Raw genomic sequence first — 453,560 nt, 5'->3', positions numbered from 1 at the left:
CCTCGTCGGGCAGGTCGGTGACGTCGGGCAGGCCGAGCTCCTCGCCCTGGTAGACGTACGCGGAGCCGGGCAGGGCCAGCATGAGGAGGGTCGCGGCGCGGGCGCGGCGCAGGCCGAGCTCGCGGTCGCCGGCCTCGCGGAGCTGGGTGCCGAGGCCCGCCGGGTTGGCGAAGCGGGTGGCGTGCCGGGTGACGTCGTGGTTGGAGAGGACCCAGGTGGTGGGGGCGCCGACCGGGCGCATCGCGTCGAGCGAGGCGTCGATGACGTCACGGAGCTCGGCGGCGTCCCAGTGGGTGCCGAGGTACTGGAAGTTGAAGGCCTGGTGCATCTCGTCGGGGCGCACGTAGTTCGCGGTGCGGTCGACGGTGGGGGTCCAGGCCTCGGCGACGAGGATGCGCTCGCCGTCGTACTCGGCGAGGATCTGCCGCCAGGAGCGGTAGATCTCGTGGACGCCGTCCTGGTCGAAGAAGGGCATGACGTCGTTGCCGAGCAGCTTCAGCTGGTCGTGCGAGCCGATGTCGGGCAGGCCTGCGGCCTTGACGAGGCCGTGGGCGACGTCGACGCGGAAGCCGTCGACGCCCATGTCGAGCCAGAAGCGCAGGATGGAGCGGAACTCGTCGCGGACGGCGGGGTGTTCCCAGTTGAAGTCGGGCTGCTCGGGGGCGAAGAGGTGGAGGTACCACTCGCCGGGGGTGCCGTCCGGGTTCTCCGTACGGGTCCAGGCGGGGCCGCCGAAGATGGACTCCCAGTCGTTGGGCGGGAGTTCGCCGTTCTCGCCCTGGCCGGGGCGGAAGTGGTAGCGCTCGCGGAGCACCGAGCCGGGGCCCTCGCGCAGGGCGCGCTGGAACCACTCGTGCTGGTCGGAGGAGTGGTTGGGGACGAGGTCGACGATGATGCGCAGGCTCAGTTCGTGGGCCTCGCGGATCAGGGCGTCGGCGTCGAGGAGCGTGCCGAACATCGGGTCGATGGCCCGGTAGTCGGCGACGTCGTAGCCGGCGTCGGCCTGCGGCGAGGCGTAGAACGGGGAGAGCCAGACGGCGTCGACGCCGAGCTCCTTGAGGTACGGCAGCCGGCTGCGGACGCCCTCCAGGTCCCCCATGCCGTCACCGTTGCCGTCGGCGAAGGAGCGCGGGTAGACCTGGTAGATCACCGCGTCTCTCCACCAGCCCGTGTGCGTGCCGGTGGTCGGGGCGGCGGCGGGGGTGGCGAGGTGCTGGGTCATGTCTTCCTTGGGTCGTAAGGACATGTCGTCAGGACATGGAGAGGGGCTCAGCCCTTGACGGCGCCGGCGGACATGCCGGTGACGAGGTGGCGCTGGGCGAACAGGAACACGAGGGCGGCGGGGATCGCGATGAGCACGGAGGCCGCGGCCATCGGGCCCCACTGGGCGCCGTACTGGTTGACGAACTTCTGCAGTCCGCCGGCGAGCGTGAGGTTCTCGTCGCCGACCATGAAGGCGGAGGCGTAGGCGACCTCGCCCCAGGCGGTGATGAAGGAGTAGAAGGCGGTGACGGCGATGCCCGGCTTGGCGAGCGGCAGGATGAGCCGCCAGAACGTGCCGAACGGGGTGAGGCCGTCGACGTAGCCGGACTCGTCGATCTCGCGCGGGATGGTGTCGAAGAAGCCCTTCATCATCCACGCGCAGAACGGGACGGCGATGGTCAGGTACGTGATGACCAGTCCGGCCGGCTGGTTGAGCAGGCCCATCGACGCCATGATGTTGTAGATCGGCACGATCAGGACGGCGACCGGGAACATCTGGGTGACGAGCAGCGTCCACATCAGGCCGCGCTTGCCGGGGAACCGGAAGCGGCTGACGGCGTAGCCCGTGGTGGCGGAGATGAACACGCCGACGACGGTGGTGAGGCCGGCGACGAGCAGCGAGTTGCCGAACCAGGTGAGGAACGGGGTGTCGTTCACCAGGTTCGTGTAGTTCTCGAGCGTCGTCTCCTTGAAGAAGTCCGTGGTGGTCGCGTACTTCGCCGGCTTCAGCGAGGTCAGCAGCACCCAGAGGACCGGGAAGACGGCGATCACGGACGCCACGATCAGCGTGACGTGCAGGCCGACCGAGGCGAGCGGCGAACGGCGGCCGCGGACCGGGGTGTTCACGGTCTGGATGTTCACGGTCTGGGGGGTGGGGGTCGTGGTGGTCACCAGACTTCTCCCTGCTTGCGGAGGACGCGCTGGTAGAACGCGGCGAAGACCATCAGGAGGACCAGGATGAGCACGCCCCACGTGGACGACTGGGCGAAGTCGCGCGGGCTGACCTCGAAGGAGAACTTGTAGGCCTGGGTGACGAGGATCTGGGTGGCCTCGCCGGGACCGCCCCGGGTGAGCAGGAAGATCACCGGGAACATGTTGAAGGTCCAGATGGTGCTCAGCAGGATCACGGTGGTGCTGACGGACCGCAGCCCCGGCAGGGTGATGTGCCGGAAGCGCTGCCAGGCGCTCGCGCCGTCCATCTCGGCGGCCTCGTACAGCTCGCCGGGTATGGACTGGAGTCCGCCGAGGAGGGCGACCATCATGAACGGGACGCCGAGCCAGACGTTGACCGCGATGACCGAGAACTTGGCCCAGGTCGGGTCGTTGAGCCACGGGACGGCGTCGATGCCGCCGCCCGCGAGGACCTGGTTGAGGATGCCGCGGCGCTCGTCGTACAGGAAGCGCCAGGCGAAGACGGAGACGAAGCCGGGGACGGCCCAGGGCAGGACCAGCAGCATCCGGTAGACGGAGCGGCCGGCGATCTTCCGGTTCAGGATGTTGGCGAGGCCGAGGCCGAGGACGAAGGTCAGGGCCACGCAGGACACGGTCCAGACGATCGTCCAGCCGAGGGTTCCGAGGAACTGGCTCCCGGTGATCGCGTCCTTGTAGTTGTCCAGGCCGATGAACTCGTAGCTGGCCGGGATCTCGTTGACGCCGATCGACCGCGCGACGTTCCTCTCGTTCGCGTCGGTGAACGACAGGTAGATGCCGCGGACCAGCGGATAGCCGATGATCACGCCGATCACGATCACCACGGGGGCGACCATGGCCCAGGCGTACCAGTGGGTGGAGAGGGAGCGCTTCGCCGCGCGGCGCGGTGTACCAGTTCCGCGGCTCCGGCCGCGGGCGACACTGTCGCCCGCGGCCTTCGCCACCGACTGGCTGGGACTGTCCACAGCCATGAGCCGGCCTGCCTTCTTTCTTACTTCCAGTCCTTCAGGAGCTTGCGGTACGAGTCACCGATCGCCTTGGCGCCGGCCTCCGGGGTCGTCTGGCCGGTGAGGACCTTGGTGTACTCGACCTTGATCGGCTCGAAGAGGCTGCCGCCCTCCGGGATCCAGGGGCGCTCGACGGCCTTGTCGACGACCGGCTTGAAGAAGCTGATCATCTCGTTGGTCGCGACGTCCGGCTTGATGTAGACGGACTGACGGGTCGGGAGCAGGCTGAGCTCCTTGGAGATCCGCGTCTGGGTCTCGACCGAGGTCATGTACTCGGTGAAGGCGTACGAGGCCTCCAGGTTCTTGGAGCCCGCGTAGACCGCGAGGTTGTGGCCGCCCTGCGGGGCGCCCTGGCCGCCCGAGCCGGCCGGGACCGGGGCGATGCCCAGGTTCGCCTTGTCGGCGAACTCCTTGCCCGCGTAGGTGTCGGTGACGGCCCACGGGCCGTTGATCATCATGGCGACCTTGCCGTCCTTGAAGGCCGCCTGCATGTTGTCCCAGCCGTTGGTGGCGTCGGTGATCGCCGCCTTCGAGTCGACCAGGTCCTTCACGGTCGCGAGCGCCTTGACGCCCTTGGCGTCGTCGATCGTGACGGTCTTGTTCTCGGCGTCGACCATGTCGCCGCCCTCGCCGTACAGGAAGGAGAGGAACCAGTACGGGTCGTCGCCGCGCAGGTACAGGCCGGTCTTGCCGGTCTTCTGCTTGATCTTGGCGGAGACGGACTTGAGCTCGTCGATGGTCTTGGGGACCTGGACGCCGGCGTCCTTGAAGATCTTCTTGTTGTAGAAGATGCCCATGGAGTCGATGACCTGCGGGACCGCGTAGGTCTTGCCGTTGAACTTCGTCGAGGCGGTGGCCTGCTTCAGGAAGTCGTCGGAGTCCTTGAGCGCGGAGGTGCCGTCCAGCGGGGCGAGGTAGCCGAGGCTGGCGAAGTCGGGGGTCCAGGCGACCTCGGAGCGGATGACGTCGGGCGCGCCGGAGCCGGACTGCGCGGCGTTCTTGAACTTGTTCTGCGCCTCGCCGAACGGCACGTTCACGTACTTGACGGTGACCTTGGGGTGCTTCTTGGTGAAGTCCTCGGCGACCTGCTTGAAGACCTTGTCCTCGGAGCCGACCGTGGAGGTGTCCCACCAGGTCACGGTGCCGGAGAGCTCGCCCGAGCCCTTCGAGCCGCCGTTGGAACCGCTGTCGCTTCCGCCGCACGCCGCCAGGGTCACGCCCAGGGCCGCGACCAGCGTGGTGGCCGCTATGCCACGCCGCATGTGAACTCCTTCAATGATCCCGGGGAGACGAGGGGCTGGAACCTTCCTCATGCGACCGCTCCCTCGCGGCGCTCCGGGTTGCCAGGAACGTAACAGGGATGAAAACGCGCCGAAAGACCTTGCGAGAACTTTCTGCAAGGACCGGCGATCGTTACATTCGTGTGTCCCTAAGGTTGCCGGAGGGCCGCTTGACAGGGGCAGTCGGGCCCCTTTCGATCATGAATGCCCCCGAAAGACGCCCGCAAGGACTGCAAGGTCTTACAGAAGGGCGGCATCGATCGGACCTCGGGGTAGCGGTGGGCAATACGCCCCGTGACCGGTACAGTCCATCCTCATGACCGCGCGGCTCTCCGACATCGCAGCCCAGGCGGGGGTCAGTGAGGCCACAGTCAGCCGCGTGCTCAACGGCAAGCCGGGCGTGGCCGCCGCCACCCGCGAGTCCGTCCTTGCCGCGCTCGACGTGCTCGGCTACGAGCGGCCCGTGCGCCTGCGGCAGCGCAGCGCTGGGCTCGTCGGCCTCATCACCCCCGAGCTGGACAACCCGATCTTCCCCGCCCTCGCCCAGGTCATCGGGCAGGCCCTGACCCGGCAGGGGTACACACCGGTCCTCGCCACCCAGACCCCCGGCGGGTCCACCGAGGACGAACTCACCGACATGCTGGTGGAGCGCGGCGTCGCCGGCATCATCTTCGTGTCCGGCCTGCACGCCGACACGACCGCCGACATGACGCGCTACGACCAGCTGCGCGGCAAGGGCGTCCCGTACGTCCTCCTCAACGGCTTCTCCCCCAAGGTCCAGGCGCCGTTCGTCTCCCCCGACGACCGGGCGGCGATGAAGCTGGCCGTGACGCACCTGGCCGCGCTCGGGCACACCCGGATCGGCCTCGCCGTCGGGCCGAAGCGGTTCGTGCCGGTGCTGCGCAAGATCGAGGGATTCCAGCAGGGCATGCGGGAGCGGTTCGGCCTCTCCCCGGAGGAGTCCGAGGAGCTGATCCAGCACTCCCTCTACACCCTGGAGGGCGGCCAGGCCGCGGCCGGGGCGCTGATCTCCCGCGGCTGCACGGCCGTCGTCTGCGCGAGCGACATGATGGCGCTCGGCGCGATCCGGGCGGCCCGGCAGCAGGGGCTCGACGTCCCCCGGGACGTCTCGGTCGTCGGCTTCGACGACTCTCCGCTCATAGCGTTCACCGACCCGCCGCTGACCACCATCCGCCAGCCCGTGCAGGCGATGGGCCAGGCCGCGGTGCGCGCGCTCCTGGAGGAGGTGGGGGGCACCCCGGCCCCGCACTCCGAGTTCGTCTTCATGCCCGAGCTGGTGGTTCGCGGCTCGACGGCATCGGCTCCGTCGCCCGCGCGCACTCCTTCCTGAGGTGGAGCGGGTGCACCCGGAACCCGACCGAGGGATGATCGGTCGGGGGGACGGGATCTGGCAGACTCTCTCGCTATGGGTGAAACGACCGTGAAGAGCTTGGACAGCCGGACGACCCCGTCGTCGTCACCCATCGCGGCTGACGAGGGACGGTTCGCGCGGCTGCGCGGTCGCACGCCCCGGCGTCCCACGCTCTGGTTCGAGGTCGTGCTCATCGCGGTGAGTTACTGGCTGTACTCCCTCACCCGCAACGCGGTGCCGGAGCAGAAGGCCCAGGCGCTCAAGAACGCCGACTGGATCTGGAAGACCGAGCAGTCCCTCGGCCTCGCCTTCGAGCACGCCGTCAACCACGCCGTGAACTCGGTGACATGGCTGATCGTCTCGATGAACTACTACTACGCGACGCTGCACTTCATCGTCACCATCGGTGTGCTCGCCTGGCTTTACCGAGGGCACCCGGGCCGTTACGCGGCGTTCCGTACGGTCCTGTTCGCGACCACCGGTGTGGCACTGGTCGGTTACTACCTGTTCCCGCTCGCGCCGCCCCGGCTGATGAACGGCCAGGACTTCGTCGACACGGTGCTCGTCCACCACACCTGGGGCTCGATGGCCTCGGGCAACCTCAAGCACGTGTCGAACCAGTACGCGGCGATGCCGTCGATGCACATCGGCTGGTCGCTCTGGTGCGGACTGACCATCTTCCTGCTCGCCCGGGCACCCTGGGCGAAGATCCTCGGCCTGCTCTACCCGGCGGCGACGCTCGTCGTCATCGTCTCCACCGCCAACCACTTCTGGCTGGACGCGGCCGGCGGCATGCTCTGCCTGTCCTTCGGCTTCGCCGTCTCCTACTTCTGGTACGGCTCCCGCCCGCACCGGCTGCCGAAGCTGGTGGAGCCGGTGGGCGTCGTCGAGCGGGGCGGTCCGGCCCCGGTGGCGAGGGCGGACCGCGAGCGGGACGAGGCGGAGCAGGTCGGCTCCGGCAAGTGACCCGGGCCGATCAGTAGGACTGCAGCTCGACGAGGTGCCCCTCGGGGTCGCGCAGATGCGCGGTCCGCAGGCCGGGCCCCCACTCCGGGCGGTCCGTCGCGCCGAGCACGGGGGTGCCGCCGGCGTCCAGGCAGAGGGCGAGCGCCTTGTCGACGTCGTCCACCCGCAGGACCAGCATCGCCGCGTCCTGCGCCGGCTCCGGCCGGGCCGGCAGGTCCCCGGTGCCGAGGACGGAGGCCATCGCGGAGCGGTCGAAGAGCACCAGGACGGCCCGGCCGTCCGCCTCCCAGTTCGCGTACGCCCCGTCCGGGCCGCCCTTGTCGAGGTCCGCGCCTGTCAGCGCGGGCAGGACCGCCGCGTAGAACCGGAAGCAGTCGGCGAAGCGGGTGACGAGGAGTCGGGGGTACGGGACGTGCACGGCGGGCTCCTTCGGCGAACCATGAACAGATAGTGGGTCGACACCCACCATAGGAGAAGACCTAGAATTCCGTACATGGTTTCCGCCCGCGCCACCCCGCCCTCCCTCCTGGGCCTCAGCACCTATCTGCTCTCCCGGGTGGGCAAGACCGCCCGGAGCCGCCTCGCCCTGCGCCTGTCCGAGCGCGGTCTGCGCCTGTGGGACATGGCGGTCCTCGCCGCCCTCGCCGACTTCGGCCCGCACGCGCAGCGCGACCTCGTCGCCCGGCTCGGCGTGGACCCGAGCGACATGGCGAAGGTGGTGGAGCAGCTCGCCGCCGGCGGCCACGTCGAGCGGGACCGGGACCCCGAGGACCGGCGGAGGGTCCTCGTCACCCTCACCCCCGCCGGGCGGACGCTCCTCACGGAGCTCGACGCCGAGGCGCGGGCCGTCCAGGACGAGGTGCTCGCCCCGCTGGACGCGGAGGAGCGACGGGTCCTCCGGGAACTCCTGCTCCGCGTCCACGGCCCGGAAGGCGCCCCCTACGCCCCGTAGAACAGCTCCTCGACGACCGCCCTGGCCCGGCGGGTGATGCGGCGGTAGTCGTCGACCATCTCGCCGACGTGCCCCGACTCGTACCCCAGGTAACGCCCCACCGCGGCGAGCTCGCGCGGGTCCGAGGGGAAGGTGTCGCCGGGGCGGCCGCGGACCAGCATCACCGCGTTGCGCACACGGGTGGCGAGGACCCAGGCCTCGTCGAGGGTCTGCGCCTCCTCGGTCGGGATCAGGCCCGCCGCGTGGGCGGCGGCCAGGGCCTCGCGGGTACGCGTCGTCCGCAGGCCCGGCTCGACCCAGCCGTGCCGCATCTGGAGCAGCTGGACCGTCCACTCGACGTCGCTGAGGCCGCCGCGCCCGAGCTTGGCGTGGAGGGTCGGGTCGGCGCCGCGCGGCAGCCGCTCGGACTCCATCCGGGCCTTGAGGCGGCGGATCTCGCGGACCGCGTCCTCGCCGAGCCCTTCGGCCGGGTACCGCAGCGGGTCGACGAGCTCGATGAACCGGTCGGCCAGTTCCCGGTCGCCCGCCATGGGCGCGGCGCGCAGCAGCGCCTGGCTCTCCCAGACGAGCGACCAGCGGCGGTAGTAGGCCCCGTACGACTTCAGGGTGCGCACGAGGGGGCCGCTCTTGCCCTCCGGGCGCAGGTCCGCGTCGATCAGGAGCGGCGGATCGGCCGTGGGCAGCTGGAGCAGCCGGCGCATCTCGGTGACCACCCGGTTCGCGGCCCGGCCCGCCTCCTGCTCGTCGACGCCCTCGCGGGGCTCGTGCACGAACAGGACGTCGGCGTCGGAGCCGTATCCCAGCTCGTGGCCGCCGAAGCGGCCCATGCCGATGACCGCGAACCGGGTCGGCAGCTCCTCGCCCCACTCGGCGCGCACGGCGGCCCGCAGGGCGCCGGCGATCGTCGCCGCGTTGAGGTCGGTGACGGCCTCCCCCACCCGGTCGACGAGGGCGCCCGGGTCCTGCTCGCGGGGGTTGTCCTCGGTGCCGTACGAGCCGATGAGGTCGGCCGCGGCGGTACGGAACAGCTCCCTGCGGCGGACCCCGCGGGCGGCCGCGACCGCGTGCTCGGCGTCGTCCGCGCGGCCCACCGCGGCGAGGACCTCCTGCTCCAGGTGGTCCCGGCCGCGCGGCTTCAGTCCTTCCGGGTCGCCGAGGATCGCGACGGCCTCGGGGGCGCGGAGCAGCAGGTCGGGGGCGAGGCGTCCGGCGGACAGGACCCGGGCGAGGTTCTCGGCGGCGGCGCCCTCGTCGCGGAGCAGCCGCAGGTACCAGGGGGTCTTGCCGAGGGCGTCGGAGACCTTGCGGAAGCCGAGGAGTCCGGCGTCCGGGTCGGCCGAGTCGGCGAACCAGCCGAGCAGCACCGGGAGCAGGGTCCGCTGGATGGCGGCCTTCCGGCTCACCCCGGAGGCCAGTGCCTCCAGGTGGCGCAGGGCGGCGGCGGGGTCCGCGTACCCGAGCGCCTCGAGGCGCTGTCCCGCGGCCCTCGGGCTGAGCCGGATCTCGCCGGGGGCGAGCTGGGCGACGGCGTCGAGCAGCGGCCGGTAGAAGAGCTTCTCGTGCAGCCGGCGGACGACGGCGGCGTGCCGCTTCCACTCCTTGTTGAGCTCGACGACCGGGTCGGTGCGCAGTCCGAGGGAGCGGCCGAGGCGGCGCAGGTCGGTCTCGTCCTCGGGGACGAGGTGGGTGCGGCGCAGCCGGTAGAGCTGGATGCGGTGCTCCATGGCGCGCAGGAAGCGGTACGCCTCGTCGAGCTGGGAGGCGTCGGCGCGGCCGACGTAGCCGCCGGCGGCGAGGGCGGCGAGCGCGTCGAGGGTGGTGCCGCTGTGCAGGGTGGCGTCGCTGCGGCCGTGCACGAGCTGGAGGAGCTGGACGGCGAACTCGACGTCCCTGAGGCCGCCGGGGCCGAGCTTGAGTTCGCGCTCGACCTGGGCGGCGGGGATGTTGTCGACGACGCGGCGGCGCATCTTCTGCACGTCGGGGACGAAGTTCTCGCGCTCGGCGGCCTGCCAGACGAGCGGGGAGACGGCGTCGATGTACTGGGCGCCGAGCTCGGGGTCGCCGGCGACCGCGCGCGCCTTGAGCAGCGCCTGGAACTCCCAGGTCTTCGCCCACCGCTGGTAGTAGGCGAGGTGGGAGGAGAGGGTGCGGACGAGGGGGCCGTTGCGGCCTTCGGGGCGCAGATTGGCGTCGACCGGCCAGATGGTGCCCTCGACGGTGGTCTCGGAGCAGATCCGCATCAGGTGGGAGGCGAGCCGGGTCGCGGCCTGGATCGCCTTGCCCTCGTCGGCGCCCTCGGTGGGCTCCCCGACGAAGATGACGTCCACGTCGGAGACGTAGTTCAGTTCGTGGCCGCCGCACTTGCCCATCGCGATGACCGCGAGCCGGCACATGGCGGCGTCGGCGGGTTCGGCCGAACGGGCGATGGCGAGCGCGGCGCGCAGCGTCGCCGTCGCCAGGTCGGCGAGTTCGGCGGCGGCCTGGGCGACGTCGGTGGTGCCGCACACGTCACGGGCCGCTATGGCGAGGAGGCAGCGGCGGTAGGCGACCCGCAGCGAGACCGCGTCGGTGGCCTCGGCGAGCCCCTGCTCGAACTCGGCGACCCCCGGGTGCAGGTCGGCCGCCTCGTACGTGACGAGGGACTCCCAGTCGCGGGGGTGCCGGGCGAGGTGGTCGGCGAGCGCCTCGGAGGCGCCGAGGACGCCGAGGAGCCGGTCCCGGAAGGGCTTCGCGGAGAGCAGCGTGGTGGTGAGGGTCTGCCGCTCCGTCTCGGCCTGCGCCTCGACGAGCCGGACCAGGCCGCGCAGGGCGAGGTCGGGGTCGGCGGTGGCGCCGAGGGCGTCGAGGAGGACGGGGTCGTCGCGCAGCGCGGACAGTTCGGGCAGGTCGAGGAGGCGCTCGGCCCCCGAGGGGTCGGTGAACCCGTGCCGCAGCAGACGTGAGAACGTGCTGCTCCTGCGTCCCGGCACCGTCATTCCGCCGCTCCCTCCGAGCAGGTCCGAACCCGGGGACGAACCCCGGACATCGAGCCTATCCGGCGCGGGGGGCACGGGTGTCCAGGCCGGTGGTTCGCGGTGGATCACGCGTGGCGTCCCGCGCGTCCGGCGGTGGATCACACGTGACGTCCCGCGCGTCCGGCGGCGGATCGGACCTGACGTCCCGTACGTCCCGCGGTGGATCACACGTGATGTCCCGCACATCATTCGCTTTTCAGACTGAATGAACCGTATTCCTTGAAAGTTCGTCTTGCCTTCCGCGGGACGGTCCCGCCCTTCCGACCTCTCGTGAAAGCACGCCACCGACACATGCCCATGCGCCGGCTCCGCCCCCGCCCCGCCCTCCCGTCCCGCCGCAAGGCCGCCGCGACGGTGGTGGCGGCCGCCCTGGTGGGCGGCGCGTTCGTCGGGATCCTCTCGCTGACGGGGACGCCGCACGCGCCCTCGGCCCGGGCGGCGGAGGGCACGGGGGCCGGGGAGCACGTGCGCGCGAAGGCCCTGCCGGCCGACGCGCACGGGAAGTCGGGGAAGCCCGGACGGCCCGTCAGGGGCGTCCGGCCGCCGGTGTCCGTGGTGCAGATCGTCGCCCATCCGGACGACGACCTGTTCTTCATGAACCCGGACGTGTCCCAGTCCCTCCACTCCGGAAACCCCCTCACCGGCGTCTACCTGACCGCAGGCGAGTCCGACGGGGTCAACGCGCGCCCGCGCGACGCCAAGGCCGCCGCGCCCGACAAGGCGGGCTACGCCGAGGCCCGGCAGAACGGCATAAGGGCCGCCTACGCCGAGATGGCGACGGGCAGCAGGACCAGCCCCTGGGACCGGTCCGCGATACCCACGAAGGGCGGCGGCTGGGCCGAGCTGGACACCCTGCGCGCCCGGCCGCAGATCAGGCTGGTGTGGCTGCAGCTGCGCGAGGCCGGCTCCGTCAACGGCGACCGCCCGTACAGCCTGCACGGCCTGTGGAACGGCCGGATCGGCGTGCTCGCCTCGCAGCGCGCCGCCGGCACGCCGGTCCCGACCGACTTCGCGTACACGAAGGAGCAGGTCGTCGCCACGCTGACCGGGATCCTGGAGCGCTTCCGGCCGACCTTCGTCCGGATGCAGGACCCGAGCCCCGGCACCTACCCGAAGACCGGGAGGTTCCGCGACCACCAGGACCACCTGTACGGGGCGCGGTTCGTGCAGAGCGCGCTGGCCCGGTACGCCGAGCTGCCCGGGCACCCGCACGTCGGCGTGCAGAACTACCTCGGCTACCCGACGAGCGTCCTGCCGCACACCCTCGACCCCGAGACGGCCGACGCGAAGCTGCGGACCGTGAAGACGTACGCCTGGCTGGACGGGGTCCACGACTGCGGCACCGACGCGGGCTGCGGCGACCTGAAGGTGGCCGCGCGGCCCGGCGGGCGGGGCTGGACGCAGACCGTCCGGTACGCCCGGGGCACCTCCACGTCCTGGGTGCAGCGCGACCGGGACGGCGGGCTGCACGCCTTCTCCGTCCTCGACGGGCGCCTCGCGGCCTGGCGGAAGCCGGCCGACGCCGTGGCCTGGCGGGGCCCGGAGCTGCTGCCCGGCGGCGGACTCGACAGCGGGGTCACCTCGGTGACCCTGCCGGACGGCCGGATAGCCGTCTTCGGGACCCGTACGACGCTCGGCGACTCCGCGACCGACTACCGGCGCGAGGTGGTCACCACCGTCCAGGACGAGCCGGGCGGCGGCTTCGGCCCCTGGCTCTCGCTCGGCACGCCCGAGCCGGACGACGCCTCGGGGACCTCGGACATCAGCGCGCCCGCCGTGACCGTGGCCCCCGACGGCCTGGCCACGGTGGTCCTGCGCGACAGCCGCCACCGGCTGACGGCCCGTGAGCAGCGGACGGACGGCGACTGGGACCCGTGGCGGCCCCTGGGCGGCACGGACGTGTACGGCGACCCGGTGGCGGCGACGGACGCGGAGGGCCGCGGGTACGTGTTCGCCAGCACCCCGAAGACCGTCCTCGCCTGGGCCGCGCAGAGCCCCGGCGAGCCGCTGGCGGGGCCGGCGGCGACCGGGCTGCCGCCGACGACCCTCGCGCTGAGCGCGAGCGCGGCTCCGGACGGGGAGGGCGTGCGGCTCTGGTTCCGCAAGCCGGCCTCCGGCGACCTGCGCAGCGCCGACTTCTCCGGTACGGGCCCGGTGTCGCCGGTCACGGAGCTGCCCGGCACCGGCGTCGCGGGCTACGGCCCGGTGAGCGGCGGCGACGGCCTGGTCGCGGTCCGCTCCCGCACGGGCTTCCTGGCGACGGCCCCGCACGGCCGCTCCGGGTCGCGCCCGGTGTGGACGCTGGAGAAGTTCCTCTTCTCGGGTGCCCCGGACGCCGGCACGGACGGGGTGGCGGCCATAGGCCTGGACGCCCGCCTCCACTGGACCCCGGCGGGCCGCTGACGGCGGTTCGGGGTGCGTGGGCCCGGCGGGTGCGGGAGCGTGGTCTCCATGAACTGGACTCTGGAAGTCGTCACCGTCCCCGTCACCGACCTGGACCGGGCGAAGGAGTTCTACGGCGAGAGGTGCGGCTTCACGGTCGACCTGGACACCGAGGTCGCGCCGGGCATGCGGGTCATCCAGGTGACGCCGCCGGGCTCGCGCTGCTCGATCGCGATGCAGAGCGGCCTGCCGCGGATGCCGGGGACGAAGGAGATGAGCCCGGGCAGCCTGCACGGCCTCCAGCTGTGCGTCACCGACCTCGACGCGGCGCGGGCGGAGCTCGTCGGCCGGGGTGTCGACGTCTCGCCGCTGATGCACGTCGGCGCGGCGGGCTGGGAGGACGGCAAGGGCGACCGCTGGAACTCGTTCATGACCTTCCAGGACCCGGACGGCAACGGCTGGGTCGTGCAGGAGGCCCCGTCGGAGCTGTCGGAGCGCTGAGGCCGGCCACGCTCTCCGCCGTCCAGTGCCCGGCGGCTCCGGGGCAGGACGCCAGATACGCGGCGACGTCGGCGTGCGGCCAGGCCCCGGTGCCGGCGAGCCCGGCCGCCAGGTGCCGGAGGTAGGCGGCGGAGGGTGCCCGGAGCCCGCCGTCGTCCGGCATCGGCCAGGGCGCGGTGAGCGTCACCACCGGGATCCCGTCGAGGAGTCCCGGGCACACGAGGGTCTCGTACCGTCCGGTCCCGAAGGCGCTGCGGCCGGTGGCGAGGGCCTCGGTCAGATCGAGGTCGGCACCGGGCTCGCGGTACATCTCCTGGGCGGCGACGTCCGAGAACTGCCCGACCGTCAGCAGGTGGGCGACGCCCCGGGCGGTGCCGTCCGCCGCCGGGTCGTAGAAGGCGCGGCCGCCGCCCCAGACGGGCGATGCGGTCGCGAAGTACACCCGGCCGGGCAGCACGACCGGCACGGACCGCTCCGGCGGGCGCCGGTCCCGGCACCCGGGGAACTCCCGCGCCCCGTCGGGCGGGCGCCCGCCGTCGAGGTAGTACCGCAGCCGCTCGGCGTGCGTGTTGGACCCGTAGGCGGCGTACCAGACGCGGGGCGTGGTCTCCGGCATGAGGCCCGACGCTAGCGCGGCGGTACCCGGAGGAGTACCGGCACTAGGGTGAACCCTCACGTCGACGAGAGGGGTTCGGGTGAAGATCGGTGAGCTGTCCCGCCTGACCGGGGTGAGCGTGCGCGCGCTGCGCTACTACGAGGAGGAGGGGCTGATCCGCCCCGACCGCGCCGGCAACGGCTACCGCGACTACTGCGAGGGCGCGGACGAGGTGGTCCGACAGATCCGGGGGCTCATCGACTGCGGGCTGCCCACCCGGATCATCCGCGACATCCTGCCCTACCTGGACGGGCCGGCCGATCTGCTGCCGCCGGTGCCGTGCGCGGAGATGCTCGACCAGGTGGCCGCCGAACGCGAACAGCTGGACCGGCGGATCCACTGCCTGGTCCGGAACCGCAACGCCCTCGACGCGTATCTGAAGGCGGCGCGGAGGGCGGCGCGGGACCGGACTTGACCCTCACGTAAGCGTGAGGGTTCTACCGTCCGGTCATGACAGCGACGACTCCCGCTCCGACCCTTGCCGCACCCCGTCCGCCCTGGCCCCTCGGCGGCCTCCTCACCCTCTCCGGTGCCGCCTTCGTCACGATCCTGACCGAGGCGCTGCCGGCCGGCGTCCTCCCGGCGATGAGTTCCGGCCTCGGGGTGACGGAGGCCCGCGCCGGCTTGCTGGTCACGGTCTACGCCCTGGCCGCGGCCGTCACCGCGATCCCCATGACGGCCTGGACCCTGCGGCTTCCCCGCCGCACCCTGCTCCTCTCGCTCCTGCTCGGCTTCGCCGCCACCAACGCCGTGACGGCCGCCTCCACCGGCTTCGCGCTCACCCTGGGGGCGCGGATCCTCTCCGGGGTGTTCGCCGGAATGCTGTGGGCGATGGTCCCGGCGTACGCGGCCCGTCTCGCGCCGCACCGCGGCGGCAAGGCCATCGCCACCGCGCTCGCGGGCATGACGGTCGGACTCTCGCTCGGCGTCCCGGCGGGCACGGCCCTCGGCGGACTGATCGGCTGGCGGGGCGTCTTCGCGGCCCTGACCGGCCTGGCGCTCGCCCTGGCGGCGACGGCGCGATGGCGCCTGCCCGCGCTCGCGGGGCAGAAGGCGGGAGAGGTCCGGGAGGGCCGCGGCCTGCGGGCCACGATCCGCACACCGGGGATCGCGGCGATCAACGCGGCCTCGATCGCGATGGTGCTCGGCTTCTACGTCCTCTACACGTACATCGCGCCCTTCGTGGAGCGGGCGGGCCTCGCGGTCTCCACGGGCACGGTCCTGTTCGTGTTCGGGCTCGGCTCGACGGCGGGCGTGTGGATCGCGGGAGCCACGGCGGACCGGTGGCTGCGGCGCTCGACACTCACCCTGCTGGCGCTGTCCGCCCTGTGCCTGGTGACGCTCGGCCTCTTCGCCGGCAGCACGGCGGTGGTCCTGGTCGCCGCGGTCCTGTGGGGCGTGACGCACGGCGGCATCCCCGCGCTCATGCAGACGGCGGGCGTCCGGGCGGCGCCCCACGACCCGGACACGGCCAACTCCCTCTGGGTGACGGGCTGGAACGTCGCCATGGCGGGCGGCTCGCTCCTCGGCGGCGCGGTCCTGGCGGGCGCGGGGACGTCAGCCCTGCCGTGGACGGCGGCGGCGCTGCTCGCGGTGTCGGTCCTGACGGCCGGCGCGGCCCGCCGCCACGGCTTTCCGCTCTGACCCCTCAGAACCCCCGGTAGAAGTGGCGCAGCTGCTCGTCCTCGGCGACGCACGCCATCCCGGCGGCCTCCATCACGCGGTGGGAGGCCGGGTTGTCCAGGTCGGCGTCCCCCTTCACCCCGGTGACTCCGGCCGTCCGGGCCACTTCGAGGATCGCCCGCAGCGCCTCGGAGGCGTAGCCGTTCCCCCGTACCCCCGGCACGAGCCCGTAGCCGATGGTCGCGACGCCGAGCTCGTCCGGCGGCCCGTGGAAGCCGATGCCGCCGACGGCGACGCCGTCGAGGCGTATCTCGTAGTTCCGGAACACCCCCGGGTCACCGCGCTCGGTGAGCCCGCGCAGGAACCCGGTGGCGGCCCGGACGTCCCCGTCCCCGGGGTACTCCGCTTCCCAGCGGTCGCCGTCCCCGGACTCCCGGGCGACGATGCGCTCGGCCTCGTCCCTGTTCAACGGATGCAACACGAGCCGCGCGGTGGCGACGGATTCGATCTTCACCGCGGCAGTCTGAACCGCCCGCCGGGTCCGGGGCAACCGGGTTTCCCGCCCGCCCGGCGGCGGTCCGGGCCGTCCGCCGCGTCCCGGGCGACGGCGCTTTCCCGCCCGGCCTCCGCCGGGGGCTGTCCGCGTGCCGCCCAGCGCCGCAGGCTCACCGTGTTGCTCCGCTTGCGCGACCGCGTCCCTCCGGTCTCCTCCGAGAGCTCCACGAACGCCGTGACCGGCGTCCACCGACGCCGGCCCCCGGGCGCGGTCCACCGGACGGCCGGGAAGCCGGTGACGCCGGTGACGGCCGCCCGCGGTATCACCCGTGTCCACACGAACCCGCGGACCACGAGCCGCCGCGCCTCGCACCGGACGCCCGCGCGGAACCCCCGCACGGCCAGGACCCCGCACGCCAGGGCGGCGGCCACCGCCGACGCCCGCCCCCAGCCGGTCCCGTCCTCCGCGCCGTACACGAGAAGGCCGGTACCCGGCACGAGACCGGGCAGCGTGTTGGCCAGCCGGTTGACGAGCGCGGGCACGAGCTCCGTACCGGGGGCCCGCCGGGGAGCGTCCCCCGTCACAGCACGTTCCCCGTCACAGCACCGGCAGGTTCTTCCGGAGCTCGAAGGCGGTGACCTCGGAGCGGTACTCCTCCCACTCCTGCTTCTTGTTGCGCAGGAAGAAGTCGAAGACGTGCTCGCCCAGCGTCTCCGCGACCAGTTCGCTCTTCTCCATCAGGGCGATCGCCTCTCCCAGGTTCTGCGGGAGCGGCTCGATGCCCATCGCGCGGCGCTCCGCGTCGGAGAGCGCCCAGACGTCGTCGTCGGCGCCGGCCGGGAGTTCGTAGCCCTCCTCGATGCCCTTGAGGCCGGCGGCGAGGAGGACCGCGTAGGTCAGGTACGGGTTGGCGCCCGAGTCGATGGAGCGGACCTCGACGCGCGACGAGCCCGTCTTGCCCGGCTTGTACATGGGGACGCGGATGAGCGCGGAGCGGTTGTTGTGGCCCCAGCAGATGTACGAGGGGGCCTCGCCGCCCGAGCCGGCCGTGCGGGAGGAGCCGCCCCAGATGCGCTTGTACGAGTTGACCCACTGGTTGGTGACGGCGGAGGTCTCGCCCGCGTGCCGCAGCAGGCCCGCGATGAAGGAGCGGCCCACCTTCGACAGCTGGTACTCGGCGCCCGACTCGTAGAAGGCGTTCCGGTCGCCCTCGAAGAGCGACAGGTGCGTGTGCATGCCCGAGCCGGGGTAGTCCGAGAACGGCTTCGGCATGAACGTGGCCTGCACGCCCTGTTCGAGGGCCACCTGCTTCATGACCAGGCGGAAGGTCATGATGTTGTCCGCGGTGGACAGCGCGTCGGCGTAGCGGAGGTCGATCTCCTGCTGGCCGGGCGCGCCCTCGTGGTGGGAGAACTCCACCGAGATGCCCATCGATTCGAGCATGGTGATGGCCTGGCGGCGGAAGTCCATGCCGACGTTCTGCGGGGTGTGGTCGAAGTAGCCCGAGTTGTCGGCGGGGGTCGGCCGGGTGCCGTCGAGCGGCTTGTCCTTCAGGAGGAAGAACTCGATCTCGGGGTGGGTGTAGAAGGTGAAGCCGAGGTCGGAGGTCTTGGCCAGGGCCCGCTTGAGGACGTAGCGCGGGTCGGCGAAGGACGGCGAGCCGTCCGGCATGAGGATGTCGCAGAACATCCGGGCCGTGCCCGGGGCCTCGGCGCGCCACGGCAGGATCTGGAAGGTGCCCGGGTCCGGCTTGGCGATCATGTCGGACTCGTACACGCGGGCGAAGCCCTCGATCGCGGAGCCGTCGAAGCCGATGCCCTCGTCGAAGGCCTGCTCCAGCTCGGCGGGGGCCACGGCCACCGACTTCAGGAAGCCCAGCACGTCGGTGAACCACAGACGTACGAAGCGGATGTCGCGCTCTTCGAGCGTCCGGAGCACGAATTCCTGCTGCTTGTCCATTTCCACACCCATCCTCGCTGGTCAGGCCGCCTGCTCCCACCGCCTCCGGTACATCGGGGGGCACCTGAGCATCCCACCACATGGTTTCGCGCACGTTGCACACCCATACTGCCTGCTCGGGTGTGACTCAGGTAACGGGGGAACGGCCGCATCGGGGTGGTTGTTCGCCCGTCCGGCTCCCGCCTCCCGGTACCGGGTGGTACCCCGTTCGGCCCACGGAGGCCTCTCGCCCACTACGATCTGCGCCCATGGGGGCCCCACGGCTCGTACGCCCGTCCCGACACGCGCGTCCCATGGCACTGGCGAGTGCCGTGGCGACGCTCCTCGCCGCGCTCTTCCTCTGCCTGGGGACCGCGCAGGGGCCGGAGCACCGGGGCGCCCACCACCAGGAGGGTCCGAGGGCCGCGGGTGTCACCGGCGAGTACACCTGCCCGTACGACCAGGGCGGCTGCTCCCTCTTCCCCTCGCTCTCCCCCGCGGTGCTCAGCGCGCCCCCGCTCGACCCCCCGCTCCACGCGGCGGGCGGGCCGCCGCGTCTCGCGCCGCCCTCCGATGACGGGCCGGGGCGCCGCTCCGGCGCCCGGCCACGCGCGCCGGACCTGCACGTCCTTCAAGTTCTCCGGACATAGCGGCGGCGGGCGCCCCGCCCCGAGGCGGGCCCCGCCCCCCGCATGTCCACCCCCGAACTCCACCCCACTCCCGAAGAAGGACGACCTCACCATGGCCGCTTCCCGTTCCGCCACCGCCGACCGCCGCGCCCGAATAGAGGAGATGCGCCGCGCCGAGCAGGCCCGCGAGCGCCGCAACCGCTTCCTCACCATCGGCATCTCCACCGTCGTCGTGCTGGGCCTCGTCGGCTTCGGCACGTTCGTGCTGATGAAGAAGTCCGATGACCAGGACAAGAAGGACGCCGCCGCCAAGGCCCCGATCGCGGCCGAGAAGACCTGGGACCCGAAGAAGCTGGGCCGCAACCACGTGCAGACGGCCGTCAAGTACGACATGAAGCCGCCGGTCGGCGGCGACCACAACCCGGTGTGGATGAACTGCGACGGCGTGGTCTACGACAAGAAGATCGCCGACGTGAACGCCGTGCACTCCCTGGAGCACGGGGCCGTCTGGGTGACGTACAACAAGCAGGCCTCCCAGGCCGACGTGAAGAAGCTCGCCGACAAGGTCGGCAAGACCAAGTACTCGCTGATGAGCCCCATGGACGACCAGGCCGGGGCGATCACGCTGTCCGCCTGGGGCAAGCAGGTGACCGTGGACAACGCGGACGACCCGCGCGTCGACGCCTTCTTCACGAAGTACGTGCAGGGTCCGCAGACCCCGGAGCCGGGCGCGGCCTGCACCGGTGGCCTCGACGGCAGCGGTCAGGGCGGCGCGGGGATGGGCCAGTGAAGCTGAACCGTACGCAGGGGGCGGCGGTCACGGCCGTCGTCCTGGCGCTGCTGTTCGCCGGGGGCGCGGTCACCGTCGCCTCCGCGAACCGCGACGAGGCCCCGGCCGCCCCGGTCTCCTCGTCCGCGGACGCCGGCTTCGCCCGGGACATGGCCGTCCACCACCAGCAGGCCGTCGAGATGTCGTTCATCGTCCGGGACCGGACGAAGGACGAGGAGGTCCGTCGGCTCGCGTACGACATCGCCAACACCCAGGCCAACCAGCGGGGCATGATGCTCGGCTGGCTGGACCTGTGGGGACTGCCGAAGAACGTGTCCGGGGTCGAGCCGATGGCCTGGATGGGCATGGGCGACATGGGTGACATGGGCCCGATGGACGGGGCCCTGATGCCGGGCATGGCGACCAACGCGCAGCTGGACGAGCTGCGCAGGGCCAGTGGCCGGGACGCCGAGGTCCTGTACCTGAAGCTCATGACCGCGCACCACAAGGGCGGGGTCCACATGGCCGAGGGCTGTGTCCAGAAGTGCTCCGTGGACATCGAGCGGAACCTCGCGCAGGGCATGGTCGACGCGCAGACGTCCGAGATCGCGCTGATGGCGGACATGCTGAAGAAGCGCGGGGCCTGACGCCCCCGTCCGTGACCGGCCCCGGCCCCCGTGACCCGCTGCGGTCGCGGGGGCCGTGCCGTCCGCCGACAATGGGTGGGCTCGGGGATTCGTACGACACGTTCGAACGAAAGGTACGCACCCCATGACCACGGCGAAGGACATCATGCATTCCGGGGCCCAGTGGATCCCGGCACACGAGACGCTCGACCGTGCCGCGCAGATGATGCGCGACCTGAACGTGGGCGCACTGCCCATCGCCGACCAGAACGAACGCCTGTCCGGCATCATCACGGACCGTGACATCGTCGTCGGCTGTGTGGCCATGGGCCACGACCCGTCGAAGATCACCTGCGGCGAGATGGCGAAGGGCACTCCGCGCTGGGTCGAATCGAACGCGGACGTGGGCGCCGTCCTGGAGGAGATGCAGAGCCACCAGATCCGGCGGCTGCCGGTCATCGAGAACAAGCGGCTCGTCGGCATGATCAGCGAGGCCGACCTGGCACAGCACCTCACCGACGACCAGCTCAAGGCGTTCTGCGAGAGCGTCTACGCCGCTTCCTGACCCCCCTCACCCTCCGCACTGCGGCCCGGCGGCCCCGCAGGGGGCCGCCGGGCCCTCGTGCGTCAGGGCGCGGCCGTGGGTTCCCGGTGGTCGGGGTGGACCCAGCTGGGCTTGCGGTACTTGAGGAGCGCGGCCGGGATCGCGATGCCGAGGAGCAGCAGGCCGCCGCCGACGATCAGGAGGTAGCGCCAGAGCGGCTGACCGGCGAACTGGTCGGGCGGGACGAAGCCGATGACGAGCGCGGCGACGGAGGCGACGAAGCCGACGACGGCGACCCAGGTGACGGCGGGGACGCGGAAGCCGCGCTCCACGTCGGGCTGGGTGCGGCGGAGCCTGACGACGGCGACGAACATCAGCAGGTACGCGATCAGGTAGATCTGCACCGTGATGACGGAGAACATCCAGTACGAGCTGGAGACGCTGTCGCTGAAGGCGTAGAGGACGCCGATCAGGGTGGTGACGACGCCCTGGGCGACCATGATGCTGGTCGGGGAGCCGGCCTTGTTGAACTTCTGGAAGGCGGGCGGGAGGTAGCCCTCCTGCCGGGAGAGCAGGACGAGGCCCTTGGCGGGTCCGGAGAGCCAGGTGAGCATGCCGCCGAGGGCGGCGCAGACCAGCATGACGCCGACGACCCTGGTCATCCAGCCGATGGAGAAGTGCTCGAAGAAGGCCTGGAATGCCTGCATGAGGCCGGCGGTGAGGCTGAGCTGGTCGGACGGCATGACCCAGGCGATGGCGAGGGCCGGAAGGATGAAGATCAGCAGGACGAGGCCGGTCGCCAGGAACATCGACTTCGGGTACTCGCGCTTGGGCTCGCGCAGCGAGGAGACGTGGACGCCGTTCATCTCCATGCCCGCGTAGGACAGGAAGTTGTTGACGATGAGGACCAGGCTCGCGAGGCCGGTCCAGGGCGGGAGCCAGTGGTCGGCGCTCATGGGCTGGGCGGAGGGGTTGCCCTGGCCGAGGAAGACCAGGCCGAGGACGACGAGCAGCACGCCGGGGACGAGGGTGCCGACGACGAGACCGAAGGAGGAGAGTCCGGCGATGGCCTTGGTGCCGCGCGAGGAGATCCAGACGCCGGACCAGTAGACGGTGACGATGACGATCGCGACGTAGAGGCCGTTCTCGGCGAGCGAGGGGTCGATGACGTACGCGAAGGTCGAGGCGACGTAGGCGAGCAGGCTCGGGTAGTACGCGATGGTCATGGCGAACTGGCACCAGACGGCGAGGAAGCCGAGGGGCTTGCCGAGGGCCTCGCTCACCCAGCGGTAGATGCCGCCCGACCAGCCGGAGGCGAGTTCGGCGCCGACGAGGGCGGTGGGGAGGAGGAAGACGATGGCGGGGAGGAGGTAGAGGAAGATCGCGGCCAGTCCGTAGATGGCCATGGTCGGCGCGGGGCGCAGGGAGGCGACGGACGCCGTGGTCATGAAGGCCAGCGTCAGCCACGAGATGAACTGCCTCTTGGTCCCGTCGTCCTGCGCGACCGCCGTGCCGGTCGCGGCGGGCCGTTCCGACTCTGCCGGTTCGTCAGTGGTCGTCATGGGGCCATGATCAGCGGGGGCCGACGGGCCCGCATGTCGGCGGGGCGTGACGCGTGCCCCGTATCCCAGGACATAGCGTCGGTCTGACGATTACACTGGGCGGGTGCCTCAACTACGCCTCGCCCTGAATCAGATCGACTCGACCGTCGGAGACATCGCCGGGAACGCCGAGGCGATCGTGCACTGGACCCGGCACGCCGCCGGGCAGGGCGCGCATCTCGTCGCGTTCCCCGAGATGGCGCTGACCGGATATCCCGTCGAGGACCTCGCGCTGCGCTCCTCCTTCGTCGAGGCGTCCCGGACGGCCCTGTACGGGCTCGCCCGGCGCCTCGCGGACGAGGGGTTCGGGGAGCTGCCGGTCGTCGTCGGCTACCTCGACCGCTCCGAGCGGGCCGAGCCGCGGCTCGGCCGACCGGCCGGTTCGCCGGAGAACGCCGCCGCCGTGCTGCACGGCGGCGAGGTGGTGCTGCGCTTCGCCAAGCACCACCTGCCGAACTACGGCGTCTTCGACGAGTACCGCTACTTCGTGCAGGGCGACACCCTTCCGGTCGTCCGCGTCCACGGCGTCGACGTGGCCCTGGCGATCTGCGAGGACCTGTGGCAGGAGGGCGGCAGGGTCCCGGCGACGCGCAGCGCCGGGGCGGGCCTGCTGCTCTCGGTCAACGCCTCGCCGTACGAGCGGAACAAGGACGACACCCGGCTCGAACTGGTCCGCAAGCGGGCCCAGGAGGCCGGCTGCGTCACCGCGTACCTGGCGATGACGGGCGGTCAGGACGAGCTGGTCTTCGACGGCGACTCGATCGTCGTGGACGCGGCCGGCGAAGTGATCGCGCGCGCCCCGCAGTTCGTGGAGGGCAGCGTGATCCTCGACCTGGAGCTGCCGGCGGCCTCGGCGGACGCGCCCGAGGGCCTGGTCGACGACGGGCTGCGGATCGACCGGGTCGTGCTGTCGGAGGAGCCGCTGCCCGCGTACGAGCCGGAGCTGACGGGCGGTTACGCGCACCGGCTCGACGACGACGAGGAGATCTACTCGGCGCTCGTGATCGGCCTGCGGGCGTACGTCGCGAAGAACGGTTTCCGCTCGGTGCTCGTCGGGCTCTCCGGCGGCATCGACTCGGCGCTCGTCGCCGCGATCGCCTGCGACGCGCTCGGCGCGGACCAGGTGTACGGGGTGTCGATGCCCTCGAAGTACTCCTCCGACCACTCGCGCGGCGACGCCGCCGAACTGGCCCGCCGCACCGGGCTGCACTTCCGCACCGTGTCGATCGAGCCGATGTTCGACGCGTACATGGGCGCGCTCGGGCTCACCGGCCTCGCCGAGGAGAACCTCCAGTCGCGGCTGCGCGGCACGATGCTGATGGCGCTCTCCAACCAGGAGGGGCACATCGTCCTCGCGCCCGGCAACAAGTCGGAGCTCGCGGTGGGCTATTCGACGCTGTACGGCGACTCCGTCGGCGCGTTCGGGCCCATCAAGGACGTCTACAAGTCGACCGTGTTCCGGCTCGCCCGCTGGCGCAACCGGGCGGCCGAGGAGCGCGGCCAGACCCCGCCGATCCCGGAGGCCTCGATCACCAAGCCGCCCAGCGCCGAGCTGCGCCCGGGCCAGGTCGACACGGACTCGCTGCCGGACTACGACGTCCTCGACGCGGTCCTCGCGCTGTACGTGGACCAGGACCAGGGCCGGGACGCCATCGTGGCGGCCGGGTTCGACGAGGAGCTCGTGACGCGGACGCTGCGGATGGTGGACACGGCGGAGTACAAGCGGCGCCAGTACCCGCCGGGCACCAAGATCTCGGCGAAGGGCTTCGGCAAGGACCGGCGGCTGCCGATCACGAACCGCTGGCGGGAGGCGCCGGCCGGCTGACCGCCGGGAAGGTCAGAGCGTCACCCGGGCGGCGAGCGGCAGATGGTCGCTCGCCGTCTGCGGCAGCGCCCAGGAGGACACCGGCTCCACGCCCTTGACCATGATCTGGTCGATGCGGGCCATCGGGAACGAGGCCGGCCAGCTGAAGCCGAAGCCGTCGCCCGCCGCGCCCTGGGTGGAGCGCAGCTGCGAGGTGACGGCGTTCAGGGCGCGGTCGTTCATGGTGCCGTTGAGGTCGCCGAGGAGGACGATCCGCTCGTGCCGGTCCTTGGAGATGGCCTCGCCGAGCGCGTTGGCGCTGGTGTCGCGCTGGTTGGCGGTGAAGCCGGCGTTCAGCTTGACCCGTACGGACGGCAGGTGGGCGACGTACACCGCCACCTCGCCCTTCGGGGTGACGACCGAGGCGCGCATGGCGCGGGTCCAGCCCAGGCGGATGTCGACGGGCTGCGCGGCGCGCAGCGGCAGCTTGCTCCAGAGCCCGACGGTGCCCTGGACGGAGTGGTGCGGGTAGGCCTCGGCGAGGCCCTTCTCGTAGACCGGGACCATGTCGCCCTTCAGCTCCTCCAGGGCGAGCACGTCGGCGCCGGAGGCGGCGAGCGCACGGGCCGTGCCCTCGGGGTCGGCGTTCTCGGCGTTCACGTTGTGCGTGGCGACGGTCAGGTCGCCGCCCGGGGCCGACTTGTCGGCGACGAGGCCGCCGAAGAGGTTGAGCCACACCAGGGCCGGCAGCAGCAGGGCGATCAGCGCGGTGGCGGACCGGCGCACCAGGGCGAGCACCAGGAGCAGCGGCACGAACAGGCCGAGCCAGGGCAGGAAGGTCTCGGTGAGGCTGCCCAGGTTGCCGATCCGGTTGGGGATGTCGGAGTGGAACACCATGAGCAGCGTCAGCGCGACGGCGATCACCGCGAGGACGATGCCTCTGCGCCAGATCCCCCGGTCGTGGCGGAGCCCGTCGAGCGCGGTCCGGAACCGGGACCGGGGGCGCCCGCTCCCCGCGCCGCCGTGCTCGGTATCCGTCATGTCCACCCGTGCCATCGCACTGTCCTCACTGCCTTGCTGCCGTGCCGTCCCGCTCCGTGACCCCGACGTCGACACTAGGCGATGACGGGTCCGTCGTACTCACCCAGGGACGACACCGGTGCGTGGCGGGTTCCTGCAGGTGGCGCGGGCGGGCAGGCTGTGACAGAACGCGCACATTCGTGCCGGTCTCAGCCCCGGGTCTCAGCCGCGGGGCCGCAGGCCCTCCATGACGGCGTCGACGACGCGCTCGGCGAGGTCGGGCTCCAGGGTGGCGCCGGGGCGGATGACGGTACGGAGCAGCAGGGGGCCGGTGAAGAGGTCGTTGACGAACTCGACGTCGAGGTCGTCGCGGATCTCCCCCAGCTCCATGCCGCGCCGCACCGTGTCCAGGCCCATGCGGCGGCGGGGTTCGATGACGGTGTTCTGGTAGGCGTCCCACAGCTTGGGATAGGCCTGCATCTGCGAGAAGACGCTGTGGAGCAGGGCGGAGGACCGCTTGGCGAGGCCGCGCTGCCGCAGCATCTCCAGGAGCATGACGAGGTCGTCGCGGACCGAGGTGCCGGTCAGCACCGGGTCCTGGGGCTCCACGGAGCGGAGCAGCTCGACGAAGAGCTCCTCCTTGCCGGGCCAGCGGCGGTAGATGGTGGCCTTGCCGACGCCGGCGGTGCGGGCGATCCGCTCGATGGACAGCTCGGCGAGCGGGACGCCCTCCTCCAGGAGCCCGCCGACCGCGTCGAAGATGGCCTGCTCCACGGCCTCGGACCGCGGCCGCCCCCGCCGGACCGCCTCCGGCGGGGCGGACCCGTCGTCGTGGGGTTCGGGGATCCCGCCTTGCAGGGACACGTGCGCTCCGTCTCGTCCGGGTACTGCCTGTCGCCCCCTGATTCTCTCGCGCCCCCGCCCCGTCGTGGGCGATCGCCCACACGGGCGGGGCGGGGGAACCGCCCTGGAGCCCGACCCGCCGGGACCGGGATCAGCCGGCCGGGGTCGGGGCCTGGCTCTGGTCGGTGGCCGGACCCGGGACCGGGGCCTGGCCCGGGGCCGTGGGCGCATCCGCGCCGCGGCCCGGGAGGAAGACCGCCACCACCACCGCGCCCGCCAGGCCGATCGCCGCCGAGGCGAGGGCCGTCACGTGCATCGCGTCCAGGAAGGCCGTGTACGCGGGGGCGACGAGGTCCTGGCCCGACGGGCCGAGTTTCGACGCGATCGCGAGCGTCGCCTCGATGGACTCGCCCGCCGTGTCGCGCAGGGCCGCCGGGACGCCGCCGAGGTGGCCCTCGATCTCGCCGCGGTACGTGGAGGACAGCACCGAGCCGAGGACGGCGACGCCCAGCGCGCCGCCGACCTGCCGGAAGGTGTTGTTGATGGCGGAGCCGGAGCCCGCCTTCTCGCGGGGCAGCGCCTGCATGATCGAGACCGTGACGGGCGGCATGATGTGCGCCATGCCCGCGCCCTGGAGGAAGAAGACGACCTCCAGCGCCCAGACCGGCGTCGTGGCGTCGAAGAGGGCGAAGGCCGCGAGGCCGAGGGCGACGAGCACCATGCCGGCGGTGCAGACGGCCCGCGCGCCGAAGCGCTCGACGACGAGCCGGGCCCGGGGCGCGAAGACCATCTGCGCGACGGCGAGCGGCAGGATGAGCAGTCCGGACTCCAGCGCGCTGTAGCCGCGGACGCTCTGCAGGTAGAAGGCGGAGAAGAAGGTCACGCCCATGAGGGCGAAGAAGACGAGCGCGATCGCGGCGACGGCCGCCGAGAACGCGGGCTTCTTGAAGTACGACATGTCGATCGCCGGGTGGTCGCTGCGCCGCTCGTGGAGGACGAAGACGGCGAGGACCGCGACGCCGCCGAGGACGGGCGCGAGGACGGTGACGTCGGTGAAGCTGGCCAGCTCGCCGCCGCGGATGATCCCGTACACGAGGAGGACGAGTCCGACGACGGAGAGCAGCACGCCGGGTATGTCGACCCGGCCGGGGTTCGGGTCCCGGGAGTCGGGCACGAGCCACAGCATCAGGGCGAGGGCGAGGATCACCACGGGCACGTTGACGAGGAAGATCGATCCCCACCAGAAGTGTTCGAGGAGGATGCCTCCGGTGATGGGGCCGATCGCGATGGCGAGGCCGACGCTGCCGGCCCAGATGCCGATGGCCTTGGGCTGCTCGTCGCGCTCGAAGACGTTCATGAGGACGGCGAGCGTCGCGGGCATGACGAACGCGGCGCCGAGGCCCATGACGGCCCGGTAGGCGATGAGCTCGCCCGGGGAGCCGGAGAGCGCGGCGAGGGCGGAGCCGATGCCGAAGACGGTGATGCCGAAGAGGAGCACCTTCTTGCGGCCGAGGCGGTCGCCGAGGAGGCCCGAGGTGAAGAGGAGTCCGGCGAAGACGAGCGTGTAGGAGTTGATGGACCACTCCAGCTCGCTCTGGGTGGCTCCGATGCCGGTGGGCGCGGGCGCGGCGATCGTCTTGACCGCGACGTTCAGGATGGAGTTGTCGAGGACGACGATCAGCAGGCTGAGCATGAGGACGCCGAGGACGGCCCAGCGACGCCGGTGGACGGCCTCGGGGACTCGGGGCCCGGCGGGCACGGCGGGTGCGGTGGACGGCTGTGACATGAGCACCACCCTAGGGCAATTTCGATACGAGACCGTCTCGTATCGAAAAACAGGGAGAAGTCTTTACGCTGCCGCCGTGTGAACAGCGCCACTCCGGCCCACTTCCCCGCCCGCCCGGCGAAGTGCCACCATGGACGTGGTCCGGGGACGCCACAGGGCGCCTCGAGATGACAAGAGGAGCCGTTCACCATGACGCTTCAGGCTGCCCAGAAACCGCCCGCCGACAGCGGCAAGACGCTGTACGGCGGCAAGGGCACGCGCCGCATCACCGTCCACGACATCGCCGCCGCCAAGGTCCGCGGCGAGAAGTGGCCCATGCTCACCGCCTACGACGCGATGACCGCGTCGGTCTTCGACGAGGCCGGCATCCCGGTGATCCTCGTCGGCGACTCGATGGGCAACTGTCACCTCGGCTACGAGACCACCGTGCCCGTCACGATGGACGAGATGACCTTCCTGTCCGCCGCCGTCGTCCGGGGCACCAAGCGCGCCCTCGTCGTCGGCGACCTCCCGTTCGGCTCGTACCAGGAAGGGCCCGTCCAGGCCCTGCGCAACGCCACCCGGCTCGTCAAGGACGCGGGCGTCGGCGCGATCAAGCTGGAGGGCGGCGAGCGCTCGCTGCCGCAGACCGAGCTGCTCGTCCAGGCCGGCATCCCCGTCATGTCCCACCTGGGGCTCACCCCGCAGTCCGTCAACACGATGGGCTACCGGGTGCAGGGCCGCTCCGACGAGGCCGCCCACCGGCTGCTCAGCGACGCCAAGGCGGCGCAGGACGCGGGCGCCTTCGCCGTCGTCCTGGAGCTCGTACCGGCCGAGCTGGCCGCCGAGGTCACCCGCTCTCTGCACATCCCGACCATCGGCATCGGCGCCGGGGCCGGCACCGACGCGCAGGTCCTCGTCTGGACCGACATGGCCGGCCTGACCGGCGGCAAGGTGCCGCGCTTCACCAAGCAGTACGCCAACCTCCGCGAGACGCTCGGCGACGCCGCCCGCGCCTTCGCCGAGGACGTCAACGGCGGGGCGTTCCCCGCCGAGGAGCACACCTTCCACTAGCCGCAGCGGCACCACCCGACAGCCCGCCGACATCCCCCATCGGCGGGCTGTCGGTCATGTCCGGGCGCCGTCCCGGTCCGCCCCCGTCCGTACCGTGCCCGTCCCGGGACGAACGGGGACGGGAACGCCGTTGTCCGGCGGATCCGGCGTGTGGAACGGTCACCACCGCACACCACACCCACCCCACCGGAGGAAATCTTGCGCCTCTCCCCCACCGTCAAGCGCGCCGCCGTCACCGCCGCCGCCGGCATCGCGCTCGCCACCGGATTCTCCGGCAGCGCCCAGGCAAGCGGCTACGACTTCCAGAACCCGGCCGGCACCAGCTGCGCCTCCGACGCCTACACCGCCAAGTCCACCGGCCTGTACCAGCAGAACGGCGGCCCCCGGATCGGCACCGTCCAGCTCCGCTACAGCCCGTCCTGCCGCACCGTCTGGGCCCGCGTCTACTCCGACGGGTCCCACGTGGACGGGTCGACCTTCCGCCAGGAGACCAACACCTACTCCGGGCACTGCATCAGCGGCGTCCTCTGGGACTCGTCCGTCGGCCAGTACTACTGCTACACCCCGATGCTCAACGACGCCGGATACACCTCGTTCGCCGAGGGCGTGGCCAGCAACAGCTCGAACACCGCCGACTCCCTGTGGAGCAACACCTCGGCCTACTGACGGCTCCCCCCTCCGTCGACAGCCGACCGACAGCCCCACCGACAGCCCCGCCGGCCGATGTCGGCGGGGCTGTCGGTCGTCTGTCGGGGGCTTGTCGGTGGCGCCCTGTTCCATGGTGGACATGACGCGATCACACACCAACGCCGTCGAGGTCCGGGGCCTCGTGAAGCACTTCGGCGCGACGAAGGCCCTCGACGGGGTCGACCTGGACGTCCGCGAGGGCACCGTCCTCGGGGTCCTCGGGCCCAACGGCGCCGGGAAGACCACCCTCGTCCGCTGCCTGTCCACCCTCCTCGTCCCGGACGCCGGGACCGCCACCGTCGCCGGCTACGACGTGGTGAAGCACCCCCGCCAGCTGCGCCGCACCATCGGCCTCACCGGCCAGTACGCCTCGGTCGACGAGAAGCTGTCCGGCTGGGAGAACCTGTACATGATCGGGCGGCTGCTCGACCTCTCCCGCAAGGACTCCCGCGCCCGCGCCGACGAGATGCTGGAGCGCTTCTCCCTCACCGACGCCGCCAAGCGTCCGGCCATGAACTACTCCGGCGGCATGCGGCGCCGCCTCGACCTCGCCGCCTCGATGATCGGGCAGCCCGCCGTCCTCTACCTGGACGAGCCGACCACCGGCCTCGACCCGCGCACCCGCAACGAGGTGTGGGACGAGGTGCAGCGCATGGTCTCCGAGGGCGCGACCGTCCTGCTCACCACCCAGTACATGGAGGAGGCGGAGCAGCTCGCGAGCGAGCTGACCGTCATCGACAAGGGCAAGGTCATCGCCAAGGGCGGCGTCGACGAGCTGAAGGCCAAGGTCGGCGGCCGGACCCTGAAGGTCCGCCCGGTGGACCCGGGCCAGCTGCCCGCCATGGCCGCCGCGCTCCGCGAGACCGGCCTCGACGGGATCGCCGGCTCGACCGTCGTGCCCGACGAGGGCGTGCTGTACGTGCCGATCCTCACCGACGAGCAGCTGACGGCCGTCGTGGCCCTGCTCGGGTCGCGCGGCTTCGGCATCGCCCACATCGGCACCCATCTGCCCAGCCTGGACGAGGTGTTCCTCGCGATCACGGGCGAGAAGACCGCCGACTCCGACCTGTCCGACGCGATCAACGAGGAGGTCGCCGCATGAGCACGACCGCCGTCACCCCGTCCAAGTCCCCCGCCGGCGCCCCCCGGAAGGCCTCGCCGCGCACGGCAGCCCCCACGGGGAGCAGCCGGATCGGCCTGCGGGCCAACCTCCGCCACATCGGCGCCCTGGCCCGGCGCAACGCGCTCCAGATCAAGCAGGACCCGGAGTCGATGTTCGACGCCGTGTTCATGCCGGTCATCTTCATCCTGCTGTTCGTGTACGTCTTCGGCGGCGCGATCGCCGGCAAGGGCAACCAGGCCGAGTACGTGAACTACGTGGCCCCCGGCCTGATGGCCATGATGGGCATGAACATCGCGATGGGTGTCGGCACCGGCATCAACGACGACTTCAAGAAGGGCGTCATGGACCGGTTCCGGACCATGCCGATCGCCCGGTCCTCCGTCCTCATCGCGAAGATCGTCGTCGAGGTCGGCCGCATGATGGTCGCCACCGCGATCCTGCTCGGCATGGCCTTCCTGCTCGGCCTCACCATCCACACCTCGGTCTTCGGCCTGCTCGCCGCCATCGGCCTGTCGCTGGTCTTCGGCGCCTCGCTGATGTGGATCTTCATCCTGCTCGGCCTCACGATGAAGACGGCCCAGGCCGTCCAGGGAATGGCCATGATCGTCCTGATGCCGCTCCAGTTCGGCTCCTCGATCTTCGCCCCGCCGACCACCATGCCCGGCTGGCTGCAGACGTTCACCGACTACAACCCGCTGTCGAACCTCGCCGACGCCTCCCGCGCCCTGATCAACGGCGGCGCGCTCGCCCACTCGGTGTGGATGACCCTCGGCTGGTCGGTGCTCATCACCGTCCTCGCGGCACCGTTCGCGGTCTCCAAGTTCCGCAAGAAGACCTGAGTCCCGACCGGGGGATCATGACTCGGCGCGCTCACTGATCGCGTCGGCGGCGCGACCGAGCAGGGCGGCGGCCTCCTCCAAGGAGAGGCCGCCGCCCTCCGCGTGCGCGGCCTCGAACTCCCCCTCCGCGAGCGCGGACCGGGTCAGTTCCGTCGCCCGCCGCAGGTTCTCCAGCTCCCGGGGCGGCGACAGGTGACCGGGCGGCAGCAGCCCCTCGTAGGCGCCGAGCAGGACGGCGGCCGTACGGGACCGCGGGCCGCCGAGGCCGGCGAGCGCCCAGGCCGCGGTGACCAGGTGGATCGACGGCATCTGCGGGGCGACCATCAGCGACAGGGCGCCGAGGGAGCTCTCGTACGCCCGCCGGGACAGCTCGATCGCCGCCTCGTACCGCTCTTCGAGGTTGAACACCCACGCCAGGCTGCCCAGCGTGAAGCCCTCGAAGATCGAGAAGGTCTCGGAGCTGAACTCGTCGAGCAGCCGCTCCAGATGCACGCGGGCCTCGGCCGTCCGGCCGGTCCGGGCGAGCAGCAGCGCCAGGAAGATCCGGGCCGCGAGCATCGGCTCATGGCCCCGGCCGTGCTCACCCTTCACCACCTCGCGCAGGATCCGCTCCGCCTCCTCGCCCCGGCCGGTCTCGATCAGCATGTCGGCGTACCGGGTGCGCAGCAGGGCCATCTGGGACTGGGCGCCGAGCCGCTCGGCGTACGCGACGGCGTCGGCGTAGTCCTGTGCGGCGTCCTCGAACGCGAGCCTCCGCTCGCGGGCCTCGGCGCGCGCGGACAGTGCCTCGGCCGCGCCCCAGGCGTCCCCGAGGCGTACGAAGATCTTCAGGCTCTCGTCGGCGTCGGCGGTCGCCCGCTCGGCCAGGTCGGCCCGGTTGGCGAGCATGTTGGCGCGCAACTGGAGGGCGTTGGCGAGCTCCCAGTCGTAGCCGTAGCGGCGGCAGGCGGCGACGTGCGCCTCCAGGGCCTCGCCCATGCGGCCGGGCTCGCCGATGAGGAGGACGGCGAAGACCGCGAAGGAGCCGGGCAGCCGGCAGGTCTGCGGGAGCCCCGGCGGGTAGACCTCGTTCATCCGCCGCAGCCGCTCGACCCCGGCGGGGGTCGTCCAGCGGCCGGTCTCGTGGTCCATGTTGAGCAGCTCGATCAGCCGCACTCCGCGCCGGGCCTCCCAGCGCTGCTCCTCGGAGAGCGGCGGGGGCGCGGCGGTGCACGGCTCGTGCAGCGGTACGACGGGGGCGGCGGGCGTCCCGAACGGGTCGGGCCCGAGCGCGACGACGGACTCCGCCCAGTACAGGGCGTCGCCGCGCAGGTCGCGCATCTGCCAGTACCAGAGCAGCGAGTGGACGAGGACCAGCGCCTCGTCCTCCTCCCGGGCCTCGACGGCACGGCGGAGCGCGGTACGGAGGTTCCCGTACTCGGCGCCGAACCGCGCGATGGCCACGGCCTGCCCGGAACCGCGCAGCTCGGGGTCGGTACGGCGGGCGAGCTCGCGGTAGTGCGTGAGGTGCCGGCGCTCGACGTCGGCCCGCTCCCCGGCCTCGTCGAGCCGCTCTCCGGCGTACTCGGCGACGGTCTCCAGGAGCCGGAACCGCATCCCGGTCTCACCGGGGGCGGCGACGACGAGCGACTTGTCGACGAGGGCGCCGAGGAGGTCGAGGACGGACCGGCCGTCGACCGGCCGGTCGCGTACGGGCCGGGTCGGGTCGACCTCGCCTGCGGCCTCCCCGCGTGCGCGGGGCCCACCGGGGCGCTCCTCTCCGGGGCGCGGCTCACCGGCGACCTCCGCGCCCGGGCGTGGCTCGCCTGCGGCGGCTCCGCGGGAGTCGCCCTTCCCGTCCGTGCCCCCGCCGGAGGCGCAGACCGCCTCCGCCGCCTCCAGGTCACAGCCGCCCGTGAAGACCGCGAGGCGCCGGAGGACGGCTCGTTCGGGGCCGTCCAGGAGGTCCCAGGACCAGTCGACGACCGCGCGCAGGGTCTGCTGCCGGGGCAGGACCGTCCGCGCGCCCGAGGTGAGGAGCCGGAAGCGGTCGTCGAGGCGGTCCGCGATCTGACGGAGGGTCAGCATCCGCAGCCGGGCCGCCGCGAGTTCGACGGCCAGCGGGAGGCCGTCCAGGCGCCGTACGACCTCGCCCGCGGCGGCCGGGTCGTCCTCGACGCGGAACCCCGGGCGGACCGCCGCGCCCCGCTCGCCGAGGAGCCGCAGCGCCATCCCGGTCGGCAGCGGCCCGAGGGGACGCAGCGCCTCACCCGGCACGCCGAGCGGCTCGCGGCTCGTCGCGAGCACGCGGAGCTCCGGACAGCGCGCGAGCAGGGTCTCGGCGAGTTCGGCGGCCGCGCCGACGAGGTGCTCGCAGTTGTCGAGGAGGAGCAGCATCCGCCGCCCGGCGCAGTGCTCGACGAGCCGGGCGAGCGGGTCGCCGCCGCCGCGCAGCTCCTCGGCCCCGGCGCCGCGGAGCACCGTCTCGCGGGCGCCGACGGCCGCGAGGACCGCCTCGGGCACGGCCTCCGGGTCGCGTACGGGCGCGAGTTCCGCGACCCACACGCCGTCCGGCCAGTCGCCGCCCGCCTGCTCGGCGGCCTCCTGCGAGAGCCGGGTCTTCCCGGCCCCGCCGGGCCCGAGCAGGGTGACGAGCCGCGCGCCGCGCAGATCGTCCCGGACGAGCGCGATCTCCTCGTCGCGCCCGACGAAGCTGGTGAGCCGCGTGCGCAGGTTGCCCCGGACGGGAGGACGTTCGGGTTCCGGGGCGAGCAGCTCCGCGTGGAGGGCGCGCAGGGCGGGGGACGGGTCCGTGCCGAGGCGGGTGGAGAGGGCGCGGCGGACCGACTCGTACGCGGCGAGCGCCTCGGCCGCCCGGCCGGTGTCCCGCAGGGCGCGGATCCGGAGGGCCTGGAGGGGCTCGTCGAGGGGATGGGAGGCGCAGAGGGAGGTGAGCTCGGGGAGGGCGGCGTCGGCCCCGCCGAGCGCGAGGGCGGCGTCGAGCCGCGCCCGGCGGGCGTCGAGCCGGCGGGCCTCCCAGCGGGCGGCCTCCGCGTCCCGGTCCGGCAGGTCGGCGAGGGCGGGCCCGCGCCAGAGCCCGAGGGCCTCGTCGAGCAGGGCCGCGGCGCGTGCGGGGTCGGCCGCGGCCATGCCCTCGACGGCGAGCCGCTCGAAGCGGCGGGCGTCCACGTCCTCGGGCCGGGCGTCGAGCCGGTAACCGCCCTCGGCGGACACCACGCGGTCCCGGCCGAGGGCCCTGCGGAGCCGTCCGACGAGGGCCTGGAGCGCGGCGGGCGCGTCGGCGGGCGGCTCGTCGCCGTGCCACACCTCGTCGACGAGGTCGGCCACGGGAACGATCCGGCCGGCCCGCAGGACGAGAACGGTCAGCAGGGCGCGGACCCGGGGGCCGCCGACGGCGAGGTCGGTGCCGTCGGGGGTGCGGACGAGGGTGGGACCGAGGACGGAGTAGCGCACGGCCCCATTCTCGCGTGATCTCCCACCGGCCGGGCCGGTGCCCCGCGCCCGCACGACGGGCGGGGCGGCGGAACTCGGTCCGGTACCGGTACGTTTCCCCGGCACCTGCCCCTCCGTACCCCTGGGAGCCCTCGTGATGACCACGGCCGCCGCTCGGCGCCATGAACGGCGGGTCAGTCCCGTCTTCCTGGCGATCCTCGCCGTCATGGCCGTGACCGGCTGGGCGGTGTGGACGGACTTCGCCGCCTCGCCCGGGCTCGCGGTGTTCCTGTTCGTGACCTCGGCCTGGGTCGTGTCGCTCTGTCTGCACGAGTACGCGCACGCCAGGACCGCCCTGCACGGCGGCGACATCACCGTGGGCGCCAAGGGTTACCTGACGCTGAACCCGCTCGCGTACACGCACGCCGTGCTGAGCGTCGTCCTGCCGGTGCTGTTCGTGATCATGGGCGGGATCGGTCTGCCGGGCGGGGCGGTCTTCATCGAGCAGGGGCGGATCAAGGGCCGCTGGAAGCACAGCCTGATCTCGGCGGCGGGCCCCCTGGCGAACGTGCTGTTCGCGATCGTCTGCACGGCGCCGTTCTGGCTGGACGCGCTCGACGGCGTGCCGCCCGCCTTCCGGTACGCGCTGGCGTTCCTGGCGTTCCTCCAGGTGACGGCCGCGCTCCTGAACTTCCTGCCGGTGCCGGGGCTCGACGGCTACGGGGTCGTGGAGCCCTGGCTGTCGTACAAGGTGAAGCGGCAGATCGAGCCGTACGCGCCGTACGGCTTCTTCATCGTGATCGCGCTGCTGTTCGTCCCGCAGATCAACAACGCCTTCTTCGACGCGATCGACGCCCTGATGCGCGGCCTCGGGGTGCCCGAGGCCAGCCGGTACTGCGGCTCGCAGCTGTTCCGGGTCTGGGAGGGGGCGCCGCCCGAGTCCTGCCGGGTCTAGGCCTCCGCGGCGGCCTTCTCGGCCTTCGCGCGCCGGACGTAGTACCAGGCCATGTTCGAGGACAGGCCGGCGAGGAGGACCCAGACGACGCCGAGGAAGCTGCCCTGGACGAAGGAGACGACGGCCGCGGCGACGGCCAGGGCGCAGACCACGAGGGCGTAGAGGGCGAGGCGGGGCATGGGGTCGGCTCCTGTCCGGATGCGGCGTTTCGTGCCCGTCCAGTGTCCCCCATGCCCCGATCCGCGACGGGACCGGCTCAGATGTCCGTGACCCGGAGCCCCGCGTGCGCCTTGTAGCGGCGGTTCACCGAGATCAGGTTCGCGACGAGCGACTCGACCTGGTGGGCGTTGCGCAGCCGGCCGGCGAAGACGCCGCGCATGCCGGCGATGCGGCCGGCGAGGGCCTGGACGATCTCGACGTCGGCGCGCTCCTCGCCGAGGACCATGACGTCGGTGTCGATCTCCTCGACGGAGGTGTCCTTGAGGAGGACCGCGGAGAGGTGGTGGAAGGCCGCGGCGACCCGGGAGTCCGGGAGGAGCGCGGCGGCCTGCTCGGCGGCGGAGCCCTCCTCGGGCTTGAGGGCGTAGGCGCCCTTCTTGTCGAAGCCGAGCGGGTTGACGCAGTCCACGACGAGCTTGCCGCGGAGCTCCTCGCGCAGCGACTCCAGGGTCTTGGCGTGGCCGTCCCACGGCACGGCGACGATGACGACGTCGCTGCGACGGGCGGTCTCGGCGTTGTCGGCGCCCTCGACGCCGTGGCCGATCTCCGCGGCGACGCCCTGCGCGCGCTCGGCGGCGCGGGAGCCGATGATCACCTTCTGGCCGGCCTTGGCGAGCCGGTAGGCGAGGCCGCGGCCCTGGTCGCCGGTGCCGCCGAGGACGCCGACGACGAGACCGGAGACGTCGGGGAGGTCCCACGGGTCCTTCGGGGCGGGCTTGCTGTCAGTCGTAGTCATGGCCCCGACATTACCGACCGGTCGGGTCCGTCGGGCCTCTCTCGTGCGGGTTCTCGTACGGGTTCTCGTACGGGTTCTCGTACGGGTTCTCGTACGGGTTCTCGTACGGGTGGAACTGCCGCGACCCGGCCTCGCGCGGGGCCCGGCTGGGGCAGGATGCGGGCGCATGGATGCCGTACGGGTCGCGTTGCTGCGGGAAGTGCTCGCCGGGACGGAGTGGCCGGCGGCGGCCCGCCGGTTCGCGGGCGCGCTCCGGTCGTCGGTCGTGCCGCACCGGGGCGGACTGCTCCTGGTGGGCACGGAGGAGTACGAGCCGTGGCACCTGGCGGCGCACCTGGTCGACGAGTCCGCCTGGTCGGGGCTGCCGGAGCTGGCGCCGACGCTGGTCCGGCACCGGGTGCGGCCGGGCGCCCCGGCGCATCTGGCGGTGGGCCTGGGGCGTCTGGAGGCGGCGGGGCGCGGGGCGACGCTGCTGATGGTGGCGCCGGAGCGGCCGGACGCGGGGGTCCTCCAGCGGGTGCACGACGCCCGCCGGGCGGGGGCGACCGTGTTGTCCCTCGACGGCGGCGGCGAGGAGGTCCTGGGGCTCGCGCACGAGAGGCTCACCGTGGCGGCGGGGGCCGAGGTGGACCTGGACACCGTGCAGCACCTGGTGAGCGCGGCGGCCGGGGAGAACAGCCTGCCGTCCCCGCGGGGCGGGCGCCGTTTCCGGGACCGGCTCTCGGGGCTCGCGGACCGGCTGACGGCCCCGCCGCCGGCCCGCTGGTAGGCCTCTCCCCGTACCGTCCCGTAATTCGGTTGCCCCCTGCATCCGGCGGCCGGAGCATGGCTCTTCGTGTCTGCCAAGCTCACCGCCCTGCTGCCCGATCTGACGCCGTGGCGTTCGTCCCCCGACTTCCGGCTCCTGTGGGTACAGGGGCTCGTCACGTACTTCGGCAGCGCGATGGCGATGATCGCCCTGCCGCTGCAGATCAAGGATCTGACGGACTCGCCGTTCGCGGTCGGTGCGATGGGCGCGGTCGAGCTGGTGCCGCTGGTGGTGTTCGGCCTGTACGGCGGGGCGCTCGCGGACGCGGTCGACCGGCGGAAGGTGATCGTCTGGACGGAGGCGGGCCTCGGGCTGCTCGCCCTGCTCCTGCTGGTGAACGCGCTGCTGCCGGATCCGATGCTCTGGCCGCTGTACGTGGTGGCGGCCGGGGTGTCGGCGCTCGCGGGGCTCCAGCGGCCGGCGCTCGACTCGCTGCTGGCCCGGATCGTGCCGCACGACCAGCAGACGGCGGCGGCCGCGCTGAACTCGCTGCGCTGGCAGACCGGCGCGATCGCGGGCCCGGCGGTCGGCGGCCTGGTGGTGGCGTACGCGGGTCACGCGCCCGCGTACGGGCTGACGGTCGCCTGTTTCGCGGTCTCGGTCCTGATGTGCCGCCGGCTCTCCCCCGCGCCGGCCGCGCACGACGCGGAGAGGCCCTCGCTGCGGGGCATCGCGGAGGGCGCGCGCTACGCCTGGTCGCGGCCGGTGCTGCTCGGCACGTACGCGGTCGACCTGGCGGCGATGTTCTTCGCGTTCCCGAACACGATCTTCCCGTTCCTCGCGGACGAGCTGGACGCGGAGTGGTCGCTCGGTCTGATGTACGCGGCGGGCTCGGTCGGCTCGCTGGTCCTCGGCCTGACGAGCGGCTGGACGTCGAGGGTGCGGCGGCACGGGCTGCTCGTGGCCGGCGGCGCGGCCGGCTGGGGTCTGGCGATCGCGGCGGCCGGCTGGTTCGGGAACGTGTGGGCGGTGCTGGTGTGCCTGGCCCTCGCGGGCGCGGGCGACATGCTGAGCGGGCTCGGCCGCGCCACGATCTGGAACCAGACGATCCCGGAGGAGCTGCGCGGCCGGCTCGCCGGCATCGAGGTGCTCTCCTACAGCGTGGGCCCGCAGCTGGGCCAGGTCCGGGCGGGCGCGATGGCCGGCTGGACCGGCACCCCGGCGGCTGTCTGGACGGGCGGCGTGGCGTGCGTGGCCTCGGTGGGACTGCTCAGCCTGGCGCTGCCGAAGCTGCTCTCGTACGACTCCGCGACGGACGAGGACTCGCTGCGCCGCAAGGCCCAGCAGGAGGCCGTGGACGGCGCCCGGACGGAGGCGGCCGGGACCGTCTGACGGGTCCCGGCCGCTCCCGCGGGGGCGCTACTCGTCGTCCGTCCGGTCCTTCCCGGCGGCGTCGTGCCAGCGGGGGTCGGTCTCCCACTCCAGGTTCCGCTCGCGGGCGGTCTCCATGGCGTGGGAGGCCTCCTCACGGCTGGCGTACGGGCCGAAGCGGTTCTTCGCCGGGCACTCGGGGCCCTCCTCGACCTTCTTGTGCTCCAGGCAGTAGTACCACTCGCCCGGTTTGCCCGTGGCGCTCTTCTTGAACAGCGGCATCGTCCTCGGCTCCTTCCTTCGGGACCATGCTGCCCCAGACCCGGTCGTTAGACTCGCTGGCATGTCTGGCCAGTCGCTTCTCGTACCGGGGGAGCTCTCCCCCCATCGTTCCGTTCCGGGCTCCATCCGCCGCCCCGAGTACGTCGGGAAGCCCGCCCCGACCCCGTACACCGGGCCCGAGGTGCAGGATTCCGACACCATCGAGCGGATGCGGATCGCCGGCCGCATCGCCGCCCGGGCGATGGAGGAGGCCGCCAAGCACATCGCCCCGGGCGTCACCACCGACGAGCTCGACCGGGTCGCGCACGAGTACATGTGCGACCACGGCGCCTACCCGTCCACGCTGGGCTACCGCGGCTTCCCGAAGTCGCTGTGCGCCTCGATCAACGAGGTCATCTGCCACGGGATCCCGGACTCCACCGTCCTGCGGGACGGCGACATCGTGAACCTGGACGTCACCGCGTACATCAACGGCGTCCACGGCGACAACAACGCCACGTACCTCTGCGGCGACGTCGACGAGGAGTCGCGGCTGCTCGTGGAGCGCACCCGGGAGTCCCTGAACCGGGCGATCAAGGCGGTCAAGCCGGGCCGCCAGATCAACATCATCGGGCGGGTCATCGAGTCGTACGCCAAGCGCTTCGGCTACGGGGTCGTGCGCGACTTCACCGGGCACGGCATCAACTCGTCGTTCCACTCCGGCCTGATCGTGCCGCACTACGACTCGCCCCACCACACCACCGAGATCAAGACCGGCATGACCTTCACGATCGAGCCGATGCTGACGCTCGGCACCCACGACTACGACATGTGGGACGACGGCTGGACCGTGGTGACCAAGGACCGGAAGCGGACGGCGCAGTTCGAGCACACCCTCGTGGTGACCGAGAACGGGGCCGAAATCCTCACGTTGCCCTGACCTCTCGAACGGGTAGCGTTTTTACCGACAGGACGTCGGGAACCAGGTGAAACTTAGGTAAGCCTAAGTAGGCAGGATCGTCACTGGTTCCCGCCCATCGGTCTCGGAGGCACGCCTTGGACACGCCCTTCTCCACGTTGATCCGTACGGCTTCGCACGAGCAGCACACGGAGGCGGAGACGTCGTCCTTCATGGGCGACCTCCTCGGCGGGAGGCTGGCCGTCGACGCGTACGCCCGCTACACCGAGCAGCTCTGGTTCGTGTACCGGGCCCTGGAGGAGGGTGCGGAGGCACTGCGCGAGGACCCGGTCGCCGGGCCCTTCATACAGCCCGAGCTGTTCCGCACGGCCGCCCTGGAGCAGGACCTCGCCCATCTGCGCGGCCCCGACTGGCGCGCCGACGTCTCCCCGCTGCCCGCCACCGCCGCGTACGCCGAGCGGGTCGCCGAGTGCGCCCGAGAGTGGCCCGCCGGCTATGTGGCCCACCACTACACGCGCTACCTGGGCGACCTGTCGGGCGGTCAGATCATCCGCGACCGGGCGGAGCGGACCTGGGGCTTCGACCGCAAGGGCGACGGGGTCCGCTTCTACGTCTTCGACGAGATCCCCAACCCGGCGGCGTTCAAGCGGGGGTACCGGGAGCTGCTCGACGGCGTGGCCGCCGACGACCTGGAGAAGCAGCGGATCGTCGACGAGTGCCGGCGCGCCTTCGACTTCAACACCGCGGTCTTCCGCGAGCTGGGCGGGGAGTACCCGCTGAGCGCGTGAGGAACCTCCGGCGCGTGGGGGCACCCCGGCGCGCCGAGGACCCCTCGACGCGAAGGCCCTTCGGCGCGCCTAGGCCCCCTAGAGCGCGAGCGTTCCCTCCAGGCGGACCCGGCCGCCCAGTTCCACGATGCCGTCGGGGCCGGGGGCGGTGAGCAGCTGCGAGCCCCGGCCCTGCGTGATGTTCAGGGCCCGTCCCAGCTGCGCGGTGAGGAGCAGCGCCGCCGCGCCGGTCGCCTCGTCCTCGTCGATGCCGTCGCCGCGGCCCGGGAAGGCCCGCGCCCTGATCCGGCCCGCGGCCTCCTCCTCCCAGGCCCAGGCGTAGATCCACTCGCCCGGCTCGGGCACCTCCAGGGCCTCCACCTCGGCGACGGAGCCGTACTGACGCAGGGTCCGGGGCGGCGCCCACTCGGCGCGCGCCTCGATCCAGGTGAACTCGCCGTCGCCGCGCACCCAGACCTCGCCGGCGGGCGGCTGGACGACCTCCAGGTCGAGCAGCCAGGCGGCGCCGACGAGCGGATGGCCGGCGAACGGCAGCCGCAGGCCGGGCGTGTAGATGTCGACGATCCCGCGCTCCGGGTCGTCCACGAACACCGTCTCGCTGAAACCGAGCTCCTTGGCCAGCGCCTGCCGTGACGACTCGTCGGGGTGGGTACGGGCGTCCCGTACGACTCCGAGACGGTTGCCGTGCCGGCCGTCGCCCGCACAGAAGACCCGGAGGACGTCGATGTCAGTGGCGGTCGTGTTCATGGCGGAATTCAACCACCCGCCGCACGTCGGCAGGGCCGTACCGCGCTTTCCCCGCCCCGTACCGGCGCGTAACGAGAATCGGGACAATCCACCCCGCTTGACTCCCCCTTGACCTAGCCGCGAGATCTCCGTGATGAATCCGTGACCTCGCCGTATCCGATAGGCCCCGCCTGAGAGCTGAATCACTGCACGTGCGGGTATTGCTGAGGTAAGCCTCGGTTAAGTTAGGTCCGCCTCAGTCCGTCGCCCCGCGTTCCTGGAGTCCTCATGCGAGCCGTACGCCTCTCCGTCGTCACCGCCGCCGCGACAGCGGCTGCTCTGACCGCCGTCACGGGCTGCGCCGAGAAAAGCGACTCCAAGGCGAGCGACGACGCGATCACCGTCGTCGCCAAGGACGACTCCTGCGAGGTCTCGAAGAAGGAGTTCCCGGCCGGGCACGTGAAGCTGGCCGTCGAGAACCGCGGCTCCAAGATCACCGAGGTGTACGTCCTCTTCCCGGACGACCGCATCGTCACCGAACGCGAGAACATCGGCCCCGGCACCAAGGCCACCATCACCGCCGAGTTCAAGTCCGGCGACTACTTCATCGCCTGCAAGCCCGGCATGAAGGGCGACGGCATCCGCCAGGCCGTCAAGGCCACCGGCGGCAAGGCCGCCGCCAAGCGCTCCCCCGAGATGGACGCCGCCGTCGCCGCCTACCGCCAGTACGTCCAGGCGCAGGCCGACGCGACCCTCCCCAAGGTGAAGGTCTTCACCGACGCCGTCCGCGCCGGGAACATCGAGGCCGCGAAGAAGGCCTACGCCGAGTCCCGCATCGGCTGGGAGCGCACCGAGCCGGTCGCCGAGTCCTTCGGCGACATCGACCCCAAGGTCGACGTCCGCGAGGACGGCCTGGAGGACGGCCAGGACCCGGCGAAGGACTGGACCGGCTGGCACCGCCTGGAGAAGGCGCTCTGGCAGGACAAGAAGATCGGCGACCGCGAGAAGCAGCTCGCCGACCTCCTCGACAAGGACCTCGCGGACTGGCAGAAGCGGGTCGGCAAGGCCGAGATCACCCCGACCTCCATGGCCAACGGCGCCAAGGAGCTCCTGGACGAGGTCGCCACCGGCAAGGTCACCGGCGAGGAGGAGCGCTACTCGCACACCGACCTCGTCGACTTCAAGGCGAACGTCGAGGGCGCGCAGAAGTCCTTCGAGCTGCTCAAGCCGGTCGCCTCGAAGAACGACCCGAAGCTCGTCGCCGAACTCGACAAGCAGTTCGCCGCGCTGAACACGCTGCTCGACAAGTACCGCACGGACAAGGCGAGCTACGTCTTCACCTCGTACGAGAAGGTCGGCAAGCCCGAGCGCAAGGAACTGTCCGACGGCGTCAACGCCCTGGCCGAGCCGCTCTCCAAGCTCGCCGCCGCGGTCGTGAAGTAACAGGGGGAGCCACCATGACCGACGAGACCACCACCACGGAGCAGGCCGCCGCCGCGCCCTCCCGCCGCAAGGTCATCGGCTGGGGCGGAGCCGGGCTCGCGCTCGGTGCCGCCGCGGCCGGCGGCGCCGTCGCGCTGACCCGCGACGGCGACCACACCGCCCCGGTCGCCGACACCGGCGGCGCCGTGCCCTTCCACGGCGCGCACCAGGCCGGCATCGCGACCGCCGTGCAGGACCGGCTGCACTTCGCGTCCTTCGACGTGAAGACCACCGACCGCGACGAGCTGATCCAGCTCCTCAAGGAGTGGACGCGGGCCGCCGAGCGGATGACGGCCGGCGCCGAGGTCGGCGACGGCGCCTACGGCGGCCTGCCGGAGGCCCCGCCGGACGACACGGGCGAGGCCCTCGGCCTCAAGCCCTCCCGGCTCACCCTCACGATCGGCTTCGGCCCCTCGCTCTTCGACGGGCGCTTCGGGCTGAAGGACAAGCGGCCCGGGGCCCTGGTGGACCTGCCCAAGTTCCCGGGCGACAACCTGGACCCGGCGCGCAGCGGCGGCGACATCTGCGTGCAGGCCTGCGCCGACGACCCGCAGGTCGCCGTGCACGCCATCCGCAACCTCGCCCGGATCGGCTTCGGCAAGGTCGCGGTGCGCTGGTCGCAGCTCGGCTTCGGCAAGACGTCCTCGACGACCCCGGACGCCCAGACCCCGCGCAACCTGTTCGGCTTCAAGGACGGCACGCGGAACATCGCGGGCACCGAGACCGAGCGGCTCGCGAAGCACGTGTGGGTCTCCGGCAAGGACGCCGAGGGCGCCTCGGCCTGGATGGACGGCGGCTCGTACCTGGTCGCCCGCCGCATCCGCATGAACGTCGAGACCTGGGACCGCACCCCGCTCTCCGAGCAGGAGGACATCTTCGGCCGGGACAAGAAGGAAGGCGCCCCGGTCGGCAAGGCCAAGGAGCACGACGAGCCGTTCCTGAAGGCCATGAAGCCGGACTCGCACGTCCGGCTCGCGCACCCGGACAGCAACAACGGGGCGACGATCCTGCGCCGCGGCTACTCGTTCACGGACGGCACGGACGGCCTCGGCCGGCTCGACGCGGGCCTGTTCTTCCTGGCGTACATGAAGGACGTCCGCACGGGCTTCATCCCGGTGCAGACCCAGCTGGCCAAGCACGACGCGCTCAACGAGTACACACAGCACGTGGGTTCGGCGCTGTTCGCCGTCCCGCCGGGCGTCCGCGGCAAGGACGACTGGTGGGGCCGGGCGCTGTTCGCGTGACCGAGGAGGAGAACCGACGTGTTCGGAAACTATCTGATCGGCCTGCGTGAGGGCCTGGAAGCCAGTCTGGTCGTCTGCATCCTCATCGCGTACCTGGTGAAGACCGGGCGCCGTGACGCGCTGAAGCCGATCTGGATCGGCATCGGCGTGGCCGTCGGCGTGGCCCTCGCCTTCGGCGCGGGCCTGGAGTTCGGCTCGCAGGAGCTGACCTTCGAGGCGCAGGAGGCGCTCGGCGGCTCGCTGTCGGTCCTCGCCGTGGGCCTGGTGACCTGGATGGTCTTCTGGATGCGGCGGACGGCGCGGCACCTCAAGACGGAGCTGCACGGCAAGCTGGACGCGGCCCTGCAGATGGGCACGGGCGCGCTGGTCGCCACCGCCTTCCTGGCGGTGGGCCGCGAGGGCCTGGAGACGGCGCTCTTCGTGTGGGCGTCGGTCCGGGCCTCCTCGGACGGCTCGTACGCGCCGCTGATCGGCGTCGTCCTGGGCCTGCTCACGGCCGTCCTCCTCGGCTGGCTGTTCTACCGGGGCGCGCTGAAGATCAACCTGGCGAAGTTCTTCACCTGGACCGGCGGGATGCTGGTCGTGGTGGCGGCGGGCGTGCTCGCGTACGGCGTGCACGACCTCCAGGAGGCGAACTTCCTCGGCGGCCTCGCGGACAAGGCCTTCGACATCTCGGCGACGATCCCGCCGGACAGCTGGTACGGCACGCTCCTCAAGGGCGTCTTCAACTTCCAGCCGGATCCGACGGTCCTTCAGGTCACGGTGTGGGCGCTGTATCTGATCCCGACGCTCGCGCTGTTCCTCGCCCCGATAGGGTCGGGTCCGTCCGTGCGGGTGAAGAAGCAGAAGGCGACCGATGAGAAGGCTGAGGCTGAGGCGAGCGCTTGAGCGGTGGTCGCCCTCCAGGGACCGCCGGCCGGCGAGGTTCCTCGCGGCGACGGCGGCGGCGACCGTCCTGACGCTGACGGCGAGCGGCTGCGTCACCGTGCACGGCGAGCTGGCGCTGCTGCCGCCGGCGACGAAGACCGAGGCGGCGCAGGCCCTCGCCGACTTCACGACCGCCTACAACCGGGCCGACAAGGCCTATGACCCGGCCCTCGACTCGGAGCGGGTCACCGGCCCGCTCGGGGAGATCAACCAGTCGGGCCTGCGCGCGCGGCAGATCAACACCCCCGGCGGCAACCCGGACCACAAGCCCCTCGTGCTGAGCGACGCGCGGTTCGTGCTGCCCCGGAAGGCGGGCTGGCCGCGCTGGTTCGTCGCGGACACCGCCTCCAACCGGGGCGCCGGCGACCAGCGCTGGCTCCTGGTCTTCGTGCGCAACGGGCCGGAGCGGCTGTGGGAGGTCGCCTACCTCACGATCCTCCCCGGGGGCGACGTGCCCGAGTTCTCCGAGGAGGAGGGGTACGCGGTGCCGGTCGCCGCGGACACCGACGCGCTCGCGGTCGCGCCCGAGGACCTCGGCAAGGAGTACGTCGCGTACCTGAAGGACGGGCGGCCGGGGCCGTTCGCGCCGGGCACGCACACCACGCAGTGGCGGGCGGAGCGGCAGAAGGCCGCCAAGCGGCCGGGCATGGCCACCCAGTACATCGACCGCGTCGCGGACCAGGGGGACTTCGCGCCGCTCGGTCTCCGGACGAAGGACGGCGGCGCGCTCGTCTTCTTCGCGACCCGGTACTTCGAGCGGCAGACGGCGGCGAAGGGCTACCGGCCGAAGGTCGGCCCCGACACCAAGGCGCTGCTGACCGGCGAGATCAGGAACACGGTCACCAGGGAGTGGGTGTCCAGCCAGGCGGTCCTGGTGAAGCCGGCGGGCACGGACCGGGACGGGGTCACGGTCGCGAGCCGGCTCCAGGGCGTGGTGGGCGCGGAGGGCTCGTAACCCTCCTGGGGCCCGTCACCGCGTCAGCGCGTCACCGCCTCAGCGCGTCACCGCCTCAGCGCGTCAGCGGCCAGGCGATCTCGTGGGCCGTGTGCTCCCCGTTCCCGTCGGCCTCGCGCTCGGCCACGTGGCGGGCGCAGGCGTCCTGGAGGGTCTCCAGGAGGTTCAGCGGGTCCGGCAGCGGGTGCTCGGGGCCGCGGACCCAGGCGACGACCGGGTGCGCGTCCTCGTCACCGGGGAGCCGGGCCGGCGGTACGAGGACGTAGCTGCCGCGGCAGTGCCAGCGCAGCCCCGGGTGCTCGTCCATCGTCTCCGGGTGGCAGTCCAGCTCGCACGGCCACCACTCGTCCTCGTCCTCGGGGGTGCCGCGGGTGGCGGTGAAGAAGAGCATCCGCCCGCCGACCGTGTCGACGTCGGCGGACTCGGCGACCGGCCCGACCTCGACGCCCTCGGCGAGGAGGCGCTCCAGGGCGGCGCGGCCGGCGGCCAGCGGCACGTCGAGGACGTCGTGGACCATGCCGGTGGCGGTGATGAAGTTCGCCTCGGGCTCGTTCCGCGCCCAGCGCTCGATCTGCGCGCGGTCGGTGGTCGACTGGGTCTGCCAGGCGAAGGAGACGGGGTGCCGGGCGGGGGTGGGGCAGCCGATCCGCTCACAGGAACAGCTGTAGCCCACGGGGTACGCGGCGGGGGCCAGGGGCAGCCCGGCGGCGGCGGTGGCCAGGAGCAGCTTCTCGCGGTCGTTCTCGTCGTCGGCCGCGGTGCGTTTGGGGCGCCTGCGCAGCCACTGTGCGAGTCTGCTCTCCGTGCCGCGGTAGCGGCCGATGCCGTCGCCCATCTATCCCCTCACACCTCGTGCTCGCCCGTTCGGCTCTGCCCATGGTCCCACCATCCTGGGCTTCGGGTGACCGGAGTGCGGAAGGGGGTTGCTCACAGCTGCCGGGAGCCGGGGTCGGGCGCGGGTTCAGTCGCGGGGTGCGAGGCCGCGCAGGGCGAGGTCGACGAGGGTGTCGGCGTAGGCGTGGGTGAGCGGCAGGGTGCGGTGGATCCACCGGTGGTGGAGGGGTCCGACCAGGAGTTCGACGGCGACGCGGGGATCCGTCCCGGGGTCGATGTCGCCCTTGGCCTGGGCGGCCTCGATGCGGCGGACGTAGTACTGGAGCTGGGGTTCGAGCAGGGCCTCGGTGAAGCGGGCGCCGAGCTCGGGGTCGACGATCCCCTCGGCGGCGAGGGCGCGGGTGGGTCCGTCGAAGGCGGGGTCGTTCAGCTCGTCGACGGTGGCGCGCAGGACGTGCCTGAGGTCGGCGGCGAGGTCTCCGGTGTCGGGGATCTCACTGGCACCTTCCCCGCCGTGAGCGTCTTTCCGCCGAGCTGCCTCGTTGGCGCGGGCGGCGAGGTCGAGGAAGGCGTCGAGGAGGACGGCCGCCTTGGAGGGCCACCAGCGGTAGATGGTCTGCTTGCCGACACCGGCGCGGGCGGCGATGCCCTCGATGGTGGTCTTCGCGTAGCCGGCCTCGGAGACGAGGGCGAGGGCGGCGTCGAAGATGGCGCGGCGGGAGCGCTCGCTGCGGCGGGAGGCGTCGGGGGCGGCCTTGGGGGGCCTGGTCTCGGTCATGGCCCCAATCTAACAGTCGACGAGACGAGACGTCTCGCCACATCCCGCCCGCTCGAACGGGCTCGAACCACCCGAACGGTCCACAGCGCGAAGGCCGCCGAGAGCGGACCATGAATCCACCCATCACCACCGCTCTCCAGTGAGGAGCCTTCATTGCGCCCCACTCCGCGCACGTCCTCGCCCCGCCGTTATCTGATGTGCCCACCCGCGCACTTCACGGTGACGTACTCCATCAACCCCTGGATGGACCCCACGAAACCGGTCGACCTGGCGCTCGCCCTCGCCCAGTGGGAGGACCTGCGCGACCGCTACCGCTCGCTCGGCCACACCGTGGAGCTCCTGGAGCCCGACCCGGCGCTGCCGGACATGGTCTTCGCGGCGAACGGCGCGACGGTCGTCGAGGGCCGGGTCCTCGGCGCGAAGTTCGCCCACCCGGAGCGGGCCCGCGAGGCCGACGCCCATGTGTCCTGGTTCCGGAGAAACGGTTGGGCGGACGACGCCGTGCGCGAGCCGGAGCACGTGAACGAGGGCGAGGGCGACTTCGCCGTCACCGCCTCCTGGATCCTCGCCGGCCGCGGCTTCCGCTCCAGCCCGCTCTCCCACGACGAGGCGCAGGAGTTCTTCGGCCGCCCGGTGATCGGCCTGGAGCTGGTGGACCCGCGCTACTACCACCTGGACACGGCGCTGTGCGTCCTGGACGACGCCCGGGACGAGGTCATGTACTACCCGGACGCCTTCTCCCCCGGCAGCCGCGCGGTGCTCGCCCGGCTCTTCCCGGACGCCCTGATCGCGAGCGGCGAGGACGCGGCTGCCCTCGGGCTCAACGCGGTCAGCGACGGCCGGAACGTGCTGCTCCCGCAGGCGGCGGTGGGCCTCTACGAGCCTCTCCGCGCCCGCGGCTTCGAGCCGATCGGCATGGACCTGGGCGAACTCCTCAAGGGCGGCGGCAGCGTGAAGTGCTGCACCCAGGAGCTGCGGCCCTAGCCCTCGTCCTCCGGCGGCCAGGAGTCGCCCCACTCCGCGTCACGGGCCTGCTTGTACAGGGGCCCGTGCCGCTTGGTGACGGTCTCGCGGCCCAGGCCCTCGGGCGCGCAGAGTTCGAGCAGGACCTGCCCCTTGCGGATCTGCGGCCTGCGGACGACGCGGCCGGTCGTCGGGGTCGCCGGGAACCGTACGGCGGCGACGTACGCGTACTTCTCGTCCTCGTACGGCAGCGACCCGCCCTTCACCTTCCGGTGCAGGGACGAGCGGCTCACCCGGGCGGAGAAGTGGCACCAGTCCGTGCCGGGCACGATCGGGCAGGCCCCGCTGTGCGGGCAGGGCGCGGCGACGGTGAAGCCGGCGTCGATCAGCAGGGTGCGGGCCGCGATGATCCGCTCGTAGCCGTCGGGGGTGCCGGGCTCGACGATCACGACCGCCTGCGCGGCGCGGGCCGCCTCGGTGACGAGCGCCGTCCTGTCGGCCTCGGTCAGCTCCTTGAGGACGTACGAGACGGTGACGAGGTCCGTGTCGGCGAGGCTCAGGGCGGAGCCGATCCGCTCGCGCCGCCACTCGGCGTCCACGATCCCCGCCGCCAGCTCGCGGCCGAGCGCCAGAGCCGGTTCCGCCCAGTCCAGGACGGTGGTGCGGGGCGGCCCCTCCTCCCAGGCCTCGGCGACGGCCCAGCTCGCCGCGCCCGTGCCGCCGCCGACGTCGGTGTGGGTGCCCGGCGCCCAGTCGGGCGCGGCGTCCCGGAGGGCGTACAGGGCGGCCCGTACCGCCTCGAAGGTCGCCGGCATGCGGTACGCGGCGTACGCGGCGACGTCGGAGCGGTCGCGCAGCACGGGGGCGTCCGTCGGGGTGGTGCCCCGGTAGTTGGCGATCAGCCGCTCGACGGCCTGCGCCGCCCGGTTGGGCGGCAGCCCGTCGAGGAGCGCGGCGAGGGCGGCGCGCAGGGAGGCGGCGGAGGGAGCTGAGGCGTTCACCGAGACAGTCTAGGCGGGCGCGCCGGTCCGCTCCGTCCTGCGCCAGGGGCGGCAGAGGCCCAGGAAGCAGGCGAGGGCGAGGAGGGCGCTGCCGAGCTGGACGACGGCCATGGGCACGGCGGTGTGCTCGCCCGCGATGCCGACGAGCGGGGAGGCGACGGCGCCGACGAGGAAGGAGGAGGTGCCGAGGAGGGCGGAGGCGGATCCGGCGGCGTGTGGGGTGCGCATCAGGGCCTGGGCGTTGGTGTTGGGCAGGACCAGGCTCATCGCGGACATCAGGACGAAGAGTCCGGCGGCGACGGGCGCGAGCCCGGTCTCGCCGAAGACGCCGGAGGTCATGAGGAGCAGCGCGAGGCCGGCTAGCACGACGATGCCGAGGCCCCAGCCGAGCACCTTGTCGAGGCTGACGCGGCCGACGAGGAGCTTGCCGTTGATCTGGCCGACGGCGACCAGCCCGATCGAGTTGAGGCCGAAGAGCAGGCTGAAGGTCTGCGGGGAGGCCCCGTAGATCTCCTGGACGACGAACGGGGAGGCGCTGATGTACGCGAAGAGGGCGGCGAAGGTGAGGCCGCCGGTCAGCGTGTAGCCGGCGAAGACGCGGTCGGCGAGGAGCCCGCGCATGGTGCGCAGGGCCTGCCCGACCCCGCCCTCGTGCCGCCGTTCGGGGGGCAGGGTCTCGTGCAGGAAGCGCCAGACGACGAGGGTGAGCAGGACGCCGATGACGGTGAGGACGTAGAAGACGCCCCGCCAGTCGGTGATGCGCAGGATCTGGCCGCCGATGAGGGGGGCGATGATCGGGGCGACGCCGGAGATCAGCATCAGGGTGGAGAAGAAGCGGGCCATCTCGACGCCGTCGTAGAGGTCGCGGACGACGGCGCGGGCGATGACGATGCCGGCGGCGCCGGCGAGGCCCTGGAGCAGCCGGAAGCCGATGAGCAGTTCGGCGCTGGGCGCGAGGGCGCAGACGGCGGTGGCGAGGACGTACACCGCCATGCCGGTGAGCAGCGGGCGCCTGCGTCCCCACTTGTCGCTCATGGGGCCGACGACGAGCTGGCCGAGGGCCATGCCCGCGAGGCAGGCGGTGAGGGTGAGCTGCACGGTGGCGGCGGGGGCCCGCAGCGCGCCGGTGACCTCCGGGAGCGCCGGGAGGTACATGTCCATGGAGAGCGGGGGGAGGGCGGTGAGCCCGCCCAGGACGAGGGTGACGAGGAGCCCCGTCCGCCGGGCTGCGGTGACGACGGGGCTGTCGGTTATGTGCCCTTGTGTTGTTTTCTGGCCGCTCTCCGGCATCGACTGCTCCGTTTCGTTGAATCCTCGCCCATGTTCTCAGCCGAACCGGTCCGTGGTCACCACGGACCGGTTCGGGATTCCACAGGCGTACGACACCGGTGGACGAGGAGACGGCCGTCGCCCTCAGGCGGGCTTGAGACCCGGGTCACCCGCCTCCGTGACGAGGGAGGCGGCGGTGGCGACGGGGGCGCCGGGCCGGGTCACGTAAGGAACCGTACGGAAGTCGGCGCGGGCGCTCTCCTGGCCGAGGGCGACCGTCACGTATCCGCGGCGGCCGCTGTAGAACTTCACGTGCGGATTGGCCTGGGTGATCCGGTCGTGGTTGGAGGGCCGGTCGGCGCCGTTCCTGCCGCTGGCGATCGAGGTGGTGACGATCTCGGTGCCGACCGTCCGCGAGGCCGGGTCGCGGAAGTCGGCCTTGATGTCGAGACCGATGCCGACGTGGACGTCGCCCGTGAGCACCATCAGGTTCTCGACACCGGCGGCCTGCGCGCCCGCGAGGATCCGCCGCCGGGAGGCCGCGTAGCCGTCCCAGGCGTCCATGGAGAGCGTGAAGTCGGCGGTGGGCCGGTCGCGGCGCTCGCTGAACACGACCTGCTGCGGCAGGACGTTCCAGCGGGCCCGGGAGGCCTGCCAGCCGTCGAGCAGCCAGCGCTCCTGCGCGGCGCCGGTCAGGGTGCGCGCCGGGTCGTCGAGGAGGGGCCCCGGGACCTGCCAGCCGTCCCCGTACGCCTGGTCGGAGCGGTACTGGCGGGTGTCGAGGATGTCGAACTGGGCCAGCTTCCCGAAGCGCAGCCGCCGGTACAGCTTCATGTCGGGGCCCTCGGGCAGCTGGGGGCGGCGCAGCGGCTGGTGCTCCCAGTAGGCGCGGTAGGCGGCGGCACGGCGGAGCAGGAACTCCTCCGGCGGGACGCCGTCCTCGGAGGTGTCGCCCGCGTAGTTGTTCTCGGTCTCGTGGTCGTCCCAGGTGACGACGAAGGGGTGCGCGGCGTGCGCGGCGCGCAGGTCGGGGTCCGTCTTGTAGAGCGCGTAGCGGAGCCGGTAGTCCTCCAGGGTGAGCGTCTCCCGGTTGAAGACGGCCGGGAGCGTGCGGTCGGTGTAGGCGCGGGCGCCGCCGGTGGCGTCGACGGCGTACTCGTACAGGTAGTCGCCGAGGTGGAAGACGACGTCGACGTCCTCGTCCGCGAGGTGGCGGTAGGCCGTGAAGTAGCCGTCGTGGTACGCCTGGCAGGAGACGGCGGCGAGCTTGACCTCGCGGGTCCGGGCGGCGGGGGACGGGGCGGTACGGGTCCGCCCCACCGGGCTGGTCCAGTCCCCGACGCGGAAGCGGTAGAAGAACACGTGGCCCGCGTCGAGGGGGGCGACCTCGACGTGGACGGTGTGCCGGAACTCCGGGTGCGCGGTCACCACGCCGCGCCGGACGATCCGGGTGAACCGCTCGTCGCGGGCGAGCTCCCACCGCACGGCGACCCGGTTCGCGGGCAGTCCGCCGTCGGGCTCGAAGGGGCGGGGCGCGAGCCGGGTCCAGAGGAGCACGGAGCCGGGAAGGGGATCGCCCGAGGCGACCCCGAGGGTGAACGGGTCCTCCGTGACGCGCCGGGCGTCCAGCTCGGCCGCGGCCGCCGCTCCGGCCGCGGGCAGCTGGGTGGCGAAGGCGAGCGCGGCGGCCGCGCCGGTGGTGGTCAGGAAGCGCCGGCGGCCGAAGTGGCGTGCGGCGGCGCGGAGTTCGTCGGCATGCTGCTGTACGTGGGTCATGATTCCCCTCCCCAGACGGATGCTGTCCGTCCGTCATTCGAGGGGGGCGGGACGACTTCCCCTTGTCGAGTACAGAACATCCACGTGTCGGACGGATGAGTTCATGGGGCACACGTCTCGCGTACGCTGCGCGCCCATGAGCATCGCAGTGGTGACGGGAGCCGGTTCGGGCATCGGCCGGGGCGTGGCGCTGGCCCTCGCGGCGGCCGGCTGGTCGGTGGCCCTCGCCGGCCGACGGGCCGAGGCCCTGGAGGAGACGGCCGCGGCCCTCCCCTCCGGCGACTTCCTGTGCGTCCCGACGGACGTGACCTCCGAGGAGGAGGTGACGGCCCTCTTCGCGTCGGTACGGGACCACTGGGGCCGCGTCGACCTGCTCTTCAACAACGCCGGTACGTTCGCGGGCGGCGGCGTCCCCGTCGAGGACCTGGACCCGGCGACCTGGCGCGCGGTCGTCGACGTGAACCTGACGGGCGCGTTCCTGTGCGCCCAGGCGGCCTTCCGGACCATGAAGGAGCAGGACCCGCGGGGCGGCCGCATCATCAACAACGGCTCGATCTCCGCGCACGTGCCGCGCCCGCACTCGATCGCGTACACGGCGACCAAGCACGCGATGACGGGCCTGACGAAGTCGCTGTCCCTCGACGGGCGCGCGTACCGGATCGCCTGCGGCCAGATCGACATCGGCAACGCGGCGACGGAGATGACGGCCCGCATGCAGACCGGCATCCTCCAGGCCAACGGCGAGACGGCGGTGGAGCCGGTGATGGACGCGGCGGACGTGGCGGCGACGGTGGTGCACATGGCCGGGCTGCCGCTGGAGGCGAACGTGCAGTTCGCGACGGTGATGGCGACGGCGATGCCGTACATCGGCCGGGGGTGAGACCGGGGTCGGGCCCCGGCCCCCGGCCGGGGCTCAGGCCTGCCCGGTCTCGAACCGGGAGACCTTCCCGCCGTCGACGGTGAACCTCCACGCGGTCCGCATCGCGCCCCAGGTGTCGTTGCGGTAGTCGGCCACGAGAGCGAGCCCGCCGTCCGCCTCGGACTCGACGTCCATGTGCCCGTTCGAGGAGAACACCTCCCGGTCGAGCCAGTCCTGCAGGTTGCGGTCGGAACCGTCGTCGGACATGGTCGCGCCGGGCGTGAGGAGCCCCATCAGGGCCGACCGGTCATGGGCGTTGAGGGCCGCGACGAAGTCGCGCACGGTCGGGTCGCTGAGCTGGTCCACGGGAATGGTCATGCCCCACCCGTACACCCATGGGACCCCGCCCCCCGTACGCCCGGGCCGCGAGGTCCCTCCGACGGCCGGTCAGGACCAGTCGCAGGCCTTGCCGTCGCCGTCGCGGTCGAGGCCGGAGCGGTAGCCGGGCTGGCCGCGGTAGATGGGGGCCTTGCCGGCGGCGCGGACGGCGTCGCAGTTCTTGTAGTAGGCGAGGCCGCCGCCGGAGCCACCGGAGCCGGAACCGGAACCGGAACCGGAACCGTTGCGATCGGGGTCCGGGTCGGGATCGGGATGCAGCCGGGCGAAGTCCTCGCTCGGGCAGGAGAGTCCGGGCCGGGCCAGGGAGAGGCGTACGGACATGTACTCGGGCCCGTCGACGTCCTCGCCCGCCTCCGGGTCCTGGAAGCAGATCCGCCAGTCGTCGTGACGGGCCGCCAGGTCGACGTCGGTGTACACACTGGCGCCCCGGATCTCGTTCAGGCCCACCTTCCGGAGCAGCGCGGAGCCGGCCGCGAAGGTCTTGCCGACGACGTTCGGCACCTTGGGGAAGACGACCGCCTCACCGTCCCGCGCCGGACAGGGGCTGCTCTTCCGGACGACGGCGAACTCGATCCGGATGCGCCGTCCTTCCTCAGCCGTGGCGGTCTCACCGGCGGCCGGCTCCTGGAAGCAGACCTTCCAGTTGCGGTCGACGAGCTGCATCTTGTCGGCCTCGGTGGCGTCGTGCGAGCGCGCGCGGAACCCCGCCTCGTACGCGGCCTGCGAGGCGGCCTCCAGGTTCTGGCCGGTGTAGTCGGCGACCACCCGCCGCACGACGGGGCGCGGGGTGGGGGTGGGCGGGGTGTACGGGGTGAAGGACGGGAACGCGGCGACCCGCGGCTTGCCGTCGGCCACCGCGGGCTTGTCCGCCGGTCCGTCGCTCGTGCCCACGGCGACGAACCAGACGCCGGACAGCACGGTCGCGAGGACCTTCCGCCCCGGCGACCACCGGGTCCGCCAGGCGAGGATCATGCCGGCGGGCGGCATGAGGACGAGACAGAAGACGACGAACCCGGGCCGCCGCCACCACGGCACCTCCCGCACCGGCCCCTTGTCCAGCGACACGCCCACTCGACCCCGCCCCTTCCCTGATGACGCCTCAGCGGCACACAGGGTATGACCTGGGTGTTCGCCACCGGCGCCCAGGGTGGAACGTATCGGTCCGGTCAGCACGGCGTCCGAATTGCGCCAGCGCCACGGAGTACCACCGGCGCACCCTGACCTCATGACCACCGACACCGCCACCACGGCGTACGCGGCCCGCCCCATCCCTCCCACGGCGCTCGCCGGGCTCCGCGCCACGGACGACGCCGGCCGCCCCTGCGTCCCGTACACCGCCACCGACGGCGGCCACCCCCTCCGCTGCTGCCTGCGGCTCTCCGTACCCGGCGAGCGGATCGCCCTCGTCTCGTACGCGCCCCTCCGCCGCTGGGCCGCCGAGACGGGCGCGGAGCCCGGGGCGTACGACGAGCAGGGCCCGGTCTTCGTCCACGCCGAGGACTGCGGCGGCCCCGCGCCCTCGGAGACGTACCCCTTCTCCCGCACGGGGGCGCTCCGCACCCTCCGCCGCTACGACGCGGCCGGCCGGATCGTCGGCGGCCGCCTCCTGGAGCTCCCCGAGCCCCCCGCCGCCGGCTTCGACCAGGCCCTGGCCGAGGCCTTCGCCGACCCGGCCGTCGCCCTGGTGCACGTCCGGGCGGTCGAGTACGGCTGCTTCCACTTCGAGGTCCGCCGCCCCTGACGTCCGCCGGCGCGCACGAGAAGGGCCCCGACCAGGTCGAAACCTGATCGGGGCCCTTCCCACGTGGGCCGACAGACGAGTCGGGCTGTACGCCGGGTTCTGTGCCCCGGGACCTCGCGGTCGTCGGGGCGACGGCCATCCATCTAGGACCGGCGTTGCCGCCGGCCTCCTGCGGTCTACCCGCGGACTCGGGCGAGCAGCCCTCGAACATCCGCGCAGGGACACCGGGGTGTCCCCTCTTGACCTTGCTCCGAGTGGGGTTTACCTAGCCGCCTGAGTCACCTCAGGCGCTGGTGGTCTCTTACACCACCGTTTCACCCTTACCGAGGACCGAGGTCCCCGGCGGTCTGTTTTCTGTGGCACTGTCCCGCGGGTCACCCCGGGTGGCCGTTAGCCACCACCCTGCTCTGTGGAGCCCGGACGTTCCTCGGGAAGATCCTGGGATCTCCACGCGGCCGTCCGCCCGGCTCGTCTGCCGTGCCGACCATGCTACCCGCCGATTCAGAGGAAGTCGGCCGTCTCCAGGTCGAAGCCGAAGGGGGCGGGGAGGGGGAGGGACTTGCCGAAGGGGGCGAGGTCCCGTCGGAGGTACTCGCCGTCCTCCGGATCGCTGAAGAGCGTCACCGTGGACGTGTCCCGATCCACGAGCAGGTAGAGCGGAATGGCGCCGCGTGCGTAGCAGCGGCGTTTGACGTCACGGTCCACGTTCGCACGGCGCGAGGTGACTTCGAGGACCATGGCGACGCCCTCGCAAGGCATCCAGGAGTCGGCCCCGCGGAACAGGCGCCGTGCTTCCGGGGCGAAGGTTCCGTCCGGGATGACGTGGTCCCTCGGGGCCCCAGGGGCCTCCTTCAGGGTCAACCCCTTGTTCCCGGAGAACTGCATCTCGGTCCGCGACCGCCGGTACACCTGCCCGACGATCAATCCGATGTAGTCCTCGTGGTCCCCGTCCGGCGGCGGCGTCACGACGATCTCCCCTTCGATCAGCTCCGCCCGGAAGCCCTCCGGCGTCTCCAGCGCCAGGAAGCCCTCCAACAGGCCGTCGGCCTGCGTGAGTGGTGCGTGCGGCACGGCAGTCATGTCGTGATCGTCGGACATCGAGGCACCCGCCGTCCCTGTGATCGGGGTCGTTCCCCCGATCGTGGCACATGATCGGGTACGCCCCCCGGCCTGACCGCTTGACCCCGGCGCGGCGTCACGGGTTCTACTGGGAGGACGCGCTTCGGGGACAGGGGGGGCTGGGCCCATGACGGACACGTCCACACCACGACGGCCGCTGCCGCGGCTGCTGCGCGGGGTCGCGTACGCCGCGCTGCCCGGCGAGCTGGTGCTCTTCGTCTGCCTGCTGGCCGGGGTGCGGGTACCCGGCGGCGCGCTGCTCGCCGGGGAGCTGCTCGTCCTGGGGGTGCCGGCCGCCGAAGGCTTCGCCTGGGTGCGGCTGCGGCGGCGGGGGCTGTCCGCCCGGGAGGCCCTGGGCGAGCTGGTGCCCGGGCCCGTGCTGCGTCTCGTCGGGCACGAGCTGCGGCTGATGGCGAGTCTGGGGCGGTGGGTCGCGCGGCGGCCGCACGGGGTGGCGGGCGCGGACGGTGTGTTCCCGCACGCGCGGGACCAGGCGGCGATGATGTACGGCTTCGCGTTCGTGACCGTGGTCGAGACCGTCGGCATGTCGTTCCTGCTCGTCGAGTGGCCCGTCCTCCACGCGGTCTTCCTCGTCCTGGACGTCTACACCGTGCTGTTCGTCCTGGGGCTGCACGCCGCCTCCGTGACCCGCCCGCACACCCTCACCGGGACCGTCCTGAGGCTGCGGCGGCACGCGCACGTCGACGTACGGGTGCCGCTCGACCGGATCGCGGCCGTCCGGCGCGAGCTCGTCTTCTCGCACGAGAAGGCCGAGGGCGAGCTGAACCTCGCCGTCGGCTCCCAGACCTCCGTCACGATCGAGCTGACCGAGCCGGTCGACGCGCCCCGGCTGCTCGGCGCGCCCCGCCCCGTGCGTCTGATCCGCCTGCACGCCGATGAGCCGAAGGCCCTGTACGACGCGCTCACGCGGGTGCGAACAGGACCTTCGCCGTCCCCGGGTCCGCTTCCGACAGCCTGACCCGCAGCCACTCCCCCAGCGGCAGCTTCGCCTCGCCGCCCTCGATCCGGGCGACGACCGCCGGGTCCTCCAGGTGGACGGTGCCGACGGCCGGCTCGCGTTCCTTCACGTCGATGACGTACGCGTCGAAGATCTCGCCGACCCGTTCCTTCAGGAGCGCCGCCTCGACGATGTCGACGCTCTCGCGTTCGACGGTGTTGGCGCGCCGGGCGCCGGCGGCCATCTCGTCGGGCAGGGCGGGCAGGGCGGCCCGTACCCACTCGGGCGGCTCGTCCCCGGCGACCGCCGCCACGCACAGCTCGCCCGCGTACCGGTCGACGAGGCGGCGCAGCGGCGCGGTGGCGTGCGTGTACTCGTCGGCGACGGCGGCGTGCACGGCCGGGGTGGGGACGTGGCCGTCGGTGAAGACGGTGTACCCGGCGCCGCGCAGCAGGCTGGTGCACTCCTGGAGGAAGGCGGCGTGGCGCGGGTTCGTGGGGTCGGCGGAGCGGACGACGTCGGCGTACGAGACGTGGTGCGGCCAGTCGACGCCGAGGGCCTGGGCGGAGCGGCGCAGCCGGGCGACGGCGCCGTCGGGGGCGGTGGGGAGGGTGCGCAGGATGCCGGTGCCGGCGGCCGTCATGAGGTCGGCGGCGGCCATGCCGGTGAGGAGGGAGATCTGCGCGTTCCAGCCGTCGGCGGGGAGCGGGGCCCGGTATTCGAGGGTGTACGTGTGGTCCCGTTCGACGATCTCCTGCTCGGGGACGTGGAGGGAGATGCCGCCGCGTTCGGCTTCGAGGGCCTCGCGGAGCCGGCCGATGTCCCGGAGGAGGGCGAGGGGTTCCTCGGCCGTGCCGTCGTCGATGCGCCGCTGCACGCCCTCGTAGTCGAGTTTGGCGCGGCTGCGGACGAGGGCGCGGCGGACGTCGGTGGCGACCCTCCGGCCCTCGGCGTCGAGGTCGACGCGCCAGAGCAGGGCGGGGCGGGGTTCGCCGGGGAGCAGGCTGGCGGCGCCCTCGGAGAGGACGGGCGGGTGGAGGGGGACCTTCCCGTCGGGGAAGTAGAGGGTGAGGACGCGCCGGTGGGCCTCGGCGTCGATCGCGCCGCCGGGGGTGACGAAGGCGGCGACGTCGGCGATGGCGTAGTGCACGCGGTAGCCGCCGTCGGCGCGGCGGGCCAGGTGCATGGCCTGGTCGAGGTCGGTGGAGGTGGGCGGGTCGATCGTGAAGAAGGGGATGTCGGTGGCGTCGTGGGAGGGGAGGCGGGGGTTCTTCGCGGCCGCCTCGGCCTCGGCGAGGACGGCGGGCGGGAAGCCCTCGGGGATCCCGAGCTCGGTACGGAGTGCGCGCAGGGCGGCCCGCAGCGGAGCCTCGGCTGCGCCGGTCACGTGGAGGTGGCGGCGGGGCATGGACCGAGCGTATGAGGCGGGGCGGGGCGCGGCACCTCGTGGGCGGGGACCTCGTACCTGGGCGAGGGCCGGCACCTCGTGGGCCCGGGACCTCGAACGTGGACGGGGGGCGCGGCCCGGACCTCGTACGCTGGACCGTCGGGGCCGCACCCCCATCCCCGTACGGACGAAGGAGAACCACCGTGCTCGTGCTGTTGCCGCCCTCCGAAGGCAAGGCCTCCTCGGGGCGCGGGGCGCCGCTCAAGCCGGAGTCGCTGTCCCTGCCGGGTCTCGCGGAGGCGCGCGCGGCGGTCCTGGACGAGCTGGTCGAGCTGTGCGCCGCCGACGAGGAGAAGGCGCGCGAGGTGCTCGGCCTGAGCGAGGGGCTGCGCGGCGAGGTCGCGAAGAACACGGAGCTGCGGACGGCGGGTGCGCGTCCGGCCGGGGAGATCTACACGGGCGTGCTGTACGACGCGCTGGGTCTGGCGTCCCTGGACGCGGCGGCCACGAAGCGGGCGGGGAGCTCGCTGCTCGTGTTCTCGGGGCTGTGGGGCGCCGTGAAGGTGACGGACCGGATCCCGTCGTACCGCTGCTCGATGGGGGTCAAGCTGCCGGGTCTCGGCGCGCTCGGCGCGCACTGGCGCGGCGCGATGGCCTCGGTGCTGCCGGAGGCCGCCGGGGACGGTCTCGTCCTGGACCTGCGCTCCTCGGCGTACGCGTCGGCGTGGAAGCCGAAGGGCGAGGTCGCGGCCCGGACGGCGACGGTGCGGGTGCTGCACGCGCCGACGCGGAAGGTCGTCAGCCACTTCAACAAGGCGACGAAGGGCCGGATCGTGCGGAGCCTCCTGGAGGCGGGCGCGGAGCCGGGTTCGCCGGCGGAGCTGGCGGAGGCCTTGCGGGATCTGCAGTACGTGGTGGAGGAGGGCGGGAAGGCGGGGGCGCTCGACGTGCTGGTGGACGAGATCCACTAGCCGCCCGTCGTTGCATTCTCCGCAACGCTCGTTGCGGGTCTCGCTCGTCCTGGGCAGGATGACGCCCATGTCCCCGACGAGCGTGTTCGACCTCGCCCCGGAATGCCCCGTCGTCCCCGTCGTCGTGATCGAGGACGCCGCCGACGCCGTGCCCCTCGCGCGGGCCCTGGTGGCCGGCGGCCTCCCGCTGATCGAGGTCACCCTGCGCACCCCGGCCGCGCTCGACGCCGTCCGCGCGATCGCGGCCGAGGTGCCGGAGGCGGTCGTCGGCGCCGGCACGGTCGTCTCGCCGGCCGGAGTCGCGGACGCGGTGGGCGCCGGGGCGCGGTTCCTGGTCGGCCCGGGGTGGACCGAGCGGCTGCTCGGCGCGATGCGGGACTCGGGCCTGCCGTTCCTGCCGGGGGTCTCGACGGCCTCGGAGGTCGTGGCCCTGATCGAACGCGGGGTGGAGGACATGAAGTTCTTCCCGGCGGAGGCGGCGGGCGGCGTCCCGTATCTGAAGTCCCTCGCGGGCCCGCTGCCCCGGGCCCGCTTCTGCCCCACGGGCGGCGTCTCCCTCGCCTCCGCCCCCGCCTACCTCGCCCTGCCGAACGTCCGCTGCGTCGGCGGTACGTGGATGCTGCCGCCCGCCGCCCTCGCCGCCCGCGACTGGGGGCGCGTGGAGTCCCTCGCGCGCGGGGCGGCCCTGGTCAGCCGCTGAACCTCGCGCCCAGGTGGTCGGTGACGGGGCGGTAGCCGAGGCGCTGGTAGAGGGCGTTGCTGGTGGGGTTGGCCAGGTCCGTGAAGAGCAGGACCTGCGGCGCCCCGGCGTCGAGCGCGGCCCGGCTGACGGCCTCGGTGGCGCCGGCGGCGTACCCGCGGCCGCGCTCGGCGGGCGGGGTGTAGACGAGGTGGACGCGGGCCTGGCCCTCGATCGTGCGGGAGACGGCGGCCATCGAGACCGGGCGGTCGTCGGGCCCCTCCCAGAGCCAGAGGCGTCCCTCGGAGATCCGCTCGGTGACGAAGCCGGTGTAGTCCTCGGCGGGCTCGTCGCCGATCGCCACCGCGAACTCCCGCGTCCAGGCGGCGACGAGCGGGACGTCTGCCCCGTCGGCGAGCCGTGCGCGGCCGGCCGGGGCCGGGTCCGGCGGGGTCAGCTCGCCGAGCCGGAAGAGCCTCATCCGTACGGTGGGCGTCCAGGGGCGGCCGGTGGCCGCCGCGTACGCCTCGACGGCGGCCGTCTCGCCGCGCACCTCGGTCGGCGCCCGGCCCCCGGGGAACCGGAGCGCCCGGGCGGCCTCCTCCGTCATGGCCCCGAAGGCGGACACGCCGGGCGGCGACACGACGAGGGCGCCGGTGACCCGGCCGTCCGCCTCCTCCCACCAGCCGAGCCGCCCCGCCGCGTCCATGAGCGTGAGCACGGCGGTGTTGCGGGCGGGGTCGGCGGCGAGGTGCTCGGCGGCGGCGGCCCGGAAGGCGGCGGCGCTGTCGGTGAAGGACCACGTCATGCGGGCGATGGTGGTACGGGGCCGGGGGACGCGCCAGCGGTTTCGCTCGCCTGCCTCACGCTTACCGCAGGTGCGAGGTGTCGTTGAGGAGCCGTACCGAGGCGTTGCCGTCGGCGTAGTAGGCCACGGCCGAGATCGAGGCGGCCGACAGCTCCATCCGGAACAGCGACTCCGGCGGGGCGCCGAGCGCGAGCCGGACCAGGGTCTTGATCGGCGTGACGTGGGTGACGAGGAGGACCGTACGGCCCGCGTACGCGGCGGTCAGCCGGTCCCGGGTCGCGGCGACGCGCCGGGCGACGGTCGCGAAGCTCTCGCCCCCGCCGGTCGGCGCGGCCTTCGGCGAGGCCAGCCAGGCGTCGAGGTCCTCCGGGTACCGCTCGCGGACCTCACCGAACGTCAGGCCCTCCCAGGCGCCGAAGTCGGTCTCCCGCAGGCCCTGCTCGATCCGCACGTCGAGACCGAGCCGGGCGGCGACGGCACCGGCGGTCTGGCGGCAGCGGGCGAGCGGCGAACTGACGATCTCCTGGATCGTGCCGCGCGCGGCGAGCGCCTCGGCGACGGCCTCGGCCTGCCGTGTCCCGGCCGCCGACAGCTCGGGATCGCTCCCCCCGCTCCCCGAGAACCGCTTCTCGGGCGTGAGCGCGGTCTCCCCGTGCCGGAGCAGCACGAAGGTGGCGGGCGCGCCCATGTCGGGGCCGGACCAGCCTTGGCGGGGGGCGGCACCGCTCTGCGCGGACGGGGCGGCGGCCCGCGCGGGCGGGGTGGTGCGGGCCTGCGGGGGCGCGACAGCGGCCCCGGGCGTCACTGCGAGACCGGCCGGTGCCGCAGCGGCGCCGGTCTGCGCGGGCGCGCCGGGCTCGGCGCTCGCGTCCGGCGTCTCGGCGCGGGTCGCCGGGCCGCCGGTCGCCGGCGCGTGCGTCCGCGCCGCGTGGCCCACCGGGGCCAGTGCGCCCGCCGCCGCCTCGAAGTCGCCGGAGGCGACCGAGGCCGCGACGGCCTCCTCAGCGGCGAACAGGCCGTCGTCGGGCGCGGTGTCCGGGGCCGTCGGGCGCGACACGCCGCCCGGCCAGGCGCCGGAGCCCGTACCCGTGGTGGAGACCGCCGCAGCCGTGCCCGTCAGCGCCGCGCGCGCCATCGCCGCGCCCGCCGTCGCGTCGCCGGGCGGGCCCGACGGGGGCGGGGCCGCGGCGTTGCGGGCGGCTGCGGCGTCCAGGCCGGCCGTGGAGGCCGACGGCTCCCACTGGCGGCCGCGCTTGCCCGCGTCCATCGCCTCGTTCGCGAGCCGGTCCGCGTGCTTGTTCCGCTCGCGCGGGATCCACTCGTAGCGGACCCGTCCCGGTGGGAAGACGCGGGCGGCCTCGGCCGCGAGCGGCTTCATGTCCGGGTGCTTGATCTTCCAGCGGCCGGACATCTGCTCGACGACCAGCTTGGAGTCCATCCGGACGTGGACGGCGGCGTCCGGGAAGAGTTCCCGGGCCGCCTTCAGGCCCGCCACCAGGCCCTTGTACTCGGCGACGTTGTTCGTGGCCACGCCGATGTACTCGGCGGCCTCCGCGAGGGTCTCCCCCGTCGCCGGGTCGAGGACGACCGCGCCGTACCCGGCGGGTCCCGGGTTGCCCCGGGAGCCGCCGTCCGCCTCGACCACGAGCTCGCGCATTACAGGCCGGACTCCGAGGTGCGGACGAGGATCCGGCGGCAGTTCTCGCAGCGGACGACCGTGTCCGCCGCGGCGGCGCGGACCTCGTTGAGCTCGGTGATGTTGAGCTCGATGTGGCAGCCCTCGCACTTGCGCTGGTACAGCCGGGCCGCGCCGACGCCGCCCTGCTGCTCGCGCAGCTTCTCGTACAGCTTGATCAGGTCGGCCGGGACGGAGCCCGCGACGAGCTCGCGCTCCTTGGCGACGGAGGCGGACTCGGTGTCCAGCTCGGCCTGCGCGGCGTCGCGGCGCGCGGTCGCGTCGTCCACCTTGGTCTGCACGGCGGCGACGCGCTCGGTCAGCTCCTTGAGGCGCTCCTGCGCGGACTCGCGGCGCTCCATGACCTCGAGGACGATCTCCTCCAGGTCGCCCTGGCGCTTGGCGAGGGAGACGATCTCGCGCTGGAGGTTCTCCAGGTCCTTCGGGGAGGAGACGGCGCCGGAGTCGAGCCGCTGCTGGTCGCGCGCGGCGCGCTGGCGGACCTGGTCGACGTCCTGCTCGGCCTTGGTCTGCTCGCGGCCGCAGTCGCTCTCCTCGGTCTGCGCGGCGACGAGCAGGTCGCGCAGCTGGGTGAGGTCCTTGGTCAGCGCCTCGATCTCGGCGTGCTCGGGCAGCGAGCGGCGCTTGTGGGCGAGCTGCTGGAGGCGGACGTCCAGGGCCTGGACGTCGAGGAGGCGGATCTGGTCGGCGGGCGCGGCGTTCAGTTGGGGGCTCCAGGAGAGGTGTGGTGGGAGGACCAGGGGTCGGTGACCGTCTTCGAGACGTGGACGCGGAGGTCCCAGCCGTGGCGGTCGGAAATCTCGTCGAGCTGGGCGGCGGCCTGCTCGCACCAGGGCCATTCGGTGGCCCAGTGCGCGGCGTCCACCAGGCCCAGGGGCGACTGCTGGGTGGCCTCGGAGACCGGGTGGTGGCGCAGGTCCGCGGTGAGGAAGGCGTCGACGCCCGCGGCGCGCACGGCGCCGAAGAGGCTGTCGCCGGAGCCGCCGCTGACGGCGACGCGGCGGACGGTCATGCCGGGGTCGCCGGCGACCCGGATGCCCTGCGCGGTGGCGGGCAGCCGCTTCGCCGCGCGGGCGGCGAACTCGGCGAGGGTCTCGGGGCGGTCGAGCTCGCAGATCCGGCCGAGGTTGTTCTCGGGGACCAGGGGGCCGGTGACCCGGAGGTCGAGCGCGCCGGCGAGGGCGTCGGAGACGCCGGGGTCGGCGGTGTCGGCGTTGGTGTGCGCGACGTGGAGGGCGATGTCGTGCTTGATGAGCGTGTGCACGACGCGGCCCTTGAAGTGGCCGGCCGCGACCGTCGTCGTACCGCGCAGGTAGAGCGGGTGGTGGGTGACGATCAGGTCGGCGCCGAGGGCGATCGCCTCGTCGGCGATGTCCTGGACGGGGTCGACGGCGAAGAGCACGCGGGTGATCTCGGCGTCGGGGTCGCCGCAGACGGTGCCGACGGCGTCCCAGGACTCGGCTCGCTCTGGTGGCCAGAGGGCGTCGAGCTCGGCGATGACTTCAGACAGACGGGGCACGAGGGAAAGGCTACCTGCCCCCCGTGCCCCGTCGTCCTGACCCGTGGACGACTCCGCCTTACTCGACCAGGTCCCCGCGCAGGTCGTCGAGGACGCTGTTCGCCGCGGTGACGCCGAGGCCGAGGTACCAGGTCTCGTCGGGGACGTCCTTGGCCCGGCCGGCCTTGACGGCCTTGAGGTTCTTCCAGAGCGGGTTGGCCTGGGCGGTGTCCTTCTTGGTGGCCTTGGCGTCGCCGTAGACGCCGGTGAAGATCCAGTCGGCGTCGGCCTCGTCGATCTTCTCGGGGCTGATCTCGGCCGCCAGCTCGTCGATCTGCTGGTTCTTCGGCCGGGGCAGGCCGGCGTCCTCCAGGATCGTGCCGATGAAGGAGGCCCTGGCGTAGAGGCGGATCTTGCCGGGGAGGTAGCGGACCATGGAGACGGTCGGCTTGTTCGGGCCGATGTCCGCACCCAGCTGCTTCGCCTTGGTCTCGTACGCGGCGAGCTTCGTCTTCGCCTCGGCGGTCCTGTCGAGCGCGGCGGCGTTGAGCAGGTAGTTCTCCTTCCACGTGAAGCCGGGGCGGATGGAGAACACGGTCGGCGCGATCTTCGACAGCTCGTCGTACTTGTCGGCGGCGCGCAGCTGGCTGCCGAGGATGAGGTCGGGCTGGAGGTTGGCGATGGCCTCCAGGTTGAGGTTGTTGATGGTGCCGACGGACTTGGGGGTGCCGGCGTCCTTCTTCAGGTAGCCGGGGATGCCGTCGTCGCCTTCGGAGGGGGCGTAGCCGACGGGCTTGATGCCGAGGGAGACGACGTTGTCGAGCTCGCCGACGTCGAGGACGACGACCCGCTTGGGCGCGGCCGGGATCTCGGTCCTGCCGAGGGCGTGGGTGAGGGTGCGGGGGAACTGGCCCGGCTTCGCGTCGGTGCCCATGGCGGCGGTCTTGGCGGCGGCGTCGCCGAAGTCCTTGCCGCCGGTGGCGACGTCCTTCTTCTTGGCCGTGTCCTCCTTCTTCGCGGAGTCGGAGCTCCCGTCGCCGCCTCCGCAGGCCGCGAGCGAGAGCGCGGCGGCGAGGGCGACGGCGGCGGCGGTGCCGCGGCGGCGGAAGGACATGAGAAGGCTCCTGTACGGGTCGTCCTGGCGGGGACTTGCGTGGAAACGGGCACGGTCCGACTGCCCGTGCGGGCACGGCCCGGCGGAGGCGACACCTCCACTTAGGTTCGCCTTACCTTACTCACCATGGGCCACTCCAGCACAACCGCCCCCTCCCGCTCAGCCGAACCGCCGGACGGCCACCCTTATGTGTGAAGTGACCCTGCTCGTGTTGTTCGGCTGGAAGTGCGAAAACTAGCTTCGTGGCTGGAGGTGACGAGTCGATGACAGCGTGTGCCATCGAGACCACGGCCGAGGACGACGACCGCGACCCCGGTGCGGCCTGGCCGGCGGGGTTCACGATCACGGCCAACGGCGCGTACGCGGCCAGGCTCGCGGGCGCCGGTGACGCCCTGTACGTGGAGCGCTGGACGCTCGACGGCCCCGAGCCGTACGCCGTACCGCTCCCCCTCGACCAGCCCGAGGAGCGGGGCACCCAGCTGCTGCCCCTCGCGGACGGCCGGGTCCTCGTCGCCCGCCGCGTGGACGGGCGGCGGAACACGTTCTCGCTGCTCTACCCCACCGGCCCGGCCACCGGCGAGCTCCGGCTCGGCTCGGTGGAGGCGCCCGGCTCCGAGCACCTGGTGCTGCTCCCGCCCTCGCCGGACGGCATCTGCGCGTACGCGATGTGCGTCGGCCCCGACACCACGACGCTGTGGCTGGTGGCGGGCGGGGCCTTCGGTCCGGAGAGGGTGGCGGAGGTCAAGGGCCGCTGCACGGGCGGGGTGTGGCTCGACCGCACCGGCCGGATGCTCGCGCTCGACCGGCGGCTCGGCGACGGGCCGGTGAAGGCGGTCGCCGTGGACCTGGAGCGGGGCGGGGAGGTGACGCCGCTGCTCCAGATCACCGAGGACAGCGACGACCGGCTGCTGCTCGCCGACCCGGACAGCGGACTGCTCCTGATCCGCTCCGACGCTCCGGGTCACGACCGGCTGGGCTGGGGGGTGCTCGGGAGCCTGCTGCCGGTGCGGTTCCCCGAGTGCCTGCGGCTCGACGACGCGGCGGTGACGCCGTTCGCGGTGCAGCCGGGGCAGGTGCTGATGCCGGAGAGCTGCGCGGTCGCGCTGCGGATCGACGCGGCGGGCGGCAGCTGGGTGGGCGTCTGGCAGCCCTCGTCCCGCCGGATGGCCCAGCTGGCGGCGCCCCAGGGGTGGCTGGCCGGGGCGGGCCTGTGGACGGCCGAGGGCGTGCTGCGGCTGCCGTACGCGACGGACGGGGTGCCCTGCGGGCTCGCCGGCCTGGAGATGCCGCCGGAACCCGAACCGGAACCCGAACCGGCGACGGTCGTCGAGGAGCCCCGGGTGTGCCGCCCCGTGCCCTTGCAGCAGGCGCCTCTGACGGACCGCGGACCGGCTCGTTAGACTCACGGCCGCACAGCAAGAGCAAGACCTACGGGGTGAGTTCAGGAATGTCCGAAGCAAGCACGCAGGGTACGGAGTCGCACGGCTCCGGGAAGCACCGCGGCGAGGCGTCCCCGGTGGAGGACTCCACGTCCTCGCCGCACGGCCGGCACCGCCGCGAGACCGAGTAGCACGGAAGAAGCGCAGGAAGCGAAGGGCCCCGGGATCGATCCCGGGGCCCTTCGCCTTCCCCACCGCCACCCCCGTGGCTCAGCCCCTCTTCAGACCCAGCACCTCCGTCGCGGCGAAGGTCTCGCCCGCCGGGCGGGACGCGTAGTGCGGGGTCAGGAGGGAGTCCAGTTCCTCGTACGTGAACGCCTCCTTGGCCGTGTCGAACTTGGCGGAGACCTTCGGCCGGTCCACGACCGCCACCATCCCGCCGTGCACGACGAGCAGCTGCCCGTTGACCCCGGCCGCCGCCGGGGACGCCAGGTAGCCGACGAGCGGCGCCACGTGGTCCGGGGACAGCGGGTCGAGCTCGCCCTCCCCCGGCTCCCCGAAGCCCGCGAAGACGTCCTCCGTCATGCGCGTCCTGGCCCGCGGGCAGATCGCGTTGGCGGTCACGCCGTACCGGGCGAGCGCGAGCGCCGACGAGGTCGTCAGGCCCACGATGCCGCCCTTGGCCGCCGCGTAGTTCGGCTGGCCGGCCGAGCCCGCGAGGAAGGCCTCCGAGGAGGTGTTGACGATGCGGCCGTAGACGCCGGTCTCGCCCGCCTTGGCGCGGCCCCGCCAGTGCACCGCCGCGAAGTGGGTGGTGTTGAAGTGGCCCTTGAGGTGGACCCGGATGACCGAGTCCCACTCGTCCTCGCTCATCGAGAAGACCATCCGGTCGCGCAGGATGCCCGCGTTGTTGACCAGGACGTCCAGCTTCCCGAACTCGGCCACCGCCAGGTCGACCAGGGCCCGCGCCGTCTCGAAGTCGGAGACGTCGCCGAGGTGCGCGACCGCCCGGCCGCCCGCCGCGCGGATCTCCGCCGCGACCTCCTCGGCGGGTGCGGCGGAGGCCTCGCCGGAGCCGTCGCGGCCGGGCTGCCCGTAGTCGTTGACGACGACGGCGGCGCCGAGCCGGGCCAGTTCCAGGGCCTCGGCGCGGCCGAGACCGCGCCCGGCGCCGGTGACGATCGCGCTCAGTCCCTCAAGAGGGAGTGACATGGATGATCGCGTCCTCTCAGATCTCGATGCAGGTACGGAGGGCCGCGCCGGTCCGCATCTGCTCCAGGGCCTCGTTGATGCCCGCCAGCGGCACCCGGTGGGTGATCAGCGACTCCAGGTCGATGCGGCCGGCCCGCCAGAGCGCGATGGCGCGCTCGTACGAGCGGAGCACGTCCCCGCCCCCGTACATCGAGGGCAGGATCCGCTTCTCGTCGAAGAACAGCTCGAACATGTTGAGCTGGAGGAAGTCGTCGAGGGCGCCCGCGCCGACGACGCAGAGGGTGCCGCCGCGGCGGGTCGTCTCGTACGCGGTGCGCGCGGTGGCGGACTTGCCGACGACCTCGAAGACGTAGTCGAAGCCCTCGCCGCCGGTGATCCGCTGCCTGGCGTCGGCGAGCGCGTCGGGCGCGACCGCCTCGGTGGCGCCGAACTTCAGCGCGGCCTCGCGGCGGGACTCGACGGGGTCGACGGCGACGATCTGGGCGGCGCCCTGGAGCTTGGCGCCCTGGATCGCGGAGATGCCGACGCCGCCGCAGCCGATGACGGCGACCGACGAACCGGCCTCCACCTTGGCCGTGTTGATGGCGGCGCCGAGGCCGGTGGTGACGCCGCAGCCGATGAGGGCCGCGATGTCGAAGGGCACGTCGTCGGGGATCGGGACGGCGCAGCCCGCGTCGACGACGACCTCCTCGGTGAAGGTGCCGGTGCCGGCGAAGCCGAAGACGTCTCCGCCGGGGCGCTTGAAGTTGGGCGTGCCGGCGTTCATGAAGCCGGCCAGGCACAGCTGGGTCTGGCCGCGCTTGCAGGCGGGACAGCTGCCGCAGGCGGGCAGCCAGCAGAGCAGGACCCGCTGCCCCTGGCTGAGGCCGGTGACGCCGTCGCCGACGTCGAGGATCTCGCCCGCGCCCTCGTGGCCGGGGATGAAGGGGGCGGGCTGCGGGAGGACGCCGCTCATCGCGGAGACGTCGGAGTGGCACAGGCCGGTGGCCCGCACCCGGATCCGCACCTTTCCGGGGCCGAAGCCCACCGCCTCGACGTCGTCGAGGACTTCGAGTTTGTCCTGGCCGATCTCGTGCAGTACGGCTGCGCGCATGGTGCGGCTCCCTCCGGAGTGGGTCTACGAGATCTACGAGTGTTCGACGAGGGTGTCGGCGAGGACCGGGGCGTCGTCGCGCTCCACGGCCGTCACCGCCACCTGGACGCGGCCGTCGCCGGCCCACATCCGGATGCGCAGGGTCTCGCCGGGGAAGACGATCCCGGCGAAGCGCGTGCGGTACGAGCGGACGCGGGTGACGTCCCCGTCGAGCAGCGTGTCCACGACCGCCTTGAGGGTCATGCCGTACGAGCAGAGGCCGTGCAGGATCGGCTTGTCGAAGCCGGCGAGCTTGGCGAACTCGGGGTCGGCGTGGAGCGGGTTCCAGTCTCCGGAGAGCCGGTAGAGCAGGGCCTGCTCCTCGCGGATCGGCCGCTCGACGGTGGCGTCCGGCGCGCGGTCCGGGAGCGCGAGGCGCTCGGAGGGGCCCCGGTCGCCGCCCCAGCCGCCCTCGCCGCGTACGAAGATCGAGGCGTCGCTGGTCCAGAGCGGGCCGTCCTCGTCGGCGGCCTCGGAGCGCAGCACGAGCACGGCGGCCTTGCCCTTGTCGTACACGGCGGCGACGCGGGAGGTGGAGACGGCGCGGCCGCCGGTGGGCAGCGGGCGGTGGAGGGTGATCGACTGGCCGCCGTGCAGGACGGCGGCGAGGTCGATGTCGATGCCGGGGGCGGAGAGCCCGCCGACGACGCCCATGCCGGCGCCCGCGACGGTGGCGAAGCTGGGCAGGACGTGGAGCCTGGACTCCAGGGTGTAGCGGAGCTCGTCCGGGTCCGTGGCCGGGACGCCGGCCCCGAGGCCCAGGTGGTAGAGCTGGACGTCCTTGTGGTCCCAGGAGATCTCGGCGCTGCGGGGTTCGGCGGCGACGGCCTTGGCGGGGTCGATGGGCATCGGGCTGCTGCTCCTCGTTCCTTGGAAGACCTCGGTGCGGCCGTCCGCACCGTCGGCCGCACCGAGGCCGTGCGGGGACCGTCCCGTACACGCCCGTTCTAGAACGCGTTCTAGGTCGGTGGACCCCATGTATAGCCGAGGCGGGAGGCGTTGTGAACCCTCCCGGCCGACACTCCTGACGACACGTCAGAAACCGTGCGGGGCAGGCGGGGAAAGGCACCCGGGACATTTGTCACGGCCAGGTCCGTACATCCACGCCTGCCGCGCCCCGACCCCCGCTCCGTAGCGTCGTACCCATGAAGACGGACCCCACGAAAGACCCCACGGCAGACCTCGCGACGGACCTCACGGCAGACCTCGCGGCGGACCGCCCCTCCGGCGAGGCGGCGGTCGCCTTCCGGGCCGCGACCAAGACCTTCGGCACCGTCCGCGCCGTCGACGGCCTCGACCTCACCGTCCGGCGGGGCGAGACCGTCGCCCTCCTCGGGCGCAACGGCGCCGGCAAGTCCACCACCATCGCCCTGCTCCTCGGCCTCGACGAGCCCGACACCGGACGGGTCGAGATCCTCGGCGGCTCCCCCTCCCGCGCCGTGGCCGCCGGCCGGGTCGGGGCGATGCTCCAGGAGGGCCGCCCGGTCCCCCGCGTCACCGTCCACGAGCTGGTCTCCTTCGTCGCCCGCACCTACCCGGCGCCGATGCCGGTCGCGGAGGCCCTCGCGCTCGCCGGCCTGACCGACCTGGCCGGCCGCCGCGTCGACCGGCTCTCCGGCGGCCAGACCCAGCGGGTCCGCTTCGCCGTCTCGCTCGTCGGGAACCCGGAGCTGATCGTCCTGGACGAACCGACCGCCGCGCTCGACGTCGAGGCCCGGCAGGAGTTCTGGGACTCGATGCGCGGCTACGCCCGCCGGGGCAACACCGTCCTGTTCTCCACCCACTACCTGGAGGAGGCCGACGAGCACGCGGACCGGATCGTCGTCCTCGACTCCGGGCGGATCCTCGCCGCCGGCACGAGCGAGGAGCTCAAGCGGGCGGCCGGCGGCAGCCTCGTCTCCTTCGACCTCGCGGGCGGCCCGACGGAGTGGCTGGGCCTGCTGCCGGGCGTCAGCTCGTACGAGGTGCGGGGCGACCGGGCCCGGCTGCGGACCGACGACTCCGACGGCACGGTCCGCGCGCTCGCGGAGCGGGACGCGATCCGGTCCCTCGAAGTCACCCCGATCTCCCTCAACGACGCCTTCCTCTCCCTGACGGCCAAGAACCTGGAGCAGGTCCGATGATCACCGCGTACGTACGCCTCGAAGTCCGCCGCACCCTGCGCGACATCGGTTTCGTCATCTCCACGATCGGCGTGCCGGTCATGATGTACCTCCTCTTCACCAACCTCGGCGTGGACGACAGCGCGTACAAGAAGGCCGCGATGGTCGGCATGGCCGCGTACGGAGCGCTCGGCGCCGCCCTGTCGCTCGGTACGGGCGTGGCGGAGGACAAGTCCACCGGCTGGCTGCGGCAGCTGCGGATCACGCCCATGACGCCCCGCCAGGTCGTGACGGGCCGGGCGCTGACCGGGTCGGTCGTGGTCCTCCCCGCCATCATCGGGGTCCTGCTCGCGGGCGGCCTCGCCAACGGCGTTCGGATGGACGCCTGGCAGTGGGCCCTGGTGGCCCTCACCCTCTGGCTCGGCTCGCTGCCCTTCACCCTGCTCGGCATCGGCAACGGCTACCAGCTCACGGCCCAGACCACCGGCGTCGTCAACGTCGCCTCCAACCTGGGACTCGCGGTCCTCGGCGGCCTGTGGTTCCCGATCTCCCTCTTCCCCGGCTGGCTCCAGACGGTCTCCGGCTTCACCCCGACGAACCGCTTCGCGGAGCTGGGCGTGTCGATGGCGGAGGGCACGGCTCCGGGCTGGGCGACCCTCGCGGTCCTCGTCGGCTGGGCCGCGCTGTTCGGGACGTACGCGGCCGTCTCGTACCGCCGTTCGGCGAGGACGGTGTAGGACAGTGCACATGACCGACAGCGCGTGGGGACGGCCCGTGAAGGCACGACGGTGGCGGAGGGGCGACGGGGGACCGACCGGAGCGAGCCTCCTCCCCTGGCTCCTCATGGGCCTGGGCGCCCTCTCCCACCTCGTCACGGGCGAGGCGCCGAACCCGCTGATCGGCGGCCTCGGCCTCCTCGCCTTCAACTCCCTGTACATCGCGATCGTCTTCCGCGCGTTCGACCGCCGGCGCCGCGAGGCCCCCGCGACCTGGGTGCTCCTCGCCGCCCTCGGCGCGGTCGCCTTCGCGCTCGCCATCGGCTACGGCCGCGCATGGCTGCTCCTCCTCCCGCTCCTGGGCCTCGCCGTCGGCGCGGTGGTCCGGCGGGGCCGGCTGCTGCCCCTGATCGCCTTCCCGCTCGTCGCCGCCGCGGGGGCGGTGACGCTCTGGAAGGACGACTGGGGCTCCATCGGCGTCGTGTACGGCACGTTCATCTCGGTCCTGGTGACCGCCTCGCTCCTCACGCTCGACGAGACGGTCCGGGAGCTGCGGGCGACCCGGGAGGAACTGGCCAGGACGGCCGTCGAGAAGGAGCGGCTGCGGTTCTCGCGCGACCTGCACGACCTGCTCGGCCACACCCTGTCGGTGATCGTGGTGAAGTCGGAGGCCGCCCGGCGGCTCGCCCCGCGCGACCTGGACGCGGCACTGGCGCAGGTCGCGGACATCGAGTCGGTGGGCCGTCAGGCGCTCACCGAGATCAGGGAGGCGGTGACCGGCTACCGCGAGGGAAGCCTCGCGACCGAGCTGGACCGGGCCAGGGACGCCCTCTCCTCGGCCGGCATCGAACCGGTCGTGCGCCGCTCGGGCCCGCTCCTCGAACCCCAGACAGAAGCCCTCCTCAGCTGGGTCGTACGGGAGTCGGCGACGAACGCCGTCCGCCACTCCGGCGCCTCCCGCTGCGAGATCGACCTCTCCGGCACCGCCGACCGGGTCCGGCTCACCGTCACGGACGACGGCCGCGGCCCGGCCGCCGGCACCCCGGGGAGCGGCCTGCGCGGCCTGCGCGAGCGGGTCACCGCGGCAGGCGGCACTCTTGACTCGGGACCGGCTCCGCGGGGCGGGTTCCGGGTCACCGCGGAACTCCCCGTGGAGACCCCCGTACCGCACGAGGGGGAGCCCACGGAATGATCAGACTGCTGCTCGCCGAGGACCAGGGCATGATGCGCGGGGCGCTGGCCCTGCTGCTCGGGATGGAGCACGACATCGAGGTCGTCGCCCAGGTCGGCCGCGGGGACGAGATCGTCGACGCGGCCCTGGTCGCCCGGCCCGACGTGGCCCTCCTCGACATCGAGCTGCCCGGCCGCTCGGGCCTCGACGCGGCGGCGGACCTGCGGGACGAGGTCCCCGACTGCCGGGTCCTCATCCTCACCACCTTCGGCCGCCCCGGCTACCTGCGCCGCGCGATGGAGGCGGGCGCGGCGGGCTTCCTCGTGAAGGACGGCCCCGTGGAGGACCTGGCCGAGGCGGTGCGCCAGGTGCTCCGCGGCGAGACGGTCATCGACCCGGCCCTCGCGGCAGCGGCCCTCAGCGCGGGCCCGAACCCCCTGACGGGACGCGAGCGGGACGCCCTGGCCGCCTCCGTCGACGGCGCGACGATCGCCGACATCGCCGCCTCCCTCCACCTCTCGGAGTCCACCGTCCGCAACTACCTCTCCTCCGCGATCGGCAAGACGGGCACGCGGAACAGGATGGAGGCGGTGCGGGCGGCGCGGCAGCAGGGGTGGCTGTGATACCCGCCGGCGGGGGCGGTATGGAGAGACGGAAAGGCCCCGGCCGAATCGCACCGGGGCCTCCGTGTTGATCCGATCCTTTTCACGGGCCGGATCAATCCGATCGCGCTAGTTCGACGTCACATCCCATACACCGAGAACCTCGGGGAAATCCGGGGTCCTCACGATGAGCTGCGGAAGAGCGCGTTCGGCAGAGAGGATCGCGTCGACGATGCTCTGCGCTTCGTGCGAACCCAGCCCACCCACGACTGGCCAGACGACCGCCCCTCCATCGGGGGAGCCGAACTCCCCCAGGAGAACCGAGGCGTCCGCGTCCGGAATGCTCCAGAGCCCGTAGAGCCGGTCATCCGGACCGGAATCTTCGAAGCGCTCCGCGAAGAGCCTGAAGTACCAGCACGTCTCCCGATCGGCGGCAAGGACACCCTCGAGGGGTCCGTCTCGCCAGTCGAGGACGATCAGCACACGCGGCGTTCCGAGCCTCACGTCAGAGCCTTCCATCGTTCGCATCAACTCCGCCCGAACAGTAGGTTGAATCGCTTCTGAACCGCCGTGTCCACAGGTTTGGGCAGGACCAGAGTGTGGTGCATGGGATTGTTCCTCGTCGGGGTGAAGATCAGCGAGAATCCCGCATCTTCCACTTCTTGCTTGGTCGCGAAAGAAGCGCCTTCCGCCGGGCCGTCAGCCACCGTGACCGAAACACCATGGCCAAAGGACTTCTCGTTCGTCTCCGCCTTCTGAGCCTGCCCCGCGAGTCGACCGGTGCTCTCCTTGCTCGTACCGAACCGGGCGAAGCCCTGGTTCGGATTGCAAGTGCAGGCTTCGCCAAAGCCGGGGAGCCCGTTGCCACAGTTGTGCACCAGCAGCGGAGTCGACGCCGCCAGCACGTAGTACGCGTGGATGTCCTCGATCGTGAGGTCGTGCGTGCGCTGGCGCTTCGTGTAGTAGCTGAGCGCCGTGATCTGGACCTTCGTGCCCGCGCTCGTGCGGAGCCACTGGCCCGTCTGCAGGTCGCCGGCCGGGACCCATTCCTTCAGGGCGGGGACCCAGAAGGGGTGGGTGTCGGTGGCGGTGATGGTGGAGAGGGTGTCGCCCGTCGCGACGGTGATCTCGGTGAAGTCCTTGTCGTCCTCCGTCCGGATGGTGTCGACGACCTCCTTCTCCGTGGTCTCGCCCGTCTCGACGTCCGTGGTGACGACGGTGTCGCCGACCTCCACGTCCTCGATGTTCTTGGTCCTGCCGTCCGCCATCAGCACCTTGGTGCCGGGCAGGAAGGAGTGGCATCCGCCGATGAGCTTGGCGACGCCCTTCTCGGCGAGCTTCCCGACACCCGCTCCGAGCACGCCGCTGGCGGCACCCCAGATGGCGCCGTTGGCCTGGGCGTTGAGCTGGCCGGTGACGCTGTTGTCCGCTCCTGGGGTCAGGAAGTTGTTGACGGCGGAGCCGGCGGCACCCGCGACCGCGCCGCAGCCGGCCGCGGCCGCGAATCCGGCACCGCCCGAGACGAAGCCGGCGCCGACGGCCGAGCTGACGCAGAGACCGCCGACGATGACCTCGGTGGCGAACGAGAGCACCTCACGGTGCTCCACCGCGAACTTCTTGGTGCTGTCCCAGGCGTTCGACAGGCCGCACCTGGAGTACCAGGGGCAGTCGGCCTCGGGCTTGCCGCCGCCACCGCCACCGCCGGAGCTAGCTGTTCCCGATGATGCTTCTCCTGCGCCGGCGGTGACCGTTCCGCCGTTGGTGTTGCCGCCCTCCGAGGGCTTCTGGACGTCTCCCGGGACCGTGCCCGACAGCTCTCCGCCGCTCGGGGTGCAGGAGTTTCCGTATGCCCCGCAGGTCTCTCTGAGGCCGGTGGGGTCCGACGTGGTCGTCGGGTGCTGGTTGGCGTAGCTGTAGCCGTTCAGCGACTGGTGCTGGTCCGTGGAGAGCACCGGGTCGACGCTGATGAACTGGCCGATGCCCGCGTCGTACTCCCGGGCCCCGATGTGCGTGAGGCCGGTCGTCTTGTCGAGCGTCTTGCCGAGGAACCCCTTGTCGTTCCCCCAGGTGCCGACGGATCCGCCGCGTTCCGAGCCGAAGGGGCTCATGAAGCGCTTGGTGACCGTCTGCGAGGCGTCGGAGGTGATGCCGACGCTCTGGGTGCCGTGCTGGTCGCCGGCGAGGAACGTGAGCTTGTTGACGCCGAGTTCGGTGGAGCGCATGGCGACCACGCCGCCGCCGGCGGAGTAGCTGCGCTGGGCCCAGACCGCCGCTCCGCCCGAGGGCACGTGCAGTTCGGTGGCGCCCGCGTACAGGACGCGCTCGCCGTCCTCCGTGCCACGGATCAGCAGTTCGCCGTCCGCGTCGTAGAGGTAGTCGGTCGCCTTTCCGCCCTCGGTGAGCTTGCCGAGCTTGCCTTCCGAGGACCAGATCAGGTCCTGCTGGCCCGTGGCACCGGGGCGCTTGGTCGTGTTGCCCTGGGTGTCGTAGCCGTAGACCTTGTCCTTGGCCGGGTCGACCGCGGCGCACGGGGTCGTCGTCCGCGTGGTCGTGTAGCGCAGGGCGTGCGGCTGGTTTGCCGGGTCGTAGCAGTAGGTGGTCTTGGTGTCGCCGGTGGCGGCGTGCTGGGTCTCGGTGTCCCGCTGCCCCGCCTTGTTGTAGGTGTACGAGGTCCAGTACGGGGCCGGTCCGGACAGCTGGGTCGCGGCGCGGGTGTCGGCGCAGTTCTGGGACGCGGGGGTCCAGGCTTCGAGGAGACGGCGGTGGCCGTCGTAGGCGAAGCACTGCTTCTCGGCCTGGCTGCTGCCGCCGAGGGTCGTCGGGTCGGCGATCGACGTGACGTTGCCGGCCTGGTCGAAGGTGTAGGTGAGGTCCTGCAGCATGTACGGGTGCGTCTGGTCCGTGACGTTGCTGTTGGTCAGGCGGCCGGTGCCGTCCTCGTAGGTGTTGGTGACGTAGACGTTCCGGTCACCGGTGCCGCCCATGCCGAGGGTGAGCTGTCGCACCTGGCCGGTGGCGGAGTAGTCGATGTTGCGTACGTACCCGCTGGTTCCGGTGACCGAGGTGAGCTGGCCGACGTTGCCGTAGCCGTACTTGACGGTCTCGGCGGGCAGTCCGCCGAGGGCGGGCTCGGACATGGTGTCCGTGGACCCGTCGATGCGGTACGCGGCGGTGTACGTCAGTTTGCCGCCCGGGACCGAGGCGGTGAGCGCGTCTCCCGGCGGGAGTGAGAGCTCGGTCGTCGTGGGGCGGTTGAGCGTGTCGTAGCCGGTGACGGTCTTGGTGTAGGCCGAGCCGGTCTCGCCGCCGACGTAGCGGGTCGACGACGTCGCGTACCCCTTGAGCGGCGCGTCGTAGGTGCGCTTGGTGAGCAGGAACTCGGGCTTCTGCTCCCCCTCCCAGGTGGAGGTGGGACGGCCGATGCCGTCGTAGGCGGTGAGGACGCTCTTCCCGCCGGCGGTGCTCTTCACCGGCCGGTCGAGGAGGTCGTACTCGGTGGTGGACGCGCCCTTGTCCGGGTCGGTCGCGGTCTTCTCGCGGCCGAACAGGTCGTAGGTGTACGTCCACGCGGCGTTGTCGGGGCCGGTGATGGACTTCGGCTTGCCGTCCGGCGTGTACGTGAACTTCGTCGAGGTGTACGTCGCGCCGAGCGTCGCGCCGTACTGCGCGTCGTCGGGGAGGGTGCCCGCGTATTCGCGGGTCTCCGTGGTCCTGCCCCGGACGTCGGTGATCGTGCGGGTCGCCGATCCGCCGGCGAGCGCGGTGGTGGCCACCGAGTCACCGGTGTAGCCGGTGGTCGTCTTCTGCTTCTCCACGCCGAACACGAGGAGGCTGCTGGAGACGGGCCGTCCGGCGCCGTCGTACGACGTCAGCGTCTGGGCGGGCGCCTCGCCGTACTCGGCGCGCGCGTACGTGCCGTTGGGAGTGGTGGTGTTGTCGAAGATGTCCGCGTACGTCTCGTAGGCGAGTCCGCGGGAGTCGTAGCGGGTGTCGGTGAGGACGCGGCCGCCCTGCGGGGTCGGCTGCTGGGTCTGGAGGGGCCGCAGCAGCGCGTCGTAGATCGCGTAGGTGGTCTTGTAGGTCTCGCCGTCGGCGTTCAGCGTGCCGCTGGAGACCCAGGACTGCCTGGTGTTGCTGACGTCGTAGGTGTACTTGCTGTTGGGACTCTGGGTGCCCCGGTCGCGGTTGGGCAGCCAGACGTCCGTGACCCGGCCGAGCGCGTCGTAGGCGAGCTCGGTCTTCTTCAGGTTCGCGTCGTAGATGCGCACCGGCAGGCCGCGGCGCGGGTCGACGTACGTGATGTTCTGGTGGGTCAGGGCGTTGGTCTGCAGCGTCCTGGTGAGCGGACCCGTGGTGGCGGGCGTGTACGCCGTGGTGGTCGACTTCAGGTCGGCGTTGGTGACCTTGGTCGGCCTGCCGAGCACGTCGTAGGCGGTGGTGGTGCCCTTGTCCCAGGTGACCGTCCCGCCCGTGGCGTAGGTCGCGGCGCGACCCACCCAGGTGGGAAGCCCCTTGGTCGGCAGCATGGTGGTCGTCCACGCGAGGCCGTCGTAGGCCGTGGCCGTGTCGGACAGGACGTTGCCGCGGGTGCCGTCGGCGTTCTCCAGCTTCAGGTCCGTCTCGGCGAAGGTGCAGCCGAGCGCGACCGTGCGCACGCGTGAGACGAGGTTCTTGAGGCCGACGGTGTCGTTGTCGGCGTACCAGGTCTGGGTGCAGGTCTCGTCACCGGTGGCGGAGAGGTCGCCGGTGTCGAGGACCTTGACGGGACGTCCTTCCGCGTCGAAGGAGATGGTGTCGGTGGCGCTGGAACGCCAGGTCCCGGGGGTCGTGAGGTAGGTGTACGCGGTGGTCTTGTCCGTACGGACGAAGCGGGCCACGTGGTCGCCGGCGTCGGGGACGCCGGTCTGGCGGGCGGTCTCCTGCGACCAGGGGTCGTTGACCGTGGCCGAGAGCGGGGTCGCGCCGTCGTAGACGACCTGTTCGCGCAGGGTGCCGCTGTACTGGTCGGCGTCCTTGATGCCGGCGACGCCGATCGCGGGCTGGGCGAGCGGGGCGAGCGTGACGGACTTGGCGGTGCCGTCCTTGTTCGGGTCGCCGTCCATGCCCTGCATGTAGAGGGAGACCGTCTTGGATCGGGTCGCGGCGTTGCTCGATCCCTTCTGGACCGTGACCTGGCGGTAGCCGCGCCAGTCGGACCAGGTCCGCTCGGCCTTCTTGGTGAAGGGGTCGTCGTTGTAGTGCCAGGCGGCGCCGGTGTACGTGTACTCGTTCTCGACGGCGTCGTTCTGGCCCGCCGGGTCGGAGGTGGTCACGTTGAGCACGCGGTACTTGTGGAACCAGTCGACGGACGCGTCGGGGGCGCCGTTGATGTTCCAGTACATCGGGTAGCAGTTGCGGGTGTTGGTGTCCTGCGGCGCGGTGAGGACCTGGCTGCGGACGCACTCGGGCGCGGACATGCCGACGGTGGTGATGGCGCCGGTCTCCGAGGTGACGGTGGAGATGCGGGGCCGGGTCATCGGCAGGATGTCGTCCGTGCCGTCCACCCGGTTCGGCCGCAGGTGGTACGTGAACGAGACCGGGTTCGTCGTGATCGCGGTGCCGGCCTTGGCGGTCCGCTTGATCGACTTGAGCGTCAGGACCTGGTCGGACGTGTCGCCGATGTCGCCGCCGTCGAGGTACTCCTGGGTGAACGCCCAGGAGTCGACCGGGTCGTAGGCGGTGCTCGCCGTGTTCCACGTGAAGGTGCTGACGTCGGTGAGACGCTTGCGGGTGAAGAACGACGGGGACTCGGTGAGGCACTCGGTCGAGTCCTTGGCGCAGATCGCGTCGAAGGGCACGTCGGGCCACTTGTCGGCGGTCTCCTTGGTGAGGGACGTGCAGTCCGCCGCCGTGCACCGCTCGTCGTAACCGAAGGTGACCTTCGCGTCGGCCTTGTCGGTGAAGAGCTCACCCTTGCGCAGGCCGTACGTGATCTCCTTCAGACGGCCGCTGCGGATGTACTCCGCGTCAGCCTTGGTCGCCTTGTTCTTCTTGTAGTAGTTCGTGTCCTTGTCGTACCAGTAGGTCGACGCGTTGCCGCGGGTGTCCTCGACGTAGTCGAGGTTCCAGCGCCATGCCTGGGTGACGGCACGGTCGGCGAAGGTGCTGCCCGCGCTGTAGCCGGGCTCGCCGGAGTCGTCGCCGAAGACGGGCACGGTCCAGGTGGAGTTGGTGCGCTGGGTGGTGGCGCCGTCGAGCTTGTCCTGGCCGAAGACGTACGTCGTGCCGTCGGCCGAGACGACCTTCCAGTACTCGCCGTCGTCGTCGCCGTTCGTGGCGCCCGTGAGGCGGGTCACCTTCGAGGCGTCGTCGCCCTCCAGCTTCCAGACGCCGGCCGTGGCCGTCTTCACCAGACGGGAGGACTTGCCGTTGAGCACGATGCGGGCGTTGTCGTACGTCCAGCAGCGGTCACCGATGTCCGTGTGGCCGTCGTCGTCGCAGCTGCCGTAGCTGCGCTCGATGTACGAGTCGGTGAGGGTGAACCCCTCACCGACGGACGTGGGCTGGTTGTTGGTGGTGGCCGTGCGGCCGTCGACGCTGCCGGAGTCGTAGGCGATGGTCAGGGTCGGGGAGGGCCCGGCGGCCGCGGGGGGCACCGAGAGGCCGTACGACCAGGTGAACGAGCCCGAACTGCCGCCCGCCGCCCAGGACGACGAGGAGGTGAGCGGGGTGGCGCTGTAGTCGCCCGTGCCCTTCGCCGACTGGCCGGCGCCGCCCGAGGTGGTGAGGGCCATGACCGTGGCGCCGCTCGTCGCGGACGCGGCGGTGCCGAGCTGCGCCTCGGGCCCGGAGGTCGTGGCGGCGAGGGTGACGTCGGCGGACACCGTCTGCGCGTCGGTGTCGTTGTCGGAGGCGAGCGGGGTCTGCGTCCGGCACTCCGCCTTCTCGGGCGTGGTCAGGGCGCATTCCGGGAGCTGGACGAGCCGGAGCCGGCCGGACCAGCCACCGCCGACCGCCGAGGCGAAGGCCCCGTAGTCGACGCCGATCCTGGCCCTGCCCGCGGTGTCGGCCTCGGCGGTGAGGACGACGCCGGTGATGCCGAGCCTGTCCGCCACGCTCTGTCCGAGGACGGCGACGGTGGCGTCGGTGCCCTCGGTCGCGGCGGCCTTGCCGGCGGCGGGGCTGAGGGTGACGGGGAGTCCGCCGGGCGACGCGGTGGCGGCGCCGACCTTCAGGCCTGCGGTGCCGGCCTTCGGCCAGGCGTCGCCGCGCTGCTGCTCGGAGCGGGCGCGGAGTGCCTGGGACGCGTTGGCCCGCAGGTCCTCGGCCACCTGCCGGCGGGCCTGCTTCGCTCCCGCCTCCGTGACCGGCTCGACCTTGGTGACGCGCTGCGCGGGCAGGTCGGGGCGGCCGAGGCCGCCCTTCGTGCCGTCGGCGGCGACGACCGGGGTGAGGCCGATCGGTATGGAGAGTGCCACGGCGAGCGGCAGCACCACGAGCGCACGGCGGCGCCTGCGGCGGGCTCTGCCCTGCCGTGTTTCCGAACTACTTGTGCCGAATACCACAGATGCTCTTCCCGTTCGTCGGACTGCTGTCCGAGGGTGCGACAAGGTGCGGCTTCCGCCCGTTCGTCGCGGGCGTCTTCCGCTCGTTCAAGGGGTCGGGCCGGGTGCTACCGCGCGTGCGGTACCACCCGGCCCGAGAGGCCGCTCCGGGTCAGGACCCGAGCTGGGCCTCGAACTGGTTCTCGTTGTTCATGGCACCGGCCCAGATCCGTACGTCGCTGACCTTGGCCGGCAGGAAGTGCTTGTACGCCGCACCGGTCATGCCCTTGGCGACGGCGATCTCGCCCGTGCCGATCTGGGCGACGTGCTTCTCCCAGTCACCGTTCTGGGAGGTGCCGACGCGGAGCGCGATCTCGCCGCTCTGGGCGTCGAAGACGCCGGTCAGACGGACGGTCGAGTCGTAGACGGCCTCCTCGTCCGACTGCACGCCGGCGATGGTGGTCCCGTCGGCGTTCAGCCGGCCGAAGAACCAGTGACCGATCGGGACGCTCACCTCCGCGCCCTCACCGTTCGCCGCCTCCGGGTCGAAGACCGTCTTGCTGCCGGTCCGCTTGAACCACAGGCCCCAGGACGATCCGTCGGCCGTGCGCTCGCCGACGACCTGGCCGACGTAGCCGACGGCCATCGCATCGATCTTGGCCCGTTCCAGCGCGACCTGCGTCGAGACGGTGAAGGAGCCGAAGTCGTCGAGGACGGGACCGGCGGCGTTCGCCGCGCCCTTGACGCCGTCGAACTCGATCTTCTCGCCGGCGACGGTCGCTCCGGGTTCGAGGGCGAGCGCGCGGCCGTAGCCCGAGGAGTCGGGCACGGTGGCGGCGCCGTCGGCGAGGCCGGTGGCGGACCAGTCGGCCACCAGCTCGACACCCGTCATGCCGCCGGGCAGGAGCAGCTGGGCCTCCTCGGCGATCTCGGCGTCGGTCAGGGTCCGCTGCCACGCGGCGACCTCGTCGATGGAGCCCTTCCAGTAGTCGTAGTACGCGCCGCGCCACCAGACGCGGCCGATCTGGAACCGTCCGGCGGACGTCCACGACTGGGCCACGGCGTGCGTGCCCTGGAGTTCGCCGTTGACGTACAGCTTGATCAGCTTGGTGTTGTTGTCGTACACGGCGGCGAGGTGCGTCCAGGCGCCGATCACGGCGGGCCGCTTGGACTGCACGATCTGGTTGCTGATGTCACCGTCGGTGGCGTCCTTCGGCGAGGTGCGCAGCTCCCACTTCTTGGAGTCGGCCCGGTAGCCGAGGTAGAAGGCGCTGTACCAGCCGCCGCTCATGAGCGGGTCCTGGCCGAGGGCCGTCGCGTTGCGGCTGCCGTCGGTGAGACGGACCCAGCTGGAGACGGTGTACGAGGAGCCGGTGCCGACGACGGGGCCGTCGGTGGCGGCGTAGCCGGTGGCACCCGTCAGGGCGAGGCCCTTGTCGGTCACCGGGGTGGCCAGCGGCAGGCCGTTGGCGTCGTGGGTGATCACACCGCGGCGGCCGTGGTCGTCCCGGGTCGCCGGCGCGGTGAGGGTCGCGTCGTAGGCGCCGCCCTGGGGAGCGCTGAAGGCCGCGCCGCTCGCCTCGTCGAAGTGCCAGCGGGCGACGGCGTCGGCGCCGGTACCCACCTTGAACAGGACGGCGTTCGTGGCGCCGGCGCGTCCCAGGGTGTCCTTGGCGCGGACCTCGAGGGTGTACGTGCCGGCGGCCGGCGGCGTCACGTTCGCCTTGAGGACACCGGGCGCCAGCGCATTCCACGTGGTGGAGGGGGCCAGACGCCAGTCGTACGACTTGTTGTTGGTGTCACCGGCGGCGGGGCCGAAGGTGAAGCCGCCGACCACGCCGGGGGCACCGCCGGCCGGGCAGTCGTTGGGCAGGCACTCGACGTACGGGCCGTTGAAGGCGATGGTGGGCTTCTTGGGCGCGGTCGGGTCGACCTTGAAGTAGCACCAGCTGGAGTAGCCCGAGGACTGCGCGTGGGTGCCGTTGTCGTAGAAGACCTGGGTCAGCGAGGCGTAGCGGTGCAGCGGCCCTTCGGCGAGGGTGCTGCCCCACGAGCTCGTGACCTTGACGTTGTCGCCGACGAAGCCGGTGCCGGAGGGGCTTGCGATGCCCGAGCCGGACCAGGTGCCGTCCGCGGCCTGCTTCTCGATACGGAACCAGGCCTTCAGCTTGGCGCCGCCCTCGCCGCCGGCGGCGGTCTGCGGGGTCGAGTTGAGGGTCGGCGTCGGGTCGGAGACGACCGTCGGGTCGGCCGCGTTGGTGCTGCACACCGCGCCGGAGCCGCCGACGATGCCGACGCCGGTCGGCTTGGCCGGGTAGGCGACGTAGTTGACGCGGAGGACGGCGTCGTCCTTGAAGCGCTTCCAGGCCGAGGTGTCGGCCTCGTCGTGGGCGCGCAGTTCGAGCGTGAGCCGCGAGAAGTTGCCGGCCGCGAAGGAGGCGACGGTCGGCGTCAGGTTCTCGTTGGGCTCCTCCGGGTTGTCGTTGAACTCGATCGGCGCGTCCGGGGAGTTCGGGTCGCAGAGCGAACCGCGTCCCGCGGACACCGACCGGTCCACCATCCAGTCCAGCTCCTTGGGCCGGCCGGCCCAGGTCGTGGCGGAGGAGATGTTGTCGGTACGGACCAGGTCGACCGTGCGCGGGTCGCACTGGAAGGCCCACGGCTCGGTCACGGCGAACGTCGCGTCGAGGACGCGCTTGCCCTTGAGCTGGTCGGGCGCGAACTCGAAGTACAGGCGCTGCACGTAGCCGGGGCCGCAGTAGTAGCCGTTCCAGCTGCCGCACTCGCCGACGCCCTGGCCGCGGCCGTCGGTGCCGTTGCCCCAGCCGTACGACTCGTAGCCGTCGCTGCGCAGCAGCGTGCGCTCCGACTCGCCCCAGGTGACCGTCGGGTCGATGAAGAGCGGGTAGTCCGAGGCCTTCTTCGAGGCGAGCAGGCCCGTGTCCGGCACGACGGACAGCGTGCCCTTGCCGATCTTGACGCCCATCCGGGCGACCTTGTCGCCCTGGCCGGGGGCGAGGCCCTTGCCGGACGCGGCGCGCTCGACGCGGGAGGCGTCCGAGCCTGCGACCTGTCCGTCCGCGGCCGGCGTCTGCTTCGGCTTGGCGGCCGGGGCCGCGACGGACTTGCCTGCGGAGTTCCACATCTGCGCCGGCGGGGCACGGAAGACCGTGCGGCCGGACGCGTCGACGGCGGCGAGGTTGCCCGCGGCTCCCTTGCGGACCTCGAGCCCCTTCGCCTTCAGGCCGAAGGTCAGCTCCTTGAGCTTCGGGTTGGCGGCGGCCTCGGGCGTCTTGACGACCAGGACGTGCTGGAAGCTCTCGACGGTGGCGGTCACCTTCAGGTCGACGTCCGGGAGCACCTCGCGGTAGACGGCGCTGCTGCCGTCGATGACCGGCGCCGGCAGGGTGCCCTGCCAGTCGAGCTCCAGCGAACGCCCCTGCTCCGCGATGGAGACGAGCGGATCCTTGGAACCGCCGCGCGAGAAGGTCATGGCCGCCGAGGCCGCCTTGGGCCCGATCGATCCGTCGGCGCGGCGTTCGAGCGTCGCGTCCGGGGTCTGCCAGCCGCCACCGGCCTTCGCGACCCGGACGGGGACGGTGGACTGCTCCAGCGTGAAGCTGTAGCCGTCCGGATTGGCGAACACCGTGCTCCGCTCGGTGCGTTCGCCCTGAACCTCCACGCGCTCGCCCGACTTCTTGGCCTCCGCGAGCGCGCGGTGGCCTTCGTCGAGCTTGGCGTTCTGGTCGGCCGCCGTCGCGACCGACGGTGCGGCCGCCTGGACCGCGGGCGCCGGGAGACCCAGCGCCATGACGAATGCCGACAAGGCGATCGTCGAGCTGCGGGCACGCTGACGCGCCCACTGCTTCTTCAACATCCCCACCCCTAGTTACGCAAAGAACACAGAGGATCCACAGAATCCGGAAGGAGGCAGAGACCGTCAAGCCATCACCTCAAACGCTGACCTGTATGAAAGGGACGCCAGATCGGGCATTGAACTCATTTACCGCCGCAGAACGACAGCCCGACGAGAGAAGAACATGTAACGGAGCGTAATGATCCGGAGGGGCTTCGACCCACGACCAAGAGAAATGGTTGTATGTCGATTTCAGGGACGAATCACCCCTCCCCGGCCACTCGTGACGCATGATCGGAAGCCCTCATTCCGAATCTGACACGCAGTGCTCATATCGCCATGTCGATATTCGTGGTGACGGATGTCACACCCTGCGATCACACTTGGAGGGAACCGTTCGGGCGCTCTTCGGAAGCCACAGCAGCATCACCAGAGCCGCCCCCACGAGGATGGCCGTCGAGACGCGGAAGGCCGCCGCGTAGCCGGTGGTGAGGCCGGTGGGGGTTGCGGCCGGGCCCGTGACGGCTGTCGCGATCGTGGTCAGGGTCGCGATGCCGAGGGCCCCGCCCATGGTGCGGGAGGTGTTGACGAGGCCGGAGACGAGGCCCGCGTCGCCCGGGGCCGCGCTGGAGGTGGCGAGGGTGGACAGCGGGGTGGTGGCCAGGCCGATGCCGCCCATCATCAGGATCCCCGGGCCCAGGATCGTCGTCAGGAAGCTGCCGTCGGCGGTCATCGTGGACTGCCAGGCGAAGCCGGTGGCCCCGATGAGCGCCCCCGTCACCGCCAGGTTCCGCGCGCCGACGGACGGCATCAGACGCGGCGCCAGCTTCGAGCCCAGGACGACGCTGAGGGAGCTGGGGACGAGCGCCAGACCGGCCTGGAGGGGGCTGTAGCCGAGGACGCCCTGCGCGTACGTCGTCATGAAGAACCACATGCCGAAGGAGCTCGAACCGCACAGCAGGATCCCCACGTTGGCCGCCGACACCGCCCGCGTGCGGAAGAGCTTCAGCGGCATCAGCGGGGCCGCCGTGCGGGACTCGACGAGCACGAAGACCGCGAGGAGCCCGAGGCCGCCGAGCAGCGTCAGGACCGTCGCCGGGTCGGTCCAGCCCGCCGCCTCGGTCTGGACGATGCCGTACGCGAGGGTGGCGAGGCCCGCCGTGACGAGGACGGCGCCCGGCAGGTCGACGCGGCGCCCGCCGCCGGTGCGGCTCTCGCGCAGCCAGAACACCGCGCCCGCCAGGACGAGCACCCCGATCGGGACGTTGACGAGGAGGACCCAGCGCCAGGACAGCAGGTCGACGAGGAGCCCGCCGACGAAGCCGCCCGCCGCGCCGCCGGCCGCGCCCACCGCCGTCCAGGTGGCGATGGCCCGGGTCCTGGCGGGTCCCGCCGGGACCGCGCCGGTGACCAGTGTCAGCGTCGCCGGGGACAGCACGGCCGCGCCGAGGCCCTGCACCGCGCGGCCCGCGACGAGCTGCCAGCCCTCCTGGGCGAGGCCGCCCGCCACCGAGGCGGCGGTGAACAGCCCGAGCCCGAGCAGGAACATCGCCTTCCGCCCGTACAGGTCGGCGGCCCGCCCGCCGAGCAGCATGAACCCGGCGAAGGCGATCGCGTACGCGTTGATCACCCACTGCAGGCCGGCCGCCGTGAGCCCGAGATCGGCCCGCATCGACGGCAGCGCCACGTTCACGACGGAGACGTCGAGGACGACGAGGAACTGCCCCGCGCTGGCGGTCAGGACGACCGTCCAGGCGCGGCTCCTGGGGACGGACGGGGTGTCGGACGTGCTCGTGGCGGAGTCGGTCTGCGGCATGAGTGTGATGGTCGCAGACCGCCTCCGCCCCGTACATGGGGATAAAGCCCTAGGACCCGTACGCCTGTGGCGCTACGCCTTCCGGAGCAGCGTCACCACCGCCGCCCCGCCGAGGCCGATGTTGTGGGCGAGTCCGACCCGCGCCCCCGCCACCTGCCGGGCCCCCGCCTCGCCTCGCAGCTGCCAGACGAGTTCGGCGGCCTGGGCGAGGCCGGTCGCGCCGAGCGGGTGGCCCTTGGAGATGAGACCGCCGGACGGGTTCACGACCCAGCGTCCGCCGTACGTGGTGGCGCCGGACTCGACGAGTTTGCCGGAGGCTCCCTCCTCGCACATGCCGAGCGCCTCGTACGTCAGCAGCTCGTTGACGGAGAAGCAGTCGTGGAGTTCGACGACGTCCACGTCCTCGATGCCGAGGCCCGAGCGCTCGTACGCGAGGCGGGCCGCGGCCCGGGACATCGGGCGGCCGACGGCGTCGATGCAGGAGCCGGAGGCGAAGGACTCCTCGGTGTCGGTGGTCATCGCCTGGCCGGCGATCTCGACGGCCCGGTCCTGGAGGCCGTGTTCGGTGACGAATCGTTCCGACACGACGAGGGCGGCGGCCGCGCCGTCGGAGGTGGGCGAGCACTGGAGCTTGGTGAGCGGCCGGTGGACGGTCTTCGCGGCGAGGATCTCCTCGACGGTGTAGACGTCCTGGAACTGGGCGTTCGGGTTGTTCGCCGAGTGCCGGTGGTTCTTGGCGCCGACGGCCGCGAGCTGCGCCTCGGTCGTCCCGTACCGCTCCATGTGCTCCCGGGCCGCGTTGCCGAAGATCTGGGCGGTGGGCGGGGACATCTCGAAGCCGTGGGCGGCGGCCATGATGCCGTAGTGCCGGGCGACGGGAGACGTCTTGAAGTCACCGGCGCCCGATCCCCCGCCCAGCGAGCCCCGGCTCATCTTCTCGAAGCCGAGGGCGAGGACGCAGTCGGCGACGCCTCCCTCGACGAACTGCCGGGCGGTCATCAGGGCGGTGGAGCCGGTGGCGCAGTTGTTGTTGAGGTTGTAGACGGGGATGCCGCTGAGCCCGAGCTCGTACACGGCGCGCTGGCCTGCGGTGGAGGCCTGGAAGCAGTAGCCGACGGCGGCCTGCTCCACGCGCGCGTAGGGCACGCCCGCGTCGGCGAGGGCCGCGGTGCCCGCCTCCTTCGCCATGTCCCAGTACTGCCAGTCCCGGGTCTCCGGCTTCTCGAACTTCGTCATTCCGACGCCGACGACGTACGCCTTGGCGGTCATCGCGTGTCCCCCTCAGTCCCTCGGCAGGCCGAGCAGGCGCTCGGCGACGACATTGAGCTGTACCTGTGTGGTCCCGCCCGCGATGGTGAGGCAGCGGGACATGAGCAGGCCGTGGACGGCCCGTTCGCCGGGGCCCTCGCGCACGGCGCCTTCGGGGCCGAGGAGTTCGAGGGTGAGTTCGGCGAGTTTCTGCTGGTGGAGGGTCTGGACGAGTTTGCGGACGCTGGCGCCCGCACCGGGTTCGAGTCCGGACACCTGGAGCAGGGTGGTGCGCAGACCGATGCACGCGAGCGCGTGCGCCTCGGCGAGCAGGGCTCCGATCCGTACGCGCACGGAGCTGTCGGCCGCCTCCGCCCGGTCGATGAGCGCTTCGAGGCCGGTGTCGAAGGCGACCTGGTCGGCCATGTGGACGCGTTCGTTGCCGAGGGTGTTGCGGGCGACCCGCCAGCCGTCGTTCACCTCGCCGACGACGGCGTCGGCGGGGAGGATCGCGTCGTCGAACCAGACCTCGTTGAAGAGGGAGTCCCCGGTGATCTCCTTGAGCGGCCGGACGTCGATCCCGGGGGTGTTCCGCATGTCGACGAGGAAGTACGTGAGCCCCTGGTGCTTGGGGGCGGCGGGGTCGGTACGGGCGAGCAGGATGCCGTGGTGGGCCCACTGGGCGGCGCTCGTCCACACCTTCTGCCCGTTGATCCGCCAGCGCCCGTCCTCCGTCCGCTCGGCCCGCGTGCGGAGGGAGGCGAGGTCGGAGCCGGCGCCGGGCTCGGAGAAGAGCTGGCACCAGAGGCGCTCGCCACGGAGGGTCGGGGCGAGGTGCTCGGCCTGCTGGGCGGGGGTGCCGTGGGCGAGCAGGGACGGCACCACCCAGGTGGCGATGCCGAGGCCGGAGACGGCGATCCCGGCCTCGTCCAGCTCCCGTTGGACGGCGAGCTGCTGGAGGGGGCCCGCGCCGAGCCCGTACGGCTCCGGGAGGTGCGGGGCCGCGTAGCCGGTGGGGGCGAGGGCGCGCCGGGCGGCGGCCGGGTCGAGCCCGGCGGCGGGGGCGACGGCCTCGCGGGCCTCGCGGCGGTACGCGTCGGCCTCGGGCGGCAGGTCGAGGCGGAGGCCGCGCCGGACGCCGGCGGCGGCGTGCCGGAGGGCGGCGAGTCGGTGGTGGTCGCCGGTGCCGAGGAGCTGGCGGGCGACGAGGGCGCGGCGCAGCAGCAGATGGGCGTCGTGCTCCCAGGTGAAGCCGGTGCCGCCGAGGATCTGGATGCAGTCCTTGGCGCAGGTGTACGCGGTGTCGAGGGCGGTGGCGGCGGCGAGCGCGGCGGTGAGGGAGCGGACTCCCTCCTGGCTGTCCTGGCAGGCGCGGGCGGCGTCCCAGGTGAGGGCGCGGGCCTGTTCGAGCCGGACGAGCATGTCGGCGCAGAGGTGTTTGACGCCCTGGAACTGCCCGATGGGCCGGCCGAACTGCTCGCGGGTGCGGGCGTGTTCGGCGGCTGTCTCGACGGCGCGGGCGGCGGTGCCGCAGGCGTCGGCGGCGAGGAGGACGGCGGCGAGGTCGTGGACGAGGGCGGTGACGGCGGCGGCGCCGTCGGGGGCCCTGTCGACGGCGCCGTCGAGGCCGAGGGCGCGCTCTGCGGGGACGTGGACGGCGCGGGCGGTGATCTCGGCGGTGGGCCGGGTCGGGTCGGCGCTCTCGTGGGGCCGGACGGCGAGGCCGTCGGTGTCGGCGGCGAGCCAGACGGAGCCGTCGGCGGTGGCGGCCCGGAGGAGCACCAGGTCGGCCTGGGCGCCGCCGAGGACGGGGGGTGCGGTGCCGTCGAGGAGGTATCCGCTCGCGGTGCGGACGGCGGTGAGGGTGCCGGTGCCGCCGAGGGCGACGGCTCCGATCCGCTCGCCCCGCGCGAGCGTGCCGGCCGACTCGTGCCGCCCGCACCGGTGGAGGAGTTCGGCGGCGAGCACGGAGGGCAGGTAGGGCCCGGGCAGCAGGGCCCGCGCCGCCTCCTCCACGACGACGGCGAGGTCCCCGAGGTCGCCGCCCCCGCCTCCGTGCTCCTCGGGGAGGTGCAGCCCGAGCAGCCCCTGCTCGGCGGCGGCGTCCCAGTACGAGGGCCGTCCGGTGGCGGTGTCGGGGACGTCCAGGTGCTTGCGGACTTCCTCGGGGGGTACGGCGCGGGTGAGCCAGCCCCGGACGGATCGGGCGAGCTCCCGCTGTTCGTGCGTGATGGCGATGCCCATGCGCCGCAGACTAGAACACGTTCCATTCTGACGGAAGGTCAGAAACGGGAGGAAAGAAAACCTGCGCGGCGCAGAGAAAAGCATGTAGAGTCATCTGCGCAACACAGAGAATGCACTGCGCAGCCGATTCCTCAGGGGGACCCATGCTCACCGTCGCCGTCACCGGAGCCACCGGAGCCCAGGGCGGAGCCACCGCCCGCAGCCTGCTCGCCGCGGGCCACCGGGTGCGGGCCCTCACCCGCCGCCCCGACTCGCCCGCCGCCGACACCCTGCGCGCCCTCGGGGCCGACGTGCGGTACGCGGACTTCGACGACCGCGACTCCCTCGACACGGCCCTCGCCGGCACCGACTCCCTCTTCGCCGTCACCTCCTTCGAGGCGGGCATCGAGACCGAGATCCGGCAGGGCGGGTCCCTCGTCGACGCGGCGGCGGCAGCCCGCCTCGGCCATGTCGTCCTCACCTCCGTCGCCCACGCCGACCGCGACACCGGAGTCCCGCACTACGAGAGCAAGCGCACGGTCGAGCAGCACCTGCGCGCCTCCGGCACGCCCTGGACGGTGATCGGCCCGGCGGCGTTCATGGACAACTACGCGGGCGGCTGGACCGCCGACGGACTGCGCGAAGGGACCTTCGCCTGGCCGATGCCGGCCGACCGCCCGCTCTCCCTCATCTCCTCGCGGGACATCGGCGCGTTCGCCGCGCTCGCCCTCGGGCGCCGCGAGGACTTCACGGGCCGCCGCATCGACATCGCCTCCGACGAGCGCACCCCGGAGGAGATGACCGGCATGCTCGCCGCCGCCACAGGCCGCCCGCTCGCGTACGAGGAGGTCCCGCTCGCCTCCGTGCGCACCCGGTCCACGGACCTGGCCGCGATGTTCGCGTACTTCACCACGACCGGTCTCGACGTCGATGTCGCCGGACTGCGCCGCGAGTTCCCCGAGGTCGACTGGCAGGGCTTCGACGACTGGGCCGGGGCCCAGGACTGGCCGTCGATCCTGAAGCCCGACCCGGCTCCGGCCCACCACTGAAGGGACCGCCATGGAACGCAAGCCCAAGCCCATCGGCTACCTGCTCAACCGCACGGACGAAGCACTCACCCGTGCCATGGACGGCACGCTCGCGGAGTTCGGCCTCACCCGCGTCGCCTGGCAGGTCCTCAACGCGGTCGAGGACGGCGAACGCACAGCGGACACCGAGGTCCTCTCGGCCCTCTCGGCGAACGCCGATGCCACCACCCTGGCCGCGACGATCGACAGCGCCCTCACCGACGGCTGGACGTCCCGCCCGACCCCGGGACACCTCGCCCTCACCCCCGAAGGCGAACACCGCCTGGCCGAAGTCGCGGCCCACGTCGCGGAGTTCCGCACCCGCTCCGTCGAGGGCATCACACCGGACGAGTACCGCACCGCCGTCCACGTCCTGGAGCGCATGATCGAGAACCTGGAAGCACCGAGACCCTGACGCCGCGGCGCACCGACCTGGGCGTCGACGACCGAGCGACCCCGTTGTCAGTGGCGCCTGCCACGATCCCGGTGGACCTGAACGACGCCAGAGAGCGAGCACGCCATGGGCACTTGGGACATCGGCCCCTTCGACAACGACACCGCCGCCGACTTCTCGTACCGGGTGGACGAAGCCCCGGAGGAGAAGCGGGCCGAGGTGCTCCTCGCGACCTTCCGCGAGGTGACCGCGACGGGCGAGGAGTACCTCGACTCGGACGTCGCGGTGGAGGCCGTCGCGTCGGCGGCCCTGGTGGCGGCACAGTGCCCGGGCGGCGACCCGGTGACGACCTCGTACGCCCCGAAGAACCCGCTGCCGCCCCTCCCGCCGGAACTCCGCCCGGCGGCTGTCGAAGCCCTGGACCGCATCCTCACCGAGCCGTCGGAACTCCTGGAACTGTGGGAGGAGTCGGACGGGGAGGCCTGGAAGACGGGGGTACGGAGACTGCGGGAGGTCCTGGCGGGGGCCTGACCTCACCAGTGAGAACCCCGCCGGAATCGCCCGGCAGGGTTCCGTTCCCATCGGGCTTCAGCTCTCCGGTCAGCGCCTGCTCGCACGTCCCCTCAGCGCGAGGACGGCGCTCGTGACGGTCGCGGTGGCGGCGGTGACCGCCAGGGCGAGGAGGCCGGGGTTGACCCACCACGGGACGATCTCCTCGCCCGCGCACACCAGGCTCACGGGCAGGGCGCTGCTGGAGTCGGGCTCCTTCATGTAGCCCGCGTTGAACCAGCACGCGTCCTCCGGTTGGAGGGACGGCAGGTACGAGAGCCCGTACGCGTGCAGCGCCCCGCCCGCGACGAAGGCCAGCGCGGCGACCCGGGCGGCCTTCTTCGCGGGGGTACGGCGGGGCCGGGGCGGCGGGGGCAGTGCGGCGTTCTCCCGCCGGGCCCGCACCAGCCCCACGTACGTGATCCCCGCCCACGCCGGCAGGACGACGGCGAGGACCACCATCCCCATGAGGGTCGCCACGGTCAGCCGTCGGTGCCGTCGCTGTACGAGGACTCGCGCCGGCGCGCTCCCGCCGGGTTCCGGGTGGACTGCACAGTGCTCCTCCATGGCGCGGGTGATCAGCGCGGTCGAGTCCTCCAGCGATGGAGCGGCCGCTCGCAGGTGATCGTAACGAAGCGTCGGTCGGCGAACCGGTGGACGGGAGGACGGTGTGGTTCGCGGGGGGCGCGTAGGGCACGATGGGCGCTCGTAGCCGCGTACCCGCCAGTAGGAGTGACCATGTCCGTGCCCGCGCCCGAGATTCTTGCCGCCTTCGAGGCCGCGAAGGGCTTCATGCCCGTCGGGGAGGGGCTTGCGCTGTACGAGGCCGCCGCCGAGGCCGCGAAGCTCGGGCTGCCTCTGCTGGAGGTCGGGACGTACTGCGGGCGGTCGACGATCCTGCTCGCCGACGTGGCCCGGCAGGCCGGGACGGTCGCGGTGACCGTGGACCACCACCGGGGCAGCGAGGAGCAGCAGCCGGGGTGGGAGTACCACGACGCGAGCGTGGTCGACCCGGAGGTGGGCCTCATGGACACCCTGCCGACCTTCCGGCGGACCCTGCGCAAGGCCGGCCTGGAGGAGCACGTGATCGCCGTGGTCGGGCGGTCGCCGCAGGTCGCGAAGGTGTGGGGCGGGCAGCTCGGCTTCGTGTTCATCGACGGCGGGCACACGGACGAGCACGCCACGAACGACTACGAGGGCTGGGCCCCCAAGGTCGCCCCCGGGGGCCTGCTCGTCATCCACGACGTCTTCCCGAACCCGGAGGACGGCGGCCAGGCGCCGTACCGGATCTACCTGCGCGCCCTGGAGTCGGGTGACTTCGAGGAGGTCTCGGTCACCGACTCGCTGCGGGTGCTGCGCCGCCGGGCCGCCTAGAACAGCGAGGTCACGTACAGGCAGTTCGTGTAGCTGTAGCCCTCTTCGATCTTCGCCTTGCTCGACTTGGTGTCGCCCGCCGTCGACGTGCCGGTGGCCGACCGCTTCTGGAGGAAGTGGTAGTCGCCGGCGGGCAGCAGCAGGGTCGCCTTCGGGTACTTCGAGGACGGCCCCGTGCAGGCCTTGATCTTCGGGGAGTTCACCAGCAGCGGGGTCTGGTACTTCTTGCAGGTCCCGCACGCCTTGAGGGTGACCTTGCCGGTCATCGGGCCCGTGTAGAGCAGCTCGACCTCGCCGGGGCCGTCGTTGCTCACCACCATGACCATCCGGGCGCCGCCGGGGACGTCGGCCGGCGGCAGGCGCCTGCCGGCCTCCGGCTCCTCCTCGGCGATCTCGGCGGCGATGGCGATCGCGCGGGCGTGGGCGGCCTGCGGGCTGTTCGGGTACGTCTTGGCGTAGTCGGTCATGACCGTGGCCGCCGTGCCGAACTCCTTGTCCTTGAAGTGGTCCGTCCCGCAGGCGAAGTCCCCCTTCTGGACGGCCGCCGCCGCCTCCTTCGCCGCGCCTTCGAGGGACGGGTCCGGCATGGCGTCGAGCGAGGAGCGGAGCGCGCGCAGCTGGTCGGTGGCGTCGCAGGGCTCGGAGCCGCCGAGGGCGGTCGTCCGCGTCTTGATCGCCGCCCGGACGGCCGGTTCGACGCGGGTCGCCTGGGCGGACTGCGGGAAGGTGCCGAGGAGGTCGTTGAGGCTCTCGCTCGCCGGCGGGTTCGCCGTCTGCACGCCGAGCGCCGCCGTGCCGCACTGGTAGAGCGACTCGGCCAGCGGCTCGTCGGTCTTGGCGGGCCGGGAGCCGAGCAGCTCCTTGTCCACGGTGCCCGGGAGCTCCCGCAGGTGCTTGAGCGGCGGGACGGCCGCGCAGTACTCCTTCTTCCCGTACGGGGCGGAGACCGCCTTGTAGTACGCGTCCAGGCGGTCGGGCACGAGCTTCCCGGCCCGTGAGCCCGCGTGCTTCGTGCCGAGGTCCGCGTAGGTGTCGAGCGCCTTGCGGTACGTCGGCTCGGCCTTGTCGAAGGCGAGGCCGTCGGCGGACTTCACGAGGGCGTCCGCCGCCGCGAGCCGTTCGAGCAGCGCCTGCTCCTTCGCCTCGTCGCGGGCCGCACCGTACGCGAGGGAGCCTCCGGCGGGCACGGCGAGCAGGACGAGCGCGAGCGGCAGCGCCAGGCGGCGGAAGGAGGCGCCGATCCGGAGCGTGGCGCGCAGTCCGCGGCGGGCGCCGTCGGCGGCGACGGCGAGCAGGAAGACGCCGTAGCCGACGAGGAGGGCGAACGGCACGCCGTCGACGTCGGCGGGGAGCGCGACCACGAGCAGGGCGGCGGTGGCGAGCCAGCAGAGCGCGGCACCGATCCAGTTGCGCAGGAGGACGTAGCCGAGACCGAGGCAGGAGAGGTTGAGCAGGCCGATCATGGCGGCCTGGGCCGGGTTGGCGTCGCCGGGCGGCTGCGCGGGGCCGTAGCCGGGCGGCGGCCCGTACGGCGGAGGCCCGTACCCCGGCGGCCCGAACCCGGGCGGCGCACCGGGCGGCGGCGGCCCGGTCCCGGCCCCGGCCCACCCGGGCGCGACGGCGGGCCCGGCCGGGACCCCGGACGCGGCGGCGAGGTGGGCGGTGGGCTGGTCCTGCGAGCCCGGCGCGGGCTCGGGCGACTGCCCGGCCGCAGCGGCGAGCCGAGAGGTGGGCTGGTCCTGCGAGCCCGGCGCAGGCTCGGGCGACTGCCCGGCCACGGCGGCGAGCCGAGAGGTGGGCAGGTCCCTCGCAGGCGGTGCGGGCTCGGGCGACTGCCCGGGTACGGCGGCGAGCCGAGAGGTGGGCAGGTCCCGCGAGACCGGCGCGGGCTCGGGCGACTGCCCGGCCGCCGCGGCGAGGTGGGCGGTGGGCTGGTCCTGCGAGCCCGGCGCGGGCTCGGGCGACTGCCCGGACGCGGCGGCCGGCGTGGTCGTGGGCAGATCCTGTGGAACCTGCGGGCCCCCCGGCGGCGGACCGAAGGCCGGTGTGGGCGTCCCCGCGCCGGAGGCGGCCGGATTCGCGGGCGCCGGAGGGGCCCAGGGCGGCTCGGGCGCGCCTGCCGAGGCACCCGGAGAAGCGGCGGACGTCACATCGGCGCGCGTGCCCGGCCCCGACGCCCCGCTCCCCTTCCCCAAGCCCCCGTCCCCCGGCGGTCTGTCGTTCGGTTCGGGACGTGCGTCGTTCGGTTCTTCCCCCACCACGGTTCCCCCTCGTGGTCCATGCGCGGTGACACCCCACCGTCGCCCTCCTTCTCTACCCTTCACGCTTCGCCCACACGCGTCCACCGTTCCGTGACGCCGGTGACGAACCTGCGACGTACCCCTACGGCGTTTCGCCCCGCCCAGGGCCTAAAGTCGCGGGGTGCCGTACGACCACCGGAACACCGCCCGCCGTACCCTCGCCCTCGTCCTCGCCGCCGCGGGCTGCTGCGCCGCGCTCGCCGGGTGCGCGACCTCACAGGCCTCGTCATCGAGCGGGAAGGCCCAGGGAACGCAGGGAACCCAGGGGCCCCTGAGCGAGAGCGGAGCCCAGTCGCGGCCGCCGTTCGCCTCGCCCTCCGCCGCCCCCCGGCCCACCCGCTCGCCGGTCGCCGCTCAGGCGAGCCGCTCGCTCGCCGGGAGGACCGTCGTCATCGACCCCGGCCACAACTCCGGCAATTTCCGTCACTCCACCGAAATCAACCAAAAGGTCAACATCGGGACGAACCGCAAGGAGTGCGACACCACCGGCACCTCCACCAACGCCGGCTACACCGAGGCCGCCTTCACCCTCGACGTCTCACGCCGCCTGCGGGACCTCCTCACCGCGCGCGGTGCCGAGGTCGTCTTCACCCATGACGGCGACCGCCCCTGGGGGCCCTGCATCGACGAGCGGGCCCGGATCGGGAACGCGGCCCGCGCCGACGCCGTCGTCTCCGTCCACGCGGACGGTTCGGCCGCCGGCAACCGCGGCTTCCATGTGATCCTTCCCGCAAAGGTGCGCGCGGGCACCGCCGACACCGCGAAGATCGTCGCCCCGTCCCGTACCCTCGGCGAGGGAATCGTGAAGACCTTCGCGCGCGCCACCGGCACCTCGCCCGCCAACTACATCGGCGACGGTACGGGGTTGGACGTACGGGACGACCTCGGCGGGCTCAACCTCTCGACCGTCCCCAAGGTCTTCGTCGAGTGCGGCAACATGCGCGACCCGAAGGACGCACAGCTGTTCACGTCGTCGACGTGGCGGCAGAAGGCGGCCCAGGGGCTGGCGGACGGCATCGCCACCTACCTCAAGGGGTAGAACCGACGGGCGATAGATTCGCTCCGTACCATGGGGCCGCCCCCGTGTCATGAACCTGAACGCCTCCCCGATGCGACGACCGACGACCCGACGAAGGACTCTTACGTGAATATCCGCTCCCTCACCCGAGGCGATGGCGTGCTGATCGGCGCAGCGGTGGTGCTGTTCATCGCCTCGTTCCTCGGCATCGCGGGCTGTGACGCCAGCGCCGCCATCTGCGACAAGGTCGACACTCCGAACTCGTGGGAGTTCTCGTACCTCGGCTGGGGCACCTTCTTCGTCGGCATCGCCGGCGCCGCTCTCGTCGTCGTCTCCCGCTCCCTGCCGGAGCCCCGCAAGGTGGTCGGCCTGGAGCTCGGCCAGGTCGGCACCTCGTTCACCATCGTGTCCGCCTGGACGCTGCTCATGTGGATCTTCGAGGCGGAGAACGCCGGCGCCGGCCTGATCCTCGGCCTCATCGCCGCCCTGGCCGTGGCCGGTGCCGCCGTCGCCGGTCCGCTGGTCCCCGCCCTCAAGGCCCCGCTCGTCGGCGCGCCGAAGCCGCAGACCCCGTCGCCGTACGGCATGCAGCACGGCCAGCCGGGTCAGCCGGGCGTCCCCGGCGGCTACGGCTACCCGGGTGCGCAGCAGCAGCCGTACGGCGGGCCGCAGGACCCCTCGCAGGGTGCGGGCCAGCCGTTCGGCGCGCAGGCCGCCGCCCCGCAGCCGCAGGCCGTGCACCAGCCCGAGCCGCAGGCGGCCGCCCCGGCGCCGCAGCCGGCCGCGGACTTCGCGCCGTTCTGGTTCGCGGTCCCGGTCGCCCGTCCGCTGTACGCGGAGGACGGCTCGCAGGCGCCGATCGCCGAGCTGGCCCCGGGTACCTGGTACCTCGCGGTCGAGCAGCGCGGTCCGGCCCTGGTGGCCCAGACGCAGGACGGCCGCCGCGGCGTCCTCCAGGACACCACGGGCATCCAGCGCGGCTGACGCCCGCGGAATCCCGCGCACGGCCCCCCGCCCGGAATCCCTTCCGGGCGGGGGGCCGTTGCCGTACAGTCCCCGCAACACGTATCTGACGGATCGTCAGAAAGGATGTGGGGCATGCGACTCGGACTCGCCCTCGGCTACTGGGGCCGCGGCCCCTCCCCCGCCCACCTCGACCTCGCCCGCGAGGCCGAGCGGCTCGGCTACGACTCCGTGTGGACCGCCGAGGCCTGGGGCTCCGACGCCTTCACCGCACTGACCTGGATCGCCGCCCACACCAGCCGCATCCGGCTCGGCACCGCCGTCGCGCAGATGGCCGCCCGCGCCCCCACCACCACCGCGATGCACGCACTCACCCTCGACCACCTCTCCGGCGGGCGCGTGCTGCTCGGGCTCGGCCTGTCCGGGCCGCAGGTCGTCGAGGGCTGGTACGGGCGCCCCTTCCCCCGCTCCCCCCTGACCGCGACCCGCGAGTACGTGGACGTGGTCCGCCAGGTGCTGCGCCGCGAGGCCCCCGTACGGCTCGACGGACGCCACCACTCCCACCCGTACACCGGCCCCGACGGCACCGGTCTCGGCAAGGCCCTCAAGCCGATCACGCACCCGCTGCGCGCCGACGTCCCCGTCCTGCTCGGCGCCGAGGGCCCCAAGAACATCGCGCAGACCCTCGCCATCGCCGACGGCTGGCTGCCCCTCTACTGGACGCCCGACCGCTGGTCCGAGGTGTACGCCCTGCCGGACGCGCTCCCCGAGGGCTTCCTGGTCGCCCCCATGGTCCGGGCGCGGCTCTGCGAGGACGTGGCGGCCGGACTCCTCCCCGTCAAGGCGATGCTGGGCTTCTACATCGGCGGCATGGGGCACGCGGCCCGGAACTTCCACGCCGACCTGATGGGACGCATGGGGTACGAGAAGGAGGCCCGCCGCATCCAGGAGCTGTTCGCGGCCGGGCGGCGCGAGGAGGCCGTGCTCGCCGTACCGGACTCCTTCGCGGACGAGATCTCGCTCGTCGGGCCCCGGAGGCGGATCGCGGAGCGCCTGGAGGAATGGCGGCGGGGCCCGGTGACGGACCTCCTCGTCACGGCACCGGACCCCGCCACGCTCCGTCTGCTCGCGGAGCTCAACTCCTAGCTGCCGCCGCTCAGTTGCGAGGTGCTGGGCACCTGGTCCACGACCTCGGCGCCGGCGCTCTTCCCCGCGTTCTTCACGCTGTTGATGACGTTCTCGAAGGCGCCGACGTCCGCGTCGCCCACCTCGCCCTTGCGGAGCTTCGTCCCCAGCTCCTTGAGCGACTCGATGCCCGCGGCGAGCGGCGCGACCGCCTTCGACAGCAGCGGGTCGCCCTTGGCGTTGTTCAGCGCCGCCTTGAGCCGGTTGTACGTGAACGCGGCCGCGAGGCCCGCCTTCACCAGGGCGAAGGTCCGCCCGTCCGCGCCCTTCTTGAACGTGCCGGCGCGGTACGGCTTCACGATCCACTGGTACGTGGCGCCCGCGGCCAGACCGGCGTTGGCCACGAACCGCGTCTTCGCCAGCTTCTGCTGCTCGAAGCTCGCGGAGGCCGACGGGGTCGCGGCGCTGCTGGTGCTCTTCGTGTCGTCGTTGCACGCCGCGGTGGTCAGGAGCAGGGTGCAGGACAGCAGCAGCGCCACGACTCCGCGTGAAACACCTCTGGGCACGGCGGGACCTCCCTGACGACGGTCCCGCCAGCCTCACCCGGCCCCGCGGCGCCCGCCACCGGGGCGGCGCCGAACGGGGCCGGTCAGCTGCCGCAGCAGTCCGGTTCGAGACCCGCGGGGAGGCGGTCGCCGCCGAAGACGGCGACGGTCGCCTCCTCGCCGCCGAGGGCCGCGACCGCGAGGAGGAGCGAGCCCGCGGTCCAGGCGGTCTGCTCCTCGGGCCACACGGCCTTGTCGGCCTCCGTCGCGCCCTCGAAGACGTACCCCGTCCAGTACATGCCGTTCCCGGCGCGCAGGTGCTGGATGTCCTGGAGGATCGTCAGGGCCCGGTCGGACTCCCCCATCGCCCAGAGGGCGAGGGCGAGCTCGCAGCTCTCGCCGCCGGTGACCCACGGGTTCGGGACGACGCAGCGCACGCCGAGGCCGGGGACGACGAACCGGTCCCAGTCGGCCTCGATGCGGGCGCGCGCGTCGGCCCCGGTGACCGCACCGCCGAGGACCGGGTAGTACCAGTCCATCGAGTAGCGGGACTTGTCGAGGAAGCGCTCGGGGTGCCGGCGGATCGCGTGGCCGAGGGCCCCGGCGGCCAGCTCCCAGTCGGGCTGCGCCTCCTCGCGGACCTCGGCGATGGCGAGGGCGCAGCGCAGTGCCTGGTGGATCGAGGAGCTGCCGGTGAGCAGGGCGTCGCCCACCGGGGTGCCGTCGGGCTCGCGCTTCCAGCCGATCTGGCCGCCGGGCTGCTGGAGCCCGAGGACGAACTCGACGGCCGCGTAGACGGCGGGCCACATCCGGTCGAGGAAGGAGTCGTCGCCGGTGGACAGGTAGTGGTGCCAGACGCCGACCGCGATGTACGCGACGAAGTTGGACTCGCGGCTCCGGTCGGTGATCTGCTCGGGGTCGCCGTCGTGGTAGGCCGCGTACCAGGAGCCGTCGGAGTTCTGGTGGCGGGCGAGCCACTCGTAGGCGCGGGTCGCGGCGGCGTGCTCGCCGGCCGCGTCGAGCGCCATGGCGGCCTCGGTGTGGTCCCACGGGTCCAGGTGGTGGCCGCGGAACCAGGGGATGGCGCCGTCCTCGCGCTGCACCGCGAGTATCCCGGCCACGGTCTCGGCGGCCTGCTCGGCGGTGAGCACCCCGGGCAGGACGAGGTGCTCCGCGATCCGCTCGGGAGAGGTCACTTGGCGGCGTCCACGGTGTCGGCCTTCGCGAGGTCGGCCTTCGGGAGGTGGGGCTTGGTCGCGTACGCCACGAAGCTCTTGCCGACGACCGGGTTGAGCAGCTGCTCGGCGACCCGGGTCAGGGCGGGCTTCTTCATGATGTCCCAGACCAGGAGCTTGTGGTATGCGCGGACCGGCAGCGCCTTGTCGTTGTCGACGCCGAAGGCGCACTTCAGCCACCAGTACGGCGAGTGCAGCGCGTGCGCGTGGTGCGTGCCGTACGGCTTGAGGCCGGCCTGCCGGATCTTCCCGAGCAGCTCGTCGGCCTTGTAGATGCGGATGTGGCCGCCCTCGACCTCGTGGTACTCGTCGGAGAGCGCCCAGCAGACCTTCTCGGGGCCGTACCGGGGCACGGTGATCGCGATCCGGCCGCCCGGCTTGAGGACGCGGACCATCTCGGCGAGCACGCCCTTGTCGTCGGGGATGTGCTCCATGACCTCGGAGATGATGACGACGTCGAAGGACTCGTCGGGGAACGGCAGGTTGAGGGCGTCGCCCTCCATCGCGGTCGCGGTCGCGCCGGCGGGGGCCTCCCCGGCCTCCTTCATGGCGGCGAACCACTTGGCGACCTCGCGGATCTCCTCGCCGTTCTGGTCGAGGGCCACGACCTGGGCACCGCGCCGGTAGCACTCGAAGGCGTGCCTCCCCGCGCCACAGCCCAGATCGAGCACACGATCACCGGGAGCGAGCGGGAAGCGAGTGAAGTCGACGGTCAGCACGAGACCCTGCTTTCGGGGTTGAGGAACGTTGTGGGCAGGCGTTCCGCCGGGGCGATGGGGGTCCCCCCTGCTCGAGCGGAGCCGAGAGCTTGGGGGAGGGTGGGCACAACCCACCCACCGGGCCGCACCCGGCACACGAGGCTGAGCATCACCGACGGACTCCGGTGCCCTGCCGGGCCACGGCCTCCCGGTACAGCTCGGCCGTCCCCTGCGCGGCCCGCGCCCAGGTGAAATTGGCCAGGACCCGCTCACGACCGGCCCGGCCGAGCCGCGCCCGCAGCTCCGCGTCGCCGAGCATCCGGCCGAGCGCCGCGGCGAGCGCGCCCGCGTCACCGGTCGGCACCGCGAGGCAGGTCTCCCCGTCGGGCCCCGCGACCTCGGGGATCGCCCCGCCCGTCGTGGCGACCAGCGGGGTCCCCGTAGCCATGCCCTCCGCGGCCGGCAGCGAGAACCCCTCGTACAGCGAGGGCACGCAGGCGACCTGCGCGGACCGGTAGAGGTCGACGAGCTCGGCGTCGCTGATGCCCTTGACGAACTCGACGGCGCCGTCGAGCCCGTACCGCTCGATGGCCTGGGCGACCGGCCCGTCCTCGGCGCGCTTGCCGACGACGACGAGGTGCGCGTCGGGGTTCTCGGTACGGAGCTTGGCGAGCGCCTCGACGAGGTGGACCAGGCCCTTGAGCGGGACGTCGGCGCTGGAGGTGGTGACGATCCGGCCGGGGATCTCGGCGACGGACGGGTCCGGGGACCAGAGGTCGGTGTCGGCGCCGATGTGGACGACCTTGATGCGGTCCTCGCGGACGCCGAGGTGCTCGACGATCTCCTGGCGGGAGGTGCCGGAGACGGTGAGCACGGACGGCAGCCGGCGGGCGACCTTCTTCTGCATGCCGGTGAAGGCGTACCAGCGGCGGACGGAGGCGCGGCGCTTCCAGCCGTCGGCGGCGTCGAGCTCGAGCTGCCGGTCGACGGTGATGGGGTGGTGGATCGTGGTGACGAGCGGCGCGCCGATCGCGCGCGGGCCGCCGAGGAGTCCGTACCCGAGGGTCTGGTTGTCGTGGACGACGTCGAAGTCGCCGCGGCGGGCGGCGAGCATGCGCCGGGCCCGCAGGGAGAAGGTCAGCGGCTCGGGGAAGCCGCCGGTCCACATGGTGGCGACCTCGAGGGCGTCGATCCAGTCCCGGTACTCCTCGCGCTTCGGGGTCCGGAACGGGTCCGGCGAGCGGTAGAGGTCGAGGCTGGCTATCTCGGTGAGGGGCACGCCCTCGTCGAGCGTCGGGTACGGCTGGGAGCCGATGACCTCGACGGTGTGCCCGAGGCGGGCGAGCTCACGGGACAGGTGCCGGACGTAGACGCCCTGGCCCCCACAGAACGGGTTCCCCTTGTACGTGAGGAGAGCGATCCGCAGCGGACCGTCACCGGCAGCGGTGACGCCCTGCCGGGGGCTTGCCTCTATGGCCTCAGCGGTCATTGCGCGACCCCCTTCGAGCGTACGTTTCGCCGGAGCGTAACCGCTCGCGCTAATCTAGAACAAGTTACAGACTTGAGCGTTCTTGATCCTTCAAGGAGCACAGAATCTACCGGCAGGTAGCTCCGTCGTGAGAGCCGGAACAGGTGATTCGCGCCACGGCGGGCGTGACGCCATACTGTCGCTCCCCACCGCACGGAAGACGCACGGAACGGGACCACATGACCGCAGTCGACAGAGCGGACCACAGACCGGCGTCGCCGCCCCTCACGGAACGCCAGGAGGCACGGCGCCGCCGCATCCTGAACGCCAGCGCCCAGCTCGCCGCCAGGGGCGGCTTCGACGCCGTGCAGATGCGCGAGGTCGCCGAGGCGGCGGGGGTCGCCCTCGGCACCCTCTACCGGTACTTCCCCTCCAAGATCCACCTGCTCGTGGCGACCATGCAGGACCAGCTCCAGCACATGCACACCACGCTGCGGAAGCGGCCGCCCGCCGGCGCGGACCCGGCGCAGCGGGTCGCGGAGACCCTGATGCGCGCCTTCCGGGCCCTCCAGCGGGAGCCACAGCTCGCCGACGCGATGGTGCGGGCGCTGACCTTCGCGGACCGCAGCGTGAGCCCCGAGGTCGACACGGTCTCCCGGCTGACGACCGCGATCATCCTGGACGCGATGGGGGCGGAGCACCCGACCCCGGGCCAGCTCTCGGCGGTCCGGGTGATCGAGCACACCTGGCACTCGGCGCTGATCACCTGGCTGTCCGGACGCGCGTCGATCGCACAGGTGAAGATCGACATCGAGACGGTCTGCCGGCTGATCGACCTGACGGCGCCGGAGGCGTCGGAGGCACGGGCCTGAGGCGTCCCGCCCGCGCCCCCGGCGGTTGAGCCGCCGGGGGCGCGGGCGGTCTGGCGTCAGGAGCCCTGCTGCGCCTTGGCGTTGCTCTTGGCGAGGACCGCCGCGCACTCCGGGCTGCTGTCCACGGCCACGAACATCACGAGCTTCAGCGGGCCCGCCGAGTGGTTGCTGGCCTGGAGCTTCCAGCTGCTCTTGGTCAGCGACTTGATCACCGAGCCGCCCACCCCGGAGCTCCGCTCCTCGGTCCAGCCGGTCCCGGTCAGCGTCGCGACCGTGGCCGCGTACGACTTGGCCGGGTCCGCGGCCTTCTCGGCGTCGGCCGTCCAGCTGACCATGCAGTCCTTGGCCTCGGCCGGAACCTGCTCGCCCGAGGAGTCCTGCGTGAAGCCGGCCTCCGTCGCCGCGTCCGTCAACTCCTTGGTGACCGCGGCGGCGTCCAGCTTCTCGTCGCTCGAACCACCCGCGCCGGAACCGCCCGTCGAGGCCGAACCGGCCGAGGAGGAACCGGCCGAGGACGAACCGCCCTTGTCGGCGCCGCCCTCGCTGCCACAGCCCGCGACGAGCAGAACCACACCGGCGGCCGCGGCCACCCACTTCGCCTTGCGCACAACACTCCCAAATCAGCGCACACGAAGGCCTCTTGCCCCCGTACCAAGGGGCACAGTTTTGCACAAGGGAACGACAGTGCCGTCCCACCCGGCGCGCCCCGTCACTCCTCCGGCGGGAACACCGGCTCGCCTCCGTCCGCCAGGGTGATCAGGATGGCCTCCACCGGGCAGCCCTCCGCCGCCGCGAGGAGGCGTTCGCCCGCGTCCGTCTCCGGCTCCACCGGATGGGACTGGCGGGCCGTGTCGAGGCGGAAGCCGCCGGGGGCGTGGTTGACGCACATGCCGGAGCCGATGCAGACGCTCCGGTCGACCTCGACGTGCCAGCGGTCGCCCATCACGCGTCCCCGTATCCGGCCGGCAGGTGGATCATCTTGTGCTCCAGGTACTCGCCGAAGCCCTCGGGGCCGAACTCCCGTCCCACGCCGGAGTTCTTGTAGCCGCCGAAGGGGCCGAGCATGTCGAGGCTGAAGGTGTTGACGTTGAAGGTGCCGGTGCGCACGGAGCGGGCGAAGTCGATGCCGTGCTCCACGTCCCCGGTCCAGACGCTGCCGCTGAGCCCGAAGTCGGAGTCGTTCGCGATCCGCAGGGCCTCGGCCTCGTCCCCGTACGGCAGGAGGCAGATGACCGGGCCGAAGATCTCCTCGCGGGCGATCCGCATGGAGTTGTCGACGTCGCCGAAGAGGGTCGGCTCGACGTACCAGCCGCGCTCCAGGCCGGCCGGACGTCCGCCGCCGGTGAGGACCTTGGCGCCCTCGGCCTGCCCGATCCCGATGTAGTCGAGGGAGCGCTGCTGCTGGCGCCGGGCGACGAGCGGGCCGACCTGGGTGGCCGGGTCGAGCGGGTCGCCGACGACGAGCGCGCCGGCCGCCGCCGCGAAGGCCTCGGCGATCTCCTCGTACCGCGCGCGGGGCGCGAGGATCCGGGTCTGGGCCACGCACGCCTGCCCGTTGTTCATCCAGGCGGCCGGGACGATCCCGGCGACGGCGGTGTCGAGGTCGGCGTCCGGCAGGATCACCGCGGCCGACTTCCCGCCCAGTTCGAGGGTGACGCGGGTGAGGTTGCGGGAGGCGACCTCCATGACCCGCTTGCCGGCGGCGACCGAGCCGGTGAAGGACACCTTGTCGACGCCGGGGTGCCCGACGAGGTACTCGCTGACCTCGCGGTCGGCGGGCAGGATCGACAGGACCCCTTCGGGGAGCCCGGCCTCCGCCGCGATCTCGCCGAGGATGTACGAGTCGAGGGGCGACTCCGGCGAGGGCTTGAGGACCACCGTGCAGCCCGCGAGCAGCGCGGGCCCCAGCTTGGCGGCGGCGGTGAACTGCGGCACGTTCCACGGGACGACGGCCGCGACGACACCGACCGGCTCGCGCCGCACGAGCAGCGGCCCGAGGACGCCGCCGCGCCGCTCCTCGTACGGGAAGTCCCGGGCGACGGTGATCGCCGCGTCCCAGACCATCATCGCGCCGAGCGCCTGGGCGAGGACGGACCAGGAGTACGGGGAGCCGTTCTGCGCGCTGATGCAGCGGCCGATCTCCTCGTACCGCACGGCGATCGCGTCCTTGATGCGGGTGACGACGGCGATCCGCTCCTCGACCGTCATCCGCGGCCAGGGCCCTTCGTCGAAGGCCCGCCGGGCGACGGCGACGGCCCGGTCGACATCGGCCTCGGAGGCGTGCGGGACACGGCCGATGACCTGCTCGGTGTGCGGGGAGATCACCTCGATGACCGCGTCGCCGTGCGGGTCGGTCAACTCCCCGCCGATGAACAGCTTTCCGTGCTCCACAAGCTCGGTCATGACCGCTGCCTCCCGAGGAGATGGAATGGGACCATTGGGTTTCCTGACGATGCTTCAGAACTGATACCAGTTCTAGTTATGGTGGGCAATGGCCGTACCGGTACGCAGAGACGAGGACGCTCATGACCCAGGTGACCGAGCACGGCGGTGGCGTCTGGTCCCTGCGGGTGCCCATCCCGGACAATCCGCTGGGCCACACCCTGGTCCACGTCCTCGACACCGACCGCGGCCCGGTCCTCGTCGACACCGGCTGGGACGACCCGGCCTCCTGGGACGAACTCACCGGCGGGCTCGACGCGTTGGGGCTGTCCGTGCGGGAGGTCCACGGCGTCGTCATCACCCACCACCACCCCGACCACCACGGCCTCTCCGGCCGGGTCCGGGAGGAGTCCGGCGCCTGGATCGCCATGCACGCCGCCGACACGGCCGTCGTCCGCCGCACCCGGGAGTCCGAACCCGGCACCTGGTTCGACTACCTCGCCCGCAAGCTCGCCGCCGTCGGCGCCCCCGAGGACCACATCGCCCCGCTCCGGGCCGCCCGCGCCGCCGGCCGGATGCGGACCCTGCCCGGTCTCCGCTCGGCCCTCCCCGACCGCGAGATCGTCCCCGGCGAACTCCTCGACCTGGCCGGACGCCGGCTGCGCGCCATCTGGACCCCCGGCCACACCCCCGGGCACGTCTGCCTCCACCTGGAGGAGGAGCACCCCTCCCGGCTGCCCGGCCACGGCCGGCTCTTCTCCGGCGACCACCTGCTGCCCGGGATCTCCCCGCACATCGGCCTGTACGAAGACCCCGACGAGTCCCCCAAGCTCTCAACTTCGTTCGAGCAGGGGGGACCCCCCTCGGAGACCGACCCCCTCGGCGACTACCTCGACTCCCTCGAACGGATCGGCCGCCTCGGCGTCGCCGAGGTCCTCCCCGCACACCAGCACGCCTTCACCGACGCCGCCGGCCGCGTCCGAGAACTCCTCGACCACCACGAGGAACGCCTCACCGGCCTCCTCGCCCTCCTCGCCACCCCGCTCACGCCCTGGCAGCTCGCCGAGCGCATGGAGTGGAACCGCCCCTGGGAGCAGATCCCGTACGGCTCCCGCAACATCGCCGTCAGCGAGGCCGAGGCCCACGTCCGCCGCCTGGTGAAGCTCGGACGCGCGGAACCGGTGCCGGGCACGGCCCCCGTCACGTACGTCGCGGTGTGAGGCTTCAGGCCTTCACCAGGCGGATGACCGCCATGACCAGGACGAACGGTGAGAAGCCGCCGCCGAGGATCATCACCGGGCCCGCCACCCACCACAGCCAGTGCTGCCCGCCGTCCTCGTAGGAGGCGTAGCCGTTGTGGACGAAAAGGAACCAGAGGAGGTGCAGGGTCAGTACGGCGATCAGCGCGATCCAGTACACGGCGATCCCGGCCGACCACAGCCTGACCCGGCCGGGCGGCACCGTGAGCAGCCGCCGCCGGTAGCCCTGGAGGCCGGCCGTCGCGGCGATCAGGAGCAGCGTCGCGGGCAGGCGCCACCAGTCGTCCATCGCCCACTGGTACGCGCCGCCCGCCTGGTCGGAGAGCGAGGGGTGCGCCTCCGCCCGCCGCACGAGGTCGACCCCGCCGACGAGGAAGGCGACCATCGGCGCCAGGTAGAGGATCCCGAGGAGCGGCCGCCCCAGACCCGTGGTCAGCACGCGCACGGCCCGCTCCCGCGCGGTCGGCACCCCCGTCGAGGAGGCCCGGGCCCGCGGCACGGCGGCCGGACCCCGGACGGGCTCCCGGGACGGCAGGACGGCGGTCCTGGGCGGCGGGGCCGGCTGCGGGAGGACGGTGGTGACGGCGGTGGGAGGCGTACTCGTACGGGCATCGGCGCTCGCGGGAGCGGACCCCGACTCCGGCTCACGCTCCGGCTCGCGCTCCGGCTCGCGCTCCCGTTCGCGGTCCGGCTCCGGCTCGCGGTCCGGCTCCGGCTCGAACTCCGTCTCCGTGTTGAGCAGTTCCTCCGCCTTCTGCGCGATCGCCGCGACCACCGGCGCCGGCAGCCAGCTCCCCGACTCCTCCCGGTGGGCGTCCGCCGCCGCGGTCAGCTCGGTCACCGGCGGGCGGTCCTCCGGCCGTTTGGCCAGGCAGCGCCGTACGAGCTCCGCGAACGGCCCCTCCACCCCGGCGAGATCGGGCTCGTGGTGGACGAGCCGGTACAGCAGCTCCGCCACCGAACCGCCCCCGAAGGGCCCGCGCCCGGTCGCCGCGAAGGCCAGCACCGCGCCGAGCGAGAAGAGGTCGGCCGCGGGCCCGACCGTCCGCCCCTCCGCCTGCTCGGGCGACATGAAGCCGGGTGAGCCGACGACCAGGCCCGTCCCCGTCAGGGCCGTCTCGTCGGCGGAGCGGGCGATGCCGAAGTCGATGAGCAGGGGCCCCGACAGCGAGAGCAGGACGTTCGACGGCTTGACGTCCCGGTGCACGAGCCCCGCCCGGTGCACGCCGTCGAGGGCGTGCGCGAGGCCGGAGAGCAGCCGCCAGAGGGCCGGTTCGGGGAGGGGGCCGTGCGCCAGGACGGCCTCGGAGAGCGCGGGACCCGGCACGTACGCGGTGGCCAGCCAGGGCACCTCCGCGTCCGGGTCGGCGTCGAGGACCGGGACCGTACCGGCTCCGCGTAAGGACCGGGCGGCCCGCACCTCGCGGGCGAAGCGCGTCCGGAAGCCCGGGTCACCGGCGAGCGCGCCGTGCACCACCTTCAGCGCGACCGTCCGGCCGCCGCGCGAGCGGCCCAGGTAGACGCGGCCCATGCCGCCCTCGCCCAGCCGCTGGAGGAGCCGGTAGGGACCGACCGTCCGCGGGTCGCTCTCGGCCAACGCCCGCATTCCGCACCCCCGTGAAGACGCCGTCGTCGTGGTGTCGTGGCGGCGTCAGCATGGCACAGCGACGGGCTCGCGGGGAGCGTCCTTCCCCACCCGGTGTGAGGCGCCTCCCACCCCGGAGCGGCGCGCATACGGGCCGGTAGAGTGGGCCCGTCGTCATCATGCCCGTACGGGGGGAAGCCGGTGCGAAACCGGCACTGCCCCTTCCCCGAGCTCTCGGCTTCGCTCGAGCAGGGGATACCCCGATCCGTGAGCCGTCTCCCCGGAGATCGGCGAGTCGGAATGCCCCGCCCGGGACGTGACCGCCGGCACCGTCGAGGAATACGGAGCCGGAGCCTGGTGCCCCGAGGCGTGCCGGTGCCCGGCCGCAGGAGAGGGCCCCATGAACACCGTCCGCCGCGGCGCCGCCGCGCTCGCCGCCGCCGCAGTCGTGCTCGGCACCGGAGCGGCCTTCCCGGCCGCCGCCGCGCCGTCCCCGACCCCCTCGACCGGCACCCTCCCGGCCGGCCTGTACGGCACGAAGGACCCGACGTACGACGGTGTCTGGCGCCAGTCGCTCGCCTTCCTCGCCCAGCGCGGCACCGGCTTCCAGCCCGCCGACCAGGCCGTGGGCTGGCTCCTCGGCCAGCAGTGCGAGGACGGCTCGTTCGCCTCGTACCGCGCGGACGTGTCGAAGCCCTGCGACGAGAAGACGATGCGGGACACCAACGCCACCGCCGTCGCCGTCCAGGCGCTCCGCGCCGTGCGCGGCCAGGCCGCCGCCCCCAGCGCGATCGACAAGGCCGTCAAGGCCGGTTCCGACTGGCTGCGGACCGTGCAGAACAAGGACGGCGGCTGGGGCTACGGCGTCGGCGGCCCGAGCGACGCCAACTCCACGTCGGTCGTGATCGGCGCGCTCGCCGCGATCGGCGTGCGCCCCGGCTCGTTCACCTCCGCCGAGGGCCGCAGCCCGTACGACGCGCTCCTGACGTTCGCCCTGCCGTGCTCGGACAAGGAGGGCGCGGGAGCGTTCGCGTACCAGCCGGACAAGACGGGCAAGCTCCTCGCCAACGCCGACGCCACCGCGGCGGCGACCCTCGCCGGGCTCGGCAAGAGCGTCGTCGCCACCAAGGCCTCCCCCCAGCAGCCGCCGGCCTGCACCGACCTGTCGAAGCCGACCGTCGGGCGGGCCGCGCTGAACGGCGCCGCCTACCTGTCGAAGGCGCTCGCGAAGACCGGCCACCTCACCCTGCCGCCCATGCCGGGCGCCACCGACACCACCGAGCAGCCCGACATCGGCAACACCGCCGACGCGGTCGTCGCGCTCGCCGCCGCCGGCGCCACCAAGGAGGCCGAACCGGCCCTGACGTGGCTGGAGAAGAACTCCGTGGCCTGGGCGAAGGAGGGCGGCCCGGCCGCGTACGCGCAGCTGATCCTGGCGGCCCGCTCGACGGAGACCGACCCCCGCAGGTTCGGCACGACCGACCTGGTCGAGCAGCTCAACGCCACCGGCCCCGCGCCGAAGGCCCCGGACACCTCCGCCTCCTCCACCGACGACGAGTCCGGCTTCGACGTCTGGTGGATCATCGGCATCGGTACGCTCCTCGCCGTGGGCATCGGCTTCTTCGTGAGCGGCCGCAAGAAGTGATCGGGCGCATGCCGATACGGGTCGCGGGTGCCGTGACCGGGGCGCTCCTGACCCTGACGGCGGTCGCGGCGGCCCCCGCGCAGGCGGCCGGTTACCGCTACTGGTCGTTCTGGGAGAGCGCCGGCGGGAAGCCGTGGACGTACGCCACGCAGGGCCCGGCGACCGCCCGGCCCGCCGACGGCGACGCCCTCGGGTTCCGGTTCGCGATCAGCAACGGCACGGACGACACGTCCCGGCCCTCCGTCGCCCCCGACTTCCCCGGGATCTGCGGGGACGTGGAGAAGAAGGACGGCACGAAGCGGATCGCGGTCGTCGTCGACTTCGGCGGCCCGCTGGACGCGCCGCCCGGCGAGACCCCGCCGAAGAAGCTGATCGAGGTCGGCTGTGCGCAGGTCCGCGAGGACGCGACGGGCGCGGAGGCGCTGGCCGCGGTGGCGAAGCCGCTGCGGTACGACAGCGCGGCCATGCTGTGCGGGATCGCGGGCTACCCGGCGCGGGGCTGCGGCGAGCAGGTCACGGAGAAGACGTCCGCCGCACCCGCCGCGCCCACCGCTTCGAAGGCGAAGGCCTCCTCCGAGGGCGGCGGGCCGTCCTTCGGCGTGCTCGCCGGCGGCGCGGCCGTCCTGGCCCTCGGCGGGGCGGCGATATGGAAGGCCCGCCGGCGCCGATGAGTGGCGCCGTCCGTGTCCTCGCGGCCCCCGAGGCGAGCCGGGCCAACGCCCTGCACGCGGGCGCGTGGTGGCTGTGGGCGCTCGGCCTGGCCGTCGCCGCCTCCCGGACCACGAACCCGCTGCTGCTCGGGCTGCTCGTCGGGGTGGCCGGTTATGTGGTGGCGGCCCGGCGCACGGACGCGCCCTGGGCCCGCTCGTACGGCGCGTTCGTGAAGCTCGGCCTGTTCGTGGTGGCCCTGCGGGTGGTGTTCTCGCTGCTGCTCGGCTCCCCCATCCCCGGTACGTACGAGCTGTTCACGCTGCCCGAGGTGCCGCTGCCCGACTGGGCCCAAGGGGTACGGATCGGGGGCCGGGTGACGGCGGAGCAGCTGGTGTTCGCGCTGTACGACGGCGCCAAGCTGGCGACCCTGCTGATCTGCGTGGGCGCCGCGAACGCCCTCGCCAACCCGGCGCGGCTGCTGAAGTCGCTGCCGGGCGCGCTGTACGAGGTGGGGGTCGCCGTCGTCGTGGCGATGACCTTCGCGCCGAACATGGTCGCCGACGTGGCCCGGCTGCGGACCGCCCGCCGGCTGCGCGGCCGACCCACGGGCGGGGTGCGGGCGGTGCTCCAGATCGGCCTGCCGGTCCTGGAGGGGGCGCTTGAGCGGTCGATCGCGGTCGCCGCGTCGATGGACGCGCGCGGGTACGGGCGGACGGCGCGGGTCCCGGCGGCGGTACGGCGCACCACGAACGTCCTGACCCTGGGCGGGCTCCTCGGCGTGTGCGCCGGCTCGTACGGGCTGCTCGCGGCGGAGGGCGCGGGGTACGGGCTCCCGCTGCTCGGCGCGGGGCTCGTCGCCGCGATGGCCGGGCTCCGGCTCGGCGGCCGCAGGACCGTCCGCACCCGCTACCGGCCCGACCGCTGGGGCGCGCGGGCCTGGCTGGTCGCGGGCTCCGGGGTGGCGGTCGCGACCCTGATGATCTGGGCGAACGCGTACGCCCCCGAGGCGCTGCACCCCGGGGTCGTCCCCCTGGAGGCGCCGGAGCTGCCGCTGTGGCCGGCGGTGTCGGTCCTGGTGGGCCTGGTGCCGGCGTTCGTGGCGCCCGTACCCGTATCCAAGGAGAACGTGTGATCCGCTTCGAGAACGTCTCCGTGAGGTACGAGGACGACGCCGAGCCGACCCTGCGGAACGTGGACCTCACCGTCCCCGAGGGGGAGCTCGTGCTCCTCGTCGGCCCCTCGGGCGTCGGCAAGTCGACGCTCCTCGGCGCGGTCTCCGGTCTCGTCCCCCACTTCACGGGCGGCACGCTGACCGGGCGGGTGACGGTCGACGGCCGCGACACCCGCGTGCATCCGCCGCGCGAGCTCGCCGACCTGGTGGGCACGGTGGGGCAGGATCCGTCCGCGCACTTCGTCACCGACACGGTCGAGGACGAGCTCGCGTACGGCATGGAGTCCCTGGGCCTCGCGCCCGGCGTGATGCGCCGCCGGGTCGAGGAGACCCTGGACCTCCTGGGCCTCGCGGAGCTCCGCGACCGCCCGATCGCCACGCTCTCCGGCGGCCAGCGCCAGCGGGTCGCGATCGGCTCCGTCCTGACCCCGCACCCCAAGGTCCTCGTCCTCGACGAACCGACCTCCGCACTCGACCCCTCGGCGGCGGAGGACGTCCTCGCGGTCCTCCAGCGCCTGGTCCACGACCTCGGCACGACGGTCCTCCTCGCGGAACACCGCCTGGAGCGCGTCGTCCAGTACGCGGACCAGGTCCTCCTCCTGCCGGAGGCGGTCATGGGCCCGCCGGCGGAGATCATGGCGGTCTCGCCGGTGCATCCGCCGGTGGTGGCGCTGGGGCGGGTGGCGGGGTGGGATCCGCTGCCGCTGACGGTGCGGGATGCGCGGCGGCGGGCTGAGGCCTTGAAGGAACGGCTGGAAGGACGACTGGCTGAGCGGGACCGCGCGGGACGGGACCCCGCAGGGCTTCTCCCCGACCCAGCCCCTTCCCGTGACCGGGGCTCCGCCCCGGACGCCGGACGGGCTGGAAATCCAGCCCCGCCGGCGTTTGAGGCGCGGGGGTCCGAGGGCGGAGCCCCCGGTTTCGGGAAGTGGGGGTCCCTCCACGCCCTTGGGCGTAGGGGGAGGGGTGGGGGCTTCTCCCTCTTCCGACGGCGCCGCCCCACACCCGCACCTGCACTCACCGCTCCCCTCGTGGACGTCACGAACCTCGCCGTCCGCCGCGCCCGCGTAGAGGCCCTCCGCCGCATCGACCTCCAGGTCGAAGCCGGCGAGACCGTCGCCCTCATGGGCCGCAACGGCGCCGGCAAGTCCACCCTGCTCTCCACCCTCGTCGGCATGATCGAGCCGACATCCGGCAGCGTCCGGGTCGCCGGCCGGGCCCCGCACACCACCGACCCCCGCGACCTGATCCACCAGGTCGGCCTCGTACCGCAGGAGCCGAGGGACCTCCTGTACGCGGACACCGTCGCCGCCGAGTGCGCGGCGGCCGACGCGGACGCGGGCGCGGAGCCGGGGACCTGCCGGGCCCTGGTGGAGGAGCTGCTGCCGGGGATCGCGGACGACACGCACCCCCGCGACCTGTCCGAGGGCCAGCGGCTGGCGCTCGCGCTGGCCGTGGTCCTGACGGGCCGCCCCCCGCTGCTCCTGCTCGACGAGCCGACGCGCGGCCTGGACTACGCGGCGAAGGCCCGGCTCGTGACCCGCCTGAGGGCCCTCGCTGCGGACGGGCACGCGATCGTGCTCGCGACGCACGACGTGGAGCTGGCGGCGGAGCTGGCGCACCGGGTGGTGATCGTCGCGGACGGCGAGGTGGTCGCGGACGGCCCGACGGCCGAGGTGGTGGTGTCCTCGCCGGCATTCTCGCCGCAGGTGGCGAAGATCCTGGCGCCGCAGCCGTGGCTCACGGTCGAGCAGGTGGAGGCGGCGCTGTGAAGACGGCACGTCCCGTCCGCCTCGGCCCCCGCTCGGTGGCCGCGCTCCTCCTCGTCTCCCTCGTCGGTCTGATCGGGATCGGCTGGCCCCTCTTCGCCGACAGGGCGGCGGCGGTCACGAACCACGCTGCCGACGCCCCCTGGCTCTTCGCCCTGCTCCTCCCCCTCCTCATCGCGGTCGTCGTGGCGACGATCGCGGACTGCGGGATGGACGCGAAGGCGGTGGCGATGCTGGGCGTGCTCGCCGCGGTGGGCGCGGCGCTGCGCCCGCTGGGGGCGGGGACGGCCGGTCTGGAGCCGATGTTCTTCCTGATGGTGCTGAGCGGCCGGGTCCTCGGGCCGGGCTTCGGTTTCGTCCTGGGTGCGGTGACGATGTTCGCGTCGGCGCTGCTCACGGGCGGTGTGGGGCCGTGGATGCCGACGCAGATGCTGGCGATGGGCTGGTTCGCGATGGGCGCGGGGCTGCTGCCGGGCCCGGACAGGCTGCGGGGGCGGTCGGAGCTGCTGATGCTGTCCGCGTACGGATTCGTGGCGGCGTTCGCGTACGGCACGGTCACCAACCTCTACGGCTGGGTGACGGTCGGCGGCATCGGTCAGGCGATCTCCTTCGTGCCCGGGGATCCGGTGCACGAGAACCTGGTCCGTTTCCTCGCGTACGTCCTCGCCACCTCCCTCGGCTGGGACCTGGGCCGTGCCGTTCTGACGGTCGTCCTGACGCTCACGGTCGGCGGGACGCTCCTGAAGGCGCTGCGGCGGGCCACGCGGCGGGCGAACTTCGAGGCCCAGGTCACATTCGAGGCCCCGGAAGAGGCCTCCCCGGGTGAGGCGCCCCACAGGACGTACATCACGTACGAGGCGAAATAGTAGACGGCCAGACCTGGCCAAACCATCCCACAACAGGCCACGACCTGCGGAAATACCGCACACCCGCCCACCTTCGCCGACCCCCCGGGTCCGAACCTTCCTCGTACTGGGGGTCCTTGCCCGGCCGTTCCGACCCTGCTTCTCTGGTGGACGTCGCCAGGCAGCCGGTGCTCAGGACATCCCGTCCGAGAGCGCCACGGCAGGCCGGTTCCCCCAGTTCCCGGGTCTCCCGGGCTCTGGTTCCGGCATGCCGAAAGCGCCCGGCGCGACCTTTGTCCCCGACGTTAGGTAAGACGTTTTGTTCCGCTCGATCGCCACTCGTGTCAACGCCCACAAGAAGACCTTCGCTGTCTCCGCCGCTGTGCTCGTCGGCACGTCGGCCGCGGTGATGGGCACGACGGGTTCGGCCTCGGCCGCCTCGGAGCAGGAGATCGCCCGCCAGATCGTCCCGCCGGCGCAGTTCGCGTCCTTCAGCAAGATCGTCGAGCACGAGTCCGGCTGGAACCACACCGCCACCAACTCTTCCTCGGGCGCCTACGGCCTGGTCCAGGCCCTCCCGGCCTCCAAGATGGCCTCGGCCGGTTCCGACTGGAAGACGAACCCCGCCACCCAGATCAAGTGGGGTCTCAACTACATGAACGAGCGCTACGGCTCCCCGAACGCCGCCTGGGCGTTCTGGCAGGCCAACGGCTGGTACTAAGAAGCACCTGCCGCAACGCGCATCCGCAAGGCCCCGCCCTCCTCACGGAGGGGCGGGGCCTGCGGCGTTTTCCGCGCCGCTCTCCCTCTCGCGCTCTCCCTCTCGCGCTCTCGCAAGATTTAGTAGACCGGTCGTCTAGTGTCGTCTAGTGTTCCCGGCATCGGCGGCCCCCACCGGACGGTCCGCCGCGACACCGGAGGCGGCCCATGCCCGCACACCCCGCACCCCTCGCACCCCCCGCCCTCCCGCCCGGCCGCTTCGGCGAGCTCGTCGGGATCCCGCTCCCCGTCGTCCAGGGCCCCTTCGGCGGGGGCCTCTCCTCCGTCGAGCTGGCCGCCGCCGTCTCCGAGGGCGGCGGCCTCGGTTCGTACGGGGCGCACGTCCACACCCCCGAGGAGATCACCGCGCTCGTGGCCGGGCTCCGCGCCGCGACCGGCCGCCCCTTCGCCGTCAACCTGTGGGTGCCACAGGAGGGAGAGCGGGCCGAGCTCCCCGCCTCCGAGCTCGCCGGGCACGTCGAACGGCTTCGCCCGTACTACGAGGAGCTGGGGGTCCGGCCGCCGAGCGCCGAGGACGTACGGGCCCGGCCCGGCTTCGACGCGCAGCTGGACGCCCTGATCGCGGCCGCCCCGCCGGTGATCAGCCTGGTCATGGGCCTGCCGCCGCGGCGCCTGGTCACGGAGGCCCGGCGGCGCGGGATCGTCGTGCTCGGCACGGCGACGACGGTGGAGGAGGCGGTGGCACTGGAGGAGGCCGGGGTGGACGCGGTCGTCGCCTCGGGCAGCGACGCGGGCGGCCACCGGGGCGCGTTCCTGCGTCCCGTACGGGAGTCCCTGGTCGGCACCTTCTCGCTCGTCCCGCAGGTGGCGGACGCGGTGACGGTCCCGGTGGTCGCGGCGGGTGGGATCGCCGACGGGCGCGGGGTCGCCGCCGCGCTCGCGCTCGGCGCGGACGCCGTCCAGGTCGGCACCGGCTTCCTCGCCGCGCGCGAGTCGGGGGCGAGCGAGGCGCACCGGCGGGTCCTCGGCACCCCCCAGGCCCGGACGACCGTGCTCACCCGGCTCTTCTCGGGGCGCCCGGCGCGGGGCGTCCCGAACGGCTTCGTCCGGGAGATGGCGGCCCACGAGGAGCTCGTACCGCCGTATCCCGTGCAGAACGCGCTGATGGGGCCGATCCGCCGGGCCGCGGCGGAGCGGGGCCGGCCCGAGTACGTGAACCTCTGGGCCGGCCAGGCGGCGGCGCTGGCGCGGGAGCCTTCGGCCGCCGCGTACCTCTCCGCCCTCGTCGAGGGCGCGGTCAGAGCCGCTGGATGATCGTCCCGGTCGCGAGCGCCCCGCCCGCGCACATGGTGATGAGTGCGAACTCCTTGTCGGTGCGCTCCAGTTCGTGCAGGGCGGTGGCGATGAGCCGGGCGCCGGTGGCGCCGACGGGGTGACCGAGGGCGATGGCGCCGCCGTTGACGTTGACCTTCTCCAGGTCCTGGTCGAAGACCTGCGCCCAGCTCAACACCACCGAAGCGAAGGCCTCGTTGATCTCGACGAGGTCGATGTCCTTGAGCGACATCCCGGCCTTGCCGAGGACCGCGCGCGTCGCGTCGACCGGCCCGTCCAGGTGGAAGTGCGGGTCGGCGCCGACGAGGGCCTGGGCGACGATCCGGGCGCGCGGCTTCAGTTTCAGGGCGCGGGCCATGCGCTTGGAGGCCCACATGACGGCGGAGGCTCCGTCGGAGATCTGCGAGGAGTTCCCGGCGGTGTGGATGGCGGTGGGCATGACGGGCTTGAGGCGGCCCAGGCCCTCCATGGTGGTGTCGCGCAGGCCCTCGTCGCGGTCGACGAGCCGCCACATGCCCTGCCCGGCGGCCTGTTCGGCCTCCGTGGTGGGGACCTGGACGGCGAAGGTCTCGCGCTTGAAGCGCTCCTCGGACCAGGCGACCGCGGCCCGTTCCTGGGAGAGCAGGCCGAGGGAGTCGACGCGCTCGCGGGTGAGTCCGCGGCGGCGGGCGATGCGCTCGGCGGCCTCGAACTGGTTGGGCAGGTCGACGTTCCACTCGTCGGGGAACGGTTTGCCGGGACCGTGCTTGGAGCCGGAGCCGAGCGGGACGCGCGACATGGCCTCGACGCCGCAGGAGATCCCGATGTCGATGACGCCGGCCGCGACCATGTTGGCGACCATGTGGCTGGCCTGCTGGGAGGAGCCGCACTGGCAGTCGACGGTGGTGGCGGCCGTCTCGTAGGGCAGGCCCATGGTGAGCCAGGCGGTGCGCGCCGGGTTCATGGACTGCTCGCCGGCGTGGGTGACCGTACCGCCGACGATCTGCTCGACGCAGTCGGCGTGGATGCCGGTGCGCCCGAGGAGTTCGCGGTAGGTCTCGCCCAGGAGGTAGGCGGGGTGGAGGTTGGCGAGCGCGCCTCCGCGCTTGCCGATGGGGGTGCGTACGGCTTCGACGATGACGGGTTCCGCGGCCATGAGCTCGTCCTCTCCTCGACCGGACGGGGTGTCCCGGCACCCCGGTCGGTCGGCGTCACGGGGGAACTAGTACGCGTTCTAGTTCTGAGTGCAGTCTTATGACTGCTACCGCCGGTACGCAAGGGTCCGGGACGCAACAGTTCCCGTTCCGCCCCTTGCTACTTGTAGAACTCGTTACTAACTTTCCCGGCAACTTCTGATGGTCCATCAGATATGGAGAGTGTTGCCGATGGCCTGCCCCCATCTCCCCGGAGGTCGACTCCCCGAAGGGCATCTCCCCCAGGGGCTCCCCGAGGGGTTCGACGCCACCGACCCCGACCTGCTCCGCGACCGCGTCCCCTTCCCGGAGTTCGCCCGGCTGCGGCAGACCGCGCCCGTGTGGTGGTGCTCCCAGCCGGCCGGCGTCACCGGCTTCGCGGACAGCGGGTACTGGGCGGTCACGCGCCACGCGGACGTCAAGTACGTCTCCACCCACCCCGAGCTGTTCTCCTCGAACGAGAACACCGCCGTCATCCGCTTCAACGAGCACATCAGCCGCGACCAGATCGAGGTCCAGAAGCTGATCATGCTCAACATGGACCCGCCCGAGCACACCCGGGTCCGCCAGATCGTCCAGCGCGGCTTCACCCCCCGCGCGATCCGGAACCTGGAGACCGCCCTGCGCGACCGCGCCCGGGCCATCGTCGCCGAGGCGGAACGCGACACGGACGCCGACGGCACCTTCGACTTCGTCACCCGCGTCGCCGTCGAACTCCCCCTCCAGGCCATCGCCGAACTCATCGGCGTCCCCCAGGAGGACCGCTCCCGGATCTTCGACTGGTCGAACAAGATGGTCGCGTACGACGACCCCGAGTACGCCATCACCGAGGAGATCGGCGCCGAGGCCGCCATGGAACTCATCGGCTACTCGATGAACATGGCCGCCGCCCGCAAGGAGTGCCCCGCCTCCGACATCGTCAGCCAGCTGGTCGCCGCCGAGGGCCAGGGCAACCTCTCCTCCGACGAGTTCGGCTTCTTCGTGCTCCTGCTCGCCGTCGCCGGGAACGAGACCACCCGCAACGCCATCAGCCACGGCATGCACGCCTTCCTCACCCACCCCGACCAATGGGAACTCTTCAAGCGTGAGCGGCCCGCGACCGCCGCCGAGGAGATCGTGCGCTGGGCGACCCCCGTCGTCTCCTTCCAGCGGACCGCGACCCAGGACACCGAACTCGGCGGGCAGAAGATCCGCAAGGGCGACCGGGTCGGCCTCTTCTACTCCTCCGCCAACAACGACCCCGAGGTCTTCACCGACCCCGAACGCTTCGACATCACCCGCGACCCCAACCCCCACCTCGGCTTCGGCGGCGGCGGACCCCACTTCTGCCTCGGCAAGTCCCTCGCGATCAAGGAGATCGAGCTGATCTTCCACGCGATCGCCGACGCCCTGCCCGACCTCACCCTCGTCGGCGAACCACGCCGGCTGCGGGCGGCCTGGCTGAACGGGGTGAAGGAACTCCGCGTCCGCACCGCATGACCCGCTGAACGGCGTGAAGGAGCTCAGGGCCCGCACCGCATGCCCCACTGAACGGCGCGAAGGGGCTCAGGGCCCGCACCGCATGCCCCCTACCGGCGGAACCGGATCTTCCCCGGGTACGTCTGAGCTCCCATGCGGGGGACACACAGCAGAATCCTGACCACCATCATCGCGCTGCTCGCGCTCCAACTCGGCTCGCTCGTCGCACCGGCGTACGCCTGCGGCTGCGGCGCCATGATCCCGGACAAGGCCCAGCGCATCGGCGTCGACCGGGAGGAGTCGGCCGTCCGCTGGAACGGGCGCACCGAGACCGTCGTCATGCGCTTCAACGTCCACGGGAACGCCGAGCGCGCGGCCTGGATCATGCCGGTGCCGGGCCGCGCCGACGTCCGTCTCGGCGACCCGGCGCTCTTCGACGAACTCGACCGGCTCACCGAGCCCGAGCAGCGCGACCGGTACTACTTCTGGCCGCGCGAGGGCGACTGGCCGTTCGACGCCACGAACGGGGACGGGGCCGCCGCCGCACCACCCACCGCGGGCGGCGTCGGCGTCGTCGGACGCGAACGGCTCGGCCCCTTCGACGTGGCCCGGCTCACCGCCACCGACCCCGAGGCCCTCGGCGACTGGCTGCGCACCAACGGCTTCGACCTGCCCGAGCGGCTCACCGGCGCCCTCCAGCCGTACGTCGAGCGGAAATGGGAGTACGTCGCCGTCCGCCTGGCCCCGCAGGAGCAGGGCGCGATCCTCTACGGCGAACTGACCCCGCTCCGGATCGCCTTCGCCTCCCCCGAACTCGTCTACCCCATGCGCCTCTCCCGCCTCGCCCGCACACCCCAGACGCTCGGCCTCTACGTCCTCGCCGACCACCGGATGGAGCCCCGCTCCCCCATCGGCGGCGACCGCCCCGAGGTGACGTTCGCCGGCCCGATCGAGCGGCCCGAGGGCGCCGTCGCGGAGCTCGCGGGCGACCGGCCGGTCCGCCTGACCGTCCTGGAGCAGCACTTCCCGCACCCCGAGCGGATCGACGACGACCACCACCTGCGGACCGTCGCCGACACGCCGTACCGCGAGACCGAGTACACCGACCGGCTGCTGACCCTGGGCGGCGTCCCGGCCTGGCTCCTGACGGTCGGCGGCGGCCTGCTGCTCGCGGCGCTGCTCGCCGTACGGGTGAGAAGGCGGCGTCCGGCCGGGGCCCCCGGTGTACGTTCCTCCGCATGACGAACCCTCAGTGGACGGCAGTGGACCACTACTTCACCGAGACGATCGCACCCGCCGACGAGGCACTCACGGCAGCGCTCGCCGACTCCACGGCGGCGGGCCTGCCGGAGATCGCCGTCGCTCCCAACCAGGGCAAGCTGCTCCACCTGCTCGCCTCGATCCAGGGCGCGCGGAACGTCCTGGAGATCGGCACCCTCGGCGGCTACAGCACGATCTGGCTGGCCCGCGCGCTGCCCGCCGACGGCCGGCTGATCACCCTGGAGTACTCCCCGGCGCACGCGGACGTGGCCCGCGCCAACATCGCCCGCGCCGGCCTCGACAAGATCGTCGAGGTCCGCACGGGCGCGGCCCTGGACACCCTGCCGCACCTGGAGACGGAGGGCGCGGGCCCCTTCGACCTGGTCTTCATCGACGCGGACAAGGTCAACAACGCGCGCTACGTGGCGTGGGCGCTGAAGCTGTCCCGTCCGGGCACGGTGATCGTCGTCGACAACGTGGTGCGCGAGGGCAGGGTCGCCACCCCGCACCCGGACGACCCGGCGATCACCGGGACCCGCGAGATGTTCGACCTGATCGCCGCGGAACCCCGCCTCGACGCGACGGCCCTCCAGACGGTCGGCACGAAGGGCTACGACGGCCTGCTGCTTGCCCGCGTGATCGGCTAGCCCTACTTCCACTCGTAGAGCGTGCCGGACACCTTCCCGCTCTCCTCGGTCTCGAACTCGAACAGTGCGGCGATCCCGTTGAGCCGGGTGAACTCGGTGGAGGCGGTCTCGTAGAAGAGGGCGCCCCGCCAGCTCACCCCGCCGGACTCGGTGAACCGTCCGACACCGCTGCCGTGCCAGGTGACCGTGTCCCCGGCCCGGGTCATGCTGACGCCGTGCCCCTCGCCGAAGAGCGTGCCGTCGGGCCGTGAGACCGACTCGTACGTCCCCATGTCCTTCATGTCCGCGCCGAGGAGCGTGCTCGTCCCCCTGAACGAGGTCTCCACGACGGCATGACCACCGTCCGTGGACAGCACGCGCATCCCCGTCATCTCACCCGTGATCGTTCCCAGCTCGTCACCCAGCATGGTGGGACTCCTCTCCGAATCCCTCCCGGAAACCACATGGATCCCCTCATTCCGGACTACGCCTGCTGCAGGGGATCGTCAAGCGGGGCACTGGACCGCCACCCGACGAAGAGCGGCAGCTCAGCGGCACCGTCGAGCACGACGACCCCGAACGGCCGGTCGAAGGCGATCCGCTCCACCACCTTGTGGCGAGGCGGGGCCGCGCCACGGGTCATCGTCACCTGGGTGACGCCGGCCGCCTCGACACCGTCTTCGGCGACATCGACGACGGCCGACTGCGCGACCCTGCCGATGTACAGGTCCGCCGCGGAGATCCCCGGGAATTCGGCGTCGCGGCACAGGGCCCGGATGACGCCGAGCGCCGGCAGGTGCTCGCGCGCGTCGGTCGTCGTACGGAGCGAGAAGCGCGGCAGAGCGAGGTCGGCCGAGTCGGCCACGAGCGGCCGCCGCGCCCCGGGCGCGGCCCAGGCGGCGGGCAGCACCTCGGCGGGCCCGGCACCCTCGGGGCCGAGCACGAACCGCACCCGCACGCTCCGCTCGCCTTCGCAGGGCAGCTCGACGACGGTGACCCCGTCCGCGTACCAGACCCAGGCGGCCGGGATCCGCTTGTGCATGGTCGGCACGGGCCGGGTGTCGCCGTACCCGTCGGTGAACGGCTCGTCGCGGGTGAGGTGACCCGAGAACGCGGTCGCCCAGGAACCCTTCAAGGCCAGCGCGTTGAGCAGAACCAGGTCCTCGGAGCCGTCGAGGTCGAGCGGCATCCGCTGGATCCGCCCGCCGGTGGCCCTCCGCACCCACTCGTCGAGCTCCTCCTGAAGATCGGGAAGTTCACCCATCGACATGTCGTCCGTGGCACCGAACACCTCATCAGGCAGCGCGAAGAGAGCGGCCCAGGGCAACACCCCGAACCGCACGTCGGGCACCCCCCGCCGAAACCCCTCCCGCACCGGCACCGCACTCCACACCCCGGTGGCCGCCCCGACCCCGTCCATGGCCGCGATCCGCCGCCCGACCCGCGTCACGGCCTCGGCGGCCGCCTCCCCCTGCACCCCGAGCAGCACCCCCAACTCGTCCCCGGTCGCCCCCCGGGCCCCGGCCGCCACGACCCCGAGCCCCATCCACAACCCGACGGGCGACACGACGAAGTCACCGTCCCCGAGAAGAGCCGACCACCGCGCGGCCAGGCCCCGTATCGCATCCGCCGCCGCATCCGCTTCCGGGCCGCCGGAGCCGTGGGCCATATCCTGCCTCCATGAGCATCGTGAAGATCAACGTCCTGACCGTGCCGGCCGAGCAGCGGGAGGTGCTGGAGCAGCGGTTCGCCTCTCGGGCCGGGGCCGTGGAGGGGTCCGACGGGTTCGAGTGGTTCGAGCTGCTGCGGCCCCTGGAGGGCACCGACCAGTACCTGGTGTACACCCGCTGGCGCAGCGAGGAGGACTTCCAGAACTGGATGAGCGGTTCCATGAAGGAGGCCCACCAGGGTGGTGGCGAGCGGCCGAAGCCCGCTGCCACCGGATCCACCCTGTGGTCGTTCGAGGTCGTCCAGCAGGCTTCGCCGAAGTAATTCGGCGGCGCGTCTCGTCGTGCGGGTCGCACAATGACCCGCATGACCTGGACTTTCACTCCCGAGCGCGTCGACACCCCGGACGCGACGGCTCTGCGGCGCGACTACTACGACGACGTGGCCAGCCGGTACTGGAAGCGGCCGGCTACCGAGGCGGAGATCGACGAGGGGCTGACGAACGACGGGGTGGAGCTGCTGACGCCTCCGACCGGGCAGTTCCTGGTGGCGCGCTTCGAGGGGAAGCCGGCCGGCTGCGGCGGGGTCCTGATGCTGGACGGTGAACGCGCCGAGCTGACCCGGGTCTTCCTGCGGCACGGCTTCCGCGGTGCGGGCGGCGCGGGCGCGCTGCTGCGGCGGCTCGAGGAGGAGGCGCGTGGCCTCGGCGCGCGCCGGATGGTCCTCAACACGCGCCTCGACCTGGTCGAGGCGCGCGGCCTGTACACGCGGCACGGGTACGCGGAGATCCCCGCGTACTGCTCGGGGCCGTACATGGACATCTGGTACGGCAAGGAGCTCTGAGCCCCGCCGTTCCAGGGGCTCGTTCCAGGGCTCGTTCCAGGGCTCGTTTCAGGGGCTCGCTTCAGGGTTCATTCCAGGTTCGGGGGGACGCTTCCCGTCCGGGCCGGACAGCTCGGCCGTCAGCTCCTCCGCCAGCTGTACGAGGTCGGTGGGCCGGTCGGGTCGCCACCAGTCGCCGAGGAGTTCGGCGAGCGACTCCTCCCGGGCCCCGGCCAGTACCGCCGCCGCCCGTACGCCGTCCTCGGTGAGGACCAGCTGGGCCCCCTCCCGGGCCACCAGGCGCCGCTCCTCCACCTGCCGGGACGCCTCCGTGATCACCCGCAGGGGTACGGAGGTGGCCTCGGCGAGCCGGGAGGGCTCGACGGTCCCGTGGCGGCGGACGCGCAGCAGCAGCCAGCTCGCGGCGGGCTGCAGGTCGAGCCCGGCGCGCTCGGTGATCTCCGCGTAGACCGCCTTGCGGCCCTCGTGGGAGCCGAGGAGGGCCAGGGCGCGGGCGCACTCGTCGTACGAGGGGCGTTCGGCCGGGCGGGTGGCGACGGTCTGGCCGGCGTCGGGCGTGGGGACCGAGCCGCGCAGTCTGTCCTCCTTCAGGAAGCAGGCGAAGACGAAGGCGACGAGGACGACGGGCGCCGCGTACAGGAAGACGTCCGTGATGGACGTGGCGTACGCGTGGAGGACGGACGGCCGCAGCCCGGGCGGGAGCTGGGCGATGGCGCGCGGGTCGGCGGCGACCCGGCCGGGACCGGTGCCGGGCGGGAGTTCCGTGCCTGCGCTCGCGAACACCGTGGCGAGTTCGTCGGTGAGCCGGCTGGTGAAGATCGTGCCGAAGACGGCGACGCCGAACGATGCTCCGATCGAGCGGAAGAAGGTGACGCCGGAGGTGGCGACGCCGAGGTCCTGGTAGCCGACGGCGTTCTGCACGACCAGGACGAGGACCTGGATGACGAGGCCGAGTCCGGCGCCGAAGACGAAGAAGCAGACGCTCATCGACCAGGTCGAGCTGGTCTCGGTCAGCCGGTGGAGGAGCAGCAGGCCGATGCAGGTGAGGGCGGTGCCGGCGACGGGGAAGGCCTTCCAACGGCCGGTACGCGAGACGATCTGACCGGAGGCGGTCGAGGTGAGCAGGACGCCGAGCACCATGGGCAGCATGTGGACGCCGGACATGGTCGGCGTGACGCCCTGGACCACCTGGAGGAAGGTCGGCAGGAAGGTCATCGCGCCGAACATCGCGAAGCCGACGACGAAGCTGATGACCGAGACGAGGCTGAACGTCCGGATCCGGAACAGCTTGAGCGGCAGCACGGGTTCCGCGGCGCGGCGCTCGACGTACAGGAACCAGACGAGGAGGACGGCTCCGAGGACGGCGAGCCCGATGATCTGCGGCGAGCCCCATGCCCAGGTCGTGCCGCCGAGGGAGGCCACCAGGACCAGGCAGGTGGCGACCGAGGCGATGAGGAAGGTGCCGAGGTAGTCGATGGTGTGCCGGGTGGAGCGGGCGGGGATGTGCAGCACGGTGGCGATCACGAAGAGCGCGACGACGCCGATGGGCAGGTTGATGTAGAAGACCCAGCGCCAGGAGAGGTGCTCGGTGAAGAGCCCGCCGAGCAGCGGTCCGAGGACGCTGGTGCCGCCGAAGACGGCGCCGAAGAGGCCCTGGTACCTGCCGCGCTCCCGGGGCGAGACGAGGTCGCCGACGATCGCCATGGACAGGACCATGAGGCCGCCGCCGCCGAGGCCCTGGACGGCACGGAAGGCGATGAGCTGCGGCATGTTCTGGGCGAGGCCGCAGAGGGCGGAGCCGACGAGGAAGAGGACGATGGCGCCCTGGAAGAGCTTCTTGCGCCCGTACTGGTCACCGAGCTTGCCCCAGAGGGGGGTCCCGGCCGTCGAGGCGAGCAGGTACGCGGTGACCACCCAGGAGAGGTGCTCGAGGCCGCCGAGCTCGCTGACGATGGTCGGCAACGCGGTGGAGACGATGGTCTGATCGAGTGCGGCGAGCAGCATGCCGAGCAGCAGGGCGCCGATCGCGACGACGACGGTGCGGCGGCTCTGCCCCTCCCCGGGCACGGGGGCGTCGCCCAGCTGGGACGGGCTGGTGTCCTGGGCCATGGGGCCTCCGTCTCGGTCTCCGCCCCGGTGTCCGGATCCCGTGGGCGGCGGCCCCTCCATCCTGATCTGAATGTCCTGTTATGGCCTGCGGAAGGGCACAGCCGTTCGCCCGCCGTACAGGGGCGGGCTGCATAATCGCTCGCAGTGGTATCGGGGAGGGGACCCATCATGACCGGACACGTCTGTCCTGAATGCGGTGTACACAGACCTGGCTGCGCCTGCGCCAGGGCGGCGGAGATGGCGCGCGCCGAGGACTTCGACCCGCTGCGGATCAGGCCGTACGTCACCCTGGACGCACCCGAGGGGCCGGACGGGGGGTACGGGGCGGGGGCGGACCTGCAGTACGGGGCGGGGGCCGGCGTGGCGGGATCCGGGCCGGACGGGCAGGCGACCGCGCACACGCCGGCGTACGGGGCGGGGGCCGGACCGAACGGGCAGCAGACCGACGGGCAGCAGACCGCACACATGTCGGCGTACGGGGCGGGGCTCGGGCCCGGGCCCGACGGGCAGCAGACCACCCATCTACCGGCGTACTCGACGGAGGACCCGCCGACCGCCCAGCTGGCGGCGATCCGCCCGGGCGACCTCACGGCACCGGCAGACCTCACGGCACCGATACCGGTCACGCACGAGGCGTACGCGGGCGGGGCGGGCCCCGAGGCGTACGCGGGCGGGGCGGGCTCGGAGCCGTACCCGACCGGCCCCGGCTCGGAGCCGTACCCCGACCCCGTCCACCCCGGCGCCTCGGGCGACCCCTCCGAGACGATGCCCCTGCTGCTGCGCGGCGTCGGTGACGTACCGCCCGGGCACGGCCAGGAGCGGGCGCGGGCCCGGCGTCGCAGGCGCGGCGTCATGGCCGCGGCGGTGACCGCCGTCGCCGTGGCGGGCACCGCGGCCCTGGCGGCGGTCGTCCTCGGCGGCGCGGACGACGCCGACGACCGGGCGGCCGTGCCGGAGGTGACCACGAGCGCGTCCCTGAACGTCGCCGTGTCGGAGGCGCCGTCCCCCTCCTCCGAGACCCCGGAGCCGACCGCTTCCTCCCCGACCCCGGAGCGGACCACCGCGTCGCCGTCCCCGACCTCCTCCCCGAGCACCGCCACGGCGAGCCCGAGCGCGTCGACGAGCAAGGCCGCCCCTCCGGCCGCCGTCCCCTCGGAGGCTCCGACGACCGCCGCGCCGACGACGGCCACACCGTCCGCACAGCCGACCGAGGAGACGGCGGTCACGCTGAGCCTCGGCTCGCGGGGCGACGAGGTGGTCGAGCTGCAGATGCGACTGACGCTGGCGGGGGCGTACCACGACAAGATCGACGGGAAGTACGACCAGGACGTCTGGCGCGCGGTGAAGAACTACCAGTCCTGGATGTACATCGAGGGCGACCCGAAGGGCGTGTACGGCCCGAACACGCGTGAGGCGCTGGAGCGGAGCACCTCGCTGCAGTGAGGGTGGTGGACCGGGTTGGTGACCGGTTGGTGGACCGGTTGGCCAAGACGGCTCCCGGTTTTGTATCGTAGAAGAACAAAGTGGCCCCGCCCGCACTCCCTGACCGGTGGGCGGGACCGCTTCGTTCTCCGCGCCACCCCTTCTGGAGACCCGATGCCTGCCACCACCCCGGCAACGCTCACCACCCGCGCCCTCCTCCTCGACATGGACGGCACCCTCGTCAACTCGGACGCCGTCGTCGAACGCTGCTGGCGCCGCTGGGCGGACCGGCAAGGGCTCGACGCGGGCGAGGTGCTCCGGGTGGTCCACGGCCGCCAGGGGTTCGCGACGATGGCCGTCCTCCTCCCGGACCGCCCGATGGAGGAGAACTACGCGGACAACCGGGTGATGCTGGCCGAGGAGACCGCCGACCTCGACGGGGTCGTGCCCGTCCCCGGCGCCCCCGCCTTCATGGCGGCGATCGCGGACCTCCCGCACGCCCTGGTGACCTCGGCGGACGAGGCGCTGGCGCAGGCCCGGATGGGCGCGGCGGCGCTGCGGATGCCGGAGACCCGGATCACCGCGGAGAGCGTCGGCGCCAGCAAGCCGGACCCCGAGGGCTTCCTGAAGGGCGCGGCGGCGCTGGGCTTCGACCCGGCGGACTGCGTGGTCTTCGAGGACTCCGAGGCGGGCATCCAGGCGGGCCGCGCGGCCGGCATGCGCGTCGTGGGCGTGGGCCCGCGCGCGGCGGCCTTCGCGCCGGACGTACACGTCGCCGACCTCACCCGGCTGCGGGTGGAGCCCGCGACGGACGGCTCGATCACGCTGACCGTCCTGACGTAACCCCTCCCCTCCCCTCTCCTTCTTCCCCCTCGCGCGCGACCGGATGTTCCGGCCGCGCGTGAGGCGTTTGTACGGAACTCCCCGCGGCGCGAGAGGCTTTCGCACCGAACCTTCCGGCCGCGCGGGAGACTTTCACACCGGACCTTCCGGCCGCGCGGGAGACTTTCGCACCGGACCTTCCGGCCACGCGGGAGACTTTCGCACCGGACCTTCCGGCCACGCGGGAGACTTTCACGCCGGACCTTCCGGCCACGTATGAGGCGTTTACACCGAACCCTCCCGGCCGCGCACGGGCGCGCCCGTACCGAACCTCCGCCCACCCGGCGGAATCTGGCACTCCATCAGGAGTTCCGCACCCCTTGATGTGACGTGCCCATGTCGCCACCCTGTTACCTGGCGCACCCCCCACGGAAACCTCGCGCCGCCACGATGACCGGGCCCGACCGCCCGGCACCCAGCGGGGACGGCAACAGGCCAAGGTCCCCCCACATCAAGGGAGTTCACATGCCCTCCGGCATGATCTACGCGCGTCGACTCGCCGTTCTCGCCACCTCCGCCGCCCTCACCGTCACCGGCCTCCTCGCCACCGCCCCGTCGGCGCAGGCCGCCATGCCGACCCCGGTCAGCGCCGCGACCGCCCGCACCTACCTGGCCGCGCTCACGGTCAAGGCGGCAGGCTCCACCACGGGATACAGCAGGGACCTCTTCCCGCACTGGATCACCCAGTCCGGCACCTGCAACACGCGCGAGACCGTCCTCAAGCGCGACGGCGTGAACGTCGTCACCGACTCCAACTGCGCCGCGACCAGCGGCAGCTGGTACTCCGAGTACGACGGCGCCACCTGGACCCTCGCCTCGGACCTCGACATCGACCACATGGTCCCGCTCGCCGAGGCCTGGCGCTCGGGCGCGAACTCCTGGACCACCGCGCAGCGCCAGGCCTTCGCGAACGACCTCACGCGGCCGCAGCTCATAGCCGTCACCGACAACGTCAACCAGGCCAAGGGCGACAAGGACCCGGCGACGTGGCTGCCCCCGCGGACGGCCTACCGCTGCACGTACGTCAGGGCGTGGGTGCAGGTGAAGTACTCCTACGACCTCAGCATCGACTCCGCCGAGAAGAGCGCCCTCGAGTCCGTCCTCAACGGCTGCTGACCACCCGCCCCCTGAGCGCGCGTCAACGACGGCCGCCGGGGAGTGAGCCCGACCACAGGCTCCCCGGTGGCCGAATGTTGAACTTGCAAGTACTGGTGAGGGGTGCCTAACCTTACGGCCTCATCGGTTTCCGTCCCCCCGCGCCCCGTTCCCCACGAACGAGGCCAGGCCGAAGGAGTCCCCTCCCCATGACCGACTCGAACACCACCAGGGCCGAGAACGCCCCGGGCACCCCGGGCACCCTGGGCACCCCGGGCGCACCCGTGAACCTCATTACCCGCCTGAACCAGGCCCAGCCCTACGCGCTCGGCCTCTTCCGCATCGTCGTCGGCCTGCTCTTCGCCTGCCACGGCGCCTCCTCCCTCTTCGGGCTCCTCGGCGGCACCGCGATACCGGCCGGCACCTGGCCGGGCTGGTACGCGGCCGTCATCCAGCTCGGCGCCGGCGTCCTGGTCCTGGCCGGGCTCGGCACCCGCAGCGCCGCGTTCCTCGCTTCGGGCTCGATGGCGTACGCGTACTTCGAGGTCCACCAGCCCCAGGCGCTCTTCCCGCTCCAGAACGGCGGCGAGAACGCGGCCATGTTCTGCTGGGCCTTCGCCCTGCTCGTGTTCACGGGCCCGGGCGCCCTGGCCCTCGACCGGCTCTTCGGCGCCGGAGAGGCGACGGACGCGAAGGCGCGGGAGGAGCGAGGTGCGCCGGTCGCGGCCTGACCGCACGGCACGCTTACCGGAAGGAGCCGGAAACCACATCACGGTTTCCGGCCCTTCTCATGAGCACACGGCCCTCATCGGCCGGCCGCGCTCCTCAGCACGCGACCCTCCTCAGCCCGCGGTCCTCATCAGCCCGAGGCTGTTACGGGCCCGGCCCTCCCCGCATCGCACCCACCGGCGGTCCACCACCCGCTCCCGCGTAGGCTCTGGCCTGTGAATCTGCTCGACAGCCTGGGCTCGCTGCGGTCGCTCACCGCCGGCCCGTGGATCTACCCGGTGGTGGCGACGTCGATCCTGCTCGACGTCTTCCTCCCCGTGCTGCCGAGCGGTTTCCTGGTGATCACCGCGGCCACGACGGCGGCGACGGCCACCGGGGGCTCCCACGGCGTGCCCTCACTCCTCCCCCTCCTCCTCTGCGCGGCCGGCGCCTCGGTGCTCGGCGACTTCCTCGCGTACCGCCTGGCACTGCGCGGCGGGGCCAGGCTGGACCGGGCGATCGGACGCTCACGCCGCCTCTCGCTGGCGCAGGAACGTCTCGGCACCGCGCTCGCGCGGGGCGGCGGACTGCTCGTGGTCCTCGCACGCTTCGCCCCGGCCGGCCGCTCTGTGGTCTCACTGGGCGCGGGCGCGGCGAAGCGGCGGGTCGAGGAGTTCCTGCCGTGGTCGGCGCTGGCGGGCGTCACCTGGGCCTCGTACAGCGTGGGGCTCGGCTGGCTGGGCGGTCAGTGGCTGGGGGCGACCTGGTTCAGCGCGGGGGTGTCGACCCTCGCGCTGTTCCTCGCGGGCGGCCTCGCCGCGTACCTCATACGGCGCCCGGCCGCGGCTCCCGCGCCCGCGTCCTGACGACGGCGGACCGAGACTCCCACGCCCTGACGACGGCGGGCCGAGACTCCCGCGTCCTGACAGCGACGGACCGAGACTCCCACGTCTACGCGGCGACGGGCCAAAACTCCCGCGTCTACGCGGGGGCGGGTCGAGGCTCCCGCGTCCCGGCGGCGGGGTGGGCGCCGCGCACCTCCAGGCCGTCCAGGAGTCTCGCGGTCGCATCGGCGATCTCGTCCACGGCCCGCTCGAAGACCTCGCGGTTGTGGGCGGCGGGCGCGCGGAAGCCGGAGATCTTGCGGACGAACTGCAGGGCGGCGGCGCGGATGTCGTCCTCGGTCGCCTCCTCGGGCAGGGCGGGCGGGCGGAGCGTCTTGATGCTTCGGCACATGCCTCCAGTGTGGCGCGCCCCACTGACAACCGCTCCGAACGCCAAGCCGGCCCCCTCGAAGGGGCAGGTCACCCACCGAGCCCGCGTCTGCTCCGTGCGTTGATCTCGGCGGTACGGGCCCGCAGCTCGTGCAGAGGTGTGGCGGGCTGGACGTCGACGGGCTCGGCCTCCCACTCGCCGCCGCCGTGGACGGCGCGGATCAGAAAGCGTCCGGAGACGCTCTCCACATAGAAACCGACCCGCCCCGTGGCGGTGTCGCGGACGAGGTCACCGACCTCGGGCAGTGGCTGCACGCATCCCCTCCGTCCCGAATCCTGAAGCCTGGGGACACTCAGGGAAGCGCGGCGCCCCCGCCCTGTCAACGTATCTCTAGAGATGTCCCCCGATGGATGGATCGACCGGGCGGGACGGCGTACAGGCGTACCCCCGGGCCGAGGAGCGCGCCGTAGGGTGTCCCGCAACGAAGGGAGTGGTCCACCCGTGACTGATCAGGACAGTGCTCGTCGGCCCAAGTACCAGCGCATCGCCGACGAGTTGAGAACCGCGATCCAGTCGGGCGCCTTCGCGCCGGGCGACCGGCTCCCCGGCGAGAACGACCTCATGACGACCTACGACGTGGCCCGCATGACCGCCCGCCAGGCCCTGGCCGTGCTGCGTACGGAGGGACTCACCGAGGCGCGCAAGGGCGCCGGGGTCTTCGTCCGGGTCTTCCGCCCGCTGCGCCGCCGGGGCATCCCTCGCCTGGCCGGGGACCAGTGGGGCAGCGGCCGCTCGGTCTGGTCGGCGGACATCGAGGACCGGGACCTCGTCGTCGACCAGATCGAGGTGGACGAGACGGAGGCCGGGGACCGGGTCGCGGGCGCGCTGAACCTGGCTCCTGGGGCGCCGGTCTGCGTCCGGAGCCGCCGCTTCGTCCTCGACGCGAAGCCGGTGCTGCTCTCGGTGTCGTACCTCTCCGCGGAGCTCGTACGGGGGACGCCGATCACCGAGCCGGACACGGGTCCGGGCGGCACGTACGCGCGGCTGACGGAGCTGGGGCACCGGCCGGTACGGTTCCGGGAGGAGATCCGCTGCCGGATGCCGACGGCGGAGGAGTCGGACCGGCTCGCGCTGGAGTTCGGGACGCCGGTGGTACTGATCGGACGGACGGCGTTCACGGGGCCGGGGATGGCGGTGGAGCTCAACGAGATGACGCTGGACGCGTCGTCGTACGTCCTGGAGTACGACTTCGACGCGTAAGCCGGACGCGGACGCCGCCCCTGGCGCGGGCTCCGACCCCAACCCCAGCCCTCACCCCCCACCCCCCAACTGTCCGACCTCGAACCGAAGCCCGGGATCGGCATGGACGACATCTCCGGGGTACTCGGCGGCGGCGAGGGCGACGGCGTCGGCAGAGGAGGCCCCCGGCCCGACATGGGTCAGGACGAGCCGCCCGGCACGTGCGGCGGCAGCGCTCTCTCCGGCCTGAGCGGCGGAATGGTGCCCGGGCACAAGGCCGTCCGCCTCGCAGACGAACAGATCGCAGTCGAGGGCGAGCTCGACGAGCGGGGAACAGGGCTCGCAGTCCCCGGAGTACACGAGCGAGCGCCCCTCCGCATCCTCCACGCGCAGGGCGAAGGCGGACAGCCCGCCGTGCTCGACGGCACGGGCCAGAAGGCTGAGCCCACCGATGCGGACGAGATGCCCGTCGTACAACTCCTGCACGGCAAAGGCCTTTTCGACGGGACTGCGGTCGGGCCCATTCGTAAGGAAGCCGGCGAGCCGGTCGGCGATGCCGGGCGGCCCGAAAAGGGGAACGGGCAGCGGCAGATCGAGCCCGGCGTACAGCAACGCGTAGTAGGCGGTCAGCAGATCGGCGCTGTGATCGGCGTGCAGATGGGAGATCCAGACGGCGTCGACCTCGCCGAGCGAGACGTACCGCTGGAGCTCGGCGAGGGTGCCGGTCCCGGCGTCCACCCAGACGCGCACGCCGCCGCCCTCGACGAGGTAGCCGGAGCAGGCGTTGCCCGGCCGGGGGAAGGGGGTGGCGGACCCGAGGACGGTGATCCGCAGCGGGACGCTGCTCATACGACGAGTCTAGGACGGCTGACCGGAACTGGCCGGAACTTGTGCGGAAGAGGTGAAGGGTGTGCGTATTCTGTGGGCTCGCCGGGCCCCATCGGCGGGTGCCCGGCAGAGAACTGAGGGACTTTCATGCTTCGCGTACGCACGCTCGCGGCCGTGACCGCGGCCGCCGCCTCCGGCATCCTGCTGCTGCCTTCGCAGGCGCAGGCCGCCGGATCGGTCCACCTGTACAAGATCTACTACGACAGCCCGGGCACGGACAACCGGTCCAACACCAGCCTCAACGCCGAGTACGTCCAGATACGCAACACGACCGCCGGGGCGGTCAACCTGCGGGGCTGGACGGTCACGGACGCGGCCGGCCACAAGTACACCTTCGGCGGCTTCACGCTGGGCGCGGGCAAGATCGTGACGGTCCGCACGGGCCGCGGCACGAACACGGCGGCGAACGTCTACCAGAACCGCGCCGCGTACGTCTGGAACAACGACAAGGACACGGCGACGCTCCGGAAGTCGAACGGAGCGTGGGTCGACAACTGCGCGTACAACTCGACGCGGGTGGACTACAAGTGGTGCTGACGCATCAGAGGAACTGATGCCGTGGGCCCCGCAGGGCCGGGGCCCACAGGCTAGGCGCCCCGCTCGACTTCCTCCGGCTCCGGCTCCGGCTCCGTCCCCGCCCCCGTCTTCGGCTCCGGCTCCGGCTTCGGCTCCTTCCGGGCAGCGGGAATCCCCTGCTGCTGCACGTCGGAGTTGACCTGCCCGCCGAGGGTCATGACGTTCAGGGTGGCGGAGTTCTCGTTGGCGATGGCCTTCTCGACGCGGGCGACGAGGACGGAGAACGCATCGCGCCTGGCCAGGTTGCGGTACGGCCCGACCTTGGTCTCGAAGTAGACGCGCTCGTGCCCGAGCAGCTGTTCCGTCGAGCGGTAGTTCTTCCACTGCTCGCGGTAGCGGTAGACGCTCTCCAGCGAGACGGCGGCAACGACAACGACGCTGAGCACGGTGGCGGTGATCCGCGCGAACTCCAGGTCCAGGTTCACGAACACCGGCACGAGCGCACCGCCGACGACGGACACGGTCCGCATCCGTAGATGCATCGCCTTCATCCGGGTCGCCTTGGCGTCGTACCAGCCCTGGTACTGCACGAGCCTGGTCTCGATGTACCGCTGCGGCGTCATCTCGCCGCCCTGCACCCCTGGTTCGGGAGCGTCCCCCACCTCAGCCATGCTCGGAGTACACCGGCCAGGACGCGTCCACGTCAACTTGCACCGCCGAAGGGAACCGCGGCTCAGTCGGCGACGACGGCCTCACGCACGGCATCGAGGGCATGCCGCCACGGAAAGAGCCCGGCCGCCCCCTCCCCCGGCTGATGGCTGACGAACCCGTCCTCGCCGTACAGCACGGAGACCCCAGCCCCCCGCAGCGTCTCCACGGAGCGCTCGAACTGCGGGTGCTGGGCGTAGGCCGCGTTCACGCACGGCACGGCGACCATGGGAATCCCCTTGCCGATGCCCTCCGCGACGACACCGACGACGAACGTGTCCGCGATGCCGAGCGCCCAACGGTTGACCGTGTTGAACGTAGCCGGCGCGACAAGAACGGCCGAGGCGGCCGGCCACACATCCGGCTCACCGGGAAGCCGGTAGTCCCACCGCACGGGATGCCCGGTGAGCACCGCGAGCCCGTCGAGCGACCCGGCGAGCCAGCGGGCCGCCGTAGGGGTGAGCCCGAGGCAGACGTCCCAGCCGTCGGCCTGCGCGTCCTCGATGACACGGGCAATATCGAAAACGGGCTCGGCGGCGCTCGCGAACAAGTACAGGGTGCTCATCCCCACATCCGACCACACCCACTCCCACCAGCCCGAAAGCGGGCGACCACGAAGCCACGACCTCGCCCCGTCCCTATCCCCGTCTGCCGAGCACACACCCAGGCTCGCGGACACCACGAAGGGCAGCACAGGACGTCTGTCATACACCGCCATTGATGTCAGATTCGGATGTCACCTGTCGCCGACGGTCCGCAGCCTCCTACCGGACACCACGTGGACGGGGTGCCCAGGAAGACGTCCACGTCGTGGTGGGCGAACCGATGCGGGTACTGGACGAACAGCTTCAGCCTTCGCGCTCGTCAGTGGCATCAGGGTGGTTCCGGCACTGCTCGTGCGGACAGTCGTCGCCTCGTCGGTGCAGCCGCCGAGGGTCCTGAAGAGCGGCGACCGGGAACGGGTACCGCATCCACTTCTCCAGGCACCCGGCCTCACCGTGCTCCCTCAGTACGCTCTCGGCCGCTTCCAACACCGCGTGACCCAGCGCGCTACGGGGCTGGGTCGAGCTCCAGGAAAGGGTGCCGCCCGTCTCGTCAGGCGATCCCCAGCTCGTCACCCCGTCCGGGAACTCGAAGACGGTGATGGCCACATCCGATCCTTCGCGCCGAAGCAGCCACCTCATCTCCACGGGTTCAAGGTCGAACGAGACGCGTTCGCCGGACGAGCCCCCGTAAAGCCCTGTCACGGCATACAGCAGATCGGCGAGGGCGTCCGTGCAGTAGCCGACGTGAGCCGAATGCTCCGAAGCACCGTCGGCGATGCGGTACGTGGCGCTGCTGCCGGCCAGTTCCCAGCTGAACCGGAGATCATCTGCCCCCGTCATCGGTTGCTGGGATCTCATAGAAGATCTCGCACACGGTGGCGGGCAAGACGACTCCCACCGACTCTGGCCCCGGACCCTGAAGACCGCCGAAGACACGTAAGCGGCACGCCGCCCCTCCCCCGCCTCCCCGCCCAAAGAACGACAAAGGCCCAGGCTCCCGGTTCAGTACCGGTGACCTGGGCCTTTGTCGTGCTGCCTACTGGTGGGCGCGGACGGTTTCGAACCGCCGACATCTGCTTTGTAAGCTCGTGCGGATCACGGTCGGCGAGGGGCCACCCCAGCTCGCGGACGCCAGGCAGGGCCGTGCAGAGCTGCTGTCATCCGCCGTCGTTGATGTCAGATTTGGATGTCACCTGGCGCCGGTCCGCGAACGGCCGCCGGTAGTCCGAGGCGTCCCCGACCGGGGGATAGTCCCTGCCGAACAGCACATAGACGGGGTACTCGGGATCCCCGGCTTCCATCCTCACCGAGATGTCCACGTCGTGGTTCGCGAACCTGTGCAGGTACTGGACGAACAACTCCAGCTCCTCATCGGACAGCCGCTCGTCGAGCCGCTCGTTATGCATGTCACCCTCACTACCGACTGATCGACGGGGCCGGACGATACCCGAGTCGAAACACACGGGCGGCTCGCCGGGCTCCAGCGCTACCGTGCGGACATGAAGCGCAGACGAAAGCACTGGCGGGACGGCTTCGGGACACCGAAGTTTTTCGTCCTGTACCGCACGCCTGACGTGTGGCGCTATGCCATGTACTTCTCCGGCGCCATCGTCGACGGCTACCTCGCCCAGCCCAGCGCCGACAGCGAACCCGGCGAGGCCCAGACAGCCGCACACGGCAAGGCCGAGGACCTGGCCGGCCGACCGCTGACGATGTCCTGGGAGGCAAGCGACGAACCAGGCTGGTGGACGGGAACCATCACGACCGAACCCATGGACCTGGCACTTAACTCTGCTGCTGGTTGATGGGGGATCCCGCAGAGGGCTGCGGATCCGCCTCCAGCTCCGCACGCTCCAAGGCTGCGATCGCCCTGCGTCGCCATCGAACAACCACAAACGACCCGACTACTGTCACCAGCAATGCGCCAATCACACCGCCCCAGGCCAAGGCACCTATGAGATACCCGACTGTCTCCATGGCTCTCCCCCTGGCGTGCAGCCCCGCTATCGGCTGATGGGAATCTCGTAGACGATCTCACACAGGCCGGCAGGGACGACGATGTCAGCTGTCTCCACGGGCCGGCCCTGGTCGCTGTAGTACGTCCGCCGGATGTGCGTGACGAACGCGGCCTTCTGAATCCCAAGGAGCGACGCTTCCTCGGCGGTCGCTTGCCGCGGTTCCGGCTGCTCGACAGCATGGCTGACCGTGACACCGATCTCGGCCATCCGGTTCACGACGCCGGCCCCGGCGTGGGGCCCACCTTCGGGAAGGACGACGAGAGTCCCGCCGGTGAGGTCGTACGGCTCCCAGCTCGTGGACAGCTGCACGGGCCGTCCGTCGGCGAGGAACTCGTACACGGTCCGGACGCACAGTTCGCCCTCACCGATCCCGAGCCGCGCAGCAATCTCCGCCGGCGCAGGCACCTTCGCATCGGTCCGGCTCTCCCAGCCGCCATTCCGTCCCACGGCCTTCATGTCCGCCCGGAACGGCGACCCGCCGGGCTGCTCGCGCGCCGCGGACCGAACCATCCGCACCCGCTGCCGGAGCTCGGCCACAAAGGTCCCGGACCCGGCCCGCCCCTCCAATGCACCCTGAGAAATCAGCAACTCCTGGGCCCGACGAACGACGTTCTCGCCCACCCCGTACTCCTGGCCGATCTGGGCCCGCGAGGGAAGCCGGTCTCCGGGCTCCCACTCGCGCTCCGCGATCCTCCGCCGGAGTTCGTCAGCGATGCGGAGATACGGCGGTGGCTGCTGCTCAGGCATATGGAAAATCTAGTCCACTAGCCCTAATCTAGTTAACTAGCTTCATGCAATGTGATCCCTTGGCGACGGAGGCTCTCCTGTGCCCGCTTCGGCAGTCAGCGCGGAGGACATCACCGCCCGGTTGTCCGCCCTCGGACTCACCACGCGCGTGGAGGAGCACGCCCGTCACACGTGGATCGAAGCGGAGGTGCCGGAATCGCTCCCCGCCGAGACATGGCGGGAGGCCTTGGAAGTGCTGGCGGAGGCCGATCGATTCGGACTCCAGGCCAGCAGCTTGAACGGCCGCACCTTATGGGCCGCCATACACAGAACGGTCCCCGCGACGGGCGATGTCCGGGGACCTGGCCATCAGCGATAGGAGCTGATCAGCGTGTTGAACCGTATCCGCCGCGCAGTTGGGCGCACCAGAGTGCGCCCTTTAGGACCGCCGTGCTTCGTGCCGCCGGAGGTCAACTGATGCATGCGAAAGCCGTCCCCTACCGATCGAGCTCGTGTCGGATCGGCACGCACCACGAGTGCGCGCAGTCCTCGCCCTCCCTGGCGCCGGTCGGCGTCCCCGTGATCTACGAGGCGTGTGACTGCCCCTGCCACCCACCGGCCGGCCGGGAAGCGCCGAAGGAGGTGACCCCATGAGGAGCTGGACGCCGAGCGGCGCGCTGGCCTCCAACGTCGAGATCACCTCGGCCAACGTCCAGCGGGGCGACGTCATCCAGATCGGCGGCCAGCCGTGCCGCGTGGCCGACCTCATCCAACTTCCGGGCGGTGCAAAGCGCCTCCTCTTCGAGTCGGGCGAACTGCTGACCATGCACTCCCGAACCCGGCTCATCGCCCTGAGGATGCAGAGAGTTGGTGATCAGCGCCGTGGCCTCTCGCCGTCACGTCATCGCCGATGACCTCAGGGCCCAGATCTCGACCGGTCGCATCAAGGCTGGCGACCGCCTTCCCTCCGAAGCCCAGCTCGCCGCCCGCTACACGGTCAGCACACCGACCCTACGGAGCGCCCTCGCGCTCCTCCAGGCCGAAGGCCTCGTCGAAAAGGTCCACGGCAAGGGCAACTTCGTCCGTCCCCCTCTTCACAGAATCACGTACCTCGGCGGCAGCCTGACACCGCCGGCTCCGGGCTTGCAGATCAGCATCCGCACCACCAAAATCCGGGCGCGCGGCCACCTGTCCGTCTTGCTGCGGGTGCCGGCTGGCAGTCCCCTCACCGAATTCCAGTGCCTGAGTCACGACGGAACCTCGCCGCACAGCCTGTCCCGCGTCTACATCCCTCGGGATCTGGCGCCGGCTGTCGTATCCGCCGAGTCGACCTGGCCCACAACCATGGCGACGCCACTGGCCGAGGTCGAGGAGAGACTCTGCGCTCGCCTCCCCACCCCGGTGGAAGCGGCAACCCTCCGAATCAGCCCGACCCTCGCCGTTCTGGCGATCACCCGCGTAGCGACCGACACCGCCGGCCGCGTCGTCGAGGCCGCGCTCCTGGCCCTCCCCGGCGACTGCGCGGAAGCCGTCTTCACCACCCACCCCACGTCCGAAGACAGAAGGGCCGAAGGATGACGCCCCACAACGAGCTCCGACTCCTCCCATGGTCGGGCCCCGACGGCAAGCCCTGTTTCCTGAGCACCGATGTCACCGACGGCCCCTTGTCCCGCCTGGCCGACCGCACCGAAGTCGCCCAACTCGACGTCGCCGCCGAGCTCCTGGAGCATGCCCAAGAGGTACTCGCCGACGAGTCGTCGGCCCCGGAAGAACTCCGCCTCGTGGCGTCAGACCTCACTGGCGCCCTGCGAGACGCACTCCGCGTAGCCGTAAGCCGCGGCCACCGCCTCCCGACGCTGGGCACCTCCGACCACGGAGACAGCAACGAGGTCCCCCACCTGCCGGCAGGCGCATTTGGCTAACAGCCACGCACCACAACGACACGAAGCCCCGGGCCAAAGCCCGGGGCTTCGTGCACACGGCTCCGGAGGCCGTATGAACTAGCGGTATAGCAGCAGCTCAGCTGCTTGTAGTGAGCAGGCCGCAGCCCTTCGGCCCACAAATAGGCCGCGTCATTCGGATGCCCGCACGAGCGGCGAGGGGGAACCGCCGTTCACCCGTCTGATGTAACTTTGGCGACAGTATGCGACTCTATGTAGTCAGCGATGCACTGTAGGGGGACCTTAGTGGGGGAAGAGCTGCTGCCCCGGAGCCACAAGGACAAGGCTGTGAGGGCTGCCTTGGAAGAGATCCTGGGTGGCGGGGGCTGGAGCCTGCGGAAGGGCGGCCACTGGGGCCTCCTCACCTGTGACGTCGGATGTCATCGGATCTCGATCAGTGGGACACCCCGAGTCGCGGAGCGACACGCGCGTGACGTGCTTCGGGAGGCTCGCACCTGCCCGCTGCCGGATGGCGACCCGAGGTCCAAGAAGCGTGCGACCTGAAGGGTAGGTGGCTTCCCGCTTGACGGGACCCGCTGCGGGTACCGTACTGTTGACGTGTGTCAACAGGTTGCATCGGAAGCTAGCTGGGGGAGCAACGATGAAGACCTACAGCTTGAGGTTTGAGGTACAGGACGTCTCTGACGTTGCACGAGTCGAAGAACTCTTTTACAACCACTTTGATGGGTTGGTAGCTGAGTCCTTCGGGCGCCTTCTCCTCACCGTCTACATGGACGGTCACGAGAACGGCCCCATGGCCGCTAAGTGTGCTGCGACAGAGCTTGAGAAGCTGCTCGGCGTTACCGTAGCCCGACTCGATAGGGACTTGGTAGACGCTGCGGAGATTGCCCGCAGGTGCGACAGGAGCCGCGAGAGCGTTCGGCAGCTGATTGAAGGGACGCGGCGTAAGGGGACACCTTTTCCCACGCCGGCCGGAGCGCCCAATGGGAAGCGCATCTGGGAATGGTCGGTGGTGAACGAGTGGCTTCGCGAAAACGTTCCTGAGTCTGCGGAGCCTGAATTCGGATTGTCCCGGGATGAGATGACGCTCGTTGACGGTTGGCTCCTGCGGTGGCGTTCTCTGCCGTGGGAGCAGCACGTAGGGATGGAATTCCGCGAGATTACTGCAACGCTCAGAAACGAGTCTGTGCAGACTAGGTCTCCCCGAATTAACCAAGCCTGGGTCAAGTCATGGAACGTCACTAGTCGAGTCATCAGGGAGCCGGCTGCTGCTGCGGCTCCGGAATGTGGTGAATAGATGGCGTTTCTGATTCCTCGCGCCGAAGAACAGAGGCAACTAGCCGCTCCGGTAAACGCTTACGCGGAGCTGCTGGATGTTCGCATCTTCTTGCTACATGGAGAGGCCCTGAAGGTTGACGTAACGTCCGACCTTCAGGAAATCGAGACTTTGCAGACCAATATGGGGATCGGGCGAGATGGTTCTCATATTACGTACCAGTTTGAGCATGTACTGACGGCGCAAGACGTGGATGGTACAGATGCGCTGAAGGTTCAAGTTAACCTCGGTGTGCTCTTCGGGTTCCCTGGCGAGGATGACCCCAACGGTGCGGTTTCCGAAGAGAGCCTTGTCGCATTCGGTTACACGACGGCCCAGCTTGCTGCACATCCTTATCTCAGGTCAGCAGTAGCCGATGTGACTTCAAAGCTGGGATTTCCGCAGGTAACGCTGGGCCTGCTTAAGTCGTAATTCGCGTTGTGGCGAGGATGAAGCAGTATTTCTTAGCACCTGATGTCCCCATGTCGAAGGCCCCGAACCGTAGTCGGTTCGGGGCCTTCGACATGGGGACCCGGCAGGATCCGAACCGACGACCCTCGCTTTACAAGTTCGCTCCGAGTCTGCTCCGGCGGCTGATGTCGGCGGATGCGACGGCTGGACAGGGATGCCGGCGTATGCGCCCGTCCAGCGTTGTTGATGTCAGCTGTGGATGTCAGGCACGCCGAGGCACAATGCTGACCGCGCGGTAGTCGTATCCGTCCTGTTTGAAGCCCGGAGCCTCCCACTTGAGGTCCACCTGTTGCCCGGGCGACAGGGTGCGGAAGCCGGGCGCCTGAATGTCGGAGTAGTGGCCGAAGCAGCCCCCGGGGGTCTCGGGGGAGTCGAGCACACCCCACCCCTCCTCGTCGCTCCACTCGCGGACAGTCGCAGTCACCATGGGCGGCATGCTACGGGCTTCGCATGCGCCGACGCACTTGGTATCTCAGCTCGGAAGCTCAGGTTTCTTGGTAGCGGTTGCTGTGCTGACCTGCGCCGGGAGTGTCTGATCCTCGGTCGGCGACGGTCAGCCACGACGGCGGGTGCGCCGACCGATCACGCACGCGTATGCCTCGTCGCACCCACCGGCCTCAGTCACGCCGCCATGCCGTCGACCAGAGCACGCCGCGCCGGCGGAAGCGTGACGTTGAGACCTTGAGTGAGGACCTCTTCGTCCCGAAGCAACTCAAGTGAGGGCGCTCCCCTGGACTGTTGCGCCTCTCACCTGCACTGATGGTCCGCAGACGTTCGCGCTCGTCCGCCGTTGTTCGTCGGCGTTGTCACGCAATTAGACACTCACCCCGGGTGCGCCCCGGGTGCTGAAAGGCTGCCCTGATCAGCTCCGAGACACCAGCTCGATCGTCACGGGTGCCGCTGATTCAAGGTCGATCGTGTCTCCGTCGTCCTCGGAAAGAGCCTCATCCGGGTAGTCGGCAGGCACGACGACCAGCATCGTGTGAGGGCGGGGAAGCCAGCCGACATCCTGCGGAGGGTCGTAGCGTCCGATATCGATGATCCGCACCAGCGTCTCGGGTATGCCTACAAGGCAACTGTCACCGACGCGCAAGTTCCATGGCTCAGGATCAGTCTTGAACAGGCTCATGGTCCAGTCTGAAGAGTCGGGCGACATCCCGAAGGCCCTCTGCCCGTTCCACTTGAACTGAGACTGCTGATCGATCTCGGCCCATGGCCACTCAACCGATGCGTGAAAGCGGGACACCTCGACCACTCGGCCTTCCGCCGGCGGGCAGCTGACTCGTAGAACGTCGCCCACCTGGAACTCGTGATGTGGTGCGTCTGTGCCCATGGCTGCCCCTGTTGTTGCTCGCTCCGAGAGCTGCACCGTACCGACCGCCTCAGCTGAAACCCGCCCCGGCTCCCATCCCGTCTGCCGTCGACCCACACACCGTGGAGCAGGCGCGGTGCCGGGCGTCCAGGTGGAGCGCGCCACTGTACGAACGACCTGGACGCCCGGTGCCGTGTCTGCTCGGCTTTGCCTGGGTCGATGGCAGACGGGATGGGAGCTCCCCACCGCAACAACCCACGACCGGCCCCCGCCCGCGGAGCCCCCGCCATCCCGGAGTCGGAGCGCCCCCGCCGGAGGCATCATCTTTGACCCGCGGCTGTCCTGCTACGCCGCGCTTCGCGTAGTCCGCCAAGTTGTCCGCTCTGGTATGTGATGGGTTCTCGACTGCCCGCCGCACGTGGCGCGTCGCCGGGCGGGGCCGCCGCTGGCGAAGACAGTGGCGGCGGTCCCGCCGTAAAGGCGGCGCGCTCCCGCGCCGTGCGCGGGTCTTGATGAAGTAGAGAAAGTCTTACCGCACTGGCCTCAGAGGGCGATCGGCTTGTAGGCCATGGCCCTGTCGACCACCTTCTCGGGAGTCAGCTCGGGGTCTGAGTCCCAGAAGATGTAGTCGCTGATGTGCGGGCAGGCCAGGCCTCGTTTGAGGGCTGCCAGTATCTCGGAGGACTCGTCCTCGGGGGCCTCTGCGTTCATGAGGCGCTGGATGAGGAGAATCGCTTCCTCCCGAGTCATCTGATCAGTTGGCGGCCGTCGTGGCTTCGGACGTGGGGGCCTTTTTCGTCCAGGGCGTCCAGGAGGCGGATCGCGTAGACCTCCGCCATGCGCTCCTCGACCTCGGCCGGCGTCAGCCAATCGACCGCGGTGGACTCATCTGAGGTTCGCTCGGTGCCGCCTGAGGGCTTGCAGCGGAAGACCAAGGCGACGATGCCGCGGGTGGTGTTCTTGTAGACGCCCGTCAGTTCGTCCACCTCGACGTGGATGCCCGTCTCCTCCAGGACCTCGCGGGCTACGCCCGCCTCTGGCGCCTCGGTGAGTTCGAGCACTCCGCCCGGGAGCTCCCACGTGCCGTTGTCCGCTCGGCGGATGGCCAGGAGGCGGCCGTCTTCGCGCACTACCGCTCCGGCCACGGACACCGAGTGGAGTGGCGTTGACTTTGTTCCCGCGCTCCCGTTACTCATGTACAGGAGCATAGGAGAGTGGGTAGGACCGTGGGAACTCCAGTAGGAGCCGGCAGAGCCGTACCTCGGTACGTGCAGATCGCCGACGAGATCGTTCAGCAGATCCGGTCCGGCGTGCTGAAGGCCGGTGACATGGTGCCCAGCGAGTCCGAGCTCGTCGAGCGGTACGGGGTCGCCGGCGGGACCATCCGTAAGGCCATGGTGGAGGTACGGGCCAGCGGGCTCGTCGAGACCCGGCACGGCAAGGGCTCGATCGTGAAGGATCGGCCTCCCGTACGGCTCCGGTCTTCGGATCGGTTCCGCGCTTCTCACCGGCGAGGCGGTAAGGCTGCCTACCTCGCCGAGTCCGAGCAGTCCGGCGCCACGGCCAAGGTGAGCGTCCTCTACATCGGGCCCATGGAGGCATCGGCGGACATCGCCGAACGGCTCGGCGTCGACGCGGGGACGCAGGTGCTTGCCCGGCGTCGGCTGTACTTCCGGAACGGGACACCCGTCGAGACCGCCTCGTCGTACCTGCCGTGGGACGTCGTGAAGGACATCCCCGAGCTGTTCGCCGAGAACCCGGGCCCCGGTGGCATCTACGCCCGGCTCGAAGACCACGGCCACACCTTCGCCGAGTTCGTGGAGACCCTTCAGGCTCGGCCGGCCGCTAAGGCTGAGGCGTCTGAGCTCGCTCTCAGTCCTGGGGCTCCTGTGGTGCACCTGCTACGCGATGCCGTGACGAAGAAGGGGCGGGTCGTGGAGGTCTGCGACACCCTCATGGCCGCTGACCAGTTCGTCTTCCAGTACCGGATCCCCGCGACCGACTGACGCACGCTCAACTTCCCTCAGCCCGCTGCGGTTTCCTTCCGCGGCGGGTTGACTCATGTACAGGAGTGGTGCACTCTTCTTCATGTCACTCCTATACAGGAGTGAATGAGCCCAACCTCTATATAGGAGTGATCCACTGTGCGTCAGATCCCCGTCGACACCTCCGCCGCGATGGTGATGGTGGCCCAGCCCCCGGCCCCGAAGATCGCCAACCGCCAGACCGGCGAGATCGCCACCGACCGGGACACCGGTGCGCCACTGATGACGGTCGACGTCATGTTCGTCATGGACGGCAACGCCGAGATCCTCAACCTGACCGTGCCCAAGACCGGCATCTCCGAGGAGCTGTCCATGGGTACCCCGGTCGCCCTGACCGGCGTCGTCGCCCGGCCGTGGGAGAACGAGTTCAACGGCCAGAAGCGCCACGGCATCAGCTTCCGCGCCGTCGCCGTCACCTCGCTCGCCGCCGCGAAGGTCGGCTGACCCATGACCGCCTTAACGGTCACCCTCGCCCTGGTCGCCTCGGTCGCGCTGCTGCTGCGGTGGCTGCGTCCGGCCTGGTACTGGATGAGCTTCGGCGTCGTCATCGCCGTGGTGCGGATCCTCGCCCGGTACGCGTCGGTCATGGACGCGTGTGGGCTGACCGTCCCGCCCTCGCGCTGGCGCCTGGCGCTGGCCCGGATGACCGGCCGGCCCATCCCCGAGTCGCGAGCGCCCCGGATTCTGCGGCTACGGCCGACGCGTACCGGGCTCGTACTGCGGGTGAAGCTGCGGCCCGGTCAGGACGCGTTCGACTTCTCCGCTGCCTCGGACCGGCTCCGGCACTCGTTCGTCATGCGGAACGTCACGGCTCGGGAGGTCCGCTCGGGTGTGGTCGAGCTGCGGATGACCGGGTACGACGTTCTCAAGCGGGTGCAGATGCCCGCGGCTGCCCGTGGTGGGGTCATGTGCGTTCCGGTCGCCATGCGGGAGGACGGGGAGGTCTACTACCGCGACTACCGCCAGACCCCGCACGCGCTGAACGTCGGTGCCACCCAGTCCGGGAAGTCTGTCTATCAGCGCAACCTCGTCGCCGCGCTCGCCACGCTGGATGTCGCCCTCGTCGGGATCGACTGCAAGCAGGGAGTCGAACTCGCCCCGCTCGCCCGACGGTTCACCGCCTTGGCCGACAACCCTGATGCAGCTGCCGACCTCCTCGACGCCCTCGTCGAGCACATGGAGGGCGTCTATCAACTGATCCGACGCGAACAGAGATTGAGTGCAGACCTGCCGGATGCGGAGATCACCGCCGATATCTGGGACCTGCCCGATCACCTGCGGCCGACGCCGATCGTGCTCCTGGTCGATGAGGTCGCCGAACTCGCCCTCTTTGCCACGAAGGAGGAGGAGAAGCGGCGGGATCAGATCATCACCTCCCTCGTCCGGCTCGCCCAGCTCGGCCGGGCCGCCGGCATCTACCTGGAGATCTGCGGGCAGCGCTTCGGCTCCGAGCTCGGCAAGGGCATCACCATGCTCCGTGCCCAGCTCACCGGCCGGACCGCTCACCGCGTCAACGACGAGACCTCCGCCAACATGGCCTTCGGCGACATCGCCCCCGATGCCGTGCTCGCCACGGTCCAGATCCGCACTGACCGGCCCGGCACTGCTGTCGCCGGTGACTCCTCCGGTGGGTGGGTCCGCATCCGGACTCCCCACCTCACGCTCCGGCGGGCCGTGAACATCGCGAACTCCCACGCCCACCGCACGCCCGAGATCCCCGCGCTGGACGCCTTCCGGCCCGTCCTTCCGCCTCTGGGTAAAGCCGCGGCGCCCTCGACCGTCACGGCTCCTGCGATCGCCTGAATCCCCTCGCTCGACGGCGGCGTGACCGCTTCACGCCAGGTCCCTACCCCGTCCATGCCCGAAACCGGAAGGAGGACCCTCCGATGCGTCCCATCCGCCGACCGGACGCCGTCCTCGTACAAGCCGTGATCGCCGGCGCCCTGTCCTTCGCTCACCTCCACGACCTGGCTGCGGCTGCCGGACAGTCCGGTTGGAAGGCCTGGGCCTACCCCGTCTCCGTGGATCTTCTGCTCGTCGCCGCCTGGCACCGGCTGCGGACCTCGCGAGCTGCCGGTGAGCCTGCCCACTCGGCCTGGACGTGGTTCATGGTCGCCCTGGCCGCGTCGCTCGGTGCGAACGTCGCCACCGCCGGTCTCCTCGACCTCGGCCATGTTCCCGCCTGGCTGCGCATCCTCGTCGCGGGCTGGCCCGCCCTCGCGTTCCTCGGTGGGACCCTTCTTGTCCACTCCCCCGGGCATCCGGCGGTCGCCCAGCCTGCCAAACCCGACAGGGACACCGAGCAGCCCTCGGCCGTGGAAGCGGTCGTCGAGCGGGATGACGTGGTCGAGCCGGAGCCCGAGATCGCCGCCGCCCCGGCCCTCCCCTCTCCAAAGCCGGCGTCGGTCCCGGAACCCGCACCTGAGCCCGCCCCCGTGGCCGTACCGCCGGCACTCGTCGCTCACGCCCGGAAAGTCGCCGACGACTACCGCGCCCGCACCGGCTACCCGATCGACGCCGACACCCTGCGCGCCCGCCTCGGCGTCCCGCCCCTGATGGCCCACGCCATCGCCGCCCAACTCGCCTGAAAGGAGAACTCGATGCCCGCCCGCGATCACTTCCACTCCGTGATGCGGATTGGACCGGTGCAGATCGGCACCCACCGCGACCGCCATGGCCGCACCAAGTACGCCGCCGTCTGCACCGCCGACCGCTGCGGCTGGTCCGCCGACTACTCCAGCTCCTCCGCCGCCCAGCTCGCCGCCCGCACCCACCGCTGCCAGCCCCGCTGACCCGAAGGAGAACCGCGTCATGGACGTCCCGCTCTGGCTCGCCCTGATCGTCGTCGGCGGCCTCGGCATCAAGCTCATCCGTCCGCCCTGGTGGCTCGTCGCCGTGATCCTCCTCGGCGGCTACCTCCTCGCCGACAGCGTCCTCGCCCCGCTCATCGACAACACGATCAGCAAGTAGGGAGAACCGTTATGTTCCAGCCGCGCATCCCGGTCAACCCGCTCCCGACCGGCCTCGTCGCTCCGCTCATCCAGCCGACCGCCGCCGACATCACGCCCCGCCACACGGCCGATATGGCGGTCTGCAGCCACCACCACGCCCCGGCCCCTGTTCCGGTCCCGGCGCCGTCCTCGACTCTGCGCCTCACACCGGCTGGCCTGGCGGTCGTGGTCGCTGGCGGCGCCGGAGCCGTCCTGGTCGTCGGCACGGTCTTGGTCTCCATGCTCCTCGCCGTCGCCGTCACCGCCGTCTCGGTCGCCGTGTGCGCCGTCGTCCTGCGCTCGCTCCTCAACGGCCAGCAGCGGCGCCGCTAGTCGGGCCTCCGGGCGGCTCAACCGCCAAGTCTCCGCCGCCCGGAAGCCCCGCTCCTACCCAGCTCTCAGAACTAGAAGGAAGCACTCCATGATGACCGTCCCAGCCGCCTCGGCGGCGGGGTTCGACGCCGTCACCCTGGGCGACATGCTCCGGGTGGCCGGGTCCCCCGGCTTCGACCGCTGGAAGGAGCAGATCCACCGCACCGGCGGCTGCTCCCACCCCATCCACCTCACCGGCTGGACTCTCACCCGGGACAAGACCACCGGCGAGACCCTCCACCGCTACTCCACCGACACCGAACCGGGCGCCCGGCTCCGCATCGCCTGCGGCAACCGCCGGGCCTCCCGCTGCCCCGCCTGCGCGTGGACGTACGCGGGCGACACGTACCACCTCATCCGCGCCGGCCTCGCCGGAGACAGCGCCCGGGACATCCCCGCCGCCGTCCGCGATCACCCCCGCGTCTTCCTCACCCTCACCGCCCCGTCCTTCGGGCCGGTCCACAACCGCCCCGGCACCCGGCCCTGTCGCTGCGGGGTCCGCCACGCCGAGAACGACGCCGCCCTCGGCACGCCGCTCGACCCCGAGTCGTACGACTACGCCGCCGCCGTCCTCTTCAACAACCACGCCGGGCAGCTCTGGCAGCGGTTCACGACTCGACTCCGTCGGGAGGTCGCCGCCGTAGCCGGCCTCTCGCAGAGGGATCTGAAGGAGGTCGCCCGGATCTCGTACGGGAAGGTCGCCGAGTTCCAGAAGCGGGGCGCCGTCCACTTCCACGCCGTTGTCCGCATCGACGGCCCCGACGGTCCCGACTCCCCTCCGCCGTCATGGGCGACCACCGAACGCCTCGCCGACGCCATCCGCGCCGCCGCCATCCACGCGTACACAACCGTCGCCGTCCCCGCCGCCGGCGATCAGCCGTTACGCCGCCTCCGCTGGGGCACCCAGCTCGACATCCGGCCTGTCAGAGCCTTCGGCAACGGCTCCGACATCACCGAACAGGCCGTCGCCTCCTACATTGCCAAGTACGCCACCAAGGCCGCCGAGACCACCGGCAGCCTCGACCGTCGCATCGGCAACCGTGAGGCCCTGGTCCTCCTCGGCGTCCCCGACCACACCCGTCGTCTCGTCGAAGCCTGCTTCGACCTCGACCCGCTCTACCCCGACCGCCGGCTCCTCGCCTGGGCCCACATGCTCGGCTTCCGCGGTCACTTCTCCACCAAGTCCCGGCAGTACTCGACCACCCTCACCGAACTCCGTGAGACCCGGGCCGAGTACCGCGCCGCTCAGGAACGGACCGCTCGCGGCCTGGATGACATCGCCCCGGACACCGTCCTCGTCCTCACCTCCTGGGCCTACGCCGGTCAGGGCCACTCCCCCGGTGAGGCCGCCCTCGCCGCATCCATCGCCCGGGACATCCAGATCAACCGCGAGACCGCCCGTGAAGCCCTACGCGACCAACTCGCCCTGGAAGGAGTCGCAGCATGACCACCGCCACCGCTGAGCTGCTGACCGTGCCGGAGGTCATGGCACGACTCAAGCTCGGTCGCTCCACCGTCTACGACCTCATCCGATCCCGCCGTCTGGTCTCCCTCACCATCGGCCGGTCGCGCCGCGTTCCCGCCGACGCCGTCCGGGACTTCATCGACAACCAGATCGAGGAGGCTGCCTGATGGGCGCCCAGCGCAAGCGCAATCCCAACGGAGCCGGCACCATCACCCAGCGGTCCGACGGCCGCTATCAGGCCGCCGTCTACGTCCTCCAGCCCGACGGCACGCGGGCCCGCAAGTTCGCGTACGGCAAGACCTGGGCCGAGTGCGACGCCAAGCGCCGCGCGCTCCTCGACAAGGTCGACAACGGCATTCCCGTCCCGACCCGTTCGATGAAGCTCTCCGAGTGGCTGCCGTACTGGCTCGACAACATCGTCAAGCCTCGCCGCAAGAAGACCACCGCCGCCAAGTACGAGGTGCACGTCCGGCTCTACCTCGTCCCGCTGATCGGCTCCAAGCGGCTGGAGTCCCTGAGCGTGGCCGACGTCCGCCGCTTCCTCGTCCAGGTGGAGAAGAAGACCAGCGCTGCCACGGCCAAGGAGTCGCACCGCGTGCTGCGCACCGCCCTCACCGCGGCCTGCCGTGAGGAGCTGGTGACCCGGAACGTCGCCACGCTCGTCGAGCCGCCGACCGTCGCCGCCCGGGAGCTCTCCCCCTGGTCGCTCGACGAGACGCTCGACTTCCTCGCCGCCGGCCGGAAGGACCCGCTGTACGCCGCCTTCGTGCTCGCGATCGCCCTCGGCTTCCGCCGCGGTGAGGTCGTCGGCCTCCGCTGGGAGAACGTCGACCTCGACAAGCGGGAGATCCGAGTCAGGACTCAGCGTCAGCGGGTCGCCGGGGAGGTGTACGAGGACGATCCCAAGGGACGCCGGCGCAAGCAGACGCTTCCGCTCCCCGCGATCTGCGTCGCGCCGCTTCGGTGGCAGCGCCTCAAGCAGGCCGCTGCCCGCGAGCGTGCTGGGGAGAACTGGACCGAAACCGGGTACGTCTTCACCACTCGCACCGGCCAGCCCATCGAGCCGCGCAACCTCTACCGCTCGTTCACCCGCGTCGCGAAGAACGCCGACCTCCGCGTCGTCCGGCTTCACGACGCCCGGCACGGTACGGCGACGCTCCTCACCGCCGTCGGCGTTCCGCCCCGCGTCGTGATGGAGATCCTCGGGCACAGCCAGATCGCCGTGACCATGAACGTCTACACCCACGTCGTCCAGGACACACAGCGTGAGGCCGTGAGCCACATGGATCGGCTGCTCAGGAGCCGTCCCCGGGCTTAGGTCCTTCAAGTGCAGTTCGCCAGCTCGACTGATCGGCTGCCCAGCGGAGGACGGCATCACGGACTGCTGTCTGGGAAGTCGACCGCGCCCCCTCGCGCTCAGCTGCCGTACCCGCTTGGTCAACCACCTTGTAGGTGTCGTCCTCATCGAGCAGGACTTGGATGTACCAGTCGCCCTCATCGTGGCCAGTCAGCCGCTGGAGAAGCAGGTGCTCCCTATGCCGCAGCTCGGCAAGCATCGCCTCGATGGTGGGGGCGTCGGGGTCACGGACCAGCCGTCCGCTGGTGGCCAGCGCGACAAGCTTGAGCGGTCCGAGTCCCTCCTTCTGATGCCTGTCCCGGAGCCACTCCTTCTCCTGGCCGGTCAGGAGAGGTGGCGGTACAGGGGGTCCGTCAGGGTTGTAGACGGCTATGGGATCTTCCGGATCGGACCACGAGCCCACCGTCCACAGGCGGTACGTGTGGACACCGCCCCCGGCCAGCGGCACCGCGAGGGTTTCCGGCGCGGGAGGGCCAGGAATGCAGCGGCCCACGTCCTCCCCGTACGGACCTCCGTGGAAGATGGCGTGCATCCAGCCTTTCGGCGGTCTCCCGGTCGTGTCGAAAACGTCCTCCACCGTTCCCCCTTCGACGGCACCGCAGCCCGCGCTCCCCGGGGACCAGGGCCCCGGTGACCATGGACGTTGATGTCAGATGTAGATGTCAAAGGCCCCCAGTCAAGATCGACTGGGGGCCTTTGCACTGGTGGGCGCGGACGGTTTCGAACCGCCGACATCTGCTTTGTAAGAGCAGCGCTCTACCCCTGAGCTACGCACCCGTGGAGGAGGCAACAGCCTACATGGCCGGTGGGTGGGTGCCGCAAATGGATGGGGGTCCGGGGGGGTAGCCCCACCCCCGGGGCGGTGGGTCGCCGGATCGTGGTGGGGGGTGGTGGGGTTCTAGGTTCGGGGGGATCTTAGGTGTCGCTTCTGGGGGTTTCGTCGTCATGGCCGTACGCCGCACGTCCCGTGCGCTGCTCGTTTCCTGTGTCGTCGTGCTCGCACTCGCGGGGTGTGCGGCCGAGCCCGAGGATGCGCCGGTGGAGCGGAAGACGTTCGCGTTCGGTGGGGACGCGCTCACCGTCGACTCGGACGACTCGCGGCTTGTGATCACGCCCGCCGATGTCGACGGCGTGCGGGTGGAGCGGCAGGTCGACGGGTGGGTGTTCATGGGGTCCGGGCCCGAGGCCAGCTGGAAGCTGGTCGACGGGCGGCTCACCCTGCGGGTGGACTGCGATGCCGTCGCGGCCAGCTGTTCGGCCGTGCACCGGATCCAGGTGCCCCGCGGGGTCGCCGTCACCGTCGACGACGACAACGGGGACGTGACCGCCGAGGGGTTCACCACGCCTCTCAAGGTGCGCTCCGACAACGGGGACGTGCGGGTGCGGAACATCAGTGGGGTGCTCGATCTCGGGAGCGAGAACGGGGATGTGGATGTCGAGGGGTCCGTGACCTCGGCCGAGGTCTCCGTGCGGGGCAGCAACGGGGACGTCGACATCGCCCTCGGTGCCGTTCCCCGCAAGGTCGACGTCGTCACCGACAACGGGGACGTCACCGTGGCCCTGCCGAAGGCCGAGTACACCGCCTCCGCCGACAGTGGGAACGGTGACGTACGTGTCGATGTACCGCGTCGTGACGGCAGTGGGCACGTCGTGAGTCTTCGCAGCGACAACGGGGATGTCGTCGTTCGTACGGTGAACTGATACGGCCGTGTGTTCGTCATTACCGGGTGGGAGAATGAAGCCTGACCGGGCACGGCGGACACAGCACGGGGAGCAGTAGGTGGCGGAGAGCGACGCTAGGGGCACATCGGCGCCCAGGGGTTCCTCCGCGTTCCGGCTGGCGCTCGCGTTGCCCCTGCTCGTGGGCGCACTCCTTCCGCAGGCTTTCGCGGGCGGCGGGACCCGCCGCTGGTTCGGTGGGCGCGGGGAGGGGCAGCGGGCCGAGGCCCAGGCCGCCAAGGACGCCGCCGCGGCCTCCTTCTACGAGCTCGACACCGCCCAGCGCGGGCTCCGCATCTCCATCGAGACGATCACCGCCGTGGACAGCTCCCCCGAGGCGCGTCGCGCCGTCGACGGGTTCGAGGCGCTCGGGCGGCGGATCGACGAGGTCAGTCATGTGTACATCGGTGCCGTCGATGCGCATGATCTCGACCGGGACGAGTTGGATGCCGCCACCGCCTCGCGCGCCCGCTCCGAGTTGACCCGGGCCAAGGAGGAGCTCGATCGCGTCAAGGGCGAGTTGGATCGGTTCGAGGAAGGTCTCGCTCCGCTCCTCGGGCGCGCCGAGACCCAGCTCGCCCGGCTCGCGCCCGCCGTCGAGCGGGCCCGGCAGGCGCTGCGGGGCGCGAGCGGTGCCCTGGATGCCGTACGGGAGCGTGGGCTGCGCGCCGATGACCTCGCCGCTCGGCTCGCCGCGCTCGGGCCCGAGCTGACCCGCCTCAACGAGGGCGCGGGGCGCCACGGCGTCGCCGAGACGCTCCAGCGCGCCGACCGGGTGCTGCGGGACGCCGAGGCCGTACGGGCCGAGGCCGGGCGACTGCCCGAGCGGGCCGCCGAGATCGACAAGCGCCTCGTGTCGCTGCGTACCCGTGCCGAGGCCCTCACCACCCGCGCCGGAGGCGTCGAGCCCGTCCTCTCCGAGCTGCGCCGGCGGTACTCCGCCGCCTGCTGGCAGGACCTCCAGCACGTGCCCGAGCAGGCCGTCGCGAGCCTCCGGCAGGCCGGGGAGCGGCTCGCCGAGGCCGGGAACGCACGGGCCGAGCAGCGCTGGCCCGACGCGACCTCGCTGCTCTCCACGGCCCGCGCGCTCCTCGACTCGACCGACGAGGCCGTCTCCGCCGCCGGGGACCGGCTGCGCCGCCTGGACGCCGTCGCGAAGGACCCCACGGCGGAGATCGACCGCACGCGGTTCGCGGTACGGGACGCCCAGCGGCTCGCGATGGCCGGGCGGAACACGCCCGACCCGCGCCACGCCCGGCCCCTGGACGAGGCCGTCGGCCGGCTCGACCGGGCCATCGGCTCCCTTGAGGGCCGCCACCCGGACTACTGGCACTTCCTGACCGAGCTGGAGGCCGTCCGCGCCTCGGCCGCCCATGTCGTCGGCCTCATCCGGGAGGAGCGGGGCGCCGGGCACTGAGGGCGGTCGGCCCGGGCGGTTCCCGCGGCCGGTCGGCTCCGCGCCGCCCCTGCTCCCCCGCTCTCCCCGCCGCTAGCCTGTTCCCATGCCTCGTTACGAATACCGCTGCCGCACCTGTGGTGACACCTTCGAGCTCAGCCGTCCCATGGCCGAGTCCTCCGCTCCCGCCTCCTGCCCCGCCGGGCACGACGACACCGTGAAGCTGCTGTCGGCCGTCGCCGTCGGCGGAAGCAACTCCGCCGCCCCCGCGCAAGGCGGTGGCGGCGGTGGTTGCTGCGGTGGGGGCTGCTGCGGCTAGGAAGCTGCCGCCGCCCTGAAGCGGCGCAGGATCTCCTCCCCCGCCGCCACCCCTCGCTCCGCGAGGACGTCGAGGTGGGGTGCCGTCCAGTCGCTGTCGGCGAGCTCGCCGTGGCCCGGGCGCCAGGCCCGGTCCGCGGCGAGCAACAGGTCGGCGTCGAGGAGGGAGTCCCCGGCCGCCAGGGTGAGCGTCGCGCCCGTGCGGCGGGCGACCTCGCGGACGGCCGCGCTCTTGGTGAGCGGCTTCGGTACGGCGTACACCTTGCGGCCCTGGAGCGACACGGTCCAGCCGCGCTCGCCCGCCCAGCCGCCGAAGCGGTCCAGCCAGTCCTCGGGGAGCCGCTCCCGCTCGACGACGAGGTACGCGAAGAGGTCCTCCGCCACCCGGTGCTTGCGCACCCAGGACAGGTCCGTCGTGGCGGTGAGGTAGGCGCGGATCTCGGAGAGCGGGGCGCACTCGTCGCCCAGCCTGCGCAGCACGGACTCGTGCCAGTCGCGGTCGGAGACGCCGTCCACGAGGATGTGCCCGCCGTTGGCGCAGATCGCGTACGCCGGTGCGGTGCCCGGGAGCTGGATGCGCTGGTACTGCTTGCGCGTCCGCGTCGTCGTGGGGACGAAGACGGTCTCGGCGGTCAGCCGCGCCAGGAGTTCGGCCGCGTCCTCGGTCATGTACGAGAGCGGCTTGGACTCGTGGACCTCGACGCACAGCAGCCGGGGCGCCTGGGCGTCCGGCATGCCGAGGGCGAGGGCCGCGGTCGAGTAGATGAGGGTGCGGTCGAGGTCGCTCGCGACCAGGGTCTTGCCCCTGGACGTGCTCGTGGACGTGCTCGTGCTCGTGGACGTACTCACTGGGACACCACCGCCTTTCCGTCCGCGCCTGTCGCGCCTCTCGTGTACTGGGGGTGGATCAGTCCCACGCAGCTGTACGGGAGTTCGTCGACGACCTCGACCGGTACGCCGCGCTGCTCCGCGAGCAGCCGGACGTGCGCGAGGTCGGCCTCGGCGCCCCGCTTGGCGAGGATCTTCCAGGGGACGCGGCGGAGCAGGACGCGGGTGGTCTCGCCGACGCCCGGCTTGACCAGGTTGACGTCGTGGATGCCGTACTCCTCGCTGATCCGCTCGACGGCCGCCCAGCCCTCCCAGGTGGGGGTGCGGTCGGCGGCCAGGAGCTCCTTGACGTCCGTGTCGACGCTCGCCGCGACCTCGTCGAAGCGGGCCGCGACCGCGTCGAGGAAGGCCACGGAGACGTCGGCCTCGGCCAGTTCGCGGTAGAACTTGGCGCCGTGGAAGTCGTTCGGTCCGACGAGGTCGGAGCGGAGGACCGTACGCGATATCAGTCCGGAGACCGTGGAGTTGAGGCACGCGGAGGGGATGAGGAAGTCCTCGCGGGTGCCGTACGTGCGGACGCAGGAGCCGGGGTCGGCGAGGACCGCGATCTCCGGGTCGAAGCCCTCGAACTCCTTGATCGCCTCCGCGAGTTCGCGGGTGATGGCGCCCTTGCCGGTCCAGCCGTCGACGAACACGACGTCGGCCGGGTCGTGGTGGGCGGCGAGCCAGCGCAGCGCGTTGGCGTCGATGCCGCGGCCGCGCACGATGGAGACGGCGTAGTGCGGGAGGTCGAGGCCGTGGCGGGCCTGCGCCCAGCGGCGCATGAGGACGCCGACCGGGGTGCCGGCCCGCGCGAGGGAGACCAGGACCGGGCGGGCGGAGCGCTCGGCGAGGACGGTCTCCGTGACCGTGCCGACGGCGCGCGCCATCCGGGCGGCGGAGCTCTCCAGAGCGGCCTGGAAGAGCTCCTGGTAGCGCTCGCTGGGCTGGTACTCGACGGGGAGCGACTCGGCGTAGTGCGCGCCGCCGCTCTGGATGGCCTCCTCCCGTTCCTCGGTGGGGGCCTCGAGTTCGACGTCCGAGAGGTCCTGGAGCAGCCAGCCGACCTCTTCGGGTGCGTACGAGGAGAAGGCGGGGCCGCGGAGGGGCTCGGGCAGCATGGAGCTCCTTTCGGGAGCTTCGGTGACGGAGTCCGTGGGGGTGACCGTGGGGGTGACCGTGGGCGTGTAGGACGGGATCACCGCGAGCACGACGCGCGGGATGTGCGCGGCGAGCTGGGCGAGCAGGCCGTCCTGGGCGTGCAGGGCCGGGGTGTCGGCGGCGGAGTCGACGACGAGGACGACGGCGTCGAAGCCCGCGCCCGCGACGTTGTACGCGTAGCGCTCGCCGGGTCCGTCGGCGGGGTCGTCGTGGGCGGGGAAGGCGAGCCGGGTGCGGATGGCGTAGCCGGGGTCGTCGACGGCGAGGACGGGCGAGCGGGTGGTGGTGGAGTAGCGGACGTCGTGACCGGCGTCCTCCAGGGCGGTGCCGAGGCGCAGCGGCGCGTACATCAGCTCCTCGAAGCCGAGGACGAGGATCCGGGGCCGGGGCCGGAGCCCTGCAGGCGGCGTGGCGGGACGGTCCGGGGCCTGCTCGGGCTGCTCGGCCTGCTGGGCCCCGCCCCGCTCGGCAGGACGGGCCGAGGCCTGGCCGGCCTGCTCGGCGCGGCGGTTCAGGGGCTGCTCGGGCTGCTGGGCCCCGCCCTGCGCGGCAGGACGCTGCAGGCCCTGCTCGGCCCCGCCCTGCGCGGCAGGACGCTGCAGGCCCTGCTCGGCCCCGCCCTGCGCGGCCCCGCCCCGCGCCGCGGTCGTTTCCTCGGTCTGTCCCTGGGCGTCGGGCCGGCCCCCCAGCGCCTCCGCCAGTCTCCCCGCCATCCCCGGCAGGGCCTCCTCCAGGTGGTCCCGGTGGTCGGGCGTGAAGCCGTGGCGGCCGCCGTCGGGGAGTCCTGCGGGCCAGTCGAGTTCCACCCGTACGGGTGCCTCCCGCGGTGCGCGGGGGTGCGGCACCGGGGTCGCGCGCTCGTGTTCCGCCACCAGGGCCTGGCCCTTCTCCAGGACGCCGTCCGGGAGGCGGACCGTGCCGGCGGCGCCGGCGATCAGGTCGACGCGGGCGCCGATCTCCGTCGCGAAGGCGTCCAGGCGGCCGAGGTCGGCGGCGGAGCGCATGTCGACGAGGGCCACGACGACGTACCGGTCGCGCGGGTAGCGCTCGTGCAGGGCGCGGATGGTGTTGAGGACCGTGTTGCCCGTCGAGAACTCGTCGTCGACGAGGACGAGCGGCCCGTCGCCCGCGAGGAGCTTGGGGTCCTCGGGCAGCAGGAGGTGCGAGGTGGCGTGGGAGTGGGACTCCTCGAAGCCGCCGGCGCGGGCGACGCCGGCCACCGGACGGCGGGTGGAGTGGAGGTACGGGGCGAGGCCGAGGCCGTCGGCGACGGCGTGTCCGAGGGCGGTGGCGGTCTCCGCGTAGCCGAGGACGACGGACCGGGCGGCCTCCTCGTCGCCGAGGAGCTCGCGGACGCGCCGGCCGAGCGCGAGGCCGGAGCCGTACACGACGGCCGGGCGCTGCGGCACGTGCTTGCCGAGCACGCTGGATACCAGCAGGTGCGCCCGCTTGGGGTTGCGGCGCAGTGCGAGGCCCAACAGGGCCGGCAGCTCCTCGTCGCCGATCAGTTCGACGCCCAGTCGCTCCGCGACCCACGTTCCGGTCCACACCACGTCGTCGACGTCCCTTCGTCAGCCGGCCAGGCCGGCGGTGAGCAGATCCACGAAGCCGACGTCCTCCTTGGCGACGCCGAAGACCTCGGCGCGCAGGAGGATGCGCTCGGCCCACGCGCGATGCGGCTTCACCTCGTTCATCTTGTTCGTGTAGGCGGAGCGGAGGACTCCGCCGCCGTCCCGCTCGGGCCGCAGGATGTCCTGGGCGTCGCTCCACTCCTCGTGGCTGACGACGGAGAGTGCGTGCACCGGCACCACGTGGGTGGGGTGGATGCAGGTCTTGCCGAGCAGGCCGTTGGCCCGGTCGAGTTCGATCTCGCGGAGCAGGCCGTCGAGGTCGTGCTCGATGAGGGCGGTGCGCAGGTCCTCGGCGCGGCCTTCGAGGAAGGGGCTGCGGCGCAGCTGCGGCTTGAACATGCGCTCGCCCTGCCGGAAGTACTCCCAGACGGGTCCGGTGACGGTGAAGCCGGTGCCGTCGGAGCGGCCGAGGACGTTGACGACGTCGGCGATGACGTTCGCGACGATCTTGATGTCGTACGCGGTCATGTCGGGCGAGCGGCGCAGCCCGTAGGCGGAGCAGAAGTCCGTGACGCCGAGGCGGAGGGCGAGGACGCGGTCGCGGTGCTTGTCGGTGATCGAGGCGATCCCGGCGAGGGTCTCGGCCCGGGTCTCCAGGTGGAGGAGCTCGGGGGACTCGAGGACGGGCATGGCGAAGAGGCGCCTGCCGCTCGTCCGCTCGGCCTGGGTGAGCGCTTCGAGGAAGGCGCGGCCGCGGGTCTCGGTGAACTTGGGGAGTACGAATCCGGACAGCAGGGCGACGGTCGCACCGAGGCGGTCGACGAGGTCGGTGATCTGGCGCGGTTCGCGGACCCGGATGAAGAGCAGGGGCAGGTCCGTGGCGGTGTCGGCGTCCGTCACGGTCCCGGCGGCGAGGTCGGCGAAGGTCTGGACGAGATTGGCCTCGCCCGCCCCGACCTCGGCGTCGCTGATGGAATCCTCCAGGCAGAGCACCATGGAGACCACTCCGCGCCGGGCCTGCTTGCGTACGGCGTCGGCCAGCCGGGGGCGGGTGGCGGGGCTGTAGAGCGTGGCGCCCAGGGCCACGGCGAGCGTGCCGGCGGGCGAGTCGGCCGTGAACTCGGCCGGCTCCCGGTGGAACAGCCTGGCCTGTACGGCGGCCGGGATGTGCCCGAAATGACGCATGTGAGTCCCCCGTCTGCCTCTCCGGCCCTGATGACATGTGGCCGGTAATAGTACGTATGTATGGGTGTCCTCAGTTCCCTCGGTGCATGAAATTCAGGTAACTCGACGGCATCCGTCACACCGTTCCGGTATCGGTGGTGCCCCCGCGTTGTCCGCGGGTCGGGCGGGAGGGCAGGATTGCGGTCATGACGCACGCGATGCTGAAGGGCTCCAACGTCCCTCTCGACACCGCGGCCGTACGGGCCGTGCTCCGCTGGACCCCGGGCCCCGGGGTCCCCGACGTGGATGCCTCCGCCCTGCTCCTCGGGCCGTCCGGGCGCGTGCGGTCCGACGAGGACTTCGTCTTCTACAACCAGCCGCGCCACCCCTCGGGCCTGGTGCGGCGGCTGCCGAAGAAGCGGGTCGCCGAGGGCCTGACGGACACCGTGGAGGCCGATCTCGCCGGGCTCGACGTGTCCGTCGACCGGGTGGTGATCGCGGCCTCCTCCGACGGCGGCACCTTCCGGTCCGTCTCCGACCTGCGGATCCTGCTGTACGACGCGGTGGCCGGGGCGGAGCGCAAGCCGCTGGCCCTGTTCGACGTGACGGCGGAGACCGGCGAGGAGACGGCGGTCATCTGCGGCGAGCTGTACCGGCGCGGGGACGGCTGGAAGTTCCGCGCGGTGGGTCAGGGCTACCCGACGGGTCTCGTCGGCCTCGCCACGGACTTCGGCATCTCGGTCGACGAGGACGCCGCAGCGGCGCAGGACGCCGCCCAGGACGCACAGGGCCCGGTCTTCCCCGAGGCCGGGGCGGTCACCGGTTCTCCCGCCACCGGCTCCCACGACCCCGACCTCGACCGGACCGTGGTCCACACCCCGGTGCCGCCGCAGCCGACCGTGCCGCCCATGCCGGACCGCGCGCCCGCCTACGGCTACCCGCAGCAGCCGGTGAACGCGCCCGCCCCGGCGTACGGCTACCCCCAGCAGCCCGTGAACGCCCCGGCCCCCTCGTACGGCTACCCGCAGCCGGTGGCCGCCGCCGAGCAGAACCCGGCGCCGGAGTTCCGCATGCCGCCGATGGGGCCCCAGTTCATCCAGCAGTGACGCCGGGGGCCGGGGCAGGGCTCACGCCTTCGTCTTGTAGCCGCGGCCCCACTGGAGTCCCCAGCCGTACAGCCGGTCCAGTTCGGCCTGGAAGCCGTACACGAACCGGACCTCGCGGCGGACGGTCAGCTCGCCCTTGACGTTCTCCATGGAGAAGACGGCGCAGGAGCGGGCCTGCGGGGCGCGCTCGTCGAGCTCGATCTCGATCCGGGGGCCGTTGCTCGGGTAGAGCGTGACCTTGGCGTGCGTACGGTCGAAGGCCGGCGTCTGGTCGTAGATGTACGCGAAGAACAGCAGCCGCTTGAAGTCGTCCCGGTGGTCCAGGTTGACGAAGATCGTCTCGCCCGAGGAGCCGCCGAAGCGGTCGTCTCCGCTCAGCTTCACGTACGGGGCGGCGTTCAGGTCGCCGAAGAAGCCGCCGAGCGGCTGCACGACCCCCTTGCTGCCGTCGGCGAGCTCGTAGAGGCAGCCCAGGTCGAGGTCGACGTTGACCATGCCCTGGGTGTGGGCCTGGACGACCTCGGGCTTGAAGAGCTGCGCGGGGTTCCGCAGCAGCCGTCCGCTCTGGCGGGAGCGGCCCTCGATGTCGGAGGTGCGCATCCGCCAGGAGAGGTTCACCCGGAGGTTGCCGGTGGCGGCGCCCTGCTGCGTGAGCGAGACGGTCGGGCGCCGTTTCGTCAGATCGATCGCGTTCGACGCGGCGCTGCCCGAGTCGAACTGCGCCGCCCTCCCCGGAAACAGGTTGTCCCAGAAGGCCATGTCGCCTTCACCCCCCACTGGTCGTCAACACCGCGGCCGTCGGCGCCGCGCACATGCCTGCGGGGCGGCCGGATGCACCGGCCGCCCCGCAATGAAGCATTCCTCGCTGCCGGGGGTGTCACACCCCGGACGGCACCTCGGTCTTGTCGTTCGCGGAGCCGCCCTCGGCCGCCGCGAGCCGCTTGTTGCGGCGGACGGAGGACCAGAAGGACCAGCCGATGAGCGCGACGCCGATGCCGCCGGTGACGATCTCGGGGATCTCGTACTGGATGGTGATCATGAGGACCACGGCCAGGGCGCCGATCGCGTAGTGGGCGCCGTGCTCCAGGTAGACGTAGTCGTCGAGGGTGCCCTGGCGGACCAGGTAGACCGTCAGCGAACGGACGTACATGGCGCCGACGCCCAGGCCGAGCGCCATCAGGACGATGTCGTTGGTGATGGCGAAGGCGCCGATGACACCGTCGAAGGAGAAGGAGGCGTCGAGGACCTCGAGGTAGAGGAACATGAAGAAGGCGGCCTTGCCGGCGAGCTGGACGACGCTGACCTTCTTGCCCGTGCGCTTGGCCTCTTCCTCGGCCTCCTGCTCGGCTTCCTCTTCCTCCTCCAGCTTGTTCTCGAAGTAGCCGGAGAGACCGCCGACGACGAGGTACGTGATGAGGCCGGCGATGCCGGAGATCAGGACCGTCTGCGCCTTGTCGACGTGCGCGCCGCCGTGCTGGTGGGCGTGGGTCGCGAAGGTCATCGAGGTGATGAGCAGGACGACGAGGGCGATGCAGACCGACAGCATGTCGACCTTGCCGAGCTTGGCCAGCGGGCGCTCGATCCAGCGCAGCCACTGGATGTCGCGCTCCTCGAAGATGAAGTCGAGGAAGATCATCAGCAGGAACATGCCACCGAAGGCCGCGATCGACGGGTGCGCGTCGGTGACCAGCTGCTGATAGCGGTCGGCGTCGTTCAGCGCGAGATCGACGGCTTCGATGGGGCCGATCTTCGCGCTGATCGCGACGATCACGACGGGGAAGACGAGGCGCATGCCGAAGACGGCGATGATGACGCCGATCGTGAGGAAGATCTTCTGCCAGAAGGCATTCATCTTCTTCAGGATTCCGGCGTTGACCACCGCGTTGTCGAACGACAGGGAGATCTCGAGGACGCAGAGGATCGCGACGATCCCGAACGCCTCCCACCCCCCGTAGAGCACCGCCACGGCCAGGCCGATCACAGTGATCGCGAACGACCAGCCGAAGGTTTTCAGAATCACTGTCTACCCCATCGTGAAATTACAGGCTTTACGAAACGTTGACCCCGAAGTCTAGAGCGATGCCCCGAAGCCCGGACGCGTACCCCTGTCCCACCGCACGGAACTTCCATTCGCCGTTGTAGCGGTAGAGCTCGCCGAAGATCATCGCGGTCTCGGTGGAGGCGTCCTCCGAGAGGTCGTAGCGGGCGAGCTCCTGGCCGTCGAGCTGGTTGACGACGCGGATGAAGGCGTTGCTGACCTGGCCGAAGCTCTGACCGCGGTTGTCGGCGTCGTGGATCGACACCGGGAAGACGATCTTGTCGCAGTGGGCCGGCACCTTGGTGAGGTCCACGATGAGGGACTCGTCGTCCCCGTCACCCTCGCCGGTGAGGTTGTCGCCGGTGTGTTCGACGGAGCCCTCGGGGCTGCGGAGCTGGTTGTAGAAGACGAAGTACTCGTCCCCGAGCACCCGGCCGGCCTGGCACAGCAGGGCGCTGGCGTCGAGGTCGAAGGGGGCTCCGGTGGTGGAGCGCGCGTCCCAGCCGAGCCCCACGAGGACCTGGGTCAGGTTGGGTGCGGCTTTGGAGAGGGAGACGTTGCCTCCCTTGGCGAGCGTGACGCCCATGATTCGGTTCCTCCCCGGTGGCGATGAGGCACGTCCGGCGCCGCACGGGAGGTGCGGCGCCGGACGGTTCGAACGGTTCGACTCAGACGTTGACGCCGAAGTCCTGCGCGATGCCGCGCAGACCCGAGGCGTACCCCTGGCCGACGGCGCGGAACTTCCACTCCGCACCGTGGCGGTACAGCTCGCCGAAGACCATGGCGGTCTCGGTCGAGGCGTCCTCGGAGAGGTCGTACCGGGCGATCTCGGCGCCGCCGGCCTGGTTCACGACGCGGATGAACGCGTTGCGCACCTGGCCGAAGGACTGCTGGCGGTTCTCGGCGTCGTAGATCGAGACCGGGAAGACGATCTTGGCCACGTCGGCCGGCACGCCGGCCAGGTTGACCTTGACCTGCTCGTCGTCGCCCTCGCCCTCACCGGTGAGGTTGTCACCGGTGTGCTCGACCGAGCCGTCGGCGCTCTTCAGGTTGTTGAAGAAGACGAAGTCCTGGTCGTTGCGGACCTTGCCGGCCTCGCTCACCAGGATGGCGCTGGCGTCGAGGTCGAAGTCCGTACCGGTGGTGGTGCGGACGTCCCAGCCCAGACCGACGGTCACGGCGGTGAGGCCAGGGGCCTCCTTGGTCAGCGAGACGTTGCCGCCCTTGCTGAGGCTGACTCCCACGAGTCCCTCCATAGGTTTCCAGGGGCAGCGCCCCCAGTCGTGCGTTGGCATCGGATCAACGACTGGATCCTAGTGACGGGTTCCCGGTCGAAACAGTCGATTCGCCCGGTGATTCCGAGGGTGTCGGCCCCGTTTCGCTCCCAAGGCGCTCAGAGGGCGTCGAGGGCCTTGAGGTAGTCGCCGAGGTCACGGGCGTCCGACAGGGCGTTCACGACGGTCCAGCGGACGATGCCCTCCTTGTCGATGACGAAGGTGCCGCGGACCGCGCAGCCCTTCTCCTCGTCGAAGACGCCGTACGCCCGGGAGACCTCGCCGTGCGGCCAGAAGTCGGAGAGCAGCGGGAACTCCAGGTCCTCCTGGTCGCCGAAGACGCGGAGGGTGTGGATGGAGTCGTTGGAGACGGCGAGGAGCCGGGTGTCGTCGTTGACGAACGCCGGCAGGTTGTCGCGCAGCTCGCGGAGTTCGCCGGTGCAGACGCCGGTGAAGGCGAACGGGTAGAAGAGCAGCACCACGTTCTGCTCGCCGCGGAAGTCGGAGAGCCGCACGGTCCGGCCGTGGTTGTCCTTGAGCTCGAACTCCGGGGCCTTGGTGCCGACCTCGATCGCCATCGCGTACGCGTCCCTTCCGACGGAGCCCGGGCCTCGGCCGTGTCGCCTTGGGCCGTATCGCCTTGGGCCGTATCGGTGAACCCGGGTGGATCCCACCCTACGGCCTGCGCACGAAAGCCCCCGCCGGGGGACCGGCGGGGGCTTCTCGCAGCGTGGTGATCAGCGCTTGGGGGCGGCCAGGCGGGTGCCCGACCAGTCCTTGGCGACGCTGATGCTCTTGGTCTGGGAGAGACCCGCTGTCTGCGCGGCATCGTTGATGTCGGACGGCTCGATGTAACCGTCGCGGCCGGTCTTCGGGGTCAGCAGCCAGATGTTGCCGCCGTCCTCCAGAAGACCGATGGAGTCCACCAGGGCGTCGGTGAGGTCGCCGTCCTCGTCACGGAACCAGAGCACGACGGCGTCGGCGACGTCGTCGTAGTCCTCGTCCACGAGGTCCTGTCCGATCACGGACTCGATGCCTTCACGGAGATCCTGGTCGACGTCGTCGTCGTAGCCGATCTCCTGGACCACCTGTCCGGGCTCGAACCCCAGCCTCGCTGCCGGGTTGGTCCGCTCCTCCGCGTGGTCCGCGGTCGCGCTCACGGCTTGCCTCCTGCTCATTCGGAAAATGCTGTGGGCCACGCGTATGCGCGCGGCGCTGGCCGTAGTCCACACGTGCCGGGGCGGATCGCGCAAGTACCCGGCCGCCGAGACCGCCGAAACGGTGACGTTTGGGGCCGTCTCGCCGCAACTTCCGGCACCGCCGGTCCCTCCTCCGTGATCAGGCACACATGGTTCGTCCCGGTTTACGGACTTCTGCGGTTTCAGTCTGCCGAACGCCCGGACGAAACGCATGCGCGGGTTGAGCGTAAGGTTGCGATTTGACCGCACCAGACCGCTACCCGACCGCACCCGGACCGCCGGAGACACCCGAAAGACAGGCCCCGAGACAGGCCCTGGGCACCCCCCGGGGGTTACCCCCCGGTAAATGTGACGTCTGGCGTCGGCGGGGTACACGATGGACATCCCGACCACTCCGTGGCCCCGTGGGCACCACCGAACAGCGAAGGAAGAGCGTGGCTCCCGGATCCGATCGCAACCCGATCATCATTGGCGGCCTTCCCAGCCAGGTCCCGGATTTCGACCCGGAAGAGACCCAGGAATGGCTCGACTCCCTCGACGCGGCCGTCGACGAGCGGGGCCGTGAGCGGGCCCGCTACCTCATGCTCCGCCTGATCGAGCGGGCCCGCGAGAAGCGCGTGGCCGTGCCCGAGATGCGCAGCACGGACTACGTCAACACCATCGCCACCAGGGACGAGCCGTTCTTCCCCGGCAACGAGGAGATCGAGCGCAAGGTCCTCAACGCCACCCGGTGGAACGCGGCCGTGATGGTCTCGCGCGCCCAGCGCCCGGGCATCGGCGTCGGCGGTCACATCGCGACCTTCGCCTCCTCCGCCTCCCTGTACGACGTCGGCTTCAACCACTTCTTCCGCGGCAAGGACGAGGGCGACGGCGGCGACCAGATCTTCTTCCAGGGGCACGCCTCCCCCGGCATCTACGCCCGCGCGTACCTCCTCGACCGGCTGAACGAGACCCAGCTCGACGCCTTCCGCCAGGAGAGGTCGAAGTTCCCGAACGGTCTTTCGTCGTACCCGCACCCGCGGCTGATGCCGGACTTCTGGGAGTTCCCGACCGTGTCGATGGGCCTCGGCCCGCTCGGCGCGATCTACCAGGCGCGGATGAACCGGTACATGGAGGCGCGCGGCATCGCCGACACCTCCGCGTCGCACGTCTGGGCGTTCCTCGGCGACGGCGAGATGGACGAGGTCGAGTCGCTCGGCCAGCTGTCCATCGCCGCCCGCGAGGGTCTGGACAACCTCACCTTCGTCGTCAACTGCAACCTCCAGCGGCTCGACGGCCCGGTCCGCGGCAACGGCAAGATCATCCAGGAGCTGGAGTCGATCTTCCGGGGCAACGGCTGGAACGTCATCAAGCTGATCTGGGACCGCTCCTGGGACCCGCTGCTCGCGCAGGACCGCGACGGCATCCTGGTCAACAAGCTGAACACCACCCCGGACGGCCAGTTCCAGACGTACGCCACGGAGACCGGCGGCTACATCCGGGACCACTTCTTCGGCGACGACCACCGGCTGCGGGCCATGGTCGAGGGCATGACGGACCAGCAGGTCCTGCACCTCGGCCGCGGCGGCCACGACCACAAGAAGATCTACGCGGCCTACGCGGCGGCGAAGGCCCACGCGGGCCAGCCGACCGTGATCCTCGCCCAGACCGTCAAGGGCTGGACGCTGGGCCCGAACTTCGAGGGCCGCAACGCGACCCACCAGATGAAGAAGCTGACGGTCGACGACCTCAAGCGCTTCCGCGACCGGCTGCACATCCCGGTGACGGACCGGCAGCTGGAGGACGGCCTCCCGCCGTACTACCACCCGGGCCGGAACTCCGAGGAGATCCAGTACATGCACGACCGCCGCAAGGCGCTGGGCGGGTACGTCCCGACCCGGGTCGTGCGGGCGAAGCCGCTGCCCCTCCCCGACGACAAGACCTACGCCGCCGCCAAGAAGGGCTCCGGTCAGCAGTCGATCGCCACCACGATGGCCTTCGTCCGCATCCTGAAGGACCTCATGCGGGACAAGGAGATCGGCAAGCGCTTCGTGCTGATCGCCCCCGACGAGTACCGCACCTTCGGCATGGACGCGTTCTTCCCGAGCGCCAAGATCTACAACCCGCTGGGCCAGCAGTACGAGGCGGTGGACCGCGAACTCCTCCTCGCGTACAAGGAGTCGCCGACCGGCCAGATGCTGCACGACGGCATCTCCGAGGCCGGCTGCACGGCCTCGCTGATCGCCGCCGGCTCCGCGTACGCCACGCACGGCGAGCCGCTGATCCCGGTGTACGTCTTCTACTCGATGTTCGGCTTCCAGCGGACCGGCGACCAGTTCTGGCAGATGTCCGACCAGCTGGCCCGCGGCTTCGTGCTCGGCGCCACCGCCGGCCGGACGACGCTGACCGGCGAGGGCCTCCAGCACGCGGACGGCCACTCCCACCTCCTCGCCTCCACCAACCCGGCCTGCATCGCCTACGACCCGGCGTACGGCTTCGAGATCGCGCACATCGTCAAGGACGGTCTGCGGCGGATGTACGGCCCCGAGTCCGAGGACGTCTTCTACTACCTGACGGTCTACAACGAGCCGATCCAGCACCCGGCCGAGCCCGAGAACGTGGACGTCGACGGCATCCTCCAGGGCATCCACCGCCTGAAGGCCGGCGAGGCGGGCACGATCCCGGCGCAGATCATGGCCTCGGGCGTCGCCGTGCCGTGGGCGATCGAGGCGCAGCGGATCCTCGCCGAGGAGTGGAACGTCAAGGCCGACGTCTGGTCCGCGACCTCCTGGACCGAGCTGCGCCGCGAGGCCGTGGCCGTCGAGGAGCACAACCTGCTCCACCCGGACGAGGAGCAGCGCGTCCCGTACGTGACGCGCAAGCTCCAGGGCGCCCAGGGCCCGTTCGTCGCGGTCTCGGACTGGATGCGGTCGGTGCCGGACCAGATCTCCCGCTGGGTGCCCGGACGGTACACCTCGCTGGGCGCGGACGGCTTCGGCTTCGCGGACACGCGCGGTGCGGCCCGCCGCTACTTCCACATCGACGCGCAGTCGATCGTGCTCGCCGTGCTGACCGAGCTCGCCCGCGAGGGCAAGGTCGAGCGCTCGGCCCTGAAGCAGGCCGTGGACCGCTACCAGCTGCTCGACGTGGCGGCCGCCGACCCGGGCGCGGCGGGCGGCGACGCCTGACACCACCTGCCGGCACCTGCCGACACCTGCCGGCAGCCGGTGGTCGCCTCGGTGGCACCCGTGGCTCGTTTGGGCTGGTGAGGGCGGTGGGACTCGGTCCCGCCGCCCTTCGGCATTCCTTACGATGCCGGTCATGCCCGTCAAGAAGGTTCGCTGGGAAGAGCGCACCCAGACACCGCTCCTTGTGCTCGCCGTCGCGTTCGGCATCGCCTACGCGGTGCCGATCGTGGCTCCCGGCGCCGATCCGTGGGTGCACCGGCTGTGCACCCACGTCGAGTGGACCGTCTGGGGCGCCTTCGCCCTCGACTACCTCGTCCGTCTCGCGCTCGCCCCGGACCGCCGGTGCTTCGTGCGCGGCCATCTGCTCGACCTGCTCGCGGTGATACTGCCGATGGTGCAGCCGCTGCGGCTGCTGCGGGTCGTCTCCACGCTCCTCCTCGTGGGCCGGCGGGCCCGGATGGCCCCGCAGATAACGCTCACCACGTATGTGGCGGGAGCGGTGGTCGGGCTGATGATGTTCGGCTCGCTGGCCGTGCTGCACGTGGAGCGGGACGCCCCGAACGGCAACATCAAGACGCTCGGGGACGCGGTGTGGTGGTCGTTCACCACGATGACCACCGTCGGCTACGGCGACCACGCCCCGACCACGGGTCTCGGCCGGGTCCTCGCGGTGGGCCTGATGCTCTCCGGCATCGCCCTGCTCGGTGTCGTCACGGCGAACATCGCGGCCTGGTTCATCTCCCGCTTCGACCGGGACGACGCCGTGGAGCGCCGGCAGACGGAGCTCCTGGAGGCGCTCACCCTGGAGGTCCGGGAGCTCCGCGCCGAGGTGGCCCGGCTCTCCGCCCCTCCGGGACCGAGCGAACCCCAGGAGGTCCCCTCGCCTACCGCTCCCACAGCTTGAACGCTCTGACCTCGTAGGCCGTCTGCGGCACCCAGGTCCCCCGCCCCGGGTACGTCTCGAACTCCCCCGTCTCCGCGCACTCGGCCGACTGGTACGTGGTGACCGGTCGGCCCGTGCGGTTCGCGAGGGACTGGGCCGAGGTGCCCGGCGGCAGGGCGACGCAGCTGTCGATGTCGGTCGTCGCCAGCTCGTGCGTCCACGGCCTGCCCTTGAAGTCGGACTTGGGCCAGAGGCAGAGCCGCCCCGGCCCACAAGCGCCGAGCACGGTCCCGGACGGCGCGACGGCCGGTGCGGCTGTCGCCGCTACCGAGGAGGCCGAGGCCGCCGGGGACGCCGGTGCCGCCGTCAGGGCGGTCAGGAGGAGGGCCGTGATGGCCGTACCGGTGAGGACTTTCTTCTTGTCCATGCTGATGAACCCCCGTTTCGTCACTCTCTGTAATCACGAGAATGGCGGAGGGCTCCCGGCAAGGGAAGAGGGGCCGCCCCCGTTCATGCGAACGGGTGACGGCCCCCTACGGGAACCCTGACGGCCCTGACGGCCCTGACGGGCGATCTGTCAGATGTGGCCGCCCATGCCTCCGGCCTCCGCGTTCTCACCGCGCTTGGTGAGCGTGGCGACCAGGGCGGCGACGACCGCGACGCCGCCGGCGACGGTGAAGGCCAGGCCCATGCCGTCGAGGAAGGTGTCGTGGATGACCCCGGTGATCTGCTGGAAGAGACCGGGGGTCATCCCCGGCGCGTGGGCCAGCTCCGGCGGCGCCATGCCGAACTCGGCGGCCTGCTCGAGGCGCGGGTCGGCCGGGACCGGGATGCCGGCCTCCTTCCAGTTCCCCGCGAAGGAGTCGGCGACCTTCGAGGACATGACGGCGCCGAGCACCGCCGTGCCGAGCGCGCCGCCGACCTGCATGGCGGCCTGCTGCAGACCGCCGGCCACGCCGGACAGCTCAAGGGGCGCGTTGCCGACGATGACCTCGGTCGCGCCGACCATGACCGGGGCGAGGCCCAGGCCGAGAAGGGCGAACCAGAGGGACATGGTGAGCGTGCTGGTGCCGCTGGTGAGCGTGATCATGCCGAACATCGCGACGGCCGTGCAGACCATGCCGCCGACGAGCGGCACGCGCGGCCCGAACTTGGTGATCAGCGCGCCGGCCAGCGGCGAGGAGACGATCATCATCGCGGTCAGCGGCAGCAGGCGCAGACCGGCGTCGACCGGGCCGAGCCCCTTCACGCCCTGGAGGTAGAAGGTCACGAAGAAGAGGCCGCCCATGAAGGCGAAGGCCATCAGGACCATGAGGACCACGCCGGCCGAGAGCGGCACGGAACGGAACATGGCCAGCGGGATCAGCGGCTCCTTGACCTTGGTCTCCCAGAAGGCGAAGACCGCGAACAGGAACAGCGCGCCGATCAGGCAGCCCCAGGTCTTGCCGCTGGACCAGCCCCAGGACTCGCCGGCCTTGATGAGGCTCCAGACGAGGGAGGCCATGGCGCCGGAGAGCAGCAGGATGCCGAGGAGGTCGAAGGAGCGCGGCGCGTTCTCGGCGCGGTGGTCCTTGAGGATGAGCAGGCCGAGGACGAGCGCGACGACGCCCACCGGCACGTTGATGAAGAAGACGGACTGCCAGCTGACGTGCTCCACGAGGAAGCCGCCGAGGATCGGGCCGCCGGCCGTGGACGCGCCGATGACCATGCCCCAGATGCCGATCGCCATGTTCAGCTTCTCGGCGGGGAAGGTGGCGCGCAGCAGGCCGAGCGCGGCCGGCATCAGCAGGGCGCCGAAGAGGCCCTGCAGGACGCGGAACGCGATCACGGCGCCGATGGAGTGCGACAGGCCGATCGCGCCGGAGGCACCGGCGAAGCCCGCGATGCCGATGAGGAAGGTCTGCCGGTGGCCGAAGCGGTCGCCGAGCTTGCCGGCGGTGATCAGGGCGACGGCGAGCGCGAGCAGGTAGCCGTTGGTGATCCACTGGACCTGGGCGAGGGTGGCGCCGAGGTCGTCCTTGATGGCGGGGTTGGCGATGGCGACGATCGTGCCGTCGAGCGCGACCATCATCACGCCCACTGCGACGCCGAAGAGGGTCAGCCACGGGTGGCCGCGCAGTCCCTTCGCCGGGACCGGTACGGGTTCCCGGGTGTCCCCCTGACCCTGCGGGGCCTTTTCCACGGTGGTCTGACTAGTCATGGAACGAGGCTAATGACAGCGACTGACAATTGACAAAGCGATTCATGCGTCGGTAACTGTCACGTAGCTCACAGGTACGCTGAGCAGGACGAAATGCCGGAAAAGAGGACCCCGACGTGACCGTGCCCGTGTCCGCGCCCGTGCCTGCGCCCGTGCCTGCGCCCGTGCCCGGACTGCGCGAGCGGAAGAAGCAGCGCACGCGCGACGCGCTGATCCGGGTCGCCCTGGAGCTCTTCACCCGCCACGGTTACGAGGCGACCACCGTCGACGAGATCGTCGACGCCGTGGAGGTCTCCCAGCGCACCTTCTTCCGGTACTTCTCCTCCAAGGAGGAGGCCGTCTTCGCCGTCCAGCAGATGACCGAGGAGCGTTTCGTGCACGCCCTCGGGCAGCGGCCCCCGGACGAGGCCCCGATCGACGCGATGCGCAACGCCGTCCTGAGCGCCTGGGACACCATCGGCGAGGCGATCGAAGAGGTCATCCCCGTCGACCTGCACCTGCGCACGTACCGCATGATCGAGTCGACGCCCGCGCTGCTCGCCGTCCATCTGCGCCGCTCCACCGAGATGGAGGAGACCATCGCCCGGATCATCGCCGCGCGCGAGGGCCTCGACGTCGACGAGGACCCGCGCCCCCGGATCGCGGTGGCCGCGTTCAGCGGGGTGATGCGGGTGACCGGGCAGATGTGGGGCCGGGGTACGGACGGCAGCCTGGAGGCCATCCGCGCGCTCACCGAGCAGTACCTCGACCAACTCGGCCCCGCGCTCGCGCCGCGCTGGCGGGACTGACGGAGGCGGGACCGACCGAGGCGAGGCCGGCGGAAGCGGGGCCGACCGAGGCGGGACCAGCGGAAGCGGGGCCGACCGAGGCGAGGCCTACGGAAGCCGGGCCGACGGAGGCCGGGCCGACCCAGGCGAGGCCTGCGGAGGCGACGCTCGTACCCCGGGTACGGGGCCCACCTGGTCGAGAGCAGTGCGCCGGGCCCCGTAGGGTGGCCGCCCGTGACCTCCGTCGACGCCTCGCCCGCCTTCGTCGCCACGCGCGCGCTCCTCGCGCTCGCCGTCGTGTTCGTGCTCCTCTCGATCACCGGGTGGACCACCATCCGCCACCGGCCCGAGCCGTGGCCCTCCCGCGAGTCCGCGCTCGCCGCCTGGGCGAAGGACCGGATCGACCACCGCCCGCTGCCCGACCCGGACGCCCCGGCCCGTACCATCGCCGCGTTCTTCGCCCGGCTCGGCCCGGCGGGCGGCGCACGGCTCGCCGCCCGGCACCCGCTCGTCGTCGGCAACCTCAACGGCGCCCCGGTCTCCCTGCGCTACCGCGCCAACCGGTTCACCCTCGCGCACGCGTACGCCGCCGAGCGGGGCAGGGTCGACGACGCCAGGCTCTCCCCCGAGGGCCGGCACGAGGCCCGGCGGCGCGTCGACCGCTTCGCCTCCCTGATGCGGCCCGGCCGGCAGGTCCTCGCCTTCGACCCGACCGGTTCGGGGCGGGCCGCCGAGGTCCTCGGGGACCTGGAGCACGCCCGGCGCGTCTCGGTGATCGTGCCCGGCGTCGACACCAACCTGCTCACCTTCCAGAAGACCAACGGCCGGTACGGCGCCCCCGCCGGCATGGCCGAGGCCCTCTACGCGGCCGAGCGGCGGACCTCGCCACGCGCGCGCGTGGCGGTGATCGCCTGGGCCGACTACACCGCGCCCGTCGGGATCGGCGTCGACGCGGTGACCGGCCGGCTGGCCGCGGAGGGCGCCGTACGCCTGATAGGGCTCACCGATTCGCTGCCCCCACGCGCGCGCGTGGCGCTCTTCTGCCACAGCTACGGCTCCGTGCTCTGCGGGGTCGCCGCGCCCCGGCTGCCCGCCCGGGTGACCGACCTCGCCGTGGCCGGAAGCCCCGGCATGCGGGTCGATCGGGCCGCCGACCTCGACAGCCACGCGCGCGTGTGGGCCATGCGGGACGCCGACGACTGGATAGCGGACGTGCCGCACCTGGAGGTCGGCGGGGTCGGGCACGGCGCGGACCCGGTCGCGCCCGAGTTCGGCGCGAGACTGCTCTCCGCGCGCGGGGCGCTCGGCCACAGCGGCTATTTCGCGCCGGGTACGCAGAGCCTCGGCAACTTCGCCGCGATAGGCGTCGGGGCCTACCCGCGACTGGTCTGCGCACGTGCCGACAGCGCTTGCCACGACGGAATATCCGGCACGGAAGGGCCCTGACGCGCGTAGATCACGTAATTTCGGGACCTTTCACAGGGGCGACGCAAGGGCACACGCCGCTTACGATGAGGCGCATGGGTGATGTGCTGGCCGGAATTCATGCCACCTGGGAGCTCGAGAGCGACGCCCTCGTCATCCGCTTCGACCGGGGGATCCGCACGCCGAAGCTGTTCAGCGCGCTGCGTGAGAGACGCGTACCGCACGAGGCGCTGGCGTCGGTGACGCTCACGCCCGGCAAGCGGGGCACCGTCGTGCTGCACGCCGTGCCGAGGCCGGGCGCCGATCCGCTGATGGAGGCGGCCGCGGGGCAGCTCAAGGAGGGCAGCGATCCGTACCGCCTGGTGCTCCCGGCGGAACGCGAGACGCTCGCCGAGCAGTACCGGGACGAGCTGCGGGCGCTCCTCGCGTCGCGCCCGGGGGCCGCGGGGGCCTCCGGGTACGGGGCGGACGGGGCGGACGACGGGAGCTCGGGGGGCTTCGCGCCCGCCGAGCGGTTCCTGGTGGCGCCGCCGCCCGGGCCGCAGTCCTTCAAGGCGTACGACGGGAGGGCCAGCTTCGACGGGACCTCCGAGGTCGCCTTCCGCTGGTCCTGGACGGGGGCGTCCTCCGAGAAGTGGAAGGCCGGCGACCAGGTCTTTCCCGTACGGGACCTCTGCGGGGTCGAGTGGCGCTCGCCGGACGGCGTCGACGGGTACCTGCGGCTCGTGCCGCGGGGCGGCGGGTCCCGGGACTTCCAGCCCGACGAGGACCCGGCGTGCGTCGTCTTCGGCCGGTACGGGCCGGTGTACGAGTCCCTCACGTTCGCGGCGGCGGTCCTCGCGGCGGTACGGGGCAGGGACCGCGCGCCCGTGCCCGCGGGGGTGCGGGGTGCGGAGAGGCGGGATCCGGGGGCGGTGGCTGAAAGGATTCGGCACCTGGGGGAGCTGCATCGGGCGGGGCTGGTCACGGATGCGGAGTTCTCGGCGAAGAAGGCGGAGCTCCTGGCGGAGCTTTGAGGGTGCGGGTCACTCGCGGTGCGGGGCCGCGCCTTCGCCGGGCGGTGCCCCTGCGCGTGCCGGGCCCCTAGCGGCGCCTCCGCGTCCCGCGCCCTGGCCCGCACCCCGTTGTGCGCCGTCACTCGCGGTGCGGGTTCAGGCTCGGGAGCCTCTGGCGCCGGCAAAGCGCGGGTCCGTTGTGCCCACCCTCCCCCAAGCTCTCGGCTTCGCTCGAGCAGGGGGGACCCCCCTCGCCCCAGCGGAACGATTGCCCACAACGGGGCGCGGAAGCGCCGCCCACAACGGGGGTGGGCACCGCCCCGGCGGAACGCATGCCCACAACGGGGGTGTCATACCCCGGTATCAGCCCCTCGGTATGACGCCCCGGTGTAAAGGCGCTGCCTAGGCTGGGGGGCGTCATGGGTATCGCATCGCGGCACGAGCCGTCCATCGTTCATCCCCCCGTCGTTCGTCGCTTCGCGCGGGTGCGTGAGGCGTTTCAGGGGGTGGGGGTCGCGCTCACCACGCCCGCCACGCCGGGGGCGCCGTTGCTCGCGGGGGCCGCGAAGCGGTGGGTGCGGCTGTTGCCGTACGCCGTCGCCTTCGCGTTCGTCGGCGCGCTCCTGCCCTCCACGATCGTCCTGCTCATCAACGACTACGGCGTCAACGGCGCCCTCGCCGGGGCCGTCGGCACCGCGCAGACGCTGCCGCTGCTGCTCGCCGTCGCCCGGCCCCTCCAGGCCTGGTGGATCGTGTTCGCCGCCGACGTGCTCGGCGCGCTCGTGCTGCTCTCGGGGGACGGGACCCGCGCGGAGTACTGGCCCTGGCCCCCGCCCGTCCTCGTCGGCTACTGCGCCCTCATGGTCGCGCTCGGGCTTCGCGAGTCCCGTCGGGCGCTGTTCGGGGTGTGGCTGGCGACCGGCGTGGCCGGTTACGTCCTGGAGGCCTTCCGGCCCGCCGGGTTCACCAGCATCCACACCCTCCTGCTCGTGCTCAGCGGTGTGCTGCTGCTCCTCACCTCGGCGGTCCGCGCCCGCGGTGACGCCCAGCGCCGCCTCGCCGAGCAGGAGACCATCAGCGAGGCCGAGCGGGCACACCGGACCCTCCTCGAGGAGCGGGCCAGGATCGCGCGCGAGCTGCACGACGTCGTCGCCCACCACATGTCCGTGATCACCGTGCAGGCGGACTCGGCCCCGTACCGCATCCCCGAACTCCCCGACGCGGCCCGCGAGGAGTTCACCTCGATCGCGGCGAGCGCGCGCGAGTCGCTGGCCGAGATGCGCCGGCTGCTCTCCGTCCTCCGCAGCGACGGCAGCGAGGGCGAGCGGGCCCCGCAGCCGGGCCTCGACCGGGTCCAGCAGCTCGTCGAGGCGACCGTACGCGCGGGCGTGCCGGCCGAGCTGCGGCTCGCCGCCGACCTCGGCGAGGTGCCGCAGGCGGTGGACCTGTCCGCGTACCGGATCGTGCAGGAGGCCCTGGCCAACGTCGTGCGCCACGCGCCCGGGGCCTCGACCCGCGTGTCGGTCCGGGCCGAGGACGGGTGGCTGACGGTCCTCGTCGTCAACGGGCCGTCCCTGGAGGAGCGTTCCTCCGTCGAGCGCGGCGTTCCCGGCACCGGGCACGGGCTCGTCGGCATGCGGGAGCGCGTACGGTTGACCGGCGGCTCGCTGGACACCGGGCCGCTGCCGGACGGCGGCTTCCGGGTCGCGGCCAGGCTTCCCCTGCGTACGAAGGACACCGAGTGACCATCCGCGTGATCATCGTCGACGACCAGGCCATGGTGCGGGCCGGTTTCGCCGCGCTGCTCTCCGCGCAGCCCGACATCGACGTGGTCGGCGAGGCACCGGACGGACGACAGGGCGTGGAGGTGGCGCGCTCGGCGCACCCGGACGTGGTCCTCATGGACGTGCGGATGCCGGAGCTGGACGGGCTCGCCGCCGCCCGGGAGATCCTGCACCCGCCCGTCGGCGTCACGCACCGGCCGAAGGTGCTGATGCTGACCACCTTCGACGTCGACGACTACGTGTACGAGGCGCTGCGCGCGGGCGCGTCGGGCTTCCTCCTCAAGGACGCGCCGCCGGCCGATCTCATCGCGGCCGTACGGGTGGTGGCGGCCGGCGAGGCCCTCCTCGCGCCGTCCGTGACCCGCCGCCTCATCGCCGACTTCGCGGCCTCGCGCCCCGCGCCCCGCCGGGACGCCACGGCGCTGCGCCTGAACGGACTCACCCCGCGCGAGACGGAGGTCCTCGAACTGATCGCCCGCGGCCTGTCCAACCAGGAGATCGCGGAGAGCCTGGTCCTCGCCGAGCAGACGGTGAAGACCCACATCGGCCGCGTCCTCGCCAAGCTGGACCTGCGCGACCGGGCGCAGGCGGTCGTCTTCGCCTACGAGTCGGGCCTGGTGACCCCCGGCACCAGCTGACACCCGGGGGAAAACCCCACCCCTCCCCTGGTGTTGGCTGCTCCTCCACCCCCTACCCCGGTATCAGACGGGAGTTGGCTCCTCGGTGTGACGTCCCGCCGCCCCTCGTCTTCCTACCTTCCTCTCGCCAACGACACGAGCGAGGGAGGGCGGGCCGATGCGCCGCTTCACGAGGACCCTGATCACCGCCGCGGCGGTGACCGGCGTGATCGCCGGGACGGCCGGCTGGGCGTCCGGGAGCACCCAGGAGGCCGTGACCGGGGTCCCGGTCGGGACTGCGGGGTGGCGGGCCGCGGGGCTGCCCGACCCGGAGCGGATGGGGCCGGCCGAGGTCGCGCGGTTCTTCGCCGGGCTGAGTCCCGTACGACGGGAAGAGCTGGCCCGGACGCACCCGACGGTCGTCGGGAACCTCGACGGGGCGCCCCTGGAGCTGCGGTACGAGGCCAACGCCCGCTCCACGCGCGGGGAGTTCGGCGGGGCCCGGGTCCTGGCCCACGATCCGCGCGGCCGGGGGCAGGTGGCCCTGGTCTACGGGGACCTGGCGCGGGCCGAGCACGTGGCCGTGATCGTGCCCGGCTCCGACGTCGACGCGGACCACGTGAAGCCGCTCGCCGACATGGCGAGCGAGCTGCGCCGGGCGACCGGCGGGCGTACGGCCGTGATCGCCTGGGCCGGGTACACCACCCCGGTCGGCGTCGGCCTGGACGCGGCCACCGGCCGGCTCGCCGAGGCGGGGGCGGACCGGCTGACCCGGTTCACGGACGGGCTCGCGGCCGTGGGCGCGGCCGAGCCGTCCCTCTTCTGCCACAGCTACGGCTCGGTGGTCTGCGGCCTCGCCGCCCACGACCTGAAGGCCAAGGACCTGGTGGTCTTCGGCTCCCCCGGGATGCGTGCCGAGAACGTCTCCGAGCTGGGGACCTCCGCCCGCGTCTGGGCGGCGAAGGATCCCACGGACTGGATCGACCGGGTGCCGAACGTCGAGTTCGGCGGCCTCGGGCACGGCGCCGACCCCACCGACCCGGCCTTCGGGGCGCGCCGGATCCCGGCCGAGGACGCCAGCGGGCACGGCGGCTACTTCGCGCCCGGCACCTCCTCCCTCCGTACGTTCGCCGCGATCGCCGAGGGGGACGTCCGATGAAGACCCTGGTCCGGAAGATCGAGGCCTCCACGCCCGCCCACCGCGACCGGGCGATCGACGGGCTCCGCGCCCTCGCCCTGCTCGCCGTGCCGACCGGGCACTGGCTGCTCGGCGGCTTCACGCTCTCCTCCGACGGCGCGATCCACAACGCGAGCCCGCTCGGCACCTTCTCCGGTCTCGCGCCGGTCAGCTGGGTCCTGCAGATGCTGGGGATCTTCTTCCTCGTCGGCGGGTACGCGTCGGTCCTCTCGTACCGGCGTCACACGGGCTCCACGCGCGCGTGGCTCGGCGGCCGGCTCGCCCGGCTCGGGCGTCCGGTGCTCGGGGTCACCGCCGTGTGGGCGGCGCTGCTGCCCGTGCTGCACTTCGGTCTCGGGGTGCCCGTGGACACGCTGCGGACGGCGTCCACGCTGGTGATCCAGCCACTGTGGTTCGTCGGGGTGTACACGGTGGTCACCGCGCTGACCCCGCTGTGCGTGCGGGCGGCCCGCCGCCTCGGGGTCTGGGCCGCGGCGCCGCTGCTCGGCTCGGTCGCCGTCGTCGACTTCCTGCGGTACGGGCCGTACGCCGACGCCGTGCCGTCCTGGCTGAGCCTCCTGAACATCCTGCCCGGCTGGCTGTTCGCGTATCAGCTCGGCGTCTCGTGGGGCGAGGGCCGGGTCGGCCGGCGCCACGCGTGGGGGCTGCTGCTCGGCGGCGCAGCGCTGTTCGCCGTGCTCCTGCTGGTCTTCGGCTACCCGGCGTCGATGGTCGGCGTCCCCGGCGAGGCCCGCACCAACTCGCACCCGCCGTCGCTGCTGGTCCTCGCCCTCGCCGCCGCGCAGAGCGGTGCGGCGATCCTGCTCCGGGACCGGCTCGGCGCGCTCCTGAGGCGGCCCGCGCTGTGGGCGCCGGTCGTCGTGGTCAACCTGTCCGCGATGACGATCCTGTGCTGGCACCAGACGGCGATGCTGACCGCCGCGATCCCCGCCTCGTACGTCGGCGAGGTCGCGGGTCTGGTGGGCGCGCCGGACTCGGTCGGCTGGATCCTCGCCCGTCTGGCCTGGATGCCGGTCTTCGCCGGCCTGCTCGTCCTGATCGGCCGGTACGCGCGCGTCTTCGAGTCCCCGTGGGCGAAGACCGGCCCGGCCCGCCGCGCCCTGGCGGGTGTCTTCGCGGCGGGTTTCGCGGTCTTCGCCCTGGGGCTCGCGTGAGTCGCTCAGACCTCGCGGCCCACCGACGTGAAGCGCATGTCCGGGTAGCGGTCGCCCGCCACCAGGCCGGCGATCGGCTCCAGTTCGGCGAGTTCGGCGGCGGTGAGGGTGATGCGGGTGGCGGCGGCGTTCTCCAGGAGGCGGGAGCGCTTGCGGGTGCCGGGGATGGGGACGACCGTCAGGCCGTGCACGGCGGCGCGCTGCTGCACCCAGGCGAGGGCGATCTGGGCCGGGGTCGCGCCGTGGGCGGCGGCGATCTTCCGGACCGGGTCGAGGAGGGCGGCGTTCCGCTCGGCGTTCTCGCCGGTGAACCGGGGCTGGTACTGGCGGAAGTCGCCGCCCGGCAGCTCCTTGCCGGCGTCGGCGAACGCCCCGGTCAGGAAGCCCCGGCCGAGCGGCGAGTACGGCACGAAGGTCACGCCGAGCTCGGCGGCGGCGCCGACGGCGCTGCGCTCGACGTCCCGGGAGAAGAGCGACCACTCCGACTGGAGGGCGGTGATCGGGTGCACGGCGTGCGCCTCGCGCAGTTCGGGCCCGGTGACCTCGCTCAGGCCCAGGAAGCGGACCTTGCCCTCCTGGACCAGCTCGGCCATGGCGCCGACGGACTCGGCGAAGGGGACCTCCGGGTCGCGGCGGTGCATGTAGTAGAGGTCGATGGTCTCGATGCCGAGGCGGCGCAGGCTGTCCTCGGCGGCCTTCTTGACGTACGCCGGGTCGTTGCGGACGCCGCGGTACGTGGGGTCGTCGGCGCGGCGCTCTATGGCGAACTTGGTGGCGAGGGTGACCTCGTCGCGGTGGGCGGCGAGGAACGGGGCGAGGAACTCCTCGTTGGCGCCGCTGCCGTAGATGTCGGCCGTGTCGATCAGGGTGACGCCGGCCTCCAGGGCCGCGTCGAGGGTGTCGCGGGCGGCGGCCTCGTCGGTGTCGCCGTAGAACTCGCTGATGCCCATGGCTCCGAAGCCCTGGACGCCGACCTCCGGTCCGTCCTGGCCGCCGAGACGCACGCTGTCGATCCTGGTCACGCTGGTCATGAAGATGTTCCTCCGCTTGCGGTCCCGTAATGGCCGATCTTGATGTCGAGCACGGCGAGCGTGTCCTGGAGCTCGGTGATGCGGGTGAGGACGTCGCGCCGGGTGGCCTCCAGGAGCTCCCGCCGCTCGTCCCGGGTGTGGTCGCCCTCGCGCATCAGCTCGGCGTACCTGACCATGTCGGCGACCGGCATCCCGGTCAGCCGCAGCTTGCCGACGAAGGTCAGCCAGTGCAGGTCCCGCTCGGTGAAGCGGCGCTGTCCCGTGTGCGATCGGTCGACCTGCGGCAGCAGTCCGATCCGCTCGTACCAGCGCAGGGTGTGCGCGGTGAGTCCGGTCAGGGCGGCCACCTCGCTGATGGTGTAACGGTCCTTCCCCGTAAGTCCTGTCGTGCTCGCGATGCTCTCGGTCACGCTCATGGGCCCCACGCTAAAACGTTCGAGTGCACTCGAAGCAAGTAGGCTCGGGTCCATGCACAGCAGCTTGCCGAGCCTGGCGTCGATCGAGAACTGGCCCGTCCCCACCGCGGCCGCCGCCGTCGTCCGCGCGGACGGCACCCTGGCCGGGTCCCACGGCCCCACCGGGCAGCGCTTCCCGCTCGCCTCCGTCACCAAGCCGCTCGCGGCGTACGCCGTGCTCGTCGCGTACGAGGAGGGGGCGATCGACCTCGACGAGCCGGCCGGGCCCGAGGGCTCGACCGTCCGCCACCTCCTCGCCCACACCTCGGGGCTCGCCTTCGACGAGAACCGGGTCATGGCCGCGCCGGGCACCCGCCGGATCTACTCCAACACCGGCTTCGAGGCCCTCGGCGACCACGTCGCCAAGGCGACCGACATCCCCTTCGCCGAGTACCTGCACCAGGCGGTCCTGGAGCCCCTCGGCATGGCGTCGACGACCCTGGAGGGCTCGCCCGCGAAGGACGGCGTGTCGACCGTCGACGACCTCGTGCGGTTCGCCGCCGAGGTGCAGGCGCCGCGGCTGCTCGACGCGCGGACCGTCCTGGACGCGATGACCGTCACGTACCCCGGTCTGACCGGCATCCTGCCCGGCTACGGGCACCAGAAGCCGAACGACTGGGGGCTCGGCTTCGAGATCCGCGACGGCAAGTCCCCGCACTGGACGGGCGCGAGCTCCTCGCCGCGCACCTTCGGGCACTTCGGGCAGGCCGGCACCTTCCTGTGGATCGATCCGGACGCCGGGTGGGCGGGCGGGAACAGCACAGGGGCGGCGTGCGTGGCCCTGACCGACCGGCCCTTCGGGGCGTGGGCGGTGGAGGCGTGGCCGCCGTTCACGGACGCGGTGCTCGCGGACCTGCGGGCGCGCTGACGTTCGCTAGGTGTCGCAGCGGGTCGCCGGGAGCGGGCCGTCGGTGCCCATGAGGCTCACGTCTACCCTGCCTCCGCCGTCCTGGGCGTACGCGGTCGTGCAGACCAGCTGCTGGACGGCCGCGTCCGACAGGTCCCCGACGGGGAACGGCAGCCGGAGCCGGACGCTGTGACGGCCCTCCGGGGTCAGGCCCTTGAGCACCTCGGCGTGCGGCGCCTCCGGGGGCGCGGGCAGGTCCGTGGTCAGGCCCGCCGCGGTGTCGGCGACTGCCGGGCCCGCGATCAGCGCGGCGAGCACCTTGTCGGTGGTGATCCGGGCGCCGGGGGTGCCGTGCCCGGTCCCGGAGCCCAGTCCCCTGGACTTCAGGTCCTGGGCCCACTCGGAGTCGCCCGCGGCGAACGTCGAGTCGGGGAACGGCGGTGCGACGTCGCGGACCACCGGGGTCGGTCGGCCCCCGGGCCCGAGGAAGTACAGCACCATGCGGAACTCGGGCGCCGGGACGACGGCGACGGTCGCGGCGCCGCCCGCCTCGACGACGTCGCTCTTCTGGATGCCGCAGGCGGCGAGCAGGACGGTGCCGAGCAAGGCGACGACGGCCGCCGTCCCACGCCTCACAGCGGCATCCGTACGGTGAAGACCGCGCCGCCCGCCGGGTGGTTGGCGGCGAGGACCGTGCCGCCGTGGAGGCGGACGTTCTCCAGGGTGATCGCCAGGCCGAGGCCGCTGCCCGCCGAGCGGGTCCTGGCCTGGTCCGCCTTGTAGAAGCGGTCGAAGACGTGCGGCAGGACGTCCGGGTGGATGCCCGGCCCCCGGTCGGCGACCTCCGTCACCAGCTCGTCCCCCTCCGCGTACAGCCTGACCGTCACCGGCGCCGCCCCGTGCCGCAGCGCGTTGCCGACGAGGTTGGCGACGACGACGTCGAAACGGCGCGGGTCGAGCCGCGCCCTGATCCCCTCCTCAAGGTACGGCACGACCTGCTCGGGGTCCGTCCAGTGCCGGTGCTGGAGGGTCTTGCGGACGCAGTCGGCGGCGTCGACCTCGTCGGTGTGGAGCTCGGCCGCCCGCGCGTCGAAGCGGGAGATCTCCATCAGGTCCTCGACGAGCACGGCGAGCTTCCCCGTCTCGGCGCTGATGAGCCGGACGGCGCGGGCGGTGTCGCTGTCGAGGCTCCCGGCGTCCTCGTCGAGGACCTCGGTGACCGCGAGCATCCCGGCGAGCGGGGTGCGCAGCTCGTGCGAGACGTCGGAGGCGAAGCGGCGGGCGCGGGCCTCGGCGTTGCGGAGTTCCGCGACGGAACGTTCCAGCTCGGCGGCGGACTCGTTGAACGTGCGGGCGAGGTCGGCGAGTTCGTCGCTGCCCTTCGCGTGGATGCGGGTGTCGAGCCGGCCCCGGCCCATGCTGTGGGCGGCGTGCCGCAGTTCGCGTACGGGGCGGAGCACGCCGCGCGAGGCGATGAGCGCGGGGATCAGGGCCACGGCGAGGGCCGGGAGGGCGCCGTCGCGGGCGGCGCTCACCATGGCCTCGATGTTGGCCTCCTCGTCGTCGAGCTCCATGACGGCGTAGAAGACGAGGCCGGTGGGCTGGGCCGTCCCCTCGGTCACGTGGGTGCGGAACACGGCGGGGACGGCCATCGTCAGGTACGGCGTGCCGTTCTTCACGACCCGCTGGAAGCTGCCGTGCGGGGTCGACTGCCGGGCCTGCGCGCGGGCCCGCAGCTCGGGGGTGATGACGGAGGAGGTGGGGCGGTCGGTGGAGGAGACGCGGACGGTCCCGTACTCGGCGTAGACCCGCCAGGGGCGCGGCTTGCCCTGGCGGGCGATGGAGAGGACCACCGACCGCAGGTTGTCGGTGTCGACGGGCAGGCTGATGACCAGCGGGTCGACCTGGTCGCGGAAGGCGGAGACGGCGGTGTCCTGGGTCTGCTCCAGGATGGCGTTGCGGGCGGCGCGGTAGGTGAGCGCGGCGGTGGTGCCGCAGCCGACGGCCGCGACGAGGAGGAAGGCGAGGACGAGGCGGGTGCGCAGGCCGAAGGGGTGCAGGCGGGGGCCTCGGGCCCTGCGGCTCCTCGACGGCGGTCCGGCGTCCGGCTCCGTGCCCGGCTCCGGGCTCACGCAGGCCTTCACAGCGGGCCGAAGCGGTAGCCGAAGCCCCGCAGGGTCTGGATGTACCGGGGTTCGCCCGGAGTGTCCTCGATCTTGTTCCGCAGCCGGCGGACGCAGGCGTCCACGAGCCGGGCGTCCCCGTGGTAGCTGTGCTCCCAGACGTGTTCGAGGAGCTGCTGCCGGCTGAAGACCTGCTCGGGTGCGGCCGTGAGGTGCAGCAGGAGCTTCAGCTCGGAGGGGGCGAGGGCGAGGCGCTCGCCCGCCTTGGCGACGGTCAGGCCCGCGCGGTCGATGGCGAGCTCCCCGTGGAACTCGACGGCGGACCGGCCGGTGCCGGGCTCCTCGATGCGCCGCAGCACGGCCCGTATCCGGGCCTCGATGACCTCGGTGCGGGCGGGCTTGACGATGTAGTCGTCGGCGCCGGCCTCCAGGCCGACGACGACGTCGAAGTCGTCTCCCCGCGCGGTCAGCATGATGATCGGGAGCTGGCTGCTCTCGCGGACCCGGCGGCAGACCTGGACGCCGTTCATGCCGGGCAGCATCAGGTCGAGGAGCAGCAGGTCGGGCCGGAACTCGCCGAGCGCGGCGAGCCCCGCCTCGCCGGTGGGGGCGGTGCGGACGTCGTGCCCGCGGCGGCGGAGGCCGAGCTCGACGCCCTCGCGGACGGAGGGGTCGTCTTCTATCAGCAGCACGCGGGGCATGTGTGGAGTATCCCAAGGTCGGGGGCGGGCCCTGCGGGGGCCTGCTGCGTTCGTTCAGGTGCGGCGGAGGCGTTTCGCGGCGGAGGCGAGGAGGGTCTGGAGTTCCGTGAGGCGCAGGGGGCGGGACAGGGCGACGAAGACCGCGAGGATCGTCGCGGCGCCCGCCAGGCCCGCGACGACCGGCCCGGCCGCCGTCGCGCCGTCGGCGGCGAACAGCCCGTACCCCGCGGCCGGTACCGCGGCGATCAGCATCCGGGTCAGGGACGAGGCCGCCTCGCCCGTCCCCCTTCCGAGACGTCGGCGCAGGCCGTACGCCGTGACCGCCCAGCCCGCCCACAGCGCGAGCGAGTACGCCGCCGCCATGCCCGTGACCGCCCAGCGGGTGGGGAGGTAGTGGTAGGCGGCCAGGGACAGGGCCGCGTTCAGGCCGGCGATGGTCAGGTTCAGCAGGAACGGGGTGCGGGTGTCGCGCAGGGCGTAGAAGGCGCGGGTGCACACGTACTGGCCGGAGAGGGCTACCAGGCCGGGCGCGAAGGCCATCAGCGTCCAGGACATCGCGCGGACGTCGTCGCCGGTGGTCGCCCCGTACCCGAAGACCACCGCCATGAGGGGGACGGCGAGGGCGAGGAGGGCGCAGGCGGCGGGGACGACGGCGGCCGCGCTGGTGCGCAGGGCGTAGGAGACGTCCCGTCGGACGCCGGCGAAGTCGCCGTCGGCGGCGGCGCCGCTCATCCGGGGCACCAGGGCGGTGACGAGGGAGACGGTGATGATGCCGTGCGGGACGGTCCAGAGGAGATAGGCGTTGTTGTAGGCGGCGAGGCCTCCGCCGCTGACCGTCGGGTCCGCGCCCGCCGAGGTGGCGAGCTTCGTGGTCACCCAGTACGCGCCCTGGTTGGTGAGGACGAGCAGGACGAGCCAGCCCGCCGAGCGCAGCGGGGCGGCGAGGCCGCTGCCGCGCCAGTCGAAGCGGGGCCGCCAGCGGAAGCCGGCGGCGCGCAGCGAGGGCAGCAGGGCGAGGGCCTGGACGGCGATGCCGGCGGTGGTGCCCCAGCCGAGGAGGGCGGTCTCCCCGGGGGTGAGTTCCCCGCCGTCGCTGACGGCCAGGAAGAGGCCGAAGACGGTGACGGCGACGACGTTGTTGAGGACGGGGGTCCACATCATGGCGCCGAACCGGCCGCGGGCGTTGAGGACCTGACCGAGCAGGGTGAAGAGGCCGAGGAAGAAGATCTGCGGCAGGCACGCGCGCGCGAAGGCGATCGTCATCTCCCGCTGCGCGCCCGTGTAGTCGGTGTACGTGTCGACGATGAGCGGCGCGGCGAGCACGGCGGCCGCCGTGAGGACGCCGAGGGCGAGGCCGCTGAGGGTGAGGAGCCGGTCGGTGTAGGCGACGCCGCCGTCCTCGTGTTCCTTGGCGGCCTTGACCAGTTCGGGGACGAAGACGGCGTTGAGGGCGCCGCCGAGGAGCAGCATGTAGACGATGGTGGGGACGGAGTTGCCGACCGCGTACCCGTCGGCGACGTAACCCGCGCCGAGCGCGGCGGCGACGACGGCGGCCCGTACGAAGCCGGTGGCGCGGGAGACGAGCGAGCCGGCGGCCATCAGGGCGCCGCTGCGGATGGCGGAAGGTTTCCGCTGGGTCGGTGCGGCGGTGAGCGTCGCCGTCATCGGCGGGCCAGATAGGCGTGGAAGGCGCGGTACAGCGCCCCGTTGGTCGTGCCCTGCATCGGAATCTCCCACTCCCCCAGCGTCTCGACGACCTGTCCGCCCGTGCCGAGCTTCCAGCGCAGGAGCCCGTGGGCGCGGTCGTCCGGATCGAGGGTGGAGGGTACCCCGCGCAGGTCGTAGACGTCGGCGCCGAGGGCGTGGGCGTCGAGCATCATGCGCCACTGGAGGGCGTTGGAGGGCCGGACCTCGCGGCGGTGGTCGGCGGAGGCGCCGGTCTGGTACCAGACGCGGCCGCCGACGGCGAGCATGGTGTGCGCGGCGAGGATCTCGCCCTCGTGGCGGGCGAGGTAGAGCTTCATGCGGCCGGGCTGCTCGGCATTGAGGACGGCGTACTGGCGCTCGTAGTAGGCGAGGGAGCGGCCGAGCCGGAATCCGTCGCGTTCCTCGGTGATGCGGAGGAGTCGGTAGAACTCGGGCAGGTCGGCGGCGGATCCGACGACGACCTCGACGCCGGACTTGCGCGCCTTGCGGACGTTGCGCCGCCACTCCTGGTTGAGGCCGGTCCACAGGTCGTCGGTGCTGCGGCCGGTGAGCGGGACCTGGAAGACGTGCCGGGGCTGGGCGTCCGCGCCGTCCTCGGAGTCGCCGCCGCACTTGCGCCAGCCGCGGGCGCGGAGCCGTTCGGCGACGGCGGTGCCCAGCGGGTCGACCTCGTCGGCGAGGACGTCGGAGAGGCGGCGTCCCGGCCCGGTGGCGGCCTTGACGGTGGCGGCGTTCCACCGGCGGTAGGCGGGTCCGGGGCCCATGCGGACGGCGAACGCGCCGAGGGAGCGGAGGTGGCCGAGGAGCGGGGCGAGCCAGCCGTCCAGGTCGGGGTCGGCCCAGTCGGCGACGGGCCCTTCGGGCAGGTAGGCGAAGTACTTGCGGGTGCCGGGGAAGGGCCGGAGGAGGACGAGCGCGACGCCGGAGAGCTCGGCGCCCTCCCGTCCCCAGCCGATGAGTTGGTGGTTCCAGCCGTCCTTCACCTGGGCCCAGGAGGGGAGTTGGAGGAAGCTGGGGCCGTCCGCGCCGGTACGGGAACCGAGGAAGGCGCGGTACGCCTCGGGGGTCACGGGCCCGAGCCTGACCGGCCCTGCCGGGGCGCGGCGGTCGGTGGGTGCGGCCGTCACGAGCAGCGCTGACACAACGGGAGCCTCCTTGTTCCGCCCCTCGGTGGTCGGGGCGCACAGCAGGCTCACAGCCGGATGCGACGGATCCGCGCGGTGATTGTGACCGGACGATGACCGTTGTGCCGCAGCCCCGGTCACATGGGCCTGCGGCGGCCACGCGCGGCCCGGGGCGACCTACAGTCCGGAACATCCCACCTTTCTTTCCCCTTTGCGGAGGTCTTCCGTGCTGCCGATACGTACACCCCGTCCCGCTCTCGCGGCCGTCGCGCTCGCCGTCTCGCTCACCGCCTGTACGGCCCAGGCGGCGAGCGGCCCCGCCGGGGCGCAGGCCCCGGCGGGGGCGGCCGACCCGGTGAAGGTGACGGTCGCGAAGAAGGAGGCCGGCAGCCCGGTCACCGTGACCGCGTCCGGCGGCACGCTCACGGCGGTGAAGGTCGTGGACGCCGACGGCGGGACCCTCAAGGGGCGTACGGGCGCGGGCGGTACGAGCTGGGTCTCGGACCGCAAGGCGGCGCCCGGCACCTCCTACACGGTCGACGTGACGTCCCGTACGGCCGACGGCAAGGAGTCGACGGCGCGGTCGTCGTTCTCCACGCCGGAGCCCGGGAAGGTCAACAAGGTGACCCTCGCCCCCGGCAAGAACACCACAGTCGGCATCGCGCAGCCGCTGTCCATCGTCTTCGACCTGCCCGTGACGCGGAAGGCGGACGTGGAGAAGCAGCTCAAGGTCACCACCTCGAACGGCACCGAGGGCTCCTGGGGCTGGGTCAAGGACTACTCGGGCCGGGACCGGGTCGACTGGCGGCCCCGGGAGTACTGGAAGCCGGGCACGAAGGTCATCCTCGAAGCGGACCTCGACGGCACGGACTCGGGCGGCGGCTGGTTCGTACGGGACTACCGCACCGGCTTCACCATCGGCGCCGCGCAGATCGTCAAGGTCGACCTCGACAGCCACCGGTTGACGGTGCAGCGGGACGGCCGGACGGTCCGTACGATCCCGGTCTCCGGCGGCACCCCGGGCGGCGACAAGCGGTCCTGGCGGGGCACGGCCGTGCTCATGGCGAAGGAGGGCACCATCAACATGAACTCCGAGACGGTGGGCCTCGGCGACGCCTACAACAAGGACGTCGACTACTCGATGCGGCTGACCTGGTCGGGCATGTACGCGCACGCGGCCCCGTGGAACGCGGCGTACTTCGGCAAGGCCAACCACAGTTCCGGCTGCATCGGGATGAGCAACGAGAACGCCGCCTCCTTCTACGCCTCGGTGAACGTCGGCGACCCCTTCGAGATCAAGGGCCGCGAGACGAAGGGCACGGTGGCGGAGGGCAACGGCTACGGGGCGTGGAACCTGTCCTGGTCGGCGTGGAAGGCGAAGAGCGCGCTCGCCTGAAAGGTCAGCCCAGGGCCTTGCGCCAGTCCCGCATCTCCCAGACCAGGACCTCCGCGTCGGTCGTGGCGGTCAGTCCGGGTCCCCCGCTGTCGGTGATCCGGGCCGCGTCGCCGGGGCCGAGCTCCTCGCCGTCGAGCCGCACCGCGCCCCGCACCACGTGCGCGTACACGTGGTCGGCGGCCGGGAGCGCGGTCCGGGTCCCCGCGGTCAGGCGCTCGACGTGCAGCACCGCGTCCGCCGCCGGGAGGGCGTACGGGGCGCCGAGGCCGCGCACCACCTCGTACGAGGGGGCCCCGCCCGGCGCCAGCGGGGCCAGCCACATCTGGACGAAGGTGAGGGGGACGTCGGCGTCGTTGTGTTCGACGTGGCGGACCCCGGCCGCCGAGCCGAGGTGCTGGAGGTCGCCGGCGCGGACGACCGTCGTGTGCCCGGTCGAGTCGTGGTGGGTCAGCTCGCCCTCCACCACCCAGGTCACGATCTCCGTGTGCGAGTGGGGGTGCTCGTCGAAGCCGGCGCCCGGGGCGAGCCGCTCCTCGTTGACGGCGAGGAGCGCGCCGAAGCGGAGGTTGTCGGGGTCGTAGTGCGGCCCGAAGGACAGGGCGTGCCGGGTGTGGATCCCGGCCTCCGGGTCGCCCCCGGGGTACCGCTCGGCGGCGCGCTGGATGCGTATCACGGGGCCACGGTAGCCCTCGCCACCGGCGAAACCGCCCCGACCCCGCATGCCGGCGTCCCGATAAGGCAGTCTTGTCCCCGTGCCTGAACCCGTGAACGCCGCCCATCCGCACGCCGCGACCCTGAAGCGCCTCGAACAGTCGTCCGGGCGGCTCGCCGCCGGCGCCATCGCCCGCATGGACGAGACGCTGCCGTGGTACCGCGCGATGCCGCCCGAGAACCGGTCGTGGATCGGCCTGGTCGCCCAGGCCGGCATCGCCGCGTTCACGGAGTGGTTCCGGCACCCGGAGACCCCGCAGGCCATCTCCACCGACGTCTTCGGCACGGCGCCCCGCGAGCTGACCCGCGCGATCACCCTGCGCCAGACCGTGGAGATGGTCCGGACGACCATCGAGGTCATGGAGTCGGCGATCGAGGAGGTCGCCGCCCCCGGCGACGAGTCCGTGCTCCGCGAGGCGCTGCTCGTGTACGCGCGGGAGATCGCGTTCGCCACCGCCCAGGTGTACGCCCAGGCCGCCGAGGCCCGGGGCGCCTGGGACGCCCGGCTCGAATCGCTCGTCGTCAACGCGGTGCTGTCGGGCGAGGCCGACGAGGGCGCCGTGTCCCGCGCGGCAGCCCTCGGCTGGAGCTCGCCCGATCACGTGTGCGTCGTCCTCGGCACCGCCCCCGACGGCGACAGCGAGCTGACCGTGGAGGCGATCCGCCGCGCCGCCCGGCACGCCAAGCTCCAGGTCCTCACCGGCGTCCTCGGCGACCGGCTCGTCGTCATCGCCGGCGGGAACGACAATCCGCTCGCCGTCGCGAAGGCGCTGATCGGGCCGTACGCGGCCGGGCCCGTCGTCGCCGGGCCCGTCGTCCCCGACCTGCTCGCCGCGACCCGGTCCGCGCAGGCGGCGGCCGCCGGACTCAAGGCCTGCTCGGCGTGGCAGGACGCGCCCCGGCCGGTCCTGGCGGACGATCTCCTCCCGGAGCGCGCGATCGCCTCCGACCCTTCGGCGCGCGAGCAGTTGGTGGAGGAGATCTACAGACCGCTGGAGGAGGCCGGGTCTGCGCTGCTCGAAACTCTCAGTGTCTATCTGGAGCAGGCGAGCAGCCTGGAAGGCGCGGCCCGGATGCTCTTCGTCCACCCGAACACCGTGCGCTACCGGCTTCGACGTGTGACCGACGTCACCGGCTGGTCACCCTCCGATGTTCGCTCCGCGTTCACGCTGCGGATCGCCCTGATCCTGGGACGCTTGGCCGACGGAGATCCGCAGTCCTAGACTTTTGTCGAACACCAACAATTCCCCCGACGGTTCTTCGTCCTTGTCCCCACGGGCGCTCGAAGCCGTCCCCAAGAGAGAGTGTGAGGGTGCTCGTACTCGTCGCTCCCGGCCAAGGCGCCCAGACGCCCGGCTTCCTGACCCCCTGGCTCGAACTTCCCGGCGCCTCCGACCGCATCGCGGCCTGGTCCGACGCCATCGGGCTCGACCTCGCCCATTACGGGACGAAGGCTGACGCGGACGAGATCCGCGACACCGCCGTGGCACAGCCCCTCCTCGTCGCCGCCGGCCTGCTGTCCGCGGCCGCGCTCGGCACTGGGACATCAGCCGCTGACGCGGCGGGGACGTCCGGCGTCGTCGCCGGACACAGCGTCGGCGAGTTCACCGCCGCCGCGTTCGCGGGCGTCCTCGACGACACCGCCGCGCTGCGCCTCGTCCGTACCCGTGGACTCGCGATGGCCGAGGCCGCCGCGATCACCGCGACGGGCATGTCGGCGCTGCTCGGCGGCGACCCCGAGGTCACCGTCCCCCACCTGGAGAAGCTGGGCCTGACGGCCGCCAACGTGAACGGCGCCGGCCAGATCGTGGCCGCCGGCACGCTGGAGCAGCTGGCCGCCCTGGAGGCCGACAAGCCCGAGGGCGTCCGCCGGGTCGTCGCGCTCAAGGTCGCGGGCGCGTTCCACACGCACCACATGGCCCCGGCCGTGGCGAAGCTGGAGGCGGCGGCGCAGGAGCTGTCCCCGGCCGCCCCGGTCACGCGCTACGTCTCCAACAAGGACGGACAGGTCGTCACCGACGGCGCCGAGGTCGTGGCCCGTCTCGTCGGCCAGGTCGCGAACCCGGTCCGCTGGGACCTGTGCATGGAGACCTTCCAGGAGCTCGGCGCGACCGCGCTGATCGAGGTGTGCCCCGGCGGCACCCTGACCGGCATCGCCAAGCGGGCCCTGCCGGGCGTGGCCACGGTCGCGCTCAAGACTCCCGACGACCTCGACGCGGCCCGTACGCTCATCGCCGAGCACGCGGCCGTCTGACAAGGAGTGTCGAGAAACATGTCGAAGATCAAGCCCAGCAAGGGCGCCCCGTACGCGCGGATCCTCGGTGTCGGCGGCTACCGCCCCACTCGGGTCGTGCCGAACGAGGTGATCCTCGAGAAGATCGACTCGTCCGACGAGTGGATCCGCTCGCGCTCCGGCATCGCCACCCGCCACTGGGCCTCCCCGGAGGAGACGGTCGCCGCCATGTCGGTGGAGGCCTCGGGCAAGGCCATCGCCGACGCCGGGATCAACCCCGAGCAGATCGGTGCCGTGATCGTCTCCACGGTCTCGCACTTCAAGCAGACCCCGGCCGTCGCCACCGAGATCGCCGACAAGGTCGGCGCCGGGAAGCCGGCCGCGTTCGACATCTCCGCCGGCTGCGCGGGCTTCGGCTACGGCCTGACGCTCGCCAAGGGCATGATCGTCGAGGGTTCCGCGGAGTACGTGCTCGTCATCGGTGTCGAGCGGCTCAGCGACCTGACGGATCTGGAGGACCGCGCGACGGCCTTCCTGTTCGGCGACGGCGCCGGCGCCGTGGTCGTCGGCCCCTCCGACGAGCCGCACATCGGCCCCACGGTCTGGGGTTCCGAGGGCGACAAGTCCGAGACGATCAAGCAGACCGTCCCGTGGAACGAGTTCCAGGTCGGCGACGTCTCGAAGCTGCCCGTCAACGAGCAGGGCGAGATCAAGTTCCCCGCCATCACGCAGGAGGGTCAGGCGGTCTTCCGCTGGGCCGTCTTCGAGATGGCGAAGGTCGCCCAGCAGGCCCTGGACGCCGCCGGCATCACGGCGGACGACCTGGACGTCTTCATCCCGCACCAGGCCAACATGCGGATCATCGACTCGATGGTGAAGACCCTGAAGCTGCCGGAGCACGTCACGGTCGCCCGTGACGTGGAGACCACCGGCAACACCTCGGCCGCCTCGATTCCGCTCGCCATGGAGCGGCTCCTGGCGACCGGGAAGGCGAAGAGCGGCGACACGGCGCTCATCATCGGCTTCGGGGCGGGTCTCGTCTTCGCCGCGACGGTCGTTACCCTCCCCTAGGCACTCCGGTTCTCCGGAAGTCCGTACCTCAAGCAAACACAAGAAGGAGCGCCACCATGGCCGCCACCCAGGAACAGATCGTCGAAGGCCTCGCCGAGATCGTCAACGAGATCGCCGGCATCCCGGTCGAGGACGTCCAGCTGGACAAGTCCTTCACCGACGACCTGGACGTCGACTCGCTCTCCATGGTCGAGGTCGTCGTCGCCGCCGAAGAGCGCTTCGACGTCAAGATCCCGGACGAGGACGTCAAGAACCTCAAGACGGTTGGCGACGCTGCCGACTACATCCTGAAGCACCAGGCCTGATTCGGCCCCTGCCGACTCGGTCCACACTGACTCGGTCCGCCACCCGGCGGTGGCGCCGTATTCCGACCATCACACACATGGAGAACGAATTCCTGTGAGCTCGACCAATCGCACCGTGGTCGTCACCGGTATCGGCGCAACCACACCGCTGGGTGGCGACTCCGCGTCGACCTGGGAAGGTCTTCTCGCGGGGCGCTCCGGCGTCAAGCCCCTGGAGGGCGAGCGCTTCGCCGAACTGCCCGTCAAGATCGCGGCCCTCGCCGCGGTCGACCCCGGCGACGTCCTGCCCCGCCCGCTCGCCCGCAAGCTGGACCGCTCGGCGCAGTTCGCGCTGATCGCGGCCCGTGAGGCCTGGGCCGACGCGGGCTACACCGCGCCCGCCGGCGAGGACGAGAGCATCGCGCCCGAGCGGCTCGGCTCCGTCATCGCCTCCGGCATCGGCGGTGTCACCACGCTGCTCGACCAGTACGACGTGCTGAAGGAGAAGGGCGTCCGCCGCGTCTCCCCGCACACCGTGCCCATGCTCATGCCCAACAGCCCCTCCGCGAACGTGGGCCTGGAGGTGAACGCCCGGGCGGGCGTCCACACCCCCGTCTCCGCGTGCGCGTCGGGTGCCGAGGCGATCGGCTACGCCGTCGAGATGATCCGTACCGGCCGTGCCGACGTGGTCGTCGCCGGCGGTACCGAGGCCGCGATCCACCCGCTGCCGATCGCCGCCTTCGCCAACATGATGGCGATGTCCAAGAGCAACGACGAGCCGACGAAGGCCTCGCGTCCCTACGACACCGGCCGCGACGGCTTCGTGCTCGGCGAGGGCGCCGGCGTCGTGATCCTGGAGTCCGAGGAGCACGCGAAGGCGCGCGGCGCGCGCATCTACTGCGAGGTGCTCGGCCAGGGCCTGTCGGCCGACAGCCACCACATCGCGCAGCCCGAGCCGACCGGCCGGGGCATCGCCGCCGCGATGCAGAACCTGCTGGACTCGACGGACCTCAAGCCGTCCGAGGTCGTCCACCTCAACGCGCACGCCACGTCGACGCCGCAGGGCGACGTCGCCGAGATCAAGGCGCTGCGGAAGGTCCTGGGCGACGACCTGGACCACGTCGCGATCTCCGCGACGAAGTCGATGACCGGTCACCTCCTCGGTGGCGCGGGCGGCATCGAGACCGTCGCGACGGTCCTGGCGCTCCACCACCGTCTGGCCCCGCCGACGATCAACGTCGACGACCTGGACCCGGACGTCGAGGCGGACATCGTCCGCGACGAGCCCCGCGAGCTCCCGCAGGGCACGATCGCCGCGATCAACAACAGCTTCGGCTTCGGCGGCCACAACGTGGTCCTGGCGTTCCGTACGGTCTGACGCCCGCTTGAGCGATAAGGCCCGCTCCCAGCACGGGGGCGGGCCTCCGCCGTACCCGCCGGACGGAGTCCGGCGCAGCGCCCCGAAGCCCGCGAAGCGGTGCGAGGGACGCACGAAGAAGAGGCCAACAGCTTCGGCTTCGGCGGCCACAACGTGGTCCTGGCGTTCCGCACGGTCTGATCCCTGACTGACACGTCGAAGGCCCACCCCCGGTCCGGGGGTGGGCCTTCGACGTGTCAGACCACCTGGTGGAGCCAGCGGACGGGGGCGCCCTCGCCGGCGTAGCGGAAGGGTTCCAGTTCGTCGTCCCAGGGCTTGCCGAGGAGCTTGGCGATCTCCGCCTCCAGCTGGGTCTCGCCGTCCTTGGAGCGCGCGAGGGCGGCCCGCAGCCGGTCCTCGGGGATCAGGATGTCCCCGTGCATGCCGGTGACGGCGTGGAAGATGCCCAGGTCGGGGGTGGCGCTGTAGCGCTCGCCCTCGGCGGTGGGGCAGGGTTCCGCGGTGACCTCGAAGCGGAGCATCTGCCAGCCGCGCAGGGCGGAGGCGAGTCTGGAGGCGGTGCCGGTCTGGCCCTGCCAGGAGAACTCGGCTCTCCAGGTGCCGGGGGACGCCGGCTGGCGGATCCAGTCGAGCTGGACCCTCGCACCGAGGACACCCGCGACCGCCCATTCGACGTGCGGGCACATCGCGCGCGGTGCGGAGTGAACGTACAGGACTCCACGTGTCGTCACCGGGACCTCCAGTGTGGGACGAGGTTCGCCTTTCCCAGCGGCCTCAGTAAACAGCATCAGGAGCAGAACATCGCAAACCCTCGAAAAGGGGACAGCATGTGACGTGATGTAATTTACCGGAGCCGGTCGGCGAAGACGCCTCTGGTTCGACGGGGGAAAAGCTACCGTGCCGCACCGTCATCGGTGTGACGTACGGTCGGTCCGGGGGCCGGTGGACACGAAGCTTTCACCCGCCAGGACGCCGAAGGAGGGGCCGGGGATGCGCGGCCGACGCCGATTCCGTACCGCTGTCGCCGCCGCGACGGCCGCGCTGCTGTGCGGCGGGGCGCTCTCCGGCTGCACGGCCGGAGGCCCGGAGGCGACCCCTCCCGTCAGGGCGTCCACGCCGAGGCCGAAGCCGCCCTGGGACGTCTCCCCCGCCTCCGTCGCGGCCGTCGGCGACTCCGTGACCCGCGCCTTCGACGCGTGCTCCGTCCTGGCGGACTGCCCGGAGGTGTCGTGGGCGACCGGGACGGACACCGCCGTCAACAGCCTGGCGCTGCGGCTGCTCGGTCCCGAGAAGGTGGCCACCCGCAGCTGGAACCTGGCCCGGACGGGCGCCCGGATGGCGGAGCTGCCCGCGCAGATGGCCGGGGCGGCCGCGGAGAAGCCCGAGCTGGTGACGGTGATGATGGGCGCGAACGACGCCTGCCGGCCCACCCCGGACCTGATGACCCCGGTGGCCGACTTCCGTGCCGACTTCGAGACGGCTCTCGCCCGGCTGCGGGCGGGCGCGCCGAAGGCGCAGGTGTACGTGGCGAGCGTGCCGGACCTGAGGCACCTGTGGTCGACGGGGCGGGTGAGCCCGGTGGGGCGCCAGGTGTGGAAGCTGGGGATCTGCGGGGCGATGCTGGCGGACGCGGAGGACCTGGGCCCTGCGGCCGAGAAGCGGCGGGCGGCGGTGCGGGACCGGGTGGTGGCGTACAACGAGGTCCTGGGGGAGGTCTGCGCGAAGGACGCGCGCTGCCGGTACGACGGCGGGGCGGTCTTCGGGTTCCGCTTCGACGGCGGGCAGCTGAGCCCCTGGGACTGGTTCCATCCGAGCAGGGACGGGCAGGCGCGGCTCGCGGAGCTGGCGTACCGGCGGATCACGAAGGAGTGAGGGACCCCGGGGCGGTTGTCAGGTTCCGCCCCGGGGCCCGGTCGTGGGGAGGTCAGACCTCCAGGGTGGCGGTCAGGCGCCCGTCCGTCAGGGAGTGGGCGGCGACGACCTCGTACGCGCCCGTGACGAGGGTCCAGTCGTTCTTCTCCTCGTCCCAGATCTCGAAGGCGCGGCGGGGCAGCGCGATCTCGGTCTCGACGCTCTCGCCGGGCGCGGCCTCGACGCTCGCGAAGGCGGCCAGCCAGCGGGCGGGGCGCTCCACCGTGTCGGCGGTCGGCGCCAGGTAGATCTGGACGGTCTCGCGGCCGGGCCGGTCGCCGGTGTTGGTGATCCGGACGGTGACCGCGTCCGGGGTCGCGGTCAGGGCCTCGTACGACCAGGTGGTGTAGCCGAGGCCGTGGCCGAAGGGGTACGCGGGGACGGCGCCGGCCTTGTCCCAGGCGCGGTAGCCGATGAAGACGCCTTCGCCGTAGTGCAGTTCGCCGTCCGTCGGGGTGACCTCGGTGACGGGGGCGTCGGCGAGGGTGACGGGCCAGGTGGTGGGGAGGCGGCCGCCGGGCTCCTCGGCGCCGGTGAGGACGTCGGCGAGGGCGGCGCCGCCCTCCTGGCCGGGGAACCAGCTGAGCAGGATCGCGGCGACGTCCTCGCGCCAGGGCAGCTCGACCGGGGAGCCGGCGTTGACGACGACGACGGTGTTCGGGTTGACGGCGGCCACGGCCCGTACGAGGTCGTCCTGGCGGCCGGGGAGGGCGAGGTCCTTGCGGTCGAAGCCCTCGGACTCGACGCGCTCGGTGGTGGCGACGACCACGACGGCGGTGTCGGCGGCGCGGGCGGCCTCCACGGCCTCGGCGATCAGTTCGTCGGGGTCACGGCGGGGAGCGAGGTGGACGAAGGAGAACATGACGGCCGGCAGCGGGGCCGCGAACTCCTTGTCCAGGGTGTGCAGCAGGGAGACCTCGACGGTCTCGCCGGCGGTGAGCGCGACCTTGCCGCGCTCGACCGGGGAGCCGAAGAAGGCCTCGAAGGGGTCGGTCTCGGGGCCCAGGGCCTGGGTGCCCTCGTAGACGGTCTCGCCGGCGACGGTGAGGGCGAAGGCGCCGAGGCCGCGGGTGCCGAAGGCGTGCTCGCCGGACTCGCGCGGGGTGAAGGTGCCGACGACCTCGATGGAGGCGAGGGCCTCGTGGGTGACGCCGGCGGGGAGGTCGTCGCCGATCCACTGGACCTGGCCGTTGGGCAGGGAGCCCTCGCCGATGACGGTGCCGGAGGCGTCGCGGCAGCGGGCGCGGAGGGTGAAGCCCTGGTCGGCGGGGGCGAGTTCCTCGCTGGGGTCGGCGCCGATCGTGAAGGTGAGCGCGTCGTCGGGCAGGGCGGCGGTGAGGCCGTCGAGCGGGGAGACGACGTGGTCGGGGAAGACCTGGGCGGAGCCGCCGCCGAGGACGCGGGCGTCGCGGGCGGCGGCGCCGGAGAGGGCGACGGTGCGGCCGGCGGCGAGGGGCAGGGCGCCGTTCTCGTTGCGGACGAGGACGAAGCCGCGGCGGGCGATCTCGCGGGCGAGGGCGTCGCCGTCGACGGCGGCGGGGTGCTCGGTGACGACCGGCGGGGCGCCTTCGAGCGCGCCGACGCGGGCGGCGAGCCGCAGGACGTTGCGCACGGCGGTGTCGACGGCGGACTCCTCGACCTCGCCGGCGCGGACGGCGGCGGCGAGGGCCGGGCCGTAGACGGTGTCGGGGCCGGGCATGGCGACGTCGAGGCCGCCGGCGATGTCGGCGGTGGTGGAGCGGGCGGCCATCCAGTCGGAGACGTTGTAGCCGTCGAAGCCCCACTCGCCGCGCAGGACCTCGTTCACGAGCTCGTGGTGCTCGGTCATCGTCACGCCGTTGACCTGGTTGTAGGCGGTCATGATGCCCCAGGGGCGGGCGTTCCTGACGATGGCCTCGAAGGGGGCGAGGTAGAGCTCGCGGAGCGGGCGGGGGGCGATCCGGTTGTCGACGGTGAAGCGGTCGGTCTCGGCGTCGTTGGCGACGAAGTGCTTGACGGTGGTGCCGACGCCGCCGTCCTGGACGCCCCGGACGTAGCCGGTGCCGATGGCGCCGGTGAGGTACGGGTCCTCGCTGTAGGCCTCGAAGTGGCGGCCGCCGAGGGGCGTGCGGTGCAGGTTGACCGTGGGCGCGAGGAGGACGTGGACGCCCTTGCGGCGGGCCTCCTGGGCGAGGAGGCGCCCGGCCCGGCGGGCCAGCGCGGGGTCCCAGGCGGCGGCCAGGGCGGTCGGGGACGGCAGCGCGACGGACGGGTCGTCGGCGGTCCAGCGGACGCCGCGGACGCCGATGGGGCCGTCGGACATGACCAGGGACTTCAGGCCGATCTCGGGCAGGGCGGGCAGGGACCACATGTCCTGGCCGGCGAGCAGCCGCGTCTTGGCGTCCAGGTCGAGCTTGCCGAGCGCCGCCTCGACGACCGCGTTCCTCACGGTCTCCGCGGTGTTCTCCGCCATGGCCGTACCTCCTCGTTGACGTACCGATGACCCCGATGCGCCCATCGTGCACCCACCTACCTGTAGATCGGTAGGTGACGTTACCGGTCCGTTATCTACGGGTCATGACGAGGAGGTACGGTCCTGTCGGACGGACGAACCTGCGAAAGGGGGCCACGGCGATGGTGCGGGCCAGGAGCGAGGAGCGGCGCGCGGACATCCTGCGCGCCGCCCTCGAAGTGATCGCCGAGCGCGGCTACCGGGGCGCCACCCTCGGCTCCGTCGCCGAGCGCGTCGGGCTGACCCAGCAGGGGCTGCTGCACTACTACCCGACGAAGGAGGCCCTGCTCGTCGCGGTCCTGGAGGAGCGGGACCGCTGGGACACGAGCGGGGGCCGGGACCGCGAGGGCTGGCGGCTGGACCTCATGGAGTCCCTCGTCGAGTACAACGCGATGCGGCCGGGGATCGTGCAGACCTTCTCCGCGCTGCTCGGCGAGAGCGTCACCGACGGGCACCCGGCGCGGGAGTTCTTCACCGAGCGGTACACGCAGGTGCGGGCGAGCATGGCGGACACCCTGCGCCAGGAGTTCGGCGACCGGTTGCCCGGCGGGCTCACCCCGGAGCGGGCCGCGCCGCTGGTCACGGCCGTGATGGACGGCCTCCAGTACCAGTGGCTCCTGGACCCGTCGGCGGTGGACATGCCGGGCGCCTTCCGGGACTTCGTACGCCTGCTGTACGGGAGCGACGCCCCGGCCTAGCGGGCGATCGCCCCCAGGTCCTCGCCGAGCAGGGCCGGGTCCTCGGTCAGGGCCGCGTGGACGGCCTCCAGGACGGGGAGCTTCGCCGTCGCCGTGGCCAGGGCGACGTCCTTCGCGGCCAGGGCGACCGGGAAGTGCGCGCCGGTGGCGGTGGCCCGGGCGACCGCGCCCGCGAGGGGGCCCGCGCCGAGGGTGCGCAGCGCGAGCTCGCGGGGCAGGCCGAGGGAGCCGGCGAGCGCGAGGGCCTCGGCGACGACGGCGACCCCGCCGATGGCGGCGTTGATGAGGACGAGCTTGAGGGCGGCGCCGGTGCCGGGCCCGCCGCAGGGCGTGACCGTGCCGAGCGGGTCGAGGACGGCGGCGACGGGCGCGGTGTCGCCGCCCGCGAGGATCAGCAGTTCGCCGGCGGCCGCCCGGTCGACGCTGCCCATGACGGGCGCGTCGATCAGGGTGACCCCGTCGGGGATCCGGGCGGCGAGGTCGGCGACGGTCTCCGGGCCGACGGTCGAGGTGTCGATCCAGTGGACGCCGGGGCGCAGCGCGGGGATCAGCTCGTCCGCGACGGCGAGGGCGGCGGCCGGGTCCGCGAGCATCGTGACGACGACGTCGGCGTCCCGGACGGCCTCGGCGGGGGTCGCGGCGCGGACGGCGCCGTCGGCGACGAGGGCGTCGGCCTTGGCTGCCGTGCGGTTCCAGACGGTGAGCGGGTGTCCGGCGTCGAGGAGGCGGCGGGCCATGGGCAGGCCCATGGACCCGAGGCCGAGGAAGGCGATCTTCTGCGGGGCGTTCTTCACGGTCTGCTGCGGGGCGTTCTGCGCGGTCTGCTGCGAGGGCGAGGTCATGTCCTCGACGCTAGGCCCGGCCCTCGCATGCGACAAGCGACTGTCTAGCATGGTTGCCATGTCCATCCCGCATGGCTCGTACGAAGCGTTCCTCGCCGTCGCCCGCGCGGGGTCCTTCACCGCCGCCGCCCGCGCCCTCGGCTACACGCAGTCCGCCGTGTCCCGGCAGATCCAGGCCCTGGAGGACGAGACCGGCGCGGCCCTCTTCGAGCGGCTGCCGCGCGGAGTGCGGCTGAGCGAGGCGGGCCGGGTGCTGCTGCCGCACGCGGAGGCCGTGCGGGACCGACTCGCCCTGGCGCGGGCCGAGTTGGCGGCGCTGCGCACCCTGGACGGCGGGCTGCTGCGGCTCGGCGCCTTCTCCAGCGCGGGCGCGGCGCTCGTACCCCGCACCCAGGCGGCGTTCCGGGCCCGGCACCCGGGGGTCGTGGTGACCCGGGTCGAGGGGCCTTCGGTCAAGCACCTGCGGCTCGTCGCGGCCGGCGAGGAGGACCTGGCGGTGGTCAGCCCGGCGTCGAGCGGTCCGGCACCGGAGGGGGTGGCGCTCCATCACCTCCTGGACGAGCCGATGCTGGTGGCCCTGGAGCGCGGGCATCCGTACGCGGGGCAGCGGGACCTGCGGCTCGCGGACCTGGCCGACGAGGAGTGGATCGTCGCCAACGAACGCCTGGAGGACACCCTGTTCCGGCCCGTCGTCGCCGCCGGGTTCCGGCCGCGCACCGGTCTGCTCGCGCTCGACTGGATCGCCAAGCTGGGCGCGGTGGCGGCGGGGCTCGGGGTCACCCTCGTACCGGCGCTCGCGGCCGCGTCCGTACGGCCCGACGTGGCGCTGGTGACGATCCACCCGGACGACGTGCCGTACCGGGCGATCTGCGCCGCCACCCCGCCGGTGCCGACGGTGGCGGCCACGGCCTTCCTGACGCTGCTCCAGGAGACGGCCCGGACCCTGCTCGACGACGGGCTGCGATGATGGCCGTCATGATCGTCGCAGCCACCCAGTTCGCCCCGGTCGCCGGGGACATCGACGCCAACGTCCGAACGATCGCCGGTCTGGTCCGGGCGGCGGGGGCCGAGGGGGCCCGTGTGGTCGTCTTCGCCGAGCTCTGCCTGACCGGTTACGAGCCCTCCCTGATCCGGGACACCCCCGACCTGGTCCTCACCGAGGACGACCCCCGCCTCGAACCCGTACGGGAGGCGTGCCGGGCCGCCGGTGCGGCGGCCGTGGTCAACGGGCCGGTGCGGAACGGCGGTTCGGGCGCCGGCATCACCACGCTCGTGATCGGTCCGGACGGCTCGCTCCTCACCCGCTACGACAAGCAGCACCTGTACGGGGTCGAGCTGGAGGCCTTCGAACCGGGCGCCGCCGACGGCCGGTTCACGCTCGACGGGGTCCGTTTCGCCCTGGCCACCTGCTACGACAACCGCTTCCCCGAGCTGGCCGAGCGGGCGGCCGCCGACGACTGCGCGGTGTACCTGGCGAGTTCGGTCCTCGGCGCGGACAACGACTCCTTCGAGAAGGTGTATCCCGTACGGGCCCGGGACTTCGGCCTGCACGTGGTGCTCGGGAACGTCCTGGGGCCCAACGAGGACGGCGTCGGGACGGGCAGGGCCGGCGCCTGGGGCCCGGACGGCGGGCGGATCGCGGACGCGGGCCCCGAGGAGTCCGGGTTCGTCCTCGCCGAGGTGCGCTGAGCACACGGGAAGGGCCGGACGGTCGCGGGACATACGACCGTCCGGCCCTCCGGGGAGGCCGTCACGGAACCCCCGGTCCGCGACGGCACCCCCGATCACCCCCTTACGGGGCGCTCAGGCCCAGCGTGTACGCGCCGGAGCCGCTGTACGCGTGGACCACGTACCGGTAGTAGCCCGCGGTGCCGTAGTAGCTGGTGTCCTCGTTCGCCGTCGCCGTGCCGCCGACCGCCACGTCCACCCAGCTCGACCCGTTCCACTTCTGCAGGTACAGGTCGAAGTCGGTGCCGGCCGGACCGCGCAGGCAGCCCACGTGGGTGCCGGAGGTCGCCGAGTAGTAGTACGAGCCGTCCGGCTGCGCCTCGGCCTGACCGGAGGCCAGGGTGCCCTGGTACGTGTACTCGGTGTTGCCGCAGCCGGTGGGCGGGGTCGTGGTGCCGACCGACAGCTGGTACGTGACCGTGTGCGTGGCGGAGCCCGTACCGGTGACGGTGATCGGGTACGTGCCGTTGGCGGTGCCCGCCGCGACCTGCACGGTCATGGTGGACGAGGACCCGGAGGTCACCGAGGAGGGGCTGAAGGAGACGGTGACCCCGCTCGGGGCGCCGCTCGCGGAGAGCTGCACGGTCTGCGCGCTGCCGCCGGTGGTGGAGGTGTTCACCGTGGAGGTGACGGAGGCACCCGGCTGGACCGAGCCCGAGGACGGGTTCAGGGCGAGCGAGAAGTCCGGGGTGCTGGTGCCGCCGCAGTCGGTCTCACCGGACTGGGCCGGCACGCCGACCGCGTTCCAGGCCGCCTTCACGGCGTTGCACTCGGCGCTGCCGTAGGTGTTCTTGGCGCTGGTCAGGGTCGCCCTGCGGGCGGCGAGGTGGTTCCAGGAGGAGGTCTTCATGAGCAGGGCGCCCATGAAGATCTTGCCGGCCTTCTGGATGCCGATGCCGGTCACGGAGGACGGACCGCCGGAACATATCGGGCTGCTGGGCTTGCCGCCGCCCGGGTTGGAGCCCTCGGCGAGCAGGTAGAACCAGTGGTTCTGCGGGCCGGCCGCCGCGTGCACCTCGGTGCCGGAGGTCAACTGCGGGTAGCAGTTGGGGGCGTTGTCGGCGAGCGAGGGGTTGTACATGTAGCGGATCGGCTTGTTGTCGCCGAGGAAGTTCAGCTTCTCGCCGACCGTGTAGTCCGGGGTGTCGTTCGGGTTGTTGGCGTAGTGCTCGGTGAGCGCGCCGAAGATGTCGCCCGTCGACTCGTTCATGCCGCCGTTCTCGTTGGACGAGCCCGAGCTGCCCGGCGTCTTGTCGAAGATCTCGTGGCCGTACTCGTGCGCCACGACGTCGATGCCGGTGAGCTGCATGCTGCCGGTCTGGTTGTGGCCGTACGTGGTCTTCGTGCCGTCGTAGTACGCGTTGACCTCGCCGAGGCCGGCGCGGGCCGGGACCATGCCGCCCTGCCCGTTCTGGCCGTTGTAGCCGAACCACTCCTTGACCATGGAGTTTTCCTTCTGCGCCGCGTACATGATGTCGACGCAGGCGGTCACCAGGTCATTGGCGGTGCCGTTGCCCCACGGCGAGGAGCCCGTGTAGGCGCCGCCGCCCTGCCCGCCGCACTGGAAGCCGCCGCGGGAGGAGTCGGTCATGGAGTTCGCGGCGGTGTCGATGGTGACGTTGCCGTTGTGGTAGCCGCGGCCGTCGGCGTCCGAGACCTTGTCGGTGGCCTGGGCGATGGCCCCGGTGCGCGCGTCGACATACGTGGCGAGGGAGCTCGGGGCCCCGGTCGCGGTCCGGCCGGTGACCAGGGTGTGCCAGGTCAGGACGGCCTTGCCGCCCTTGAGGAGCACGGTCAGCTCCGGGGCGCTCGCGCTCTCCACCGAGGCCAGCTGCTTCCGGGCGGTGGCGAGGGCCGCCCCGGCCGTCACCTTCGCCTTCGTGGACAGCTTGATGGCCGGGGCGGGGGCGCCGGTGACCTCGCGGACCTTGCCGGAGCTGTCGGAGACGACGACCGCGTCGCCGCCGACGACCGGGAGGCCGCGGTAGGTGCGCTCGTACGAGGCGTAGTACAGGCCGTTCGTCCAGGGGGTGACGGACGTCCGGACGAGGTCCTCGTCGGCGCCGTGCCGCAGCTCGTCGAGGCCGCTGCTCGCGGCCTTGTCTGCGGCGGCGAGGGCGAGCGCCTTGCCGTGGCCCGGCGGTACGGGCTGTGCCTGCGGGGTCGCCGCGGTCGCCGGTCCGGCGAGGGCGGTCGCGAGGCTCGCCGAGAGCGCCAGGGCGGCCACGGCCGCCGTGAGTCTGGTCGGGTGCAACGTCGTGCTCCGTTCAAGGTGGGGGAGACGGATCGTCGCGCCGAGTATGGGCGTGGACATGGCCAGTTCGGGACATCTCATCCGGCATAAGACGCGGGTTATGGTGCAGACCAGGGCCGCTGCGTACGCTGCTGAAATGCAGCTGGAGTTGAGGCATCTCGAAGCCGTCTGCCGCATTGCGGAAGCGGGCAGTCTGGGGCGGGCCGCCGGGCGGCTCGGCGTCTCGCAGCCGGCCCTCTCGGCGCAGCTGCGGCGGATCGAGCGGGTCGCCGGCGGGGAGCTGTTCCTGCGCGGCCGGCACGGCGTGGAGCCCACCCCGCTGGGCGAGTTCGTGCTGTCCAAGGCGCGGCTCGTGCTCGGCGAGATGGACGCACTGGCCGCCGGGGCGCGGGCCGTCGCCCCGCACACCCCGCTGCGGCTCGGCTGCATCCTGCTCGTCCTCGTCGACCGGCTGCTCGGGGAGCTCGAACAGGTCGTGGCCGGGCGGGAGATCGCGGTCACCGTGGAGCACTCGGCGACGACGCTGACCCGGCAGCTCGGCGCGGGACGGTACGACGCCGTCCTGTACGGGGAGGTCAACGACCACGAGGTGCCGCTGCCCGAGGGGACCACGGCCCGCACCCTCGTCCCCAAGGAGCCCTTCTGCGTGCGCCTTTCGGCGGAGCACCCGCTGGCGGGCCGGGAGCGGATCGCGCTCGCCGAGCTCGCGGGCGAGTCCTGGATGACGCTGGTCGAGGACGACGACGGCGGCCCCGAGGCGCTGGTCGCGGCCTGCGAGAAGGCCGGGTTCACGCCCTCGCTGCGGCACCGGGTCGCCGACCGGAAGATGCACTACGACCTGATCGCGGCGGGCCGGGCGATCTCGATGAGCCAGCCGACGGCCCCGGCGGCGGAGGGCACGGTCCTGCGCCCCCTGGAGGGCGACCCGGTGACGGGCCGGATCCGGCTCGCCTGGAACCGTACGGCGGTCCCGGCGCCGCAGGCGGAGCTGCTGTACCGGGCGGCGGCCCGCGCGTACCTGGCGAACGTCGGCAACAACGCCTTCCACCGCGCCTGGTGGGACGCCCGCCCGGAACTACATCCGGTTCTCGACGACTGAGGACGGGTTCCGGTCGTCCTCCTCGGCGTCGTCGTCCGCTCCGTCGCCGGCGGTCTCTCCGCACAGGTCACGGGCCATCAGGGTGGCCCCCGCGACCGCTCCGGGCATGAGGAAGACGGCGACGAACGGGACCAGGAAGGCGAGCGTCAGCGGGACGCCGAAGCCCAGGGCGGCCATCCGGCGGCCACGGAGCAGTCCCAGGCGTTCCTTGAGCTCGACGCGCCGGCGCTGGAGCGCGACGGCCGTCAGCTCCTCGGTGAGGAAGAAGCCGGAGACGCAGAAGCCGATGGCGGGGACGACGGTCTGGCCGACGACGGGGATGAACCCGCAGGCGAAGAGCAGCACGCCGTAGAACGCGACCCGCAGCACGATCCGCAGGCTGTCCCGGGCGGAGATCCACAGCTCGCGCCAGAGCGGCAGGCCCGACTCGGGCGCCTCGCCGCCCTCGCTGCGGTCGACCTCCTCGGACAGCGACTCGTAGAAGGGCTGGCCGACGAGGAGGGTGACGGCGGTGAAGGTGATCACCGCGAGGAACAGCCCGAACGCGAAGACGAGCCCCGTCAGGGCGCCGCGGAAGAGGCCCTGCCAGGGCGAGGTCCAGTCGTCGGCGAACGGCGTCGCCCACGCGGTCAGGTCGTCGGCGCCGTAACCGAGGCCGACGAGCGCGCCGATGTACAGGACGAGCGTCACGAGCCCGGGCAGCAGCCCGAAGCCGAGCCGGCGCCCGTGCCCGCCGACCCACTTCTGGCCCCGCAACAAGTACCTGAAACCCACCCCGAAATCACGCATGGGGGCCACCCTATCGGTGCCTCCGGGGGGCGCCGGTGCAGGTCAGCCGCCGGTCGCGCGGAAGGAATCGAGTGCCTGGTCGAGAGCCCGCACGGCCTCGTCGGCGCGGCCGACCGGCGCGGACGCCCACAGGTCGTACAGGGTGCCGCCCCGTTCCCAGCACACGTCGACGGTGTGGCGAGCCCCCTCGGCCGGGGTGAATCCGTTCCAGGTGAACTCCCAGCGAGCCGCCGGCAGTCCCTTGTGCGTCGTCTCCTCGACCGTGGCGTCGCCGTACCCCGGATAGTCCTTCGGGCCGCTCGCGTCGGAGGACCGCATCACACCGATCGCCCCGCCCGCCGGGATCGGCCGGATCCTGATCCCGACCCGCATGGCCCCGTCCGCCGTCGTATAGATCACCCGCTCGCCGTCGGTGGAGCGGAGCGCGCCGTCCGGGACGATCACGGTGAAGCCGTCGGCATCGGTGACCTTCCGGTACGTGTACGCCTTCGGGGCGGGATCGGTGGTCGCGGTGGGGAGGGGAGTCGGGGCGGAGGTCGCCGAGGGGCTTCCCGTACGGGTCGGCAGCGCGCCCGTCGCGGGATCGTCGTCCTGGACGGCACGCAGCACCGCCACGGTCGCCACCGCGACGCAGACCGCGAGGGCGGCGGCGACGAGCGGCACGGCGAGGCGCCGGCGGCGGGTGGCGGGCGGAGCGCCGCCCGCCCCAGGACCGGGCTCTCGCAGGGTGGGGACCTCCGCGTCGCGCGCCGCCGGCTCCTCCCCCGCCGCGCACGCGGCGAGCATCCTGCGTGCCTCGGGGGCACCGAGGCGGCGGTCCGGGTCGCGTTCCAGGAGGCCCTGGACGACGGGCACGAGGGGGCCGAGCCGTTCGGAGGGCCGGATCTCCTCGTACACGATCGCGTGCAGCATGGCGCCGATCGAGTCCCGGCGGAACGGCGAGGTGCCGGTGGCCGCCGCGCACAGCAGCGCGCCGAGCGACCACAGGTCGGAGGCGGGCCCCGCGTCGTCGCCCTGCATCCGCTCCGGCGCCGTGTACTCGGGGGTGCCGATGAAGACCCCGGTGCGGCTGAGCGTCGTCGCGCCGGGGAGGCTGGCGATGCCGAAGTCGGTCAGCACGGCCCGGCCGGTGTCCTTCTCCAGGAGGACGTTGGCGGGCTTCACGTCCCGGTGCAGGACGTCGCGGGCGTGCGCGGCGGACAGTGCGTCGAGCAGGTCGATCCCGAGCCGGGCGGCCTCCCGGGGGGACAGCACCTCGCCGGCGGCCAGCCGGTCGGCGAGCGAGCCGCCGTCGACGAGCTCCATGACCAGGGCGGGCATGCCGTCGTGCTCGACGACGTCGTGGACGACGATCACGTGCGGGTGGCGGACCTGGGCGACGACGCGGGCCTCCCGCAGGGCGCCCGCCGGGTCGGCGCCGGAGTCGAGCGCGAGGGTCTTGACGGCGACGGGGCGCCCGAGCAGCTCGTCGGTGGCCCGCCGGACGACGCCCATGCCTCCCTGGCCGAGCTGCTCGCCCAGGCGGTAGCGCCCGCCGATCAGCTCGTGACCGGCCTGCTCCGACCCGTTGTACGACGACACCCGACTCCCCCTGCTCGCGAACCGAAGCCATGATGCCGCAGCCCTCCCGTACACGGCGAGGACCGCACCCCGGTCGGTCGGGGTGCGGTCCTCGCGCGGTGTGCGCGTCCGGGTCTCAGACGGCGAGCTCGACCGTGATGTTGCTGCGGGTCGCCTTGGAGTACGGGCAGACCTGGTGGGCCTTCTCGATCAGGCTCTTGGCGGTCTCGGCGTCCACGTTCGGGATGGTCGCCGAGATCTTGACGATGATGCCGAAGCCGTCGTCGTTCTTGCCGATGCCGACCTCGGCGGTGACCGTCGAGCCGGAGACGTCGGCGTTCTCGTTGCGGGCGACGACGCCGAGCGCGCCCTGGAAGCAGGCGCTGTAGCCGGCCGCGAAGAGCTGCTCGGGGTTGGTGCCGGCGCCGGAGCCGCCCATGGCCTTGGGCGGGTTGACGACGACGTCGAGCTGACCGTCGTCGGTGGCGACACGGCCGTCACGACCGTTCTCGGCGGTGGCGACGGCGGTGTAGAGAACGTCAGACTGCTGGATGGACATGCTGATGTCTTCCTTCTTCACTCCGCCGACGACTCGCGCCCACGATCGCGACGGCTGAGGGAAGACTAGCGGGTCGCCGAGACGATCATCTTTCCGGTGTTGTCGCCGCGCAGCAGACCGAGGAAGGCGTCCACGCCGTTCTCGATGCCCTCGACGAAGGTCTCGCGGTGCTTCAGCTCGCCGGAGGCGAGCCAGCCGCCGACCTCCTGGACGAACTGGTTCTGCAGGCCGTAGTGGTCGCCGACGAGGACGCCCTGGAGCCGCAGCCGCTTGCCGATGATCATCGCCATGTTGCGCGGGCCCGGGACCGGCTCGGTGTCGTTGTACTGGGCGATCATGCCGCAGATGGTGGCGCGGCCGTGCACGTTGAGCGAGGAGATCGCGGCTTCGAGGTGGTCGCCGCCGACGTTGTCGAAGTAGACGTCGATGCCGTCCGGGGCGGCCTCGCGGAGCTGGTCCTTGACCGGGCCGTTCTTGTAGTTGAAGGCGGCGTCGAAGCCGAGCTCCTCGACGAGGAACTTCACCTTCTCGTCGGAGCCGGCGGAGCCGATGACGCGGGAGGCGCCCTTGAGCCGGGCCATCTGGCCGACCTGGCTGCCGACGGCGCCGGCCGCGCCGGAGACGAAGACGGCGTCGCCCTCCTTGAAGGAGGCGACCTCGAAGAGACCGGCGTAGGCCGTGAGACCGGTCATGCCGAGCACGCCGAGGTAGGCGGACAGCGGGGCGAGCGACGGGTCGACCTTGGTGGCGTGCTGGGCCGGGACGTCGGCGTACTCGCGCCAGCCGAGGCCGTGCAGGACGTGGTCGCCGACCGCGAAGCCCTCGGCGTTGGAGGCGATGACCTCGCCGACCGCGCCGCCGTCCATGGGGTGGTCGAGCTTGAAGGGCGGAACGTACGACTTCACGTCGTTCATCCGGCCGCGCATGTACGGGTCGACGGAGAAGTGCAGGTTGCGCACGAGGATGCGGCCCTCGGCGGGCTCGGCGACCGGGGTCTCGCGCAGGGCGAAGTCCGACGGCACGGGCCAGCCGTGGGGACGGGCGACGAGGTGCCACTCACGGCTGGACGCGGGAAGAACGGACATGAGCACGGCCTCCAGAAAGCTTGAGATCACAAAAGGTTCAGTACCTCAAACAACCATGCGCCTAGATATTTCATGTTGTCAAGCATCGGAGTAGACTCGTTCCCATGGCCACCTCACGCACGGACCCCCTGACCCTCGAAGTCGTCGAGCTGATCGGCACGGTCGTGGCGCGCTACTACGAGGAGTACGAGCAGGCGGCGGCGCAGCACGCGCTGACCGGCGCCCAGGCCCGGGTCCTCGGCCTGCTCTCGCTCGACCCGCTGCCGATGCGCCGGATCGCCCAGAAGCTCAAGTGCGAGCCCTCCAACATCACGGGCATCGTCGACCGCCTGGAGGCCCGAGGCCTGGTGGAGCGCCGCCCGGACCCGGCGGACCGCCGCGTCAAACTGGCCGTCCCCACGGACGAGGGCCGCGACACCGCCCGCCGCCTCCGCGACTCCCTCGGCTTCGCCCGCGAGCCCCTCGGCGAACTGACCGAGACGGAGCGGACCCTGCTGCGCGACCTGCTGAAGCGGATGCTGGGCGTGGACGTGGCGTGACGCCGCCCTAGACGCACCACCAGAGGAAGCGGGTGCACGTCGGGGTCGGGCTGGGGGTCGGGGTCCGGCTCGGGGTGGGGCCGGTGGTCGATGCCGTCGGTCCGCCGGGCGTCGCCGAGTCGGTCGGCGTCGGGCCGCTCTCCGTCGCGGACACCGTCGCCGTGGGCGTGGCGGACGGGGAGGCCGGGGCGGTGGTCGTCGGGGCGGCGGTCGGGGCGGTGCCGCTTCCCGTGCCGGTGCCGGTGCCTGATCCCGTACCTGTACCTGTTCCCGTACCGGATCCCGATCCCGGTCCCGAGTCCGAGCCCGTGCTCACCTGGCGTGGGCGGGCCGGGACGGAGCTCGGGGCGTCCGTCCCCCGGGACGGGCTCGAACCCTGCGACGGTTCCGTGGTCTCCACGGGTGGCGGCGAGAGCGGGGTCTCGGTGACCTCCAGCTCCTCCACGGCGGTGGCGGCGCCGTCCTGCGGCGGCTCCTCGAAGGCGATCTTCGCCAGGGTCAGCGTTCCGGCCGCGAGGACCAGGCCCACCGTTCCCACCAGGACCGTACGGCCCCGGCGCGGGCCCTGCTTCCTCCCCCGCCGCGCGGCGGGGCGCCCCCGGGCGGCGCGGCGCCCGCCTGGGGTGGTGCGCGGCGGTTCGAGGACGTCCAGCTCGTAGACGTGCTCGGGCGCGGGCCGGTCTAGGTCGTCGTCGCCGGCACCGCCGCCGTCGTCGTCCGGGGACGGTTCGTCGTGGGCGGGCGGGGTCGCTCCGCCGTAGGCGGCGGACCGGCTCGGGTCGCCGTAGACGCCTGGACCGCCGTGATCGCCGTAGACGCCGGGCCCGCTCTGGTCGCCGTAAGCGGCGGGACGAGCGTGGTCGCCGTAGACGCCTGGACCGCCGTGGTCGCCGTAGACGCCGGGCCCGCCGTGGTCGCTGTAGATCGCGGGCCCGGCCTGGGCTCCATACGCTGCCGGCCCGGCCTGGGCTCCGTACGCCGCCGGCCCGGCCTGGGTGCCGTACGCCGTCGGTCCGTTCGGGTAGCCGTAGCCGAGGTCCGGGGTGGGGACCTGGGGGTGGTCCGGGGTGTGGACCGGTATGTGGGGGGTCTCGTACCGCAGTTCCTCGACCGGAGTCCCGCACCCGGCACAGGCGAGGGCCCCGTTGAGGTGCCGCCGGCACGTGTGGCAGTAGTCCATGGGGCCCGCAGGCTATGCGGCCGGGTGCGCCGTCAGGTAGGCGCGGACGTGAGGATCCTGTGTGGAAACCGCAGGTCGGCGGCGGTGCGCCGTGAATCTCCCGCTTCGGGAAGGATGGCCTCCGGATCCTTCTCACGGGCAGTGGGCCCTCCGACACGGCCCGCATGCGGCCCCCGGGCGGCTCAGCCCAGCGCGCGCCGCGCCGCGCGCGGCCGGACGATGCGAACAGGACCGCGAATCGCGACCCGCCTCGCCCGTGCCAGCACCGCACTCCGGAGGATCCCGCCGTGACCGTCAGCCTCGATCAGCTGCGTCGTTGCCATGTCGCCGTCGACCTGGGTGCCGCCCGCACCCGGGTCTTCGTCAAGGGCGCCGGACTCGTCGTCGACGAGCCGAGCGTCGCCGCCGTCAACACCCGTACCGGAGCGCTGATCGCCGTCGGCGCGCTCGCCGAGAAGATGACCGGCCGCACCCCCGACTACATCCGGGTAGTCCGCCCGGTCTCGGGCGGCACGGTCGTCGACATCGAGATGGCGCAGCGGATGCTCCGTCATCTCCTCGGCGAGAAGCTGCGCCGGCAGCTGCGCCGCAAGCCCCGGCTGCGCGCGGCCGCCTGCACCCCGCACGACAGCGATCCGCTCGCGCAGCGCGCCGCCGTGGAGACCCTCGTGGGGCTCGGGGCGCGCCGGGTCGAGCTGGTCGACACCCTGATCGCGGCGGCCGTGGGCTGCGGGCTGCCCGTGGAGCAGCCGACCGCGACCATGATCCTGGTGTGCGGCGCGGCGACCACGCAGGTCGCGGTGCTCTCGCTCGGCGCGATCGTCACGGCGGAGCGGATGCCCGTCGGCGGCGACGCCATCGACCACGCCGTCATCCAGCACCTGCGCCACCACCACGAGCTGATGCTGCCGAGCCAGTCGGTGCGCCCGCTGCAACTGGCCCTCAGCGGCAACGGCCTGACGGCGTCCGGGCCCGCCTGGACGGAGATCCACGGCCGGGACGTCGCCACGGGCCTGGCCCGTTCGGTGACCGTCGACACCGCCGCCGTACGGGAGGCGATCCACACCCCGCTGACGGCCGTCCTCGACGGCATCGGGAAGGTGCTGCGGGACTGCCCGCCGGACCTGGTGGCCGACCTCGCGGACCGCGGGATCATGATGGTGGGCGGCAGCGCCCTGCTGCCGGGCCTCGACCAGATGCTCCGCGAGGCGACCGGCATGCCCGTGCACATCGCCGAACGGCCCGACGTCTGCGCGGTCCTGGGGCTGGGCGCGATGCTGGAGGGCAAGGTCCAGCCGATGATCCTCGACCCGCTGGCCGAGCGGGACCCGCTCACCGACGAGGACTGATATCGGAAAGAACCGGGCGATTCGTACGACAATGAGACCATGACGATCATGGATGAGGACGCCGGGGCCCCGGGCGCGGACGAGGACTCCGCCCGCCTGCCCCTGCTGCTCGAAGCCGTCCTCGGCGTCGGTACGGACCTCGAACTCCGCACCACCCTCCAGCACATCGTGGACTCCGCCACCGAACTGACCGGAGCCCGCCACGGGGCGCTCGGGGTCGTCGACCCCGAGCGCCCCCGCCTCACCGAGCTCTTCACCTCCGGCATGACCGACGAGGAGCGGCAGCGGTACCGCCGCCCCGAGGACCTGACCCCCGATGCGCGCTCGACCGGCGTCCCGATCCGGGTCCACACCCAGGTCTTCGGCCGTCTGCACCTCACCGGGAAGCGCGGCGGCCCCTTCACCGAGGAGGACCTCGCCCTGCTCCGGGTCCTCGCCTCCCAGGCCGGGATCGCCATCGGCAACGCCCGGCTGTACGAGACGGCCCGTCAGCGGGAGCGCTGGATCGAGGGCGCCGCCGCCGTGACCACGGCCCTGCTCACCGGCGCCACCGCCGAGAACGCCCTGACCACCGTCGCCGAGCAGGCCCGCATCCTCGCCGACGCCTCGGCCGGCGTCGTCCTCCAGCCCACCGAACAGGGCGGGATGGAGATCGTCGCCGCCTCCACCAGGGACGACCCCGGCGACCTCGTCGGCACGACGATCGCGCCCGGCTCCCCGGTCCTCGTCCAGCTCCTCGGCGGGGAGCCCGTCTTCATCGAGGACTCGGCGACCGACCCGCGGATGACCACGCACGTCCGGTCCCGTTTCGGTCCGTCGATGATGCTGCCGCTGCAGAGCGGCGGGAAGCTCATCGGCACCCTCGCCCTGCCCCGGCGGCGCGGCGGCCCGCCGTACTCGGCGGTGGACCGGCTGCTCGCCTCGCAGTTCGCCTCGCAGGCCGCGCTCGCGCTCGTCCTCGCGGACGCGCGCCACGACCGGGAGCGGCTCGCCGTCTTCGAGGACCGCGACCGGATCGCGCGGGACCTGCACGACCTGGTGGTGCAGCGGCTGTTCGCCACGGAGATGATGCTGGAGTCCACCCGGAGGCGGGCGGCCGCCTCCTCCGACGAGGACGCGTTGCTCGGCCGGGCCGTGGACGAGCTGGACTCCACGATCCAGGAGGTCAGGACGACCATCTTCGCCCTCCAGCAGCCGCCGGCCGACGCGCCGACGACCTTCCGGGGGCGGGTCCTGCGCGAGACCGGCGGGGCCGCGGTCCCGCTCGGCTTCCAGCCGTCCGTGCACTTCTCCGGCGCGGTCGACACCCTCGTCGACGAGGGGACGGCGGACCGGCTCCTCGCCGCCCTGCGCGGGGCGCTCGCGGCGGCGCACCGGCGGCCCGGGGTCGGCGCGATCACCGTCGAGGTGTCGGCCGGGGAGGGCGGCGGCGCCCGGCTGCGCGTCGAGGACGACGGCACCCCGCCGACGACGGTGACGTGGCCGTAGGGCCGTACGGCCGCCTCCCCCGTACGGAGCAACTGGGCGCGCCGCACCCCTCCTCCGGATCTTGACTGGAGGGGTGACCACCGAGACCACGGCCCCGACAGCGGCGGCCTACCGCAACCTGGTGATGGCCACCATCGGCTTCACGCTCACCTTCTGGGCGTGGAACCTGATCGCACCGCTCGCGAGCTGGTACGGCGAGCGGCTCGGACTCAGCTCCTTCCAGCAGTCGTTCCTCGTCGCCGTGCCCGTCCTGGTCGGCTCGCTCGGCCGCGTCCCGGCGGGGGCCCTGACCGACCGGTACGGGGCGAAGCGGATGTTCCCGCTCGTCTCGGCGCTGACGATCGTCCCCGTGCTGCTCCTGATCGTGGTCAAGGACAGTTACGGCCTGATGCTGGTCGTCGGCTTCCTCCTCGGTCTGGGCGGCACGACGTTCGCCATCGGCATCCCCCTCGTCAACTCCTGGTTCCCGCCCGCGAAGCGCGGTCTGGCGCTCGGGGTGTTCGGCATGGGCATGGGCGGTGTCGCGCTGTCCGGCTACTTCACGCCCCGGATCGCCAAGCACGGCGAGAACCTTCCGTTCGTCGTGGTCGCGCTCGCCCTCGCCGCGTACGCGGTGCTCGCCGCGTTCCTCATCACCGACCGCCCCGACCGGCCGGTGCCGACGGCCTCCCTCGCGTCGCGGCTCGGCTCGGCGGGCCGGCTGCGGGTGACGTGGGAGCTGTCGGCGCTGTACGCGATCGGGTTCGGCGGCATCGTCGCGTTCGGCGTCTACCTGCCGACGTACCTGAAGACCTGGTACGAGCTCGACCCGACGGACGCGGGCACCAAGGCGGCCGGGTTCGCCCTGGTCACGGTCGTCTTCCGGCCGATCGGCGGCTGGCTCTCGGACCGGATCCACCCGGCGCTCGTCACGGCCGCCGCGCTCGGCACGGCCGCCCTGTTCGCGATCGTCCAGGCCTTCGACCCGCCGCTGAACCCCGGCGGCACGATCGCCCTGCTCGTCATGGCGGCCGGGCTCGGCACGGCGAGCGGTTCGGTCTTCGCCCTGGTCTCCCAGGTCACCCCGCAGGCCCAGGTGGGCAGCGTGACCGGCATCGTCGGCGCGATGGGCGGCCTCGGCGGGTTCGTGCCGCCCCTGGTGATGGGCGCGATCTACAGCGCGAAGGGCTCGTACTCGATCGGCTTCATGCTCCTGTCCGACCTGGCGCTCGCGGGCTGTGTGTACGCGTACGGGCGGATGCGCGGGATCCGCCCGGACGCCGACAGCCCGGACCCGAAGCCCGCCGAGGTCACGGCGGGCCGCCCGTAGGGACGCCCCTCAGGCGCCCACGCCCAGGAAGCGCAGCACGGCCAGGACCCGGCGGTGGTCGGCGTCCGCCTTGGGCAGGTCGAGCTTGGCGAGGATGCTGTTGATGTGCTTGGCGACGGCACTCTCGCTGACGACGAGCTGGGCGGCGATGCCCGCGTTGGAGCGGCCCTCGGCCATGAGGGAGAGCACCTCCTTCTCGCGGGCCGTCAGCCGTTCCAGCGGATCGTTCGACCGCCGTACGAGGAGCTGGGCGACGACCTGCGGATCGAGCGCGGTGCCGCCGTCGGCGACCCGCCGCAGCGCCTCGATGAACTCCTCGACGTCCGCGACCCGCTGCTTGAGCAGATAGCCCACGCCGCTGGTGTGGGCGGCGAGCAGGTCGGCCGCGTAGCGCTCCTCGACGTACTGGGAGAGCAGCAGCAGGGCGGTCGACGGCCGGCTGCGGCGGATGGACAGCGCGGCGCGCACTCCCTCGTCCGTGAAGCCCGGCGGCATCCGGACGTCGATCACCGCCAGGTCGGGGCGGTGCTCCTCGACCGCGGCGAGGAGTCCCTCGGCGTCGCCCGCCTCGGCGGCCACCTCGAAGCCGGCCATCTCCACGACCTTGACCAGGCCCATCCGCAGCAGGACGGAGTCCTCGGCGATCACCGCACGTCGCATACGGGGCTCCTCCCGCCCGGTGCTCTTCAGTTCTGGCACGGCAGATCCACGCTCATCATGGTCGGTCCCCCCACCGGGCTGCTCATCCGGAACGTTCCGTCGACTGACCGCACGCGCTGGGCGAGCCCCGTCAGGCCGCTCCCCTTGCCGGGGTCGGCGCCACCCAGGCCGTCGTCCGCGATCACCACCCGCAGTATCCCGCCCAGCCGGGTCACCGTCACATCGGCCCGGGTCGCCTCCCGTGCGTGCTTGGCGACGTTCGTCAGCGCCTCGGAGACGACGAAGTAGGCGACCGCCTCGATCGCCGGCGGCGGCCGTCGCGGCAGGTCCGCCCTCAGCCGTACGGGCAGCGGGGCGCGGGCCGCGAGTCCCGACAGGGCCGCGTCCAGGCCGAGTTCGTCCAGGACGGCGGGGTGAAGCCCGCGCACGAGGCTGCTCAGCTCCTCGATCGCCTCCTTCGCCTCCCGGTGCGCCGCCTCGATCACCCCGCGCGCCTCGGGCGGCAGGTCCAGGAGCGTGGCCTTGGCTATGCCCAGGTTCAGCGCCAGCGAGACGAGGCGCTGCTGCGCTCCGTCGTGCAGGTCCCGTTCGATGCGCCGCCGTTCCGCGTCGGCGGCGTCCACCGCACCGGCCCGGCTCTCGGTGAGGTCCTCGACCCGCCGCGCCAGGTCCTCCTCCCGGCTGCGCCCGAGCAGGGTGGGGACCACCTGGCTCTCCAGGCGTACGAGGGCGGCGGCCAGGGGAGGGACGGCGGCGAGGACGAGCAGTCCCGCCACGGAGAGGTACGCGGCCTGCGTGGAGTATCCGGAGTGCTTGATCCGCCATTCCCAGGGGATCGCGTAGACCCACACCGTGGTCAGGGAGACGGCCAGTCCGACCGGGATCAGCGCCACCACCACCGCTTCGAGCGTGCCGAACAGCGTCCCGGCCAGGGAGTGGTAGGCGAACTGGCGCAACGGCCGCCGCCATCCCGGGCGGGGGATGTCGATGCCGAGCAGCCGCCGGAAGCGCCAACTCTGGGCCACGGTCAGCGCCGGCACGCAGAACACCGTCACCACGACCACGATCCCCAGGACGATCGGCGCGCTGTCGTCCGCTCCCCCGATGACCCCCCACAGGAGGCCGACGACCACGGACAGCAGGGAAACCACGAGGAGATGGAGCGGCGCCCCCAGAGCGAGGAAGGACGCGTCGCGCGCCAGGCGGGTGAGCGCGCGCCGCAGCCGGGTACGGATCTTCATGCCCTCACCGTAGGCGCCGGTCTCCGCGGTCTGCCATGAACCTGTCGTCCGCATCGGGGGTGCAACCAGTGCCACCCCAGGACGGACAGCGGTGTTACTGACTCCGGAGGGCGGCGACAGGAGGGTTGATCACGAGCCCGACGGCCGGGTTCGTGACAGCGAAAGCGACCTCCGACATGGCCCTGACCTCCCTCATCCCTCTTGCCGCCGAAGCCAGTTGCGCTTCCGCCGACATCCCTCGCCCCAGCCGCGCCCGCCGCCTGCAGGGCCGCCTGCTCCTGGGTGCCGGGCTCGCCCTGCTGCCCTGGCTCGGCTACCTCGCCGGTACGCTCCCGCCCGCCGAGGCCGCCGCCTGGGTCGCCCTCGACGCCCTGGAGGCCGCCGCGCTGCTCACCGCCGGCAGCCGGCTGCTGCGCGGCGACGCCCGCCACCGCGCGCCCGCGGCCGCCGCGGCGGTGCTCCTCCTCGCCGACGCCTGCGTCGACCTCGCCACCTCCGCCGCGGGACCGGAGCTGGCCGTCGCCGTCGCCATGGCCGTGGGCGCGGAACTCCCCCTCGCGGCCCTGTGCGCGGTGATCGCCGCGCGCCCACCACGGAGGGGTGGCCCCCGACCCGGGCCATCGGCCACGCGGCGCCCTCGGCCCGGGCAGAATCCCTCCTGGTAGGCCCCACCCTCGACGACCGTAGGAGTACGACCGGTGAGTGCGCTCTTCCCCGCCCTGGCGGCCCCGTCCGACCGCCCCGCCCTGCGGGTCGGCCCCGACACCCTGACGTACGCCGAGCTGGCCCGCGCCGCCGGCGCCCTCGCCGGGCGCCTCGACGGGGCGGAGCGGGTCGCCGTCTGGGCCACGCCGACCGCCCGGACGGCCGTCGCCGTGGTCGCCGCCCTGCTCGCCGGCGTGCCGGCCGTACCGCTCAATCCGCGCACCGGGGAGCGGGAGTTGGCGCACATCCTGGGCGACAGCGCGCCCGGCCTCGTGCTCGCGGGAGCGGAGGACGAGCTGCCGGGCGGGCTCGCGGCGCTCCCCCGGGTCGACGTGGAGCTCACCGGTCCCGAAGCGCCCCCGGCGGCTCCGGTCGATCCGGAGGCGACCGCGCTCGTCGTCTACACGTCCGGAACCACCGGCCCGCCGAAGGGCGTTCTGCTTTCCCGCCGGGCGGTCGCCGCCTCCCTCGACGCGCTGGCCGAGGCCTGGTCGTGGACGGCGGACGACGTCCTCGTGCACGCGCTGCCGCTGTTCCACGTCCACGGGCTCGTCCTCGGGATCCTGGGCCCGCTGCGGCGCGGCGGCGAGGTCCGGCACCTGGGCGGGTTCTCGGTGGACGGCGTCGCGCGGGAGCTCGGGGACGGGGGCGGCACGATGCTGTTCGGCGTACCGACCATGTACCACCGGCTCGCGGACGCGCTCGACGCGGACGACCGCCTCACGGACGCGCTGGCGGGCGCCCGGCTCCTCGTCTCCGGTTCGGCGGCGCTGCCCGTCCACGACCACGAGCGGATCGCGGCGGCGACGGGCCGGACGGTCGTGGAGCGGTACGGGATGAGCGAGACGCTCATGAACACCAGCGTGCGCCCGGGCGGCGAGCCCCGGCCGGGGACGGTCGGGACCCCGCTCGCGGGCGTGGACCTGCGGCTCGTGGACGAGGACGGCTCCGTCCTCGCGGAGCTCGACGGGGAGACGGTCGGCGAGGTGCAGGTGCGCGGCCCGAACCTCTTCTCCGGCTACCTCAACCGGCCGGACGCTACGGCGGCGGCCTTCGACGGCGACTGGTTCCGCACCGGCGACATGGCGGTCCGCGAGGCGGACGGCGGGGTGCGTCTGGTGGGCCGGAAGGCGACCGACCTCATCAAGAGCGGCGGCTACAAGATCGGGGCGGGCGAGATCGAGAACGCGCTCCTCGACCACCCCGGCGTCCGCGAGGCGGCCGTCACGGGCGAGCCGGACCCGGACCTGGGCGAGCGGATCGTGGCCTGGGTCGTGCCGCAGGACGGGGAGAAGCCGCCGGCGGAGGCGGAGCTGGCCGACCACGTGGCGGGGCTGCTCGCCCCGCACAAGCGCCCCCGCGTGGTGCGCTACCTGGACGCGCTGCCCCGCAACGACATGGGCAAGGTCCTGAAGAAGGCGCTGCCGACGGCGTAGTGCGGGGCGGGGGCTGTCTTCCGGATCGGGCCGGGCCCGCGAGCCCGGCCCGATCCGGAAGACAGGCCCTGGACGGTCAGGGCGTCGGGTCGAGGGCGTCGTAGCGGCGGAATCCGCGTCCGTACAGGGCGAGGAGGCCGATCGCGACGACGCAGGCGATCCCGCCGCCGGTGACGGCGACCGCCGGCGAGGTGAGGTCCGCGACGGAGCCCGCGAGGAAGTCGCCGAGCCGGGGTCCGCCCGCGACGACCACGATGAAGACGCCCTGGAGCCGGCCGCGCATCTCGTCCGGGGCGGCGACCTGCATCATCGTGTTCCGGAAGATCATCGAGACGGTGTCGGAGTAGCCGGCGAGGGCGAGCATGAGGAGCCCGAGCCAGAGGTTCCGGGTCAGTCCGAAGACGGCGATGGCGGTGCCCCAGGCGGCGACGGAGAGCAGGATCGCCTGTCCGTGGTGGCGGATGCGGCCCTGCCAGCCGGAGAGGACGCCGCCGAGGAGCGCCCCGAACGCGGGCGCGGCGACGAGGAGTCCGGTCGTCTTCGCGTCGCCGCCGTACCAGAGGACGGCGATGGCCGGGAACAGCGCGCGGGGGTGGGCGAGGATCATCGCGCAGAAGTCCGAGAAGAACGTCATGCGCAGGTTGGGGCGGGTGGCGAGGAAGCGCAGCCCGTCGAGGACCGAGGCCCTCTTGCTCCCCGTCCGGTCCGGGAGCATCGACGGCAGCCGCCACATCGCGTACAGGCTCGCGGTGAAGGCGACGGCGTCCACGAGGTACGCGGTCTGGTAGCCGGCGAAGCCGACGATCAGGCCGCCGAGGCTGGGCCCGACGAGCGTGCCGAAGGTCGTGACCATCGAGTTGAGCGCGTTGGCGGCGCGCAGCTGCTCGGGCGGCAGGAGCCGGGGGATCATCGAGGAGCGGGCGGGCGCGTTGAGCGCGCCGCACACGGCCTGGAGGGCGACGATCCCGTACAGGAACCAGACGTGGTGGAAGCCGGCGAACGCCGCGCCGGCGAGGGCGACGGACAGCACGGCGGAGCCGCTCGCGCTGACGAGGCCGAGCTTGCGGCGGTCGACGGTGTCGGCGATCGCGCCGCCGTACAGGCCGAAGACGATCAGCGGGACGAGGGCGAAGAGGCCGACGAGCCCGACGGAGAAGGGCGAGCGGGTGATGTCGTACACCTGGAGGGAGACGGCGAGGGCCGTCATGCCCTGCCCGATCCAGGAGACGGTGTTCCCGAACCAGAGGCGGCGGTAGTGCGCGGAGGTACGCAGCGGGGTGAGGTCGGCGAAGACCTTGCGGCGGCTCTGCTCCGGCTCCTGCCGCTGGGTGGTGGCGGTCACGCGACGTCGTACCGCAGCTCGGGGCGCTCCCAGTGGATGCGGCCGGTGGGCGGCACGGTGCCGGTGCGGACGGCGCCGGTCCGCAGGTAGAACTCCTCGGCCGGCGGATGCGCGACGACCCGCACGGAGGCGAGCCCGGCGGCCCTGGCCTGCCCGGTCATGTGCTCCATGAGGAGCCGGCCTATGCCGAGCCCCTGGGCGGCGTCGGCGACGAACGCGAGGTCGAGCTCGGCCTCGTCGACGAGGAGCGCGTAGAAGCCGAGCACCCGGCCGCCGTCGCCTTCGTCCACGGCGGCGAAGACGGGGTGGTGCTCGATGTACGGACCGCCGACCTGGTAGCCCTCGACCATGGCGGCGTAGTCGCCCCGGTAGGCCCCTGAGGTGCGGACGAGCCGGGTGAGCCGCTTGGAGTCGTCGGCGGTGGCGCGCCGGATGCTGATGTCGGACATGGAGCGAGTATAGGAGCGAGCTCTGTTGATGCTCCTTACAATTCGGTGAATGCTGCACGGAGTCTCACCGCCGCGCGAGCCGCATCGGCTGCGGCCCCGGGGAGAGGACGATGCGCGGGACCGGGCGGGGCGGGCGCGGGGAGACCGGGGTCAGCCGCCAGCGCGAGGCGATCGCGGCGAGCGCGAGGGTGGCCTCGACCGTGCCGAACACGTCCCCGACGCACTTGGTGGCGCCGATCCCGAACGGGAGCCAGGCGTCGCGCGGCACCTCCCCCGCCGTCCAGCGGCCCGGATCGAAGCGCGCCGCGTCCGGGAAGAGTTCACGACGCCGGTGGAGCAGGTAGAGGCAGCAGATGACCGTGGAGCCGGGCGGCAGCGCCCGCCCGGCGAGCTCGGTCGTACGGGTGGTGGTGCGGGCGACCGCCCAGGCCGGCGGGTAGAGGCGGAGGACCTCGCGCACGACGTCGCCGGTGTACGGCAGCCGGGGCAGGTCCTCCGGGGTGACCGGGCGTCCGGCGAGGACCGTCTCGAGTTCCCCGTGCAGCCGGGCGGCGGCCTCGGGGTGGTCGGCCAGGAGGCGCAGGGCCCAGGCGACGACCGAGGAGGTGGTCTCGGCGCCGGCGAGGACGAGGGTGGCGACCTGGTCGCCGAGTTCGGCGTCGGACAGGGCCCTGCCGTGCTCGTCCCGTACGGCGAGGAGCAGCGAGAGGGCGTCCCCGTGGTCCACGCCGGCCGCCCGGTACGCGGCGACGATGGCGGCGACGCCCGTACGCCAGCGGGCCAGGGCCCGGCGGTAGCGGCGGCGGGCCGGGGAGGGCACGTGGTCGACGGCGGGCGCCACGACCCGTGTGTAGACCCCGCGCAGCAGGACTTCGAGGGCCTCGCGCAGCTCCTCGGCGGCGCGCGGGGTGATGCCGGCGGAGAACATCGCGCGGACGGCGACGGCGGTCGTGAGCCGGAACGCCTCCTCGGTGACGTCGACGACCGCTCCCGGCCGCCAGCGTCCGGTCAGGACCTGGGTCTCGGCCGTCATCACGGCGGCGTAGCGGTCCATGTGGGAGTGGTGGAAGGCCGGCTGGAGGGCGCGCCGCTGGGCGCGGTGCTCGGCGTTCGGGCAGGTGGCGAGGCCGTCGCCGAGGAGGGCGCGGACCTTCTCGTACAGGACGCCGCTCCGGTCGAAGGAGCCGCGGTCGGTGAGGACGCGGCGGACGAGCGCGGGGTGGCTGACGACGTGGGCGGTCCGGGTCCCCATCCGCACGCGGACGACGTCGCCGTGGCCGGGCAGCGAGTCGAGGAAGGCGAGCGGACGGGTCGCCAGATGGGGCAGATGCCCGAGCAGGGGCCAGGCCCCGGGGGCGTGGCCGTGGCGGGGCGTGAACGGAGATGGGGACGGGAACGGGAACGGGGAGGGGGAGGGGGAGGGGGAGGGAGAGGGGGACTCCGGGTCGCTCACGACGCCCCCGCCCCGGTCCGCGCGAACACGCCCGCCCCTGCCCGTCGTTCGCACTCCTCCAGGGCCGACTCCCATGCCTCCGGCAGGTGTTCGGCACCGGCGAGCGCACGGTCGGCGAGGAACGTGACGTGGAGGCGGCGGCGGTGGACGAGCCAGGCGACGAAGAGCGGCTGGCCCGGGACCATGACCGGCAGGGCGTACACCGCGGCGGCGGGGGTGCCGGCGAAGCCGAGGGGCTGCCGGACCCGGAGGTCGGCGACACTGAGCGGCGTGTACCGGGCGTCGACGCTGCGGCCGAGCGCCAACCGGCCGATCCGGTACGGGAGTCCGCGCAGGACGGCCCGGTGGGCGTCGGCGAGGCGGGCGAGCCGGGTGTGGTCGAGGGCCCGTCCGAGGCGGTCGAGCCGCCGGGCCGGGTCGGGTTCGCCGCAGGGGAGGTCGATCCCGGCGACGGCGACCCGGTTGCCGAGGAGGGGGCGGGGGTCGTCGGGGTCCCGGACGCTGATCCCGAGGTTGGCGCGCAGACCCAGGCCGTGACCGGGACCGCCCGGCCCCCAGGCGTCGGGGTGCCAGTCGCGCAGGGTCTCGGTGGCCAGGGCCAGGCAGAGCTGCGGGACGGTGGCGCCGGCCAGGCGCCCGAGGGCGTGCAGCCGGGCGGTGTCGACGTCGGCGAACGCGGCGGCGTACGACAGGGCGGGCGGGGTGTCGAGGGCGGGCCACCAGGTGACGCGGCGCGGCGGCCGGAACTCGGGGAGGACGGCGGCCCAGGGCACGGGCCGGGGCGGCCGGAAGGTGAGGGCCCTGGCGCGGGGCGCCCCCTCGGGGCCGAGCAGCCGCTCCAGGGTCGCGACGGCGGCGGCGCCGTCCTGGAAGGCGTGGTGGGCCCGGTAGCAGAGCCCCCACCGTCCGTCGCCCGCCCGGCGGACGAGCCAGATCCCCCACAACGGCCGCTCGCGCGGCAGGGGTTGCCGCAGGAGTTCGACCACGGCCGTCAACGGGTCGGCACCGCCGGGTAGCTCGTACAGGTGACGATCGGGGTCGAAGCCGGGGTCGGGCTCCCAGCAGGGGCGTCCCGGGTCCCCCGCGAGCCGGTGGGCGAGCTCGGGAAGCAGCCCGATGCGACGCCTCAGATGATCCAACACCCGCGCGCGGGAAGGCGGTTCGCCGTCGAAGACGATCAGTCCGCCGAGGTGCAGCGCGGAGTCCGTCGCGTGCAGCGCCGCGACGTCGAGGGAGAGCCGGTCGAGCACCGCGAGCGGCACCGCCGGGGAAGATCGAACTGGATCTGAAGATCGCACAGGGCGCTACGATACGTCATCATGCAATCGCAATGCGTGACGGATGGCATGCCCCCCGACTTCCTCGAAGACCACGCCGTGGCGGCCTGGACCGCCTCCGGAGCACCCCTCGTCGACCTCCTCCGCCAGGCGCACACGCCGGGCCGGCTGACCGGTTTCCGCCGGGGCGGCCGGGCGGCGGTCCTGGTCGCGGAGCCCCGGCACGTGCACCAGGTGCTCGGCGTCGGCGGCGAGCGTTACGTGAAGCGGTCGCACCGGGCCAGACCCCTCCTCGGCGACGGGATGATCACTGCCACGGGCGAGGCCTGGCAGTCCCAGCGGAAGCTGCTCCAGGCGATGTTCACGGGCCGGGGCATCCAGCGCTGGGAGCACCACATCGAGGGGGCGGCGGCGCGCGTCGTCGAGCGCTGGGCGGAGCGGGCGCGCCTCGGCGAGCCGACGGACATCGCCGAGGACGTGCAGTTCTTCACCGTCGACACGATCTGGCGCTCACTCACGGACCGGCCCCTGGACCGGGAGACGTACGTCGACCTGGCGGCCGTGCAGGACATCGTCGCCGCGCTCCCCGCCGACGTGGGCGGTACGGCCGCGCTGCCGCCGGCCGTCGAGGCGGCGATCGCCGCGCTCGACGAGCGGATGCTCCGCGCGCTCGCCGACGCCCGGGTCCGCCACCGCGCGGAAGGCCACGGACCCGGCCCGGTCCCCACGTCGGGCCCGAGCGTCCTCGACCGGCTCCTCGACGCGGCCGACACCGACCCGGCGTACACGGACCGGCTGATCCGCGACGAGCTCGTCACCCTGCTCGTCGCCGGGTACGAGAGCAGCGCCCGCACGCTGACCTGGGCGTTCGTCCTGCTCGACGCCCACCCGGACGTCATGGAGCGGGCGGCAGGGGACGGCTCAGGGGTCGAGGCGGTGCTCTGCGAGACGCTGCGGCTCTACCCGACGGGCTGGCTGCTGCCCCGGCACAGCCCGGCGGACCAGACGCTGGACGGATGGGCGATCCCCGCCGGAACGGACCTCCTGGTCTGCCCCTACCTCACCCACCGCGACCCGGAGGTCTGGCCGGAGCCCGAGGTCTTCGACCCGGGCCGCTTCCCGGCCCGTTCGCCGCTGCCGCCCGGCGCGTACCTGCCGTTCGGCATCGGTCCGCGCGCCTGCCTCGGCACCCGGTTCGCGATGCGGGAGATGGAGGTGCTGCTCGGCGCGCTCCTCGGCCGGTTCACGGTCGAGACGACCGGCCCGGCGAGCGAGGCCGTGTTCGGCGTCAACCTGCGCCCGGCGGGACCGCTGCACGCGCGCGTGCGCGAGCGGACGTGAACGCGACGCCGTCCGGGGACCACGCCTCCTCGGCGGGCCGTGGTTCCGAGGGGTACGGCTCCGAGCGCGTCGACTACGTCGATCCCGGGGACCGGGTGGTGGCCCAGGGCGGGCGGGCCGCCGGGCCTCCCACCGGGCTGCTGCGCCGGTACGCGGCGACCGTCTGCACCGACCACGCCGGCCGGGTCCTCCTCTACCGGCGGACCGCCTCGGCCCCGGCGTACCCGGGCCACTACGACGTCCTGGTCGGCGGGGCGGTCCGCAGCGGCGAGGAGTACCGCACGGCCGCGCTCCGGGAGCTCCGGGAGGAGCTGGGCTGGGAGCGGGCGCCCGGTCTGACCGAGGCGTACCGGGTCCGCGTCGACGATCCGCACGGCGCCTGCTTCCTGACGGTCCACCGCTGGGTGGCGGACCGCGCGCCCCGGCCGGATCCGCAGGAGATCGCCTGGTGCGGCTTCGTCGCGCCGCTCGCGGTCATGACCGGCGGCTACACCCCGCTGGTCCCGGCCGGCGCGGAGGCCGTACGGCGCCTGTTCCCCGCCTGACCGCCGCCGTGCGCGGAGCCCGCGCGGCGCCCGTCCCCCGCACACCACCCCGAAGCCCGGAGCCCGCGCGTCGCCCGCCCCCCGCACACCACCCCGAAGCCCGGAGCCCGCCCGGCGCCCATCCCCCGCACACCACCCCGAGGTCCGGAGACCGCCCGGCGCCCATCCCCCGCACACCGCCCCCCGAGGCCCGGAGACCGCGTGGCATCGCCTCCCCCGTCGGCCGTCGCCCCTCGCCCCACCTCTCGTACGACATCCCCGAAGGACACCTCCCCCATGACGCACTGCGCGCTGCCCTTACCCGGCGTCTCCCTCGCCGTCCCCGGACCCCGGCCGGAGCCCCTCCCGGGGACCGGGCCGCTCGACCGCGCCCGCGCCCGGCTCGCCACCCGCCTGGTGGCCGCCGCCGGTCCCGACGGGCTGCTCCGGGCCCCGTGCGACAGCCGGATCCTGGAGTCCGCCCTGGCCCTGCGGCTGCTCACGGTGACGGGCGTGGACCCGGACGCCCAGGAGCGGCTCACCCGCCGCCTGAAGACCGCCGTCGACGAGGGCGCCCCCGACCCCGTGCAGGAGGCCGCGGCCCGTGCCGCCCTCGGCGAGTACGTGGACGGGCGGGGGGCGCTCGCCCGGCTGCTCGGCGGCTTCGACCACTTCACCGCCGGGCGCAAACGGCTGATGTTCCGGACGCTCCTGGCCGAGCTGGGCGCCCACTCCTTCCCCGAAGTCCACTCCCCCGAGGCCCTGTTCGAGGCGCACGGCCAACAGCGCTGGCTGATCACGGAGATGGCCGCCCTCAAGGTCCTGTACGCCTTCGGGACCGGCGCGCCGGGGCTCGTCACGGAGGAGGACTGGCGGGCGCTCGAACCCTGCTCGCTGCCCGGCCCTCCCCCGTACGGCAACCATCTCGCCCGCGTCCTCGCCCTGCTCGCGCTGCGGTTCCACCCCCGGTACGCGGAGGCCGTACGGGCGCGGGCGCGGGAGCTGCGCGGCCGGCTGCGCGAGGACGGCGGGCTGCCGTTCATCACGGGCATGGACGTCTTCGCGACGGCGACCGGCGGACTCGCCCTGGCCGGCGCGGGCGCCCCCGCGCACACCCTGCGGGCCCTCGCGGCGGCCCTGGCCGAGCACCGGAACCCGGACGGCGGCTGGGGCTTCGACCGGGGTGTCGCGCAGAGCGACGTGGACGACACCTCGTACTGCGTGGAGTTCCTGCGGGCGGCGGGGCCGGGCCTCTTCGGCGCGGAGGTGGCGGCCGGCGAGCGGTACCTGCTGGCCCGGCAGGGCGCGGACGGCGGCTTCCCGACCTTCGAGCGCGGCACCGCCTCCGAGGTGGCGATAACGGCCGCCGCCGTGAACGCCCTCGCCCCCGAGCCCGCGCACCGGGCCGCGGTGGAGGCCGCCGTACGGTTCGCGACGGCCCGGCAGGAGGCCCCCGGGCCGTTCGAGCGCAGCTGGAGCCTGAACGAGAGCAACGCCCTGTTCCGTACGGTCCTCGCCCACGACTCCTTCCTGGCCGTGGCGCCCGGCCACCCGGCCCGCACCGAGGTCGCGCGGGGCCGGGCGCGGGCGGTGGAGCGGCTGCTCGACACACAGAACGCGGACGGCGGCTGGGGCCACGTGCCGTCCGATCCGAGCGACCCGATCAGTACGGCGTACGCGCTGATCGCGGTGGCCCGGACACCGACCGTGCCGTCCGCCCGGGGTGCGACCGGGCGGGCGGTGCACCACCTGCTCGAACGGCAGCGGCCGGACGGCGGCTTCGTCTCCCGCCCCGACCAGGCCGGGCCCCGGCCGCTCGCGTACCACGTGCCGCTCCTGACGGACGTGTGCGTGCTGCTCGGCCTGAACCACGCGCGCGCGTACGCGACGCGCTGACCCCAGAGGAACGCCATGACCTTCGACGAACTGAAGACCCTGCTCGTGTCGCTCGGCCTCGACCCGGACGACATCACCCCGGAGTCCACCCGTGAGGAGGCCGGACTCGACTCCCTCCTGCTCACGGAACTCGCCCTCGTGCTCCGCAAGGAACGGGGGGTCCCGGTCCCGGAGGAGGAGCTGTACGCGGCGCCGACCGTCACGGCGATCGAGGGGCTCGTCGCCCGGTACGCGGGGGTGGCCTGATGGCCGAGCGGCCGCCCGGCGGGCCGGGGGCGCCGGGCACGGAGGGCGCCGGCCACGGCACGGGGGCGGCGGGCGCCCGGCGCGGCCACGCGGCCGCCGTCACCGGCGTCGGCCTCTTCACCCCCGCCGGGGCGGACGCCGCGACGACCTGGGAGACCGTCCGGGCCGGGAAGGCCACCGCCGTCCTCGAGGAGTGGGACGGCCTGCGCCATCTCGCCTGCCGGGCGCCCGGGCTCCCCGGGGACCTCGGCAGGGCGGTGACCGCGCGGCGGCCCGACCGCAGCGCGCTGCTCGCGCTGGTCGCGGCGCGGGAGGCGCTCGCCGACGCCGGCCTGGACCCCGCCGGGTGGGACGGGGCCCGGGTCGGCGTGGTCGCCGGGGTCGGGGCGGGCGGGGTCCTCACGTTCGAGGCGCAGCGGGAGGTGCTGCGGGCGGACGGGCCCGGGGACATGTCCCCGTTCGCGGTGCCGGGCGCGCTGCCGAACGCGGTCGCGGGGCAGCTGGCCGTCGAGTTCGGGATCCGCGGGCCGTCGACGGCGGTGAGCACGGCGTGCGCGGCGGGCGCCACGGCGATCGGCGTCGCGCTCGACCTGCTGGCCCTCGGCCGCTGCGACATCGTCCTGGCGGGCGGGGCCGACGCCTCGCTGAGCCCGTTCTACATCGCGGGCTTCGACCGGCTCCGGGCGCTGTCCCACCGGTTCGACGACCCGGCGGGCGGGCTGCGGCCGTTCGACCGGGACCGGGACGGCTTCGTGATGGCGGAGGGCGCGGGGTTCCTGGTCCTGGAGCGGCCGGCGGACGCCGCCGCGCGCGGGGCCGGGCCCCGGGCGCTGGTCACCGGCTACGGGGCGACGTCGGACGCGCACCACGTGGTGGCGCCCCGGCCGGACGGCTCGGGCCTGACGGCGGCGGTCCGGGGCGCGCTCGCGGAGGCGGGGCTCGTGCCGGGCGACGTGGACCTGGTGAACGCGCACGGGACGGGCACGCCGCGCGGTGACGCCGTGGAGGCGGCGGTGCTCGCGGCGCTCCTGCCGCACCGGCCGCCGGTGACGTCGACGAAGGGGGTCACCGGGCACCTGCTCGGCGCGGCGGGCGCGGTGGAGGCGGCGCTCACGGTGCTGTCGCTGGCGGAGCAGACGGTGCCGCCGACGGCGAACTTCGCGGAACCGGGCGAGGGCATCGACCTGGACGTCCCCACGACGGCCCGGGGGGCACGGCTCAGGACCGCGCTCTCCACGTCGGTGGGCTTCGGCGGGCACAACGCGGCGCTGGTGATCACGGCGCCGTAGCCGCCTGCCGGCGGCGAGCGGGGCCCCGGAGCCACGGCTCTCCGGGGCCCGACGGGCAGGCCGCGCCCCGGAAGCCAGGTCCCCCCGCCCCCGCCCGTCACGCCCCCGTCGCGCAGCTCCCGAGGTCGTCCGGGTCGACCGCGTCGAGGCGGGCGGCCAGGGCGTCGAGGCGTTCGCGGAGGTCGACGATCTCCGCGACCTCCAGGCCCGTCGCGGCGGCGATGCGGCGCGGTACGGCGAGAGCCTTCTCGCGCAGGGCGGTGCCGTCCGCGGTGAGGCGGACCGTGACGGACCGCTCGTCCTCGGGGCTGCGGCGGCGCTCGACGTGTCCGGCCGCCTCCAGGCGCTTGAGCAGCGGCGACAGGGTTCCGGAGTCGAGCCGCAGGCGCTCGCCGATGCCCTTCACGGGCAGCTCGCCGTGCTCCCAGAGCACGAGCATGACGAGGTACTGGGGGTAGGTGAGCCCGAGCTCCTTGAGAGCCTCGCGGTAGACGCCGTTGAAGGCGCGGGTCGCCGCGTGCAGCGAGAAGCAGATCTGGTGGTCGAGCCGGAGGAAGTCCTCGTCCGGCACCGTGTCGAGCGTCTCCATGGCTCCAGGGTACGCGAGGCTCCTCACACGCGATTGAGTTGTGCACAACTTAATAGTGCGCTATTAATAGAACCACTCCACCGGACACGACAGGACGGAAGAACCCCATGGACGCGATCTACACCGCCGTCGCCACCGCCAACGGCCGCGAGGGCCGCGCCGTCAGCTCCGACGGCCGCCTCGACCTCCCCCTCGCCCACCCCGAGGCGCTCGGCGGCAACGGTCAGGGCACCAACCCGGAGCAGCTCTTCGCCGCCGGGTACGCGGCCTGCTTCGCCAGCGCCATGGGCGTGATCGCCCGCCAGGAGCGGATCGACATCTCCGAGGTCTCCGTCACCGCCGAGGTCTCCATCGGCAAGGACGCGACGGACGGCGGCTTCGGCCTCGCGGTCGTGATGCGCGCCGAGTTCCCCGACCACCTCCAGGGCGAGGCGGGCCTCACCCTGCTGAAGAAGACGCACGCCTTCTGCCCGTACTCGAAGGCCACCCGCGGGAACATCGAGGTCGAGCTCGTCGCCGAGTAGTCGGGGAACCGGGCGGCCGCGCAGACGAGCGGTCGCCATCGAGTGGTTTTCTGTTGCCTTCCGCACGCCCCTGGTGGCCATCCGCCCACCAGGGGCGTTCGGTTGTGGGTTTTCACGTTCGGGCATGGGGGTTCATCTGCCGTACGACGGGCAGTCATGGGACGGCCGCCGGGCGGTGGTTCACGGGCGCTCTCCTGTGGGGCGCCCGTCGGCCGGTCCGCCCGGCCGTCGCACCCGCACCCCCACTGTCGTACTCACACCCGGAGGGCAACTCCCCCATGGCCGACCTCAACCGCCGCCGGTTTCTCCAGCTGACCGGCGGCGCCGCCGCGTTCACGATGCTCTCGGAGAGCATCGCCCGCGCCGCCGCGATACCGGCGCAGGGTTCCACCGGCACGATCCAGGACATCGAGCACATCGTCGTCCTGATGCAGGAGAATCGTTCCTTCGACCACTATTTCGGGGCGATGAAGGGCGTACGGGGCTTCGGCGACCCGCGCCCGGTGACCCTGCCCAGCGGCAAGTCGGTCTGGAACCAGGAGGACAACTCCGGGAACACCACGCTGCCCTTCCGGCCGAGCAGCGACAAGCTGGGCATGGAGTACCTCCAGGGCCTGAACCACGACTGGCAGGGCGGCCAGAGCGCGTGGAACAAGGGCAAGTACAACAACTGGATCCCGGCCAAGACCAAGGCCACGATGGCGCACCTCACCCGTGAGGACATCCCCTTCCACTACGCGCTCGCCGACGCCTTCACGATCTGCGACGCGTACCACTGCTCGTTCATCGGGGCGACCGACCCGAACCGCTACTACATGTGGACCGGGTACGTCGGCAACGACGGCACGGGCGGCGGCCCCGTCCTGAACAACGCCGAGGCGGGCTACGGCTGGACCACCTACCCGGAGCGCCTGCAGGCGGCGGGGGTCTCGTGGAAGATCTACCAGGACATCGGCGACGGCCTGAACGCGGGCGGCTCCTGGGGCTGGATCAACGACGCCTTCCGCGGCAACTACGGCGACAACTCCCTCCTGTACTTCAACAACTACCGGAACGCCCAGCCCGGCAACCCGCTGTACGACAAGGCCCGCACGGGCACGAACGCCAAGGCGGGCGAGGGCTACTTCGACGTCCTGCGCGCCGACGTGCAGGCCGGCCGGCTGCCGCAGATCTCCTGGATCGCCGCGCCGGAGGCCTTCTCGGAGCACGCCAACTGGCCCGCCAACTACGGCGCCTGGTACATCGCACAGGTCCTGGACGCGCTGACCTCGAACCCGGACGTGTGGGCGAAGACGGCCCTGTTCATCACGTACGACGAGAACGACGGCTTCTTCGACCACGTCGTCCCGCCGTTCGTCCCGGGCGACGCATCCTGGGGCAAGTCCACGGTCGCCACCTCCCTGGACTGGTTCAACGGCAAGACCGGCTACGCGGCCGGCCCGTACGGCCTCGGCCCCCGCGTCCCGATGATCGTCGTCTCCCCCTGGTCCACCGGCGGCTACACCTGCTCCGAGACCTTCGACCACACCTCGGTCATCCGCTTCATGGAGAGCCGCTTCGGGGTCCGCGAGCCCAACATCTCGCCGTGGCGCCGGGCCGTCTGCGGCGACCTGACCGCGGCGTTCGACTTCACGCAGACGCAGACCCAGCCGGCCGCGCTGCCCCCGACCGCCGGCTACTACCCGCCGGACAAGAACCGCCACCCCGACTTCCTGGCCACCGCCCCGGCCGTCGGCACGATGCCCCGCCAGGAGGCCGGCGCCAAGCCCACCCGCCCGCTGAAGTACGCCCCGTACGTGGACGGCGCCGCCGACACCACGGCGGGCACCTACACCCTCACGTTCAGCGGCGGCCCCACGGCGGGCGCCCAGTTCTACGTGACGTCGGCGAACCGCACGGACGTCCCGTGGACCTACACGGCCGAAGCGGGCAAGTCCATCGCGGACAGCTGGAACACCAAGTACTCCAAGGGCGTCACCGACCTCACGGTCCACGGCCCCAACGGCTTCCTCCGCCGCTTCCGCTCCCCCGGCAAGACGGCCGTCCCCGAGGTCACGGCCCGGCACAACGCGGCCGCCGGCACCCTGGACCTCACCTTCGCCAACGCGGGCGCGGCGACGACGGTGAACATCGCGAACGCCTACGGCACCACGGTGTCCCTCGCCGTCCCGAAGGGCACCACGACCCACAGCGTCGACGTCTCCACCGCCCACCACTGGTACGACGTCACCCTCACCTCCCCGGCCAGCGCGGACTTCCTCCGCCGCCTCGCCGGACACGTCGAGACCGGCACCGCGAGCCAGTCCGACCCGGGCATCCTGACGTACTAGGCACGTGACGGCGGGGCGGATGAGTACGAGAGCTCATCCGCCCCGGCGGCACCGCGGGGTTACCTGTCGCCATGCCTGCGAACACCCCCGACGCACCAGCCACCGGATCCTGGATCGCGCCCCTCTTCTCGACCCTGCTCACGCTGCCACTGGGCCTCTTCGCCCTGGTCTTCGCGATGTTCTCGCCCATGGCCTGTGACAACTGCGACGGAGCGGAGGCCGACCGCTTCGACGCCGCCTTCGAGGTCGCCTTCCCCACCTTGCTGGTGGGCCTCCTCGTCTCCCTGGGCCTGCTGATCGCCGCCTGGATCCCGCCACGGCGCGCGGGCCTCGCCGTCGCCGCCCCGCTGACGGTCGTCGTCACACTGCTGGTCTTCATGGGCGTCCTCGGCACCCGGTGACCACGGCGGACCGCTTCCGGGTGGACACGGCACACCACCTCACGGCGGTGGACGGCTGACGCCCCTAGGCTCGGCGCATGCGGCCCGAGGTGGTTCTCTTCGATCTCGCAGACGTGGTCTGCCGGTTCCGTCCCCGTCGGCGGCTGGAACTCCTCGCCGAGGCGTGCGGGGTGGGCGTCGAGCGGGTGGAGCGGGTCCTGTACGAGTCCGGGCGGGTCGCGCGCTGGGACCAGGGGCTCGGCTCGGTACCGGAGATCCACCGCACCCTGCGGGAGGAACTGGGGTACCCGGGCGGCGCGGACGCCCTCCACGAGATCTGGTGCAGCGCGTTCGAGCCCGACCCCCGGGTCCTGGAGGTGGTGGACGGCCTCCGCCCGCTGCGGACGGCGCTGCTCACCAACAACGACGCCCTGGTCCTCGAAGCGCTCCCGGAGGTGCTGCCCCAGGTCGCCGCCCGCTTCGACCCCCTGCTCTTCTCCTGCCTCCTCGGCGCCACCAAGCCCGACCCGGCGGCCTACACCCGGGCCCTCGACCTCGTGGGCGTCCCGCCGGAGGCGGCGGTGTTCATCGACGACAAGCCCGCGAACGTGGCGGGAGCCCAGGCGGTGGGGATCACCGCGATCCACTTCACCGGCGCTCCTGAACTGGCCGCCCTCCTGGCCGACCTCCTGGGCCGGCGACCGGGCGATGGCGGCGGATGACCACGCGGTGCGCACGCGGGGAGAACGGCGGCGAGGGCCCGTACGCCGCGCGTACGGGCCCTCGCCGCCTTTTCCGCCGGTGCTCAGCCGAAGCGGCCCTCCACGTAGTCCGCGGTGCGCTGGTCCCGGGGGCTGGAGAACATCACGTCCGTGGGGCCGTGTTCGACGATCACGCCCGGTGTCGCCTGCTCCGCGAGGAAGAAGGCGCACCGGTCGGAGACCCGGGCCGCCTGCTGCATGTTGTGGGTGACGATCACGATGGTGACCTCCTCCGCGAGCTCCCGGATCGTCTCCTCGATCCGCCGGGTCGACGTGGGGTCGAGCGCCGAGCACGGCTCGTCCATCAGCAGGATCCGCGGCCGGACCGCCAGCGAGCGGGCGATGCACAGGCGCTGCTGCTGACCGCCGGAGAGCGCCCCGCCCGGCTGGCGCAGCCGGTCGCGGACCTCTTTCCACAGGCCGGCCCGGGTCAGGCACTCCTCCACGAGGACGTCCCGGTCGGCGGCCGCGACCCTGGTGCCGGTCAGCTTCAGGCCCGCCGTCACGTTGTCGTACACGGACATCGCCGGGAACGGGTTCGGCTTCTGGAAGACCATGCCGATGTCCCGGCGGGCCTCGGTGAGCCGGCGCCCGCGCGCGTAGATGTCCTCGCCGTCCAGGAGCACCTCGCCCGCGAGCTCGGCGCCCGGGATCAGCTCGTGCATCCGGTTGAGGATGCGCAGGAAGGTCGACTTGCCGCAGCCGGAGGGCCCGATGAGCGCGGTGACCCGGCCGGCGGGCATGGTCAGCGAGACCCGGTTGAGGACCTTGCGGGAGCCGAACCAGGCGGAGAGGGAACGTGCGTCCAGATGGGATGCCACGACTGTCCTTTGTCCTTACAGGAGGTTGGGGAGGAGGAGCGCCGCCTTGTCGCCGGCCGTGAGGCCGAGCGCGACGAGCACGGGGAAGCCGACGAGCCAGACGTGCGCGCGGGGCACCCGCGTCCGCGCCCAGACCAGCAGCGCCGCCGCGAGGAGCAGGGCCTGCGCCCACAGCACCAGCGGGAGCCAGGCCGAGTCCTGGCCCTCGAGCGGGAGTTCGTCGTCGGGGACGTGGCCGAAGCGGAAGGCGGGGACGGCTCCCGGCTGGAGAGGGGATATCAGCTCGGCGTCGACCTGGAGGACCCCGTCCGGGCGGTACGGGGATCCGGTCGCGGTCATCAGCGTGAGCCGCCCCTGCCCGGCCTGGATGGCCGGCGGCTTGGGGTCGCCCGCCCTGCGGACCCCCATCACCCGGTACGTGTGCTCGCCCTGGCCGGTGACGACCTTGATCGACTCGCCCGGCTGGAGGGTGTCGAGGTGCCGGAACGGCCCCCCGTACCCCGCCCGGCGGCCCATGACGATGCTGTTCCCGGCCTGCCCGGGCAGCACCGTGTCACGGCGGTGTCCGGGCCCCGAGGCCAGCACCTCCGCGGAGCTGCCCTCCCGGATCACCTCCTTCACGCCGAGCTGAGGGATCTTCAGCAGGGCGACGGGGGTGCCCGGTTCGGTGGACGGGCCGATCGGCGCGGTGGCCTCGGCCAGCGAGGCGCGCAGATCGGCGTAGCCGACGCGGCGGTCCCGCTCCTGGCGGAGGTCGCCGAGCGGTCCGACCTCGGCGACGAATCCGAGGAGCAGCGCGCCCAGGATCGCCAGGGTGCCGCCGACCGTCCACAGCCGGCTGGAGCGGGGTGCGGGGCCGGACGGGGCGGGGCGCACGTCCACCGGGGTGAGGGTGGCTGTCATCGGGTGTGCTCCGTACGTCGGGGGTTCAGTGGGTGCCGAAGGTGATCAGTCCGCGGCGGCGGGCCCACCGGACGGCGAAGGTGCCGGCGGCCACCAGGGCGGCGGCGAGCAGCCCGAGCAGCAGGGGGTCGGTGCCGGTGTGGGCGAGGCCGCCGCCTCCGTGGCCGCCGCTGCCGCCGGTCCCGCCCGCGCCCGAGGCGTCCCCGGAGCCGGAGCCGGAGCCGTCCGTGCCGCCCGCGTCGGAGGAGCCGGTGCCGGTGGCCGAGGGGGAGGCGGTGGTGGGCCGGATGCTGGTGGAGACGCCGACGGTGTCGCCGCCGGTCGCCGAGGCGGTGGCGGTCGGGCTCGTGGTCGCCGAGGGCGAGGCGGTGTCGGTCGGCGAGGCGGTGGCCGTGTCGCTCGGGGTGGCCGTGGCCGTGTCGGTCGGGGTGGGGGTCGCCGTGGTCGTCGGGGTGCCGGTCGGGTTCGCGCCGTCCGGGTCGGTGTCCTGGTAGACGGTGGGCGAGGTGAACCAGAGGGAGCCGGTGAAGTCCCCGTACGTCTCGGTTCCGAAGGCCTTCCGGCAGATCACCGTCAGGTCGTACCGGCCTTCGAGGGTGGTGAAGCCGGCCTCGTTGGCGTAGTCCCGCATGGTCATGGTCAGCGGCACGATGAAGCCGGTGCCGGTCGGGTCCTGCCCGTAGGTGCTGAGGGGCGCGTTGCCGACCACGTTCTTGCCGTCGGCGGGGAAACCCTTGCCGGTCACCTTCACGAGGACGTGGGTGGCGGGCGCCGGGCAGGCGCCGGAGGTGGTGAGGGCGATGCTGGTGTCGTCGGCGCCCTCGCCCGGGGTGATGCGGGCGGTGCCCAGCGGGGCGGCCGTGGCGGCCGGCACGGTGAGGATGCCGACGCCGGCGAGGGCCGTCGTCGCGGCGACCGCCACGCCGGCCGCGGTCCGCCGGGTGAGGCGACTGAACTGCACGATGAGCTCCTTGTCGGGGAGTTCGGGGTTCTCGGGGTTCTCGGGCTTCTCGGTGGACGTCTTCGGGGACGCCGCCGCCTTCGGCCCGCGCCGGTTCCGCCGCGAGCGCACGCGCCGGAAGACGCCCGCGGCGAGCAGGAGGAGCAGGCCGAGCGCCGTCCACGGCACCGTCCACAGCGGCACCGAGCGGGTCAGCGAGGGGAGCCGGGGGTCGACGCCGTCCCGGGTCTGCACGGGCTGGACGGAGACGACGGCGGAGGCGTGGAACAGCGGCGCGATGCCCTCGGCCTCGGCGGTGACGGTCAGGGCGCTGCCGGGCAGCAGTTCGCCGAGGTCGCGGACGCCCGAGGCGATGACCGAGGAGCCGAAGAGGCCGTTGACGCGGACGGCCTGGCGGGCGCCGAGCCGCACGTTCCCGGTGTTGCGGACGGTGTACGTGACCGTGGCCGAGCCGGCGGCGAGGGGGTTGAGGCTGCCGTGGTACTCGGCGGTGACGTCGTCCACGGTGAGCTCCGGGCGGAGCGCGCCCGCCACCCGCAGGTAGACGCGGGCGCCGACGCGCTGGTCGAGCCGGACCTGGTTGCCCTTGGCGTCCTTGCCGGTGCCGGAGAGCGAGGCGACGATGCCTCCGGTGTGGTCGCCGGGGGTGACGTTCTTCGGCACGGCGAGGGTGAAGGGGACGATGACCCGGCCCTTGGGCGGCACGGTCACCTTGTTCCTGGCGAGCCTGATCCAGCTTCCGGCGTCGGTCGGCTTCGTACCGGCGGGGAGCAGGTCGAAGCCGCCGTCGACGGTGTTGACGGCGTCGCTCGCGTAGACGTCGAGGGTCAGCGGCCGGGTGCCGTAGTTCCACAGGGCGATCTGGTCGCGCATCGCGGCGCCGCCGGTGACTCCGTACGAGAAGTGGGGCCGCTGGTCGGGCTTCTTGGGGCCGGAGGGCTGGACGCCGAAGACGGCCTTCCTGTCGTTCTTCCCGTCCTCGGACGAAGCGGCGGGGGCGGCCGTGGCCGTGCCCGGCAGGAGGGCCAGGAGCAGGAGGAGCAGCAGGCCGAGCGCGCCGGTGCGGCGGGCGGGGCGGGGTGCGGTCATGACGGGTCTCCAGAGGTCAGGGGCGGGGCGGAACCGCGGCGCGGTTCCGCCCCGGAGCTCACGCCTGGATCAGATGGCGGTGAGGGTGAGCGTGGTGGTGTACGTGCCGGCCGTGGTGGAGGTCGGCGCGTTGAGGGCGAGGTCGGCGCCGACGTGGGCGGTGCCGAGGCCGGTGCCGTTGGCGAGCGTGCGCGCGGACTTCAGGCCCGCGGTGCCCGTGTCGCCGGAGGCGGCGCCCTTGGCTGCGGGGACGGCGGAGCCGGGGGTGACGGTCTGCGCGGGCGCCTTGTCGACGACCTTCGGGGACCAGCCGAGGTTCTGGCCGTTGATGGTGTGGGTGGCGCCGTCGGTGAAGTCGGTGACCTGGCCGCTCACGGTCCAGCCGGGGTTGCCGGCGCGGGTGTCGGTCAGCGTCACCGGGCTGAGGGCGCCGGCGGTGACGAGCAGGTCGCCGTCGCCGTTGAGGACCGGCGAGGGCAGGGTGACCTGCGGGTTGTCGACGCTGATGACGAGGGCGCCGGCGTTGACGGTGGTGGTGATGGTCTCCGAGGAGGTGACTCCGGTGAACGCGCCGACGGTGTACGGGACGGCGTTGGAGTCGGAGGCCGTGTAGCGGGCCGGGTCGGCCGGGACGAAGACGGCGGTGAAGGAGTGCGCGCCGGCCGGCAGGCTGGAGGTGGTCAGGACGGCGGAGCCGTTGCCGACCGGGACGGTGCCGAGCGGGGTGGTGGTGCCGCCGACGGTGTCGGTGAACTTCAGCGAGCCCGCGGCGCCGGCCGGGGTGACCGTGCCGGTGAGGGTGACGGGGCTGTACTGCGGGGTGCCGGACGCCGGGGAGACCGCGAGGGCGGTGCTCGTCCGGGTGGCCGCGGCCGCCTTGACCTCGTAGGAGACGGCGGTCGACGTGGAGCCGTTGTACGAGGCGTTGGCCGGGGTGAACACGGCGGTGAGGGCGTGGGTGCCGGCCGTCAGGTTGCTCGTGGTCAGCGTGGCGGTGCCGCCGTTGACGGTGACCGGGGTGCCGAGGTCGGCGGAGCCGTCCTTGAACTGGACGGTGCCGGCGGCGCCGGAGGGGGTGACCGTGGCGGTCAGGGTGACCGGGGAGCCCGCCTGGGCGGGGCCGGCCGGGGTGACCGCGAGCGATGTGGCGGTGTCCGTCTTCACGGCCGGGTCGTTCGCCTGGTACGTGGTGTTGGACGTGAACCAGATCGCGCCGGTGAAGTCGCCGAGGCTGGTGCCGTTGAAGGCGGTGCGGCAGATGACGGTGAAGTCGTACCGGCCCTGGAGGGTCGTGAAGCCCGCCTGGGAGGCGTAGTCGCGCATGGTCGACGTCAGCGGGATGACCATGCCGCCGTTGCCGGCCTTGGGGTACGTGGTGATCGGCGAGTTGCCGACGACGTTGAGGCCGCCGGCCGGGAAGCCGGAACCGTCCACCTTCACCAGGACGTTGGTGGCGTTGGCGGGGCAGGCTCCCGAGGTGGTGAAGGAGATGCCGCTGGTGTCGGCACCGGTGGCGGGGGTGATGTCGATGGTCCCGATGGGCGCGGCGTACGCGGCGCCCGCGGTGGCGAGGCCCGCCGCGACGGCGGTGGTGACGGCCGCGACACCCAGCGCGAGGGCCCGGGAGATTCTGTTCTTCAGCACGGTGAAGGCTCCTGTCAGGGGGTCTGCTTGGTGATGTCGCCGCAGTTCGGGTTGGTCGCGAAGCCGTAGGTGTTGATCACGGCGGACTGCTTGCAGATCCCGGAGTCCGGGCCGACGAAGACGTCGCTCCACGGGGAGGTGGTGACCTTGCTCGTCGGGATGACGTTGTAGACGTCGCGCTTCACGCCGAAGCCGGTGTTGAGGACCGTCGGCGCGACGCCCTCGATCGTGCCGAGGATGGCGCGTCCGCGGAGGTCGGCGATGGTCTGCGAGGACTGCGCCTGGTACTGCGCGATGGAGAAGGGCACGATCGACTTGTCGTCGAGGACGCGGCCGTCGTGCTCCTGGACCGGGGCGGTGCCCTTCTTGTCCTTGATGCAGGGGTAGACGCCGGCGACGACGTCGGTCTCGGTGATGCCCATCTGCGACTCCCAGAAGGAGCGCGTGCCGGAGCCCGCCTGCGGGAGGTAGACGGTCAGGTCGTAGTTCGGCCCGGCGCCCACGTAGTTGGGGTCGCAGTGGTAGATGGCCTTGAGGTCGGCCATCGCGAGCTTGCGCGGGATCGAGGAGCCGGGGGTGATGGCGTAGCTGACGCCGTCGATCGCGAACGGCACGTACGTCAGGCCCGGGCTGGCCGCGCCGAGGCTCAGCGAGGAGGAACGGGAGTAGTCGAGGCACCCGTTGCCGCTCTGGAGGGAGGTGAGGAGCGCGGAACGTCCGGCGCCGGAGCCGTTGGGGCGCGGGATGGTGCAGTTGGGGTTGGTCGCCGGGTTCTTCGTGGTGATGGTCGCGGAGCCCGTGGCGTCGTAGGAGCCGAGGACCTTCTGACCGTTCACGGTGACGACGTCGGCGAGGCCGTTCATGACGTCCTGGGTGGTGTCGGAGCCGACACCGGCGAGCTGGCGGTACTGCGGAGGGCCGGCCGGGTCGGCGGCGGCCAGGCCGCTGCCGACGGTGATGGCCGCGAGCGCCGCGACGGCGAGCGCGAGGCCGGTCTTCTTCTTGTTCACTGGGGGTTCTCCTCGGCTAGGCTGCGCTCCGGTGGTGCCCGGGGCGCGTGTGCAGGACTTCCGTTGGCGCGGACGAATCAGACGTTCTCGGGCACCATCACCTCCCCGTCCGTTCGCGTACGGCCGCCACGAGGCGCGGCAGGTACCTCGGCAGCGTCGGGCCGGCGAAGGCGGCGAGCGCGCCGACGACCAGGCAGACGAGCAGCACGTTCCGGACGGCGCCGACCGTCCAGACGGGTGTCGGGGAGCCCACGGCGGTGACGGTCTGCGTGCCGGGGGCGGGTTTCGTGGTCGCGGCGGCCGGGGCGGACTCGCTCGTGCTCGGGGTCGCGCTCGGGGCCGTGTGCGGGCCGGTGCCCCCGGAGGAGCTCGTACCGCCTGCGTCGGCGCTCGATCCGCCCGTCCCCGATCCGCCCGACGCGCCCCCGTTCGAACCGCCCGAACCGCCCGCGGTCGCGGCGTTGTCGGAGCCGCCGGTGGTGGTGCCCCCGTCGGAGCCGGTGCCGGTGGTCGTGCCGCCGGTGCCGGTGGACGTGGACGGTACGGGCGTCGGCGTGGGGGTGTGCGTCGACGGCTTCACGCCCGCCTTCGTGGTCACCAGGCGCGCGGCCTCGCGGGTCTGCGCGCGCAGCGACTCGGGCAGCGGCGCGTAGCCGTGCGGGAGGTTGCCGGCGGCGACGCCCGGGGTCTGCCCGGCGCCGGCGGCGTAGGTCAGCAGGGTGCCGTAGTCGCGTCCCTCGGCGGCGGTGAGGTCGGCGGGGACGGTGGCGGCGTAGGTGAGGACGGTCAGCGGGTAGGCGGCGGGGTCCCTGGTGCCCGGGTCGGGGACGCTCACCCCGCCCGGTCCCGGCTTGCGGGCCTTCGCGGCGGCCGTCAGGGACGCCTCGTCGGGTGCGGTGAACCGGCCCGAGGCGTTGAGCAGTTCGGCCTTCATCAGGCCGTACCGGTCGGCGGTCGCGGTGTCCGTCACGGCGAGCACGGACCGCTGGCCGGCCGGCTGCGGCGGGTCCTTCTTGTACGCGGGCGGGGTCGCGGTCGCGTCCCAGGAGGTGCGGGCCAGGGTGTCGCCGCGGCCGGCCGCGCGCGCCGCGGCGTGCATGTCGGTGGCGTACGGCTTCTTGTCCTGGACGCAGAGCGGGTGCTCCGGCCGGTCGTCGAAGGTCTGGCAGTACGGGTCGCTCTTGGGGAAGGAGTCGAGCGGCAGGGCGAGGTCCTTGTAGTGCGGGTTGACCTTCATGCCGGCGTTGCCGGGGTCGCCGTGGGCGCCCTCGTCGTCGGGGGTGCCCCGGAGGAACTCGGCGGCGGCCGGGTCCTGGGCGACCCACTCCCACAGCTGCCGGGTGGTGTCGGAGAGCGGCTGCGGTACGAGGGCGTCGCCGAGCTTTCCGCCGAAGTCCAGGTCGGCGTACTCGGGGTTGTAGTGGATGAACTCCGGGTCGCGGCCGAGGTTCTCGGGGTTCCCGGCGACGCTCTCGGCGAAGCGGGAGACGCCGTCGCGGTACGACTCCGTGAGGAGCTTGGCGACCAGGCGCGGGGTGAGCCGCAGGGTCGTCATCCGGGTGCCGTTGCGCTGCCGTACCTCGTCGGGGGCGCGGAACGACGCCTGGCTCTCGACGGAGTAGCCGATGGTGATGCCGGAGAGCGCCACCGGGGCGTAGACCGGGGTGCGGGTGGCGGAGGCGGGGGCGGCGCGGCCGACGAAGACGAGGCCGGGCATGCCGGAGAGCAGCTTGACGCGGGCGGTCTCGTCGGGGACCTGGGCGTAGCCGTAGATCGCCTGGTCGCCGGTGCGGCAGAGGGTGGGCTGCCAGCGGGTGACGGCCTCGGCGGCCATCTCGCTGCCGAGGGTGCCGCGTTCCTCGGCGCCGATCGGGCAGTAGCTGCCGATCGGTTCGAAGCCGAGGGGGACGGTGATGCGGTGCTTCCAGTTGGCCGGGCTGAGCGGCGAGGACTGGAGCTGGCCGCTGGACTGGGAGGTGTACGGGCTGCCGTCGACCTCCTTCTCGCCGCGCGGCACGATCACCAGCCAGCAGCCGCGGCCGGTGACGGTGCCGGCGGTCTCGACGGCGGCGCCGCAGCCGAGGCCGGGCGCCTCGACGCCGGTCTGCATCTCGAAGTGGACCTCGCCGGTGCCGCGGGCGTCGGTGCGGGCGTAGGGGACCTCGTTGGTGCTGTTGACGTCGAAGAACTCGTTCCAGTTGCCGGGGCTGACGTCGTCGCCGGTGACCGAGCGGAACGGCGCGTACGAGATGCCGCTGGGGGTGGGCGGGGGCAGCGGCTGGTTCTCGGAGTCCTTGAGGTGGGCGCCGTAGTTGAGCTGCCGTCCGTTGGTGTACGCGCCGGCGGCCTGGTTGCCGGCGCCCGCGCCGAGGGCGGAGGAGCCGCCGAACTGGCACTGGTCGGTCCCGGGGCCGTGCTCGTCGCCCCAGCACTGCATGATCTGGAGGTAGTCGGCGGCGTAGGCGGTGTCGGAGACGGTGGGCGTGCCGCCGGTCCAGGAGATCCTGACGACCTGGTTGACGAGGTTGCGGGTCTGGCCGACGGTGACCTTCAGGTCGGCGAACTCGCCGGTGCCGGAGACCGTCACCGCCGAGTTCTGCCCGGTGGCGGCGTAGGCGGGGGCGGCGGCCGGGTCGAGGCCGGTGCCGACGGTGGCGACGACGGGGACGAGGGCCAGGCACAGGGTGCCGAGGAGGGTGCGCAGCCGGCCGGGGCGTACGGGGGTCATCGGGGGCCCTCCCCCGTGCGGCGGGCGGCGAGCCGCCGGTGCAGCAGCGGCGGGCCGACGGTGACGAGGACGAGCATCAGGGCGCCGAGCACCATGAGGGTGGTCTGGAGTCCGCCGCCGACGCTCGCGGCGGTGGTCACGGGGACGCCGTACAGCTCGCCGCCGCCTCCGCCCGCGCCGCCTCCGCTCGTTCCCCCGCCGCCCGCACCGCCCGCGCCGCCGCCGTCGCCGAGGGGCTGGCCGGTCTCGGGGTCGAGCGCGCCGCCGGTCGTGCCGCCGGACGCCGCGCCGCCGGAGCCGGTGGCGCCCGCGCCGGAGGTTCCGGCGGCGCCGCCCGTCGCGCCGCCCGCGGCGGAGCCGGTGGCCCCGCCGTTCGCGGCCCCGCCGGAGCCGGTGCCGCCCGACGCGCCGGTGCTGCCGCCGGCTCCGCCGCTCGCGCCTCCCGTGCCGCCGCCGGTGCCGCCGCCGGAGGAACTGCCCGTCGGGGTCGGGGTCTTGTCACCGCCGGTGCCGGTGTCGCACTGGGTGGGACCCTTGAGGTCGCAGTCGCGCGGCATGGGGGCCGTCTTGGCGAGGGTGTTGGTGCCGTCGCTGGAGAAGGTCGGGTTCTTGCAGCTGCGGATGTCGATGCTCTCCGCGACCACGCCGGGGATGCGGCGGACCTGGGCCAGACCGGCCTGGACGAGGTTGATGGGGAGCGGCGAGTAGCCGAGCCGGTCCACCGACTGCTGTCCCTGGCACAGGAAGTAGTAGGCGAAGGCCCCGAGGGACTTGCCCTTCTGCGGGTTGAAGTTCGACTCCACCGCCGTCGGGACGATCATGTAGCTGTAGCTGGAGAGCGGGTAGGTCCGGGCGTCGGTGGAGTCGTAGACCCCGTCGAGCCGCTGGGTGAGGTCGGAGTTGATGCGCGCCTGGGTCAGCGAGACCGCCACGTTCTGGGCGGTGGGCTCGGTGTAGTAGCCCTTGGCGTTGAGGATCTTGGCCACCGGGAAGCCGGTGGTGGACACGGCGTACGAGTACTCGACGTAGGTGATCGTGCCCTGGTTGCCGTCCTGGGCGACGTAGCCGGAGACGCCGTTGGAGCCGGACTGGCCGACCATGCCGGTGCCCCCGACGACGGGGTAGTTGGAGGTCGGCCCGCAGGGGGTGCTGCGGCCCGCCCGGCGGCAGTAGGCGTCCCAGATCGCGGGGTGCTTCTTGCTCATCCAGGTGGTCAGCTGGGCGGTGGTGCCCGAGCCGTCGGAGCGGACCACGGGGACGATCCGGCGGGCGGGCAGGCTCGCCGCGAGCCCGGGGTTGTCGGCCTTGAGCGCGGGGTCGTTCCACATGGTGAGGGCGCCGGTGAAGATCTTGGCGACGTTCTCGCCGGAGAGCCGCAGGTTGGTCACCCGGCGGTTGCCGATCCGCAGGTTGTACATGAAGGCGGTGCCGCCCGCGACGATCGGCATGTAGCTGAACTTCCGCGAGGGCGGCGGGTCGGCGACGCCCGAGTCGTTGATGCCGTACGGGATCTCCGAGACGGCGAAGTCGACGGTGCCGTTGCGGAACTGGTTGCGTCCGTCGGAGGAGCCGGTGCCGTTGTAGTTGACCGTCATCCCGTACTGCTTGACGTTGGCCCGCCACTGGTCGAGGGCGTTCTGGCTCCAGGTGGAGCCGGCGCCGGAGACCGGTACGTAGCTCTCGGCGGCGGCGGGCGTCGCGGCGGGCGCCACGAGGGCGAGGGCGGTGACGAGCACGGCCAGGGTGCGCCGCAGCACGCTCGCGGGGAATGCCGGTGGGCGTCCGGACATCGGGTTCTCCTGATCGGTGGCGGGTGGTGCGGGTCGTACCGGCACGCGTACGGAACCGGGTCCGCGGGCGGATGCGGGTCGTACCGGGGTGTCGGGGCGGGTGTCGGGGGCGTACGGCCGGGCGGTCAGCCGGCCCGGGGCGGCGGGACGGCGGAGGCCTCGGGCCCGGGGCCGTCCGCTCGGCCCCCGGACGGGTCGGGTCCGTACGCCTGGGACCCCATGCGCTCCAGGTCGCGCAGCGAGGCCGCGGTCCTGCGCTTCTGCTGACGCCGGCTCAGCTGGCCCGGTCCGCGTCCGCCGATCACCCGGGCGAGCAGGAAGAGCAGCAGGACGAGGGCCATCAGCAGGGCGGCGCAGCCGAAGCCGCGGGCGATCATGGCCTTCTCCGGGGAGGCGACCAGGGTGAAGGTGGCCAGTGGCAGCGAGGTCTGCGGCCCGTCGAAGGGGTTGGCGTTGAGGCCGGTGGCGGCGCCCGAGGTCAGCAGCACCGGGGAGGTCTCGCCGATGCCGCGGGCGGTGCCGAGGATGACGGCGGTGGTGAGGCCCGAGCGGGAGGTGGGGAGCACCACCGTCCACACGGTGCGCCACTGTCCGGCGCCGAGGGCGTAGGAGGCCTCGCGGAGCGAGCCGGGCACGAGGCGGATGACCACGTCCGAGGCGCGGATGATGATCGGCAGCATCATCACCGAGAGGGCCAGGGAGGCCGCGAAGCCCGACTTGCCGAGGCCGAGGGCGAGGATGGCGGTGGCGTAGACGAACAGGCCGGCCACGATGGACGGCAGGGCGGTCATCGCCTCCACGATGGTGCGGACGAAGCGGGCGTACCGGCCGGGCACCTCGTTGAGGAAGACCGCGCAGGCGAGGCCCAGCGGCACCGTGACGAGCAGCGAGATGCCGATCTGCTCCAGGGTGCCGACGATGGCGTGGAGCATGCCGCCCTCGGTGAGCGGCTGGAGGGGTCCGGTGCCGGACATGTCCTCCGTGAAGAAGTTCGGATGGGGCAGGGCCTCCCGGCCGCGCCAGAGGGCGTAGCCCACGATGAACAGCAGCGCGGCGAGCAGCAGGAACGCCAGGGCGTGGACGAGGGTCTGGGCGAGCCGGGCGCGGATCACGGCGCCGTTCTCGTCGAGGGAGATCAGCACCGCGTACAGCGCCATGAAGGCGAGGTGGGCGACGACGGTGAAGCCGAGGGCGCCGTCGAAGGGCAGCACCCGCCCGAAGATCACGGAGGTCAGGGCGAGGGCGGCGGCACCGGCGCCGACGAGGGCGAAGACGTCCCGGGCGTGCAGGGCGGACGTCGTGCGGCGGGTCTCGGCGGGGGCGCCGGGGCCGTCGGGGACGACGTCCGGGGTGACGGTGCCGGCGGCGTCCGGGCGGATCTGGTCGGTGGTCAGGGTCATGCCTCGGCTCCCGTTCCGGACCGGCTGCGGGCGACCACGGAGGACGCGATGAAGTTGACGACGAGGGTCATCAGGAAGAGCGAGAGCCCGGCGGCCATCAGCGCGGACATGCCGAACGGGCTGGCGGCTCCGTAGCGCAGGGCGATCAGCGCGGAGACGGAGTTGGCGCCGTTCTCCAGGAGGTGCGGCTGGAAGACGAAGACCGGGGAGATGATCATGACGACGGCGATGGTCTCGCCGAGCGCCCGGCCGAGCCCGAGCATCGTGCCGCCGATGATGCCGCCCTTGCCGAAGGGCAGGACGACCGTGCGGATGACGCCCCACTGGCTCGCCCCGAGCGCGAAGGCGCCCTCGCGTTCGCCGGGCGGGGCCTGGGCGAAGGCCTCGCGCATCACGGAGCAGGCGATGGGGGTGACCATCAGCGCCACGACGACCCCGGCGATGAAGGTCGAGGAGGTGTAGACGGTGGCCGGGGAGAGCGGGTCGTCCGGGTCGGCGCCGTTCACCGCGAAGATCGGGATCCAGCCGAAGTAGGTGGAGATCCAGCGGGACAGGCCGGTGATGTGGGGCTGGAGGAAGAAGAAGCCCCACAGTCCGTAGACGACGCTGGGCACGGCGGCCATCAGGTCGACGAGGCTGACGAGGGTGCGGCGCAGTCTGCGGGGCGCGTACTCGGTGATGTAGAGCGCGGTGCCGAGGGCGAGCGGCAGGGCGAAGCCGATCGCGGTGACGCCGATGAGGACGGTGCCGGGCAGGACGGCGGCGATGCCGAAGCGGTGGGAGTCGGGCTCCCAGGCCGGGGTGGTGACGAAGGAGCCGCCGGCTCCGGCAAGGGCCTGGCTCGCGCGGACGCCGAGGAAGACGCCGACGAGGGTCATGGTGACGAGGACGACGGCTCCGGCGCCTCGGGCGCCGACGCGGAAGAGCCGGTCGGCGGGGTCCTTGGCCGCAGACCTGGCGCGCGGTACGTCGGTGTCGGCGGCGACCGGGGTGGTGACGGTGCTCAAGAGACGTTCCTCCGGGCCGCGTCGGGCAGTCGCAGGCCGCGCAGTCTGCGTGTGTACGTCACGCCCGAGGCCACCTGCCCCGCGACGGCGGCGGCGAGGAAGAGCTGGAGGCTGTCGCGGCATTCGCGCTGGCGCCGGTACGTCCGGGCGGCGACGGCCACGCAGCGGTCGTCCATGGCGAGCTGCCAGGTCCAGGTGCCGGCGGCGTCGGCGGCCATGGTGACGAGGGGGACCGCGCGGTCGAGCCCGTCGCGCAGCCGTACGACGGCGGAGTGGCAGGCGGTGTGGCCCCGGTGGAAGTCCGGGCCGCGGCCGAGTTCGTGGTTGTTGGCGCCGACGAGCCGCCAGCTCACCGCCTCCGCACGGTTCGCGGCCGGAGTCCACTCGTCCGGCGCCTGACGTCTTTCGACGTCCACCCATGACACAAAGAGAAACCGTGGCCGAGACACGGAGCCGCCCCCTTCGCCGGGAACTCAGCGTGGACGACAATCGGCCACGCAACCTGGCTGCGGGCATGACAATCACCGCGCTGGGCGCTGACCGCTCCACAGACCGGTGAAGCAGCGACGTAGAAAACATGAACGCGAGGGAGAAGCCCTTGGGAGATGTGTGGGGGCCTCGCGTGTGACGAGCACCACACGTGACGGGGCGTCGCGTGGAGCAGCGTTCCGCGGCGCGGGTGCCGTCTGGGGGGTGGACGGGACGAACGGGCCCGTCCGCTCCGGCCCGGGTGGCCGGAGGCCGACGTTGTTTGGTCTGGAGGAACTGTGACGACTTCCATCGGTGCGCGCAGGCGGAGGCGTGGACGGCTGGCCGCGGTCGCGGGGGCCGCGGTGCTCGCGACGGGCATGGGGACGGCGGTCGCGGCGTCCGTGAACACGGCCCCGGTGCCGGCGGCGCCCGCGGTCGCTTCCTCCGGAGCGGCCTCCGTGGCCGGTTCCGTGCGGGTGGTCGCGCCGGGCGAGCGGATCGCCGCCGGCGCCGACGAGCTGTGGCTGACGGCGGAGGGCCTGCACGTGGGCGCCACCGCCCCGGAGGTCCTCCGGGTGGCCGGCGTGCTCCCCGGGAAGGTGGCCACGATCGCCCGCGGCGACGCCTCCGGTGCGCTGTTCGCGGGGATCTACCGCGGTCCGGTGACGGCGACGACCACGGTCACCCTCACCGTCGGGGGCCGCACGCTTCAGGCGAAGGTGGTGGCCCTGGCCGGCAAGCCGGGCTGGGCCGCCTACTACGTCTTCGACGCGAAGGCGAAGGCCTCCATGAAGCCCTCGATCACCGTCCGGACCTAGTCGCATACCGTCGCCGCCGCCCCAGGACGGGGCGGCGGCGAACCCGGCACGTGTCCTTCACCGTCCCCGTCTCTCCCCCGAGGTCCGGTTGAGCAACGCCGACGACTCGAACAGCGCCGACGACGAGTTCCACGCCTTCATGACCGTCCGCTGGCCCAGCCTGATGCGCACCGCGTATCTGCTGACCGGCAGTCACCACGACGCCGAGGACCTGGCCCAGAACGCCCTGGCCCGCGCCTACTCCAAGTGGGACAGGGTGCGGCACAGTGACGACATGGCCGCGTACGTCCGCAAGATCATGATCAACGTTCACGCGGACGGGTTCCGCCGGCGGACCGTCCGGGAGTGGTTCACCTCACGGCTTCCGGAGACCGCGGTGGCCGACCGGACCGCGCAGGTGGAGCACCGCGGCGCGCTCATGGACGCGCTCGCCCGGCTGCCCCTGCGGCAGCGGTCCGCGGTGGTGCTCCGCTACTTCGAGGACATGGCTCCCGCCCAGATCGCCGCGGCCCTGGGGACCCGGGAGAGCACCGTACGCAGCCAGATCGCCCGCGGTCTGGCCGTACTCCGCGACGACGGCGTCCTGGCCGCCCTGGCCGGACGCCCCCGGGAACCCCGTGACCACCCGAGCGACGCGGTCGCGCTGAAAGGAATGCCCCGATGACCCAGGACGAGACCCTGGCCGCGGCGCTCCACGAGGCCGCCGCGGCCGTGCCGGTGGGTACGGCCCCGACGGCGGCCGTGATGCTGCGGGGAAGGACGATCCGCCGGCGCCGCAGGGCGATGCGGTCCGCCGTCGTGGCGGCCGCGGTGCTCGTCCCGGTGGCCGGTGCGGCGTTCTCCGCGACCTTCGACTCCCCTTCCACGCCCCCCGCGCCCTCGGCGCCGGCGCCGGCTCCGGCGGCCGTGCGGGTGGTGGATCCGGGCGAGAAGGTGCCGCTCGGCCGCGGCCACACGATGCGGCTGACCGCCCAGGGCCTGTACCTGGGGGTGCCGAAGGCCACGGAGCAGCTGGTGAAGGCGGCCGAGGTGCCCGGGGGAAAGATCTCGGCCACCGCCTCCGGCGACGGCGGCGGCACCGTGTGGGCCGGCATCTACCGCGGCCCCGAGCGGCCCGCCGGGGTGACCCTCTCCGTGGGGGGCCGGACGGTGGGCGCCCGCATCGTCACGCTGCCCGGCAGCCCCGGCTGGGTCGCCTTCCACGCGTACGCCACGCGGGCCGGAACGGACGGCAGCACGATCACCGTCCTGGGCGCCGACGGCACGGTCCTGGCGACGCTGGCCAAGCCCGGCAGAGGCTGAACCACCGCGCGCCCGTGAGGCATCGGGGTGATGTCGGCGTGTCGCTCCGCGTTCCCGCGTGAAGCGGGTGCACCGTGGGACGAAAGAGCCCGCAGTCGCAGACGAAACCTTCCTGCGACCACGGGCGTGTGGTGGGGCGGGTGGGACTCGAACCCACGGCCGACGGATTATGAGTCCGCTGCTCTAACCGGCTGAGCTACCGCCCCGAACGGTGAGGCGCGTACATGTGTGCGCGCCGTCTGCCGCAGCATAGCCGCTCATACGATCTCCTGCTCCGGATGATCGGCTCTGCTCGACCATGAAGACCGCACCGCGCTCCGTATGGTTCCCGTACACGCGAAAAAGGACCCCGAAGGGTCCTTTTCCGTCTCGCTCCCCCGACTGGACTCGAACCAGTAACCCTCCGGTTAACAGCCGAATGCTCTGCCAATTGAGCTACAGGGGATCGCGCTCCCCCGACTGGACTCGAACCAGTAACCTGCCGGTTAACAGCCGGCTGCTCTGCCAATTGAGCTACAGGGGATTGCTGCGTTGCATCGATCGGCTCCACCTGGCCCTTGCCGGGCGGCGCTCGCTCGCTGCGAGACATACATTAGCGCAAGCAGGGGGGTGCTCCGCCAATCGGTATCCCCAGGGCCTCCAGGAAGGATCGCCGCCGTGCGGTACAAGCTGACGTTCGTCGTGGGACTCGCCGTCGGTTACGTGGTCGGCACGCGGGCCGGACGCGAGCGCTACGAGCAGATGAAGAAGTCGGTGAAGGGCTTCGCCCAGAACCCCGCCGTACGGAACGCGGCCGAGTCCGCCGCCCAGACCGGCCGCCAGGCCGCGGGCAGGGCGGCGCACCTGGTGGGCGACAAGGTGGGCGACCGGCTGCCGTCCGCGGTGACCGACCGGGTCCACGCGCTGCGCGAGCGGCAGCGGGGCAACGGCAAGGTCTACGAGGACGACGACTGGGGCACCAGCAACACCTGAACCCCTCCGGTACGGCAGAATCATGTGTCATGGGGATAGTCGCCGGACTGGACAGCTCTGCGGAGTTCACACGCATCGTCGTCTGTGACACGGACACGGGTGCCGTACTGCGGCAGGGGTACGCCGCGCATCCCGGCGAACCGAAGGCCGTCGACGTCGATCCGCAGAACTGGCTGCTCTCGCTCGGGGAGGCCGCCACCGGCGGGCTCCTGGAGGGCGTGGAGGCCATCGGCGTCTCCGCCCAGCAGCACGGGCTCGTGCCGCTCGACGCGCAGGGCGGCCTGGTGCGGCCCGCGCTCGTCCGCAACGACAAGCGGGCGCAGGTCGCCGCCGCCGACCTCGTCGAGTCGCTGGGCGGACGGCAGGCCTGGGCCGAGGCCGTCGGCAGCGTGCCCGGCGCCGGGCAGCCCGTCGCCAAGCTGCGCTGGCTGGCCCGGAGCGAACCCGAGAACGCCCAGCGGGTCGCGATGATCCTCCAGCCGCACGACTGGCTCGTCTGGCAGCTCCTCGGCCGGCCCGCCCGCCGCACCACCGACCGCGGCGCCGCCTCCGGCACCGGCTACTGGTCCGCGCGGACCGGGGTCTACCGGCCCGACCTCGTCGACCTCGCGCTCGGCCACCAGGCCATGCTGCCCGAGGTCCTCGGCCCCTCCGACGCCGCCGGCATCACCCCCGAGGGCCTCCTCGTCTCCGCCGGCACCGGCGAGACGATGGCCGCCGCGCTCGGCCTCGGCCTCGGCCCCGGCGACGCGGTCGTCTCGCTCGGCGCCTCCGGCTCCGTGATGGCCGTGCACCACGAGGCCCTCGCCGACCCGAACGGCATGATCACCTCCTTCGCCGACGCCACCGGCATGCACCTGCCGGTCGTCTCCACCTCCAATGCCGTGCGGGCGCTGCGCGGGACCGCGGAGATGCTGGGCCTGGAATCGCTGGACGAACTCTCCGCGCTGGCGCTGAAGTCGACGCCCGGGGCCTCCGGGCTCGTCCTGCTGCCCTATCTGGAGGGCGAGCGGACGCCGAACCTGCCGCACACCGCGGGCACGCTCAGCGGGCTGCGGCGCGAGTCGATGAAGCCCGAGCACCTGGCGCGGGCGGCGTTCGAGGGGATGCTCTGCGCGCTCACCGACGCCATGGACGTGCTGCGCGGGCGGGGCGTCGAGGTGCGGCGGGTGTTTCTGCTCGGCGCGGCGGCCGCCCTGCCGGCCGTGCAGGCGCTGGCGCCGGCGCTGTTCGGCGCGCAGGTCGTCGTCCCGCAGCCCGCCGACTACGCGGCGCTCGGCGCGGCCCGGCAGGCCGCCTGGGCGCTCGGGGTCGCGCGGGGCACGCTGTCCCCGGCCGCTCCCCCGGCCTGGCAGGGCGCGGTCGCTCAGATCCTGGAGCCCGGCGACGACCTGTCGGCGGGGCAGGCGGTGCGGCAGCAGTACGTGGCGACGCGGGAGCAGATCCACCCCGGCGCGTTCGGCTCCTGAGGGGCGCACGTGCGTTCGTAAAGTCTTGACCAGGGCTCCGGCCGCGCCCCGAAACCGTTCGTAACGTCACAGGGGCGCGGGCGATAGTAGGAGCCGTGCTCATAAGACTTCTCCGAACCCACCTGCGGCCCTATCGAAAACCCATCGCGCTGCTCGTCCTGCTGCAGTTCCTGCAGACCAGCGCGAGCCTCTACCTGCCGACCCTGAACGCCGACATCATCGACAACGGTGTCGTCAACGGGGACACCGGCTACATCCTGCGCTTCGGCGCCCTGATGGTCGGCATCTCCGTCGTCCAGGTCGTCTGCAACATCGGAGCCGTGTACTACGGCGCGCGCACCGCCTCGGCGCTCGGCCGCGACGTGCGCGGCGCGGTCTTCGACCGGGTGCAGTCCTTCTCCGCGCGGGAGCTCGGCCACTTCGGCGCCCCCTCGCTGATCACCCGTACGACCAACGACGTCCAGCAGGTCCAGATGCTGGTCCTGATGGCGTTCACCCTGATGGTCTCCGCGCCCATCATGTGCGTCGGCGGCATCGTGATGGCCCTCGGCCAGGACGTCCCGCTGTCGGCCGTGCTGCTCGCGGTGGTGCCGGTCCTCGGCGTCTCCGTCTCGCTGATCGTGCGGAAGATGCGGCCGCTCTTCCGGACCATGCAGACGCGCCTCGACACGGTGAACCGGGTGCTGCGCGAGCAGATCACCGGCAACCGGGTCATCCGCGCCTTCGTGAAGGACGGGTACGAGGAGGAGCGCTTCCGGGGAGCCAACGGCGAGCTGACCGACGTGTCGATGGCGACCGGGCGGCTGATGGCGCTGATGTTCCCGACGGTGATGACCGTCGTGAACGTCTCCAGCGTGGCCGTGGTCTGGTTCGGCGCGCACCGCATCGACAGCGGCGGGATGGAGATCGGCGCGCTGACCGCCTTCCTCGCCTATCTGATGCAGATCGTGATGGCCGTGATGATGGCCACCTTCATGTTCATGATGGTGCCGCGCGCCGAGGTCTGCGCGGAGCGCATCGAGGAGGTCCTCGGCACCGAGACGAGCGTCGTGCCGCCGGCCGAGCCGGTGACGAAGCTGCTCCAGCGGGGGCACCTGGAGGTCAAGGGTGCGGACTTCCGGTACCCGGGCGCGGAGGAGTCGGTCCTCAAGGACGTGGCGCTCGTCGCCCGCCCCGGTGAGACCACCGCGATCATCGGTTCGACGGGCAGCGGCAAGTCGACGCTGCTCGGGCTCGTGCCCCGGCTCTTCGACGCCACCGGCGGCGAGGTCCTCGTCGACGGCGTCGACGTGCGGAGGCTCGACCCGTCCCTGATGGCGAAGACCGTGGGGCTCGTCCCGCAGAAGCCGTACCTGTTCTCGGGGACGGTGGCGACGAACCTGCGGTACGGGAAGCCCGACGCGACCGACGAGGAGCTCTGGCACGCCCTGGAGGTCGCCCAGGCCGCCGACTTCGTACGGAAGCTGGAGAACGGTCTGAACGCCCCGATCGCACAGGGCGGCACCAACGTCTCCGGCGGGCAGCGGCAGCGGCTCGCGATCGCGCGGACGCTCGTGCAGCGGCCGGAGATCTACCTCTTCGACGACTCCTTCTCCGCGCTCGACTACGAGACGGACGCCCTGCTCCGGGCCGCGCTGGCCCGGGAGACGGCCGACTCGACCGTGGTGATCGTCGCCCAGCGCGTGTCGACCATCCGCGACGCCGACCGGATCGTCGTCCTCGACGAGGGCCGGGTCGTGGGCACCGGACGGCACCGCGAGCTGATGGCGGACAACGAGACGTACCGGGAGATCGTGCTCTCCCAGCTGACCGAGGCGGAGGCAGCCTGATGGCCGGTCCTGGCGGACGCATGATGGCCGGTGGCGGCCCCGACCAGCGGTCGATGGACTTCAAGGGCTCGGGCAAGCGGCTGCTGAAGCAGCTGGCGCCCGAGCGCAGGACGCTCTGGGTGATGCTGATCGCCGGCGTGCTGTCGGTGGCGGCCTCCGTGGTCGGACCGAAGATCCTCGGCAAGGCGACGGACCTGATCTTCGCGGGGGTCGTCGGGCGGAACATGCCCGAGGGCGCCACGAAGGCGCAGGCCCTGGAGAAACTCCGCGCCTCCGGCGACAGCGGCATGGCCGACATGCTGTCCGGGGTCGACTTCACCCCCGGGCAGGGCATCGACTTCGGCGCGGTCGGCGAGGTCCTGCTGTGGGTCCTCGCGATCTACGTGGCGGCGGGCCTGCTCATGCTGGTCTCCACCCGCATGTCGATCAAGGTGATCAACCGGACGGTCTACCGGATGCGGGAGGACGTCCAGACGAAGCTGGCACGGCTCCCCCTCTCGTACTTCGACAAGGCGAAGCGCGGCGAGGTGCTGTCGCGGGCGACCAACGACATCGACAACATCTCGCAGACGCTCCAGCAGTCGATGGGCCAGCTGATCAACTCGCTGCTCACGATCGTCGGCGTGCTCGGGATGATGTTCTGGATCTCGCCGCTGCTCGCGCTCGTGGCGCTGGTGACGGTGCCGGTCTCGGTGTTCGTCGCGGCGAAGATCGGCAAGCGCTCGCAGCCGCACTTCGTGCAGCAGTGGAAGTCGACGGGCGCGCTCAACGCGCACGTGGAGGAGATGTACACCGGGCACAGCCTGGTGAAGGTCTTCGGCCGGCAGGAGGAGTCCGCGAAGGACTTCCGCGAGCAGAACGAGGCGCTGTACGAGGCCGGGTTCAAGGCCCAGTTCAACAGCGGCGTGATGCAGCCGGTGATGTTCTTCGTCTCGAACATCAACTACGTCCTGGTGGCCGTGGTCGGTGGTCTGCGGGTGGCGACCGGCACCCTGTCCATCGGCGACGTGCAGGCCTTCATCCAGTACTCCCGCCAGTTCTCCATGCCGCTGACGCAGGTCGCGTCGATGGCGAACCTGGTGCAGTCCGGTGTCGCCTCGGCGGAGCGGATCTTCGAGCTGCTCGACGCGGAGGAGCAGGAGCCGGACGGCCCGACGAGCGAGAAGCCGATCGACCTCAAGGGCAAGGTCGCCCTGGACCAGGTGTCCTTCCGTTACGAGGCAGACAAGCCGCTCATCGAGGACCTGTCGCTCACGGTGGACCCCGGGCAGACGGTCGCGATCGTCGGCCCGACCGGCGCCGGCAAGACGACCCTGGTGAACCTGCTGATGCGGTTCTACGAGGTGACGGGCGGCCGGATCACCCTGGACGGGGTGGACGTCGCGAGGATGTCCCGCGAGGAGCTGCGCAAGGGCATCGGCATGGTCCTCCAGGACACCTGGCTCTTCGGCGGCACCATCGCGGACAACATCGCGTACGGCGCCACGCGCGAGGTGACCCGGGAGGAGATCGAGGAGGCCGCGCGCGCCGCGCACGCCGACCGGTTCATCCGGACCCTGCCCCAGGGCTACGACACGGTCATCGAGGACGACGGGGCGGGCGTCAGCGCGGGTGAGAAGCAGCTGATCACCATCGCGCGGGCGTTCCTGTCCGACCCGGTGATCCTCGTCCTGGACGAGGCGACCAGCTCGGTCGACACCCGTACCGAGGTCCTCATCCAGAAGGCGATGGCCCGACTCGCCCACGGGCGCACGTCGTTCGTGATCGCGCACCGGCTCTCCACGATCCGGGACGCGGACGTGATCCTGGTGATGGAGAACGGCTCGATCGTCGAACAGGGCACGCACGAGGAGCTGTTGGCGTCCGGCGGGGCCTATGCCCGGCTGTACGCGGCGCAGTTCGCGCAGGCGGTCGCCGAGGTCGACTGACGCCTCGCGAACCGGGGGGTGTCCCGCCTGACCGGCGGGGCACCCCCCTCGTCAGTCCAGGTAGCCCCTGAGCTGGTCCGCGTAGGCGTGGTCCCGCAGCTTGTTGAGGGTCTTGGACTCGATCTGGCGGATGCGTTCGCGCGTCACGCCGAAGATGCGGCCTATCTCCTCCAGGGTGCGGGGCCTGCCGTCGTCCAGGCCGTAGCGGAGCTGGACGACCTTCCGTTCGCGCTCGCCGAGGGTGGAGAGGACGTCCTCCAGGTGGCGGCGGAGCAGCAGGAAGGCGGCGGACTCGACGGGCGAGGCGGCGTCGCCGTCCTCGATGAGGTCGCCGAGGGCGACGTCCTCCTCCTCGCCGACGGGGGCGTGCAGGGAGACCGGTTCCTGGGCGAGGCGGAGGACCTCGCCGACGCGCTCGGGGGCCAGGTCCAGCTGGGCGGCGACCTCTTCGGCGGTGGGCTCGTAGCCGCGCTCCTGGAGCATGCGGCGCTGGACGCGGATGACCCGGTTGATGAGTTCGACGACGTGCACGGGGACGCGGATGGTCCGGGCCTGGTCGGCGAGGGCCCGGGACATCGCCTGGCGGATCCACCAGGTGGCGTACGTGGAGAACTTGTAGCCGCGCGCGTAGTCGAACTTCTCGACGGCCCTGATGAGGCCGAGGTTCCCCTCCTGGACGAGGTCGAGCATGGTGAGGCCGCGGCCCACGTACCGTTTGGCGACGGAGACGACGAGGCGGAGGTTGGCCTCGATGAGCTTGCGCTTGGCGATCCGGCCGAGGACGACGAGCCGGTCCAGGTCGTACGCCAACTGCGTGTCCAGATCGGGGGTGTTGGCGAGCTTCTCCTCGGCGAAGAGCCCCGCCTCGACGCGGCGGGCGAGCTCCACCTCCCCCTCGGCGCTGAGCAGCGGGATGCGGCCGATCTCGCGGAGGTACTGGCGGAAGAGGTCGGAGGAGGGGCCGTTGCCGCCGAGGTCGCCGGTGCGGCGGCGCTGGACGGGTATCTCGGGGAGTTCGGCCTGCTCGTCCGTTCGGGTGGTCTGGATCTCGGTCTGCACGGCGGGCGACCTCCAGGAGGGGCGGAACGGCACCGTCACCCAGTGTGGGGTACGACACATCGCCGCCACGAGGGGCGTGCGGTGACTTTTTGAGACCGCCCTGTGACCGAGGGTAGGTCAGAGGGCGGCGGCGCCGTTGTTCCTCAGGGACTGCCCGTACTGGGTGAGGACCCACAGCTCGTTCTGCACGGCGGCGAGCTGCGCGGGGTCGCCGTTCGGGCCGAGCCGGGCGAGGGTGCCCTGGACGTCGCGGATGCGCCGGTCGACGGCGCGGAGGCGGACGGTGACGAGCTGGTCGCCGGCGTAGGCCTCGTCGACGGTCTTGGCGAAGATCGTCTCGACGGCGAGTTCGGTGACGAGGGACCGGACCGAGTCGTTGGGAGCGGCCTCGCGGACGGCGTCGAGGTAGTCGGAGGGGGCGCCGGTGGCGCCGCCCGCGTCCTGGACGCACTGCCGGACGGCCGCGTAGGGCGGGGCGGTGAACTCGTCGGTCCCGTAGGCGTCGAAGGCCGGGGAGACCAGTTCGGGGCGCTGGAGGGCGAGCTTGAGGAGCTCCCGCTCGGTGCGGTGGGCGGGGCTGCGCAGGTTGAGCGCGGGGCCCGAGGGGGCGGCGGCCGGGGCGGGGGTGTCGTACGTCCGCTGGGGCTGCCGGCGGTCGGGGCCCCGCTCGCCGCCCTGCCGCTGCCAGCGGGCGATCTGGGCGACCCGCCGGACCACGAACTGGGTGTCGAGGATGCCGAGCATGCCGGCGAGCTGGACGGCGACCTCGTGCTGCGAGGCGATGTTCTTGATCTTCGCGACGATCGGCGCGGCCTCGTCGAGCGCGGCGGCGCGTCCCGCCGGGGTCTCCAGGTCGTACCTGGTCACGATCTGGCGGAGCGCGAACTCGAAGAGCGGGGTGCGGGGCTGGACGAGTTCGGCGACGGCCTCGTCGCCCTTGGCGAGGCGGAGCTCACAGGGGTCCATGCCGTCGGGGGCGATCGCGATGTACGTCTCGGCGGCGAACTTCTGGTCGTCCTCGAAGGCCCGCAGGGCGGCCTTCTGGCCGGCGGCGTCGCCGTCGAAGGTGAAGATGACGCGGGCCGAGCCGTTGTCCATGAGGAGCCGGCGGAGGATCTTGATGTGGTCGCCGCCGAAGGCGGTGCCGCAGGTGGCGATGGCGGTGGTGACGCCGGCGAGGTGGCAGGCCATGACGTCGGTGTAGCCCTCGACGACGACGGCGCGGCTGACCTTGGCGATGTCCTTCTTCGCCAGGTCGATGCCGTAGAGCACCTGGGACTTCTTGTAGATCGGCGTCTCGGGGGTGTTGAGGTACTTGGGCCCGTTGTCGTCGTCGCGGAGCTTGCGCGCGCCGAAGCCGACGATCTCGCCGCCGACGTCCTTGATCGGCCACATGAGGCGGCCGCGGAAGCGGTCGATGGGGCCGCGGCGGCCGTCCTGGGAGAGGCCGGAGAGGATCAGCTCCTTGTCGGAGAAGCCCTTGCCGCGCAGGAAGCGGGTGAGGTGGTCCCAGCCGGCCGGGGAGTAGCCGACGCCGAAGTGCTCGGCGGCGGCCTGGTCGAAGCCGCGCTCGGCGAGGAACTTCCGGCCGATCTCGGCCTCGGGCGAGCCGAGTTGGTCGGCGTAGAACTGGGCGGCGACCTTGTGCGCCTCGATCAGGCGGATGCGCTCCCCGCGCTGGTGGCCCGGGTTGTAGCCGCCTTCCTCGTACCGCAGGGTGATGCCCGCCTTCGCGGCGAGGCGCTCGACCGTCTCCGAGAAGGAGAGGTGGTCGATCTTCATCACGAAGGCGATGGTGTCGCCGCCTTCCTGGCAGCCGAAGCAGTGGAAGAGTCCCTTGCTGGGGCTGACCTGGAAGGAGGGCGACTTCTCGTCGTGGAAGGGGCAGAGGCCCTTGAGGTTGCCGCCGCCCGCGTTGCGCAGCTGGAGGTACTCGGACACGACGGCGTCGATCGGGACCGCGTCCCGTACCGCCTTCACGTCGTCATCGTTGATCCTGCCTGCCACGCATGAAGTGTACGGGGGTCCGGGGGTCGCCCCCCGGAGGATGTGGGGCCGGGTGAACCGGACCGATCAGATCAGGCTCTCCAGGGGTACGGAGGGGTCGGCGAGGGCCTCCGGGTCCACGGGCGTACGGGCGCGGATGAGGTTCTGGATGGGCTCTGTGACGTCCCACACATTCACGTTCATCCCGGCGAGGACCCGGCCCTCCTTGAGCCAGAAGGCGATGAACTCGCGCTTGCCGGTGTCGCCGCGGACCACGACCTGGTCGTACGCGCCGGGCGGCGCCCAGCCCGAGTACTCCATGCCCAGGTCGTACTGGTCGGTGAAGAAGTAGGGCACCCGGTCGTACGAGACGCGCTGCCCGAGCATGGCGCGGGCGGCGGCCGGGCCGCCGTTGAGGGCGTTGGCCCAGTGCTCGACGCGGAGCCGGGTGTGCAGGAGCGGGTGCTGGACGGCGGCGATGTCGCCGGCGGCGAAGACGTCGGGGTCGGAGGTGCGCAGGGACTCGTCGACGGCGACGCCGCCGCCGTCGGCCCGGTCGACGAGGGCGAGGCCCGAGTTCTCGGCGAGGGCGGTGCGCGGGGCGGCGCCGATGGCGATCAGGACGGCGTGGGCGGGGTGCTCCTCGCCGTCGTCGGTGCGGACGGCGAGGACCATGCCGTCCTGGCCGGTGATCTCGGTGAGCCGGGCCCCGAAGTGGAAGCGGACGCCGTGGTCGGTGTGCAGGTCGGCGAAGAGCTGGCCGAGCTCGGGGCCGAGGACCCGGTGCAGCGGGGTGGGGTCGGCCTCGACGACGGTGACCTCGGCGCCGTACTGGCGGGCCGCGGAGGCGACCTCCAGGCCGATCCAGCCGGCGCCCGCGATGACCAGGTGGCCGTTGTCGCGGCCGAGCTTCCTGAGCTCGTGGCGGAGCCGCTCGGAGTGGGCGAGCCGGCGCAGGTGGTGGACGCCGGCGAGGTCGGTGCCGGGGATGTCGAGGCGGCGCGGCTCGGCGCCGGTGGCCAGGAGCAGCTTGTCGTACGCGATGGCGGTGCCGTCGCCGAGGCGGACGGTGCGGGCCTCGCGGTCGACGGCCGTGACGGTCTGGCCGCGGTGGAGCTCGACGTCGTGCTGGGCGTACCAGGCGGCCTCGTGCACGAAGACGGAGTCGCGCTCCTCCTTGCCGGTCAGGAAGCCCTTGGAGAGGGGCGGGCGCTCGTAAGGGTGCTCGCGTTCGTCGCCGATGAGGATCACCCGGCCGTTGAACCCCTCCTCGCGCAGGGTCTCCGCCGCCTTGGCCCCTGCCAGGCCTCCGCCGACGATGACAAAGGTCTGATCTGCGTCGACCACGTCGATTCCTCCTCTTTGCGACCGGTTCCAACCTACGCCCCCGGGCGTTCGTCCCGTCGTACCTCCCCGGGCCGTGCCTGCGAGGGTCCCGTACGGAGGGAGGCGGCGGAAGAGGGCCGTCGGCCCTAGCGGGGCGCGCGCAGGCGGGCGTGGAGGGCCCGGGCGGAGGCGTCGGTGAGGTTGGCGATCTGGTCGACGATGACGCGCTTGCGGGCCCGGTCGTCGCGGGCCGTGTCGAACGCGGCCCGGAACTGGGGTTCGAGTCCGTCGGGGGCGCGGGTGACGAGCGCCTCGGCGAGCTCGGCGACGACGATCCGCTGGTCGGCGCGGAGCGCCTCCTGCTCGGCGCGCTGCATCACGTACCGGTCGGCGACGGCCTTGAGGACCGCGCACTCGTTGCGGGTGGCGCGGGGGACGACGAGCTCGGCGCCGTACCGGCTCAGACGGCCCGATCCGTACCGCTCCCGGGTCGCGCCCTCGGCGGCGAGGCAGAAGCGGCCGATGAGCTGGCTCGTGGCGTCCTTGAGGCGGGCCTGGGCGACGGCCGAGCCGTCGTAGCCGTGCGGCCACCACTCCTGGTCGACGAGCCGGTCGAGGGCCTCGGCGAGCTCCTGCGGATCGGTGTCCTCCGGTACGTAGCGGCCGATGGCGACGGCCGCGATGTCGGCGCGCTCGGGCTCCGCGAAGAGCATGTTCGGGTCGATGTGCCCGGCGTGCAGCCCGTCCTCGAAGTCGTGCACCGAGTACGCCACGTCGTCCGACCAGTCCATGACCTGCGCCTCGAAGCACTTGCGGTGGGCCGGGGCGCCCTGCCGGATCCACTCGAAGACCGGCAGGTCGTCCTCGTACACGCCGAACTTGGGCGAGCCGGGGTCCTCGGGGTGACCGCCGCGCGGCCACGGGTACTTGGTGGCGGCGTCGAGGGCGGCGCGGGTGAGGTTGAGGCCGACGCTGACGAGCTCGCCCTCCTCGTCCTTGACGAAGCGCTTGGGCTCGATGCGGGTGAGGAGGCGGAGCGACTGGGCGTTCCCCTCGAAGCCGCCGCAGTCCTTCGCGACGTCGTTCAGCGCCTGCTCGCCGTTGTGCCCGAACGGCGGGTGGCCCATGTCGTGGGAGAGGCAGGCGGCCTCGACGAGATCGGGATCGCAGCCGAGGGCGGCGCCCAGCTCCCGCCCCACCTGGGCGCACTCCAGGGAGTGCGTGAGCCGGGTGCGGGGGCTGGCGTCCCAGGCCTGGCTGCGCGTGCCGGGCGTGACGACCTGGGTCTTGCCGGCGAGCCTGCGGAGCGCGGCGGAGTGCAGCACGCGGGCGCGGTCGCGCTGGAAGGCGGTGCGGCCGGGGCGCTTGTCGGGCTCGGCGGCCCAGCGCGCGGTCGCGGTCTCGTCGTAGCCGGGGGTGTCGGTGATGTCTGCGCTGTCCTTGGTGTCCTCGATGCCTGCCATGCGTCGAAGGTAACCGGAGGGACCGACAGAAGAGCTCAGACGGTGGCGAGTTCCCTCACGCGGGCGGTGTCATACCGGTGGAGGACCAGCCGGGCGAGGGCCGGGTGGGCGCCCAGCGGGTCCGAGGCGATCCAGGGGGCGTCGGCGGCGGCGCGGGCCGCGAAGAGGCCGGGGGCGGTGAAGCAGGACGCGACGGCGACGCGGCGGCCGCGGGCTTCGAGGGCGCGGACGGCGTCGGGGACGGTGGGGGCGGCGGCGGAGGCGTACGCGGGGACGACGGGCACTCCGCCGAGACGCTCGCCGAGGAGGGCGGCGATCTCCCGGATCACGGCGCGGGAGCGGGGGTCGCGGGACCCGGCGGAGGCGAGGACGACGCCGTCGCCTTCGTCCTCGCTCCAGCCGGCCTGGACGAGCCGGTCGACCAGGGCCTCGACGAGGAGGGGATGGGCGCCGAGGGGTTCGGCGACGCGGGCGCCGACGGCCGCCGCGGCGGCCGGCAGGTCGTGGGTGACGTGGTGGCCGGGGGCGAGGAGGAGGGGGACGAGGACGACGTCCCCGTCGACGGCGGCGAGCACGTCGCCGACGCGGGGGCTGTCGATCTCGATGTGCGCGAGCCGCACGTCGAGCCCCGGCCGCAGCTCCCGGACCCGGTCGAGGAGCCGGGCGAGGGTGGCCCGGGCCCGCGGATCACGACTGCCGTGGCCCACGGCGACGAGGGTGGGGGCGTCGGTCATGGGCGGTGGGCCTCCTCGTCGGACTTCTCGTGCTGTTCGGGTTTCTCGTACTTCTGCTGCCGGCGGCCGTACGGACGCACCTCGGCCAGTCGCGCCGCGAGCTGTCCGACGATCCTGTCGAGCAGTCCCGCGGCGGGGGCGAACGCGCTGTCCGGCTCCGTCATGCGCCGATCGTGGCGGGGCCGCATTGCCTGGCCGTTTCCGGCGCGTGACGTGTCGTGGGCGCCCCCCTCACGCCGGCCGTACCGCGCGCGTGCCGGTGGCACCCCGCCCGGAGGGAGCCGAGAATGGGAGGGCCGGACGGGGCGCGACGGCGCCCGCGGATCCGGCGGAGGGACCCAGGTGATCGCGTATGTGCCGATGGCTCGCGTACTGGGGAACGCCGGTGCTGCTGGACACCATCCTCTACAAGCCGGCCCACTCCCTGATCGACCAGAGCCTGCACTCGAAGCTGGGCGTCGAGACCACCAACGGCGACGGGTTCGGCGTCGGCTGGTACTCGGCGCACAACGACACCCCGGCGCTGCTGCGGGACGTCGGCCCCGCCTGGAACAACCGCAACCTGCGGGAGCTCGCCGACCACGTGCGGTCGCCGCTGTTCTTCGCCCACATCCGGGCGTCGACCGGGACGGCCGTGCAGCAGTCGAACTGCCACCCGTTCCGGCACGGACGCTGGATGTTCATGCACAACGGCGCCATCGCCGGGTTCCCCCTCATGCGCCGTGAGCTCACCCTGCTCGTCGACCCCGGGCTGTACTCCGACATCGAGGGCACGACGGACTCCGAGGTGATGTTCTACCTGGCCCTCACCTTCGGCCTGGAGCGGGACCCGCCCGCCGCCGTCGCCACGATGGCGGGCGTGGTGGAGCGGATCGGCCGGGAGCACGGGGTGGAGTTCCCCCTGCAGATGACGCTCGCCCTCACCGACGGCGAGCGCGTCTGGGCCTTCCGCTACTCCACCGCGCAGGCCTCCCGTTCGCTGTTCTACAGCAGCCGGGTGGACGCCCTGCGCCGGCTCCACCCGGACCTCGGGTTCCTGCAGCACGTGTCGGGGGAGACCCGTCTCATCGTCTCCGAACCCCTCGGCGACCTGCCCGGGGCCTGGAACGAGGTGCCGGAGAACAGCTACGGCGTCGTCCAGCCCGGGAACGACGAGCTGCACCGGTTCGCGCCCGTGGCGGCGTGAGGCCCTACGCGCCCAGCCATACGCGCAGGGGGCCCAGCTCCCCGAAGCCCGCCGCGCGGGCCGGCGGCAGGTCGTCGCCCGACTCGTAGCCGACGACCGGCCGGTCCGCGGGGACCGAGGCGAGGACGCCCGCCCACGCGGCGGACGGGTCCATGTCGCCGGCGGCGAACAGGTTGGAGACGCCCGTGACGCGGGCGCTCGCGCTGAGGACCCCGCCGCCGATGATCCGGCCGTCGTCCCCGTATCCCGCGACGATCGTCGTCGCCGGGTCCGCGAGGAGTTCGGGGCGGAAGAGCGCCGCGTCCTCGGCGTCGTCGCCGCTCCAGGCCAGGGCCCAGGCCGCGAGTTCCTCCGGGGTGCGCACCGGGCGCCAGTCGCCGGGAGCGGCAGGGGTCGGGAGGCCGGCCGGGCGGGCGATCCAACGCGCCTCGAAGAGGAGCCGGAAGCCCTCCGACGTCAGGTCCACGCGCGCGTAGCTGTCCTTGACCGAGGCCCCGGCCGTCGTGCGGTCGATGCCCGTCACGACGTCCCCCGCCCCCGCCTCCTCCGTCAGCGTCACCGCGTCCGGGTAGTAGAGCGGGGTGCGGGCCGTGCTCGTCCAGGCGCGGGGGCCGAAGGCGCCGGTCAGGCCGTGGGCCCGGCACATGCTCTGGCACCACTCGGCGTTGTTGCGGACCGCGGCCGCGAGGACCTCGTCGTCAGTGATCATGAAAGCGGATCGTACGAGAGTCCCGCCCCTCCCCTCCCCTCTTTTTTCCTTCCGAATCACGGAATATCTTTTCCGTTATGAGAATGTCCCCGCCCGCGCTCCCCCGGCGCGCCGCAGCCGAGTTCATCGGCACCGCCTCCCTCGTCGCCGTCGTCGTCGGCTCCGGCATCCGCGCCGACTCCCTGAGCCAGGACATCGGCGTCCGGCTGCTCGCCAACGCCGCCGCGTCCGCCCTCGGGCTCGGCCTGCTGATCGCCCTCATCGGCCCGCTCTCCGGCGCCCACTTCAACCCCGTCGTCACGCTCTCCGAGTGGTGGTCCCGGCGCCACGAGGGCAAGGGGCGCGACGTCCTCGCCTACATCGCCGCCCAGCTCGCCGGGGCCGTCACCGGCGCCCTCCTCGCCGAGGCGATGTTCGGGCGGGCGCCCGGCGCCTGGGCCACCGAGCCGCGCTCCTCCCTCCACCTGCTCCTCGGGGAGGCCGTCGCCACCGCCGGACTCGTCCTCGTCGTGCAGGGCCTGCGGCACATCGGCCGCCCCGGTCTCGCCCCGGTCGCCGTCGCCGGATACATCGGCGCGGCCATCTGGTTCACCTCCTCCGGCTCCTTCGCCAATCCGGCCGCCACCCTCGGCCGCTCCTTCTCCGACTCCTTCACCGGCATCGCCCCCGCGTCCGTGCCCGCGTTCGCCGCCGCGCAGCTGCTCGGCATGCTCCTCGGGATGGGCCTCGCGGGTGTGTTGTACGGAACAGGCGGCGCGTCCGGCGAACCGAACGCCGCCGAAGCGCGTCGGACGGGGTGACAGAACGCAGCCCCACCACGGAGGTTCCCGCATGCCGGCACGGCTCACCCGGTTGATCCCCCGCACCACCCGGGCCCGCCGCCGGACCGTCCAGGCCGTGATGCTGGGCGCCGTCCTCGCGCTCGCCCCGGCCACCTGGATGCAGACCGCCGCCGCCGGGAAGCTCCGTACCGTCGCCGACGTGCCCGCCCGGGACGTCGCCGTCGTCTTCGGCGCCGGCCTGTGGAACGGGCGCCCCACCCCGTACCTCGCGCACCGGCTCGACACCGCCGCCGAGCTGTACCGCGCGGGCAAGGTCCGGGTCCTCCTCGTCACCGGCGACAACAGCCGGACCGCGTACGACGAGCCGAGCGCCATGCGCGCCTACCTGACCGCGCGCGGGGTGCCGGACGGCCGGATCGTCAGCGACTACGCGGGCTTCGACACCTGGGACTCCTGCGTCCGCGCCCGGAAGGTCTTCGGCGTCGACCGGGCCGTCCTCGTCACCCAGGACTTCCACATCAAGCGGGCCGTCGCCCTGTGCGACCGCGCCGGCGTCGACGCGTACGGCGTCGGGGTCGCCGAACCCCACGACCGGACCTGGTACTACGGCACCACCCGCGAGCTCTTCGCGGCGGGCAAGGCCGCCCTCGACGCCGGCCTGCGCCCCGACCCGCGCTTCCTGGGCCCGAAGGAGAAGGGCGTCACCGAGGCACTGGCGTCGGCCGCCGGGACGCGCTGAGAGGGCCCGTCCTCGCCGGGCGCGCGAAAGCCTCGCCTCGGCCTGCCGGGGGCACCGAGGAGGCAGGCCTCACCCCGGCGCGCCCCGCCTCGGCCGCCGCCGCCCGCCGAAGCGCCCCTCACCCGGCCGCGCCCGCCCGGCGGAGGGCCTCGCACCCCGCCCGTAATACTGCGCGCCGCCCCGCGTAACACGTCCGACCCATGCTGGCCGCATGTCCGACGTCGCCACCGTCCCCACCCACTGCCCCTACTGCGCCCTGCAGTGCGGCATGTCGCTCCGCCCCACCGGCGCCCCGGAGCTGCCCGCCGAGGTGGTCGAGCGGACCGACTTCCCCGTCAACCGGGGCGCGCTGTGCGGCAAGGGCCGTACCGCCCCCTCCGTACTCTCCTCCCGGGTCCGGCTCACCGGGCCCCTCGTCCGACGCCCTGACACGGGGGCCCTGGAGCCCGCGTCCTGGGAGGAGGCACTCGCCGCCGTCGCCGACGGGCTGCGCCGGACCCGTGCCGACCACGGTCCCGATGCCGTGGGTGTCTTCGGCGGCGGCGGTCTCACCAACGAGAAGGCGTACACGCTCGGCAAGTTCGCCCGGGTCGTCCTCGGCACCTCGCAGATCGACTACAACGGCCGCTTCTGCATGTCCTCCGCCGCGGCCGCCCACCAGCGGGCCTTCGGCCTCGACCGGGGACTCCCCTTCCCTCTGGAGGACGTCCCGAGGACCGGCTGCGTGATCCTCGTCGGCTCCAACCTCGCCGAGACCATGCCGCCCGCCCTGCGCTACCTCACGGAGCTGAAGGAGAACGGCGGGAAGCTGATCGTCGTCGACCCGCGCCGCACCCGCACCGCCGAGCAGGCCGATCTGCACCTCGCGCCGCGCCCCGGCACCGACCTCGCGCTCGCCCTCGGCCTGCTGCACCTGGTGGTGGCCGAGGGGCGGGTGGACGAGGAGTTCGTCGCCACCCGCACCGACGGCTGGGCGGAGGCCCGCGCCGGGGCCATGTCCCACTGGCCCGAGCAGGTCGAGCGGATCACCGGCGTGTCCGTGCCCCGGCTGCGGGAGGCCGTCGCGCTGTTCTGCGACGCCGACAGCTCCATGGTGCTGACCGCCCGCGGGCCCGAGCAGCAGTCCAAGGGCACCGACACCGTGGGCGCCTGGATCAACCTGTGCCTCGCCACCGGCAGGGCGGGCCGGCCGCTGAGCGGCTACGGCTGCCTCACCGGCCAGGGCAACGGCCAGGGCGGCCGCGAGCACGGCCAGAAGGCCGACCAGCTGCCCGGCTACCGCAAGCTCGACGACCCGGCCGCGCGGGAACACGTCGCCGGGGTGTGGGGCGTGGCGCCGGAGTCGCTGCCGGGGCCGGGCCGCAGCGCGTACGAACTCCTCGACGCCCTCGGCCAGGACGTCAAAGCCCTGCTCCTCATGGGCTCCAACCCGGTGGTCTCCGCCCCGCGCGCCGCGCACGTCGAGGAGCGGCTGCGGTCGCTCGACTTCCTCGCCGTCGCCGACGTCGTGCTCTCCGAGACCGCCGCGCTCGCCGACGTCGTCCTGCCCGTGACCCAGTGGGCGGAGGAGACCGGCACCATGACCAACCTGGAGGGCAGGGTGCTGCTGCGCCGCCGCGCCCTCACCCCGCCGCCGGGCGTGCGCAGCGACCTGGAGGTGCTGCACGCGCTGGCCGGGCTGCTCGGCTGGGAGAAGGGCTTCCCGGCCGACCCGGAGGAGGTCTTCGAGGAGCTGCGCCGCGCCTCGGCGGGCGGGCCCGCCGACTACGCGGGCATCAGCTACCGCCGTATCGAGGAGGAGAAGGGCGTGTTCTGGCCGTGCCCGGACGAGGAGCACGCGGGCACCCCGCGCCTCTTCCTCGACCGGTTCGCGACGGCGGACGGGCGGGCCCGGTTCGTGCCGGTGGTGCACCGGGCGGCGGCCGAGGAGACGGACGCCGACTACCCGGTCGTCCTGACCACCGGCCGGGTCGTGTCCCAGTACCAGTCGGGGGCGCAGACCCGGCGGGTCGACGAGCTGAACGCGGCGGCGCCCGGCCCGTTCGTGGAGCTCCACCCCCGGCTCGCCGAGCGGCTCGGGGTCGCCGAGGGCGAGGAGCTCGCGGTGGTGTCGCGGCGCGGGCGGGCCGTCGCCCCGGCGCGGATCACGGCGTCGATCCGTCCGGACACCGTCTTCATGCCCTTCCACTGGTACGGGGAGGGGCGGGCGAACACGCTGGTGAACCCGGCGCTCGACCCGGTCTCGCGGATGCCCGAGTTCAAGGTGTGCGCGGTGCGCCTGGAGACGCTCCCCGAGACGCGCCCTACGGACGCATGAACCAGTCGCCGCTCTCGATGACCGGGCCGAGGGGCGCGTCCGGGGCCGCCAGGAACACCCAGGCGGACACCCGCGCCCCGTCCCGTACCCGTACGACGTCCATCGCCACCCGCTCGTAGCCGACGGGCAGCTCCAGGCGGTCGAGCAGTCCGAACAGGTCGCTGTAGTCGCCGGGCGAGGGCGTGAGGAGCGTGCCGACCACCTTGCCGTCGGCCGCCGGGACGACGTACGGATAGCCGGGCCCGTCGTGCAGGACCGCCCCGTGCAGCACGGCGTCCGCCTCGGTGCCGATCCGGCCGGCGAGGAACCGGTCGTGGTTGTACGCGCCGGGGCGCAGCGTCCCGTACACGAAGAACGGCCGCTCGTCGCCCACCGGGGCCTCGACCTCGGCGGCCCCCGTGGTCTCCTCCTCGACCCAGCGGGCGTACCCCTCGCCGACGCGGGCCGCCCGGGTGGCGAGGATCTCGGGCGTCTCGTAGTCGTGGGCGGCGAGGAGGTGCGCCTCCAGGGCCTGGTAGCGGGCCTCGGTGGTCTTGAACTCCACCTGCCACTCCTCGGCCGTCTCGATCGCCCCGTGCCAGTGGTAGACGGAGGTGACGGGCCCCTTGACCTGCGCGCAGGCGGCGAGCCGGGCCTCGACGGCGCCGCGCGCCAGGGCGTCGGCCTTGGCGCGCGCGTCGGTGGTGGTGCGGACGGTGACGATCACGTCTCCACCGTACGGGCGAACTGCGCCGCGTGCAGCCGGGCGTAGGCGCCGCCGGCGGCGAGCAGCTCCTCGTGGCCGCCCTGCTCGGCGATCGAGCCGTTCTCCATCACCAGGATCGTGTCGGCGTCCCGGATCGTGGAGAGCCGGTGGGCGACGACGAAGCTGGTGCGGCCGGCGCGCAGGGAGGTCATGGCCTGCTGGACGAGGAGTTCGGTGCGGGTGTCGACGGAGCTGGTGGCCTCGTCGAGGACGAGGATCACCGGGTCGGAGAGGAAGGCGCGGGCGAGGGTGACCAGCTGCTTCTCGCCGGCGCTGAGGCCGCCGCCGTCCTCGTCGAGGACGGTGTCGTAGCCGGCGGGCAGGGTGCGGACGAAGCGGTCGGCGTGGGCGGCCTTCGCGGCGGCGACGATCCGCTCGCGGGAGACCTCCCCGGGCACTCCGTAGGCGATGTTGTCGGCGATGGTTCCGCCGAAGAGCCAGGTGTCCTGGAGGACCATGCCGGTGGCGGAGCGCAGCTCCTCGCGGGTCATCGCGGCGGTGTCGACGCCGTCGAGGGTGATCCGGCCGCCCGTCACCTCGTGGAACCGCATCAGCAGGTTGACGAGGGTCGTCTTGCCGGCGCCGGTGGGGCCGACGATGGCGACGGTCCGTCCCGGCTCCACGGTGAGCGACAGGTCCTCGATGAGCGGCCTGCCGTCCTCGTAGCGGAAGGCGACCTCCTCGAAGGAGACCCGGCCGCGCAGTTCGGCGGGCCTGCGGGGCTCCGCCGGTTCCGGAGACTCCTCCTCGGCGTCGAGGAGGTCGAAGACCCGCTCGGCGGAGGCCACTCCGGACTGGAGGAGGTTGGCCATGGCGGCGACCTGGGTGATGGGGCCGTTGAAGTCGTACGAGTACTGGATGAAGGCCTGCACGTCGCCGACGGTCAGGGTGCCGCTCGCCACCCGCAGGCCGCCGACGACGGCGACGAACACGTAGTTCAGGTTGCCGACGAAGGTGAGGGCGGGCTGGATGAAGCCGGAGACGAACTGGGCGCGGAAGCTCGCCCGGTAGAGCTCCTCGCCGAGCTCGTCGAAGCGGCGCACGGCCTCGGCGCGGCGGCCGAAGGCGACGACCTCGGTGTGACCGGTGATCATCTCCTCGACGTGGCTGCCGAGCCGGCCCGTGACGGCCCACTGCTTCACGAACTGCGGCTGGGCGCGCTTGCCGACGAAGGCGGCGACGGCGACCGAGACGGGCACGGTGGCGAGGGCGACGAGGGCGAGCACCGGGGAGATCCAGAACATCATCAGGAGGACACCGACCAGGGTGAGCAGGGCGCGCGTCATCTGGCTGAAGGCCTGCTGGAGGGTCTGGGTGATGTTGTCGATGTCGTTGGTGGTGCGGGAGAGGACCTCGCCGCGCGGCTGCCCGTCGAGGTAGGTGAGGGGCAGCCTGGCGAGTTTGCGCTGGGCCTGTGCGCGGAGCCGGTGCCCGGCCCGCTGGACGACGGTGGTGGCGATCCGCAGCTGGACCCAGGTGAGGGCGGAGGAGCCGGTGACGACGACCACGGACAGGGCGAGGATCCGGCCGACGGCGGCGAAGTCGACGCCTGCGGGGCCGCCGGCTCCGGTGATCACGAGGTCGGTGGCGCGGCCGAGGAGGAGGGGGCCGAGGACGGAGAGGGAGACGGCGGCGGCGCCCGCGGCGAGGACCGCGAGCAGCCGGGCCCGGTCGGGGGCGAGGGTGCGCAGCAGGCGGAGGCCGGAGGAGCGGAAGGAGAGGGAGCGTTCGAGGGAGGGGGTGGCGAGGCCGGGGCCGCGCTGCGGCGGCGGGCCGGTGCGGGCGGGGGCCTTCGCGGGGCTCGGGGCGCGGGTCGCGGTCGCCGTGCTCATGCGGCTTCCTCCTCGGTGAGCTGGGAGAGGACGATCTCCCGGTAGGTGGGGTTGTCCCGCATGAGGGACGTGTGGGTGCCGGTGCCGACGGTGCGGCCGCGGTCGAGGACGACGATCCGGTCGGCGTGCCGGATGGTGGAGACGCGCTGGGCGACGATGACGACGGTCGCGTCGGCGGTCTCCGTGCGCAGGGCGGTGCGGAGCCGGGCGTCGGTGCGGGGGTCGAGGGCGGAGAAGGAGTCGTCGAAGAGGTAGAGGCGGGGGCGGGCGACGAGCACGCGGGCGATGGCGAGGCGCTGGCGCTGGCCGCCGGAGAAGTTGGTGCCGCCCTGGGAGACGGGTGCGTCGAGGCCGTCGTCGAGCGCGCGGACGAAGTCGGCGGCCTGGGCGACCTCCAGGGCGTGCCAGAGCTCCTCGTCGGTGGCGTCCGGCTTCCCGTACCGGAGGTTGGTGGCCACCGTCCCGGAGAAGAGGTACGGCTTCTGGGGGACGAGTCCGACGGTCCTGGCCATCAGGGCGGGGTCGAGCGCGCGGACGTCGACGCCGTCGACGAGGACCTCGCCGTCGGTGGCGTCGAAGAGCCGGGGCACGAGCCCGAGCAGCGTCGACTTGCCGCTGCCGGTGGAGCCGATGACGGCGGTGGTCTCGCCGGGGCGGGCGACGAGTCCGACGTCGTGGAGGACGGACTCCTCGGCGCCCGGGTAGCGGAAGCCGACGCCGGCGAGGTCGAGGCGGCCGGGGCCGGGGAGGGTCCGGACGGGGTCGGCGGGCGGGGCGACGGAGGCACGGGTGTCGAGGACTTCGCGGACGCGTTCGGCGCCGGCTTCGGCGCGCGGCATGTGCATGAGGAGGAAGAGGACCATCATCACGGACATGGAGGTCTGGAGGAGGTAGCCGAGGAAGGCGACGAGGCCGCCGGGCTGCAGGGCTCCGGCGTCGATGCGGTGGGCGCCGACGTACACGAGGGCGACGGTCGTCAGCTGCCAGACGATCAGGACCGTGGGGAACATGAGGGCCTGGAGCCGGCCGGCCTTGAGGCCGACGGTGAGGAGTTCGTCGTTGGCTCCGGCGAACCGCTCCCGCTCGTGCCGGTCGCGGACGAAGGCGCGGACGACCCGGACGCCGGTGATCTGCTCGCGCAGCACGCGGTTGGCACGGTCGACGCGCTCCTGCATGCCGCGGAAGAGGGGCCGCATGCGCAGGACGACGGTGCCGACCGCGCCGGTCATCACGGGCACGAAGAGGAGCAGGACGAGCGCGAGCGGCACGTCCTGGCGCAGGGCCATGACGAGCCCGCCGGCGCAGAGCAGCGGGGCGGCGGCCAGCATGGTGAGGACGAGGACGGTGAACGTCTGGATCTGCTGGACGTCGTTGGTGGTCCGGGTGATGAGGGACGCGGCGCCGAAGCGGCCGCGTTCCCGGGCGGAGAAGTCCTGGACCCGGCGGAACACCTCGGAGCGCAGGTCGCGGGCGACGCCCATGGCGACCTTGGCGCCGGTGTAGGTGGCGGCGGCGGCCGCGGCGGCCTGGAGGAGGGTGACGGCGATCATGGCGGCGCCGCCGCTGAGGACGCGACCGGTGTCCCCGCGCAGGACGCCCTCGTCGATGACGCCGGCGTTGAGGGTGGGCAGGGCGAGGGAGGCGAGGGTCTGGACGAGCTGGAGGGCGACGAGGAGGAAGAGGAGGGGGCGGTGGGGCCGGAGGCGGGGTGCGAGCAGTCGGAACAGCATGCGGATGATCGTGATACCTCAAGTTTGCTTGAGGTCAAGAGGCGCATGCGCTCGAGGGCAAGAGGCGCATCCCCGAAGCCCCGTCGGGCTCAAGTGCCGTGCGGGCGCCGTACGGTGAGGGCATGACGACACCTCCCCCGCACACCGAGATCGACGGAGCCCCCGCGACCGATCCGGGGCTCCTCGCCGCCCTCCTGACCGGGTACGGCCACTTCACGGCGATGCAGGTACGGGACGGGCGCACGAAGGGCCTCGCCCTGCACCTCGACCGCCTCGACCGCTCGACCCGCGAGCTCTTCGGCACGGAGCTGGACGGCAAGCGGGTCCGCGAGCTCGTCGCCGGGGCCCTCGCGAACGCCGGGCGGCGGGACGCCTCGGTCCGGGTGTACGTCTACCCGGGCGTCCGCACCGTCGTGACCGTCGCCGACCCGGCCCCGGACGGCCCCGGCGCCCCGCAGCGCCTGACCACCGTCGACTACTGGCGGCCCGCGCCGCACATCAAGCACCTGGGCGGCTTCGGCCAGCGCTACCACGGCGAGGCGGCCCGGCGGGCGGGCTACGACGAGGCCCTGCTGACCTCCCCGTACGGCGAGATCTCCGAGGGAGCCGTCACCAACATCGCCTTCTGGGACGGCACTTCGGTGATCTGGCCGTCGGCACCCTGCCTCGCCGGCATCACCATGGCCCTCCTGGAACCGCGCCTGAACTCGACCCGCCGCCCGGTCACCCTGGCCGATCTGCCGGGCTTCCGGGCCGCGTTCGTGACCAACTCCCGGACGATCGCCCCCGTGACGGCGATCGACGAGGTGACGTTCCCGGTGGACGAGGAGCTGATGGGGCGGGTGTTCGCGGCGTACGGGGCGGTGGAGGGGGACGAGATCCGGCCGTAGCGGACCCCGGGGTCAGCTCCGCCCGTCGGGGAGCTCCTCCAGGTAGTGGGCGAGCGACGGGAGCGCGACCCAGAGCTGGTCGAAGTAGGCGGCGAAGTAGCCCATGAACCTGGGGTGCTCGACGCTGAAGCCGTCGAGCCGCTGCCGGGAACCGCCGGAGAAGGCCAGGAAGGCCACGCTGTCGTCGATCAGGGCCATGTTGAGGCCGTCGGCGGCAGCGGTCCACCGCAGCACGGCGGCCTCGTAGTTGAGGATGCCCTCGGCCTCCTCGTGATGCCGCCGGACCCAGGCCAGCACGTCCTTGTCCGGGACCCCTTCCCGCTCGGGCACCCCGATGATCCGGCGCACGGCGCGCACGTCCTCGCTGTCGGCGGCGGCCCAGTCCAGGACCGACCTGAAGTACTCGCGGGAGGCGTTCGTACTCGTCTGGTCGGGCGGGTAGCGGCGGGTGTACGTGACCCGGATCTCCGAAGCGGCGCCCCTCACCCGCTCGGCCGCGGCCTCGTAGAACTCGCGGTTGTCCTTGTACCAGTGGATCCCGGGCAACGCCTCCCCGCCCGCGAGCACGGACGCGACCGGCGGAAGGAGCGGCGGCGGGGCGGCCGGCCCGGCGTCGCCCGCCCGGCCGGCCTCCTCGATCTCGCGCCGGGCGCCGAGCCAGCGGTCCCGCCAGTCGGCCGGGTTCCCGCCGAGGGCCTCGACGAGCGCGCACATGTGCTCCCACGAGGGGAAGCGCCGGCCGCTCAGGATCAGCGACACGTTGCTGCGGGCACACCCCATCGACCGCCCGAGCGCGTCCAGCGTCGGCTTGGTGAGGTTCTGCCGACGCAGCTCACGCAGCTCGGCGGCGAAGCGGGCCTGCGGGCCGTGCGGAGGCGGCGAGGAGGACGTGTTGGTCATGAGCGGTGCCCTTCGCGTCGCAGGACGTTCCCGAGTCGTCTCCGATGGTCCGTCATTTTCCTTCAGCTTCACAGAAGTTGACAGACCTCGGAGGGCGTCACCCCGCGTCCGCGTAGGTCTACGCGTGTCTTCCAGCCGTTGTCCGGCCTTCCGGGCGGTTCCACACTCGACGCATCGGGCCGGCCCGCGACGGGCGGCCGGGCGGAGAGGAGGGCGTCGCATGTGACCTGACCGACCGCACCCGTAGAAGAAACGGCCGAGGCCGCCCCTTCGCATCCGGCAGGAGCAGGGGCGGCCTTCCGACCAAGCACAAGGGAGAATCCCGTGTTCGTCGATCTCAGAGTAGACCTTCCGGTCAAGAGCGCCGCGTTCCTCGCCTCGCTCGTCCTCGGCATCATCCTGGTGCTCTCTCCCGCGACGAACGCGGGAACCCCGGAGGAGGCGTGGCTGCTCCTCGGCACCCTCGCCGCCCTCGGGTCCGGCACCCGGGGCGGCGCCGGGAGGGCGGGGCGATGACGGCCGGTGACGAGCGGATGCTCGACTGCCCGAGGTGCGCCGCGGCGACGCCGCACCGGACGTACACCTCGCCCGCCGTGGGCTGCGCCGGGGAGCGCCTCGTCCTGGTCCTGCACGAATGCCGGCGATGTCGGCACGCGGCGGTGGGGTCCACCGGCCGGCCGACCGGCTGCCTGCCGCCGGACTCCGGCTGCGGGGCGGACCGCGGCTGACGCGCCGACAACGGGCCGGGGCACCGTCGGGTGCCCCGGCCCCTCGCGTGATCACCCGTTCGGCACGGGCCGTCAGATGACGGCCCGCACACCCTTCTGACCTGCAAAAACGGTCGGAATCCAGGTGACGCGCCGTATCGGACGGAGCAATCCTGATGCCTCATCAGGAGGCGGGGGGCGCGGCGTGGCCCTTATCTCGGTCTCAGAAGGTCCGACTCCGGGATGTCCCTCCCGGGAGGACCAGCCTGCATGACCGCTCGCGCGCCCCGGAGGACCCCCATGCGCACCACTGCCCGCCTGTTCACCGGTACCGCGCTGACGGTCGCCGCGATCGGGGCGTTCGCCGCCCCCGCGGCGTACGCCGGCAACGAAGACTGGAACTCGAACAGCGAGAGCTCGTACTCGAACAGCGGCAGCCACGAGTCGCTGGAGATCTTCCCGTCGTCCGCGTCCCCGGGCGAGACCGTCACCGTGAACACGCTCGCCTGCGGCAAGCACGGGCACGGCGTCGGGGACGCGAACTCGCTCGGCGCGGGCGAGTTCCAGCTGAACCCGAGCACGCACAAGGAGGTCGTGGTCGGACAGTTCGAGGTGCCGGAGCACGTCAAGGCCGGCTCCTACGGGATCAGCGTGGCCTGCGACAACGGCAAGACCGCCCGGGGTGAGCTGATGGTCAAGCACCGGGGGCCGAGCGGCCACGTCCAGACCGGTGTCGGGGGCAGTGTCGGCCCCGACACCGCCCAGATCACGGCGGGCGCGGCGGTGCTGGCCGCGGCTGCCGTCGGCGGTGTCTGGCTCCTGCGGCGCCGGGCGAGCGGCGCGCGGAGCCACTGAGACCACCGCCTGTCCTGCCCCCGCCGCGTGCCCGTACACGGCCCGGCGGGGGCAGGGTCACATCCCAGGGCCACACGCACGAAGCGATCGAGGGAACCCAGGTGAGCAACAGGACCAAGGGCTGGGGCATAGCCGCGGCCGCCTGCGTCGGACTCTGGCTCGTCCACAACGGCTCGGCGAACGTCACCCCGCCCGTGCCGTCGGCCGCGCAGGCCTTCGCCGCCGGGCCGAGCGTGCACACCGACGCCGCCGCCGACCCGCTGCCGCCCTCGCCGCCGGTCCGGCTGCGCATCCCCGAGACCGACGTGGACGCCCCGATGATGCGGCTCGGCCTCGCGGAGAACGGCGCGCTCGACGTGCCGCCTGCCTCGGACCGGAACATGGCCGGGTGGTACGGGGACGGCACGACGCCCGGCGCCAAGGGCACCGCGATCGTGGCGGGCCACGTCGACAACGCCGACGGGCCCGCCGTCTTCTACACGCTCGGCGCGCTCAAGAAGGGCCACCGGATCGAGGTGGACCGGGAGGACGGGCGGACCGCCGTCTTCACGGTCGACGCGATCGAGGTGTACGACAACAAGAACTTCCCGGACCGGAAGGTGTACGACGAGGCCGACCGGGCCGAGATCCGGGTGATCACCTGCGGCGGCGGCTTCTCGAAGAAGAACGGCTACCAGGGGAACGTGGTCGCCTTCGGCCACCTGATCGGCGTGAAGCCCGTGGCGAGGTCCGCGGCGAAGTCCGCGGCGGGTTAGGGCCTTACGACCACTGGTCGAACGCCAGCTTCGCGACCAGCGAGAGCACCACGACGAGCAGCACCCCGCGGACGAACTCGGCGCCCTTGCTCAGCGCCATCCGGGCCCCGATCGTCCCGCCGACGAGGTTGAACACGGCCATGACGGCCGCGAGCTGCCAGTACACGCTGCCCTGGTACGCGAACATCGCGAGCGCGCCCGCGTTGGTGCAGACGTTCACGATCTTCGCGGTGGCGGAGGCGGTCACCAGGTCCAGGTGGAGCACGGCCGTCAGCGCGAGGACCAGGAAGGTGCCGGTGCCCGGCCCGAACAGGCCGTCGTAGAAGCCGATCCCGCCGCCGACGACCACGATCGCGGTCACGATCCGCGCCCGGGTCAGCGGCGCCCGCTCCTCCCCCTCGGGCCGCACGCCGAAGGAGGGCCGCAGCATCACGAAGGCCGCGACGGCGAGCAGCACCACCATGATCACCGGGCGCAGGACCTCGCTGCTGATCCCGGCCGCGAAGAAGGCGCCGGCCATGGAGCCGAGGAGCGCGGCGAGCCCGACCCGTACCGCCGTCCACACCGGCACGGGCGCCTTGCGGAGGTAGGTGACGGCGGCCCCGGTGGTGCCCACGATCGAGACGGCCTTGTTGGTGCCGAGGATGTGCGCGGCGGGGACGTGCGGGAGACCGAGCAGCAGGGCGGGCAGCTGGAGCAGCCCGCCACCGCCCACCACGGCGTCGATCCAGCCGGCCACGAGGGCGGCGAGACAGAGCAGGACAAGGGTGGTCAGTGAGATGTCGGGCATGGCCGTGAGCCTAGGGACGGGATCGTTGCCCCGTCCATCAATCGTCTGATCGTTGAGCTGCTTCTGAGCTTGCGGCGCCGGGGTCGCGGTCGGGGGCGGGCGGGGCCGCCGGGGTCACGACGGCGGTGAGGAGGGTCGCGGCGAGCGCTCCCGTGCCGAGCAGGGCGGCGGCGAGCCGCCGCCGGGCGAGCGCCGCGGAGGGGCGGGGCGCGCCGTGTCTGGGCGTGGAGGAGCCGGGCGCGCCGTGTCCGGGCAGCGAAGGGCCGGGCGCGCTGTGTCTAGGCATGGTCGAAGTCCTCGCTGTGAATGCGGGAGGCCGGCACCCCGGCCCTGAGCAGGGAGGCGGTCGCGGCGCGGGCCATCGCGGGCGGCCCGCACAGGTACACGTCATGACCGGCGAGCCCGGGCACGAGGTGGCGCAGGGCGCGCGGCGCGAGGGGGTCGAAGGCGCTGTCCGAGGGGCCGAGCAGGAAGTGCAGGGCGGCCTGCCGCTCGCGGGCGATGGACTCCAGCTCGGCGCGCAGGACGAGACCGGTCGCGTCCGAGGCCCGGTAGAGGAGGGTCACGTCGCCGGGCCCGCCGGGCAGGGTCTCGAAGAGGGCGCGCAGCGGGGTGATGCCGACCCCGCCGGCGAGCAGCAGGACCTTGCGGCGGGTGCGGCGGTGCGCGGTGAGCGCGCCGAAGGGGCCGGAGGCGAGGACGCGGGTCCCGGGGCGGATGCGGCGGATGCGGCGGGTGTGGTCGCCGAGGGCCTTCACGGTGATCCGCAGGGTGTCGTCGCGGACGGGCGCGGAGAGGGAGAACGGGAGGGCGGTCGACCAGAGCCCGGGGTGGAGGAAGCGCCAGCGGAAGAACTGGCCGGGTTCGGCGCCGAGGAGGGCCACTCCCCTGCCCCGGACGAGGACGGAGACGACCCCGGGGGCCTCCTCGCGGACCTCGGCGACCCGCAGCTCGTGGCGGAGCGCGGCCCGGACGGGGACGACGATCCGGTACCAGACGAGGAGGACGGCGACGGTGCCGTGCGCCATCGACCAGAGCCAGCGGGTGAGGAGACCGCCGGCGAGGTCGGGGCCGGCGAGCTGGTGGACGAAGCCGAGCGCGGCGGCGAGGAGGGCGCCGAGGTGGACCGCCCGCCAGGTCTCGTGCCGGACCCGGCGGCGGACGGCCCGGGCGGAGGTGACGCCGACGGCGACGAACAGGCCGGTGCCGGCGGTGGCGGCGGCGATCGCCCCGTACGCGAGGAGGTCTCCCGTGGCGGTGACGAGGTCGGTACGGGTGTACGCGGCGTAACCGCAGAGGGCGAGGACGGCGTGGGCGCCGATCAGGCCGAGGACGTACCGCCCGCCGAGGGCGTGCCAGCGGGCCAGCCGGTCCGCGCCGACGCCGTGCTCGACGGCCGGGACGCGGGCCATGAGCAGCAGCAGGACGAGGACGCCGTACCCGGCGAGGAGGCCGGTGAGATGGGCGCCGGTCGCGCAGAACGCGTCGAGCCGGGCGGACGGGCGGGCCTGGACGCCCCACAGGAAGGTGACCGCGCCGGCACCCCCGACGATCGCGTCCCGCAGCCGGTCGGGAGCGAGCCGCGGGGCGGCGGGGAGCGGGTGATGGCGGGCCTCGGTGGTCACGACCGGCACCCTAGGACGCCCCGTATACGGGAACGCCCCGCTCCGGCCCGTACCCGGGATCCTTAAGCCGGGCTTGAGCCGAGACTGACCGCGCGTTAACCCCGGCGGGGCGCAGGGAGGTCGGGCCCTGGGCCCGAGGCGGCTCCCGCACCGGGCTCACCCGGGGCCGCCCCGCGTCTCGCACGGACCCCGACCGGGCCCCACGGAACCAGCCCCAGGACTCACGCGGCCTCCGCCCCCGGCTCACAGCCGCACCCCGCCCCCGGCCCGCGCGGCCCGCGCACCGGGCCCCACGGAACCAGCCCCAGGACTCACGCGGCCTCCGCCCCCCGGCCTCACAGCCGCACCCCGCCCCGGCCCGCGCGGCCCGCGCACCGGGCCTCGCGCGGCTCCCGCACCCGGCCCCACAGCGCCCCCGCACCGGGAACCCGGCCTCACAGCGCGCCCCGCTCCCGGCGGAGATCAGCGTTCCGTGCGGGAAACAGTCGGGATCCCGACGGGTAACACCGGCCCCGCACCCTTCCGGTATGAGTACACGGATCGTGGTGGTCGGGGGCGGAACGGCGGGCGCCCGGCTCGCCCAGCGCCTGCCCGTCACCCTCCTCGGCGAGGAGCCGCACGCCCCGTACAACAGGGTGCTGCTCGCCGACGTCCTCGCCGGACGGTACGCCCCCGAGGTGATCGCCCTGCCCGGGACCCGCGAGCCGGCACGGCTCGGGGCGCGGGCGGTGCGCATCGACCGGGCGGCGCGGACGGTCACGTGCGCGGACGGCACGCTCGTCGCGTACGACCGGCTCGTCCTCGCCACCGGCTCCAACCCGGTCCTCCCGCCGCTGCGCGGACTGCGCGGCGCGGCGCTCCCGGCCGGGGTCCACCCCTTCCGCACCCTCGACGACTGCCTGTCGCTCCACGCGCTCGTACGGCCCGGGGTACGGGCCGTCGTCATCGGCGGCGGACTCCTCGGCGTCTCCGCCGCGCGGGCCCTCGCCGAGCGCGGCGCGGACGTCGTCCTCACCCAGCAGGGCGAACGCCTGATGGAACGCCAGCTCGACGAGCACGCCTCGGCGCTGCTCCGGGAGCACGTCGAGGCCCTCGGGGTCGAGGTGCACACCGAGTGCCGGGTCAGCGGCCTGCGGCAGCGGGACGGCGCCGTCACGGCGGTCGAACTCGCCGACGGCTTCGTCCTCGACGCCCAGGTCGTCGTCCTCGCGTGCGGGGTCCGTCCCCGGGTCGCCCTGGCCCGCGAGGCGGGCCTGGACGTCGCGACGGGCATCGTCGTCGACGACTCCCTCCGCACCTCGGACCCGTACATCCACGCGATCGGCGACTGCGCGGAGCACGCGGGGCGGGTGTACGGCCTGGCGGGCCCGGCACTGGAACAGGCGGACGTCCTGGCGGACGTGCTCCTCGCCGAGACGGCTGCCGACGTCCGCTACACCGGCACCCGCGCCCTCACCCGCCTCACCCTCCGCGGCTCCAGGCCCCTGGACCTCGCCGCGTTCGGTGAGGTCACCGCCCGCCCCGGTGACGACGTCGTGCAGCTCGCCGACGCGACCCGGAGCGCGTACCGGAAGGTCGTCGTCCGTGGGGACCGGCTCGTCGGGGGCGTTCTCCTCGGCGACCTGGCCGCGGTCGGCGCGCTCGCAAGGGCCTGGGAGGGCGACGAGGCCCTGCCCGACGAGGCCCCCCTGCTCCACCTGCTCACCCACGACGGAGGCTCCTCATGACCACTCCCACCATCGTCCTGGTCGGCCACGGAATGGTCGGCCAGCGGTTCCTGGAGGCGCTCGCCGACCGTGGCGTCACCGAGCGGGCCAGGATCGTGGTCCTCTGCGAGGAGCCGCGCCCGGCCTACGACCGCGTGCAGCTGACCTCGTACTTCTCGGGGAAGACCCCGGACGACCTGTCGATGGTCGAGGCCGGGTTCATGGAGAGGCACGGCATCGAGCTGTACGTCGGCGACCCGGCCGAGACGATCGACCGGGAGGCCCGGACGGTCACCGCCCGCTCGGGGCGGGCCTTCGCGTACGACACGCTCGTCCTCGCCACCGGCTCGTACCCCTTCGTGCCTCCCGTCCCCGGCAAGGACGCCGAGGGCTGTTTCGTCTACCGGACGATCGAGGACCTCCTCGCGATCGAGGAGTACGCGAAGACGGCGAGGACCGGCGCGGTCGTCGGCGGCGGTCTGCTCGGTCTGGAGGCGGCGGGCGCCCTGAAGGGCCTGGGGCTCGACACGCACGTCGTGGAGTTCGCGCCGCGTCTGATGCCGGTGCAGGTCGACGAGGGCGGCGGCGCGGCCCTGCTCCGCACGATCGAGAAGATGGGTCTGACCGTCCACACGGGCACGGGCACGCAGGAGGTCGTGACGGCGGACGGCGCCGTGACGGGCATGAGGCTGTCGGACGGTTCCGAACTGGCCACGGACATGGTCGTCTTCTCGGCGGGCGTACGGCCCCGGGACCAGCTGGCCCGCGACTGCGGCCTGGACGTCGGCGAGCGCGGCGGCATCGCCGTGGACGGACTCTGCCGGACCTCCGACCCCGCGGTCTTCGCGATCGGCGAGTGCGCGCTGGCCTCGGACGGCCGGGTGTACGGCCTGGTCGCGCCCGGTTACGAGATGGCGCAGACGGCGGCGGCCGCGATCGCCGACGAGGAGGCCGGGGACGGCTTCACGGGCGCCGACATGTCGACCAAGCTGAAGCTGCTCGGTGTGGACGTGGCCTCGTTCGGCGACGCGCACGGGACGGCCGAGGACTGCCTCGACGTCGTGTACTCCGACTCCCGCTCGGGCGTCTACAAGAAGCTGGTGGTCTCCGCCGACGGGGTGCTGCTCGGCGGTGTCCTGGTCGGCGACGCCGAGCAGTACGGGCTGCTCCGTCCGCTCACCGGCACCGTGCCGCCGGTCTCCCCCGAGCAGCTGGTGCTCCCGGCGGGCGCGGGCGCCCCGGTCGCGCTCGGCCCGTCCGCGCTGCCGGACGACGCCGTCATCTGCTCCTGCCACAACGTGACCAAGCACGCGATCGGTCAGTGCACGAGCCTGCCCGAGGTGAAGAAGTGCACCAAGGCCGGTACGGGCTGCGGAAGTTGCGTGAAGGTGATCGAGAAGCTGCTGCCGGCTGCCACGGACAAGGGACTCTGCGGCTGCTTCTCGTACACCCGGAGCGAGCTGTACGAGATCGCCCGGACCCTCCGCCTCACCTCCTTCGCCGCGCTGCTCGACTCGCACGGGCGCGAGGAGGCGCGGGGCGGCGAGGGCTGCGAGGTCTGCAAGCCGACCGTCGGCTCCATCCTGGCCTCCCTCGCCCCGACGATCGGCTTGGGCGGCTACATCCTCGACGGCGAGCAGGCCTCCCTCCAGGACACCAACGACCACTTCCTCGCCAACATGCAGCGCAACGGCTCCTATTCGGTGGTGCCGCGCATCCCCGGCGGCGAGATCACCCCGGACAAGCTGATCGTGATCGGCGAGGTGGCCCGCGACTTCGGGCTCTACACGAAGATCACCGGCGGCCAGCGGATCGACCTCTTCGGCGCCCGGGTGGACCAACTCCCCTCGATCTGGACCAGGCTGGTCGACGCCGGCTTCGAGTCGGGGCACGCGTACGGCAAGGCGCTGCGCACGGTGAAGTCCTGCGTCGGGCAGACCTGGTGCCGCTACGGCGTCCAGGACTCCGTGAAGATGGCGATCCAGCTGGAGCTGCGCTACCGCGGCCTGCGCGCCCCGCACAAGCTGAAGTCGGCGGTGTCGGGCTGCGCCCGCGAGTGCGCCGAGGCGCAGTCGAAGGACTTCGGGATCATCGCGACGGCCAACGGCTGGAACCTGTACGTCGGTGGGAACGGCGGCGCGACCCCGCGCCACGCGGACCTGCTGGCCCAGGACCTCTCGGACGCCGAACTGATCCGCCTCATCGACCGGTTCCTGATGTTCTACATCCGGACGGCGGACCGTCTTGAGCGGACGTCGACCTGGCTGGAGCGCCTGGAGGGCGGACTCGACCACCTCAGGGACGTGGTGGTGCACGACTCGCTCGGGCTCTGCGAGGAGCTGGAGGCGCTGATGGCCGCGCACGTCGCCGACTACCGCGACGAGTGGGCCGAGACGCTGGACGACCCGGAGCGGCTGCGGCGCTTCGTCTCCTTCGTGAACGCGCCGGGGGCTCCGGACCCGTCGGTCCGGTTCGTGCCGGAGCGCGACCAGATCAAGCCGGACCTCACGATTCTCACGATCGGAACGCTGGAAGGGGCCACCTCCCGATGACGACGACTCTCGAACTGTCGCTCTCCCCCGACTCCTGGATGGCCGTCTGCGAAGAGGCCCGGCTGACCCCGGGCCGGGGCGTGGCGGCGCTCCTTCCGGACGGCCGGCAGGCGGCGCTCTTCCGGGACCGGTCGGGGCGGACGTACGCGATCGACAACCGCGATCCGTTCACGGGGGCGCAGGTGCTGTCCCGGGGGCTCGTCGGCTCGGCGGACGGGCGGGCGTTCGTGGCCTCGCCGCTCCTGAAGCAGCGCTTCGACCTGGAGACGGGCCGGTGTCTGGACGACGACGAGGTGACGGTGGCGGTGTATCCGGTCCGCCTGAAGTAACTTGACCGGTCGTTCCAAATGGTCGTACGGTCATCTCGTGGCCAGGACCAAGGAATTCGATCCCGAGGCCGCGCTCCAGGCAGCGCTCGAACTGTTCTGGGCGCGCGGCTACGAGGCGACGACGATGTCGGACCTCGTGGAGCACCTCGGCATCGGCCGCGCCAGCATCTACGCGACCTTCGGCAACAAGCACGAGCTGTACCTGAGGGCGATGGACCGCTACCTGGAGACCCGCGACCCGCAGATCGTCGAGGAGCTGTCCGCGCCGGGCCCGGCCCTGCCGGCCGTGCGGGCCCTGGTCCGCCGCTTCGCCGCCGAGGCGGCGGCGGACGGGGAGCGCCTGAACGGCTGTTTCGTCACCAACTCGGCGGCGGAGCTGGGACCGCACGACGCGACGGTCGCCCGGCGGGTGGAGCTCAGCTGGGAGCAGATCGAGACGCTCCTGCACGGGGCGCTCGCCCGGGCGCGGGCCGGGGGCGAGCTCCCGGCCGACCGGGACCCGCGGGCCCTGGCCCGGATGCTGCTCGTCCTGCTCCAGGGGATCCGGGTGGTCGGCAAGGTGTCGAGCGAGCCGGGCCGGGTCAGGGACGCGGCGGAGCAGGCCCTGGCCTTGCTGGACTGAGGAGACCGGGGAAAGGGCGCCCACGGGGGCGCCCTTTCTTCGGGCCTCATATTGGAACGTACGGTCAAGTTCATTCTTCACTCTCCCGCACCTCTCCCGCACCGGAAGGGCCCACCATGTCCGCACGCTTCACCGACCGCACCGTCCTCGTCACCGGCGCCGGTTCCGGTCTCGGCCGGGCCATCGCGCTCGCCTTCGCCGCCGAGGGCGCGAAGGTCGTCGTCGCCGGCCGTACGACGGAGTCCCTCGACGGGACGGTCGCCCTGATCGAGGCCGCCGGGGGCACCGCCGCCGCGGTCGCCGCCGACGTGTCCAGCGCCGAGTCCACCAGGGAGCTGGTCCGGCGCGCGGTCGGGCTGTACGGCGGCCTGGACGTCGCCGTGAACAACGCGGGGGTCTTCCGGGGCGGCGGGCACAGCGCCGCCGACTTCCCCCTGGAGGACTGGCAGGCGCTGCTCGACATCAACGTCACGGGGGTGCTGCACGCCCTCCAGGCCGAGGTCGCCCACATGCGGGCGAACGGCGGCGGGGCCATCGTGAACATCGCGTCCAACCTGGGCCCGCACGTCCGGATCCCCGGGGTCTTCGGCTACCAGGTCTCCAAGGCGGCCGTCTCGGCGCTCACCCGGGCCGCGGCCCTGGACCACATCGGCGACGGGGTCCGGATCAACGCGGTCAGCCCCGGCGCCGCGGAGTCCACGATGTCGCTGCGGCCCGGCGAGACGGAGGCCGAGCGGGAGGTCCGGATGAAGGCGGAGTCGCCGCTCGGCCGCATCTCGTCCGCGGCCGAGGTGGCGGCGGCGGTGCTGTACCTCGCGTCGGACGACGCGGGCTCCGCCGTCGGCACGGACCTGGTGATCGACGGCGGCGTCTCGGCCTGACCAGGAAGGCGGGCTCTACCCGTGGGCGGCCGCCGGGTCCATCCAGAAGACCTCCCAGTGGTGGCCGTCCAGGTCGGCGAAGGAGCGGCCGTACATGAAGTCCATCAGCAGCGGATCCTTCGCCGGGGAGCCGCCGGCGGCGAGGGCGGCGTTGGCCAGCTCGTCGACCTTGTCCCGGCTCTCGGCGCTCAGCGTGACCATGACCTCGGTGGTCTTGGTCGCGTCGGAGATCTCCTTGCCGGGCGCCATGAAGGACTTGAACTTGGGCTCTTCGAGGAGCATGACGAAGATCGTGTCGCTGATGACCACACAGGCGGTGGTCTCGTCGCTGAACTGCGGGTTCGAGGAGAAGCCGATCTTCGAGAAGAAGACCTTGCTCGCCTCGACATTCTTGACGGGCAGGTTCACGAAGATCATCTGCGGGGCCATGGCGCTCTCTCTTCCGTCGTGCGGTGCCGTCGAGGGGTAGACGTGCCGGCCCCTCGGAACTCATCGCCGTCCCGAAGAGTCTTTTCGCTCAGGCGACCGAGCGCAGTTCGAGAGCCGCCAGCGGGACGAACCCGCCGCCCGTGCCCTCCGTCGATCCGCCGCCCAGCCGCTTCAGCAGGACGAGGGCGATCCGCTCGCCCTGGGCCTTGGCCCGCTCGGCCCGGGGCCCGGCGTGGAGCCCGTCGACGCTCGCGTGCCAGAGCTGCACCCAGCGGCCGAAGTGGGCGGCGGTGAGCGGCCGGACGGTGTGCAGGGCCGCGTGCGGGGCGAAGGGGTCGCGCCCGTAGTCGGCCGTACGGAGGAGGGCGCGCTCCCAGAAGTCGGCGATGTGCGGCAGGTGGACCTCCAGGTCGGTCCCGGCGACCTCGGTGAAGAAGGGCCCGATCAGCGGGTCGGCGAAGGCGGCGCCGTAGAAGCGGCGCAGCAGCACGTCGAGGTCGTGCCGGTCGCGGATGTCGGGGGTCTCGCGCATGCCCCCAGTGTCCCCGCCCCCGGGGCCAGCCCCCAGGGGCCGAAGGTCCCGCGCCATCCGGCCGTCCAGCGGCGGACGCCGGAGCCCGAGCCTCAGCCCCACCCGGCACGGCCCGGCCCCACCCGGCACGGCCCCACCCGGCACCGCCTACGACGCGACCGGCCCCTTACGCGCGTAGCTCGTCGTGTAGCACCGCAGGTCCACCGGCCGGCCGGCGCCGCCGAGCAGGGCTGCGCCCAGGGGTGTCAGCGTGTGCAGGACCGCGTTGCCGTGGCGGAGGGTCGCGATGAGTCCGGCCTCGCGGAGCACGCCCGCGTGCTGGCTGGCCGAGGCGAGCGACACCCCGGCCCTGCGGGCCAGCTCGCTGGTCGTGCCGCCGTCCCCGATGGCGTGCAGGACGGCCGAGCGGGTCTGGCCGACGAGCTTGGCCAGCGAGGAGCCGCCCGGCGCGCGGACGGTCGGCGCCTCGCCGTGCGTGACGGGGTAGACGAGGACCGGCGGCAGCGCGGGGTCGCGCAGCACGACCGGGGTGCCCCGGCAGAAGAACGAGGGCTGGAGCAGCAGCCCCCGCCCGTCGAGGTGGACGTCCCGGTCGACCGGGTAGTCCGCCTCCAGGACGGGCGCGCGCCAGCGCAGCATGGGCGGCAGCGAGGCGAGCAGTTCCTCGGCGCCGCCGTCCAGGAGGGCCCGGCCGCGGCGGGCCCGGTCGGCCTCGACGCGGGCCCTGATGTGCGGCCAGTACGGTTCGACGGCGGCCCGGTGGTAGCTGCGCAGGGCCCCGACGAGCCGGTCGAAGGGCTCGGCGCCTCCGTCGGCGAGGGCGCGCAGCGAGTGGGGCACGGTCCGGCCGCCGGAGCGGTCGGCGGCGAGCAGCGACAGTTCGCCGAGCAGCCGGTCCGGATCGGTGGCACGGATCGCCTGGAGGCCTTCGTCGAGGCCGTGGACGCCTTCGGCGGGCGTCAGGAAGTCGGGGAAATAACCGCGGCTGGGAACGAGCGCGGCGAGGAGCCGGGTCTCACCGCCGAGCCGGACCCTCGCGTCCGAGCGCCATTCCCCGTAGACGACGGAGCCGCGCCGGTCTCTTAAACGGTGAAAGCTCAGAATCGTTTCCCACAGAACATCCGGCCGGGCGGCCGTCCGCACCCCCGCCAAATCGTTCCCGGTGAAATGAATCCGCAGCATGAACGTCCCCACCTGTGCACTCGCAACCACCCCCGACGACGAGTATGCACAGCATCACTGCACGTTACCAGGGTGTTTCAGCCACAGTTGAAAGGCATCGCGGCAATCAGGGGGGAACCGAAAAGCTGTACGGGTCGGACAGGAAACCTTCAGGACCGAGGTGACGTGGCGAAGACCGTGGGGGGCTTTGCCCGTCCGGCGGCGGTCGGCGAGGTTGTGGCTCACCTGTCCGGCATCGGTAAAGGGCGCGGCCTCCGGGTGGGGATCCGGGGGCCGCGCCCGCCCCGTTCTTTGCGCTGAAGAATCCGGGTCGTTCAATCCGGGATGTTCAATGCCCAATAATTCAATCCGCCGCAATTGAACATTGACTCACACCAGCTCGACAAGCAACCAAACAAACGGGACGGACACCTCCGCACAAAAGGTGTCCGTCCCGTCTGTTTTTCTGTGAATCCGGAGCCGCCGCCCGTCGGTGAGGGTCAGAGCGTGACGGACGGCGGCCCCGGTGGACTCAGCGGCTGTCGCTGCCCTTCGCACCCGAGGCGGCGCGGCCGGCCTCCAGGCGCGCCACCGGGATCCGGAAGGGCGAGCAGGAGACGTAGTCGAGGCCGACCTCGTGGAAGAAGTGCACCGACTCCGGGTCGCCGCCGTGCTCGCCGCAGACACCGAGCTTGATGTCGGGGCGGGTGGCGCGGCCGGCCTGGACGGCGCTGCGGACCAGGGCGCCCACGCCGTCCTTGTCGATGGTCTCGAAGGGGCTGACGCCGAAGATGCCCTTCTCCAGGTACGCGGTGAAGAACGAGGCCTCCACGTCGTCGCGGGAGAAGCCCCAGACCGTCTGCGTCAGGTCGTTGGTGCCGAAGGAGAAGAACTCCGCGGCCTCGGCGATCTGACCGGCGGTCACGGCGGCGCGCGGCAGCTCGATCATGGTGCCGAGCGCGAGCTTCAGCTCGACGCCGGTCTGCGCCCGGACCTCGGCGATGACCTGCTCGGCCTCCTCGCGGACGATCTCCAGCTCCTGGACGGTGCCGACGAGCGGGATCATGATCTCGGCGCGCGGGTCGCCCTTGGCGTCGATGCGGTGGGCGGCGGCCTCCGCGATCGCCCGGACCTGCATGGTGAACAGGCCGGGGATGACCAGGCCGAGGCGGACGCCGCGCAGACCCAGCATCGGGTTCTGCTCGTGCAGGCGGTGCACGGCCTGGAGCAGGCGCAGGTCGTTCTCGTGCGGCTCCTTGCGGGACTCGGCGAGGGCGACGCGCACCGACAGCTCGGTGATGTCGGGCAGGAACTCGTGCAGCGGCGGGTCGAGCAGGCGGACCGTGACGGGCAGCCCGTCCATGGCCTCGAAGAGCTCGATGAAGTCCTGCTTCTGCAGCGGGAGCAGCGCCTTCAGCGACTCCTCGCGCTCGGCGTCCGTGTCGGCGAGGATGAGCCGCTCGACGTACTGGCGGCGCTCGCCGAGGAACATGTGCTCGGTGCGGCACAGGCCGATGCCCTGGGCGCCGAAGCGACGGGCGCGCGAGGCGTCCTCGGCGTTGTCGGCGTTGGCGCGGACGCGGAGGCGGCGGACGCGGTCGGCGTAGGCCATGATCCGGTGGACGGCGGCGACGAGCTCGTCGGCGTCGTCGGCGCCGGCGTGCATGCGGCCCTCGAAGTACTCGACGACCGGGGACGGCACGACGGGTACCTCGCCGAGGTAGACCTTGCCGGTGGAGCCGTCGATGGAGACGACGTCGCCCTCCTCGACGACCTGGCCGTCGGCCGTGGTCATCCGGCGGCGCTTGGTGTCGACCTCCAGCTCCTCGGCGCCGCAGACACAGGTCTTGCCCATGCCGCGGGCGACGACGGCGGCGTGCGAGGTCTTGCCGCCGCGGGAGGTGAGGATGCCCTCGGCGGCGATCATGCCGTCCAGGTCGTCCGGGTTGGTCTCGCGGCGGATCAGGATGACCTTCTCGCCGGAGCGGGACCACTTGACGGCCGTGTACGAGTCGAAGACGGCCTTGCCGACGGCCGCGCCCGGGGAGGCGGCGATGCCGCGGCCGATCTGCTCGACCTTCGCGTTCTCGTCGAACTTGGGGAACATCAGCTGGGCGAGCTGGGCGCCGGTGACGCGCTGGAGCGCCTCGGCCTCGTCGATCAGGCCCTGGTCCACGAGCTGCGTGGCGATGCGGAAGGCGGCACCGGCGGTGCGCTTGCCGACACGGGTCTGGAGCATCCAGAGCTGGCCGCGCTCGATGGTGAACTCGATGTCGCAGAGATCCTTGTAGTGGGTCTCCAGGGTCTCCATGATGTGCATGAGCTGGTCGTACGACTTCTTGTCGATCGACTCGAGGTCGGCCAGCGGCACGGTGTTGCGGATGCCGGCGACGACGTCCTCGCCCTGCGCGTTCTGCAGGTAGTCGCCGTAGACGCCCTGGTGGCCGGAGGCGGGGTCGCGGGTGAAGGCGACGCCGGTGCCGGAGTCGGGACCGAGGTTGCCGAAGACCATCGAGCAGACGTTGACGGCGGTGCCGAGGTCGCCCGGGATGCGCTCCTGGCGGCGGTACAGCTTGGCGCGGTCCGTGTTCCAGGAGTTGAAGACGGCCTCGATGGCGAGGTCCATCTGCTCGCGCGGGTCCTGCGGGAAGTCGCGGCCGGTCTGGGCCTTCACGATCTTCTTGAAGTGCTTGACGACCTTCTTGAGGTCGGCGGCGTCGAGGTCGGTGTCGCTGGCGACCTTCTTCGCGGCCTTGGCCTCGTCGAGGGCCTCCTCGAAGAGCTCGCCGTCGACGCCGAGGACGGTCTTGCCGAACATCTGGATGAGCCGGCGGTACGAGTCCCACGCGAAGCGGTCGTTGTCGGCCTGGCGGGCGAGGCCGGTCACCGACTCGTCGGAGAGGCCGATGTTGAGGACGGTGTCCATCATGCCCGGCATGGAGAACTTGGCGCCCGAGCGGACGGAGACGAGCAGCGGGTCGTCGGCCTGGCCGAGCTTCTTGCCCATCTGGCGTTCGAGGGCGTCCAGGTGCGCGGTGACCTCGTCGCGGAGCTCGACCGGCTCGGAGCCGCTCTCGAGGTAGACCTTGCACGCCTCGGTGGTGATCGTGAAGCCCGGAGGCACCGGCAGGCCGAGATTGGTCATCTCGGCGAGGTTGGCGCCCTTGCCACCGAGCAGGTCCTTCAGGTCCCTGTTGCCCTCGGTGAAGTCGTACACGAACTTCTGATCAATGTTTCCCGACACGGGTCTCGACTCCTCGACGACTCGGTTGGCTGCCCTGACGGCGAGGAACATACCCAGATCGAAGGCTTCTGGGGAGGTACGCCTGCCGGACACCCGGTCTTAACCACCCATCCGCCAGCACTTCGAAAGTTACCGAGTCGAACATTCCGGTTTCACACCCCGAAGGCCAGGTGGCTCAAATCAGGCCCTATTCGCTCATCTGAGCGCCCAAACACCTCACTTGTGTTCAAGTCTTGAATGCAAAAGGGGTGGCACTCAGTGCCACCCCTTCAGTTCCTACATCCACTCGCAATCTGCTCATCTGAGCACCGTACCCCTCAGGGGTGGCGAGGATCACTCCCCCGGAAGGGGCCGAATCTCAGCCGCCGGACGTGTCCAGCTCGGCGTCCTCGCTCACTCCGGCGCAGTCATATGGGTCCTTCAGCCAGCCATCCGGCAGGACAACCCGGTTGTTTCCGGACGTACGCCCCCGAGGGCCGTCCGCACCCACGGGCCACGGCTGGTCCAGGTCGAGCTCGCTCAACTGAGCGCGCAGCTCGTCCAGGGACGACGTGATGGCGAGCTTCTTGCGCATCTCGGAGCCCACCGAGAAGCCCTTCAGGTACCAGGCGACGTGCTTGCGGAAGTCGATGACACCGCGTGCCTCGTCGCCGAGCCACTCGCCGAGCAGCCGCGCGTGCCGCACCATCGCGTCCGCGACCGCCCGGAGCCCCGGCTGCGCGTACGCCCCGGTGCCCTCGAAGCCCGCCACCAGGTCCCCGAAGAGCCACGGGCGGCCCAGGCAGCCGCGGCCCACGACGACGCCGTCGCAGCCGGTCTCGCGCATCATCCGCAGGGCGTCGTCGGCCGACCAGATGTCGCCGTTGCCGAGCACCGGGATCTCCGGCACGTGCTCCTTGAGCCGCGCGATCGCGTCCCAGTCGGCCGTGCCGCCGTAGTGCTGCGCCGCCGTCCGCCCGTGCAGGGCGATCGCCGTGACGCCCTCCTCGACCGCGATCCGGCCGGCGTCGAGGTAGGTGATGTGGTCGTCGTCGATGCCCTTGCGCATCTTCATCGTGACCGGCAGGTCGCCCGCGTTCGTCACGGCCTCGTGGAGGATCGCCCGCAGCAGCGGCCGCTTGTAGGGCAGGGCCGAGCCGCCGCCCTTCCGCGTCACCTTGGGGACCGGGCAGCCGAAGTTCAGGTCGATGTGGTCGGCCAGGTCCTCGTCGACGATCATCCGCACGGCCTTGCCGACCGTCACCGGGTCCACGCCGTACAGCTGGATCGAGCGCGGCTTCTCCGTCTCGTCGAAGCGGATGAGCTGCATCGTCTTCTCGTTGCGCTCGACCAGGGCGCGCGTCGTGATCATCTCGCTCACGAACAGCCCCTTGCCGCCGCTGTACTCACGGCAGAGGGTACGGAAGGGGGCGTTGGTGATGCCGGCCATGGGGGCGAGCACCACCGGCGGCTGCACGATGTGCGGCCCGATGGCGAGAGGGGTGAACGCGGTCATTCGGCCATTGTCCCGCACTGCGGAGTTTCTTAGACAGCCATACGATCCGCACATGCCCGAGCTCACACGCAGCCGCCGCCTCGTCGTCCTCGCGATCTGCTGCATGAGCCTGCTGATCGTCAGCCTGGACAACACGGCGCTCAACGTCGCCCTGCCCGCCATGCGCCGTGATCTCGGCGCCACCGTCGCCGGCATGCAGTGGGTCATCGACGCCTACACCCTGGTCCTCGCCTCCCTGCTGATGCTCGCGGGCTCCACCGCCGACCGGATCGGCCGCCGCAAGGTCTTCGTGACCGGCCTGGCCGTCTTCGCGCTCGGCTCCCTGCTCTGCTCCCTCGCGCCGAACCTGGAGGCCCTGATCGCCTTCCGGGCCGTCCAGGCCGTGGGCGGCTCGATGCTGAACCCGGTCGCCATGTCGATCATCACCAACACCTTCACGGAACCGGCGGAACGCGCGCGTGCCATCGGCGTCTGGGGCGGGGTCGTCGGCGTCTCCATGGCCGCGGGCCCCCTGGTGGGCGGTGTGCTCGTCCAGTCGGTCGACTGGCGGGCGATCTTCTGGGTGAACCTGCCGGTCGCCCTCGCCGCCCTCCTCCTGACGCTGCGGTACGTCCCCGAGTCCCGCGCGCCCCGGCCCCGGCGCCCCGACCCCGTCGGGCAGGTCCTGGTGACGGTGCTCCTGGGCTCCCTCACGTACGCGATCATCGAGACCGACCCGCTCTTCGCGGGGCTCGCGGTCGTCGCGCTCGCCGGGGTCCTGTTCTACGAGCCCCGGCGCCGCGAGCCCCTCATCGACCTGCGGTTCTTCCGCAGCGCGCCGTTCAGCGGGGCCACCGTCATCGCGGTCTGCGCCTTCGCCTCGCTCGGCGGCTTCCTCTTCCTGAACACCCTCTACCTCCAGGACGTGCGCGGGCTCTCCCCGCTGTCCGCCGGGCTCTGGATGCTGCCGATGGCCGGCATGACCTTCGTCTTCGCCCCGCTGTCGGGCCGCCTCACGGCGGCGCGCGGGCCCCGCCCCTCGCTGCTCCTCGCGGGGACGGCGATGGCGGCCGGGCCGCTGCTCTTCGCGGCCTTCGCGGCCGAGACGAGCGACTGGCTGCTCCTCACCGGGTACGTCGTCTTCGGCATCGGCTTCGGCCTGGTGAACGCCCCGATCACGAACACCGCCGTCTCCGGGATGCCCCGCGCGCAGGCCGGGGTGGCGGCGGCGGTCGCCTCGACGAGCCGCCAGGTCGGGCAGACGCTGGGCGTCGCGGTGATCGGCACGGTCCTGGCGGCGGGCCTGGGCGCGACGCCGCACGCGGACGCGTTCGTGGCGGCGGCCCGCCCCGGCTACTGGATCATCACGGGCTGCGGTCTCGCCGTCCTGGCGGTCGGGGCGCTGACCAGCGGCCAGTGGGCGCGGCGCACGGCGGAGCGGACGGCGCGGTGCCTGGCGACGGAGGGTACGGCGGAGGGCGGGCCTCAGGCGATGGCCAAGGCCCCCTCGGCCTGACCCTGCCTCTCGCGGACCACCAGGTCGAGGAGCCGGGCGACGCCCGCCTGGGTGGCGTCGTCGACGGGGACGTACGTGACGAGGTGGGTCCCGGCGTTCGGGCCGAGCCAGAGGTTGGTGTGCTCGAAGCCGAGCAGCCCGACGCGGGCGTTGCGGATCATCTTCACGCGGCCGCCGGGGGCGACCACCTCGTGCCGCGCCCACAGCTCGCGGAACTCGGGCGAGGCCTCTTCGAGGCGGCGTACGAGCTCCTTCCAGGCGGGTTCGGCCAGGTGCTCGGCCATGGCGGCGCGGAGCTTGCCGGCGAGGGCGCGCATGACCTCGGGGAGGTCGGTGACCGAGGCCCGGAACTCCTCGTTCGTGAAGGCCAGCCAGAGGGAGTTGCGGTCCTCGCGGGGCAGCGCGTCGAGGTCGCAGAAGAGCTGCCCGAAGGTGCGGTTGTGGGCGAGGAAGTCGTAGCGGCTGTTCTGGATGGCGGCCGGGACGGGCTCCAGCTGGTCGAGGAGCCGGCGCAGGGTGGGCGTGACGACGGAGCAGGGCGCCTCGGGGTGCGGGTCGGTCGCGCCGGCGAGGGCGAAGAGGTGGCTGCGCTCGGTCGGGTCGAGGAGCAGGGCTTCGGCGAGGGCGTCCAGGACCTGCGGGGAGACCTGGATGTCGCGGGCCTGTTCGAGCCAGGTGTACCAGGTGACGCCGACGGCGGAGAGGTGCGCGACCTCCTCGCGGCGCAGTCCTGGGGTGCGGCGGCGCCGGCCCCGGGGCAGGCCGACCTGCTCGGGGGTGATGCGCTCGCGCCGGCTGCGCAGGAAGGCGGCGAGCTCGTGCCGTCGTACGTCCTGTCCGGGTGCGCTCATCGCCATGACGGTCATGCCTCCAGGGTGCCGGGGCCTTCAGCCGGTTTCCAGGTAGTGCTTGTACCAGGATAAAGACACTCTGGTACCAGGCTGAGCGGAGGCGGAGGCTCGGTCCCGTGACTACGACCTCCCCTTCCGTCCGTACCGCGGCCCCGTCCGGCCGCCAGGCGCCGCCCACGGCCCTCGGCGCGCTCGGCCTGTTCACCGTCCTCCTCGGCGCCGCGCTCCCCCTCATCGACTTCTTCATCGTCAACGTCGCCCTGCCGTCCATCGACCGGGACCTGGCCGCGGGATCCGCGCTCCTGGAGCTGGTCGTCGCCGGGTACGGCCTCTCGTACGCGGTGCTGCTCGTCCTCGGCGGGCGGCTCGGCGACCTCTTCGGCCGCCGGCGGCTCTTCCTCGCCGGCATGGCCGCCTTCGGACTGACCTCGCTGGCCTGCGGGCTCGCCCCGGACGCCTGGACCCTGGTCGCCGCGCGGGTGGCGCAGGGCGCGGCCGCGGCGCTGATGCTGCCGCAGGTGCTCGCGACCATCCACTCCTCGACGGAGGGGCCGCGCCGGGCGACGGCGCTCAGCCTGTACGGGGCGACCGCCGGTCTCGCGATGGCGGGCGGCCAGATCCTGGGCGGGGTCCTCGTGACCGCCGACATCGCGGGCTCCGGCTGGCGTGCGGTGTTCCTGGTGAACGTGCCGGTCGCGGTGGCGGGCCTGGCCCTCGCCCTCCGTGCCGTGCCGGAGACCCGCTCGGACCGGCCGGCGCCGGTGGACGTGCCGGGCACGCTGCTCCTGGCGCTCGCGCTGCTCTCCCTGCTCGCGCCGCTGACGGAGGGCCGGGCGGCGGGCTGGCCGCTGTGGACCTGGGTGTCGCTGGTGGTGTTCCCGTTCGCGGCGGGGGCGTTCTGGTGGGTGGAGCGGCGGGCCGACCGCCGGGGCGCCGTGCCGCTGGTGCCGCCGAGCCTGCTCGCCCTGGTCCCGCTGCGGCGCGGCCTGATGGTGGTGCTGCCGCTCTCGCTGGGCTTCAGCGGCTTCATGTTCGTGGTCGCGGTGGCGCTCCAGCAGGGCTTGCAGATGGGCGCGGTGGCCTCGGGTCTGGCGTTCGTGCCGATGGCGCTCGCGTTCTTCGGCGCCTCGCTGGCGGGGCCGCGGCTGGTACGGCGCTGGGGCACCCGGGTGGTGCCGGTGGGCGCCGTGCTCCAGGGGCTCGGCGTCGCCGCCGTCGTCTGGTCGGTGGGGAGCGACTGGCAGGGCCTCTCGGTCTGGGACCTGGTGCCGGGCATGGCGGTGGCGGGTCTCGGTCAGGGGCTCCAGTTGCCGGTGCTCTTCCGGGTGGTGCTCTCCGAGGTGCCGTCGGAGCGGGCGGGCGTGGGCAGCGGGGTGATGGTGACGACGCAGCAGTCGGCGCTGACGCTGGGCGTGGCGACGCTCGGTTCGCTCTTCCTCTCGCTGGCCTCCTCACCGGCGGAGATGGGGACGGCGCTGCGGACGACGCTCCTGGTCCAGCTGGGTGTGGTGGTGCTGACGCTGCTGCTGAGCCTGCGCCTTCCCCGCACGGTGAAGTGACCCGGGAGAGGAGGGATGGAGTGACAGATATTGAAATCTGTCATCACACATGCCATGGTTGTTCCATGACGACGCACACGAAGACCTCCATCCCCACCCGCCCCCTCGGCACCACCGGCCCCACCGTCTCCGCGCTCGGCCTCGGCTGCATGGGCATGTCCGCGCTGTACGGCGAGGCCGACCGCGCCGAGTCGATCGCCACGATCCACGCCGCCCTCGACGCCGGAGTCACCCTGCTCGACACGGGCGACTTCTACGGAATGGGCCACAACGAGCTGCTGATCAACGAGGCGCTGCGGACCGCGCCGGCCGCCGCCCGCGAGCGCGCGCTGACCAGCGTGAAGTTCGGCGCCCTGCGCACGATGGAGGGCGGCTTCAGCGGGATCGACGGCCGCCCGGCCGCGGTGAAGAACTTCCTCGCGTACTCGCTCCAGCGCCTCGGCACCGACCACATCGACGTCTACCGGATCGCCCGCGTCGACCCGGAGGTCCCGATCGAGGAGACCGTCGGCGCCATCGCCGAGCTGGTCGAGGCCGGGCACGTGAAGCACATCGGCCTCTCCGAGGTCGGCGCGGACACCCTGCGCCGGGCGGCGGCCGTCGCCCCGATCGCGGACCTCCAGATCGAGTACTCGCTGATCTCCCGGGGCATCGAGGACAAGATCCTGCCGACCGCCCGCGAGCTCGGCATCGGCGTCACCGCGTACGGAGTGCTCTCCCGCGGCCTGATCAGCGGCCACTTCACCCGGGACCGCGAGCTGGCCCCGGGCGACTTCCGCGGCTTCAGCCCGCGCTTCCAGGGCGAGAACCTCGACCGGAACCTGGACCTGGTGGACCGGCTGCGCGCGGTCGCCGAGGCCAAGGGCGTCACGGTCGCCCAGACCGCGATCGCCTGGGTACTGGCCCAAGGACCTCGTCACGGCGCAGACATCGTCCCGCTGGTCGGCGCCCGCCGCCGCGACCGGCTCGCCGAGGCCCTCGGCGCCCTGGACGTCACGCTCGACGCCGCCGACCTGGCCGCGATCGAGCAGGCCGTCCCGGCGGACGCGGCGGTCGGCGCCCGCTACCCGGAGTCCCAGATGGCCCACCTGGACAGTGAGCGCTGACGGGTAATGTCATTCCATGGCCACCACGGAGACCCTGACCGCCGAGCGCATCCTCGAAGCGACCGAGGAGGTGCTCCGGCGCTACGGCCCGGCGAAGGCGACGGTCGTCGACGTGGCGCGGGTCCTCGGCGTGAGCCATGGCAGCGTGTACCGCCACTTCCGCACGAAGGCGGCGCTGCGCGAGGCGGTCACCGAGCAGTGGCTGCAGCGGACGATCGTCTCCCTCGCGCCGTACGTCGAGGGTGACGAGCCCGCCGACGAGCGGCTCACCGGCTGGCTCACCGCCCTCTTCCGGTTCAAGCGCAGCAAGGCGGGCGGCGACCCGGAGCTGATGGCCACCTTCCAGGTGCTGATCGGCGAGAACAGCGCGGTGGTCGACCGGCACGAGGAGCACCTCGTCGAGCAGATCGCCCGGATCCTGGAGGACGGCCACCGCGAGGGCGTGTTCGCGGCGCCGGAGCGGGACTTCACGGCGACGGCCCGCGCGGTCTTCCACGCCACGGACCGCTTCCACAACCCGGCGCACGCGGCCGACTGGTCGGCCCCGGACGTCGAGGACGCGTTCGACGGGGTCGTGTCCCTCGTGCAGCGCGCGCTGCGGGCCCGATAAGCCATTTGAAGATCATTTGGCCTGGAGTTTCCCCTTCCCTGTCCGGTGCATGACTAGCCTTCCTCCGCACCGTGGCCGCGAGGCCGCAGAACCACCCAGGGGGAACCATGTCCACACCACCCGCACCACCACTCGCCAAGCCGGCCCGATCGGGCGGGTCCTCCGCGATCGGGTGGGTCCTCACCATCGGCCTCAACGTCGTGGCGCCGATCCTCACGTACAACACGCTCACGGAGGACCACGGCTGGTCCGAGTTCTCCGCCCTGCTCCTCAGCAGCGCCTGGCCGGTCCTCGACACCGCGATCATGGCCGCCTGGCGCCGCAAGCTCGACGAGTTCGCGATCGTCACCCTGGTCTTCCTGGTGATCACGGCCGTCGTCTCGCTGGTCGGCGCGCACACCGCCCGCGCGCTCCTCATCAAGGACTCGTCGATCACGGGCCTGTTCGGCCTGCTCTGCCTGGGGACGCTGCTCGCCCCGCGCCCGCTGATGTTCTACTTCGGCCGCAAGTTCGCGACCGACGGGACCCCGGCGAGCACGGCCTGGTGGAACGGCATGTGGCAGTTCGACGGCTTCCGCTCCACGATGCGCACGATGACGCTGGTGTGGGGCGTGGCGTACCTGGCGGAGGCGCTGGTCCGCATCGCCCTCGCGTACGTGCTGCCGACCAAGACCATGGTCACGATCAGCCCGATCATGATCTACGGAGTCCTGGGCGCCCTCGGCGTCTGGACGGGCTGGTTCGGCAAGCGCCGCGCGGCCGAGGGGGCCCGGCGCGCGGCCGAGGCGGAGGCGGCCGCCGTCGCCGCCGCTGCCGCCGCGAACGCCTAGAGCGGCTGGAGCACCCACGGGAAAGCCCCCGGTTCCGACATCGGAACCGGGGGCTTTCCCGTACGGGCGATCAGATTCAGCAGCCCAGCAGACGGCTGCCCAGGTAACCCTGGATCTGGTCGAGGGAGACGCGCTCCTGCTTCATGGTGTCGCGCTCGCGCACGGTCACCGCGTTGTCCTCGAGGGTGTCGAAGTCGACGGTGACGCAGTACGGGGTGCCGATCTCGTCCTGACGGCGGTAGCGGCGGCCGATGGCGCCGGCGTCGTCGAACTCGATGTTCCAGTTCTGGCGCAGGTCCGCCGCGAGGCCCTTGGCCTTCGGGGAGAGCTGCGCGTTGCGGGAGAGCGGGAGGACCGCGACCTTGATCGGGGCCAGGCGGTGGTCGAGGCGCAGCACGGTGCGCTTCTCCATGACGCCCTTGGCGTTCGGGGCCTCGTCCTCGATGTACGCGTCGAGCAGGAAGGCCAGCATCGCGCGGCCGACACCGGCGGCGGGCTCGATGACGTACGGCGTGTAACGCTCGCCGCTCTCCTGCTCCAGGAACGTCAGGTTGGCGCCGGAGGCCTTGGAGTGCGCGTTGAGGTCGTAGTCGGTGCGGTTGGCGACGCCCTCGAGCTCGCCCCACTCGCTGCCGCCGAACTGGAAGCGGTACTCGATGTCGGCGGTGCGCTTCGAGTAGTGGGAGAGCTTCTCCTGCGGGTGCTCGTACCAGCGCATGTTCTCCTCACGGAGACCCAGGCCGGTGTACCAGTTCCAGCGCTGCTGCATCCAGTACTCCTGCCACTGCTCGTCCTCGCCCGGCTTGACGAAGAACTCCATCTCCATCTGCTCGAACTCGCGCGTGCGGAAGATGAAGTTGCCCGGAGTGATCTCGTTCCGGAAGGACTTGCCCATCTGCGCGATGCCGAACGGGGGCTTCTTGCGCGAGGTGGTCAGCACCTGGGAGAAGTTGGTGAAGATGCCCTGGGCGGTCTCGGGGCGCAGGTACGCGACGGAGCCGGTGTCCTGGGTCGGGCCGAGGTGCGTGGAGAGCAGGCCGGAGAACTGCTTGGGCTCGGTGAAGGTGCCCTTGTTGCCGCAGTTCGGGCAGTTGAGGTCGGTGAGGCTCTCGGGGAGACGGCCGTGCTTCTCCTCGTACGCCTCCTCCAGGTGGTCGGCGCGGAAGCGCTTGTGGCAGGAGGTGCACTCGGTCAGCGGGTCGGTGAAGGTCGCGACGTGACCGGACGCCTCCCACACCTCGGTGGCCAGGATGACGGACGAGTCGATGCCGACGACGTCCTCGCGCGCGGTGACCATGTAACGCCACCACTGGCGCTTCAGGTTCTCCTTCAGCTCGACACCCAGCGGTCCGTAGTCCCAGGCGGCACGCTGGCCGCCGTAGATCTCGCTGCACGGGTAGACGAAGCCACGGCGCTTGCTCAGGCTGACGATGGTGTCGATCTTGTCGGCGGCCACGGTGCTCTCTTCATTACGACGACGAAGTGCGAATGCCACAGGTTACCGGCGCGCACGCCCCCCGTATCAAATCGGTTCCGCCCGGGCCGCCCCCGACCATCGGCAATTGACAACCGTTTCCATCTTTGTTGAAAATGACTGTCATGAACGTACGCCGACTGATACCCCCGACCGCCGTCGCCGGAGCCGTCGCCCTCGGGCTCGTCACCCTCTCCGCCTGCTCCGGAACCTCGGACGCGGCCGACAAGAACAGTGGCGGCAAGCTGGACGTGGTGGCGTCGTTCTACCCGATGCAGTACCTGGCCGAGCAGATAGGCGGCGGCCACGTCGCCGTCAACACGCTCACCAAGCCCGGCGTCGAGCCGCACGACCTGGAGCTCAAGCCCAAGCAGGTCGGCGAGCTCGCCGACGCCGACGTCGTCCTCTACCTCAAGGGCATCCAGCCCGCCGTCGACGACGCCATCGCCCAGGCCGGCGTGAAGAACACCGTCGACGCCGCGACCCTCACCAAGCTCGAAGAGCACGGCACCGAGGTCGGCCACGACCACGGCCACAGCGACGCCCATGAGTCCGAGGCCGGCGCGGACCCCCACATCTGGCTCGACCCCGTGAAGTACGCCGAGGTCGCCAAGGGTGTCGGCAGCGCCCTGGAGAAGGCGGACCCCGACCACGCCGCCGACTACGAGAAGAACACCGAAGCCCTGGTGAAGAAGCTCGGCGACCTGAACACCGCCTTCGAGACGGGCCTCAAGAACACCACCACGAAGACCTTCATCACCACCCACTCCGCCTTCGGCTACCTCGCCGAGCGCTACGGCCTGGAGCAGGAGGGCATCTCCGGCATGGACCCCGAGTCCGAGCCGAGCCCCGCCCGCATCAAGGAACTCCAGGACATCGCGAAGCACGACAAGGTCTCCACCGTCTTCTTCGAGACCCTCGCGAGCGACAAGACCGCGAAGACCCTCGCGACCGACACCGGTCTGAAGACCGACGTCCTCGACCCGCTTGAGGGAATCACGGGCAAGTCCAAGGGCCACGACTACATCGAGGTCATGCGGTCCAACCTCGCCGCGCTGAAGACCGCGCTCGGCGCCAAGTAGGAGGCCCCCGTGAGCGACGACCAGCCCGTCATCTCCGTCCGCGGCGCCACCGCCGCCCTCGGCGCCCGCCCCGTCCTGCGCGGCGTCGACCTCACCGTCGGCCGCGGCGAGGTCGTCGCGCTGCTCGGCGCGAACGGCTCCGGCAAGTCCACCGCCGTCCGCGCGATCATCGGCCAGGTCCCGCTGACCGGCGGCACGATCGAGCTGTTCGGCACCGAACGGAAGCGGTTCCGCGACTGGGCCCGCGTCGGCTACGTACCGCAGCGCACCACGTCGTCCGCCGGGGTGCCGGCCACCGTCCGGGAGGTCGTCGCCTCCGGCCGCCTCGCCCGCCGCCGGTTCGGCCTGCCGACCAAGGCCGACAGGGCCGCCGTCCACCGGGCGATGGAACTGGTCGGCCTCGCCGACCGCGCCCAGGACTCCGTCACCGCCCTCTCCGGCGGCCAGCACCAGCGGGTCCTGATCGCCCGCGCGCTCGCCTCCGAGCCCGAACTCCTGATCATGGACGAGCCGATGGCCGGCGTGGACCTCGGGAGCCAGGAGATCCTCGCCGCGACCCTGCGCGAGCAGGTCGCGGGCGGCACCTCCGTCCTCCTCGTCCTGCACGAGCTGGGCCCCCTGGAGCCCCTCATCGACCGCGCGGTCGTCCTGCGCGACGGCTGCGTCGTCCACGACGGCCCGCCGCCCGAGGCCGTCGGCCAGCACGCCCTGCCCGGCCACGACCACGTTCATCCGCACGCGGCCGACGAGCCGCTCCGTACGGGACTGCTGACCTGATCATGGACTTCCTCGAACCCGCCTTCATGCAGCGGGCCCTGCTCGCCGCCGTTCTCGTCGGCATCACCGCGCCCGCCGTCGGCATCTATCTCGTGCAGCGCCGCCAGGCCCTGATGGGCGACGGCATCGGCCACGTCGCCATGACGGGCGTCGGCCTCGGCTTCCTCCTGAACTCCAGCCCCGTCTGGATGGCGACCCTCGTCGCCGTCGCGGGCTCGATCGCGATGGAACTGATCCGGGCGTACGGCAAGACCCGCGGCGACCTCGCGCTCGCGCTGCTCTTCTACGGCGGCATGGCCGGCGGCGTCCTGCTGATCAACCTCTCGTCGACGGGTTCCAACGCCAACCTGAGCTCGTACCTCTTCGGCTCGCTCTCCACCGTCTCGACGGCGGACATCACCGCGATCAGCGTCCTCGCCGCCTTCGTGGTCCTGGTCACGGTGGGCCTGCGCCGTCAGCTCTTCGCGGTCAGCCAGGACGAGGAGTTCGCCCGGGTCACCGGCCTGCCGGTCCGCGCCCTGAACCTGCTCGTCGCGGTCACCGCCGCGGTGACGGTCACGGTCGCCATGCGAGTCGTGGGCCTGCTCCTGGTCAGCGCGCTGATGGTGGTGCCGGTGGCGGCCGCCCAGCAGCTGTCGAAGTCCTTCCGCGCGACCTTCGTCCTCGCGGTGGCGACCGGCATCACGGTCACCCTGGCGGGCACGGTCACCTCGTACTACCAGGATGTGCCCCCCGGCGCGACGATCGTCCTGTACGCGATCGGGATCTTCATCGTCCTGACCCTGCTCGCCACCCCTCTCGCCAAGCGGCGGGCCAAGGCCGCCGCGCAGGCCACCGCGGACTGCGACACCCGCTGCGTTCCGGCCAGCCGGCGGCCGACGGACGATGTGAAGGTCTGATCCGCGGCTGATCCCGGGGGCAGGGGGGACTGGCAGAATGGCGGGGCAGACAAGCATTCAAGGAGGCCCCCGTGGCGACGGCAGGACCCCCCGTACGCGGCCGCTCCACCAAGCAGCGGGCCGCAGTGTCGGCGGCGCTGAGCGAGGTGGACGAGTTCCGCAGCGCCCAGGAGCTGCACGACATGCTCAAGCACCGCGGCGACTCCGTCGGCCTCACCACCGTCTACCGCACGCTCCAGTCCCTCGCGGACGCGGGCGAGGTCGACGCGCTGCGCACCAGCGAAGGCGAGACGGTCTACCGCCGCTGCTCCACCGGCGACCACCACCACCATCTGGTCTGCCGCGTCTGCGGCAAGGCCGTGGAGGTGGAGGGCCCGATGGTGGAGCAGTGGGCCGAGACGATCGCCTCGGAGCACGGCTTCGTGAACGTGGCGCACACGGTCGAGATCTTCGGCACCTGCGCGGACTGCGCCGGGAAGTGACCTGACATACGAAGGGCCCGCACCGAGACGATTCGGTGCGGGCCCTTCGTGTGTCAGGTCCGTACGTCACGTCACAAGCGGGTGAGGTTGCGGTCCAGGACCTCGCGGAGCCGGTCGACGTCGGCGGGGTCGGCGAAGCCGCGCTTGGGCAGGGCGCCCACTCCGACACCGCCCTTGTCGGCGGAGAGCAGCACGAACTGCGTCGGCGTCTCGGCGTACCGGTTCATGAGCTGCCAGCGCTGGACGATCTCGCTGTCGCGGGTGGTCCAGCGGACGCCGTCCCCGTCCACGCGCGCCCGGAACTCCCCCTGCCGCCCCACCAGGGCGTACATCTGCCGGCTGGTGAGCCACCGCGCGAGCGGCCCGAGGACCGCGAGCAGCAGCACGAACCCCGCCATGCGCGCGGCCCCCGCGGGCTTCGGGCCGCCGGGCCCGAACAGCTCCAGGAGCAGCACCAGGGCCGCCAGGACCGCGACGATCCGCATCACCCGCAGCACCCAACGGAACCAGCCGTGCTTCATCTGGACGCCCACGGCGTCGGCCACGTCCGCGCGCGTCGGCGTGTAGACGAGCTCCACCCCCTCCCCCACGGCCGGCTCAGGCCTTGTCGAGGACGGCGAGGTCCGCCGGGTCGACGCCGCCGAAGCGGCGGTCGCGCTGGGCGTACTCGACGCAGGCCCGCCACAGGTCGCGGCGGTCGAAGTCGGGCCACAGCACGTCCTGGAAGACCATCTCGGCGTACGCGCTCTGCCAGATCAGGTAGTTGGAGGTGCGCTGCTCGCCGCTGGGCCGCAGGAAGAGGTCCACGTCCGGCATGTCCGGGTAGTAGAGGTACTTCTGGATGGTCTTCTCGGTGATCTTCGAGGGTTCGAGGCGGCCCGCCTTCACGTCCTCGGCCATCGCCTGCGCCGCGTCCGTGAGCTCCGCGCGGCCGCCGTAGTTCATGCAGAAGTACAGCGTGAGCTTGGTGTTGTCCTTGGTCTGCTCCTGCGCGACCTGGAGCTCCTTGGCCACGGACTTCCACAGCTTGGGCATCCGGCCGACCCAGCGGACCCGGATGCCGAGCTCGTCGAGCTGGTCGCGGGTCTTGCGGATGAAGTCGCGGTTGAAGTTCATCAGGAAGCGCACCTCCTCGGGCGAGCGCTTCCAGTTCTCGGTGGAGAAGGCGTACAGCGAGATCGCCCCCACGCCCATCTCGATCGCGCCCTGGAGCACGTCGAGGACCTGCTCGGCGCCGACCTTGTGGCCCTCGGTGCGCGGCAGGCCGCGCTCCTTGGCCCAGCGGCCGTTGCCGTCCATGACGATCGCGACGTGCTGCGGCACCAGCTCGGTCTGGAGCTTCGGCGGGCGGGCGCCGGACGGGTGCGGCTCGGGGGTCCTGTACTCCCGACGCTGGCGCCCGAGGAGTCGTGCGATGGCCATGAGTGGTCTCTCCTAGCTGTTCTCTACATAACGCAGGGAGCGCAGGCCGCGCTCCAGGTGCCAGTGCAGATAGGCGGACACGAGTCCGCTGCCCTCCCTGACGTGACGCGGCTCGCACGCGTCCGCCGTCGCCCAGTCGCCGGTGAGCAGCGCGCTGAGCAGGCCGATGGCCTCCGCAGAGGGTACGACGCTTCCGGGCACCCGGCAGTCGCCGCATATGACCCCGCCGGCCGCGACCGAAAAGAACCGGTTGGGCCCGTGGAGTCCGCATTTCGCACAGTCCTCGAAGCTGGGCGCGTAGCCGTTCACGGCGAGGGAGCGGAGGAGGAAGGCGTCCAGGATGAGGTGCGGCGCGTGCTCGCCCCGGGCGAGCGTCCGCAGGCCGCCGACGAGCAGCAGATACTGCTGCACGGCGGGCTCGCCCTCGTGGTCGGTGAACCGCTCCGCCGTCTCCAGCATGGCCGTGCCGGCGGTGTACCGGGCGTAGTCGGTGACGATCCCGCTGCCGTACGCGGCGATGGTCTCGCTCTGCGTGCACAGGGGCAGCCCTCGTCCGACCAGCTCACTCCCCCGGGCGAAGAACTGCACGTCCACGTGCGAGAAGGGTTCGAGGCGCGCCCCGAACTTCGACTTCGTCCGGCGTACGCCGCGCGCGACGGCGCGTACGCGGCCGTGACCGCGCGTGAGGATCGTGATGATGCGGTCCGCTTCGCCCAGCTTCTGGGTGCGCAGCACGATGCCGTCGTCGCGGAACAGACTCATGCCCCCATTCTCGCGTACGCGGACGGAGCCCCGGGCCGGTACCCGGGGCTCCGTCGTGGGCGAGGGGTGGCTCAGTAGCCGCCGGCGTGGACGAGGTGTCCGTAGTAGCGCCCGGCGACGGGAGCGTTCGGGTCGCCCGCGAAGCCGTACGAGGCGGGCTGGGCCGCGGCGTCGGCGCGGAGCTTGGCCGCCACCTGGGCGGGGGTCATGCCGGCGCACGGCCCGGCGGCGACGCACAGCGCGGCCGTGCCGGTCACGTGCGGGGTGGCCATGGAGGTGCCGGAGAGGACGGTCGTGCCGCCGCCGTTGCGCGTGGACTGGATGCACACGCCCGGACCGGCGATGGTGTGGGCGACGTCCGCGGCGCCGACCGCGAAGCTGGAGAAGTCCGCCGCGGTGTCGTCGACGTCGCTCCGGCAGGTCGCGGCGGCGCCGCCGCCGGGCTGCCCGTTGAAGTCGGCCGCGGCGGTCACGGTGAGGACCTCGTCGTAGGCGGCGGGGGTGTGGCGGGCCAGGTCGTCGGTGCTGTTCCCGGCCGCGACCACCAGGGTGACGCCGGCCTGCTTCACCACGCGGCAGATCGCCTGGTGCTCGGCGTCGTTGTTGCTGAGTCCGCAGTTGCCGTCGTCGGCGCCGTCGCCGCCGAGGCTCATGTTCGCGACCTTGATGCCGAGCCGGGCGGCGTTCCGCGCCACCCAGTCGAGCCCGCAGACGACGTTGGAGAGGGATCCGCTGCCGTTCGCGCCGAGCACCTTCACCGCGTACAGCCGGGCGCCGGGCGCGACCCCGACGACGTCGTCGCCGTTGTCCCGGGCGGCGACCGTACCGGCCACATGGGTGCCGTGGCCGTTGTTGTCCCGGTAGGCGTTGGGCAGGAAGGGGTTCATGCAGTTGTACCCGCCGGCCACGTTGAGATCGCGGTGCCCGGTGTCGATCCCGGTGTCGATGATCGCCACCGCCGCGTTGACGGAACCGGCCCCGTTCCCGGCGACCGCACTGCTCACGTCGGCCTGGATCCGGTCCACCCCGGTCGGCAGCACCTGCTGGGTGGCGTACACGGGCCGGTCGGGCGCCACCGACAGCACGTTCGGGTCCTCCCGCAGCGCGGCCACCTGGGACTCCGGCACCACCGCCGAGTACCCGACCAGCGCACTGCTGTACCGGAAGCCCGCCCGCACCCCGTGGTCCCGCCCGTGCGCCCGCACGACCTCGTCGAGGCGGCCCCGTTCCGAGTCCTTCAGGACGATCACGTACCGCCCTTCCGGCTCGGCGGCCCGCGCCCCGGTAAGTCCCCCCGCCAGCAACGCTCCTGCCGCCGCGGACACCGCCGCCAGCCGGTACGCCGGTCTCGCGACCCGCCCTCGTCCCACCATGCCGAGCACCTCGTCTCCTTTCGTGGTCGACGAACACGAACTGGTTCGCGGCAACCACGTAACCGGCGCGGCGGGGCGCGTGCAGCGCGGGCGCGGCGGATGGACCAACGGGCCTCCGAAACGGCGTTTCACCCGAGCGGGCTCACGGAACCTCGCCCCGGCTCCGGGCGTTGACGTGCGCCGTGGCCGCGCTCAGCCGCTCCGCCGAGGTGGCCTCCCGGACGCCGTCGGGCTCCACGTCCCACTCCCGGCCGCCACCCAGCGGGCGGATCTGGACGTACGGGCCCTCTCGCCCCATGAGTGTCCCGACCCGTCCGGTGCGGATCTCGACGACGTACGACCCGATGGGCAGCGTCATGAGCGACCCTCCTCCCTCGGCAGTACGGCGGCGGCGAGGAGCCGGGCCGTTTCCACCGTGCAGCATCCCAATTCCACGAGCGGTCGCGGGGGCTCCGCGGCGAGCGTGACGACGTCGAGCCCGAGCGAGGGGAGCGTGATTCCCGCCCTCGCCAGGGCCTCGCGCAATTCCGCCACCGTCTCTTGTGCGGTCCCGATCGCACCCATGGTCGTCTTCATGTGTTCTTCCTTCACCAACGTATGCCTTTCTGAATCCATTTCCCGCTTCGCCTCTCCAGGGTGCGGGCAGATCCGTAGAATCGGCAGACGCGCAGGCCGTACAACTGCAGCGTAGGGTTGGGGAGTTAATCCATGGCCAGAAGCAAGCAGCAGGACGTGTGGGAGTTCTTCGGCGAGCTCCTGAAGGAACACCGCGAGGCGGCGGGCCTGTCGCAGGGCGAGCTGGGCAGACGGGTGTTCGTATCCGGGGCGTACATCGGTCTGTTCGAGCAGGGAATTCGAAAGCCGCAGCTGGATGTGGCGAAGCGAATCGACGAAGTCCTACAAACCGGCGGTATTTTCGAACGTACGTGGCGCAAGCTCATCAACAAGTCGCCGTACGCGTCGTATTTCCAGGCTGCCGCCGAGCTGGAGGACATGGCCACGAAGATCTGTGAGTTCGAGTCAACCGCGATCCCGGGCCTCCTCCAGACACCCGCCTACGCAAGGGCGGTCGTGCACGCGAGCAACCCGCTCGCCACCGACGATTACGTCGAAGAAACCGTCAAGGGCCGCCTGGACCGCTCCGCGATCCTCCGGGACGCCACCCGGCCCATGTACTGGGTGATCCTGCACGAAGCGGTCCTGCGCATCCCCGTGGGCGGCCCCGCAGTCATGGCCGAACAGCTGGACCACCTCGTGGTCCAGGCGCGTAACCGCGTGGCTCTGATCCAGGTACTGCCATTCGCCGCAGGCGCCTACCCCCAGATGGGCAAGCCGTTGAAGCTCATGGAGTTCGAGGATGCTCCCCCAACGGCCTATACAGAGGCGGTGTATTCGGGCAACCTGCTCGACGATCCGGCAGTGGTGAAGCGGGCACAGGCCACCTACGATCTGCTCAGGGCCGCCGCTCTGTCGCCGGAGGTGCCCCTGACCCTGATCGAGTCGGCGGCGGAGGACCACAGACGATGCACGCCTACGACCTGAGCAACGCCCGTTGGCGCAAGAGCTCCTACAGCGACGGCGACGGCGGCAACTGCGTCGAGGTCCTCGACAACGTCCCCGGCGTCGTTCCCGTCCGGGACAGCAAGGTCACCGACGGCCCCGTCCTGGTCGTGCCGGCGGCAGCCTGGGCGGCGTTCGTCGCCGGCGTCAAGGCGTGAGCGACGCCGCCTGACGCTTGCGCCACCACGTCAGCGCGGGCGCGAGCGCCGCGAGGACGAGGAGCGCGCCCGCGATGCCCATGTGCGCCGGCGTACGCCCCTGCGTCAGCACGTACGCCGCGCAGCCCGTCCCGCCGAGGGTGAGGCCGAGGGCGGGCGGCCAGCGGTCCGTGACCAGGCCGGTGGCGACGACGAGGTACGCGGGCATGGCGGCGAGGAAGAGGACCCAGCCGTTGAGCCGGTAGCCCTCGGCGGCAACGCAGCCACCGCGGGGGCCGGTTCGGCAGCCGCCCTCGACGAGGCCGAGGAGGCCCCAGGTCACGGCCGCGAGCACCACGGCGGTGAGTGGTGTCCACCACGGTCGCGACCAGTTCTTCTCGTCGAGCGTCCATCTGCTGTCGCTGCGGCCTCTGCCCATGGCCCCTCCCCGATGGCGCTCCGTCGCGTGCGGTCGCAGCATGGAAGGAGGAGAACCGGTTCCCTTCCATGCCGCACGCACATCGCCGTGGGAGTCACCATGCCCATGCTGCTGATCAAGGGATCCTTCCATCTCTCGGGCCATACGGCCCCCGACGGGGACACCGTCCCCTTCATCCCGGACTACGTGGGCGAGTGGAAGCTCGTCCGGGGCTGCGAGAAGCCGCAGCCGGAGCGCGACGGCCACGTCGACATCCGACTCGAAGGCATCGACGCGCTGGAGACCCACTACACGGGGAACTACGGGGACGAGAAGCGCCAGCCGGCCAAGTTCGGCGACGAGGCCACGAACGCGCTGCTGACTTTCCTCGGCTTCCGTGACATCCAGCGCACCCCCGACCCTCACCACCCGCACGACATGATCTCCGCGACCCCGGAATCGGTCCCGGGCTTCATCCTCACCAACGGCGCCGACGTCTTCGGCCGCTGCGTGGCGTTCGCCTGCGCGGGGGACCCGCCGGGGGCCAGCGGCTACGAGCTGGACGTGTCGGTGAAGCTCCTGAAGGAGAGGACGGCCAACTACCACCTGCTCAGCCTGGGTCTGGCGTATCCGACGTTCTACCAGGGGCTGCTTCCCCTGCTGCGCGACGCGCTGGCCGACGGCAAGGCGGAGGCGCAGGCGGGGATCGGCGTGGGCATCTGGAACACCACCGCCGACGCGTTCGGCGACGTGACCCTCACGGGGGCGAAGATCACCGGGATGCAGTCGATCACCGACGACGTGGTGATCCTCCCGAAGCTCTTCCGCCGCCTGAAGGAGTACTTCTCGCTCGGCAACACCACGCTCGACGCCTTCCCCGCCTACCTGGCAGGAGCCGCGGACAAGTTCCTCGACCTGACGCAGGCCAAGCCGAAGGAGCAGATCGGGCTTCACCGGATCGTCGAGATCACCGACACCAGCACCGTGAGGATGACGCTCCCTCCGGAGAAGATCCTCTTCAAGCCGAAGTGAGCCGAGGCCCAGGCAGTGGCGGGACGAGAAGAGCCCGATCCCCGGGCGGCGCCCCTCCCGGGAACCGGGCCCCGCCCCTACCATCCCGTCCATGTCGATCATCTCGTCCATACCCGTCCTCAAGGGCCACGGCGGCACCGATCTGACCGCCTCCCCCGAAGGGCTGCTCCTCCGGAGCCGTCACGATGAGCTCTCGATGCCCGGCGAGGCCATCGCCCGGGTGCGAGCCGAAGGGGGGTCCGTCGCCGTCGAGCTGCGGGTACCCGCCGGGGCCGCGCCGGCGGCCCACCGGATCGAGGGAGTGGACGCGTTCGCCGCCACCGCCTTCGCCGACGGCGTGAACTCCCTGCTGATCGCGCCGGACGAGGAGGTCGACGGCCGGTCCCTCGTCGTCCTGAGGACCTTCAAGACGCGCTGGGAACGGTCGGCCATGCGCCGGATGAAGTGGGAGGCGCTCGGCTGCCTCTTGGTGATCGTCGTGCTGTCCGTGATCGGCGGGACGTCAGGAGGCGCCGTCTACCCCGTCGGCATCGTCATGATCGGCGCGATCACGGGCGCGTGCCTCATGGGCGCCACGCTGGAACTGGGGGGATGGACCCACAGGCGGCGCATCCGCAGGCATGGCGTCAAGGAGTTCGCCCGGCCGGCCAACGTGCCGGGCATGTACCTCTACGCCGACGGGGCCGGGATGACCCGTACCGTGTCCCACTTCGGCGGCGCGCCCTACCTTGAGATCGCCTACGACCCGAAGGATCCGGCCGACGTCCACACCCTGAGGCCGGGGCTCCTGCAGCGTCTCTCCATCTGGGCGGCGTGGTTCCTCCTCCTCTGCGGCCTCGGCGGCGTGGCGGCACTGGTGGCCGTCGTGGCCGACGCCTTCGGATCTTAGTCATACTTTGGGAAGTCATAAGACCTCCTTATGAGGTCATAGACCGGGGGCGGGTACCACTCCGCGCAAAGCGTTATTTAGGGTGGCCTAAGTGTCGGCGGCCTCGCCGCCACGTCGCTTGCGAAGGGAAACCCGTCATGCCCCGCCCCCTCCGGGTCGCGATCGTCGGCGCCGGCCCCGCCGGAATCTACGCCGCCGATGCGCTGCTGAAGTCCGACGCCGCCGCCGAGCCGGGCGTGTCGATCGACCTCTTCGAGCGGATGCCCGCGCCCTTCGGCCTGATCCGCTACGGCGTCGCCCCCGACCACCCGCGCATCAAGGGCATCATCACCGCCCTCCACCAGGTCCTCGACAAGCCGCAGGTCCGCCTCTTCGGCAACGTCGACTACGGCACCGACGTCCACCTCGACGACCTGCGCGCCTTCTACGACGCGGTGATCTTCTCGACCGGTGCCATGGCCGACCGCGAGCTGAAGATCCCCGGCGTCGACCTCGACGGCTCGTACGGCGCCGCCGACTTCGCCTCCTGGTACGACGGCCACCCGGACGTCCCGCGCACCTGGCCCCTGAAGGCCGAGAAGGTCGCCGTCCTCGGCGTCGGCAACGTGGCGCTCGACATCGCCCGCATCCTCGCCAAGACCGCGGACGAGCTCCTCCCCACCGAGATCCCGGCGAACGTCTACGACGGCCTCAAGGCCAACAAGGCCCTGGAGGTCCACGTCTTCGGCCGCCGCGGCCCGGCGCAGGCGAAGTTCAGCCCCATGGAGCTGCGCGAGCTCGACCACTCGCCGAACATCGAGGTCATCGTCAACCCCGAGGACATCGACTACGACGAGGGCTCGATCGCCGAGCGCCGCAAGAACAAGCAGACCGACATGGTCGCCAAGACGCTGGAGAACTGGGCGATCCGCGACATCGGCGACCGCCCGCACAAGCTCTTCCTCCACTTCTTCGAGTCCCCCGTCGAGATCCTCGGCGAGGACGGTCAGGTCGTCGGCCTGCGCACCGAGCGCACGGAGCTCGACGGCACGGGCAACGTCAAGGGCACCGGCGCCACCACCGACTGGGACGTCCAGGCCGTCTACCGCGCGGTCGGCTACCTCTCCGACGAGCTGCCCAAGCTCCCCTGGGACGCCGTCTCCGGCACCGTCCCGGACGAGGGCGGCCGCGTCATCGAGGAGACCGGCGCGCACATGGCCTCCACCTACTGCACCGGCTGGATCCGGCGCGGCCCCGTCGGCCTCATCGGCCACACCAAGGGCGACGCCAACGAGACCGTCGCGAACCTCCTCGACGACTTCGCCAACGGTCGCCTCCTCACCCCGGAGGCCCCGGAGGCGGACGCCGTCGTGTCCTTCCTGGAGGGCAAGGGCATCACGTACACCACCTGGGAGGGCTGGTACGCGCTGGACGCGGCCGAGAAGGCGCTCGGTGCGGAGCAGGGGCGCGAGCGGGTGAAGATCGTGGAGCGCGAGGACATGCTCCGCGCGTCTGGTGTCGACCTGGGCTGAGGCCCGTCCCCCGGACCCGCACCGTTTGCGTGCGCCGTACCTGTGGTGCGGGTCCAGGCTCGGAAGCCTCTGGCGCCGGCAGGGGTGCCGTTCCGTGCGCCCCCCTCCCCCAAGCTCTCGGCTCCGCTCGAGCAGGGGGGACCCCCCTCGCCCCAGCGGAACGATTGCCCACACGGAACTCACCTCTCCGGGGACACCAGGCCCGACTCGTAGGCCACGATCACCAGTTGGGCTCGGTCTCGGGCCTCCAGCTTGCCCATGATGCGGCTGACGTGGGTTTTGGCCGTGAGGGGGGAGAGGCCCAGGGCTTCCGCTATCTCCGTGTTGTTGAGGCCTCGGGCCACCAGGGTCAGGACCTGGCGTTCGCGGTCCGAGAGGCCTTCCGGGCCTCCTGCCACCGGGGTTCGCGGGGTCGCGAGGACCCTGGCTATCAGGCGGGACGTCGGGCCCGGGGAGAGCAGGGACTCCCCCGCCGCCACCGTGCGGATCGCGGCGAGCAGTTCGGCCGGCCGGATGTCCTTGACCACGAAGCCCGACGCACCCGCCCGCAGCGCCTCCACCACGTGCTCGTCCGTGTCGTACGTGGTGAGGACGAGGACCTTCACCCCGGCCAGGTCCTCGTCGGCGGCTATCAGGCGCGTCGCCCCGATCCCGTCCAGTTCGGGCATCCGGACGTCCATGACGACCAGGTCCGCCCGGGCCGAACGGGCCAGCTCCACCGCCTCCTTGCCGTTGGCCGCCTGGCCCACGACCTCCATGTCCGGCGCCGAGTCGACGAGCATCGCGAACGACGCCCGGACGAGCGTCTGGTCGTCCGCCAGCAGGACCCTGATCACGCCGTCACCTCCCTCCCCGCGAGCGGCAGCGCCGCCGCGACCTCGAAACCCCCGCCGTCGCGCGGGCCGGCGGTCAGTGTGCCGCCCACGCTCCTGGCTCTCTCCCGCATCCCGAGGATCCCGTACCCCGAGCCGCCCGTACCGCCCGGGGCGGTGCCGTCGTCGACGACCCGTACCGTCAGCACCTCCTGCGCGAGCCCGACATCGACCCGTACCGCCGCGTCCGGACCCCCGTGCCGGACGGCGTTGGTCAGCGACTCCTGCACGATCCGGTACGCGGCCGCGCCGACCGCCGCCGGGACCTTCGCCTCGCCGGTCCGCACGGTCAGGTCCGCGCCCGAGGACCGTACGAGATCGGGCAGCGAGGCCAGATCCGGCAGCGGGCCCTCCGGGTCGGCGCGCAGCACGTCCAGGGTCGTGCGGACCTCCGCGCGGGCGTCCCGGCAGGTCTCGGATATCCCGTCGAGCGCCTGGACGAGCGCGTCCCGGTCGAGCCGGTCCGGGTCGGCGACCAGGAGGTGCGCGGCGACCGAGGTCTGCACGCCGATCAGGGTGATCGAGTGCGCGAGGAGGTCGTGCAGGTCCCTGGCTATCCGCAGCCGCTCCTCGGCGACCTTCCGCTCCGCCTCGCGCTCCGACCGCTCCACCACGCTCGCCACGAGCTGCCGGTAGAGCCGGATGCTCGCGCCGAAGACGAGAACGGCGATCACCCAGCCGGAGTTCCTGAGCAGGTCCACCAGCCGGTGCGGGTTGACGCAGAGCTGCATGGTGAGCGTGACGCACGTGACCGCGAGGCCCACCATCACCGTGCGCTTCACGCGGCCGGTGGACGCGACCGTGTAGAGCGCGGTCAGCGAGGCCGGTATCGGCGCCAGGTGCATGAAGTCCATCGCGTGGTACGGCACGACACAGGCCACCACGGCGACCAGCACCGGCATCGGCGCCTTCCGCCGCCAGGCCAGCGGGACGTGCGCGGCGAGCAGCAGCACCCAGCCGACGGCGTCCGGCCGCCGGCCGTCGTCGACGGCCAGCGCGAGGGCGACCGCGACCACCGCGAAGGCGGCGGCGACGGTGGCGTCGCGCCGTACCGGGTACGGCGCCGCCTTCGGGTCACGGGTCAATGCCGCTGCGAAATCCATGGTGTTCATCCTCTGCGAAGTCCATGGCGTTCATCCTCCCTGCGGGCAGGGGCTCCTGACAGTCCGGGAAGCCCCCCACCCGCCCCCGGTCAGACCCGTACGGGCTCCGGCTCCGACCCTGAGCCCGGTGTTGACGCGGGCTTCGCGGCCAGCGGACCCGGCCACCACACCTTCCGCCCGAGCAGGACGCTCGCGCTGGTGACGAGGTAGGTGCGGACCAGGAAGGTGTCGAGCAGGACGCCGACCGCGATCACGAAGCCGAGCTCCGCCAGCGGCACCATCGGCATGTTGACGAGGACCGCGAACGTGGCGGCCAGGACGAGCCCCGCCGAGGCGATCACGCCGCCGGTCGTGCGCAGGGCGGTCAGGGCCGCGGCGGCCGGATCGCTGCCGTTCAGGCACTCCTCGCGCATCCGGTGCATGAGGAAGATGCCGTAGTCGACGCCGAGGGCGACGAGGAAGACGAAGGAGAGCAGGGGCAGGCCCGGGTCGCTGCCCGCGTAGCCGAAGAGAGGTTCGAAGACGAGGGCGCCGATGCCGAGGGCCGCACCCCAGACGGCGACGACCGCGGCGATCAGGATCAGCGGCGCGACGAGGCTGCGCAGCAGCGCTACCAGCACGATCGTCACGACGAGGAGGACGAGCGGGACGACGATCCTCCGGTCGCGGGCCTCGGTGTCGGTCATGTCGAGCTGTTCGGCGCTGGACCCGCCGACGTACACCCCTTCGCCGAGCGCGGAGCGCAGCTCCCGGATGGTCGCGGTCTCGCCGGCGGACTGCGGCGGGTGCGCGGCGACGACGGAGATCTCCGTCCAGCCGCCGCCGCTGCGGCCGCGCTCGGCCCGCACGACTCCCCCGGTCGCCCGCGCGGTGTCCAGCGCGCGCGTGGCGGCGGCGGTCGGCGCCACGACGGTGAGGGGCTGGGTGCTCATCTCCGGGTACGCGGCGGCCAGCGTCTTCATCGCGGCGACCGCTTCCGGGGTGGAGCTGAAGGAGTCCTCCTGCTTGACGTCTCCGGGCATGTTCAGCGCGCCGAGGGCGAGGGCGGCCAGGGCGGCGGTGCCCGTGACGAGGACGGCGAGCGGGCGCCGGCCGGCCGAGGAGCCCATCGCGGCGAAGAGCGAACGGCGCGCGGCCTTCGGCTCGCTGCCGTACGCCGGGATCAGCGGCCAGAACACCCGTCGGCCGAGGACGACGAGCAGGGCGGGCAGCAGCGTCGTCATCGCGACGAGCGCGCACAGGACGCCGACGGCGGCCGTGGGCCCCATGCCCCGGCTGCTGTTCATGTCGGCGGCGAGCAGGCAGAACATGCCGAGGGCGACGGTCCCGGAGGAGGCGAGGACGGCGGGCCCGCAGCCGCGCAGGGCGGCGGCCATCGCGTCGTACGGACGGGGGGTCCGGCGCAGTTCCTCGCGGTAGCGGGAGACGAGGAGCAGGGCGTAGTCGGTGCCCGCGCCGAAGACGAGGATCGTCATGACGCTCGTGCTCTGGCCGGAGACGCTGATGTCGAAGCCCTGGTGGAGGGCGTAGGCGACGGCCGTCGAGAGGAAGTCGGCGACGCCGGCGACGACCAGCGGCACGAGCCAGAGGACCGGGCTGCGGTAGATGACGATCAGGAGGATCGCGACGACGGCCACGGTCGTGTAGAGCAGCGGGCCGTCGAGGGAGCCGTAGACCTCGCTCGCGTCGGTGGCGAGGGCGCCGGGGCCGCCGACCTCGCCGCTCACGGTCTCGCGGACGTCGTGGACGAAGGCGTCCCTGGCCGTCTCGTCCGCACCGGGCTCGGTGCTCGACACGGCGTACAGGAGGGTGCTGCCGTCCTCGGAGGGCACGGGCCGCGGGGTCGAGAGGAGCGGGTGCGCGGCGGTGACCTCCCGCACCTCCCGGGCGGCGGTGGCCTTGTCGGCGGCGGTCAGTCCGCCCTCGCGGTGGTAGACGAGCACGAGGTCGGTGGAGTCCCCGCCGGGCAGCTGCTCGGTGATCTTCGCGACCTGCGTCGAGTCGGCGCTCGCCGGCAGGTAGTCGACGGCGCGGTTGCGCTGGACGTCGCCGAGCTTTCCGGCGAGGGGTGCGGCGAGGGCGATCACGATCACCCACAGGGCCAGCACCCCCCAGCCGACGATCCTCTGACGGCCCTCCATCACGGGCCTCCCTCCATCGGTCCTCTTGGGTTCGCTCCCAGACTCCCGTCGCCCGAGGGCGAATTCGTCGCGCTGACGAGGGAGGTGGGGGGTACTCCCGGGGGCGGTGAGCGGGGGTGATTACTCCCTGGGGAGTACGGGAGCGGGTACGCGCGCGCGTGCGGGAGCGGATACGGCGGCGCCTCCCACGCTCGGCTTCCGACGGGCCCGGGGTCGCGCGCGCTCATAACCTGGAAGGACCCGGAGGAGGTGAGGGCCGTGTCCGCACCCGCGATCGACCGGCTCGGGCAGGCCCGGGACGCGGCGGCCCGGGAGGCCTGGTCCGAGGCGTACGAGCTGCTGCGCGCCCATGACGCGCACCCCTCGCGGGCGCTGACCGCCGACGACCTGATGACGCTCGCCGACGCGGCCTGGTGGTCGGGCCACGTGGACGAGTCCGTGGCCTCGCGGCTGCGGGCCCACGCGGCGTACGTGGCGGGTGGCGACCACCGGGGTGCGGGGCTCGCCTCCTGGTGGCTGCACCACGAGTACAAGGGTCTCGGCCGGCCCGCGGCGGCCGCCGGATGGCTGCATCGGGCGCACCACCACCTGGACGACCTGCCGCCCTGCCCGGAGCAGTGCTTCGTCGCCTGGACGGACGCCGAGGAGGCCACCGCGCGCGGTGACCGCGCGTCCGCCCTCGCGGCGATCCGCCGCATGACCGGGCCGGCCGTCCGCTCCGGCGGCCCGGACCTCCTCGCGCTCAGCCGCCAGGCCGAGGCCTCGGTCCTGCTGGCCCAGGGCCGCCGTGCCGAGGGGTTCGCGCAGCTCGACGAGGCGATGCGCGCGGTGACGGCGGGCGAGCTGAGCGGCATGTTCACCGGCCTGCTGTACTGCCTGGCCATCGACCTGTGCATGCGGTCCGCGGACCTCGCCCGCGCGGTGGAGTGGACGAACGCGGCGATGGAATGGTGCTCCCCGCCCTGGACGGGCCGCCGGCCCGCCGAGCCGCCGCCGCTGGGCGTCACGCCCTCAGGAGAGAACCCCTTCCGGGGCGTCTGCCGGGCGCACCGGGTCGCGGTCCTCGACCTCCTCGGGGCGTGGGCGCTCGCGGAGGCGGAGGCACGGCAGGCGTGCCGGGAGGTGTCGGTGGACTGCCTGGGGGCGGCGGCCGCCGCGTACTACACGGCCGGGGACGTCCAGCGGCGCCAGGGCCGTCTGGAGGAGGCCGCCGTCTCGTACGCGCACGCGCACGAGCTGGGCCGGATCCCGCAGCCGGGGCTCGCGCTGCTGCGCCTGGCGCAGGGGCGGGTCGAGGCGGCGGTGGCGGGCGTCGGTCTGGCGCTCGCCTGCGACTCCGGCCACGACCTCCTCGGCCGGGCCCGGCTGCTCGCCGCCCGCACCGAGGTGGCCCTCGCGGTCGGTGACGTGCCGGGGGCGGCGGGCGCGGCGGCGGAGCTGGAGGTACTGGCCGGGGACGTACCGCTGCTGCGGGCGATGGCGGACACGGCGCGGGGCGCGGTGGCCCTGGCCGAGTCCCGCCCGGAGCCCGCACGACGTCTGCTGCGCCGGGCGCTCGGGGGGTGGCTGGGGCTGGGGGTGCCGTACGAGGCGGCGCGGGTACGGGTGCGGCTCGCGGCGACGGGGGCCCGCGGGGAGCTGTCCGCGGCGCGGGCGGTGTTCGAGCGGCTTGGGGCGGTGCCCACCCCCGTTGTGGGAAATCGTTCCGCTGGGGCGAGGGAGGACCCCCCTCGCCCTGCGGGACGATTGCCCGCACGGCAGCGGGGGCGGCGCCCTACGCCAGCGTCCGCGCCGAGGCCAGGAGTCTGACCGTGTCCTCCGGAGCCAGGGACAGGGCGTTGCCGACCGTGCCCAGGACCTCCGTCTCGGACGGGGTGTACGCGCCGTCCGCGAGGGCGATCCGGGCGGCCTGGAGGAGGATCGACTCCCGCCCGGCGGGCGACAGGTGCGGGGTGAGCGGCTCCAGGGCCTCGTGGAGTTCGATCGAGAGGAGCGTCCCCTCGGGGTTCACCTCGGGCATGAAGCGTCCGGTGTCGGCCTCCAGTGCCTCGACGAGGTCGACGAGCTGGACGGCCGTGCACTCGGCGAAGCCGGCGGACCGGACCGCGGTGACGGCCCGGTCCAGGACCTCGCGGGAGCCGGTGCCGCCGGCGGCGAGGACGGCCAGGGCGACGGTGTGCACGGCGTCGCGCAGCATCGCGGAGAAGCGGCTCGTCGTCGGGTGGTCGAGCACCTCCGTACCGAAGTGCGTGTGACAGGCCGCGCACTCGACGACGGGGCCGGTACAGCCCCGGGGCAGGACGGGGACGCCCAGGACGGCGAACCTGCGGCGGCCGGTGCGGCGCCGGTAGTTCCGGTCGCCCCCGCACTCCTCGCAGAAGAACTCGCCGTCTCCGACGGTGTTCCAGGAGGTGCGGATTCCGCAGATGCCCACTTTCCCACCACGTGAATTCCGGGCAGACCGCACACGCACCTCCTCAACGGCCCGGCTGCACTGCCGGCGTTGGCGTGATGTTAGCCACATCCTCGATGTGGCGTCAGCACCCCGTCAGGACTTCGCCCCGGAGATGGCCGAGACACGTCACCGTGCCGGAAGGCCTCAGGAAGCGCGGCGGCGGCGCTTCGCGAAGGCCAGGAAGCCTCCGCCGACGGCGACGGCCGCCACGGCGGCGCCGATCGCTCCGGGGCCGATGGCCGAACCGGTCGTCGCGAGATCACCCTCCGGGGTGGCGGAGGGCGCCGGGGTCGCCGTCCCGCCGGGGGTGGTCTCGCCCGGGGCGGACGGGGACGCCGAGGTGGAAGGGGCCGAAGGGGTCTCCGGGGCGCCGGGCGTCGCGCCGCCCTGGCTCGGGGTGGGCTCGGGGGTGGCCGGCGCGGTGGGGACGGGGGTGTCGGTCGGCTCGGGCGTCCCGGGGGTGACGACCGGGCCGGGCGTCGTCCCTCCGGGGAGGCAGCCGGTGAAGTTCATCTGGTGGGTCTCGGCACCGGGGACGGTCGTCAGCGATTCGGCGATCACGGAGCCGTTGACGTGGCCGGGACCTATGCCCTTGCCGCCCATCTCGACCTTGGCGTTGGGGGCGAGGATCGTGCCCGGCCAAGAGGTGTAGTTCTTCTTCACGCTCTCGGCCTGCGGGAAGTTCCACAGCAGCCGGGAGCGGATCTGGCGGTACTCGTCGCGCGGGACGGCGTAGTCGTCGATGACGGGGGCACCGCCGTCGAGGTTCTTGTAGTAGACGCCGTACGTGGCCGAGGTGCTCATGTCGTACGAGGTGCCGAGCACGTTCACGAGGGTCGAGGAGCCGGCCGGGACGTCCAGGGTGATCGCCCGGACCTTCTCCAGGTCGGCGGCGTTCACGGCGAAGACGTTGAGCTTCCTGTCGGCGCCGGTGAGGAAGAGGCCGTCGCCTGCGGCGGCGACCGTGCCGTTGGGCTGCGTCGCGGCCCAGCCGGTGGACAGGGTCCGCAGCCGCGCGAACTCCTTCGCGAAGTCGACCGGGGACGCGCCTTCCGCGACCTTGTTCCCGTCGACGCCGAAGCCCTGACCGGGCGTGGAGCGGTCGACGACCTTGCCCGCGACGCCGGTGCCGTTGTCGAGGACGACCTGGTTCGCGTACAGCGTGCCGCCGACGACGAGGCTGTGGCCGCCGGGCAGCTTCGCGAGGTCGGCACCGGTGAGCTTGTGGCCGATGGAGAAGCCGGAGGGCTGCTTCGGGTCGCCGAACGTCGCGTCGCCGCCGACCGCGACCGCGCCTTCGGAGTCCGAGTGGCGGACGGAGTCCTTCTCGACGAACTCGGCGTACAGGCCGGCCGTGCCGAGCGGCTGCGACGCGCACTCCGTGGTGGTGGCGGAGGCGGTGGGGGCCCAGCCGAGGGCGGCACCGGTCACCGCGAGAACGGCGGCCACGGCGGCGGACGTGCGCATGCGAGCTCCAGGTCGGGAGTGCGGGGAGGGAGTGTCCGAGTGGACGAGCCGACCTTCCGCCAGACGCTGATGTGGCGTCAACTCACCTCATATGCCGCCGATTCCGGCATGCCTGAGCAATCTTCCTTAAGCGAACCTGAAACCGTGACGCAGGTCACGAAGACGAGCCGCCCCGCACCCCTTCGCGGGGTGCGGGGCGGCTCGGGGACCGGGGGTCAGCGCGCGGAGCGGTTGACCGCCGAGATGACCGCCTTCAGGGAGGCGCGGGTCGTGTTGGCGTCGATGCCGATGCCCCACAGGACCTTGCCGTCGATGGCGCACTCGATGTACGAGGCGGCCTGCGCGGAGGCGCCCTCGCTCATGGTGTGCTCCTGGTAGTCCAGCAGGCGGGCGTCGACGCCGATGGCCTGCAGCGCGGCGAAGAACGCGGAGATCGGACCGTTGCCGGAGCCCGTCAGGACGGTGTCGACGCCGTCGACGACCGCCTCGACGGTCAGCGTGTCCGTGCCGTCGGTGTCGGAGGTCGACTGGCCGGAGCGCAGCTGGATGCGCCCCCAACGAGCCGCAGAGTTGTCCGGGTTGGGCAGGTACTCGTCCTGGAAGACGGCCCAGATCGCGGCCGGCGTGACCTCGCCGCCCTCGGTGTCGGTCTTCTGCTGGATGATCTTCGAGAACTCGATCTGCATCCGGCGCGGCAGGTCCAGCTTGTGGTCGTTCTTCAGGACGTACGCGATGCCGCCCTTGCCGGACTGCGAGTTGACCCGGATGACGGCCTCGTAGGAGCGGCCGACGTCCTTCGGGTCGATCGGCAGGTACGGGACGGCCCATTCGATCTCGTCGACGGTCTTGCCCTGGGCGGCCGCGTCGGCCTCCATGGCGTCGAAGCCCTTCTTGATGGCGTCCTGGTGGGAGCCGGAGAAGGCGGTGTAGACCAGGTCGCCCGCGTAGGGGTGGCGCGGGTGGACCTCCATCTGGTTGCAGTACTCGGAGGTACGGCGGATCTCGTCGATCTGGGAGAAGTCGATCTGCGGGTCGACGCCCTGCGAGAACAGGTTCATGCCCAGCGTCACCAGGTCGACGTTGCCGGTCCGCTCGCCCTGGCCGAACAGGCAGCCCTCGATGCGGTCGGCGCCGGCCATGATCGCCAGCTCGGCGGCCGCCACGGCGGTGCCGCGGTCGTTGTGCGGGTGGACGGAGACGCAGATGTGCTCGCGGCGGGTCAGGTTCCGGGACATCCACTCGAACCGGTCCGCGTGCGTGGACGGCGTCGAACGCTCCACGGTGGCGGGCAGGTTGAGGATGATCTCGCGGCCCGGGCCCGGCTGCCAGACGTCACAGACGGCCTCGCAGACCTCCAGGGCGAAGTCCAGCTCGGTGTCGGTGAAGATCTCGGGGCTGTACTGGTAGCCGAAGGTGGTCTCCGGGCCCAGCAGCTTCTCCGCGTACTCCATCACCAGGCGCGTGCCGTCCACGGCGATCTGCTTGATCTGCTCCTTCGAGCCGCGGAAGACGACCCGGCGGAAGGTGGGCGCGGTGGCGTTGTACAGGTGGACGGTGGCGCGCTTGGCGCCCTTCAGGGACTCCACGGTCCGCTCGATCAGGTCCTCGCGGGCCTGGGTCAGGACGGAGATGGTGACGTCGTCCGGGATCGCGCCCTCTTCGATGATGGAGCGCACGAACGCGAAGTCGGTCTCGCCGGAGGACGGGAAGCCGACCTCGATCTCCTTGTAGCCCATGCGTACGAGCAGGTCGAACATCTCGCGCTTGCGGGCCGGGGACATCGGGTCGATCAGGGCCTGGTTGCCGTCGCGCAGGTCGGTGGACAGCCAGCGGGGCGCCTTGGTGATGCGCTTCTCGGGCCAGGTCCGGTCGGGGATGACCACGGCCTCGTACTGGCCGTACTTGTGGATCGGCATCCCGGACGGCTGCTGCGTGTGGGTCGCGTTGGTGACGGGCGTCGGGCGGCTGACGAAAGGCGACTGAGACATTGCGTAGGGCTCCTCGGGTCCAGCAAGAAGGACGGCCGACTGTCGAACGCAACACCAGGTCCCGCGGGGAGGGGGTCGGCCTACGACTACAGGCCCTCGCCGCGGCAGCTAAGGAGAAGCAGCCCGAAACGCATGATGTGCGTCACCATAGCCCAGGTCCGTGGAAGGCGGACGTCCTGTTTCAGTATGCGGGACGGCCACCACGTCAAGGTCGAAAGGTGACCCATCACTCCATTTCGCCAATCCTCGTCCCAACCCGTGACAGTGACATCACGCAGTGCCACATTCGAGAGATGAATCAGCACTCGTCTGCCTTCTGCACGATCGTCCCGCCGCACATCCTGGAGCGGCTCTCCGCGTCCGACGACCCGGCGGTCGCCGAGGCCGCCCGACGCACCCTCCTGGTGGACACGGCGCAGCGCGCGGCACGTACGCAGGGGCCCGCCGCCCCCGCGGACGCCGAGCCCTCCGACACGCCGAAGCGCACCATCTACGACGCCGGGCACGGCACCGACCTGCCGGGCGTCGTCGTGCGCGAGGAGGGGGACGCGGCGGTGAAGGACGCCACCGTCAACCGCGCCCACGCCGGGCTCGGCGCGACCTTCGACCTCTTCGCGAAGGCCTACGGCCACCGCTCGATCGACGGCGCCGGCATGCCGCTCCTCGCGAGCGTCCACTTCGACGAGAAGTACGACAACGCGTTCTGGAACGGCGAGCAGATGGTGTTCGGCGACGGCGACGGCGAGCTGTTCCTCGACTTCACGATCCCCGTCGACGTCATCGGCCACGAGCTCGCGCACGGCTTCACCCAGCACTCCGCGAACCTCGCCTACTTCGGCCAGTCCGGGGCGCTCAACGAGTCGGTGTCCGACGTCTTCGGCTCGCTCGTGAAGCAGTACGCGCTGGGCCAGTCGGCCGCTCAGGCCGACTGGCTGATCGGCGCCGGGCTCCTCGGTCCCGCCATCGACAACGGGGTCGCGCTGCGCTCCATGAAGGAGCCCGGCACGGCCTACGACGACGACGTCCTCGGCAAGGACCCGCAGCCGGCGACCATGGCCGACTACGTGCGCACCGGCTCCGACAACGGCGGTGTGCACATCAACTCCGGCATCCCCAACCACGCCTTCTACCTGCTGGCCACCGAGCTCGGCGGGAACGCCTGGGAGCGGGCGGGACAGATCTGGTACGACGTGATGACCGGCGGCACGCTGACCGAGGAGGCCCGCTTCTCCGAGTTCGCGCGGGCCACCGTCGCGGCGGCGAAGGCGCGCTACGGCGACGGGGAGGAGATCCAGGCCGTCCTGAAGGCGTGGACGGCGGTGGGGGTGCCCGTCGAGTGACCGGCTGGTAGACAGGGGCCCATGCGGATTCGAGTGCGGCGCACGGGTGGTTTCGCGGGCATCGAGCGGTCGGCGGAGGTGGTGGTCTCGGACCCCGAGTGGGAGTCCCTGGCCGCCACCGTCCTCGCGGAGGGCGACGGCGAGGTCAAGGGCGTGCCCGACGGCTTCTCGTACGAGATCACCGTCGACGACCGCACGGTCCGGTGCCGCGACCCCCGGCTCACGGACGCCCAGAGGACCCTCGTGACGAGGGTCCTCAAGGAAGGCGCCTAACGGGCGTCGCGGCGCCAGAACCTGCTCTGGCGGGGCGGGCGGACCTCCAGGGACCAGTCGCCGTCGGCACTCTCGACCTGCACGAGCAGGGGCCCCTCGGGCAGCGGGCAGCCGTCCCGGGGGAGCCTGCTCGCCACATTGGCGAGCAGGTGATCGCTGCCGTCCGGCTCGTGGCCCTGGACGAGGAAGTACGCGTGGTCGAACCCCGTGCGAAGCCGGGAGGAGAGGTGACCGGCCGGACCCGTGTACAGCAGCACGTCGCCGCCTCTTCCCCGGGCGCGGCGGCCGAGTTCCTCCACGGTGCCGACCGGCCGGACGGCGAGCGTCCACGCGCCGGCGCCGGCGCTCACGCGCAGGCGCAGCGGGCTTTTGCCGTCGTACCGCAGCAGCCCGCGGCCCTCGTAGTCCTCCAGGAGCGTGTTCGCCAGCAGACCGTTGGCCTCGCCCTTCTCGTCGAGGCTCTCCACACAGAAGTAGCCCTCGCCGGCCCGGGTGGAGTCGACCACGACGTAACCGGCCGGGATCGGCACGTCGACCGTGAGGGTCGTCCTGCCCTTGCCGCTGCGGACGAACTCCGGGAAGTCCCCTCCGAAGAGCTCGGCGTCCGACTGCGGGCCGACGCGCACGGGCCTCTGGACGGGGACCCGGGCCTGGGCCTGGGCCCGGACGGCGGCCTCGGCCTCCCGGACCTTGGCCAGGAGCTCCTCGGGGATGGCCTCCGGCACCGCGCCGGAGGAAGGGGGCTCGTCGGCGGGGGCGGGCTCACCGGCGCCGGGCTCCGGGTCCCGGCCCTCGATGCCGAAGTCCTCGGCGAGGCCGACGAGCCCGGAGTCGTACCCCTGGCCCACGGCCCGGAACTTCCACGCCCCGTCGCGCCGGTAGAACTCGCCGAGCACGAACGCCGTCTCGGTGCTCGCGTCGTCGACCTCGTACAGCGCCAGCTGCTCGCCGGTGGCGGCGCTGGTCGTCCGTATGTGGAGCCCCGGCACCTGGCCGAACGTCCCGTCGTCGCTGGACGCGGTGATCACGATGCGCTGGACGGCGGGCTCCACGCGCGTGGTGTCGATCTCCAGCCAGTCGGCGACCCGCGGCTCCTCGTCCCGCACCTGCCCGAGCAGGCGCACCGCGCCGGACGCGTGCGCCGGCTGGTTGTAGAAGACGAGGTCGCCGTCGCCCCGGACCCGGCCCGAGGCGTCGAGCAGCAGCGCCGAGGCGTCGACCTCCGGCACCCCGTCACCGGCGGCCCGCCGGACGACCGCGATCCGCCACACCTGCCCGGGGACCGGCAGGTTTCCCCCCTTGACGATCTCTGTCACGGCGCCATGCTGACACGCGCGCCCGGCCGCCGCCCAGAAGATCGGAAACTAGAAGCCGAGCTTCCTCAGCTGCTTCGGGTCCCGCTGCCAGTCCTTGGCGACCTTCACGTGGAGGTCGAGGAAGACCGGGGTGCCGAGGAGCGCCTCGATGTGCTTGCGGGACTTCATGCCGACCTCCTTGAGGCGGCTGCCCTTGGGGCCGATGATGATGCCCTTCTGGCTGGGGCGCTCGATGTACACGTTCGCGTGGATGTCGAGCAGCGGCCGGTCCGCCGGGCGGTTCTCCCGCGGGATCATCTCCTCGACGACCACCGCGATCGAGTGCGGCAGCTCGTCCCGTACGCCTTCGAGCGCGGCCTCGCGGATCAGCTCCGCGACCATGACCTGCTCCGGCTCGTCCGTGAGGTCGCCCTCCGGGTAGAGCGGCGGGGACTCCGGCAGGAGCGGGATGAGCAGGTCGGCGACGAGCTGGACCTGTTTGTCGCCGACGGCCGAGACGGGGACGATCTGCGCCCACTCGATGCCCAGCTCACGACCGAGCTGGTCGATGGCGATGAGCTGCTCGGCGAGGGCCTTGGAGTCCACCAGGTCGGTCTTGGTGACGATCGCGACCTTGGGGGTCTTCTTGATCTCGGCGAGCTCCTTGGCGATGAAGCGGTCGCCGGGGCCGAGCTTCTGGTCGGCGGGCAGGCAGAAGCCGATGACGTCGACCTCGGCCCAGGTGGTGCGCACGACGTCGTTGAGCCGCTCGCCGAGGAGGGTGCGCGGCTTGTGGAGGCCGGGGGTGTCGACCAGGATCAGCTGCGCGTCCGGGCGGTGCACGATGCCGCGGACGGTGTGCCGGGTGGTCTGCGGCCGGTTCGAGGTGATGGCCACCTTCTGGCCGACCAGAGCGTTCGTGAGGGTGGACTTGCCCGCGTTGGGGCGGCCGACGAAGCAGGCGAAGCCGGCCCGGTGGACGGCTTCGGTTTCTTGGTTGCGAGCGCTCATGGGGGCCATTGTCCCCGATGAGCGCCCGCGTCACGCACTCAGTGCCCGGCGGCGGCGTATCCGCAGGCCGAAGAGCCCGGCCGCGCCGCCCACGACGAGGACCGAGGCGACGAGCCAGGGCAGCGCCAGGAAGGACACGGTGCCGGTCTCCTTCACGTCCTTCGCGGTGGCGGTGAGGGTGATGTCACCCCAGTCGAACTGCGGGGAGCCGCTCCAGCGCTCGGTGAGCCGGATCTTCTGCCGGGGCAGCAGCTCGGCGGGGACCCTGGCCAGGTCGCGGTCGAGGAGGGTGCGGCCGAAAAGGCCCTGGGCCTTCAGGACGACCTTGGGGTTGAGGGTGACGTTGCCCCGGTTGTGCAGGGTGTACGAGACGAGGGCGCTGCTCGTGCGGGTGCCGGGGACGAGCGGCCGGTCCTGGTCGAGGGCGACGTCCTCGACGGCGAGGGCGGGGACGGTGGGCCCGTTGACCCGGAGGTAGACGCGGGCGCCGACCGCGCGCTGGACGCCGACGGCGACGGAGCCCTTGCCGCCCGGGGCGATCCGCTCGTCGAGGGCGACGAGCGCTCCGGGGTGGTCGCCGGGGTCGGCATCGGCGGGGACGGTCAGGGTGAAGGGGACGGTGACGGCGGAGCGGGCGGGGACCGTGATCCGGGTCCGCTCGGGCTTGATCCAGGCACCGGCCCCGGTCTGCTTCTCCCGCTGGGTGCGGACGGCGAAGCCGCCGTCCCGGTCGGTGTTGTAGGCGTCGGCGCCGTACAGCCGGAAGGTGAGGGGGGCGGAGGTCTTGTTGGCGACGGTGACGCGGTCGGTGAGCGTCGTGCCGGGGTCGGCGGAGAGGTAGAAGTACGGGCGGCCGCCGAGCCGGGAGGCGGCCGGGTAGACGGCCCACTCGCCGTTCTCGGCGGCCTGGGCGCCCGGCGCGAGGCCGAGCAGCACGAGGAGCGTGCTCAGCGTGCTCAGGAGGAGGACGTACGGCTTCGTGCGCACGGGTGCGGAACCCCCCGGGGTGCGGATCGGAGACGGGTGCGGGTTGGTGACGGGTACGGATCGGTGACGGGTACGGATCGGGCTCGGATCGGATCGGGCTCGGGCTCCGATGCCGATCGGAGCGGGCCGGCCGGGTGCGCGTCCGGCCCGCGGGGCGGTCAGGACAGGGTCAGCGTGAGCACGCCCGCGTACGAGCCGGGCGCGGTGAACGCCGGGACGTCGAGGGAGAGGCCCGCGTCGACGGTGAACTCACCGCCCGTGAGGGTGCCGTTCGGCGTGGAGGCGAGGGTCGCGCCGCCGCTGCCGACGGGTCCGGCCGAGCCGGCCGCACAGGCGCTGGGGCTGCCGGCCTTGGCGGTGCAGGCGGGGGTCCAGCTGAGGTTCCCGGCGCCGATGGAGCCGCCGGGGCCGGTGAAGTCGGTGACCTTGCCCGTCAGGGACCAGCCGGCGGGGCCGCCGCGGAAGTCCTTGACGGTCACCGTCTGCAGGGCGCCGGTGGCCGCGCCGCCCGCGCCGAAGTCGACGGAGGACAGCTGGACGGCGTCGCCGGCCTGGGTCATGGACAGCTCGCCCGGCGTGACGGCCGCGGTGATCGTCTGGCTGTTCGGCGGCGCCGGCACGATGACCTTGTACGCGGCGGGACCCGCGCCCTTCTCGGCGTCCCAGGCCGCGCCCTCGTACGCCACGATCCCGGTGGTCGCCGGGTCGTTGACCTTCAGGCGCGCCGCGAAGCCGCCCTCGCTGTCGGTGGTGACGGTCATCCGGTCGGCGGTCTCCGCCGCTCCGGCGCGGCCGACGACGGTGACCTCGGTGAGCGGGGTGAACTTGGAGCCGGTGACGGTGACCCGGACACCCGGGTCCCCGGACGCGTTGTCGAGCTGGAGCGTACGGGTGTTGGGGCTGGTCACGGGGCTCGCGACGACCGTCTCGGAGACCGGGGCGGGCGGGTTGAGCACCGTACAGGGGGTGTCCAGCTCCATGAGGTAGCTGGTGTGGATGTTGTAGTCACCGGGCGAGAGGGTGATCGAGCCGGCCTCGGTGGCGGTGAAGGTGCCCGTCATGGAGAAGGCCGGGAAGGAGCCCTTGGCGGGGACCGGCGGGTTCTTCTTGGGGCCGGTGACGGTGACCGTGCCGCTCTGGGCGCCGCCGAGGACCACTTTGCCGCTGGGCGTCAGGATGTCGGCCGGGAGCGCGAGGTCGACGGGGTTGGACGCGGCGGGCTTGGTGACCGTGTAGGTGACGGTCACGGTCTCGCCGACCTTGGGGCTGGGCTTGTCGACCGTGATCTGGGCGGTGGTGGTGCCCTCGATGGGCGGGATGTTGGCGATCGGCGGCGGGACGCAGCGGGTCTGGAAGTCCACCGCCTGCGAGGCGGTCGCCGCGCCGGCCGGAGCCGCGAGCGCGCCTCCGCCGGCGACCGCGAGGGCGGCGACGCCGAGGACGGCGGTCCAGCGCCGTCTTCGGGACGCCGCCCGGGATCGGGTGAGTGCCATGGGTGTGCCCCCTCCTGAGGGATGAGTGGGCGCCATTGACGGCTGCGGACGGAGAGAAGTCAATGGAATCCGATCCCACCGACTGATGACCCATCAGATACTGTCAAGATCGGCACACGTGAGGCATTTCCCCAGGTCACGACCCTTGAGCCACGACGAAGACCGGTGCCGCCCAGGGCGACACCGGTCCGGGTGGTGCGGGCTCAGCTGAAGACGAACGGACCCGGCGACTGCGAGGTCACCGCGTCACAGTTCACCGTGACCCCGAAGATCACCATCTTGAGGGCGACCCCCGCGAAGTACGAGTTGAGGCTGTCGCCCGAGGCCACGGTCCCGCTCAGCGGGCCGATCTTGACGGACTGCCCGGCGGACAGCGCCGGGTTCTTCTTCCCGGTGAAGACCCGGGTGCCGCCGCCGGTCTTGGCCATCGTCAGGGTGGAGCTGATCGTGTCGGCGCCGACGCCGACCGGCGTCGTGATGGCCGACGTGAGCGTGATGGTCGCGGCGGTGCCGCTCTGCGTGGCCGTGAGGTTGGCGGTGCCGCTGCCCCACGTGCCGCAGTCGTACGTCGCCGTCGCCGAGCCCGGCGACACGGCGCCGGCCGTCGGGGCGAAGGCGAGTCCGGCGGCGGCGAGTGCCCCCGTGAGTACCGCGACGGTCCCTAAGGTGCTTCTGCTTCTCATGGCGAGTTCGAACCCCTTCCGATACCGAACGCAGGGGTGCGGACACTGCGTGGATGATGGAGATCTGACGGTCCGTCGGACGAACCGCTGTCATTGACGCGCAGACCGCCGGGGAAGGCAAGAGAAGGTGCGGTGATCCTTCACAAACACACAAAGCAGCGGGGGCCCGGCCTGCCGCCGGACCCCCGCTGTCCTGATCCCGTCGCTCAGCCCGCGGTGACGGCCACGCGCAGCTGCCCGTCCGGACCCGCGAGCAGCACCGGGGTCTCCGGGCCGCCGAGGTCCCGTACCGCCGCGCGGTCGTCGGCGGAGGCGGCCTCGGCGTTCGACACCACGGCCGCCGCCTCCAGGGACTGGGCACCGCTGGCCACGGCCATCGCGACCGCGGTCTGCAGCGCGCTCAGCTTGAGCGACTCCAGCTCCACGGTGCCGGCCACGTAGGTGCGGCCCGTCTCGTCGCGTACGGCCGCCCCCTCGGGCACGCCGTTGCGGGCGCGGGCGCTCCGCGCAAGGGTGATGATCTTGAGGTCCTCGGCGCCGAGGTCGCCGTGCTCGCTGCTGAGTGTCATGAGCCGAGCATAGGACGGGGCCGGGGCGGGGCCGGTGCGGGTCTCAGCCCGTGATCGATCCCGGTCTCAGCCCGCGACCAGGTACACCGGCTCGACCGGCTCAGGTCTCAGCCCGCGACCAGGAGCACCGGCTCGACCGGCTCAGGTCTCAGCCCGCGACCGCGCACATCGCCTCCGGTCTCAGCCCGCCACCGGGTACATCGCCCCGCGCCGACCCTCCGGCGACACCAGCCACTCCAGCTTCTCGGCCGTGTCCGCCTCCGGGAGCGGGGTGTGCATCACGATGACCAGGTCCGGGCGGGCCGGGACCCTCAGCTGGGTGGCCTCGACGACCAGCGTGCCGACCAGCGGGTGCTCCATCTCCTTGCGGTTCTGGCCGCCGGGCAGGATGTCCCGCCGCTCCCACAGCTCCGCGAACTCCGGGCTGACCTCCTTGGCCTCCTCGACCACCGCCCGGAAGCCCTCGTCGTCCGGGCACTCGGAGCACGCCGAGCGGAACTGGGCGACGACCTTCGGCGCGATCTCCTCCCAGCGCGTCGACCGCGAGCGGTACAGCGGGTCCGTGAAGAACGCGATCAGGCAGTTCTGCACGATCTCCGGGCGCATCCCCATCACGATCGCCGCCGCGTCGTTGTACATGACGGTGTTCCAGTACTGGTCCATGATGTGCGCCGGGAACGGCATCCACGCGTCGATGAGCCGCCGCAGCCCGTGGCACATGTCCCGGTCCTCCGGGGCCGCCTCCAGGGCCGGCGGGTTCAGCGCCGCCAGGACGTACAGATGGCGCCGCTCGGCGGGGCTCAGCCGCAGCACCCGCGCGACCGAGTCGAGGACCTGCGGGGAGACCGTGATGTCCCGGCCCTGCTCCAGCCACTGGTACCAGGAGACGCCGACGCCCGCGAGGACCGCGACCTCCTCCCGGCGCAGGCCCGGGGTGCGGCGGCGGGCGCCGCCGTCCGGCAGTCCCGCCTCGGCCGGGCTGACCCGGGCCCGACGGCTCATCAGGAACTCGCGCAGTTCCCCGAGTCGGTGCTGCTTCGCGCTGGTGCTCTCGAGAGCGACGGCCACGTGCGCTTCCTCCCCCTGGACGCAATGCGGTGGCTGGCGGTGCCTGGTGGTGCGACCAACAGGATAAGTTCCCGCTCCCCGGCGTTGTTCCCGTACGCCGAAGGTGGACGCATGGCAACGACGACCACCACCCCGCCCGGGTCCCCCACCGCCCCCACCGTCTCCACCCCGGCCGCTCCCCCGGCCCTCAGCCGCCGCGACCGGCTGGTCCTCTTCGTCCTGTGCGCCGCCCAGTTCATGGTGGCGCTCGACTTCTCCGTCCTGAACGTCGCCCTACCCGTCCTCGGCGCCGACCTCCGCTTCGACCCGTCGGCCCTCCAGTGGGCGGTCACCGCCTTCGCGCTGCCCTCCGGCGGCTTCCTGCTCCTGTTCGGCCGGATCGGCGACCTCTTCGGCCGCAAGAAGCTCTTCCTCTCCGGCCTGGTGCTCTTCGGCGCGGCCTCCCTGCTCGCCACCCTCGCCTGGAGCCCCGGCGCCTTCCTCGCCGGCCGCGCCCTCCAGGGCCTCGGCGCGGCGGCGATCGTGCCGACCGGCATGGCGCTGCTGACCACCGCCTTCCCCGAGGGCCCGCTGCGGGCCAGGGCGCTCGGCATCTCCGGCACCCTGATGTCCCTCGGCTTCACCATCGGCATGGTGCTCGGCGGTGTCATGACCGACACCCTCGGCTGGCGCTCCACGATGGCGCTGCTCGCCGTCTTCACCCTGATCGTGCTGCCGCTCGCCCCGGGTCTGCTGCCCGAGTCCCGCACCCCCGAGCGGCCCCGCCTCGACGTGCCCGGCGCGCTGACCGTCACCGGCGGCCTGCTCTCCCTGATCTACGCCCTGACGACGGCGGCCGAGCGCGGCTTCGACGGCGTGGACGTCCCCGTGGCGCTCGCCCTCGGCGTGCTGCTCCTCGTGGCCTTCGGCGTGATCGAGTCCCGGCACCCGGCCCCGCTGGTCTCGCTGCCGGTGCTGCGCCGCCGTACCGTCGCCTTCGGCAACCTGGGCGGCCTGGTCACCTTCTCGATGATGTCGACGATCGTCTTCGTCCTGACGCTGTACCTGCAGGAGACCCTCGGCCTCTCGGCCTTCGCCTCCGGCATCGTCTTCGGCGTCCAGGGCGCGTTCTCGGTGCTCGCCGGCATGATCACCCCGAAGGTGATCGGCCGCTTCGGCGCCCACCGCACCCTGGTGGTCTCGCTCCTCGGCCAGGGCCTGCTGACCGCCGCGATCCTCGGCATCGGCCGGGATTCGGGCGCGGTCCTGGCGACCGTCGCCGTCTCCCTGGCGTCGATGCTGCACCTCGGCGCGATCATCTCGTACGGCGTGACCGTCACCTCCGGCGTCCGCGACGAGGAGCAGGGTCTCGCGACCGGTCTGGTCACCACCACCCAGCAGGTCGGCCTCACCGTCGGCATCCCACTGCTCGGGGTGCTCGCGACCACCGGCGAGGACCTGTTCTCGGGGGTCCGCACGGTCATCGCCCTGGACGCGGCGATCGTGGTGGCTGCGGCGGTCCTGATCGCCCTCGGCCTGCGGCGCCGGTCCTGATCTCCGGCGCCGCCCGTGGGTCAGGGCCTGTCGAGGCGGAGCCGTACCGCCTTCGGAAGACCGGCGACGACCAGGTCGTACGAGTCCTCGACGAGCTCCCGGACCATGCGGTCCGGGAGCTCTCCCACGGTCACGGTGTTCCAGTGCCGCTTGTTCATGTGGTAGCCGGGGGCGATCGCCGGGTGCTCCTCCCGGAGCCGTACGGCCTCGTCCGGCTCGCACTTGAGATTGACCCGCAGCGGCTCGGCGTCGAGCCACGAGAGCGCGAACATCTTCCCGGCGACCTTGAAGACGGAGACGTCCGGGCCGAACGGGAACTCCTCCGCCGCGTCGTTGAAGTCCAGGCAGAAGGCGCGCAGCTCGTCGGGGGTCATTCCGGTTTCTCCTCCGGTTCCAGCGGTTCCACGAGCACGGTGACGATCTTGTTCCGGCGGCCGGCCGGCGACTCGGCCGTCAGCCGCAGCGAGCGTCCGTCCGGAAGCTCCACGACCGCCTTGGCGCCGGAGATCGGGACCCGGCCGAGCGCCTTGGCGAGCAGACCGCCGACGGTCTCCACGTCCTCGTCGTCGTACTCGTCGGGGCCGAAGCCGTACAGCTCGCCGAGGTCGCCGATGTCGAGGCGGGCGGTGACCCGGTAGCGGTCGTCGCCGAGCTCCTCGACGGGCGGCAGCTCCCGGTCGTACTCGTCGGTGATCTCGCCGACGATCTCCTCCAGGATGTCCTCGATGGTGACGATGCCGGCCGTGCCGCCGTACTCGTCGATGACGACGGCGACGTGGTTGCGCTCCTGCTGCATCTCGCGCAGCAGGTCACCGGCGTTCTTGGTGTCGGGCACGAAGGCGGCGGGCCGCATCGCGGTGGACACCAGGTCGGACTCGGAGTCCCGGTTGACGTGGGTCCTGCGGACCAGGTCCTTCAGGTAGACGATGCCGACGATGTCGTCCTCGTTCTCCCCGGTGACCGGGATCCGGGAGAAGCCGGAGCGCAGCGCGAGGGTGAGGGCCTGCCGGATGGTCTTGTACCGCTCGATGCAGATCAGGTCGGTCCGGGGCACCATCACCTCGCGGACGAGGGTGTCGCCCAGCTCGAAAACCGAGTGCACCATCCGGCGCTCCTCGTCCTCGATCAGCGACTCGGCCTCGGCGAGGTCGACCATGGCCCGCAGCTCGGCCTCGGAGGCGAAGGGGCCCTTGCGGAAGCCCTTGCCCGGGGTCAGCGCGTTGCCGATGAGGATGAGCAGCTGCGGGATCGGGCCCATGATCCGGGCCAGCGGAAGCAGCACGTACGCGGCGGCGGTCGCCGTGTTCAGCGGGTGCTGGCGGCCGATGGTGCGCGGCGAGACGCCGACGGCCACGTACGAGACGAGGACCATCACGGCGATCGCGACGAGCAGCGCCTCCCAGGTCTCCGGGAAGGCCTCCAGGCAGGCGTACGTGACGAGGACGCCGGCCGCCATCTCGCAGGCGACGCGGACGAGCAGCGCCACGTTGAGATAGCGGGTCGGGTCGGCGGCGACCTGGGCGAGCTTCTCGGCCCCCCGCCGCCCGGACCTGACGGCCTCGGCGGCGCGGAAGCTGGAGACGCGGGCGAGGCCGGCCTCGGCGCAGGCGGCGAGCCAGGCGACGATGACCAGCGCGACCGCGCCGAGGATGAGCGAAGCGTTCATCGGGGTCAGGACACGGTCGGCGCCGGGGACGGACCGGTGAGGCCCTTCTCCGCGCGCCAGCCGTCGACGATCGCCGCCTGGAGGCCGAACATCTCGGCCTTCTCGTCCGGCTCCTCGTGGTCGTACCCGAGCAGGTGCAGCACCCCGTGGACGGTGAGGAGCTGGAGCTCCTCGTCCATGGAGTGCTGCGTCGGGGCGTCCTTGCCCTGCTGGGTGGCGACCTCGGGGCAGAGCACGATGTCGCCGAGGAGGCCCTGCGGGGGCTCCTCGTCGTCCTTCGACGGCGGGCGCAGCTCGTCCATCGGGAAGGACATGACGTCCGTGGGGCCGGGCAGGTCCATCCACTGGATGTGGAGCTGCTCCATCGCCTCCGCGTCCACGACGATCACCGAGAGCTCGGAGAGCGGGTGGATGCGCATGCGCGCGAGCGCGTAGCGGGCGATGTCGAGGATCGACTGCTCGTCGACCTCCGTGCCGGACTCGTTGTTGACGTCGATCGACATGTGCTGTTTCTGCTACTTCCCGTTGCGGCTGTCGTACTGCTCGTACGCGTCGACGATACGGCCGACGAGCTTGTGCCGGACGACATCCTGCGACGTGAGCATCGAGAAGTGCACGTCCGGGACGCCGTCGAGGATGTCGCGGACCTGCCGGAGACCGCTCTTCGTCCCGTTCGGCAGGTCGACCTGGGTGACGTCACCGGTGATGACGATCTTCGAGTCGAAGCCGAGGCGGGTGAGGAACATCTTCATCTGCTCGGGGTTCGTGTTCTGCGCCTCGTCGAGGATGATGAACGCGTCGTTCAGCGTGCGTCCGCGCATGTACGCCAGGGGCGCGACCTCGATCGTCCCGCTCGCCATGAGCTTGGGGATCGAGTCGGGGTCGAGCATGTCGTGCAGCGCGTCGTACAGCGGCCGCAGGTACGGGTCGATCTTCTCGTAGAGCGTGCCGGGCAGGAAGCCGAGCCGCTCGCCCGCCTCGACGGCGGGCCGGGTCAGGATGATCCGGTTGACCTGCTTGGACTGCAGGGCCTGGACCGCCTTCGCCATGGCGAGATAGGTCTTGCCGGTGCCGGCGGGGCCGATGCCGAAGACGATCGTGTGCTTGTCGATCGCGTCGACGTACCGCTTCTGGTTGAGCGTCTTGGGACGGATCGTGCGTCCCCGGCTGGAGAGGATGTTCTGCGTGAGCACCTCGGCGGGAGTCTCCTCGCCGCCCTCCGCCGATCCGTTCTCGCTCGCCCTGAGCATGGCGATCGAGCGTTCCACTGCGTCCTCCGTCATCGGCTGACCGGTGCGGAGCACCAGCATCATCTCGTCGAACAGGCGCTGGATCAGGGCGACTTCCACGGCGTCGCCTACCGCGCTGACCTGGTTGCCCCGCACGTGGATGTCGGCCTGCGGGAACGACCGCTCGATCACACGGAGCAGGGAGTCACCGGAGCCGAGAACGGTCACCATGGGGTGCTTCGCGGGGACGGTGAAGTGGGCGCGGGCCTGTTCGGGCGCCTCGTCACGGGGCGCACCGTCGTGGGCTGTGGGTGTCTGCGTCATGGGCCGGCACTGTGGCCTGCACATACCTCCCGTTGCAGGGTTCTCGCTGCTCGACAACCTCTCGGCTACCAAGCCTACGACCAGCCGCCGACAAGACCGTAGGGGTTTACGGATGAGCGGCCCGGAACCCGATCGTCGGCACCGCCCGGCGCAGCGGCCACGGGCGGGCGGGTGCGGGCAGGAGCCGCTCCAGGAAGGCGTAGCGGCCGCGCAGCGCCTCGGGGTCCTGCCGGGCGTGGCCCTGGACGTGCTGCCACCAGGCGGCGATCTCGTGCCAGGTGGGGGCGGACAGCGACCCCCCGAACTCCTGCACCGACAGGGCGGCGGTCAGACCGGCGAAGGCGAGCCGGTCGGCGAGCGGCCAGTCGGCGAGGGTGCCGGTGACGAAGCCGGCGACGAAGACGTCCCCGGCGCCGGTCGGATCGAGGGCGGAGACCTGGATCGCGGGCACCTCGGCGGTCTCGCCGGTGCCGCCGTCCACGGCGTAGGCGCCCTCGGAACCGAGGGTGACGACGGCGTAGCGGACCTTGTCGGCGAGGGCGCGGGCGGCGGCCCGGGGGCAGTCGGTGCGGGTGTAGCGCATCGCCTCTGCGGCGTTGGGCAGGAACGCCTCGCAGTGCTGGAGGTCGGTGAGCCCGGCCAGGTCCCAGCGGCCGGTGTCGTCCCATCCGACGTCGGCGAAGACCTTGGCGCCGCCGCGGGCGGCCTGGGCGACCCAGTCCTCGGAGCGGCCCGGCACGAGGGAGGCGACGGCCGCGCGCGCGTGCGGCGGATAGGCGGGCAGGGCGCCGTCGAGCGGCGGGGCCTCGTGGCCGTGGGAGACCATCGTGCGCTCGCCCTCGTACGCCATGGAGACGGTGACGGGCGAGTGCCAGCCGGGCACGGTCCGCGACAGCGAGAGGTCGATCCCCTCGCCCTGCTCCAGGGCGTCCCAGCAGTACTCGCCGTAGTGGTCGTCGCCGAACGCGGCGGCGAGCGAGGTCCGGAGCCCGAGCCGGGCGAGGGCGGTGGCCATGTTGGCGACGCCGCCGGGGCTCGACCCCATCCCGCGGGCCCAGGACTCGGTGCCGCGCACGGGGGCGGAATCGAGGCCGGTGAAGATGATGTCGAGGAAGACGGTGCCGGTCAGGAAGACGTCGCAGTCCGGGTCGGTGGGCTCGCGCAGGCACACCAACGGGTCGACCCCGGCGTCGTGTTGCGACTGCTCTCCCCTTGCTGTGGTCACGGCAGACTCCCCGGTCGCGGTGCGGATCAGATCAGTGTGCCTGATGGGGGTGGGGTGACGGGTGGGACGCACAGAAAGACGTCTCCCCCCACCCCCGCACACGCACCGGCCCGCGGCCGGCTACCCCTCACCGAACGTGTGGGCCTCCACCTCGGAGAGGTACCGCGCCCTGCGCGGCTCGTCGTCCTCCAGGAACGACGCCAGGAACGAGTTCCGCGCCAGCTCGCGGAGCTGCTCCGGGTCCAGGTCCAGCGCGTCCCGCACCCCGTCGAAGTTGTCCCCCACGTACCCGCCGAAGTACGCCGGGTCGTCGGAGTTCACGGTCACGAGCAGCCCCGCCGCCATCATCGCGGGGAGCGGATGGTCGGCGAGGGTGTCGATGACGCGGAGCCGAACGTTCGAGAAGGGGCACACCGTCAGCGGGATCCGCTCGCGGGCCAGCCGGTCGACGAGCTCCGGGTCCTCCATGCAGCGCAGGCCGTGGTCGATCCGCTCCACGCCGAGGACGTCCAGCGCCTCGCGCACGTAGGCGGCGGGGCCCTCCTCGCCCGCGTGGGCGACGCGGCGCAGGCCGAGCCGGGCGGCCTCCTCGTACACCTCGCGGAACTTGGCCGGCGGGTGGCCGACCTCCGCCGAGTCCAGGCCGACGCCGGTGATGCGGCGCAGGTACGGCTTCGCGGCCTCCAGGGTCGCGAGCGCCGACTCGGCCGACTCGTCGCGCAGGAAGCACAGGATGAGCCGGGTGGAGATCCCGTACCGCTCCTCGGAGCGGTCGAGGGAGGCCCCGAGGCCCTCGATGACGGTGCCGATCGGGACGCCGCGGGCGGTGTGCGCCTGCGGGTCGAAGAAGATCTCGGCGTGCCGGACGCCCTGGGCCGCGGCCCGCTCCAGGTACGCGTCGGCGAGTTCGGTGAAGTCCTCGGCGGTGCGCAGGACGGCCATCAGGTTGTAGTAGAGGTCCAGGAAGGACTGGAGGTCGCTGAAGCTGTACGCCTCGCGGAGGGCGGCGGTGTCCGCGTACGGCAGGGTGACGCCGTTGCGGGCCGCGAGGGCGAAGGCGAGCTCGGGTTCGAGGGTGCCTTCGATGTGGAGGTGCAGTTCTGCCTTGGGTACGGGCATGTTCACGTTCGTTTCGGTACGGGGACCCTCATGAGGTCCTGGGCAATGCTCAGCTCGCCGTCGAACCCCGCCTCCCGCGCCTGCCGTTCGAAGGCGGCGGGGTCGGAGTAGCGCTGCGAGAAGTGGGTCAGGACGAGGTGCCGGACGCCCGCGTCGCGTGCGACGGCGGCGGCCTGCCCGGCGGTCAGGTGACCGTGGTCGGTGGCGAGCCGGACGTCCTCGTCGAGGAAGGTCGACTCGATGACGAGCATGTCGGCGCCTTCGGCGAGGGCGTGCACCCCGTCGCAGAGCCGGGTGTCCATGACGAAGGCGAAGCGCTGCCCGCGCCGGACCTCGCTGACCTCGTCGAGCGGGACGCCGTTCAGGATGCCGTCGCGCTGGATCCGGCCGACGTCGGGGCCCTTGATGCCGTGCGCGGCGAGCTTCTCGGGCAGGAGGCGGCGCCCGTCGGGCTCGGTGATCCGGTAGCCGTAGGACTCGACGGGGTGGGAGAGCCGGCGGGCGTCCAGGGTGAAGGACTCGGTGACGGCGAGCGGCCCGTCGGCGGCCACCGGGGCCTCCGTGAGCCGCACGGTCTCGCGGTAGGCCGTGGCGTACCGCAGCCGCTCGAAGAAGTGCTGTCCGCTCGCCGGGTAGTGGGCGGTGACCGGGTGCGGGACCTGGTCGAGGTTGATCCGCTGGATCACCCCGGCCAGGCCGAGCGAGTGGTCGCCGTGGAAGTGCGTGACGCAGATCCGGTCGAGGTCGTGGGCGGCGACCCCGGCCCGCAGCATCTGGCGCTGGGTGCCCTCGCCGGGGTCGAAGAGGATGCCCCGGCCGTCCCAGCGCAGCACGTAGCCGTTGTGGTTGCGGTGCCGGGTCGGGACCTGGCTGGCGGTCCCGAGGACGACCAGTTCGCGTACGGACACGTCTTATCCGGGGGGCCAGTTGAGGCCGCGGCCGCCGAGGACGTGCGCGTGCGCGTGGAAGACGGTCTGGCCGGCGCCGGCGCCGGTGTTGAAGACGATCCGGAATCCGCTGCCGTCGATCTTCTCCTGCTCGGCGACCTCGCCCGCCTCGCGCAGTATGTCGGCGGCGACGGTCGGCGCGGCGGCGGCCAGCGACGCGGCGTCGGGGTAGTGGACGCGCGGGATGACGAGGACGTGCGTGGGCGCCTGCGGGTTGATGTCGCGGAACGCGACGGTGGTCTCCGTCTCGCGCACGATCGTCGCCGGCACCTCCCCCTCCGCGATCTTGCAGAACAGGCAGTCGCTCTGCGGCTCTCCGGCCATGTCCCGGACCTCCTCGGTCTGATGCCGGTCACTGACCATGTACTGGCCGTGCCTTGACGATCAACTACCCGGTCATGCTATCCGCCGCCTCCGACGGCGGACGGCAGGATCAGTCCTTCGGAATACGACGGTTCAGCGCCGAGCGGCTCACCCAGTACGTGATGATCGCACCCCAGAACAGGGGCGTGCCGAAGCCGCTCACCGTGCCCGGGTCGAAGGACCACAGGGCCAGCGAGGCGAGCGAGTAGAGCCCGAGGAGCCCGACCGCCCCGGCCATGAACAGCACCGGCCTGCAGTTGCGGGCCACCAGGAGCAGGGGCCGGCGCAGCCGGGGCGGCACCCGGCGGGCCATCCACACCCCCCACCCGGTCCAGGCGCCGAGGACCACGGTCGCGCCGACCAGGAGCGGCACGGCCGCGACGACCCAGGTCGCGCCGTCGGGGACCGCGGCGCGGGCGACGGCGGAGGCCACGAAGCCGAGGAGGGCGACCCAGCGGGCCCCCGCGGCGGTGTTCCAGGCCATGGCCTCCAGGTTGTAGCGGGCCTTGCGGTCCTTGAGGTCGAGCGCGGCGGAGGCGACGAAGCCCTCGGCCGCCTGCGTCCAGGCACCGCGCCGGAACCAGCGGCGCCGCAGCCGCAGCAGCGAGAGGTTGTTGTGGGCCTCGCTGCTGTGCGGGTTGAGGCGCAGGGTCGTCTCGTACGCGCGCTGGGCGGTGGCGTGGTCGCCGCGCCGCTGGGCGGTGAGGCCGACCAGGAAGTGGGCGGCGTCCTCCTCGGGGGCGAGGCCGACGGCGGTCCGCGCGATCTCGTACGCCTCGACGGTGCGCGCGGGCGTGCGCGCGTACTCGGCGTGCTCGGCGAGCGCGGTGCCGAGCGCGTAGTGGGTGCCCCAGTGGTTCGGGGCGAGTGCGACGGAGTGCCGTGCGGCGACCTCGGCCTCCGGGAAGCGCCGGTCGGCGAGGAGGATGTGGACCCGCATCAGCCAGGCCCCGAGCAGCTCGGGCTGGGCCCGCAGCGCCTGGTCGACGGCGGCGAGGGCGGCCGGCCCGTCGCCGGCCCGGTGGTGGCAGCGGGCGAGCAGGACGAGCGCCTCGGCGTCCTCCGGTTCGGCCGCCAGGTGCCGGGCGACGAGCTCACCGGCCTGCGCGTACCGCCCGGTCTCGTAGAGCGCCTCGGCGCGCGCGAGCGCGGTGGACGCGGTCACAGCTTGCGCTTCCGCTTGAGGTGGGCGAGGAGGTCGTCGTACAGGCCGCCCTCGTTGGCGAACATGGCGACGTTCCGGGCGGCGGCGAACCACGGCTCCGTGGACGGCTTGATCTGCTTGGCCGCGCCGAGCAGGTCCTTGGTGGTGATCAGGCGTACGGAGCCGGTGCGGGCGGAGTCGAGGAGCGCGGCCTCGGCGGCCGACTCGCAGACGTGGGCGAGGTCCGCGCCGGAGAAGTCCTCGGTGGCCCTGACGAGCTTGCCGAGGTCGACGGCCTCGATGGGCCGCTCCCGCAGGTGGTAGCGGAGGATCGACTCGCGGGCGGCGGCGTCCGGCGGCAGCACGAGCAGCGTGCGGTCGAGGCGGCCGGGGCGGCGCAGCGCGATGTCCACGTCCCAGGGCACGTTGGTCGCGGCGAGCACGAACACGCCCTCGTTGCCGGCGCCGCTCGCGATGCCGTCGAGCTCGGTGAGGAGCTGGTTGACGACGTTGCGCAGGCCGCTGTGGTGGGTGCGCGAGCGCTTGGCGCCGAGGGCGTCCAGCTCGTCGAGGAAGACCACGCAGGGCGCCTGGCGGCGGGCGGTCTCGAAGATGTCGTGGACGTTCTTCTCGGAGGCCCCGATCCACATGTCGAGGACGTCGGAGAGCGAGACGGTGAGGAAGTCGGCGCCGAGCTCGCCCGCGACGGCCCGCGCGATGAACGTCTTGCCGCAGCCGGGAGGACCGTACAGGAGCAGGCCGCCACGGAGCGACTTGCCGTACAGCCTGCGCAGTTCGGGGTTGCGCATGGGCGCGAGGAAGGCGGCCTCCAGGCGCTCCTTGACCTCCTCCATGCCCCCGACGTCGGCGAGGCGTACGGCTCCGGGGGCGTCGACGTCCCAGGCGGCGGCGTCCCCGGCGGTCCCGTCGGCCCCCTCGGCCTGCGGGTCGTCGAGGAACCTGGGCCCGACGAGGTCCCGCACCTGCTGCTCGGCGGCGTCCCAGTCGAAGGAGGGCGATTCCGCGACCGGAGCGGGCGGGGACTCCACCGGGGGCATCCCCATCGCCCGCACCATCAGCGCACGCGCGTCCGCGTCGCCGGGCGCGTGCTGGAGGGCGGCGGCCGCCTCCGCGACGGCCTCGTCGTTCCGCCCCTCGGAGAGGAGGAGTTCGGCGAAGTGGAGGCGCAGGGGCACATCACCGGGGGCGGCGGCCACGGCGGCGCGCAGACTGCGGATGAGGGGGGACTCGTCGGCCATGCGGGTCAGCCTAAGGAGCATCCGGGGGCGCCTGTCCACCGGGTGCGGCAGGGCGCGGGCCGTAGGGTGCGCGGCATGAGACGGGAAGGCGCGCCGCGCAGACTGACCGTGGACGGCACCGTGTGGCTGTGGAACGTCCGGCACCGGCACCCGGACTGCCGGACGGTGCTCTCGCTGCGCCGCGCGGAGCACCCTCACGCGCAGCTGCGCCTCGTCTTCCGGGATGGACCGGGCCGCATCGTGGCCGGATACCCCTTCGGCCTGGGCGACGTGGCCTCGTCCGGCGGCGACGTCCTGAACCTGAACATGCCCGGGGTCGTACGCCGCTTCCTGGAGGAGGCCGCGACCCGAGGCCTCCTCCCCACCGTCCACGGCGTCCGCGAGGAGGACGCCTGGCCGCTCTACGACACGCTGACGGCCTCCGAGGAGGCCTAGGGCCTGTCCGACCCTGATCCGCCGGACAGGCCCTAGCTCCAGCGGCCGGTGCGTCCCAGGACGAGGGCCGTCGCCGCCGTGCCGGCCGTCGACGTGCGCAGGACGCTGCGACCCAGGCGGTACGGCTTCGCGCCGGCGGCCTCGAAGGCGGCGAGCTCGTCCGGGGAGACCCCGCCCTCGGGGCCGACGATCAGCACGATCGAGCCCTTCGCCGGGAGTTCGGCGGTGGCGAGCGTCCCGCTGGGGTGCTCGCGGTCCTCGTGCAGGACGGCGGCGAAGTCGGCGTCCGCGAGGAGCGCGGCGAGCTGCTTGGTCGTCATGAGGTCGGCGACCTCGGGGAAGCGGGTGCGGCGCGACTGCTTGCCGGCCTCGCGCGCGGTGGACCGCCACTTGGCGAGCGCCTTGAGGCCCCGGTCGCCCTTCCACTGGGTGATGCAGCGGGAGGCGGCCCAGGGCACGATCGCGTCCACGCCGGTCTCCGTCATGGTCTCGACCGCGAGTTCGCCCCGGTCGCCCTTGGGGAGGGCCTGGACGACCGTGATGCGCGGCTCCTCCTCGGGGTCCTCGTGGACCTCGTCGACCCGCACGGTGAGCTCGTCCTTGCCCTCGGCGGAGACCACCACGCACTCGGCCCAGCGGCCCCGCCCGTCGGCGAGGACCAGCTCCTCGCCCGCGCGCAGCCGCTTCACGGAGACGGCGTGCCGGCCCTCGGGCCCGTCCAGGAGGAAACTCCCGGCACCGGGGACGGTGTCGACGACGAAGACGGGCGCGGTCATGAAGCACTCCTGTGGGCCAGGCCGGAGAGGGCGGTGTCGAGTTCGGCGGCCAGCACCTCGACCAGCTGCCCGGCGGGGAGTTCGCGGGCGAGGCGGTGGCCCTGGCCGGCCCACAGGGCCATGCCCTGGGCGTCGCCGGCGGTGGCGGCGGCCTTGCGGAGCGGGGCGGTGAGGTGGTGGACCTCGGGGTAGGCGGCGGGGGCGTACGGCCCGTGCTCGCGCACGAAGCGGTTGACGAGGCCGCGCGCCGGGCGCCCGGAGAAGGCCCGGGTGAGGGCGGTCCGGGTGAACAGCGGGTCGGTCAGGGCCCGCTTGTGCAGTGGGTGGGCGCCCGACTCGGGGCAGGGGAGGAAGGCGGTGCCGAGCTGGGCGGCGTCGGCCCCGGCGGCGAGGACGGCGGCGATCTGCGCGCCGCGCATGATCCCTCCGGCGGCGACGATCGGCAGCGCGACGGCCTCGCGGACCTGGGTGACGAGGGTGAGGAGCCCGGTGCCGGGGGCGCCCTCGTCGGCCGGGTCGTCGCGGTACGTGCCCTGGTGGCCGCCGGCCTCGACGCCCTGGACGCAGACGGCGTCGGCGCCGGCCCGCTCCGCGGCGAGGGCCTCGTCGGCGGAGGTGACGGTGACGATCGTGTACGTACCGACGCGGTCGAAGGCGTGGAACGTCTCCTTCGCGGGGCAGCCGAAGGTGAAGGAGACGACGGGGACCGGGTCCTCCAGGAGGATGGCCAGCTTGGCGTCGTAGGCGTCGTCGCGGGAGTCGTCGGTCTCGCCGAGCGGGGTCTCGTACCAGGTGGCCTCGCCCGCGAGCTGGTGCCGGTAGACCTCGACGGCGGCGGGGTCGGCGGGACGGCCGTCCTGCGGCATGAAGAGGTTGACACCGAACGGGCGCGCGGTGAGGGTGCGGACCCGCTTGATCTCCTGGTACAGGCCTCCGGCCGTCTTGTACCCGCCGGCGAGGAAACCGAGGGCCCCGGCCCCGCAGACGGCCCCGACGAGCTCGGGACAGGAGGCACCACCGGCCATGGGGGCCTGCACGATCGGAAACCGAGAGAGATCGTTCAGTGCGGTGGGGGACATATGGGCATCGTGTCATGCCGCGGGGAGGGACATGGAAAGGGGCGGTATCCATGAATGGATACCGCCCCTTTCCACACTCACAGGCCTACCGCCCGTTGAAGGCATCCTTCAGCCGCGAGAACAAGCCCTGCTGCCCCGGCTGACTGTGCTGACCCGGGGGACGACCCCCGGGCCCCCAGCCCGGCGCCTACCGCCCGTTGAAGGCGTCCTTCAGCCGCGAGAACAGGCCCTGCTGCCCCGGCTGGAACTGCCCCGTGGGCCGTTCCTCGCCGCGGAGCTTGGCCAGCTCGCGCAGCAGCCGCTCCTGCTCCGCGTCGAGCTTGCTCGGGGTCGTCACCTCGACGTGCACGATCAGGTCGCCCCGGCCGTTGCCGCGCAGGTGCGTGACGCCGCGCCCGTGCAGCGGGATCGACTGGCCGGACTGCGTGCCCGGGCGGATGTCGATCTCCTCGACGCCGTCGAGGGTCTGCAGCGGCACCTTGGTGCCGAGCGCGCCCGCCGTCATCGGGATGGTGACCGTGCAGTGCAGGTCGTCGCCGCGCCGCTGGAAGACCTCGTGCGGGGTCTCGTGGATCTCGACGTACAGGTCGCCGGCGGGGCCGCCGCCGGGGCCGACCTCGCCCTCGCCCGCGAGCTGGATGCGGGTGCCGTTGTCGACACCGGCCGGGATCTTGACCGTGAGGGTGCGGCGGGACCGCACGCGGCCGTCGCCGGCGCACTCGGGGCACGGCGTCGGGACGACGGTGCCGAAGCCCTGGCACTGCGGGCAGGGGCGCGAGGTCATGACCTGGCCCAGGAAGGACCGGGTGACCTGGGAGACCTCACCGCGGCCGCGGCACATGTCACAGGTCTGCGCCGAGGTGCCGGGCGCGGCGCCCTCACCCGAACAGGTGGTGCAGACGACCGCCGTGTCGACCTGGATGTCCTTGGTGGTGCCGAAGGCCGCCTCGTTGAGGTCGATCTCCAGGCGGATCATGGCGTCCTGGCCACGGCGGGTGCGCGAGCGCGGGCCGCGCTGCGAGGCCGTGCCGAAGAAGGCGTCCATGATGTCGGAGAAGTTGCCGAAGCCGCCCGCCCCGAAGCCGCCGCCCGCGCCACCGCCGCCGGAGGCCGAGAGCGGGTCGCCGCCGAGGTCGTAGACCTGCTTCTTCTGCGGGTCCGAGAGGACCTCGTAGGCGGCGTTGATCTCCTTGAAGCGTTCCTGCGTCTTCGGATCGGGATTGACGTCCGGGTGCAGCTCGCGGGCGAGCCTCCGGAACGCCTTCTTGATCTCGTCCTGGGACGCGTCGCGGCGCACGCCGAGTACGGCGTAGTAGTCCGTGGCCACTTACGACTCCGCCAGGATCTGTCCGACGTAACGTGCCACTGCGCGTACCGCTCCCATCGTTCCGGGGTAGTCCATGCGGGTCGGTCCGACCACGCCGAGTTTGGCGACTGCCTCGCCGCCCGAACCGTAGCCGACCGAGACGACGGACGTGGAGCTCAGCCCCTCGTGGGCGTTCTCGTGCCCGATGCGTACGGTCATGCCCGATTCCTTGGCCTCGCCGAGCAGCTTGAGGAGCACGACCTGCTCCTCGAGGGCTTCCAGGACGGGCCTGATCATCAGGGGGAAGTCGTGTCCGAAGCGGGTGAGATTGGCGGTGCCGCCGATCATCAGCCGCTCCTCGTGCTCCTCGACCAGGGTTTCGAGGAGGGTCGCGAGCACGGTCGAGACCGTGGCGCGGTCCTCGACCTCCTCGAAGGACTCGGGGAGGTCCTGCACCAGCTGCGGCACGTCGGCGAACCGGCGGCCGACGACCCGGCTGTTGAGCCGGGCCCTCAGGTCGGCGAGCGAGGTCTCGCCGAAGGGCGCGGGGCAGTCGACGACCCGCTGCTCGACCCGGCCGGTGTCCGTGATGAGGACGAGCATCAGGCGGGCGGGGGCCAGCGAGAGCAGTTCCACGTGCCGGACGGTCGAGCGGGTCAGCGAGGGGTACTGGACGACCGCGACCTGGCGGGTGAGCTGGGCGAGCAGTCGTACCGTGCGCCCGACGACGTCGTCGAGGTCGACGGCTCCGTCGAGGAAGTTGTGGATGGCCCGCCGCTCCGGGGTCGACAGCGGCTTGACGCCGGCGAGCCGGTCGACGAAGAGCCGGTAGCCCTTGTCGGTGGGGATGCGTCCGGCGCTGGTGTGGGGCTGGGCGATGTACCCCTCCTCCTCCAGCACGGCCATGTCGTTGCGGACGGTGGCGGGCGACACGCCGAGCTTGTGGCGCTCGGTGAGCGCCTTGGAGCCGACGGGCTCCTCCGTCCCGACGTAGTCCTGGACGATGGCGCGCAGGACCTCGAGTCTGCGTTCGCTGAGCATCGTGCGCACCTCCAGCTGTCGTCGTCGTTCCGGTTGCTCCGCTTTTGGCACTCGCCCTGTCCGAGTGCCAGCGATCCCCCGGCCAGTGTACGGCGGCGGGCATCGCTCCTGGCAAGGAGGCGGCGCCCGCACCGGTTAGCGTCGCCCCATGGACGTGGATTGGGAAGCGTACGGATGGGAGCGTCTCGCGGACGGGGTGGGCCGGCGACGGCTGCCCGGCTGGGACGCCACGGTCGGGCTGGTCCTGGGGACACGGGCGGTCCTGATGTACGACACGGGGTCCTCGCTCGCGGAGGGCTCCGAACTGCGCGCACAGGTGAGGGGAATCACGGGCGGCCGCAAGGTGACGCACATCGCACTCAGCCACCCGCACTTCGACCATGTGCTCGGCACGGCGGCGTTCGCCGGGGCGGAGGTCTTCGGCGCGGTGGGCTCGGACGACCTCCTGAGCGGGGCGCGGGCCCGGGAGGAGCTGTACGGGGACGCGGTACGGCAAGGGCTCGACCCGCAGGCGGCGACGGAGGCGACGGACGTCCTGGTGGTCCCCCGGCACCTGGTCACGGGCGAGTGGACGCTCGACCTCGGCGACCGCCAGGTCCTCCTGGCGAACGTGGGGCCCGGCCACACGGGCCACGACCTGGCGCTCTGCGTCCCGGGCGAGCGCGAGATCGTCTTCTGCGGCGACCTGCTGGAGGAGTCGGGCGAGCCGCAGGCGGGCCCGGACGCGATCCCGTCCCGCTGGCCGGACGCCCTGGACCGGCTGCTCGCCCTGGGCGGCGAGGAGGCGGCGTACGTGCCGGGCCACGGGGCTGTGGTGGACGCCACGTTCGTCCGGGCGCAGCGCGGTGAACTGGCACGCCGCTTCGGGGTGTCGTAGCGTCGCCCAAATGCGCGGCTACGACACGGACCTGACGCCGCCTCGGACGAAACAGAGCTCATGCGCAGCTACAACCCGGATCTGACCCCGCCCTGGAAGAAGTCCGCTCCCGTCCCGGAGATCCCGGCCGACCCCGACCTGGTCGTCGAGGAGGTCACCACGGGCTTCTGCGGGGCGGTGATCCGCTGCGAGGCGGGCACGGTGACGCTGGAGGACCGGTTCGGCAAGCACCGGGTCTTCCCGCTGGAACCGCGCGGCTTCCTCCTGGAGGGCAGGGTGGTGACCCTGGTCCGCCCGGTGTCGGGCCCGTCCCGCCCCACCCGTACGGCGTCCGGCTCGATCGCGGTCCCGGGCGCCCGCGCGCGCGTGGCGCGTGCGGGCCGGATCTACGTGGAGGGCCGCCACGACGCCGAGCTCGTCGAACGGGTCTGGGGCGACGACCTGCGCATCGAGGGCGTGGTCGTGGAGTACCTGGAGGGCGTCGACGACCTGCCGTCGATCGTCGCGGAGTTCGCCCCGGGACCGGACGCCCGGCTCGGCGTCCTGGTCGACCACCTGGTCCCGGGCTCGAAGGAGTCGAGGATCGCCGCCCGGGTGACGTCCCCGCACGTCCTGGTCGTCGGCCACCCGTACATCGACGTCTGGGAGGCCGTGAAGCCGTCCTCCCTGGGCATCCCCGCCTGGCCGGCGGTCCCCCGCGGCCAGGACTGGAAGACGGGCGTCTGCCGTGCCCTCGGCTGGCCCTCGGACAACACGGGCGCGGTCTGGCAGGCGATCCTGAAGCGCGTGACGTCCTACAAGGACCTGGAACCGGAGCTCCTGGGTGCCGTGGAGCGGCTGATCGATCACGTGACCGTGCCCTGACCTCGACCTCCTGTCGGCTCGTTGTACGACTGGCGCCCGACCCTTCCCCGCCCTCGGCGAGACGTTCCGTCGATCAGTTCGTCCACGCGGCCGAGCAGGTCCCGCTCCCCGCGACAGCGGGGGTGCAGCCACCGCCGGGCGTCGCCCTTGCTCAGTCCACCAGGTCCCGCACCACCGCGTCGGCGAGCAGCCGTCCCCGCAGCGTCAGGACCGCCCGCCCCGCCTCGTACGGCCCCGCGTCGAGCAGTCCTTCGGTGAGCGCCTTCCGGGCGGCGGCCAGCCCCGCCGGCCTGAGGACCGACAGCTCGACGCCCTCCCGCAGCCGCAGCTCCAGCAGGATCCGCTCGACCCGCCGGTCCTCGTCGGAGAGCAGCTCCCGCCCGGCACCGGGCGACCGGCCCTCCGCCAGCGCCGCCGCGTACGCGCCGGGATGCTTCACGTTCCACCACCGGACCCCGCCCACGTGGCTGTGCGCGCCCGGCCCCGCGCCCCACCAGTCGGCCCCGCGCCAGTACAGCTCGTTGTGGAGGCAGCGCCCGGCCTCGGAGGTGGCCCAGTTGGACACCTCGTACCAGGAGAAGCCCGCCTCCTCGAAGGCCGCGTCGGCGATCAGGTAGCGGTCGGCGTGCACGTCGTCGTCGGTCATGGGCACCTCACCGCGCCGGATGCGCCGGGCGAGCTGCGTGCCCTCCTCGACGATCAGGGCGTAGGCGCTGACGTGGTCGGGCCCGGCGCCGATCGCCGCGTCCAGCGAGGCCCGCCAGTCGTCGTCGGACTCGCCGGGCGTGCCGTAGATGAGGTCGAGGTTGACGTGCTCGAACCCGGCCGCGCGCGCCTCCCCCACGCACGCCTCGGGCCGCCCGGGGGTGTGGGTCCGGTCGAGGATCTTCAGGACGTGCCGGCGGGCGCTCTGCATCCCGAAGGAGATCCGGTTGTAGCCGCCGGCGCGCAGCTCGGCGAGGTACGCCGGGTCGACGGAGTCCGGATTGGCCTCGGTCGTCACCTCGGCGTCGTCGGCGAGCCCGAACTCGTCCCGGACGGCCCCCAGCATCCGCACGAGGTCCCCGGCGGCGAGCAGCGTGGGCGTGCCGCCGCCGACGAAGACGGTCCGGACGGGCCGTGGGTCGTCCCCGAGGACCTTCCGGGCGAGCCGGATCTCCTCGACGACCTGGTCGGCGTAGTTGTCGCGGGAGGCGAGCACGCCGCCCGTACCTCGCAGCTCGCTCGCCGTGTACGTGTTGAAGTCGCAGTAGCCGCAGCGCGTCGCGCAGTACGGCACGTGCAGGTAGAACCCGAGCGGCCGCTCCCCGGCCCCTTCGAGGGCGTGCGGGGGCAGCGCCCCGTCGTCGGGAACGGGCTCACCATCGGGCAGTACGGAAGGCATGAGCCCCATTGTCCCGTACTGCCCGGGGTAGCGGCCCGGCCCCGCGGGTCACGCCTCGCGCGAGCCCGCGTACATCTCCTCGATGAGGTCCTTGTACTCGCGCTCGACGACCGGCCGCTTCAGCTTCAGGGACGGGGTGAGCTCGCCGTGCTCGATGTCGAGGTCGCGCGGGAGCAGGCGGAACTTCTTGATCGTCTGCCAGCGCTGGAGGCCCTCGTTGAGGCAGTCGACGTAGCCCTGGATGAGCTTCTCGGTCCGCGGGTCGGCGACGACCTCCGCGTACGACTTGCCGCCGAGGTCGTGCTCGGCGGCCCAGCCGAGGAGGGCGGGCTCGTCGAGGGCGATGAGGGCGGTGCAGAAGTTCCGGTCGGCGCCGTGGACGAGGATGTTCGAGACGAAGGGGCAGACGGCCTTGAACTGGCCCTCGACCTCGGCCGGCGCGATGTACTTGCCGCCGGACGTCTTGATCAGGTCCTTCTTCCGGTCGGTGATCCGGAGGTAGCCGTCGGCGGACAGTTCGCCGATGTCGCCGGTGTGGAACCAGCCGTCGGACTCCAGGACCTCGGCCGTCTTCTCCGGGAGGCCGTGGTAGCCCTCCATGATGCCGGGGCCGCGCAGCAGGATCTCGCCGTCGTCGGCGATCCGGACCTCGGTGCCGGGGAGCGGCTTGCCGACGGTGCCGGTGCGGTAGGCCTCGCCCGGGTTGACGAAGGAGGCGGCGGAGGACTCGGTCAGGCCGTACCCCTCCAGGATGTGGATGCCGGCGCCGGCGAAGAAGTAGCCGATCTCGGGGGCGAGGGCGGCGGAGCCGGAGATGCAGGCGCGCAGGTTGCCACCGAAGGCCTCGCGGATCTTGCCGTAGACGAGGGCGTCGGCGACCTTGTGCTTCGCGGAGAGGCCGAAGGGCGCGGAGGCGGTGCCGGTGCGGCGGAAGTTGTCCTGGGTGGCCTTGGCGTACTCGCGGGCCACCTCGGCCGCCCACTGGAAGATCTTGTACTTGGCGCCGCCGCCCGCGCGGGCCTTGGCGGCGACCCCGTTGTAGACCTTCTCGAAGATGCGGGGCACGGCCGCCATGTAGGTCGGCTGGACGACCGGCAGGTTCTCGATGATCTTGTCGACGCGGCCGTCGACGGCGGTGACGTGACCGACCTCGATCTGGCCGGAGGTGAGGACCTTGCCGAAGACGTGGGCGAGGGGCAGCCACAGGTACTGGACGTCGTCCTGGGTGACGAGGCCGGTGGCGGCGATGGCCTTCGCCATGTACGACCAGTTGTCGTGCGGGAGGCGGACGCCCTTGGGGCGGCCGGTGGTGCCGGAGGTGTAGATGAGGGTGGCGAGCTGCGTGGAGGTGATCGCGGCGACCCGCTCCTTGACCGCCTCGGGGTGCTCCTCCAGGTGGGCCTTGCCGCGCTTCTCCAGGTCGGCGAGGGAGAGGACGAAGTCCCCGTCGCTCTCCACGTCCGTGGCGTCGATGACGACGACGTGGCGGAGGTTCGGCAGCTCGGCGCGGCGCTCGACGGCCTTGGCCAGCTGGGCCGCGTCCTCGGCGATGAGGACCTTCGACTCGGAGTCGGAGAGGATGAACGCCGACTCCTCGGCGTTGGTCTGCGGGTAGACCGTGGTGGTCGCGGCGCCCGCGCACATCACGCCGAGGTCGGAGAGGATCCACTCGACGCGGGTGGAGGAGGCGAGGGCGACGCGCTCCTCGGCCTGGACGCCGAGGTCGACGAGGCCGGCGGCGATCGCGTAGACCCGCTCGGCGGCCTGTCCCCAGCTGAGCGACTTCCAGTCGTCCGGGCCGGAGGCGGCGGGGACCGGGTAGCGGTAGGCCTCCGCGTCCGGGGTCCGCTCGACGCGCTCAAGGAAGAGGGTCGCCACGGAGGGCGGCCGGTTCTCGATCTGGGTCTGTGTGTCGCTCACGACGTCCTCCGGGCGGCGGCGGTGCCTTCTGGTGGTTCGTAACTAACTGGCGAGTAACCTTCGAGCCGGGATCAGAGTAGAGGCCGGAATGCTGCCACGTAAGGGCCTGTGGATAACGAACAGGCCCACGTGCGCGACGCACGTGGGCCCATTCGGTGCATAACTCAGCTACTTCTTGCCCTTGCCCGAGGACTCGTCGCTCGACAGGACGGCGATGAAGGCCTCCTGCGGCACCTCCACCGAGCCGACCATCTTCATGCGCTTCTTGCCTTCCTTCTGCTTCTCCAGCAGCTTCCGCTTACGGGAGATGTCACCGCCGTAGCACTTGGCGAGGACGTCCTTCCGGATGGCGCGGATGGTCTCGCGGGCGATGACCCGGGAGCCGATGGCGGCCTGGATGGGCACCTCGAAGGCCTGCCGCGGGATGAGCTCGCGCAGCTTGGCGACGAGCCGGACACCGTAGGCGTACGCGGCGTCCTTGTGGGTGACGGCCGAGAAGGCGTCCACCTTGTCGCCGTGCAGCAGGATGTCGACCTTGACCAGGCTGGAGGCCTGCTCGCCGGTGGGCTCGTAGTCGAGGGAGGCGTAACCGCGCGTCTTGGACTTCAGCTGGTCGAAGAAGTCGAAGACGATCTCGGCGAGGGGCAGGGTGTAGCGGATCTCCACCCGGTCCTCGGAGAGGTAGTCCATGCCGATCAGCGTGCCGCGACGGGTCTGGCAGAGCTCCATGATCGCGCCGATGAACTCGCTCGGAGCGAGGATCGTGGCGCGCACGACGGGCTCGAACACGTCGTTGATCTTGCCCTCGGGGAACTCGCTCGGGTTGGTGACGGTGTGCTCGCTGCCGTCCTCCATCACGACCCGGTAGACCACGTTCGGCGCGGTGGCGATGAGGTCGAGCCCGAACTCGCGCTCCAGCCGCTCGCGGATCACGTCGAGGTGGAGGAGGCCCAGGAAGCCGACGCGGAAGCCGAAGCCGAGCGCGGCGGAGGTCTCCGGCTCGTAGACCAGCGCGGCGTCGTTGAGCTGCAGCTTGTCGAGGGCCTCGCGGAGGTCCGGGTACTCCGAGCCGTCGAGCGGGTAGAGGCCCGAGAAGACCATCGGCTTCGGGTCCTTGTAGCCGCCGAGGGCCTCGGTGGCGCCCTGGTGCAGGGAGGTGATCGTGTCACCGACCTTGGACTGGCGGACGTCCTTCACACCGGTGATCAGGTAGCCGACCTCGCCGACGCCGAGGCCGTCGGACGACGTCATCTCCGGCGACGACACACCGATCTCGAGCAGCTCGTGGGTCGCGCCGGTCGACATCATCTTGATGCGCTCGCGCTTGTTGAGCTGGCCGTCGACGACACGGACGTACGTCACGACGCCCCGGTACGAGTCGTACACGGAGTCGAAGATCATCGCGCGGGCCGGAGCGTCGGCGACGCCGACCGGGGCCGGGATGTCCTGCACGACGCGGTCGAGCAGCGCCTCGACGCCCATGCCGGTCTTGGCGGAGACCTTGAGGACGTCCTCCGGCTGGCAGCCGATGAGGTTGGCCAGCTCGTCGGCGAACTTCTCCGGCTGGGCGGCCGGCAGGTCGATCTTGTTGAGGACCGGAACGATCGTGAGGTCGTTCTCCATCGCGAGGTACAGGTTCGCGAGCGTCTGCGCCTCGATGCCCTGCGCGGCGTCGACGAGCAGGATCGTGCCCTCACAGGCCGCGAGCGACCGGGAGACCTCGTACGTGAAGTCGACGTGCCCGGGGGTGTCGATCATGTTCAGGATGTGGGTCTTGCCCCCACCCTGCCCATCGGTGGGCGCCCAGGGCAGCCGGACCGCCTGGGACTTGATCGTGATGCCGCGCTCCCGCTCGATGTCCATCCGGTCGAGATACTGGGCACGCATCTGCCGCTGGTCGACCACACCGGTCAGCTGGAGCATCCGGTCGGCAAGCGTGGACTTGCCGTGGTCGATGTGCGCGATGATGCAGAAGTTGCGGATCAGAGCCGGGTCGGTACGGCTCGGCTCGGGCACGTTGGTAGGAGTCGCGGGCACGCAGGGATCTCGTCTCGGGCGATGTTCAGAACGGATACGTAGACACCATGGTCCCATGCCCGTCGCCCGGCGCCCGGTTTGGGCGGCTCCGAGGGTGGCTGATAGTGTGGACAGCTGTGTCTCGCATGCCCTCTCAGCTGTGAGGCGCATCCAGAAGGAACATCGAACCTGTAAAGGCTCTTTTCGTGGCGAACATCAAGTCCCAGATCAAGCGGAACAAGACGAACGAGAAGGCGCGCCTGCGCAACAAGGCCGTCAAGTCCTCGCTCAAGACCGCGATCCGCAAGGCCCGTGAGGCTGTCGCCGCCGGCGACCTCGAGAAGGCCACCGTTGCCACTCGTGCCGCCTCGCGTCAGCTCGACAAGGCTGTCTCGAAGGGTGTCATCCACAAGAACGCCGCCGCCAACAAGAAGTCGGCGCTGGCCATCAAGGTTGCCTCCCTCCAGGGCTGAGCTCTGATGTGACCGGCTGAACGGGATCCAGCGGGCCCTCTACCCCGCTCCCGCCCGGCCACCCGGACTCGCGCGCGGACGCGTTCGCCACGCGGGCGCGAGCCCACCAGCGACAACGCCGAAGGCCCCGCACCTCCCTTCCCCAGGGAGCGGCGGGGCCTTCGCCGTACCTGCCGGGGAGAGATGAGGGCCCGGGGGTGGGGCCCCCGGAGACGGGACCCGGCCTCAGCCCCCATCAGGGTTTCGGGAAGGGGTGGGGTGGGGGATCCCGCTTGGACAACGGCCACGAGCCGCCCCGCACGACACCCCCCGCCCCTACGCCCCGCCCCGCCGCAGCCGCGCCGCCCGCGCCACCGCGACAACCGCCTTCTCCAGGGCGTACTCCGGATCGTCGCCCCCGCCCTTCACTCCCGCGTCCGCCTCCGCGATCGCCCGCAGGGCCAGCGACACCCCGTCCGGGGTCCAGCCGCGCATCTGCTGACGCACGCGGTCGATCTTCCAGGGCGGCATGCCCAGTTCCCGCGCCAGGTCGGCGGGCCGTCCGCCCCGGGCCGAGGAGAGCTTGCCGATCGCCCGCACCCCCTGGGCCAGCGCACTGGTGATGAGCACGGGCGCGACCCCGGTCGAGAGCGACCAGCGCAGGGCCTCCAGGGCCTCCGCCGCCCGCCCCTCGACGGCGCGGTCCGCGACGTTGAAGGAGGAGGCCTCGGCGCGGCCCGTGTAGTACCGCCCGACGACGGCCTCGTCGATCGTCCCGTCGACGTCGGACGTGAGCTGCGAGACCGCGGACGCGAGCTCCCGCAGATCGCTGCCGATCGCGTCGACGAGCGCCTGGCAGGCCTCGGGCGTGGCGGACCGCCCCACCCTCCGGAACTCCTGCCGGACGAACGTCAGCCGCTCCGCCGGCTTCGTCGTCTTCGGGCAGGCGACCTCCCGCGCCCCCGCCTTGCGCGCCGCGTCGAGCAGCCCCTTGCCCTTGGCGCCGCCGGCGTGGAGCAGGACGAGCGAGATGTCCTCGATCGGATCGTCCAGGTACGCCTTGACGTCCTTGATCGTGTCGGCGGAGAGGTCCTGCGCGTTCCGCACGACCAGCACCTTGCGCTCGGCGAAGAGCGAGGGGCTGGTGAGCTCCGCGAGCGCCCCGGGCTGGAGCTGGTCGGGGGCGAGGTCGCGCACGTCCGTGTCGGCGTCGGCGGCCCGCGCGGCCGCCACCACCTCCTGGACGGCGCGGTCGAGGAGCAGGTCCTCCTGCCCCACGGCGAGCGTCACGGGGCCGAGGAGGTCGTCGGGGGAAGTCTTTCTGGTGGCCATCGCGATCCAGCATCCCACGGGCCACTGACACCGCCGCCCGGCAAGGGGTCGAGAATGGCGGGGTGAGTGAACGACACGTACTGGTACTCCCCGACCGCGACGCCGCCGAGGAGGTCGCCGAGGAGCTCCCCGACCGTTTCGGCCTGGCCGAGGAACCGCAGCTCGTACGGGACGCCCTGGCCGGGGAGGACGACGCCGAGGACGCCCAGTGGCTGGTGGTCGTCGAGGACCCGGACGCCCGCCTCGACCCGGCGGCGCTGGACGCGCTGGCCGCCGAGTACGAGGGCTGGCTGGAAGCCCCGTAGGACAAGGGGCGTGGCCCCGCCCGTCAGCCCTTCTCGGGGACGACCCGTCAGCCCTTCTTGGGAACGATCTGGATGTCGAGGTCGATGCTGATGCTCGACCCCACGGCCGCGATCCCCCGCGCGAGCAGCGTCTGCCAGGTGAGGGTGAAGTCCTCCCGGTGCAGTTCGGTGGTGGCCCGGCAGGCGCCCCGGGTCTCGCCCTCCAGGCCGTTCCCGAGGCCCAGGTACTGGGTGTCCAGGGTCACCGTGCGGCTCACCCCGTGGAGGGTGAGCGCGCCGGTGACCGCCCAGCGGCTGCCGCCCCGGTGGACGAAGCGCTCGCTGTAGAACTCCAGCGTCGGGTAGGCACCGACGTCGAGGAAGTCGCCGGAGCGCAGGTGGTCGTCGCGCATCTGCACCCCGGTGTCGATGGACGCGGCGTCGATGACGACGTGCATCGCGGACTGCTCCATGCGCTCGACGATCCGCACCGCGCCCGCGAAGCCGTTGAACCGTCCGTGGATCCGGGCGAGGCCGATGTGGCGCGCCGTGAAGCCGATCTGCGAGTGCGCGGGGTCGATCTCCCAGTCGCCCGGCTCGGGGAGCTGGGGCTGGGGCGCGACCTGGAGCAGGACGTCGCCGAGGCCCTGGTGCTCGCCCTCTGCGACGACGGCGCCGCCGTGGTAGGGCGTGTAGCCCTCGGAGGTGACGGCGACCCGGTACTCGCCGGCCGGCACGGTCGCGAAGACGGTTCCGTACGGATCGGTCTCGCCGGCCAGGATCTTGCGGCCGGCCGCGTCGCTGACGACGAACTCGGCCTGCCGGACGGGTTCGTGCACGGGGTCGAGCACCCGGCAGCTGAGCACGCCGGCGGAGGAGGGCACCGCGAGACCGGCGAGCGGACCGCCGCGCGCGGCTCCCGTCGCACGCTTCCCGAAGAGACGATCGAACATTCTTCACGCACCCCCGTGCGACTCGTTCACTATGCAACGAAGTTGCATTCGATCACCGATGAGGCGTTCGAGGCAAACGGGGGAAGTGACCGGAAGTGTTACCGAGGGTCCGAATTTGGGATTCCGCTTAGCTCGGCCGGCCCTGCGCCGCGCCCGACCCGACGGGCACCGCCGCGTCGACCCGCGTGGGCAGTTCCCGCATCCGCGGCACCGGCGAGGGCAGCAGCCAGAGCACGGCGAGGACGGCGCCGGCGGTGGCGATCCACAGCGTGGGGCGCAGCCCGATCGCCGTGCCGAGCAGACCCCCGACGAGCGCACCGAGCGGACGGAAGCCGTGGTTGAGCGTCCGGTACGCGCCCATGACCCTGGCCCGTACGGCGTCGGGTATCAGCGCCATCTGGAGCGATCCCCCGGCGATGTCGGCGAGCATGACCCCGAGGCAGGAGAGGAACTCGGCGGCGAACAGCACGCCCACCACCAGCGGACGCGGCCCGTCCGCCAGGGGCACCAGGAGCAGGGGCAGGGTGAAGCCGAGGAAGCCCGCGACGAGCGAGGCGCCGATGCCGATCCGCCGGACGACCGCTCCGGCCCACACCGCCCCGAGGAGGCCGCCGACGGCGCCGGCCGAGAGCACGAGGCCGAGCAGGCCCGCGCCGATGCCGAGTTCGGAGGTCGCGTAGAGCACGAAGATGGTGCTGAACATGAAGTTGAAGAACTGGATCGTGCCGGAGGCCGCGAACAGCGCGCGCATCGAGCGCTCCCGCAGCACCCAGCGCAGCCCCTCGGTGAAGTGTCCCTTGGCCACGGGCGCCGGCGCGGGTTCGACCGGCTCGATCCGGGCCAGGTACCCGGCCGACACCAGATAGGTGAGGGCGTCCGCGACGAGCGCGAAGGGTGCGGTGAGGAGCTGCACGAGCACTCCCCCGATCCCGGGCCCGGCGAGCCAGGCCGTCGAACGGCTGCCGTTGACCAGCGAGTTCGCCTGGACGTACCGCTCCTCGGGGACGAGCGCGACGAACAGCGTGACGTTGCAGACCTCGAAGAGCACGGTGAGCGCGCCGACCCCGAAGGCCACCGCGTACAACTGGCCGAGCGTCAGCGCGTCCAGCGCGTGGGCGACGGGGAGGGAGAGCACCAGCGCCACCCGCCCCAGGTCGGCCGCGATCATGGCGCGCCTACGGCTGCTCTGCCGATCGGCCCAGGCACCGAGCGGCAGGTTGAGCAGGAGGGCGGGCAGGAGTTCGGCGGTCTTGAGCAGGCCCATCGCCGTGGCGTCGGCGCCGAGGATCAGGACGGCCGCGAGCGGGATCGCGATGAGCGAGATCTGGTCCCCGGCGAGGGAGATGGTCTGCCCGGTCCAGTAGCGGCGGAAGGTCCGCTCGCGCAGCAGCGCCGGTATCCGTTCCACGAGGGCCATCTCGGTCACTCCTCTTCGCTGTCGGGGATGTCCTGGTCCAGGTAGGCGATCCGCAGGATGCTGACGGGCCGGGCGCCCTCGGGCCTGAGGGACGGGTCGGTCGCCCGCGCCTCGTAGGGCCGGAGGAGCTCGTCGATCCGCTCGCCGAGGCCCGCCAGTTCCTCGGCGGTGAGGTGGAGCACGGAGTCGCCGAACTGCTCGGCCTCCCGCCACTCCGCCGGCAGCCGGTGCCGCTTCTCCATGGCCCGGGTGACGCGCTCGAAGTACCGCTCGACGACGGCGGCGCTCAGCGCGTCGGCCGCCTCGGCGACCGTCGCGTCCTCACTGTGCTCCGGCCACTCGGTGTACCGGGCCGTCGCCCGCCAGGGCTTCTCCCGCCCCCGCCCGCCGGGCGCCTCCTCCACCAGTCCGTACTTGGCGAGTATCCGCAGGTGGTACGAGCAGCTGGCCACGGATTCGCCGGTCAGCTCGGCGGCCCTTGTGGCCGTGAAGGGCCCACTGGTGCGCAGGAGTCCGACCAGGGACATCCGCAGCGGATGGGCGTAGGCCCGCAGGGCGCGCGGGTCGGTGAGTCGGATGCTGCGGGGCGACTCTCCCCCGGACTGCGGTTCGCTGATCTCCGGCATGATGAAAAGGTACCTTTAGAAAGACTCCTTTACAAGGATCTCTTTACAAGCACTCCAGGCAGCTCCACCCTCCTCCTCCCGGCACTTTCGGGGCCGTCTCGCCCTCCTCCCGGCACTTTCAGGGCCGTCTCACCCTCCTCCCGGCACGGCCACGAGCCCGGCCCCCGCCCCCACCACCGCGACGGCCCCGTCCTGATCGGTCCGCAGCACCCGCGCGCCGCCCGCCCGGAGCGCTTCCAGCGTCCGGGGCGAGGGATGCCCGTACGGGTTGTCGCGGCCCGCCGACACCAGCGCGAGCCTCGGCCTCACCGCCTGCATCAGGCCCGGATCCTGGTGCGCGGAACCGTGATGGGCGACCTTCAGCACGTCCACCGGCCCAAGCCCCGGATGCAACCGCGCCAGCGCCCGCTGGGCCGGCGGTTCGAGGTCCCCCAGGAGCAGCAGCCTCAGCCCTCCGGCGGTACGGACGAGCAACGTGACACTGGCGTCGTTCGGCCCGCCGTCGGACGCCTCCGGGACCGCGACCCCTCCGACACCGGCCCACGGCCAGAGAACCCGCCACTCCAGGCCCCCGACCCTCCGCCGCTCCCCCGGCCCCGCGCGGACCAGCGGCACCCCGGCAGTGGCCGCGGTCCGCCGCACGAACGCGGCCTGGGCAGGCGGCTCTTCGAGCCCCGTGGTCTGGATCGCACCCACCGACCTCCCCCTCAGCACCCCGGGAAGCCCGGCCACATGGTCCGCGTGGAAGTGGGTGAGTACCAGCAACGGCACCCTCCGCACCCCGAGTTCACGCAGACAGCGGTCCACCGGCACCGGGTCGGGTCCCGCGTCCACCACGACGGCGGAGTCCCCGCCCGCCGCGAGCACCGTCGCGTCCCCCTGCCCCACCTGGCACATCGCGAACACCCAGCCCGGCGGCGGCCACCCCGTCGTCCACCGGACGAGCGGCGCCGGCCGCACCACCACGAGCAGGAGCACCCCTGCGACGATCACACCGACCACACCCCGGTACGGCAGCCTCCGCGCCCCGAGGACCAGCAGAACCGTGAGCAGCGCCAGCGCGAGCCCGCCCCACCAGCCGCCGGGCCAGGCCAGCTCGGCCCCCGGCAGTGCCGCGCCCGTACGGGCCACCTTCGCGAGCCACCCGGCCGGCCACCCCGCCCCCCACGCGAGGCCCTCCGCGGCCGGCATCCAGACCGCCGCCAGGGCGAGCGTGGCGAACCCGCACACCGTCGCCGGCGCCACCGCGAGTTCGGCGAAGAGGTTCGCCGGGACGGCGACCAGACTCACCCGGGCGGCGAACACCACCACGACCGGCGCGCATACCGCCTGCGCCGCCAGGGCCGCGCCCAGCGCCTCCGCAAGCCGGCCGGGCACCCGGCGCCGCCGCAGCACCTCGCTCCAGCGCGGGGCGATCGTCAGCAGCGCCCCGGTCGCCAGGACCGAGAGCAGGAAGCCGTAACTCCGGGCGAGCCAGGGGTCGTAGAGCACGAGGACGAGCACGACGGCGGCCAGCGCGGGGATCAGCGATCTCCTGCGTCCCGTACCGATCGCGAGCAGCGCGACGAGACCGCAGGCCGCGGCACGCAGCACGCTCGGGTCCGGCCGGCAGACGATCACGAACGCGAGCGTCAGCCCTCCCCCGGCCAGCGCCGTGACCCGCAGCGACAACCCGATCCGCGGCGCGAGCCCGCCCCTCTCCACCTGGTGCGCCCGCCCGGGCCTCCCGATGAGCAGAAGCAAGACGATCGTCAGATTGCTGCCGGACACCGCCAGGAGGTGGGTGAGATCGGTCGCCTCGAACGCGTCCCGCAGATCGGGGCCGACCCGGGAGGTGTCCCCGACGACCAGTCCCGGCAGCAGAGCCCGCGCGTCCGGATCGAGCTTGTCGGTCGCTCTGCGCAGTCCTGCACGCAGATCGCCTGCCGTCCGTTGCAGGGTGCTCGGCGGGCCGACGATCCGCGGTGGTCCCGCCCCGTCGACCTTCACCACCGCCGCGAAGGGCTCCCCCGGTCGCAGCGGCGGCGCGAGCCGGGCGCCGACCCGCAGCCGGGTGGTGGGGAGGAGCCGCAACCACTCCTCCCGCCCCTTTCCCGACGGCACGATCAGCAGGACCGGCGTCCGGGTCCGGTGGACCGAACCGTCCGACCGCTCGACCCGGGTCACCTCGCCGTCCAGGACGATCGACACCGGCGCCATCGCGTTGCCCCGGACCTTGGGCCGGGTGAGCCGGGGGTCGGAGGTCACGGCCACCTCAAGCCGCGCCCGCGCGTAATCCCGCGCCAGCTCCGGCACGGGCCCCCGCCGCAGATCCGCCGCGTGCAGTCCGGCCGAAGCGGCTCCGGTCGCCGCACAGAGCAGGACCCCGGCCCAGGCCGTCGCCCGTAATCGCCACCCGGGTGTGGCCCCTGGTACGGCGGCTCCGGAACCGTCGTCCAGGCCGCGCCGCCGCCGGACCGACGCCCGCACCAGCAGAAGCACGGCCCCCACCAGGCACACCGTGACGCCGGCGACCGTCCACCACCCGGGGACGCCCACGGCACAGGCCGCCGCCGCCCAGACTGCCGCCGCGAGGGGAACGAGCCGGAGATCGGCCGGCCCCTCGTCGTCCTTCATGGCCGGACCAGCGGTTCGAGATCGGCGAACCGTCGCTCGCCGATGCCGTTGACCTCCCGCAGCTCCCCGACCGACCGGAAGCCGCCGTGCTCCGTCCGGTGGTCGACGATGTGCTGTGCGAGCACGGGTCCCACACCGGGCAGGCCGTCGAGCTGTTCCGCCGTGGCCGTGTTGAGGCTCAACGGCACCCCCGTGCCACCGCTCCCAGCGCCGCCGGGAGCGGAGCCGCCGCCGGGACCCGCGCCGCCCGCCGGCATCCCCGGCACGCCGACCAGGACCTGCTCGCCGTCGAACAGGACGCGGGCCCGGTTCACCCCCGTGAGGTCCGCGCCGGGCTCCGCGCCACCCGCCGCCCGCAGGGCATCGGCCACTCGCGAGCCGGCCGGCAGGGTCAGCACCCCGGGCCTGCGCACCTTGCCGCCGATGTCGACGACGACCCGCGCCCCGGAAGCCCCGGCCCCCGGCACCGGTGCCTTTCCCGGCTCGGGCTTCGTCGCGGGCGCGGCGGGCATGGGGGCAGCGGCCCGGACGAGTTCGGGGGCGCGCACCGGCTCCGGCCGCCCGGTCCAGAAGTACCCGCCCGCGAGGCCCGCCGCCAGGAGCAGCACCACCGTCAGCGCGGTCAGCGCCCTCGGTTCGAGCCCGCACCTGGTCTGCACCCACACCGGGGCCCGGTCGCGGAGCAGCGCGGCCACCCGCGCCCGTACCCCCGGTGGGGAACCCCGCTCCGGTGCCTCCGGCACTTCACGGACATCCGGCGCCTCCTGGATCCCCGGCGAAGGCACTGGGACTGGCACCGGCACCCTCACCGGTGGTGTCACCCTCGGGAACAGTGCGTCCCCCCGCCGACGCACGGCACCCCCGGGCGCCCCGGGCACTGCGGAAGCCCGCCCGACCCGGGCCCGTGTCCTGGTGCGCCCGTCCGACCCGCGCGCCCGTCCGGGCCCGCTCGTCGGGGCACCCGCCCTGCCCGAGGTCGTGGAGGTGGTCGACGCGATACGTGTACGAAGAGTCATGTCCGTGACGGTAGAGATCACGGACGGCCCGTGCGGAGCGCAGTCGTCTTCCGTGGACAGACGCTCCGCTGTGCAAAACCCCGTCACCCGTGTGGGGGACGGAGGGGACCTGGCTGTCTCAGCGCGGCGAGACGACGACCGCGAGGAGACCCGGGCCCGTGTGGGCGCCGATGACCGCCCCCACCTCGCTGACCTGGAGTTCCTCGATTCCCGGGACGCGCTCCCTGAGCCGGTCCGCGAGCGCGGCGGCTCGCTCCGGCGCGGAGAGGTGGTGCACGGCGATGTCGACGGAGCCGGAGCCGGCCCGGTCCACGGCGATCTCCTCCAGGCGTGCGATGGCCTTCGAGGCCGTCCGTACCTTCTCCCGGAGTTCGATCCGCCCGGCGTCGAGTTCGAGGAGCGGCTTCACCGCGAGCGCCGAACCGAGCAGTGCCTGCGCGGTCCCGATGCGCCCGCCCCTACGCAGGTAGTCCAGGGTGTCGACGTAGAAGTAGGCGGAGGTCCCCGCGGCACGCTTCTCGGCCGCCGCGACCGCCTCGTCGAGGGAACCGCCGGCCTCCGCGACCTCCGCCGCGGCGAGCGCGCAGAAGCCCAGGGCCATGCCCATCATGCGGGTGTCCACCACCCGTACGGGCACGGGGGCGTCCTTGGCCGCGAGCACGGCGGCGTCGTAGGTCCCGGAGACCTCGGCGGACAGATGGAGCGAGACGACGCCCTTCGCGCCCGCCTCGGCGGCCTCGCGGTAGGCCTCGGCGAAGACCTCGGGGCTCGGCCGCGAGGTGGTGACGGACCGGCGCTTCTGCAAGGCCTCGGCAAGGGCCTTCGCAGAGATCTCGGTGCCCTCCTCGAGGGCGCGGTCGCCGATGACGACGGTCAGCGGGACCGTGGTGATGGCGTGCCGCTCCCTCGTCTGGCGTGGCAGGTAGGCCGTGGAATCGGTGACGATCGCGACATGCCGGGACATGAGCGGGAGGTTACCCGCCGGGGCCACCGCACGGCAGCCCGGCCCCCCTCACCGAACGCCCGCTCGCACCCCGCAGGGCCGGCCCGGGGACTCCGGGCCCCTCACCAGACGCTTGTCCGTCCCTCGGTCGCGGCCTCTCCCCGGGACGCCCACCCGTGTCCCGCCCCGGCTTCGCCGGCGGCCGTCAGGTCGTGGTCTCCGGGCGGGCCGACTTCTCCCACGGGTAGGCGGTGCGCCGGGGATCGGGTCCCGTGATCGCGGACCGCTCTCCACCGGCCCCGGGGGCCGTCTCGCGGCCGGGACCGGCGGGCTGCGTCGTCCCCTGCGTGGCCTCCGGACGCGTCCAGTGGCGCAGGGCACCGGCCTCGACGTCGATCTGGGCGCTGAGCGTCGACAGGTCGTCCTCGGCGAACTTCACCGCCCGGTCCCGGGCGGCGCGGCGCAGCGCGTCGGCCGAGCCCGTGATCCGCTCGGTCCGCGCGGCGAGCTCGGGCAGCTGGCCGGCCACCCAGGCCCGGTCGGGCTCGCGCTCCATGCGCTTGAGGTCCGCGTCCAGTTCGAGTCCGTGGGCGCTGAGCCGGTGGAACAGGTCGAGCGACTCCTTCAGGGAGGCGTCCTCGCCGACGCCCGCCTGCAGCGCCTCCTGGGTGGCGCGCATCGAGGTGCGCAGCGACAGCCGCAACCGGGCCAGCTCGCCCGCGGTCCCGGCCTGGCCGAAGCTCTTGGCCCGCAGCGTGGTCTCCTCGACCGTGCGCCGGGCCTGGTCGATGGTGCGGTCGACCCCGCGCGCGGCGGCCTTCGCGACCTTCACGGTGACGAACACCCCGAGTGCCACGAAGGACAAGAAGAGCAGCGCCATGATCGTGATAATCGTGGCTTCCATGTGCGCCCCTCCGGCTCCGTCGAATTCCCACGGCTGTGGTTCTTCCACGTTAAACGGAACGGGCAGGCCGCGGGTTCCTTCGGAACCCCCAACCTGCCCGTAGGGGAAACCCCTATGTGCCGCTAACCGGCGACGATGTTCACCAGCTTCGGCGCGCGCACGATCACCTTGCGGATCTCCGCGCCGCCCAGCGCCGCGACCACGTGCGGGTCGGCCAGCGCCAGCGTCTCCAGCTCCGCGTCGGTGATCGACGGGGAGACCTCCAGGCGGGCCTTGACCTTGCCCTTGATCTGCACGACGCAGGTCACGGTCTCGTCGACGACGTACGCCGGGTCGGCGACCGGAAAGTCCTGGTGGACGACCGAGGCGGTGTGGCCCAGCTTGCGCCACAGCTCCTCGGCGATGTGCGGGGCCAGCGGGGCGACCAGCAGCACCAGCTGCTCGGCGACCGGCCGGGAGATCGCGCCACCGGACTTGGTCAGGTGGTTGTTCAGCTCGGTGATCTTGGCGATGGCGGTGTTGAAGCGCATCGCGGCCATGTCCTGCGCGACGCCGTCGATCGCCTTGTGCAGGGCACGCAGCGTGTCCTCGTCGGGCGCGGTGTCGACGACGGTGACCTCGCCGGTCGCCTCGTCGACGATGTTGCGCCACAGCCGCTGCAGCAGCCGGTACTGGCCGACCACCGCGCGCGTGTCCCAGGGGCGCGACACGTCCAGGGGGCCCATCGCCATCTCGTACAGGCGCAGGGTGTCGGCGCCGTACTCGGAGCAGATCTCGTCCGGCGTGACCGCGTTCTTCAGGGACTTGCCCATCTTGCCCAGGACGCGGCTGACCTTCTCGCCCTGGTAGTAGAACGCGCCGTCCCGCTCCTCGACCTCGGCGGCCGGCACGGCGATCCCGCGCGCGTCCCGGTAGACGAAGGCCTGGATCATGCCCTGGTTGTACAGCTTGTGGAACGGCTCGGCCGAGGAGATGTGGCCCAGGTCGAACAGCATCTTCGACCAGAAGCGCGCGTACAGCAGGTGCAGCACGGCGTGCTCGGCACCGCCGACGTACAGGTCGACGCCACCGGTCGGCATGCCCTCGCGGGGACCCATCCAGTACTGCTCGACGGCGGGGTCGACCAGCTTCTCGGAGTTGTGCGGGTCCAGGTAGCGCAGCTCGTACCAGCAGGAGCCGGCCCAGTTGGGCATGGTGTTGGTCTCGCGCCGGTAGCGGCGCGGGCCGGAGCCGTCGCCCAGGTCCAGGGTGACGTTGACCCAGTCCTCGTTGCGGGACAGCGGGGTCTCCGGCTGGGTGTCCGCGTCGTCGGGGTCGAAGGTGCGCGGCGAGTAGTCCTCGACCTCCGGCAGCTCCAGGGGCAGCATCGACTCGGGCAGCGAGTGGGCGACGCCGTCCTCGTCGTAGACGATCGGGAAGGGCTCGCCCCAGTACCGCTGGCGGCTGAACAGCCAGTCGCGCAGACGGAAGTTGACGGTGCCCTCGCCGATGCCGCGGTCGGACAGCCAGGTGGTGATCTTCGCCTTGGCGTCGACGACGCCCAGGCCGTCCAGGGAGATCTCGTCGTTGGCCGAGTTCACCAGCTTCGCCTCGTACGAGGAGAAGGCGTCGTCCCAGGTCGACGGGTCGGTGCCGCGGTCGTCGCTCGGCTCCACGACGCAGCGCATCGGCAGCTCGAAGGCGCGCGCGAAGGCGAAGTCGCGGCTGTCGTGCGCCGGGACGGCCATGATCGCGCCGGTGCCGTAGCCCATCAGGACGTAGTCGGCGATGAAGACCGGGACCTTGGCGCCGCTGACCGGGTTGGTCGCGTACGCGCCGGTGAAGACGCCGGTCTTGTCCTTGGCCTCGGCCTGGCGCTCGACGTCGGACTTCGAGGCGGCCTGCTTGCGGTAGGCGTCGACGGCCTCGGAGGGGGTGGCGTGACCGCCGGTCCACACCTCGTGGGTGCCCTCGGGCCAGGTGGCCGGGACGATCTTCTCGACCAGGTCGTGCTCGGGCGCCAGGACCATGTAGGTGGCGCCGAACAGGGTGTCCTGGCGGGTGGTGAAGACCGTGATGGCACCGGTGTCGCCGACCTGGAAGTCGACGCGGGCGCCCTCGGAGCGGCCGATCCAGTTCCGCTGCTGCAGCTTGATGGCCTCGGGCCAGTCCAGCGCGTCCAGGTCGTCCAGCAGGCGGTCCGCGTAGGCGGTGATCCGCATGTTCCACTGGCGCAGCTTGGCCTTGAAGACCGGGAAGTTGCCGCGCTCGGAGCGGCCGTCGGCGGTGACCTCCTCGTTGGCCAGGACGGTGCCCAGGCCGGGGCACCAGTTGACCGGCGCGTCGGAGGCGTACGCCAGGCGGTACTCGCCCAGGACCTCGGAGCGCTCGACGGCGGTCAGCTCGCTCCACGCGCGCGTGCCGGGGACCTCACGGGTGCCGTTCTCGAACTGCTCGATCAGCTCGGCGATCGGCCGGGCCTTCTTGGCCTCGTCGTCGTACCAGGAGTTGAAGATCTGCAGGAAGATCCACTGGGTCCACTTGTAGTACTCCGGGTCGATCGTGGCGAACGACCGGCGCTTGTCGTGGCCCAGGCCCAGCCGGCGCAGCTGGACCTTCATGTTCTCCATGTTGGCCTCGGTGGACACACGCGGGTGCGTGCCGGTCTGCACGGCGTACTGCTCGGCCGGCAGGCCGAAGGCGTCGAAGCCCAGGGTGTGCAGCACGTTGTGGCCGGTCATGCGCGCGTGGCGGGCGAAGACGTCCGTGGCGATGTAGCCCAGCGGGTGGCCGACGTGCAGGCCCGCACCCGAGGGGTACGGGAACATGTCCATGATGAACTTCTTGGGCAGGGCGGCGACCGCGGGGTCGCCCGCCAGGTCACCGGTGGGGTTCGGCGCCTCGTAGGTGCCCTCGGCGTCCCAGAAGTCCTGCCAGCGTGCCTCGATGTCGGCGGCCATGGCCGCCGTGTAGCGATGAGGGGCCGCCGTCTCGGCGGCCGTCGTGATCTCGGTCATGGTCCTTGATGCTCCATCGATCGTCTCTGCCCACTGCCACGAATGCCCGAAATGAAAAATCCCCTCGCACAGGAGGGGATGCCGCGCCGACTCCGACGGGATGCTCTGTCACCCGTCGGCACTGGTCAGCGCGGCTCGGTAAGCAGGAGGCGTACGGCACGCATGGCGCCAGGGTACCGCAGGGCCCGAGCGGGCCGCACCGGCGTTCCATGGAGCGGGAGAACGCGAAGAAGCGGGTCACCCTGATCGGGGTGACCCGCTTCTCTTCTGTGGAGCTAAGGAGAATTGAACTCCTGACCTCCTGCATGCCATGCAGGCGCTCTACCAACTGAGCTATAGCCCCGCGTACGGGAATGTTCATTTCACCGCAGAATCGGCACGAGCCATCCGGTCCGGATGGCTCGGTTCCGATCTGTGGAGCTAAGGAGAATTGAACTCCTGACCTCCTGCATGCCATGCAGGCGCTCTACCAACTGAGCTATAGCCCCTTGATGCGTCGTCCCGGCTTCGACATCGGCCGTGGCGACGAACAGAACATTAACGGCCCGCGCGGCAGATCTCCAAATCGGTTTCTCCGCCCCGTCCGGGCCCCCGGGTAGGGTCGCCGGTTGTGTCCGTCTCCGTGCTCTCCCGAACCCGCGCCCGGCCGTGGCCCCTGGCCACCGCCGCGGCGGTCTGTCTGCTCTCGTTCACGGCCTTCTGGGTGGCGCAACGCCTCGCCCACGTGAACATGCTCGACGTCATGGTCTACCGGGCGGAGGGCGAGACGGTCCGGGCCGGCGGCGACCTGTACGCGATGCGCGCGACCTCGGCGAACCTCGGCATGACCTACCCGCCGTTCGCGGCGCTGCTGTTCGTCCCGCTGACGCTGGTGGACGTTCCGCTGATGCGGACGCTGACGACGGCGGGGAACCTGCTCCTGGTGGTCGCCCTGGTGCAGCTGTCGCTCCAGCTGATCCGCCCCTCGCTGTCCCGTACGGACCTGTGGCGCACGACGCTGTGGGTCGCCGCCGTCGTGGTCTGGTGCGAGCCGGTGTGGACGACCCTGCGGTACGGCCAGATCAACCTGCTCATAGCCGTGGCGGTGCTCTGGGACCTCACGCGTCGCGAGGGCAGCCGCTGGGCCGGCCTGGGCATCGGCCTGGCGACCGCGGTGAAGCTCACACCGGGACTCTTCGTGGTCCTGCTGCTCGCCGCGGGCCTGCTGCTGTGGCGCCGGGACCGGGGCATGAACCAGTGGCTGCGCACGGCGCTGACAGCGACCGGGGTGTTCCTCGGGACGACGCTGGCCGTGGCCGTCGCCCTGCCCGCGGACTCCAAGCGGTTCTGGACGGAGACCCTGTTCGAGACCGGCCGGGTCGGCTTCGCCGAGGAGACCGCCAACCAGTCGATCCGCGGGGTCCTGGCCCGGCTGATGCACACGGACGACCCGGGCATGTGGTGGGCGGTGACCGCGGCCGTCCTGGGCGGCGCGGCGATGGTGCTCGCGGTACGGGCGGCGGTGCGCGGCGACAAGGCGGTGGCCGTGGTCGTCTGCGCGTTCACGGCGCTGATGATCAGCCCGATCTCGTGGTCCCACCACTGGGTCTGGTGCGTACCCCTGCTGATCCTGCTCGCGGACCGCGCCACGCGCGCGTGGCCGGTGACGGGGGCGGTGGCGCTGGCCTTCGCCTCGTTCGCGCTGTGGTGGGTCCCGCACGACCCGGGCCGCCCCGAACTGGACCAGAACGCGGGGCAGATGCTGCTGTCGGCGATCTACCCGCTGACGGCGACGGCGCTGTTCGCGGGATACGCGTGGACGCTGCGGCGTCAGGCCGTGGCGAAGGAGTAGAACCGCTTGAGGGTGCAGTGCTCGTCGAGGAGCCGGCCGTAGATCGGCTCCCCCTCGAGCTCGCGGTACGTCTCGATGGGGTCGCCTTTTATGATCAGCGCCCGCGCGCACTCCTCGCACCAGTACTGGAACCCGGGATTGACGGGATCCATGTCGCGCACGATGGGCGTACCGCTGCCGCACCAGTCGCATTTCCGCCTGTGTGCACCCATCAATCAGCTCCAGCTGTGGCCGCAGGCTGTGCACCCATAGGACACCCCGCCGTTGTCGCCGAGCACTTGGGTCACCCTCCCGTCCGGATCCTCGTCCCCCTCCGGCCGTCCGATTCTGCCATGGCCTCGCAAGAGGGTCAGCGTGATCGTCGCGGCAGTCCCGCCACGGCGCCCACCGCGGACGCCGCGGCCAGGGCGAGGGCGGTCGCCCACAGCGCGTCGGCGGACTGCTGAGCTCCGGAACCCGCGTAACGGCTGAGGAAGAGGGTGCCGAACGTGGCGACGCCGACGAGCTGCCCGAGCTGGGTGACGGTGGCGAGCAGTCCGCTGGCGTCGGCCGCGTCCTCGGGACGTACGGTGGCCAGCGCCCCGGTCAGGGCCGGGCTGAAGGCCAGCGAGATCCCCGCGCCGACCGCGCCCAGGGCCGGGTAGAGCCCCCAGCCGCCGGTGCCGCCGTCCCGGAGCAGCCCGCCGACGGCGAGGAGCGCCGCGGCCGCGAGCACGAATCCGGCCGGGACCAGCGCGCGGTGGAGCCGGGCCGGCCAGCGCCGCCAGGTCAGTCCGACGGTGCCGAAGACGGCGGCGGCGGGGGCGAAGGTGAGTCCGGCGCGCAGGGCGCTGTGGCCGAGCCCGCCCTGCAGATGCAGGGTGAAGGTGAACAGGAAGCCGGCGTTGACGCCCATCGCCACGGTGATCCAGAGGACGGCCTTCCCGATGCCCGGGATGCGCAGCACGCGCGGGGCGATCAGCGGGGCGCCGCCGCGCCGGGCGAGCCGGGACTCGTAGACGCCGAAGACCGCGGCGAGCACCAGGGAGCCGCCGAGGGAGAGCCAGGTCCACAGCGGCCAGTCCTGCTCCTGGCCGAGGACGAGGGGGACGGTCAGCAGGGACACGGCGGCGGCGAGCAGGAGCAGACCGGGCAGGTCGAGGGCACGCGCACGCGTGGGCCCGGCGTGGGCGTCCCGGGGCAGCACCCGGGCGCCGAGGGCGAGCAGCGCGATCCCGATGGGGACGTTGACGAGGAAGACGGGCCGCCAGCCGGTGCCGAAGAGGTCGGCGCTCACCAGGACGCCGCCGACGACCTGCCCGGCGGCCGCTCCGGTGGCCAGGACCGCGGAGTAGGCGCTGAGGGCCCGGACCCGGCGCTCACCGGTGAAGTTGCGCTGGATGAGGCTGAGCACCTGAGGGATCATCAGGGCGGATCCCGCGCCCTGCACCAGTCGGAAGGCGATCAACTGGCCGGCGTCCGCGGCGAGTCCGCAGGCGAGCGAGGCCGCGGTGAACACGGCCAGGCCGCCGAGGTAGGCCCGGCGGTGGCCGATCAGGTCGCCGAGCCGGGCCCCGGTGATCAGCAGCACCGCGTAGGTGATCGTGTATCCGGCGATGACGAGTTGGAGCGCCCCTCCGGACGCGGAGAGCTCGGACCGGATCGTGGGGGCGGCCACGTTGACGATGAAGACGTCGAGGAGCGCCATGAACTGGGCGGCGAGCACCACTCCGAGGAGCAGTCCGGGGCGGGTGTCGGTGGCAGGGTCTTTACTGGTTGCGGGACGTGTCGTGGTCGAGGTCATGCGTCGAGCGTGACCTCGATCGGATACGGGTAACGAGAGCCCGCCGATGCTGGTACTGACACCACCTGGCAACGGCGGCACGGGGACTCGACCATGGGGGTGTGACGATTGTGGCAGCGCTACCGACGCAGCGACGGCGACGACCGGAACTGGCCGCGTTCCTGCGCAGCCGCCGGGCCCGGGTGTCCCCGGAGGACGTGGGGATGCCGCCGGGCCTCCGCCGGCGCACGCCGGGGCTGCGCCGCGAGGAGGTCGCCCAGCTCTCCGGCGTCGGCGTCACCTGGTACACGTGGCTGGAGCAGGGCCGGCCGATCAACGCCTCCGCGCAGGTCCTCGACGCGGTGGCCCGTACCCTCCGGCTCGACCGGCCGGAGCGCGAGCACCTCTACCACCTCGCCGAAGTGCCGTACGCCCCCGACAGGTCGGCCCCGGACATACCGGAGGTCAGCCCGGAGCTCCAGGGGATCCTCGACGCCCTGGACCCGCTCCCGGCGGTGCTCTACAACGCGCGGTACGACGTGCTGGCGACCAACATCCTGTACGAGCGGCTCCTGATGCAGGGCGGACAGGGCCTGGACACCGGCCCGTTCGGCATACGCAACGTGCTCTGGGCGCTGTTCAGCGTCCCGGCGTCCCAGTGCCCGGTGGTCGACCGGAAGCGGGAGCTGCCGCTGATGGTGGCCCAGCTGCGGGGCGCGTACGGCCGGCATGTGGGCGAGCCGGACTGGGAGGAGTTCGTACGGCGTCTCGCGGAGGTCAGCCCGGAGTTCGCCCGGCTGTGGAGCAGCGGTGACGTGGTCCCCCCGGGAACACGGGTGAAGACGTTCCGGCACGGGCTGCTCGGCGAGGTCCGGCTGACCTCGGTCTCCCTCTCGGTCAACGGGATGCCGGAGTGCCGGATCGTGACGTACACCCCGTGCGACGAGGAGAGCCGTCAGGGGATCGAGCTCCTGCGGTCCATGTGACCGGACAGCTGACGGAACGACGAATCCCGCCCCCCTGACGGGGGACGGGATCCGGTGACTGTGGAGCTAAGGAGAATTGAACTCCTGACCTCCTGCATGCCATGCAGGCGCTCTACCAACTGAGCTATAGCCCCTTGCGTTCTTCGTGTTCTTCGCGCTGTGCGCTCCGAACAAGAAGAACTCTAGCCTGTGACCTGCCGGAAAGTGAAATCCGGGCCCGGCAGGCCGGTCGCGGGGCTCAGTCGTCGTCGCCGAGGACCGGCTCGGGCAGCGTGCCGGCGTTGTGCTCGAGCAGGCGCCAGCCTCGTGCGCCCTCGCCGAGCACCGACCAGCAGCAGTTGGAGAGCCCGCCCAGGCTCTCCCAGTGGCGGGCCTCCAGGCCCAGGAGCCGGCCGATGGTGGTGCGGATGGTGCCGCCGTGGCTGACCACGACGAGCGTGCCGTCCTCGGGGAGCTTGTCGGCGTGCCCCAGGACCACCGGGGCGGCCCGGTCGGCCACCTCGGTCTCGAGCTCGCCGCCGCCCCGGCGCACGGGCTCGCCGCGCTTCCAGGCGGCGTACTGCTCGCCGTACCGCGCGACGATCTCGTCGTGGGTCAGCCCCTGCCACTCCCCCGCGTACGTCTCGCGCAGGGCGGAGTCGTGGGCGACGGAGTGGCCGGTGATCGCCGAGAGCTCGGCGGCGGTGGCCGCCGCCCGCTTCAGGTCGGAGGCCACGATGGCGTCCGGCTTGAGCGCGGCGAGCAGCCGGGCGGCCCGGCGCGCCTGGGCGACGCCGGTCTCCGTCAGCTCGATGTCGGTCGAGCCCTGGAAGCGGCGCTCCAGGTTCCAGGCGGTCTGGCCATGACGCCAGAGGACGATGCGGCGGCCGCTGCCGCCCTTGGCGGCGCTCAGCTCAGCTCACCGTCCGGTCCCTCGGGAAGGCCCGAGCCGGCCTCGATGTCGGCGCCGGTCAGGGCGGCGTGCTCGGCGGCCTTGCCGCGGGTGTTCACGGCGTCCTCGGGCAGGTCGAGCTCGGGGCAGTCCTTCCACAGCCGCTCCAGGGCGTAGAAGACCCGCTCCTCGCTGTGCTGGACGTGGACGACGATGTCGACGTAGTCCAGGAGGATCCAGCGCGCGTCGCGGTCGCCTTCACGGCGGACCGGCTTGGCGCCGAGCTCCTTGAGCAGCCGCTCCTCGATCTCGTCGACGATCGACTTGACCTGGCGGTCGTTGGGCGCGGAGGCGAGCAGGAAGGCGTCGGTGATCGACAGCACGTCGCTGACGTCGTACGCGATGATGTCGTGCGCGAGCCGGTCGGCGGCCGCCTGGGCGGCGGTCTTGATGAGCTCGATGGAACGGTCCGTGGCGGTCACAAGCAGGCTTTCGTCGGCGGTCCAGTACCCCTCCAGGGTCTCACGGACCGCCGACGGCCCCGTCGGCGTTTTCCGGGGCGCCCCTTACCGGGCCGCCGGGACCTTGTAGTCCTGGCCCAGGACCACGGTGACCGCGATCGTTCCCGAGGGCTTGCCCTTGGCGACCGAGGAGGCTGGCAGCCCCAGCGTCTTGGACACCTCGACCGCCGTCTCCTTCTGGGCGTCGTCGCCGTAGAGGACCTGCGATTCCGACCGGGTCTCCGCGTCGGCGCCGCCCACGAAGGTGAAGCCGCCGTTGATCAGGGCGATCCGGGCCGCCTCCGCGGCCTTCTTGCCGGAACCGTCCCGCAGCGAGACCCGGGGCACGTCGCCCGCCTCGGGGGCGGTGACCTTGCCGCCCAGGATGTCCTTCACCACGCTGTCGCTCGCGCCCTCGGTCAGCGCGCCGTCCTGCCCCACCGGGAGCAGGGCCGTCTTGTAGTCGCCGATCTTGGCGTGCTCGGCGAGCTTGGCCAGGGAGGCGGCGAGGTCCTTCTCCGGGAGCGAGGGGTCGAGGATCTGCTGGAGGGTCTCGATGGTGACCGTGGCCGCCTCGGGGTCGCTGGAGAACTTGCGCAGCACCCCGTACATGACCGCGCCGAAGCGCTGGAGCTGCTTGGCCTCGGCCTCACCGGGCGCCCGGTAGGTGGCGTAGGCGACGGCGGCGCGGCCGTTGAGCGTCTGCTTCTCGCCCTGCCGGACGAGCGGTTCGGCGCCCTTCTTGGTGTCGGGGACGTCCGTGTCGGTGTCGATCTCGATGCCGCTGACGGACTCGACGAGGTTCTCCAGGTACGGGGTGTCGAGCCGCCAGGTACCGGCGATCTTCGCCCCGAGCAGGTTGCCGATGGCCTCCCTGGTGCCGCTGGAGCCGTCCTCCTCGACCGACTTCCCGAGGGTGGTCGCGGCGCCCTCCTCGTCGGCGACGACGACGGAGTTGGGCACGAGGACCGTGGTGCCCTGGCGGGTGGTGGTGTTGTCCACGAGCAGGGCGGTGGAGGTGGTGCCGCGCTTGAGGTCGTGGAGGTGGACCACGATCGTGTCGCGCTGCTGCGGGCCGGTCGCGGCGTTCCCCGCCTTCTGCTCCGGGTCGGACGAGCCGGGGAACAGACCCGCGGACCAGAGGTAGCCGACGCCGCCGGCGACGGCGAGCACGAGGACGACGACGAGCGCGACGATCCGGTTGCGGCCGCGCCGCCTGGCCTCCTCGCGCCGCTCGGAGCGGCTCTCGGTGAACTTGAGCCAGTCGATGACGTCCTCGGAGTCCTCGTCGGGCTCCTCGATGAACGAGAACTGCTCCGTGCGGTACGCGCGGTCGTCCTCGTCCCGCCGCGGCGCGGGCCGCTCGGACGCGGGGCGCTGACCGGGGACTCCGACGGGCGCCGCGACCGGGGCGGGCGGCGCCGCGGGGGCCGCCGGCGCGGCCTGGACGGGGGCCTGCGCGGGCGCGGCGGGGGCGGGCTCGGCCTGGGCGGCCCACTGCTGGCCGGTGTCGTAGGACGGGTAGGCGTAGCCCTGCTGCCCGTAGGGGTCGTACTGCGGGGGCTGGACGGGTTCCTGGGCGGGGGGCTGCTGGGCGTACGGGTCGTAGCCGTAGCCCTGCTGCGGCTGCTGCTGCCCGCCGTACGGGTCGTAGTGCTGTGCGGGCGCCTGCTGCTGTGCCTGCGGCTGCTGGTACACCGGCTGCCCGTACTGGTCGTAGCCGATGATCTGCGGCTGCGGATAGTACGGGTCGTACGGGTGCTGCTGATCGGTCACCGGTGCCCCTCCCCGAAGGTCACTCGCCGCGGTACAGCTGGCGCTTGTCGATGTAGCGCACCACGCCGTCCGGGACCAGGTACCAGACGGGATCGCCCTGCGCGACCCTCGCCCTGCAGTCGGTGGAGGAGATGGCGAGCGCGGGGATCTCGACGAGCGAGACCCCGCCCTTGGGCAGTCCGTCGTCGGTGAGGTCGTGGCCCGGCCGGGTGACGCCGATGAAGTGGGCGAGCGAGAAGAGCTCCTCGGCGTCGCGCCAGGTGAGGATCTGCGACAGCGCGTCGGCCCCGGTGATGAAGAACAGGTCCGAGTCGCTGTTGAGGGACGCGAGGTCCCGCAGGGTGTCGATGGTGTACGTCGCGCCGCCGCGGTCGATGTCGATCCGGCTCACGGAGAACTGCGGGTTGGACGCCGTGGCGATGACCGTCATCAGATAACGGTCCTCGGCCGCCGAGACGACCTTGTGGGTCTTCTGCCACGGCTCCCCGGTCGGCACGAACACCACCTCGTCGAGGTGGAACAGGGCGGCGACCTCGCTGGCCGCCACCAGGTGTCCGTGGTGGATCGGGTCGAAGGTTCCGCCCATCACGCCGAGTCGGCGCTTCGCGCGCCCGCCAGTAGGCATTTCCTGCTCTCCCATGCGTGCAGAGCCTACTGGCACGGCGGCGGACGCCGGATCAGCGGTCTCCGGTTCAGCGGTCGCGGTTGAAGCGGGTGGTGATCCACAGCAGCAGGAGCAGGGTGCCGAAGGCACCGAAGCCGGTGAGGTAGGGGCTGAGGCTGTCGTGGTTGCCGCCGTTCTCGGCACCCTCGGCGAGGGTGACCAGGTGGGCGGCGGCGCTGTGGAGACTCATCGTCGGCAGACCTATCGATCGGGGATGGGAGCGGAGACTTCGCGCACATCGTATGCGGGCGGTCGCCGCGTGCTCACGCCGACTCAGGCGTTGGCGTCGCGGTCCGTGCCGCCGCCGTCGCCGGTGTCGTCCGTGCCGTCGTTGCGATAGCCCCGCAGCAGGAACCAGGCGAGCAGGGCTCCGCCCACGATCGAGACGAGCAGCAGGATGCGGAGCGTGTCTCCCGGCCCCTGCTGCGCGGCGGCCGCGAGCAGCGCGGCTGCGGTGTCGGCGGTGTCCGGCATGTCGGTCGTGCCCTTCGGTCGTCCTCGGCGCCCAAGTTATCCACAGGGCCCCCGGCACACGGTAGCGCCAGCGCCTACGCTGGGTTCAGTCAGGGGGACGAGCACCGACTCGTACGAACAGGGGGCATCCATGACCGGGAACGACCAGGGGAACGTGCCGAGCAGGCAGCGCAAGCGGTTCCCCGGCATCTCCTCGCGGGCCTACGAGCATCCGGCCGACCGCTCCGCCCTTGTGGCGCTGCGGAAGCTCAGCGGCTTCGACACGGCCTTCAAGGCGCTCAGCGGCCTGCTGCCGGAGCGCAGCCTGCGACTCCTCTACCTCTCGGACTCCGTCCGGGTGAGCGACGCGCAGTTCATCCACCTCAACGACATGCTGAGGGACGCCTGTTACATCCTGGACCTGGAGAAGGTCCCGCCGATGTACGTCGTCCAGGACCCCAAGCCCAACGCGATGTGCATCGGCCTCGACGAGCCGATCATCGTGGTCACCACCGGTCTGGTGGAGCTCCTCGACGAGGAGGAGATGCGGGCGGTCGTCGGCCACGAGGTCGGGCACGCGCTCTCCGGGCACTCCGTGTACCGCACGATCCTGCTGTTCCTCACCAACCTCGCGCTCAAGATCGCCTGGATCCCGCTGGGGACGGTCGCGATCACGGCCATCGTGACGGGGCTGCGCGAGTGGTTCCGCAAGTCGGAGCTCTCCGCCGACCGGGCCGGCCTCCTCGTCGGCCAGGACGTACTGGCCTCCATGCGCGGCCTGATGAAGATCGCCGGCGGCAACCACCTGCACGAGATGAACGTGGACGCGTTCCTCGCCCAGGCCGACGAGTACGAGAAGGCCGGGGACCTGCGGGACTCGGTCCTGAAGATCCTCAACGTGCTGCCGCGCTCGCACCCCTTCACCACCGTCCGCGCGGCGGAGCTGAAGAAGTGGTCGGAGAGCCGCGACTTCCAGCGGATCATGGACGGGCACTACCCGAAGCGCTCCGAGGACAAGGACACCTCGGTCTCGGACTCCTTCCGCGAGTCGGCCGGGCACTACGCCGACACGGTGCGGACCAGCAAGGATCCCCTGCTGAAGCTGGTCGGGGACATAGCCGGCGGCGCCGGTGACCTGGCGGGCGACCTGGGCGGTCGGCTGCGCAACCGCTTCGGCGGCGGCCAGGCCTCCGGCGGCAAGGAAACCGGGGGCGAGAGCGGGGGCCGGGAGACGGGCGGCGCGTCCGGGGAGGCCAAGAGCGAGGGCTGAGCCGGGGCGGTCCCGGGCTAGGGCTGACCTGCGGGCGGGACCCGGGGGCGCCCGGAGGGCCCTGAGACGCTCAGAGGCCCCGGGGGCGCCGGAGGCCCCGGGGACGCTCGGAAGGCCCGGGGACGCTCAGAGGACCCGGGGACGCGCGGAGGGCCCTGGGATGCTCAGAGGACCCTGAGGCGCTTAGAAGACCCTGGGGCGTTCAGAGGGACGGCAAGGCGCTCGGGGCCAGGGCTCCGCACAGGCCGGGGGCGGCGGGTCGGGCGGTGGCGTACGGGTCGGTGACCGCCGGGCCGGCGCTCACGTCGGAGGCCCGCGCTCCCGCCAGGAGCGGCTTCAGGGAGCCGGTGGTGTCGGCGCCGCACGCCTGCGGGCCGGCCTCCACGGTGCTGGTCAGCAGCTCGGCCCGGTGCATGCGGAGGTCTTCGCGGTCGAAGCGGAAGTGCACCACGCGGTGGACCGTGAAGAGGGAGGCCGCGGCGACCGGGCCCGCGCCCTTGGCGACCGGGCGGAGGGCGTAGGTGTACGTGTGGTCCGCGGTGACGTCCAGCGTGTCGGGGCCGGTCTCCTCGAAGCGGAGGGTGCCCTGCACCCGGGCGGCGGGCTCCGCGAGGGCCACCTGACGGGGGTCGAAGCGGATGAGCCAGGCCGCGAGGGCGTGTCGGCCGTCGTCGGCGGGGGACTCGACGCTCCGGTCGAACTGTTCCAGCTGGTCCGGGTCGAGCAGCAGGCGCGCGGGCCGGACGGTCGCCCCGGACAGGACGTCCGGCTCCAGGCCGGAGGCCACCAGATACTCCTTGGCGATGCTCAGGCCGGTGACGACCTGGCTCTCGGCGAAGTGGGAGGTGCGCCCGGCGACGGGCAGGTTGATGCCGGCGGCCCCGGTGCGGAACTCGGCGGCCGGGCTGTGGGCGAAGAGGCGGTCGGGCGTGCCGCCCGGGACGGCGCCCTGGGGGGCGAGCGGGACGACCGTGGTCCGCAGGGGCTCGGCCCGCTGGTCGACGGGGGGCTGGTACGGGTTGCGGACACCCAGGTAGATGGCGGTGCCGAAGGCGAGGAGGATCAGCAGCACCAGCAGGACCGCCTGGCGGGAGCCGCTCCGGGTCTCCCAGGAGGAGCGGCTGCGGACGGCCTGGGCGTGCTCGCCCATCCGCTCCCGGGCCGAGAACTCCTGAAGGTGGGCAGCGCGGATGAACGCCTCGTCGAAGACGACGGATCGGTACTCGTCCTCACCACCGCCGGGGAACCCCTCGGGTGTCCCCTCAGGCGGGTCGCCACGCCCTGCCATACCTTCAGGGTAGGTCCGCACGGGCTTCGGTAAACGCCCGGAGACAAGTTCGGAAGAATTCCGCCGTCGGAGTGTGACGGAGGGGCGCCGGGCGCCTAACGGGGTGACGCCGACCGGGCCACGGGGGCGGGCGCGGGGGCCTGGGCGGCCGGCGGGGCGGGGTTCGGGTTCGGTGTGTCGACGCCCGTGGTGGCCGGCGGCGGGACCTGGTCCTCGTGGTTGGCGGCCGCGCCCCGGTAGACGGCGCTGAAGGCGAGGGCGACCATGCCGACGCCCATGACGAGGGCGAGGACCCAGGCGACGGGCCGGAGCCAGCGGGCGCGGCCCCGGTAGGGGCGCAGGGCCCCGCCGTGGCGGCCGTAGGGGCTGGCGTCGTCGCCGATGTCGTCGGGCTCGTAGGTCAGGCCCACGGCGTCCGGGCCGTCCTCGTAGAGGTCGTCCTCGACGGATCCGCCGCCGGCGCGGGCGCGGGCCGCCTCGGCCTCGGCACGGGCCTGCGCGGCTTCGAGGAGCCGCTCGACCGCGGTGGGCTCGTGGAAGGCGGCGGCCCTGACGAAGTCCTCGTCGAAGACCACGTCGGCCCAGACCTCGTCGGCGCCTCCGCGGTCGACTGCGTCCTCGGGGTCCCCGCCGTCCTGGAACGGCTTGCCCCCCACGTCGTCCGGCACGGATTCAGAGTAGACCCGCAAGGTGCTTTTGGGCAGGGAGAGTGCGAAGTCTCCCTGCCCGTCCACCCCCGTACCGAAAGGAGGTGTTACCGCACGTGACCGTCACCGGTGACGATGTACTTGGTCGAGGTCAGCTCGGGAAGGCCCATGGGGCCCCGGGCGTGCAGCTTCTGGGTGGAGATGCCGATCTCGGCGCCGAAGCCGAACTGGCCGCCGTCCGTGAACCGGGTGGAGGCGTTCACGGCGACCGTGGTGGAGTCGACCAGCTGGGTGAAACGGCGGGCCGCGGCCTGCGAGGTGGTGACGATCGCCTCGGTGTGGCCGGAGGACCACATCCGGATGTGCTCGACGGCCTTGTCGAGGGAGTCGACGACGGCGGCGGCGATGTCGTACGAGAGGTACTCGGTCTCCCAGTCCTCGGGCACGGCCGGGACGACGGTGGCCTTGGAGCCCTCGGAGAGGGCGAGGACCCGCTCGTCGGCGTGGACGGTGACGCCGGCCTCGGCGAGCGCGGCGAGGGCCTTGGGCACGAAGGCCTCGGCGACGTCCTGGTGGACGAGGAGGGTCTCGGCGGCGTTGCAGACGCTGACCCGGGAGGCCTTGGAGTTGATCAGGATGTCGACGGCCATGTCGAGGTCGGTCTGGGCGTCGACGTAGACGTGGCAGTTTCCGGTGCCGGTCTCGATGACCGGGACGGTGGACTCCTCGACGACGGTGCGGATGAGGGAGGCGCCGCCGCGCGGGATCAGGACGTCCACGAGACCGCGGGCGCGCATCAGCTCGCGGACCGAGTCGCGGGACTCGCCGGGGACGAGCTGGATCGCGTCGGCGGGCAGTCCGGCGCCGCCGACGGCGTCACGCAGGACGGTCACCAGGGCGGTGTTGGAGGCGTACGCGGAGGAGGAGCCGCGGAGCAGGACGGCGTTGCCGGACTTGAGGCAGAGGGCGGCGGCGTCGACGGTGACGTTGGGGCGGGCCTCGTAGATGATGCCGACGACGCCGAGCGGGACGCGGACCTGGCGCAGGTCGATGCCGTTGGGGAGGGTCGAGCCGCGGACGACCTCGCCGACGGGGTCGGGCAGCGCGGCGACGTCGCGGACGTCGGCCGCGATGGCCCGGACGCGCTCGGGGGTGAGGGTGAGCCGGTCGATGATGGCCTCGCTGGTCCCGGCTTCGCGGGCCTTCGCGATGTCCACCGCGTTGGCTTCGACGATCTCCGCGGTGCGGACTTCGAGGGCGTCCGCGATCGCGAGGAGCGCGTCGTCCTTGGCCGCGCGCGGGAGTGGCGCGATTTCGGCGGCGGCGCCACGGGCCCGGTAGGCGGCCCGGGTGACCGGGGAGAGGTTGTCGAGGGGCGTGAGCGAGGTCATGTCCGCAGGGTACTGGCACCTCTGCGGACATCCCTCACGTATCCCGCACTCCGAGACGTACCACCGCCGCGGGAGCGCGTCCCTGGCCGGGGACGCGCGCCCGTCAGTAGGGGTGGACGCCGACCGGGGCGGCCGGGGGCGGGCCGTAGCCCTCCGCGATGCGCTGGTGGTAGGTCTCGCGGTCGATGACCTCGAGGCCCACGATCTCCCAGGGCGGCAGCTTGGCGGTCTGCCGGTGCTCGCCCCACAGGCGCAGGGCGACGGCCGCCGCGTCGTGCAGGTCGCGGGCCTCCTCCCAGTACCGGATCTCGGCGTGGTCGTTGGCGTAGCGGCTGGTCAGCAGGAAGGGGTGGTCGTGGGCCAGCTGTTCGAGCCCGCGTCGCACCTCCTTCAGCGGCGACTCCACGCCCGACACACTCAGAGTGATGTGCCAGAGCTTGGACACCGGCCGTTCCTCACGTGTCTCGGTGGTGGTCTCGGTCTTCCTGTCCGTGGGCAGGTCCGACCTGTCCGACCTGTCCCGTGCCTCGTCGAAGTCGGCTCCGGCCTCGACACTGGTCAGGGCGCGTTCGGCAGTCCCGCGGGGCGGTGCCCCTGGGCGCGCTCGTCTCACCGGCGGCCTCCTGTGTGATGCGTGTGGTGCTGTACCCCGCCTTGTCTTACCCCCGAGACAAAGTTGACCAGCCCGAGGCGGTACTTGGGGCGGTTTTGGTAAACGTCCCTTCCGGATGGCCGGACTTTCAGCCGTTTCGGCGTCGGCCCCGTCAGCGGATGACGACCAGGTCGTCACGGTGGACGACCTCGCGCTCGTACTCGGGTCCGAGGTCCTTGGCGAGTTCGTGCGTGGAGCGGCCGAGCATCCGGGGCAGCTCCTTGGCGTCGAAGTTGACGAGGCCGCGGGCGACGGCCCGGCCGGAGGTGTCGCGGAGCTCGACGGGGTCGCCGGCCACGAAGTCGCCCTCGACGGCCGCGACACCGGCAGCGAGCAGGGACTTCTTGCCTTCGACGACGGCCCGTACGGCTCCGTCGTCGAGGCTCAGGTGGCCCTGCGGGGTGGAGGCGTGGGCGAGCCAGAGCAGGCGGTCGGCGGAGCGGCGGCCGGTGCGGTGGAAGTACGTGCCGGTGTCCCGGCCGGCGAGGGCGTCGGCGGCGCGGCTCGCGGAGGTGAGGACGACGGGGATGCCGGCGGCGGCGGCGATCCGGGCGGCCTCGACCTTGGTGACCATGCCGCCGGTGCCGACGCCCGCCTTGCCGGCGGAGCCGATCTCGACGTGGGCGATGTCCGCGGGTCCTTCGACCTGCGCGATCCGCGAGGTGCCGGGCTTGGACGGGTCCCCGTCGTAGAGCCCGTCGACGTCGGAGAGCAGCACGAGCAGGTCGGCGCGGACGAGGTGGGCGACGAGGGCGGCGAGCCGGTCGTTGTCGCCGAAGCGGATCTCGTCCGTGGCGACGGTGTCGTTCTCGTTGACGACGGGCAGCGCGCCCATGGCGAGGAGCTGGTCCAGGGTCCGGTACGCGTTGCGGTAGTGGGCGCGCCGGCTGGTGTCGTCGGTGGTGAGGAGGACCTGGCCGACGCGGACGCCGTAGCGGGCGAAGGAGGCGGTGTAGCGGGCGACGAGGAGGCCCTGGCCGACGCTGGCGGCGGCCTGCTGGCGGGCGAGGTCCTTGGGCCGGCGGGTGAGGCCGAGCGGTGCGAGGCCTGCGGCGATGGCGCCGGAGGAGACGAGGACGATCTCCCGCTCGCCGCCGCTGCGGACCTTGGCGAGGACGTCGACGAGGGCGTCGACGCGGTCGGCGTCGAGGCCTCCTGAGGCGGTGGTGAGCGAGGAGGAGCCGACCTTGACGACGATCCTGCGGGCCTCCGTCACGTACTGCCTCGCCACGTCCGTCTGTCCCGTCACGTGTCCCGTCACCTGCGTCGCCACCTGCGTCGTCCTCACTCGGCTGTCCCACGCGCCGCGCGCTCCCCGCCGCGGCTGCCAGGCAATCTACGCGAGCCGGGAGGGCTGCCGCTCGTCCGTTTCGCTCCCTGGACCGGTCGTGGCGGTGCCGCGGGTGCCACGGGGCACCAGGATCCGTTGGGAGATCAGGTAGGTGAACGGGATCGCGACGACGGCCGCGACGAGTGGCGCGATCCTGTCGTCCATGCCGGCCCAGGTGACGAGGACGTAGAGACCGACGCTCTGCACCAGGTAGTTGGTGACGTTGGTGAGCGGGAAGAGGGCGAACTTCTTCCAGGTCGGCCGGGTGCGGTAGGTGAAGTAGGTGTTGAGGAAGAAGGAGCCGATCATGCTGAGGAGGAAGGCGAGGGAGTACGCGGCGAAGTACGGCATCCAGGGGTGCAGGAGCAGGTAACAGCCGAAGAACGTCCCGGTGTTGACGCCGCCGACCAGCGCGAAGCGAAAGATCTCGGCCAGCCGCGCCCGCCGCGCGCCGGAAGCACTCGGGGCGCCGGAAACGCCCTGGCCACCGGAAGCACTCGGCCCACCGGAAACGTCCTGGGCCCCAGGAGTACTCCGCGCGCCGGAAGCCTTCCGCGTTCCGGGGTCGCCAGCTTCCCGGCCGTGCCCCATCAACGCTCCCGCTCGGCGGTCACGACGCGGACCCGTGCGGCGGCGGCGCGCTCGGCGGCCGCGCGGTCGAAGGAGCGGTGGGTCTCCTTCACGAGGAAGTGCGGGCGGCGCTTGGTCTCGTAGTAGATGCGGCCGATGTACTCGCCGATCAGTCCGAGCATCACCATCTGCACGCCCCCGAGCCCCACGATGATCGCGACCAGGGTGACGTAGCCGGGTGCGGTGACGCCCTGGGTGATCGCGGCGACGGTCACCCAGACGGCGTACAGGGCGGCGAGGCCGGTGAGCATCATGCCGAGCCAGAGGGCGATGCGCAGCGGACGGTTGTTGAAGGAGATCAGCCCGTCCATGCCGTAGTTGAGCAGGGAGCTGAACTTCCACTTCGTCTCACCGCCCTCGCGCGCGGCGTTCTGGTAGTCGAAGGTGACGGCGTCGAAGCCGATCCAGGAGAAGAGGCCCTTGGAGAAGCGGTTGTACTCGGGCAGCGACAGCAGGGCGTCGACGGCGGGCCGGGAGAGCAGGCGGAAGTCGCCGACGCCGTCGGTGAGTTCGACGTCGACCCAGCGGTTGACGGCCCGGTAGTACACACGGCTGAGCGCCGTACGGACCTTCTTGTCGCCCTCGCGGGTGCGCCGCGCCATCACCTGGTCGTGGCCCTGGTGGTAGAGGTCGAGCATGCGCGCGAGCAGCTCGGGCGGGTGCTGGAGGTCGGCGTCCATGATGACGACGGCGTCTCCGGTGGATTTGCGCAGGCCGGCGAGCATGGCGGCCTCCTTGCCGAAGTTGCGGCTGAAGGAGGCGTACTGGGTGTGCTGCGGGTGCCGGGCGGCGATCTCGCGCAGTTTGCCGAGCGTTCCGTCGGAGCTTCCGTCGTCGACGTAGCAGATCTCGTACCCGACCGGGAGTGCGTCGAGCACCTGTCGCATCCGCGTGTCGAATCGCTCGACGACGTCCTCCTCGTTGTAGCAGGGGACGACGACGGAAAGCCTGGTCATGGAACGGTCACTCCAGAGGGATGGGCGAGAGGACGTCCTGAAGGACTGGAAGGACCGCCACCGGACTCTCCTTCGAGCAGCGCGGCCACGGTACGGCGGGGCGGTGACTGCTCGGCGTCGCCCGAGTGACCACCCCTGGTCGGCATGTCGTCCATGGGGCAAAGCATGCGGGGAAGATATTGGTATACGTGGCTTTTTTAACCATTTCTCACCCATAGGGGTGACATGCCACGGATCTTGGCCAGCTGGAGCGATGACCGGTGAGCAGGACGACCATCTCGGAGCACGGTGACACACGGATGGAGACGGAGGACACGAAGGACGCGGCCGGAGCCCGGGGCGGTCTGCGGCGGGTGCCGCCCTGGATCGCGCTCGTCGTCGCCACCGCCTCGGGGGCGCTGCTCTCGGTCGGCGCCTTCCTCGGCCTCTACGTACGCCCCACGTCGGACGACTGGTGTGCGCTGTGGAAGGCCCGGGACATGGGGGTCCTGGGGATCACCTCGGACTTCTACCGCACCCAGAACGGGCGCGTCACCAACGCCTTCCTCACCGGTGTCCTCTACTCCGACGGCATGCGGGGCCCGAAGCTGCTGCCCGCCTTCCTGATCCTCGCGCTGGGCGTGGGCCTGTTCCTCCTCGGCCGCACCGCGCTGCGCTCGCTGCACCGGGCCGCGCCGCCCGCCGTGCCGCTCGTGGCCGCCGCGGCGCTCGTCTCCGCGCTGCTGTTCTTCGCCGGCACCCGCTCGTACCAGGTGCTGCTCTGGGCTCCGGCGACGATCTCCCACACCCTGCCGGCCGTGATCGGCGTCTGGACCGTGCTCGGCGCGGTCCGCGCGGCGCGCGGCGGAGTGCGCCGGGCCAGGGCCGCGGCGGTGGGGGCGGCGCTCCTGATCGGGGTGGCGCTCGGCATGCTGAGCGAACCGTTCTCCCTGGTGGCCGGGGTGTTCGCGGCCACCGTGGGGGTCCTCTGTCTGCCCCGGTTCGGCTGGACCAGGGACCGGTACGTGTCCACCTGGTGCGCGGCGGCCTGCCTCGGGCTCGTCACCGGCCTCGCCCTGCTCTACACCTCCCCCGGAGCGCGCTGGCGGCGGGCCCAGCACCCGGCGGAGCCGCTGTCGGCCGCGAGCGTCGGGGAGACCTTCCACGACTGGTGGCGCCTCTGGCAGACGATCGGCGGCCAGTGGGCGTACCTGGGGGCCGCCGCCGTCGGCGCGCTGCTCGGTCTGGCGCTCGCCGCCGGCTTCCGGGAGGAGAGGGCCTTCGAACTCCCCCCGCGCCGGCTCTTCCTCGTGGCGGTGCTGCTGCCGCTGCCGCTGATCGGCCTCGCCGGGCTGGCCGTCGTCTTCGGGCTGCGCAGCGGGTACGGGGACGTCGGCTGGACCTACGCCCGCACCTGGACCAGCTTCCTGCTCCCGCTGCTGCTCGCCCTGTGCGCGTACGGGGCGTGGGGCGGGTACGCCGTGGGGCGGCGGCTCTCGGGGGGCGCGCGTCCCGCCGGACGCGTCGCGGTCCTGGTGGCGGTCGGCACGGTCGCCGTGGGCAGCGCGGCCGCCCTGGTGCAGCCGGTGCACGCGCTGACCACGAGCACGGTGGTGCGCTCCGTGGCGTGGGACCGTCAGAACGCCCGCATCCGGGGCGAGGCGGCGGCGGGCGCCCGTGACGTCGCGTACAGGCCGCTCCTCATCGGCGGCCTCACCGAACCCCTCTTCGCGTCCTCGTACGAGCGGGACTGGGCGGCGCAGTGCACGGCCACGTACTACGGCGTGGGCCGCATCCACCGGCCCTGAGGAGATCCGCCGGCCCGGAGCCGGCCCGCGGAACCCGGCCGCGGAACCCGGGCACGCCGAAGCGGGGTACCCCCCAGGGGGCACCCCGCCTCCGCAGAACGCGGAACGTGCGTGTCAGACGGCCGCGCGGGCCGCGCGGTTGACGCCCCAGCCCTCCCAGGCCGAGCTGATCATGGAGCGGACGTCGTGCTCCGCCTTCCAGTTCAGCTCCGTCTCGATGCGCTCGGCCGAGGCCACCACGCGGGCCGGGTCGCCCGGACGGCGCGGGGTCACGAGGGGCTCGACGCTGTGACCGGTGACCTCGTTGATGAGGTTCACCATCTCGCGCACCGACACGCCCTCGCCGCGCCCGATGTTCAGGGTCAGCGCGGCCGTCTCGCCGCGCTCGGCCGCCGCGGCGAGCGAGCGGGCGGCGGCGAGGTGGGCGCTCGCGATGTCGGCGACGTGGATGTAGTCGCGGATGCAGGTGCCGTCCGGCGTCGGGTAGTCGTCGCCGAAGATGCGCGGGGACTCGCCGGCGTCGAGGCGCTCGAAGACCATCGGCACCAGGTTGAACACGCCGGTGTCGGCGAGCTCGGGGGCCGCCGCGCCCGCCACGTTGAAGTACCGCAGGCAGGCCGTGGACAGGCCGTGGGCCTGGCCGACGGCGCGGGCCATCCACTCGCCGACGAGCTTCGTCTCGCCGTACGGGCTGAGCGGCAGGCACTCGGTGTCCTCGGTGACGAGGTCCACGTCGGGCATGCCGTAGACGGAGGCGGAGGAGGAGAAGAGGAAGCTCTTCACGCCGGCCGAGGCCGCCGCGTCGAGGATCGTCTGCAGACCCGTCACGTTCTCGTGGTAGTAGAACAGCGGCTTCTCGACCGACTCGCCGACCTGCTTCTTGCCGGCCAGGTGGACGATGCCCGTGATCTGGTGCTCGCGCAGCACCCGGTCGAGGAACGCGCGGTCCAGGACCGTGCCCTGCTCCAGGACGATGCCCTCGGGGACGCGCGCCGGGTTGCCGGTGCTGAGGTCGTCCAGCACGACGACGCGCTCGCCGCCCTCGGTCATTGCTTTGACGACGTGGGAACCGATGTAACCGGCGCCGCCGGTGATGAGCCAGGTCATTCCGACAGTGTAGCCACAGGCCCAGGGCCCTCCGGAGGCTCCGGAAGTGGCCCCTGACACGCCGAAGCCCCGCCCTGACACGGGGTCGGGCGGGGCTTCGAAGCCGGCGGGCCCTAGCGCTCGATCTCCTCGAACGCCGCCTCCCACTGGTCGAGGACGTGCGGCAGCGCCAGGTGCGCGACGTGCTCGCGGCCGGCCTTGCCGTACCGGTGGCGCATCGCGTCGTCGTCCATCAGCTCGCCGAGCGCGGCGGCGAGCCCCGGCACGTCGGCCGGCGGCACCAGGGTGCCGGAGACGCCGTCCGCGACGAGCTCCCGGACACCGCCGGAGACGTCGAAGCTCACGCACGGCACGCCGCAGGCGGCGGCCTCGGCCAGCGCCATCGGCCGGCCCTCGCGCTCACTGCTGATCGCGACGACGGACAGCTCGCGGTAGGCGGCGGCCATGTCCTGCGCCGTGCCGCGGAAGACGACCTGGTCGGCGACGCCGAGGTCCTCGGCGCGCATCCGCAGCTCGGCCTCCAGCGGGCCCTCGCCGAAGAGGTGCAGCTCCCAGCCCTCGCGGCCCTGGTGGGCCTGGGCGAAGGCCTCGATCATGCGGTCGTACCGCTTGATCGGGTCGAGTCGGCCGACGGCACCGATCTTGCGGGTGTCGAGCGGGGCCAGCTCGTCCGGGAAGAACGGCAGCGGGTTCGGCATGACGCGCACGTTCGGCACGCGCTGGTTGACGAACTCGACCGCGTCGCCCTCGGAGAGCACCAGGGTCTGCTCGAGCTCCGGGTAGTGACGGCGGATCAGGCCCAGGTTGGCGCTCCGCTTCGCCTGCGCGAAGGACTCGTGGTACTGCCCGATGCCCTTGAGGTGACGCCACTTCAGCGGCATGACCCAGTCGACCGCCCACGGCGAGCCGAAGACGATGTAGCCGTCCTTGACCTCGGCGAGCTTCCGCTCGAACTCGGCCCGCGCGCTGTCGCGGTCGGCCCGGGCGCGGCGGGCGTCGGCGCGCCGCGCCAGGCTGATCCGGTCGCCGACCGTGCGGACCGGCGGCTTGGGCTCGGAGGGGGCCGGGTAGAGCGTCGTGTGCCCGTACGAGCGGCTGGCGTTGTACGGGAACGGCTCGGGGCTCGGCCTGATGCCGATCAGCTCGACGCGGTGACCGCGCTCCCCCATGCCCTGGGCGAGGGTGTGCAGCACCCGCTGGGATCCACCCATCGAGTCGACGTCGATACCGACGAAGAACACGTTGCGGACAGGGGAGGCCTCAGTCATGGGTGCCGCCTTCGAAAAAAGCGTCGACCACCATCTTGCTGGCGTGGCCGGTCTCGTACGAGCAGAACATTTCCTGGAAGCGCGCGTACCGCTGGGCGTGGCGCTCCTGGGTGCCCTCGAGGTCCCGCACGGCGGCGGCGAGGTCCTCGGTGGTCGTCACCATCGGGCCGGGCGCGATCTCTTCGAGGTCGTAGTACGTGCCGCGGTCGCCGCCCTTGTACGCCTCGTAGTCGTCCGTGTAGAGGATGATCGGGCGGCCGGTGTTGGCGTAGTCGAACATCAGCGACGAGTAGTCCGTGAGGACCGCGTCCGAGGCCAGCATCACGTCGTTGATGTCGGCGTAGGAGGAGCCGTCGCGCAGGAAGTGACCCAGCTCCGGAGCGATCTTGAACCGGTCGTACGGGTGGGTCCGGACGACGATGATCCACTGGTCGGAGAGGTGCGGGGCCAGCGCCTCCAGGTCCACGCGCACCGACTGTCCGGTGCGGCGGGCCGCGTCACGGAACGTCGGGGCGTACAGCAGGACCTTCTTGTCGGCCGGGATGTTCAGGGCCTCGCGGACGGTGGCGGCCCTGGCCTGCTGCTCGGGCTCGGCCCAGCGCACCAGAACGTCGTTGCGGGGGTAGCCGGAGCGGATCAGGTCGGCCGAGACCTCGAAGGCCGGGACGAAGGTCCGCTCGAACTCGGCGCTCGGGCAGACGAGGGCGTCCCAGCGGCCGACGGCGGCGCGGAAGCGGCCCTTCTCGATCTCCGAGGCGCCCCGCAGCGAGGGCACGTCGAAGCCCATCGCCTTGAAGGTCTGGCCGTGCCAGGTCTGCAGGTACCGGGTGCCCTTCGGCTTCGGGTACAGGTACGGCAGGTTGTGCGAGTCGACCCAGAAGCTGGCACGGGCCAGCGCGCGTCCGTACGCGAAGCTGCCGCGCTTGACGAGGGTGACGTCCTCCGGGAAGGACGAGCGGTCGCCGGAGTACGACCAGACCACGTCGATCGGGAGGTTGCGGCGCTTGAGCTCCTCGTAGATGTAGCGCGGGCTGTCCGCGTAGCCGCGGCCCTCCAGGGCCTCGAACACGGCGAGCTGGCGCTTGCGGCGCGGGAACTTGGACACGGCGTCGTAGGCGCTGGCCTTGCCCTCGTTGCCGACGAGGATCTTCCTGACCTTGCCGACCTTGCCCTTGGCCTTGCGGGCGACGGGGCCGAGCGGCTCGAGCGACTTCAGGACGCCGGACCGCTGCCAGGTCACCTCGAGGCGTCCGGCACCCTTCTGCTCCGCCTTGATGCGGAGGTGGTGGATGCCGAACCGGTGGTACGTGACGGTGGCGCGGAAGTCCGGCTGGTCGTACTTGGCCAGCAGGATGTCCGTGCGCTGGGCGCCGTCGCGTTCCAGGGCGACCACCGGGTGGCGGCGGGTCGCCACGCCGACCTTGCCGACGGGCACCTTGCGGAAGTCGAGCTCGACCTTGGAGACGTACTGCCCCTCGCCGTGCGGGCGCAGCGTCAGCGGCACCGTGAGCGGCGTCTTGTGCGCGGCGAGCTTGACCGAGGCCTTGGTGTCCTCGGTGATCAGGCCGGCCGGGTCGTACGTGTGGATCTCCAGGTGCAGGACCGGGCCCCGCATCGACACGGAGGTCAGCTCGTGGCGGACGCGGCCGGTGGCGAGCACCTGCTCGCGCATGTACCACTCGCTGATGTCCAGCGCGTCGCGGCTCGCGTCGTCGGCGGGGGCGACGGCACCCCAGTAGGTGGTCTCGCCCTCCTCCGTCATGAAGCGCGGGGCGAGCTGCGGCCGGCCCAGCTGGCGGCAGGCGATCTGGAGGTCCTCCAGGCGGCCGGTGCGCAGCAGGTGGATGCAGATGCGCTCCTCGCGGGAGAGCCGGGCGTAGGTCTCGTCGGAGATCTCGTCCAGGTACGGGTTCACCACCTCGGCGAACTCGGCGATCCAGTCGAGGTCACGGAACGGCAGGTCGCCCAGGTACAGGCGGAAGTCGTGGCGGAGGAACTTGTAGTCCTTCTCCGCGCGCAGCCCGCCGCGGTCGTTCTCCTCGAACCAGGCGTCGATGAGCCGGGCCACGCCGATGCGGTCCGCGACGTTCTGGATCTTGTGCCGGCTGGAGGAGATGGAGACGCTCTCCGGCGCGAGGCGCCAAGTGTAGACCGACCACGGGACGACGGCGAAGGACTCCGCGAGCGAGAAGGCCTGCGCGGAGAACAGCTGGTCCTCGTAGTGGATGCCCTCGGGGAAGGTGAGGGCGTTGTCCCGGATGAAGGCGGTCCGGTAGAGCTTGTTCGTCGAGAGGTGGTCGAAGAAGTACTCCGGGGCCTCGGCGATGCCGTCGACGACGCGCTTCTCGGTGAAGAGGTGCGGGTACCAGAGGCCGGTGGTGTTCGTCTCCTCGAAGAGGCGGGTCACCTCACCGGTCACGAAGTCGACCCCGGTCTCCTCGGCGACGAGGAGCAGGCTCTTGCAGGCATGGCGGGGCAGCTCGTCGTCGCTGTCCAGGAACATGATGTGCGGGGCGCGGGCGACCGCGATGCCGCGGTTGCGGGGCGCGCTGCAGCCACCGCTGTTCTGCTCCAGGCGCACGTAGCGCACCCGCGGGTCGGAGGCCTCCAGAGAACGTGCGACACGCTCGGTGCCATCGGTCGAACAGTCGTCGGCGATGATCACTTCGAGGTTGTTGAGGGTCTGGTCGAGCACGGACCGGACCGCTCGCGGGAGCCGTTCCTCATCGTTGTACACGATGATGACGACGCTCACATCAGGGACGTCGCTAGTCGGCATCCAAGTCCTCTCACAAGTGCGGGCGGCGACACGTGGCACGCGTTCCGGCCAGGCGCAGCACTGCCTGCGCCATGGTCAATGGCGCGCTACTGCCTTCGGTGGTGAAGGGTGTCGCCCCCTCATGTTCGACGAGCGCCACCCGGCGACCGGAAAGACTACCCGGCAGGAGGAATTGTTTCATACCTGCTCTCCCGGACCTTCGGTGATGTTCACCGCATCGTTCACCCCGTGATCAGCACTCGATCACGGTCTCGGTCGCGGTCCCGGTCGCGGCATCGGCCACCGCTTGACCACCGCTTGACCACCGCTTGGTCACCGGGCGGCGAACAGCCTCTTGAACCGGCCGGACATCACCTGACGTGCGCCGACGGCGCCGCCCGCGAAGCGGAGGACGAGCCCGCGGCGCGCCGAGGCCACGACCTGGACGAGCAGCACCCGGCCCAGTCGCCCGAGGACCATCCCGCGCCGGCCGACGAAGCCCTGCGGGGCCCTGACCTCGGCCTCTCCGGTCGAGCCGTCCGCGTACCGCAGCTCGGCGCGGACCGACCAGGCGGCGAGCCGGCCCGCCCGGAGCAGCTTCGCGGTCGGCAGCGACACGGTCGCCGTCCAGCCCTCGTCCACGGGGAGCAGCGGCGCGTCGGCCGACAGCTCGCCCGCCGAGACCCGCTCCGTGAACGACACGCGGACGGCGGTGGGGCGCAGCGCCGCGACACGCCCGTACAGCTCGTGGACGGTCAGGGTCAGCCGGGTCGACGCGCCGACGGTCACGGCCCCGTCCACGGCCAGGGGCAGCTCCGCGGGCGCGAGCTCCGCGAGACCCTCCAGGGGTACGTCGGCGGGCGCGGCCGACAGGACCGGCGCGCCGTCCTCGCCGCGCGGGTACGGCGGCACGAGGCGGGGCAGGGGTGCGGCCAGCTCGACGAACCGGGTCAGTTCCCGCCCCTCGGGCACGGCGGGGAGGGCCGCGAGTCCGGCGTGCAGCCAGCGGCCCGGGGCCTGCGCGTCGGCGACCGCGGCGGACTCGAAGCCGGCCAGGTGCGCGCGGGTCGCCGTCCACCAGGCGGCCCGGTAGGCGGCGGTCCGCTGCGGCAGCTCCCGCAGGTACATGGGGAGGTCGTAGTCGAGGAACTTCGTCTGCGCGGCGCGGGCCAGCGCGGGCCGGCCCGCCGTGCGGAACACGTCGACGACGGCGGCGTGCGCGGCGATCCGGTGTTCCCAGTTGGCCAGGGAGGCGCGGCGCAGCGAGATCGACAGGGTCGCGGCCTGCCGCCGCACGTGCCACACGTAGACGGGCACGTCGGTGACGGCGAGCCGGGGGGCGGCGGCCTGCACCCGGGCGCTGAAGACGAAGTCCTCGTAGTGGAAGGCGCCGTCGGGGAAGCGGATGGCGTGCCGGTCGAGGAAGTCCCGCCGGTAGAGCTTGTTGACGGAGAGGGTGTCGAGGACGAACTCCGGGTGCTTCTCGATGCCGTCGAGGACGGTGCCGGGGAGCGTGGCGCCCTGGGACGCGTCGTACAGCGAGGGCGCCCAGACGGTCTCGCGGCCCTCGGGGAGCTCGCGCCGCACGCAGATCCCCGCGACGACGTCGGCGTCCTGCTCGTCGGCGACGGCGAGCAGTCCGTCGACGGCGCCGGGCAGCAGCAGGTCGTCGCTGTCGAGGAAGAGGACGTACGGGTGGACGGCGGCGTCGACGCCGTCGTTGCGGGGGGTGCCGCAGCCGCCGCTGTTCTCCCGCCGGATCAGCGGGCGCACCCGCGGCTCGTCGGCGAACCCGGCGAGGACCCCGGGCGTGTCGTCCCCGGAGGCGTCGTCGACGACGAGGACCTCGCCGACCGCGTCGCCCTGCGCGAGCGCGGAACGGACGGCGTCGCCGACGTGGGCCGCGTCGTTGTACGCGATGACGACGACACTGACACGCGCGGCGGCCTGCGGCCGGGGGCTCTCACTCACCCGTGAATCCTACGTGTCCCCCGAACGGCCCCCTGGCGACCTGAACCGGAACCGGAACGTCCACGGCGGGACGGCTCCCCCAGGTCCGGGACCCGCCCCCGAACGGCACCGGCCGGGCACCTCTGGGGTGCCCGGCCGGTGCCGTGGCGGGTCGGACCGGGGCAGGTCCTAGAACGGGTCGAACTCGTCGTACTCGCGCTGCGGGTCGACGCGCTCCGCCTCGCGGTCGCGGCGGCGCTGGGCCGCCGGGCGCGGGGCCTCCAGACGGTGGTCCTCACCACGGCGGCCGAGCATCTCGGCGCCGGCCATCATGGTGGGCTCCCAGTCGAAGACGACCGCGTTGTCCTCGGAGCCGATCGCGACGCCGTCGCCCGCGCGGGCACCGGCCTTCATCAGCTCGTCCTCGACGCCGAGGCGGTTGAGGCGGTCGGCCAGGTAGCCCACGGCCTCGTCGTTGTTGAAGTCGGTCTGGCGGACCCAGCGCTCCGGCTTCTCGCCGCGCACCCGGTAGACCTCTTCGTGCTCGTCGTACGTGACGGTGAAGCCCGCGTCGTCGACGGCCTTCGGGCGGATGACGATCCGGGTCGCCTCCTCCTTCGGCTTGGCCGCGCGCGCCTCGGCGACGATGCCGGCGAGGGCGAAGGAGAGCTCCTTCAGACCCGTACGGGCCACGGCGGAGACCTCGAACACCTGGTAGCCGCGCTCCTCCAGGTCCGGGCGGATCATGTCCGCGAGGTCCTGGCCGTCCGGGATGTCGATCTTGTTGAGGACGACGATCCGGGGCCGGTCCTCCAGGCCGCCGTACTGCTTGAGCTCCTCCTCGATGACGTCGAGGTCGGTGACCGGGTCGCGCTCGGACTCCAGCGTCGCCGTGTCGAGGACGTGGACGAGGACCGAGCAGCGCTCCACGTGGCGGAGGAACTCGAGGCCCAGGCCGCGGCCCTGGCTGGCGCCCGGGATCAGACCCGGCACGTCGGCGATCGTGTAGACGGTCGAACCGGCCGTGACCACACCGAGGTTCGGGACGAGCGTGGTGAACGGGTAGTCCGCGATCTTCGGCTTGGCGGCCGAGAGCACGGAGATCAGCGAGGACTTGCCGGCGCTCGGGTAGCCCACCAGCGCCACGTCGGCGACGGTCTTGAGCTCCAGGACGATGTCCCGCGCCTCGCCGGGCTCGCCGAGGAGCGCGAAGCCGGGGGCCTTGCGGCGCGCGGAGGACAGCGCGGCGTTGCCGAGGCCGCCGCGGCCGCCCTGGCCGGCGACGAAGGTGGTGCCCTGGCCGACCAGGTCGGCGAGGACGTTGCCCTGCTTGTCGAGGACGACGGTGCCGTCGGGCACGGTCAGGACCAGGTCCTGGCCGTCCTTGCCGGAACGGTTGTCGCCGGCGCCGGGCTGACCGTTGGTCGCCTTGCGGTGCGGGGAGTGGTGGTACTCGAGGAGCGTGGTGACCGACTGGTCGACGACCAGGGTCACATCGCCGCCGCGGCCGCCGTTGCCGCCGTCGGGGCCGCCGAGCGGCTTGAACTTCTCGCGATGGACGGAGGCGCAGCCGTGGCCTCCGTTACCCGCGGCGACGTGCAGCTCGACGCGGTCCACGAAGGTGGTCATGGTTGTGCCTCCAGAGAATTACTTACGTGCGGAATGTCTATCTAGTAACACGCGAAAGGCGGACCCGCTTCCCGATCCGGGAAGTGAGGTCCGCCTCCGCAAAGTGTTCCGATCAGGCGACCGGAACGATGTTCACGACCTTGCGGCCACGGTGGGTGCCGAACTGCACCGAACCGGCCTGCAGGGCGAACAGCGTGTCGTCGCCGCCACGGCCGACGCCCGCGCCCGGGTGGAAGTGCGTGCCGCGCTGGCGGACCAGGATCTCACCCGCGTTGACGACCTGACCGCCGAAGCGCTTCACGCCGAGCCGCTGGGCATTCGAGTCGCGCCCGTTCCGGGTGGACGATGCGCCCTTCTTGTGTGCCATGTCTCAGTCCCTCTTACTTCGCAGCCGCGGGGATACCGGTGACCTTGATCGCCGTGTACTGCTGACGGTGACCCTGGCGACGGCGGTAGCCGGTCTTGTTCTTGTAGCGCAGGATGTCGATCTTGGCGCCCTTGTGGTGGTCCACGACCTCGGCCGTGACCTTGATGCCGGCCAGGACCCACGGGTCGCTGGTCACGGCGTCGCCGTCGACAACGAGCAGGGTCGAGAGCTCGACCGTGTCGCCAACCTTGGCAGTGGAAATCTTGTCAACCTCAACGATGTCGCCGACAGCAACCTTGTGCTGGCGACCACCGCTGCGCACGATGGCGTACACGCGGATCTCTCTCTCACTCGGGATCGAAACCTCTGAAGCCAGCCACTCACACGGGCCCGGGGGCCCGCGGCGATCCGGAATCGGACGAGCGGCCTCTCCCGGCGAGCGGGAGGAAGGTGCTCAGAGGCGCGGCGCATCGATAGACACGCCGACGGTCTAGGTTACGGGCGGCTGCCGCAGAGGGTCAAATTCGCCCGTGTGGTGCGGGCCGCCGCCCCCGAAGGAGGGGCGGCGGCCCGCACCGGCCGGTCAGTCCTGGGCCGGGGCGGCGGTCTTCTCCGCCGCCTTCTTGGCCGTGGCCTTCTTGGCGGTGGTCTTCTTCGCCGCCGTCTTCTTGGTCGCCGCCGTCTTCTTGGTGGCGGCCTTCTTGGCCGTGGTCTTCTTCGCCGCGGTCTTGCGCGCCGCCGTCTTCTTGACGGGAGCGGGCTCGGCCTCGGCGGCCTCGGCCGGCGCCTCGGTGCTCTCGGCCGGGGCCGTGGTCACCACGACGACGGCCGCCTCCTCGGCGCCCGAGGGCGAACCGGCGGGAGCGGTGGCCTTGCGGACCACCCGGCGACGGGCACGCGGCGGGGCGGCCACGGGGGCCTCCTCGACGACCGGCTCGACGACGGCCTCGGCGGCGGGCTCGGCCACCGGCTCCGGCGCCACGACGGGCTCCGGAGCGGGCTCGACGACGACCGGCTCGGTGACGACCTCGGCGACCGCGTCCGTGGTCGAGACGACCGGGGACGTCGCCCGACGGGTGGCACGGCGACGGCCGCGCGGCGCCGGGGCGGCGGTCTCCTCGACGACCGGCTCGACCACCGGAGCGGGCTCCACGACGGGCTGCGCCTCGACGACCGGCTCGGCAGCGGGCTTCACGACCGGCTCAGCGACGGGCGCCGGCTCGAAGTCGACGGCCTCGGTCTCGACGACCGCCGGGACGACGGGCGTCGACGCGACCGGCGCGGACACCCGGCGGGTGGCGCGACGGCGGCCACGACCGCGCGTGGCGGCGGCCTCCGCCTCGGCGGCGGAGCCGTACAGCTCCTCGTCCGGGGCGATCGGCACCGGCACGGCCACCGGGGCGGCCAGCTCGGCGGCGACCTCGGCCTCGGTCTCGACCTCGGCGGTCTCCGTCTCCGGCTCCACGGCCTCGGCGTGCTCGTGCTCGTGGACGTGCTCGCCGCCGCGGCCGCGCTTCTTCGAGCGCTTGCCGCCGCCACCGCCACCGGCGGTGGCCGGCTGCTCCATGTGGACGATGACACCGCGGCCGTTGCAGTGGACGCAGGTCTCGGAGAAGGACTCCAGGAGGCCCTGGCCGACCCGCTTGCGGGTCATCTGGACCAGGCCCAGCGAGGTGACCTCGGCCACCTGGTGCTTGGTCCGGTCCCGGCCCAGGCACTCCAGGAGGCGGCGCAGCACCAGGTCGCGGTTGGACTCCAGGACCATGTCGATGAAGTCGATGACGACGATGCCGCCCAGGTCGCGCAGGCGCAGCTGGCGGACGATCTCCTCGGCCGCTTCGAGGTTGTTCCTCGTCACGGTCTCTTCGAGGTTGCCGCCCTGGCCGGTGAACTTGCCGGTGTTGACGTCGACGACGATCATCGCCTCGGTCTTGTCGATCACCAGCGAGCCGCCGGACGGCAGCCAGACCTTGCGGTCGAGCGCCTTCATCAGCTGCTCGTCGATCCGGTACGTCGCGAAGACGTCGACCTCGCTGGTCCACTTGGACAGGCGGTCGGCCAGGTCGGGCGCGACGTGCGAGACGTACCCGTGGATGGTCTCCCACGCGTCGTCGCCGCTGACGATGACCTTCGAGAAGTCCTCGTTGAAGATGTCGCGGACGACGCGGACGGTCATGTCCGGCTCGCCGTAGAGCAGGCTCGGCGCGGACGTCGAGATCTGCGCGGCCTTCTTCTGGATGTCGGCCCACTGCGCCTGCAGTCGCTCGACGTCGCGGCGCAGCTCGTCCTCGCTCGCGCCCTCGGCGGCGGTGCGCACGATGACGCCCGCGTCCTCGGGGACGATCTTCTTGAGGATGGTCTTCAGACGGGCGCGCTCGGTGTCCGGGAGCTTGCGGCTGATGCCGGTCATCGAGCCCTCGGGGACGTACACGAGGTAGCGGCCCGGGAGGGAGACCTGGCTGGTCAGACGCGCGCCCTTGTGGCCGATCGGGTCCTTCGTGACCTGCACGAGGACCGACTGGCCGGACTTGAGGGCGGACTCGATGCGGCGCGGCCCGTTGGCCATGCCGAGCGCCTCGAAGTTGACCTCACCGGCGTACAGGACGGCGTTGCGGCCCTTGCCGATGTCGACGAAGGCGGCCTCCATGGACGGCAGCACGTTCTGGACCTTGCCCAGGTAGACGTTGCCGACGTACGAGGTGGCCTGCTCCTTGTTGACGTAGTGCTCGACGAGCACGTTGTCTTCCAGGACGCCGATCTGGGTGCGCTCGCCGTTCTGGCGGACGACCATGACGCGCTCGACGGCCTCGCGGCGGGCGAGGAACTCGGCCTCGGTGATGATCGGGACGCGGCGGCGGCCCTGCTCGCGGCCTTCGCGGCGGCGCTGCTTCTTGGCCTCCAGGCGGGTCGAGCCCTTGATGGACTGGACCTCGTCGGACGGCTCGGCCTTCTCGCGGGCCGGGCGCGGCTCGCGGACCTTGACGACCGTACGGACGCCGTCCTCGTCGCCCGCCTCGACGTCGGCGGAGGCGTCCCCGCTGCGACGGCGGCGACGGCGGCGGCGACGGGAGCTGCTGGAACCGCCGGCGTAGGCCTCGGCCTCCTCCGACTCCTCCTCGCCCTCCTCGGTCTCGTCCTCGGCGTGCGGCTCCTCGCCCTCCTCGGTCTCCTCGACCTCGGTGAGCTCGCCGCGACGGCGACGGCGGCCGCCACGGCGGCGACGGCGGGACGGACGGTCCTCGTACTCGTCCGTCTCCTCGGCCTCCTCGGCCTCCTCGACCTCGTCGGCGACGGCCTCGACCTCGGGCTCGTCGGCGACGGTGGCCGGGACGGGCTCGACGGCGACGGGCTCGCCGCGACGGCGACGGCGACGGCGGGAGCCGGACTCGGCGCGCTCGGCGGTCTCGGCGGTCTCGGTCTCGACGGCCTCCACGACCTCGGCCGTCTCGACCGTCTCCTCCTCCGGCTCCTCCACCACGGCGGCGGCCGCCGCGGCGGCGGTCTCCGGGGTCTGGAACATCGGCTCGGCGAAGACCGGGGCCTGGAAGACGGCGACGGCGGGGCGCGTGGCGCGGCGGGGCTCGCGGGCCGGTGCCGGCTCGGAGGTGAACTGCGGCGAGGTGACGCGGCGGCGGCCGCGGCCACGGGTGGCGGCGGTCTCGGCGGCGGCGACCTCGGCCTCGTCGGCGGCGATCTGCTCGACGGCGGCCTGGGGCAGCGACTCGCCGGTGGCGGCCGTCTCGACGGCCTGCTCGGGCGAGGTGGCCTTGCGGGTGGCACGGCGGCGGGTACGGGCCGGCGGCGCGGCCTCCTCCACGACCTCGGCGACCGGCTCGGCGGCCGGGGCCACGACCACGGTCTCCTCAGCGGCGGGAGCGGTGGCCTTGCGGGTGGCGCGGCGGCGGGTACGGGCCGGCGGCGCGGCCTCCTCGACTGCCTCGACCGCTTCCACGGCCTCGACGACCGGCTCGGCGGCCGGCTCGGCGACGGCCGGGGAGGTCACCGGCGAGGTGGCCTTACGGGTGGCGCGGCGGCGCGGGCGGGCGGGGGCGGCCTCGGGGGCCTCCTCGACGGCCTCGGCGGCGACGGCCTCCACGACCGGCTCGGCAACCGGCTCGGCCACGACCTCAGCGGCGGGAGCGGTGGCCTTGCGGGTGGCGCGGCGGCGGGTCCGCGGCGCGGGAGCGGCCTCGGCCTCGACCGGGGCGGCCTCCACGGCGGGGGCCTCGGCGGCCGCCGTGGTCTCCGTGACCTCGGCGGTCGCGCCCGTCACCGGCGGACCGGCCGGGCGGGAAGCGGCGCGGCGCCTGCGGCGCGGCGGCAGCTTGTCACCGGGGGCATTGGTGTCTTCGTTGGACTCGAGCATGCGGGGTTTCTCCCGTCACGCTCCCGGGCGCCGCGCCTGGTTCCGGTCCGGCGGCACGGTCGCGCCTGTGGCGCGGTGCCGCCGTCCGGGGCGCGGGCGCCGCACGGGAGCTCTATGTCTGGCTCGCCGGTTCCGTACGCCCTGTGCGGACGGCCTGGCGAAAGTCTCCTGGTCAGTGCGCTGCCCGACCCAGGTGGCTCCCGAGTACCAGGGCGGCGCTACGACGACCGCTCCCTACGCGGAACCGGCACCCGGCGCCGTCGCTGAGGCAACTGCCTCGCGGTCGGGCGCGAGCGGGTCGGTCACCGTGCCGGACTCCTCGTCGAAGAGCCCCTGCGCCAGCCTGGTCACCGCAGCGGGGACCGGCGGCGCCAGGTCGGCCACAGCTCGGAGACCGGACAGGACGTCGTCGGGTCGCACGGCAGGTGTCACGTGCCGAACAACCAGCCGCAGTATCGCACAGGCGCTGTCGAGCGGCCTATCACCCTGGGGATCGCCCTGGGGACGGGCGGCCGTCAGCTCGGTGACGGCGGAACGGGCGTCGAAGGTGCGGACTCCGTTCTTGGTCTTGCGCTGTACTTCCACCGTCTCGGCCGCGAGAAACGTCTCGACGGCCTTCTCGGCGTCCTCGACCGTGACGCCTTCGAGCCGCAGCTCCCACACGGAGGCGGTGAGCCGGTCGGCGAGACCCGAGGTGCGGGCCTCGACGGCGTCGGTGATGTCGAGGCCTGCCGGGAGGGACTCGTCGAGCAGGACCCGCAGGGTCTCCGGGTCACGCGCCTCGGTGAGCGCGATCTCCAGGTACTCGGCCTCGGAGCCCGTGCCCGTCGGGGCGGCGTTGGCGTACGACACCTTCGGGTGCGGGGTGAAGCCCGCCGAGTACGCCATGGGCACCTCGGCACGGCGCAGCGCACGCTCGAAGGCGCGCTGGAAGTCACGGTGGCTGGTGAACCGGAGGCGGCCGCGCTTGGTGTAGCGCAGTCGGATGCGCTGCACCGCCGGTGCGGGCGGCGGGCCTTCGGGCTGTCGCTTGCCCAGTGGTTCTTCTCCTCGATGCGGGGCGGCGCGGCTGGCGCCGTCCACGAGATGTACGGGCCCTGGGGGTCCCGCCCGGTTCACCCCCGCTTCCGCGGGGAGATCTCGGGGGCGGGCGCCACGCCGGGGACGTTCGTTGTACTACCCAGAGTACGCGCCCGGGCCGCCTCCGGTTCCCCGGGCTCGGTCAGCGCGATCCGCCGAAGAGGGCGAGGCGCACCTCGCGGGCGGCGGCGCGGACGGCCCGGGCGGCGGCGGAGACGGGCGCCCACACCCAGGTGCGCAGCCAGTGGCCGACGGGCGTGAGGACCACCCGGTACGTCCAGGCGAGGGGCCGCCCGACCAGGTTCCACAGCACCCAACCGACGGCGCGCCCGAGGGCCCGCGAGATCCGGCCGGCCACTCCCCAGGCCCAGGCGACCGCGACGCCGACCGCCCGGCCGACGGGCGCGAGCACGTACCGCCAGAGCCAGGTCAGCGGGGTGACGAGCAGCAGGTCGACGACCCACCAGACGGCCTTGGCGACGGGGAGCAGCACCCAGCGCCCGAGCCACTTCAGGGGCGTGACGACCAGCAGGTCGATCACCCACCAGAGGGCCCGCCCGACCGGCGCGAGCACCCACTCCCACAGGAACCGCAACGGAACGACGACCAGGTAATGGATCAGCCACCCGAGGGCCCGCCCGACCGGGGCGAGGACCCAGCGCCACAGCTGCTTCAGGCACCAGCCGAGCGCGTCCCAGACCAGCCGCACCGGCAGGACGACCACCAGGGCGATGGCCCGCGCCACCCCTGTGAGGCACCCCGCGGGCTCGTTCTGGGGCTGCGACCTGGTCTTCTCCGTGTTCATGCCGGAAATGACGCGACGGCCCGGCGAAGGGTTTCCCCTTCGCCGGGCCGTCACTCAAGCGTTACTGATTGACGACCGTCAGCGGCAGCAGCTTCTTGCCGGTCGGGCCGATCTGGATGTGCGTGTCCATCTGCGGGCAGACGCCGCAGTCGAAGCACGGGGTCCAGCGGCAGTCCTCGACCTCGGTCTCGTCGAGGGCGTCCTGCCAGTCCTCCCAGAGCCAGTCCTTGTCGAGGCCCGAGTCCAGGTGGTCCCAGGGCAGGACCTCCTCGTAGGTGCGCTCGCGGGTGGTGTACCAGGCGACGTCCACGCCGACCTCGGGCAGCGTCTTCTCGGCGCAGGCCATCCAGCGGTCGTACGAGAAGTGCTCGCGCCAGCCGTCGAAGCGGCCGCCGTCCTCGTACACCGCGCGGATGACCGCGCCGAGGCGGCGGTCGCCGCGGGAGAGGAGGCCCTCGACGATGCCGGGCTTGCCGTCGTGGTAGCGGAAGCCGATCGAGCGGCCGTACTTCTTGTCGCCGCGGATCTTGTCGCGGAGCTTGCGCAGGCGCTCGTCCGTCTCCTCGGCCGACAGCTGCGGGGCCCACTGGAAGGGGGTGTGCGGCTTGGGGACGAAACCGCCGATGGAGACGGTGCAGCGGATGTCGTTCTGGCCGGAGACCTCGCGGCCCTTGGCGATGACGTTGATCGCCATGTCGGCGATCTGGAGGACGTCCTCGTCGGTCTCCGTCGGCAGGCCGCACATGAAGTACAGCTTCACCTGGCGCCAGCCGTTGCCGTACGCGGTGGCGACGGTACGGATGAGGTCCTCTTCCGAGACCATCTTGTTGATGACCTTGCGCATGCGCTCGGAGCCGCCCTCGGGGGCGAAGGTCAGGCCGGAACGGCGGCCGTTCCTCGTGAGCTCGTTCGCCAGGTCGACGTTGAACGCGTCGACGCGGGTCGAGGGGAGGGACAGGCCGATCTTGTCCTCCTCGTACCGGTCCGCCAGGCCCTTCGCGATGTCGGCGATCTCGGTGTGGTCCGCGGAGGACAGGGAGAGGAGGCCGACCTCCTCGAAGCCCGTCGCCTTGAGGCCCTTCTCGACCATCTCGCCGATGCCGGTGATGCTTCGCTCCCGCACGGGGCGCGTGATCATGCCGGCCTGGCAGAAGCGGCAGCCGCGGGTGCAGCCGCGGAAGATCTCGACGGACATGCGCTCGTGGACGGTCTCCGCGAGCGGGACGAGCGGCTGCTTGGGGTACGGCCACTCGTCGAGGTCCATGACGGTGTGCTTCGAGACGCGCCACGGCACGCCGGAGCGGTTCGGGACGACGCGGCCGATGCGGCCGTCCGGGAGGTACTCGACGTCGTAGAACGCCGGGATGTAGACGGCGCCGGTCTTCGCGAGGCGGAGGAGGACCTCCTCGCGGCCGCCCGGCCTGCCCTCGGCCTTCCAGGCGCGGATGATCTCGGTCATGTCGAGGACGGCCTGCTCGCCGTCGCCGATGATCGCCGCGTCGATGAAGTCCGCGATCGGCTCGGGGTTGAAGGCGGCGTGGCCGCCGGCGAGCACGATCGGGTGGTCGATCGTCCGGTCCTTCGACTCCAGCGGGATGCCCGCCAGGTCGAGGGCCGTGAGCATGTTCGTGTAGCCGAGCTCCGTGGAGAAGCTCAGGCCGAAGACGTCGAACGCGCCGACGGGGCGGTGGCTGTCGACCGTGAACTGGGGCACCTTGTGCTCGCGCATCAGCTCTTCGAGGTCCGGCCACACGCTGTAGGTGCGCTCGGCGAGGACTCCCTCGCGCTCGTTGAGCACCTCGTAGAGGATCATGACGCCCTGGTTGGGCAGACCGACCTCGTACGCGTCCGGGTACATCAGCGCCCAGCGGACGTCGGCGGACTCCCACGGCTTGACCGTGGAGTTCAGCTCTCCACCGACGTACTGAATCGGCTTCTGCACGTGCGGGAGCAGAGCTTCGAGCTGCGGGAAGACAGACTCGGCAGCAGACATCTCGAACCTTCGTGAGCTGGCAGGGGGGCGACTCTCAAGCGTACCCCGGTGCTCAGCGGGTCAGCGCCGCCGTGAGTTCCGGGCCCGCGGCACGGGCCCAGACCCCGGGCAGCTCCCGCTCGGTCGCGGCGGCGGCCGCCTCCTCGCGGCCGTAGAGAAGTCCCCAGGTGAAGGCCGATTCGCCGGCGCCGTGGGACTGGATCGCGAACTCCCGGAGGGCGGCGCGGGCCACGACGGAGTCCTGGTGTTCGCCGAGGAGGCTCTGGACGGCCTTGACGCGTTTGCCGAGCTTCTTGGCGGGCTTGCCGAGGGTGGGGCGGGCCGCCTCGGCGGCGTAGCGGGCGCGCTTGGCGGCCTTGCGGGCCTCGTGGAGGGCGAGGTCGCGTTCGTGGCCGGGGTCGAGGGCGAGGGCGTGCTCGATCCGGCCGCCGAGGCGGTCGTGGTCCTTGCGGACGGCCTTGGCGAGGACCCTGCGGGCGTCGCGGCGGGCAGCCTTGCGCAGCGGCGGGTCTGCGAGGAGCGCGTGGAGGGTGTCGAGGAGGGCGAGGTGGCGGTCGGAGTCGAGGGCTTCGAGGGCCCGGCGCCGGGCGTCCTCGGCGCGAGCGGCGCCGCGGCGGCGCAGCCGGGCCTCGACCGGGCCGAGGGTGAGGGTGGGGGGCAGGTCGGCGAGGCGGGCGCGCAGGCGGGCGTCGAGGACCTCCTGGTCGCGGGCGACGCCGAGCTCCCCGGCGAGCCACTTCAGCTCGTCGCCGACCGGGTCGGTGACGGTCCGGTCGAGGACCCGGCGGTAGGTCTTGAAGGCGCTGCGCATCCGCCGGCAGGCGACCCGCAGCTGGTGGACGGCGTCGGGCAGGTCACGCCTGACGGCGGGGTCGAGCGCGACGATCGCGTCGGCCTGCTCCCGCACGTAGACGAGCACGGCGGCACCGGCGGTACCGGCAGGGGCGCCGGACGTGCCGGAGGTCCCGCCGGAGCCGGGCTTCCCGGCGGTGCCGGAGGTCCCGCCGGAGCCGGGCTTCCCGGCGGTGCCGGAGGTCCCGCCGGAGCCGGGCTTCCCTGCGGTGCCGGAGGTCGCGGCGGAGGAGGGCTTCCCGGCGGTGCCGGAGGTCGCGGCGGTGCCGGGCTTCCCAGCGGTGCCGGAGGTCCCGCCGGAGGAGGGCTTCCCGGCGGTGCCGCGCTCCCCCGCTCCCCCGGATTCCCCGGCCTTCCCGGCCTTCCCGGGCTTCCCGGCCTTCCCCGGTTCCCCGGCGGTGGGAGCCGCCTCGGGTGCCGGCCCCGTCTCCGCCAGGGCGCGGGCCAGTTTCGACGGTGCGTCCGACGGGTGGATGCCCGCCTTCTCGAGGCGTTTCTCGATGGCGTCCAGGAGGGCGGGGTCGTCGACGTCGTCGGCGAGTTCCACCTCGATCTCGGTCCAGGTGGCCACCGCACCCGAGGGCAGGCGTTCGGCGTGGACCGTGTCGACGGAGAGTTCGGCGAGGAGGGTGCCGTCGGCGGCGAGCAGGCGGCGGACGTCGCGCGCGGAGCGGAGCCGGACGACGGGGACGATCTCGGCGTGCCGGACGCGGGAACGCAGGAGCCCCGCGAGCTCACCCGGCAGGGTGTCGCTCAGCGGGGCTCTGATCTCGTCGCGGATTCCGGCGGCGACGGGGAACTTCACGTGCCAGCCGGCGTCGCTCCCACCGGTGCGGCGGCGGAGGGTGACCGCGTCCGCCGCGAGCCGGAGGTCGGGGGTGTCGTGGTAGACGGCGTCGAGTTCCATGACGCCTTCGTCGACGACCTCCGCCACCCCGGCGACCCGGGTGAGGTCCGGCAGCGGAGTCTCCCCCGTGGCTTCGTACTTCCGCTCGATCTCGCGTTTCGTCTCGGCCATACCTCGAATCTAGTCGTGGTCAGGCCGTCATCGGGCGTTGTACGCGAATCGACTGGAGGAGTCCGATCGCCACCCATACGGCGAACATCGACGAGCCGCCGTAGGAGACGAACGGCAGCGGCAGGCCGGCGACCGGCATGATGCCGAGGGTCATGCCGATGTTCTCGAAGGACTGGAAGGCGAACCAGGCGATGATGCCGGCCGCGACGATCGTGCCGTAGAGCTCGGTGGTCTCGCGGGCGATCCGGCAGGAGCGCCAGAGGATGACGCCGAGCAGGACGAGGATCAGGCCGGCGCCGACGAAGCCGAGTTCCTCGCCGGCGACCGTGAAGACGAAGTCGGTCTGCTGTTCGGGGACGAACTGGCCGGTCGTCTGCGAGCCCTTGAAGAGGCCCGCGCCGAGGAGGCCGCCGGAGCCGATGGCGATGCGGGCCTGGTTGGTGTTGTAGCCGACGCCGGCGGGGTCGAGGTCGGGGTTGGCGAAGGCCGCGAAGCGGTTGATCTGGTACTCGTCGAGCATGCCGAGCGCGGTGACGAGGACCGCGCCGAGGACGCCGGCGCCGATGAGGCCGAGGACCCAGCGGTTGGAGGCGCCTGAGGCGAGGAGCACGCCGAGGACGATGACCGCCATGACCATCACGGACCCGAGGTCGGGCATCAGCATGACGATGCCCATGGGGAGCGCGGCCAGGCCGAGGGCCTTGGCGACGGTGCGGTGGTCGGGGTGGAGCTGGTCGCCGGCGTCGACCTTGGCGGCGAGCAGCACCGCCATGACCAGGATGATCGTGATCTTCACGAACTCGCTGGGCTGGAGGGAGAAGCCGCCGCCGACGACGATCCACGCGTGGGCGCCGTTGATGGTGGCGCCGAGCGGGGTGAGGACGGCGAGGATCAGCACGATCGAGAGGCCGTAGAGGATCGGCACCGCGCCGCGCAGGGTGCGGTGGCCGAGCCAGATCGTGCCGATCATCAGGGCGAGGCCGATGCCGGTGTTGAGCAGGTGCCGGAACAGGAAGTAGTACGGGTCGCCCTGGTTGAGCTCGGTGCGGCCGCGGGTGGCGGACCAGACGAGCAGCGAACCGATGCCGGAGAGGGCGAGCGCCGACAGCAGTATGGGCCAGTCGAGCCGGCGGAGCACCGAGTCGCGGGCGGCCAGCTTGGCGAGGGTGCCGCGCTCGGGTGCGTACCGGGAGACGGAGAAGCCGTGGGGTGCGGTCATCGGTTCAGAGCCTCCCGCGGTGGGCGGGCGGGCCCGCCAGCTGGTTGTCGTCCGGCTTCCTGGTGGGCGTCGCGGGGTCGGCCGGCGGCTGGGTGCCGTCGGACTTCGGCTTCGTCTCGTCGACCTTCTGGGATTCGGGGTCGTACGGCGCGATCTTCGGCGCGTCGATGGAGCCGTCGGCCTCGATCTTCGGCAGCGCCTTCTGCGGCTGCGGGAGCAGGGCCCGCTTCAGGTCCTGGTTGCCGGCGTCGTCGAGTCCGTAGAGCGCGTCGTAGATGTTGCGCACGGCGGGGCCCGAGGCGCCGGAGCCCGTACCACCCTGGGAGATCGTCATGACGATCGCGTAGTCCTTGGTGTACGTGGCGAACCAGGAGGTCGTCTGCTTGCCGTAGACCTCGGCGGTACCCGTCTTGGCGTGCATCGGGATCTTGTCCTGCGGCCAGCCGCCGAATCGCCAGGCGGCCGTACCGCGGGTGGCGACACCCGCGAGGGCTTCGTCTATCAAGTCGCGGGTGTCCTTGTTGAACGGCAGCTTGCCGTGCGACTTGGGCGCGATCTCGTTCACCCGCTTGCCGTCGGGGCTGATGACGGCCTTGCCGACGGTGGGGTTCCACAGGGTGCCGCCGTTGGAGATGGCGGAGTAGATGGTGGCCATCTGGATGGGGGTGACGAGGGTGTCGCCCTGTCCGATGGAGTAGTTGACGGAGTCACCGGCGCGCATCAGGTTGCCTTCGAGGCAGTTCTCGTACGAGAGCTGCTGGACGTAGGTGCCGCCCTTCTTCCCGTACTTGCACCACCAGTCCTTGTTGTCCTCCCAGAACTTCTGCTTCCACTGGCGGTCGGGGACGCGGCCGGAGACCTCGTTGGGGAGGTCGATGCCGGTCTCGGCGCCGAGGCCGAACTGGTGGGCGGTCTTGTAGAACCAGTCGCCCGGGTTCTTCTTCGGCTTCATCCCGCCGTCCTTGATCCACTGCTGGTGGGCGAGGGCGTAGAAGACGGTGTCGCAGGAGACCTCGAGGGCGCGTCCGAGCGAGATCGGGCCGTGGTTCTGCGATTCGAAGTTCTTGAAGACCTGGTTGCCGATGGAGTACGAACTGGTGCACGGGTAGCGGCCGTCGAAGTCGTAGCCCGCGTTGACGGCGGCGGTGGTCGAGATGACCTTGAAGATCGAGCCGGGGGCGGCCTGGCCCTGGATGGCCCGGTTGAGGAGCGGGAAGTTGGAGTCCTTGCCGGTGAGGGCGGCGTAGTCCTTGGCGGAGATGCCGCCGACCCAGGCGTTGGGGTCGTAGTCGGGCTGCGAGGCCATGGCGACGATGCGGCCGGTCTTGGCCTCCATGACGACGACGGCGCCGGCGTCGGCCTTGTAGTTCTCGTTGGTGTTCTTGTCGAAGGTCTTGCGGGCCTCCACCATCGCGTTGTGCAGCTCCCATTCGGCGACCGCCTGGACGCGGGCGTCGATGGAGGTGACGACGTTGGAGCCGGGGACGGCGGGGTCGCTCTTGGCCTGGCCGATGACGCGGCCGAGGTTGTCGACCTCGTAGCGGGTGACGCCGGCCTTGCCGCGCAGTTCCTTGTCGTACGTGCGCTCCAGGCCGGAGCGGCCGACCTGGTCGGAGCGGAGGAACGGCGAGTCGGTGTCCTTGGCCTTCTCGATCTCGCCGTCGGTGACGGGCGAGAGGTAGCCGAGGACCTGCGAGGTGCGGGACTTGCCGGGGGCCGGGTAGCGGCGGACGGCGGTGGGCTCGGCGGTGATGCCGGGGAAGTCCTCGGCGCGCTCGCGGATCTGGAGGGCCTGCTGGGTGGTGGCCTCGTCGGTGACGGGGATCGGCTGGTAGGGCGAACCGTTCCAGCAGGGCTTGGGCGTCTTGGAGTCGCAGAGCCGGATCTTGTTGATGACCTCGTCGGGCTTCATGTCGAGGACGTCGGCGAGCCGGGTCAGGACCCCCTTGCCGCGGTCCTTCATCTTCATGAGCTCGGTGCGGGACGCGGAGACCACGAGCCGGGTCTCGTTGTCGGCGAGCGGGACGCCGCGGGCGTCGAGGAGCGAGCCGCGGACGGCGGGCTGGACGACCTGCTGGACGTGGTTGTTCTTCGCCTCGTCCGTGTACTCCTTGCCGTTGCGGATCTGGAGGTACCAGAGCCGGCCCCCCAGGGTGAGCAGCAGGGAGAAGACGAGGATCTGGATGACGACGAGTCGGATCTGGACCCGGGGGGTCCGTCCGGTCTCGGGGATGTTGGTCATGCCGCCGGGGTCCCCTCGGTCACAGTCGCTTGACTCCCTTGATGCGTCCGGCGCGTGAGGCGCGGCTCCGCGCGGCCTTCACGCGCAGGCCGCCGCGCTGGGTGCCGATCCGCAGGCCCGTGCCGGAGGAGAGCCAGCCGGAGGCGACGTCGGCGCCGTTGCCGCCGCCGGCGTCGGCGAGCGGGTCGTTCTCGGCGCGGCGGGCGATCGCCATGATGAGCGGCACCGTGAAGGGTGCGAGGAGCAGGTCGTACACGACCGCGGTGAACAGCAGGAACCCGAGGCCGACGTGGCGGGCGGCGGTGTCGCCGACGAGGGCGCCGACGCCCGCGTAGAGGAGCGTGGAGCCGACGGCCGCGGCGACGACGGTGGCCATGGGGCCGGCCGCGGAGGTCAGCCGGCCGTTGTCCGGCTTCGCGAGGCCGACGAGGTAGCCGATGACGCAGAGCACGAGGGCGTAGCGGCCGGCGGCGTGGTCGGCGGGCGGGGCGAGGTCGGAGAGGAGGCCGGCGGTGAAGCCGATGAGGGAGCCGCTGACGGGTCCGTAGACGAGGGCGAGGCCGACGACGGTGAGCAGGACGAGGTCGGGGACGGCTCCGGGCAGTTGGAGGCGGGCGAGGACGGAGACCTGGACGACCAGGGCCACCACGATCAGGGTGGCGGAGAGGAGGATGCGGTTGAACTTCACGGTGTCACGCCCCCCTGGTCCTGCGGTGTCTGCTGGTTCTGCTGGTTGGTCTGCTGTCCGTCCGGTGGTGTCGCTGTCGGTGTGACCGTGACGGTGACGGTCGGTGCCGGCTTGGGCTTCTGCGGCAGGACCACGTCGCGGGGGTCGGACTTCGGGGCCTGGACGACGACGCCGACGATGTCGAGCTTGGTGAAGCCGACGTACGGGCGGACGTAGATGTTGCGGGTCAGGCCGCCGGCCGCCGGGTCGACGCGGACGACCTCGCCGACGGGGACGCCGGGCACGAAGGGCTTGTCGGCGCGCGAGCCGAAGGTGACGAGCCGGTCGCCGGGCTTGACCTTGGCCTTGCCGTTGAGGAGCTGGACGAGGAGGGGGCTGTCCCCCTGGCCCGTGGCGAAGCCGAGTTCGTCGCTCTTCTCCATGCGGGTGCCGACGGTGAAGTCGGGGTCGCTGGCGAGGAGGACGGTGGAGGTGGAGGGGCCGACGGTGGTGACCCGGCCGACGAGCCCGGAGCCGTTGAGCACGGTCATGTCCCGGGTGATGCCGTCGCGGGCGCCGACGTCGATGGTGACCGTCCAGGAGAAGCCCTGGGCCGCTCCTATGGCGATGACCTGGGCGCCCTTGATGCCGTACTGTCCGGCGCCCGCGGTCTTGAGCATGGCGTCGAGCTCGCGCAGCCGGTTGCGGTTGCGGTCGTCGCTGCCGAGCTTCGCCTTGAGTTCGGCGTTCTCCTTCTCCAGGGCGGCGATCCGGGTGTGCCGCTCGCCGGAGTCCCGCACCGCGCCTATGGCGTTGCCGACGGGATCGACGGCGGCCGCCACACCCTTCTCGACCGGCCCGAAGACCGCCGCTGCGGCCTGTCGGGCACCGTCGACGGGTGACTCCTGACCGCCGCGGATGTCCACCGTGATCAGTGCGAACGCGATGGCGATCAGCAGCACCAGGAGCAGCCGGCTCTCTCGTGTGTCCCTCACGTGCGGCGGCCGTGCCTTTCCTCGTGGTTCGGTTGTTCGGCTGTACGAGTGAAGCTGTACGGGTGGAGCCGTACGGGTGAAGCGGTGTCGCTAGCGGCGCGGCTGGGCGTCCAGGACCTGCTGCAGGGCCTCGAACTCCTCCACGCACTTGCCGGAGCCGAGGGCCACCGAGTCCAGCGGGTCCTCGGCGATGTGGATCGGCATGCCGGTCTCGCGGCGGAGGCGCTCGTCGAGGCCGCGGAGCAGGGCGCCGCCACCCGTGAGAACGATGCCGCGGTCCATGACGTCACCGGAGAGCTCCGGCGGGCACTTGTCGAGGGTGGTCTTCACGGCGTCGACGATCGCGTTGACCGGCTCCTCGATGGCCTTGCGGACCTCGGCCGCGGAGATGACCACGGTCTTGGGCAGACCGGAGACGAGGTCGCGGCCGCGGATCTCGGTGTGCTCGTCCTTGTCGAGGTCGTACGCGGAGCCGATGGTGATCTTGATCTGCTCGGCGGTGCGCTCACCGAGGAGGAGCGAGTACTCCTTCTTGATGTGCTGGATGATCGCGCTGTCGAGCTCGTCGCCGGCGACCCGGATCGACTGTGCCGTGACGATTCCGCCGAGGGAGATGACGGCGACCTCGGTGGTGCCGCCGCCGATGTCGACGACCATGTTGCCGGTGGCCTCGTGGACGGGGAGACCCGAGCCGATGGCCGCCGCCATGGGCTCCTCGATGATGTGCACCTGGCGGGCGCCGGCCTGGGTCGACGCCTCGATCACGGCGCGGCGCTCCACTCCGGTGATGCCGGAGGGCACGCAGACGACGACGCGGGGGCGGGCCATCCAGCGGCGCTTGTGGATCTTGAGGATGAAGTAGCGGAGCATGCGCTCGGTGATCTCGAAGTCGGCGATCACACCGTCCTTGAGCGGGCGCACGGCGACGATGTTGCCGGGGGTCCGGCCGATCATCTTCTTCGCCTCCGCGCCGACCGCGAGGATGCCCCCGGTGTTGGTGTTGATGGCGACGACTGACGGCTCGTTCAGAACGATGCCTCGACCCCTGACGTACACCAGCGTGTTGGCGGTCCCGAGGTCGACAGCCATGTCACGGCCGATGAACGACATGAAGTTCCCCTTGATTTCCCATGGCTGAGAGTGGTGCGGCGTGGAGTTTTCCATCGTAGTGCCGCCCGTGCGAATGGCGCGCGTTGGTCCACCTCAGTACTGGTGACGGCAGGACGCGGCGATCCGTTCCCGGGATTGGCGTTCATATGCCTGGGGGCGACCGAATTCCTTCGGTCGCCCCACAGGGTGCTTCGTTCGGCTGACCCCTGGTCAGATCAGACGAGGCCCGGGAAGAAGATCTTCAGCTCGCGGGTCGCCGACTCCTCCGAGTCCGAGGCGTGGATCAGGTTCTCCCGGACGATGGTGCCGAAGTCGCCGCGGATCGAGCCCGGCGCGGCCGCGATCGGGTCGGTCGGGCCGGCCAGCGTGCGCAGGCCCTCGATGACCCGCTCGCCCTCGACGACGAGCGCGACGACCGGGCCGGACTGCATGAACCCCATCAGCGGCTCGTAGAAGGGCTTGCCCTTGTGCTCGCCGTAGTGCTGCTCCAGCGTGTCCTGGTCCAGCGTGCGCAGCTCCAGGGCCGTGATGGCCCAGCCGGCCTTGCGCTCGATGCGGCCGATGATCTCGCCGATCAGGCCACGGCGGACGGCGTCGGGCTTGAGCAGGACGAGCGATCGCTGGCTCACGGGGGAACTCCTTCGGAAAAGCGGTGTGCGGGACCTCCGAGGCTACAGGGCCCGGACGGCCCACGATTACGCAGCGTCAGGCCCTGCCGAGGCCTGTGCCGCGGCCCAGCTCGCCTTCACCTCGTCGATCCGCCGCCCGTAGTGCACCGAGGCCCACCACAGGCCGGCGAAGACCGCGCCGAGGAAGAACATCGTGGGGACGAAGAAGCCGCTGAGGATCAGCCCGATCTGCAGGGCCCAGCCCAGCTGCACCCCGCCGGGCCGGGTGATCATCCCGCACAGCAGCACGGAGAGGACCATGGCCACTCCGCAGACCCACCAGACGGTGGACGTCGCGAGGCCGTCGTCCTTCATGGCGACGAGACCGGCGAAGCCGATCACGAAGAACTCGCCGATCAGCGTCGAGGAACAGAGCACACGCATCGGGTTCAGCCCCTTCGCAGCAGCAGCCGGGCGTCGCCGACCGTGAAGATCGAACCGGTCACGAGGACACCCGCGCCGCCGTACTCGCCCTCTTCCTCCGCGAGGGTGATGGCCGCCTCGATCGCGTCGGGCAGCCGCGGCTCGACGACGACCCGGTCCTCGCCGAAGACCTCGACCGCGGTCGCGGCGAGCGCGTCCACGTCGGTGGCCCGCGGGTTGGAGTTCGCGGTGATCACGACCTCCGCGAAGATCGGCTCGAAGGCCTCCAGGAGACCCTTCGCGTCCTTGTCGCCGCTCGTGGAGACCACGCCGATGAGCCGGGAGAAGCCGAAGGCCTCGCTGACGCCCTCCGCCGTCGCCCGCGCGCCGTGCGGGTTGTGCGCGGCGTCCAGGATGACGGTCGGCGAGGAGCGGACGATCTCCAGACGGCCCGGCGAGGCCACCTGGGCGAAGGCCCGGCGGACGGTGTCGATGTCCAGGGTCCGGGCGTGCTCGGCGCCGATCCCGAAGAAGGCCTCGACCGCCGCGAGCGCCACCGCGGCGTTGTGCGCCTGGTAGGCGCCGTGCAGCGGCAGGTAGACGTTGTCGTACTCGCCGCCGAGGCCGCGCAGGGTGAGGAGCTGGCCGCCGACCGCGACCTCGCGGGAGACGACGCCGAACTCCATGCCCTCGCGGGCCACGGTCGCGTCCGCCTCGACGGCCTTCTTCAGCAGCACCTGGGCCGCGTCGACCGGCTGCTGGGCCAGGATGACCGTCGAGCCCTGCTTGATGATCCCGGACTTCTCGGCCGCGATCTCGGCGGTCGTCGAGCCGAGCCGGTCGGTGTGGTCGAGGTCGATGGGGGTGACGACGGCGACGGAGGCGTCGATGACGTTCGTCGCGTCCCAGGTGCCGCCCATGCCGACCTCGACGACGGCCACGTCGACCGGGGCGTCCGCGAACGCGGCGTACGCCATGCCGGTGATGACCTCGAAGAAGGAGAGCCGGTACTCCTCTCGGGCGTCGACCAGCTCCACGTACGGCTTGACGTCCTGGTACGTCTCGACGAACCGCTCGGCGGAGATCGGGGCGCCGTCCAGGCTGATCCGCTCGGTGATGGTCTGCACGTGCGGCGAGGTGTAGCGCCCGGTGCGCAGCTCGAAGGCGCCGAGCAGGGCCTCGATCATGCGGGCCGTCGACGTCTTGCCGTTGGTGCCGGTGATGTGGATCGAGGGGTACGCGCGCTGCGGCTCGCCGAGGACGTCCATCAGGGCCGCGATCCGGGTGACGGAGGGCTCCAGCTTGGTCTCGCCCCAGCGGGTGGACAGCTCGGTCTCGACCTCCCGCAGCGCCTTCTCCACCTCGGGGTCCTCGGGGCGGCCGGGCACGGGGTCGCCCTGCGGCGGTCCGCCCTGCGTGCGCAGGGTGCGGCTGCCGGCCTCGATCACCGCCAGGTCGGGGTCGCGGTTCGTCTCTTCGTCGACGATGTCGTCGAACTGGTCATTCGGGTCGCTCGGCTCGCTCACGGGGCCAGTCTACGGAGCGGCACCGACAGGACATCGGACCCACCCCATTCGGGACTTTCGGCCCGAGGGGGTCTACCGGTCCAGGCCCGTCGGGAGCAGTGCCGTCACGGCGTACGCGCCGTCCTCCCGGCGGGCCTTCAGCGTGCCGCCCATGCTGGTGACCCGCTCCTCCATGGAGAACAGGCCGGTGCCGGTCGAGACGGGCGAAGGGTCCGGCGGGCTCTTCGGGAGAGGGTTGCGCACCTCGATCCGCAGGTCGGGCCCCTCGACCGTGATCGCGACGGTCACCGGAAGCCCCGGCGCGTGCTTGGCGGCGTTCGTCAGGCACTCCTGGACTACGCGGTGGACGGCGGCCTGCCGGAGCGGGGACAGCGCCTTGGCCTCCTCCGCGACCGTCAGCTCGACGGGGCTGCCCATGCGCTCGCTCTCCGAGGCGAGTTCGGGGAGCCCTTCGAGGCCGGGCGTCGCGGCGTCCCGGTCGGCGCGGCGCACGATCGTCTCGTTGAGCATGAGGTGGGCGCGCCGCGCGGTGTCCGCGAGCTCCTCGAAGTCCTTCTGGTGGGCCTCTCCCCTGGCCCGTACGGCGAGGACCTCGGCCCGCACCGCGAGGACGGTGAGCTCGCGGCCGACCAGGTCGTGGACGTCCCGGCCGACGGAGATCCGCTCCTCCTGAACGGCCTGCCGGGCGGCGGCCTCGCGGCGCTGGGCCTCCAGGGCGCGGACGAGGTCCGTGCGGTAGGCGGCGATGCCGACGCCGGCCGCGAGGACGCCGATCGGGACGACCAGGCTGAGGAAGTCGCTGACGGTCTCGCCGTGCTCGGCGGGCCATCCGGGCGTCAGGAAGTAGCCGTACGCCACGGCGACGTACAGCAGGGTCGCGGCGATCGCGGAGCGTCGTCCCCGGTAGCGGCCGATCGAGTACAGCGCGAACTGGATCATGGTGAGTTCGTGCAGCCAGCCCATCAGGCCGAGCGCGACGACGTACGGGACCCAGGGCAGCCGCCGCCGGAGCACCAGCGTGGCCGCCCCGCCGGCGAGGACGAGGGTCGCGGTGACGCCGGTGAGGGAGTTGTCGGCGCGGGCGAGCCCCGGCACGTCCAGGACCATCAGGCCGAAGGCGAAGAGCGCGGCGACGACGTCGAGGGCACGGGGCGAGACCGCCCACCGGTCCACGCAACGGCGGAGCGCGGGGACGGCGGGGAGGCGGGGCATGCCCTCCATCATCCAGGGTCTTTCGTCCCGGCGCCGCGGACCCGAAGTCCCGTCTGATGTGACTTAGGGCACTTTGCCCGAATTGACGGTACGCATAGGGAAAGGGCCCGGAACCGTCGGAAACGGTCCCGGGCCCTTCCCTCGCGTACTAGGCCTGCGGCAGGGCCGCCAGCTGGGCCTGGATGCGGGCGATGTCCTCGTCCGCCTTGGCGAGGCGGCCCTTGATCTTGTCCACGACGTTGTCGGGGGCCTTGGCCAGGAAGGCCTCGTTGCCGAGCTTGGCCTCGGCCTGGGCCTTCTCCTTCTCGGCCGCCGCGAGGTCCTTCGCGAGGCGCTTGCGCTCGGCGGCGACGTCGATCGTGCCCGACAGGTCGAGCGCGACGGTGGCACCGGCGACCGGCAGGGAGGCGGTGGCGGAGAAGCCCTCGCCCTCCGGCTGGAGGCGCAGGATCTGGCGGATGGCCGCCTCGTGCGCGACGAGCGGGGTGCCGTCGAGCGTGAGGCGGGCGGGCACCTTCTGGGCGTCCTGGAGGCCCTGCTCCTTGCGGAAGCGGCGGACCTCGGTGACGACCCGCTGGACGAGCTCGATCTCCTTCTCGGCGGCCTCGTCGCGGAAGCCCGAGTCCTTCGGCCAGTCGGCGATCACGAGGGACTCGCCGCCCGTGAGGGTGGTCCACAGGGTGTCGGTGACGAAGGGGACGATCGGGTGCAGCAGGCGCAGCATGACGTCCAGGACCTCGCCGAGGACGCGGCCGGAGACCTTGGCGCCCTCGCCGCCCGCGAAGAACGTGGTCTTCGACAGCTCGACGTACCAGGCGAAGACCTCGTCCCACGCGAAGTGGTAGAGCGACTCGCTCAGCTTGGCGAACTGGAAGTCCTCGTAGTACGCGTCGACCTGGGCGACCGTCTCGTTGAGCCGGGACAGGATCCAGCGGTCGGTCGCCGACATCTCGGAGGCGTCCGGCAGCGGGCCGTCGATGTTGGCGCCGTTCATCATCGCGAACCGGGTCGCGTTCCAGATCTTGTTGGCGAAGTTCCGGGACGCCTGGACCCAGTCCTCGCCGATCGGGACGTCGGCGCCGGGGTTGGCGCCCTTGGCCAGGGTGAAGCGGACGGCGTCGGAGCCGTACGCGTCCATCCAGTCCAGCGGGTCGACCGCGTTCGGGTTGGACTTCGACATCTTCTTGCCGAACTCGTCACGGACGAGACCGGTCAGGGCGACGGTCTTGAACGGGACTTCGCCGTCCATCGCGTACAGGCCGAACATCATCATCCGGGCGACCCAGAAGAAGATGATGTCGTGACCGGTGAGCAGGACGTCGGTCGAGTAGAACTTCGCCAGGTCCGGGGTCTGCTCCGGCCAGCCGAGCGTGGAGAACGGCCACAGGCCGGAGGAGAACCAGGTGTCCAGGACGTCGGGGTCCTGGGTCCAGCCCTCGCCCGTCGGGATCTCGTCGTCGGGTCCGACGCAGACGACCTGGCCCTCGGGGCCGTACCAGATCGGGATGCGGTGCCCCCACCACAGCTGGCGCGAGATGCACCAGTCGTGCATGTTGTCGACCCAGTCGAAGTAGCGCTTGGAGAGCTCCTTCGGGTGGATCTCGACGGAGCCGTCGCGGACGGCGTCGCCGGCGGCCTGCGCCAGCGGGCCGACCTTGACCCACCACTGCATCGACAGGCGCGGCTCGACGGTCGTCTTGCAGCGCGAGCAGTGACCCACCGAGTGCATGTACGGGCGCTTCTCGGCGACGATCCGGCCCTGCTCGTTGAGCGCGCCGACGATCGCCGAGCGGGCCTCGAAGCGGTCCAGGCCGAGGAAGGGGCCGTGGACGGTGATGACGCCGTGCTCGTCCATCACGGTGAGCGAGGGCAGGTCGTGGCGGCGGCCGATCTCGAAGTCGTTCGGGTCGTGCGCCGGGGTCACCTTGACGGCGCCGGTGCCGAACTCGGGGTCGACGTGGGTGTCGGCGACGACCGGGATCGTACGGTCCGTCAGCGGCAGCTTGATCTGCTTGCCGACCAGGTGCTTGTAGCGCTCGTCGTCGGGGTGGACGGCGACGGCCGTGTCACCGAGCATCGTCTCGGCGCGGGTCGTGGCGACGACCAGGGAGTCCTCGCCCTCGCCGTACCGGATGGAGACGAGCTCGCCGGCGTCGTCCTGGTACTCGACCTCGATGTCGGAGATGGCGGTCAGACAGCGCGGGCACCAGTTGATGATGCGCTCGGCGCGGTAGATCAGACCGTCCTCGTAGAGGTCCTTGAAGATCTTCTGGACGGCCTTGGAGAGGCCCTCGTCCATGGTGAAGCGCTCGCGCGACCAGTCGAGGCCGGCACCGAGGCGGCGCAGCTGGCCGAGGATCCGGCCGCCGTACTCGTCCTTCCACTGCCAGACGCGCTCGACGAACTGGTCACGGCCCAGGTCGTGGCGGGACTTGCCCTCCTCGGCGAGCTGCTGCTCGACCTTGTTCTGGGTCGCGATGCCGGCGTGGTCCATGCCCGGCAGCCAGAGCGTCTCGAAGCCCTGCATGCGCTTGCGGCGGGTCAGCGCGTCCATGAGCGTGACCTGGAAGGCGTGGCCCAGGTGGAGGGCGCCCGTGACGTTCGGCGGCGGGATGACGATCGTGTACGGCGGCTTCTCGCTCTTCGCGTCCGCCTCGAAGTACCCGCGCTCTACCCAGCGCTGGTACAGCGGCCCCTCTACCTCGGCCGGCGCGTAGGTGGTCGGCAGTTCGGTGGTGGGCGCTGTCTGCTGCTGAGTGTTCTCGGTCACGGGGCCAGTTTAGGGGTGTCCCGGTCGTGTCCTGAAACGCTTTGGTTCGGTAACGGTGTGGCCCCCGCCGCACCTGCGGCTCCGTGGTTCCGACAGGATGTTCGCCAGGCATAAACATCCTGTGAGGGGAACCTGTCGATGAGCTACAACCAGCCGGGCCCGTACGGCGGCCAGCAGCCCGGTCCTTACGGCCAGCCGGGCCCGTACGGCCAGCAGCCGCCGCAGCCGGGCCCGTACGGCCAGCCGCAGGCTCCGCAGCCGGGTTACGGATACCCCCAGCAGGCCCCGCAGGGCGTCCCGCCGCAGCAGCCCCCCTACGGCTACCCGCAGCAGCCCGGCCCCTACGGCCAGCAGCCCCAGTACGGCGCCCCGCAGCAGCCCGGCGGCTACATGCCGCACCCGCCGGCCCCGAAGAAGTCCAAGGCGGGCTGGGTCATCGCAGCGGTCGCGGTGGTCGCGGCGCTGGGCGTGGGCGCGTACTTCGTGCTGGGCGGGGGCGGCGGCGCGGTCGCGGACGACGGCCCGCACAAGCTGATCACGCCGGAGACGGTGCTGGGCGAGTACAAGAAGGCGCCTGACAGCGGGAACTCCTCCGACAAGGACTCCCTGAAGGACGCCGAGAAGAACGGCGTCAAGAACGCCAAGGAGGTGAAGGCCTCCTACCAGGTGGAGAACAAGGCCAACCCCCTGGCGAACAAGGTGATCCAGTTCAACGGCCTGTACGGCGAGATCGACGATCCCGAGGCGGTCGTCGACGCCATCTGGGCAACCACGAAGGCCGAGGCCGAGAAGGACAAGGGCAAGCCCGACACCCCGGAACTGGTCGGCAGCCCGCAGGAGTACACGCCGTCCGAGCTCGACGGCGCGGTCCTGAAGTGCCAGCAGATCCAGACCAAGGCCGACGCCGCCAAGGGCGCCCCGGCGATGACCATGACCATGTGCGTGTGGGCCGACCACAGCACCGTGGGCATGGTCGTCCCGATCGACACGGCCTCGCTGCTCGCCGGCAAGCCCGGTTCGGCGGAGGACGCCGCCTCCATCACCGCCAAGCTCCGCAAGGAAGTCCGCGTCAAGGCCTGATCCTCGGCCCTCGCACGAAGAAGGGGCGCCCCGCCGACCGGGCGGGGCGCCCCTTTCATGTCCGTACGGCTCAGGCCGACTTCTCGTGCCTGCCGTCGTTCTTCACGATCCGCGGGACCAGCGTCGGGTTGACGTTGTTGCGGACGACGTCGGCCGTGATGACCACGCGGGCCACGTCCTTGCGGGACGGGACCTCGTACATGACCGACTGGAGGACCTCCTCCATGATGGCGCGCAGGCCGCGCGCGCCGGTGCCGCGGAGGATCGCCTGGTCGGCGATGGCCTCCAGGGCCGGGCGGTCGAAGTCCAGCTCCACGCCGTCGAGTTCGAAGAGGCGCTGGTACTGCTTCACCAGCGCGTTGCGCGGCTCGACCAGGATCTGGAGGAGCGCCTCGCGGTCCAGGTTGTGGACGGAGGTGAGGACGGGGAGACGGCCGATGAACTCGGGGATCATCCCGAACTTCACCAGGTCCTCCGGCATGACCTCCTGGAACTGGTCGCTCGCCTCGATCTCGCGCTTGGAGCGGATGGTCGCCCCGAAGCCGATGCCCTTGGCGCCCGCCCGCGACTCGATGATCTTCTCCAGGCCGGCGAAGGCGCCGCCCACGATGAAGAGCACGTTCGTCGTGTCGATCTGGATGAACTCCTGGTGCGGGTGCTTCCGGCCGCCCTGCGGCGGGACGGAGGCCGTCGTGCCCTCCAGGATCTTCAGGAGGGCCTGCTGCACGCCCTCACCGGAGACGTCACGCGTGATCGACGGGTTTTCGCTCTTACGGGCGACCTTGTCGATCTCGTCGATGTAGATGATCCCGGTCTCGGCCTTCTTGACGTCGTAGTCGGCCGCCTGGATCAGCTTGAGCAGGATGTTCTCGACGTCCTCGCCGACATAGCCGGCCTCCGTCAGCGCCGTCGCGTCGGCGATGGCGAACGGGACGTTGAGCATGCGGGCCAGGGTCTGCGCGAGCAGCGTCTTGCCCGAGCCCGTGGGACCGAGCAGCAGAATGTTGGACTTCGCCAGCTCGATGGCGTCGTCACGGCCCTGCGCGCCGCCGTTCTCGCCGGCCTGGACGCGCTTGTAGTGGTTGTACACCGCGACCGAGAGGGCCTTCTTCGCCGGCTCCTGGCCGACGACGTACCCCTCGAGGAACTCGTAGATCTCGCGGGGCTTGGGGAGTTCCTCCCACCGCACCTCGCTCGTCTCCGCGAGTTCTTCCTCGATGATCTCGTTGCAGAGGTCGATGCACTCGTCGCAGATGTACACACCGGGTCCCGCGATGAGCTTCTTCACCTGCTTCTGGCTCTTTCCGCAGAACGAGCACTTGAGCAGATCGCCGCCATCACCGATGCGTGCCACGAGGTGCTTCCCCTTCGCCTGGGAGCGCTTGGTTCAGCGACTCCTGGTGCCTCATATTCGACGGTACCTTGCCGGGCCCCCCGTTCGGGCCCCCCTTGGCGTGGTTGGCATGGTCGCAATTCGGCCACGCCAACCACGGCGAGGGAAGGTCGGGCGTCAGCGCTCGGCGGAGGCCGTGCTCTTGCGGGTCGAGACGATCTGGTCGATCAGGCCGTACGCCAGGGCGTCCTCGGCCGTCAGGATCTTGTCGCGCTCGATGTCGTCGCGGATCTTCTCGATCGGCGTCGAGGAGTGCTTGGCCAGCATCTCCTCCAGCTGGCTGCGCATGCGCAGGATCTCGTTGGCCGCGATCTCCAGGTCGGAGAGCTGCTCACGGCCGGTGCCGCCGGAGGGCTGGTGGATCAGCACGCGGGCGTTCGGCAGGGCCATCCGCTTGCCGGGGGTGCCGGCGGCGAGCAGCACGGCCGCGGCGGAGGCCGCCTGGCCCATGCAGACCGTCTGGATGTCCGGCTTCACGAACTGCATCGTGTCGTAGATCGCCGTGAGGGCGGTGAAGGAGCCGCCCGGGCTGTTGATGTAGATCGAGATGTCGCGGTCCGGGTCCATCGACTCCAGGCACAGCAGCTGCGCCATGACGTCGTTGGCGGAGGCGTCGTCGATCTGCACGCCGAGGAAGATCACGCGCTCCTCGAACAGCTTCGCGTACGGGTCGTACTCGCGCACGCCCTGCGAGGTGCGCTCGACGAAGCGCGGCACGACGTAGCGGTTGTCCATCGGCGCGCCGGTGTAGAGGCCGCTCGGGGAGAGGTTGTTCTGCATCTGGGTGTTCACCGTCCTGGTGGCGTTCAGAGGGGGCTGGGGGCTCTTCGGCTGGCTGCCGGCGCTCAGGCGCCCGTGCCGCCGCCGCCCGGAACACCCGCGGCGTGCGTGATGATGTCGTCGATGAGGCCGTACTCCTTGGCCTCGTCCGCGGTGAACCAGCGGTCGCGGTCGCCGTCGCGGATGATCGCCTCGACGGTCTGGCCGGAGTGGTGCGCGGTGATCTCGGCCATGCGCTGCTTGGTGCGCAGCAGGTACTGGGCCTGGATCTTGATGTCGGAGGCGGTGCCGCCGATGCCGGCGGAGCCCTGGTGCATCAGGATGTCGGTGTTCGGCAGCGCGAAGCGCTTGCCGGGGGTGCCGGCGGTGAGCAGGAACTGGCCCATGGAGGCGGCCATGCCCATGCCGATGGTGACGACGTCGTTCGGGATGAACTGCATGGTGTCGTAGACCGCCATGCCGGCCGTCACCGAGCCGCCGGGGCTGTTGATGTAGAGGAAGATGTCCTTCTCCGGCTCGGCGGCCAGGAGGAGCATCTGGGCGGTGATCTTGTTGGCGATCTCGTCGTCGACCTGCTGGCCGAGGAAGATGATCCGCTCGCCGAGCAGCCGGTTGTAGACATGGTCGCCGAGGCCGCCACCGATGGACGGCTCACCCGCGGCGTAAGGCTTCAGATTCGTCACGTATCCACCTGCTCGTCTCCGACGGCCCCGGGCCGTCTCAGCGTCTTGTTCTGAGGGCAGTGCCCTCGTATTCATGGACCCTAACGCGCAGGTCGGACAACGCCATCCCGGTTCCCGAACTGTTCGCTGGGAGCGCAAGGTAGTTGGGGGCGTGTAAGCGGGTCCGGTTACGTCCACGGGCCCGTACGCACAGCAGTGCGTACGGGCCCGTGGAGCAGGGTCCGCCGGGGGCGGGTGCCCTTACTTGTCCTCGGAGACCTCGGCCTCGCCGGTGACGGCCTCGACGGCCTCGGCGGCGGTCTCGACCTCGTCCTCGTCGTCGGAGAGGTCGACGACCTCGCCCTTGGTGTCGACGACCTTGGCGGCCTCGACGACGACCGCGAGGGCCTTGCCGCGGGCGACCTCGCCGACGAGCATCGGCACCTGGCCCTGCTGGGCCACGGCCTGGGCGAACTGGTCGGGGCTCATGCCGGAGGAGGCGGCACGGCGGAACAGGTGCTCGGTGAGCTCCTCGCGGGAGACGTCGAGCTTCTCCTTGTTGACGAGCTCATCGAGGATGAACTGCGTCTTGATGCCCTTCTCGGCCTGCTCCTTGGTCTCGGCCAGGAACTCTTCCTCGGTCTTGCCCTGGATCTCCAGGTACTTCGCGAGGTCGAGGCCCATCTGGCCGAGCTGGTGGTGCTCCAGGTTGTGCTTGCGGGTGTTGATCTCGTCCTCGAGAAGCTTCTCGGGCATCGGGACCTCGACCAGCTTGAGGAGCTCGTCGAGGACGCGCTCCTGGGCCTGGGTGGCCTGGTCGAACTGCTTCATGTTCTCGAGGCGCTTGCGGCTGTCGGCCTTGAGCTCGTCGAGGGTGTCGAACTCGGACGCCATCTGCGCGAACTCGTCGTCGAGCTCGGGGAGCTCACGGGCGGCGACGGCGGTGACCTTGACGGTGACCTCGGCGTCCTTGCCCTCGGCGGAGCCGCCCTTCAGCTGCGAGGTGAAGGTGGCCTCGCCACCGGCCTCGAGGCCCTTGACGGCCTCGTCGATGCCGTCGAGGAGCTCGCCGGAGCCGATGGTGTACGAGACGTCGCTGGCGACACCGTCGGGCAGGACCTCGCCGTCGACCTTGGCCTCGAGGTCGATGGTGACGACGTCGCCCTCGGCGGCGGCGCGCTCGACGGTCTTCGTCGAGGCGAAGCGCTCGCGGAGCTGCTCCACGGACTTCTCGACGTCCTCGTCGGTGACCTCGACCGCGTCGACGGTGACCTCGATGCCGGAGTAGTCCGGGATCTCGATCGTCGGGCGGACGTCGACCTCGGCGGTGAAGGCCAGCAGCTCGCCGTCCTTCAGCTCGGTGATGTCGACCTCGGGCTGGCCGAGCGGGTTGACCTCGGCCTCGTTGACGGCCTCGGTGTAGAACTTCGGGAGCGCGTCGTTGACGGCCTCCTCCAGCACGGCGCCGCGGCCGAACCGCTGGTCGATCACGCGAGCCGGGATCTTGCCCTTACGGAAGCCCTTGACCGTGACCTGCTGGTTGATCTTCTTGTACGCCGCGTCGAGGCTGTCCTTGAGCTCCTCGAAGGGCACCTCGACAGTGAGCCGAACCCGGGTCGGGTTCAGGGTCTCCACGGCGCTCTTCACGGTTCGGTCTCCTTGTGGCTGATTCCTGGAATCCGTCGGGGCCGCGTGTGGCGGTTCCGGCGGGTCGGCCCGGTCAGAAAGACACACGGGCACGCAGCTTGCATAGTAACCGCAAGCGGGATGACGCCCACAACGTGATCAAGAACGCGCGAGGTGAGCGCGTGATCGTCATGGTCGGGGTGGCGGGATTTGAACCCACGGCCTTCCGCTCCCAAAGCGGACGCGCTACCAAGCTGCGCCACACCCCGTCGGTGCGACACGTAGGGTACATGGACGGGGACTGTGCGGCGCCCCCTGTTTTCCGGGTGTGCGCGAACACCCCACGACCGGCTACCATGCTCCTCGTGCCGCGGTCCTCGTGACCTGCGGCGCGATGCTGTGCGGGTGTAGCTCAATGGTAGAGCACTAGTCTTCCAAACTAGCTACGCGGGTTCGATTCCCGTCACCCGCTCCATACGGCTCAGGGCCGGTCCGGAAAACCTTTTCCGGACCGGCCCTGAGCCGTTTCCGGACCGACCACACGGCGCCCGCCGGAGTCACCCGCACGGTGTGGTGCAGCCTGCCGGCCGGGACCGAGGCGAAGGGCTTCTGCTTCAACCCGGACCGGGAGATCGGGGTGTCCGAGGACGGCACGCTGGGCGCTCCGGTGGCCCTGCAGGCCTCGGGATGGAGCGGGGTCGCCTTCTTCTGAGGCGGGCTCCTCCAAGGCCGCACGACCGCCACGGGCCCCTGCCGAGATCGGTGGGGGACCGTGGCCGGTTCAGAACTTGATGGAGGCTATCGTCTGCGTTATCGAGTCCAGGAAGCGCTGGATGTCGTCGGCCATGCCGGTGGAGGCGAGGAAGAAGCCGAAGAGGACCGCGACCACGGCCGGGCCGCCCTTGAGGTTTCCCCCTCGGATCAGCACCACCAGGATGATTGCCAACAGCAACACCACAGACAGTGAAATGGCCACCACTGATCACACCCTCGGTCGGTCCCGCCTTGCCCACCAGGGAGCCCCTGTCTCGGAACACCCCCCGTTGTCTCCATCGTGCCATCAACCCCCCTGCCCTGGCTGCCGGGTGACGAATCGTCGTGCAGAAGATCACGTCATGCGAAGGCGGTTCAGGCGGGGCGCGAGAGGAGCAGCAGGGCGCGGTCGTCGTTGACGTCCTTGGCGACGGCCTCGATCAGGTGCCAGGCGACGCCCTCGAAGCCCTCGGCGACGCAGCGGTCGGCCTCGCCGGTGAGGCGGTCGATGCCCTCGGCGATGTCCCGGTCGGCGGCCTCGACCAGGCCGTCGGTGAAGAGCATGAGGACGTCGCCGGGCCGCAGGGAGCCCTTGACCGGGTGGAACTCGGCCCCGTCGTAGACCCCGAGGAGTGGCCCGTCGGCGGCCTTCTCCTCCCAGCGGCCGCTGCCCGCGTGGAGCTGGAGGGCGGGCAGGTGGCCGGCGGAGAAGAGTTCGTAGTCGCCGGACTCCAGGTCGAGGACGAGGTGGATGGAGGTGGCGAAGCCCTCGTCCCAGTTCTGGCGGAGGAGGTAGCCGTTGGCCGCGGGCAGGAAGCCGTGCGGCGGCAGCGAGCCGAGGAGCCCGCCGAAGGCGCCGGAGAGCAGCAGGGAGCGGGAGGCCGCGTCCATGCCCTTGCCGGAGACGTCGGTGAGGACGACCTCCAGGGTGCGCCCGCCGTGGGTGCGGGCGGCGACGACGAAGTCGCCCGAGAAGGACTGGCCGCCGGCCGGGCGCAGCGCCATCTCGCGGTGCCAGCCCTGCGGGAGCCGGGGCAGGGCGCTCTGGACGCGGATGCGTTCGCGCAGGTCGAAGAGCATGGTGCCGCCGCGCCGCCAGGGCACGCCGACGCGGGCGCGGAACTGGGCGATGAGCAGCCCGAAGAGTCCGCAGGCGGCGACGACCAGGACCGTGCCGGGGGTGACCCTGGCCGGGCCCTGGGTGTACGGGCCGAGGACGACGGACTCGACGATGAGGGCGCCCGCGGCCGCCGCGTACAGGGCGAGCAGGCTGGCGGGGCGCAGCAGCAGCCCGCCGGCCACGATCGGCAGGACGAGCGCGGCGGGCGCGCACCACACGGGGTCGAGGAGGGTCCCGCACGCGATGGCGGGGATCATCACGAGGAGTCCCGCGAACGCGAGCCAGTCGGCGCCGTCGCCGCGGAAGTAGTCGACGGCGGACCTGCGCAGCGCGACGCGGGCCCGGCGCACGCGCCTGCGTGTCCGGGCCGCGTACGTGTTCACTCCGGCTCGCTGTCCCATTGGCCTGGACCCTATCCATCCTGTCGGACATCGTGCAGGGGGTACCCCGGTGACAATGTGCCTGAAATCGGGTCGCCCCGGACGCGCGCCGCTGATATCGATGGCATATGACGACTGAACTGCGGGTTCTCGACCCGTTGGAGTGGGATCGCTGGTACGGAGTCCTCGAACTCGCGTTCGGGGGCGTGGCCGAGGCGCCGGAGGAGCGGGAGCTGTACCGCGACCTGACCGAGTTCGACCGTTTCATCGGCGCCTGGGACGGCGGCCTGTGCGTCGGTACGGCGGGGGCGTTCACGTTCCGGCTGACGGTGCCGGGCGGGGCGTCGGTCCCGGCGGCCGGGGTGACGATGGTGAGCGTGGCCGGAACGCACCGGCGGCGCGGGATCCTCACGTCGATGATGCGGCGGCAGCTGGACGACGTGCGGAGCTGGGGCGAGCCGCTGGCGCTCCTGACGGCCTCCGAGCCGGAGATCTACGGCCGCTTCGGCTACGGCGCGGCGACGTACGCGGCGCACGCGACGATCGACAGGAGCCGGGTGCGGCTGACCGTGCCGGAGGGCACGGACGGCGTGGCCCTGCGGGTGACCTCCCTGGAGGAGGGCCTCAAGGCGGCCGAGGCGGTGTACGCGAAGCTGGTTCCCGGCCGGCCCGGGATGCTGGCGCGACGGCCCGGCTGGGAGCGGCAGGCGCTGCTCGACCCGCCGGGCGACCGGGCGGGCGCCTCGCCCCGGATGTGCGTGCTCGCCGAGCGGGATGGTGAGGTCGTCGGGTACGCGCACTACGCGATCAAGCCGGACTGGTCCTTCGCGGGTCCTGACGGTTCCGTCTCGGTGCACCAGCTGGCCGGCCTCGACGCGGTGGCGGAGGCGGCGCTGTGGCGCTTCCTGTGCTCGGTGGACCTGACCGTGAAGGTGAAGATCCACAGCCGGCCGGTGGACGACGCCTGGCAGCACCTGGTGTCGGAGGTCCGGCGCTGCGAGCCGACGCTGCGGGAGGGGCTGTTCGTGCGGCTCGTGGAGGTGGGCGCGGCCCTTGAGGCGCGGACGTATCAGGCGCCGGTGGACGTGGTGTTCGAGGTCGCGGACGCGTTCTGCCCGTGGAACGAGGGGCGGTGGCGGTTGACGGGGGACGCGAAGGGGGCGACCTGCGTCCGGACCTCCGATGCCGCCGATCTCGCGCTGTCCGTACGGGAGTTGGGCGCGGCGTACCTGGGCGGGACCTCGTTGGCGTCGTTGGCCGCGGCGGGGCGGGTGCGGGAGCTGCGGGACGGGGCGCTGCTTGAGGCTTCCGTGGCTTTCGGGTCGCCCGTTGCGCCCTGGCTGCCGCACGGGTTCTAGGGGCTGGGCCGCAACGGGTCGGGCGCCGCCCTCGGGGCGTTGTGCCCGCCCGTTCCGCCCCTGCGGAACGTATGCCCACGACGGGTCAGCGCGTCTGGCAGCCGGGGCACCAGAAGAGGTTGCGGGCCGCCAGTTCCGCCGTGCGGATCTCGGTGTCGCAGATGTGGCACGGCATGTTCGCGCGGCGGTAGACGTAGACCTCGCCGCCGTGGTCGTCCACGCGGGGCGGGCGGCCCATGGCCTCGGGGGTGTGTTCGGGGCGGACCGTGTCGATGCGGTTCAGGCGGACGCCCTCGCGCATGAGGGCCGCCAGGTCCTCCCAGATCGCGGTCCACTCCCCCGCGGTGAGGTCCTTGCCCGCGCGGTACGGGTCGATGCCGTGCCGGAAGAGGACCTCGGCGCGGTAGACGTTGCCGACGCCCGCGATGATCTTCTGGTCCATGAGGAGGGCCGCGATCGTCGTCCGGGACTTCGAGACGCGGCGCCAGGCCTTCGCCGGGTCGTCGGCCTCGCGGAGCGGGTCCGGGCCGAGGCGGTCGTGTATCGCCTGCTTCTCGGCGTCCGTGATCAGCGCGCACGTGGTGGGGCCGCGCAGGTCCACGTACCCCTCGGGGTTGGCGAGCCGCAGCCGGACCGTGTCCGTGGGCGGCGGGGCCGGGGCGTCGCCGAAGTTCACCTTGCCGAAGAGGCCCAGGTGGATGTGGATCCATTCGTCGCCGGGGAAGCCCAGGAAGAGGTGCTTCCCGTGGGCTTCCGTCGTCTCCAGGGTCGCGCCGTCGAGCAGGGCCGCCGAGTCGGCGAACTTGCCCTGGGGGCTGGAGACGCGCACCGGTCGGCCGCCGAACCGCTCGCGGTGGTCGGCGGCCAGCCGGTGGATGGTGTGCCCTTCGGGCATCAGGCGGTCGGCTCCTGCGGGTGGTGCGCGGGGATCGGGGGGAGCTCGCCGGTGGTCTCGTACGCGGTGAGCATGTCGATCCGGCGGGTGTGGCGCTCGTCACCGGAGTACGGGGTGTTCAGGAAGATCTCGACGAACTTGGTCGCCTCTTCCTGGGTGTGCATCCGGCCGCCGACGGAGATCACGTTGGCGTTGTTGTGCTCGCGGCCGAGGGCGGCGGTCTGCTCGCTCCAGGCGAGGGCGGCGCGCACCCCCTTCACCTTGTTCGCGGCGATCTGCTCTCCGTTGCCGGAGCCGCCGATGACGATGCCCAGGCCGTCCGGGTCCGCGGCCGTCTTCTCGGCGGCGCGCAGGCAGAACGGCGGGTAGTCGTCGAGGGCGTCGTAGATGTGGGGGCCGCAGTCGACGGGCTCGTGGCCATGGGCCTTGAGCCACTCGACGAGGTGGTTCTTTAGTTCAAAGCCGGCGTGGTCGGAACCGATATAGACGCGCATGATGCCGAGTGTGGCACGTCAGGGCCCGGGTAGCAGGCAGCGGGGTCGGGAGCTTCACCCGACCTGGTACGGACCTTCGACTTCGCGAGGTCGCCCGTACAACGATCCGGAATGAGGTCTTCCGATCATCCCTGTTCACGGGGTTCAATGCTTGGGCTCGCGACCCGAGCACCCCCCACACACGAGGAAGCGTCGATGAACACGCAACCGACCCTGACGAAGGACGGCCAGGAGACCGGCACGACCGGCGGCTCGCAGTCCTCCGACGGCCTCAAGGCCGGGCTCAAGAACCGCCACCTGTCGATGATCGCGATCGGCGGCGTCATCGGCGCCGGTCTCTTCGTCGGCTCCGGCTCCGGCATCGCCGCGGCCGGTCCCGCGATCCTCCTCTCGTACGCACTCGTCGGCGCCATGGTCGTCTTCGTGATGCGGATGCTCGGCGAGATGGCGGCCGCCCGGCCGTCCTCGGGTTCCTTCTCGGCCTACGCCGACCAGGCGCTCGGCCGCTGGGCCGGTTTCACCATCGGCTGGCTGTACTGGTTCTTCTGGGTCGTCGTCCTCGCCGTCGAGGCGACCGCGGGCGCCAAGATCCTGGAGAGCTGGGTCCCGGCCGTGCCGCAGTGGGGCTGGGCGCTCATCGTGATGGTGGTGCTGACCGCGACCAACCTGGGCTCGGTCGCCTCGTACGGCGAGTTCGAGTTCTGGTTCGCCGGCATCAAGGTCGTCGCCATCGGCGCCTTCGTCGTCATCGGCCTGCTCGCCGTCTTCGGCGTGCTCCCCGGCTCGGACAACCCGGGCGCCGGATTCGCACACCTCACCGACGCCGGGGGCTTCTTCCCGATGGGCGCGGGCGCGGTCCTCACCGGTGTCCTGATGGTCGTGTTCTCCTTCATGGGCAGCGAGATCGTCACCCTGGCCGCCGGCGAGTCCGAGGACCCGCAGAAGGCCGTCACCAAGGCCACCAACAGCGTGATCTGGCGGATCGGCGTCTTCTACCTGGGCTCGATCTTCGTCGTCCTGACCCTGCTGCCCTGGAACGACAAGTCGATCGTCGACAAGGGCTCGTACGTCGCCGCCCTCGACTCCATCGGCATCCCGCACGCCGGCCAGATCATGAACGTGATCGTCCTGACGGCCGTCCTGTCCTGCCTGAACTCGGGCCTCTACACGGCCTCCCGCATGGCCTTCTCGCTCGGTCAGCGCGGTGACGCGCCCAAGGCCTTCGCGAAGACCAACAAGCGGGGCGTGCCGACGGCCGCGATCCTCGGCTCGGTCGTCTTCGGCTTCGTCGCGGTCTTCTTCAACTACAAGTGGCCGGACACCGTCTTCGCCTTCCTGCTGAACTCCTCCGGCGCCGTCGCCCTCTTCGTCTGGCTGGTCATCTGCGTGACCCAGCTGCGGATGCGCGGCATCATCCTGCGCGAGTCGCCGGAGAAGCTGGTCGTGAAGATGTGGCTCTTCCCGTACCTGACCTGGGCGACCATCGCCATGATCGTCGCCGTCCTCGGCTACATGGTCGTCGACGGCGGCAGCAACCGAGAGCAGGTCGTGCTGTCCCTGCTCGTGGCCGCGCTCGTGATGGCGATCGCGGTCGTCCGCCAGCGCGTCGGCAAGGCCGACCGGTCCGCGGAGCTCACCGAGAGCCGCTGACCACGCACGCGAGAGGGCCCGCCGTTCCCCGGGGAACGGCGGGCCCTCTCGCGTGCGTACGGGGCGGGGCTCAGCCCTTGCGGCCGACGAGCTTCCAGGCGGCCGGCAGGGCGCCCATGGCGAGCGCGGCCTTGAGGGCGTCGCCGATGAGGAACGGGGTGAGGCCGGCCGCGACGGCCTGGCCGAGGGTCATGCCGGTGGCGAGGGCCAGGTACGGCACGCCGACCGCGTAGATGAGCGCGGAGCCGAGCACCATCGCGCCGGCCGTGCGGAGCACGGAGCGGTCGGCGCCGCGGCGGGCGAGGGCGCCGACGACGGTGGAGGCGAGGAGCATGCCGAGGATGTAGCCGAAGGACGGCATGCCGTAGCCCGAGGAGCCCTCCGCGAACCAGGGCGTGCCCGCCATGCCCGCGACGGCGTACAGGGCGAGGGCGAGGAAGCCCCGACGGGCGCCGAGCGCGGTGCCGACGAGCAGGGCGGCGAAGGTCTGGCCGGAGACCGGGACCGGGGAGCCGGGGACCGGGACCGAGAGCTGCGCGGCGAGGCCGGTGAGGGCGGCGCCGCCGACGACCAGGGCGATGTCGCGGGCGCGGCTCGCCGGGATGAGGTCGGCGAGGACGGTGCCCGCCCGGAGGGTGCGGACGGGGGCGGTGGCGGTGCTCATCGGTACTCCGCGGGGGTGAGGGCGGGAAGGACAGGTTGACGCTATGCCAGGAGTGAGCGCCCGATCACCGTCAGCCGCCGACAAAGCGGCGGTCGAGCGTTTCGTGGAGATCGAACAAATCCCGCCGATCACACCGCGCGCCACGTGACGCTTGTCACTGGGATCTCGTGCCCAGAGATCCTTTTTGCGCCAAGGGACGTTCGCTGGAGAGACTGTGGGGTCTCCATAAACCTGCAGAGAGTACGAGCCCTCACATGCGCGACCCCCTCGCCCCCGAGACGGAGCCGCTCGCTCCCGAGACGGAGCCGCTCGCTCCCGAACCGGAGCCCCTCGCCCACGGCCTGAAGCAGCGTCATCTGACGATGCTGGGGCTCGGCGGCGTGATCGGCGCCGGGCTGTTCGTCGGCTCGGGCGCCGGCATCGCCGTCGCCGGACCCGGCATCGTCGTCTCGTATCTGCTCGCCGGGGCGCTCGCGACGCTGGTCATGCGGATGCTCGGCGAGATGTCGGCGGCGATGCCCGCCTCGGGCGCCTTCTCGGTGCACGCGGAGCGCGCGCTCGGCCGCTGGGCGGGGTTCTCGGTGGGCTGGCTGTACTGGTTCCTGCTGGTCGTGGTCCTCGCCGTGGAGGCGACGGGCGCGGCGAAGATCGCGCACGGCTGGGTGCCCGACGTGCCGCAGTGGGGCTGGGTGCTGGTCTTCATGATCGTGTTCACCCTGGCCAACCTGGCGGCGGTGAAGAACTTCGGCGAGTTCGAGTTCTGGTTCGCGACGCTCAAGGTCGGCGCGATCGTCCTCTTCCTGATCCTCGGCCTGCTCGCGATCGTGGGCTGGCTGCCCGACACCGATCCGGTGGGGCTCACGAACCTGACCGGGCAGGGCGGGTTCCTGCCCAACGGCTGGTCGGGGGTGGTGTCCGGGGTCCTGGCGGTCATCTTCGCCTTCGGCGGCCTCGAGGTCGTCACCATCGCGGCGGCCGAGTCCGACGACCCCGCGCGGAACGTGGCGCGGGCGGTGCGCAGCGCGGTCTGGCGGATCCTCCTCTTCTACGTGGGCTCGATGCTGGTCATCGTGACGCTGCTGCCGTGGACGTCGATGAAGCCGGGCGAGTCGCCGTACGTGGCGGTCCTGGACGCGATCGGGGTGCCGGCGGCGGGTCAGATCATGAACGTGGTGGTGTTCGTGGCGCTGCTCTCGGCACTCAACGCGAACCTGTACGGGTCCTCCCGGATGGTGTTCTCGCTGGCGGAGCGCGGGGAGGCGCCCAAGGGGCTGCTCAAGGTCTCGGGAGACGGCACGAAGAGCGGAGGCGTGCCGCGCCGGGCGGTGCTCGCCTCGGTGGCCTTCGGCTTCGTCTCCGTCCTGCTCAATCTGAAGTGGCCGGATTCCGTCTTCCTCTACATGCTCAACGCGGTCGGCGCGGTGCTGCTCTTCGTCTGGGCACTGATCGCGGTCTCGCAGCTGCGGCTGCGGCGCCGGATCGAGCAGGAGGCGCCCGAAACGCTGACCCTGCGGATGTGGGGCTTCCCGTGGCTGACGTGGGTGGCGCTCGCCGCGATGGGAGCGGTGCTCGTCCTGATGCTGTTCGACGAGGGGGCGCGGCCGCAGGTGCTGTGGTCGGCGGGGGCGACCGGAGCCGTCCTGGTGGTGGCGTGGGTGCGGGAGCTGCGCACCGGGCGCACCTGAATCTTCACCTTGTGTGAACCCTGTGACCGGATAGCGGACAGCTGTTCCCTCTGAGCGGGGGTGGCCCACAGACTGTGGGCCACCCTCCCCGTCTCACCTAGTGAACAGAGTTCGCCCATGTCTCGGACCACCGCGCCCGCGCCGGCCGACCGCAAGGACGGCGCGACGACCCCCACCGGGGGCCTGACCCATGGCCTGAAGCAGCGCCATCTGTCGATGATCGCCCTCGGCGGCGTCATCGGCGCCGGCCTGTTCGTCGGCTCCGGCGCCGGCATCGCCGCCGCCGGACCCGGCATCGTCCTCGCGTACGCAGTCTCGGGCCTGCTCGTCATGCTCGTGATGCGGATGCTGGGCGAGATGTCGGCCGCGCGCCCCTCCTCCGGCTCGTTCTCCTCGCACGCCGAGCGGGCGTTCGGCTCCTGGGCCGGCTTCACCTCCGGCTGGGCGTTCTGGGTGCTGCTCAGCGTCGCCGTCGGCCTGGAGGGCATCGGCGCCGCGAAGATCGTCACCGGCTGGCTGCCCGGCACCCCCGAGTGGGCCTGGGTCGCGCTGTTCATGCTGGTGTTCTGCGGCACCAACCTGGCGGCCGTGAAGAACTTCGGCGAGTTCGAGTTCTGGTTCGCCGCGCTCAAGGTCGGCGCCATCACCCTCTTCCTGGGCCTCGGCGTGCTCGCGATCCTGGGCGTCCTGCCCGGCACCGACTCGCCCGGCACCGGCAACCTCCTCGGCCAGGGCGGCTTCCTGCCCAACGGCAGCGAGGGCCTGATCGTCGGCCTGCTGGCCTCGGTGTTCTCGTACGGCGGCATGGAGACCGTCACCATCGCCGCCGCCGAGTCCGAGAACCCCGTCAAGGGTGTCGCGAGCGCCGTGCGCACCGCGATGTGGCGGATCGCGCTCTTCTACATCGGCTCGATGGCCGTCATCGTCACGCTCCTGCCGTGGAACGACAAGGCCGTCACCGAGAAGGGCCCGTACGTCGCCGCCCTCGACCACCTGGGCATCCCGGGCGCCGGCCAGATCATGAACGTGGTCGTGCTCATCGCCCTGCTGTCCGCGATGAACGCCAACATCTACGGCTCCTCGCGCATCGCCTTCTCGCTCGTCCACCGCGGCCTCGGCCCGAAGGCGCTCGGCAAGGTCTCCGGCGGCGTGCCGCGCCTGGCCGTGCTCGCGTCCTGCTTCTTCGGCTTCGTCTGCGTGGGTCTGAACTACTGGTCCCCCGACACGATCTTCCCGTGGCTGCTCAACATGATCGGCGGCGTGATCCTGGTCGTCTGGATCTTCATCGCGGTCTCGCAGCTGGCGCTGCGCCGCCGCCTGGAGCGCGAGGCGCCCGAGAAGCTGGTCGTGCGGATGTGGGGCTTCCCGTACCTGACCTGGGTGGCGCTGGTCGGCATGGCGGGAATCTTCTTCCTGATGGCCCGTGACGAGGGCACCCGCGTGCAGCTGTACGCGACGGGGGCGATGACCCTGGTGCTGGCCGCGATCGGCCTCGTCCGCCAGAAGACCGGGGCGGGCCGGGCTTCCTGACGCCTCCCCGCTCCCCCGCACGGCGAGACCCCCGGACCACCGCTCGGTCCGGGGGTCTCGCCGTGTCCGGGACCTAGGACGAAGGGCTGATCAACTTCCTCCGCACCTACTGTTAGCCTGCACTTGCACATTGTTTGCAATAAGCTTTCGGAGGGGACGGCCCATGGCGATCTACACACTTCCCGAGCTGCCGTACGACTACGCGGCGCTGGAGCCGGTGATCAATCCGGAGATCATCGAGCTGCACCACGACAAGCACCACGCCGCTTACGTCAAGGGCGCGAACGACACCCTGGAGCAGCTGGAAGAGGCGCGCGACAAGGACCAGTGGGGCGCGGTCAACGGCCTGGAGAAGAACCTCGCGTTCCACCTCTCCGGCCACATCCTGCACTCCATCTACTGGAACAACATGGCGAGCCCGAAGGCGGGCGAGGGCGGCGGCGAGCCGCTGGCCGCCGACGGCGTCGGTGAGCTCGCGGACGCGATCACCGCGTCCTTCGGCTCCTTCGCCAGGTTCAAGGCCCAGCTGACCAAGGCCTCCGCGACCACCCAGGGCTCCGGCTGGGGCGTCCTCGCGTACGAGCCGGTCAGCGGCCGGCTCATCGTCGAGCAGGTCTACGACCACCAGGGCAACGTCGGCCAGGGCTCGGTCCCGATCCTGGTCTTCGACGCCTGGGAGCACGCCTTCTACCTGCAGTACAAGAACCAGAAGGTCGACTTCATCGAGGCCATGTGGCAGGTCGTCAACTGGCAGGACGTGCACAGGCGCTACCTGTCGGCGAAGGCCTCCGTCCCGCTGATCTCCTTCTGAACCCGGACTCCTGCTCGTGATCGTCTTCTCAGCCTTCACCGGGCAGGTGGAAAAGAGGACGGCCCCCGCGATGACGTGAATCGCGGGGGCCGTCTGCCGTACGAAGGCGACTACTCGAAGCTGGGAGCCGCCGTGCGGGTGCGCTTGATCTCGTAGAAGCCCGGCGTCGACGCCACGAGCAGCGTGCCGTCCCACAGCCGGGCGGCGTCGTCGCCGCGCGGGGTCGGGGTGACGACGGGGCCGAAGAAGGCGACCTCGTCGCCCGTCGGGCCCGGGACCGCGATGACCGGGGTGCCGACGTCCTGGCCGACCTTCTCTATGCCCTCCGCGTGGGAGGCGCGCAGCTCCGTGTCGTACGTGTCCTTGTCGGCGTACTCCACGAGGTCCTCGGGAAGGCCGACCTCCTTCAGGGCGGCGGCGATCGCCTCCTTCGTCGGGGCCTCGTCGTTGTTGTGGAAGCGGGTGCCGAGCGCGGTGTAGAGCTTGCCGACGTACTCCTCGCCGTGCAGCTCCTTGGCGGCGGTCACCACGCGGACCGGGCCCCAGGCCGTGGTCCGCAGCATCTCCCGGTACTCCTCCGGGACCTCGTCGATCTTGTCCTCGTTGAGGACGGCCAGGCTCATGACCTTCCAGCGCACGTCGACCGGGCGCACCTGCTCCACCTCCAGCATCCAGCGGGAGGTCATCCAGGCCCACGGGCACAGCGGGTCGAAGTAGAAGTCGGCGGTGGTCCTGCTCTCGGACATGTCACTCCTCGGTAAGGCCGTGAATGAAGGGGTTGCGCCGAAAAGGGGGAACGTTCCCGGGGTCCGGCCGCATTCCCGCGCGTCGGCATTGCCGTGTGCCGCGTGACAGCAGCGCGTGGGAGGATCGGTGCTGTTTCGAACGTGCCACGAAGGAGTGACCGTGCCCGGTGAGAATCTGTCCCGCGACGAGGCCCACGAGCGGGCCGCGCTGCTGTCCGTCGACGGGTACGAGGTCGTCCTCGACCTGCGGTCGGCGGTCGGCGAGTCCGCCGAGGCGGTACGCACCTTCCGCTCGCGGACGACGATCCGGTTCCGCCGGACCGGCGAGGGCACGAGCACGTTCGTCGACCTGATCGCCCCTTCGGTGAACGCGGTCACGCTCAACGGCCGCTCGCTCGACCCGGCGGTGGTCTTCGACGGCGCGCGGATCGCGCTCGACGGGCTCGCCGACGAGAACACGCTCGTGGTGGACGCGCAGTGCGCCTACAGCCGGACCGGCGAGGGCATGCACCGCTTCGTCGACCCGGAGGACGGCGAGGTCTACCTCTACACGCAGTACGAGCCGGCCGACGCCCGCCGGGTCTACGCGAACTTCGAGCAGCCCGACCTCAAGGCCCCGTACCGCTTCGCGGTGACCGCGCCCGAGGGCTGGACGGTGTGGTCGAACGGCGCGGGCGAGCAGGACGCCGAGGGCGTGTGGCGGTTCGCGGAGACGGCGCCGATCTCCACGTACATCACGTGCGTCGTGGCCGGCCCGTACCACTACGTCACCGACAGCTACACGCGCGGCGACCTGGAGATCCCGCTCGGCGCGATGTGCCGCAAGTCGCTCGCGAAGCACTTCGACGCCGACGACGTCTTCCTGATCACCAAGCAGGGCTTCGACTTCTTCCACGACAACTTCGACTACCCGTACCCCTTCGGGAAGTACGACCAGGCCTTCGTCCCCGAGTACAACCTCGGCGCGATGGAGAACCCGGGCATGGTGACCTTCCGCGAGGAGTACATCTACCGGGGCAAGGTCACCCAGGCCGCGTACGAGAGCCGGGCCAACGTCATCCTGCACGAGATGGCGCACATGTGGTTCGGCGACCTGGTCACCATGGTGTGGTGGGACGACCTGTGGCTGAAGGAGTCCTTCGCGGACTTCATGGGCTCCTTCGCGAACGCCGAGGCCACCCGCTTCACCAACAGCTGGGTGACCTTCGCCAACAACCGCAAGGCCTGGGCCTACCGCGCCGACCAGCTGCCGTCCACGCACCCGATCACGGCCGACATCCGTGACCTGGAGGACGCCAAGCTCAACTTCGACGGCATCACGTACGCCAAGGGTGCCTCGGTCCTCAAGCAGCTCGTCGCGTACGCCGGGCGGGACGCGTTCCTGGAGGGCGCGCGCCGCTACTTCAAGCGCCACGCCTACGGGAACACGCGCCTGGCCGACCTCCTCGCGATCCTGGAGGAGACCTCCGGGCGCGACATGAAGGCCTGGGCGAAGTCCTGGCTGCAGACCTCCGGCGTCAACAGCCTGACCCCCGCCGTCACCTACGACGCGGAGGGCCGGATCACCGAGCTCGCCGTCCTCCAGGAGGGCGACGAGCTGCGTCCGCACCGCGCCGCCGTCGGCCTCTACCGGCTCTCCGGCGGGGAGCTCGTGCGGTACGCGCGGGCCGAGGCCGACATCACCGGCATCCGGACGGTCGTCGACGGGCTCACGGGCGAGGAGAAGCCCGACCTGGTGCTCGTCAACGACGACGACCTGACCTACTGCAAGATCCGCTTCGACGAGGGCTCGCTCGCGACCCTCCGCGCGCACCTCGGCGACATCACCGACCCGCTGGCCCGCGCGCTGTGCTGGTCGGCGCTGTGGAACCTGACCCGCGACGGGCTCATGCCGGCCCGGGACTTCGTCTCCGTCGCGCTCGCCTTCGCGGGCCGCGAGACCGACATCGGCGTCCTCCAGATGGTGCACGGCTGGGCGAAGTCGGCCGTCACCCTCTACGCGGCGCCCGCGTGGCGCGAGGAGGGCGGGCGGCTGCTCGCCGAGGGCGGGCTGCGCGAGCTGCGGGTCGCCGAGCCGGGCAGCGAGCACCAGCTGACCTGGGCGCGGTTCTTCGCGGCGACCGCCTCCACCGACGCCGACTTCCAGCTCCTGGAGGGGCTGCTCGACGGCGCGGCGAAGATCGACGGCCTCGACGTCGACCAGGAGCTGCGCTGGGCGCTGCTCTCCCCGCTGGCCTCGCGCGGCCGCGCGGACGAGGCCCGGATCGACGCGGAGCTGGCCCGGGACGACACGGCCACCGGCAAGCGCCACCAGACCCGTCTGCTCGCCTCGCGGCCCTCGGAGGCGGTCAAGGCGCAGGCCTGGGCGCAGGTCGTCGAGTCGGACGCCCTGTCGAACGCGCTGGTCGAGGCGACCATCGAGGGCTTCGTCCAGCCCTCGCAGCGCGAGCTGATCGCGCCGTACGCGGAGAAGTACTTCGCGGCGATCGAGCGGGTGTGGGACGAGCGGTCGATCCAGATCGGCATCCACGTGGTCCGGGGCCTGTTCCCGGGGCTCCAGGACCGTCCGGAGACGCTGGCCGCGACGGACGCCTGGCTGTCGGAGCACGCCTCGGCGGCCCCGGCCCTGCGCCGCCTCGTCCTGGAGGCCCGTGACGACCTGGCGCGGGCGCTGCGGGCGCAGGAGTGCGACGCTCTGGCCTCGTGAGGTCCCGCCGATGGGGGCCGCGGACGCGGCCCCCATCGGCAGTCGAACGTGCGTACTTTAGGGCGAGGTTGTCCCGGAATGTCGACGAGCGTGTAACAGGGGTTAGGGGAGCCTTCGGAAGCGGAAGACCCCCGGCATGAACCACAACACCCCCATCACCCCCCGTCCCCTCCCCCTCTCCTCCCGCACCGGTCGCACGCAACGCCTCGCGTCCGCCGACCAGTTGAGGGCCCAGGGCATCCCCGCCGCCGAGGTCGCCGCGCACTGCCGGCCCGGCGGCTGGCAGCAGCTGCTGCCCGGCGTCTTCCTGCTCCAGCCCGGACAGCCCACCAGCGAGGACCGGCTGAAGGCCGCGCTGCTCTACGCCCGCAGGACCGGCGCCGTGCCCCCGCAGGGGCCCGACGCGATGATCACCGGACTCGCGGCGCTCACCCTGCACCGCTTCTCCTCCGCTCCCCCGCTCACCGCCCTGGACCGGATCGACGTCCTCGTGCCGCGCACCCGCCGGCTGCGCTCGACCGGCTGGGTGCGGGTGGTCCGCGCCCCCGAGTCGCCCGAGCCGGTGGAGCTCACGGGCCTCCCCGTCGCCCCCGTGGCCCGCGCCGTCGCCGACGCGGTGTCGGGCCTCTCGGACGCGGAGGCGGTCCGCAGGCTGCTCACCGAGGCCGTGCGCGGCGGCCACTGCGAACCAGGCGTGGTCGTACGGGAGTTGAGCCGGGCCCGGCTGCTCTCCCGGCCGCACGTGGTGGACGCGGTGGACTCGCTGCTCGCCGAGGGGCGCGCGCGGTCCGAGCAGCGGCTGTACGAGATGGTGCGGGAGTTCGCGCTGCCGGACCCGCTGTGGAACGTGGACCTGCGGCTGCCGGGCGGCCCGCACCTGGGCGGGGTGGACGCCTACTGGCCGGACCAGGCGGTCGCCGTGGAGCTGGACACCCGGGCGCCGCGGCAGGACGACGACGAGCTGTGGACCGAGTACACCCGCAAGCGGGAGCACCTGGAGCGGCTCGGCATCACGGTCGTCCACCTCACCCCGCGCAAGCTGCGCGAGGCGATGGACCAGCAGGCCACCGTGGTCCGCACGGCCCTGATGGCCGCGTCGGACCGGAAGCCCGCCGCGTACGTCGTCGTCCTGCCGCGGTGACTAGCCCTTGCTCGCGGCCGTTCCGCAGAACTCGGCCTCGATGACCTTCTGGGTGTCGCCCGTCCAGTCGGCGTTGAAGTTGCCGGCGAGGGAGTGCCGGCCGTCGCGGGTCGTCATGGCCAGGGAGGAGGAGCCGTGGATGCCGCCGCCGTGGCCCCAGACCTCCTTCCCGCAGCTGAGCTTCTGCTCCATGAGCCCGAGGCCGTAACCCGCGTTCGGGTCGTCGGCGGACATCCGGACCGTGGTGGTCATCTCCTTCAGACCGTCCTTCGTGAGGAGTCGGCCGCCCAGCAGGGCCCGGTAGAAGGTCTGCAGGTCACGGGAGTCGGAGATCATCTCGCCCGCCGAGCCCGCGATGCTCGGGTTGAGGGCGGAGACGTCGTGGACGGGGGCGTTCGCGTCCCGGGAGAGCTTGGAGTACGCCGGGCTGCTGGGCTGCGGCATGGCCGAGCGGGTCCCCGGGACGGAGGTGGCGCGGAGCTTGAGCGGCTTGATGATCCGGTTCTCGACGGCCTGGCCGTACGGACGGCCGGTGACCTTCTCGATCACCATGCCGGCGAGGACGAAGTTGGTGTTGGAGTAGTTCCAGGCGGCACCGGGGGCGAAGTCCGGCTTGTGGGCCATCGCGACGGAGACCAGCTGCTGCGGAGTCCAGGTGTCGTAGCGGTGCTCCAGGAAGCCGGGGCCGAAGACCTTCTCCTGGAAGCCGGGGTCCGAGGTGTAGCTGTAGATGCCGCTGGTGTGGTTGAGCAGCTGGCGGACGGTGATCTCGCGGCCGTCGTGGCCGTTGCCCCGGACGACGCCGGGCAGCCACTTCTCGACCGGGTCGTCGAGGTCGATGCGGCCCTCCGCCTGGAGCTGGAGGAGGACGGTGGCGGTGAAGCTCTTCGTGATGGAGCCGACCCGGTAGCGGTCGTTGCCCTTGCGGTCGCCGGCGGTGCCGGTCCACTGGTCGCGTCCGTCACGGGCCTGGGCGACGGCGCCGGGCACGCCGTCGGCGACGGCCGCGTCGAGGGCCTGCTGGGTGGCCGCGTGGTCCGGCTTCGCGGGAGCCGACGCCGCGAGGGCGGGCGCGGCGAGCGTCGTGGCGGCGAGACCTGCCACGAGGGTGGCGGCGAGGACGGTGCGTACGGTGCGGGCGGCTGACATGCGGGGCTCCCCTGATCGTTGTACTGCGGTCAGGGGAGGGGACTGCGGGAGGGCGGGCGGGGGTTGATCGCCTACGTGACGGTTGAGCCGTTTTCAGCCTTCTGGCGGAGGTCAGAGGTTGTCGTGCTGGGTGAGGTGCGAGCGCCCGAGCGACGGCCGGTCGCGCCACAGCTGGAGGCCGATGTCGACGAGTTCCACACGGGCGAGGGAGGGCACGGAGTCGAGCGGGTGCCAGGCGGCGAGGTCGGTGGAGCCGCCCTCCTCGTTCCGCAGGGCTCCGCCCGTGATCCGGGCCTCGTAGAGGATCCGCAGCCCCTGCCAGTCGCCCGGGACCCCGAGCCGGCTGATCCAGGAGCGCCTGATGGAGTCGATGCCGAGGAGCGCGGTCGGCTCGGTCAGATAGCCGGTCTCCTCCTCGACCTCGCGGACGACGGTGTGGACGGGTTCCTCGCCGTGGTCCATGCCGCCGCCCGGCAGGGTCCACCGCTTCACGCCGTCCTTCGCGACCCAGCGGGCCAGGAGCATCTCGCCGTCCCGGACACACACGGCGTAGGCCGCCACCCTCAACTCCTGCTGCATGGAAAGAGGTTAGAACCAGTACGCGGGATACGTCCGCCCCATGACCCGGCCCGCGCCGAGCCCGACGGCGACGAGGAGGAGGGAGGCGAGGGCGAGAAGGCCGAGAAACGACCAGAGGGGCGGGTCCTGGAGGGCGACGATGACGGCCGTGGCCGCGGCGGGCGAGTGCGGGGTCCGGGCGAGCATCATCACGCCGAGCGCGAGTCCGCCCGCGACGGCGGCACCCCACAGGCCCGGCCCGGCCAGGGCGAGCACCGCGAAGCCGGTGAGCGCGGAGAGCAGCTGCCCGCCGACGACGGAGCGGGGCTGGGAGAGGGGGAGGTCGGGGGCGCCGGCGACGAGGGCCATGCTGGCGGCGAGGGGTGGGATGAGGAGGGGTTGGTGGAGGGCGGTGCCGATGGCCACCAGGAGGAGGAGAGCGGTGCCGGCGGCGGCCGTGGAGGCGAGCACGACGCGGGGGTGGGGGCGGGCGGGGGGCGCGGCGGGTGCGAGGGTGCCGGTGGGCACGGGGCCTCCAGGGGCTCGGGTTCTCGGGGTGCGGGTGCGGGCCCTCGGCGCGGGGGCGCGTTCGGCGTCGTGCCCACGCGGTCCTCCCGCCGGACAGGCCCTAGGTCACGGGGTTCGACGGGGAGTACTCCGGGGGTGACCAGCGCAGGGGGCTGGCGGCCGGGGTCTCGGTCGTGCGGTCCACGCGGAAGCGGGTGACGCGGCCCTCGGGGGTGTACTCCGTGTGCGCGTGGCCGCTGAGTTGGAGGGTCAGGCCCGTCTCCCAGTCCAGGAAGAGCAGGCCCGCGCGGCCGTCCGATTCCAGGTTGCCCAGGGTCAGGAACATCGCGTTGCCCGGGTAGTCGCGCCAGCTGAGCTCCTGCGGTCCGTCGACCCGGACGAAGCCGGGGTTGCCGCCCCGGTGGCTCGTGTCCACGCCGTCGGGCGCGGTGGTGGCGATGAAGAAGGTGTCCGCGGCGTGGATCCGGCTCGCCTGTTCGGAGGTCAGCGCCTCGCCGTGCCGGGCGGTGCCCGCCCCGGCGCGGTCGGGCTCGGAGCCGTACCACTCCCTCTTCTGGAGGTACTTCGGGCAGTTGGAGAAGACCTGCTCGGCCTCGACCGTGAAGCCGCGGCCGCTGCGCGTGGCCGTGCCGTTGAGGCGCATGCGGCGGCGGGTGCGGGGGTCCAGGGCCAGGGTGCCGACGGGGGCGCCGTCCGGCGTGCCCTCGGGGAGGGCGGCGGCCACCGAGACGGTGTGCGGGCCGGTGGCCCGGACGAAGCCGGGCGCGCCGGTCAGCAGGCTCGACCAGACGCGGCCCTCGTGGTCCGCCGCGCCGATCATCAGCATCGGCTGGGCTTCGAGGAAGGCGGCGGCGATGGGGCGGATGCCGTGGGTGATGGAGCGGCCCACGTGGGCGGCGAGGTCTTGGACGCCCTCGCGTTCCTGGACGGCCAGGGAGCCGGGGTTGTAGGCGGTGCTCATGAGGACCTCCGGTCGGTGCGGGGCGGCTAGAAGAAACCGCAGGTGGGAGCCGTTTCCGACGGGGCTTCTGCGCCCTCCGCGCCCTTCGGGACGGAGATTTCCAGGCGGGTGCCGTCCGGGTCGTGGAAGAAGATGCCGCCGGAGGCCGCGCCCTCGCGGTGGGCGACGACGCCCTCGTACGCGAAGGAGGTGCCGCGGGCGGTGAGCGCGAGTTCGGCGGCGCGGACGTGTTCGAGGGACTCGGCCTCGAAGGCGAGGTGGTGGAGGCCGGGCCGGGCGGAGTCGTAGGTGCCCTCGGCCTGCTGCCAGAGGGTGAGGACCAGGCGGCCGTCCTGGCCGAGGAAGGCGTAGCGGCTGTCCTTCTCCGCGCCCTCGCCGAGGACCTCGAAGCCGAGGACGTCGCCGTAGAAGGCGAGTGAGCGGTCCAGGTCGGTGACGTTGAGGCCGACGTGGTGGGTGGCGAGCGTGCCGATCGCGGACATGAGGGTTCCCTCCTCGGAGTGGCCGCCCCCTTGGGCTAACCTCTTATTTCGACTTTAGAGGTTAGATATCGAGAGAGTCAACCGGTCACGTAATCTTGAAGGGTTAGTTCACCGAGGAGGGTGCCGCCCATGACCGTCGTCGACCCCCGGCCGCTCACCGGCGAGCCCGTCTCCCTGGACCTGCTCAACACCCGCTGGAACGACGAGGGCGTCCGCCAGGACCTGCTCACGGACGTCGAGGGCCTCGCCGTCTGGCTCGCCGCCAACGGCCTCGCCGAGCGGTTCGGCGCCGACGCGACCACCCTGCGGCACACCCTCGCCGCCCGGGACGCGCTCGCCGCGCTCGCCGACCACCCCGGCGACCCCGCCGCCACCGCGCGCGTCGACGCCGTCCTCGGTCACGGCCGCATCCGGGCCACGCTCACCGCCGAGGGCCCCGGCGAGGAGGCCGAGTTCGCGGATCAGGCCTGGGGTCCCGGCTGGACCGCCGCCCGCGACTACCTCGACCTGCTGCGGACCGCGCCCGACCGGATCCGGGCCTGCGCCCACGAGGCCTGCATCCTCCACTTCTTCGACACCTCGCGGAACGGCACCCGCCGCTGGTGCTCGATGGCGGTCTGCGGCAACCGCGCCAAGGCCTCCCGCCATTACGCCCGCACGAAGGAGAGTTGAGCCGCACGGAAGGGCAACTCGCCCCGGTAGGAGCGAGTTCGTTCCCCGTGGCGTGTTCGCCGCGCTGGCGGGTTTGTGCCGCGACGGCAATCCGGCCTCGGGCAACTCTCCACAAAACCCTGTCTCTTGCGAAAGGCTGAGCGGTCATCCGGTATCGGAATCCGGACGTCCTCCTTTCACAAGCAGGGATGTAGATGACCACCCCCGAAACCCAGAGCTCCATACCCGGAAGCTCGACGCACGGGCCCAGACGCGCGGCCCGCATCGCGGCCGCGGCCGGACTCGTCGCCGCGCTCGTCGCGGCCGGCGCCGCGCCCGTGCTCGCCACCGAGGCCCCGGCCACCACTCCCCCGGTCAAGTCCTCGGACCCCGCCGACAAGCTCGGCGCCATCGACGCCCAGCGGCTCACCGAGGCCCAGGCGAGCGGCGAGAAGAACGTCACCGTCCTCGTCGCCACCGCCCCCGGTGCCACCGAGCAGGTCGCCGCCCAGCTCGACGCCGTTCCCGGCGCCTCGGTCGGCAAGCAGCAGGACGCGCTCGGCTACGTCCGGGCCACCCTGCCGACCGCCAAGGCCGCGGCCGCCATCAAGGCCGCCACCCAGCTCTCCTCCGTCCAGTCCGTCGACCTCCAGGCGGAGATCGCGCTGGACGACCCGACGCCGGACGCGGGCGCCACGACGGGTGCCGTCTCCGGCACCACCGTCACGACGACCTACCCGGCCCCGGGCAAGGACACCCCGGCGAAGAACCCGTACAACCCCTCGTACGAGACGGGCGCGGTCGACTTCGTCAAGGAGCACCCGAAGGCCGACGGCCGCGGCGTGACCATCGGCATCCTGGACTCGGGCGTCGACCTCGGCCACCCGGCCCTGCAGAAGACCACCACCGGCGAGCGCAAGATCGTCGACTGGGTCACCGCCACCGACCCGCTGACCGAGGGCGACAACACCTGGCGCGCCCAGATCACCCCCGTCGCGGGCCCGGTCTTCACCGCCTCCTCGCAGAGCTGGAAGGCCCCGGAGGGCTCGTACCAGTTCAGTCGCTTCCAGGAGCGCTTCACCGCCGGCGGCGACCCCAAGGGCGACATCAACCGGGACGGCGACACCACCGACATCTTCGGCATGCTGTACGACCCGGCCGCCGGAACCGTCCGTGTCGACACGAACCAGAACAACGACTTCACGGACGACGCGCCGATGAAGCCGTACAAGGACGGCTACCAGATCGGCTACTTCGGTACCGACAACCCGGCCACCGAGGTCGTCGAGCGCACCCCGTTCGTCGTCGAGATCCGCAAGGACGTCGCGCTCGACCCGTGGGGCGACGACTACGTCGGCAAGAAGGCCGACTTCGTCAACATCGGCCTCGTCGAGTCCGAGCACGGCACGCACGTCGCCGGCATCACCGCCGCCAACGGCCTCTTCGGCGGCAAGATGAGCGGCGCCGCCCCCGGCGCGAAGATCGTCTCCTCGCGCGCGTGCACCTGGTCCGGCGGCTGCACCAACACCGCCCTCACCGAGGGCATGACGGACCTCGTCGTCAACCGCGGCGTCGACATCGTCAACATGTCGATCGGCGGCCTGCCCGCGCAGAACGACGGCGACAACGTCCGCTCGCGCCTCTACACGCGGCTCATCGACACCTACGGCGTCCAGCTGGTCATCTCGGCCGGCAACGAGGGCCCCGGCATCAACACGATCGGCGACCCCGGCCTGGCCGACAAGGTCATCTCGGTCGGCGCGGCCATCTCCCAGTCGACCTGGGCCGCCAACTACGGCTCGGCGGTCGAGAAGAAGTACGCCATGTTCAACTTCTCCTCGCGCGGCCCGCGTGAGGACGGCGGTTTCACCCCGACCATCACCGCCCCCGGCTCGGCCGTGAACACCATCCCGACCTGGCTGCCGGGCGCCGGCGTCGCCGAGGCGGGCTACACCCTGCCCGCCGGCTACGGCATGCTCAACGGCACCTCGATGTCCTCGCCGCAGGCGACGGGCGCGAGCGCGCTGCTGATCTCGGCCGCGAAGCAGCGGCACATGAAGCTGTCCCCGCTCACCCTGCGCACCGCGCTGACCTCCACCGCGACGCGCATCCCCGGTGTCGCCGCGCACGAGCAGGGCTCCGGCCTCATCGACATCGTCGACGCCTGGGACTCGATCCTGTTCGGCGCCACCGCCCACGACTACAAGGTCGAGGCCCCGGTCGACACCGTGATCTTCCCGGCCCCGCACACCGGCACCGGCGTGTACGACCGCGAGGGCGGCCTCAAGGTCGGCCAGAAGAAGGTCTACGACGTCACCATCACGCGCACGAACGGCCCGGACCGGCCGGTCTGGCACGAGCTGAGCCTGAAGTACAACGACGGCACCTTCCGCATCCTCGGCGAGGACTTCGTCGCGCTGCCGCTGAACAAGCCGGTCACCGTGAAGCTCCAGGCCCGCCCGACCACCGCGGGCGCGCACAGCGTCATCCTGGAGGCCGACGACCTGTTCACCGAGGGCGTCGACAAGCAGATCCTCGCCACCACCGTCGTCGCGAACGACCTGGTCGCCCCGGGCTACGGCTTCACCGCCACCGGCTCGGTGCAGCGCAACAGCACCAAGTCGTACTTCGTCACCGTGCCCCAGGGCACCAAGAACCTTGAGGTCGCGCTCGGCGGGCTGAAGGAGAACAGCCAGACCCGGTTCATCTCCATCCACCCGTACGGCGTCGCCCTCGAGGACACCGCCTCCACGCAGTGCTACCCGCACTACAACCCGGCCAACACCTGCCGCCCGGACCTGCGGTCCTACGCCAACCCGACGCCCGGCGTCTGGGAGGTCGAGGTCGAGTCCCGCCGCACGTCGCCGGACCTGGACAACCCGTACACGCTGAACGTCACCGCCCTCGGCGCCGACTTCGACCCGGCCGTGCAGACGGTCGCGGAGGCGAAGATCGGCACCCCGGCCGCCGTCCAATGGCAGGTCACCAACCGCTTCGCGGGCATCACGGGCACCCTCAAGGGCGGCTCCCTCGGCTCGCAGAAGACCGAGACGCCGACCATCCAGCACCACGAGAAGCAGACGAAGACCATCACCATCGGTGAGGGCGTCGAGCGGCTCGACATCGCCATCGGCAACACCTCCGACAAGGCCGCCGACCTCGACCTCACGGTCACGCTGAACGGCGAGACCGTGGGCCAGTCGGCGGACGGCGACTCGGAGGAGTCCGTCTCCCTGGTGAAGCCGGCCGCGGGCACGTACACCGTCGTCATCGACGGCTACTCGGTCCAGGCCGCGGGCGGCACCACGTACGACTACAAGGACGTGTACTACTCGTCCGCGCTCGGCACCGTGAAGGTCGACGAGTCGAAGCCGGTCACCCTGGCCAACGGCGCCACCGCCCCGGTCTCGGCCGAGGTCCTGGTCGCCGGCGCGGCCCCCGAGGGACGCCAGTTCTTCGGCGAGGTCCAGCTGCTCAACGCGCGCGGCACCGTCGCGGGCACCGGCAGCGTCCTGATCGGCGCGGTCACCCCGTAACCGCAGGCAGTGAGGGGCGGGCGCCGGAACCGGTGCCCGCCCCTTTCGCGTCCGGAAGTCCGGAAGATCGCCGTCCGCGACTCGTCCGCCCCTTGGACAATGGATTGGACAAGGCGGGCGGGGACATACGCATCATGGACCGGCAGCACCCTGCACACGCGTACGGAGGAGTCCCCGTGAAGGTCGGAATCGTCGGAGCCACCGGTCAGGTCGGCACAGTCATGCGGAAGATCCTCGCCGAGCGGAACTTCCCGGTCGACGAGCTGCGGCTCTTCGCGTCCGCCCGCTCCGCCGGCAAGGTCGTCGACGGCGTGACCATCGAGGACGCCTCCACCGCCGACTACACCGGCCTCGACATCGTGCTGTTCTCCGCCGGTGGCGCCACCTCCAAGGCCCTCGCCGAGAAGGTCGCCTCCCAGGGCGCCGTCGTGATCGACAACTCCTCCGCCTGGCGCCGCGACCCCGAGGTCCCCCTCGTCGTCTCCGAGGTCAACCCGCACGCGGTCAAGGACCGCCCCAAGGGCATCATCGCCAACCCGAACTGCACCACGATGGCCGCCATGCCGGTCCTCAAGCCGCTCCACCAGGAGGCCGGGCTCACCGCGCTGATCGCCACCACGTACCAGGCCGTCTCCGGCTCGGGCGTGGCCGGTGTCGCCGAGCTGCGCACGCAGGCGTGCGCCGTGGCCGAGAACGCCGACCAGCTGGCCTTCGACGGCGAGGCCGTCGAGTTCCCCGAGCCCGCCGTCTACAAGCGGCCGATCGCCTTCAACGTGGTCCCGCTGGCCGGCTCGATCGTCGACGACGGCACCTTCGAGACCGACGAGGAGCAGAAGCTCCGCAACGAGTCCCGCAAGATCCTGGAGATCCCGGAGCTCAAGGTCTCCGGCACCTGCGTGCGCGTCCCGGTCTTCTCCGGCCACTCGCTCCAGGTCAACGCCCGCTTCGAGCGTCCGATCAGCGTCGAGCGCGCCTACGAGCTGCTCAAGGACGCCGAGGGCGTCGAGCTCTCCGAGATCCCGACCCCGCTCCAGGCGGCCGGCAAGGACGCCTCGTACGTGGGCCGCATCCGCGTGGACGAGACCGTCGAGAACGGCCTCGCGCTGTTCCTCTCCAACGACAACCTGCGCAAGGGCGCGGCGCTGAACGCCGTGCAGATCGCGGAGCTCGTCGCGGCCGAGCTCAAGGGCTGACCCGTACGACCCCCCGGAGGGGCGGCTTCCCTTTGCGGGGAGCCGCCCCTCCGGCGTGTCCGCGCGTGCCAGAGTTCCCCCATGACCCAGATATCCAGAGGGGCCGACGTCCCGGTGCCCCCGCAGGCCCTTCATGTCGCGGTCAGCTGGCGCACCGGGCCCGGGGTTCCCGACGTGGACGTCTCCGCGCTGCTCCTCGGGGCCGGGGAGCGGGTGCGGGGCGACGCCGATCTGGTCTTCTACAACCACGCCGAGCACCCCTCGGGGGCCGTCCGGCACCTGGGGAAGTCGGCCCCGGGCGCGCCCGGCAGCCCGGCCGCGGACTGGCTGTGGCTGGACCTCGCGCGCGTGGAGCCCGATGTGGGGCGCATGGTGATCGCCGCCTCGGCCGACGGGGGCGCCTTCGGGCAGGTGCCGGGCCTCGACGTGCTGGTCACGGACGCGGACGGCACCCCCCTGGCGTACTGCCCGATCGGGAACGCGACGACGGAGACGGCGTTCGTCTTCGGCGAGTTCTACCGGCAGGACGGCGGCTGGCGGTTCCTGGCGGTCGGTCAGGGGTACGCCTCGGGGCTCGCCGGGCTCGCGACGGACTTCGGCATCGTGGTGGAGTACCCGCCGCCGCCGATCCCGGGCCCCGGCTACGTCCCGCCGCCCCCGCCCCCGGCGCCCGCCGCCCCGCCCGTGCCGGTGGCCGATCCGTACGGCGGGGAGTTCCGGCCCCGCGTGTACCAGGGGCGCGGCAAGGAGACCGTGCACTGCGACGCGGGTCTTCCGGCGGGGCACTGGGTGCTCCTGGAGATCGAGTCGTACCACTCGCTGTCCACCACGATCGAGTCCTGCGACGCGTACGGGCGGGCCGAGGACTTCCTGCTCACGGCGTACGAGGACGACGTACGCGCGCGTACCGTCGCGCTCGTCCCGCGCGCCCGCCCGCTGTCCCTGCGGGTGGAGGCCGACACGCCCTGGACGCTGCGGGTGCTGCCGCTGTCCCACGCGCGCCGTTTCGACAGCCACGTCGAGGGCCTCGCGCACGATCTGGTGATCTACGAGGGGCCGGCCGGGGTGCTCGACTTCGCGCACCACGGGGAGTCCCACTTCACCGTCCACCAGCACACCCCGCCGGTGGACCCGCTCTACGACGACGAGGAGCAGGACCTGCTGGTCAACGAGATCGGCGAGGTCCGGGTGAGCTCCCCGGTGCCGGGTCCCGGGCTGCTGCGGATCAGCGGTGACGGGCCGTGGAAATGTTCCGTGCGCCGCTGAGCCGGGCCGTGGAAGGATGGCCCAAACGTCACGAAACCGAGGAGTTGACCGGGTGCCTGGCACAAACCTGACCCGTGAAGAGGCCCAGCAGCGGGCGGCGCTGCTGACCGTGGACGCGTACGAGGTCGAACTCGACCTCACCGGTGCGCAGGAGGGCGGCACCTACCGGTCCGTCACCACCGTCCGCTTCGATTCCGCCGAGGACGGCGCCGAGACCTTCATCGACCTCGTCGCCCCCGCCGTCCACGAGGTCGTGCTCAACGGCCGCGCGCTCGACGTCGCCGCCGCCTTCCGCGACTCGCGGATCGCGCTCGACGGCCTCGCTCTGGGCCGCAACGAGCTGAAGGTCGTCGCCGACTGCGCGTACACCAACACCGGTGAGGGCCTGCACCGCTTCGTCGACCCGGTAGACGACCAGGCCTACCTCTACACCCAGTTCGAGGTGCCGGACGCGCGCCGCGTGTTCGCCTCCTTCGAGCAGCCCGACCTCAAGGCGACCTTCCAGTTCACGGTGAAGGCGCCGAGCGGCTGGTCGGTGATCTCGAACTCGCCGACGCCGAAGCCCGAGAACGACGTGTGGGTCTTCGAGCCGACCCCGCGCATCTCGACGTACATCACGGCCCTCATCGTCGGCCCGTACCACTCGGTGCACTCGACGTACGAGAAGGACGGGCAGGTCGTCCCGCTGGGCATCTACTGCCGTCCGTCGCTCGCCGAGTTCCTCGACGCGGACCACATCTTCGACGTGACCCGCCAGGGCTTCGACTGGTTCCAGGAGAAGTTCGCGTACGACTACCCGTTCGCCAAGTACGACCAGCTGTTCGTGCCGGAGTTCAACGCGGGCGCGATGGAGAACGCGGGCGCGGTCACCATCCGCGACCAGTACGTCTTCCGCTCGAAGGTGACGGACGCGGCGTACGAGCGGCGCGCCGAGACCATCCTGCACGAGCTCGCCCACATGTGGTTCGGCGACCTCGTCACCATGGAGTGGTGGAACGACCTGTGGCTGAACGAGTCGTTCGCCACCTTCACCTCGGTCGCCTGCCAGGCCTCGGTGCCGGGCACCCGCTGGCCGAACGCCTGGACCACCTTCGCGAACGCGGAGAAGACCTGGGCCTACCGCCAGGACCAGCTGCCGTCGACGCACCCGATCATGGCCGACATCAACGACCTGGAGGACGTGCTCGTCAACTTCGACGGCATCACGTACGCCAAGGGCGCCTCGGTCCTGAAGCAGCTCGTGGCGTACGTCGGCGAGGACGAGTTCTTCAAGGGCGTCCAGGCCTACTTCCAGGCGCACGCCTTCGGGAACACCCGCCTGTCCGACCTCCTCGGCGCGCTGGAGGAGACCTCCGGGCGTGACCTGAAGACCTGGTCGAAGGCGTGGCTGGAGACGGCCGGCATCAACATCCTCCGCCCGGAGATCGAGACCGACGAGAACGGCTCCATCACCGCCTTCGCCGTCCGCCAGGAGGCCCCGGCGCTGCCCGCCGGCGCCAAGGGCGAGGCCGTGCTGCGCCCGCACCGCATCGCGATCGGCTTCTACGACCTCGACGGGGCCGGCAAGCTGGTCCGCACCGACCGCCTGGAGCTGGACATCGAGGCCGCCGCGCTGACGGCCGTCCCGCAGCTCGTCGGCAAGGCCCGCCCGGCGGTCGTCCTCCTCAACGACGACGACCTGTCGTACGCCAAGGTCCGCCTCGACGCGGTGTCCCTGGCGAACGTCACCGCGCACCTCGGCGACTTCGCCGAGTCCCTGCCGCGCGCCCTGTGCTGGGCCTCGGCCTGGGACATGACCCGCGACGGCGAGCTGGCCACCCGCGACTACCTGGACCTGGTGCTCTCGGGCATCGCCAAGGAGTCCGACATCGGCGTGGTGCAGTCCCTCCAGGGCCAGGTGAAGGCCGCGCTCGACCTGTACGCGGCGCCGGAGTGGCGCGCGACGGGCCTCGCGCGCTGGGGCGCCTTCGCCCAGGAGCAGCTGCGCGCCGCCGAGGGCGGCAGCGACCACCAGCTGGCGTGGGCGCGGGCCTTCGCGGCGACCGCCCGCGAGGACGCGGAGCTCGACGTGCTCGCGGGGCTGCTCGACGGCTCCGTGGTCGTCGAGGGCCTCGCCGTCGACACCGAGCTGCGCTGGGCGTTCGTGCAGCGCCTCGCGGCCACCGGCCGCTTCGACGAGGCGGAGATCGCCGCCGAGCTGGAGCGCGACCGTACGGCGGCGGGCGAGCGGCACGCGGCGACCGCGCGCGCGGCCCGTCCGACGGAGGCGGCGAAGGCGGAGGCCTGGGCCTCGGTCGTCGAGGACGACAAGCTGGCGAACGCCGTGCAGGAGGCCGTGATCGGCGGCTTCGTCCAGGCCGACCAGCGCGAGCTGCTCGCCCCGTACACCGCGAAGTACTTCGCGTCGATCAAGCAGGTCTCGGAGACCCGCAGCCACGAGATGATCCAGCAGATCGTGGTCGGTCTCTACCCGACGCTCCAGGTCTCGCAGGAGACGCTGGACGCGACGGACGCGTGGATCGCCGAGCACGACCCGGTCCCGGCGCTGCGGCGTCTGGTGACGGAGTCCCGCGCGGGCGTCGAGCGCGCCCTGAAGGCGCAGGCGGCGGACGCGGCCGCCGCCAAGTAGTGCCCCGGCTGGTAACCGGTTGAACGGAGAAGGGGCGCCCTCCCCCACGGAGGCGCCCCTTCGCCGTGCTCGGAGTCCGCCCGGAGGCGGTGCTCGGAGCCCGCCCAAAGGCG

At 72.2% G+C, this 453,560-nt stretch carries 417 protein-coding genes, 9 tRNA genes and 1 other RNA gene (1 of these 427 only partly in view); 185 read left to right on the top strand and 242 right to left on the bottom strand.

Translation table 11 applies throughout. The features are described from left to right. The 4 genes in view from GGE06_RS03815 to GGE06_RS03800 are tightly spaced (at most 47 nt apart) and all read right to left on the bottom strand, a layout consistent with a single transcriptional unit that may run on beyond the window. Positions 1-1,222, bottom strand: the 5' portion of a protein-coding gene (locus tag GGE06_RS03815) for a glycoside hydrolase family 13 protein (RefSeq protein WP_184930017.1). It extends 452 nt beyond the left edge of the window; 1,222 of the gene's 1,674 nt are visible here — the first part of the coding sequence; the start codon lies at positions 1,220-1,222; the stop codon falls past the left edge of the window. Positions 1,223-1,269: 47 nt separating this feature from the next. Continuing rightward, positions 1,270-2,157: a sugar ABC transporter permease gene (locus GGE06_RS03810; protein ID WP_221517789.1), complete on the bottom strand. Its 888-nt coding sequence runs from the start codon at positions 2,155-2,157 to the stop codon at positions 1,270-1,272. After that, entirely contained in the window at positions 2,151-3,164 is a 1,014-nt protein-coding gene (locus tag GGE06_RS03805) for a carbohydrate ABC transporter permease (RefSeq protein WP_116161342.1), read from the bottom strand. Before GGE06_RS03805 ends, GGE06_RS03810 begins: the two co-directional genes overlap by 7 nt. Before the next feature lie 20 nt (positions 3,165-3,184). Beyond that, positions 3,185-4,462 carry an extracellular solute-binding protein gene (locus GGE06_RS03800; protein ID WP_184930016.1) on the bottom strand — a complete coding sequence of 426 codons (1,278 nt, stop codon included), beginning with the start codon at positions 4,460-4,462 and terminating at the stop codon, positions 3,185-3,187. Positions 4,463-4,796: 334 nt separating this feature from the next. Here GGE06_RS03800 and GGE06_RS03795 point away from each other — a divergent pair, with 334 nt between their 5' ends. Together GGE06_RS03795 and GGE06_RS03790 are read left to right on the top strand one after the other, a co-directional pair. After that, positions 4,797-5,831 carry a LacI family DNA-binding transcriptional regulator gene (locus tag GGE06_RS03795; RefSeq protein ID WP_116161340.1) on the top strand — a complete coding sequence of 345 codons (1,035 nt, stop codon included), beginning with the start codon at positions 4,797-4,799 and terminating at the stop codon, positions 5,829-5,831. 75 nt (positions 5,832-5,906) lie between these two features. After that, positions 5,907-6,818, top strand: coding sequence for a phosphatase PAP2 family protein (locus GGE06_RS03790; RefSeq protein ID WP_184930015.1), 912 nt, complete (start codon positions 5,907-5,909; stop codon positions 6,816-6,818). A 10-nt stretch (positions 6,819-6,828) separates the two neighbouring features. Here GGE06_RS03790 and GGE06_RS03785 read toward each other — a convergent pair whose 3' ends face one another. Continuing rightward, positions 6,829-7,236, bottom strand: a complete 408-nt coding sequence (locus GGE06_RS03785) for a VOC family protein (RefSeq protein WP_116161338.1) — start codon at positions 7,234-7,236, stop codon at positions 6,829-6,831. Positions 7,237-7,311: 75 nt separating this feature from the next. Between GGE06_RS03785 and GGE06_RS03780 the strand changes: the two genes are divergently transcribed. Continuing rightward, entirely contained in the window at positions 7,312-7,770 is a 459-nt protein-coding gene (locus GGE06_RS03780; RefSeq protein WP_184930014.1) for a MarR family winged helix-turn-helix transcriptional regulator, read from the top strand. Here GGE06_RS03780 and GGE06_RS03775 read toward each other — a convergent pair. After that, on the bottom strand, positions 7,758-10,745 hold the full coding sequence (locus GGE06_RS03775; protein WP_116161336.1) for a bifunctional [glutamine synthetase] adenylyltransferase/[glutamine synthetase]-adenylyl-L-tyrosine phosphorylase: 2,988 nt from the start codon (positions 10,743-10,745) through the stop codon (positions 7,758-7,760). The two genes, GGE06_RS03780 and GGE06_RS03775, sit on opposite strands and share 13 nt — an antisense overlap. A 330-nt stretch (positions 10,746-11,075) precedes the next feature. Between GGE06_RS03775 and GGE06_RS03770 the strand changes: the two genes are divergently transcribed. Together GGE06_RS03770 and GGE06_RS03765 are read left to right on the top strand one after the other, a co-directional pair. After that, on the top strand, positions 11,076-13,187 hold the full coding sequence (locus GGE06_RS03770) for a PIG-L family deacetylase (RefSeq protein WP_184930013.1): 2,112 nt from the start codon (positions 11,076-11,078) through the stop codon (positions 13,185-13,187). Positions 13,188-13,235: 48 nt separating this feature from the next. Then, the gene (locus GGE06_RS03765) at positions 13,236-13,667 is read left to right on the top strand and encodes a VOC family protein (RefSeq protein WP_116161334.1); all 432 of its coding nucleotides are present in this window, start codon (positions 13,236-13,238) and stop codon (positions 13,665-13,667) included. Here GGE06_RS03765 and GGE06_RS03760 read toward each other — a convergent pair. Then, on the bottom strand, positions 13,594-14,283 hold the full coding sequence (locus GGE06_RS03760) for a histone deacetylase (protein WP_116161333.1): 690 nt from the start codon (positions 14,281-14,283) through the stop codon (positions 13,594-13,596). The genes GGE06_RS03765 and GGE06_RS03760 overlap by 74 nt on opposite strands. A gap of 79 nt (positions 14,284-14,362) precedes the next feature. On the opposite strand from GGE06_RS03760, the gene GGE06_RS03755 reads away from it, so the two are divergent. Then, a complete protein-coding gene (locus GGE06_RS03755) occupies positions 14,363-14,737 on the top strand; it encodes a MerR family transcriptional regulator (RefSeq protein ID WP_116161332.1) in 375 nt (124 codons plus the stop codon). A gap of 35 nt (positions 14,738-14,772) precedes the next feature. Beyond that, on the top strand, positions 14,773-15,966 hold the full coding sequence (locus tag GGE06_RS03750) for an MFS transporter (RefSeq protein ID WP_116161331.1): 1,194 nt from the start codon (positions 14,773-14,775) through the stop codon (positions 15,964-15,966). A gap of 4 nt (positions 15,967-15,970) precedes the next feature. Here GGE06_RS03750 and GGE06_RS03745 read toward each other — a convergent pair whose 3' ends face one another. From GGE06_RS03745 to glnA2, 3 genes are read right to left on the bottom strand one after another with little or no spacing between them, the layout of a single operon-like run. Continuing rightward, positions 15,971-16,459, bottom strand: a complete 489-nt coding sequence (locus GGE06_RS03745; RefSeq protein ID WP_116161330.1) for a GNAT family N-acetyltransferase — start codon at positions 16,457-16,459, stop codon at positions 15,971-15,973. Next, positions 16,456-17,025 carry a hypothetical protein gene (locus GGE06_RS03740; RefSeq protein WP_181924650.1) on the bottom strand — a complete coding sequence of 190 codons (570 nt, stop codon included), beginning with the start codon at positions 17,023-17,025 and terminating at the stop codon, positions 16,456-16,458. Before GGE06_RS03740 ends, GGE06_RS03745 begins: the two co-directional genes overlap by 4 nt. A gap of 13 nt (positions 17,026-17,038) precedes the next feature. Next, positions 17,039-18,400 carry a gamma-glutamylpolyamine synthetase GlnA2 gene (gene glnA2, locus GGE06_RS03735; RefSeq protein WP_041128921.1) on the bottom strand — a complete coding sequence of 454 codons (1,362 nt, stop codon included), beginning with the start codon at positions 18,398-18,400 and terminating at the stop codon, positions 17,039-17,041. A 293-nt stretch (positions 18,401-18,693) separates the two neighbouring features. Between glnA2 and GGE06_RS03730 the strand changes: the two genes are divergently transcribed. The 4 genes from GGE06_RS03730 to GGE06_RS03715 all read left to right on the top strand — a co-directional run bounded on the left by GGE06_RS03730 (position 18,694) and on the right by GGE06_RS03715 (position 20,968). Beyond that, positions 18,694-19,029, top strand: coding sequence for a hypothetical protein (locus tag GGE06_RS03730; protein ID WP_246532300.1), 336 nt, complete (start codon positions 18,694-18,696; stop codon positions 19,027-19,029). A 91-nt stretch (positions 19,030-19,120) separates the two neighbouring features. After that, positions 19,121-19,798, top strand: coding sequence for a thioredoxin-like domain-containing protein (locus tag GGE06_RS03725; RefSeq protein ID WP_116161326.1), 678 nt, complete (start codon positions 19,121-19,123; stop codon positions 19,796-19,798). A gap of 2 nt (positions 19,799-19,800) precedes the next feature. Further along, the gene (locus GGE06_RS03720; protein ID WP_116165576.1) at positions 19,801-20,424 is read left to right on the top strand and encodes a DUF305 domain-containing protein; all 624 of its coding nucleotides are present in this window, start codon (positions 19,801-19,803) and stop codon (positions 20,422-20,424) included. A 124-nt stretch (positions 20,425-20,548) separates the two neighbouring features. Beyond that, positions 20,549-20,968 carry a CBS domain-containing protein gene (locus GGE06_RS03715; protein WP_116161325.1) on the top strand — a complete coding sequence of 140 codons (420 nt, stop codon included), beginning with the start codon at positions 20,549-20,551 and terminating at the stop codon, positions 20,966-20,968. A 62-nt stretch (positions 20,969-21,030) separates the two neighbouring features. On the opposite strand, the gene gadC is transcribed toward GGE06_RS03715, so the two are convergent. Beyond that, entirely contained in the window at positions 21,031-22,509 is a 1,479-nt protein-coding gene (gene gadC / locus GGE06_RS03710) for a glutamate/gamma-aminobutyrate antiporter GadC (RefSeq protein ID WP_116161324.1), read from the bottom strand. Between the two features lie 103 nt (positions 22,510-22,612). Here gadC and GGE06_RS03705 point away from each other — a divergent pair, with 103 nt between their 5' ends. Continuing rightward, a complete protein-coding gene (locus tag GGE06_RS03705) occupies positions 22,613-24,373 on the top strand; it encodes an NAD+ synthase (RefSeq protein ID WP_184930012.1) in 1,761 nt (586 codons plus the stop codon). Between the two features lie 12 nt (positions 24,374-24,385). Here the strand turns inward: GGE06_RS03705 and GGE06_RS03700 are convergent, their stop codons facing one another. From GGE06_RS03700 to GGE06_RS03690, 3 genes are all read right to left on the bottom strand, one after another. Next, positions 24,386-25,408: an endonuclease/exonuclease/phosphatase family protein gene (locus GGE06_RS03700; RefSeq protein WP_116161322.1), complete on the bottom strand. Its 1,023-nt coding sequence runs from the start codon at positions 25,406-25,408 to the stop codon at positions 24,386-24,388. Between the two features lie 186 nt (positions 25,409-25,594). Beyond that, positions 25,595-26,230, bottom strand: coding sequence for a TetR/AcrR family transcriptional regulator (locus GGE06_RS03695; RefSeq protein WP_221517786.1), 636 nt, complete (start codon positions 26,228-26,230; stop codon positions 25,595-25,597). 136 nt (positions 26,231-26,366) lie between these two features. Beyond that, positions 26,367-28,001 carry a DHA2 family efflux MFS transporter permease subunit gene (locus GGE06_RS03690; protein ID WP_184930010.1) on the bottom strand — a complete coding sequence of 545 codons (1,635 nt, stop codon included), beginning with the start codon at positions 27,999-28,001 and terminating at the stop codon, positions 26,367-26,369. 189 nt (positions 28,002-28,190) lie between these two features. On the opposite strand from GGE06_RS03690, the gene panB reads away from it, so the two are divergent. The 4 genes from panB (at position 28,191) to GGE06_RS03670 (ending at position 31,703) form a co-directional block, all read left to right on the top strand. Further along, on the top strand, positions 28,191-29,054 hold the full coding sequence (gene panB / locus GGE06_RS03685; RefSeq protein WP_116161319.1) for a 3-methyl-2-oxobutanoate hydroxymethyltransferase: 864 nt from the start codon (positions 28,191-28,193) through the stop codon (positions 29,052-29,054). Between the two features lie 198 nt (positions 29,055-29,252). Next, positions 29,253-29,720: a DUF2690 domain-containing protein gene (locus GGE06_RS03680; protein ID WP_184930009.1), complete on the top strand. Its 468-nt coding sequence runs from the start codon at positions 29,253-29,255 to the stop codon at positions 29,718-29,720. Between the two features lie 112 nt (positions 29,721-29,832). Continuing rightward, on the top strand, positions 29,833-30,843 hold the full coding sequence (locus GGE06_RS03675; protein WP_181924648.1) for an ATP-binding cassette domain-containing protein: 1,011 nt from the start codon (positions 29,833-29,835) through the stop codon (positions 30,841-30,843). Next, positions 30,840-31,703, top strand: a complete 864-nt coding sequence (locus GGE06_RS03670) for an ABC transporter permease (RefSeq protein WP_116161317.1) — start codon at positions 30,840-30,842, stop codon at positions 31,701-31,703. The genes GGE06_RS03675 and GGE06_RS03670 overlap by 4 nt, the downstream gene beginning before the upstream one ends. Before the next feature lie 15 nt (positions 31,704-31,718). Here GGE06_RS03670 and GGE06_RS03665 read toward each other — a convergent pair whose 3' ends face one another. Next, positions 31,719-35,156 (bottom strand): AfsR/SARP family transcriptional regulator, encoded by a 3,438-nt coding sequence (locus GGE06_RS03665; RefSeq protein WP_116161316.1) that lies wholly within the window; start codon positions 35,154-35,156, stop codon positions 31,719-31,721. Between the two features lie 136 nt (positions 35,157-35,292). Here GGE06_RS03665 and GGE06_RS03660 point away from each other — a divergent pair, with 136 nt between their 5' ends. Continuing rightward, positions 35,293-36,090 carry a site-2 protease family protein gene (locus GGE06_RS03660; protein ID WP_116161315.1) on the top strand — a complete coding sequence of 266 codons (798 nt, stop codon included), beginning with the start codon at positions 35,293-35,295 and terminating at the stop codon, positions 36,088-36,090. Here the strand turns inward: GGE06_RS03660 and GGE06_RS03655 are convergent. After that, entirely contained in the window at positions 36,087-36,269 is a 183-nt protein-coding gene (locus tag GGE06_RS03655; RefSeq protein WP_116161314.1) for a hypothetical protein, read from the bottom strand. The genes GGE06_RS03660 and GGE06_RS03655 overlap by 4 nt on opposite strands. 77 nt (positions 36,270-36,346) lie before the next feature. Next, positions 36,347-37,045, bottom strand: coding sequence for an NADPH-dependent F420 reductase (gene npdG, locus GGE06_RS03650; RefSeq protein ID WP_116161313.1), 699 nt, complete (start codon positions 37,043-37,045; stop codon positions 36,347-36,349). A 166-nt stretch (positions 37,046-37,211) separates the two neighbouring features. Here npdG and GGE06_RS03645 point away from each other — a divergent pair, with 166 nt between their 5' ends. Together GGE06_RS03645 and GGE06_RS03640 are read left to right on the top strand one after the other, a co-directional pair. Continuing rightward, positions 37,212-37,814 carry a hypothetical protein gene (locus GGE06_RS03645; RefSeq protein ID WP_116161312.1) on the top strand — a complete coding sequence of 201 codons (603 nt, stop codon included), beginning with the start codon at positions 37,212-37,214 and terminating at the stop codon, positions 37,812-37,814. Between the two features lie 66 nt (positions 37,815-37,880). After that, positions 37,881-39,185, top strand: coding sequence for an MFS transporter (locus GGE06_RS03640; RefSeq protein ID WP_184930008.1), 1,305 nt, complete (start codon positions 37,881-37,883; stop codon positions 39,183-39,185). 27 nt (positions 39,186-39,212) lie between these two features. Here GGE06_RS03640 and GGE06_RS03635 read toward each other — a convergent pair whose 3' ends face one another. Further along, on the bottom strand, positions 39,213-39,446 hold the full coding sequence (locus GGE06_RS03635) for a hypothetical protein (protein ID WP_116161310.1): 234 nt from the start codon (positions 39,444-39,446) through the stop codon (positions 39,213-39,215). A gap of 61 nt (positions 39,447-39,507) precedes the next feature. Between GGE06_RS03635 and map the strand changes: the two genes are divergently transcribed. Both map and GGE06_RS03625 read left to right on the top strand, forming a co-directional pair. Beyond that, positions 39,508-40,365 (top strand): type I methionyl aminopeptidase, encoded by an 858-nt coding sequence (map, locus tag GGE06_RS03630; protein ID WP_184930007.1) that lies wholly within the window; start codon positions 39,508-39,510, stop codon positions 40,363-40,365. 116 nt (positions 40,366-40,481) lie between these two features. Next, positions 40,482-41,132, top strand: a complete 651-nt coding sequence (locus GGE06_RS03625) for a biliverdin-producing heme oxygenase (protein ID WP_184930006.1) — start codon at positions 40,482-40,484, stop codon at positions 41,130-41,132. A 78-nt stretch (positions 41,133-41,210) separates the two neighbouring features. Here GGE06_RS03625 and GGE06_RS03620 read toward each other — a convergent pair whose 3' ends face one another. Further along, the gene (locus tag GGE06_RS03620) at positions 41,211-41,879 is read right to left on the bottom strand and encodes a PhzF family phenazine biosynthesis protein (RefSeq protein WP_116161307.1); all 669 of its coding nucleotides are present in this window, start codon (positions 41,877-41,879) and stop codon (positions 41,211-41,213) included. Between the two features lie 267 nt (positions 41,880-42,146). Between GGE06_RS03620 and efeO the strand changes: the two genes are divergently transcribed. From efeO to GGE06_RS03600, 4 genes are read left to right on the top strand one after another with little or no spacing between them, the layout of a single operon-like run. Next, positions 42,147-43,301 (top strand): iron uptake system protein EfeO, encoded by a 1,155-nt coding sequence (gene efeO / locus GGE06_RS03615; protein ID WP_184930005.1) that lies wholly within the window; start codon positions 42,147-42,149, stop codon positions 43,299-43,301. Between the two features lie 14 nt (positions 43,302-43,315). Continuing rightward, positions 43,316-44,584 (top strand): iron uptake transporter deferrochelatase/peroxidase subunit, encoded by a 1,269-nt coding sequence (gene efeB, locus GGE06_RS03610; RefSeq protein ID WP_184930004.1) that lies wholly within the window; start codon positions 43,316-43,318, stop codon positions 44,582-44,584. An 18-nt stretch (positions 44,585-44,602) separates the two neighbouring features. Next, positions 44,603-45,472, top strand: a complete 870-nt coding sequence (gene efeU, locus GGE06_RS03605) for an iron uptake transporter permease EfeU (RefSeq protein WP_116161304.1) — start codon at positions 44,603-44,605, stop codon at positions 45,470-45,472. Next, entirely contained in the window at positions 45,441-46,466 is a 1,026-nt protein-coding gene (locus tag GGE06_RS03600; protein WP_181924647.1) for an SCO2278 family lipoprotein, read from the top strand. Before efeU ends, GGE06_RS03600 begins: the two co-directional genes overlap by 32 nt. 55 nt (positions 46,467-46,521) lie before the next feature. Here the strand turns inward: GGE06_RS03600 and GGE06_RS03595 are convergent, their stop codons facing one another. Then, positions 46,522-47,301: a bifunctional DNA primase/polymerase gene (locus tag GGE06_RS03595; protein ID WP_116161303.1), complete on the bottom strand. Its 780-nt coding sequence runs from the start codon at positions 47,299-47,301 to the stop codon at positions 46,522-46,524. A gap of 126 nt (positions 47,302-47,427) precedes the next feature. Continuing rightward, complete coding sequence (locus GGE06_RS03590) at positions 47,428-48,078, bottom strand: TetR/AcrR family transcriptional regulator (RefSeq protein WP_116161302.1); 651 nt, start codon at positions 48,076-48,078, stop codon at positions 47,428-47,430. Positions 48,079-48,231: 153 nt separating this feature from the next. Between GGE06_RS03590 and ddaH the strand changes: the two genes are divergently transcribed. After that, positions 48,232-49,062 carry a dimethylargininase gene (gene ddaH / locus GGE06_RS03585; protein ID WP_352024795.1) on the top strand — a complete coding sequence of 277 codons (831 nt, stop codon included), beginning with the start codon at positions 48,232-48,234 and terminating at the stop codon, positions 49,060-49,062. On the opposite strand, the gene GGE06_RS03580 is transcribed toward ddaH, so the two are convergent. The 3 genes from GGE06_RS03580 to GGE06_RS03570 form a co-directional block, all read right to left on the bottom strand. Next, positions 49,059-50,042, bottom strand: a complete 984-nt coding sequence (locus GGE06_RS03580; protein ID WP_116161300.1) for a small ribosomal subunit Rsm22 family protein — start codon at positions 50,040-50,042, stop codon at positions 49,059-49,061. The two genes, ddaH and GGE06_RS03580, sit on opposite strands and share 4 nt — an antisense overlap. A gap of 9 nt (positions 50,043-50,051) precedes the next feature. Then, positions 50,052-51,332 carry a Bcr/CflA family multidrug efflux MFS transporter gene (locus tag GGE06_RS03575; RefSeq protein ID WP_116161299.1) on the bottom strand — a complete coding sequence of 427 codons (1,281 nt, stop codon included), beginning with the start codon at positions 51,330-51,332 and terminating at the stop codon, positions 50,052-50,054. Positions 51,333-51,455: 123 nt separating this feature from the next. After that, on the bottom strand, positions 51,456-53,087 hold the full coding sequence (locus GGE06_RS03570; protein WP_184930003.1) for an alkaline phosphatase D family protein: 1,632 nt from the start codon (positions 53,085-53,087) through the stop codon (positions 51,456-51,458). Positions 53,088-53,190: 103 nt separating this feature from the next. Here GGE06_RS03570 and GGE06_RS03565 point away from each other — a divergent pair, with 103 nt between their 5' ends. Then, on the top strand, positions 53,191-53,967 hold the full coding sequence (locus GGE06_RS03565; RefSeq protein ID WP_116161297.1) for an SDR family oxidoreductase: 777 nt from the start codon (positions 53,191-53,193) through the stop codon (positions 53,965-53,967). 33 nt (positions 53,968-54,000) lie between these two features. Here the strand turns inward: GGE06_RS03565 and GGE06_RS03560 are convergent, their stop codons facing one another. Both GGE06_RS03560 and GGE06_RS42220 read right to left on the bottom strand, forming a co-directional pair. Beyond that, a complete protein-coding gene (locus GGE06_RS03560; RefSeq protein WP_116161296.1) occupies positions 54,001-54,324 on the bottom strand; it encodes a nuclear transport factor 2-like protein in 324 nt (107 codons plus the stop codon). 69 nt (positions 54,325-54,393) lie between these two features. After that, positions 54,394-55,416, bottom strand: a complete 1,023-nt coding sequence (locus tag GGE06_RS42220) for an excalibur calcium-binding domain-containing protein (RefSeq protein WP_312883021.1) — start codon at positions 55,414-55,416, stop codon at positions 54,394-54,396. 154 nt (positions 55,417-55,570) lie between these two features. On the opposite strand from GGE06_RS42220, the gene GGE06_RS03550 reads away from it, so the two are divergent. After that, positions 55,571-56,086, top strand: coding sequence for a DUF1203 domain-containing protein (locus tag GGE06_RS03550; protein WP_184930002.1), 516 nt, complete (start codon positions 55,571-55,573; stop codon positions 56,084-56,086). A 72-nt stretch (positions 56,087-56,158) separates the two neighbouring features. Here the strand turns inward: GGE06_RS03550 and rnpB are convergent. Together rnpB and GGE06_RS03540 are read right to left on the bottom strand one after the other, a co-directional pair. Further along, positions 56,159-56,557, bottom strand: an RNA gene (gene rnpB, locus GGE06_RS03545) — RNase P RNA component class A. Positions 56,558-56,587: 30 nt separating this feature from the next. Next, on the bottom strand, positions 56,588-57,166 hold the full coding sequence (locus GGE06_RS03540) for a Uma2 family endonuclease (RefSeq protein WP_116165572.1): 579 nt from the start codon (positions 57,164-57,166) through the stop codon (positions 56,588-56,590). 166 nt (positions 57,167-57,332) lie between these two features. Between GGE06_RS03540 and GGE06_RS03535 the strand changes: the two genes are divergently transcribed. Then, positions 57,333-58,184 carry a hypothetical protein gene (locus tag GGE06_RS03535; RefSeq protein WP_184930001.1) on the top strand — a complete coding sequence of 284 codons (852 nt, stop codon included), beginning with the start codon at positions 57,333-57,335 and terminating at the stop codon, positions 58,182-58,184. On the opposite strand, the gene GGE06_RS03530 is transcribed toward GGE06_RS03535, so the two are convergent. Next, a complete protein-coding gene (locus GGE06_RS03530; protein WP_184930000.1) occupies positions 58,129-59,571 on the bottom strand; it encodes an RNB domain-containing ribonuclease in 1,443 nt (480 codons plus the stop codon). The genes GGE06_RS03535 and GGE06_RS03530 overlap by 56 nt on opposite strands. 182 nt (positions 59,572-59,753) lie before the next feature. Here GGE06_RS03530 and yaaA point away from each other — a divergent pair, with 182 nt between their 5' ends. Further along, complete coding sequence (yaaA, locus tag GGE06_RS03525; RefSeq protein ID WP_184929999.1) at positions 59,754-60,521, top strand: peroxide stress protein YaaA; 768 nt, start codon at positions 59,754-59,756, stop codon at positions 60,519-60,521. A gap of 67 nt (positions 60,522-60,588) precedes the next feature. Beyond that, the gene (eda, locus tag GGE06_RS03520) at positions 60,589-61,221 is read left to right on the top strand and encodes a bifunctional 4-hydroxy-2-oxoglutarate aldolase/2-dehydro-3-deoxy-phosphogluconate aldolase (protein ID WP_184929998.1); all 633 of its coding nucleotides are present in this window, start codon (positions 60,589-60,591) and stop codon (positions 61,219-61,221) included. Here the strand turns inward: eda and GGE06_RS03515 are convergent. From GGE06_RS03515 to GGE06_RS03495, 5 genes are all read right to left on the bottom strand, one after another. Next, positions 61,211-62,008: a GNAT family N-acetyltransferase gene (locus GGE06_RS03515; protein ID WP_184929997.1), complete on the bottom strand. Its 798-nt coding sequence runs from the start codon at positions 62,006-62,008 to the stop codon at positions 61,211-61,213. The genes eda and GGE06_RS03515 overlap by 11 nt on opposite strands. 61 nt (positions 62,009-62,069) lie before the next feature. Beyond that, positions 62,070-63,665, bottom strand: coding sequence for a bifunctional RNase H/acid phosphatase (locus GGE06_RS03510; protein ID WP_116161289.1), 1,596 nt, complete (start codon positions 63,663-63,665; stop codon positions 62,070-62,072). Further along, a complete protein-coding gene (locus tag GGE06_RS03505) occupies positions 63,665-64,408 on the bottom strand; it encodes a zinc ribbon domain-containing protein (protein ID WP_181924892.1) in 744 nt (247 codons plus the stop codon). Before GGE06_RS03505 ends, GGE06_RS03510 begins: the two co-directional genes overlap by 1 nt. Continuing rightward, positions 64,405-65,223 (bottom strand): Nif3-like dinuclear metal center hexameric protein, encoded by an 819-nt coding sequence (locus GGE06_RS03500; RefSeq protein ID WP_116161288.1) that lies wholly within the window; start codon positions 65,221-65,223, stop codon positions 64,405-64,407. The genes GGE06_RS03505 and GGE06_RS03500 overlap by 4 nt, the downstream gene beginning before the upstream one ends. A 58-nt stretch (positions 65,224-65,281) precedes the next feature. Beyond that, positions 65,282-66,316 (bottom strand): ABC transporter substrate-binding protein, encoded by a 1,035-nt coding sequence (locus GGE06_RS03495; protein ID WP_184929996.1) that lies wholly within the window; start codon positions 66,314-66,316, stop codon positions 65,282-65,284. 263 nt (positions 66,317-66,579) lie between these two features. On the opposite strand from GGE06_RS03495, the gene GGE06_RS03490 reads away from it, so the two are divergent. Both GGE06_RS03490 and GGE06_RS43345 read left to right on the top strand, forming a co-directional pair. Continuing rightward, positions 66,580-67,716, top strand: coding sequence for a hypothetical protein (locus GGE06_RS03490; protein WP_116161286.1), 1,137 nt, complete (start codon positions 66,580-66,582; stop codon positions 67,714-67,716). Positions 67,717-67,763: 47 nt separating this feature from the next. Next, a complete protein-coding gene (locus GGE06_RS43345) occupies positions 67,764-67,886 on the top strand; it encodes a hypothetical protein (protein ID WP_281402290.1) in 123 nt (40 codons plus the stop codon). A gap of 79 nt (positions 67,887-67,965) precedes the next feature. On the opposite strand, the gene GGE06_RS03485 is transcribed toward GGE06_RS43345, so the two are convergent. The 3 genes from GGE06_RS03485 to chsH3 are packed head-to-tail and all read right to left on the bottom strand — an operon-like array spanning position 67,966 to position 70,888. After that, positions 67,966-68,907 (bottom strand): 3-oxoacyl-ACP reductase, encoded by a 942-nt coding sequence (locus GGE06_RS03485; protein WP_116161285.1) that lies wholly within the window; start codon positions 68,905-68,907, stop codon positions 67,966-67,968. Between the two features lie 16 nt (positions 68,908-68,923). Then, complete coding sequence (locus tag GGE06_RS03480; protein ID WP_116161284.1) at positions 68,924-70,000, bottom strand: Zn-dependent alcohol dehydrogenase; 1,077 nt, start codon at positions 69,998-70,000, stop codon at positions 68,924-68,926. Positions 70,001-70,033: 33 nt separating this feature from the next. Further along, positions 70,034-70,888 (bottom strand): enoyl-CoA hydratase ChsH3, encoded by an 855-nt coding sequence (chsH3, locus tag GGE06_RS03475; RefSeq protein WP_116161283.1) that lies wholly within the window; start codon positions 70,886-70,888, stop codon positions 70,034-70,036. Positions 70,889-71,184: 296 nt separating this feature from the next. Here chsH3 and GGE06_RS03470 point away from each other — a divergent pair, with 296 nt between their 5' ends. From GGE06_RS03470 to GGE06_RS03455, 4 genes are read left to right on the top strand one after another with little or no spacing between them, the layout of a single operon-like run. Then, positions 71,185-72,162 (top strand): ABC transporter ATP-binding protein, encoded by a 978-nt coding sequence (locus GGE06_RS03470; protein ID WP_184929995.1) that lies wholly within the window; start codon positions 71,185-71,187, stop codon positions 72,160-72,162. Continuing rightward, complete coding sequence (locus tag GGE06_RS03465) at positions 72,159-72,878, top strand: ABC transporter permease (RefSeq protein ID WP_221517647.1); 720 nt, start codon at positions 72,159-72,161, stop codon at positions 72,876-72,878. Before GGE06_RS03470 ends, GGE06_RS03465 begins: the two co-directional genes overlap by 4 nt. A 10-nt stretch (positions 72,879-72,888) precedes the next feature. Then, entirely contained in the window at positions 72,889-74,049 is a 1,161-nt protein-coding gene (locus GGE06_RS03460; protein ID WP_116161281.1) for a sensor histidine kinase, read from the top strand. Beyond that, a complete protein-coding gene (locus GGE06_RS03455) occupies positions 74,046-74,651 on the top strand; it encodes a response regulator transcription factor (RefSeq protein WP_184929994.1) in 606 nt (201 codons plus the stop codon). Before GGE06_RS03460 ends, GGE06_RS03455 begins: the two co-directional genes overlap by 4 nt. Positions 74,652-74,759: 108 nt before the next feature. Here GGE06_RS03455 and GGE06_RS03450 read toward each other — a convergent pair whose 3' ends face one another. From GGE06_RS03450 to GGE06_RS03425, 6 genes are all read right to left on the bottom strand, one after another. Then, on the bottom strand, positions 74,760-75,158 hold the full coding sequence (locus GGE06_RS03450) for a hypothetical protein (RefSeq protein WP_184929993.1): 399 nt from the start codon (positions 75,156-75,158) through the stop codon (positions 74,760-74,762). After that, positions 75,158-82,087 carry a polymorphic toxin-type HINT domain-containing protein gene (locus GGE06_RS03445; RefSeq protein WP_312883020.1) on the bottom strand — a complete coding sequence of 2,310 codons (6,930 nt, stop codon included), beginning with the start codon at positions 82,085-82,087 and terminating at the stop codon, positions 75,158-75,160. Before GGE06_RS03445 ends, GGE06_RS03450 begins: the two co-directional genes overlap by 1 nt. 238 nt (positions 82,088-82,325) lie before the next feature. Next, entirely contained in the window at positions 82,326-86,030 is a 3,705-nt protein-coding gene (locus GGE06_RS03440; RefSeq protein ID WP_246532299.1) for a LamG domain-containing protein, read from the bottom strand. 343 nt (positions 86,031-86,373) lie between these two features. Continuing rightward, positions 86,374-87,825 (bottom strand): MFS transporter, encoded by a 1,452-nt coding sequence (locus tag GGE06_RS03435; protein ID WP_116161276.1) that lies wholly within the window; start codon positions 87,823-87,825, stop codon positions 86,374-86,376. Positions 87,826-87,897: 72 nt separating this feature from the next. After that, positions 87,898-89,094 (bottom strand): lipid-transfer protein, encoded by a 1,197-nt coding sequence (locus GGE06_RS03430; protein WP_116161275.1) that lies wholly within the window; start codon positions 89,092-89,094, stop codon positions 87,898-87,900. Between the two features lie 12 nt (positions 89,095-89,106). Next, positions 89,107-91,317 (bottom strand): acyl-CoA dehydrogenase family protein, encoded by a 2,211-nt coding sequence (locus GGE06_RS03425; RefSeq protein ID WP_184929991.1) that lies wholly within the window; start codon positions 91,315-91,317, stop codon positions 89,107-89,109. A gap of 143 nt (positions 91,318-91,460) precedes the next feature. Between GGE06_RS03425 and GGE06_RS03420 the strand changes: the two genes are divergently transcribed. From GGE06_RS03420 to GGE06_RS03410, 3 genes are all read left to right on the top strand, one after another. Next, positions 91,461-92,345 (top strand): NmrA/HSCARG family protein, encoded by an 885-nt coding sequence (locus tag GGE06_RS03420; protein WP_116161273.1) that lies wholly within the window; start codon positions 91,461-91,463, stop codon positions 92,343-92,345. A gap of 10 nt (positions 92,346-92,355) precedes the next feature. Continuing rightward, on the top strand, positions 92,356-92,778 hold the full coding sequence (locus tag GGE06_RS03415) for a MarR family winged helix-turn-helix transcriptional regulator (protein WP_184929990.1): 423 nt from the start codon (positions 92,356-92,358) through the stop codon (positions 92,776-92,778). A gap of 105 nt (positions 92,779-92,883) precedes the next feature. Then, positions 92,884-93,288 carry a DUF4259 domain-containing protein gene (locus tag GGE06_RS03410; protein WP_116161271.1) on the top strand — a complete coding sequence of 135 codons (405 nt, stop codon included), beginning with the start codon at positions 92,884-92,886 and terminating at the stop codon, positions 93,286-93,288. A gap of 69 nt (positions 93,289-93,357) precedes the next feature. Here GGE06_RS03410 and GGE06_RS03405 read toward each other — a convergent pair whose 3' ends face one another. After that, positions 93,358-93,768: a hypothetical protein gene (locus GGE06_RS03405; protein WP_147321104.1), complete on the bottom strand. Its 411-nt coding sequence runs from the start codon at positions 93,766-93,768 to the stop codon at positions 93,358-93,360. A 276-nt stretch (positions 93,769-94,044) separates the two neighbouring features. Between GGE06_RS03405 and GGE06_RS03400 the strand changes: the two genes are divergently transcribed. After that, entirely contained in the window at positions 94,045-94,680 is a 636-nt protein-coding gene (locus GGE06_RS03400; RefSeq protein WP_116161269.1) for a class I SAM-dependent methyltransferase, read from the top strand. On the opposite strand, the gene GGE06_RS03395 is transcribed toward GGE06_RS03400, so the two are convergent. Then, on the bottom strand, positions 94,677-96,830 hold the full coding sequence (locus GGE06_RS03395) for a hypothetical protein (protein WP_246532298.1): 2,154 nt from the start codon (positions 96,828-96,830) through the stop codon (positions 94,677-94,679). The genes GGE06_RS03400 and GGE06_RS03395 overlap by 4 nt on opposite strands. A gap of 271 nt (positions 96,831-97,101) precedes the next feature. On the opposite strand from GGE06_RS03395, the gene GGE06_RS03390 reads away from it, so the two are divergent. From GGE06_RS03390 to GGE06_RS03380, 3 genes are all read left to right on the top strand, one after another. Next, entirely contained in the window at positions 97,102-98,019 is a 918-nt protein-coding gene (locus GGE06_RS03390; RefSeq protein ID WP_184929989.1) for an N-acetylmuramoyl-L-alanine amidase, read from the top strand. Positions 98,020-98,124: 105 nt separating this feature from the next. Beyond that, complete coding sequence (locus GGE06_RS03385) at positions 98,125-98,982, top strand: hypothetical protein (protein WP_116161267.1); 858 nt, start codon at positions 98,125-98,127, stop codon at positions 98,980-98,982. A gap of 114 nt (positions 98,983-99,096) precedes the next feature. Then, entirely contained in the window at positions 99,097-100,107 is a 1,011-nt protein-coding gene (locus tag GGE06_RS03380) for an LLM class F420-dependent oxidoreductase (RefSeq protein ID WP_116161266.1), read from the top strand. Here the strand turns inward: GGE06_RS03380 and GGE06_RS03375 are convergent. The 4 genes from GGE06_RS03375 to GGE06_RS03360 form a co-directional block, all read right to left on the bottom strand. Then, positions 100,104-100,652 carry a hypothetical protein gene (locus GGE06_RS03375; protein ID WP_116161265.1) on the bottom strand — a complete coding sequence of 183 codons (549 nt, stop codon included), beginning with the start codon at positions 100,650-100,652 and terminating at the stop codon, positions 100,104-100,106. The two genes, GGE06_RS03380 and GGE06_RS03375, sit on opposite strands and share 4 nt — an antisense overlap. Before the next feature lie 83 nt (positions 100,653-100,735). Further along, complete coding sequence (locus GGE06_RS03370; protein ID WP_116161264.1) at positions 100,736-101,827, bottom strand: prenyltransferase/squalene oxidase repeat-containing protein; 1,092 nt, start codon at positions 101,825-101,827, stop codon at positions 100,736-100,738. Further along, positions 101,824-102,585, bottom strand: a complete 762-nt coding sequence (locus GGE06_RS03365; RefSeq protein WP_116161263.1) for a class I SAM-dependent methyltransferase — start codon at positions 102,583-102,585, stop codon at positions 101,824-101,826. Before GGE06_RS03365 ends, GGE06_RS03370 begins: the two co-directional genes overlap by 4 nt. Positions 102,586-102,733: 148 nt before the next feature. Next, positions 102,734-104,053, bottom strand: coding sequence for a glycosyltransferase family 4 protein (locus tag GGE06_RS03360; RefSeq protein ID WP_116161261.1), 1,320 nt, complete (start codon positions 104,051-104,053; stop codon positions 102,734-102,736). 218 nt (positions 104,054-104,271) lie between these two features. Between GGE06_RS03360 and GGE06_RS03355 the strand changes: the two genes are divergently transcribed. Continuing rightward, positions 104,272-104,904, top strand: coding sequence for a TetR family transcriptional regulator (locus GGE06_RS03355; RefSeq protein WP_116161260.1), 633 nt, complete (start codon positions 104,272-104,274; stop codon positions 104,902-104,904). Positions 104,905-104,960: 56 nt separating this feature from the next. Here GGE06_RS03355 and GGE06_RS03350 read toward each other — a convergent pair whose 3' ends face one another. The 3 genes from GGE06_RS03350 to GGE06_RS03340 all read right to left on the bottom strand — a co-directional run bounded on the left by GGE06_RS03350 (position 104,961) and on the right by GGE06_RS03340 (position 107,307). Continuing rightward, on the bottom strand, positions 104,961-105,512 hold the full coding sequence (locus tag GGE06_RS03350) for a hypothetical protein (protein WP_116161259.1): 552 nt from the start codon (positions 105,510-105,512) through the stop codon (positions 104,961-104,963). Between the two features lie 101 nt (positions 105,513-105,613). After that, complete coding sequence (locus GGE06_RS03345; protein ID WP_116161258.1) at positions 105,614-105,847, bottom strand: ferredoxin; 234 nt, start codon at positions 105,845-105,847, stop codon at positions 105,614-105,616. Next, the gene (locus tag GGE06_RS03340; RefSeq protein WP_116161257.1) at positions 105,847-107,307 is read right to left on the bottom strand and encodes an aldehyde dehydrogenase; all 1,461 of its coding nucleotides are present in this window, start codon (positions 107,305-107,307) and stop codon (positions 105,847-105,849) included. The genes GGE06_RS03345 and GGE06_RS03340 overlap by 1 nt, the downstream gene beginning before the upstream one ends. A gap of 122 nt (positions 107,308-107,429) precedes the next feature. Here GGE06_RS03340 and GGE06_RS03335 point away from each other — a divergent pair, with 122 nt between their 5' ends. Next, positions 107,430-108,506 carry a Strvi_7410 family MBL fold metallo-hydrolase gene (locus GGE06_RS03335; protein ID WP_184929988.1) on the top strand — a complete coding sequence of 359 codons (1,077 nt, stop codon included), beginning with the start codon at positions 107,430-107,432 and terminating at the stop codon, positions 108,504-108,506. Between the two features lie 4 nt (positions 108,507-108,510). Here GGE06_RS03335 and GGE06_RS03330 read toward each other — a convergent pair whose 3' ends face one another. After that, positions 108,511-110,151, bottom strand: coding sequence for a serine/threonine-protein kinase (locus GGE06_RS03330; RefSeq protein WP_184929987.1), 1,641 nt, complete (start codon positions 110,149-110,151; stop codon positions 108,511-108,513). Positions 110,152-110,530: 379 nt separating this feature from the next. Between GGE06_RS03330 and GGE06_RS03325 the strand changes: the two genes are divergently transcribed. From GGE06_RS03325 to GGE06_RS03295, 7 genes are all read left to right on the top strand, one after another. Beyond that, positions 110,531-111,775, top strand: coding sequence for an SCO2321 family membrane protein (locus tag GGE06_RS03325; protein WP_184929986.1), 1,245 nt, complete (start codon positions 110,531-110,533; stop codon positions 111,773-111,775). Between the two features lie 8 nt (positions 111,776-111,783). Further along, a complete protein-coding gene (locus GGE06_RS03320) occupies positions 111,784-112,446 on the top strand; it encodes an SCO2322 family protein (protein WP_116161253.1) in 663 nt (220 codons plus the stop codon). After that, a complete protein-coding gene (locus GGE06_RS03315; RefSeq protein ID WP_184929985.1) occupies positions 112,422-113,558 on the top strand; it encodes an energy-coupling factor transporter transmembrane component T family protein in 1,137 nt (378 codons plus the stop codon). Before GGE06_RS03320 ends, GGE06_RS03315 begins: the two co-directional genes overlap by 25 nt. Next, positions 113,555-115,369 (top strand): ABC transporter ATP-binding protein, encoded by a 1,815-nt coding sequence (locus GGE06_RS03310; protein WP_184929984.1) that lies wholly within the window; start codon positions 113,555-113,557, stop codon positions 115,367-115,369. Before GGE06_RS03315 ends, GGE06_RS03310 begins: the two co-directional genes overlap by 4 nt. Next, entirely contained in the window at positions 115,366-116,232 is an 867-nt protein-coding gene (locus GGE06_RS03305; RefSeq protein WP_116161250.1) for an ECF transporter S component, read from the top strand. Before GGE06_RS03310 ends, GGE06_RS03305 begins: the two co-directional genes overlap by 4 nt. 298 nt (positions 116,233-116,530) lie before the next feature. After that, entirely contained in the window at positions 116,531-116,932 is a 402-nt protein-coding gene (locus GGE06_RS03300; RefSeq protein ID WP_116161249.1) for an aggregation-promoting factor C-terminal-like domain-containing protein, read from the top strand. Positions 116,933-117,138: 206 nt separating this feature from the next. Further along, the gene (locus tag GGE06_RS03295; RefSeq protein WP_184929983.1) at positions 117,139-118,245 is read left to right on the top strand and encodes an NAD(P)H-dependent flavin oxidoreductase; all 1,107 of its coding nucleotides are present in this window, start codon (positions 117,139-117,141) and stop codon (positions 118,243-118,245) included. Here GGE06_RS03295 and GGE06_RS03290 read toward each other — a convergent pair. After that, positions 118,229-119,398, bottom strand: coding sequence for a steroid 3-ketoacyl-CoA thiolase (locus GGE06_RS03290; RefSeq protein ID WP_116161247.1), 1,170 nt, complete (start codon positions 119,396-119,398; stop codon positions 118,229-118,231). The genes GGE06_RS03295 and GGE06_RS03290 overlap by 17 nt on opposite strands. Before the next feature lie 229 nt (positions 119,399-119,627). Between GGE06_RS03290 and GGE06_RS03285 the strand changes: the two genes are divergently transcribed. The 3 genes from GGE06_RS03285 to GGE06_RS03275 all read left to right on the top strand — a co-directional run bounded on the left by GGE06_RS03285 (position 119,628) and on the right by GGE06_RS03275 (position 122,800). After that, the gene (locus tag GGE06_RS03285) at positions 119,628-120,914 is read left to right on the top strand and encodes a cytochrome P450 (RefSeq protein WP_116161246.1); all 1,287 of its coding nucleotides are present in this window, start codon (positions 119,628-119,630) and stop codon (positions 120,912-120,914) included. A gap of 132 nt (positions 120,915-121,046) precedes the next feature. Next, positions 121,047-122,135 carry a DUF2330 domain-containing protein gene (locus GGE06_RS03280; RefSeq protein WP_184929982.1) on the top strand — a complete coding sequence of 363 codons (1,089 nt, stop codon included), beginning with the start codon at positions 121,047-121,049 and terminating at the stop codon, positions 122,133-122,135. Beyond that, positions 122,132-122,800 (top strand): O-methyltransferase, encoded by a 669-nt coding sequence (locus tag GGE06_RS03275; RefSeq protein WP_184929981.1) that lies wholly within the window; start codon positions 122,132-122,134, stop codon positions 122,798-122,800. Before GGE06_RS03280 ends, GGE06_RS03275 begins: the two co-directional genes overlap by 4 nt. Positions 122,801-122,802: 2 nt before the next feature. Here GGE06_RS03275 and GGE06_RS03270 read toward each other — a convergent pair whose 3' ends face one another. Continuing rightward, positions 122,803-123,207 carry a hypothetical protein gene (locus GGE06_RS03270; protein WP_116161243.1) on the bottom strand — a complete coding sequence of 135 codons (405 nt, stop codon included), beginning with the start codon at positions 123,205-123,207 and terminating at the stop codon, positions 122,803-122,805. 56 nt (positions 123,208-123,263) lie between these two features. Then, positions 123,264-124,448, bottom strand: coding sequence for a serpin family protein (locus GGE06_RS03265; RefSeq protein ID WP_221517646.1), 1,185 nt, complete (start codon positions 124,446-124,448; stop codon positions 123,264-123,266). Positions 124,449-124,459: 11 nt separating this feature from the next. On the opposite strand from GGE06_RS03265, the gene GGE06_RS03260 reads away from it, so the two are divergent. Further along, positions 124,460-124,771: an antibiotic biosynthesis monooxygenase family protein gene (locus tag GGE06_RS03260; RefSeq protein WP_116161241.1), complete on the top strand. Its 312-nt coding sequence runs from the start codon at positions 124,460-124,462 to the stop codon at positions 124,769-124,771. Between the two features lie 33 nt (positions 124,772-124,804). Next, entirely contained in the window at positions 124,805-125,290 is a 486-nt protein-coding gene (locus GGE06_RS03255) for a GNAT family N-acetyltransferase (RefSeq protein WP_116161240.1), read from the top strand. Between the two features lie 48 nt (positions 125,291-125,338). Here the strand turns inward: GGE06_RS03255 and GGE06_RS03250 are convergent, their stop codons facing one another. Further along, positions 125,339-127,399 (bottom strand): MDR family MFS transporter, encoded by a 2,061-nt coding sequence (locus GGE06_RS03250; protein ID WP_184929980.1) that lies wholly within the window; start codon positions 127,397-127,399, stop codon positions 125,339-125,341. Between the two features lie 237 nt (positions 127,400-127,636). Between GGE06_RS03250 and GGE06_RS03245 the strand changes: the two genes are divergently transcribed. The 5 genes from GGE06_RS03245 to GGE06_RS03225 all read left to right on the top strand — a co-directional run bounded on the left by GGE06_RS03245 (position 127,637) and on the right by GGE06_RS03225 (position 132,372). Further along, the gene (locus GGE06_RS03245) at positions 127,637-128,842 is read left to right on the top strand and encodes a peptidoglycan-binding domain-containing protein (RefSeq protein WP_184929979.1); all 1,206 of its coding nucleotides are present in this window, start codon (positions 127,637-127,639) and stop codon (positions 128,840-128,842) included. A 153-nt stretch (positions 128,843-128,995) separates the two neighbouring features. Further along, on the top strand, positions 128,996-129,664 hold the full coding sequence (locus tag GGE06_RS03240; RefSeq protein ID WP_116161237.1) for an HAD-IA family hydrolase: 669 nt from the start codon (positions 128,996-128,998) through the stop codon (positions 129,662-129,664). 504 nt (positions 129,665-130,168) lie between these two features. Beyond that, positions 130,169-130,819, top strand: coding sequence for an HNH endonuclease family protein (locus tag GGE06_RS03235; RefSeq protein WP_116161236.1), 651 nt, complete (start codon positions 130,169-130,171; stop codon positions 130,817-130,819). A gap of 188 nt (positions 130,820-131,007) precedes the next feature. Next, entirely contained in the window at positions 131,008-131,529 is a 522-nt protein-coding gene (locus tag GGE06_RS03230; protein WP_184929978.1) for a DoxX family protein, read from the top strand. Between the two features lie 213 nt (positions 131,530-131,742). After that, positions 131,743-132,372, top strand: a complete 630-nt coding sequence (locus GGE06_RS03225) for a DedA family protein (RefSeq protein WP_376773494.1) — start codon at positions 131,743-131,745, stop codon at positions 132,370-132,372. Between the two features lie 115 nt (positions 132,373-132,487). Here GGE06_RS03225 and GGE06_RS03220 read toward each other — a convergent pair whose 3' ends face one another. Together GGE06_RS03220 and GGE06_RS03215 are read right to left on the bottom strand one after the other, a co-directional pair. Further along, the gene (locus GGE06_RS03220; RefSeq protein ID WP_116161234.1) at positions 132,488-132,742 is read right to left on the bottom strand and encodes a DUF2277 domain-containing protein; all 255 of its coding nucleotides are present in this window, start codon (positions 132,740-132,742) and stop codon (positions 132,488-132,490) included. Positions 132,743-132,810: 68 nt separating this feature from the next. Further along, the gene (locus GGE06_RS03215; RefSeq protein ID WP_116161233.1) at positions 132,811-133,035 is read right to left on the bottom strand and encodes a hypothetical protein; all 225 of its coding nucleotides are present in this window, start codon (positions 133,033-133,035) and stop codon (positions 132,811-132,813) included. 187 nt (positions 133,036-133,222) lie between these two features. On the opposite strand from GGE06_RS03215, the gene GGE06_RS03210 reads away from it, so the two are divergent. After that, on the top strand, positions 133,223-133,981 hold the full coding sequence (locus GGE06_RS03210) for a GntR family transcriptional regulator (protein WP_116161232.1): 759 nt from the start codon (positions 133,223-133,225) through the stop codon (positions 133,979-133,981). Positions 133,982-134,032: 51 nt separating this feature from the next. On the opposite strand, the gene GGE06_RS03205 is transcribed toward GGE06_RS03210, so the two are convergent. Then, positions 134,033-134,809 carry an MBL fold metallo-hydrolase gene (locus GGE06_RS03205; protein ID WP_116161231.1) on the bottom strand — a complete coding sequence of 259 codons (777 nt, stop codon included), beginning with the start codon at positions 134,807-134,809 and terminating at the stop codon, positions 134,033-134,035. A gap of 126 nt (positions 134,810-134,935) precedes the next feature. Here GGE06_RS03205 and GGE06_RS03200 point away from each other — a divergent pair, with 126 nt between their 5' ends. Beyond that, positions 134,936-135,385: a lamin tail domain-containing protein gene (locus tag GGE06_RS03200; protein WP_116161230.1), complete on the top strand. Its 450-nt coding sequence runs from the start codon at positions 134,936-134,938 to the stop codon at positions 135,383-135,385. Positions 135,386-135,435: 50 nt separating this feature from the next. Here the strand turns inward: GGE06_RS03200 and GGE06_RS03195 are convergent, their stop codons facing one another. From GGE06_RS03195 to GGE06_RS03180, 4 genes are all read right to left on the bottom strand, one after another. After that, positions 135,436-136,035: a DUF4231 domain-containing protein gene (locus tag GGE06_RS03195; protein ID WP_246532296.1), complete on the bottom strand. Its 600-nt coding sequence runs from the start codon at positions 136,033-136,035 to the stop codon at positions 135,436-135,438. Positions 136,036-136,097: 62 nt separating this feature from the next. Further along, entirely contained in the window at positions 136,098-136,637 is a 540-nt protein-coding gene (locus tag GGE06_RS03190) for a flavoprotein (RefSeq protein ID WP_116165566.1), read from the bottom strand. A 283-nt stretch (positions 136,638-136,920) separates the two neighbouring features. Further along, entirely contained in the window at positions 136,921-137,457 is a 537-nt protein-coding gene (locus tag GGE06_RS03185) for a hypothetical protein (protein WP_116161229.1), read from the bottom strand. 317 nt (positions 137,458-137,774) lie between these two features. After that, the gene (locus GGE06_RS03180) at positions 137,775-138,023 is read right to left on the bottom strand and encodes a hypothetical protein (RefSeq protein ID WP_184929977.1); all 249 of its coding nucleotides are present in this window, start codon (positions 138,021-138,023) and stop codon (positions 137,775-137,777) included. Positions 138,024-138,116: 93 nt separating this feature from the next. On the opposite strand from GGE06_RS03180, the gene GGE06_RS03175 reads away from it, so the two are divergent. Then, entirely contained in the window at positions 138,117-138,422 is a 306-nt protein-coding gene (locus tag GGE06_RS03175; RefSeq protein WP_184929976.1) for a hypothetical protein, read from the top strand. 198 nt (positions 138,423-138,620) lie between these two features. Here the strand turns inward: GGE06_RS03175 and GGE06_RS03170 are convergent, their stop codons facing one another. Next, positions 138,621-139,382 (bottom strand): GntR family transcriptional regulator, encoded by a 762-nt coding sequence (locus GGE06_RS03170; RefSeq protein WP_184929975.1) that lies wholly within the window; start codon positions 139,380-139,382, stop codon positions 138,621-138,623. A gap of 79 nt (positions 139,383-139,461) precedes the next feature. On the opposite strand from GGE06_RS03170, the gene GGE06_RS42215 reads away from it, so the two are divergent. The 6 genes from GGE06_RS42215 to GGE06_RS03145 all read left to right on the top strand — a co-directional run bounded on the left by GGE06_RS42215 (position 139,462) and on the right by GGE06_RS03145 (position 143,009). Next, positions 139,462-139,740 carry a hypothetical protein gene (locus tag GGE06_RS42215; RefSeq protein WP_312883018.1) on the top strand — a complete coding sequence of 93 codons (279 nt, stop codon included), beginning with the start codon at positions 139,462-139,464 and terminating at the stop codon, positions 139,738-139,740. Positions 139,741-140,011: 271 nt separating this feature from the next. Next, positions 140,012-140,275, top strand: coding sequence for a hypothetical protein (locus GGE06_RS03165; RefSeq protein ID WP_184929974.1), 264 nt, complete (start codon positions 140,012-140,014; stop codon positions 140,273-140,275). Further along, a complete protein-coding gene (locus GGE06_RS03160) occupies positions 140,232-140,939 on the top strand; it encodes a GntR family transcriptional regulator (RefSeq protein WP_312883017.1) in 708 nt (235 codons plus the stop codon). The genes GGE06_RS03165 and GGE06_RS03160 overlap by 44 nt, the downstream gene beginning before the upstream one ends. Next, positions 140,936-141,283, top strand: coding sequence for a hypothetical protein (locus tag GGE06_RS03155; RefSeq protein WP_184929973.1), 348 nt, complete (start codon positions 140,936-140,938; stop codon positions 141,281-141,283). The genes GGE06_RS03160 and GGE06_RS03155 overlap by 4 nt, the downstream gene beginning before the upstream one ends. Positions 141,284-141,902: 619 nt before the next feature. Then, positions 141,903-142,559, top strand: coding sequence for a hypothetical protein (locus tag GGE06_RS03150; RefSeq protein WP_184929972.1), 657 nt, complete (start codon positions 141,903-141,905; stop codon positions 142,557-142,559). Then, the gene (locus tag GGE06_RS03145; protein WP_184929971.1) at positions 142,560-143,009 is read left to right on the top strand and encodes a hypothetical protein; all 450 of its coding nucleotides are present in this window, start codon (positions 142,560-142,562) and stop codon (positions 143,007-143,009) included. Between the two features lie 241 nt (positions 143,010-143,250). Here the strand turns inward: GGE06_RS03145 and GGE06_RS03140 are convergent, their stop codons facing one another. The 4 genes from GGE06_RS03140 to GGE06_RS03125 all read right to left on the bottom strand — a co-directional run bounded on the left by GGE06_RS03140 (position 143,251) and on the right by GGE06_RS03125 (position 145,568). After that, the gene (locus GGE06_RS03140; RefSeq protein WP_184929970.1) at positions 143,251-143,475 is read right to left on the bottom strand and encodes a cold-shock protein; all 225 of its coding nucleotides are present in this window, start codon (positions 143,473-143,475) and stop codon (positions 143,251-143,253) included. Positions 143,476-143,910: 435 nt separating this feature from the next. Next, positions 143,911-144,381 carry a hypothetical protein gene (locus GGE06_RS03135; RefSeq protein ID WP_184929969.1) on the bottom strand — a complete coding sequence of 157 codons (471 nt, stop codon included), beginning with the start codon at positions 144,379-144,381 and terminating at the stop codon, positions 143,911-143,913. A gap of 522 nt (positions 144,382-144,903) precedes the next feature. Further along, positions 144,904-145,071 (bottom strand): e9imm peptide, encoded by a 168-nt coding sequence (locus GGE06_RS03130; RefSeq protein ID WP_246532295.1) that lies wholly within the window; start codon positions 145,069-145,071, stop codon positions 144,904-144,906. Between the two features lie 35 nt (positions 145,072-145,106). After that, positions 145,107-145,568 (bottom strand): NUDIX hydrolase, encoded by a 462-nt coding sequence (locus tag GGE06_RS03125; RefSeq protein WP_184929967.1) that lies wholly within the window; start codon positions 145,566-145,568, stop codon positions 145,107-145,109. Between the two features lie 60 nt (positions 145,569-145,628). Here GGE06_RS03125 and GGE06_RS03120 point away from each other — a divergent pair, with 60 nt between their 5' ends. From GGE06_RS03120 to GGE06_RS03075, 10 genes are all read left to right on the top strand, one after another. After that, entirely contained in the window at positions 145,629-146,366 is a 738-nt protein-coding gene (locus GGE06_RS03120; RefSeq protein WP_184929966.1) for a GntR family transcriptional regulator, read from the top strand. A gap of 138 nt (positions 146,367-146,504) precedes the next feature. Then, on the top strand, positions 146,505-146,849 hold the full coding sequence (locus GGE06_RS03115; RefSeq protein WP_030688073.1) for an SCO3933 family regulatory protein: 345 nt from the start codon (positions 146,505-146,507) through the stop codon (positions 146,847-146,849). Between the two features lie 3 nt (positions 146,850-146,852). Then, the gene (locus tag GGE06_RS03110; RefSeq protein ID WP_184929965.1) at positions 146,853-148,208 is read left to right on the top strand and encodes an FtsK/SpoIIIE domain-containing protein; all 1,356 of its coding nucleotides are present in this window, start codon (positions 146,853-146,855) and stop codon (positions 148,206-148,208) included. Positions 148,209-148,291: 83 nt separating this feature from the next. Continuing rightward, positions 148,292-148,993, top strand: coding sequence for a DUF2637 domain-containing protein (locus GGE06_RS03105; RefSeq protein WP_184929964.1), 702 nt, complete (start codon positions 148,292-148,294; stop codon positions 148,991-148,993). A 12-nt stretch (positions 148,994-149,005) separates the two neighbouring features. Next, positions 149,006-149,197: a mobile element transfer protein gene (locus GGE06_RS03100; RefSeq protein ID WP_184929963.1), complete on the top strand. Its 192-nt coding sequence runs from the start codon at positions 149,006-149,008 to the stop codon at positions 149,195-149,197. Between the two features lie 19 nt (positions 149,198-149,216). After that, entirely contained in the window at positions 149,217-149,375 is a 159-nt protein-coding gene (locus GGE06_RS03095; RefSeq protein WP_184929962.1) for a hypothetical protein, read from the top strand. Positions 149,376-149,386: 11 nt separating this feature from the next. Beyond that, complete coding sequence (locus tag GGE06_RS03090; protein ID WP_184929961.1) at positions 149,387-149,728, top strand: SpdD-like protein; 342 nt, start codon at positions 149,387-149,389, stop codon at positions 149,726-149,728. Between the two features lie 88 nt (positions 149,729-149,816). After that, positions 149,817-151,214: a replication initiator protein RepSA gene (gene repSA / locus GGE06_RS03085; RefSeq protein WP_184929960.1), complete on the top strand. Its 1,398-nt coding sequence runs from the start codon at positions 149,817-149,819 to the stop codon at positions 151,212-151,214. Further along, positions 151,211-151,399: a helix-turn-helix domain-containing protein gene (locus tag GGE06_RS03080; protein WP_184929959.1), complete on the top strand. Its 189-nt coding sequence runs from the start codon at positions 151,211-151,213 to the stop codon at positions 151,397-151,399. The genes repSA and GGE06_RS03080 overlap by 4 nt, the downstream gene beginning before the upstream one ends. Then, positions 151,399-152,550: a site-specific integrase gene (locus GGE06_RS03075; RefSeq protein WP_184929958.1), complete on the top strand. Its 1,152-nt coding sequence runs from the start codon at positions 151,399-151,401 to the stop codon at positions 152,548-152,550. Before GGE06_RS03080 ends, GGE06_RS03075 begins: the two co-directional genes overlap by 1 nt. Here the strand turns inward: GGE06_RS03075 and GGE06_RS03070 are convergent. Then, the gene (locus tag GGE06_RS03070; protein ID WP_184929957.1) at positions 152,528-153,166 is read right to left on the bottom strand and encodes a hypothetical protein; all 639 of its coding nucleotides are present in this window, start codon (positions 153,164-153,166) and stop codon (positions 152,528-152,530) included. The genes GGE06_RS03075 and GGE06_RS03070 overlap by 23 nt on opposite strands. 125 nt (positions 153,167-153,291) lie before the next feature. Beyond that, a tRNA-Val gene (locus GGE06_RS03065) sits at positions 153,292-153,366 on the bottom strand. Between the two features lie 261 nt (positions 153,367-153,627). Here GGE06_RS03065 and GGE06_RS03060 point away from each other — a divergent pair. The 3 genes from GGE06_RS03060 (at position 153,628) to GGE06_RS03050 (ending at position 156,023) form a co-directional block, all read left to right on the top strand. After that, entirely contained in the window at positions 153,628-154,290 is a 663-nt protein-coding gene (locus GGE06_RS03060; protein WP_312883016.1) for a DUF4097 family beta strand repeat-containing protein, read from the top strand. 79 nt (positions 154,291-154,369) lie between these two features. Next, the gene (locus tag GGE06_RS03055; protein ID WP_376773493.1) at positions 154,370-155,725 is read left to right on the top strand and encodes an ATP-binding protein; all 1,356 of its coding nucleotides are present in this window, start codon (positions 154,370-154,372) and stop codon (positions 155,723-155,725) included. Between the two features lie 85 nt (positions 155,726-155,810). Beyond that, complete coding sequence (locus GGE06_RS03050) at positions 155,811-156,023, top strand: FmdB family zinc ribbon protein (RefSeq protein ID WP_184929955.1); 213 nt, start codon at positions 155,811-155,813, stop codon at positions 156,021-156,023. On the opposite strand, the gene GGE06_RS03045 is transcribed toward GGE06_RS03050, so the two are convergent. The 3 genes from GGE06_RS03045 to GGE06_RS03035 are packed head-to-tail and all read right to left on the bottom strand — an operon-like array spanning position 156,020 to position 160,806. Then, the gene (locus GGE06_RS03045; protein WP_312883015.1) at positions 156,020-156,871 is read right to left on the bottom strand and encodes an HAD family hydrolase; all 852 of its coding nucleotides are present in this window, start codon (positions 156,869-156,871) and stop codon (positions 156,020-156,022) included. The two genes, GGE06_RS03050 and GGE06_RS03045, sit on opposite strands and share 4 nt — an antisense overlap. Then, complete coding sequence (locus tag GGE06_RS03040) at positions 156,868-159,603, bottom strand: phosphoribosyltransferase (protein WP_184929954.1); 2,736 nt, start codon at positions 159,601-159,603, stop codon at positions 156,868-156,870. Before GGE06_RS03040 ends, GGE06_RS03045 begins: the two co-directional genes overlap by 4 nt. 18 nt (positions 159,604-159,621) lie before the next feature. Then, positions 159,622-160,806 (bottom strand): HpcH/HpaI aldolase/citrate lyase family protein, encoded by a 1,185-nt coding sequence (locus GGE06_RS03035; RefSeq protein ID WP_184929953.1) that lies wholly within the window; start codon positions 160,804-160,806, stop codon positions 159,622-159,624. Between the two features lie 176 nt (positions 160,807-160,982). Between GGE06_RS03035 and GGE06_RS03030 the strand changes: the two genes are divergently transcribed. Further along, positions 160,983-161,891 carry a TerD family protein gene (locus tag GGE06_RS03030; protein ID WP_184930171.1) on the top strand — a complete coding sequence of 303 codons (909 nt, stop codon included), beginning with the start codon at positions 160,983-160,985 and terminating at the stop codon, positions 161,889-161,891. Positions 161,892-161,912: 21 nt separating this feature from the next. Here the strand turns inward: GGE06_RS03030 and GGE06_RS03025 are convergent, their stop codons facing one another. From GGE06_RS03025 to GGE06_RS03000, 6 genes are all read right to left on the bottom strand, one after another. Beyond that, complete coding sequence (locus GGE06_RS03025) at positions 161,913-162,650, bottom strand: TerD family protein (protein ID WP_116161206.1); 738 nt, start codon at positions 162,648-162,650, stop codon at positions 161,913-161,915. Between the two features lie 118 nt (positions 162,651-162,768). After that, positions 162,769-163,911 (bottom strand): DUF475 domain-containing protein, encoded by a 1,143-nt coding sequence (locus GGE06_RS03020; protein ID WP_116161205.1) that lies wholly within the window; start codon positions 163,909-163,911, stop codon positions 162,769-162,771. Between the two features lie 28 nt (positions 163,912-163,939). Beyond that, entirely contained in the window at positions 163,940-164,515 is a 576-nt protein-coding gene (locus GGE06_RS03015) for a TerD family protein (RefSeq protein ID WP_041129058.1), read from the bottom strand. Between the two features lie 82 nt (positions 164,516-164,597). After that, entirely contained in the window at positions 164,598-165,173 is a 576-nt protein-coding gene (locus GGE06_RS03010) for a TerD family protein (RefSeq protein ID WP_030495317.1), read from the bottom strand. Positions 165,174-165,322: 149 nt separating this feature from the next. Further along, complete coding sequence (locus GGE06_RS03005) at positions 165,323-165,781, bottom strand: peroxiredoxin (RefSeq protein ID WP_116161204.1); 459 nt, start codon at positions 165,779-165,781, stop codon at positions 165,323-165,325. A gap of 159 nt (positions 165,782-165,940) precedes the next feature. Then, complete coding sequence (locus GGE06_RS03000; RefSeq protein ID WP_116161203.1) at positions 165,941-166,363, bottom strand: DUF3052 domain-containing protein; 423 nt, start codon at positions 166,361-166,363, stop codon at positions 165,941-165,943. Between the two features lie 473 nt (positions 166,364-166,836). Here GGE06_RS03000 and aceE point away from each other — a divergent pair, with 473 nt between their 5' ends. Both aceE and GGE06_RS02990 read left to right on the top strand, forming a co-directional pair. After that, entirely contained in the window at positions 166,837-169,569 is a 2,733-nt protein-coding gene (gene aceE, locus GGE06_RS02995) for a pyruvate dehydrogenase (acetyl-transferring), homodimeric type (RefSeq protein WP_116161202.1), read from the top strand. A gap of 124 nt (positions 169,570-169,693) precedes the next feature. After that, positions 169,694-170,473 (top strand): potassium channel family protein, encoded by a 780-nt coding sequence (locus GGE06_RS02990; protein ID WP_376773492.1) that lies wholly within the window; start codon positions 169,694-169,696, stop codon positions 170,471-170,473. On the opposite strand, the gene GGE06_RS02985 is transcribed toward GGE06_RS02990, so the two are convergent. After that, positions 170,454-170,879, bottom strand: coding sequence for a peptidase inhibitor family I36 protein (locus GGE06_RS02985; RefSeq protein ID WP_184929952.1), 426 nt, complete (start codon positions 170,877-170,879; stop codon positions 170,454-170,456). The two genes, GGE06_RS02990 and GGE06_RS02985, sit on opposite strands and share 20 nt — an antisense overlap. A 150-nt stretch (positions 170,880-171,029) precedes the next feature. Further along, on the bottom strand, positions 171,030-172,652 hold the full coding sequence (locus GGE06_RS02980) for an MFS transporter (protein WP_184929951.1): 1,623 nt from the start codon (positions 172,650-172,652) through the stop codon (positions 171,030-171,032). A gap of 116 nt (positions 172,653-172,768) precedes the next feature. On the opposite strand from GGE06_RS02980, the gene GGE06_RS02975 reads away from it, so the two are divergent. The 7 genes from GGE06_RS02975 (at position 172,769) to GGE06_RS02945 (ending at position 180,592) form a co-directional block, all read left to right on the top strand. Further along, positions 172,769-173,440 (top strand): TetR family transcriptional regulator, encoded by a 672-nt coding sequence (locus GGE06_RS02975; RefSeq protein WP_312883014.1) that lies wholly within the window; start codon positions 172,769-172,771, stop codon positions 173,438-173,440. A 213-nt stretch (positions 173,441-173,653) separates the two neighbouring features. Further along, complete coding sequence (locus tag GGE06_RS02970) at positions 173,654-174,865, top strand: alpha/beta hydrolase (RefSeq protein WP_116161198.1); 1,212 nt, start codon at positions 173,654-173,656, stop codon at positions 174,863-174,865. A 74-nt stretch (positions 174,866-174,939) separates the two neighbouring features. After that, the gene (locus GGE06_RS02965) at positions 174,940-175,860 is read left to right on the top strand and encodes a DUF4429 domain-containing protein (protein ID WP_184929950.1); all 921 of its coding nucleotides are present in this window, start codon (positions 174,940-174,942) and stop codon (positions 175,858-175,860) included. Between the two features lie 398 nt (positions 175,861-176,258). Then, positions 176,259-177,584 carry a sensor histidine kinase gene (locus GGE06_RS02960; protein ID WP_116161195.1) on the top strand — a complete coding sequence of 442 codons (1,326 nt, stop codon included), beginning with the start codon at positions 176,259-176,261 and terminating at the stop codon, positions 177,582-177,584. After that, the gene (locus GGE06_RS02955; RefSeq protein ID WP_184929949.1) at positions 177,581-178,261 is read left to right on the top strand and encodes a response regulator; all 681 of its coding nucleotides are present in this window, start codon (positions 177,581-177,583) and stop codon (positions 178,259-178,261) included. Before GGE06_RS02960 ends, GGE06_RS02955 begins: the two co-directional genes overlap by 4 nt. Positions 178,262-178,418: 157 nt before the next feature. Then, positions 178,419-179,399, top strand: coding sequence for an alpha/beta hydrolase (locus GGE06_RS02950; RefSeq protein ID WP_184929948.1), 981 nt, complete (start codon positions 178,419-178,421; stop codon positions 179,397-179,399). Continuing rightward, positions 179,396-180,592 carry an acyltransferase family protein gene (locus GGE06_RS02945; protein WP_184929947.1) on the top strand — a complete coding sequence of 399 codons (1,197 nt, stop codon included), beginning with the start codon at positions 179,396-179,398 and terminating at the stop codon, positions 180,590-180,592. The genes GGE06_RS02950 and GGE06_RS02945 overlap by 4 nt, the downstream gene beginning before the upstream one ends. 5 nt (positions 180,593-180,597) lie before the next feature. Here the strand turns inward: GGE06_RS02945 and GGE06_RS02940 are convergent, their stop codons facing one another. Both GGE06_RS02940 and GGE06_RS02935 read right to left on the bottom strand, forming a co-directional pair. Next, positions 180,598-181,623, bottom strand: a complete 1,026-nt coding sequence (locus tag GGE06_RS02940) for an aldo/keto reductase (RefSeq protein WP_116161191.1) — start codon at positions 181,621-181,623, stop codon at positions 180,598-180,600. Continuing rightward, on the bottom strand, positions 181,620-182,039 hold the full coding sequence (locus GGE06_RS02935; protein ID WP_116161190.1) for a MerR family transcriptional regulator: 420 nt from the start codon (positions 182,037-182,039) through the stop codon (positions 181,620-181,622). Before GGE06_RS02935 ends, GGE06_RS02940 begins: the two co-directional genes overlap by 4 nt. 52 nt (positions 182,040-182,091) lie before the next feature. Between GGE06_RS02935 and GGE06_RS02930 the strand changes: the two genes are divergently transcribed. Then, a complete protein-coding gene (locus tag GGE06_RS02930; protein WP_116161189.1) occupies positions 182,092-182,946 on the top strand; it encodes a serine hydrolase domain-containing protein in 855 nt (284 codons plus the stop codon). 6 nt (positions 182,947-182,952) lie between these two features. Here GGE06_RS02930 and GGE06_RS02925 read toward each other — a convergent pair whose 3' ends face one another. Genes GGE06_RS02925 through GGE06_RS02905 form a run of 5 tightly spaced genes read right to left on the bottom strand, consistent with a single transcriptional unit; the run spans position 182,953 to position 188,598 of the window. Next, positions 182,953-183,561, bottom strand: a complete 609-nt coding sequence (locus tag GGE06_RS02925; protein WP_116161188.1) for a hypothetical protein — start codon at positions 183,559-183,561, stop codon at positions 182,953-182,955. Then, the gene (locus GGE06_RS02920) at positions 183,558-185,057 is read right to left on the bottom strand and encodes an ATP-binding protein (protein WP_312883013.1); all 1,500 of its coding nucleotides are present in this window, start codon (positions 185,055-185,057) and stop codon (positions 183,558-183,560) included. The genes GGE06_RS02925 and GGE06_RS02920 overlap by 4 nt, the downstream gene beginning before the upstream one ends. Before the next feature lie 8 nt (positions 185,058-185,065). Continuing rightward, positions 185,066-185,749 carry a response regulator gene (locus tag GGE06_RS02915; RefSeq protein WP_116161187.1) on the bottom strand — a complete coding sequence of 228 codons (684 nt, stop codon included), beginning with the start codon at positions 185,747-185,749 and terminating at the stop codon, positions 185,066-185,068. A 54-nt stretch (positions 185,750-185,803) separates the two neighbouring features. Beyond that, entirely contained in the window at positions 185,804-187,414 is a 1,611-nt protein-coding gene (gene murJ / locus GGE06_RS02910; protein ID WP_116161186.1) for a murein biosynthesis integral membrane protein MurJ, read from the bottom strand. After that, the gene (locus GGE06_RS02905; protein ID WP_116161185.1) at positions 187,411-188,598 is read right to left on the bottom strand and encodes a lipid II:glycine glycyltransferase FemX; all 1,188 of its coding nucleotides are present in this window, start codon (positions 188,596-188,598) and stop codon (positions 187,411-187,413) included. Before GGE06_RS02905 ends, murJ begins: the two co-directional genes overlap by 4 nt. A gap of 208 nt (positions 188,599-188,806) precedes the next feature. On the opposite strand from GGE06_RS02905, the gene GGE06_RS02900 reads away from it, so the two are divergent. Next, on the top strand, positions 188,807-189,976 hold the full coding sequence (locus GGE06_RS02900) for a L,D-transpeptidase (protein ID WP_184929946.1): 1,170 nt from the start codon (positions 188,807-188,809) through the stop codon (positions 189,974-189,976). 4 nt (positions 189,977-189,980) lie between these two features. On the opposite strand, the gene GGE06_RS02895 is transcribed toward GGE06_RS02900, so the two are convergent. Continuing rightward, a complete protein-coding gene (locus tag GGE06_RS02895; RefSeq protein WP_221517641.1) occupies positions 189,981-190,697 on the bottom strand; it encodes a pirin family protein in 717 nt (238 codons plus the stop codon). Between the two features lie 31 nt (positions 190,698-190,728). Here GGE06_RS02895 and fasR point away from each other — a divergent pair, with 31 nt between their 5' ends. The 5 genes from fasR to fabF all read left to right on the top strand — a co-directional run bounded on the left by fasR (position 190,729) and on the right by fabF (position 195,653). Beyond that, positions 190,729-191,910 carry a fatty acid biosynthesis transcriptional regulator FasR gene (gene fasR, locus GGE06_RS02890; protein ID WP_116161183.1) on the top strand — a complete coding sequence of 394 codons (1,182 nt, stop codon included), beginning with the start codon at positions 190,729-190,731 and terminating at the stop codon, positions 191,908-191,910. An 89-nt stretch (positions 191,911-191,999) separates the two neighbouring features. Beyond that, positions 192,000-192,941 carry an ACP S-malonyltransferase gene (locus GGE06_RS02885; protein ID WP_184929944.1) on the top strand — a complete coding sequence of 314 codons (942 nt, stop codon included), beginning with the start codon at positions 192,000-192,002 and terminating at the stop codon, positions 192,939-192,941. An 18-nt stretch (positions 192,942-192,959) separates the two neighbouring features. After that, positions 192,960-193,991 (top strand): ketoacyl-ACP synthase III, encoded by a 1,032-nt coding sequence (locus GGE06_RS02880; protein ID WP_116161181.1) that lies wholly within the window; start codon positions 192,960-192,962, stop codon positions 193,989-193,991. A 56-nt stretch (positions 193,992-194,047) separates the two neighbouring features. Beyond that, complete coding sequence (locus GGE06_RS02875; protein ID WP_116161180.1) at positions 194,048-194,296, top strand: acyl carrier protein; 249 nt, start codon at positions 194,048-194,050, stop codon at positions 194,294-194,296. A gap of 94 nt (positions 194,297-194,390) precedes the next feature. Further along, complete coding sequence (fabF, locus tag GGE06_RS02870) at positions 194,391-195,653, top strand: beta-ketoacyl-ACP synthase II (protein WP_116161179.1); 1,263 nt, start codon at positions 194,391-194,393, stop codon at positions 195,651-195,653. Positions 195,654-195,889: 236 nt separating this feature from the next. On the opposite strand, the gene GGE06_RS02865 is transcribed toward fabF, so the two are convergent. Further along, the gene (locus tag GGE06_RS02865; RefSeq protein WP_116161178.1) at positions 195,890-196,384 is read right to left on the bottom strand and encodes a DUF3145 domain-containing protein; all 495 of its coding nucleotides are present in this window, start codon (positions 196,382-196,384) and stop codon (positions 195,890-195,892) included. 259 nt (positions 196,385-196,643) lie between these two features. Here GGE06_RS02865 and GGE06_RS02860 point away from each other — a divergent pair, with 259 nt between their 5' ends. Further along, entirely contained in the window at positions 196,644-197,525 is an 882-nt protein-coding gene (locus tag GGE06_RS02860; RefSeq protein ID WP_184929943.1) for an SGNH/GDSL hydrolase family protein, read from the top strand. Positions 197,526-197,577: 52 nt separating this feature from the next. On the opposite strand, the gene GGE06_RS02855 is transcribed toward GGE06_RS02860, so the two are convergent. After that, positions 197,578-200,016, bottom strand: coding sequence for a beta-glucosidase family protein (locus GGE06_RS02855; RefSeq protein WP_184929942.1), 2,439 nt, complete (start codon positions 200,014-200,016; stop codon positions 197,578-197,580). A 161-nt stretch (positions 200,017-200,177) separates the two neighbouring features. Between GGE06_RS02855 and GGE06_RS02850 the strand changes: the two genes are divergently transcribed. Further along, positions 200,178-200,753, top strand: a complete 576-nt coding sequence (locus GGE06_RS02850; protein WP_116161175.1) for a TetR/AcrR family transcriptional regulator — start codon at positions 200,178-200,180, stop codon at positions 200,751-200,753. On the opposite strand, the gene GGE06_RS02845 is transcribed toward GGE06_RS02850, so the two are convergent. Then, on the bottom strand, positions 200,750-201,595 hold the full coding sequence (locus GGE06_RS02845; protein ID WP_116161174.1) for an NAD(P)-dependent oxidoreductase: 846 nt from the start codon (positions 201,593-201,595) through the stop codon (positions 200,750-200,752). The two genes, GGE06_RS02850 and GGE06_RS02845, sit on opposite strands and share 4 nt — an antisense overlap. 49 nt (positions 201,596-201,644) lie before the next feature. Between GGE06_RS02845 and GGE06_RS02840 the strand changes: the two genes are divergently transcribed. Beyond that, a complete protein-coding gene (locus GGE06_RS02840) occupies positions 201,645-202,562 on the top strand; it encodes a LysR family transcriptional regulator (RefSeq protein WP_184929941.1) in 918 nt (305 codons plus the stop codon). 8 nt (positions 202,563-202,570) lie between these two features. Continuing rightward, positions 202,571-203,284, top strand: a complete 714-nt coding sequence (locus GGE06_RS02835; RefSeq protein WP_116165557.1) for a carbon-nitrogen hydrolase family protein — start codon at positions 202,571-202,573, stop codon at positions 203,282-203,284. Positions 203,285-203,387: 103 nt separating this feature from the next. On the opposite strand, the gene GGE06_RS02830 is transcribed toward GGE06_RS02835, so the two are convergent. Beyond that, the gene (locus GGE06_RS02830) at positions 203,388-205,577 is read right to left on the bottom strand and encodes a M4 family metallopeptidase (protein WP_221517639.1); all 2,190 of its coding nucleotides are present in this window, start codon (positions 205,575-205,577) and stop codon (positions 203,388-203,390) included. Between the two features lie 136 nt (positions 205,578-205,713). Between GGE06_RS02830 and GGE06_RS02825 the strand changes: the two genes are divergently transcribed. After that, positions 205,714-206,676 carry a LysR family transcriptional regulator gene (locus tag GGE06_RS02825; protein ID WP_116161171.1) on the top strand — a complete coding sequence of 321 codons (963 nt, stop codon included), beginning with the start codon at positions 205,714-205,716 and terminating at the stop codon, positions 206,674-206,676. On the opposite strand, the gene GGE06_RS02820 is transcribed toward GGE06_RS02825, so the two are convergent. The 4 genes from GGE06_RS02820 to GGE06_RS02805 form a co-directional block, all read right to left on the bottom strand. After that, entirely contained in the window at positions 206,653-207,465 is an 813-nt protein-coding gene (locus GGE06_RS02820) for an EI24 domain-containing protein (protein WP_116161170.1), read from the bottom strand. The genes GGE06_RS02825 and GGE06_RS02820 overlap by 24 nt on opposite strands. A gap of 42 nt (positions 207,466-207,507) precedes the next feature. Beyond that, positions 207,508-209,046 carry a serine/threonine-protein kinase gene (locus tag GGE06_RS02815; protein ID WP_312883012.1) on the bottom strand — a complete coding sequence of 513 codons (1,539 nt, stop codon included), beginning with the start codon at positions 209,044-209,046 and terminating at the stop codon, positions 207,508-207,510. Positions 209,047-209,161: 115 nt separating this feature from the next. Continuing rightward, positions 209,162-209,584 (bottom strand): organic hydroperoxide resistance protein, encoded by a 423-nt coding sequence (locus tag GGE06_RS02810; protein WP_184929940.1) that lies wholly within the window; start codon positions 209,582-209,584, stop codon positions 209,162-209,164. 65 nt (positions 209,585-209,649) lie between these two features. Then, entirely contained in the window at positions 209,650-210,669 is a 1,020-nt protein-coding gene (locus GGE06_RS02805) for an NADP-dependent oxidoreductase (protein ID WP_116161168.1), read from the bottom strand. Positions 210,670-210,773: 104 nt separating this feature from the next. Here GGE06_RS02805 and GGE06_RS02800 point away from each other — a divergent pair, with 104 nt between their 5' ends. Next, complete coding sequence (locus GGE06_RS02800; protein ID WP_116161167.1) at positions 210,774-211,208, top strand: MarR family winged helix-turn-helix transcriptional regulator; 435 nt, start codon at positions 210,774-210,776, stop codon at positions 211,206-211,208. 7 nt (positions 211,209-211,215) lie between these two features. On the opposite strand, the gene GGE06_RS02795 is transcribed toward GGE06_RS02800, so the two are convergent. Beyond that, entirely contained in the window at positions 211,216-212,388 is a 1,173-nt protein-coding gene (locus GGE06_RS02795) for an SCO2400 family protein (protein WP_184930186.1), read from the bottom strand. A 287-nt stretch (positions 212,389-212,675) separates the two neighbouring features. Between GGE06_RS02795 and GGE06_RS02790 the strand changes: the two genes are divergently transcribed. From GGE06_RS02790 to GGE06_RS02780, 3 genes are all read left to right on the top strand, one after another. Further along, positions 212,676-213,737: a rod shape-determining protein gene (locus GGE06_RS02790; RefSeq protein WP_184929939.1), complete on the top strand. Its 1,062-nt coding sequence runs from the start codon at positions 212,676-212,678 to the stop codon at positions 213,735-213,737. A 39-nt stretch (positions 213,738-213,776) separates the two neighbouring features. Continuing rightward, complete coding sequence (locus tag GGE06_RS02785) at positions 213,777-215,225, top strand: sensor histidine kinase (protein ID WP_184929938.1); 1,449 nt, start codon at positions 213,777-213,779, stop codon at positions 215,223-215,225. 124 nt (positions 215,226-215,349) lie between these two features. Continuing rightward, entirely contained in the window at positions 215,350-216,534 is a 1,185-nt protein-coding gene (locus tag GGE06_RS02780; RefSeq protein WP_246532334.1) for an MFS transporter, read from the top strand. A 9-nt stretch (positions 216,535-216,543) separates the two neighbouring features. Here GGE06_RS02780 and GGE06_RS02775 read toward each other — a convergent pair whose 3' ends face one another. Next, the gene (locus GGE06_RS02775) at positions 216,544-217,194 is read right to left on the bottom strand and encodes a response regulator transcription factor (RefSeq protein ID WP_116161162.1); all 651 of its coding nucleotides are present in this window, start codon (positions 217,192-217,194) and stop codon (positions 216,544-216,546) included. Positions 217,195-217,220: 26 nt separating this feature from the next. Continuing rightward, positions 217,221-218,435, bottom strand: coding sequence for a sensor histidine kinase (locus tag GGE06_RS02770; protein ID WP_116161161.1), 1,215 nt, complete (start codon positions 218,433-218,435; stop codon positions 217,221-217,223). Between the two features lie 152 nt (positions 218,436-218,587). On the opposite strand from GGE06_RS02770, the gene GGE06_RS02765 reads away from it, so the two are divergent. After that, a complete protein-coding gene (locus GGE06_RS02765) occupies positions 218,588-219,100 on the top strand; it encodes a hypothetical protein (RefSeq protein ID WP_312883011.1) in 513 nt (170 codons plus the stop codon). A gap of 33 nt (positions 219,101-219,133) precedes the next feature. Beyond that, positions 219,134-220,576 carry an acyl-CoA synthetase gene (locus tag GGE06_RS02760; protein ID WP_116161160.1) on the top strand — a complete coding sequence of 481 codons (1,443 nt, stop codon included), beginning with the start codon at positions 219,134-219,136 and terminating at the stop codon, positions 220,574-220,576. Positions 220,577-220,652: 76 nt separating this feature from the next. On the opposite strand, the gene GGE06_RS02755 is transcribed toward GGE06_RS02760, so the two are convergent. The 4 genes from GGE06_RS02755 to GGE06_RS02740 form a co-directional block, all read right to left on the bottom strand. Continuing rightward, entirely contained in the window at positions 220,653-221,918 is a 1,266-nt protein-coding gene (locus tag GGE06_RS02755) for an MFS transporter (RefSeq protein WP_116161159.1), read from the bottom strand. Continuing rightward, entirely contained in the window at positions 221,915-222,367 is a 453-nt protein-coding gene (locus GGE06_RS02750) for a GNAT family N-acetyltransferase (protein ID WP_184929936.1), read from the bottom strand. Before GGE06_RS02750 ends, GGE06_RS02755 begins: the two co-directional genes overlap by 4 nt. A 64-nt stretch (positions 222,368-222,431) precedes the next feature. Further along, the gene (locus GGE06_RS02745) at positions 222,432-223,820 is read right to left on the bottom strand and encodes a cytochrome P450 (RefSeq protein WP_184929935.1); all 1,389 of its coding nucleotides are present in this window, start codon (positions 223,818-223,820) and stop codon (positions 222,432-222,434) included. Beyond that, positions 223,817-225,082: a wax ester/triacylglycerol synthase domain-containing protein gene (locus GGE06_RS02740; RefSeq protein ID WP_184929934.1), complete on the bottom strand. Its 1,266-nt coding sequence runs from the start codon at positions 225,080-225,082 to the stop codon at positions 223,817-223,819. The genes GGE06_RS02745 and GGE06_RS02740 overlap by 4 nt, the downstream gene beginning before the upstream one ends. Before the next feature lie 72 nt (positions 225,083-225,154). Between GGE06_RS02740 and GGE06_RS02735 the strand changes: the two genes are divergently transcribed. From GGE06_RS02735 to GGE06_RS02715, 5 genes are all read left to right on the top strand, one after another. Then, a complete protein-coding gene (locus GGE06_RS02735; RefSeq protein ID WP_312883010.1) occupies positions 225,155-226,438 on the top strand; it encodes a cytochrome P450 in 1,284 nt (427 codons plus the stop codon). Further along, on the top strand, positions 226,435-226,983 hold the full coding sequence (locus tag GGE06_RS02730) for an NUDIX domain-containing protein (RefSeq protein ID WP_116161154.1): 549 nt from the start codon (positions 226,435-226,437) through the stop codon (positions 226,981-226,983). The genes GGE06_RS02735 and GGE06_RS02730 overlap by 4 nt, the downstream gene beginning before the upstream one ends. A 276-nt stretch (positions 226,984-227,259) precedes the next feature. Continuing rightward, a complete protein-coding gene (locus GGE06_RS02725; RefSeq protein ID WP_116161153.1) occupies positions 227,260-228,858 on the top strand; it encodes a drimenyl diphosphate synthase in 1,599 nt (532 codons plus the stop codon). A gap of 15 nt (positions 228,859-228,873) precedes the next feature. Continuing rightward, complete coding sequence (locus tag GGE06_RS02720) at positions 228,874-229,104, top strand: acyl carrier protein (protein ID WP_116161152.1); 231 nt, start codon at positions 228,874-228,876, stop codon at positions 229,102-229,104. Further along, positions 229,104-230,393, top strand: coding sequence for a beta-ketoacyl-[acyl-carrier-protein] synthase family protein (locus GGE06_RS02715; RefSeq protein WP_184929933.1), 1,290 nt, complete (start codon positions 229,104-229,106; stop codon positions 230,391-230,393). Before GGE06_RS02720 ends, GGE06_RS02715 begins: the two co-directional genes overlap by 1 nt. A 97-nt stretch (positions 230,394-230,490) precedes the next feature. On the opposite strand, the gene GGE06_RS02710 is transcribed toward GGE06_RS02715, so the two are convergent. Beyond that, positions 230,491-230,982 (bottom strand): MarR family winged helix-turn-helix transcriptional regulator, encoded by a 492-nt coding sequence (locus tag GGE06_RS02710; protein WP_116161150.1) that lies wholly within the window; start codon positions 230,980-230,982, stop codon positions 230,491-230,493. Between the two features lie 107 nt (positions 230,983-231,089). Here GGE06_RS02710 and GGE06_RS02705 point away from each other — a divergent pair, with 107 nt between their 5' ends. The 4 genes from GGE06_RS02705 to GGE06_RS02690 all read left to right on the top strand — a co-directional run bounded on the left by GGE06_RS02705 (position 231,090) and on the right by GGE06_RS02690 (position 234,938). Beyond that, on the top strand, positions 231,090-231,506 hold the full coding sequence (locus tag GGE06_RS02705; protein ID WP_116161149.1) for an organic hydroperoxide resistance protein: 417 nt from the start codon (positions 231,090-231,092) through the stop codon (positions 231,504-231,506). A 278-nt stretch (positions 231,507-231,784) separates the two neighbouring features. Further along, positions 231,785-233,836 carry a phosphocholine-specific phospholipase C gene (locus tag GGE06_RS02700; RefSeq protein WP_116161148.1) on the top strand — a complete coding sequence of 684 codons (2,052 nt, stop codon included), beginning with the start codon at positions 231,785-231,787 and terminating at the stop codon, positions 233,834-233,836. 71 nt (positions 233,837-233,907) lie between these two features. After that, positions 233,908-234,237: a hypothetical protein gene (locus GGE06_RS02695; protein ID WP_184929932.1), complete on the top strand. Its 330-nt coding sequence runs from the start codon at positions 233,908-233,910 to the stop codon at positions 234,235-234,237. A gap of 77 nt (positions 234,238-234,314) precedes the next feature. Continuing rightward, positions 234,315-234,938, top strand: a complete 624-nt coding sequence (locus GGE06_RS02690; protein WP_221517637.1) for an HAD family hydrolase — start codon at positions 234,315-234,317, stop codon at positions 234,936-234,938. 83 nt (positions 234,939-235,021) lie between these two features. On the opposite strand, the gene GGE06_RS02685 is transcribed toward GGE06_RS02690, so the two are convergent. The 10 genes from GGE06_RS02685 to GGE06_RS42210 all read right to left on the bottom strand — a co-directional run bounded on the left by GGE06_RS02685 (position 235,022) and on the right by GGE06_RS42210 (position 248,746). Next, positions 235,022-235,798 (bottom strand): phosphate ABC transporter ATP-binding protein, encoded by a 777-nt coding sequence (locus GGE06_RS02685; RefSeq protein WP_184929931.1) that lies wholly within the window; start codon positions 235,796-235,798, stop codon positions 235,022-235,024. A gap of 15 nt (positions 235,799-235,813) precedes the next feature. After that, complete coding sequence (locus tag GGE06_RS02680; RefSeq protein WP_184929930.1) at positions 235,814-236,701, bottom strand: class E sortase; 888 nt, start codon at positions 236,699-236,701, stop codon at positions 235,814-235,816. A gap of 25 nt (positions 236,702-236,726) precedes the next feature. Then, entirely contained in the window at positions 236,727-238,751 is a 2,025-nt protein-coding gene (locus GGE06_RS02675) for a WxL protein peptidoglycan domain-containing protein (RefSeq protein WP_184929929.1), read from the bottom strand. A 69-nt stretch (positions 238,752-238,820) separates the two neighbouring features. Continuing rightward, positions 238,821-240,395, bottom strand: a complete 1,575-nt coding sequence (locus GGE06_RS02670) for an Ig-like domain-containing protein (protein ID WP_116161141.1) — start codon at positions 240,393-240,395, stop codon at positions 238,821-238,823. Between the two features lie 14 nt (positions 240,396-240,409). Next, complete coding sequence (locus tag GGE06_RS02665) at positions 240,410-241,405, bottom strand: substrate-binding domain-containing protein (protein WP_220378543.1); 996 nt, start codon at positions 241,403-241,405, stop codon at positions 240,410-240,412. A 97-nt stretch (positions 241,406-241,502) separates the two neighbouring features. Further along, on the bottom strand, positions 241,503-244,133 hold the full coding sequence (locus tag GGE06_RS02660) for a hypothetical protein (RefSeq protein ID WP_184929928.1): 2,631 nt from the start codon (positions 244,131-244,133) through the stop codon (positions 241,503-241,505). Continuing rightward, positions 244,130-245,923: a phosphate ABC transporter substrate-binding protein PstS gene (locus GGE06_RS02655; RefSeq protein WP_116161139.1), complete on the bottom strand. Its 1,794-nt coding sequence runs from the start codon at positions 245,921-245,923 to the stop codon at positions 244,130-244,132. The genes GGE06_RS02660 and GGE06_RS02655 overlap by 4 nt, the downstream gene beginning before the upstream one ends. Positions 245,924-246,048: 125 nt before the next feature. Beyond that, a complete protein-coding gene (gene pstA, locus GGE06_RS02650) occupies positions 246,049-247,323 on the bottom strand; it encodes a phosphate ABC transporter permease PstA (RefSeq protein WP_116161138.1) in 1,275 nt (424 codons plus the stop codon). Further along, the gene (pstC, locus tag GGE06_RS02645) at positions 247,320-248,330 is read right to left on the bottom strand and encodes a phosphate ABC transporter permease subunit PstC (RefSeq protein WP_246532292.1); all 1,011 of its coding nucleotides are present in this window, start codon (positions 248,328-248,330) and stop codon (positions 247,320-247,322) included. Before pstC ends, pstA begins: the two co-directional genes overlap by 4 nt. Then, positions 248,327-248,746 (bottom strand): hypothetical protein, encoded by a 420-nt coding sequence (locus GGE06_RS42210; protein WP_246532291.1) that lies wholly within the window; start codon positions 248,744-248,746, stop codon positions 248,327-248,329. Before GGE06_RS42210 ends, pstC begins: the two co-directional genes overlap by 4 nt. A 351-nt stretch (positions 248,747-249,097) precedes the next feature. Here GGE06_RS42210 and GGE06_RS02640 point away from each other — a divergent pair, with 351 nt between their 5' ends. From GGE06_RS02640 to GGE06_RS02630, 3 genes are all read left to right on the top strand, one after another. Then, positions 249,098-249,619: a hypothetical protein gene (locus GGE06_RS02640; protein WP_147321099.1), complete on the top strand. Its 522-nt coding sequence runs from the start codon at positions 249,098-249,100 to the stop codon at positions 249,617-249,619. A gap of 88 nt (positions 249,620-249,707) precedes the next feature. Beyond that, positions 249,708-250,283, top strand: coding sequence for a SigE family RNA polymerase sigma factor (locus GGE06_RS02635; protein WP_246532290.1), 576 nt, complete (start codon positions 249,708-249,710; stop codon positions 250,281-250,283). Then, positions 250,280-250,921, top strand: a complete 642-nt coding sequence (locus GGE06_RS02630) for a hypothetical protein (protein WP_116161135.1) — start codon at positions 250,280-250,282, stop codon at positions 250,919-250,921. Before GGE06_RS02635 ends, GGE06_RS02630 begins: the two co-directional genes overlap by 4 nt. A 129-nt stretch (positions 250,922-251,050) precedes the next feature. Here the strand turns inward: GGE06_RS02630 and GGE06_RS02625 are convergent. From GGE06_RS02625 to GGE06_RS02615, 3 genes are all read right to left on the bottom strand, one after another. Then, positions 251,051-251,127 (bottom strand) — tRNA-Ile (locus GGE06_RS02625). A gap of 166 nt (positions 251,128-251,293) precedes the next feature. After that, positions 251,294-251,366, bottom strand: a tRNA-Asn gene (locus GGE06_RS02620). Between the two features lie 5 nt (positions 251,367-251,371). Continuing rightward, a tRNA-Asn gene (locus GGE06_RS02615) sits at positions 251,372-251,444 on the bottom strand. A gap of 134 nt (positions 251,445-251,578) precedes the next feature. Between GGE06_RS02615 and GGE06_RS02610 the strand changes: the two genes are divergently transcribed. The 4 genes from GGE06_RS02610 (at position 251,579) to GGE06_RS02595 (ending at position 257,119) form a co-directional block, all read left to right on the top strand. Next, positions 251,579-251,893 (top strand): YtxH domain-containing protein, encoded by a 315-nt coding sequence (locus tag GGE06_RS02610; protein ID WP_184929927.1) that lies wholly within the window; start codon positions 251,579-251,581, stop codon positions 251,891-251,893. Positions 251,894-251,922: 29 nt separating this feature from the next. Beyond that, positions 251,923-253,362 carry an FGGY family carbohydrate kinase gene (locus tag GGE06_RS02605; protein WP_116161133.1) on the top strand — a complete coding sequence of 480 codons (1,440 nt, stop codon included), beginning with the start codon at positions 251,923-251,925 and terminating at the stop codon, positions 253,360-253,362. A 95-nt stretch (positions 253,363-253,457) separates the two neighbouring features. Then, complete coding sequence (locus tag GGE06_RS02600; RefSeq protein WP_184929926.1) at positions 253,458-255,191, top strand: ABC transporter ATP-binding protein; 1,734 nt, start codon at positions 253,458-253,460, stop codon at positions 255,189-255,191. Continuing rightward, positions 255,191-257,119: an ABC transporter ATP-binding protein gene (locus GGE06_RS02595; protein WP_116161131.1), complete on the top strand. Its 1,929-nt coding sequence runs from the start codon at positions 255,191-255,193 to the stop codon at positions 257,117-257,119. The genes GGE06_RS02600 and GGE06_RS02595 overlap by 1 nt, the downstream gene beginning before the upstream one ends. A 51-nt stretch (positions 257,120-257,170) precedes the next feature. On the opposite strand, the gene GGE06_RS02590 is transcribed toward GGE06_RS02595, so the two are convergent. The 6 genes from GGE06_RS02590 to GGE06_RS02565 form a co-directional block, all read right to left on the bottom strand. Then, positions 257,171-258,178 (bottom strand): RNA polymerase sigma factor, encoded by a 1,008-nt coding sequence (locus tag GGE06_RS02590; protein ID WP_376773490.1) that lies wholly within the window; start codon positions 258,176-258,178, stop codon positions 257,171-257,173. A 117-nt stretch (positions 258,179-258,295) separates the two neighbouring features. After that, complete coding sequence (dnaG, locus tag GGE06_RS02585) at positions 258,296-260,185, bottom strand: DNA primase (protein ID WP_116161130.1); 1,890 nt, start codon at positions 260,183-260,185, stop codon at positions 258,296-258,298. Positions 260,186-260,251: 66 nt separating this feature from the next. Continuing rightward, entirely contained in the window at positions 260,252-261,511 is a 1,260-nt protein-coding gene (locus GGE06_RS02580) for an NAD(P)/FAD-dependent oxidoreductase (RefSeq protein WP_184929924.1), read from the bottom strand. Between the two features lie 125 nt (positions 261,512-261,636). Then, positions 261,637-262,953, bottom strand: a complete 1,317-nt coding sequence (locus GGE06_RS02575) for a deoxyguanosinetriphosphate triphosphohydrolase (RefSeq protein ID WP_116161128.1) — start codon at positions 262,951-262,953, stop codon at positions 261,637-261,639. A 35-nt stretch (positions 262,954-262,988) separates the two neighbouring features. Continuing rightward, positions 262,989-263,687, bottom strand: a complete 699-nt coding sequence (locus tag GGE06_RS02570; RefSeq protein WP_116161127.1) for a sirohydrochlorin chelatase — start codon at positions 263,685-263,687, stop codon at positions 262,989-262,991. Continuing rightward, a complete protein-coding gene (locus GGE06_RS02565; protein ID WP_181924637.1) occupies positions 263,684-263,851 on the bottom strand; it encodes a hypothetical protein in 168 nt (55 codons plus the stop codon). The genes GGE06_RS02570 and GGE06_RS02565 overlap by 4 nt, the downstream gene beginning before the upstream one ends. A gap of 188 nt (positions 263,852-264,039) precedes the next feature. Here GGE06_RS02565 and GGE06_RS02560 point away from each other — a divergent pair, with 188 nt between their 5' ends. Next, positions 264,040-264,873 carry a class II glutamine amidotransferase gene (locus GGE06_RS02560; protein ID WP_116161126.1) on the top strand — a complete coding sequence of 278 codons (834 nt, stop codon included), beginning with the start codon at positions 264,040-264,042 and terminating at the stop codon, positions 264,871-264,873. Positions 264,874-264,877: 4 nt separating this feature from the next. Here the strand turns inward: GGE06_RS02560 and GGE06_RS02555 are convergent, their stop codons facing one another. Further along, a complete protein-coding gene (locus GGE06_RS02555) occupies positions 264,878-265,582 on the bottom strand; it encodes a hypothetical protein (protein WP_184929923.1) in 705 nt (234 codons plus the stop codon). 77 nt (positions 265,583-265,659) lie between these two features. Here GGE06_RS02555 and GGE06_RS02550 point away from each other — a divergent pair, with 77 nt between their 5' ends. The 3 genes from GGE06_RS02550 (at position 265,660) to GGE06_RS02540 (ending at position 269,420) form a co-directional block, all read left to right on the top strand. Then, positions 265,660-266,382 (top strand): aquaporin, encoded by a 723-nt coding sequence (locus GGE06_RS02550; RefSeq protein WP_116161124.1) that lies wholly within the window; start codon positions 265,660-265,662, stop codon positions 266,380-266,382. Positions 266,383-266,413: 31 nt separating this feature from the next. Then, positions 266,414-267,103 (top strand): SanA/YdcF family protein, encoded by a 690-nt coding sequence (locus tag GGE06_RS02545; protein WP_116161123.1) that lies wholly within the window; start codon positions 266,414-266,416, stop codon positions 267,101-267,103. A 211-nt stretch (positions 267,104-267,314) separates the two neighbouring features. Beyond that, positions 267,315-269,420: a molybdopterin oxidoreductase family protein gene (locus GGE06_RS02540; RefSeq protein WP_116161122.1), complete on the top strand. Its 2,106-nt coding sequence runs from the start codon at positions 267,315-267,317 to the stop codon at positions 269,418-269,420. Here the strand turns inward: GGE06_RS02540 and cutA are convergent. From cutA to GGE06_RS02525, 3 genes are read right to left on the bottom strand one after another with little or no spacing between them, the layout of a single operon-like run. Continuing rightward, a complete protein-coding gene (gene cutA / locus GGE06_RS43620; protein WP_116161121.1) occupies positions 269,407-270,126 on the bottom strand; it encodes a divalent cation tolerance protein CutA in 720 nt (239 codons plus the stop codon). The genes GGE06_RS02540 and cutA overlap by 14 nt on opposite strands. Further along, positions 270,123-271,997: an ABC transporter ATP-binding protein gene (locus GGE06_RS02530; RefSeq protein ID WP_116161120.1), complete on the bottom strand. Its 1,875-nt coding sequence runs from the start codon at positions 271,995-271,997 to the stop codon at positions 270,123-270,125. The genes cutA and GGE06_RS02530 overlap by 4 nt, the downstream gene beginning before the upstream one ends. Beyond that, complete coding sequence (locus tag GGE06_RS02525; RefSeq protein ID WP_184929922.1) at positions 271,994-273,727, bottom strand: ABC transporter ATP-binding protein; 1,734 nt, start codon at positions 273,725-273,727, stop codon at positions 271,994-271,996. The genes GGE06_RS02530 and GGE06_RS02525 overlap by 4 nt, the downstream gene beginning before the upstream one ends. Before the next feature lie 122 nt (positions 273,728-273,849). On the opposite strand from GGE06_RS02525, the gene GGE06_RS02520 reads away from it, so the two are divergent. Beyond that, a complete protein-coding gene (locus GGE06_RS02520) occupies positions 273,850-274,617 on the top strand; it encodes an aminotransferase class IV (RefSeq protein ID WP_184929921.1) in 768 nt (255 codons plus the stop codon). Between the two features lie 12 nt (positions 274,618-274,629). Here the strand turns inward: GGE06_RS02520 and GGE06_RS02515 are convergent, their stop codons facing one another. After that, positions 274,630-275,517 carry a helix-turn-helix domain-containing protein gene (locus GGE06_RS02515; RefSeq protein ID WP_116161117.1) on the bottom strand — a complete coding sequence of 296 codons (888 nt, stop codon included), beginning with the start codon at positions 275,515-275,517 and terminating at the stop codon, positions 274,630-274,632. Between the two features lie 324 nt (positions 275,518-275,841). Here GGE06_RS02515 and GGE06_RS02510 point away from each other — a divergent pair, with 324 nt between their 5' ends. The 4 genes from GGE06_RS02510 (at position 275,842) to GGE06_RS02495 (ending at position 277,834) form a co-directional block, all read left to right on the top strand. Beyond that, positions 275,842-276,033, top strand: a complete 192-nt coding sequence (locus GGE06_RS02510; protein ID WP_116161116.1) for a hypothetical protein — start codon at positions 275,842-275,844, stop codon at positions 276,031-276,033. Further along, the gene (locus GGE06_RS02505) at positions 276,030-276,245 is read left to right on the top strand and encodes a hypothetical protein (protein ID WP_116161115.1); all 216 of its coding nucleotides are present in this window, start codon (positions 276,030-276,032) and stop codon (positions 276,243-276,245) included. Before GGE06_RS02510 ends, GGE06_RS02505 begins: the two co-directional genes overlap by 4 nt. Positions 276,246-276,524: 279 nt before the next feature. Beyond that, entirely contained in the window at positions 276,525-277,079 is a 555-nt protein-coding gene (locus tag GGE06_RS02500; protein ID WP_184929920.1) for a GVDTG sorting domain-containing protein, read from the top strand. Positions 277,080-277,180: 101 nt separating this feature from the next. Beyond that, entirely contained in the window at positions 277,181-277,834 is a 654-nt protein-coding gene (locus tag GGE06_RS02495) for a class F sortase (protein WP_184929919.1), read from the top strand. Positions 277,835-277,838: 4 nt separating this feature from the next. Here GGE06_RS02495 and GGE06_RS02490 read toward each other — a convergent pair whose 3' ends face one another. From GGE06_RS02490 to GGE06_RS02480, 3 genes are read right to left on the bottom strand one after another with little or no spacing between them, the layout of a single operon-like run. Then, complete coding sequence (locus GGE06_RS02490) at positions 277,839-278,624, bottom strand: sulfite exporter TauE/SafE family protein (RefSeq protein WP_116161112.1); 786 nt, start codon at positions 278,622-278,624, stop codon at positions 277,839-277,841. 37 nt (positions 278,625-278,661) lie between these two features. Then, the gene (locus tag GGE06_RS02485) at positions 278,662-278,910 is read right to left on the bottom strand and encodes a hypothetical protein (RefSeq protein ID WP_147321098.1); all 249 of its coding nucleotides are present in this window, start codon (positions 278,908-278,910) and stop codon (positions 278,662-278,664) included. Then, positions 278,903-280,249 (bottom strand): ferredoxin reductase family protein, encoded by a 1,347-nt coding sequence (locus tag GGE06_RS02480; RefSeq protein ID WP_312883007.1) that lies wholly within the window; start codon positions 280,247-280,249, stop codon positions 278,903-278,905. Before GGE06_RS02480 ends, GGE06_RS02485 begins: the two co-directional genes overlap by 8 nt. 527 nt (positions 280,250-280,776) lie before the next feature. Here GGE06_RS02480 and GGE06_RS02475 point away from each other — a divergent pair. The 5 genes from GGE06_RS02475 (at position 280,777) to GGE06_RS02455 (ending at position 286,339) form a co-directional block, all read left to right on the top strand. Continuing rightward, positions 280,777-281,976, top strand: a complete 1,200-nt coding sequence (locus tag GGE06_RS02475; RefSeq protein WP_184929918.1) for an NAD(P)/FAD-dependent oxidoreductase — start codon at positions 280,777-280,779, stop codon at positions 281,974-281,976. Further along, on the top strand, positions 281,973-284,507 hold the full coding sequence (nirB, locus tag GGE06_RS02470) for a nitrite reductase large subunit NirB (RefSeq protein ID WP_184929917.1): 2,535 nt from the start codon (positions 281,973-281,975) through the stop codon (positions 284,505-284,507). Before GGE06_RS02475 ends, nirB begins: the two co-directional genes overlap by 4 nt. After that, a complete protein-coding gene (gene nirD, locus GGE06_RS02465; RefSeq protein ID WP_116161109.1) occupies positions 284,504-284,836 on the top strand; it encodes a nitrite reductase small subunit NirD in 333 nt (110 codons plus the stop codon). Before nirB ends, nirD begins: the two co-directional genes overlap by 4 nt. Before the next feature lie 37 nt (positions 284,837-284,873). Continuing rightward, positions 284,874-285,458: a TetR/AcrR family transcriptional regulator gene (locus tag GGE06_RS02460; RefSeq protein ID WP_116161108.1), complete on the top strand. Its 585-nt coding sequence runs from the start codon at positions 284,874-284,876 to the stop codon at positions 285,456-285,458. A 116-nt stretch (positions 285,459-285,574) separates the two neighbouring features. Continuing rightward, a complete protein-coding gene (locus tag GGE06_RS02455; RefSeq protein ID WP_184929916.1) occupies positions 285,575-286,339 on the top strand; it encodes an SDR family NAD(P)-dependent oxidoreductase in 765 nt (254 codons plus the stop codon). A gap of 15 nt (positions 286,340-286,354) precedes the next feature. Here GGE06_RS02455 and GGE06_RS02450 read toward each other — a convergent pair whose 3' ends face one another. The 5 genes from GGE06_RS02450 to dusB form a co-directional block, all read right to left on the bottom strand. Next, the gene (locus GGE06_RS02450; protein ID WP_116161106.1) at positions 286,355-286,768 is read right to left on the bottom strand and encodes a VOC family protein; all 414 of its coding nucleotides are present in this window, start codon (positions 286,766-286,768) and stop codon (positions 286,355-286,357) included. An 88-nt stretch (positions 286,769-286,856) separates the two neighbouring features. Further along, positions 286,857-287,300 (bottom strand): group III truncated hemoglobin, encoded by a 444-nt coding sequence (locus tag GGE06_RS02445; protein WP_184929915.1) that lies wholly within the window; start codon positions 287,298-287,300, stop codon positions 286,857-286,859. 147 nt (positions 287,301-287,447) lie between these two features. Beyond that, positions 287,448-288,482, bottom strand: coding sequence for an ArsR/SmtB family transcription factor (locus tag GGE06_RS02440; RefSeq protein WP_116161104.1), 1,035 nt, complete (start codon positions 288,480-288,482; stop codon positions 287,448-287,450). Between the two features lie 511 nt (positions 288,483-288,993). Next, a complete protein-coding gene (gene ppdK, locus GGE06_RS02435) occupies positions 288,994-291,705 on the bottom strand; it encodes a pyruvate, phosphate dikinase (protein ID WP_116161103.1) in 2,712 nt (903 codons plus the stop codon). A gap of 358 nt (positions 291,706-292,063) precedes the next feature. After that, positions 292,064-293,200: a tRNA dihydrouridine synthase DusB gene (gene dusB, locus GGE06_RS02430; RefSeq protein ID WP_184929914.1), complete on the bottom strand. Its 1,137-nt coding sequence runs from the start codon at positions 293,198-293,200 to the stop codon at positions 292,064-292,066. A gap of 52 nt (positions 293,201-293,252) precedes the next feature. Here dusB and GGE06_RS02425 point away from each other — a divergent pair, with 52 nt between their 5' ends. Beyond that, entirely contained in the window at positions 293,253-294,695 is a 1,443-nt protein-coding gene (locus GGE06_RS02425; RefSeq protein ID WP_116161101.1) for an MFS transporter, read from the top strand. Here the strand turns inward: GGE06_RS02425 and GGE06_RS02420 are convergent. Beyond that, on the bottom strand, positions 294,665-295,561 hold the full coding sequence (locus tag GGE06_RS02420; RefSeq protein WP_116161100.1) for an MmyB family transcriptional regulator: 897 nt from the start codon (positions 295,559-295,561) through the stop codon (positions 294,665-294,667). The two genes, GGE06_RS02425 and GGE06_RS02420, sit on opposite strands and share 31 nt — an antisense overlap. Before the next feature lie 101 nt (positions 295,562-295,662). On the opposite strand from GGE06_RS02420, the gene GGE06_RS02415 reads away from it, so the two are divergent. From GGE06_RS02415 to GGE06_RS02400, 4 genes are all read left to right on the top strand, one after another. Continuing rightward, on the top strand, positions 295,663-297,105 hold the full coding sequence (locus GGE06_RS02415) for an MFS transporter (protein ID WP_312883004.1): 1,443 nt from the start codon (positions 295,663-295,665) through the stop codon (positions 297,103-297,105). 65 nt (positions 297,106-297,170) lie between these two features. Beyond that, positions 297,171-298,211 (top strand): aldo/keto reductase, encoded by a 1,041-nt coding sequence (locus GGE06_RS02410; RefSeq protein WP_181924636.1) that lies wholly within the window; start codon positions 297,171-297,173, stop codon positions 298,209-298,211. A gap of 16 nt (positions 298,212-298,227) precedes the next feature. Continuing rightward, entirely contained in the window at positions 298,228-298,821 is a 594-nt protein-coding gene (locus tag GGE06_RS02405; protein WP_116161098.1) for a TetR/AcrR family transcriptional regulator, read from the top strand. A gap of 107 nt (positions 298,822-298,928) precedes the next feature. Continuing rightward, entirely contained in the window at positions 298,929-299,651 is a 723-nt protein-coding gene (locus tag GGE06_RS02400) for a VC0807 family protein (RefSeq protein ID WP_184929913.1), read from the top strand. 76 nt (positions 299,652-299,727) lie between these two features. Here the strand turns inward: GGE06_RS02400 and GGE06_RS02395 are convergent, their stop codons facing one another. Beyond that, positions 299,728-301,107: a glycine--tRNA ligase gene (locus tag GGE06_RS02395; protein WP_116161096.1), complete on the bottom strand. Its 1,380-nt coding sequence runs from the start codon at positions 301,105-301,107 to the stop codon at positions 299,728-299,730. A gap of 143 nt (positions 301,108-301,250) precedes the next feature. On the opposite strand from GGE06_RS02395, the gene GGE06_RS02390 reads away from it, so the two are divergent. The 4 genes from GGE06_RS02390 (at position 301,251) to GGE06_RS02375 (ending at position 304,365) form a co-directional block, all read left to right on the top strand. After that, positions 301,251-302,207 carry a metal ABC transporter substrate-binding protein gene (locus tag GGE06_RS02390; protein WP_184929912.1) on the top strand — a complete coding sequence of 319 codons (957 nt, stop codon included), beginning with the start codon at positions 301,251-301,253 and terminating at the stop codon, positions 302,205-302,207. Between the two features lie 9 nt (positions 302,208-302,216). Beyond that, entirely contained in the window at positions 302,217-302,984 is a 768-nt protein-coding gene (locus tag GGE06_RS02385) for a metal ABC transporter ATP-binding protein (protein ID WP_116161094.1), read from the top strand. A 2-nt stretch (positions 302,985-302,986) separates the two neighbouring features. Further along, positions 302,987-303,883 (top strand): metal ABC transporter permease, encoded by an 897-nt coding sequence (locus GGE06_RS02380; protein ID WP_116161093.1) that lies wholly within the window; start codon positions 302,987-302,989, stop codon positions 303,881-303,883. Positions 303,884-303,954: 71 nt separating this feature from the next. After that, complete coding sequence (locus tag GGE06_RS02375) at positions 303,955-304,365, top strand: Fur family transcriptional regulator (RefSeq protein WP_116161092.1); 411 nt, start codon at positions 303,955-303,957, stop codon at positions 304,363-304,365. A 71-nt stretch (positions 304,366-304,436) separates the two neighbouring features. On the opposite strand, the gene GGE06_RS02370 is transcribed toward GGE06_RS02375, so the two are convergent. From GGE06_RS02370 to GGE06_RS02345, 6 genes are all read right to left on the bottom strand, one after another. Then, positions 304,437-304,943 (bottom strand): YcxB family protein, encoded by a 507-nt coding sequence (locus tag GGE06_RS02370; RefSeq protein WP_184929911.1) that lies wholly within the window; start codon positions 304,941-304,943, stop codon positions 304,437-304,439. A 19-nt stretch (positions 304,944-304,962) separates the two neighbouring features. Next, entirely contained in the window at positions 304,963-305,787 is an 825-nt protein-coding gene (locus GGE06_RS02365; protein WP_116161090.1) for an isoprenyl transferase, read from the bottom strand. A gap of 12 nt (positions 305,788-305,799) precedes the next feature. Beyond that, positions 305,800-306,549: a DNA repair protein RecO gene (recO, locus tag GGE06_RS02360; RefSeq protein WP_116161089.1), complete on the bottom strand. Its 750-nt coding sequence runs from the start codon at positions 306,547-306,549 to the stop codon at positions 305,800-305,802. 71 nt (positions 306,550-306,620) lie between these two features. Beyond that, complete coding sequence (locus tag GGE06_RS02355) at positions 306,621-307,922, bottom strand: S8 family serine peptidase (RefSeq protein ID WP_147321096.1); 1,302 nt, start codon at positions 307,920-307,922, stop codon at positions 306,621-306,623. A 142-nt stretch (positions 307,923-308,064) separates the two neighbouring features. Next, the gene (locus GGE06_RS02350; RefSeq protein ID WP_041129152.1) at positions 308,065-308,280 is read right to left on the bottom strand and encodes a hypothetical protein; all 216 of its coding nucleotides are present in this window, start codon (positions 308,278-308,280) and stop codon (positions 308,065-308,067) included. Continuing rightward, positions 308,277-308,498 carry a hypothetical protein gene (locus tag GGE06_RS02345; protein WP_184929910.1) on the bottom strand — a complete coding sequence of 74 codons (222 nt, stop codon included), beginning with the start codon at positions 308,496-308,498 and terminating at the stop codon, positions 308,277-308,279. The genes GGE06_RS02350 and GGE06_RS02345 overlap by 4 nt, the downstream gene beginning before the upstream one ends. A 132-nt stretch (positions 308,499-308,630) precedes the next feature. On the opposite strand from GGE06_RS02345, the gene GGE06_RS02340 reads away from it, so the two are divergent. Together GGE06_RS02340 and GGE06_RS02335 are read left to right on the top strand one after the other, a co-directional pair. Continuing rightward, a complete protein-coding gene (locus tag GGE06_RS02340) occupies positions 308,631-309,464 on the top strand; it encodes a helix-turn-helix domain-containing protein (RefSeq protein ID WP_184929909.1) in 834 nt (277 codons plus the stop codon). Further along, positions 309,446-309,640, top strand: a complete 195-nt coding sequence (locus GGE06_RS02335) for a DUF397 domain-containing protein (RefSeq protein ID WP_184929908.1) — start codon at positions 309,446-309,448, stop codon at positions 309,638-309,640. The genes GGE06_RS02340 and GGE06_RS02335 overlap by 19 nt, the downstream gene beginning before the upstream one ends. Here the strand turns inward: GGE06_RS02335 and GGE06_RS02330 are convergent. Continuing rightward, positions 309,630-310,058 carry a hypothetical protein gene (locus GGE06_RS02330; protein WP_184929907.1) on the bottom strand — a complete coding sequence of 143 codons (429 nt, stop codon included), beginning with the start codon at positions 310,056-310,058 and terminating at the stop codon, positions 309,630-309,632. The two genes, GGE06_RS02335 and GGE06_RS02330, sit on opposite strands and share 11 nt — an antisense overlap. A 99-nt stretch (positions 310,059-310,157) precedes the next feature. Here GGE06_RS02330 and GGE06_RS02325 point away from each other — a divergent pair, with 99 nt between their 5' ends. The 3 genes from GGE06_RS02325 (at position 310,158) to GGE06_RS02315 (ending at position 313,469) form a co-directional block, all read left to right on the top strand. Further along, positions 310,158-311,069, top strand: a complete 912-nt coding sequence (locus GGE06_RS02325) for a nuclease (RefSeq protein WP_184929906.1) — start codon at positions 310,158-310,160, stop codon at positions 311,067-311,069. Between the two features lie 91 nt (positions 311,070-311,160). Next, complete coding sequence (locus tag GGE06_RS02320) at positions 311,161-311,958, top strand: hypothetical protein (protein ID WP_184929905.1); 798 nt, start codon at positions 311,161-311,163, stop codon at positions 311,956-311,958. A gap of 137 nt (positions 311,959-312,095) precedes the next feature. Continuing rightward, positions 312,096-313,469 carry an FAD-dependent oxidoreductase gene (locus GGE06_RS02315; RefSeq protein WP_184929904.1) on the top strand — a complete coding sequence of 458 codons (1,374 nt, stop codon included), beginning with the start codon at positions 312,096-312,098 and terminating at the stop codon, positions 313,467-313,469. Between the two features lie 179 nt (positions 313,470-313,648). Here the strand turns inward: GGE06_RS02315 and GGE06_RS02310 are convergent, their stop codons facing one another. The 3 genes from GGE06_RS02310 to GGE06_RS02300 all read right to left on the bottom strand — a co-directional run bounded on the left by GGE06_RS02310 (position 313,649) and on the right by GGE06_RS02300 (position 317,585). Beyond that, a complete protein-coding gene (locus GGE06_RS02310; RefSeq protein WP_116161081.1) occupies positions 313,649-314,305 on the bottom strand; it encodes a response regulator in 657 nt (218 codons plus the stop codon). Then, positions 314,302-315,444 carry a sensor histidine kinase gene (locus tag GGE06_RS02305; RefSeq protein ID WP_184929903.1) on the bottom strand — a complete coding sequence of 381 codons (1,143 nt, stop codon included), beginning with the start codon at positions 315,442-315,444 and terminating at the stop codon, positions 314,302-314,304. The genes GGE06_RS02310 and GGE06_RS02305 overlap by 4 nt, the downstream gene beginning before the upstream one ends. A gap of 89 nt (positions 315,445-315,533) precedes the next feature. Then, positions 315,534-317,585 (bottom strand): MMPL family transporter, encoded by a 2,052-nt coding sequence (locus tag GGE06_RS02300; RefSeq protein WP_184929902.1) that lies wholly within the window; start codon positions 317,583-317,585, stop codon positions 315,534-315,536. A gap of 258 nt (positions 317,586-317,843) precedes the next feature. Between GGE06_RS02300 and GGE06_RS02295 the strand changes: the two genes are divergently transcribed. After that, on the top strand, positions 317,844-319,394 hold the full coding sequence (locus GGE06_RS02295) for an ATP-binding protein (protein ID WP_246532289.1): 1,551 nt from the start codon (positions 317,844-317,846) through the stop codon (positions 319,392-319,394). On the opposite strand, the gene GGE06_RS02290 is transcribed toward GGE06_RS02295, so the two are convergent. The 3 genes from GGE06_RS02290 to leuA all read right to left on the bottom strand — a co-directional run bounded on the left by GGE06_RS02290 (position 319,360) and on the right by leuA (position 323,495). Next, positions 319,360-320,052 (bottom strand): TerB family tellurite resistance protein, encoded by a 693-nt coding sequence (locus GGE06_RS02290; protein WP_116161079.1) that lies wholly within the window; start codon positions 320,050-320,052, stop codon positions 319,360-319,362. The two genes, GGE06_RS02295 and GGE06_RS02290, sit on opposite strands and share 35 nt — an antisense overlap. Before the next feature lie 132 nt (positions 320,053-320,184). Beyond that, the gene (locus GGE06_RS02285; RefSeq protein ID WP_184929901.1) at positions 320,185-321,507 is read right to left on the bottom strand and encodes a choice-of-anchor A family protein; all 1,323 of its coding nucleotides are present in this window, start codon (positions 321,505-321,507) and stop codon (positions 320,185-320,187) included. A gap of 215 nt (positions 321,508-321,722) precedes the next feature. Next, complete coding sequence (gene leuA / locus GGE06_RS02280; protein ID WP_116161077.1) at positions 321,723-323,495, bottom strand: 2-isopropylmalate synthase; 1,773 nt, start codon at positions 323,493-323,495, stop codon at positions 321,723-321,725. A gap of 293 nt (positions 323,496-323,788) precedes the next feature. On the opposite strand from leuA, the gene GGE06_RS02275 reads away from it, so the two are divergent. Both GGE06_RS02275 and GGE06_RS02270 read left to right on the top strand, forming a co-directional pair. Next, positions 323,789-324,835 carry a M4 family metallopeptidase gene (locus GGE06_RS02275; RefSeq protein WP_184929900.1) on the top strand — a complete coding sequence of 349 codons (1,047 nt, stop codon included), beginning with the start codon at positions 323,789-323,791 and terminating at the stop codon, positions 324,833-324,835. A gap of 21 nt (positions 324,836-324,856) precedes the next feature. Continuing rightward, a complete protein-coding gene (locus GGE06_RS02270; protein WP_116161075.1) occupies positions 324,857-325,108 on the top strand; it encodes a protealysin inhibitor emfourin in 252 nt (83 codons plus the stop codon). Here the strand turns inward: GGE06_RS02270 and GGE06_RS41980 are convergent. The 7 genes from GGE06_RS41980 to GGE06_RS02235 all read right to left on the bottom strand — a co-directional run bounded on the left by GGE06_RS41980 (position 325,105) and on the right by GGE06_RS02235 (position 332,148). Next, positions 325,105-326,424, bottom strand: coding sequence for a TerD family protein (locus GGE06_RS41980; RefSeq protein ID WP_312883003.1), 1,320 nt, complete (start codon positions 326,422-326,424; stop codon positions 325,105-325,107). The two genes, GGE06_RS02270 and GGE06_RS41980, sit on opposite strands and share 4 nt — an antisense overlap. A gap of 48 nt (positions 326,425-326,472) precedes the next feature. Continuing rightward, positions 326,473-327,423 carry a GTPase Era gene (gene era, locus GGE06_RS02260; RefSeq protein ID WP_376773486.1) on the bottom strand — a complete coding sequence of 317 codons (951 nt, stop codon included), beginning with the start codon at positions 327,421-327,423 and terminating at the stop codon, positions 326,473-326,475. Between the two features lie 21 nt (positions 327,424-327,444). Further along, the gene (locus tag GGE06_RS02255; RefSeq protein ID WP_116161073.1) at positions 327,445-328,401 is read right to left on the bottom strand and encodes a WxL protein peptidoglycan domain-containing protein; all 957 of its coding nucleotides are present in this window, start codon (positions 328,399-328,401) and stop codon (positions 327,445-327,447) included. A gap of 158 nt (positions 328,402-328,559) precedes the next feature. Then, entirely contained in the window at positions 328,560-329,894 is a 1,335-nt protein-coding gene (locus GGE06_RS02250) for a beta-xylosidase (RefSeq protein ID WP_116161072.1), read from the bottom strand. 203 nt (positions 329,895-330,097) lie between these two features. Then, a complete protein-coding gene (locus GGE06_RS02245) occupies positions 330,098-330,577 on the bottom strand; it encodes a hypothetical protein (protein WP_116161071.1) in 480 nt (159 codons plus the stop codon). Between the two features lie 206 nt (positions 330,578-330,783). Continuing rightward, positions 330,784-331,146, bottom strand: coding sequence for a cytidine deaminase-like protein (locus tag GGE06_RS02240; RefSeq protein WP_116161070.1), 363 nt, complete (start codon positions 331,144-331,146; stop codon positions 330,784-330,786). Positions 331,147-331,326: 180 nt separating this feature from the next. Beyond that, entirely contained in the window at positions 331,327-332,148 is an 822-nt protein-coding gene (locus tag GGE06_RS02235) for a helix-turn-helix transcriptional regulator (protein WP_221517744.1), read from the bottom strand. A 177-nt stretch (positions 332,149-332,325) separates the two neighbouring features. On the opposite strand from GGE06_RS02235, the gene GGE06_RS02230 reads away from it, so the two are divergent. Beyond that, positions 332,326-333,747, top strand: a complete 1,422-nt coding sequence (locus GGE06_RS02230) for an MFS transporter (RefSeq protein WP_116161069.1) — start codon at positions 332,326-332,328, stop codon at positions 333,745-333,747. A 20-nt stretch (positions 333,748-333,767) separates the two neighbouring features. Here GGE06_RS02230 and GGE06_RS02225 read toward each other — a convergent pair whose 3' ends face one another. The 10 genes from GGE06_RS02225 to GGE06_RS02180 all read right to left on the bottom strand — a co-directional run bounded on the left by GGE06_RS02225 (position 333,768) and on the right by GGE06_RS02180 (position 343,023). Then, a complete protein-coding gene (locus GGE06_RS02225) occupies positions 333,768-334,121 on the bottom strand; it encodes an MmcQ/YjbR family DNA-binding protein (RefSeq protein ID WP_116161068.1) in 354 nt (117 codons plus the stop codon). Further along, positions 334,118-335,413: a hemolysin family protein gene (locus tag GGE06_RS02220; RefSeq protein ID WP_116161067.1), complete on the bottom strand. Its 1,296-nt coding sequence runs from the start codon at positions 335,411-335,413 to the stop codon at positions 334,118-334,120. Before GGE06_RS02220 ends, GGE06_RS02225 begins: the two co-directional genes overlap by 4 nt. Before the next feature lie 5 nt (positions 335,414-335,418). Beyond that, complete coding sequence (gene ybeY / locus GGE06_RS02215; RefSeq protein WP_116161066.1) at positions 335,419-335,916, bottom strand: rRNA maturation RNase YbeY; 498 nt, start codon at positions 335,914-335,916, stop codon at positions 335,419-335,421. 12 nt (positions 335,917-335,928) lie between these two features. Beyond that, positions 335,929-336,966, bottom strand: coding sequence for a PhoH family protein (locus GGE06_RS02210; RefSeq protein ID WP_116161065.1), 1,038 nt, complete (start codon positions 336,964-336,966; stop codon positions 335,929-335,931). A gap of 106 nt (positions 336,967-337,072) precedes the next feature. Continuing rightward, the gene (locus GGE06_RS02205) at positions 337,073-338,191 is read right to left on the bottom strand and encodes a carbohydrate kinase family protein (protein WP_116161064.1); all 1,119 of its coding nucleotides are present in this window, start codon (positions 338,189-338,191) and stop codon (positions 337,073-337,075) included. 120 nt (positions 338,192-338,311) lie between these two features. Continuing rightward, positions 338,312-339,310, bottom strand: coding sequence for an adenosine deaminase (locus GGE06_RS02200; RefSeq protein ID WP_184929898.1), 999 nt, complete (start codon positions 339,308-339,310; stop codon positions 338,312-338,314). A gap of 2 nt (positions 339,311-339,312) precedes the next feature. Next, positions 339,313-340,218 carry a ribonuclease Z gene (locus tag GGE06_RS02195; protein ID WP_184929897.1) on the bottom strand — a complete coding sequence of 302 codons (906 nt, stop codon included), beginning with the start codon at positions 340,216-340,218 and terminating at the stop codon, positions 339,313-339,315. A 3-nt stretch (positions 340,219-340,221) separates the two neighbouring features. Continuing rightward, positions 340,222-340,581, bottom strand: coding sequence for a histidine triad nucleotide-binding protein (locus GGE06_RS02190; protein ID WP_041129179.1), 360 nt, complete (start codon positions 340,579-340,581; stop codon positions 340,222-340,224). A 109-nt stretch (positions 340,582-340,690) separates the two neighbouring features. Next, positions 340,691-341,785 carry a tetratricopeptide repeat protein gene (locus GGE06_RS02185; RefSeq protein WP_184929896.1) on the bottom strand — a complete coding sequence of 365 codons (1,095 nt, stop codon included), beginning with the start codon at positions 341,783-341,785 and terminating at the stop codon, positions 340,691-340,693. Beyond that, positions 341,782-343,023 carry an ATP-binding protein gene (locus GGE06_RS02180; RefSeq protein WP_184929895.1) on the bottom strand — a complete coding sequence of 414 codons (1,242 nt, stop codon included), beginning with the start codon at positions 343,021-343,023 and terminating at the stop codon, positions 341,782-341,784. The genes GGE06_RS02185 and GGE06_RS02180 overlap by 4 nt, the downstream gene beginning before the upstream one ends. 75 nt (positions 343,024-343,098) lie before the next feature. Between GGE06_RS02180 and GGE06_RS02175 the strand changes: the two genes are divergently transcribed. Further along, entirely contained in the window at positions 343,099-343,458 is a 360-nt protein-coding gene (locus tag GGE06_RS02175; RefSeq protein WP_221517633.1) for a hypothetical protein, read from the top strand. Between the two features lie 32 nt (positions 343,459-343,490). On the opposite strand, the gene GGE06_RS02170 is transcribed toward GGE06_RS02175, so the two are convergent. The 4 genes from GGE06_RS02170 to hrcA all read right to left on the bottom strand — a co-directional run bounded on the left by GGE06_RS02170 (position 343,491) and on the right by hrcA (position 347,660). Then, positions 343,491-344,234 carry a 16S rRNA (uracil(1498)-N(3))-methyltransferase gene (locus tag GGE06_RS02170; protein WP_116161058.1) on the bottom strand — a complete coding sequence of 248 codons (744 nt, stop codon included), beginning with the start codon at positions 344,232-344,234 and terminating at the stop codon, positions 343,491-343,493. Beyond that, positions 344,231-345,313 (bottom strand): nitronate monooxygenase, encoded by a 1,083-nt coding sequence (locus GGE06_RS02165; protein WP_116161057.1) that lies wholly within the window; start codon positions 345,311-345,313, stop codon positions 344,231-344,233. Before GGE06_RS02165 ends, GGE06_RS02170 begins: the two co-directional genes overlap by 4 nt. A gap of 187 nt (positions 345,314-345,500) precedes the next feature. Beyond that, on the bottom strand, positions 345,501-346,640 hold the full coding sequence (dnaJ, locus tag GGE06_RS02160) for a molecular chaperone DnaJ (protein ID WP_093876158.1): 1,140 nt from the start codon (positions 346,638-346,640) through the stop codon (positions 345,501-345,503). Continuing rightward, the gene (gene hrcA, locus GGE06_RS02155; RefSeq protein WP_116161056.1) at positions 346,641-347,660 is read right to left on the bottom strand and encodes a heat-inducible transcriptional repressor HrcA; all 1,020 of its coding nucleotides are present in this window, start codon (positions 347,658-347,660) and stop codon (positions 346,641-346,643) included. 148 nt (positions 347,661-347,808) lie between these two features. On the opposite strand from hrcA, the gene GGE06_RS02150 reads away from it, so the two are divergent. Next, complete coding sequence (locus GGE06_RS02150; protein WP_184929894.1) at positions 347,809-348,537, top strand: MBL fold metallo-hydrolase; 729 nt, start codon at positions 347,809-347,811, stop codon at positions 348,535-348,537. 60 nt (positions 348,538-348,597) lie between these two features. Then, positions 348,598-349,401, top strand: a complete 804-nt coding sequence (locus GGE06_RS02145) for a DUF3097 domain-containing protein (protein WP_116161054.1) — start codon at positions 348,598-348,600, stop codon at positions 349,399-349,401. Positions 349,402-349,552: 151 nt separating this feature from the next. Here GGE06_RS02145 and hemW read toward each other — a convergent pair whose 3' ends face one another. From hemW to lepA, 3 genes are all read right to left on the bottom strand, one after another. Then, complete coding sequence (gene hemW, locus GGE06_RS02140) at positions 349,553-350,785, bottom strand: radical SAM family heme chaperone HemW (protein ID WP_184929893.1); 1,233 nt, start codon at positions 350,783-350,785, stop codon at positions 349,553-349,555. 48 nt (positions 350,786-350,833) lie between these two features. Continuing rightward, positions 350,834-352,705 (bottom strand): AMP-dependent synthetase/ligase, encoded by a 1,872-nt coding sequence (locus GGE06_RS02135; RefSeq protein ID WP_184929892.1) that lies wholly within the window; start codon positions 352,703-352,705, stop codon positions 350,834-350,836. A gap of 168 nt (positions 352,706-352,873) precedes the next feature. Continuing rightward, entirely contained in the window at positions 352,874-354,742 is a 1,869-nt protein-coding gene (lepA, locus tag GGE06_RS02130) for a translation elongation factor 4 (RefSeq protein ID WP_116161051.1), read from the bottom strand. 185 nt (positions 354,743-354,927) lie between these two features. Here lepA and rpsT point away from each other — a divergent pair, with 185 nt between their 5' ends. Beyond that, positions 354,928-355,194: a 30S ribosomal protein S20 gene (gene rpsT / locus GGE06_RS02125; RefSeq protein WP_093876150.1), complete on the top strand. Its 267-nt coding sequence runs from the start codon at positions 354,928-354,930 to the stop codon at positions 355,192-355,194. A gap of 315 nt (positions 355,195-355,509) precedes the next feature. Here the strand turns inward: rpsT and holA are convergent, their stop codons facing one another. Next, a complete protein-coding gene (gene holA, locus GGE06_RS02120; protein WP_116161050.1) occupies positions 355,510-356,505 on the bottom strand; it encodes a DNA polymerase III subunit delta in 996 nt (331 codons plus the stop codon). A 62-nt stretch (positions 356,506-356,567) separates the two neighbouring features. On the opposite strand from holA, the gene GGE06_RS02115 reads away from it, so the two are divergent. After that, positions 356,568-356,810: a hypothetical protein gene (locus tag GGE06_RS02115; protein ID WP_116161049.1), complete on the top strand. Its 243-nt coding sequence runs from the start codon at positions 356,568-356,570 to the stop codon at positions 356,808-356,810. 47 nt (positions 356,811-356,857) lie between these two features. On the opposite strand, the gene GGE06_RS02110 is transcribed toward GGE06_RS02115, so the two are convergent. From GGE06_RS02110 to GGE06_RS02065, 10 genes are all read right to left on the bottom strand, one after another. Next, positions 356,858-357,742, bottom strand: a complete 885-nt coding sequence (locus tag GGE06_RS02110) for a YceI family protein (RefSeq protein WP_184929891.1) — start codon at positions 357,740-357,742, stop codon at positions 356,858-356,860. Between the two features lie 127 nt (positions 357,743-357,869). Continuing rightward, on the bottom strand, positions 357,870-359,159 hold the full coding sequence (locus tag GGE06_RS02105) for an MFS transporter (protein ID WP_184929890.1): 1,290 nt from the start codon (positions 359,157-359,159) through the stop codon (positions 357,870-357,872). Between the two features lie 5 nt (positions 359,160-359,164). Beyond that, on the bottom strand, positions 359,165-359,785 hold the full coding sequence (locus GGE06_RS02100; protein ID WP_116161046.1) for a winged helix-turn-helix domain-containing protein: 621 nt from the start codon (positions 359,783-359,785) through the stop codon (positions 359,165-359,167). A 129-nt stretch (positions 359,786-359,914) separates the two neighbouring features. Then, complete coding sequence (locus GGE06_RS02095; RefSeq protein WP_184929889.1) at positions 359,915-362,401, bottom strand: ComEC/Rec2 family competence protein; 2,487 nt, start codon at positions 362,399-362,401, stop codon at positions 359,915-359,917. Then, positions 362,398-363,096: a ComEA family DNA-binding protein gene (locus tag GGE06_RS02090; RefSeq protein ID WP_376773484.1), complete on the bottom strand. Its 699-nt coding sequence runs from the start codon at positions 363,094-363,096 to the stop codon at positions 362,398-362,400. The genes GGE06_RS02095 and GGE06_RS02090 overlap by 4 nt, the downstream gene beginning before the upstream one ends. Before the next feature lie 439 nt (positions 363,097-363,535). Next, on the bottom strand, positions 363,536-364,381 hold the full coding sequence (locus tag GGE06_RS02085; protein WP_116161044.1) for a DegV family protein: 846 nt from the start codon (positions 364,379-364,381) through the stop codon (positions 363,536-363,538). 184 nt (positions 364,382-364,565) lie between these two features. Then, positions 364,566-365,264, bottom strand: coding sequence for a hypothetical protein (locus tag GGE06_RS02080; protein WP_184929887.1), 699 nt, complete (start codon positions 365,262-365,264; stop codon positions 364,566-364,568). 122 nt (positions 365,265-365,386) lie between these two features. Beyond that, positions 365,387-368,260 carry a leucine--tRNA ligase gene (leuS, locus tag GGE06_RS02075; RefSeq protein WP_184929886.1) on the bottom strand — a complete coding sequence of 958 codons (2,874 nt, stop codon included), beginning with the start codon at positions 368,258-368,260 and terminating at the stop codon, positions 365,387-365,389. Positions 368,261-368,530: 270 nt separating this feature from the next. Further along, positions 368,531-368,603, bottom strand: a tRNA-Ala gene (locus GGE06_RS02070). A gap of 72 nt (positions 368,604-368,675) precedes the next feature. Then, positions 368,676-368,748, bottom strand: a tRNA-Ala gene (locus GGE06_RS02065). A 122-nt stretch (positions 368,749-368,870) separates the two neighbouring features. Here GGE06_RS02065 and GGE06_RS02060 point away from each other — a divergent pair. Then, entirely contained in the window at positions 368,871-370,091 is a 1,221-nt protein-coding gene (locus GGE06_RS02060; protein ID WP_116161041.1) for a glycosyltransferase 87 family protein, read from the top strand. Here the strand turns inward: GGE06_RS02060 and GGE06_RS02055 are convergent. Further along, positions 370,070-370,303: a hypothetical protein gene (locus tag GGE06_RS02055; protein WP_015033559.1), complete on the bottom strand. Its 234-nt coding sequence runs from the start codon at positions 370,301-370,303 to the stop codon at positions 370,070-370,072. The two genes, GGE06_RS02060 and GGE06_RS02055, sit on opposite strands and share 22 nt — an antisense overlap. Before the next feature lie 137 nt (positions 370,304-370,440). Then, positions 370,441-371,874 (bottom strand): MFS transporter, encoded by a 1,434-nt coding sequence (locus GGE06_RS02050; protein ID WP_184929885.1) that lies wholly within the window; start codon positions 371,872-371,874, stop codon positions 370,441-370,443. Positions 371,875-371,975: 101 nt separating this feature from the next. Between GGE06_RS02050 and GGE06_RS02045 the strand changes: the two genes are divergently transcribed. Beyond that, positions 371,976-372,839: a helix-turn-helix transcriptional regulator gene (locus GGE06_RS02045; RefSeq protein ID WP_116161039.1), complete on the top strand. Its 864-nt coding sequence runs from the start codon at positions 371,976-371,978 to the stop codon at positions 372,837-372,839. 61 nt (positions 372,840-372,900) lie between these two features. Here GGE06_RS02045 and GGE06_RS02040 read toward each other — a convergent pair. The 7 genes from GGE06_RS02040 to GGE06_RS02010 all read right to left on the bottom strand — a co-directional run bounded on the left by GGE06_RS02040 (position 372,901) and on the right by GGE06_RS02010 (position 377,124). Further along, positions 372,901-372,973 (bottom strand) — tRNA-Ala (locus tag GGE06_RS02040). Between the two features lie 104 nt (positions 372,974-373,077). After that, complete coding sequence (locus GGE06_RS02035) at positions 373,078-373,731, bottom strand: histidine phosphatase family protein (RefSeq protein ID WP_116161038.1); 654 nt, start codon at positions 373,729-373,731, stop codon at positions 373,078-373,080. Continuing rightward, positions 373,728-374,192, bottom strand: coding sequence for a ribosome silencing factor (gene rsfS, locus GGE06_RS02030; RefSeq protein WP_116161037.1), 465 nt, complete (start codon positions 374,190-374,192; stop codon positions 373,728-373,730). The genes GGE06_RS02035 and rsfS overlap by 4 nt, the downstream gene beginning before the upstream one ends. An 84-nt stretch (positions 374,193-374,276) precedes the next feature. Next, entirely contained in the window at positions 374,277-375,986 is a 1,710-nt protein-coding gene (locus tag GGE06_RS02025) for an LCP family protein (protein ID WP_184929884.1), read from the bottom strand. 19 nt (positions 375,987-376,005) lie between these two features. Then, entirely contained in the window at positions 376,006-376,626 is a 621-nt protein-coding gene (gene nadD / locus GGE06_RS02020) for a nicotinate-nucleotide adenylyltransferase (protein WP_116161035.1), read from the bottom strand. A 52-nt stretch (positions 376,627-376,678) separates the two neighbouring features. Next, positions 376,679-376,840 carry a hypothetical protein gene (locus tag GGE06_RS02015; protein ID WP_181924634.1) on the bottom strand — a complete coding sequence of 54 codons (162 nt, stop codon included), beginning with the start codon at positions 376,838-376,840 and terminating at the stop codon, positions 376,679-376,681. Positions 376,841-376,923: 83 nt separating this feature from the next. Continuing rightward, positions 376,924-377,124, bottom strand: a complete 201-nt coding sequence (locus GGE06_RS02010) for a hypothetical protein (protein ID WP_116161034.1) — start codon at positions 377,122-377,124, stop codon at positions 376,924-376,926. A gap of 130 nt (positions 377,125-377,254) precedes the next feature. Between GGE06_RS02010 and GGE06_RS02005 the strand changes: the two genes are divergently transcribed. Next, positions 377,255-378,373: a M48 family metallopeptidase gene (locus GGE06_RS02005; RefSeq protein WP_116161033.1), complete on the top strand. Its 1,119-nt coding sequence runs from the start codon at positions 377,255-377,257 to the stop codon at positions 378,371-378,373. Positions 378,374-378,575: 202 nt separating this feature from the next. On the opposite strand, the gene GGE06_RS02000 is transcribed toward GGE06_RS02005, so the two are convergent. The 7 genes from GGE06_RS02000 to GGE06_RS01970 form a co-directional block, all read right to left on the bottom strand. After that, positions 378,576-379,661, bottom strand: a complete 1,086-nt coding sequence (locus GGE06_RS02000; protein WP_116161032.1) for an SCO2583 family membrane protein — start codon at positions 379,659-379,661, stop codon at positions 378,576-378,578. A gap of 95 nt (positions 379,662-379,756) precedes the next feature. Beyond that, on the bottom strand, positions 379,757-380,329 hold the full coding sequence (locus tag GGE06_RS01995; RefSeq protein WP_312883002.1) for an SCO2584 family spore wall biosynthesis protein: 573 nt from the start codon (positions 380,327-380,329) through the stop codon (positions 379,757-379,759). Positions 380,330-380,415: 86 nt separating this feature from the next. Next, entirely contained in the window at positions 380,416-381,699 is a 1,284-nt protein-coding gene (locus tag GGE06_RS01990) for a glutamate-5-semialdehyde dehydrogenase (RefSeq protein WP_116161031.1), read from the bottom strand. Positions 381,700-381,802: 103 nt separating this feature from the next. Beyond that, positions 381,803-382,312 (bottom strand): DUF8830 family protein, encoded by a 510-nt coding sequence (locus tag GGE06_RS01985; protein WP_116161030.1) that lies wholly within the window; start codon positions 382,310-382,312, stop codon positions 381,803-381,805. 151 nt (positions 382,313-382,463) lie between these two features. Then, entirely contained in the window at positions 382,464-383,567 is a 1,104-nt protein-coding gene (gene proB, locus GGE06_RS01980) for a glutamate 5-kinase (RefSeq protein ID WP_184930164.1), read from the bottom strand. A gap of 120 nt (positions 383,568-383,687) precedes the next feature. Further along, positions 383,688-384,116 carry a GtrA family protein gene (locus GGE06_RS01975; protein ID WP_116165541.1) on the bottom strand — a complete coding sequence of 143 codons (429 nt, stop codon included), beginning with the start codon at positions 384,114-384,116 and terminating at the stop codon, positions 383,688-383,690. A gap of 155 nt (positions 384,117-384,271) precedes the next feature. Beyond that, complete coding sequence (locus GGE06_RS01970) at positions 384,272-385,267, bottom strand: glycosyltransferase family 2 protein (RefSeq protein WP_116161029.1); 996 nt, start codon at positions 385,265-385,267, stop codon at positions 384,272-384,274. 260 nt (positions 385,268-385,527) lie between these two features. Here GGE06_RS01970 and GGE06_RS01965 point away from each other — a divergent pair, with 260 nt between their 5' ends. After that, on the top strand, positions 385,528-387,054 hold the full coding sequence (locus tag GGE06_RS01965; protein WP_184929883.1) for a DUF6056 family protein: 1,527 nt from the start codon (positions 385,528-385,530) through the stop codon (positions 387,052-387,054). Positions 387,055-387,168: 114 nt separating this feature from the next. Here the strand turns inward: GGE06_RS01965 and galE are convergent, their stop codons facing one another. The 22 genes from galE to GGE06_RS01855 form a co-directional block, all read right to left on the bottom strand. Then, the gene (gene galE / locus GGE06_RS01960; protein WP_116161027.1) at positions 387,169-388,161 is read right to left on the bottom strand and encodes a UDP-glucose 4-epimerase GalE; all 993 of its coding nucleotides are present in this window, start codon (positions 388,159-388,161) and stop codon (positions 387,169-387,171) included. 113 nt (positions 388,162-388,274) lie between these two features. Continuing rightward, positions 388,275-389,429 carry a glycosyltransferase gene (locus GGE06_RS01955; protein ID WP_116161026.1) on the bottom strand — a complete coding sequence of 385 codons (1,155 nt, stop codon included), beginning with the start codon at positions 389,427-389,429 and terminating at the stop codon, positions 388,275-388,277. Then, a complete protein-coding gene (locus GGE06_RS01950) occupies positions 389,422-392,208 on the bottom strand; it encodes a bifunctional glycosyltransferase/CDP-glycerol:glycerophosphate glycerophosphotransferase (RefSeq protein WP_184929882.1) in 2,787 nt (928 codons plus the stop codon). Before GGE06_RS01950 ends, GGE06_RS01955 begins: the two co-directional genes overlap by 8 nt. 312 nt (positions 392,209-392,520) lie before the next feature. Beyond that, on the bottom strand, positions 392,521-394,158 hold the full coding sequence (locus GGE06_RS01945; protein WP_184929881.1) for a glycosyltransferase family 2 protein: 1,638 nt from the start codon (positions 394,156-394,158) through the stop codon (positions 392,521-392,523). Between the two features lie 168 nt (positions 394,159-394,326). Then, complete coding sequence (obgE, locus tag GGE06_RS01940; protein WP_184929880.1) at positions 394,327-395,766, bottom strand: GTPase ObgE; 1,440 nt, start codon at positions 395,764-395,766, stop codon at positions 394,327-394,329. Positions 395,767-395,878: 112 nt separating this feature from the next. Further along, entirely contained in the window at positions 395,879-396,133 is a 255-nt protein-coding gene (rpmA, locus tag GGE06_RS01935; RefSeq protein WP_010041940.1) for a 50S ribosomal protein L27, read from the bottom strand. 13 nt (positions 396,134-396,146) lie between these two features. Further along, positions 396,147-396,467 carry a 50S ribosomal protein L21 gene (gene rplU / locus GGE06_RS01930; RefSeq protein WP_015033583.1) on the bottom strand — a complete coding sequence of 107 codons (321 nt, stop codon included), beginning with the start codon at positions 396,465-396,467 and terminating at the stop codon, positions 396,147-396,149. 249 nt (positions 396,468-396,716) lie between these two features. After that, on the bottom strand, positions 396,717-400,499 hold the full coding sequence (locus tag GGE06_RS01925; RefSeq protein ID WP_184929879.1) for an Rne/Rng family ribonuclease: 3,783 nt from the start codon (positions 400,497-400,499) through the stop codon (positions 396,717-396,719). Between the two features lie 234 nt (positions 400,500-400,733). Further along, positions 400,734-401,495: a TIGR03936 family radical SAM-associated protein gene (locus GGE06_RS01920; protein ID WP_116161021.1), complete on the bottom strand. Its 762-nt coding sequence runs from the start codon at positions 401,493-401,495 to the stop codon at positions 400,734-400,736. A 226-nt stretch (positions 401,496-401,721) separates the two neighbouring features. Continuing rightward, positions 401,722-402,384: a hypothetical protein gene (locus GGE06_RS01915; RefSeq protein WP_184929878.1), complete on the bottom strand. Its 663-nt coding sequence runs from the start codon at positions 402,382-402,384 to the stop codon at positions 401,722-401,724. A 61-nt stretch (positions 402,385-402,445) separates the two neighbouring features. Beyond that, complete coding sequence (locus GGE06_RS01910; protein WP_116161019.1) at positions 402,446-404,377, bottom strand: TIGR03960 family B12-binding radical SAM protein; 1,932 nt, start codon at positions 404,375-404,377, stop codon at positions 402,446-402,448. 52 nt (positions 404,378-404,429) lie between these two features. Then, positions 404,430-406,247, bottom strand: a complete 1,818-nt coding sequence (locus tag GGE06_RS01905; RefSeq protein WP_184929877.1) for a CHAD domain-containing protein — start codon at positions 406,245-406,247, stop codon at positions 404,430-404,432. A 19-nt stretch (positions 406,248-406,266) separates the two neighbouring features. Continuing rightward, positions 406,267-407,466, bottom strand: a complete 1,200-nt coding sequence (gene rodA / locus GGE06_RS01900; protein ID WP_184929876.1) for a rod shape-determining protein RodA — start codon at positions 407,464-407,466, stop codon at positions 406,267-406,269. Positions 407,467-407,470: 4 nt separating this feature from the next. Beyond that, the gene (gene mrdA, locus GGE06_RS01895; RefSeq protein ID WP_116161016.1) at positions 407,471-409,708 is read right to left on the bottom strand and encodes a penicillin-binding protein 2; all 2,238 of its coding nucleotides are present in this window, start codon (positions 409,706-409,708) and stop codon (positions 407,471-407,473) included. A 19-nt stretch (positions 409,709-409,727) separates the two neighbouring features. Beyond that, positions 409,728-410,396 carry a rod shape-determining protein MreD gene (mreD, locus tag GGE06_RS01890; protein ID WP_116161015.1) on the bottom strand — a complete coding sequence of 223 codons (669 nt, stop codon included), beginning with the start codon at positions 410,394-410,396 and terminating at the stop codon, positions 409,728-409,730. Continuing rightward, positions 410,393-411,370: a rod shape-determining protein MreC gene (gene mreC / locus GGE06_RS01885; RefSeq protein WP_116161014.1), complete on the bottom strand. Its 978-nt coding sequence runs from the start codon at positions 411,368-411,370 to the stop codon at positions 410,393-410,395. Before mreC ends, mreD begins: the two co-directional genes overlap by 4 nt. A gap of 90 nt (positions 411,371-411,460) precedes the next feature. Beyond that, entirely contained in the window at positions 411,461-412,480 is a 1,020-nt protein-coding gene (locus GGE06_RS01880) for a rod shape-determining protein (protein ID WP_116161013.1), read from the bottom strand. 215 nt (positions 412,481-412,695) lie between these two features. Then, positions 412,696-413,109: a nucleoside-diphosphate kinase gene (gene ndk, locus GGE06_RS01875; RefSeq protein ID WP_184929875.1), complete on the bottom strand. Its 414-nt coding sequence runs from the start codon at positions 413,107-413,109 to the stop codon at positions 412,696-412,698. A gap of 66 nt (positions 413,110-413,175) precedes the next feature. Then, positions 413,176-413,532, bottom strand: a complete 357-nt coding sequence (locus GGE06_RS01870) for a DUF4233 domain-containing protein (protein ID WP_116161011.1) — start codon at positions 413,530-413,532, stop codon at positions 413,176-413,178. A gap of 5 nt (positions 413,533-413,537) precedes the next feature. After that, a complete protein-coding gene (folC, locus tag GGE06_RS01865) occupies positions 413,538-415,037 on the bottom strand; it encodes a bifunctional tetrahydrofolate synthase/dihydrofolate synthase (RefSeq protein ID WP_116161010.1) in 1,500 nt (499 codons plus the stop codon). A gap of 72 nt (positions 415,038-415,109) precedes the next feature. Further along, a complete protein-coding gene (locus tag GGE06_RS01860; protein ID WP_116165540.1) occupies positions 415,110-416,249 on the bottom strand; it encodes a sensor histidine kinase in 1,140 nt (379 codons plus the stop codon). 148 nt (positions 416,250-416,397) lie between these two features. Continuing rightward, complete coding sequence (locus GGE06_RS01855) at positions 416,398-419,019, bottom strand: valine--tRNA ligase (protein WP_184929874.1); 2,622 nt, start codon at positions 419,017-419,019, stop codon at positions 416,398-416,400. Positions 419,020-419,157: 138 nt separating this feature from the next. On the opposite strand from GGE06_RS01855, the gene GGE06_RS01850 reads away from it, so the two are divergent. After that, entirely contained in the window at positions 419,158-420,099 is a 942-nt protein-coding gene (locus GGE06_RS01850; RefSeq protein WP_184929873.1) for a hypothetical protein, read from the top strand. A gap of 70 nt (positions 420,100-420,169) precedes the next feature. On the opposite strand, the gene clpX is transcribed toward GGE06_RS01850, so the two are convergent. From clpX to GGE06_RS01825, 5 genes are all read right to left on the bottom strand, one after another. Further along, positions 420,170-421,453 (bottom strand): ATP-dependent Clp protease ATP-binding subunit ClpX, encoded by a 1,284-nt coding sequence (clpX, locus tag GGE06_RS01845; protein WP_015033605.1) that lies wholly within the window; start codon positions 421,451-421,453, stop codon positions 420,170-420,172. Positions 421,454-421,609: 156 nt separating this feature from the next. Beyond that, a complete protein-coding gene (locus tag GGE06_RS01840) occupies positions 421,610-422,272 on the bottom strand; it encodes an ATP-dependent Clp protease proteolytic subunit (RefSeq protein WP_030684990.1) in 663 nt (220 codons plus the stop codon). Between the two features lie 65 nt (positions 422,273-422,337). Beyond that, positions 422,338-422,955 (bottom strand): ATP-dependent Clp protease proteolytic subunit, encoded by a 618-nt coding sequence (locus tag GGE06_RS01835; protein ID WP_116161006.1) that lies wholly within the window; start codon positions 422,953-422,955, stop codon positions 422,338-422,340. 240 nt (positions 422,956-423,195) lie between these two features. After that, positions 423,196-424,581 (bottom strand): trigger factor, encoded by a 1,386-nt coding sequence (tig, locus tag GGE06_RS01830; RefSeq protein WP_116161005.1) that lies wholly within the window; start codon positions 424,579-424,581, stop codon positions 423,196-423,198. A 171-nt stretch (positions 424,582-424,752) separates the two neighbouring features. Continuing rightward, positions 424,753-424,829: transfer RNA gene (locus GGE06_RS01825), tRNA-Pro, on the bottom strand. A gap of 132 nt (positions 424,830-424,961) precedes the next feature. On the opposite strand from GGE06_RS01825, the gene GGE06_RS01820 reads away from it, so the two are divergent. Both GGE06_RS01820 and GGE06_RS01815 read left to right on the top strand, forming a co-directional pair. Further along, a tRNA-Gly gene (locus tag GGE06_RS01820) sits at positions 424,962-425,035 on the top strand. 93 nt (positions 425,036-425,128) lie between these two features. Further along, the gene (locus GGE06_RS01815) at positions 425,129-425,272 is read left to right on the top strand and encodes a hypothetical protein (RefSeq protein WP_181924632.1); all 144 of its coding nucleotides are present in this window, start codon (positions 425,129-425,131) and stop codon (positions 425,270-425,272) included. A 69-nt stretch (positions 425,273-425,341) separates the two neighbouring features. Here the strand turns inward: GGE06_RS01815 and GGE06_RS01810 are convergent, their stop codons facing one another. Together GGE06_RS01810 and GGE06_RS01805 are read right to left on the bottom strand one after the other, a co-directional pair. After that, positions 425,342-425,536 carry a hypothetical protein gene (locus GGE06_RS01810; RefSeq protein ID WP_116165539.1) on the bottom strand — a complete coding sequence of 65 codons (195 nt, stop codon included), beginning with the start codon at positions 425,534-425,536 and terminating at the stop codon, positions 425,342-425,344. A 152-nt stretch (positions 425,537-425,688) separates the two neighbouring features. Next, a complete protein-coding gene (locus GGE06_RS01805) occupies positions 425,689-426,834 on the bottom strand; it encodes a PP2C family protein-serine/threonine phosphatase (RefSeq protein WP_116161004.1) in 1,146 nt (381 codons plus the stop codon). A gap of 107 nt (positions 426,835-426,941) precedes the next feature. On the opposite strand from GGE06_RS01805, the gene GGE06_RS01800 reads away from it, so the two are divergent. Then, positions 426,942-428,171, top strand: coding sequence for a GNAT family N-acetyltransferase (locus GGE06_RS01800; protein ID WP_184929872.1), 1,230 nt, complete (start codon positions 426,942-426,944; stop codon positions 428,169-428,171). 85 nt (positions 428,172-428,256) lie between these two features. Here the strand turns inward: GGE06_RS01800 and GGE06_RS01795 are convergent, their stop codons facing one another. Continuing rightward, positions 428,257-429,066 carry an Fpg/Nei family DNA glycosylase gene (locus GGE06_RS01795; protein ID WP_184929871.1) on the bottom strand — a complete coding sequence of 270 codons (810 nt, stop codon included), beginning with the start codon at positions 429,064-429,066 and terminating at the stop codon, positions 428,257-428,259. Then, positions 429,066-429,560 carry a ribose-5-phosphate isomerase gene (locus GGE06_RS01790; protein WP_116161001.1) on the bottom strand — a complete coding sequence of 165 codons (495 nt, stop codon included), beginning with the start codon at positions 429,558-429,560 and terminating at the stop codon, positions 429,066-429,068. Before GGE06_RS01790 ends, GGE06_RS01795 begins: the two co-directional genes overlap by 1 nt. 195 nt (positions 429,561-429,755) lie before the next feature. Between GGE06_RS01790 and GGE06_RS01785 the strand changes: the two genes are divergently transcribed. Continuing rightward, positions 429,756-431,210 carry an amino acid permease gene (locus GGE06_RS01785; RefSeq protein WP_184929870.1) on the top strand — a complete coding sequence of 485 codons (1,455 nt, stop codon included), beginning with the start codon at positions 429,756-429,758 and terminating at the stop codon, positions 431,208-431,210. Between the two features lie 70 nt (positions 431,211-431,280). Here GGE06_RS01785 and GGE06_RS01780 read toward each other — a convergent pair whose 3' ends face one another. Then, positions 431,281-431,874 carry a biotin transporter BioY gene (locus tag GGE06_RS01780; RefSeq protein ID WP_184929869.1) on the bottom strand — a complete coding sequence of 198 codons (594 nt, stop codon included), beginning with the start codon at positions 431,872-431,874 and terminating at the stop codon, positions 431,281-431,283. A 254-nt stretch (positions 431,875-432,128) separates the two neighbouring features. On the opposite strand from GGE06_RS01780, the gene GGE06_RS01775 reads away from it, so the two are divergent. The 3 genes from GGE06_RS01775 (at position 432,129) to GGE06_RS01765 (ending at position 435,900) form a co-directional block, all read left to right on the top strand. Continuing rightward, a complete protein-coding gene (locus GGE06_RS01775; protein ID WP_116160998.1) occupies positions 432,129-433,559 on the top strand; it encodes an amino acid permease in 1,431 nt (476 codons plus the stop codon). Positions 433,560-433,676: 117 nt separating this feature from the next. Next, a complete protein-coding gene (locus tag GGE06_RS01770; protein ID WP_184929868.1) occupies positions 433,677-435,089 on the top strand; it encodes an amino acid permease in 1,413 nt (470 codons plus the stop codon). 163 nt (positions 435,090-435,252) lie between these two features. Next, positions 435,253-435,900: a superoxide dismutase gene (locus GGE06_RS01765; RefSeq protein ID WP_116160996.1), complete on the top strand. Its 648-nt coding sequence runs from the start codon at positions 435,253-435,255 to the stop codon at positions 435,898-435,900. A 110-nt stretch (positions 435,901-436,010) separates the two neighbouring features. On the opposite strand, the gene GGE06_RS01760 is transcribed toward GGE06_RS01765, so the two are convergent. Beyond that, entirely contained in the window at positions 436,011-436,646 is a 636-nt protein-coding gene (locus tag GGE06_RS01760) for a mycothiol-dependent nitroreductase Rv2466c family protein (protein WP_116160995.1), read from the bottom strand. A 160-nt stretch (positions 436,647-436,806) separates the two neighbouring features. Here GGE06_RS01760 and pepN (GGE06_RS01755) point away from each other — a divergent pair, with 160 nt between their 5' ends. Further along, positions 436,807-439,353: an aminopeptidase N gene (pepN, locus tag GGE06_RS01755; RefSeq protein ID WP_184929867.1), complete on the top strand. Its 2,547-nt coding sequence runs from the start codon at positions 436,807-436,809 to the stop codon at positions 439,351-439,353. Positions 439,354-439,489: 136 nt separating this feature from the next. Next, positions 439,490-440,494 (top strand): hypothetical protein, encoded by a 1,005-nt coding sequence (locus GGE06_RS01750; RefSeq protein WP_116160993.1) that lies wholly within the window; start codon positions 439,490-439,492, stop codon positions 440,492-440,494. Here GGE06_RS01750 and GGE06_RS01745 read toward each other — a convergent pair whose 3' ends face one another. From GGE06_RS01745 to GGE06_RS01725, 5 genes are all read right to left on the bottom strand, one after another. Further along, positions 440,495-441,643, bottom strand: coding sequence for a serine hydrolase domain-containing protein (locus GGE06_RS01745; protein ID WP_116160992.1), 1,149 nt, complete (start codon positions 441,641-441,643; stop codon positions 440,495-440,497). 111 nt (positions 441,644-441,754) lie between these two features. Continuing rightward, on the bottom strand, positions 441,755-442,222 hold the full coding sequence (locus tag GGE06_RS01740; protein ID WP_184929866.1) for an NUDIX hydrolase: 468 nt from the start codon (positions 442,220-442,222) through the stop codon (positions 441,755-441,757). A gap of 9 nt (positions 442,223-442,231) precedes the next feature. Then, positions 442,232-442,729 carry an HPP family protein gene (locus GGE06_RS01735; protein WP_116160990.1) on the bottom strand — a complete coding sequence of 166 codons (498 nt, stop codon included), beginning with the start codon at positions 442,727-442,729 and terminating at the stop codon, positions 442,232-442,234. A gap of 100 nt (positions 442,730-442,829) precedes the next feature. Then, positions 442,830-443,690 (bottom strand): PNPOx family protein, encoded by an 861-nt coding sequence (locus tag GGE06_RS01730; protein ID WP_116160989.1) that lies wholly within the window; start codon positions 443,688-443,690, stop codon positions 442,830-442,832. A 26-nt stretch (positions 443,691-443,716) separates the two neighbouring features. Further along, positions 443,717-444,172, bottom strand: coding sequence for a VOC family protein (locus GGE06_RS01725; RefSeq protein WP_116160988.1), 456 nt, complete (start codon positions 444,170-444,172; stop codon positions 443,717-443,719). 129 nt (positions 444,173-444,301) lie between these two features. On the opposite strand from GGE06_RS01725, the gene GGE06_RS01720 reads away from it, so the two are divergent. The 5 genes from GGE06_RS01720 (at position 444,302) to pepN (GGE06_RS01700) (ending at position 453,447) form a co-directional block, all read left to right on the top strand. Further along, positions 444,302-444,844, top strand: coding sequence for a CGNR zinc finger domain-containing protein (locus tag GGE06_RS01720; RefSeq protein ID WP_184929865.1), 543 nt, complete (start codon positions 444,302-444,304; stop codon positions 444,842-444,844). 194 nt (positions 444,845-445,038) lie between these two features. Continuing rightward, positions 445,039-448,359 (top strand): S8 family serine peptidase, encoded by a 3,321-nt coding sequence (locus tag GGE06_RS01715; protein WP_184929864.1) that lies wholly within the window; start codon positions 445,039-445,041, stop codon positions 448,357-448,359. Positions 448,360-448,535: 176 nt separating this feature from the next. Then, entirely contained in the window at positions 448,536-449,552 is a 1,017-nt protein-coding gene (locus tag GGE06_RS01710) for an aspartate-semialdehyde dehydrogenase (RefSeq protein WP_184929863.1), read from the top strand. A gap of 81 nt (positions 449,553-449,633) precedes the next feature. Beyond that, entirely contained in the window at positions 449,634-450,818 is a 1,185-nt protein-coding gene (locus tag GGE06_RS01705) for a TerD family protein (RefSeq protein ID WP_181924631.1), read from the top strand. A 52-nt stretch (positions 450,819-450,870) separates the two neighbouring features. Further along, positions 450,871-453,447, top strand: coding sequence for an aminopeptidase N (gene pepN, locus GGE06_RS01700; RefSeq protein ID WP_184929862.1), 2,577 nt, complete (start codon positions 450,871-450,873; stop codon positions 453,445-453,447). Positions 453,448-453,560 lie beyond the last annotated feature (113 nt).

The organism is Streptomyces nymphaeiformis (assembly GCF_014203895.1).
Taxonomy (GTDB): Bacteria; Actinomycetota; Actinomycetes; order Streptomycetales; family Streptomycetaceae; genus Streptomyces; species Streptomyces nymphaeiformis.
Note: the sequence above shows the minus strand (reverse complement) of the source record. Positions and strands in the feature narration are given on the sequence as shown.

Excerpts from the sequence above, each read along its gene's own strand:
- GGE06_RS03805 (WP_116161342.1), bottom strand. The coding sequence starts at position 3,164 with ATGGCTGTGGACAGTCCCAGCCAGTCGGTGGCGAAGGCCGCGGGCGAC.
- GGE06_RS03800 (WP_184930016.1), bottom strand. The coding sequence starts at position 4,462 with ATGCGGCGTGGCATAGCGGCCACCACGCTGGTCGCGGCCCTGGGCGTG.
- GGE06_RS03795 (WP_116161340.1), top strand. The coding sequence starts at position 4,797 with ATGACCGCGCGGCTCTCCGACATCGCAGCCCAGGCGGGGGTCAGTGAG.
- GGE06_RS03790 (WP_184930015.1), top strand. The coding sequence starts at position 5,907 with ATGGGTGAAACGACCGTGAAGAGCTTGGACAGCCGGACGACCCCGTCG.
- GGE06_RS03780 (WP_184930014.1), top strand. The coding sequence starts at position 7,312 with ATGGTTTCCGCCCGCGCCACCCCGCCCTCCCTCCTGGGCCTCAGCACC.
- GGE06_RS03775 (WP_116161336.1), bottom strand. The coding sequence starts at position 10,745 with ATGACGGTGCCGGGACGCAGGAGCAGCACGTTCTCACGTCTGCTGCGG.
- GGE06_RS03770 (WP_184930013.1), top strand. The coding sequence starts at position 11,076 with ATGCCCATGCGCCGGCTCCGCCCCCGCCCCGCCCTCCCGTCCCGCCGC.
- GGE06_RS03765 (WP_116161334.1), top strand. The coding sequence starts at position 13,236 with ATGAACTGGACTCTGGAAGTCGTCACCGTCCCCGTCACCGACCTGGAC.
- GGE06_RS03760 (WP_116161333.1), bottom strand. The coding sequence starts at position 14,283 with ATGCCGGAGACCACGCCCCGCGTCTGGTACGCCGCCTACGGGTCCAAC.
- GGE06_RS03750 (WP_116161331.1), top strand. The coding sequence starts at position 14,773 with ATGACAGCGACGACTCCCGCTCCGACCCTTGCCGCACCCCGTCCGCCC.
- glnA2 (WP_041128921.1), bottom strand. The coding sequence starts at position 18,400 with ATGGACAAGCAGCAGGAATTCGTGCTCCGGACGCTCGAAGAGCGCGAC.
- GGE06_RS03730 (WP_246532300.1), top strand. The coding sequence starts at position 18,694 with ATGGCACTGGCGAGTGCCGTGGCGACGCTCCTCGCCGCGCTCTTCCTC.
- GGE06_RS03725 (WP_116161326.1), top strand. The coding sequence starts at position 19,121 with ATGGCCGCTTCCCGTTCCGCCACCGCCGACCGCCGCGCCCGAATAGAG.
- GGE06_RS03715 (WP_116161325.1), top strand. The coding sequence starts at position 20,549 with ATGACCACGGCGAAGGACATCATGCATTCCGGGGCCCAGTGGATCCCG.
- gadC (WP_116161324.1), bottom strand. The coding sequence starts at position 22,509 with ATGACGACCACTGACGAACCGGCAGAGTCGGAACGGCCCGCCGCGACC.
- GGE06_RS03700 (WP_116161322.1), bottom strand. The coding sequence starts at position 25,408 with ATGGCACGGGTGGACATGACGGATACCGAGCACGGCGGCGCGGGGAGC.
- GGE06_RS03690 (WP_184930010.1), bottom strand. The coding sequence starts at position 28,001 with ATGTCACAGCCGTCCACCGCACCCGCCGTGCCCGCCGGGCCCCGAGTC.
- panB (WP_116161319.1), top strand. The coding sequence starts at position 28,191 with ATGACGCTTCAGGCTGCCCAGAAACCGCCCGCCGACAGCGGCAAGACG.
- GGE06_RS03675 (WP_181924648.1), top strand. The coding sequence starts at position 29,833 with ATGGTGGACATGACGCGATCACACACCAACGCCGTCGAGGTCCGGGGC.
- GGE06_RS03670 (WP_116161317.1), top strand. The coding sequence starts at position 30,840 with ATGAGCACGACCGCCGTCACCCCGTCCAAGTCCCCCGCCGGCGCCCCC.
- GGE06_RS03660 (WP_116161315.1), top strand. The coding sequence starts at position 35,293 with ATGACCACGGCCGCCGCTCGGCGCCATGAACGGCGGGTCAGTCCCGTC.
- GGE06_RS03655 (WP_116161314.1), bottom strand. The coding sequence starts at position 36,269 with ATGCCCCGCCTCGCCCTCTACGCCCTCGTGGTCTGCGCCCTGGCCGTC.
- npdG (WP_116161313.1), bottom strand. The coding sequence starts at position 37,045 with ATGACTACGACTGACAGCAAGCCCGCCCCGAAGGACCCGTGGGACCTC.
- GGE06_RS03645 (WP_116161312.1), top strand. The coding sequence starts at position 37,212 with ATGGATGCCGTACGGGTCGCGTTGCTGCGGGAAGTGCTCGCCGGGACG.
- GGE06_RS03635 (WP_116161310.1), bottom strand. The coding sequence starts at position 39,446 with ATGCCGCTGTTCAAGAAGAGCGCCACGGGCAAACCGGGCGAGTGGTAC.
- map (WP_184930007.1), top strand. The coding sequence starts at position 39,508 with ATGTCTGGCCAGTCGCTTCTCGTACCGGGGGAGCTCTCCCCCCATCGT.
- GGE06_RS03620 (WP_116161307.1), bottom strand. The coding sequence starts at position 41,879 with ATGAACACGACCGCCACTGACATCGACGTCCTCCGGGTCTTCTGTGCG.
- efeO (WP_184930005.1), top strand. The coding sequence starts at position 42,147 with ATGCGAGCCGTACGCCTCTCCGTCGTCACCGCCGCCGCGACAGCGGCT.
- efeB (WP_184930004.1), top strand. The coding sequence starts at position 43,316 with ATGACCGACGAGACCACCACCACGGAGCAGGCCGCCGCCGCGCCCTCC.
- GGE06_RS03600 (WP_181924647.1), top strand. The coding sequence starts at position 45,441 with ATGAGAAGGCTGAGGCTGAGGCGAGCGCTTGAGCGGTGGTCGCCCTCC.
- GGE06_RS03595 (WP_116161303.1), bottom strand. The coding sequence starts at position 47,301 with ATGGGCGACGGCATCGGCCGCTACCGCGGCACGGAGAGCAGACTCGCA.
- GGE06_RS03590 (WP_116161302.1), bottom strand. The coding sequence starts at position 48,078 with ATGACCGAGACCAGGCCCCCCAAGGCCGCCCCCGACGCCTCCCGCCGC.
- GGE06_RS03575 (WP_116161299.1), bottom strand. The coding sequence starts at position 51,332 with ATGCCGGAGAGCGGCCAGAAAACAACACAAGGGCACATAACCGACAGC.
- GGE06_RS03570 (WP_184930003.1), bottom strand. The coding sequence starts at position 53,087 with ATGACCCACGTACAGCAGCATGCCGACGAACTCCGCGCCGCCGCACGC.
- GGE06_RS03565 (WP_116161297.1), top strand. The coding sequence starts at position 53,191 with ATGGGGCACACGTCTCGCGTACGCTGCGCGCCCATGAGCATCGCAGTG.
- GGE06_RS03560 (WP_116161296.1), bottom strand. The coding sequence starts at position 54,324 with ATGACCATTCCCGTGGACCAGCTCAGCGACCCGACCGTGCGCGACTTC.
- GGE06_RS03550 (WP_184930002.1), top strand. The coding sequence starts at position 55,571 with ATGACCACCGACACCGCCACCACGGCGTACGCGGCCCGCCCCATCCCT.
- GGE06_RS03540 (WP_116165572.1), bottom strand. The coding sequence starts at position 57,166 with ATGACTGCCGTGCCGCACGCACCACTCACGCAGGCCGACGGCCTGTTG.
- GGE06_RS03535 (WP_184930001.1), top strand. The coding sequence starts at position 57,333 with ATGACGGACACGTCCACACCACGACGGCCGCTGCCGCGGCTGCTGCGC.
- GGE06_RS03530 (WP_184930000.1), bottom strand. The coding sequence starts at position 59,571 with ATGCCCCGCCGCCACCTCCACGTGACCGGCGCAGCCGAGGCTCCGCTG.
- eda (WP_184929998.1), top strand. The coding sequence starts at position 60,589 with ATGTCCCCGACGAGCGTGTTCGACCTCGCCCCGGAATGCCCCGTCGTC.
- GGE06_RS03515 (WP_184929997.1), bottom strand. The coding sequence starts at position 62,008 with ATGACGTGGTCCTTCACCGACAGCGCCGCCGCCTTCCGGGCCGCCGCC.
- GGE06_RS03510 (WP_116161289.1), bottom strand. The coding sequence starts at position 63,665 with ATGCGCGAGCTCGTGGTCGAGGCGGACGGCGGCTCCCGGGGCAACCCG.
- GGE06_RS03495 (WP_184929996.1), bottom strand. The coding sequence starts at position 66,316 with ATGTCCTTCCGCCGCCGCGGCACCGCCGCCGCCGTCGCCCTCGCCGCC.
- GGE06_RS03490 (WP_116161286.1), top strand. The coding sequence starts at position 66,580 with ATGACAGCGTGTGCCATCGAGACCACGGCCGAGGACGACGACCGCGAC.
- GGE06_RS43345 (WP_281402290.1), top strand. The coding sequence starts at position 67,764 with ATGTCCGAAGCAAGCACGCAGGGTACGGAGTCGCACGGCTCCGGGAAG.
- GGE06_RS03485 (WP_116161285.1), bottom strand. The coding sequence starts at position 68,907 with ATGTCACTCCCTCTTGAGGGACTGAGCGCGATCGTCACCGGCGCCGGG.
- GGE06_RS03480 (WP_116161284.1), bottom strand. The coding sequence starts at position 70,000 with ATGCGCGCAGCCGTACTGCACGAGATCGGCCAGGACAAACTCGAAGTC.
- chsH3 (WP_116161283.1), bottom strand. The coding sequence starts at position 70,888 with ATGCCCATCGACCCCGCCAAGGCCGTCGCCGCCGAACCCCGCAGCGCC.
- GGE06_RS03470 (WP_184929995.1), top strand. The coding sequence starts at position 71,185 with ATGAAGACGGACCCCACGAAAGACCCCACGGCAGACCTCGCGACGGAC.
- GGE06_RS03465 (WP_221517647.1), top strand. The coding sequence starts at position 72,159 with ATGATCACCGCGTACGTACGCCTCGAAGTCCGCCGCACCCTGCGCGAC.
- GGE06_RS03460 (WP_116161281.1), top strand. The coding sequence starts at position 72,889 with ATGACCGACAGCGCGTGGGGACGGCCCGTGAAGGCACGACGGTGGCGG.
- GGE06_RS03455 (WP_184929994.1), top strand. The coding sequence starts at position 74,046 with ATGATCAGACTGCTGCTCGCCGAGGACCAGGGCATGATGCGCGGGGCG.
- GGE06_RS03450 (WP_184929993.1), bottom strand. The coding sequence starts at position 75,158 with ATGCGAACGATGGAAGGCTCTGACGTGAGGCTCGGAACGCCGCGTGTG.
- GGE06_RS03440 (WP_246532299.1), bottom strand. The coding sequence starts at position 86,030 with ATGTTGAAGAAGCAGTGGGCGCGTCAGCGTGCCCGCAGCTCGACGATC.
- GGE06_RS03435 (WP_116161276.1), bottom strand. The coding sequence starts at position 87,825 with ATGCCGCAGACCGACTCCGCCACGAGCACGTCCGACACCCCGTCCGTC.
- GGE06_RS03430 (WP_116161275.1), bottom strand. The coding sequence starts at position 89,094 with ATGACCGCCAAGGCGTACGTCGTCGGCGTCGGAATGACGAAGTTCGAG.
- GGE06_RS03425 (WP_184929991.1), bottom strand. The coding sequence starts at position 91,317 with ATGGGCATCGCCATCACGCACGAACAGCGGGAGCTCGCCCGATCCGTC.
- GGE06_RS03420 (WP_116161273.1), top strand. The coding sequence starts at position 91,461 with ATGCTCACCGTCGCCGTCACCGGAGCCACCGGAGCCCAGGGCGGAGCC.
- GGE06_RS03415 (WP_184929990.1), top strand. The coding sequence starts at position 92,356 with ATGGAACGCAAGCCCAAGCCCATCGGCTACCTGCTCAACCGCACGGAC.
- GGE06_RS03410 (WP_116161271.1), top strand. The coding sequence starts at position 92,884 with ATGGGCACTTGGGACATCGGCCCCTTCGACAACGACACCGCCGCCGAC.
- GGE06_RS03405 (WP_147321104.1), bottom strand. The coding sequence starts at position 93,768 with ATGGTGGTCCTCGCCGTCGTCCTGCCGGCGTGGGCGGGGATCACGTAC.
- GGE06_RS03400 (WP_116161269.1), top strand. The coding sequence starts at position 94,045 with ATGTCCGTGCCCGCGCCCGAGATTCTTGCCGCCTTCGAGGCCGCGAAG.
- GGE06_RS03380 (WP_116161266.1), top strand. The coding sequence starts at position 99,097 with ATGCGACTCGGACTCGCCCTCGGCTACTGGGGCCGCGGCCCCTCCCCC.
- GGE06_RS03360 (WP_116161261.1), bottom strand. The coding sequence starts at position 104,053 with ATGACCGCTGAGGCCATAGAGGCAAGCCCCCGGCAGGGCGTCACCGCT.
- GGE06_RS03355 (WP_116161260.1), top strand. The coding sequence starts at position 104,272 with ATGACCGCAGTCGACAGAGCGGACCACAGACCGGCGTCGCCGCCCCTC.
- GGE06_RS03345 (WP_116161258.1), bottom strand. The coding sequence starts at position 105,847 with ATGGGCGACCGCTGGCACGTCGAGGTCGACCGGAGCGTCTGCATCGGC.
- GGE06_RS03340 (WP_116161257.1), bottom strand. The coding sequence starts at position 107,307 with ATGACCGAGCTTGTGGAGCACGGAAAGCTGTTCATCGGCGGGGAGTTG.
- GGE06_RS03335 (WP_184929988.1), top strand. The coding sequence starts at position 107,430 with ATGACCCAGGTGACCGAGCACGGCGGTGGCGTCTGGTCCCTGCGGGTG.
- GGE06_RS03330 (WP_184929987.1), bottom strand. The coding sequence starts at position 110,151 with ATGCGGGCGTTGGCCGAGAGCGACCCGCGGACGGTCGGTCCCTACCGG.
- GGE06_RS03325 (WP_184929986.1), top strand. The coding sequence starts at position 110,531 with ATGAACACCGTCCGCCGCGGCGCCGCCGCGCTCGCCGCCGCCGCAGTC.
- GGE06_RS03320 (WP_116161253.1), top strand. The coding sequence starts at position 111,784 with ATGCCGATACGGGTCGCGGGTGCCGTGACCGGGGCGCTCCTGACCCTG.
- GGE06_RS03315 (WP_184929985.1), top strand. The coding sequence starts at position 112,422 with ATGGAAGGCCCGCCGGCGCCGATGAGTGGCGCCGTCCGTGTCCTCGCG.
- GGE06_RS03295 (WP_184929983.1), top strand. The coding sequence starts at position 117,139 with ATGCCCGCACACCCCGCACCCCTCGCACCCCCCGCCCTCCCGCCCGGC.
- GGE06_RS03290 (WP_116161247.1), bottom strand. The coding sequence starts at position 119,398 with ATGGCCGCGGAACCCGTCATCGTCGAAGCCGTACGCACCCCCATCGGC.
- GGE06_RS03285 (WP_116161246.1), top strand. The coding sequence starts at position 119,628 with ATGGCCTGCCCCCATCTCCCCGGAGGTCGACTCCCCGAAGGGCATCTC.
- GGE06_RS03280 (WP_184929982.1), top strand. The coding sequence starts at position 121,047 with ATGCGGGGGACACACAGCAGAATCCTGACCACCATCATCGCGCTGCTC.
- GGE06_RS03275 (WP_184929981.1), top strand. The coding sequence starts at position 122,132 with ATGACGAACCCTCAGTGGACGGCAGTGGACCACTACTTCACCGAGACG.
- GGE06_RS03270 (WP_116161243.1), bottom strand. The coding sequence starts at position 123,207 with ATGCTGGGTGACGAGCTGGGAACGATCACGGGTGAGATGACGGGGATG.
- GGE06_RS03265 (WP_221517646.1), bottom strand. The coding sequence starts at position 124,448 with ATGGCCCACGGCTCCGGCGGCCCGGAAGCGGATGCGGCGGCGGATGCG.
- GGE06_RS03260 (WP_116161241.1), top strand. The coding sequence starts at position 124,460 with ATGAGCATCGTGAAGATCAACGTCCTGACCGTGCCGGCCGAGCAGCGG.
- GGE06_RS03255 (WP_116161240.1), top strand. The coding sequence starts at position 124,805 with ATGACCCGCATGACCTGGACTTTCACTCCCGAGCGCGTCGACACCCCG.
- GGE06_RS03250 (WP_184929980.1), bottom strand. The coding sequence starts at position 127,399 with ATGGCCCAGGACACCAGCCCGTCCCAGCTGGGCGACGCCCCCGTGCCC.
- GGE06_RS03245 (WP_184929979.1), top strand. The coding sequence starts at position 127,637 with ATGGCGCGCGCCGAGGACTTCGACCCGCTGCGGATCAGGCCGTACGTC.
- GGE06_RS03240 (WP_116161237.1), top strand. The coding sequence starts at position 128,996 with ATGCCTGCCACCACCCCGGCAACGCTCACCACCCGCGCCCTCCTCCTC.
- GGE06_RS03235 (WP_116161236.1), top strand. The coding sequence starts at position 130,169 with ATGCCCTCCGGCATGATCTACGCGCGTCGACTCGCCGTTCTCGCCACC.
- GGE06_RS03230 (WP_184929978.1), top strand. The coding sequence starts at position 131,008 with ATGACCGACTCGAACACCACCAGGGCCGAGAACGCCCCGGGCACCCCG.
- GGE06_RS03220 (WP_116161234.1), bottom strand. The coding sequence starts at position 132,742 with ATGTGCCGAAGCATCAAGACGCTCCGCCCGCCCGCCCTGCCCGAGGAG.
- GGE06_RS03205 (WP_116161231.1), bottom strand. The coding sequence starts at position 134,809 with ATGAGCAGCGTCCCGCTGCGGATCACCGTCCTCGGGTCCGCCACCCCC.
- GGE06_RS03200 (WP_116161230.1), top strand. The coding sequence starts at position 134,936 with ATGCTTCGCGTACGCACGCTCGCGGCCGTGACCGCGGCCGCCGCCTCC.
- GGE06_RS03195 (WP_246532296.1), bottom strand. The coding sequence starts at position 136,035 with ATGGCTGAGGTGGGGGACGCTCCCGAACCAGGGGTGCAGGGCGGCGAG.
- GGE06_RS03190 (WP_116165566.1), bottom strand. The coding sequence starts at position 136,637 with ATGAGCACCCTGTACTTGTTCGCGAGCGCCGCCGAGCCCGTTTTCGAT.
- GGE06_RS03185 (WP_116161229.1), bottom strand. The coding sequence starts at position 137,457 with ATGACGGGGGCAGATGATCTCCGGTTCAGCTGGGAACTGGCCGGCAGC.
- GGE06_RS03180 (WP_184929977.1), bottom strand. The coding sequence starts at position 138,023 with ATGCATAACGAGCGGCTCGACGAGCGGCTGTCCGATGAGGAGCTGGAG.
- GGE06_RS03175 (WP_184929976.1), top strand. The coding sequence starts at position 138,117 with ATGAAGCGCAGACGAAAGCACTGGCGGGACGGCTTCGGGACACCGAAG.
- GGE06_RS03170 (WP_184929975.1), bottom strand. The coding sequence starts at position 139,382 with ATGCCTGAGCAGCAGCCACCGCCGTATCTCCGCATCGCTGACGAACTC.
- GGE06_RS03165 (WP_184929974.1), top strand. The coding sequence starts at position 140,012 with ATGAGGAGCTGGACGCCGAGCGGCGCGCTGGCCTCCAACGTCGAGATC.
- GGE06_RS03155 (WP_184929973.1), top strand. The coding sequence starts at position 140,936 with ATGACGCCCCACAACGAGCTCCGACTCCTCCCATGGTCGGGCCCCGAC.
- GGE06_RS03150 (WP_184929972.1), top strand. The coding sequence starts at position 141,903 with ATGAAGACCTACAGCTTGAGGTTTGAGGTACAGGACGTCTCTGACGTT.
- GGE06_RS03145 (WP_184929971.1), top strand. The coding sequence starts at position 142,560 with ATGGCGTTTCTGATTCCTCGCGCCGAAGAACAGAGGCAACTAGCCGCT.
- GGE06_RS03140 (WP_184929970.1), bottom strand. The coding sequence starts at position 143,475 with ATGGTGACTGCGACTGTCCGCGAGTGGAGCGACGAGGAGGGGTGGGGT.
- GGE06_RS03135 (WP_184929969.1), bottom strand. The coding sequence starts at position 144,381 with ATGGGCACAGACGCACCACATCACGAGTTCCAGGTGGGCGACGTTCTA.
- GGE06_RS03130 (WP_246532295.1), bottom strand. The coding sequence starts at position 145,071 with ATGAACGCAGAGGCCCCCGAGGACGAGTCCTCCGAGATACTGGCAGCC.
- GGE06_RS03125 (WP_184929967.1), bottom strand. The coding sequence starts at position 145,568 with ATGCTCCTGTACATGAGTAACGGGAGCGCGGGAACAAAGTCAACGCCA.
- GGE06_RS03110 (WP_184929965.1), top strand. The coding sequence starts at position 146,853 with ATGACCGCCTTAACGGTCACCCTCGCCCTGGTCGCCTCGGTCGCGCTG.
- GGE06_RS03105 (WP_184929964.1), top strand. The coding sequence starts at position 148,292 with ATGCGTCCCATCCGCCGACCGGACGCCGTCCTCGTACAAGCCGTGATC.
- GGE06_RS03100 (WP_184929963.1), top strand. The coding sequence starts at position 149,006 with ATGCCCGCCCGCGATCACTTCCACTCCGTGATGCGGATTGGACCGGTG.
- GGE06_RS03095 (WP_184929962.1), top strand. The coding sequence starts at position 149,217 with ATGGACGTCCCGCTCTGGCTCGCCCTGATCGTCGTCGGCGGCCTCGGC.
- GGE06_RS03090 (WP_184929961.1), top strand. The coding sequence starts at position 149,387 with ATGTTCCAGCCGCGCATCCCGGTCAACCCGCTCCCGACCGGCCTCGTC.
- repSA (WP_184929960.1), top strand. The coding sequence starts at position 149,817 with ATGATGACCGTCCCAGCCGCCTCGGCGGCGGGGTTCGACGCCGTCACC.
- GGE06_RS03080 (WP_184929959.1), top strand. The coding sequence starts at position 151,211 with ATGACCACCGCCACCGCTGAGCTGCTGACCGTGCCGGAGGTCATGGCA.
- GGE06_RS03075 (WP_184929958.1), top strand. The coding sequence starts at position 151,399 with ATGGGCGCCCAGCGCAAGCGCAATCCCAACGGAGCCGGCACCATCACC.
- GGE06_RS03050 (WP_184929955.1), top strand. The coding sequence starts at position 155,811 with ATGCCTCGTTACGAATACCGCTGCCGCACCTGTGGTGACACCTTCGAG.
- GGE06_RS03035 (WP_184929953.1), bottom strand. The coding sequence starts at position 160,806 with ATGCGTCATTTCGGGCACATCCCGGCCGCCGTACAGGCCAGGCTGTTC.
- GGE06_RS03025 (WP_116161206.1), bottom strand. The coding sequence starts at position 162,650 with ATGGCCTTCTGGGACAACCTGTTTCCGGGGAGGGCGGCGCAGTTCGAC.
- GGE06_RS03015 (WP_041129058.1), bottom strand. The coding sequence starts at position 164,515 with ATGGGCGTCACGCTCGCCAAGGGAGGCAACGTCTCCCTCTCCAAAGCC.
- GGE06_RS03005 (WP_116161204.1), bottom strand. The coding sequence starts at position 165,781 with ATGGCGATCGAGGTCGGCACCAAGGCCCCGGAGTTCGAGCTCAAGGAC.
- GGE06_RS02990 (WP_376773492.1), top strand. The coding sequence starts at position 169,694 with ATGCCGGTCATGCCCGTCAAGAAGGTTCGCTGGGAAGAGCGCACCCAG.
- GGE06_RS02985 (WP_184929952.1), bottom strand. The coding sequence starts at position 170,879 with ATGGACAAGAAGAAAGTCCTCACCGGTACGGCCATCACGGCCCTCCTC.
- GGE06_RS02980 (WP_184929951.1), bottom strand. The coding sequence starts at position 172,652 with ATGACTAGTCAGACCACCGTGGAAAAGGCCCCGCAGGGTCAGGGGGAC.
- GGE06_RS02965 (WP_184929950.1), top strand. The coding sequence starts at position 174,940 with ATGGGTGATGTGCTGGCCGGAATTCATGCCACCTGGGAGCTCGAGAGC.
- GGE06_RS02960 (WP_116161195.1), top strand. The coding sequence starts at position 176,259 with ATGGGTATCGCATCGCGGCACGAGCCGTCCATCGTTCATCCCCCCGTC.
- GGE06_RS02950 (WP_184929948.1), top strand. The coding sequence starts at position 178,419 with ATGCGCCGCTTCACGAGGACCCTGATCACCGCCGCGGCGGTGACCGGC.
- GGE06_RS02945 (WP_184929947.1), top strand. The coding sequence starts at position 179,396 with ATGAAGACCCTGGTCCGGAAGATCGAGGCCTCCACGCCCGCCCACCGC.
- GGE06_RS02940 (WP_116161191.1), bottom strand. The coding sequence starts at position 181,623 with ATGACCAGCGTGACCAGGATCGACAGCGTGCGTCTCGGCGGCCAGGAC.
- GGE06_RS02935 (WP_116161190.1), bottom strand. The coding sequence starts at position 182,039 with ATGAGCGTGACCGAGAGCATCGCGAGCACGACAGGACTTACGGGGAAG.
- GGE06_RS02930 (WP_116161189.1), top strand. The coding sequence starts at position 182,092 with ATGCACAGCAGCTTGCCGAGCCTGGCGTCGATCGAGAACTGGCCCGTC.
- GGE06_RS02915 (WP_116161187.1), bottom strand. The coding sequence starts at position 185,749 with ATGCCCCGCGTGCTGCTGATAGAAGACGACCCCTCCGTCCGCGAGGGC.
- murJ (WP_116161186.1), bottom strand. The coding sequence starts at position 187,414 with ATGACGGCGACGCTCACCGCCGCACCGACCCAGCGGAAACCTTCCGCC.
- GGE06_RS02895 (WP_221517641.1), bottom strand. The coding sequence starts at position 190,697 with ATGCGGGGTCGGGGCGGTTTCGCCGGTGGCGAGGGCTACCGTGGCCCC.
- GGE06_RS02880 (WP_116161181.1), top strand. The coding sequence starts at position 192,960 with ATGTCGAAGATCAAGCCCAGCAAGGGCGCCCCGTACGCGCGGATCCTC.
- GGE06_RS02875 (WP_116161180.1), top strand. The coding sequence starts at position 194,048 with ATGGCCGCCACCCAGGAACAGATCGTCGAAGGCCTCGCCGAGATCGTC.
- GGE06_RS02860 (WP_184929943.1), top strand. The coding sequence starts at position 196,644 with ATGCGCGGCCGACGCCGATTCCGTACCGCTGTCGCCGCCGCGACGGCC.
- GGE06_RS02855 (WP_184929942.1), bottom strand. The coding sequence starts at position 200,016 with ATGGCGGAGAACACCGCGGAGACCGTGAGGAACGCGGTCGTCGAGGCG.
- GGE06_RS02850 (WP_116161175.1), top strand. The coding sequence starts at position 200,178 with ATGGTGCGGGCCAGGAGCGAGGAGCGGCGCGCGGACATCCTGCGCGCC.
- GGE06_RS02845 (WP_116161174.1), bottom strand. The coding sequence starts at position 201,595 with ATGACCTCGCCCTCGCAGCAGACCGCGCAGAACGCCCCGCAGCAGACC.
- GGE06_RS02840 (WP_184929941.1), top strand. The coding sequence starts at position 201,645 with ATGGTTGCCATGTCCATCCCGCATGGCTCGTACGAAGCGTTCCTCGCC.
- GGE06_RS02835 (WP_116165557.1), top strand. The coding sequence starts at position 202,571 with ATGATCGTCGCAGCCACCCAGTTCGCCCCGGTCGCCGGGGACATCGAC.
- GGE06_RS02825 (WP_116161171.1), top strand. The coding sequence starts at position 205,714 with ATGCAGCTGGAGTTGAGGCATCTCGAAGCCGTCTGCCGCATTGCGGAA.
- GGE06_RS02820 (WP_116161170.1), bottom strand. The coding sequence starts at position 207,465 with ATGCGTGATTTCGGGGTGGGTTTCAGGTACTTGTTGCGGGGCCAGAAG.
- GGE06_RS02810 (WP_184929940.1), bottom strand. The coding sequence starts at position 209,584 with ATGTCCATCCAGCAGTCTGACGTTCTCTACACCGCCGTCGCCACCGCC.
- GGE06_RS02805 (WP_116161168.1), bottom strand. The coding sequence starts at position 210,669 with ATGTCCGTTCTTCCCGCGTCCAGCCGTGAGTGGCACCTCGTCGCCCGT.
- GGE06_RS02800 (WP_116161167.1), top strand. The coding sequence starts at position 210,774 with ATGGCCACCTCACGCACGGACCCCCTGACCCTCGAAGTCGTCGAGCTG.
- GGE06_RS02795 (WP_184930186.1), bottom strand. The coding sequence starts at position 212,388 with ATGGACTACTGCCACACGTGCCGGCGGCACCTCAACGGGGCCCTCGCC.
- GGE06_RS02785 (WP_184929938.1), top strand. The coding sequence starts at position 213,777 with ATGACGATCATGGATGAGGACGCCGGGGCCCCGGGCGCGGACGAGGAC.
- GGE06_RS02780 (WP_246532334.1), top strand. The coding sequence starts at position 215,350 with ATGGCCACCATCGGCTTCACGCTCACCTTCTGGGCGTGGAACCTGATC.
- GGE06_RS02775 (WP_116161162.1), bottom strand. The coding sequence starts at position 217,194 with ATGCGACGTGCGGTGATCGCCGAGGACTCCGTCCTGCTGCGGATGGGC.
- GGE06_RS02770 (WP_116161161.1), bottom strand. The coding sequence starts at position 218,435 with ATGAAGATCCGTACCCGGCTGCGGCGCGCGCTCACCCGCCTGGCGCGC.
- GGE06_RS02750 (WP_184929936.1), bottom strand. The coding sequence starts at position 222,367 with ATGTCCGACATCAGCATCCGGCGCGCCACCGCCGACGACTCCAAGCGG.
- GGE06_RS02725 (WP_116161153.1), top strand. The coding sequence starts at position 227,260 with ATGACGCACTGCGCGCTGCCCTTACCCGGCGTCTCCCTCGCCGTCCCC.
- GGE06_RS02720 (WP_116161152.1), top strand. The coding sequence starts at position 228,874 with ATGACCTTCGACGAACTGAAGACCCTGCTCGTGTCGCTCGGCCTCGAC.
- GGE06_RS02715 (WP_184929933.1), top strand. The coding sequence starts at position 229,104 with ATGGCCGAGCGGCCGCCCGGCGGGCCGGGGGCGCCGGGCACGGAGGGC.
- GGE06_RS02710 (WP_116161150.1), bottom strand. The coding sequence starts at position 230,982 with ATGGAGACGCTCGACACGGTGCCGGACGAGGACTTCCTCCGGCTCGAC.
- GGE06_RS02705 (WP_116161149.1), top strand. The coding sequence starts at position 231,090 with ATGGACGCGATCTACACCGCCGTCGCCACCGCCAACGGCCGCGAGGGC.
- GGE06_RS02700 (WP_116161148.1), top strand. The coding sequence starts at position 231,785 with ATGGCCGACCTCAACCGCCGCCGGTTTCTCCAGCTGACCGGCGGCGCC.
- GGE06_RS02695 (WP_184929932.1), top strand. The coding sequence starts at position 233,908 with ATGCCTGCGAACACCCCCGACGCACCAGCCACCGGATCCTGGATCGCG.
- GGE06_RS02690 (WP_221517637.1), top strand. The coding sequence starts at position 234,315 with ATGCGGCCCGAGGTGGTTCTCTTCGATCTCGCAGACGTGGTCTGCCGG.
- GGE06_RS02680 (WP_184929930.1), bottom strand. The coding sequence starts at position 236,701 with ATGACAGCCACCCTCACCCCGGTGGACGTGCGCCCCGCCCCGTCCGGC.
- GGE06_RS02675 (WP_184929929.1), bottom strand. The coding sequence starts at position 238,751 with ATGACCGCACCCCGCCCCGCCCGCCGCACCGGCGCGCTCGGCCTGCTG.
- GGE06_RS02660 (WP_184929928.1), bottom strand. The coding sequence starts at position 244,133 with ATGACCCCCGTACGCCCCGGCCGGCTGCGCACCCTCCTCGGCACCCTG.
- GGE06_RS02655 (WP_116161139.1), bottom strand. The coding sequence starts at position 245,923 with ATGTCCGGACGCCCACCGGCATTCCCCGCGAGCGTGCTGCGGCGCACC.
- pstA (WP_116161138.1), bottom strand. The coding sequence starts at position 247,323 with ATGACCCTGACCACCGACCAGATCCGCCCGGACGCCGCCGGCACCGTC.
- GGE06_RS02630 (WP_116161135.1), top strand. The coding sequence starts at position 250,280 with ATGACCCAGGACGAGACCCTGGCCGCGGCGCTCCACGAGGCCGCCGCG.
- GGE06_RS02605 (WP_116161133.1), top strand. The coding sequence starts at position 251,923 with ATGGGGATAGTCGCCGGACTGGACAGCTCTGCGGAGTTCACACGCATC.
- GGE06_RS02595 (WP_116161131.1), top strand. The coding sequence starts at position 255,191 with ATGGCCGGTCCTGGCGGACGCATGATGGCCGGTGGCGGCCCCGACCAG.
- GGE06_RS02575 (WP_116161128.1), bottom strand. The coding sequence starts at position 262,953 with ATGGCAGGCATCGAGGACACCAAGGACAGCGCAGACATCACCGACACC.
- GGE06_RS02570 (WP_116161127.1), bottom strand. The coding sequence starts at position 263,687 with ATGACCGACGCCCCCACCCTCGTCGCCGTGGGCCACGGCAGTCGTGAT.
- GGE06_RS02565 (WP_181924637.1), bottom strand. The coding sequence starts at position 263,851 with ATGACGGAGCCGGACAGCGCGTTCGCCCCCGCCGCGGGACTGCTCGAC.
- GGE06_RS02560 (WP_116161126.1), top strand. The coding sequence starts at position 264,040 with ATGTGCCGATGGCTCGCGTACTGGGGAACGCCGGTGCTGCTGGACACC.
- GGE06_RS02555 (WP_184929923.1), bottom strand. The coding sequence starts at position 265,582 with ATGATCACTGACGACGAGGTCCTCGCGGCCGCGGTCCGCAACAACGCC.
- GGE06_RS02550 (WP_116161124.1), top strand. The coding sequence starts at position 265,660 with ATGAGAATGTCCCCGCCCGCGCTCCCCCGGCGCGCCGCAGCCGAGTTC.
- GGE06_RS02545 (WP_116161123.1), top strand. The coding sequence starts at position 266,414 with ATGCCGGCACGGCTCACCCGGTTGATCCCCCGCACCACCCGGGCCCGC.
- GGE06_RS02540 (WP_116161122.1), top strand. The coding sequence starts at position 267,315 with ATGTCCGACGTCGCCACCGTCCCCACCCACTGCCCCTACTGCGCCCTG.
- GGE06_RS02530 (WP_116161120.1), bottom strand. The coding sequence starts at position 271,997 with ATGAGCACGGCGACCGCGACCCGCGCCCCGAGCCCCGCGAAGGCCCCC.
- GGE06_RS02525 (WP_184929922.1), bottom strand. The coding sequence starts at position 273,727 with ATGCTGTTCCGACTGCTCGCACCCCGCCTCCGGCCCCACCGCCCCCTC.
- GGE06_RS02520 (WP_184929921.1), top strand. The coding sequence starts at position 273,850 with ATGACGACACCTCCCCCGCACACCGAGATCGACGGAGCCCCCGCGACC.
- GGE06_RS02515 (WP_116161117.1), bottom strand. The coding sequence starts at position 275,517 with ATGACCAACACGTCCTCCTCGCCGCCTCCGCACGGCCCGCAGGCCCGC.
- GGE06_RS02505 (WP_116161115.1), top strand. The coding sequence starts at position 276,030 with ATGACGGCCGGTGACGAGCGGATGCTCGACTGCCCGAGGTGCGCCGCG.
- GGE06_RS02500 (WP_184929920.1), top strand. The coding sequence starts at position 276,525 with ATGCGCACCACTGCCCGCCTGTTCACCGGTACCGCGCTGACGGTCGCC.
- GGE06_RS02490 (WP_116161112.1), bottom strand. The coding sequence starts at position 278,624 with ATGCCCGACATCTCACTGACCACCCTTGTCCTGCTCTGTCTCGCCGCC.
- GGE06_RS02485 (WP_147321098.1), bottom strand. The coding sequence starts at position 278,910 with ATGCCTAGACACAGCGCGCCCGGCCCTTCGCTGCCCGGACACGGCGCG.
- GGE06_RS02475 (WP_184929918.1), top strand. The coding sequence starts at position 280,777 with ATGAGTACACGGATCGTGGTGGTCGGGGGCGGAACGGCGGGCGCCCGG.
- nirB (WP_184929917.1), top strand. The coding sequence starts at position 281,973 with ATGACCACTCCCACCATCGTCCTGGTCGGCCACGGAATGGTCGGCCAG.
- nirD (WP_116161109.1), top strand. The coding sequence starts at position 284,504 with ATGACGACGACTCTCGAACTGTCGCTCTCCCCCGACTCCTGGATGGCC.
- GGE06_RS02455 (WP_184929916.1), top strand. The coding sequence starts at position 285,575 with ATGTCCGCACGCTTCACCGACCGCACCGTCCTCGTCACCGGCGCCGGT.
- GGE06_RS02450 (WP_116161106.1), bottom strand. The coding sequence starts at position 286,768 with ATGGCCCCGCAGATGATCTTCGTGAACCTGCCCGTCAAGAATGTCGAG.
- GGE06_RS02445 (WP_184929915.1), bottom strand. The coding sequence starts at position 287,300 with ATGCGCGAGACCCCCGACATCCGCGACCGGCACGACCTCGACGTGCTG.
- GGE06_RS02440 (WP_116161104.1), bottom strand. The coding sequence starts at position 288,482 with ATGCTGCGGATTCATTTCACCGGGAACGATTTGGCGGGGGTGCGGACG.
- dusB (WP_184929914.1), bottom strand. The coding sequence starts at position 293,200 with ATGACCGCGTTCACCCCTCTCGCCATCGGGCCGCACATCGTGCAGCCG.
- GGE06_RS02425 (WP_116161101.1), top strand. The coding sequence starts at position 293,253 with ATGCCCGAGCTCACACGCAGCCGCCGCCTCGTCGTCCTCGCGATCTGC.
- GGE06_RS02420 (WP_116161100.1), bottom strand. The coding sequence starts at position 295,561 with ATGACCGTCATGGCGATGAGCGCACCCGGACAGGACGTACGACGGCAC.
- GGE06_RS02410 (WP_181924636.1), top strand. The coding sequence starts at position 297,171 with ATGACGACGCACACGAAGACCTCCATCCCCACCCGCCCCCTCGGCACC.
- GGE06_RS02405 (WP_116161098.1), top strand. The coding sequence starts at position 298,228 with ATGGCCACCACGGAGACCCTGACCGCCGAGCGCATCCTCGAAGCGACC.
- GGE06_RS02400 (WP_184929913.1), top strand. The coding sequence starts at position 298,929 with ATGTCCACACCACCCGCACCACCACTCGCCAAGCCGGCCCGATCGGGC.
- GGE06_RS02390 (WP_184929912.1), top strand. The coding sequence starts at position 301,251 with ATGAACGTACGCCGACTGATACCCCCGACCGCCGTCGCCGGAGCCGTC.
- GGE06_RS02380 (WP_116161093.1), top strand. The coding sequence starts at position 302,987 with ATGGACTTCCTCGAACCCGCCTTCATGCAGCGGGCCCTGCTCGCCGCC.
- GGE06_RS02365 (WP_116161090.1), bottom strand. The coding sequence starts at position 305,787 with ATGGCCATCGCACGACTCCTCGGGCGCCAGCGTCGGGAGTACAGGACC.
- recO (WP_116161089.1), bottom strand. The coding sequence starts at position 306,549 with ATGAGTCTGTTCCGCGACGACGGCATCGTGCTGCGCACCCAGAAGCTG.
- GGE06_RS02355 (WP_147321096.1), bottom strand. The coding sequence starts at position 307,922 with ATGGTGGGACGAGGGCGGGTCGCGAGACCGGCGTACCGGCTGGCGGCG.
- GGE06_RS02350 (WP_041129152.1), bottom strand. The coding sequence starts at position 308,280 with ATGACGCTGCCCATCGGGTCGTACGTCGTCGAGATCCGCACCGGACGG.
- GGE06_RS02345 (WP_184929910.1), bottom strand. The coding sequence starts at position 308,498 with ATGAAGACGACCATGGGTGCGATCGGGACCGCACAAGAGACGGTGGCG.
- GGE06_RS02340 (WP_184929909.1), top strand. The coding sequence starts at position 308,631 with ATGGCCAGAAGCAAGCAGCAGGACGTGTGGGAGTTCTTCGGCGAGCTC.
- GGE06_RS02335 (WP_184929908.1), top strand. The coding sequence starts at position 309,446 with ATGCACGCCTACGACCTGAGCAACGCCCGTTGGCGCAAGAGCTCCTAC.
- GGE06_RS02330 (WP_184929907.1), bottom strand. The coding sequence starts at position 310,058 with ATGGGCAGAGGCCGCAGCGACAGCAGATGGACGCTCGACGAGAAGAAC.
- GGE06_RS02325 (WP_184929906.1), top strand. The coding sequence starts at position 310,158 with ATGCCCATGCTGCTGATCAAGGGATCCTTCCATCTCTCGGGCCATACG.
- GGE06_RS02320 (WP_184929905.1), top strand. The coding sequence starts at position 311,161 with ATGTCGATCATCTCGTCCATACCCGTCCTCAAGGGCCACGGCGGCACC.
- GGE06_RS02315 (WP_184929904.1), top strand. The coding sequence starts at position 312,096 with ATGCCCCGCCCCCTCCGGGTCGCGATCGTCGGCGCCGGCCCCGCCGGA.
- GGE06_RS02305 (WP_184929903.1), bottom strand. The coding sequence starts at position 315,444 with ATGGATTTCGCAGCGGCATTGACCCGTGACCCGAAGGCGGCGCCGTAC.
- GGE06_RS02300 (WP_184929902.1), bottom strand. The coding sequence starts at position 317,585 with ATGGAGGGCCGTCAGAGGATCGTCGGCTGGGGGGTGCTGGCCCTGTGG.
- GGE06_RS02285 (WP_184929901.1), bottom strand. The coding sequence starts at position 321,507 with ATGCGCACGTCCGCCGCCGTGGCCGCCGTTCTCGCGGTGACCGGTGCC.
- leuA (WP_116161077.1), bottom strand. The coding sequence starts at position 323,495 with ATGTCTCAGTCGCCTTTCGTCAGCCGCCCGACGCCCGTCACCAACGCG.
- GGE06_RS02275 (WP_184929900.1), top strand. The coding sequence starts at position 323,789 with ATGAATCAGCACTCGTCTGCCTTCTGCACGATCGTCCCGCCGCACATC.
- GGE06_RS02270 (WP_116161075.1), top strand. The coding sequence starts at position 324,857 with ATGCGGATTCGAGTGCGGCGCACGGGTGGTTTCGCGGGCATCGAGCGG.
- era (WP_376773486.1), bottom strand. The coding sequence starts at position 327,423 with ATGGCCCCCATGAGCGCTCGCAACCAAGAAACCGAAGCCGTCCACCGG.
- GGE06_RS02250 (WP_116161072.1), bottom strand. The coding sequence starts at position 329,894 with ATGGCACTCACCCGATCCCGGGCGGCGTCCCGAAGACGGCGCTGGACC.
- GGE06_RS02245 (WP_116161071.1), bottom strand. The coding sequence starts at position 330,577 with ATGAGAAGCAGAAGCACCTTAGGGACCGTCGCGGTACTCACGGGGGCA.
- GGE06_RS02240 (WP_116161070.1), bottom strand. The coding sequence starts at position 331,146 with ATGACACTCAGCAGCGAGCACGGCGACCTCGGCGCCGAGGACCTCAAG.
- GGE06_RS02235 (WP_221517744.1), bottom strand. The coding sequence starts at position 332,148 with ATGAGCCGTCGGGCCCGGGTCAGCCCGGCCGAGGCGGGACTGCCGGAC.
- GGE06_RS02230 (WP_116161069.1), top strand. The coding sequence starts at position 332,326 with ATGGCAACGACGACCACCACCCCGCCCGGGTCCCCCACCGCCCCCACC.
- GGE06_RS02225 (WP_116161068.1), bottom strand. The coding sequence starts at position 334,121 with ATGACCCCCGACGAGCTGCGCGCCTTCTGCCTGGACTTCAACGACGCG.
- GGE06_RS02220 (WP_116161067.1), bottom strand. The coding sequence starts at position 335,413 with ATGAACGCTTCGCTCATCCTCGGCGCGGTCGCGCTGGTCATCGTCGCC.
- ybeY (WP_116161066.1), bottom strand. The coding sequence starts at position 335,916 with ATGTCGATCGACGTCAACAACGAGTCCGGCACGGAGGTCGACGAGCAG.
- GGE06_RS02210 (WP_116161065.1), bottom strand. The coding sequence starts at position 336,966 with ATGACGCAGACACCCACAGCCCACGACGGTGCGCCCCGTGACGAGGCG.
- GGE06_RS02200 (WP_184929898.1), bottom strand. The coding sequence starts at position 339,310 with ATGCCCGTACCCAAGGCAGAACTGCACCTCCACATCGAAGGCACCCTC.
- GGE06_RS02190 (WP_041129179.1), bottom strand. The coding sequence starts at position 340,581 with ATGGCCGGAGAGCCGCAGAGCGACTGCCTGTTCTGCAAGATCGCGGAG.
- GGE06_RS02180 (WP_184929895.1), bottom strand. The coding sequence starts at position 343,023 with ATGGCCGACGAGTCCCCCCTCATCCGCAGTCTGCGCGCCGCCGTGGCC.
- GGE06_RS02175 (WP_221517633.1), top strand. The coding sequence starts at position 343,099 with ATGAGACGGGAAGGCGCGCCGCGCAGACTGACCGTGGACGGCACCGTG.
- GGE06_RS02170 (WP_116161058.1), bottom strand. The coding sequence starts at position 344,234 with ATGACCGCGCCCGTCTTCGTCGTCGACACCGTCCCCGGTGCCGGGAGT.
- GGE06_RS02165 (WP_116161057.1), bottom strand. The coding sequence starts at position 345,313 with ATGTCCCCCACCGCACTGAACGATCTCTCTCGGTTTCCGATCGTGCAG.
- hrcA (WP_116161056.1), bottom strand. The coding sequence starts at position 347,660 with ATGCTCAGCGAACGCAGACTCGAGGTCCTGCGCGCCATCGTCCAGGAC.
- GGE06_RS02150 (WP_184929894.1), top strand. The coding sequence starts at position 347,809 with ATGGACGTGGATTGGGAAGCGTACGGATGGGAGCGTCTCGCGGACGGG.
- GGE06_RS02145 (WP_116161054.1), top strand. The coding sequence starts at position 348,598 with ATGCGCAGCTACAACCCGGATCTGACCCCGCCCTGGAAGAAGTCCGCT.
- hemW (WP_184929893.1), bottom strand. The coding sequence starts at position 350,785 with ATGCCTTCCGTACTGCCCGATGGTGAGCCCGTTCCCGACGACGGGGCG.
- holA (WP_116161050.1), bottom strand. The coding sequence starts at position 356,505 with ATGGCCACCAGAAAGACTTCCCCCGACGACCTCCTCGGCCCCGTGACG.
- GGE06_RS02110 (WP_184929891.1), bottom strand. The coding sequence starts at position 357,742 with ATGTTCGATCGTCTCTTCGGGAAGCGTGCGACGGGAGCCGCGCGCGGC.
- GGE06_RS02105 (WP_184929890.1), bottom strand. The coding sequence starts at position 359,159 with ATGGCCCTCGTGGAACGGATACCGGCGCTGCTGCGCGAGCGGACCTTC.
- GGE06_RS02100 (WP_116161046.1), bottom strand. The coding sequence starts at position 359,785 with ATGCCGGAGATCAGCGAACCGCAGTCCGGGGGAGAGTCGCCCCGCAGC.
- GGE06_RS02095 (WP_184929889.1), bottom strand. The coding sequence starts at position 362,401 with ATGAAGGACGACGAGGGGCCGGCCGATCTCCGGCTCGTTCCCCTCGCG.
- GGE06_RS02085 (WP_116161044.1), bottom strand. The coding sequence starts at position 364,381 with ATGTCCCGGCATGTCGCGATCGTCACCGATTCCACGGCCTACCTGCCA.
- GGE06_RS02080 (WP_184929887.1), bottom strand. The coding sequence starts at position 365,264 with ATGGAAGCCACGATTATCACGATCATGGCGCTGCTCTTCTTGTCCTTC.
- leuS (WP_184929886.1), bottom strand. The coding sequence starts at position 368,260 with ATGACCGAGATCACGACGGCCGCCGAGACGGCGGCCCCTCATCGCTAC.
- GGE06_RS02055 (WP_015033559.1), bottom strand. The coding sequence starts at position 370,303 with ATGGGTGCACACAGGCGGAAATGCGACTGGTGCGGCAGCGGTACGCCC.
- GGE06_RS02050 (WP_184929885.1), bottom strand. The coding sequence starts at position 371,874 with ATGACCTCGACCACGACACGTCCCGCAACCAGTAAAGACCCTGCCACC.
- nadD (WP_116161035.1), bottom strand. The coding sequence starts at position 376,626 with ATGGGAGAGCAGGAAATGCCTACTGGCGGGCGCGCGAAGCGCCGACTC.
- GGE06_RS02015 (WP_181924634.1), bottom strand. The coding sequence starts at position 376,840 with ATGAGTCTCCACAGCGCCGCCGCCCACCTGGTCACCCTCGCCGAGGGT.
- GGE06_RS02010 (WP_116161034.1), bottom strand. The coding sequence starts at position 377,124 with ATGCCGGACACCGCCGACACCGCAGCCGCGCTGCTCGCGGCCGCCGCG.
- GGE06_RS02005 (WP_116161033.1), top strand. The coding sequence starts at position 377,255 with ATGACCGGGAACGACCAGGGGAACGTGCCGAGCAGGCAGCGCAAGCGG.
- GGE06_RS02000 (WP_116161032.1), bottom strand. The coding sequence starts at position 379,661 with ATGGCAGGGCGTGGCGACCCGCCTGAGGGGACACCCGAGGGGTTCCCC.
- GGE06_RS01990 (WP_116161031.1), bottom strand. The coding sequence starts at position 381,699 with ATGACCTCGCTCACGCCCCTCGACAACCTCTCCCCGGTCACCCGGGCC.
- GGE06_RS01970 (WP_116161029.1), bottom strand. The coding sequence starts at position 385,267 with ATGACCAGGCTTTCCGTCGTCGTCCCCTGCTACAACGAGGAGGACGTC.
- galE (WP_116161027.1), bottom strand. The coding sequence starts at position 388,161 with ATGACCTGGCTCATCACCGGCGGCGCCGGTTACATCGGTTCCCACGTC.
- GGE06_RS01955 (WP_116161026.1), bottom strand. The coding sequence starts at position 389,429 with ATGACTGAGGCCTCCCCTGTCCGCAACGTGTTCTTCGTCGGTATCGAC.
- GGE06_RS01950 (WP_184929882.1), bottom strand. The coding sequence starts at position 392,208 with ATGCCGACTAGCGACGTCCCTGATGTGAGCGTCGTCATCATCGTGTAC.
- obgE (WP_184929880.1), bottom strand. The coding sequence starts at position 395,766 with ATGACCACCTTCGTGGACCGCGTCGAGCTGCACGTCGCCGCGGGTAAC.
- rpmA (WP_010041940.1), bottom strand. The coding sequence starts at position 396,133 with ATGGCACACAAGAAGGGCGCATCGTCCACCCGGAACGGGCGCGACTCG.
- GGE06_RS01925 (WP_184929879.1), bottom strand. The coding sequence starts at position 400,499 with ATGCTCGAGTCCAACGAAGACACCAATGCCCCCGGTGACAAGCTGCCG.
- GGE06_RS01915 (WP_184929878.1), bottom strand. The coding sequence starts at position 402,384 with ATGAACACGGAGAAGACCAGGTCGCAGCCCCAGAACGAGCCCGCGGGG.
- GGE06_RS01910 (WP_116161019.1), bottom strand. The coding sequence starts at position 404,377 with ATGTCTGCTGCCGAGTCTGTCTTCCCGCAGCTCGAAGCTCTGCTCCCG.
- GGE06_RS01905 (WP_184929877.1), bottom strand. The coding sequence starts at position 406,247 with ATGGCCGAGACGAAACGCGAGATCGAGCGGAAGTACGAAGCCACGGGG.
- rodA (WP_184929876.1), bottom strand. The coding sequence starts at position 407,466 with ATGACCGCACCCCACGGCTTCTCCGTCTCCCGGTACGCACCCGAGCGC.
- mrdA (WP_116161016.1), bottom strand. The coding sequence starts at position 409,708 with ATGACCAACATCCCCGAGACCGGACGGACCCCCCGGGTCCAGATCCGA.
- GGE06_RS01880 (WP_116161013.1), bottom strand. The coding sequence starts at position 412,480 with ATGTCGTTCATCGGCCGTGACATGGCTGTCGACCTCGGGACCGCCAAC.
- GGE06_RS01870 (WP_116161011.1), bottom strand. The coding sequence starts at position 413,532 with ATGCGTGTGCTCTGTTCCTCGACGCTGATCGGCGAGTTCTTCGTGATC.
- GGE06_RS01860 (WP_116165540.1), bottom strand. The coding sequence starts at position 416,249 with ATGCCCCGCCTCCCCGCCGTCCCCGCGCTCCGCCGTTGCGTGGACCGG.
- GGE06_RS01850 (WP_184929873.1), top strand. The coding sequence starts at position 419,158 with ATGAGCTACAACCAGCCGGGCCCGTACGGCGGCCAGCAGCCCGGTCCT.
- GGE06_RS01840 (WP_030684990.1), bottom strand. The coding sequence starts at position 422,272 with ATGCAGAACAACCTCTCCCCGAGCGGCCTCTACACCGGCGCGCCGATG.
- GGE06_RS01805 (WP_116161004.1), bottom strand. The coding sequence starts at position 426,834 with ATGGGACAGCGAGCCGGAGTGAACACGTACGCGGCCCGGACACGCAGG.
- GGE06_RS01800 (WP_184929872.1), top strand. The coding sequence starts at position 426,942 with ATGACGACTGAACTGCGGGTTCTCGACCCGTTGGAGTGGGATCGCTGG.
- GGE06_RS01795 (WP_184929871.1), bottom strand. The coding sequence starts at position 429,066 with ATGCCCGAAGGGCACACCATCCACCGGCTGGCCGCCGACCACCGCGAG.
- GGE06_RS01790 (WP_116161001.1), bottom strand. The coding sequence starts at position 429,560 with ATGCGCGTCTATATCGGTTCCGACCACGCCGGCTTTGAACTAAAGAAC.
- GGE06_RS01785 (WP_184929870.1), top strand. The coding sequence starts at position 429,756 with ATGAACACGCAACCGACCCTGACGAAGGACGGCCAGGAGACCGGCACG.
- GGE06_RS01780 (WP_184929869.1), bottom strand. The coding sequence starts at position 431,874 with ATGAGCACCGCCACCGCCCCCGTCCGCACCCTCCGGGCGGGCACCGTC.
- GGE06_RS01775 (WP_116160998.1), top strand. The coding sequence starts at position 432,129 with ATGCGCGACCCCCTCGCCCCCGAGACGGAGCCGCTCGCTCCCGAGACG.
- GGE06_RS01770 (WP_184929868.1), top strand. The coding sequence starts at position 433,677 with ATGTCTCGGACCACCGCGCCCGCGCCGGCCGACCGCAAGGACGGCGCG.
- GGE06_RS01765 (WP_116160996.1), top strand. The coding sequence starts at position 435,253 with ATGGCGATCTACACACTTCCCGAGCTGCCGTACGACTACGCGGCGCTG.
- GGE06_RS01760 (WP_116160995.1), bottom strand. The coding sequence starts at position 436,646 with ATGTCCGAGAGCAGGACCACCGCCGACTTCTACTTCGACCCGCTGTGC.
- GGE06_RS01750 (WP_116160993.1), top strand. The coding sequence starts at position 439,490 with ATGAACCACAACACCCCCATCACCCCCCGTCCCCTCCCCCTCTCCTCC.
- GGE06_RS01745 (WP_116160992.1), bottom strand. The coding sequence starts at position 441,643 with ATGTCAGCCGCCCGCACCGTACGCACCGTCCTCGCCGCCACCCTCGTG.
- GGE06_RS01740 (WP_184929866.1), bottom strand. The coding sequence starts at position 442,222 with ATGCAGCAGGAGTTGAGGGTGGCGGCCTACGCCGTGTGTGTCCGGGAC.
- GGE06_RS01730 (WP_116160989.1), bottom strand. The coding sequence starts at position 443,690 with ATGAGCACCGCCTACAACCCCGGCTCCCTGGCCGTCCAGGAACGCGAG.
- GGE06_RS01725 (WP_116160988.1), bottom strand. The coding sequence starts at position 444,172 with ATGTCCGCGATCGGCACGCTCGCCACCCACCACGTCGGCCTCAACGTC.
- GGE06_RS01720 (WP_184929865.1), top strand. The coding sequence starts at position 444,302 with ATGACCGTCGTCGACCCCCGGCCGCTCACCGGCGAGCCCGTCTCCCTG.
- GGE06_RS01715 (WP_184929864.1), top strand. The coding sequence starts at position 445,039 with ATGACCACCCCCGAAACCCAGAGCTCCATACCCGGAAGCTCGACGCAC.
- GGE06_RS01705 (WP_181924631.1), top strand. The coding sequence starts at position 449,634 with ATGACCCAGATATCCAGAGGGGCCGACGTCCCGGTGCCCCCGCAGGCC.